General features: G+C 71.6%; 427 protein-coding genes, 3 tRNA genes and 1 pseudogene (1 of these 431 cut by a window edge). 207 read left to right on the plus strand and 224 right to left on the minus strand.

What is annotated here, in order from left to right; translation table 11 throughout:
- Positions 1-644, minus strand: partial view of a hypothetical protein gene (locus DEJ13_RS12650; RefSeq protein ID WP_181436909.1) — the 5' portion only. Its footprint begins 706 nt before the window's first position; 644 of the gene's 1350 nt are visible here — the first part of the coding sequence; the start codon lies at positions 642-644; its stop codon lies off the left edge, out of view.
- A 108-nt stretch (positions 645-752) separates the two neighbouring features.
- Here DEJ13_RS12650 and DEJ13_RS12655 point away from each other — a divergent pair, with 108 nt between their 5' ends.
- On the plus strand, positions 753-1184 hold the full coding sequence (locus DEJ13_RS12655) for a GNAT family N-acetyltransferase (RefSeq protein ID WP_111105629.1): 432 nt from the start codon (positions 753-755) through the stop codon (positions 1182-1184).
- Between the two features lie 19 nt (positions 1185-1203).
- Here the strand turns inward: DEJ13_RS12655 and DEJ13_RS12660 are convergent, their stop codons facing one another.
- Genes DEJ13_RS12660 through DEJ13_RS12670 form a run of 3 tightly spaced genes read right to left on the minus strand, consistent with a single transcriptional unit; the run spans position 1204 to position 2709 of the window.
- Positions 1204-1728 carry an Lrp/AsnC family transcriptional regulator gene (locus tag DEJ13_RS12660; RefSeq protein WP_056120132.1) on the minus strand — a complete coding sequence of 175 codons (525 nt, stop codon included), beginning with the start codon at positions 1726-1728 and terminating at the stop codon, positions 1204-1206.
- 52 nt (positions 1729-1780) lie between these two features.
- Positions 1781-2287 (minus strand): hypothetical protein, encoded by a 507-nt coding sequence (locus DEJ13_RS12665; protein ID WP_056119030.1) that lies wholly within the window; start codon positions 2285-2287, stop codon positions 1781-1783.
- Positions 2288-2319: 32 nt separating this feature from the next.
- Entirely contained in the window at positions 2320-2709 is a 390-nt protein-coding gene (locus tag DEJ13_RS12670) for a DUF5997 family protein (protein ID WP_056119033.1), read from the minus strand.
- A 33-nt stretch (positions 2710-2742) separates the two neighbouring features.
- Between DEJ13_RS12670 and DEJ13_RS12675 the strand changes: the two genes are divergently transcribed.
- Together DEJ13_RS12675 and DEJ13_RS12680 are read left to right on the plus strand one after the other, a co-directional pair.
- Entirely contained in the window at positions 2743-3558 is an 816-nt protein-coding gene (locus tag DEJ13_RS12675) for a LysR family transcriptional regulator substrate-binding protein (RefSeq protein WP_181436910.1), read from the plus strand.
- A complete protein-coding gene (locus DEJ13_RS12680) occupies positions 3555-4025 on the plus strand; it encodes a GNAT family N-acetyltransferase (protein WP_111105631.1) in 471 nt (156 codons plus the stop codon). Before DEJ13_RS12675 ends, DEJ13_RS12680 begins: the two co-directional genes overlap by 4 nt.
- 7 nt (positions 4026-4032) lie before the next feature.
- On the opposite strand, the gene DEJ13_RS12685 is transcribed toward DEJ13_RS12680, so the two are convergent.
- From DEJ13_RS12685 to DEJ13_RS12700, 4 genes are all read right to left on the minus strand, one after another.
- Positions 4033-4851 carry a DJ-1/PfpI family protein gene (locus tag DEJ13_RS12685; protein WP_111105632.1) on the minus strand — a complete coding sequence of 273 codons (819 nt, stop codon included), beginning with the start codon at positions 4849-4851 and terminating at the stop codon, positions 4033-4035.
- Between the two features lie 95 nt (positions 4852-4946).
- Entirely contained in the window at positions 4947-5702 is a 756-nt protein-coding gene (locus tag DEJ13_RS12690; RefSeq protein ID WP_111105633.1) for an inositol monophosphatase family protein, read from the minus strand.
- 16 nt (positions 5703-5718) lie between these two features.
- A complete protein-coding gene (locus tag DEJ13_RS12695) occupies positions 5719-6309 on the minus strand; it encodes a DNA-3-methyladenine glycosylase I (protein ID WP_111105634.1) in 591 nt (196 codons plus the stop codon).
- Positions 6310-6771: 462 nt separating this feature from the next.
- A complete protein-coding gene (locus DEJ13_RS12700) occupies positions 6772-8964 on the minus strand; it encodes a heavy metal translocating P-type ATPase (protein WP_111105635.1) in 2193 nt (730 codons plus the stop codon).
- Between the two features lie 83 nt (positions 8965-9047).
- Between DEJ13_RS12700 and DEJ13_RS12705 the strand changes: the two genes are divergently transcribed.
- Positions 9048-10139 carry a glycoside hydrolase family 5 protein gene (locus DEJ13_RS12705; protein WP_181436911.1) on the plus strand — a complete coding sequence of 364 codons (1092 nt, stop codon included), beginning with the start codon at positions 9048-9050 and terminating at the stop codon, positions 10137-10139.
- On the opposite strand, the gene DEJ13_RS12710 is transcribed toward DEJ13_RS12705, so the two are convergent.
- On the minus strand, positions 10123-11097 hold the full coding sequence (locus tag DEJ13_RS12710) for a CPBP family intramembrane glutamic endopeptidase (RefSeq protein WP_111105637.1): 975 nt from the start codon (positions 11095-11097) through the stop codon (positions 10123-10125). The two genes, DEJ13_RS12705 and DEJ13_RS12710, sit on opposite strands and share 17 nt — an antisense overlap.
- Positions 11098-11165: 68 nt before the next feature.
- On the opposite strand from DEJ13_RS12710, the gene aroQ reads away from it, so the two are divergent.
- The gene (gene aroQ / locus DEJ13_RS12715; protein WP_111105638.1) at positions 11166-11609 is read left to right on the plus strand and encodes a type II 3-dehydroquinate dehydratase; all 444 of its coding nucleotides are present in this window, start codon (positions 11166-11168) and stop codon (positions 11607-11609) included.
- 2 nt (positions 11610-11611) lie between these two features.
- On the opposite strand, the gene DEJ13_RS12720 is transcribed toward aroQ, so the two are convergent.
- The gene (locus DEJ13_RS12720) at positions 11612-12208 is read right to left on the minus strand and encodes an NAD(P)H-dependent oxidoreductase (protein ID WP_111105860.1); all 597 of its coding nucleotides are present in this window, start codon (positions 12206-12208) and stop codon (positions 11612-11614) included.
- Positions 12209-12295: 87 nt separating this feature from the next.
- On the opposite strand from DEJ13_RS12720, the gene DEJ13_RS12725 reads away from it, so the two are divergent.
- A complete protein-coding gene (locus DEJ13_RS12725) occupies positions 12296-12802 on the plus strand; it encodes an MSMEG_6728 family protein (RefSeq protein WP_056119057.1) in 507 nt (168 codons plus the stop codon).
- On the opposite strand, the gene DEJ13_RS12730 is transcribed toward DEJ13_RS12725, so the two are convergent.
- The 7 genes from DEJ13_RS12730 to DEJ13_RS12760 all read right to left on the minus strand — a co-directional run bounded on the left by DEJ13_RS12730 (position 12762) and on the right by DEJ13_RS12760 (position 19429).
- A complete protein-coding gene (locus tag DEJ13_RS12730) occupies positions 12762-13052 on the minus strand; it encodes a hypothetical protein (protein ID WP_111105639.1) in 291 nt (96 codons plus the stop codon). The genes DEJ13_RS12725 and DEJ13_RS12730 overlap by 41 nt on opposite strands.
- Positions 13053-13408: 356 nt before the next feature.
- Positions 13409-13678: a hypothetical protein gene (locus DEJ13_RS12735; RefSeq protein WP_146245143.1), complete on the minus strand. Its 270-nt coding sequence runs from the start codon at positions 13676-13678 to the stop codon at positions 13409-13411.
- A gap of 78 nt (positions 13679-13756) precedes the next feature.
- Positions 13757-14896, minus strand: coding sequence for a cysteine desulfurase family protein (locus DEJ13_RS12740; protein WP_111105641.1), 1140 nt, complete (start codon positions 14894-14896; stop codon positions 13757-13759).
- A gap of 3 nt (positions 14897-14899) precedes the next feature.
- Positions 14900-15802: a carboxylating nicotinate-nucleotide diphosphorylase gene (gene nadC / locus DEJ13_RS12745; RefSeq protein WP_111105642.1), complete on the minus strand. Its 903-nt coding sequence runs from the start codon at positions 15800-15802 to the stop codon at positions 14900-14902.
- A complete protein-coding gene (locus DEJ13_RS12750) occupies positions 15799-17448 on the minus strand; it encodes an L-aspartate oxidase (protein ID WP_111105643.1) in 1650 nt (549 codons plus the stop codon). The genes nadC and DEJ13_RS12750 overlap by 4 nt, the downstream gene beginning before the upstream one ends.
- A 2-nt stretch (positions 17449-17450) precedes the next feature.
- Positions 17451-18722, minus strand: coding sequence for a quinolinate synthase NadA (nadA, locus tag DEJ13_RS12755; RefSeq protein ID WP_111105644.1), 1272 nt, complete (start codon positions 18720-18722; stop codon positions 17451-17453).
- An 11-nt stretch (positions 18723-18733) separates the two neighbouring features.
- On the minus strand, positions 18734-19429 hold the full coding sequence (locus tag DEJ13_RS12760; RefSeq protein ID WP_056119072.1) for an NUDIX hydrolase: 696 nt from the start codon (positions 19427-19429) through the stop codon (positions 18734-18736).
- Positions 19430-19551: 122 nt separating this feature from the next.
- On the opposite strand from DEJ13_RS12760, the gene DEJ13_RS12765 reads away from it, so the two are divergent.
- The 3 genes from DEJ13_RS12765 to DEJ13_RS12775 all read left to right on the plus strand — a co-directional run bounded on the left by DEJ13_RS12765 (position 19552) and on the right by DEJ13_RS12775 (position 22967).
- The gene (locus DEJ13_RS12765; protein ID WP_111105645.1) at positions 19552-19833 is read left to right on the plus strand and encodes an acylphosphatase; all 282 of its coding nucleotides are present in this window, start codon (positions 19552-19554) and stop codon (positions 19831-19833) included.
- 98 nt (positions 19834-19931) lie between these two features.
- A complete protein-coding gene (locus DEJ13_RS12770; RefSeq protein WP_111105646.1) occupies positions 19932-21422 on the plus strand; it encodes an MDR family MFS transporter in 1491 nt (496 codons plus the stop codon).
- A 294-nt stretch (positions 21423-21716) separates the two neighbouring features.
- Positions 21717-22967, plus strand: a complete 1251-nt coding sequence (locus DEJ13_RS12775; protein ID WP_111105647.1) for an FAD-binding protein — start codon at positions 21717-21719, stop codon at positions 22965-22967.
- Between the two features lie 68 nt (positions 22968-23035).
- On the opposite strand, the gene DEJ13_RS12780 is transcribed toward DEJ13_RS12775, so the two are convergent.
- Positions 23036-23530, minus strand: a complete 495-nt coding sequence (locus DEJ13_RS12780) for a 2'-5' RNA ligase family protein (RefSeq protein ID WP_111105648.1) — start codon at positions 23528-23530, stop codon at positions 23036-23038.
- Between the two features lie 140 nt (positions 23531-23670).
- Here DEJ13_RS12780 and DEJ13_RS12785 point away from each other — a divergent pair, with 140 nt between their 5' ends.
- The 4 genes and pseudogenes from DEJ13_RS12785 (at position 23671) to DEJ13_RS12795 (ending at position 26341) form a co-directional block, all read left to right on the plus strand.
- Positions 23671-24624 carry a MetQ/NlpA family ABC transporter substrate-binding protein gene (locus DEJ13_RS12785; protein WP_111105861.1) on the plus strand — a complete coding sequence of 318 codons (954 nt, stop codon included), beginning with the start codon at positions 23671-23673 and terminating at the stop codon, positions 24622-24624.
- A gap of 83 nt (positions 24625-24707) precedes the next feature.
- Positions 24708-25154, plus strand: a pseudogene (locus DEJ13_RS18180) (ATP-binding cassette domain-containing protein); the annotation flags it as partial.
- Positions 25155-25277: 123 nt separating this feature from the next.
- Positions 25278-25673: an NIL domain-containing protein gene (locus DEJ13_RS18185; RefSeq protein ID WP_502868736.1), complete on the plus strand. Its 396-nt coding sequence runs from the start codon at positions 25278-25280 to the stop codon at positions 25671-25673.
- A complete protein-coding gene (locus DEJ13_RS12795) occupies positions 25670-26341 on the plus strand; it encodes a methionine ABC transporter permease (RefSeq protein WP_056119091.1) in 672 nt (223 codons plus the stop codon). Before DEJ13_RS18185 ends, DEJ13_RS12795 begins: the two co-directional genes overlap by 4 nt.
- 202 nt (positions 26342-26543) lie before the next feature.
- Here DEJ13_RS12795 and DEJ13_RS12800 read toward each other — a convergent pair whose 3' ends face one another.
- Together DEJ13_RS12800 and DEJ13_RS12805 are read right to left on the minus strand one after the other, a co-directional pair.
- Positions 26544-27314: an endonuclease/exonuclease/phosphatase family protein gene (locus DEJ13_RS12800; protein ID WP_111105650.1), complete on the minus strand. Its 771-nt coding sequence runs from the start codon at positions 27312-27314 to the stop codon at positions 26544-26546.
- 133 nt (positions 27315-27447) lie between these two features.
- A complete protein-coding gene (locus tag DEJ13_RS12805) occupies positions 27448-28854 on the minus strand; it encodes an MFS transporter (RefSeq protein WP_111105651.1) in 1407 nt (468 codons plus the stop codon).
- A 126-nt stretch (positions 28855-28980) separates the two neighbouring features.
- Between DEJ13_RS12805 and DEJ13_RS12810 the strand changes: the two genes are divergently transcribed.
- From DEJ13_RS12810 to DEJ13_RS12830, 5 genes are read left to right on the plus strand one after another with little or no spacing between them, the layout of a single operon-like run.
- Positions 28981-30183: an alanine racemase gene (locus tag DEJ13_RS12810; RefSeq protein ID WP_111105652.1), complete on the plus strand. Its 1203-nt coding sequence runs from the start codon at positions 28981-28983 to the stop codon at positions 30181-30183.
- Positions 30183-31010 carry an IclR family transcriptional regulator gene (locus tag DEJ13_RS12815; protein ID WP_111105653.1) on the plus strand — a complete coding sequence of 276 codons (828 nt, stop codon included), beginning with the start codon at positions 30183-30185 and terminating at the stop codon, positions 31008-31010. Before DEJ13_RS12810 ends, DEJ13_RS12815 begins: the two co-directional genes overlap by 1 nt.
- Positions 31007-31972: a sugar kinase gene (locus DEJ13_RS12820; RefSeq protein ID WP_111105654.1), complete on the plus strand. Its 966-nt coding sequence runs from the start codon at positions 31007-31009 to the stop codon at positions 31970-31972. Before DEJ13_RS12815 ends, DEJ13_RS12820 begins: the two co-directional genes overlap by 4 nt.
- A 24-nt stretch (positions 31973-31996) precedes the next feature.
- Entirely contained in the window at positions 31997-32641 is a 645-nt protein-coding gene (locus DEJ13_RS12825; protein ID WP_111105655.1) for a bifunctional 4-hydroxy-2-oxoglutarate aldolase/2-dehydro-3-deoxy-phosphogluconate aldolase, read from the plus strand.
- A complete protein-coding gene (locus DEJ13_RS12830; protein ID WP_111105656.1) occupies positions 32638-34215 on the plus strand; it encodes an N-acyl-D-amino-acid deacylase family protein in 1578 nt (525 codons plus the stop codon). Before DEJ13_RS12825 ends, DEJ13_RS12830 begins: the two co-directional genes overlap by 4 nt.
- Before the next feature lie 85 nt (positions 34216-34300).
- Here the strand turns inward: DEJ13_RS12830 and DEJ13_RS12835 are convergent, their stop codons facing one another.
- A complete protein-coding gene (locus DEJ13_RS12835) occupies positions 34301-34687 on the minus strand; it encodes a RidA family protein (RefSeq protein WP_111105657.1) in 387 nt (128 codons plus the stop codon).
- Between the two features lie 162 nt (positions 34688-34849).
- On the opposite strand from DEJ13_RS12835, the gene DEJ13_RS12840 reads away from it, so the two are divergent.
- Positions 34850-36079 (plus strand): putative hexosyltransferase, encoded by a 1230-nt coding sequence (locus DEJ13_RS12840; RefSeq protein ID WP_111105658.1) that lies wholly within the window; start codon positions 34850-34852, stop codon positions 36077-36079.
- 191 nt (positions 36080-36270) lie between these two features.
- Here the strand turns inward: DEJ13_RS12840 and DEJ13_RS12845 are convergent, their stop codons facing one another.
- From DEJ13_RS12845 to DEJ13_RS12855, 3 genes are all read right to left on the minus strand, one after another.
- On the minus strand, positions 36271-36762 hold the full coding sequence (locus DEJ13_RS12845; RefSeq protein WP_181436912.1) for a pyridoxamine 5'-phosphate oxidase family protein: 492 nt from the start codon (positions 36760-36762) through the stop codon (positions 36271-36273).
- A 135-nt stretch (positions 36763-36897) separates the two neighbouring features.
- Positions 36898-37521, minus strand: a complete 624-nt coding sequence (locus DEJ13_RS12850; protein WP_111105660.1) for a hypothetical protein — start codon at positions 37519-37521, stop codon at positions 36898-36900.
- A gap of 95 nt (positions 37522-37616) precedes the next feature.
- Entirely contained in the window at positions 37617-38726 is a 1110-nt protein-coding gene (locus tag DEJ13_RS12855; protein ID WP_258373970.1) for an LLM class flavin-dependent oxidoreductase, read from the minus strand.
- Between the two features lie 82 nt (positions 38727-38808).
- Here DEJ13_RS12855 and DEJ13_RS12860 point away from each other — a divergent pair, with 82 nt between their 5' ends.
- Entirely contained in the window at positions 38809-39717 is a 909-nt protein-coding gene (locus tag DEJ13_RS12860; protein WP_111105661.1) for an SDR family oxidoreductase, read from the plus strand.
- Between the two features lie 314 nt (positions 39718-40031).
- Here the strand turns inward: DEJ13_RS12860 and DEJ13_RS12865 are convergent, their stop codons facing one another.
- On the minus strand, positions 40032-40742 hold the full coding sequence (locus tag DEJ13_RS12865) for an SGNH/GDSL hydrolase family protein (RefSeq protein ID WP_181436913.1): 711 nt from the start codon (positions 40740-40742) through the stop codon (positions 40032-40034).
- Positions 40743-40963: 221 nt separating this feature from the next.
- The gene (locus DEJ13_RS12870) at positions 40964-41752 is read right to left on the minus strand and encodes an NRDE family protein (RefSeq protein WP_111105663.1); all 789 of its coding nucleotides are present in this window, start codon (positions 41750-41752) and stop codon (positions 40964-40966) included.
- 202 nt (positions 41753-41954) lie between these two features.
- Here DEJ13_RS12870 and DEJ13_RS12875 point away from each other — a divergent pair, with 202 nt between their 5' ends.
- The 8 genes from DEJ13_RS12875 (at position 41955) to DEJ13_RS12910 (ending at position 48714) form a co-directional block, all read left to right on the plus strand.
- Positions 41955-43292: a bifunctional phosphopantothenoylcysteine decarboxylase/phosphopantothenate synthase gene (locus DEJ13_RS12875; protein ID WP_111105664.1), complete on the plus strand. Its 1338-nt coding sequence runs from the start codon at positions 41955-41957 to the stop codon at positions 43290-43292.
- A 123-nt stretch (positions 43293-43415) separates the two neighbouring features.
- Entirely contained in the window at positions 43416-43817 is a 402-nt protein-coding gene (locus tag DEJ13_RS12880) for a DoxX family protein (protein WP_111105665.1), read from the plus strand.
- Entirely contained in the window at positions 43814-44602 is a 789-nt protein-coding gene (locus DEJ13_RS12885; RefSeq protein ID WP_146245145.1) for a YqjF family protein, read from the plus strand. Before DEJ13_RS12880 ends, DEJ13_RS12885 begins: the two co-directional genes overlap by 4 nt.
- Positions 44599-45036: a DUF1810 domain-containing protein gene (locus DEJ13_RS12890; protein WP_111105666.1), complete on the plus strand. Its 438-nt coding sequence runs from the start codon at positions 44599-44601 to the stop codon at positions 45034-45036. Before DEJ13_RS12885 ends, DEJ13_RS12890 begins: the two co-directional genes overlap by 4 nt.
- A 96-nt stretch (positions 45037-45132) precedes the next feature.
- Positions 45133-45783, plus strand: coding sequence for a GntR family transcriptional regulator (locus DEJ13_RS12895; protein WP_056119142.1), 651 nt, complete (start codon positions 45133-45135; stop codon positions 45781-45783).
- Positions 45784-45872: 89 nt separating this feature from the next.
- Entirely contained in the window at positions 45873-46355 is a 483-nt protein-coding gene (locus DEJ13_RS12900) for a MarR family winged helix-turn-helix transcriptional regulator (protein WP_111105667.1), read from the plus strand.
- 239 nt (positions 46356-46594) lie between these two features.
- Positions 46595-47485, plus strand: coding sequence for an aggregation-promoting factor C-terminal-like domain-containing protein (locus DEJ13_RS12905; RefSeq protein ID WP_258373971.1), 891 nt, complete (start codon positions 46595-46597; stop codon positions 47483-47485).
- 74 nt (positions 47486-47559) lie between these two features.
- Complete coding sequence (locus tag DEJ13_RS12910; RefSeq protein WP_258373972.1) at positions 47560-48714, plus strand: low temperature requirement protein A; 1155 nt, start codon at positions 47560-47562, stop codon at positions 48712-48714.
- A 19-nt stretch (positions 48715-48733) separates the two neighbouring features.
- Here the strand turns inward: DEJ13_RS12910 and DEJ13_RS12915 are convergent, their stop codons facing one another.
- The 4 genes from DEJ13_RS12915 to DEJ13_RS12930 are packed head-to-tail and all read right to left on the minus strand — an operon-like array spanning position 48734 to position 50767.
- Positions 48734-49084 carry a hypothetical protein gene (locus DEJ13_RS12915; protein WP_111105668.1) on the minus strand — a complete coding sequence of 117 codons (351 nt, stop codon included), beginning with the start codon at positions 49082-49084 and terminating at the stop codon, positions 48734-48736.
- A complete protein-coding gene (locus DEJ13_RS12920; RefSeq protein WP_111105669.1) occupies positions 49081-49776 on the minus strand; it encodes an Asp23/Gls24 family envelope stress response protein in 696 nt (231 codons plus the stop codon). The genes DEJ13_RS12915 and DEJ13_RS12920 overlap by 4 nt, the downstream gene beginning before the upstream one ends.
- Positions 49773-50339, minus strand: a complete 567-nt coding sequence (locus DEJ13_RS12925) for an RNA polymerase sigma factor (RefSeq protein ID WP_056119158.1) — start codon at positions 50337-50339, stop codon at positions 49773-49775. The genes DEJ13_RS12920 and DEJ13_RS12925 overlap by 4 nt, the downstream gene beginning before the upstream one ends.
- Positions 50340-50374: 35 nt before the next feature.
- Positions 50375-50767 carry an Asp23/Gls24 family envelope stress response protein gene (locus DEJ13_RS12930; RefSeq protein ID WP_111105670.1) on the minus strand — a complete coding sequence of 131 codons (393 nt, stop codon included), beginning with the start codon at positions 50765-50767 and terminating at the stop codon, positions 50375-50377.
- A gap of 137 nt (positions 50768-50904) precedes the next feature.
- Between DEJ13_RS12930 and DEJ13_RS12935 the strand changes: the two genes are divergently transcribed.
- Complete coding sequence (locus DEJ13_RS12935; RefSeq protein ID WP_111105671.1) at positions 50905-51564, plus strand: MOSC domain-containing protein; 660 nt, start codon at positions 50905-50907, stop codon at positions 51562-51564.
- On the opposite strand, the gene DEJ13_RS12940 is transcribed toward DEJ13_RS12935, so the two are convergent.
- The 6 genes from DEJ13_RS12940 to DEJ13_RS12965 form a co-directional block, all read right to left on the minus strand.
- Positions 51548-52276 (minus strand): ASCH domain-containing protein, encoded by a 729-nt coding sequence (locus DEJ13_RS12940; RefSeq protein WP_111105672.1) that lies wholly within the window; start codon positions 52274-52276, stop codon positions 51548-51550. The genes DEJ13_RS12935 and DEJ13_RS12940 overlap by 17 nt on opposite strands.
- A 57-nt stretch (positions 52277-52333) precedes the next feature.
- Positions 52334-52714: an MmcQ/YjbR family DNA-binding protein gene (locus tag DEJ13_RS12945; protein WP_111105673.1), complete on the minus strand. Its 381-nt coding sequence runs from the start codon at positions 52712-52714 to the stop codon at positions 52334-52336.
- 20 nt (positions 52715-52734) lie between these two features.
- Positions 52735-53316, minus strand: coding sequence for a serine O-acetyltransferase EpsC (epsC, locus tag DEJ13_RS12950; protein ID WP_258373973.1), 582 nt, complete (start codon positions 53314-53316; stop codon positions 52735-52737).
- Positions 53313-54251, minus strand: coding sequence for a cysteine synthase A (gene cysK, locus DEJ13_RS12955; RefSeq protein WP_056119174.1), 939 nt, complete (start codon positions 54249-54251; stop codon positions 53313-53315). The genes epsC and cysK overlap by 4 nt, the downstream gene beginning before the upstream one ends.
- Before the next feature lie 136 nt (positions 54252-54387).
- Positions 54388-54585, minus strand: coding sequence for a hypothetical protein (locus DEJ13_RS12960; protein WP_235515392.1), 198 nt, complete (start codon positions 54583-54585; stop codon positions 54388-54390).
- A 71-nt stretch (positions 54586-54656) separates the two neighbouring features.
- Positions 54657-54872 carry a DUF1016 N-terminal domain-containing protein gene (locus tag DEJ13_RS12965; RefSeq protein ID WP_258373974.1) on the minus strand — a complete coding sequence of 72 codons (216 nt, stop codon included), beginning with the start codon at positions 54870-54872 and terminating at the stop codon, positions 54657-54659.
- 217 nt (positions 54873-55089) lie between these two features.
- Between DEJ13_RS12965 and DEJ13_RS12970 the strand changes: the two genes are divergently transcribed.
- The gene (locus tag DEJ13_RS12970; protein WP_111105865.1) at positions 55090-55764 is read left to right on the plus strand and encodes a DUF899 family protein; all 675 of its coding nucleotides are present in this window, start codon (positions 55090-55092) and stop codon (positions 55762-55764) included.
- A 44-nt stretch (positions 55765-55808) separates the two neighbouring features.
- On the opposite strand, the gene DEJ13_RS12975 is transcribed toward DEJ13_RS12970, so the two are convergent.
- Positions 55809-56837: a dipeptidase gene (locus tag DEJ13_RS12975; protein WP_111105675.1), complete on the minus strand. Its 1029-nt coding sequence runs from the start codon at positions 56835-56837 to the stop codon at positions 55809-55811.
- 10 nt (positions 56838-56847) lie between these two features.
- Positions 56848-57903: a YeiH family protein gene (locus tag DEJ13_RS12980; RefSeq protein WP_111105676.1), complete on the minus strand. Its 1056-nt coding sequence runs from the start codon at positions 57901-57903 to the stop codon at positions 56848-56850.
- A 32-nt stretch (positions 57904-57935) separates the two neighbouring features.
- On the opposite strand from DEJ13_RS12980, the gene DEJ13_RS12985 reads away from it, so the two are divergent.
- Both DEJ13_RS12985 and DEJ13_RS12990 read left to right on the plus strand, forming a co-directional pair.
- Entirely contained in the window at positions 57936-58391 is a 456-nt protein-coding gene (locus DEJ13_RS12985; RefSeq protein ID WP_111105677.1) for an SRPBCC family protein, read from the plus strand.
- A gap of 216 nt (positions 58392-58607) precedes the next feature.
- On the plus strand, positions 58608-59876 hold the full coding sequence (locus DEJ13_RS12990; protein WP_181436914.1) for an ice-binding family protein: 1269 nt from the start codon (positions 58608-58610) through the stop codon (positions 59874-59876).
- 60 nt (positions 59877-59936) lie between these two features.
- Here the strand turns inward: DEJ13_RS12990 and DEJ13_RS12995 are convergent, their stop codons facing one another.
- Positions 59937-60596 carry an RNA polymerase sigma factor gene (locus DEJ13_RS12995; protein ID WP_111105679.1) on the minus strand — a complete coding sequence of 220 codons (660 nt, stop codon included), beginning with the start codon at positions 60594-60596 and terminating at the stop codon, positions 59937-59939.
- A 222-nt stretch (positions 60597-60818) separates the two neighbouring features.
- On the opposite strand from DEJ13_RS12995, the gene DEJ13_RS13000 reads away from it, so the two are divergent.
- On the plus strand, positions 60819-62990 hold the full coding sequence (locus DEJ13_RS13000) for a phosphocholine-specific phospholipase C (RefSeq protein ID WP_111105680.1): 2172 nt from the start codon (positions 60819-60821) through the stop codon (positions 62988-62990).
- Positions 62991-63152: 162 nt separating this feature from the next.
- On the opposite strand, the gene DEJ13_RS13005 is transcribed toward DEJ13_RS13000, so the two are convergent.
- Positions 63153-64019, minus strand: a complete 867-nt coding sequence (locus DEJ13_RS13005) for an SDR family oxidoreductase (protein WP_111105681.1) — start codon at positions 64017-64019, stop codon at positions 63153-63155.
- Positions 64020-64241: 222 nt separating this feature from the next.
- On the opposite strand from DEJ13_RS13005, the gene DEJ13_RS13010 reads away from it, so the two are divergent.
- Together DEJ13_RS13010 and aqpZ are read left to right on the plus strand one after the other, a co-directional pair.
- Positions 64242-64703 carry an Asp23/Gls24 family envelope stress response protein gene (locus DEJ13_RS13010; protein WP_056119203.1) on the plus strand — a complete coding sequence of 154 codons (462 nt, stop codon included), beginning with the start codon at positions 64242-64244 and terminating at the stop codon, positions 64701-64703.
- The gene (aqpZ, locus tag DEJ13_RS13015; RefSeq protein WP_082517719.1) at positions 64700-65491 is read left to right on the plus strand and encodes an aquaporin Z; all 792 of its coding nucleotides are present in this window, start codon (positions 64700-64702) and stop codon (positions 65489-65491) included. The genes DEJ13_RS13010 and aqpZ overlap by 4 nt, the downstream gene beginning before the upstream one ends.
- 102 nt (positions 65492-65593) lie before the next feature.
- Here the strand turns inward: aqpZ and DEJ13_RS13020 are convergent, their stop codons facing one another.
- The 3 genes from DEJ13_RS13020 to DEJ13_RS13030 form a co-directional block, all read right to left on the minus strand.
- Complete coding sequence (locus DEJ13_RS13020) at positions 65594-66190, minus strand: TetR/AcrR family transcriptional regulator (RefSeq protein WP_056119206.1); 597 nt, start codon at positions 66188-66190, stop codon at positions 65594-65596.
- A 64-nt stretch (positions 66191-66254) separates the two neighbouring features.
- Positions 66255-66413: a hypothetical protein gene (locus DEJ13_RS13025; protein ID WP_156463473.1), complete on the minus strand. Its 159-nt coding sequence runs from the start codon at positions 66411-66413 to the stop codon at positions 66255-66257.
- Positions 66414-66491: 78 nt separating this feature from the next.
- Entirely contained in the window at positions 66492-66710 is a 219-nt protein-coding gene (locus DEJ13_RS13030) for a hypothetical protein (RefSeq protein ID WP_056119209.1), read from the minus strand.
- A gap of 256 nt (positions 66711-66966) precedes the next feature.
- On the opposite strand from DEJ13_RS13030, the gene DEJ13_RS13035 reads away from it, so the two are divergent.
- A complete protein-coding gene (locus tag DEJ13_RS13035; RefSeq protein ID WP_111105682.1) occupies positions 66967-67914 on the plus strand; it encodes an AraC family transcriptional regulator in 948 nt (315 codons plus the stop codon).
- A 42-nt stretch (positions 67915-67956) separates the two neighbouring features.
- On the opposite strand, the gene DEJ13_RS13040 is transcribed toward DEJ13_RS13035, so the two are convergent.
- A complete protein-coding gene (locus DEJ13_RS13040) occupies positions 67957-69198 on the minus strand; it encodes an FAD-dependent monooxygenase (protein ID WP_111105683.1) in 1242 nt (413 codons plus the stop codon).
- A gap of 38 nt (positions 69199-69236) precedes the next feature.
- Between DEJ13_RS13040 and DEJ13_RS13045 the strand changes: the two genes are divergently transcribed.
- The 5 genes from DEJ13_RS13045 (at position 69237) to DEJ13_RS13065 (ending at position 72140) form a co-directional block, all read left to right on the plus strand.
- A complete protein-coding gene (locus tag DEJ13_RS13045) occupies positions 69237-69743 on the plus strand; it encodes a MarR family winged helix-turn-helix transcriptional regulator (protein WP_111105684.1) in 507 nt (168 codons plus the stop codon).
- Between the two features lie 66 nt (positions 69744-69809).
- Positions 69810-70583 carry an SGNH/GDSL hydrolase family protein gene (locus DEJ13_RS13050; protein ID WP_111105685.1) on the plus strand — a complete coding sequence of 258 codons (774 nt, stop codon included), beginning with the start codon at positions 69810-69812 and terminating at the stop codon, positions 70581-70583.
- 134 nt (positions 70584-70717) lie between these two features.
- On the plus strand, positions 70718-71290 hold the full coding sequence (locus tag DEJ13_RS13055) for a VOC family protein (RefSeq protein ID WP_111105686.1): 573 nt from the start codon (positions 70718-70720) through the stop codon (positions 71288-71290).
- Positions 71291-71426: 136 nt separating this feature from the next.
- Positions 71427-71858: an Hsp20/alpha crystallin family protein gene (locus DEJ13_RS13060; RefSeq protein ID WP_111105687.1), complete on the plus strand. Its 432-nt coding sequence runs from the start codon at positions 71427-71429 to the stop codon at positions 71856-71858.
- Positions 71859-71888: 30 nt separating this feature from the next.
- On the plus strand, positions 71889-72140 hold the full coding sequence (locus DEJ13_RS13065) for a hypothetical protein (protein ID WP_146245146.1): 252 nt from the start codon (positions 71889-71891) through the stop codon (positions 72138-72140).
- Between the two features lie 47 nt (positions 72141-72187).
- Here the strand turns inward: DEJ13_RS13065 and DEJ13_RS13070 are convergent, their stop codons facing one another.
- From DEJ13_RS13070 to DEJ13_RS13080, 3 genes are all read right to left on the minus strand, one after another.
- Positions 72188-72679 (minus strand): GNAT family N-acetyltransferase, encoded by a 492-nt coding sequence (locus DEJ13_RS13070; protein WP_111105689.1) that lies wholly within the window; start codon positions 72677-72679, stop codon positions 72188-72190.
- A 4-nt stretch (positions 72680-72683) separates the two neighbouring features.
- Positions 72684-74099, minus strand: a complete 1416-nt coding sequence (locus DEJ13_RS13075; protein WP_258373975.1) for an LLM class flavin-dependent oxidoreductase — start codon at positions 74097-74099, stop codon at positions 72684-72686.
- Between the two features lie 67 nt (positions 74100-74166).
- The gene (locus tag DEJ13_RS13080) at positions 74167-74784 is read right to left on the minus strand and encodes a hypothetical protein (protein ID WP_146245147.1); all 618 of its coding nucleotides are present in this window, start codon (positions 74782-74784) and stop codon (positions 74167-74169) included.
- A gap of 59 nt (positions 74785-74843) precedes the next feature.
- Between DEJ13_RS13080 and DEJ13_RS13085 the strand changes: the two genes are divergently transcribed.
- A complete protein-coding gene (locus DEJ13_RS13085; RefSeq protein WP_258373976.1) occupies positions 74844-75737 on the plus strand; it encodes a PHP domain-containing protein in 894 nt (297 codons plus the stop codon).
- 94 nt (positions 75738-75831) lie between these two features.
- Here DEJ13_RS13085 and DEJ13_RS13090 read toward each other — a convergent pair whose 3' ends face one another.
- The gene (locus tag DEJ13_RS13090) at positions 75832-76464 is read right to left on the minus strand and encodes a class I SAM-dependent DNA methyltransferase (RefSeq protein WP_349815039.1); all 633 of its coding nucleotides are present in this window, start codon (positions 76462-76464) and stop codon (positions 75832-75834) included.
- A 10-nt stretch (positions 76465-76474) separates the two neighbouring features.
- Positions 76475-77164 carry a ribonuclease FAU-1 family protein gene (locus tag DEJ13_RS13095; protein ID WP_111105692.1) on the minus strand — a complete coding sequence of 230 codons (690 nt, stop codon included), beginning with the start codon at positions 77162-77164 and terminating at the stop codon, positions 76475-76477.
- Positions 77165-77238: 74 nt separating this feature from the next.
- Between DEJ13_RS13095 and glgX the strand changes: the two genes are divergently transcribed.
- The gene (glgX, locus tag DEJ13_RS13100) at positions 77239-79257 is read left to right on the plus strand and encodes a glycogen debranching protein GlgX (RefSeq protein ID WP_111105693.1); all 2019 of its coding nucleotides are present in this window, start codon (positions 77239-77241) and stop codon (positions 79255-79257) included.
- Positions 79258-79350: 93 nt separating this feature from the next.
- Complete coding sequence (locus DEJ13_RS13105) at positions 79351-80355, plus strand: YdcF family protein (RefSeq protein ID WP_258373977.1); 1005 nt, start codon at positions 79351-79353, stop codon at positions 80353-80355.
- On the opposite strand, the gene DEJ13_RS13110 is transcribed toward DEJ13_RS13105, so the two are convergent.
- Positions 80339-81136 (minus strand): alpha/beta fold hydrolase, encoded by a 798-nt coding sequence (locus DEJ13_RS13110; RefSeq protein ID WP_111105694.1) that lies wholly within the window; start codon positions 81134-81136, stop codon positions 80339-80341. The two genes, DEJ13_RS13105 and DEJ13_RS13110, sit on opposite strands and share 17 nt — an antisense overlap.
- Positions 81137-81186: 50 nt before the next feature.
- Between DEJ13_RS13110 and DEJ13_RS13115 the strand changes: the two genes are divergently transcribed.
- Positions 81187-81600 carry a MarR family winged helix-turn-helix transcriptional regulator gene (locus DEJ13_RS13115; RefSeq protein ID WP_111105695.1) on the plus strand — a complete coding sequence of 138 codons (414 nt, stop codon included), beginning with the start codon at positions 81187-81189 and terminating at the stop codon, positions 81598-81600.
- A 70-nt stretch (positions 81601-81670) separates the two neighbouring features.
- On the opposite strand, the gene sufU is transcribed toward DEJ13_RS13115, so the two are convergent.
- The 4 genes from sufU to DEJ13_RS13135 all read right to left on the minus strand — a co-directional run bounded on the left by sufU (position 81671) and on the right by DEJ13_RS13135 (position 85234).
- Positions 81671-82120: a Fe-S cluster assembly sulfur transfer protein SufU gene (gene sufU, locus DEJ13_RS13120; protein ID WP_111105696.1), complete on the minus strand. Its 450-nt coding sequence runs from the start codon at positions 82118-82120 to the stop codon at positions 81671-81673.
- Complete coding sequence (locus tag DEJ13_RS13125) at positions 82117-83469, minus strand: SufS family cysteine desulfurase (RefSeq protein ID WP_111105697.1); 1353 nt, start codon at positions 83467-83469, stop codon at positions 82117-82119. The genes sufU and DEJ13_RS13125 overlap by 4 nt, the downstream gene beginning before the upstream one ends.
- A 105-nt stretch (positions 83470-83574) precedes the next feature.
- Complete coding sequence (locus DEJ13_RS13130) at positions 83575-83787, minus strand: antitoxin (RefSeq protein WP_111105698.1); 213 nt, start codon at positions 83785-83787, stop codon at positions 83575-83577.
- Between the two features lie 163 nt (positions 83788-83950).
- A complete protein-coding gene (locus DEJ13_RS13135; protein WP_111105699.1) occupies positions 83951-85234 on the minus strand; it encodes a chloride channel protein in 1284 nt (427 codons plus the stop codon).
- A gap of 56 nt (positions 85235-85290) precedes the next feature.
- Here DEJ13_RS13135 and DEJ13_RS13140 point away from each other — a divergent pair, with 56 nt between their 5' ends.
- Positions 85291-86460, plus strand: a complete 1170-nt coding sequence (locus DEJ13_RS13140) for an ROK family protein (RefSeq protein ID WP_111105700.1) — start codon at positions 85291-85293, stop codon at positions 86458-86460.
- A gap of 135 nt (positions 86461-86595) precedes the next feature.
- Here DEJ13_RS13140 and DEJ13_RS13145 read toward each other — a convergent pair whose 3' ends face one another.
- From DEJ13_RS13145 to DEJ13_RS13165, 5 genes are all read right to left on the minus strand, one after another.
- Complete coding sequence (locus tag DEJ13_RS13145) at positions 86596-87969, minus strand: ABC transporter substrate-binding protein (protein WP_111105701.1); 1374 nt, start codon at positions 87967-87969, stop codon at positions 86596-86598.
- Positions 87970-87981: 12 nt separating this feature from the next.
- Positions 87982-88932 carry a carbohydrate ABC transporter permease gene (locus DEJ13_RS13150; protein WP_111105702.1) on the minus strand — a complete coding sequence of 317 codons (951 nt, stop codon included), beginning with the start codon at positions 88930-88932 and terminating at the stop codon, positions 87982-87984.
- A gap of 52 nt (positions 88933-88984) precedes the next feature.
- Positions 88985-89953: a carbohydrate ABC transporter permease gene (locus DEJ13_RS13155; RefSeq protein WP_111105703.1), complete on the minus strand. Its 969-nt coding sequence runs from the start codon at positions 89951-89953 to the stop codon at positions 88985-88987.
- A 158-nt stretch (positions 89954-90111) separates the two neighbouring features.
- Complete coding sequence (locus DEJ13_RS13160) at positions 90112-92280, minus strand: alpha-galactosidase (protein WP_111105704.1); 2169 nt, start codon at positions 92278-92280, stop codon at positions 90112-90114.
- Positions 92281-92325: 45 nt separating this feature from the next.
- Positions 92326-93309, minus strand: coding sequence for a magnesium and cobalt transport protein CorA (locus DEJ13_RS13165; RefSeq protein WP_056119272.1), 984 nt, complete (start codon positions 93307-93309; stop codon positions 92326-92328).
- 119 nt (positions 93310-93428) lie between these two features.
- Between DEJ13_RS13165 and DEJ13_RS13170 the strand changes: the two genes are divergently transcribed.
- Positions 93429-94232, plus strand: a complete 804-nt coding sequence (locus DEJ13_RS13170; RefSeq protein WP_056119275.1) for a TspO-related membrane protein — start codon at positions 93429-93431, stop codon at positions 94230-94232.
- 558 nt (positions 94233-94790) lie between these two features.
- On the opposite strand, the gene ald is transcribed toward DEJ13_RS13170, so the two are convergent.
- From ald to DEJ13_RS13185, 3 genes are all read right to left on the minus strand, one after another.
- Positions 94791-95891, minus strand: a complete 1101-nt coding sequence (gene ald, locus DEJ13_RS13175) for an alanine dehydrogenase (protein ID WP_111105871.1) — start codon at positions 95889-95891, stop codon at positions 94791-94793.
- Positions 95892-96025: 134 nt separating this feature from the next.
- Positions 96026-97069 carry a helix-turn-helix transcriptional regulator gene (locus DEJ13_RS13180; protein ID WP_181436915.1) on the minus strand — a complete coding sequence of 348 codons (1044 nt, stop codon included), beginning with the start codon at positions 97067-97069 and terminating at the stop codon, positions 96026-96028.
- Positions 97070-97114: 45 nt separating this feature from the next.
- Positions 97115-98077 (minus strand): sugar-binding transcriptional regulator, encoded by a 963-nt coding sequence (locus tag DEJ13_RS13185; RefSeq protein WP_258373981.1) that lies wholly within the window; start codon positions 98075-98077, stop codon positions 97115-97117.
- Positions 98078-98352: 275 nt separating this feature from the next.
- Here DEJ13_RS13185 and DEJ13_RS13190 point away from each other — a divergent pair, with 275 nt between their 5' ends.
- A complete protein-coding gene (locus tag DEJ13_RS13190) occupies positions 98353-100098 on the plus strand; it encodes a glycerol-3-phosphate dehydrogenase/oxidase (RefSeq protein ID WP_111105706.1) in 1746 nt (581 codons plus the stop codon).
- A gap of 70 nt (positions 100099-100168) precedes the next feature.
- On the opposite strand, the gene DEJ13_RS13195 is transcribed toward DEJ13_RS13190, so the two are convergent.
- Positions 100169-100825, minus strand: a complete 657-nt coding sequence (locus tag DEJ13_RS13195; RefSeq protein ID WP_111105707.1) for a histidine phosphatase family protein — start codon at positions 100823-100825, stop codon at positions 100169-100171.
- A gap of 29 nt (positions 100826-100854) precedes the next feature.
- Positions 100855-102378 carry an MFS transporter gene (locus DEJ13_RS13200; RefSeq protein WP_111105708.1) on the minus strand — a complete coding sequence of 508 codons (1524 nt, stop codon included), beginning with the start codon at positions 102376-102378 and terminating at the stop codon, positions 100855-100857.
- Between the two features lie 169 nt (positions 102379-102547).
- Here DEJ13_RS13200 and DEJ13_RS13205 point away from each other — a divergent pair, with 169 nt between their 5' ends.
- Positions 102548-103084, plus strand: a complete 537-nt coding sequence (locus DEJ13_RS13205; protein WP_056119301.1) for a DinB family protein — start codon at positions 102548-102550, stop codon at positions 103082-103084.
- A 73-nt stretch (positions 103085-103157) separates the two neighbouring features.
- Here the strand turns inward: DEJ13_RS13205 and DEJ13_RS13210 are convergent, their stop codons facing one another.
- Together DEJ13_RS13210 and DEJ13_RS13215 are read right to left on the minus strand one after the other, a co-directional pair.
- Complete coding sequence (locus tag DEJ13_RS13210) at positions 103158-104120, minus strand: sugar-binding transcriptional regulator (protein ID WP_111105709.1); 963 nt, start codon at positions 104118-104120, stop codon at positions 103158-103160.
- Between the two features lie 25 nt (positions 104121-104145).
- Positions 104146-105009 carry a GolD/DthD family dehydrogenase gene (locus tag DEJ13_RS13215; RefSeq protein WP_111105710.1) on the minus strand — a complete coding sequence of 288 codons (864 nt, stop codon included), beginning with the start codon at positions 105007-105009 and terminating at the stop codon, positions 104146-104148.
- Positions 105010-105097: 88 nt separating this feature from the next.
- Between DEJ13_RS13215 and DEJ13_RS13220 the strand changes: the two genes are divergently transcribed.
- The 4 genes from DEJ13_RS13220 to DEJ13_RS13235 all read left to right on the plus strand — a co-directional run bounded on the left by DEJ13_RS13220 (position 105098) and on the right by DEJ13_RS13235 (position 109924).
- Positions 105098-106222 (plus strand): zinc-binding dehydrogenase, encoded by a 1125-nt coding sequence (locus DEJ13_RS13220; protein WP_349815040.1) that lies wholly within the window; start codon positions 105098-105100, stop codon positions 106220-106222.
- A 28-nt stretch (positions 106223-106250) separates the two neighbouring features.
- The gene (locus DEJ13_RS13225; protein ID WP_220037534.1) at positions 106251-107561 is read left to right on the plus strand and encodes an MFS transporter; all 1311 of its coding nucleotides are present in this window, start codon (positions 106251-106253) and stop codon (positions 107559-107561) included.
- Between the two features lie 126 nt (positions 107562-107687).
- Positions 107688-109430 (plus strand): dihydroxyacetone kinase family protein, encoded by a 1743-nt coding sequence (locus tag DEJ13_RS13230; protein ID WP_111105711.1) that lies wholly within the window; start codon positions 107688-107690, stop codon positions 109428-109430.
- On the plus strand, positions 109427-109924 hold the full coding sequence (locus tag DEJ13_RS13235; RefSeq protein ID WP_111105712.1) for a ribose-5-phosphate isomerase: 498 nt from the start codon (positions 109427-109429) through the stop codon (positions 109922-109924). The genes DEJ13_RS13230 and DEJ13_RS13235 overlap by 4 nt, the downstream gene beginning before the upstream one ends.
- 145 nt (positions 109925-110069) lie before the next feature.
- Here the strand turns inward: DEJ13_RS13235 and DEJ13_RS13240 are convergent, their stop codons facing one another.
- On the minus strand, positions 110070-111539 hold the full coding sequence (locus tag DEJ13_RS13240; RefSeq protein WP_111105713.1) for a xylulokinase: 1470 nt from the start codon (positions 111537-111539) through the stop codon (positions 110070-110072).
- A 144-nt stretch (positions 111540-111683) separates the two neighbouring features.
- Between DEJ13_RS13240 and DEJ13_RS13245 the strand changes: the two genes are divergently transcribed.
- From DEJ13_RS13245 to DEJ13_RS13255, 3 genes are read left to right on the plus strand one after another with little or no spacing between them, the layout of a single operon-like run.
- The gene (locus tag DEJ13_RS13245; protein ID WP_111105714.1) at positions 111684-112751 is read left to right on the plus strand and encodes a LolA family protein; all 1068 of its coding nucleotides are present in this window, start codon (positions 111684-111686) and stop codon (positions 112749-112751) included.
- Positions 112748-113734 carry an ABC transporter ATP-binding protein gene (locus DEJ13_RS13250; RefSeq protein WP_258373982.1) on the plus strand — a complete coding sequence of 329 codons (987 nt, stop codon included), beginning with the start codon at positions 112748-112750 and terminating at the stop codon, positions 113732-113734. The genes DEJ13_RS13245 and DEJ13_RS13250 overlap by 4 nt, the downstream gene beginning before the upstream one ends.
- Positions 113721-114629, plus strand: coding sequence for an ABC transporter permease (locus tag DEJ13_RS13255; RefSeq protein WP_111105715.1), 909 nt, complete (start codon positions 113721-113723; stop codon positions 114627-114629). Before DEJ13_RS13250 ends, DEJ13_RS13255 begins: the two co-directional genes overlap by 14 nt.
- Before the next feature lie 57 nt (positions 114630-114686).
- Here the strand turns inward: DEJ13_RS13255 and DEJ13_RS13260 are convergent, their stop codons facing one another.
- On the minus strand, positions 114687-115703 hold the full coding sequence (locus DEJ13_RS13260) for an NADP-dependent oxidoreductase (protein ID WP_502868737.1): 1017 nt from the start codon (positions 115701-115703) through the stop codon (positions 114687-114689).
- A gap of 93 nt (positions 115704-115796) precedes the next feature.
- Positions 115797-116714 (minus strand): metallophosphoesterase, encoded by a 918-nt coding sequence (locus tag DEJ13_RS13265; protein WP_111105717.1) that lies wholly within the window; start codon positions 116712-116714, stop codon positions 115797-115799.
- A 146-nt stretch (positions 116715-116860) separates the two neighbouring features.
- Between DEJ13_RS13265 and DEJ13_RS13270 the strand changes: the two genes are divergently transcribed.
- Positions 116861-117358, plus strand: a complete 498-nt coding sequence (locus DEJ13_RS13270; RefSeq protein WP_111105718.1) for a hypothetical protein — start codon at positions 116861-116863, stop codon at positions 117356-117358.
- Here DEJ13_RS13270 and DEJ13_RS13275 read toward each other — a convergent pair whose 3' ends face one another.
- Positions 117359-117724, minus strand: a complete 366-nt coding sequence (locus DEJ13_RS13275) for an L-rhamnose mutarotase (RefSeq protein ID WP_111105719.1) — start codon at positions 117722-117724, stop codon at positions 117359-117361. It abuts the gene before it with no gap.
- The gene (locus DEJ13_RS13280; RefSeq protein WP_220037535.1) at positions 117721-119040 is read right to left on the minus strand and encodes an MFS transporter; all 1320 of its coding nucleotides are present in this window, start codon (positions 119038-119040) and stop codon (positions 117721-117723) included. Before DEJ13_RS13280 ends, DEJ13_RS13275 begins: the two co-directional genes overlap by 4 nt.
- 158 nt (positions 119041-119198) lie before the next feature.
- Between DEJ13_RS13280 and DEJ13_RS13285 the strand changes: the two genes are divergently transcribed.
- The 12 genes from DEJ13_RS13285 (at position 119199) to DEJ13_RS13340 (ending at position 135781) form a co-directional block, all read left to right on the plus strand.
- Positions 119199-120209, plus strand: a complete 1011-nt coding sequence (locus DEJ13_RS13285) for a LacI family DNA-binding transcriptional regulator (RefSeq protein WP_111105720.1) — start codon at positions 119199-119201, stop codon at positions 120207-120209.
- A 45-nt stretch (positions 120210-120254) separates the two neighbouring features.
- Entirely contained in the window at positions 120255-121355 is a 1101-nt protein-coding gene (locus tag DEJ13_RS13290; RefSeq protein WP_111105721.1) for a LacI family DNA-binding transcriptional regulator, read from the plus strand.
- A 353-nt stretch (positions 121356-121708) separates the two neighbouring features.
- Positions 121709-123034, plus strand: a complete 1326-nt coding sequence (locus DEJ13_RS13295) for an ABC transporter substrate-binding protein (RefSeq protein WP_111105722.1) — start codon at positions 121709-121711, stop codon at positions 123032-123034.
- A gap of 5 nt (positions 123035-123039) precedes the next feature.
- Positions 123040-123969, plus strand: a complete 930-nt coding sequence (locus tag DEJ13_RS13300; RefSeq protein WP_502868699.1) for a carbohydrate ABC transporter permease — start codon at positions 123040-123042, stop codon at positions 123967-123969.
- On the plus strand, positions 123966-124832 hold the full coding sequence (locus DEJ13_RS13305) for a carbohydrate ABC transporter permease (protein ID WP_502868700.1): 867 nt from the start codon (positions 123966-123968) through the stop codon (positions 124830-124832). Before DEJ13_RS13300 ends, DEJ13_RS13305 begins: the two co-directional genes overlap by 4 nt.
- A gap of 13 nt (positions 124833-124845) precedes the next feature.
- On the plus strand, positions 124846-127170 hold the full coding sequence (locus DEJ13_RS13310) for a family 78 glycoside hydrolase catalytic domain (protein WP_111105723.1): 2325 nt from the start codon (positions 124846-124848) through the stop codon (positions 127168-127170).
- A 221-nt stretch (positions 127171-127391) separates the two neighbouring features.
- Positions 127392-128564: an L-rhamnose isomerase gene (gene rhaI, locus DEJ13_RS13315; RefSeq protein ID WP_111105724.1), complete on the plus strand. Its 1173-nt coding sequence runs from the start codon at positions 127392-127394 to the stop codon at positions 128562-128564.
- Between the two features lie 10 nt (positions 128565-128574).
- Positions 128575-130656: a bifunctional aldolase/short-chain dehydrogenase gene (locus DEJ13_RS13320; RefSeq protein ID WP_111105725.1), complete on the plus strand. Its 2082-nt coding sequence runs from the start codon at positions 128575-128577 to the stop codon at positions 130654-130656.
- 4 nt (positions 130657-130660) lie between these two features.
- Positions 130661-132127, plus strand: coding sequence for a rhamnulokinase (locus DEJ13_RS13325; RefSeq protein WP_111105726.1), 1467 nt, complete (start codon positions 130661-130663; stop codon positions 132125-132127).
- A gap of 86 nt (positions 132128-132213) precedes the next feature.
- The gene (locus DEJ13_RS13330) at positions 132214-133449 is read left to right on the plus strand and encodes an alpha-hydroxy acid oxidase (protein ID WP_111105879.1); all 1236 of its coding nucleotides are present in this window, start codon (positions 132214-132216) and stop codon (positions 133447-133449) included.
- Positions 133450-133619: 170 nt separating this feature from the next.
- On the plus strand, positions 133620-134567 hold the full coding sequence (locus DEJ13_RS13335) for an ABC transporter ATP-binding protein (RefSeq protein WP_111105727.1): 948 nt from the start codon (positions 133620-133622) through the stop codon (positions 134565-134567).
- Positions 134564-135781, plus strand: a complete 1218-nt coding sequence (locus DEJ13_RS13340) for an ABC transporter permease (RefSeq protein ID WP_111105728.1) — start codon at positions 134564-134566, stop codon at positions 135779-135781. The genes DEJ13_RS13335 and DEJ13_RS13340 overlap by 4 nt, the downstream gene beginning before the upstream one ends.
- On the opposite strand, the gene DEJ13_RS13345 is transcribed toward DEJ13_RS13340, so the two are convergent.
- Positions 135778-137052 carry an ROK family protein gene (locus DEJ13_RS13345; protein WP_111105729.1) on the minus strand — a complete coding sequence of 425 codons (1275 nt, stop codon included), beginning with the start codon at positions 137050-137052 and terminating at the stop codon, positions 135778-135780. The genes DEJ13_RS13340 and DEJ13_RS13345 overlap by 4 nt on opposite strands.
- 133 nt (positions 137053-137185) lie before the next feature.
- Between DEJ13_RS13345 and DEJ13_RS13350 the strand changes: the two genes are divergently transcribed.
- The 4 genes from DEJ13_RS13350 to DEJ13_RS13365 are packed head-to-tail and all read left to right on the plus strand — an operon-like array spanning position 137186 to position 142090.
- Complete coding sequence (locus tag DEJ13_RS13350) at positions 137186-138481, plus strand: ABC transporter substrate-binding protein (RefSeq protein ID WP_258373983.1); 1296 nt, start codon at positions 137186-137188, stop codon at positions 138479-138481.
- A 29-nt stretch (positions 138482-138510) separates the two neighbouring features.
- On the plus strand, positions 138511-139497 hold the full coding sequence (locus DEJ13_RS13355) for a carbohydrate ABC transporter permease (protein ID WP_111105730.1): 987 nt from the start codon (positions 138511-138513) through the stop codon (positions 139495-139497).
- A gap of 44 nt (positions 139498-139541) precedes the next feature.
- Positions 139542-140405: a carbohydrate ABC transporter permease gene (locus tag DEJ13_RS13360; RefSeq protein ID WP_111105881.1), complete on the plus strand. Its 864-nt coding sequence runs from the start codon at positions 139542-139544 to the stop codon at positions 140403-140405.
- A gap of 26 nt (positions 140406-140431) precedes the next feature.
- The gene (locus tag DEJ13_RS13365; RefSeq protein ID WP_111105731.1) at positions 140432-142090 is read left to right on the plus strand and encodes a glycoside hydrolase family 13 protein; all 1659 of its coding nucleotides are present in this window, start codon (positions 140432-140434) and stop codon (positions 142088-142090) included.
- An 81-nt stretch (positions 142091-142171) separates the two neighbouring features.
- On the opposite strand, the gene DEJ13_RS13370 is transcribed toward DEJ13_RS13365, so the two are convergent.
- From DEJ13_RS13370 to pnuC, 3 genes are read right to left on the minus strand one after another with little or no spacing between them, the layout of a single operon-like run.
- Entirely contained in the window at positions 142172-142819 is a 648-nt protein-coding gene (locus DEJ13_RS13370) for a TetR family transcriptional regulator C-terminal domain-containing protein (RefSeq protein WP_056119385.1), read from the minus strand.
- A gap of 60 nt (positions 142820-142879) precedes the next feature.
- On the minus strand, positions 142880-143584 hold the full coding sequence (locus DEJ13_RS13375) for a hypothetical protein (RefSeq protein ID WP_111105732.1): 705 nt from the start codon (positions 143582-143584) through the stop codon (positions 142880-142882).
- Between the two features lie 37 nt (positions 143585-143621).
- Positions 143622-144287, minus strand: a complete 666-nt coding sequence (pnuC, locus tag DEJ13_RS13380; protein WP_111105733.1) for a nicotinamide riboside transporter PnuC — start codon at positions 144285-144287, stop codon at positions 143622-143624.
- Positions 144288-144650: 363 nt separating this feature from the next.
- Here pnuC and DEJ13_RS13385 point away from each other — a divergent pair, with 363 nt between their 5' ends.
- The 7 genes from DEJ13_RS13385 (at position 144651) to DEJ13_RS13415 (ending at position 150228) form a co-directional block, all read left to right on the plus strand.
- Complete coding sequence (locus DEJ13_RS13385; protein ID WP_111105734.1) at positions 144651-145205, plus strand: alternate-type signal peptide domain-containing protein; 555 nt, start codon at positions 144651-144653, stop codon at positions 145203-145205.
- A gap of 79 nt (positions 145206-145284) precedes the next feature.
- On the plus strand, positions 145285-145890 hold the full coding sequence (locus DEJ13_RS13390) for a TasA family protein (protein ID WP_111105735.1): 606 nt from the start codon (positions 145285-145287) through the stop codon (positions 145888-145890).
- On the plus strand, positions 145887-146777 hold the full coding sequence (locus DEJ13_RS13395) for a hypothetical protein (RefSeq protein ID WP_111105736.1): 891 nt from the start codon (positions 145887-145889) through the stop codon (positions 146775-146777). Before DEJ13_RS13390 ends, DEJ13_RS13395 begins: the two co-directional genes overlap by 4 nt.
- A gap of 11 nt (positions 146778-146788) precedes the next feature.
- Positions 146789-147385 carry a signal peptidase I gene (locus tag DEJ13_RS13400; RefSeq protein WP_220037536.1) on the plus strand — a complete coding sequence of 199 codons (597 nt, stop codon included), beginning with the start codon at positions 146789-146791 and terminating at the stop codon, positions 147383-147385.
- 11 nt (positions 147386-147396) lie between these two features.
- Complete coding sequence (locus DEJ13_RS13405) at positions 147397-147924, plus strand: hypothetical protein (RefSeq protein ID WP_146245150.1); 528 nt, start codon at positions 147397-147399, stop codon at positions 147922-147924.
- 135 nt (positions 147925-148059) lie between these two features.
- Positions 148060-149544 (plus strand): cryptochrome/photolyase family protein, encoded by a 1485-nt coding sequence (locus tag DEJ13_RS13410; RefSeq protein WP_111105882.1) that lies wholly within the window; start codon positions 148060-148062, stop codon positions 149542-149544.
- 72 nt (positions 149545-149616) lie between these two features.
- Positions 149617-150228 carry a GrpB family protein gene (locus DEJ13_RS13415; protein WP_111105739.1) on the plus strand — a complete coding sequence of 204 codons (612 nt, stop codon included), beginning with the start codon at positions 149617-149619 and terminating at the stop codon, positions 150226-150228.
- Here the strand turns inward: DEJ13_RS13415 and DEJ13_RS13420 are convergent, their stop codons facing one another.
- Entirely contained in the window at positions 150229-150633 is a 405-nt protein-coding gene (locus DEJ13_RS13420; protein WP_111105740.1) for a VOC family protein, read from the minus strand.
- An 82-nt stretch (positions 150634-150715) separates the two neighbouring features.
- Between DEJ13_RS13420 and DEJ13_RS13425 the strand changes: the two genes are divergently transcribed.
- Positions 150716-151387, plus strand: a complete 672-nt coding sequence (locus DEJ13_RS13425; protein WP_111105741.1) for a hypothetical protein — start codon at positions 150716-150718, stop codon at positions 151385-151387.
- A 44-nt stretch (positions 151388-151431) separates the two neighbouring features.
- Entirely contained in the window at positions 151432-152751 is a 1320-nt protein-coding gene (locus DEJ13_RS13430) for a GNAT family N-acetyltransferase (RefSeq protein WP_111105742.1), read from the plus strand.
- A 115-nt stretch (positions 152752-152866) separates the two neighbouring features.
- Here DEJ13_RS13430 and DEJ13_RS13435 read toward each other — a convergent pair whose 3' ends face one another.
- From DEJ13_RS13435 to DEJ13_RS13480, 10 genes are all read right to left on the minus strand, one after another.
- Positions 152867-153865 carry an ABC transporter permease gene (locus DEJ13_RS13435; RefSeq protein ID WP_056119425.1) on the minus strand — a complete coding sequence of 333 codons (999 nt, stop codon included), beginning with the start codon at positions 153863-153865 and terminating at the stop codon, positions 152867-152869.
- Positions 153862-154800, minus strand: coding sequence for an ABC transporter permease (locus DEJ13_RS13440; RefSeq protein WP_111105743.1), 939 nt, complete (start codon positions 154798-154800; stop codon positions 153862-153864). Before DEJ13_RS13440 ends, DEJ13_RS13435 begins: the two co-directional genes overlap by 4 nt.
- On the minus strand, positions 154797-156458 hold the full coding sequence (locus DEJ13_RS13445) for a dipeptide ABC transporter ATP-binding protein (protein WP_111105744.1): 1662 nt from the start codon (positions 156456-156458) through the stop codon (positions 154797-154799). Before DEJ13_RS13445 ends, DEJ13_RS13440 begins: the two co-directional genes overlap by 4 nt.
- Positions 156455-158122, minus strand: coding sequence for an ABC transporter substrate-binding protein (locus tag DEJ13_RS13450; RefSeq protein ID WP_111105745.1), 1668 nt, complete (start codon positions 158120-158122; stop codon positions 156455-156457). The genes DEJ13_RS13445 and DEJ13_RS13450 overlap by 4 nt, the downstream gene beginning before the upstream one ends.
- A gap of 179 nt (positions 158123-158301) precedes the next feature.
- Entirely contained in the window at positions 158302-159147 is an 846-nt protein-coding gene (locus tag DEJ13_RS13455) for a cation-transporting ATPase (RefSeq protein WP_111105746.1), read from the minus strand.
- Between the two features lie 500 nt (positions 159148-159647).
- On the minus strand, positions 159648-160952 hold the full coding sequence (locus DEJ13_RS13460; RefSeq protein ID WP_111105747.1) for an FAD-binding protein: 1305 nt from the start codon (positions 160950-160952) through the stop codon (positions 159648-159650).
- A 10-nt stretch (positions 160953-160962) separates the two neighbouring features.
- Entirely contained in the window at positions 160963-162483 is a 1521-nt protein-coding gene (gene araA, locus DEJ13_RS13465) for an L-arabinose isomerase (RefSeq protein WP_111105748.1), read from the minus strand.
- Positions 162480-163211 carry an L-ribulose-5-phosphate 4-epimerase gene (locus DEJ13_RS13470; protein WP_181436918.1) on the minus strand — a complete coding sequence of 244 codons (732 nt, stop codon included), beginning with the start codon at positions 163209-163211 and terminating at the stop codon, positions 162480-162482. The genes araA and DEJ13_RS13470 overlap by 4 nt, the downstream gene beginning before the upstream one ends.
- A complete protein-coding gene (locus DEJ13_RS13475; protein ID WP_111105749.1) occupies positions 163211-164899 on the minus strand; it encodes a xylulokinase in 1689 nt (562 codons plus the stop codon). Before DEJ13_RS13475 ends, DEJ13_RS13470 begins: the two co-directional genes overlap by 1 nt.
- Before the next feature lie 238 nt (positions 164900-165137).
- Positions 165138-166148, minus strand: a complete 1011-nt coding sequence (locus DEJ13_RS13480) for a LacI family DNA-binding transcriptional regulator (protein ID WP_111105750.1) — start codon at positions 166146-166148, stop codon at positions 165138-165140.
- A 197-nt stretch (positions 166149-166345) separates the two neighbouring features.
- Between DEJ13_RS13480 and DEJ13_RS13485 the strand changes: the two genes are divergently transcribed.
- Positions 166346-168328 (plus strand): glycoside hydrolase family 127 protein, encoded by a 1983-nt coding sequence (locus DEJ13_RS13485; RefSeq protein ID WP_111105751.1) that lies wholly within the window; start codon positions 166346-166348, stop codon positions 168326-168328.
- Between the two features lie 203 nt (positions 168329-168531).
- On the opposite strand, the gene DEJ13_RS13490 is transcribed toward DEJ13_RS13485, so the two are convergent.
- Complete coding sequence (locus tag DEJ13_RS13490) at positions 168532-169569, minus strand: LacI family DNA-binding transcriptional regulator (protein WP_181436920.1); 1038 nt, start codon at positions 169567-169569, stop codon at positions 168532-168534.
- 190 nt (positions 169570-169759) lie between these two features.
- On the opposite strand from DEJ13_RS13490, the gene chvE reads away from it, so the two are divergent.
- The 3 genes from chvE to mmsB all read left to right on the plus strand — a co-directional run bounded on the left by chvE (position 169760) and on the right by mmsB (position 173713).
- Positions 169760-170893 carry a multiple monosaccharide ABC transporter substrate-binding protein gene (gene chvE / locus DEJ13_RS13495; RefSeq protein ID WP_056119462.1) on the plus strand — a complete coding sequence of 378 codons (1134 nt, stop codon included), beginning with the start codon at positions 169760-169762 and terminating at the stop codon, positions 170891-170893.
- A 101-nt stretch (positions 170894-170994) separates the two neighbouring features.
- A complete protein-coding gene (gene mmsA / locus DEJ13_RS13500; protein WP_056119465.1) occupies positions 170995-172545 on the plus strand; it encodes a multiple monosaccharide ABC transporter ATP-binding protein in 1551 nt (516 codons plus the stop codon).
- Positions 172532-173713: a multiple monosaccharide ABC transporter permease gene (mmsB, locus tag DEJ13_RS13505; RefSeq protein ID WP_056119467.1), complete on the plus strand. Its 1182-nt coding sequence runs from the start codon at positions 172532-172534 to the stop codon at positions 173711-173713. The genes mmsA and mmsB overlap by 14 nt, the downstream gene beginning before the upstream one ends.
- Before the next feature lie 96 nt (positions 173714-173809).
- Here mmsB and DEJ13_RS13510 read toward each other — a convergent pair whose 3' ends face one another.
- A complete protein-coding gene (locus DEJ13_RS13510; RefSeq protein ID WP_111105884.1) occupies positions 173810-175090 on the minus strand; it encodes an alpha-amylase family glycosyl hydrolase in 1281 nt (426 codons plus the stop codon).
- Positions 175091-175214: 124 nt separating this feature from the next.
- Between DEJ13_RS13510 and DEJ13_RS13515 the strand changes: the two genes are divergently transcribed.
- Positions 175215-175613 carry a DUF3253 domain-containing protein gene (locus DEJ13_RS13515; protein WP_056119472.1) on the plus strand — a complete coding sequence of 133 codons (399 nt, stop codon included), beginning with the start codon at positions 175215-175217 and terminating at the stop codon, positions 175611-175613.
- Positions 175614-175666: 53 nt separating this feature from the next.
- The gene (locus DEJ13_RS13520; protein ID WP_111105753.1) at positions 175667-176767 is read left to right on the plus strand and encodes an SDR family oxidoreductase; all 1101 of its coding nucleotides are present in this window, start codon (positions 175667-175669) and stop codon (positions 176765-176767) included.
- 10 nt (positions 176768-176777) lie between these two features.
- On the opposite strand, the gene DEJ13_RS13525 is transcribed toward DEJ13_RS13520, so the two are convergent.
- Genes DEJ13_RS13525 through DEJ13_RS13535 form a run of 3 tightly spaced genes read right to left on the minus strand, consistent with a single transcriptional unit; the run spans position 176778 to position 179823 of the window.
- Positions 176778-177611, minus strand: a complete 834-nt coding sequence (locus DEJ13_RS13525) for a carbohydrate ABC transporter permease (protein WP_111105754.1) — start codon at positions 177609-177611, stop codon at positions 176778-176780.
- Entirely contained in the window at positions 177608-178522 is a 915-nt protein-coding gene (locus DEJ13_RS13530) for a carbohydrate ABC transporter permease (RefSeq protein WP_056119481.1), read from the minus strand. The genes DEJ13_RS13525 and DEJ13_RS13530 overlap by 4 nt, the downstream gene beginning before the upstream one ends.
- Positions 178519-179823, minus strand: coding sequence for an ABC transporter substrate-binding protein (locus DEJ13_RS13535; RefSeq protein WP_111105755.1), 1305 nt, complete (start codon positions 179821-179823; stop codon positions 178519-178521). Before DEJ13_RS13535 ends, DEJ13_RS13530 begins: the two co-directional genes overlap by 4 nt.
- Before the next feature lie 175 nt (positions 179824-179998).
- Here DEJ13_RS13535 and DEJ13_RS13540 point away from each other — a divergent pair, with 175 nt between their 5' ends.
- Together DEJ13_RS13540 and DEJ13_RS13545 are read left to right on the plus strand one after the other, a co-directional pair.
- A complete protein-coding gene (locus tag DEJ13_RS13540; RefSeq protein WP_111105756.1) occupies positions 179999-180175 on the plus strand; it encodes a CsbD family protein in 177 nt (58 codons plus the stop codon).
- 102 nt (positions 180176-180277) lie between these two features.
- Entirely contained in the window at positions 180278-180574 is a 297-nt protein-coding gene (locus DEJ13_RS13545; protein ID WP_111105757.1) for a biopolymer transporter Tol, read from the plus strand.
- On the opposite strand, the gene DEJ13_RS13550 is transcribed toward DEJ13_RS13545, so the two are convergent.
- From DEJ13_RS13550 to DEJ13_RS13565, 4 genes are all read right to left on the minus strand, one after another.
- A complete protein-coding gene (locus tag DEJ13_RS13550) occupies positions 180571-182400 on the minus strand; it encodes a glycoside hydrolase family 35 protein (protein WP_111105758.1) in 1830 nt (609 codons plus the stop codon). The two genes, DEJ13_RS13545 and DEJ13_RS13550, sit on opposite strands and share 4 nt — an antisense overlap.
- Before the next feature lie 72 nt (positions 182401-182472).
- A complete protein-coding gene (locus tag DEJ13_RS13555; protein ID WP_111105759.1) occupies positions 182473-183807 on the minus strand; it encodes an ABC transporter substrate-binding protein in 1335 nt (444 codons plus the stop codon).
- A 79-nt stretch (positions 183808-183886) separates the two neighbouring features.
- Positions 183887-184864: a carbohydrate ABC transporter permease gene (locus DEJ13_RS13560; RefSeq protein ID WP_220037537.1), complete on the minus strand. Its 978-nt coding sequence runs from the start codon at positions 184862-184864 to the stop codon at positions 183887-183889.
- On the minus strand, positions 184861-185796 hold the full coding sequence (locus DEJ13_RS13565) for a carbohydrate ABC transporter permease (RefSeq protein WP_111105760.1): 936 nt from the start codon (positions 185794-185796) through the stop codon (positions 184861-184863). Before DEJ13_RS13565 ends, DEJ13_RS13560 begins: the two co-directional genes overlap by 4 nt.
- A 193-nt stretch (positions 185797-185989) precedes the next feature.
- On the opposite strand from DEJ13_RS13565, the gene DEJ13_RS13570 reads away from it, so the two are divergent.
- Positions 185990-186976, plus strand: coding sequence for a LacI family DNA-binding transcriptional regulator (locus DEJ13_RS13570; protein ID WP_111105761.1), 987 nt, complete (start codon positions 185990-185992; stop codon positions 186974-186976).
- A 269-nt stretch (positions 186977-187245) separates the two neighbouring features.
- Here the strand turns inward: DEJ13_RS13570 and arfA are convergent, their stop codons facing one another.
- Positions 187246-188748 carry an arabinosylfuranosidase ArfA gene (gene arfA, locus DEJ13_RS13575; protein WP_111105762.1) on the minus strand — a complete coding sequence of 501 codons (1503 nt, stop codon included), beginning with the start codon at positions 188746-188748 and terminating at the stop codon, positions 187246-187248.
- 211 nt (positions 188749-188959) lie between these two features.
- On the opposite strand from arfA, the gene DEJ13_RS13580 reads away from it, so the two are divergent.
- The 3 genes from DEJ13_RS13580 to DEJ13_RS13590 are packed head-to-tail and all read left to right on the plus strand — an operon-like array spanning position 188960 to position 192263.
- Positions 188960-190327: an extracellular solute-binding protein gene (locus DEJ13_RS13580; RefSeq protein ID WP_111105763.1), complete on the plus strand. Its 1368-nt coding sequence runs from the start codon at positions 188960-188962 to the stop codon at positions 190325-190327.
- Positions 190328-190381: 54 nt separating this feature from the next.
- Positions 190382-191347: a carbohydrate ABC transporter permease gene (locus DEJ13_RS13585; RefSeq protein WP_082517733.1), complete on the plus strand. Its 966-nt coding sequence runs from the start codon at positions 190382-190384 to the stop codon at positions 191345-191347.
- 1 nt (position 191348) lies between these two features.
- A complete protein-coding gene (locus DEJ13_RS13590; protein ID WP_056119501.1) occupies positions 191349-192263 on the plus strand; it encodes a carbohydrate ABC transporter permease in 915 nt (304 codons plus the stop codon).
- Between the two features lie 85 nt (positions 192264-192348).
- Here DEJ13_RS13590 and DEJ13_RS13595 read toward each other — a convergent pair whose 3' ends face one another.
- The gene (locus DEJ13_RS13595; protein ID WP_111105764.1) at positions 192349-193182 is read right to left on the minus strand and encodes a siderophore-interacting protein; all 834 of its coding nucleotides are present in this window, start codon (positions 193180-193182) and stop codon (positions 192349-192351) included.
- A 28-nt stretch (positions 193183-193210) separates the two neighbouring features.
- Between DEJ13_RS13595 and DEJ13_RS13600 the strand changes: the two genes are divergently transcribed.
- From DEJ13_RS13600 to DEJ13_RS13615, 4 genes are read left to right on the plus strand one after another with little or no spacing between them, the layout of a single operon-like run.
- Positions 193211-194290, plus strand: coding sequence for a FecCD family ABC transporter permease (locus tag DEJ13_RS13600; RefSeq protein WP_258373987.1), 1080 nt, complete (start codon positions 193211-193213; stop codon positions 194288-194290).
- Complete coding sequence (locus DEJ13_RS13605; protein WP_258373988.1) at positions 194287-195387, plus strand: FecCD family ABC transporter permease; 1101 nt, start codon at positions 194287-194289, stop codon at positions 195385-195387. The genes DEJ13_RS13600 and DEJ13_RS13605 overlap by 4 nt, the downstream gene beginning before the upstream one ends.
- Positions 195384-196220, plus strand: a complete 837-nt coding sequence (locus tag DEJ13_RS13610; RefSeq protein WP_111105766.1) for an ABC transporter ATP-binding protein — start codon at positions 195384-195386, stop codon at positions 196218-196220. The genes DEJ13_RS13605 and DEJ13_RS13610 overlap by 4 nt, the downstream gene beginning before the upstream one ends.
- An 11-nt stretch (positions 196221-196231) precedes the next feature.
- Positions 196232-197236: an ABC transporter substrate-binding protein gene (locus DEJ13_RS13615; protein WP_146245153.1), complete on the plus strand. Its 1005-nt coding sequence runs from the start codon at positions 196232-196234 to the stop codon at positions 197234-197236.
- Positions 197237-197301: 65 nt separating this feature from the next.
- Here DEJ13_RS13615 and DEJ13_RS13620 read toward each other — a convergent pair whose 3' ends face one another.
- From DEJ13_RS13620 to DEJ13_RS13630, 3 genes are read right to left on the minus strand one after another with little or no spacing between them, the layout of a single operon-like run.
- The gene (locus DEJ13_RS13620; RefSeq protein WP_056119513.1) at positions 197302-197565 is read right to left on the minus strand and encodes a hypothetical protein; all 264 of its coding nucleotides are present in this window, start codon (positions 197563-197565) and stop codon (positions 197302-197304) included.
- A 30-nt stretch (positions 197566-197595) separates the two neighbouring features.
- Positions 197596-198534, minus strand: a complete 939-nt coding sequence (gene bla, locus DEJ13_RS13625; RefSeq protein WP_111105768.1) for a class A beta-lactamase — start codon at positions 198532-198534, stop codon at positions 197596-197598.
- A 27-nt stretch (positions 198535-198561) separates the two neighbouring features.
- Positions 198562-199173: a TetR family transcriptional regulator gene (locus tag DEJ13_RS13630; RefSeq protein ID WP_111105769.1), complete on the minus strand. Its 612-nt coding sequence runs from the start codon at positions 199171-199173 to the stop codon at positions 198562-198564.
- Between the two features lie 205 nt (positions 199174-199378).
- Between DEJ13_RS13630 and DEJ13_RS13635 the strand changes: the two genes are divergently transcribed.
- Positions 199379-199756 (plus strand): hypothetical protein, encoded by a 378-nt coding sequence (locus DEJ13_RS13635; protein ID WP_111105770.1) that lies wholly within the window; start codon positions 199379-199381, stop codon positions 199754-199756.
- 4 nt (positions 199757-199760) lie between these two features.
- On the opposite strand, the gene DEJ13_RS13640 is transcribed toward DEJ13_RS13635, so the two are convergent.
- Complete coding sequence (locus DEJ13_RS13640) at positions 199761-201242, minus strand: mannitol dehydrogenase family protein (RefSeq protein ID WP_111105771.1); 1482 nt, start codon at positions 201240-201242, stop codon at positions 199761-199763.
- A gap of 155 nt (positions 201243-201397) precedes the next feature.
- Here DEJ13_RS13640 and DEJ13_RS13645 point away from each other — a divergent pair, with 155 nt between their 5' ends.
- The 5 genes from DEJ13_RS13645 to DEJ13_RS13665 all read left to right on the plus strand — a co-directional run bounded on the left by DEJ13_RS13645 (position 201398) and on the right by DEJ13_RS13665 (position 206687).
- Positions 201398-202039: a TetR/AcrR family transcriptional regulator gene (locus DEJ13_RS13645; RefSeq protein WP_181436921.1), complete on the plus strand. Its 642-nt coding sequence runs from the start codon at positions 201398-201400 to the stop codon at positions 202037-202039.
- Between the two features lie 73 nt (positions 202040-202112).
- On the plus strand, positions 202113-204719 hold the full coding sequence (locus DEJ13_RS13650) for an MMPL family transporter (RefSeq protein ID WP_111105773.1): 2607 nt from the start codon (positions 202113-202115) through the stop codon (positions 204717-204719).
- Positions 204720-204841: 122 nt separating this feature from the next.
- Positions 204842-205285, plus strand: coding sequence for a MarR family winged helix-turn-helix transcriptional regulator (locus tag DEJ13_RS13655; RefSeq protein ID WP_056120215.1), 444 nt, complete (start codon positions 204842-204844; stop codon positions 205283-205285).
- A 45-nt stretch (positions 205286-205330) separates the two neighbouring features.
- Positions 205331-205543, plus strand: a complete 213-nt coding sequence (locus DEJ13_RS13660; protein WP_181436922.1) for a hypothetical protein — start codon at positions 205331-205333, stop codon at positions 205541-205543.
- Between the two features lie 52 nt (positions 205544-205595).
- A complete protein-coding gene (locus tag DEJ13_RS13665) occupies positions 205596-206687 on the plus strand; it encodes an alkene reductase (protein ID WP_056119530.1) in 1092 nt (363 codons plus the stop codon).
- A gap of 151 nt (positions 206688-206838) precedes the next feature.
- Here DEJ13_RS13665 and DEJ13_RS13670 read toward each other — a convergent pair.
- The 3 genes from DEJ13_RS13670 to DEJ13_RS13680 all read right to left on the minus strand — a co-directional run bounded on the left by DEJ13_RS13670 (position 206839) and on the right by DEJ13_RS13680 (position 209293).
- A tRNA-Arg gene (locus tag DEJ13_RS13670) sits at positions 206839-206911 on the minus strand.
- A gap of 107 nt (positions 206912-207018) precedes the next feature.
- Complete coding sequence (locus DEJ13_RS13675) at positions 207019-207804, minus strand: dienelactone hydrolase family protein (RefSeq protein ID WP_056119533.1); 786 nt, start codon at positions 207802-207804, stop codon at positions 207019-207021.
- Positions 207805-207871: 67 nt separating this feature from the next.
- The gene (locus DEJ13_RS13680; RefSeq protein ID WP_056119536.1) at positions 207872-209293 is read right to left on the minus strand and encodes a glucose-6-phosphate dehydrogenase; all 1422 of its coding nucleotides are present in this window, start codon (positions 209291-209293) and stop codon (positions 207872-207874) included.
- Positions 209294-209376: 83 nt separating this feature from the next.
- On the opposite strand from DEJ13_RS13680, the gene DEJ13_RS13685 reads away from it, so the two are divergent.
- Both DEJ13_RS13685 and DEJ13_RS13690 read left to right on the plus strand, forming a co-directional pair.
- A complete protein-coding gene (locus tag DEJ13_RS13685; RefSeq protein ID WP_111105774.1) occupies positions 209377-210534 on the plus strand; it encodes a Gfo/Idh/MocA family protein in 1158 nt (385 codons plus the stop codon).
- Between the two features lie 163 nt (positions 210535-210697).
- Positions 210698-212950, plus strand: coding sequence for a bifunctional metallophosphatase/5'-nucleotidase (locus DEJ13_RS13690; protein ID WP_111105775.1), 2253 nt, complete (start codon positions 210698-210700; stop codon positions 212948-212950).
- A gap of 426 nt (positions 212951-213376) precedes the next feature.
- Here the strand turns inward: DEJ13_RS13690 and DEJ13_RS13695 are convergent, their stop codons facing one another.
- The 3 genes from DEJ13_RS13695 to efeU are packed head-to-tail and all read right to left on the minus strand — an operon-like array spanning position 213377 to position 217456.
- Positions 213377-214657: a Dyp-type peroxidase gene (locus DEJ13_RS13695; protein ID WP_111105776.1), complete on the minus strand. Its 1281-nt coding sequence runs from the start codon at positions 214655-214657 to the stop codon at positions 213377-213379.
- Positions 214654-215880, minus strand: a complete 1227-nt coding sequence (gene efeO / locus DEJ13_RS13700) for an iron uptake system protein EfeO (RefSeq protein WP_111105777.1) — start codon at positions 215878-215880, stop codon at positions 214654-214656. Before efeO ends, DEJ13_RS13695 begins: the two co-directional genes overlap by 4 nt.
- Positions 215867-217456, minus strand: a complete 1590-nt coding sequence (efeU, locus tag DEJ13_RS13705; protein WP_111105778.1) for an iron uptake transporter permease EfeU — start codon at positions 217454-217456, stop codon at positions 215867-215869. Before efeU ends, efeO begins: the two co-directional genes overlap by 14 nt.
- A gap of 69 nt (positions 217457-217525) precedes the next feature.
- Here efeU and DEJ13_RS13710 point away from each other — a divergent pair, with 69 nt between their 5' ends.
- Together DEJ13_RS13710 and DEJ13_RS13715 are read left to right on the plus strand one after the other, a co-directional pair.
- Positions 217526-218287: a trimeric intracellular cation channel family protein gene (locus DEJ13_RS13710; protein WP_111105779.1), complete on the plus strand. Its 762-nt coding sequence runs from the start codon at positions 217526-217528 to the stop codon at positions 218285-218287.
- A gap of 364 nt (positions 218288-218651) precedes the next feature.
- A complete protein-coding gene (locus DEJ13_RS13715; RefSeq protein ID WP_220037538.1) occupies positions 218652-219335 on the plus strand; it encodes a TetR/AcrR family transcriptional regulator in 684 nt (227 codons plus the stop codon).
- A 233-nt stretch (positions 219336-219568) separates the two neighbouring features.
- On the opposite strand, the gene DEJ13_RS13720 is transcribed toward DEJ13_RS13715, so the two are convergent.
- The 5 genes from DEJ13_RS13720 to DEJ13_RS13740 form a co-directional block, all read right to left on the minus strand.
- Positions 219569-221995: a transglutaminase TgpA family protein gene (locus DEJ13_RS13720; protein ID WP_111105780.1), complete on the minus strand. Its 2427-nt coding sequence runs from the start codon at positions 221993-221995 to the stop codon at positions 219569-219571.
- The gene (locus DEJ13_RS13725) at positions 221992-223314 is read right to left on the minus strand and encodes a DUF58 domain-containing protein (RefSeq protein WP_111105781.1); all 1323 of its coding nucleotides are present in this window, start codon (positions 223312-223314) and stop codon (positions 221992-221994) included. The genes DEJ13_RS13720 and DEJ13_RS13725 overlap by 4 nt, the downstream gene beginning before the upstream one ends.
- The gene (locus tag DEJ13_RS13730; RefSeq protein ID WP_056119565.1) at positions 223314-224336 is read right to left on the minus strand and encodes an AAA family ATPase; all 1023 of its coding nucleotides are present in this window, start codon (positions 224334-224336) and stop codon (positions 223314-223316) included. Before DEJ13_RS13730 ends, DEJ13_RS13725 begins: the two co-directional genes overlap by 1 nt.
- Before the next feature lie 147 nt (positions 224337-224483).
- Positions 224484-225497: a sugar phosphate isomerase/epimerase family protein gene (locus tag DEJ13_RS13735; RefSeq protein WP_111105782.1), complete on the minus strand. Its 1014-nt coding sequence runs from the start codon at positions 225495-225497 to the stop codon at positions 224484-224486.
- Positions 225494-226744 carry a Gfo/Idh/MocA family protein gene (locus DEJ13_RS13740; RefSeq protein ID WP_258373989.1) on the minus strand — a complete coding sequence of 417 codons (1251 nt, stop codon included), beginning with the start codon at positions 226742-226744 and terminating at the stop codon, positions 225494-225496. The genes DEJ13_RS13735 and DEJ13_RS13740 overlap by 4 nt, the downstream gene beginning before the upstream one ends.
- 85 nt (positions 226745-226829) lie before the next feature.
- Here DEJ13_RS13740 and DEJ13_RS13745 point away from each other — a divergent pair, with 85 nt between their 5' ends.
- On the plus strand, positions 226830-227831 hold the full coding sequence (locus DEJ13_RS13745) for a LacI family DNA-binding transcriptional regulator (RefSeq protein ID WP_111105784.1): 1002 nt from the start codon (positions 226830-226832) through the stop codon (positions 227829-227831).
- A 164-nt stretch (positions 227832-227995) separates the two neighbouring features.
- Here the strand turns inward: DEJ13_RS13745 and DEJ13_RS13750 are convergent, their stop codons facing one another.
- A complete protein-coding gene (locus DEJ13_RS13750; protein ID WP_181436923.1) occupies positions 227996-228985 on the minus strand; it encodes a glycosyl hydrolase family 18 protein in 990 nt (329 codons plus the stop codon).
- Positions 228986-229188: 203 nt separating this feature from the next.
- Between DEJ13_RS13750 and DEJ13_RS13755 the strand changes: the two genes are divergently transcribed.
- Positions 229189-229404, plus strand: coding sequence for a hypothetical protein (locus DEJ13_RS13755; RefSeq protein WP_146245154.1), 216 nt, complete (start codon positions 229189-229191; stop codon positions 229402-229404).
- Between the two features lie 88 nt (positions 229405-229492).
- On the opposite strand, the gene DEJ13_RS13760 is transcribed toward DEJ13_RS13755, so the two are convergent.
- The 5 genes from DEJ13_RS13760 to DEJ13_RS13780 form a co-directional block, all read right to left on the minus strand.
- A tRNA-Ser gene (locus DEJ13_RS13760) sits at positions 229493-229581 on the minus strand.
- Between the two features lie 325 nt (positions 229582-229906).
- Complete coding sequence (locus DEJ13_RS13765; protein ID WP_111105786.1) at positions 229907-231226, minus strand: LCP family protein; 1320 nt, start codon at positions 231224-231226, stop codon at positions 229907-229909.
- Positions 231227-231416: 190 nt separating this feature from the next.
- Entirely contained in the window at positions 231417-232799 is a 1383-nt protein-coding gene (locus tag DEJ13_RS13770) for an LCP family protein (RefSeq protein WP_284158099.1), read from the minus strand.
- Positions 232800-232933: 134 nt separating this feature from the next.
- Positions 232934-233626: a GntR family transcriptional regulator gene (locus tag DEJ13_RS13775; RefSeq protein ID WP_181436924.1), complete on the minus strand. Its 693-nt coding sequence runs from the start codon at positions 233624-233626 to the stop codon at positions 232934-232936.
- A 240-nt stretch (positions 233627-233866) separates the two neighbouring features.
- A complete protein-coding gene (locus DEJ13_RS13780; protein ID WP_056120221.1) occupies positions 233867-235330 on the minus strand; it encodes an MFS transporter in 1464 nt (487 codons plus the stop codon).
- Between the two features lie 287 nt (positions 235331-235617).
- Here DEJ13_RS13780 and DEJ13_RS13785 point away from each other — a divergent pair, with 287 nt between their 5' ends.
- The 3 genes from DEJ13_RS13785 to DEJ13_RS13795 all read left to right on the plus strand — a co-directional run bounded on the left by DEJ13_RS13785 (position 235618) and on the right by DEJ13_RS13795 (position 240326).
- Positions 235618-236817, plus strand: a complete 1200-nt coding sequence (locus DEJ13_RS13785; protein ID WP_235515404.1) for a cobalamin-independent methionine synthase II family protein — start codon at positions 235618-235620, stop codon at positions 236815-236817.
- Positions 236818-236902: 85 nt separating this feature from the next.
- Entirely contained in the window at positions 236903-238288 is a 1386-nt protein-coding gene (locus DEJ13_RS13790; RefSeq protein WP_056119594.1) for a sigma 54-interacting transcriptional regulator, read from the plus strand.
- Positions 238281-240326 carry a vWA domain-containing protein gene (locus DEJ13_RS13795; RefSeq protein ID WP_111105789.1) on the plus strand — a complete coding sequence of 682 codons (2046 nt, stop codon included), beginning with the start codon at positions 238281-238283 and terminating at the stop codon, positions 240324-240326. Before DEJ13_RS13790 ends, DEJ13_RS13795 begins: the two co-directional genes overlap by 8 nt.
- Before the next feature lie 70 nt (positions 240327-240396).
- Here DEJ13_RS13795 and DEJ13_RS13800 read toward each other — a convergent pair whose 3' ends face one another.
- The 3 genes from DEJ13_RS13800 to DEJ13_RS13810 are packed head-to-tail and all read right to left on the minus strand — an operon-like array spanning position 240397 to position 242475.
- Entirely contained in the window at positions 240397-241161 is a 765-nt protein-coding gene (locus DEJ13_RS13800; RefSeq protein WP_111105790.1) for an SCO1664 family protein, read from the minus strand.
- On the minus strand, positions 241158-241685 hold the full coding sequence (locus DEJ13_RS13805) for a DUF3090 domain-containing protein (protein WP_056119601.1): 528 nt from the start codon (positions 241683-241685) through the stop codon (positions 241158-241160). Before DEJ13_RS13805 ends, DEJ13_RS13800 begins: the two co-directional genes overlap by 4 nt.
- Before the next feature lie 52 nt (positions 241686-241737).
- Positions 241738-242475, minus strand: a complete 738-nt coding sequence (locus DEJ13_RS13810) for a histidine phosphatase family protein (protein WP_056119604.1) — start codon at positions 242473-242475, stop codon at positions 241738-241740.
- A 71-nt stretch (positions 242476-242546) separates the two neighbouring features.
- Between DEJ13_RS13810 and DEJ13_RS13815 the strand changes: the two genes are divergently transcribed.
- From DEJ13_RS13815 to DEJ13_RS13825, 3 genes are read left to right on the plus strand one after another with little or no spacing between them, the layout of a single operon-like run.
- A complete protein-coding gene (locus DEJ13_RS13815) occupies positions 242547-243005 on the plus strand; it encodes a GtrA family protein (protein WP_111105791.1) in 459 nt (152 codons plus the stop codon).
- 4 nt (positions 243006-243009) lie between these two features.
- Complete coding sequence (locus DEJ13_RS13820; RefSeq protein ID WP_056119609.1) at positions 243010-243420, plus strand: bleomycin resistance protein; 411 nt, start codon at positions 243010-243012, stop codon at positions 243418-243420.
- Positions 243421-243446: 26 nt separating this feature from the next.
- Entirely contained in the window at positions 243447-243875 is a 429-nt protein-coding gene (locus tag DEJ13_RS13825; protein WP_056119612.1) for a BLUF domain-containing protein, read from the plus strand.
- Between the two features lie 9 nt (positions 243876-243884).
- On the opposite strand, the gene DEJ13_RS13830 is transcribed toward DEJ13_RS13825, so the two are convergent.
- On the minus strand, positions 243885-244502 hold the full coding sequence (locus tag DEJ13_RS13830; protein ID WP_111105792.1) for a TetR family transcriptional regulator: 618 nt from the start codon (positions 244500-244502) through the stop codon (positions 243885-243887).
- Between the two features lie 8 nt (positions 244503-244510).
- The gene (locus DEJ13_RS13835; RefSeq protein ID WP_111105793.1) at positions 244511-245161 is read right to left on the minus strand and encodes an SDR family oxidoreductase; all 651 of its coding nucleotides are present in this window, start codon (positions 245159-245161) and stop codon (positions 244511-244513) included.
- A gap of 143 nt (positions 245162-245304) precedes the next feature.
- Between DEJ13_RS13835 and DEJ13_RS13840 the strand changes: the two genes are divergently transcribed.
- Positions 245305-246234, plus strand: coding sequence for an NADP-dependent oxidoreductase (locus tag DEJ13_RS13840; RefSeq protein WP_111105794.1), 930 nt, complete (start codon positions 245305-245307; stop codon positions 246232-246234).
- Between the two features lie 30 nt (positions 246235-246264).
- Here the strand turns inward: DEJ13_RS13840 and DEJ13_RS13845 are convergent.
- From DEJ13_RS13845 to serS, 3 genes are all read right to left on the minus strand, one after another.
- Positions 246265-246352, minus strand: a tRNA-Ser gene (locus tag DEJ13_RS13845).
- Positions 246353-246450: 98 nt separating this feature from the next.
- Entirely contained in the window at positions 246451-247296 is an 846-nt protein-coding gene (locus DEJ13_RS13850; RefSeq protein WP_056119623.1) for an HAD family hydrolase, read from the minus strand.
- Entirely contained in the window at positions 247293-248561 is a 1269-nt protein-coding gene (serS, locus tag DEJ13_RS13855; protein WP_056119626.1) for a serine--tRNA ligase, read from the minus strand. Before serS ends, DEJ13_RS13850 begins: the two co-directional genes overlap by 4 nt.
- A 140-nt stretch (positions 248562-248701) precedes the next feature.
- On the opposite strand from serS, the gene DEJ13_RS13860 reads away from it, so the two are divergent.
- On the plus strand, positions 248702-249784 hold the full coding sequence (locus tag DEJ13_RS13860) for a diacylglycerol/lipid kinase family protein (RefSeq protein ID WP_056120228.1): 1083 nt from the start codon (positions 248702-248704) through the stop codon (positions 249782-249784).
- Between the two features lie 169 nt (positions 249785-249953).
- Here the strand turns inward: DEJ13_RS13860 and pheA are convergent, their stop codons facing one another.
- The 4 genes from pheA to DEJ13_RS13880 form a co-directional block, all read right to left on the minus strand.
- A complete protein-coding gene (gene pheA / locus DEJ13_RS13865; protein ID WP_056119629.1) occupies positions 249954-250907 on the minus strand; it encodes a prephenate dehydratase in 954 nt (317 codons plus the stop codon).
- Positions 250908-250995: 88 nt separating this feature from the next.
- The gene (locus DEJ13_RS13870; RefSeq protein ID WP_056119632.1) at positions 250996-251541 is read right to left on the minus strand and encodes a MarR family winged helix-turn-helix transcriptional regulator; all 546 of its coding nucleotides are present in this window, start codon (positions 251539-251541) and stop codon (positions 250996-250998) included.
- Between the two features lie 9 nt (positions 251542-251550).
- Positions 251551-252009: a hypothetical protein gene (locus tag DEJ13_RS13875; protein ID WP_146245155.1), complete on the minus strand. Its 459-nt coding sequence runs from the start codon at positions 252007-252009 to the stop codon at positions 251551-251553.
- Positions 252006-253322: a molybdopterin-dependent oxidoreductase gene (locus DEJ13_RS13880; protein WP_181436925.1), complete on the minus strand. Its 1317-nt coding sequence runs from the start codon at positions 253320-253322 to the stop codon at positions 252006-252008. The genes DEJ13_RS13875 and DEJ13_RS13880 overlap by 4 nt, the downstream gene beginning before the upstream one ends.
- A gap of 24 nt (positions 253323-253346) precedes the next feature.
- On the opposite strand from DEJ13_RS13880, the gene DEJ13_RS13885 reads away from it, so the two are divergent.
- The 3 genes from DEJ13_RS13885 to DEJ13_RS13895 are packed head-to-tail and all read left to right on the plus strand — an operon-like array spanning position 253347 to position 256107.
- On the plus strand, positions 253347-254789 hold the full coding sequence (locus DEJ13_RS13885) for a glycosyltransferase 87 family protein (protein ID WP_111105795.1): 1443 nt from the start codon (positions 253347-253349) through the stop codon (positions 254787-254789).
- Positions 254786-255865 (plus strand): GTP 3',8-cyclase MoaA, encoded by a 1080-nt coding sequence (moaA, locus tag DEJ13_RS13890; protein WP_111105796.1) that lies wholly within the window; start codon positions 254786-254788, stop codon positions 255863-255865. The genes DEJ13_RS13885 and moaA overlap by 4 nt, the downstream gene beginning before the upstream one ends.
- Complete coding sequence (locus DEJ13_RS13895; protein WP_111105797.1) at positions 255862-256107, plus strand: ubiquitin family protein; 246 nt, start codon at positions 255862-255864, stop codon at positions 256105-256107. Before moaA ends, DEJ13_RS13895 begins: the two co-directional genes overlap by 4 nt.
- Before the next feature lie 123 nt (positions 256108-256230).
- Here the strand turns inward: DEJ13_RS13895 and DEJ13_RS13900 are convergent, their stop codons facing one another.
- The 5 genes from DEJ13_RS13900 to DEJ13_RS13920 form a co-directional block, all read right to left on the minus strand.
- Positions 256231-257247: a sulfate/molybdate ABC transporter ATP-binding protein gene (locus DEJ13_RS13900; RefSeq protein WP_111105888.1), complete on the minus strand. Its 1017-nt coding sequence runs from the start codon at positions 257245-257247 to the stop codon at positions 256231-256233.
- Positions 257248-257252: 5 nt separating this feature from the next.
- Positions 257253-258053, minus strand: coding sequence for an ABC transporter permease (locus DEJ13_RS13905; protein WP_111105798.1), 801 nt, complete (start codon positions 258051-258053; stop codon positions 257253-257255).
- On the minus strand, positions 258050-258850 hold the full coding sequence (gene modA / locus DEJ13_RS13910; protein WP_111105799.1) for a molybdate ABC transporter substrate-binding protein: 801 nt from the start codon (positions 258848-258850) through the stop codon (positions 258050-258052). The genes DEJ13_RS13905 and modA overlap by 4 nt, the downstream gene beginning before the upstream one ends.
- Before the next feature lie 71 nt (positions 258851-258921).
- Positions 258922-259977, minus strand: a complete 1056-nt coding sequence (locus DEJ13_RS13915; RefSeq protein ID WP_111105800.1) for a HesA/MoeB/ThiF family protein — start codon at positions 259975-259977, stop codon at positions 258922-258924.
- Positions 259964-260368 (minus strand): TOBE domain-containing protein, encoded by a 405-nt coding sequence (locus tag DEJ13_RS13920; protein WP_056119660.1) that lies wholly within the window; start codon positions 260366-260368, stop codon positions 259964-259966. The genes DEJ13_RS13915 and DEJ13_RS13920 overlap by 14 nt, the downstream gene beginning before the upstream one ends.
- A gap of 128 nt (positions 260369-260496) precedes the next feature.
- Here DEJ13_RS13920 and DEJ13_RS13925 point away from each other — a divergent pair, with 128 nt between their 5' ends.
- Both DEJ13_RS13925 and DEJ13_RS13930 read left to right on the plus strand, forming a co-directional pair.
- A complete protein-coding gene (locus tag DEJ13_RS13925; RefSeq protein ID WP_111105801.1) occupies positions 260497-262152 on the plus strand; it encodes a glycosyltransferase family 39 protein in 1656 nt (551 codons plus the stop codon).
- Positions 262153-262202: 50 nt separating this feature from the next.
- Complete coding sequence (locus tag DEJ13_RS13930; protein ID WP_111105802.1) at positions 262203-262718, plus strand: GNAT family N-acetyltransferase; 516 nt, start codon at positions 262203-262205, stop codon at positions 262716-262718.
- 52 nt (positions 262719-262770) lie between these two features.
- Here the strand turns inward: DEJ13_RS13930 and DEJ13_RS13935 are convergent, their stop codons facing one another.
- From DEJ13_RS13935 to DEJ13_RS13955, 5 genes are all read right to left on the minus strand, one after another.
- On the minus strand, positions 262771-263703 hold the full coding sequence (locus tag DEJ13_RS13935; RefSeq protein WP_056119675.1) for a 4-(cytidine 5'-diphospho)-2-C-methyl-D-erythritol kinase: 933 nt from the start codon (positions 263701-263703) through the stop codon (positions 262771-262773).
- Between the two features lie 9 nt (positions 263704-263712).
- Complete coding sequence (locus DEJ13_RS13940) at positions 263713-265017, minus strand: O-acetylhomoserine aminocarboxypropyltransferase/cysteine synthase family protein (RefSeq protein ID WP_111105803.1); 1305 nt, start codon at positions 265015-265017, stop codon at positions 263713-263715.
- Positions 265017-266087 carry an LLM class flavin-dependent oxidoreductase gene (locus tag DEJ13_RS13945; RefSeq protein WP_111105804.1) on the minus strand — a complete coding sequence of 357 codons (1071 nt, stop codon included), beginning with the start codon at positions 266085-266087 and terminating at the stop codon, positions 265017-265019. Before DEJ13_RS13945 ends, DEJ13_RS13940 begins: the two co-directional genes overlap by 1 nt.
- Before the next feature lie 82 nt (positions 266088-266169).
- Positions 266170-267174: an ATP-grasp domain-containing protein gene (locus DEJ13_RS13950; protein ID WP_111105805.1), complete on the minus strand. Its 1005-nt coding sequence runs from the start codon at positions 267172-267174 to the stop codon at positions 266170-266172.
- A gap of 66 nt (positions 267175-267240) precedes the next feature.
- Positions 267241-268083: a helix-turn-helix transcriptional regulator gene (locus tag DEJ13_RS13955; RefSeq protein WP_111105806.1), complete on the minus strand. Its 843-nt coding sequence runs from the start codon at positions 268081-268083 to the stop codon at positions 267241-267243.
- Between the two features lie 102 nt (positions 268084-268185).
- Between DEJ13_RS13955 and DEJ13_RS13960 the strand changes: the two genes are divergently transcribed.
- Complete coding sequence (locus DEJ13_RS13960; RefSeq protein WP_111105889.1) at positions 268186-268923, plus strand: SDR family oxidoreductase; 738 nt, start codon at positions 268186-268188, stop codon at positions 268921-268923.
- A gap of 272 nt (positions 268924-269195) precedes the next feature.
- On the opposite strand, the gene rsmA is transcribed toward DEJ13_RS13960, so the two are convergent.
- The 4 genes from rsmA to rsmI all read right to left on the minus strand — a co-directional run bounded on the left by rsmA (position 269196) and on the right by rsmI (position 273474).
- The gene (gene rsmA, locus DEJ13_RS13965) at positions 269196-270047 is read right to left on the minus strand and encodes a 16S rRNA (adenine(1518)-N(6)/adenine(1519)-N(6))-dimethyltransferase RsmA (protein WP_111105807.1); all 852 of its coding nucleotides are present in this window, start codon (positions 270045-270047) and stop codon (positions 269196-269198) included.
- Positions 270044-270958: a TatD family hydrolase gene (locus DEJ13_RS13970; protein ID WP_111105808.1), complete on the minus strand. Its 915-nt coding sequence runs from the start codon at positions 270956-270958 to the stop codon at positions 270044-270046. The genes rsmA and DEJ13_RS13970 overlap by 4 nt, the downstream gene beginning before the upstream one ends.
- On the minus strand, positions 270955-272532 hold the full coding sequence (gene metG / locus DEJ13_RS13975) for a methionine--tRNA ligase (RefSeq protein WP_111105890.1): 1578 nt from the start codon (positions 272530-272532) through the stop codon (positions 270955-270957). Before metG ends, DEJ13_RS13970 begins: the two co-directional genes overlap by 4 nt.
- Before the next feature lie 120 nt (positions 272533-272652).
- Entirely contained in the window at positions 272653-273474 is an 822-nt protein-coding gene (gene rsmI, locus DEJ13_RS13980) for a 16S rRNA (cytidine(1402)-2'-O)-methyltransferase (RefSeq protein WP_056119699.1), read from the minus strand.
- A 53-nt stretch (positions 273475-273527) separates the two neighbouring features.
- Between rsmI and DEJ13_RS13985 the strand changes: the two genes are divergently transcribed.
- Positions 273528-275159 carry a dolichyl-phosphate-mannose--protein mannosyltransferase gene (locus DEJ13_RS13985; protein WP_111105809.1) on the plus strand — a complete coding sequence of 544 codons (1632 nt, stop codon included), beginning with the start codon at positions 273528-273530 and terminating at the stop codon, positions 275157-275159.
- A gap of 93 nt (positions 275160-275252) precedes the next feature.
- On the opposite strand, the gene DEJ13_RS13990 is transcribed toward DEJ13_RS13985, so the two are convergent.
- The gene (locus DEJ13_RS13990; RefSeq protein WP_056119702.1) at positions 275253-275921 is read right to left on the minus strand and encodes a TetR/AcrR family transcriptional regulator; all 669 of its coding nucleotides are present in this window, start codon (positions 275919-275921) and stop codon (positions 275253-275255) included.
- A gap of 160 nt (positions 275922-276081) precedes the next feature.
- Between DEJ13_RS13990 and DEJ13_RS13995 the strand changes: the two genes are divergently transcribed.
- The 6 genes from DEJ13_RS13995 (at position 276082) to hrpA (ending at position 286421) form a co-directional block, all read left to right on the plus strand.
- Entirely contained in the window at positions 276082-277617 is a 1536-nt protein-coding gene (locus tag DEJ13_RS13995) for an MFS transporter (RefSeq protein ID WP_111105810.1), read from the plus strand.
- A gap of 267 nt (positions 277618-277884) precedes the next feature.
- Positions 277885-278748 carry a sulfurtransferase gene (locus DEJ13_RS14000; protein ID WP_056119708.1) on the plus strand — a complete coding sequence of 288 codons (864 nt, stop codon included), beginning with the start codon at positions 277885-277887 and terminating at the stop codon, positions 278746-278748.
- A gap of 283 nt (positions 278749-279031) precedes the next feature.
- A complete protein-coding gene (locus DEJ13_RS14005) occupies positions 279032-280096 on the plus strand; it encodes an NAD-dependent epimerase/dehydratase family protein (protein ID WP_111105811.1) in 1065 nt (354 codons plus the stop codon).
- A gap of 2 nt (positions 280097-280098) precedes the next feature.
- Positions 280099-280629, plus strand: a complete 531-nt coding sequence (locus tag DEJ13_RS14010) for a nucleoside/nucleotide kinase family protein (RefSeq protein ID WP_111105812.1) — start codon at positions 280099-280101, stop codon at positions 280627-280629.
- A 79-nt stretch (positions 280630-280708) separates the two neighbouring features.
- A complete protein-coding gene (locus DEJ13_RS14015; protein WP_111105813.1) occupies positions 280709-282541 on the plus strand; it encodes a thioredoxin domain-containing protein in 1833 nt (610 codons plus the stop codon).
- 25 nt (positions 282542-282566) lie between these two features.
- Positions 282567-286421, plus strand: coding sequence for an ATP-dependent RNA helicase HrpA (gene hrpA, locus DEJ13_RS14020; RefSeq protein ID WP_111105814.1), 3855 nt, complete (start codon positions 282567-282569; stop codon positions 286419-286421).
- Positions 286422-286476: 55 nt separating this feature from the next.
- On the opposite strand, the gene DEJ13_RS14025 is transcribed toward hrpA, so the two are convergent.
- A complete protein-coding gene (locus DEJ13_RS14025; protein ID WP_181436927.1) occupies positions 286477-287148 on the minus strand; it encodes a DUF2461 domain-containing protein in 672 nt (223 codons plus the stop codon).
- 43 nt (positions 287149-287191) lie between these two features.
- Here DEJ13_RS14025 and DEJ13_RS14030 point away from each other — a divergent pair, with 43 nt between their 5' ends.
- The 4 genes from DEJ13_RS14030 (at position 287192) to DEJ13_RS14045 (ending at position 290960) form a co-directional block, all read left to right on the plus strand.
- Positions 287192-287560: a VOC family protein gene (locus DEJ13_RS14030; RefSeq protein ID WP_111105815.1), complete on the plus strand. Its 369-nt coding sequence runs from the start codon at positions 287192-287194 to the stop codon at positions 287558-287560.
- A 316-nt stretch (positions 287561-287876) separates the two neighbouring features.
- On the plus strand, positions 287877-289532 hold the full coding sequence (locus tag DEJ13_RS14035; RefSeq protein ID WP_111105892.1) for a long-chain-fatty-acid--CoA ligase: 1656 nt from the start codon (positions 287877-287879) through the stop codon (positions 289530-289532).
- Positions 289529-290014 carry a nucleoside deaminase gene (locus tag DEJ13_RS14040; protein ID WP_111105816.1) on the plus strand — a complete coding sequence of 162 codons (486 nt, stop codon included), beginning with the start codon at positions 289529-289531 and terminating at the stop codon, positions 290012-290014. The genes DEJ13_RS14035 and DEJ13_RS14040 overlap by 4 nt, the downstream gene beginning before the upstream one ends.
- Position 290015: 1 nt before the next feature.
- Complete coding sequence (locus tag DEJ13_RS14045; protein WP_258373994.1) at positions 290016-290960, plus strand: alpha/beta fold hydrolase; 945 nt, start codon at positions 290016-290018, stop codon at positions 290958-290960.
- An 8-nt stretch (positions 290961-290968) separates the two neighbouring features.
- Here DEJ13_RS14045 and DEJ13_RS14050 read toward each other — a convergent pair whose 3' ends face one another.
- Positions 290969-291847: an NAD(P)H-binding protein gene (locus tag DEJ13_RS14050; protein WP_111105817.1), complete on the minus strand. Its 879-nt coding sequence runs from the start codon at positions 291845-291847 to the stop codon at positions 290969-290971.
- Between the two features lie 56 nt (positions 291848-291903).
- On the opposite strand from DEJ13_RS14050, the gene DEJ13_RS14055 reads away from it, so the two are divergent.
- Complete coding sequence (locus DEJ13_RS14055) at positions 291904-292413, plus strand: MarR family winged helix-turn-helix transcriptional regulator (RefSeq protein WP_111105818.1); 510 nt, start codon at positions 291904-291906, stop codon at positions 292411-292413.
- Here the strand turns inward: DEJ13_RS14055 and DEJ13_RS14060 are convergent.
- Positions 292410-292949 carry a P-loop nucleotide/nucleoside kinase family protein gene (locus tag DEJ13_RS14060; protein WP_111105819.1) on the minus strand — a complete coding sequence of 180 codons (540 nt, stop codon included), beginning with the start codon at positions 292947-292949 and terminating at the stop codon, positions 292410-292412. The genes DEJ13_RS14055 and DEJ13_RS14060 overlap by 4 nt on opposite strands.
- A 180-nt stretch (positions 292950-293129) precedes the next feature.
- On the opposite strand from DEJ13_RS14060, the gene DEJ13_RS14065 reads away from it, so the two are divergent.
- Positions 293130-293792: a CatA-like O-acetyltransferase gene (locus DEJ13_RS14065; protein ID WP_111105820.1), complete on the plus strand. Its 663-nt coding sequence runs from the start codon at positions 293130-293132 to the stop codon at positions 293790-293792.
- A 266-nt stretch (positions 293793-294058) separates the two neighbouring features.
- Here the strand turns inward: DEJ13_RS14065 and DEJ13_RS14070 are convergent, their stop codons facing one another.
- The 5 genes from DEJ13_RS14070 to DEJ13_RS14090 all read right to left on the minus strand — a co-directional run bounded on the left by DEJ13_RS14070 (position 294059) and on the right by DEJ13_RS14090 (position 299337).
- On the minus strand, positions 294059-295690 hold the full coding sequence (locus DEJ13_RS14070; protein WP_111105821.1) for a type 2 periplasmic-binding domain-containing protein: 1632 nt from the start codon (positions 295688-295690) through the stop codon (positions 294059-294061).
- A gap of 4 nt (positions 295691-295694) precedes the next feature.
- Positions 295695-296645, minus strand: a complete 951-nt coding sequence (locus DEJ13_RS14075; protein ID WP_111105822.1) for a carbohydrate ABC transporter permease — start codon at positions 296643-296645, stop codon at positions 295695-295697.
- Entirely contained in the window at positions 296642-297640 is a 999-nt protein-coding gene (locus DEJ13_RS14080) for an ABC transporter permease (protein ID WP_258373996.1), read from the minus strand. The genes DEJ13_RS14075 and DEJ13_RS14080 overlap by 4 nt, the downstream gene beginning before the upstream one ends.
- Before the next feature lie 114 nt (positions 297641-297754).
- Positions 297755-297883: a hypothetical protein gene (locus DEJ13_RS14085; protein ID WP_258373997.1), complete on the minus strand. Its 129-nt coding sequence runs from the start codon at positions 297881-297883 to the stop codon at positions 297755-297757.
- A 5-nt stretch (positions 297884-297888) separates the two neighbouring features.
- Positions 297889-299337, minus strand: coding sequence for a four-carbon acid sugar kinase family protein (locus DEJ13_RS14090; protein WP_111105823.1), 1449 nt, complete (start codon positions 299335-299337; stop codon positions 297889-297891).
- A 49-nt stretch (positions 299338-299386) separates the two neighbouring features.
- Between DEJ13_RS14090 and DEJ13_RS14095 the strand changes: the two genes are divergently transcribed.
- Both DEJ13_RS14095 and DEJ13_RS14100 read left to right on the plus strand, forming a co-directional pair.
- On the plus strand, positions 299387-300130 hold the full coding sequence (locus tag DEJ13_RS14095; RefSeq protein ID WP_111105824.1) for a class I SAM-dependent methyltransferase: 744 nt from the start codon (positions 299387-299389) through the stop codon (positions 300128-300130).
- A 28-nt stretch (positions 300131-300158) separates the two neighbouring features.
- Positions 300159-301178, plus strand: a complete 1020-nt coding sequence (locus DEJ13_RS14100) for a LacI family DNA-binding transcriptional regulator (RefSeq protein ID WP_111105825.1) — start codon at positions 300159-300161, stop codon at positions 301176-301178.
- A gap of 258 nt (positions 301179-301436) precedes the next feature.
- Here the strand turns inward: DEJ13_RS14100 and DEJ13_RS14105 are convergent, their stop codons facing one another.
- Positions 301437-302171, minus strand: a complete 735-nt coding sequence (locus DEJ13_RS14105) for an esterase/lipase family protein (RefSeq protein WP_349815043.1) — start codon at positions 302169-302171, stop codon at positions 301437-301439.
- Positions 302168-302941, minus strand: a complete 774-nt coding sequence (locus tag DEJ13_RS14110) for an alpha/beta fold hydrolase (RefSeq protein WP_111105826.1) — start codon at positions 302939-302941, stop codon at positions 302168-302170. The genes DEJ13_RS14105 and DEJ13_RS14110 overlap by 4 nt, the downstream gene beginning before the upstream one ends.
- Before the next feature lie 57 nt (positions 302942-302998).
- Here DEJ13_RS14110 and DEJ13_RS14115 point away from each other — a divergent pair, with 57 nt between their 5' ends.
- Both DEJ13_RS14115 and DEJ13_RS14120 read left to right on the plus strand, forming a co-directional pair.
- Positions 302999-303547 carry a dihydrofolate reductase family protein gene (locus DEJ13_RS14115; RefSeq protein WP_056119751.1) on the plus strand — a complete coding sequence of 183 codons (549 nt, stop codon included), beginning with the start codon at positions 302999-303001 and terminating at the stop codon, positions 303545-303547.
- Positions 303548-303621: 74 nt separating this feature from the next.
- Entirely contained in the window at positions 303622-304920 is a 1299-nt protein-coding gene (locus tag DEJ13_RS14120) for an NAD(P)/FAD-dependent oxidoreductase (RefSeq protein WP_056119754.1), read from the plus strand.
- A 555-nt stretch (positions 304921-305475) separates the two neighbouring features.
- On the opposite strand, the gene DEJ13_RS14125 is transcribed toward DEJ13_RS14120, so the two are convergent.
- Positions 305476-306381: an SDR family oxidoreductase gene (locus tag DEJ13_RS14125; protein ID WP_111105827.1), complete on the minus strand. Its 906-nt coding sequence runs from the start codon at positions 306379-306381 to the stop codon at positions 305476-305478.
- 115 nt (positions 306382-306496) lie between these two features.
- Here DEJ13_RS14125 and DEJ13_RS14130 point away from each other — a divergent pair, with 115 nt between their 5' ends.
- The 3 genes from DEJ13_RS14130 (at position 306497) to DEJ13_RS14140 (ending at position 309571) form a co-directional block, all read left to right on the plus strand.
- Positions 306497-307069 carry a TetR/AcrR family transcriptional regulator gene (locus tag DEJ13_RS14130; RefSeq protein ID WP_056119760.1) on the plus strand — a complete coding sequence of 191 codons (573 nt, stop codon included), beginning with the start codon at positions 306497-306499 and terminating at the stop codon, positions 307067-307069.
- 34 nt (positions 307070-307103) lie between these two features.
- Positions 307104-308315, plus strand: a complete 1212-nt coding sequence (locus DEJ13_RS14135; protein WP_111105828.1) for an acyltransferase family protein — start codon at positions 307104-307106, stop codon at positions 308313-308315.
- Between the two features lie 92 nt (positions 308316-308407).
- Positions 308408-309571, plus strand: coding sequence for an FAD-dependent monooxygenase (locus DEJ13_RS14140; RefSeq protein ID WP_181436928.1), 1164 nt, complete (start codon positions 308408-308410; stop codon positions 309569-309571).
- Positions 309572-309590: 19 nt separating this feature from the next.
- Here the strand turns inward: DEJ13_RS14140 and DEJ13_RS14145 are convergent, their stop codons facing one another.
- Complete coding sequence (locus DEJ13_RS14145) at positions 309591-310445, minus strand: UbiA family prenyltransferase (RefSeq protein WP_111105829.1); 855 nt, start codon at positions 310443-310445, stop codon at positions 309591-309593.
- Between the two features lie 87 nt (positions 310446-310532).
- On the minus strand, positions 310533-310901 hold the full coding sequence (locus DEJ13_RS14150; protein WP_111105830.1) for a VOC family protein: 369 nt from the start codon (positions 310899-310901) through the stop codon (positions 310533-310535).
- Positions 310902-310963: 62 nt separating this feature from the next.
- Between DEJ13_RS14150 and DEJ13_RS14155 the strand changes: the two genes are divergently transcribed.
- The 4 genes from DEJ13_RS14155 to DEJ13_RS14170 all read left to right on the plus strand — a co-directional run bounded on the left by DEJ13_RS14155 (position 310964) and on the right by DEJ13_RS14170 (position 313610).
- The gene (locus DEJ13_RS14155; protein WP_111105831.1) at positions 310964-311410 is read left to right on the plus strand and encodes a MarR family winged helix-turn-helix transcriptional regulator; all 447 of its coding nucleotides are present in this window, start codon (positions 310964-310966) and stop codon (positions 311408-311410) included.
- 166 nt (positions 311411-311576) lie between these two features.
- A complete protein-coding gene (locus DEJ13_RS14160; protein WP_502868701.1) occupies positions 311577-312194 on the plus strand; it encodes an NUDIX hydrolase in 618 nt (205 codons plus the stop codon).
- 46 nt (positions 312195-312240) lie between these two features.
- Positions 312241-312789, plus strand: coding sequence for a hypothetical protein (locus DEJ13_RS14165; RefSeq protein ID WP_111105832.1), 549 nt, complete (start codon positions 312241-312243; stop codon positions 312787-312789).
- The gene (locus DEJ13_RS14170) at positions 312786-313610 is read left to right on the plus strand and encodes a zeta toxin family protein (protein ID WP_111105833.1); all 825 of its coding nucleotides are present in this window, start codon (positions 312786-312788) and stop codon (positions 313608-313610) included. Before DEJ13_RS14165 ends, DEJ13_RS14170 begins: the two co-directional genes overlap by 4 nt.
- On the opposite strand, the gene DEJ13_RS14175 is transcribed toward DEJ13_RS14170, so the two are convergent.
- Positions 313588-314544 (minus strand): DMT family transporter, encoded by a 957-nt coding sequence (locus DEJ13_RS14175; protein WP_111105834.1) that lies wholly within the window; start codon positions 314542-314544, stop codon positions 313588-313590. The two genes, DEJ13_RS14170 and DEJ13_RS14175, sit on opposite strands and share 23 nt — an antisense overlap.
- A 70-nt stretch (positions 314545-314614) precedes the next feature.
- Here DEJ13_RS14175 and DEJ13_RS14180 point away from each other — a divergent pair, with 70 nt between their 5' ends.
- The 9 genes from DEJ13_RS14180 to DEJ13_RS14220 all read left to right on the plus strand — a co-directional run bounded on the left by DEJ13_RS14180 (position 314615) and on the right by DEJ13_RS14220 (position 330384).
- The gene (locus DEJ13_RS14180) at positions 314615-315463 is read left to right on the plus strand and encodes a LysR family transcriptional regulator (protein WP_111105835.1); all 849 of its coding nucleotides are present in this window, start codon (positions 314615-314617) and stop codon (positions 315461-315463) included.
- Positions 315464-315510: 47 nt separating this feature from the next.
- The gene (locus DEJ13_RS14185; protein WP_111105898.1) at positions 315511-316323 is read left to right on the plus strand and encodes a fructosamine kinase family protein; all 813 of its coding nucleotides are present in this window, start codon (positions 315511-315513) and stop codon (positions 316321-316323) included.
- A 180-nt stretch (positions 316324-316503) separates the two neighbouring features.
- A complete protein-coding gene (locus tag DEJ13_RS14190; protein WP_111105836.1) occupies positions 316504-318675 on the plus strand; it encodes an ArnT family glycosyltransferase in 2172 nt (723 codons plus the stop codon).
- Between the two features lie 10 nt (positions 318676-318685).
- Positions 318686-319405 (plus strand): response regulator transcription factor, encoded by a 720-nt coding sequence (locus DEJ13_RS14195; RefSeq protein WP_111105837.1) that lies wholly within the window; start codon positions 318686-318688, stop codon positions 319403-319405.
- Entirely contained in the window at positions 319402-320892 is a 1491-nt protein-coding gene (locus DEJ13_RS14200) for a sensor histidine kinase (RefSeq protein ID WP_111105838.1), read from the plus strand. The genes DEJ13_RS14195 and DEJ13_RS14200 overlap by 4 nt, the downstream gene beginning before the upstream one ends.
- Positions 320893-321126: 234 nt before the next feature.
- Complete coding sequence (locus DEJ13_RS14205) at positions 321127-322395, plus strand: glycosyltransferase (protein ID WP_111105899.1); 1269 nt, start codon at positions 321127-321129, stop codon at positions 322393-322395.
- Positions 322396-322668: 273 nt separating this feature from the next.
- Positions 322669-322830: a hypothetical protein gene (locus DEJ13_RS14210; RefSeq protein ID WP_181436929.1), complete on the plus strand. Its 162-nt coding sequence runs from the start codon at positions 322669-322671 to the stop codon at positions 322828-322830.
- Between the two features lie 202 nt (positions 322831-323032).
- The gene (locus tag DEJ13_RS14215; RefSeq protein WP_111105840.1) at positions 323033-328591 is read left to right on the plus strand and encodes a glutamate synthase-related protein; all 5559 of its coding nucleotides are present in this window, start codon (positions 323033-323035) and stop codon (positions 328589-328591) included.
- Entirely contained in the window at positions 328588-330384 is a 1797-nt protein-coding gene (locus tag DEJ13_RS14220) for a sulfite reductase subunit alpha (protein WP_111105841.1), read from the plus strand. Before DEJ13_RS14215 ends, DEJ13_RS14220 begins: the two co-directional genes overlap by 4 nt.
- Before the next feature lie 227 nt (positions 330385-330611).
- Here the strand turns inward: DEJ13_RS14220 and DEJ13_RS14225 are convergent, their stop codons facing one another.
- From DEJ13_RS14225 to mvk, 6 genes are all read right to left on the minus strand, one after another.
- Positions 330612-330983 carry a DUF7882 family protein gene (locus DEJ13_RS14225; RefSeq protein WP_111105842.1) on the minus strand — a complete coding sequence of 124 codons (372 nt, stop codon included), beginning with the start codon at positions 330981-330983 and terminating at the stop codon, positions 330612-330614.
- A 112-nt stretch (positions 330984-331095) separates the two neighbouring features.
- Positions 331096-332259, minus strand: a complete 1164-nt coding sequence (locus DEJ13_RS14230; RefSeq protein ID WP_111105843.1) for a hydroxymethylglutaryl-CoA synthase — start codon at positions 332257-332259, stop codon at positions 331096-331098.
- The gene (locus DEJ13_RS14235; RefSeq protein ID WP_111105844.1) at positions 332256-333347 is read right to left on the minus strand and encodes a hydroxymethylglutaryl-coenzyme A reductase family protein; all 1092 of its coding nucleotides are present in this window, start codon (positions 333345-333347) and stop codon (positions 332256-332258) included. The genes DEJ13_RS14230 and DEJ13_RS14235 overlap by 4 nt, the downstream gene beginning before the upstream one ends.
- Positions 333344-334423 (minus strand): phosphomevalonate kinase, encoded by a 1080-nt coding sequence (locus DEJ13_RS14240; RefSeq protein WP_111105845.1) that lies wholly within the window; start codon positions 334421-334423, stop codon positions 333344-333346. The genes DEJ13_RS14235 and DEJ13_RS14240 overlap by 4 nt, the downstream gene beginning before the upstream one ends.
- On the minus strand, positions 334420-335424 hold the full coding sequence (mvaD, locus tag DEJ13_RS14245) for a diphosphomevalonate decarboxylase (protein WP_258374000.1): 1005 nt from the start codon (positions 335422-335424) through the stop codon (positions 334420-334422). Before mvaD ends, DEJ13_RS14240 begins: the two co-directional genes overlap by 4 nt.
- The gene (mvk, locus tag DEJ13_RS14250; protein ID WP_111105846.1) at positions 335424-336401 is read right to left on the minus strand and encodes a mevalonate kinase; all 978 of its coding nucleotides are present in this window, start codon (positions 336399-336401) and stop codon (positions 335424-335426) included. The genes mvaD and mvk overlap by 1 nt, the downstream gene beginning before the upstream one ends.
- Before the next feature lie 77 nt (positions 336402-336478).
- On the opposite strand from mvk, the gene DEJ13_RS14255 reads away from it, so the two are divergent.
- The 4 genes from DEJ13_RS14255 (at position 336479) to DEJ13_RS14270 (ending at position 339208) form a co-directional block, all read left to right on the plus strand.
- Positions 336479-337231, plus strand: a complete 753-nt coding sequence (locus DEJ13_RS14255; protein ID WP_111105847.1) for an alpha/beta fold hydrolase — start codon at positions 336479-336481, stop codon at positions 337229-337231.
- A 77-nt stretch (positions 337232-337308) separates the two neighbouring features.
- Entirely contained in the window at positions 337309-337764 is a 456-nt protein-coding gene (locus DEJ13_RS14260; RefSeq protein ID WP_181436930.1) for a MarR family winged helix-turn-helix transcriptional regulator, read from the plus strand.
- A 25-nt stretch (positions 337765-337789) separates the two neighbouring features.
- Entirely contained in the window at positions 337790-338212 is a 423-nt protein-coding gene (locus DEJ13_RS14265) for an organic hydroperoxide resistance protein (RefSeq protein WP_056119820.1), read from the plus strand.
- A gap of 21 nt (positions 338213-338233) precedes the next feature.
- Complete coding sequence (locus DEJ13_RS14270; protein WP_111105902.1) at positions 338234-339208, plus strand: zinc-binding dehydrogenase; 975 nt, start codon at positions 338234-338236, stop codon at positions 339206-339208.
- Positions 339209-339263: 55 nt separating this feature from the next.
- On the opposite strand, the gene DEJ13_RS14275 is transcribed toward DEJ13_RS14270, so the two are convergent.
- The 8 genes from DEJ13_RS14275 to DEJ13_RS14310 form a co-directional block, all read right to left on the minus strand.
- Complete coding sequence (locus tag DEJ13_RS14275) at positions 339264-341030, minus strand: chloride channel protein (protein ID WP_220037541.1); 1767 nt, start codon at positions 341028-341030, stop codon at positions 339264-339266.
- Positions 341031-341095: 65 nt separating this feature from the next.
- Positions 341096-341560: a MarR family winged helix-turn-helix transcriptional regulator gene (locus DEJ13_RS14280; RefSeq protein WP_111105848.1), complete on the minus strand. Its 465-nt coding sequence runs from the start codon at positions 341558-341560 to the stop codon at positions 341096-341098.
- A gap of 152 nt (positions 341561-341712) precedes the next feature.
- Entirely contained in the window at positions 341713-343170 is a 1458-nt protein-coding gene (locus DEJ13_RS14285) for a sugar porter family MFS transporter (RefSeq protein WP_111105849.1), read from the minus strand.
- Positions 343171-343417: 247 nt separating this feature from the next.
- Entirely contained in the window at positions 343418-343891 is a 474-nt protein-coding gene (locus tag DEJ13_RS14290) for a hypothetical protein (protein ID WP_111107485.1), read from the minus strand.
- 65 nt (positions 343892-343956) lie between these two features.
- Positions 343957-344856 carry an NmrA family NAD(P)-binding protein gene (locus tag DEJ13_RS14295; RefSeq protein WP_111107486.1) on the minus strand — a complete coding sequence of 300 codons (900 nt, stop codon included), beginning with the start codon at positions 344854-344856 and terminating at the stop codon, positions 343957-343959.
- 35 nt (positions 344857-344891) lie between these two features.
- A complete protein-coding gene (locus DEJ13_RS14300) occupies positions 344892-345860 on the minus strand; it encodes an NAD-dependent epimerase/dehydratase family protein (protein WP_111107563.1) in 969 nt (322 codons plus the stop codon).
- A gap of 5 nt (positions 345861-345865) precedes the next feature.
- A complete protein-coding gene (locus DEJ13_RS14305) occupies positions 345866-348580 on the minus strand; it encodes an alpha/beta fold hydrolase (RefSeq protein ID WP_258374144.1) in 2715 nt (904 codons plus the stop codon).
- Complete coding sequence (locus tag DEJ13_RS14310; RefSeq protein ID WP_056120283.1) at positions 348577-349650, minus strand: 3-oxoacyl-ACP synthase III; 1074 nt, start codon at positions 349648-349650, stop codon at positions 348577-348579. The genes DEJ13_RS14305 and DEJ13_RS14310 overlap by 4 nt, the downstream gene beginning before the upstream one ends.
- Positions 349651-349830: 180 nt before the next feature.
- Here DEJ13_RS14310 and DEJ13_RS14315 point away from each other — a divergent pair, with 180 nt between their 5' ends.
- The gene (locus tag DEJ13_RS14315) at positions 349831-350736 is read left to right on the plus strand and encodes a LysM domain-containing protein (protein ID WP_181437087.1); all 906 of its coding nucleotides are present in this window, start codon (positions 349831-349833) and stop codon (positions 350734-350736) included.
- 132 nt (positions 350737-350868) lie between these two features.
- Here the strand turns inward: DEJ13_RS14315 and pgi are convergent, their stop codons facing one another.
- The 3 genes from pgi to rimK all read right to left on the minus strand — a co-directional run bounded on the left by pgi (position 350869) and on the right by rimK (position 354969).
- Positions 350869-352587, minus strand: coding sequence for a glucose-6-phosphate isomerase (pgi, locus tag DEJ13_RS14320; protein WP_111107488.1), 1719 nt, complete (start codon positions 352585-352587; stop codon positions 350869-350871).
- A 160-nt stretch (positions 352588-352747) separates the two neighbouring features.
- Positions 352748-353740: a nitronate monooxygenase gene (locus DEJ13_RS14325; protein WP_258374145.1), complete on the minus strand. Its 993-nt coding sequence runs from the start codon at positions 353738-353740 to the stop codon at positions 352748-352750.
- 38 nt (positions 353741-353778) lie between these two features.
- Positions 353779-354969: a 30S ribosomal protein S6--L-glutamate ligase gene (gene rimK, locus DEJ13_RS14330; protein ID WP_111107489.1), complete on the minus strand. Its 1191-nt coding sequence runs from the start codon at positions 354967-354969 to the stop codon at positions 353779-353781.
- 94 nt (positions 354970-355063) lie between these two features.
- Between rimK and DEJ13_RS14335 the strand changes: the two genes are divergently transcribed.
- The 5 genes from DEJ13_RS14335 to DEJ13_RS14355 all read left to right on the plus strand — a co-directional run bounded on the left by DEJ13_RS14335 (position 355064) and on the right by DEJ13_RS14355 (position 358004).
- Entirely contained in the window at positions 355064-355546 is a 483-nt protein-coding gene (locus DEJ13_RS14335; protein ID WP_111107490.1) for an ATP-dependent zinc protease family protein, read from the plus strand.
- An 88-nt stretch (positions 355547-355634) separates the two neighbouring features.
- Positions 355635-356174: an RNA polymerase sigma factor gene (locus DEJ13_RS14340; RefSeq protein WP_056119852.1), complete on the plus strand. Its 540-nt coding sequence runs from the start codon at positions 355635-355637 to the stop codon at positions 356172-356174.
- Complete coding sequence (locus tag DEJ13_RS14345) at positions 356164-356922, plus strand: hypothetical protein (protein ID WP_146245274.1); 759 nt, start codon at positions 356164-356166, stop codon at positions 356920-356922. The genes DEJ13_RS14340 and DEJ13_RS14345 overlap by 11 nt, the downstream gene beginning before the upstream one ends.
- A gap of 175 nt (positions 356923-357097) precedes the next feature.
- Positions 357098-357445 (plus strand): YciI family protein, encoded by a 348-nt coding sequence (locus tag DEJ13_RS14350; RefSeq protein WP_111107492.1) that lies wholly within the window; start codon positions 357098-357100, stop codon positions 357443-357445.
- A 124-nt stretch (positions 357446-357569) separates the two neighbouring features.
- On the plus strand, positions 357570-358004 hold the full coding sequence (locus tag DEJ13_RS14355; protein WP_111107493.1) for a phage holin family protein: 435 nt from the start codon (positions 357570-357572) through the stop codon (positions 358002-358004).
- A 21-nt stretch (positions 358005-358025) separates the two neighbouring features.
- Here the strand turns inward: DEJ13_RS14355 and DEJ13_RS14360 are convergent, their stop codons facing one another.
- Genes DEJ13_RS14360 through DEJ13_RS14370 form a run of 3 tightly spaced genes read right to left on the minus strand, consistent with a single transcriptional unit; the run spans position 358026 to position 359768 of the window.
- Positions 358026-358358, minus strand: a complete 333-nt coding sequence (locus tag DEJ13_RS14360; protein WP_111107494.1) for a hypothetical protein — start codon at positions 358356-358358, stop codon at positions 358026-358028.
- Between the two features lie 7 nt (positions 358359-358365).
- Positions 358366-358932: a VanZ family protein gene (locus DEJ13_RS14365; protein WP_111107495.1), complete on the minus strand. Its 567-nt coding sequence runs from the start codon at positions 358930-358932 to the stop codon at positions 358366-358368.
- Positions 358929-359768: an alpha/beta fold hydrolase gene (locus DEJ13_RS14370; protein ID WP_181437088.1), complete on the minus strand. Its 840-nt coding sequence runs from the start codon at positions 359766-359768 to the stop codon at positions 358929-358931. Before DEJ13_RS14370 ends, DEJ13_RS14365 begins: the two co-directional genes overlap by 4 nt.
- 157 nt (positions 359769-359925) lie before the next feature.
- Between DEJ13_RS14370 and DEJ13_RS14375 the strand changes: the two genes are divergently transcribed.
- The 6 genes from DEJ13_RS14375 to DEJ13_RS14400 are packed head-to-tail and all read left to right on the plus strand — an operon-like array spanning position 359926 to position 369243.
- Positions 359926-361518, plus strand: coding sequence for an APC family permease (locus tag DEJ13_RS14375; RefSeq protein ID WP_111107497.1), 1593 nt, complete (start codon positions 359926-359928; stop codon positions 361516-361518).
- Positions 361519-361563: 45 nt separating this feature from the next.
- A complete protein-coding gene (locus DEJ13_RS14380) occupies positions 361564-362400 on the plus strand; it encodes an urea amidolyase associated protein UAAP1 (RefSeq protein WP_111107498.1) in 837 nt (278 codons plus the stop codon).
- A 3-nt stretch (positions 362401-362403) separates the two neighbouring features.
- Positions 362404-363096 carry an urea amidolyase associated protein UAAP2 gene (locus DEJ13_RS14385; protein WP_111107499.1) on the plus strand — a complete coding sequence of 231 codons (693 nt, stop codon included), beginning with the start codon at positions 362404-362406 and terminating at the stop codon, positions 363094-363096.
- Positions 363093-366800, plus strand: a complete 3708-nt coding sequence (uca, locus tag DEJ13_RS14390; protein WP_181437089.1) for an urea carboxylase — start codon at positions 363093-363095, stop codon at positions 366798-366800. The genes DEJ13_RS14385 and uca overlap by 4 nt, the downstream gene beginning before the upstream one ends.
- Positions 366797-368524 (plus strand): allophanate hydrolase, encoded by a 1728-nt coding sequence (gene atzF / locus DEJ13_RS14395; protein ID WP_111107500.1) that lies wholly within the window; start codon positions 366797-366799, stop codon positions 368522-368524. Before uca ends, atzF begins: the two co-directional genes overlap by 4 nt.
- 26 nt (positions 368525-368550) lie before the next feature.
- The gene (locus tag DEJ13_RS14400) at positions 368551-369243 is read left to right on the plus strand and encodes a TetR/AcrR family transcriptional regulator (RefSeq protein ID WP_258374146.1); all 693 of its coding nucleotides are present in this window, start codon (positions 368551-368553) and stop codon (positions 369241-369243) included.
- Positions 369244-369279: 36 nt separating this feature from the next.
- Here DEJ13_RS14400 and DEJ13_RS14405 read toward each other — a convergent pair whose 3' ends face one another.
- From DEJ13_RS14405 to DEJ13_RS14425, 5 genes are all read right to left on the minus strand, one after another.
- Positions 369280-369507, minus strand: a complete 228-nt coding sequence (locus DEJ13_RS14405; RefSeq protein ID WP_111107502.1) for a helix-turn-helix domain-containing protein — start codon at positions 369505-369507, stop codon at positions 369280-369282.
- Positions 369507-370118, minus strand: coding sequence for a hypothetical protein (locus tag DEJ13_RS14410; RefSeq protein WP_111107503.1), 612 nt, complete (start codon positions 370116-370118; stop codon positions 369507-369509). Before DEJ13_RS14410 ends, DEJ13_RS14405 begins: the two co-directional genes overlap by 1 nt.
- 117 nt (positions 370119-370235) lie before the next feature.
- The gene (locus DEJ13_RS14415) at positions 370236-370724 is read right to left on the minus strand and encodes a hypothetical protein (protein WP_111107504.1); all 489 of its coding nucleotides are present in this window, start codon (positions 370722-370724) and stop codon (positions 370236-370238) included.
- Between the two features lie 130 nt (positions 370725-370854).
- Complete coding sequence (locus DEJ13_RS14420) at positions 370855-371490, minus strand: MBL fold metallo-hydrolase (protein WP_111107505.1); 636 nt, start codon at positions 371488-371490, stop codon at positions 370855-370857.
- 21 nt (positions 371491-371511) lie between these two features.
- On the minus strand, positions 371512-372483 hold the full coding sequence (locus DEJ13_RS14425; protein WP_111107506.1) for an AraC family transcriptional regulator: 972 nt from the start codon (positions 372481-372483) through the stop codon (positions 371512-371514).
- Between the two features lie 153 nt (positions 372484-372636).
- On the opposite strand from DEJ13_RS14425, the gene DEJ13_RS14430 reads away from it, so the two are divergent.
- The 5 genes from DEJ13_RS14430 to DEJ13_RS14450 all read left to right on the plus strand — a co-directional run bounded on the left by DEJ13_RS14430 (position 372637) and on the right by DEJ13_RS14450 (position 376767).
- A complete protein-coding gene (locus DEJ13_RS14430) occupies positions 372637-373980 on the plus strand; it encodes a flavin monoamine oxidase family protein (RefSeq protein WP_111107569.1) in 1344 nt (447 codons plus the stop codon).
- 33 nt (positions 373981-374013) lie between these two features.
- Entirely contained in the window at positions 374014-374820 is an 807-nt protein-coding gene (locus DEJ13_RS14435; RefSeq protein WP_111107507.1) for a LamB/YcsF family protein, read from the plus strand.
- Positions 374817-375494 (plus strand): 5-oxoprolinase subunit B family protein, encoded by a 678-nt coding sequence (locus tag DEJ13_RS14440; RefSeq protein ID WP_111107508.1) that lies wholly within the window; start codon positions 374817-374819, stop codon positions 375492-375494. The genes DEJ13_RS14435 and DEJ13_RS14440 overlap by 4 nt, the downstream gene beginning before the upstream one ends.
- Positions 375491-376381 (plus strand): 5-oxoprolinase subunit C family protein, encoded by an 891-nt coding sequence (locus DEJ13_RS14445; protein WP_111107509.1) that lies wholly within the window; start codon positions 375491-375493, stop codon positions 376379-376381. The genes DEJ13_RS14440 and DEJ13_RS14445 overlap by 4 nt, the downstream gene beginning before the upstream one ends.
- A gap of 80 nt (positions 376382-376461) precedes the next feature.
- Positions 376462-376767: a putative quinol monooxygenase gene (locus tag DEJ13_RS14450; RefSeq protein ID WP_111107510.1), complete on the plus strand. Its 306-nt coding sequence runs from the start codon at positions 376462-376464 to the stop codon at positions 376765-376767.
- Positions 376768-376962: 195 nt separating this feature from the next.
- On the opposite strand, the gene DEJ13_RS14455 is transcribed toward DEJ13_RS14450, so the two are convergent.
- The 3 genes from DEJ13_RS14455 to DEJ13_RS14465 are packed head-to-tail and all read right to left on the minus strand — an operon-like array spanning position 376963 to position 379785.
- Entirely contained in the window at positions 376963-378003 is a 1041-nt protein-coding gene (locus DEJ13_RS14455) for a DUF2891 family protein (RefSeq protein WP_111107511.1), read from the minus strand.
- A complete protein-coding gene (locus tag DEJ13_RS14460) occupies positions 377990-379081 on the minus strand; it encodes a DUF979 domain-containing protein (protein WP_056119902.1) in 1092 nt (363 codons plus the stop codon). The genes DEJ13_RS14455 and DEJ13_RS14460 overlap by 14 nt, the downstream gene beginning before the upstream one ends.
- Positions 379078-379785, minus strand: coding sequence for a DUF969 domain-containing protein (locus tag DEJ13_RS14465; protein WP_111107512.1), 708 nt, complete (start codon positions 379783-379785; stop codon positions 379078-379080). The genes DEJ13_RS14460 and DEJ13_RS14465 overlap by 4 nt, the downstream gene beginning before the upstream one ends.
- A 116-nt stretch (positions 379786-379901) precedes the next feature.
- Here DEJ13_RS14465 and DEJ13_RS14470 point away from each other — a divergent pair, with 116 nt between their 5' ends.
- The 3 genes from DEJ13_RS14470 (at position 379902) to DEJ13_RS14480 (ending at position 382774) form a co-directional block, all read left to right on the plus strand.
- The gene (locus DEJ13_RS14470; RefSeq protein WP_111107513.1) at positions 379902-380543 is read left to right on the plus strand and encodes a GntR family transcriptional regulator; all 642 of its coding nucleotides are present in this window, start codon (positions 379902-379904) and stop codon (positions 380541-380543) included.
- 96 nt (positions 380544-380639) lie between these two features.
- Positions 380640-381857: a glycoside hydrolase family 76 protein gene (locus DEJ13_RS14475; RefSeq protein ID WP_111107514.1), complete on the plus strand. Its 1218-nt coding sequence runs from the start codon at positions 380640-380642 to the stop codon at positions 381855-381857.
- 5 nt (positions 381858-381862) lie between these two features.
- Positions 381863-382774, plus strand: coding sequence for an ROK family protein (locus DEJ13_RS14480; protein WP_146245275.1), 912 nt, complete (start codon positions 381863-381865; stop codon positions 382772-382774).
- On the opposite strand, the gene DEJ13_RS14485 is transcribed toward DEJ13_RS14480, so the two are convergent.
- Positions 382764-384545: a class I mannose-6-phosphate isomerase gene (locus tag DEJ13_RS14485; protein WP_111107516.1), complete on the minus strand. Its 1782-nt coding sequence runs from the start codon at positions 384543-384545 to the stop codon at positions 382764-382766. The genes DEJ13_RS14480 and DEJ13_RS14485 overlap by 11 nt on opposite strands.
- 95 nt (positions 384546-384640) lie before the next feature.
- On the minus strand, positions 384641-385675 hold the full coding sequence (locus tag DEJ13_RS14490; protein ID WP_111107517.1) for a LacI family DNA-binding transcriptional regulator: 1035 nt from the start codon (positions 385673-385675) through the stop codon (positions 384641-384643).
- A gap of 127 nt (positions 385676-385802) precedes the next feature.
- Between DEJ13_RS14490 and DEJ13_RS14495 the strand changes: the two genes are divergently transcribed.
- From DEJ13_RS14495 to DEJ13_RS14515, 5 genes are all read left to right on the plus strand, one after another.
- Complete coding sequence (locus DEJ13_RS14495; protein ID WP_181437090.1) at positions 385803-387074, plus strand: ABC transporter substrate-binding protein; 1272 nt, start codon at positions 385803-385805, stop codon at positions 387072-387074.
- On the plus strand, positions 387071-388021 hold the full coding sequence (locus tag DEJ13_RS14500) for a carbohydrate ABC transporter permease (RefSeq protein ID WP_111107519.1): 951 nt from the start codon (positions 387071-387073) through the stop codon (positions 388019-388021). The genes DEJ13_RS14495 and DEJ13_RS14500 overlap by 4 nt, the downstream gene beginning before the upstream one ends.
- A 13-nt stretch (positions 388022-388034) precedes the next feature.
- The gene (locus tag DEJ13_RS14505; protein WP_111107520.1) at positions 388035-388853 is read left to right on the plus strand and encodes a carbohydrate ABC transporter permease; all 819 of its coding nucleotides are present in this window, start codon (positions 388035-388037) and stop codon (positions 388851-388853) included.
- A 65-nt stretch (positions 388854-388918) separates the two neighbouring features.
- Entirely contained in the window at positions 388919-392059 is a 3141-nt protein-coding gene (locus DEJ13_RS14510; RefSeq protein WP_111107521.1) for a glycoside hydrolase family 38 N-terminal domain-containing protein, read from the plus strand.
- Between the two features lie 181 nt (positions 392060-392240).
- Positions 392241-393563 carry a fibronectin type III domain-containing protein gene (locus DEJ13_RS14515; RefSeq protein WP_181437091.1) on the plus strand — a complete coding sequence of 441 codons (1323 nt, stop codon included), beginning with the start codon at positions 392241-392243 and terminating at the stop codon, positions 393561-393563.
- 76 nt (positions 393564-393639) lie between these two features.
- Here DEJ13_RS14515 and DEJ13_RS14520 read toward each other — a convergent pair whose 3' ends face one another.
- The 6 genes from DEJ13_RS14520 to DEJ13_RS14545 form a co-directional block, all read right to left on the minus strand.
- The gene (locus tag DEJ13_RS14520) at positions 393640-394215 is read right to left on the minus strand and encodes a TetR/AcrR family transcriptional regulator (protein WP_111107523.1); all 576 of its coding nucleotides are present in this window, start codon (positions 394213-394215) and stop codon (positions 393640-393642) included.
- 75 nt (positions 394216-394290) lie between these two features.
- Positions 394291-395091 (minus strand): glycoside hydrolase family 16 protein, encoded by an 801-nt coding sequence (locus DEJ13_RS14525; protein WP_181437092.1) that lies wholly within the window; start codon positions 395089-395091, stop codon positions 394291-394293.
- A gap of 514 nt (positions 395092-395605) precedes the next feature.
- A complete protein-coding gene (locus DEJ13_RS14530; RefSeq protein ID WP_111107526.1) occupies positions 395606-397537 on the minus strand; it encodes a beta-L-arabinofuranosidase domain-containing protein in 1932 nt (643 codons plus the stop codon).
- Positions 397534-398499 carry a carbohydrate ABC transporter permease gene (locus DEJ13_RS14535; protein WP_111107527.1) on the minus strand — a complete coding sequence of 322 codons (966 nt, stop codon included), beginning with the start codon at positions 398497-398499 and terminating at the stop codon, positions 397534-397536. The genes DEJ13_RS14530 and DEJ13_RS14535 overlap by 4 nt, the downstream gene beginning before the upstream one ends.
- Entirely contained in the window at positions 398496-399446 is a 951-nt protein-coding gene (locus DEJ13_RS14540; RefSeq protein ID WP_111107528.1) for a carbohydrate ABC transporter permease, read from the minus strand. Before DEJ13_RS14540 ends, DEJ13_RS14535 begins: the two co-directional genes overlap by 4 nt.
- Complete coding sequence (locus DEJ13_RS14545; RefSeq protein WP_181437093.1) at positions 399443-400744, minus strand: ABC transporter substrate-binding protein; 1302 nt, start codon at positions 400742-400744, stop codon at positions 399443-399445. The genes DEJ13_RS14540 and DEJ13_RS14545 overlap by 4 nt, the downstream gene beginning before the upstream one ends.
- A 168-nt stretch (positions 400745-400912) precedes the next feature.
- Between DEJ13_RS14545 and DEJ13_RS14550 the strand changes: the two genes are divergently transcribed.
- The 5 genes from DEJ13_RS14550 (at position 400913) to DEJ13_RS14570 (ending at position 406642) form a co-directional block, all read left to right on the plus strand.
- The gene (locus DEJ13_RS14550; protein ID WP_181437094.1) at positions 400913-401911 is read left to right on the plus strand and encodes a LacI family DNA-binding transcriptional regulator; all 999 of its coding nucleotides are present in this window, start codon (positions 400913-400915) and stop codon (positions 401909-401911) included.
- Complete coding sequence (locus tag DEJ13_RS14555) at positions 401908-402900, plus strand: phosphotransferase family protein (RefSeq protein WP_258374148.1); 993 nt, start codon at positions 401908-401910, stop codon at positions 402898-402900. Before DEJ13_RS14550 ends, DEJ13_RS14555 begins: the two co-directional genes overlap by 4 nt.
- A 487-nt stretch (positions 402901-403387) precedes the next feature.
- Positions 403388-404890: a DUF6421 family protein gene (locus DEJ13_RS14560; protein WP_111107531.1), complete on the plus strand. Its 1503-nt coding sequence runs from the start codon at positions 403388-403390 to the stop codon at positions 404888-404890.
- Complete coding sequence (locus DEJ13_RS14565; protein ID WP_258374149.1) at positions 404887-405561, plus strand: SDR family oxidoreductase; 675 nt, start codon at positions 404887-404889, stop codon at positions 405559-405561. The genes DEJ13_RS14560 and DEJ13_RS14565 overlap by 4 nt, the downstream gene beginning before the upstream one ends.
- Before the next feature lie 7 nt (positions 405562-405568).
- Positions 405569-406642 carry a threonine aldolase family protein gene (locus tag DEJ13_RS14570; RefSeq protein WP_111107532.1) on the plus strand — a complete coding sequence of 358 codons (1074 nt, stop codon included), beginning with the start codon at positions 405569-405571 and terminating at the stop codon, positions 406640-406642.
- Positions 406643-406675: 33 nt separating this feature from the next.
- Here the strand turns inward: DEJ13_RS14570 and DEJ13_RS14575 are convergent, their stop codons facing one another.
- The 3 genes from DEJ13_RS14575 to DEJ13_RS14585 form a co-directional block, all read right to left on the minus strand.
- Positions 406676-408142: an SDR family NAD(P)-dependent oxidoreductase gene (locus tag DEJ13_RS14575; protein ID WP_111107533.1), complete on the minus strand. Its 1467-nt coding sequence runs from the start codon at positions 408140-408142 to the stop codon at positions 406676-406678.
- A 92-nt stretch (positions 408143-408234) separates the two neighbouring features.
- Positions 408235-409377, minus strand: a complete 1143-nt coding sequence (locus DEJ13_RS14580) for an SGNH/GDSL hydrolase family protein (RefSeq protein ID WP_111107534.1) — start codon at positions 409375-409377, stop codon at positions 408235-408237.
- A gap of 93 nt (positions 409378-409470) precedes the next feature.
- Positions 409471-410412: a LysR family transcriptional regulator gene (locus tag DEJ13_RS14585; RefSeq protein ID WP_111107535.1), complete on the minus strand. Its 942-nt coding sequence runs from the start codon at positions 410410-410412 to the stop codon at positions 409471-409473.
- A gap of 72 nt (positions 410413-410484) precedes the next feature.
- Here DEJ13_RS14585 and DEJ13_RS14590 point away from each other — a divergent pair, with 72 nt between their 5' ends.
- Complete coding sequence (locus DEJ13_RS14590; protein WP_111107536.1) at positions 410485-411456, plus strand: putative oxygenase MesX; 972 nt, start codon at positions 410485-410487, stop codon at positions 411454-411456.
- Positions 411457-411497: 41 nt separating this feature from the next.
- On the plus strand, positions 411498-412547 hold the full coding sequence (locus DEJ13_RS14595) for a methionine synthase (protein WP_111107537.1): 1050 nt from the start codon (positions 411498-411500) through the stop codon (positions 412545-412547).
- Between the two features lie 176 nt (positions 412548-412723).
- Here the strand turns inward: DEJ13_RS14595 and DEJ13_RS14600 are convergent, their stop codons facing one another.
- Entirely contained in the window at positions 412724-413122 is a 399-nt protein-coding gene (locus DEJ13_RS14600; RefSeq protein WP_111107538.1) for a hypothetical protein, read from the minus strand.
- Between the two features lie 145 nt (positions 413123-413267).
- Entirely contained in the window at positions 413268-415154 is a 1887-nt protein-coding gene (locus DEJ13_RS14605) for an alpha/beta hydrolase (RefSeq protein WP_111107539.1), read from the minus strand.
- 125 nt (positions 415155-415279) lie between these two features.
- On the opposite strand from DEJ13_RS14605, the gene DEJ13_RS14610 reads away from it, so the two are divergent.
- From DEJ13_RS14610 to DEJ13_RS14625, 4 genes are all read left to right on the plus strand, one after another.
- Positions 415280-415705 (plus strand): PRC-barrel domain-containing protein, encoded by a 426-nt coding sequence (locus DEJ13_RS14610; RefSeq protein WP_111107540.1) that lies wholly within the window; start codon positions 415280-415282, stop codon positions 415703-415705.
- An 87-nt stretch (positions 415706-415792) separates the two neighbouring features.
- A complete protein-coding gene (locus DEJ13_RS14615) occupies positions 415793-416989 on the plus strand; it encodes an FAD-binding domain-containing protein (protein ID WP_111107572.1) in 1197 nt (398 codons plus the stop codon).
- 228 nt (positions 416990-417217) lie between these two features.
- A complete protein-coding gene (locus DEJ13_RS14620; RefSeq protein ID WP_111107541.1) occupies positions 417218-417745 on the plus strand; it encodes a hypothetical protein in 528 nt (175 codons plus the stop codon).
- The gene (locus DEJ13_RS14625; protein ID WP_146245278.1) at positions 417742-417999 is read left to right on the plus strand and encodes a hypothetical protein; all 258 of its coding nucleotides are present in this window, start codon (positions 417742-417744) and stop codon (positions 417997-417999) included. Before DEJ13_RS14620 ends, DEJ13_RS14625 begins: the two co-directional genes overlap by 4 nt.
- A 216-nt stretch (positions 418000-418215) precedes the next feature.
- On the opposite strand, the gene DEJ13_RS14630 is transcribed toward DEJ13_RS14625, so the two are convergent.
- The 7 genes from DEJ13_RS14630 to nrdH form a co-directional block, all read right to left on the minus strand.
- Positions 418216-418749 (minus strand): hypothetical protein, encoded by a 534-nt coding sequence (locus tag DEJ13_RS14630; protein WP_146245279.1) that lies wholly within the window; start codon positions 418747-418749, stop codon positions 418216-418218.
- Between the two features lie 200 nt (positions 418750-418949).
- A complete protein-coding gene (locus DEJ13_RS14635) occupies positions 418950-420227 on the minus strand; it encodes an MFS transporter (RefSeq protein ID WP_111107543.1) in 1278 nt (425 codons plus the stop codon).
- A 205-nt stretch (positions 420228-420432) separates the two neighbouring features.
- Positions 420433-421908, minus strand: coding sequence for a P-loop ATPase, Sll1717 family (locus DEJ13_RS14640; RefSeq protein ID WP_146245280.1), 1476 nt, complete (start codon positions 421906-421908; stop codon positions 420433-420435).
- Positions 421909-422160: 252 nt separating this feature from the next.
- The gene (gene nrdF / locus DEJ13_RS14645) at positions 422161-423162 is read right to left on the minus strand and encodes a class 1b ribonucleoside-diphosphate reductase subunit beta (RefSeq protein ID WP_056119980.1); all 1002 of its coding nucleotides are present in this window, start codon (positions 423160-423162) and stop codon (positions 422161-422163) included.
- 96 nt (positions 423163-423258) lie between these two features.
- Positions 423259-425364 (minus strand): class 1b ribonucleoside-diphosphate reductase subunit alpha, encoded by a 2106-nt coding sequence (nrdE, locus tag DEJ13_RS14650; RefSeq protein WP_111107544.1) that lies wholly within the window; start codon positions 425362-425364, stop codon positions 423259-423261.
- Positions 425365-425381: 17 nt separating this feature from the next.
- Complete coding sequence (gene nrdI, locus DEJ13_RS14655; RefSeq protein WP_056119983.1) at positions 425382-425798, minus strand: class Ib ribonucleoside-diphosphate reductase assembly flavoprotein NrdI; 417 nt, start codon at positions 425796-425798, stop codon at positions 425382-425384.
- Positions 425799-425909: 111 nt separating this feature from the next.
- Positions 425910-426143, minus strand: coding sequence for a glutaredoxin-like protein NrdH (gene nrdH, locus DEJ13_RS14660; RefSeq protein WP_056119985.1), 234 nt, complete (start codon positions 426141-426143; stop codon positions 425910-425912).
- 366 nt (positions 426144-426509) lie between these two features.
- On the opposite strand from nrdH, the gene DEJ13_RS14665 reads away from it, so the two are divergent.
- Positions 426510-427715 (plus strand): MFS transporter, encoded by a 1206-nt coding sequence (locus tag DEJ13_RS14665; protein ID WP_111107545.1) that lies wholly within the window; start codon positions 426510-426512, stop codon positions 427713-427715.
- 74 nt (positions 427716-427789) lie between these two features.
- The gene (locus tag DEJ13_RS14670) at positions 427790-428608 is read left to right on the plus strand and encodes an aldo/keto reductase (RefSeq protein ID WP_111107546.1); all 819 of its coding nucleotides are present in this window, start codon (positions 427790-427792) and stop codon (positions 428606-428608) included.
- 3 nt (positions 428609-428611) lie between these two features.
- Here DEJ13_RS14670 and DEJ13_RS14675 read toward each other — a convergent pair whose 3' ends face one another.
- Complete coding sequence (locus DEJ13_RS14675) at positions 428612-428941, minus strand: hypothetical protein (RefSeq protein ID WP_111107547.1); 330 nt, start codon at positions 428939-428941, stop codon at positions 428612-428614.
- A gap of 198 nt (positions 428942-429139) precedes the next feature.
- Here DEJ13_RS14675 and DEJ13_RS14680 point away from each other — a divergent pair, with 198 nt between their 5' ends.
- Both DEJ13_RS14680 and DEJ13_RS14685 read left to right on the plus strand, forming a co-directional pair.
- Positions 429140-429964, plus strand: coding sequence for a hypothetical protein (locus DEJ13_RS14680; protein ID WP_146245281.1), 825 nt, complete (start codon positions 429140-429142; stop codon positions 429962-429964).
- 68 nt (positions 429965-430032) lie between these two features.
- Positions 430033-430554 carry a ribonuclease H family protein gene (locus DEJ13_RS14685; RefSeq protein WP_111107549.1) on the plus strand — a complete coding sequence of 174 codons (522 nt, stop codon included), beginning with the start codon at positions 430033-430035 and terminating at the stop codon, positions 430552-430554.
- Positions 430555-430733: 179 nt separating this feature from the next.
- Here the strand turns inward: DEJ13_RS14685 and DEJ13_RS14690 are convergent, their stop codons facing one another.
- Both DEJ13_RS14690 and DEJ13_RS14695 read right to left on the minus strand, forming a co-directional pair.
- Positions 430734-430985 (minus strand): DUF6458 family protein, encoded by a 252-nt coding sequence (locus DEJ13_RS14690; protein WP_111107550.1) that lies wholly within the window; start codon positions 430983-430985, stop codon positions 430734-430736.
- 59 nt (positions 430986-431044) lie between these two features.
- Positions 431045-433609 (minus strand): DEAD/DEAH box helicase, encoded by a 2565-nt coding sequence (locus tag DEJ13_RS14695; RefSeq protein ID WP_111107551.1) that lies wholly within the window; start codon positions 433607-433609, stop codon positions 431045-431047.
- A 113-nt stretch (positions 433610-433722) separates the two neighbouring features.
- On the opposite strand from DEJ13_RS14695, the gene DEJ13_RS14700 reads away from it, so the two are divergent.
- Entirely contained in the window at positions 433723-434751 is a 1029-nt protein-coding gene (locus tag DEJ13_RS14700) for an LLM class flavin-dependent oxidoreductase (RefSeq protein WP_111107552.1), read from the plus strand.
- Positions 434752-435127: 376 nt separating this feature from the next.
- Here the strand turns inward: DEJ13_RS14700 and DEJ13_RS14705 are convergent, their stop codons facing one another.
- Positions 435128-437617 carry a beta-glucosidase gene (locus tag DEJ13_RS14705; protein WP_111107553.1) on the minus strand — a complete coding sequence of 830 codons (2490 nt, stop codon included), beginning with the start codon at positions 437615-437617 and terminating at the stop codon, positions 435128-435130.
- Positions 437618-437762: 145 nt separating this feature from the next.
- Here DEJ13_RS14705 and DEJ13_RS14710 point away from each other — a divergent pair, with 145 nt between their 5' ends.
- A complete protein-coding gene (locus DEJ13_RS14710; protein WP_111107554.1) occupies positions 437763-438356 on the plus strand; it encodes a TetR/AcrR family transcriptional regulator in 594 nt (197 codons plus the stop codon).
- 160 nt (positions 438357-438516) lie between these two features.
- The gene (locus tag DEJ13_RS14715; protein WP_111107555.1) at positions 438517-439380 is read left to right on the plus strand and encodes an NAD-dependent epimerase/dehydratase family protein; all 864 of its coding nucleotides are present in this window, start codon (positions 438517-438519) and stop codon (positions 439378-439380) included.
- Positions 439381-439418: 38 nt separating this feature from the next.
- Here the strand turns inward: DEJ13_RS14715 and DEJ13_RS14720 are convergent, their stop codons facing one another.
- Together DEJ13_RS14720 and DEJ13_RS14725 are read right to left on the minus strand one after the other, a co-directional pair.
- The gene (locus DEJ13_RS14720) at positions 439419-441035 is read right to left on the minus strand and encodes a DUF7059 domain-containing protein (protein ID WP_111107556.1); all 1617 of its coding nucleotides are present in this window, start codon (positions 441033-441035) and stop codon (positions 439419-439421) included.
- Positions 441032-441403, minus strand: a complete 372-nt coding sequence (locus DEJ13_RS14725) for an ArsR/SmtB family transcription factor (RefSeq protein WP_056120027.1) — start codon at positions 441401-441403, stop codon at positions 441032-441034. The genes DEJ13_RS14720 and DEJ13_RS14725 overlap by 4 nt, the downstream gene beginning before the upstream one ends.
- Positions 441404-441528: 125 nt before the next feature.
- Between DEJ13_RS14725 and DEJ13_RS14730 the strand changes: the two genes are divergently transcribed.
- The gene (locus DEJ13_RS14730) at positions 441529-442776 is read left to right on the plus strand and encodes an MFS transporter (protein ID WP_111107557.1); all 1248 of its coding nucleotides are present in this window, start codon (positions 441529-441531) and stop codon (positions 442774-442776) included.
- Between the two features lie 367 nt (positions 442777-443143).
- On the opposite strand, the gene DEJ13_RS14735 is transcribed toward DEJ13_RS14730, so the two are convergent.
- Positions 443144-443566 (minus strand): TIGR02611 family protein, encoded by a 423-nt coding sequence (locus DEJ13_RS14735; protein WP_258374150.1) that lies wholly within the window; start codon positions 443564-443566, stop codon positions 443144-443146.
- A 99-nt stretch (positions 443567-443665) separates the two neighbouring features.
- Complete coding sequence (locus DEJ13_RS14740) at positions 443666-443998, minus strand: TraR/DksA family transcriptional regulator (RefSeq protein WP_111107558.1); 333 nt, start codon at positions 443996-443998, stop codon at positions 443666-443668.
- Between the two features lie 55 nt (positions 443999-444053).
- On the opposite strand from DEJ13_RS14740, the gene DEJ13_RS14745 reads away from it, so the two are divergent.
- Positions 444054-445085, plus strand: coding sequence for an LLM class flavin-dependent oxidoreductase (locus DEJ13_RS14745; RefSeq protein WP_056120036.1), 1032 nt, complete (start codon positions 444054-444056; stop codon positions 445083-445085).
- A gap of 98 nt (positions 445086-445183) precedes the next feature.
- The gene (locus DEJ13_RS14750; RefSeq protein ID WP_056120039.1) at positions 445184-445630 is read left to right on the plus strand and encodes a DUF2510 domain-containing protein; all 447 of its coding nucleotides are present in this window, start codon (positions 445184-445186) and stop codon (positions 445628-445630) included.
- Between the two features lie 17 nt (positions 445631-445647).
- Here the strand turns inward: DEJ13_RS14750 and DEJ13_RS14755 are convergent, their stop codons facing one another.
- From DEJ13_RS14755 to DEJ13_RS14795, 9 genes are all read right to left on the minus strand, one after another.
- Positions 445648-446640, minus strand: a complete 993-nt coding sequence (locus DEJ13_RS14755) for a site-specific tyrosine recombinase XerD (RefSeq protein ID WP_111107574.1) — start codon at positions 446638-446640, stop codon at positions 445648-445650.
- A 12-nt stretch (positions 446641-446652) separates the two neighbouring features.
- Entirely contained in the window at positions 446653-447222 is a 570-nt protein-coding gene (locus tag DEJ13_RS14760) for an NUDIX domain-containing protein (protein ID WP_111107559.1), read from the minus strand.
- Positions 447223-447414: 192 nt separating this feature from the next.
- On the minus strand, positions 447415-449136 hold the full coding sequence (pyrG, locus tag DEJ13_RS14765) for a CTP synthase (RefSeq protein WP_284158101.1): 1722 nt from the start codon (positions 449134-449136) through the stop codon (positions 447415-447417).
- Between the two features lie 218 nt (positions 449137-449354).
- Entirely contained in the window at positions 449355-451049 is a 1695-nt protein-coding gene (gene recN, locus DEJ13_RS14770; protein ID WP_111107561.1) for a DNA repair protein RecN, read from the minus strand.
- Entirely contained in the window at positions 451046-451975 is a 930-nt protein-coding gene (locus DEJ13_RS14775) for an NAD kinase (RefSeq protein ID WP_111107562.1), read from the minus strand. The genes recN and DEJ13_RS14775 overlap by 4 nt, the downstream gene beginning before the upstream one ends.
- Entirely contained in the window at positions 451972-452925 is a 954-nt protein-coding gene (locus tag DEJ13_RS14780; protein WP_146245282.1) for a TlyA family RNA methyltransferase, read from the minus strand. The genes DEJ13_RS14775 and DEJ13_RS14780 overlap by 4 nt, the downstream gene beginning before the upstream one ends.
- A gap of 55 nt (positions 452926-452980) precedes the next feature.
- Positions 452981-453139, minus strand: coding sequence for a hypothetical protein (locus tag DEJ13_RS14785; protein WP_156463495.1), 159 nt, complete (start codon positions 453137-453139; stop codon positions 452981-452983).
- Between the two features lie 10 nt (positions 453140-453149).
- Positions 453150-454124 (minus strand): HAD-IIA family hydrolase, encoded by a 975-nt coding sequence (locus DEJ13_RS14790; RefSeq protein WP_258374152.1) that lies wholly within the window; start codon positions 454122-454124, stop codon positions 453150-453152.
- Positions 454125-454155: 31 nt separating this feature from the next.
- Complete coding sequence (locus tag DEJ13_RS14795; protein ID WP_258374151.1) at positions 454156-454902, minus strand: tetratricopeptide repeat protein; 747 nt, start codon at positions 454900-454902, stop codon at positions 454156-454158.
- Positions 454903-455736: the final 834 nt, after the last annotated feature.

A 455736-nucleotide genomic window follows, 5' to 3' on the forward strand; every position in this document is an offset into this window, starting at 1 on the left:
GCGCCCGTCAGGCCCTCGACGGTCCCGGTGACGGGCCGCAGGACGGTGGCCAGCGAGTCGGTCAGCGGACGGGAGGCCGTGGTCGCCGCCGCCGCGTCGACCGGCGTCGCCGGGGCGGTCGCGCTGCTGTCGGTGGCCGGTTCCGCGGGCTGGGCGGCGGTCGCCGGGGCTGGCGCCGGTGCCGCCGAGGTGCCGGCGGGCGCGGCCGGAGTGGCAGCTGCCGCGGGAGCAGGAGGCGCCGCGGGGACGGACGCAGCGGGAGTCTGAGCGGCCGGTGCCGGTGCCGCGACGGGGGCCGCAGGCGCTGGAACGGCTGGCGCAGCCGGAGCCGGGGCCGCCTGCACGGGGGCGGCGGGGACCGCGGCAGCGGGCGCCGGTGCCGCCGGGGGCTTCGGGACAGCGGCCTGGACGGGCTCGACGGCGGTGCTCACGACCTGACCGACGCCACTCGTGACGCCCTGGACGGTGTCACCGAGGCCCTGCACGACCCCGCTGACCAGGCCCTGGGCAGGCGCACGCTCAGCGGCCGACGCGGCGTGCGCGCCGACGGTCAGCGAGAGCAGCACGGCGGCGGCGCTCACCCCGGTGCCCATCAGGGCGTACCGGATCGCAGCGCGCCAGGGTGCGCGCAACGGCTTGTCCATGCGCTCACCTCCTGATCTGGCTGCGCACGTAGAGTGGTTGACCGGCACGGTACGCCTCTCGGGGCGATCCCGGAACCCCCTTCACAAGCAATCGTCAGGAAATCCCGCATGGCCTCGGTCTTCAGCGCTCCCACCCGCAATCTCGACATCGTGACGTTGCACGAGATCCTCCGCCTGCGACAGGACGTCTTCGTCGTCGAACAGGGCTGCGCGTACGGGGACATCGACGGACGCGACCTCGAGCCCGGCACGGTGCAGTTCTGGGCCGGCGAGGGCTCGGTCGACGCCACCCTGCGGCTGCTGCGCGAACCCGACGGCACCGAGCGCATCGGCCGGGTCGTCACCGCTGCCCGGGCGCGTGGCACCGGCCTCGGCGCGCAGCTGATGGAGGCCGCGCTCGCCGAGACCCGCTCCCCCGTCGTCGTCCTCGGCGCACAGGCACACCTCGAGCAGTGGTACGGACGGTTCGGGTTCGTCCGGTCGGGCGAGGACTACATGGAGGACACGATCCCCCACGTCCCGATGACCCGCACGCGCTGAGCCCGGGCACCGGCAGGGCTCAGGCCCGCCAGCGCCGCAGTTCGTCGTACGACCGGGCCTGGTGCCCACGGTCCGCGGTGAGCCGTTCGAACACGATGTTCGTCTGCGTCGTCGCGACGGAGGGGTCCCCGCTCAGTTCGTCGGCCACGAAGTCGCGGAGCTGCTCGGTCGACGTGCAGGCGATGTGCACCAGGAAGTCCTTGTCGCCCGCCAGGAACGACACGTCGAGCACGACGGGGACCCGCAGCAGGCGCTTGGCGAAGTCCCGGAGCTCGTGCCGAGCGGCCGCGTGCACCCGGACGGACACCATCGCCTCGATCGAGAAGCCGAGCCGGGCGATGTCGACGTCCGCTCGGTAGCCCCGGACGACACCGGCGTCCTCGAGTGCCCGGACCCGGGCCAGACACGTCGACGGCGCGATCCCCACCGCGGCCGCGAGCCGGTTGTTCGGGATCCGGGCGTCGGCGGCGAGGGTCCAGAGGATGCGCTCGTCGACCTCGTCGAGGCGCGGCGCGGGGTCGGGTCGAGCGGCACGGTCGGACACGTCGCCCACCGTAGCGCGGGCGGTCGGCGTGCGGTCGAGGGAGGTGGGCGCGCTACATCGCGAGGGTCATGCCGAGCACGGCGACCGTCATCGCGAAGACCTCGCCGCTGCGGACGGCACGTCGGTCCTCGCGACCCCACTCGTACCGCAGCAACCACCCACTGAACGCGCAGTACCCGATCACCCCGCCGCCGAGCACCGCCGTCAACGCGATGCCGTGCGCCGCGTGTCCGTCAGCCAGGCCGGTGGCGTGCCCCATGAGCAGCATCCCGGCCATCACGACCGACGACAGCGCCCGGTGCACGTCCATCGGTTCGGCCCGGCGACCGTCCGCACGTCGTCGTCGCATCACCGGCAGCGGCGCCAGGAGCAGCAGCAGCGTCGCCGCCAGCAGCGTCCACACGGCCCCGGCGTCGACGACGGGCATGAGCATCGCGACGAGCATGACCGCCGCCGGGACGATCACCCCGGGACGCGGGCGGTACCGGTCCCCGACGATGCAGCACACCGAGGCGAACTGCGGCACGACGAGCAGTGCGTCGGACACGGTCTGGTGCACGGGCGGTCCTGGGGACGGGTCGGGCCGGCGGGTCAGCCCTCGGCGCGGGCTGCGGTCTTGGCGGCGCGCTCCTGCTTGACGCGGGCGTTCTCGGCGTGGACGGCGGCCTGCGTGGCACGTTCCTGCACGAGCCACTCGGGCTTCTCGACGAGCAGGTCCTTGATCTGTGCCGTGGTGAGGGCGTCGTCGATGCCGGAGCGGCTGAGCCCGGAGATCGACACGCCGAGCTTCTGCGCGACGACCGGACGCGGGTGGGGTCCGTCGCGGCGCAGGTCCTCGAGCCACTCGGGCGGCGAGGTCCGCAGCTCGTCGAAGGCGGTCCGCGTGACGGGCGCGTCGCGGAAGGACTCCGGAGCGGCCGACAGCAGGATGCCGAGCTTCTTCGCAGCCGTCTCGGGCTTCATCGTCTGTTCCTGCGCCATGGTGACAAGGGTACGGCCCCTATGCTCGGTTGCATGACCGCGGCACTCACCATCGCTTTCGTGCCGGGCGTCTCCCCCGCCAAGTGGGCTCGCGTCTGGCGCGACCGGTTCCCCGACGTCGAGCTGTTGCTCCGCCCGATCGGACAGTCCGAGGTCGATGACACCCTGGCCGGCGACGTCGACATGGTCTTCGCCCGGCTCCCCGTCTCCGAGTCCCACAACGCCATCCCGCTCTGGACCGAGACCGCCGTCGTCGCCACCCCGAAGGACTCGGCCCTGGCGAAGTCGGCGGAGCTCTCCACCGCCGACCTCGCCGACGTGCACGTCATCGACGCCGGTCCCGTCCCCGCGGACCTCGACGCGTCGCTCGACCTGGTCGAGGCCAACGTCGGCGTCGTCGTCCTGCCGCAGTCGCTCTTCCGCAAGGCCAGCCGCAAGGACCTCGTCGCCCGCCCGCTGGCCGACGCCGAGGGCACCCGCGTTGCGCTCGTCTGGCGCGAAGCGGACGCCTCGGACCTCACGGCCGAGTTCATCGGCGTGGTGCGTGGGCGCACCGCCAACAGCTCCCGCAGTCAGCCCGACCAGCCGGGAGGCCCGGACCGCGTCGACGACGACGGCTCGCGGCCGTCCCGCGGCGCGTCGAAGGCCGGATCGGGCGGCAAGGCCGGCACCGGCAGCAAGGCCGGATCCGGCGGCGGAGCGGGGACCGTCGGCGGCAAGGCCAAGGCGAAGTCCCCGGGTGGCGGCAAGTCCGGTGGCGGCAAGAACTCCAACACCGGCAAGGGCCCCACACCGGGCCGCGGCAAGATGCGGGGCAAGCCGAGCCGGGGGTCGAAGGGCAACCGGTGACGGACACGCGCCTGCGGGCGATGCCGGCCACGAGCCTCCCGGCCTGGTTGGAGACGACCATGGCGGAGTACGTCCGGTCGCGGATGCAGTCGGGCGAGAGCCGCGAACGCGCCGAGGAGAACAAGCAACAGTCGCTCGATCGCTGGTTCCCCGGCGGTGAGCCGCTCGCCGGTCACCACGTGTGGGACGTCCTGGACGGCCAGGACACCGTCGTCGGGTACCTCTGGATCGGTCCGTTCGAGACCGGCAGCGCGGACTGGTGGGTGTTCAACGTCGAGATCTCCGCTGACCACCGCCGCAAGGGACACGCACGTCGGGCGCTCGAGCTCGGCCAGCAGGTCGCGAAGGACGAGGGTGCGCGCACCATCGGCCTCAACGTCTTCGGGTACAACACCGGCGCGCAGGGCCTCTACGAGCAGCTCGGCTACCGGGTGACCTCGACGCAGATGCTGCTGCCGCTCGACTGACGGCCGGTCAGCGCATGACCGACGCGGCGGCCTGCGCGACGCGCTCACCACGCGATCCCTCGGCGGCGGCACGGGCCTCGGTCACGACCCGGGCGTCGGCTTGCTCGGCCGACCCGGCGTCGAACGGCGGCTGCGGGTCGTACTCGATCTGCAGCTGGATGCGTTCGGCCTCGGGCTGCCCGGCGAGCTCGGCGGCGAGCCAGAGGGACATGTCGATCCCGGCGCTGACACCGGCCGCGGTCACCACCGAGCCGTCGTCGACCATGCGCTCGTCGGACGGCGTGGCACCGAACGCGGCGAGCATCGGCTTCGAGGCCCAGTGCGTCGTCGCCCGTTTGCCAGCGAGCAGCCCGGCCGCGCCGAGGACGAACGCGCCCGTGCACACCGAGGCGATCCACGTCGCGTCCTCGGCCTGACGTCGGACGAAGGCGATGACCTCGGGATCGAGCATCGCGTCGAACGCCCCGTCGCCGCCGGGGACGACGAGCACGTCAGCGGAGGTCGCGTCCGCGAGGGTCACGGTCGGCACCAGGGCCAGACCGGTGTCGGTGGGGACCGGGTCGAGCGTCGCCGCGACGTACTCGACGCGGGCGCCCGTGACCCGGGTCAGGACCTGTGCCGGACCGACCAGGTCGAGGATCGTCAGGTCGGGGAACAGCAGGAAGGCGATCCGGACCTCGGCGGGGTCGTGATCGGGAATCGTGGCGTCCTCGGCGCGGGCATCGGGCTCGGGCACCACGACGTCGATCGGGACGGCGACGTGCTCGGCGTCGACCGGGGCGACCCGGGTCGTGCGCGGGGCGGCGTCCGGGTGCTCGTTCGTCATGCCGCGACGATAGTCCGGCACCCCCGGGTCGGTCCGTGCTGCGGACTGCCGGCGGCCGACGCCCGACGCCCGACGCCCGTGGTGCGGGATGGTCGTCAGACGGCGTGCAGGAGGGCCGCGGCCTCGGCCACGGACTGCTGCGATCCGGCGAGGTGCCACCGGCGCCCGGCCCGGTGCACGATCTCGGTCGCGCCACCGACCCCCTCGACCAGCGCTCGGCCCGGCAGCCAGTCCCAGTCGGCGCAGTCGTACTGGATCCAGAGCCCGATGTGACCGGCCGCGACGTCGGCCAGGTCGCACGTCCCCGAGCCGCTGATGCGCACCGTCGCCGCCGCGCCCGCGATGCTGCTGAACACACCGGTGACGACCGGGTCCTGCAGATCGCCCGGGTGCAGGTAGGTCGCCACGCTCGCGAGCGCCAGCGCACGGTCGTCGAGCGGCTCGACCGGGACACCGTTGCGCTCCACCCGTCCCGCAGCGGCGACCCAGGTGTCGTCCGCCTCGGGTCGACGGACCGCGGCCGTCGCCAGGCGTCCGTCGACCTCGAGTGCGACGGCGCTGCACCAAGCGGGGAGTCCGGACACGAAGTTGAACGTCCCGTCGATGGGGTCTGCCACCCACCGCCGACCCATGGTGCCACCGGTGGCGCTGCCCTCTTCGCCGAGCAGTCCGTCGCCCGGGCGTTCGCGTTCGAGGACGTCCCGGATGTGCCGTTCGGCCGCTCGGTCGGCTGCCGTGACCAGGTCGGACGCCGACGTCTTCTCTTCGGCAGCGACCCCGGCGGAGCGCATGTGCTCGGCGAGTGCTGCCGACTCGGTCACCAGCGTCCTCGCGAGGGTCTCGTCGTCCATCCGACCACGGTAGCGGTCAGGACCAGACGCCCGAGGTGCCGCGACGGTGGCTGTCGACCAGGTGCGTGTCGACGATGCCGAGCGCTTCCATGAGCGCGAACATCGTCGTCGGTCCGACGAAGGCGAACCCGCGCTTCCGCAGGGCCTTGGACAGGGCGACGGACTCGTCGCTCGTGGTCGGGACCTCGGCGAACGTCGTCGGCTGCGGGGTCGACTCCGGGCGGAACGACCACACGAACTCCGCCAGGCCGCCGTCCGCGCGCAGGGCGATCGTGGCGTTCGCGTTGGTGATCGTCGCAAGGATCTTCGCGCGGTTCCGGACGATGCCCGCGTCGGCCATCAGCCGGGCGACGTCGTCCTCGCCGAACGCCGCGACCGTGTCCGGGTCGAAGTCCGCGAAGGCCGCACGGAACGCGGGGCGCTTGGCCAGGATCGTGCGCCACGACAGGCCGGACTGGAAGGCCTCGAGCGACAGCCGCTCGAACACCCCCCGTTCGTCGCGGACGGGCATGCCCCACTCGGTGTCGTAGTAGTCGCGCAGCATCGGGTCGACCGACGCCCAGGCGGGGCGGGCCAGTCCGTCGTCCCCGGTCACCAGATCACTCACGGGTCCATCCTGCCGGTGCGTGCCGACACCGACGCCGACGACACGTGAGCGGGCAGCGCCTGCGCCGCGCCTGCGCCGCGTCGAGGTCGCGAGACGCGCCGCTTGCGCTGCTTCGAGGTCGTACGAACTGCCGCCAGCGAGGGGCCGGGCCGACGGATCCGGCGATGTCGGCGGACTTGAGCGGCGTGTCGTGCGACTTCGGGCGCGGGCGGGACGGGCCGTCAGTCCGTCCGTGGCCCCCCACCGGGGCGCACGACTCGCCGCGCGTGGTCCCCCGCCGAGGTCGCACAACTCGCGGCCCGTGGTCCCCCGCCGAGGTTGCACGACTCGCCGCGCGTGGTCCCCCGCCGAGGTCGCACAACTCGCCGCGCGAACGTCGTCGAGGTCGCACCATCTGCCGGTCCGAGCGCTCGAGATGCCAGAATTGTGGAACCTCGAGCGGCCGGCGCCCGGTGCCCGGCGTCAGGCGCGGAAGCGCCGCAGCAGCTGGGCGTTCAGGCTGACGATCACCGTCGACAGGCTCATCAGGACCGCGCCGACGGCAGGCGACAGCACGAACCCGACTCCGGCGAGCACCCCGGCCGCGAGCGGCACCGACAGCAGGTTGTAGCCCGTCGCCCAGACCAGGTTCTGCACCATCTTGCGGTAGGTCGCACGGGACAGGTCGATCACCGTGAGCACCCGGCGCGGGTCGTTCGACGCGAGCACCACGCCGGCGCTCTGCACGGCGACGTCGGTGCCGGCACCGATCGCGATGCCGACGTCCGCCCGGGCCAGCGCGGGCGCGTCGTTCACGCCGTCCCCGACCATCGCGACCACCGCGCCGCCCTGCTGCAGGCGTGCGACCTCGGCGTCCTTGTCCTCGGGGAGGACCTCGGCACGGACCTCGTCGATGCCGAGCTCGCGAGCGACCGCGTCGGCGACCTGCTGGGCGTCCCCGGTGACCATCGCGACGCGGACCCCGCGGTCGTGCAGGGCGCGGACGGCCTCGGCGGACTCGGGACGGACGGCGTCGCGCACGGCGAACGCTGCCCGGACGGTGCCGTCGACGACCGCGACGATGACCGCCGCGCCCTCGGCACGCCAGCGCGCGAGTGTGTCCTCGAACTCGGCGGGCACGGCGGCCCCGCGTTCGCGCAGCATGGCAGGACCACCGACCTCGACGCGCTGGCCTGCGATGGTCGCGGTGACGCCACGACCGGGGACGGACCCGGTCTCGGCGACCTCGGACGGCACGGCCACGCCGCGCTGGTCGGCAGCGGCGACGATCGCGCGGGCCACGGGGTGCTCGCTGTCGCGTTCGGCAGCAGCGGCGAGTCCGAGGACGGCGTCGTCCCCGACGGTGTCCACCACTTCGGGCGACCCGGTGGTGAGGGTGCCGGTCTTGTCGAACACGACGGTGTCGACGTTGCGCATCCGCTCGAGCGCCAGGCGGTCCTTCACGAGGATGCCGGCCTTCGCGGCGCGCTCGGTCGAGATCGCGACGACGAGCGGGATGGCGAGCCCGAGTGCGTGCGGGCAGGCGATGATCAGCACGGTGACGGTGCGGGTGATCGCTTCGGTCGGGCTGCCGAGCAGGATCCACACGACGAAGGTGATGATCGCGGCGCCGGTGGCGAAGAAGAACAACAGCGCTGCTGCGCGGTCGGCCAGCACCTGGGTGCGCGAGGACGACGACTGCGCCTCGGCGACCATCCGCTGGATGCCCGACAGCGCGGTGTCGTCACCGGTCGCCGTGATCCGGACGCGGATCGAGCTGTCGGTCGCGACGGTGCCGGCGACCACGCGGTCCCCCGAGCCGCGCTCGACGGCGACGGACTCCCCCGTGATCATCGACTCGTCGACCTGTGCGCGGCCATCGACGACCGTGCCGTCCGCCGGCACGCGTCCGCCGGGGCGGACCACGACGGTCTGGCCGACCTGGAGGCTCGACACGGCCACCCGGGACACCTCACCCCGGTCGTCGATGACGTCCGCCTCGTCCGGCAGCAGGGCCGCGAGCGCGTCGAGGGCACTGGACGCGACGCCCATCGCGCGCATCTCGATCCAGTGGCCGAGCAGCATGATCACGATGAGGAGCGCGAGCTCCCACCAGAAGTCGAGGTCGAGCCCGAACAGGCCGAGGCTGGTGATCCAGGACGCGACGAAAGCCACGACGATGGCCATGCCGATGAGCAGCATCATGCCGGGCTGCTTCGCCCGCGCTTCGGAGACGCCGCCCGACAGGAAGGGCCATCCGCCGTACAGGAACAGCACGGTGCCGAGGACCGGGGAGACCCAGCCCGCCCAGGCCGCGTCGGGAAGTGGATAGTGCAGGATGTCCGCGAACATCGAGCTGAACGCGACGACCGGCACCGCGAGCACCAGGCTCCACCAGAACTTGTCGCGGAACATCGCCGCGTGGTCGCCGTGCCCGCCGTGCCCGTGGTGGTCGTGACCGCCGGCGCCGTGCCCGTGGTGGTCGTGCCCGGCGTGCGCCTGGTCAGCCTGCCCGTGACCCGCGTGCGCGTCGTGATCGGCAGCGTCGGCGTGCCCGTCGCGGGCGGTGTCCCGGTGCCCCTGACCGTCGACGCCGAGGTCGTGCCGGAGGGCGTCGTCGTGGGCGGCGTCGCGGACGGTCGTGCCGCGTTCCTGGTGCTCGTTGTGCTCGGCCATGCCCCCATGATACCCCCTGGGGGTACATGCCGACAGCGGGAGCCCCGATGGACAGCCGCCCCGGTCGGGTGGACCATGACCCCATGAGGCGATCCACCATCCTCCGGCGCAGCGTCGCGACCGGGCTCACCGTCATCGCGGTCGTCGCGGGGTTCCTGGTCCCCGCGACCGCGGCATCCGCCGCCACCACACCCGCCGTGCCCGTCACCGCCCTGCGCGTGACGAAGAACGTGATGGTCGACACCGCCGGCAAGGCCGTGAAGCTGCGCGGCGTCAACCGGTCGGGCACCGAGTACAACTGCCAGCAGGGCGGGGGCGTCTTCTCCGGACCGACCGACCAGGCCTCCATCGACCTGCTGCGGTCGTGGAACGTCAACGCCGTCCGCCTGCCGCTGAACGAGCACTGCTGGCTCGGCATCGACTGGGCACCGCAGTCCACGGGCGAGCCCTACCGTGCGGCGGTCCAGGACTACGTCAACCGTCTGGCGGCGAACGGCATCCGGACGATCCTGGACCTGCACTTCACCGGACCGAAGGCGATCTGGGGCGAGCAGCAGAAGGAGATGGCGAACACGACGTACTCGCTGCCGTTCTGGACGTCGGTCGCGAGCCGCTTCGCCGCCAGCCCCGCGGTGCTCTACGAACCCTTCAACGAACCGCACGACATCTCGGTCGACTGCTGGCGGAACGGCTGCACGATGCCCGAGGGCTGGCAGGCAGCCGGGTACCAGCAGCTCGTCTCGACGATCCGGGCCACCGGGGCGAAGCAGCCGATCATCGTCAACGGGCTCGACTGGGGCCACGACATGGCGCCGCTGCTGACCGCGATGCCGACCGACCCCGCGAAGGCCCTGGTGGCCGGCCAACACCTCTACAACTTCAAGAGCTGCGTGACCGCGTCGTGCTGGACCGCGAAGTTCGGGCCGGTCGCCGCGAAGATGCCGATGGTGGCCGAGGAGATCGGCGTCAACGACTGCTCGACCACGATGCCGCTGGCCTTCATGCGGTGGATGGACGCGAACGGCGGCGACGGGTACGTCTTCTGGAACTTCGGCACGACGGGCTGTCCGGACGGCGGCCAGTACGGCGGCTCGGCACTGATCAGCGACTGGAACGGGACGCCGACCCCCTACGGGGACGCGGTGCGGCAGTACTTCCTCAGTCGCCCGGTGTGACGCTCGGCTCGGCGCCTCGGGTGCGGCGCGGCGCGAGGTCACCCCTGCGGCGGACGGCACCGGTGAGGACCAGCACGGCGATGACGGCAGCCAGGACGATCCACCCGGACACCCCGAGCGGACTGTGGAGCACGGTCGAGACGCCGACCCCGGATGCGCCGAGGACGGCACCGACCCCGGCCGCCCCGTTCACCCCGGCATGCGCGAACACCGCGGGCCAGACCGATCCCGTCCGCAACCGGAGCCACCCGAGCACGATGCCGAGCAGGACGCAGGCGACGACCATGAACACCACGCCGAGCGCGTCGAACCGGCCGAAGTTGTAGCCCAGCAGGATGATCGGCGTGTGCCAGAGGCCCCAGACGACCCCGGAGCCGACCAGTGCGGGCCAGGTGCCGAACCGCAGCAGTGCGGGTACGAGGAAGCCACGCCACCCGATCTCCTCGCCGATGGTCACGATCGCGTTGACGGCCGCCAGCAGGGGCAGCTGCACGAGCTGGGCCGTGACCAGCACGCCGATCGGCACGGGCAGCTCGGTGAGCCCCTGTGCGCGGAGCAGGTCGCGGAAGCCGCTGAACCCGGTCAGGTCGAGGGGGAACCAGCCGGCCAGCGCGGCGACGGCGAGTGCGGCGAACGGCAGCAGCACGCCGCCCAGGTAGGCGGCGACGGTGACCCACACCGTGCGCTTGGCGGGACGGAGCGGCCAGACGCCCAGGAACCGCAGCACGGGGCGCGGCCGACGGCGTCCGAGCACCAGGAACACGAGCGCCGCCGAGACCAGCGGGGTGAACATCATGCCGACGATCAACAGGGTCGCCCCGGGCGCACCCAGGCCGCGCCCGGACAGCCACAGCGGCAGCGTCACGGCCCAGGCGCCGCCGAGCGCCAGCACCAGGAACGCGACGATCGACCACAGCGGGACGGTGCGGTCGGGCTGCGGGTGCGGGGCATCGGTCACGGTGGAATGCTACCGGCCACCATCGACGGACACCACGGTCGGCGCCGGCTCGTGGATAGGATCGCGCCATGACCGAGCAGTCGCGCATCCTCGTCCTCAACGGCCCGAACCTGGACATCCTCGGCCGGCGCGACCCGGAGCAGTACGGCACGGTCACCCTCGCCGAGATCGAGGCGGTCGTCCACACCGAGGCGGCCGTGCACGGGCTCGACGCGGACTTCCGGCAGACCAACCGCGAGGGCGAGCTCGTCGAGTGGCTGCACGAAGCGCTCGACGACTTCGCCGCGGTCGTCATCAACCCCGCCGCCTACGCCCACACCTCGGTCGCCCTGCACGACGCCGTCGAGGCCCTGAGCGTGCCCGTCGTCGAGGTGCACCTGTCGAACACGTGGAAGCGCGAGCCGTTCCGCCACGTCGACCACGTCGCGACGGCTGCCACCGCCGTCATCGCGGGCGCGGGCGCGGACGGCTACCGCCTGGCGGTCGCCCACGTGGCGTCACTGCTGGCCTGAGGTCAGAAGTCCGCTGGTCGCCGGACGTCGGTCGTCGCCGCGCCGACGAACCCGCCGCGGATGATCGGCAGCGCACGCCGGACGGCCTGGTCGATGCGCAGCTCGAGGTCGAGGCTGCTGATGTCGTAGCCGCCCTCGCGCTTGGTGAAGTCCCGCTCGTTGCCGAAGACGCCGAGCGGCAGCGTGGTCGACTGGAAGAAGCCGAACAGGGGCCGCATCTGGTGCTCGACGAGCAGGGCGTGTCGGTCGCTGCCGCCCGTGGCCGTCAAGAGCACGGGGGTGTCGACGAGGTCGTACTGCCCGACCCAGTCGGAGAAGAGCTTGAACGCCCCGGAGTACGCCGCGCGGAACGCCGGGCTGCCGACCACGAGCACGTCCGCGGACTCGACGGCCTCGAGCGCGGCGACGGTCGCGGGTGCCATCGCCGCGCGGTCGGACGCTGCCCCCAGGTCCGCCAGCAACGGGCCGATCTCGACGACCTGGGTCCGGGCGTCCTCGATGTCGTCGGCCAGCCGTGCGACGGTCGCCGCGACCAGGGTCGACGTGCGCGAGGGGTCGGACGGGCTGCCGCTGACACCGACGACGAGTTCTCCGCTCATGCGGTCGATGCTCACACGCGGCGCCGGTGCCGTGCCCGCGTGTGACGACTTGTGTCACCCCAGCCACGGCGGCGTACCGTCCCCGGCATGCAGACGTTCCTGCCCTTCGCCGACTTCCGGGCCTCGGCCGAGGTCCTCGACGACAAGCGGCTCGGCAAGCAGCGCGTCGAGACGCTGCAGGTCATGCGGGCGCTGACGCTCCCCGACTACGGGTGGCAGCACCACCCGGTCGTCGCGATGTGGCGCGGGTACCGCCCGGCGCTCATGGCGTACCAGGACGCCACGTGCTCCGTCTGGCTCGAGCGCGGGCACGCCGACACCTGCCTGGCGAAGACGCTGGCTGACCTCGGACGCTCCCCGGACGACCTGGCGGCGTACGAACGCGGCGACTTCCCGGTGCCGTCGTGGAACGAGGACGAGGCCGTGCACCGGTCGCACCGGTCGAAGCTGGTGCAGAAGGACCGCGAGCACTACCGGCCGCTGTTCCCCGACGTGCCCGACGACCTGGACTACGTGTGGCCCGTGCCGTCGGCGGCGAAGGACACCCGTGACGTCACGCGATCGGCGTCCACCGCCCACCGTCGCGCCGGGTGACGACGTCCGACCGCACCTCTACGACGTCGCGGAGCCCGGCGACCACGTGCCGCCCGACGGCGACCGCCTCGGTGTCGTCGGCCGTCTCGTAGCGCACGACCGCGCACGGGACCCCGCGCAGCAGACGGACGTCCTGCGCCTCGACGACCGCGCGCTCCCCCGCGAGCCGCGCGGCGGCGGGCAGGACGGCGTCGGGGGCGACACCCGGCGCGAGGGCTCCGACGGCGAGCGTCACACGGTACGAGGGCACGACCCGACGCTACCGGGCGTCGTCGTCGGTGGGGCGCACCCTGACCCGCCGCGGGCGCACGAGCTCGGAGGCGTCGTCCAGGGATGACGACGTGGCGCACCCTGACCCGCCGCGGGCGCACGAGCTCGGAGGCGTCGTCCAGGGATGACGACGTGGCGCACCCTGACCCGCCGCGGGCACAGGGGCTCGGAGGCGTCGTCCAGGGGTGACGACGATCCGGGCCCGCAGCGGGGCTCAGGGTGCAGCGAGCCGCGACGACAGGGATGCCGTGGCCCGCTCCGGACACCGCTTCAGGGGCGACGTCCGGCTGGTCGCGTCGCCCGGCCCGTCGCTGACGGGCTCGGACGACGCCGGTCTCAGTGGTCTCCGACGTCCTCCCGCCAGCGGTCCGACTCGGCCGGAGCAGGCATCGCCCGTCGCGCGGCGGACGGACAGACCATCGGGAGCACGGCGCTCGCCACGGTCGCGAGCGTGCCCACGACCGCGATGAGCCCGAGGGGTGCGGACCCGACGTCGTGGCTCGCTGCCACGGTCAGCGCGAGGACGGTCGCGGGTGCGGGCAGGAGCTGCACCACCCGGAAGCGGTCTCCCCGTGGGGCCCGCCGCGTCGTCATCGCATCTGCCATGTGGACACTCTGCCCCACCGCGCATGTCCGCAGAAGGGGGGACACGGCCCCAGTGCTGGAGTAGAACGTCTAGTACACTCAGCGCATCGCCCGGACCGTGCTGACCGCGTCCGCGACGGCCCGGACCACGAGCGGGACGTCCGCCGCCGACAGGGTCGCGTCGAACGTCAGCCGCACGGCACTGCGGGCGACGTCCTCGGACAGTCCGAGCGCCGTGAGCACGTGCGAGGCCTCGGTGCTGCCCGCGGCGCAGGCACTCCCCGAGGACGACACGACGTCGCGCCGTTCGAGCTCGAGCAGCACAGTCTCCCCGGTGACGCCCGGGAAGCAGAACGACGCGTGCCCGGGCAGCCGATGGTCCAGCGACCCGGTGACGAGCGCGCCGGGCACCTCGTGCAACACGCCCGCGATCACCGCGTCGCGCGTGGCCGTCGCCTGGGCCGCCGAGTCCGCGCGTCCGGTGTCCGCGAGCGCCAGCGCGGTCGACACCGCCACCGCACCGGCGACGTCCTCGGTGCCCGAGCGACGACCGCGCTCCTGCCCACCGCCGTGCACGAGCGGCTCCACGGGCACGCCCGACCGGACCACGAGCACGCCGGTGCCCTTCGGCGCGCCGAGCTTGTGCCCGGAGAAGCTCAGCGCATCGACGCCGAGCACGTCGAGCCCGACCGGCAGCCACGGCGCGGACTGCACGGCGTCGGTGTGGAACCGCGCGCCGACGGCACGGGCGACCGCGCCGAGCACCGGGAGGTCCTGCACCGTTCCGACCTCGTTGTCCGCGTGCGCGACCGAGACGAGCGTCGTGTCCGGTCGGAGCTCCGCGGCCAGCACGTCCGGGTCCATCCGCCCGGTGGCGTCCACGGGCAGCACGGTGACGGCGAACCCGTGGAAGCGCTCGAGGTACCGGCAGCTCTCCAGGACCGCCTCGTGCTCGATCGCGCTGGTCACCACGTGGCGCCCGCGCGGTGCTGCGAGCGCGATGCCCTTCACGGCGGTGTTCGCGCCCTCCGTGCCGCCCGCGGTGAAGACGACCTCGCCGGGCCGGCATCCCAGGACCTCGGCGACCTGTCCGCGCGCGGCCGACAGCCCCCGCGCCGCCTGGTCACCGAGTCCGTGCGTCGACGACGGGTTGCCGAACCCGCCCGTCAGCCAGGGCCACATGGCCTCGAGGACCTCGCGACGCACGGGCGTCGTGGCCGCGCGGTCCAGGTAGAACACGGATCAGACCACGGACGCTGGCGCCGACGCCGGAGCGGGCGCCACGTCGACGTCGAGCCCGAGGTCGAGCGCCCGTGCCGAGTGCGTCAGCGCCCCGACCGAGATGACGTCGACGCCGGCTGCGGCGATCGTCGCGACGGTGTCCAGCGACACCCCGCCCGACGCCTCGACGAGCGCACGGCCCGCCACCAGCTCGACGCCCCGGACCAGGTCGGCCGGGCTGAAGTTGTCGAGCATGATCGTGTCCACCCCGGCTGCGACGACCGGCTCGATCTGGTCGATGCGGTCCACCTCGACCTCGAGGTGCACGGTGTGTCCGAGCCGTTCCCGAGCGCCGCGGATGGCCGGGCCCAGCCCGATCCCGCTCGCCAGCAGCACCGCCAGGTGGTTGTCCTTCGCGAGCACCGCGTCCGACAGCGACGTGCGGTGGTTGTGCCCGCCGCCGCACCGGACCGCGTACCGCTCGACCGCGCGCAGCCCCGGCGTGGTCTTGCGCGTGTCGACGATGCGCGCGCGGCTCCCCGCCACCGCGGCGACGTACCGCGCGGTCACCGTCGCGATGCCCGACATCCGCTGCACCAGGTTGAGCGCCACCCGTTCGCCGCGCAGGACCGCGCGCGCCGGACCGGTGACCGTCGCCAGGACGTCACCCGCCACGAAGGCGCTGCCGTCGGCGACGTGCAGGGTGACCTGGATCGCCGGGTCGACCGCGTGCATCACCGCGGTGAACACGACACCGCCGCTGAGCACCCCGGGCTCGCGCGCACCCAGGGTCGCGGTGGCCGTCGCGGACGCCGGGATGAGGGTCTCGCTGGTCACGTCCCCCCATGGGGCGTCCTCCTCGAGCGCGGTGTGGATCACGCGCTGCAGGGCGTGCGGTGGGATCGAGCCGGGGTCGACGGTCATGCGAGTGCTTCCTCGGGGACGAGCGCGAGGGCGGTCGGAGCCTTCGCGGGAGCGAGGACCCAGGCGCGCGCGGTCGCGGCGTCCGGGTCGGATTCGGGGTGGTCGGTGCGGGCATGGGCGCCGCGGGACTCGGTGCGGGCCTCGGCGGCGCGGGCGGTCAGGCGGGCCAGGTCGAGCAGCGCACGGTCCTCGTGCTCGCGGACGGTGCGCGGGACGGGCACCGCGAGTGCTGCGAGCTCGCGTCCCGCGAGCGCCAGTCCGTGGGCGTCGCGCAGCAGGCCGACGCGGTCCGTCATGACGGTATGCAGGGGCTGCCGGACGTCGGCCGCCTCGCTGGGCCGAGCCGGGCCTCCAGGCCGACCTGCGTGCGGATCCACCGGACGGGAGGCCCGGGTCGACTCCGCCGTGTCGTCCACCGTGGTGACGGCGAGCGCCGCGTCGCCGCGCAGCCGGAGCAGGCCGGGTCGCGGGTCGCCGAGCGCGTCCGCGGCGCGGACCGCGAACACCAGTCCCTCGAGCAGCGAGTTGGAGGCGAGCCGGTTGGCGCCGTGCACGCCGGTGCAGGCCGTCTCGCCGACGGCCCAGAGCCCGGGCAGGCTGCTGCGGCCCTCGGCGTCGGTCGCGATGCCGCCCATCGCGTAGTGCGCCGCGGGGGCGACCGGGACGCCCTGCCGGGTCCAGTCGAAGCCGGCAGCGCGCGTGGCGCGGGTGAGGCCCGGGAACCTGCTGACCAGGAAGGCCGGGTCGAGCGCCGTCGCGTCGAGCTCGACGAGCCCGGTGTCTCGGACGGCCGCGGCGATGCCGCGGGCGACGACGTCCCGCGGGGCGAGCTCGGCGTCGGGGTGGACGGCCCGCATGAACCGGTGGCCGCGAGCGTCACGCAGGACGGCGCCTTCGCCGCGGACGGCCTCGGACACCAGACCACCGCCCGGGACCGCGAGCCGGGTGGGGTGGAACTGCACGAACTCCAGGTCGGCGAGGACCGCCCCGGCACGCCAGGCCGCTGCCTGCCCGTCACCCGTCGCGACGAGCGGATTGGTCGTCTCGCGGTACAGGTGGCCGGCGCCGCCGGACGCCAGCACGACGGCGTCGGCGTCGATGCGTCGGGGATCGCCGAGCAGGTCGAGGACGTCGACCCCGACGACGGCGCCGTCCCGCACGACCAGGTCGGTCAGGCAGGTGCGCTCGAGGATCGTGACGTGCTGGCGGTGCAGCGCGGCGATGAGGGTCTGCTCGATCGCGGCGCCTGTCGCGTCGCCGTCCGCGTGGACGACACGCCACCGGGAGTGTGCGGCCTCGCGTCCCCGGGCGAGGTCGTCGCCGTGGCGGTCGATGCTGGCCGGGTCGGTGGTGCGGTCGAAGGGCACGCCGAGCGCGAGCAGGTCGCGCACACGCGCGGGTCCGTCGGTGCACAGGACCTCGACCGCGCGGGCGTCCGCGCTGCCGGCGGCGGCCAGGTGCGTGTCCGCCACGTGCAGCGCCGCGGTGTCGTCGACGCCGAGCGCGACGGCGACCCCACCCTGGGCGTGGCTGGTCGCGGCGTCGGCCAGGGCGCCCTTGGTGACGAGGGTGACGTCGTGGCGGGCGCTCGCCCGGATGGCGGTGGTGAGCCCCGCGATGCCGGAGCCGACGATGACGACGTGCACGGTCAGCCCCTGGGCTTGGCGGCGAGCATGCGCTCGAGGGCGACCTTCGCGTCGGCCTTGACGGCGTCCGGTACGACGATCTCGTTGAGGACCTCACCCCGGACGAGTGCCTCGAGCACCCACGCCAGGTAGCCCGGGTGGATCCGGTACATCGTCGAGCACGGGCAGACGACGGGATCCAGGCAGAAGATCGTGTGCTGCGGGAACTCCGCCGCCAGGCGGTTGACCATGTTGATCTCGGTGCCGATCGCGAACGTCGTCGGTTCGGTGGCCGCGGCGACGGTCCGGCGGATCAGGTCGGTGCTGCCGGCGACGTCCGCGGCGTCGACGACGGCCATCGGGCACTCGGGGTGCACGATGACCTGCACGCCCGGGTGGTCCGCGCGCGCCCGCTCGATCTGCTCGACCGTGAAGCGGCGGTGCACCGAGCAGAACCCGTGCCACAGGACGACCTTCGCCGCCTGGAGGTCGTCGGCGGTGTTGCCACCGAGCGGGTTCCGCGGGTTCCACATCGGCATCAGGTCGGTGCTGATCCCCATCGCCTTGGCGGTGTTGCGGCCCAGGTGCTGGTCGGGGAAGAACAGCACGCGCTGCCCCCGCTTGAACGCCCACTCGAGCACCGTCGCCGCGTTCGAGCTCGTGCACACGATGCCGCCGTGCCGCCCGCAGAACGCCTTGAGGTCAGCGGCGGAGTTCATGTAGGTGACGGGGATGACCGGTACGCGGCCGTCGGCGTCGGGCTCGGTGCCGTAGACGGACTCGAGCTCGGCCCACGCGGCCTCGACGCTGTCGATGTCGGCCATGTCCGCCATCGAGCACCCGGCGGCCAGGTTCGGCAGGATCACGCGCTGGCCGTCGCGGGCCAGGACGTCGGCCGTCTCCGCCATGAAGTGGACGCCGCAGAACACGATCGCCTCGGCGTCGGGCTTGGTCAGGGCGGCGTTGGCGAGCTGGAACGAGTCGCCGAGGAAGTCGGCGTGCCGGACGACCTCGTCGCGCTGGTAGAAGTGCCCGAGCACGACGACCCGGTCCCCCAGGGTCGCCTTCGCCTGCTCGATGCGCTCGTGCAGTTCGTCGGCCGGCGCCTGCTTGTACTCGTCCGGCAGGACACCCTGTCGCGGAGCCGTCGTGGGGATCACGTCGGACATCGACGACCCCGGGCCGTAGCCGGGTCGGGCGTCGAAGTCCCACGTCGGCATCGCGAGGTCGGGGGTGCAGGTGCTGCCCTCGGCCCGGCCGTTGGAGATCAGTTCGATGGTGGTGGCGATGGACACGGTGGTTCCCGTCAGGTCGTGCGGGTGGTGGGGCCGGGCTGCAGCGGGCCGTTGTCCGCGTAGGCCAGGTCGGGGTTCGAGCGGTACAGGCGGGCCGGACGGTGCCGGTCCCCGCTCGTCGTCTCGTCGGTCGCGATGACCGCGTCGGACTGCGCGACCTGCCGCCGGAAGTTGGCGGGGTCGAGCCGGCGGCCGAGCACGGCCTCGTACACCGCGCGGAGCTCGGCAAGGGTGAAGCGGTCGCCGAGGAACGCCTGCGCGATCCGGGAGTACGACATCTTGGTGCGGAGCCGCCACAGCGCGTACTCGGCGATGCGGTCGTGGTCGAACGCCAGCGGCGGGTGCTCGTCCGCCAGGAACCAGCGCACGTTCCAGTCGTCGGGCACCGAGCTCGCCTCGTCCGGACGGACGAGGGCCCAGTACACGATCGACACGACGCGGGTGGGCGAGCGGTCGACGTCACCGAAGGCGTAGAGCTGCTCGAGGTACCGCGGCTGGACGTTCGTGGTCTCGCGCAGTCGCGCTGCCGCCGAGTCCTCGAGCCCCTCGTCCGGGCGGACCCAGCCGCCGGGCAGTGCCCAGGATCCCGCGTACGGCTCGGTGGTCCGTCGGACCAGGGGCATCCACAGCGCCGGCGCCCCGGTGTCGGGGTGCGGGCGCAGGGCGACGATCACGGTCGAGACCGCAACGCGGATGCCGTCGTCCATGTTCCACTCGTTTTGGTCAGATCGACCCGAACTGTTCGGGTTGAGGAGACACTATCACTGCGTCGCGACATCGTGACACGACAGTGACGATCCGGAAACACGCCCGGCCTAGCGTGGTGCGCATGACAACGGTGACACGGGTGCACGCCGTCGTGACGGGAACTGTCCAGGGGGTCGGGTTCCGCTACTGGACGGCACGCAAGGCGGACGGTCTCGAACTCACGGGGTACGCCCGGAACCTGTTCGACGGCACGGTCGAGGTCGAGGCGGAGGGTCCGGCGCCGGCGGTCGACGCCCTCGTCGCGCTCCTGCACTCCGGGCCCCCGAGCGCGACGGTGACCGAGGTCGCGATCCGACCCGTCATCCCGCACGGCGACGCGGAGACGTTCGACATCCTGCACTGATCGTTCATCGTCGGTGTCGGCGTGTCGTGGAATGATCGAATCCGTTCAGGTGCTGCAGCTGAGCAATGCCCATCGACTCTCGTTCGGAGCCCCTCCCCATGACCGACCACGCCATCGACACCGCTCCGCGGACGGGCAGTCAGCCGCAGCAGCAGGGCCGGACCGCCGCGGACGACCGGCTCGTGATCGGGCTGCTGCTCGTGTCCGCCTTCGTCGTCATCCTGAACGAGACGATCATGGGCGTCGCGCTCCCGCGGCTCATGGACGACCTCGACATCAGTGCGGCCACGGGCCAGTGGCTGACGACCGGGTTCCTGCTGACGATGGCCGTGGTCATCCCGATCACCGGGTTCCTGCTGCAGCGCTTCAACACGCGGCCGGTGTTCGTCTGGGCGATGAGCCTGTTCTCCGCCGGCACGCTGATCGCCCTGCTCGCTCCGGGCTTCACCGTGCTGCTCGTCGGCCGCATCGTGCAGGCCAGCGGCACCGCGATCATGATGCCGCTCCTCATGACCACGGTCCTCACCCTCATCGAACCCGCGCACCGTGGCCGCGTGATGGGCAACATCTCGATCGTCATCTCGGTCGCGCCGGCCATCGGCCCGACGATCTCGGGGCTGATCCTCAACGCGTTCTCGTGGCGCTGGCTGTTCGGCTTCGTGCTGCCGATCGCGATCGCCGCGCTGATCCTGGGCATGGTGAAGGTCAAGAACGTCGGGACGCCCCGGACGGCTCCGCTCGACGTCGTCTCGGTCGTGCTGTCCGCGTTCGCGTTCGGTGGGATCGTCTACGGCCTGTCGAGCATCGGCGAGATCGCGACCACCGGTCCGGTCGTCCCGGTCACGGCCCTGGTCATCGGTGCCGTCGCACTCACCCTGTTCATCCTCCGACAGACCCGGCTGCAGCGCTCCGACCGCGCCCTGCTCGACCTCAGGACCTTCCAGACGAAGGGCTTCACGGTGCCGATCGTGGGGATGGGGCTGAGCTTCCTGGTGATGCTCGGCACCCTCATCGTCCTGCCGATCTACCTGGAGCGCGTCCTCGGCCTCGAGGTCATCAACGTCGGCCTGCTGCTGCTCCCCGGCGGCCTGCTCATGGGGCTGCTCTCGCCGATCGTCGGTCGGGTCTACGACCGCCACGGCCCGCGGGTCCTGCTCATCCCGGGCACCGTCATCATCAGCGTCGTGATGTGGGGGCTGGCCACCGTGGGCACGGACACCAGCGTGTGGTTCGTCCTCGGCGCCCACGTCGTCCTGAGCATCGGGCTCGCGCTGACCTTCACGCCGCTGTTCACCGCGGCGCTCGGCGGCCTGCCCCCGAAGCTGTACTCGCACGGCAGCGCGGTGCTCGGCACGGCGCAGCAGCTCGCCGGTGCCGCGGGCACGGCCCTGTTCATCACGCTCCTGACCATCGGCGCGGCGACGGCCACGGCCGGGTCGGGTGCGGCCGGCGCTGCCGAAGCCACGGCCTCCGGCGTCTCGACCGCCTTCCTGGTCGGCGGCGTGATCTCGCTGTTCGGGATCCTGGCGGCGTGCTTCGTGCGCAAGCCCGTCACGCCCGAGGGCGCGCCGACCCCGATCGCGCACTAGCCGGCGACGCACCCCAGCCGCGCCCGGTGATCGCGGCGCGGCCGCTGGTCCCCGTGGTCGCGGTGCGGATCAGCATCGCACCACCAGAACCGGCTCCAACCACGGACTTCCGTGGTTCGAACCGGTTTCTGTTGTGCGCCGCCGCGCCGCACCGGCGCAGCCGCGCCGCACCGGCGCAGCCGCGCCGGCGCAGCCGCGCCGGCGCACCGGCGCAGCCGGCGCAGCCGCGCCGCGCCGCGCAGCCGGCGCAGCCCGCGCAGCCTCGCTGTCACCCGCGCGTGGCATCGTGGGCGCATGCGGTCGACGACGAGCGAGCTGAACTGGTCCGGCACGGTGACGTACACGGCGTCACGGGTCGAACGTCCGACCTCCCTCGACCAGGCCGCCGCGATCGTCGCCCGCGAACCCCGCGTCCACGGGCTCGGCACCCGGCACTCGTTCAACGACGTGGCCGACACCCCGGGCGTGCTGCTCGACCTGACGCAGGTGCCCACGGACCTGGTCGTCGACCGGACCCCCGAGGGCACGACGGTGACCCTCGGCGCCGGGACCCGCTACGGCGACGTCGCCCCCGCGCTCGACGCCGAAGGGCTCGCCCTGCACAACATGGGGTCGCTCCCCCACATCTCGGTCGGCGGCGCGATCGCCACCGGCACGCACGGCTCCGGCACCACGCTCGGGTCGCTGAGCTCCGCCGTGCGGGGTCTCGAGCTGATCAGCGCCGACGGCACGACCCGCACGGTGACGAGCACCGACCCGGACTTCCCGGGGACCGTCCTGCACCTGGGGCTGCTCGGGATCGTCACCCGCGTCACGCTCGCGGTCGAGCCGAGCTACCGCATGCGCCAGGATTCCTACGGCCCCGTCCACTGGCGCACGTTCCTCGACCACGCCGCCGAGATCCACGCCGCGGGGTACTCCGTCTGCGCCTACACCCGCTTCGGGGACGACGACGAGGGCGGCGCCATCGGCGAGGTGCTCGTCAAGTCCCGCGCCGAGCACGTCCCGGACGACCTGGTCGGCGCCCCGCGGCTGCCGGGAGGCCCGGGCGACGAGCACCGCACCGCCCGTGACGGCTCGATGGGACCGTGGTGGGACCGGCTGCCGCACTTCCCGATCGGCTCCGTCCCGTCACACGGCTCCGAGGTGCAGAGCGAGCACTTCGTCCCGCTCCGCCACGCGGCCGCCGCGCTCGACGCCCTGCGCGGCCTGGCCGACCGGATCCAGCCGCACCTGCACGTGGCCGAGCTGCGGACGATGGCCGCCGACGACCTGTGGCTCAGCCCGACCCAGGGTCAGGACGTGTTCTGCATCGCCTTCACGTGGAAGAAGCACCCCGAGGCCGTCGCGGCACTCCTGCCCGACCTCGAGGCACGGCTCGCCCCCTTCGACGGCCGACCGCACTGGGGCAAGATGAGCTCGCTCGACGGCGACGCGGTGGCCGCCCTGTACCCGCGCCTGCCCGCGTTCCGCGCGCTGGTCGCGCGTGCCGACCCGGACCGGACGTTCGCGTCCGCCTTCGGCGAGCGGGTGCTCGGGAGCTGAGCCGGTGCTCGGGACCTGAGCCGGTCCTCCAGTCGGTCCAGGAGGCCCCGCCCACGCCGCCTCGCCGGTCAGGCCAGCGGCGTGGTCACCTTCGTGTCGCCGTCCCAGTGGCGCAGACCGCCCACGGTGAGCACCTCGGGCAGCGGCGCGTCGGCGGCGACGGCCCTGAGCGCCGTCGGCAGGTCGACGTCGCGGATGCGGCGGGCAAGGGTGACGTGCGGCGACCACCGACCGGGTGACGACGGGTCGAGCGACCCGGGTGCAGCCTGGTGCACGGCGCGGTGGAAGCGTGCCAGCGGCTCGTCGACGACCACGCCCAGGCCGAACACGTGCCGACCGGGCCCGGCGGGGAAGAGCAGGACGCCGGCGACCCGGAGTTCGGTCGGCAGCGGGTGGTCGAGGCCGATCGGCATCGGGATGGACTCCCCCGCGGCGAGCGTGACGTGGGGGTCGTTGGTGCCGGAGTGCCCGAGGCTCGGCAGCTCCGCGGCGACGAGGGACTGCCAGAGTCCGCGCACCACCTGGTCCGAGCGGTCGTCGAGGACGAGTTCGATGCTGCGCACGACGTCGAGTCTGCCCGGACCGCCTGCGTGCCCCACACGGATGTAACACGGCGGAACGCGAATCGCCCGCGTGCCCACGGCGGGGCACACTCGGTGCAGTCCACGAGCGTGTGACCCCGCCCGACCACGAGGAGCACCCCATGACCGCACCCGCACTGCCCGACAAGCCCAAGCGCAAGCGCCCCGTCGGCTGGATCGTCGCCGCCGCGGTCGTCGTCGTGGCGATCATCATCGCCGTCGTCGCCGTCGCCGTCCGCTCGGGTGGGTCCTCGGACGCGGCCGCCGGTGGCTCGGACGCGGCGCCGAAGACCGTGACGATCGGTGTCGCCGACAAGTCGCTGCCGTACTGGAACACCTACGTCGACCTGGCGAAGCAGAAGCTGAACGTGACGGTGAAGCTGCAGAACTTCTCGGACTACTCGCTGCCGAACCCGGCGCTCAAGGACAAGCAGATCGACATCAACCAGTTCCAGCACATCCAGTACCTGGCGAACTACAACGTGACCTCGGACGACGACCTGCAGCCGATCGGCGCCACGGCCGTCTACCCGCTGCCGCTGTACTCGACGAAGGTGACGAAGCCGTCCGAGTTCCAGGACGGCGCGAAGATCGCGATCCCGAACGACGCCATCAACGAGGCCCGGGCACTGCTGGTGCTGCAGTCCGCGGACCTGCTCGAGCTCAAGGACGGCGGCAACGCGTTCTCGACCGTCGCCGACATCACCTCGCACAAGGTCGACGTGCAGCCGCTCGACGCCTCGCAGACCGCGGACGCGCTGCAGCAGGGCTCGGTCGACGGGTCGATCGTCAACGTGAACTACGCCACCTCGGCGGGACTCGACACGAAGGACGCGATCTTCCAGGACGACCCGAAGAGCGCCTCGGCCGCACCGTACGTCAACGTGTTCACGGTGCGCGACGCCGACAAGACCAACAAGACGTACCTGTCGCTCGCCGAGCTGTTCCAGGACGACGCCGTGCAGAAGGTGTTCGCGAAGGACTACCCCGACGCGGTGACCAGCGACGCCAGCCCGGCGACGCTCCAGAAGGAGCTCACGACGGTCGAGCAGGACGCGAAGGCGGCAACGAAGTAGTGGCTGCCCTCGTCGAACTCCGCGGCGTCTCGAAGCGCTACCGCCGCGCGGACACCGGCGAGACCGTGGTGGCCGTCGAGGACGTGTCCCTCGACGTCGAACAGGGCGAGGTCCTGGGCGTCATCGGGTACTCCGGCGCCGGCAAGTCCACCCTGGTCCGCCTGGTCAACGCCCTCGAGCTGCCCACCTCGGGCACGGTCACGGTGGCGGGCCAGGAGCTGACGGCGATCCCCGAGCGGGACCGCCGTCTGGCGCGCCGCCGCATCGGGATGGTCTTCCAGCAGTTCAACCTGTTCCGTTCCCGCACCGTCGCCGGCAACGTGGCGTACCCGCTCAAGGTCGCCGGCGTCGGCAAGGCGGAACGGGACCGCCGCGTCGCCGAGCTGCTCGACTTCGTCGGACTGCTCGACCGTGCGCACTCCCACCCCGAACAGCTCTCCGGCGGGCAGAAGCAGCGCGTCGGGATCGCCCGGGCGCTGGCGTCGAACCCCGAGCTGCTGCTCGCCGACGAGGCCACGAGCGCACTCGACCCGGAGACCACCTCCGAGGTCCTGTCGCTCCTGCGCCGCGTCAACCGGGAGCTCGGCGTGACGATCATCGTCATCACCCACGAGATGGACGCCGTCCGCCAGATCGCCGACCGCGTGGCCGTGATGGAGCGCGGACGGGTGGTCGAGGTCGGGGACGTCTACGACGTGTTCTCGACACCGCAGAACGCCGCCACCAGGCGCTTCGTCCGCACGGCCCTGCACGACCGGCCGTCGGTGGAGACCCTCGCCCGGCTGCGCGAGCGGCACCCGGGACGGCTCGTGACGGTGCAGATCACCGACGAGACCGGGCTGCAGAACCGCATCGACCGGGTCTTCCGCTCCGCCGGGGTCACCGCCGAGCTCGTCTACGGCGGGGTCGGCGAGATCCGGGAGCGCCGGATCGGGTCGTTGACCTACGAGCTGGTCGACGCGTCCGACGCCTCCGGCTCTGCGATCGACCGCGCCGTGGCCGCCCTGCGCGCCGACGGCGTCACCGCCGACGAGGAGGCGGGCGCATGAACAACTCGTTCCAGAGCGTGATCGACACGTTCGACGTCTTCCTCGGTGCCGTCCGGGACACGATCGTCATGACGGTCGTCTCCCTGGTCATCGCCGGGGTCATCGGGCTGGTGCTCGGGCTGGCGCTCTACGCGACCCGTCCGGGCAACGTGCTCGGCAACCGCACGGCGTACACGGTCATCAACCTCGTCGTGAACATCGTGCGGCCCATCCCGTTCGTCATCTTCCTGGCGGCCATCGCGCCGCTGTCCCGGGTCGCGGTGCAGACCACGATCGGCGTGCCGGCCGTCACCTTCGCGATCTCGCTGGCCGCGTCGTTCGCCGTGGCGCGGATCGTCGAGCAGAACCTGTTGGCGGTCGACCCCGGCGTGGTCGAGGCCGCGCGGGCATCGGGGGCACACCCGGTGTCGATCCTGCTGACCGTGCTCATCCCCGAGGGCCTCGGGCCGCTCATCCTCGGCTACACGTTCATCTTCGTGGGCATCGTCGACATGACGGCGCAGGGTGCCCTGATCGGTGGCGGCGGCCTGGGCGAGTACGCGATCACGTACGGCTCGCAGCGGTACAACTGGTGGATCGTCTACGTCGCGGTGGCGGCGATCGTGGTGATCGTGCAGGTCGGGCAGTTCGTCGGCAACCGGCTGGCCCGGGCGACGCTCCGCCGCTGACGCGCCGGGTGCGGTGTCCCCGCACCCCGTCCGTCGACCAGTGCATTCGTGGTTCGCTGCGTTCGTGGGTCGGCTGGTCGCGCTCGTCTGACTGCATGCGGTTCCGCAACATGCCGCTCAGTTCCGCCGAGGTTCCGCGATCACCCGGTCCGAGCGCTCGAGATGCCGTAATTTCGGAACCTCGGGGGCCTCGGACCCGCGGTCAGGCCGCGGAGGCCTCGTCGGTGCCGGCGGCGGCCGCAGGCTCCTCGTAGTGCGCGCGCACCAGGATCGGCCGGTGGTCCGAGATGCCGGCGGGCAGGGTCTCGACGCCCGCGATGTGCAGTCCGACGCTCGTGGCGAAGTCGAAGTGCCCGGTGAACTTGCGGTACCGCAGGTAGGTGGGCTGGTCGGACAGCGACAGCGCGAAGCCGTGGGACTCGATCTTGCGGCGCAGGTTCGTCTGGAACCAGGGGTAGTTGAAGTCGCCGACCATGATCGCCGGGGCCTCGCTCGACAGGTCGCGGACGAACTGGTGCGCGGCCTCGATCTGCTTGCGGCGCAGGGAGTTCGTCGCGGTCAGGGGCGAGGCGTGGAACGAGGCGACGATGACGTCGTTGCCGGCGTGCTCGTCGTGCAGGTGCATGGCGATGAGCCGCTCGTGCGCGGGCGCCAGGACCCGGTCGTGCAGCGACTTCTGCAGCGAGTGGATGCTGAAGTCCTTGACCTGGAAGCGGTCGTCGCGCTTGTAGATGGCCAGGCCCAGGCGGTTCGTCTTCGTGGACGCGGCGAGCGTGAGTCCGCCGACCGACGGGGCCAGGTCGTTGCTGTCGCACTCCTGCACGCACAGGACGTCGGCGTCCGAGGCTTCGGCGAGTGCGGCGAGCTCGCTGTTGGCGGTGTGCTCGCGGAGGTTGTAGCTGACGACGCGGATGGTCCGGGACTCGGTGGTGCTGTCGTCCTGGACGCTGCTCTGCTGGTCTGGCACGGGCATGCTGCCTTCCTTCCGGAGCCGGGTCCGAACGTCCTGCTCAGTCTGCCGACGCAACGCTACTCGGCGTCGACAAGCGGTTGCTGAGACTGTAACGCCTGACGGGCACGGCGGTGCGTGAACCGACCGCGAACAGTCATGGACGGACGCGTCGCGCCGGTCGCACGGTGTCACCGGCGGTGCGGCTCATCACGATGCCCTCGACGCAGGCGACGACGAGCAGCGCAGCGATGACCCAGAACGCCACGACGTAGGGACCGGACCCGCCGAGCCCGGCGGCCGCGCGGATGACCACGGCGGCGACCGCGACGCCGAAGCCGGCCGCCGTCTGCTGCAGCGTCGAGGACAGCGTGTTGGCCGGGGTCATGTCCGCCTGCTCGACGTCGGCGAAGGCGATGGTGTTGTAGGCGGTGAAGCCCACCGAACGTGCGGCACCGCTCACGACGAGCAGGACCGCGAGCAGCCAGAACGGGGTGGTCGGGGCGAGGAACGCCATCGCGGCGACGGACAGCGCGGCGACCGCCGAGGACACGATGATGACCGGGCGGTACCCGAACCAGCGCAGGAACGGGGTGGTCGCGGGCTTGATGCCGAGGTTGCCCACGAAGACCCAGAGCACGGCGGACCCGGCCTCGAGCGCGGTCCACCCCCACGCGTCCTGGAACAGCAGGGGCAGCACGAACGGCACGGCCGAGACGGCCAGGCGGAAGAGGCTGCCGCCGGCGTGGGACACGCGGAAGGTCTCGAGCCGGAACGCGTCCAGGCCCATGATGGGGTGCGGCGCGCGTCGGAAGTGCCGGATCGCGAGCCAGGTGCAGGCGGCTCCGACGACACCGGCGAGGACGGCGGGCACGACCGGGACCACGTCGAGCGACAGCATCGAGGCCATCACCACGAGGGCGCCGAGCCCGAAGCACGCCAGCAGCGACCCGAGCCAGTCGAAGGGGATGCGCTGGGCGGCACGCTCCTGGGGCACGAGGACGATCGCCGCCACCAGCGCGATGACGCCGAGCGGGATGTTCACCAGGAAGATCCAGTGCCACGACAGGGTGTCGACGAGCACGCCGCCGACGAACGGCGCGATGATCGGTGCCGCCAGCGCCGGCCAGGTCAGGATCGCGATCGCGGTGACGAGTTGCTCGCGCCCGGCGCTCCGGAGGACGACGAGCCGCCCGACCGGCACCATGAGCGCCCCGCCGATGCCCTGCACGATGCGCCAGATCGTCAGGTCGACGAGCCCCGTCGACGCGGCGCAGAGTCCGGACGCGATCGTGAACAGCGCGATCGCGCCGACGAACACGGTGCGGGAGCCGATCCGGTCGGTCAACCACCCGCTGACCGGGATGAGGACCGCGAGCGTCACGAGGTAGGCCGTGATCGCGATGCCGATCGCCGCGGAGTCCACGCCCAGGTCGCGGCCCATCGCGGGCGCGGCCGTCGCCAGGATCGTCCCGTCCAGCAGCTCCATGAAGAAGGTGCCTGCCACCAGCACGGCGACCGCCGTGCTGCCCGTCCGTCGTCTGGCTGGTGTCGTCGTCGTCATCTCGACTCTCAGCGTAGGCCGGGCCCGCTCACTGGACGCGCCGTTCTGCACCGTGGAACGCTGGTGTCGACGCTGTTGTCCCCGCGGGTGCCGCTGCACGACCGTGGAGGCGACGAAGGAGGATCGATGTCGACCACCCCGGCCACCGTGACGGCGAAGGGCGCCTGGGACCCGGCGAGCCCGCTCCCCCACCACGTGCTGCACGACGCGCACCTGCCCGTGATGACCCTCCGCGACACCGCGCTCCGGAACAACGCCGCGGTCATGCAGGCGTACGTCGAGCGGCACGGCTTCTTGTTCGCACCGCACATGAAGACCCACATGGCGCCGGCCCTGGCACAGCGACAGGTCGACGCGGGTGCGTGGGGCGTCACCGTCGCCTCGGTGCAGCAGGCCATGGTCGCGTGGGAGCACGGACTGCGCCACGTCCTGGTCGCGAACGAGGTCCTGGACCCCGCCGGTCTCGCCTGGCTCGCGTCACGGCGGACCGTCGACCCCGGCTCCGACGTGCTCTGCTGGGTCGACTCGGCGGCGGGGGTCACCGCCGCCGCCGATGCCGCCCGCGCGGTCGCCGGCGAGCTGCACGTCCTGGTCGAGGTCGGGTTCACCGGCGGACGCACCGGGGTCCGCGACGCCGCCACCGCGCGGGACGTCGCCGAGCGCGCGGTCGACGCCGGCCTGGACCTGCGCGGCGTCTCCGGCTACGAGGGCGGCCTGCCCGACGTCGACGCGGCCCGGCGCTACGTCGACGGGGTGCTCGCGATCGCGTCCGACGTGCGCCCGCTCGTCCGGGGCGACCGCGCCCTGCTGAGCATGGGCGGCAGCGCCTGGTTCGACGCGGTCGCCGACGCGGTCGCCGCCCGCCCCGCCGACCTCGACGTCGTGTTCCGGTCCGGCGCGTCCCTGACCCACGACGACGGTTTCTACGAGGCACGCACGCCCTTCCACCGCCATCCGACCGAGGGGTCCCTGGTCGCCGCGATCGAGGTCTGGGGCCGCGTGACGTCCTGCCCCGAACCCGGCCTGGCGCTCGTGGCCGTCGGCAAACGGGACATCTCGTTCGACGAGGGGCTGCCGGTGGTCCGGCAGGTCCGGCCAGGAGGCCCGGTGCGGGGCCCACGCAGCACCCCGCCACCCGGGGCGGTCACCGTCACCCGTCTCGACGACCAGCACTGCTACCTCGCGCTGGCCGACGGGGTCGCGCTGACGCCCGGCGACGTCGTCGTGTTCGGCATCTCGCACCCGTGCACGGTCTTCGACAAGTGGCGGCAGGTGCACGTGGTCGACGACGACGACGTCGTCCTCGAGACGATCGCGACGTGGTTCTGATGGGCTCCGCCGACACCGAGGACGTCCCGGTGCGGAACGCCGCACTGTCGCTGCGGCGGGGACTGCGGATCCTCGACGTCGTCGCTGACCGGACCCGCAACGGCGAGACGTCGGTGCGCCTGACCACGCTGAGCGCCGAGCTCGGGACGTCGAAGTCGACGGTCCTGCGCCTGACCGCTCCGATGCTCGAGAACGACCTGCTGCGCCGCACGGCCGACGCCGGCTTCACGCTCGGACTCGGTGCGCTGCTGCTCGGGCAGAGCTACCTCGAGGGCATCGACCTGCGGACGGCCGCCGGTCCGTTCCTCCGACGGACAGCCGAGCAGACCGGGCTGACGTGTCACCTCGTCGTGCCGGACGGCACGGACATCGTCTACGTCGACAAGGTCGAGACCCGGGGCACCGTGCGGATGGCCTCGCGCATCGGCAACAGGCTGCCGATGCGCAACACCGCGTCGGGCAAGGCCATGGTCGCGTTCGGCGCTCCGGACCTGCTCGACCGGGTCGTGGCCTGCCCGGTGACGGCGACGACCGAGCACACGATCGTGGACGACGACCGCTGGCGCCAGGAGGTCGGTCGGACGCGCGACCGCGGCTACGGGATCGACGACCGCGAGAACGAACCGGACATCCGGTGCGTCGCCGCGCCGGTGCTCGGACACGCGAACCAGGTGGTCGGTGCGATGAGCATCTCGGGCCTGGCCGTCCGGTTCCCGGCCTCGGCGGTCCGCGAGCTCGGCGGCCGCGTGGTCCGGACCGCGCTCGAGATCTCGGTCGCGCTCGGGTCGTCGTCCGCACAGCTCGCGCTCGCCCGGGGTGCGCGATGAGCGCCGTCCTGACGTTCGGCGAGACGATGCTGCTGCTCGCTGGTCGAGGTCCGCTCGCCGACCTCGCCACGATGACGGTCGACACCGGGGGCTCCGAGAGCAACGTCGCGATCGGGCTGGCCCGTGCCGGGGTCGACGTGACCTGGGTGGGACGGGTCGGATCCGACCCGGCGGGCGACCGGGTGCTGGCCGACGTCGCAGCCGAGGGCGTGCACGTCGTCCCGGTGCGCGACCCGGAGCGGTCGACGGGCATCATGCTGAAGGAACGCCTGCCCGACGGCCGCACCCGGGTGACCTACCACCGTCGGGGCTCCGCGGCCTCCGCGCTCACCCCGGGCGACCTGCCGTCGGGGAGCGTCGAGGGTGCCCGGCTGCTGCACGTCTCGGGGATCACCCTCGCGCTGTCCGACACCGCCCGCGAGACCGTGCACGCGGCGGTGGTCCGTGCCGACGACGCCGGTGTCCCCGTGGCGTTCGACGTGAACCACCGTCCGAAGCTCGTCGACGACGTCACCGGACGGGGCTGGTACCGCGCCGTCGCCGCCCACGCCGCCGTGGTGTTCGCCGGCGACGACGAGGCCCGTCTGGTCCTCGGGCACGACGAGCGTCCGGGTGACGAGGAGTCGCTCGCCCACGACCTCGCCGCGCTCGCGAACGGCCGCGCCGTCGTCAAGCTCGGCTCCCGCGGCGCTGTGGCCTCGGTCGACGGCGTCCTGCACCGCCGGACGGCGAGTCCCGTGGCCGTGGTCGACCCCGTCGGTGCCGGGGACGCCTTCGTCGCCGCCTGGCTCGCGGCGGACCTGACCGGCGCATCGCCGGAGCAGGCGCTCGACCGTGCGGCCGACGCCGGGGCGCTCGCCTGCACGGTCGACGGCGACTGGCGCCGGCCCGATCCCACCGCCCTCGGCGTCGCCGACCCGCTCGGCACCGACCACGCCGTGCACGACCGTGTCGACCGCTGACCCACGACCCAGGAGCACGCCCGCATGACCGAGACCACCGACGCCACCCCACGACACCGCCACCAGGCCGGACCGGCGATCGCCATCCTGCGGGGGGGCACCGGCGAGCACGTCGAGGACGTCGTGCGCGTCCTGGTCGAGGCCGGCGTCACCGCGATCGAGATCACCACGAACACCCCCGGGTGGCACGCCGGCATCGCCTGGGCGGTCGAGCGCTACGGCAGCGCGGCGTCGGTCGGGGTCGGCACGGTGCTCGAGCCGCGCCAGCTCGACGAGGCCGCCGCAGTCGGTGCGTCCTTCGCGGTGAGCCCGCACACCGACGCCGCGATCGGCGAGCGCGCCCACGAGCGCGGACTCGGCTGGTACCCCGGCGCGGCGACCCCGACCGAGATCGTGCGCGCATGGCAGCTCGGCGCGCGGGCCGTCAAGGTGTTCCCGGCGGCACAGCTCGGCGGCCCCGCGTTCCTGCGCCAGGTGCTCGCGCCCCTGGACTTCGTCGACGTGGTCCCGACCGGCGGCATCGGGGTCGACGACGCCTGCGACTACCTGGACGCCGGAGCCGTCGCGGTCGGCCTCGGCTCGCCGCTCGTCGGCGACGCCCTGACCTCCGGCGACCTCGACGCCCTCCGCGTCCGCGCCGAGCGGCTCGTCGCCGCGCTGCACCGATGACCGACGCGGTCGCGGCACCGGTGCTGCTCCGCGGCGGCTCGGTCGTCGGAGCGGACGGCGTCGTCCGCGCCGACGTCCTGGTCGAGGGCGACCGGATCAGCCGGGTCGGGACGGACCTCACCGTGCCCGAGGGAACGGGCGTGCTCGACTGCGGCGAGCGCCTGGTGCTGCCCGGGTTCGTCGACGCGCACTCGCACGCGGGGTCGCTGGTCTTCGACCCCGCGGTGCAGCTCGCGCTCCTGCGCCAGGGCGTCACGACGATCGTCACCGGGCAGGACGGGGTCGGTCCCGCACCGGGCGGTGGCGCGTACGCGGACACGTACTTCGCCGCGATCGACGGTCCGCACCCGCAGCACGACGGCAGCGGGATCGGCGGCCTGCTCGGCACCTACGACGGCACCACACCGGTGAACGTGGCGACGCTGGTGCCCGCCGGCACGGTCCGGCATGCCGTGCGCGGGGACGACCCGGGGCCCGCGGCCCCGCACGAACGCCGGGCGATGCGCACCATGGTCCGTGACGGGCTGGACGCCGGGGCGGTCGGCCTGTCGACGGGCCTCGACTACGTGCCCGGGCTGTTCGCCGACACCGCCGAGCTCATCGCGCTCTGCGTCGAGGTCGCGGACGCCGACGCGCTGTACGTGTCGCACATGCGCGGCGGGTACGAGTCGAACGCCCGCGCTGGGCTCGACGAGATCGCCGACATCGTCCGGGCGACCGGGGTCCGCGCGCACGTGTCCCACCTGCACGCACCGGTCGACCTGGCCGTCGAGGCGCTCGACGACCTCGAGCGCGCGGGCGCCCCGATGTCGTTCGACGCCTACCCGTACTCCCGCGGCTGCACGATCCTGTCGATGCTGCTGCTGCCCGCCGACCTGGCGCGCCCCGGCACCCCGGACCTGGCGCGGGCGATCGTCGACCCGGCCGGACGGGCCCGGGTCCGGGGACTCGTGCTCGACCGGGTGCTGGCCCGCGCCGACCTGGGCACCGGATGGGCCGAGCAGGTCACGCTCTCGCACGTGCCTGCGCCGGAGTTCCACGCGCTGCAGGGACGGACGCTGGCGGAGGCCGCCGACCTGACCGGCAGCGACCCGCTGGACCTGGCGCTCGACGTCCTGGTCGACTCCGCGCTGCAGGTCACGGTCGTGATGCGGGTGCCCCACCCGCGGACCGCCGACGACCTGACGCCGCTGTTCCGGCTGCCGGGGCACACGGCCGGGTCCGACGGCATCTTCGTCGGCACGCACCCGCACGCGCGGGCGTACGGCACCTTCGCGCGCTACCTGCAGGACCACACGCTGCCCGGTCGCCTGAGCTGGCCCGAGACCGCTCGGCACCTGTCGACCACGGCCGTCGAGCGGTACCGCCTCGGGGCGCGCGGCGTCGTCCGGGCCGGAGCGGTCGCGGACCTGGTCGTCGTCGACCCCACCCGGGTCGCAGCACGCTCGACGTACGCGCACCCGATGCGCCTGGCCGAGGGCATCGACGACGTCCTGGTCGCGGGCGTCCCCGTCCTCGCCGGGGCTGCCCTGACGCACGACACCCCCGGTCGCGGGCTCCGCAGAGCCCGGTGACCGGGGGTGTCGTCCTGCGGGTCCGGGACCGCCCGGGGTGCGGACGTCAGGACGGCCCCGGGGTGCGGACGTCAGGACGGCACGGTCAGGACGCGCTCGGCAGGACCGCGACGACGTCGATCTCGACGAGGATCGACGCGAGGTGCGACTGCACGGTGGTGCGGACCGGGTACGGCTCGGAGAAGTGCTTCGCGTACTCGGCGTTGAAGGCCGCGAAGTCGCGGTCGGAGTGCTCGAGGTGCACGGTCGACTTCACGACGTCGTCCAGCGTCGCGCCGTGCTCGGCGAGCACCGCGCGGATGTTCGCGAGCACCTGGGCGGTCTGCCCGGCGACGTCGTCGGCGATCTCCCCCGTCGCGGGGTCCTGCGGGCCGAACCCGGCGGTGTACAGGAACCCGTTCGCCACGATCCCCTGGCTGTAGGAGCCGGCGGGCTTCGGGGCGTTGTCGGTCACGATGGCGGTCTTCGACACGTGGGGCTCCTCACGAGGTGGCGGACGGGACCTCCAGGGTAGAGCGGACCCGTGCGGCGCGACGCGACCACGAGACGGGCGGTTCCGTCGTGCACAACGTGAACCGGACCTCCCGGCCGTGTGGCGGCGCACCGTCCAGGATCGTGCCGCTATCGTCGGGGAGTGCCGTCCGCCCCGTCGTCGATCGCCTCCGGCCGCCGCCGCGTCCTCGACGTGGTCACCAGCCTGCCGGTGTGGGCGACCATCGTGCTGGTCTGGGTCGGCGGACGTGTCGTGTCCACGTCGTGGCTCGCACTCGTGTACCCGCTGGCCGGTCGCGCGATGCCGGACAACGCGATCTGGGGGAACGACCACGGCTTCCTGCGGTTCCTGACCGCATGGGACGGCCAGTACTACGAGCAGATCTCCCTCCACGGCTACCCGACGACGCTCCCGCTCGACAGCGCCGGGCACGTCGCCCAGAACGCGTGGGCGTTCCTGCCGGCGTTCCCCTTCGCGATCCGGTTCGTCACGGTGTGGACCGGCATGACGTTCGAGGTGGCGGCTCCGCTGATCGCGCTCGCCGCTGGGCTCGTCGCCGCGTTCCTGCTGCACCGCCTGGTGCGCGACCGCGCCGGCGAGGCTGCGGCGCTGTGGGCGGTCTTCTTCTTCACGTGCGGACCGCTCTCCTTCCTGCTGCAGGTCGGCTACGCGGAGAGCATGTTCCTGGCGTTGACGTTCGGCGCGCTGCTGGCGCTCGAGCACCGGCGGTACGGGCTGCTGACGGCGCTCGGCGTCGCAGCGGCGTTCACGCGCCCGGGGGCACTCGCGATCCCGTTGACGCTCGGCGTGATCGCCCTGGTGCGCCTGGTCCGACTGCGCCGCAGCGACGAGCGGGTGCTCGACGGCTTCCCGCTGCACGAACTGGCCCGGGTCGTGGCCGCCGGCGCGGTGATGGTCGCGGCCGGGCTGGCGTGGCCGGTCATCGCCGCGCACGTGACCGGTCGGCCCGACGCCTACCTGGCGACGGAGATGTCGTGGTGGGTCAACTTCATCGGTCGCGTGCAGTTCGTGCCGCTGTCGCCGTGGTTCCTGACCACCGCCAAGTGGCTCGGCGTGGGCGGGGTGCTCATCGTGATCGGGCTGCTCGTCGCCTACCCGGTGTGGCTGACCCGCCGGTCCACGCGCACGCTCGGGTCCACGACCGTGCTGTTCGCCGGCGCCTACGCCCTGTACGTGTTCGCGGTGTCGCTGCCGATGGCGTCGACACCGCGGCTGCTCATGCCGCTCGCACCGCTGTTCGGGTCACCCGAGCTCGTGGCGAAGCCGTGGATGCGGTGGACCCTCGTGACGTGCGCGCTCGCGGGGCAGCCCGTCCTGGTGGCGGTGCTCTGGCTGCTCGGCCCGCCGTAGCGCGTGCTGCGCTGCGCTGGCCCGCGGCCGCGGCCGAACGGCTGGCCCGCGGCCGATCGGCTGGTGCGAGGTTGATGGCCCCGTGAGCGGCAACAACCGCGCACCGGGCCACCAACGGCGCACCGGCCAGCGGGTCCGCACCGTGCGACGTGCGCACCGCACGGTCCCGCCGGCACCGTGCGGGGATGGGCCTAGAGCTCGAGCGTGCCGTGCGACCCCACGTCGGGCCGGTCCTGCTTGCCGAGTGCGGCCTTCATCGTCTGGACGAGGCTGCCGACCGGGCCGGTGTCCTGCGTCCAGTACTCGACGGAGTCGCCCTCGACGGTGAGCAGGCGGATGCTCGGGTCGTCACGGCCGTCCGGGAACCAGGCCTCGGCGAACGGGGACCACAGGTCGTCGATGACCGATTCGTCCTTCGTCACGGTGGCGGTCCCGGCGATGGACAGGTACCCGCCCTGCGACTCGATGGCGACGTTCACGTGGGGGTTCCTGGCGATGTCCTCGACCTTCTCGCTGCCGTCCTGCACCAGGAAGCGCAGGGTGCCGTCGAAGCTCTTGTCCTGCACCGCGAGCGGACGGGCATGCAGGCTGCCGTCGTCGCTGACGGTGGTGAGGAGTGCTGTGCGGGCCCCGTGGACGATGTCCGAGATGGCGGCGCGCTGGTCGGTCTGGTTGTCGGTCATGGTGCTCCTTCGCATCGTGCACCCCGTGTCGCCCGTCATGACCGGGAACGCGGGGCACTGCCGTCGGACCAGTCTGCCCCCGCAGGCTGGACGCGTCCGGGGCGCGTCCGGGACGCGTCAGCGCCACACAACGCGTCAGGCGGGCTCGTGGATCGTGGTCTCGACGTCCACGACCTGCGGGATGCGCGGCATCGACGCGAACCCGAAGCGCACCGGCGGGTCGAGCGGCGCCAACGAGCCCAACGGCTCCCCCGCCCAGGTCCCCCGGACGCCCGTGACGTCGTGCGCCCCGGTGACGCCGTAGTACTCGCGACGACCGTTGCCGGCCGACCCCGCCGTCCCGGCCCCCGGCGCGACGAGCCGCGCGATCGGGTCGATCGCCCGCAGCCACCGCGGGTCCCGGGCGATCGGCTTGGGCACGACCCGCAGGACCCGGCCGAGCGGTGAGATGGTCCCGACGTCGACGGTCGCACGCAGCTGGCCGGCGTCGAGCTCGAGCCCGGCGGCGGTCCGGCGGGCGTTCACGGGCACGACGTCGACCGCGTCGAAGCGGTAGGTGCCCGAGACGTACGCCGCGACGATCTCGTCCGGAGCGAGCAGCACGCTCGACCCGTCGGGCAGCTCGACGAAGACGTCGGTGAACGCGCCGAACGGGGACCGGTCCCACATCCCGATGACGAGTCGGACACCCGAGGTCGTCCCGACGCCCATGATCCGACCACGGAAACGACGTTCGGTGACTGCATGACGCGACGGCATGTCGTGGACGGTACGCGGCGCGACCGAGAGGTTCCGTGACGGACTGGAGGCGCGCCTCCAGTCCGTCAGGTCGGGTCGCGACCCGGGCCGCGCGGCTACGGGACCGGGACGGGCTCCGCGAGCAGCTCGCGCACGCGGGGCGCGACGGCGTTGCCGTACAGCTCGATCGACCGCATCATGTCCGCGTGCGGCAGGCGGCCGGTGGCATAGCGCATGTCGAACCGGGTGACGCCGAGGATCCGCATGTTGCGGGCGATCTTGCGGGCGACGGTCTCGGGCGAACCGACGTAGAGGGACCCGCCGGCCGACAGCCCGGCCTGGTACTGCGCGGCGTCGAGGGGCGGCCAGCCGCGTTCACGGCCGAGGCGGTCGGTGACGGCCTTGTGGTAGGGCCAGTAGCGCTCGGCGGCTTCCTCGTCGGTGGCGGCGATGAACCCGGGCGAGTGCATCGCGATCGGCTGCTGCGGGAGCTCGAGCTGCGTCAGCGCCTGGCGGTACAGACGCGAGAACGGAGCGAACTGCGCCGGCTGCCCACCGATGATGGCGAGGAACAGGGGCATACCGTACGACGCGGCGCGGATGACCGACTGCGGCGAGCCGCCGACGCCGATCCAGGTCGGGATGGGTCCGTGCTCGAGCTTCGGGAAGACGTCCTGGTCCGTCAGGGCCGCGCGCTTCGAGCCGCTCCACGTCACGGGGTCCCCGGCACGCAGGGCGGCCCAGAGCTGCAGCTTCTCCTCGAAGAGCACCTCGTAGTCGGCGAGCTCGTAGCCGAACAGCGGGAAGGACTCGGTGAACGAGCCACGGCCCAGGATGACCTCGGCGCGGCCGTTCGACAGGGCGTCCACCGTCGCGAAGCGCTCGTACACGCGGACGGGGTCGTCGCTCGACAGGACCGTGACGGCGCTGCCGATCCGGATGCGCGAGGTGCGGGCGGCGATGGCGGCGAGGACGACCTCGGGGGCGCTGACGACGAAGTCCTCGCGGTGGTGCTCGCCCACGCCGATGAAGTCGATGCCGACCTGGTCCGCCAGCACGGCCTGGTCGACGGCGTCGCGGATGCTCTGGGCGTCGCTCTGCAGCGACCCGTCGGCGAGTTCGGTGACGTCGCCGAACGTGTCGAGGCCGAGCTGCACGAGGCCCACGCGGTCCGGGGCGGGCGGCGGGACGTCCGAGGGACGACCGGTACCGAATGCGTTGCTCATCGCGTCCTCCAAGTGAATGCGTATGCATGAATCTACCACGACGGGGCCGATCGGTCCAGCGCCCCCGTGTACGGTCCGGGACATGCCGAAGCTCCCCGACCAGACCGGACGCCGCGTCGTCGTCACCGGATCGAACAGCGGCACCGGCCGCGAGACCGCCACGCGTCTGGCCGAGGCCGGCGCCTCGGTCGTGATCGCGGTGCGGACGACGTCCAAGGGCGACGAGGCAGCCGCGGCGATCCGCCGGCAGTTCCCGCACGCCGACCTCGAGGTCCGCGAGCTCGACCTCGCCGACCTGGCCAGCGTGCGGCGCTTCGCGGCGGGCATCATCGACGACGACCGGCCGCTCGACGTCCTCGTGAACAACGCGGGCGTGATGGCACCGCCGAAGCGCTTCGAGACGGTCGACGGCTTCGAGCTGCAGTTCGGCACGAACTACCTGGGCCCGTTCGCGCTCACCAACCTGCTCATGCCGGCACTGCTGCGCGCCGAGGCACCCCGGGTCGCGACGATGTCGAGCCTGGCCGCGATCCCCGGTCGGATCCGCTTCGGCGACCTGCAGTGGACACGGCGCTACTCCCCGTTCCGTGCGTACGCGCAGTCGAAGCTGGCGGACCTGCTGCTCGCGCTGCACCTGCACACGCTGTCGGTCGAGCTCGACTGGCCCCTCGTCTCGACGGCCGCGCACCCCGGTTACACCCGCACGAACCTGCAGGCGGCCGGACGCTCGCTCGGCGGCTCACGCCCGGTCCCCGGCGGCCAGCGGGCGATGCCCTTCAACCAGGGGGTCGAGCAGGGCAGTGAGCCCCTGCTGTTCGCCGCGGTCGGGCGAGCAGCGGTCGGCGGCGCCTACTACGGGCCGTCGGGGCCGTTCGGCATGACCGGGCCGACCACCACGGTGTCGATCCCGGGTTCGGCGCGCAGCACGGACCTGGCACGCAGCCTGTGGGCGGTCGCCGAGGACCTGACGGGGACCTCGCTGCCCGCCTGACCCGCGGCGCGGGCTTGCGCCTCGCACGGTGCGAGCTCCGCACGGTGCGAGCTCCGCACCCCGTGCGCCCTTGCCAGCGTCGTGCGAGGTTGTTGCCCCGCACCACGCCACCAACCTCGCACCGGCCCACCGGCCCACCGGACGGGAGGAGCGGTGCCCGGCCGCCACGCGCCTCCAGTCCGCACCGTGCGCGGTTCGCACCCCGTGCGCCCTTGCCAGCGTCGTGCGAGGTTGTTGCCTCGCACCACGCCACCAACCTCGCACGGACGACGAACGGCGCACCGTGCACACCGACCACGCGGGTGTGCCCCGGGTCAGAACCGCACGTGGTCGCGCGCGAAGGCCGATGCGACCGCCGTCTCGATCGCCTGCTGCCCCTCGACCGTCGGGTGCACGTCGTCTGACTGCATCCAGGTCGGGTGTCCGCGGAGCGGTTCGCCGATGTCGACGTACTGCCCGCCCTCGTGCCCGATCGCCTTCCGCAGTGCCTTGGAGATGACGGCGAGCTGCGCTGGCGGTGCGTCCTGGTCCCAGATCGCGCTCAGGCCGATGAGCCGCGCACCGGGCAGCCGGCGGTGCACATCGGCGACCACCTGGTTCGTCGCGCTGCGGATCTCGGCGTCGTCCATGCCGAGGTCGTTCGAGCTCGCCTGCACGAACACGACCTGCGGCCGGAGCTCCACCGCGCGCTTGACCAGGGTCGGGTAGGCGCTCGCACAGTCGTCGTCGTCACCGAGCGCTGCCACGCCCGCACCGTCGCACGACAGGTTGGTGAGCGCCCAGTGGTGCTCGTCGGCCAGCATCGCGGGCCAGGCCTGCGACTCGAGGAGTCCGTGCCCGCCGCTGATCGAGTCACCCACGACGACGACCCGCACGTGCGCGGCGTGGTCCCACGGCCGCGAGGTGGACGATGCGGTCGGCGTCCGCTGGGCCGCGACGGAGGAGTCCTCGGCGCAGGCGCTCAGCGCGAGGACGGCAGCCGTGGCCAGCAGGGCGGCCAGCAGGGTACGTGGTCGGGTCGTCACGTCCGGGGACGGTACGCGCGCTGGGCATCGCCGGAGCGGCGGGGGCGTACCCCGTCCGCTTCCGGTGCGCACAGGCACCGGGAGGGAGGCCCGGCTCGGCCCCGGCACGGAGCCGCGCTGCGCTGCGCCGCGCTGCGGGCGGATCGCACCCCCGTGCGGACGTCGCGCCCGCAGGGAACGGGGCGCGACGTCCGTCAGGGGGTGCGACGCCGCGCGCGACGTCAGGCGCGGTGCAGCTCGACGGCGCTGGTGATGTCGCCCGGGTCGGTCAGGCGGGCGTGCTGCAGCACCGTCCGCCCCGGCCCCACCGCCGCGGCGACGATCGACAGGGTCGCGAAGTGCCCCTCGGGCTCGACGGAGTCCCGCAGGATCGCGTCCGCGTCGTCGGCGGGCAGCGCTGCCGACGCCGCGAGCACGCCGAACCACGGGCTCCACCCGTCGCCGGCGTCCGTCCCCGCGTCCGCTGCCCGGAGCTCGTCGAACGGTGCCAGTGCCGGCGGGCCGCTCGGCGCGTCGACCTCGCGGAAGGACCCCAGCCAGCGGCCGATGCGCGGTGCGGCCGGGTCGTCGGGCTCACCGTGCGTGACCATGTGCACGCCGGGTCCGAGCTCGGTCGTGCGGACACGGGCACCGTCCCACGTGACGACCGAAGCACCCGTGGCCGTCGCCCGCACGAGGTTGAACGCGCGCGTGGTCGGCACGGTGTCGTCGTGGCCGGGCATCGCCCCCTGCAGGGCGTCGAGCGGCAGGACCCCGCGCGTCGTCCAGGTGCCGTCGGACGAGGGCACGTCCTCCCAGCGGTTCAACACGACGGCGAGCCCGGCCTGGTCCGACGCAGCCAGCCAGGCACCACCCGCCTCGCGGTCGCGGACGCCGCGGAGGGACGGGTCGCGCTCGGGCCACCACGCCGCCGGCGGGTCCCACGGACGGTCCGGCGACTCGTCCCGCATCGCGAGCATGGTGACGGGCCACGCGGAGCCGGGATCGACGCGGACGACGACGGTGCACATGCGCACGATCCTCGCACGGCAGCCGGGGCTCAACCGTCCCAGGCCGAACCGGCGGACCCGGCGCACATGCGCTCGATCCTCGCACGCCAGCCGGGGCTCAACCGTCCCAGGCCGAACCGGCGGACCCGGCACACATGCGCTCGATCCTCGCACGCCAGCCGGGGCTCAACCGTCCCAGGCTGAACCGGCGGACCCGGCGCACATGCGCTCGACCCTCCCACGGGCCCCGGGTAGCGTGGCCACCGTGAACGCAGCACGGAGGACCATCGTCGTCGGCATCACCGGGGGCATCGCGGCCTACAAGGCGGTGCAGGTCATCCGCGGCTTCGTGAAGGCCGGCCACGACGTGCACGTCGTCCCGACCGAGGGCGCCCTGCGCTTCGTCGGACTGCCCACCCTTGAGGCCCTGAGCCGGAACCCCGTCACGACGAGCGTGTTCGAGGACGTCGCCGAGGTCCGCCACGTGGCACTCGGCCGCCGTGCGGACCTGGTGGTGGTCGCCCCCGCCACCGCCGACTCGCTCGCCCGGATGGCCGCGGGGCTGGCCGGGGACCTGCTCGGGACGACGCTCCTGGCGACCGAGGCCCCGGTCGTCGTGGCACCGGCCATGCACCCGCAGATGTGGGAGCACCCCGCGACCCGCGCGAACATCGCGACGCTGCGCAGCCGCGGGGTGCACGTCGTCGGCCCGGAGGTCGGTGCACTCACCGGTGACGACGCCGGCATCGGTCGCATGTCGGAACCGGAGGACATCCTGGCGGCGGCCCTGGCCGTGCTGGCCGAGACCACCGGCGTGGGCCGACCCGACGGAGCCGAACCGGGCCTCCAGTCCGCGACCGCCGGCAGCACCGGCGCCCGCGGGGAGCAGGGCGACCTGGCGGGCGTGCGCGTCGTCGTCAGCGCCGGTGGGACCCGCGAACCGTTCGACCCGGTCCGCTTCGTCGGCAACCGCTCGAGCGGGCGGCAGGGCGTCGCCATCGCCACCGCCGCCGCGTCCCGCGGTGCGGACGTCACCCTGGTCGCCGCCAACGTCGACAGCAGCCTGACCGCAGGACTCGACGCGCACGTCGTCCCCGTCGGCTCCGCCCTCGAGCTCGCAGACGCCGTGCACGCCGCCGCCGCCGACGCGGACGTCGTGGTGATGACCGCGGCGGTCGCGGACTACCGACCGGCCGAGGTCCGGTCCGAGAAGCTCAAGAAGGACGCACAGGGCGAGCGCATGTCGCTCGAGCTGGTGCGGAACCCGGACGTGCTGGCCGACCTGGTGGCGAACCGCCGGACCGGGCAGATCATCGTCGGGTTCGCCGCCGAGACGGAACCCGACCGCGACGCGCGCCTCGAGCTCGGTCGCGCGAAGATCGCCCGGAAGCCGGCGGACATGCTCGTGCTGAACCGGGTCGGGTGGTCCGAGGGCTTCGAGCGCGAGGAGAACGCCATCGAGGTGCTCGTCCCCGGCGGCGAGGTCATCCGGGCGGCGTCCGGCACGAAGGCCGAGGTGGCCGCCGCGGTCCTCGACCTGGTCGCGACCGCGCTGACCTGATCGCCCTGACCTGATCGCCCTGACCTGATCACCCTGACCTGGTCGCCCCGGGCTCGGTCCCCCGCCGCAGGATCCTGGGTCGCTTCTGGGAGCACCCACCGACCGGCGGGCCACGATGGGGCCATGGGACGACGCTCCGCACGCGCCAGACGCGCCACCAGGACCGCGGGCGCGCTCGCGGTCCTCCTGGGTGGCGCCGGCGTCACCCACTTCCTCCGCCCGCGCGGCTACGACCGCATCGTGCCGCCCGGCCTGCCGCCCCGGACCACGACGCTCCTCTCCGGAGCCGCCGAGCTCGGCATCGCGACGGGTCTGCTGATCCCGGCCACCCGCCGCGCGTCCGGGATGGCCGCGGCCGCGCTCTTCCTGGCCGTCTTCCCCGCGAACGTCACGATGGCCAAGGGCATGCTGGACAGCCCGCGGTCGACCCGGGCGATGCGGCTCGTCTCGGTGGTGCGCCTCCCCCTGCAGGCGCCGCTGGTCCTGTGGGCACTGCGCGTCGGTCGGCACGCGCCGCGACGATGACCCCGACGGCGCGCGAGCGGGCGTCCGTCCCCCTGGTGCACCGCGCGGTCACGGTGCACGCGTGGGAGGACGTCGTCTTCGCGCACTGGCGGCACGACCCGGCGTCGCTGGCGCAGCTCGTGCCGCGAGGCACACGCCCCGACGTCGTCGACGGCAGCGCGTGGGCCGGCCTGACGTCGTACGTGTTCCGCGACACCCGGGTCCCGCCGTTCCCGCCGTCGCGGCGAATCGGCTCGATGACCGAGGTCACGATCGAGATCCTGACGATCGACGACCGCGGTCGACGCGGTGTGGTCTACCGGACCGTCGACACCGCCAACGTGCCCGCCATCGTGGCAGCACACGCGCTCCTCGGTGTGCCGTACACGTTCGCACACGCGCGTGGCAGGCGCCGCGGGGACGCGCTGCGCTACCGCTCCGTGCGGCACCCGGAACGCTCCGGGGGCCCGCTCGGTCGTCTGCGCGTCCTGCGCGGACCGACGGGAGGCGCGGTCCAGCCCCGCCACGCCGCTGCGGTCCGGGTCGTGGCCGGTGCGGTCGACGACACCCCGCTGGCGACGGAGCTCACGACCCGGTCCGGGATCCACGCGCGGCACTTGGCGCAGACCGTGTTCTGGCAGCGTCAGCACCCGCCGCTGACACTCCGGCAGGCGCGGTTGGAACGGCTCGAGGGCGACTTGCCCGACGCTGTCGGGATGTCGGGGCTGTTCGACCGGGCACCGGACTCGCTCCTGGTGCTCGACGGCACGACGGTGCGGTACGCGTGGGGGGACGTGGTCCGGTGAGTACGCACCCCGACCTCGACCGGTTCGAGCGCGCCCAGGACGGTGTGCACGAGATCGCGCTGGCCGAACTGCGCCGGGGACGCAAGGACACGCACTGGATGTGGTTCGTGTTCCCGCAGCTCGCCGGGCTCGGGCACAGCGCGACGGCCGTGCGGTACGGCATCAGCGGTGCCTCGGAGGCACGCGCCTACCTGGCGCACCCCGTGCTCGGACCGCGGCTGCTCGAGGTCGCCGACGCCGCAGCGACCAGCCGGGCGCGCTCGGTGGACGCGCTCATGGGCGGCATCGACGCCGTCAAGCTCCGGTCCTCGATGACGCTGTTCGCCGCGGTGGCCGACGATCCCGCCCCGTTCCGTGCCGTGCTGGACCGCTGGTGGGCCGGCGAGGACGACGCGGTGACCCTGGGGCGACTGCGGGACACTGACACACCCTGAACCGAGCGGAACACCGTTCGTATGTCAGGTATCGTCGGCCGTGCATCCGCACACCGACCAGCGTCGGCCGACGGAACCCGAACCGAAGGAAACGACATGCCGGTCCCCAGCAGTGCCCCGACCGAACACCAGCTGCTCCGCGACACCGTCCGTCAGAAGATCCACGCCGCGATCATGGACGGCACGCTCGAACCCGGTGAGCGTCTCAACGACGACGAGCTCATCGCCTGGCTCGGCGTCTCCCGCACCCCCATCCGCGAAGCGCTCAGCCAGCTCGCCCGGGCCGGGCTCATCGAGATGGCGCCGAACCGGTACACCCGGATCACCACACCCAAGCCGGACGAGGTCATCGAGGCGCTGCAGACACTCGGCGTGCTGTTCGGCGGGGTCGTCCGGCTCGCGGTCCCCCGGCTCGGGGCCAGCGCACGCAAGAAGGTCCTGGCGGCGCTCGACCGCACGATCGCCGAGCTCGAGGCGCACGACGTCCGCGCCGTCAACACCGACGCGCTCGGCGTGTTCGCCCTGTACGTCGCCGAGTGCGGCAACGAGAACCTGCGACGGGTGTGCACGGACACGATGGACGGGCTCGCGTTCCGGTTGCGCCTGCCGAACCTCGACGAACTGGTGGACTGGGACCGGATGACCGCCGACTTCAAGCGGCTGCGCAGCGCCACGGAGAACGGCGACAACGTCGAGGCCGAGCTCGCCACCGAGGCGATCCACCAGCTCCCCGGGGAGAAGCACTGACACCGTTCCTGCGGAGACGTACAGGGAACCCCGTCCCGACCGAGCCGGTAGCATCGGCTCGACCACCGCACGACCCCCTGGAGCACCCGATGAGGCAGCACAACTCGGACCACCCGACGGGGCAGACCGACCGCACCGAGATCGCCGCACGCCTGGCCGGGGCGGTCGGACGGATCAACCGGCGCGCACGCTCCGACTCGGCGTCGCTCGGGTACGGGATCGTCTCCGCCCTGGCGACGATCCAGCGCGAAGGACCGCTCCGTCCGGGCGACCTGTCGCGACTCGAGGTGGTCACGAAGCCCACGATGACCCGCATCCTGACGGAGCTCGAGCAGCGCGGGCTCATCGCTCGCGAGGCCGACCCGACCGATGGTCGAGCGTTCAAGGTGAGCATCACCGACGCCGGCGTCACCGCGGTCGAGGACGCCCGGTCGCAGCGCACCGGGATCGTCGCCGAGCTCATCCACGACCTGCCCGCCAGCGACCTCGACGCGATCGCCGGTGCCCTCGACGCGCTGGAGCGCATTGCACAGGGCCAAGGCGTCCAGCAGGAGCCCAGCTCGGAGCGCTGAGCACCCCCCTGAGGCATCGCGCCAACCGGGTGGACGGACCGTTCTGCCAGTCGCTGTTGACGGTTCGCCCAGGGTCGTCGTCCAAGGTGGCCGTTTCCGTCATCGCGGCGGCCGCCCCACACGGCCGCCCGGCGGACGGACGGGCCCCCACAGCACCGTCCGGACTCCCCCACCGGCGGGTCCCTGCTGCGCTGCGACGATGCGGTGCGCACGGCCGACCCGCCCGACACCCGGAAACGATGCCAGGACTGCACCCCCACGCCCCGACGCCCATCCCCACCGACCCGGTCCCGACGACCCGGCGCGCTGCGCTCGACAGCCCGTCGCGCCGGATCCGCCGCGCGCTCCGCAAGCGCGGCGTGCTGCTCGCGAGCGGCGCCGCCGTGCTCGTCGTCGCCGGGGGCGCGCTGACCGTCGGCACCCAGCCGGCGATCGGTGAGGCCATCGGCATGCCCTCGGCCTCCGCAGCCCCTGCGCTGAGCGGGGCCGCGCTCGACCGTGCCCAGGCGGCCGCGACGATCACTACCGCCGAGACCGTGGTCGCCGACGCGAACGACAAGACCGACACCGCCTCCCTGGAACGACGGATCAGCGCACTGTCCGACTACCGGCAGCTGTCCGGGGCGGCCATCAGCGACCGCATCCAGTCAACGGTCGACACCGCGCAGGACGTCGCCCAGGCGAGTGCCGACCAGGACCGGCGCGACGTGGACGACGCGGCGGCCGCAGCACGGGCCGCCGAGGCCGCAGCAGCGGCGAAGGCCGAGGCGGACGCCGCAGCCGCGGCCGCCGCCCAGGCCGCCGCCGCCCAGGCCGCCGCGAACACCCCCGCGGGGGCGAAGTCGACCGCGGCGTCGCTCGCCTCGTCGCAGTACGGCTGGGGGTCCGACCAGTTCCAGTGCCTGGACAGCCTCTGGACCAAGGAGTCGGGCTGGGACTACCAGGCGTACAACCCGTCCGGCGCGACCGGCATCCCGCAGGCGCTGCCCGGTTCGAAGATGTCGACCGTCGCCGCCGACTGGCAGACCAACGCCACCACCCAGGTCACCTGGGGGCTGCGCTACATCAAGGACGCGTACGGCACCCCGTGCGCAGCCTGGAGCCACTCGCAGGCGACGAACTTCTACTGAGCCGGCTCCGTCTGAGCGACACGTCGACCGGCCCCGGGTTCCGCCCGGGGCCGGTCCTCGTGTAGGCATGCACGGTGACGACGATCGGACTCCGCCGGATGCGGCCCCGCGACCCCGCCGAGGGGCACCGCGCCGCCAGCCCGCTCGAGCTGCTCTTCGACCTGGTCTTCGTCGTCGCCGTGGGCTTCGCCGCGTCGAACCTGCACGAGATCGAGGCGGAGGGACACGTCAGCTCGGCGATCCTGTCGTTCGCGTTCGTGTTCTTCGCCATCTGGTGGGCGTGGATCAACTTCACCTGGTTCGCGACGTCCTTCGACACCGACGACTGGCTGTACCGCGTTGCGACCTTCGTGCAGATGGCCGGGGTGCTCGTCCTGGCCGCGGGGGTCGGGCCCGCGATGCACGGCGAGGCGCCGGTGGTCGTGGTCATCGGCTACGTGGTGATGCGGCTCGCGCTCGTCGCGCAGTGGATCCGCGCCGGGGTGTCCGCCCCGCAGTACCGGTCGACGGCGGCCCGCTACGTCGTCGGCGTCGTCGTCGTGCAGGCGCTCTGGGTCGCGCTGCTGGCGGTCCCGCACGCCGCGGCGCCGGCCGTGATCCCGTTCCTCGTGCTGTTCGAGCTGCTGGTGCCGGTGTGGGCGGAGTCCCGTTCCGAGACGACGCCGTGGCACACCCGGCACATCGCCGAGCGCTACTCGCTCTTCACGCTCATCGTCCTCGGTGAGGGGCTGGTGGCCTCGGCGAACGCCGTCATCGACGGGCTGCGGCACGCCGAGCACCTCGGACCGCTGCTCACCCTGGCCGGCGGCGGACTCGTCGTCGTCGCCGGGCTCTGGTGGATCTACTTCGCCCGCGAGCAGCACGAGCACATCCGCGGTCTGCCGAGCGCCCTGGTGTTCGGGTACGGCCACTACGTCGTCTTCGCCGCGGCAGCCGCACTGCCCGCGGGCATCGAGGTCGCCGTCAGTGCCGACGCCGGCGAGGCGGACCTGACCCGGGCCTCCGTCGCGGCGACCATCGCGGTGCCGGTCGCGCTCTTCGTCGCGGCGGTGTGGGCGCTCGCGCTCCGACCGACCCTGGCACCCCGCTGGAACGTGACCGTCGTCGCACTCGTCCTGGTGGTGCTGGCGAGCATCGCGGTCCCCACCGCGTCACTGGTGGTGACCGCGCTCGCGGTCGCCGCGATCGTGGTGGTCCTGGAGGTCGCGGCGCGCAGCCCGGTCGACTGACGGACGGTCTGCGGTCGCGTCAGCCGACGCGGGCGACGCGCACGTCGACCCGGGACAGCGTGTGGCCGGCAGCGGTCGCGGCGGCGAGCGCCGCGTCGTGCACGGCACGTGCGACCTGCGGTGCCGGGGCGAAGCCGTCCGTGCCGATGACGACGCGCAGGACGTCACCGTCGACCACGACACGCGGCGGGTTCCCGGTCGCCGAGATGCGCTGCACCGCCGTGACGGCGCTGTGCAGTGTCGGCTTGGCGCGGTACAGCTCGGCGACCCCCGGGACCTCGAGGACCGCGGCCTCGACGGCGTCGACCGTCTCGACGGACCAGGTCTCGTTCGTCTGCGGCGCGTCGTCGGTCTGACTGGGGTCGCTCATCCTCGGGCCTCCTCGGTGGTGTCGGTCTCGGTGTCGCGGTCGGGGTCGGTCGTGTCGACGTCCACCGCCGCCGGGTCGGCGTGCGCCTCGTCGGCGTCGCGTCCGACGAGCAGGTCGCGGACGACGACGTCGATCGCCTCGACCACCAGGTCGGTCTGTTCGCGGAGCGTCAGGTCGACCGCGTTCCGGACCAGGTCCGCCGTCGCCGGGATCGACGGGCCCGCGACGATCGCGACCTCGACCGAGACGCGGACCGGCGCGAGCAGCTGCGTCACGTCGCCCTCGATCGCGCAGCGGGCGACGACGATGCCGGGGACCGAGTCACCGGCACGGCGGACCAGTGACCGGATCGCACCCTCGGTCATCACCGGACGCTCGGTCGCCGACGTCGACCGGAGCGGGACGTCGCGGCCGGAGCGGGCCTCGATCGAGATGTTCGCCAGGACACCGCCGATCCAGGACTCGTCGGCCGGGGCCTCGGAGCGGGCGGCGTTCTCGAGGGAGCCGAGCGAGGCGTGACGCAGGCGGATGATCGCCGCCAGGGCGTTCTGGCACGCGGGCGAGTCGTCGATGCTCGGGACGGGCGGCTGCATGCCGGCGTCGAGGTAGTCGGCGAGTTCGTCGATCGAGTGACCGTCGAGGTCGTCGGGTTCGAGGGACGCGAGTGCAGCGCTGTCGGGCAGTTCGTTCATCGCCAGCCCTCCATCAGACTGATCATGTTCTTCCTGGCGCGGGACAACAGCCCGCGCACGGTGGAGACGGGCACGCCGAGGTCCTCGGCGATCTCCTCGTACGAAGAACCCAGGAGTTCCTTCATCAGCCAGCACCGTCGCTGCGCCTCGGGCAGGGACTCGAGGGCCAGCTCGACGGCGTGCTCGCGGTCGTGGGCCTCGGCGACGCGCTCGGGAGCACCGTCGGCAGGAGCGGCGACCTCGATCTCGGTGACGTCGTCGTGGTCGCGTCGTGCCCGGATGCGGTCGAGGCACTTGCGACTGAGGATGCGCATCAGCCACGCCTTCACGTGCGACCGGTCCTCGAGCGAGTCGAGTCGGTCCCACGCCGTGATGAAGGTCTCCTGCACGACGTCGTCGAGCTCGTCGGTCGAGCCCAGCGTGCGGCGCGCGTAGGCACGCAGCAGCGGGGTGTGCCGGCGGATCAGGACCTCGAAGGCCCGGACGTCACCGTCGGTCGACCGTCCGGCGAGGACGCCGTCGTCGAGGTCGACGAGCGCCGTCCGGGGTGGCTGGTGGTGCACGGTTGGTTCTCCAGGTCGCGGGTGCGGGCTCGGTGTCAGGAGACGCGCGACTCCGTCTCGTCGGCGTCGTCCTCGGGCATGTGCACATCCTGCACCGTCACGTTGACCTCGGCGACCGCCATGCCGACGATCTGCTCGAGTGCGCGGGCGATCGACGAACGGACGTCGTCGGCGAGGCGCTGCAGCGGCACGGGGTACTCGGCGACGATCACGACGTCAGCGGCGACCTGGTGCTCGCCGACCTCGACCGAGATGCCCTGGCCGTGGTCGCGCTGCCCGATCGCGTCGCGGACGGCGCCGATCGCGCGGGCGGCTCCGCCACCGATGGCGTACACGCCGGGGACCTCGCGCGCGGCGATGCCGGCGACCTTCTCGACGACGGCGTCCTCGATGACGGTGCGGCCGGTGGTGCTCGTGGAGTTCGTCATGGTGTGCTCCTGCTTCGTTCGTGGGGACGCGGCGACTGCCGGGTCCACCCATGTGACGGTGGTCGGGAGCGGAACGTCACGGGCGCCAGCGAACTGCCAGGTTCCGCTCGGCGGCCTCCGTGGGGCAGGCTGGGCGCATGTCGCTCGTCACCGCCGTCTGCCGCGTCGACCGCCTGCTGCCCGACCGCGGCACGATCGGGGTCACCGCGATCGACAAGCGTCCGGTCGACGGCCCGGTCCGCGTCCGTCCGCTCGGGCTGCACGCCGACGTGCAGGCCGACCGCAAGCACCACGGCGGCGAGGACCAGGCCGTGTACGCCTACGCCGACGAGGACGCCGCCGTCTTCGCCGCGATGCTCGACCGGCCGATCGCACCCGGACTGTTCGGCGAGAACCTCCGCACGAGCGGCATCGACGTCACCGGAGCGGTCACCGGGGAGCGCTGGCGGGTCGGCGACACCCTCGTGCTCGAGGTCACGATCCCGCGCATCCCGTGCGGCACCTTCGCCCGCCGGATGGACGTCGACAAGTGGGTCAAGCGGTTCGCTGCGGAGGGCCGCCCCGGCGCCTACCTGCGCGTCGTGAAGTCCGGGCCGGTCGCCGCTGGTGACCCGGTCGTCGTCGTCGACCGTCCCGAGCACGGGGTCACGATCGGTGAGCTCTTCTCCGGGGTGACGCCTGAACGCGCCCAGGCGGTGCTCGACGAGGCCGATGGGCGGGCGCTCGCGCCGAAGGTCCTGCGTGAGGTCACGAAGGCGCTCTCCCGGCGGTCGGCGGACGTCACCCCCGCAGGCTGAACCGCGCGACCTCGACCACGTCGTCGTCGGCCAGTCCTGGGTAGTGCCCGCGGAGCCCGTCCCGCAGTGCCGCCACCGACCCGACGTCCTCGTCGCGGGCGTCCTGTTCGTCGATCTCCGCGACGCGCTTGCGGGTCACCGACGTGACCACTGCGGGGACGGCGTCGAAGCCCTCGGCGTGCTCGTCCTCAAACGCGAACGTCGTGGGTCCGGCACCCTGCGGGTCGTCGAACCGAATCGTCGCGGTCTTCCGCCCCGCCAGCACGGCGTCGCGGTACCGACCCGCGAACCGGACGACCCGTGGCGCCGGCGCGTCCGGCCAGCGGTACGAGCGCGGCAGCAGGCTGCGCACCGGGACGCTCTCCGGCTCCGCGCCGATGCCGGGGACCAGCACGAGGGCCTGCGGGTGCAGGTCGAGCAGGACCTGGCGGCACCGGCCGCACGGGGCGAGGACGCCGCGTCCGCCGTCCCCGACCGCGACGATCGACATCACCGGGTCGTCCGACACGGCTGCGGCCGCGCCGAGCACGGCCAGTTCGGCGCAGGGGCCACCGGTGAAGTGGAACACGTTCGCTGCGACGTGCACTCGGCCGGAGAGGTCCATCGCCGCAGCCGCCACCGTGTGGGTCGCGTCGCCCGCACGGCTCCCGCCGAGTCGGGCCGCGGCGGTCGTCGCCGCGTCGAGGATGATCGAGTCGGTGCGCCACAGCATGGGCCCAGCCTGCCAGGTGTCAGCGACGCAGCGGCGGACCAGGCGTCGTGGTCGCGGTCAGTCGCCGCGCCCGCGGGTCGGGTCCAGCGGGCGCTTCGCTCGCGGGAGCCCGGCGACGACGAGGTCGTACGCGTTCGCCACCAGGTCCTCGACGAGGGTCTCGTCGATGCCGTCCCCGGGCGCCAGCGTGATCCAGTGCCGCTTGTTCATGTGCCACCCGGGCGTGATCTCGTCGTGGTCCCGCACCAGGGCCGCGCCGTGCGGCGGCGCGCACTTCAGGTTGACGATCGGCACGCCCCGCAGCTCCGAGGTCATCACGAACATCTTGCCGACGACCTTGTAGACGAACGCGCCCTCGCCGAATGGCTGTGTCTCCTCGACCGCCGGCAGGCCCGTCGCCGTGCGGACCGCGATCTCGTGCAGCGCTGCTCCGTCCATCGCCCCAGCATGCCCGACGGTCACAGCGCCGGGACGCCCTCGCCGCCGGAGCGTGGACGGGCGGTTCCGGCGACACCGGTGACGACCGACCCGGCCGGGACGTCCTTGGTGACGACCGTGTTCGCGCCGACGACCGAGTCCGCACCGACCGTGATCGCCCCGATCAGCGCCGACCCGGCACCGAGCACGACCCGGTCCCCCACGGTCGGGTGCCGCTTCGCACCGGGTCCGTGCGCCCCACCGCGTCCGCCCAGCGTCACGCCGTGGAACACCAGGACGTCGTCCCCGACCACCGCGGTCTCGCCGATCACGACACCCATGCCGTGGTCGATGAAGAACCGTCGCCCGATGCGGGCGCCCGGGTGGATCTCGATCCCGGTCAGGGCGCGAGCGGTCTGCGCGACGACCCGCGCCGCGAACCGGGAGCCGGGCAGGTCACGGGCGATCCAGAGCCGATGCGCCACCCGGTGCGCCCAGATGGCGTGCAACCCGGAGTAGACCACCGCGTTCTCGAGGTCACCGCGGGCAGCGGGATCTCCCCGGCGTGCTGCGGCGAGGTCCTCTCGCACCGTCCGCAGCACGCCGTGACGGCGATGGGTCACGCAGTGAGTCCCTCGAAGAGCACCGTCGACAGGTACCGCTCGCCGGTGTCGCAGACGATCGCGACGATGCGCTTGCCGGCGTTCTCGGGCCGGGCGGCGATCTCGATCGCGGCGTGGATGATCGCGCCGGAGGAGATCCCCGCCAGGATGCCCTCGTCCGTCGCGAGCGCACGGGCGACCCGCAGCGCGTCGTCGAGCTCGACGTCGAAGACCTCGTCGATCACGGAGCGGTCGAGCACCTCGGGGATGAAGTTCGCACCGATGCCCGCGATCTTGTGCGGCCCCGCCTTGCCCTCGGTCAACAGGGGCGAGTCCTTCGGCTCGACCGCGACGATCTGCACGCCGGGCACGCGCTCCTTGAGGACCTGGCCCACGCCGGTGATGGTCCCACCGGTGCCGACGCCCGCGATGAACACGTCGACGTGCTCCTCGGTGTCGCGGAGGATCTCTTCGGCCGTCGTGCGACGGTGGATCGCGGCGTTCGCGGCCGTCTCGAACTGGTGCGCCAGGATCGCGCCGGGCGTCTCGTCGACGATGGCGGCGGCTCGTGACACGGCTCCCTGCATGCCCTCGCCACCCGGGGTCAGGACGATCTCGGCACCGTAGGCACGCATCACGGCGCGACGCTCGACGCTCATCGTCTCGGGCATCGTGACGATGACCCGGTACCCGCGAGCGGCTCCGACGAGTGCGAGGGCGATGCCGGTGTTGCCGGACGAGCCCTCGACGATCGTGCCGCCGGGCTTGAGGTCGCCGGACTGCTCGGCCGCGTCGATGATCGCGACGCCGAGACGGTCCTTCACGCTGGCACCGGGGTTGTAGAACTCGAGCTTCGCCAGGATCTCGGCGCCGCCCTCGACGGGCAGTCGGTTCAGCCGCACGAGCGGGGTGTTGCCGAAGGCCTGCGAGATGTTGTCGTAGATGGTGCCGGTCATCCGTTCCGTCCTCACGTTCGGTCGCCCGCGATCCGACGTGGAGGCGCGGCGTGCGCTGCGATCCTAGCCACCGGACCCGACGTGGCCCTGTCGATGACGCGAGCGGCTCGCGGGAGCCGCACCGGCCTGCGGTCCGTCAGCCGACGCTCGCGTCGAGTGCGCGCCGCAGGTCGGCTTCGGACGGCAGCGCTCGCTGCAGTTCGGGCGGGAGGAGGTCGTAGCGGGCGACGCCGACGGGCGCCGCGGATGAGCCGAGTGCGTACCGGACCACGGCGTCGCTCTTCCCCGTCACCAGCAGCAGTCCCACGGTCTCGGCATGTGTCGAGAGCCGCATGCGGTCGTCCACGACGGTGACGTAGAACGAGAGCTGTGTCCCCAGGGCAATTGGTCAACAGCCTGTTGACCTCATGACGATTCTTCAGGCCACGCAGCTGCGAGCTGCCGCATGTCCTTCAGGTTCGTCGCCGAGAACCCCTTCACGTCCGGGAAGGCCCGACGGAGATCGCCCGCCAGGCGGGGCAGCACACCGCTCCCCCAACGCCCACGAGCCGACCGTTCGAGCAAGACGGAACCGATGGACCAGGAGAGGTGGATGAGTTGCGCGTTCGCGGCGAGTTGCACACGGCTCCGCGCGGCGCGGACCCTCGTGCTGATGAGCTCGAGCGTCTCGCCGTAGTCAGTCGGCAGGGGTGATCGTCGGCCATCGTCCGAGCCTGCCCCGCGCAGCCGACGAGGACTGCATCGCCGGTATGCACGTCAGGCGCGATCACGATCGTCCCGCCGCGGGCACGATCCGCCCGACGCGAGTACCTTGCGCGGCAACGACGAGGAGGTCGCCATGCCCTGGACAGCACACCCCGACGCCGCTCCGCCGGTGGTCGACCGCAGCGCGTTCGACCAGGCGCTCGCAGCGCAGGTCGACGCCGAGAAGGAACTCACCCGACACGGCGACCGTGTGTCGGCCGCACGACGTCGGCTGCCGATGGTGCGGGTCGAGGACTACGCGTTCACCGGACCCGATGGCCCCGTCCACCTGTCCGAGCTCTTCGGCGACCGGTACCTGCTGCTCGTGCAGAACGTGATGTTCGCCCCGAGCTGGGACGAGGGGTGCCCGAGCTGCACGTGGGCCGTCGACAACCTCCCCGCGGACATGGGCCGTCTGGACGACGAGGGCATCGCCTTCGCGATGATCTCGCAGGCACCGGTCGAGAAGCTCGACGCCTGGAAACGTGCGCGCGGGTGGCCGCACACCTGGGTGTCCTCGGGCGCGACCAGCTACCACGACGACTGGGGCTGGACGGTCCAGGACGACGACGGAGCGGACTTCCCCCTGCCCGGGTACTCGTACTACCTGCTGCGGGACGGCGTGCCGTACCTGACGTACGCGACGAGTGCCCGCGGGACCGAGGCGATCCTGCCGGTGGCGCACATCATGGACCGAACGGTGTACGGGCGGCAGCAGGACTGGGAGGACAGCCCCGCGGGGTGGCCGCAGTACCCGACCTACGGCTGAACACCGGCACGGAACCCCCGGCGAGCCGACCCCGTCGCGACGTGCTACCGGACGAACACCGAGCGCGCGAAGCGCTCGTCCGTCGCCTCGAGCACGCGCAGGACGTTGCCGCCAGCGAGTGCCTCGAGGTCGGTCGCACCCCATCCGCGCCGCTCGAGCTCGGCCGCCAGCACGGGGTACCGCGACACGTCGCGCAGGTCCGGCGGCAGCACCGGTGTGCCGTCGTAGTCCCCACCGAGGCCGATGTGCCGGACCCCGGCGACCTCCCGTGCGTGCTCGACGTGGTCCGCGACGTCGGACACCGTCACGAGCGGCCCGTCGCCGACCGATCCCGCTGCCTCCCAGTCCGCCCACGCCCGCGAGACGAACTTCGGGACGAACGTGACCATCACGACGCCGCCGTTGTCGGCCAGTCGTGCGAGCACGTCGTCGGGGACATTGCGCGGATGGTCGTTGACGGCGATCGTCGACGAGTGGCTGAAGACCACCGGACTGGTCGCGACGTCGAGGGTGTCGCGCATGGTCGCCGGCGCCGTGTGGGACAGGTCCACGAGCATGCCGATGCGCTCCATCTCGGCGACGACCTGCCGCCCCCGGTCGGTCAGACCCCCGTGGGCCCGATCCCCCGTCGCCGAGTCCGCCCACGGGGTGTCGTCGTTGTGCGTCAGCGTCATGTAGCGCACCCCGAGCCGGGCGAAGTCGCGGAGCACTGCCAGGTCGTCGCCGATCGAGTGCCCGCCCTCGGCGCCGAGGAGCGACGCGATCCGGCCGGCGCCCGTCGCGGCCCGGACCTCGGCGGCGGTGCGGGCGAGTGCGAGGTCGTCCGGGTACCGCTCGACCATCCGGTGCACGACGTCGATCTGCTGCAGCGTCGTGCGAACCGGGTCCGGGTCGTCGGCGGGCACGAACACCGACCAGAACTGCCCGATCACACCGCCCGCACGGAGCTTCGGCATGTCGGTGTGCAGCGAGTCCTGCTCGGTGTCGATGCCCTCGACGCCGGAGTCGTGGGACTCGCGCCGCTCCCAGGGCAGGTCGTTGTGGCCGTCGATCACCGGGAAGGGAAGCGTCATGCCATCGACGCTACAACGCGCCCGTCAGCGCCATGAGCCCCAGGCTCGAGCCGGTCACGACGAGCCAGAGCACCAGGCCGAGCACGAGGGGGCGGAAACCCGCGCGACGGAACCCGGCGATGTCCGTGGACAGGCCGATCGCGCTGAGGGCCACCGTGATCAGGAACGCCGCGACGGTCGAGATCACCGGGTGGACCGGTCCGGGCAGGACGCCGGTGGAGTTCACGGCCGCGGCGATGACGAACCCGGTCAGGAACCAGGGGACGAGCCGGGACACGCGACGGACGGTCCAGCGCTGCCGCGGCGTCGCAGACGCACCGGTGTCGCCGGCGGCGAGTCGCGCGGCGGCTTCGTCGCGCCGGCCGACCAGCCACGCCAGCCCGAGCACGATCGGGATGATCATGAGCGTCCGGACGAGCTTCACCACGACGGCGAAGTTCGCTGCCTGGGTGCCGTAGGTGCTCGCGGCCGCCACGACCGAGGACGTGTCGTTCACGGCGGTCCCGGCGAACAGCCCGAACGCGTGCTGGCTCATCCCGAGCGCATGGCCGACGACGGGGAAGACGATGACGGCCGCCACGTTGAACAGGAAGATCGTCGAGACGGCGTAGGCGACCTCGACCGACACGGCGCCGATCACGGGCGTCACCGCGGCGATCGCCGACGCGCCGCAGATGCCGGTCCCGACACCGATGAGCGTGCGCAGGTTGCCGACGACGCCGAGCAGCCGGCCGACACCCCACGCCGCGAGCAGGCACACCACGAGGGTGCCGAGCATGACCGGCAGCGACTCGACGCCGACGCGGGCGACCTCGAGCAGCGACAGCTGCGCGCCGAGCAGCACCACGGCGAGCTGCAGCACGAACTTGCTGGCCGTCGTGATGCCCGGCTTGAGCGCGTCCGAGGGGCGACGCACCATCCCGATCACCGCACCGAGCACCACGCCGCTGACCGGCGCGCCGACGACGGGCAGGAACCGGCCGATGACCGTGGCGACCACGGCGATGCCGGTCGCGAGTGCGAGACCGGGGGCGAGCCTCCTGGCCGTTTCCGTCGTCGATGTCACGGGACCATCCTGCCCTGCGCCAGGATCGGACCATGACGGTTTCGTTCCGGGTCGTGACCGAGCTCGACACCACCCCCGAGCGCGCCTTCGCGCTCTCGCTCGACATCGGCGCGCACGAGCAGTCGATGGCCGCCAGCGGCGAGCGTGCGGTGAGCGGCACGACGTCGGGCACCATCGGTCTGGGCGAGACGGTCATCTGGCGTGCTCGGCACCTCGGTGTGGTCTGGCGCATGACCTCGCAGATCACCGCATCGGAGGCGCCGCACCGGTTCGTCGACGAACAGGTGCGTGGACCGTTCGCCCGGTTCCACCACGAACACCGGTTCGAGCCGTCGGCGCGCGGCACACGGATGGTCGACACCATCACGTTCCGCGCGCCCCTCGGGCCGCTCGGGCGCCTGGCCGAGGTCCTCGTGCTCGGGCGGTACATGCCGCACCTCATCCGGCAGCGGAACGCGTTCCTGGCCGAGCAGGCGCGCGCGCACTGAGCGCACCCGCGGTGCTCGGGGCACCGGCGTCCTCGGCCCGCACGACCGCGGGCGATCGGGGTACACGCGTGTGTCGGCATGCCGTACCCCCGGAACCCCCAAACGACCGGGATCCTGCAGAACACCCCCGATCAGGCGCACACTCGCCACACCGGAGATCACGTGCGTGTCATCGATGCCCACACTGTGCCTCTCCAGATCAGACAGGCGCCTCGAATGGCCACGTCCCGTTTCCTCCGCCCCACGCTGATCGCCGTCACCGGCATCGGACTCGCCGCAGCGATGGCCCTGGCCTCCGGTTCCGCAGCGTCAGCGGCCACGGTCATCTCGGGGCCGGTGGACCTCGGGACCGCCGCGACCTACGGCGTCCTCGGCGCCAGCGCCGTCACGAACACCGGGCCGACCGTGGTGAACGGCGACCTCGGCGTCTCGCCGGAGTCGTCGATCACCGGGTTCGGGGGCGCGCCGAACGGCAGGGTGACCGGCACCACGCACCAGACGGATGCCGAAGCCGCCCAGGCGCAGCTGGACACCACGACCGCGTACAACGTGGCCGCGTCGCTCAGCCCCAAGCGGACCGGGCTCACCGAGCTGAACGGCCTGTCGTTGTCGCCGGGGGTGTACTCCGGGCCCACGCTGCAGCTGGCCAACAACGGCGCGCTGACCCTGGCCGGCAGCGCCGACTCCGTGTGGGTGTTCCAGGCCGCCTCGACCCTGACCGTCGGGTCCGGCACCCGGATCACGATCACCGGTGGCGCGAGCTCGTGCAACGTCTTCTGGCAGGTCGGCAGCTCCGCGACGATCGGGACCAAGGCCCGGTTCCAGGGCACCGTCCTGGCGAACCAGTCGATCACCGCGACGACCGGCGCCACCGTGGCCGGACGACTCCTCGCGAACAACGCCGCCGTCACGCTCGACTCGAACGTGATCACCGCGTCGAAGGGCTGCCCCGCACCGGGGTCGACCTCCGAGACCACCGGCCCCACCATCACCCCGGGCACCCCGGGCGACGGCACCGCCGGTCAGCCCTACTCGTACACGGTGACCGCGACCGGCACCCCGACGCCGACCTACAGCGCCGCGGGACTGCCCACGGGGCTGACCATCAACGGCACCACCGGCGTCATCTCCGGTACGCCGACCACACCGGGGACGACGACCGCGACGGTGACCGCGTCCAACGGCACGGGGCCGGACGCGACGACCACCGTGTCGATCACCGTGCAGCCAGGCGCGGGCACCGTGACGCCGGCGCCCACGGCCACACCGACGGCAACGCCTACCGCTCCGGCCACCACGCCGACGACCCCGGGCACGACACCGACACCGACACCGGCCGCCGGTCGTGGCGGCAACCGGCCCACCGGTGAACTCGCGTTCACCGGCACCGACCCGACCCTGCCCCTGGGCATCGCCGGGGCGCTCCTCGCCGGAGGCATCGCCCTCGCGGTCGTCACACACCGTCGTCGGGCACGCAGGGTCTGACCCAACGAGTCCCCGGCCCGTGCTGCTCAGGGCCACGCCGCCGGGCACCCGGCGACGCGGTCACCGCCAGGGCGCGAGCTCCCGGTCGACCACCACGCGTGCCCGTGCCAACTGGCCACGCACGGTCGAGACCGGCACGTCGAGTTCGAGCGCGATCGCCTCGTAGCTGTGGCGCTCGAGGTGTCGCAGCTCCCAGCAGCGACGTTGCAGGGACGGCATGGCGTCCAGCACACGCTGCGCCGCCACGACGAGGGACGCCCGTTCCGCCACGGCCGCCGGGGCACGGTCGGTGGAGGCCGGCATCGAGTCGTCCAGCCCGGTCCGGCGCTGCGCCACGGAGCCCCGAAGCCGGTCGTAGCTGCGGCGTCGGACCGTCGTCAGGAGCCAGCTCGTGACGGCGGCACCGTCCGCCATGGCGCCCAGGTGCGTCCAGGCCGCGATGAAGGTCTCCTGCACCACGTCGTCCGCGTCGCTGGAGCTCCGCAGGATCCCGAGCGCGGTCGCACGGAGCAGTCCGGCGTTGCGCCGCACGATCTGCGCGAGCGCACGGTGGTCGCCTGCCGATGCACGGCGGACGAGCGTCCGGTCGGCGTCGCCAGCCGCGACACGGCTGAGGGCCACCGCAGGAGCGACCGCGCGCAGTCGCGCGGCAGGCCGGACGGGAGGGTCGGCGAACGTGAGCGGACCGACGAACGTTCGGTAGGGGACGGTGGTGAGCATGCGGGATCCGATCCTGGTGAGGCTGGTTGCGGATCCTTCGGAGTCACCGACGCCTGAGGTGGGGACAAGCGTGTCCCCAACAGAGGGGACACGCGACTGAGCGGCGACCCACGAGGACTCTCACGGGCGCGTCACGATTCCGTCACGTGGTCGCCACACCCGGTTCAGCACCCGTGACTGTCCTGGTCGAACGACGTCCCGTCCTCGACCGGAAGGCCCACCATGAGCACCTCGAAGCCCGAACGCGGCGCACCCGCTGGCATCCGGGTCGCCGCTCCGCCACTGGCACCGAGCGCGACCCACCCGAACACGGTGCGGCCCGGACTGAGCCGCCGCAGCCTGCTCCTCGGCGGAGCAGCGGCCATCGGCGCCGGGGTCGCCGCCGGCGCCGCGTTCGGCCGAGGTGCAGCGCCAGCCGCCGCCGCGACCGCCCGCAGGACCGGGACCGTGCGCGACGTGCGGCACGTGGTGGTGTTGATGCAGGAGAACCGGTCGTTCGACCACTACCACGGCACGATGCCCGGGGTCCGCGGCTTCTCCGACAAGCAGGCGCTCGAGCTGCCGTCCGGGCAGGACGTCTTCCACCAGCCGGCGCCGGGCAGGACGGACGGTGGTGTCATGCTGCCGTTCCGGCTCGACACGACGAAGTACAACGCACAGAACGCCGGGGGTCTCGACCACTCGTGGGCCGGCGGCCACACGGCGTGGGACGGCGGTGCGTGGGACCGCTGGGTCGACGCGAAGAGCGCGCAGACGATGGGGTTCTTCACCGAGGAGGACATCCCCTACCAGCGCGCACTCGCTCGCGCGTTCACCATCTGCGACGACTACCACTGCTCCGTGAACGGGCCGACGACGCCGAACCGCCTGTACCAGTGGAGTGCGACGATCGACGCCGCCGGCGGACAGGGCGGTCCCGCGACGGACAACCCCGCGGACTACGAACCGGTCTTCCGCTGGGGCACCTACGGCGAACGGTTGTCGGGTGCGGGGGTGTCCTGGAAGACCTACGCCAACGACGAGGTCGGCGACAGCGGGAGCGACCCGTACGTCGGCGACTACGGCGACAACCCGCTGTGGCTGTTCCAGCAGTACCACGACGCGCTCGCCTCGACGGACCCGTCCCGCAGACAGCTCGCCGCGGACGCCGGGCTGCACGACGGCTGGAAGCCCAACTCCGGCAAGGGCCTCGACGTCGGCCACCTGCTGCACGACTTCGGACAGGACTGCGCGACGAACTCGCTCCCGACCGTCTCGTACGTCGTCGCCCCGTACGGATGGAGCGAGCACCCGGCAGCCAGTCCGGACTACGGCGCGCACTTCACGAACGCGGTGGTGCAGGCGCTGTTCAGCAACCCCGAGACCTGGGCGTCGACGGTGCTGCTCGTCAACTACGACGAGAACGACGGCTACTTCGACCACGTCGTCCCGCCCTTCCCCGAACCCGGCACGCCGGACGAGTACGTCGACGGCCTGCCGGTGGGCATGGGCGCCCGCGTCCCGATGACCGTGGTGTCACCGTGGAGCCGCGGCGGGTGGATCGACTCGCAGGTCGCCGACCACACCTCGGTGATCCGGTTCCTCGAACACGTGACCGGTGTGACGGAGCCGAACATCTCCGCGTGGCGCCGGACCGTCTCCGGCGACCTGCTCAGCTGCTTCGACTTCACCGCGCCCGACACCACCGTGCCCGGGACCGACGTCGTCCCGGACCTGCAGCAGACCGCCGCGCTCGTCGCCGCCGCGGACGCCGACGCGGCGAAGCCGCCCATCCAGCAGCCGGCGCCGGGCGCGCAGGTGATGCCGGTGCAGGAGACCGGCGCCGTCCGCCGACGTCCGCTCCCCTACCGCCAGCGCGCGGACGTCGCCGTCGACCGGACGTCGGGCGTGGTCACGGTGGTCATGGGCAACGACGGGTCGCAGGGGCTGTCCCACCTCGTGTACCCGAACTCTGGCCTGCCGTTCCGCGCCGTCCCGCACACGCTCGCCGCCGGTGCAGAGCAGCGGTGGACCTGGGAGACGACCCAGACGGCGGGGACCTACGACGTCAGCGTCTACGGGCCCGACCGGTTCCTGCGACGGTTCGCCGGCCAGGTGGTGCCCGGCGTGCGCACCGACGTGCCCCTCCCGCACGCGTCCGTGGAGCAACTGGCCGGCCGCCAGCCACGGCTGCGCATCGTGCTCGAGAACGCCGGACGGCCCGAGGTGCGGTTCCGGGTCGCAGCCAACGACTTCGTGACGCACGGAGCCACTGCCACCGCGGGCCACGGGGGCAGGACCGCCGTCGATTGGCCGCTCGACGCGTGGGGGTACTACGACGTCATCGTCACCGCGGACGCCGTGCCCGGGTTCCGCTACCGCTTCGCCGGCCGCGTCGGCGGCCCGCGGAGCTGACCGCGACGGACCGAGCGGGACGCGGGCCGAGTCCTGTCCAGGGGTCCTCTGGATCGCGTCAGTCACTGACACGATCCAGAGGACCCAGCGGACGACCTCGCCCGGCGGGCCGGCCGTGCCCCGGTCTCGGCGACGACCTGGGCGCGGCGGACAGGCCGGCACCTACAACCCGAACCCTCCGTCCGACGTCAGCACCTGCCCGACCACCCAGCTGCCGCTCGACGTGGCCAACCACCCGATCAGCTCGGCCGGGTCCTGCGGCGTCCCCACCCGCCCGAACGGCGTGCTCGCGACGTACGCGTCCAGGTCCTCCAGCGATCGGTCGGTCGTCTCCGGGTCCATGTAGCCGGTGTTGACCGGACCGGGGTTGATCGTGTTGAGCACGATGCCGAGCTCCAGCAGCTCGGCGGCCACCGTCGCGGTGACCCCCGCGAGGGCGGCCTTGCTGGCGGCGTAGGCCACCTCGCCGCGCATCGCGCCGTGGATCTGCCCCGACGTCATCCAGAAGACGTGACCCTGGGCCTCGGCGTACGGCCCGGCTCCCGCGATCCGGTCACCCGGACGTCGGGGTCCGTCGCTGGCGGGCGCGCGACGACGGGCGAACTCCGCGGTGAGCAGCATCGTCGCTCGGGTGTTGACCTCCCAGAAGGCGCTGAGCCGCTCCGGCGTCATGTCGAGGATGCTGCCGTCGTCGCCGCTCTTCGCGTGGTTGCAGACCAGCACGTCGACCTGCCCGGTGAGCGCAGCCGCCGCCGAGAGCACGTCGGGCACGGACGACGGATCGCGCAGGTCGGCCGACACGTCCGCGAACCGGGCGCCGTCGACCAGGACGTCGCGGATGCCGTCGCGGACCGCGTCCAGGTCGTCACCGCCCCACGGCAGGTCCAGGTCGTGCGGTCGGTGGTGGTGGATGACGACGTCCGCGCCGAGTACGGCCAGCTTGCGGGCGACGGCGAACCCGATGCCGCGGCGCCGCGAGACGCCGGTGACGAGGGCGGTCTTGCCGTGCAGGGGAAGGAGTGCGGACATGGTGGACCTCTCGGACGTGCGCCGGGGATCGGCGCGCAGGTGTGGTCGGAGACGGTTCAGCGGCACTGCATGACCAGCACACTACCGACGTCGACGCAGGAGTGCACCCGCAACCGGCGAGCCGATTCCCGCGGGTGTGTGACTTCCGTCGGGTTCACCCCGTCTCACTGGTGAACAGCAACCGCCGGGAACGCCCGGCGGGAACACGAGAGGAAACGACACATGGCTGACACCACGACCACCACCCCGGCGACCACCGCCGCTGCCACGCGCAGCGGCCAGCACGCGGGCGCGAACGGCGTCTCCGGCGCGACGAAGATCGAGGACACCGTCGTCGAGAAGGTCGCCGGCATCGCCGCCCGCGAGGTCAACGGCGTGTACTCGCTCGGATCCGGCGCGGCCCGCGCGATCGGCGCCATCCGTGACGCGATCGGCCAGCACGACCACGGCCAGGGCGTCAAGGTCGAGGTCGGCGAGAAGCAGGTCGCCGCTGACATCGTGATCGTCGCCGAGTACCCCGTGGCACTGCAGCAGGTCGCCGACGGCGTCCGCGCGTCCGTCACGCGTGCGCTCCAGCAGATCGTCGGCATGGAGGTCGCCGAGGTCAACGTCACCGTCCAGGACGTCCACATCCCCGGTGACGACGACGACAACGACGACAAGAAGGAGTCGCGCGTCGAATGACCGGTCGCAACGAGCCGGTGAGCGAGTCGACCTCCGAGCAGCGGCGTGAGGACGCCGCTGCCTGGAGTCCGCTCGCCCGGTACCTCTCCGAGTTCTTCGGGACGTTCCTGCTCGTCCTCGGCGGCGTCGGCACGGCGCTCTTCGCCGCGAACTTCCCGAGCAGCACCGACAACCAGTCGGGCGTCGGGTTCCTCGGCGTCGCGCTGGCGTTCGGCCTGACCGTGATGGCCGGCATCGCCGCCGTCGGGCACATCTCCGGCGGCCACTTCAACCCGGCGGTCACGCTCGGGCTGTTCGCCGCGGGTCGCACCGACGCGAAGCACGTCCCCGGGTACCTGGTGTCCCAGGTCCTCGGCGGCCTCGCGGGCACGAGCGTCATCGCGATCGTGCTGTCCGGCAAGCGCGGGGCCTTCGCGGCCGCGCAGGACGCCGGCTTCGCCTCGAACGGCTTCGGCGACCACAGTCCCGGCGGCTACGGCCTCGGCGCGGTGTTCCTGACCGAGGCGGTCCTGACCGGCGTCTTCGTCGCGGTGATCCTCTCGGTGACCGCGAAGCGCGAGTACCAGGCGCTGGCCCCGATCGGGATCGGCCTGACGCTGACGCTGATCCACCTCATCAGCATCCCGGTCAGCAACACCTCGGTGAACCCGGCCCGCTCGATCGCGAGCGCGGTCTACGGCGGTGCCGACCCGCTGGCGCAGCTCTGGGTGTTCATCGTCGCCCCGATCCTCGGCGGCGTCGTCGCCGGTGCGGTCGTCCGGCTGGCACGTCGGCGCGAGCGGGCGTGACGGCGGGTCGCGCGCCCTCCTGATCCGGGCGCGCGACGAGACGAACGGGAGGCCCGGTGCCAGCTGGCACCGGGCCTCCCGTTCGTCGTGTGCGCGGGGCGCTCAGAACGCGGGCCGCTCCTCGAAGACCGACATCAGCATCGCCGCGCCGAGGCGCGCGGACCGGGCCGGCTTCGCCGACCCCTGGACGGCGGACTCGACGCGGGCTCCCTCGACCAGCAGCGACAGCGTCTCGGCGATGTGGGACGGCATGTCGGCCCGTGCGCAGAGCAGGGCGAGGTGGTGCTCGACGTCGCGGAAGTGCTCCGCGGCCAGTTCGGCGATGAGCGGGTCCTGGCGGCCGAGCTCGGCGTGCCCGTTGATGAACGCGCAACCGCGCCAGCCCTCGTCCTCGAAGCACTCCTCGAGGTAGCTGAAGATGCCGAGGATCTCGTCACGCGGGTCCGGAGAGGCCTCCGCGATGTGCGCGAGCGCCCGTCGCCAGGCACCGTGCCAGCGCCGCAGGACCGCGACGACCAGGGACTGCTTGGTCGGGTAGGCCGATCGCAGTTCCGCCATGCTGAGCCCCGCGCGCACGGCGACGTCCTCCATCGTGACGGGCTGGACGCCGTGCTCGGTGAAGAGCGCGTCGGCAGCCGACGAGGCCGCGCGTTGTCGGCTCGTCTCGGGAGCGGGCGGTGTCAACGTGAGGATCGTCATCGTGGGTTCGCCTGGTCCTGGTCGCTCGGTCGTCGATCGGTGGTGTCGGTCTCGGTACCGGGGGTCACCCGGCGAAGAAGTCCGCGTAGGTGGGGTCGGCCACCGAGCCGTGGCCCAGGCGGGACCGCACGATCGCCGCGAGGTCGTCCGGCGGGGTCAGTCCCCGGCGACGCCACTCCGCCGGGTCGCGCCGGAGTTCCTCGAGCGAGCCGCGGTCACGCATCGACCCGCTCCTGTTCGGCGAGCAGCGCGGCCATGTCGATCGGCTGCGTCAGGGTCTCGTCGTACGGCGTGACGGCGCTCATGCCGAGAGCCCGAGGACGACGGCGGCCGAGGCCAGGACGGTGACCGAGACCACACCGCTGCCGATCGCGGCGAACTGCAGCGCACGGTGGCGCTGCGCGTCGCGGACCTCGCTGAACGCGCTGCGGTGGTGTGCGCGTGCCCTGATCGCGACCGCGTCGAACGCGGCCTTGGGCCCTGCGGCGGACTCGATCGGTGCTGCGGTCACGGTGCTCATGGTCCTCTTCCTCGTCGTCACGGCGGGGTGCCGTCGGTGTCGATCAGAACCTACGAGTCGGCGCGACGCGTGTCCGGCGGGGTCGGCGGACGTCTCGGATCCCGGACGTCCGGACGCCCCGGACAGCCGGATTCCGGACATCACCCCGCGGGTCGGTCGTGTCCGCGATGCGCGGGCACCCGGGAGATGAGCGCTTCCCGGACAGCAGCCGTGCCAGGGACCCGGCCGTCCGGCACAGTCGGTCACACGATGCTCCATGACTGACGACCGCGCGCGCGTGCACGACGACACCCGGTCCAGCGACATCGAGCAGGCGCGCGACTTCCTGATCGGTGCCTACGACGCCGACGAGTGGCGTGCCGAGACGACCACACAGCCGTTCGACTTCCGGTACTCCGCCGTCGGCGACTCGGCGATGACCCTCCGCGCGATCCGGTTCGACGGGCACCTCGAGGGTGTCATGGTCCCGACGACGGACTTCGTCGTCCAGTGGGTGACCCGTGGCTCGGGCTCGATCGGCGAGGGAGATGCCCGCATCGTCAGCGAGGTCGGTCGGCCGCAGCTCTGGCCGCAGCACGGAGCGACCTTCACCTACCGCGACTACGACCAGCGCCTCGTGCAGGTCAACCGCTCCGCACTCGTCGAGCTCGCCGGCGAGCGCGGGGTCGAGGCCGGGCAGGTGCACCTCGACCACACCATCCGCCCCGACGACCGCGCGATGCAGATCTGGAGGAACACGGTCTCCCTGATCTCGCACACGGTCATGGACCACAAGGCATCGCCGCTGCTGCAGGCCGAGATGGGACGGCTCGGCGCGCTCGCGCTGCTCGAGCTCTACCCGCTCGTGACGGCGTCGCTCCCCGGCGAACTGCTCCTCCCTCGCAACGCGCACATCCGACGCGCGGTCGAGTACGTCCACGAGCACGCCCACCGTCCGATCACGAGCACCGACCTGGCCGAGGTGGCCGCGCTCAGCCTGCGCGCCCTGCAGCAGGCCTTCCAGCGCCAGCTCGGCGTCAGCCCCAACGGCTACATCCGCCAGGTGCGACTCGACCGGGTGCGCGATGCCCTGCTGCAGGGCGACCCGACGACGACGAGCATCGCGGACGTCGCGCGGACCTGGGGCTTCGCGCACGCCGGGCGGTTCTCGGCCGCCTACCTGGAGCGGCACGGCGAGTACCCCCGGGCAACGCTCCGGCGCTGACCGGCAGTCTGCCGTGACGGTCGACGGCCGTCACGGCGACCGTCAGACCGCGTGGGCGACGATCGGCGGCAGCGGGACGTCGGAGTCGGCCACCCGGGTGAGCTTCGCAGCCACGGGTCGGAACAGCGCCGACGTCAGCACCTTGTCGGCGACGCCGCGGGCCGCCAGACCCAGGCGGGACTGCGGGTAGGCGAAGTGGACGATGCCCCTCGGGATGCCCTGGATCCGGTCGACCAACGGACGCATCCACCGGTCGAACGCCCCGAACGCCGCGTCCAGGTCCCGCCGGCTCGGTCGTCCGGGGCCACGGGCGGACAGGGTCGCGGCGAGCACGTACCCGCTCGTCAGGGCGAGCGAGGCACCGCCGCCGCCCATCGGCGTCACGCACCACGCCGCGTCCCCGATCGCGACGACGCGTCCCCGGTGCCACCGCCGCATCCGGATCTGGGTGAGTTCGTCCAGGTACACGTCGTCCGACACGGCGAGGCCGTCGAGCACCCGCTCGGACTCCCAGCCGGCACCGGCGTACCGGCGACGCAGCGCCGCCACGGCCTCGTCGCGCTGCACGCCGGTCAGCCCGTCGCCACCCGCGTACGCCAGGATGGCCCGCGTCGTGCCGTACGGGTCGGGGCGCAGGTGCACCTGTCGGCCACCCACCGCGTTGTACCAGCGCCACCGGTCGTCGTCCGTCGGGGTGCGCGGGATCGTCCCGAACACCATGGTCACGCCCAGGTCGCGCGCGTCGACGTCGTCGTCCGGGAACACCAGGTCCCGCGTCCGCGACCGCACGCCCTCCGCGATGACGAGCAGGTCAGCGTGCAGGACCCGTCCGGTGCCGGTGGTCACCGTGACACGGTCCGCGTCGGCACCGTCGGCCGCTTCCCCGGCCGTGTCCTGGACCTCGTCGATCGTCTCCCCGTAGACCAGCTCCACGCCGGCGGGCAGCGCATCGAGCACCGCACGGGCGAAGTCGCCGCGCAGGACCTCGAGTTCGGCGGTCGCCCCGTCCGGACCGTCCGAGGGCAGCTCCGCCCGGACCCGGCCGTCCCGGTCGACGAGCACCGTGCCGGTCTCGGTGGTGTTCACGGCGCGGATCGCCGGCACGAGCCCCATCCGGTCGAGGACCTCGCGGGCGACCCCGCGCACGTCGACGTTCTGTCCGCCGTCACGGAACGCGGGTGCCCGTTCGATCACGGTCACGTCCCATCCGGTGTGCCGGAGCCACCAGGCGGCCGACAGACCTGCGATGCTCGCCCCGGAGATCACTGCATGTGGTTTTGTCATGCTTTACAGTAAAGCGACTTTGCAGCAAAGGAACCTGGATGACCGAGATCGACCCCCTGACCCACCCGTGGGCCGAGGACCAGGTCGCCGCGATGCACCGCCTGCGCGACTGGGCGGTGACCTTCGTGGAGCTGAACCACCACCTGTCGTCCTGGATGGCACTGCCGGTGTCGGACGCGAACGCCCTGGGGCAGGTCATCTGGGCCGAGGCCGACGGCTCCCCCCTGTCGCCCGCGTCGCTCGCGCGGCGGATCGGGATGACGAGCGGCGCCACCTCGATCCTGCTCGACCGCCTCGAGACGGCCGGGCACGTGGAGCGGCACCGCGAGAGCACCGACCGCCGGCGCATCACCCTGCGTGCGACGGGGACTGCCCGTGCCGAGAGCCAGCGGTTCCTGGCGTTCGCGGGCACCGAGATCGCGGCCACCGTGCAGGAGACCCCGACCGAGGACCTCGAGGCCGTCATCCGGTTCCTCGACCGGATGACCGCGGCAGCGACCGCGGCGAACACGCGGCTGGTCCAGCGCGCGACCGCCGGTCACTGAGACCCAGACCACTGACAGCACCCGCCGACCAGGATCATGCACAGGGATGTGCACGATGATGGCGGCATGGACTCCATCCGCTACGTCGCGATCGGCGACAGCTTCTCCGAGGGCATCGGCGACACCGGCGACGGCACGACCGCCGGTACCCCGACGCTCCCCGGGTGGACCGGCCGCCTGGCGACCGGCATCGCCGCACTCCACCCCGGCGCCACCGTGTCCTACGCCAACCTCGCCGTCCGCGGTCGACTGCTCGCCGGGGTCCTGGACGGACAGCTCGACGCGGCGCTCGCCCTCGACCCGGCCCCGACGCTCCTGACCTTCTGCGCGGGTGGCAACGACCTGCTGCGTCCGGCCTTCGACCCCGCCGTGCTCATCGGGCCCCTCGAGGCCGCCGTCGAACGCGTGCTGGCGCGCGGCATCCGGTTCGCACTGCTGAGCCCCGCCGACCCGAGCGCCCGCCTGCCGCTCGGGTCGCTCATCAACCGCCGCGGTGATGCCTGGGCCGATGCCCTCGAGGGCCTGGCCCGACGCCACGACCTGCCCTTCGTCGACGTGTCACGCGACCGGCACCTGGGCCGTGCGGAGTTCTGGTCGGATGACCGCCTGCACATGAACGCCGCGGGGCACCAGCGCGTGGCCGACCTCGCGCTGCACGCGATCGAGGCTGGCCCCCTCCCCGCGGAACCGGCGGACGCCCGGACGGCGAAGGCGCGCCTGCCCGAGGAGCTCCGCTACTACCGCGACCACGTGCTCCCCTGGGTCGGTCGACGCGTGACCCGCCGCTCGTCGGGCGACGGCCGGTCGGCGACCTTCCCCGCGTGGACACCGGTGGTCTGAGCACCCCCTCAGAGAGTGGTGAACACGCAGGATCAGCGCGGTTCCCCGCACGTCCCGACGGCCCCGGTTGCCGCTGGACGGACCAGCCGGTGCACTGGACGGGTCCATGCCAGCCGACGTCAGGGGAGACGGCCATGACGACCTTCGCACCGCGCGCATCATCGACTGCCGCAGCAGTCGCTTCCGGATCCGGGTCCGTCGTCCGCGGCGTCGACCACATCGGGCTCACTGTCCCCGACATCGACCAGGCGACCGACTTCTTCGTCGACGGGTTCGACGCCGTCGCCCTGTACGACCGGTTCCTCCGCAGCGAACCCGTGCGCGGCGACCTCGACGTGCAGCGACGCCTCGGCATCCCACACACGATGGCGCAGGGCGCGCTCCGCATGCTCGCGCTGCCGAACGGTCCCGGGCTCGAGCTGTTCGAGTACCACGGGCGCGGCCAACGGGCGGCGGCACGGCCGAGCGACCTCGGCTGGCAGCACGTCGCGTTCTACGTGGACGACCTCGACCGGGCACTCGCCCGCGTCGAGGCCATCGGCGGGCACCGGTATGCCGACCCGCGTGACCTCGGGGGCAACGAGAGCGGCGCCGGCAACCGCTTCGTGTACGTCGGTACCCCGTGGGGATCGACATTGGAGCTCATCACCTACCCGACCCCGCAGGAGGCCGAGATGGGTGCGCCGCGTCGGAAGTGGCGGGTCTGAGGCGTTCCGAGCAAGCTCGAAGCGACGTTCCAGCGCCTTTCGAGGAACTGGATCCGTGACGGAGTTACCTTCTGATCGTGCCCGGTGACGAACCCCGGACACCACAACTCGACATCAGGAAGGAGACATCTCCACCATGGCTGTGACGTTCGATCCTCTCTCGGAACTCGACCGCCTGACCGGCGCCCTGCTGGGTGGCCGTCAGACGCTCAGGCCGATGCCGGTCGACCTGCACCGCGACGGCGACCAGTACATGCTCAACGCCGACCTGCCCGGCATCGACCCGGGCTCCGTCGACATCAACGTCGACGGGCAGCTCCTGACGATCCGCGCCGAGCGCACCGCCCCGACCCAGACCGACGGCGGCGGGTGGCTGCTCCGGGAACGCCCGCACGGCTCCTACCTCCGCCAGTTCAGTCTGGGCGAAGGCGTCGACTCCGACGGCATCTCCGCGCACTACGACAACGGTGTGCTCTCCCTCGTGATCCCGGTCACCCCGAAGGCGAAGCCCAGGAAGATCGAGGTCACGAGCGGCGCACCGACCGACCAGCAGGCCCTCGCCGGCTGATCCCACGACCAGGGAGCGACCGTGGAGCTCGTGGCAGCAGTGCAGCCGCCCGAGGTCGACGACGAGCTGCTGCGGGACGTCGAGTCCGTCATCGTCGACGCGCTCTTCGCGGACGTCGTCCGCGGCGGGTGGCGGACGACGACGGGACTCGCGCCCCGGCCGACACCGGCGGACGGCTCCGTCCGACGCGGTGACGGTGCGCAGCCGTCACGACCCGTGCGGCCTGGTGACGACTCGTCGGCGGACCGGTGGGCGAGGTCGCCCCCGGCGCAGCGGACGTGAGGACGGACAGGAGGCCCGGTGCCAGCTGGCACCGAGCCTCCCGTCCGTCAGCGGGTGACGTAGGTGCGGGTCGGCGTACCGGTCAGTGCATGCGGGAAGTCGACACCGGCGGATCGGAAGCCGGCAGCCTCGTACAGGCGGACCGCACGGGCGTTGTCGGCGAGCGCGTGCAGCGCGATCGCCGGGTGACCAGCCGCCCTGGCGGCGGTGACCCCCTCGACGAGCAGGCGCCGGCCGACTCCGTGGGCCTGGACGTCCGGCCGCACCGCGAGCAGCGACAGGTAGGCCGCGTCCTCCGGGTCCGTCGGGCGACCGGTGCCCGGCTCGGAGACGAGCACGAAGCCGTCGAGCCGGTTTGCGCCCCCGGCCGCGACCAGCAGCGCCACCCGGGGGGCGGTGAACTTCTGCTCGGCCCGCGCACGGGTCGCAGGGTGCTCCGGCACCCCGTCGCGGGCGGCGACGGCGGCGCACCACAGGTCGATGCAGCGAGGCTCATCGTCTGGGGTCGCGGGGCGCACGACCACGGACGACTCGATCACCCGGTCAGCCTACGACCGCGTCGCTGCCGATCCGGTAGGCAGCACCGCGGTGCTCGGCGGGCAAGCGGTCGCCGCGACCGTGCAGCTTGTGGCGCAGCGAGCCCTCGGTGTACCCGGTGGGGTAGGCGTCGCGGGCGCGGAGCTCGGGGATGACGAACTCGATGACGTCCTCCCAGGTGCCCGGGGTCACCGCGTAGGCCAGGTTGAACCCGTCGACGTCGGTCTGCTCCTGGATGTCGAGCAGCTGCTGGGCGATGGTCGCTCCCCCGCCGACGGCCACCGGACCGAGCCCGCCGATCGCGGTGTGCCGGGCGAGGTCGCGGATCGTCCACGCGCTGCCGTCCTCGCCGGTCGCCGCCGAGATGTTCGCAGCTGCGGACTGGATCGCGTTGGACTCGACGTCCCCGAGCGGCTCGTCGAGGTCCCACTGCGACAGGTCGACGCCCATCCAGCCGGAGTTGAGCACGAGCGCGCCGAGCTCGGACGCGTACGACAGGTAGTCCTCGTACTTCGCCTGCGCCAGCTCGTCGGTGGCGTCGGTGATGACGGTCAGCAGCGTGTAGATCCGGGCGGCGTACCGGTCGCGCCCCGCGGCCTCGAGTGCGTCGCGGATCTTCGTCACGGTCGCGGCGAGCTGCGGCAGCGTCGGCGCCCCGACGAAGATCGCCTCGGCGTTCTCCGCGGCGAACGCGATGCCCCGCGGCGAGGCACCGGCCTGGTAGATCACCGGGGTGCGTTGGACCGACGGCTCGGAGAGGTGGATGCCCGGCACGTCGAAGTGCGCGCCGTGGTGCTCGATCGGGTGCACCTTGGCGGGGTCGGTGAAGACACCGGCTTCGCGGTCCTCGACCACGGCGTCGTCCTCCCACGACCCTTCCCACAGCTTGTAGAGCACCTCGAGGTACTCGTCAGCGACGTCGTACCGGTCGTCGTGGCTGAGCTGGTCGGTCTGGCCCATGTTGCGCGCGGCGCTCGGCAGGTACCCCGTGACGACGTTCCAACCGACTCGGCCCTTGGTGAGGTGGTCGAGCGTCGAGACCCGGCGGGCGAACGGGTAGGGGTGCTCGTAGGCCGTCCCCGCCGTGATGCCGAAGCCCAGGTGCTCCGTGACCGACGCCATCGCCGACACGAGCAGGATCGGGTCGTTGACCGGGACCTGCGACCCGGTCCGCAGTGCCGCCTCGTTCGAGTCGCCGTAGACGTCGTACGTGCCGAGGACGTCGGCGATGAAGATGCCGTCGAACGCACCGCGCTCGAGCGTCTTCGCCAGGTCCGTCCAGTACGACAGGTCGCGGTAGTTCCGCGAACGGTCGCGCGGATGGCGCCACAACCCGGAGGACTGGTGCGCCACGCAGTTCATGTCGAACGCGTTGAAGCGGATCTGCCTGGTCGGGTTCGAGGGGTTCGTCGGCTCCGTCACGATCGCGACGCTACGGCGGGTCGGCGTGCGGGTCACGCAAGGTGACGAAGGATGACGCTGCCGGCGGTCAGGGCTGCCGTCGGCCCGACGGTCGCAGGAACAGGCCGGCGGCGATCAGCAGGAGCGCCGTACCGGTGACCGCGGTCAGCCCGTGCGTCTCCACGTGCGGGACGCCGAGCACCTGCAGCACGTTGGACGTCAGCGCGATCACGGCGATCGCGCTGAGCCCGATCAGGGTGGTGGCGGCGAGCCGATGCCGCGCACGTGCGAGCAGGAGCAGCACGACGGCGAGCGCCACGGCGATCCCGCCGACGACGCCGACAGCGGCCGCGATCGCCACGGTGGACGGCAGCGGCTGCCCGGCCTGCAGGAGCACGGTCTTCACGATCGACGACGCGGCGGCGACCATGAGCAACGGCATGGCGCAGCGGACACCGCGCAGGGGTCGCTCGTCCGCTCCCCCGGTCGCGAGCACGCACAGCCCCACCAGCGTCGCCATCCCGCTGATGATGGAAGCGGCCGAGTGCACCGGCGACGCGGTGGCGACGACCGACACGACGAGGGTGGAAAGACCGGCGACGCCGAAGACCACCGACGGCAGTCGCCGGGCAGCGCGATCCCGGAACCCCGGCGGCACGCCCTCGGTGGCCACGTCGAGGCCGTCTCCGTCGCGATCGTCCAGCACCGCGCCATCGTGACACGACCGGCGCGGCTCGCCACCGACGAGACCTGAGGATCCCGCCGATGCGCGTGAACCGGACGGCCCACCGTGGCAGTGTCGGCACCATGACGCTGCCCGCCGACGCACACGTGCACAGCCAGTTCTCCTGGGACGCCGGGTCCGACCCCGGGTCCGTCGACCTGATGCGCCGGACGTGTGCCCGAGCAGTCCGGATCGGGCTGCCCGCCCTGGTGTTCACCGAGCACCTCGACCTCGAGGACGCCTGGTGTGTCGACGACGGCGACCTGGGGGACCACGCGTCGAAGTACATCGGCAGTGACGGCATGGTCCGGCTGCCCCCGTTCGACCTGGACGGGTACCTGGACCAGATCGACCGATGCCGCCAGTCCTTCCCGGAACTGCGCATCTTCACCGGACTCGAGTTCGGACAGCCGCACCTCTGGGAGTCCGCGGCCTCGGCGGTGCTCGCCAGCGGGGCGATCGACCGCGTGAACGGGTCCCTGCACATGCTGCCGCGGTCCGACGGGCTCCGTGCCGAGCCCGTCACCCTGTACCGGCAGCAGCCTGCTGCCGAGGTGATGCGGTCCTACCTGGACGAGGTCCCCCGGATGGTGGCCGGGTCCTCCGCCTTCGCGGTGTTCACCCACATCGACTACGCCGTCCGCAGCTGGCCGTCCGACACCGAGGGGCCGTTCGACCCGCGAGCGTTCGAGGACGGCTTCCGCTCGGCGATGCGGGCGATCGCCGGGTCAGGGCGAGCGCTCGAGATGAACACGCGGCGGCTGTGGTCGTGGATCCCGGAGTGGTGGGCGCAGGAGGGCGGCCGCGCGGTGACGTTCGGCAGCGACGCGCACGCGCCCGGGTCGCTCGCGCACGCGTTCCCCGAGGCCGTCGCGATGCTCGAACACTTCGGCTTCCGCCCGGGTCGGCGCCCCGAGGACCCCTGGACGCGCTGACCGCCGGAAGACCTGACCTGCGCAGCCGCGGTGACATCGTCTGACCGGCGGACTGATCCCCCGCCCCACCTCCTGGGGAACCTGTCAGCGACTGTCACGTTCCCCAGGGCGCCGTGGGTTCCTTCCCCAGTCGGGCGAGCAGCGCGCCATGCGGTCGTGGACGGGCCCCCACGACCGTCCTGGTGTGTGCCTCGAGCACCGTGAACCCCGCGGCGTGCAGCACCTCGGACAGCGCTTCGGGCGGCCAGCGGTACGCCGTCGTGACCGCGTGGTCGAAGGGCTCGACGACCGCCCCCGTGAAGAACCCGACGAGCAGGCCACCGCCGGGTTCGAGGACCCGCGCGAACTCGGCGAACACCGCGGGGAGCGCCGCAGGCTCGTGGTGGATCAGCGAGTACCAGGCGAGCACGCCGGCGAACGCGTCGTCGGCTGCCCGGAGGTCGGCCACGTCGTCGACGTCGAAGCGGACGCCCGGCCAGGAACGGCGTGCGCGCTCGACGAACGCCGGTACAGCGTCGACGCCGACGGCCGCGACGCCGTGCTCGACCAGGTGCGCGGTCCAGTGACCGGGTCCGCACCCGGCGTCGAGCACGCGGCCGGTCATCGCAGACGCCCACGACGTCACCAGGTCCTGGTCGGCGGGGTGGACGTGCGCCATGGTGCCGAGCTGCTCCGCGTACTCGGCTGCTCGGCCCGTGTACCGCGCGACGACCTCGTTCCGCACCACGGGCCTCCCGTCAGCCGTCGTGGCGGTCGAGACGGTCCCACCCGGTGGGCAGGTCCACCGGGGCCCACATCGGGTCGGGCACCCAGGCTGACCAGTCCGCGTCGAAGGGGAACGCACGGGCCGTGGCGGACGCGACGGCCCGTGCGCCGACGCCTTCGATGACCGACCGCATCGCGGCGGGCCAGAGGCCGAGGCCGGCGTAGAACGCGAGTTCGTCCTCGTCCTTGTAGCGCACCGACCACGTGCCGTCCTCGTCGACCCGGGCGACGACGTCGAGCGTCCAGTCCTGGCTGTCGAAGCCGGTCGCGGTCCTGGCCCACGGCAACTCGAGGTTGACGTACCAGTCGGGCTCCCAGTCGACGCCGTCGTGCCACCGCCACACCGACCACGGCGTGCCCTTCCGGTGCACGCGGACGACGGGTGCGCCGAACCACCCGTCCTCGACGTACGAGCCGTCCCAGTCGTCAGGGACCACGAGCCGTCCGTTCGGGCCGCTTCCCGCCCCCGCGCGACGACGGACGGCGGAACCCGCCGGTGTCGCCACCACGGCCAGGTCCTCGTCGTCCACGAGCACGCGTCCGGCGACGGCGAAGCCGACGGCCTCGCCGTGCGCTCCGTACGTGTTCACGCTCCGCATCGCGACGAGGTCACCCTCGGCGAACGGCTCGGTCCTGGTGTCGGTCGGCACGGCCATGTCCATCCCCCGATGCTGCCACGGCTCCGGGGTACGCAGGGCGCTGTCGAGCACAGCACGCGGTCGGTACAACTGGGAGCATGACCTCTTCCTCGCGCACGCCGCTCGGCGTCACGCTCGTCGACGGCGGCGCCAACGTCGCTCTCTTCTCCACCACCGCCGACCGTGTCGAGTTCTGCCGCTTCGACGACGACGGGACCGAGCACCGCACGGAGCTCACCCACCGCACCGGCTACACGTTCCACGACATCGTCCCCGAGGTCACGGTCGGCACCCGGTACGGCTTCCGCGTGCACGGCCCCTGGGACCCGGCGAACGGCCTGCGCCACAACGCCGCCAAGCTGCTGCTCGACCCGTACGCCACCGCGATCGACGGCACCTACGAATGGGGCCAGGCGCTGTTCGGGCACGACATGGAGCACCCGGACCAGATCGACGAGACCGACTCGGCGAGCGCGATGCCGAAGTCCGTGGTCGCCGACCGCACCTTCGACTGGGAGGGTGACGCCCGCCCGGACACCTCCCTCGCCGACACCGTCGTGTACGAGGTGCACGTCAAGGGCTTCACCAAGCAGCACCCCGACGTGCCCGAGGAGATCCGCGGCACCTACGCCGGTCTCGGGCACCCCGCCGCGATCCAGCACCTGGTCGACCTGGGCGTCACGGCCGTCGAGCTGCTGCCCACGCACCAGTTCGTGCAGGACTCGACGCTCGCCGACAAGGGCCTACGCAACTACTGGGGCTACAACTCCATCGGGTTCTTCGCCCCGCACGACGAGTACGCGTCGTCGGGCACGGCCGGCCAGCAGGTCGCCGAGTTCAAGGCGATGGTCAAGGCCCTGCACGCAGCGGGGCTCGAGGTCATCATGGACGTCGTCTACAACCACACCGCCGAGGGCAACCACATGGGCCCGACGCTGTCCTTCAAGGGCATCGACAACCCCTCCTACTACCGTCTGGTCGAGGACGACGGCTCGAGCTACTTCGACACCACCGGCACCGGCAACTCCCTCAACGTCGCACACCCCGCGGCACTCGGGCTGATCGCCGACTCGCTGCGCTACTGGGTCGAGGAGATGCACGTCGACGGCTTCCGCTTCGACCTCGCCACCACGCTGACCCGCCAGGACAACGAGGCGAGCCGCCGCTCCGCCTTCCTCGACATCATCCACCAGGACCCGGTGCTCCGGACGGTCAAGATGATCGCCGAGCCGTGGGACACCGCCGGCTACCAGGTCGGCGGCTTCCCGGCCGAGTGGGCGGAGTGGAACGGCAAGTACCGCGACGACATGCGCTCGTTCTGGCGCGGCGACGAGGGCACGCTCGGCGACGCCGTCCAGCGCGTCCTCGGCAGCCCCGACGTCTACGAGGGATCGCGCCGCGCACCGGTGTGCTCCGTCGACTTCATCACCGCGCACGACGGCTTCACGCTGGCCGACCTGACGATGTACGCCGAGAAGCACAACGATGCCAACGGCGAGGACAACAACGACGGCGAGAGCAACAACACGTCGTTCAACGGCGGCATCGAGGGCCCGACCGACGACGGCGCGGTCAACGACTACCGCGACCGTCAGCGCCGCAACTTCCTCGGCACCCTGATGCTCTCCGCCGGTGTGCCGATGATGCTCGGCGGCGACGAGATCGCCCGGTCGCAGGGCGGCAACAACAACGCCTACTGCCAGGACGACGAGATCTCGTGGTTCGACTGGGACGCCGCAGACCAGGACCTGCTGGCCTTCACCCGCTCGGCGATCGCGTTCCGCAAGGAGCACGTCGCACTGCGCCCCGAGTGGTACCGCACCGCTCCCGGTGACTCCGAGTCCACCGTGTCGGTGCTCCGCGCCGACAACGCGGGCTTCGAGGACGGCGACTGGGCCGACACCGGCAACCGCGCCGTGATGCTCGTGCTCGAGCAGGGCGACGACACGGTCGCGGTGCTGATGAACGCCTCGGACACGACTGTGGAGTTCACGCTGCCGGAGAAGCCGGGTGGCGGCTCGTGGTCGCTCGGGCTCTCCAGCGACACCGAGCAGCACGTCGAGGACGGTGCCACCACGGTGCTGGTCCGCGACGCGTCCTTCACCGCGCTCGTCTGACGCGGTCGCGTCTGAGGGACGGGAGGCCCGGTGCCAGCTGGCACCGGGCCTCCCGTCCGTCCTCCCCCACCACTCCCCCGTAGGGTTCGTCTCGTGGTCCTCCTCGCGCTCGCCATCATCTGTGCCCTCGTCTACGTGGTGCTGCGGCGTCGCGACCGCCGGATGCTCCGCAACGGGGTGCTGCTGCTCGCGACGCTCTTCTTCGCCGTGCTCGGGGTGACCGAGCTGGCGATGGTCCGGTTCCCGGCGATCGAGGTCGTGGTCGTCGGCGCGATCCTGCTCTTCCCCGTGGGGATCGTCGTGCTGGCGGGCTTCCTCATCGCGAACGGCGTCCGGATGTTCCGGCGCGAGGGCCGCAGTCTGGGGAACATGCTCTCGCTCATCGTCGGCGTCGTGCTCGTCGTCGTGACGGTCGTCCTGGTGCTCCTGCTGCGTTCGGGCTCCACCGTCGGCGAGGCCGCGCTGCTGCTCCTGCTAGCCGTCGCCGGGTACGTCGGCATCGTCTTCCTGGTCTTCCTGCTGTACGCGGTCGTCTACGGCCGCGTGGCCAAGCCGCGCGAGGCCGACGTCGTGGTCGTCCTCGGCTCGGGGCTACGGCACGGCGAGGTGACGCCCCTGCTGCGGTCGCGACTGGACAAGGGGCTCGAGGTCTGGCGGCACTCGACGGCGCAGGGACGTGCCGCCGTGATGATCCCCTCCGGCGGCCAGGGCTCGGACGAACCACGGCCGGAGGGCACCGCGATGGCGGAGTACCTCGTGGCGCAGGGCGTGCCCGAGTCGGCCGTGCTGCCGGAGACCCGGTCGCGGAACACCGACGAGAACCTGCGCTTCTCGCGCGAGGTGCAGCAGGCGGCCGGTGTCACCGGGACCGTCGTGGTGGCGACGAGCAACTACCACGTGATGCGCGCTGCGATGCTGGCGCGCAGCCTCGGCAGCCCCGCCGAGGTGGTCGGTGCCCGGACGGCGCGGTACTACGTGCCGAGTGCGTTCCTGCGGGAGTTCGTCGCCGTCGTCGCGGCGCACCGGATCGCGCACGCTGTCGCCCTCGCGGTGGTCGTCGCCGTCTGGGCCTGGATCGCCGTCATCGCCCTGACCTGACCACGGCACCCGTCGCCAGGAACGGGTCGATCGCGGCCCACGTCGCTGACGGTGCCTCGAGGTGCGGCAGGTGCCCGGCCTTCGGGACCTCGGCGAACACCGCACCGGGGACGGCCGCGGCGAGGGCACGGCCGTACGCCGGCGTGACGATGCGGTCGCTCGCACCCCAGACCACGAGCGTCGGCACGGAGATCGAGCCGAGGCGCCCGAGCAGTGCCGCGTCGCTCATGCCGGCGCCCGCGACGGCTGCCATGGTCGCGCCGTTCGACCGCTGCACGGCGCGCTGCTCGTCCGTCATCGCGGCGGGGTCCCGGTACCCGCGCTCCGGGTCGTGCCACGCCGCCTCGGCCAGCCCGCGGGCGTCGAGCGCGAAGAAGTCCGCGATCGGCTCCCCCGCGACGACGACCCCCACGCTGTCGATCAGGAAGACCGCGCCGAGCACGCCCGACATCCGGTCGTCCGCTGCTGCCTGGACGGCCATCTCCAGCGCGATCCACCCGCCGATCGACGACCCGACCAGCACGACGTCGTGGTCGCCGTCCCGCACGAGCGCGTCGAGGTACACGGAGGCGAGGTCCGCCACCGACGCGATGGTGTCAGGCCGCGGTGTGCCGTCCCACCCCGGGTGCGTCGGTGCCACGGCGTGCATGGTGCTGCCGAGGTGCTCGACGATCGGCGCGACGGTCGCGGGGCCACCACCGCCGTGCAGCACCAGCGCGGTGCGGGCTGCGGGGTCGCCGGATCGGAGGGCGGGACGGTCGTCGAGGAGTGTGTTCGTCACGGGGTTCCTTTGTAAGCATGTTTATGTACGAGTGTTGATACGGTAGCACCATGACCATCGATCTGGAATCCCTCGGCCAGGCCGTCAAACGCGCGCAGTACCGGAACCACCGCACGATGGACGCTGCGTTGCAGGACGTCGGCGTGACCCTGGTGCAGTGGGACGCGCTCCGGGCGGTCGACCGCATGCCGGGCGCGTCCGGCCACGACCTGGCGGTGGCGACGTTCCAGAGCGACCAGGCGTTCGGCACCCTGGCGAAGCGGCTGACGGACCGCGGGCTCATCGTGCGGGCCGCCGGTCAGGGCCGACGCATCGAGCACACGCTCACGCCCGCCGGCCGGACGGCGCTGACCGAGGGGCATCGGGTGGCCGCAGCGGTGCTCGAGGACCTGTTCGCCCCGCTCGACGAACCCCGGCGAGCCGTCCTGGCCGAGACCCTGCGATTGCTCGTCACCGACGGGTGACACCGCTGGTCAGACGGACGGGAGGCCCGTGGCGGCGTCGCCACGGGCCTCCCGTCCGTCCGGGGTCGCGTCAGCGAGCCGTGGTCGCCTCGCGCACCGCGGCCTCGGCCGCGACCCAGGCGAGCATCCCGCACTTGACGCGCATGACGAACTTCGAGACGCCGTGGAAGGCGACCAGGTCCTCGAGCACGTCCTCGTCCGGCTCGCCGGCACCGCGCGAGCGCATCATCGACCGGAACTCCTCGACCAGCGCGAGCAGTTCGGGGACGGTCCGCCCGACGGCCATGTCGGTGAGCACCGACGCCGAGGCCATCGAGATCGAGCACCCGTCGCCCTGCCAGGCGACCGCGGCGATCCGGTCGGTCCCCGGTTCGAGCCGCACGCTGACCGTGATCTCGTCGCCGCAGGTCGGGTTGCGCTCGAAGTGCGACGCGTCGGCGTCCGGGAGCACGGCGTCACCGTGCCGGGCCTTCGCGTGGTCGAGGATCACCTGCTGGTACAGGGAGTCGAGGGCGCTCACGCGTCGGCCCCGTCCGCACGGAAGTACCCGCGGACCTCGCTGACGGCGCGGACGAAGCGGTCGACGTCCTCGTCGGTCGTGTACACGTAGGTGCTCGCCCGGCTGGTCGCGGTCAGGCCCAGGCGACGGTGCAGCGGCTGCGCGCAGTGGTGGCCGGAGCGAACGGCGATGCCCTGCGCATCGAGGTACTGCGACACGTCGTGCGCGTGCACCCCGTCGACGTCGAACGACACGAGGCCGGAGCGCGCCACCCCCGCGGCCGGTCCGACCACGGTGATGCCGGGCACTGCGGCCAGGCCGGTGAGCATCCGCTGGGCCAGGTGCTCCTCGTGCGCGCGGACGCGGTCCATGCCGATGGCCTGCAGGTAGCGGACCGCCTCGGCGAGCGCGACCGCCTGGGAGACGGGCTGGGTGCCGGCCTCGAAGCGCTCGGGGGTGGGCATGAACTCGGTGTGCTCCATCGTGACCGTGGTGATCATCGACCCACCCGTGCGGAACGGCGGCAGCGCGTCGAGGAGCTCCTGGCGTCCCCACAGCACGCCGATGCCGTTCGGGCCGAGCATCTTGTGGCCCGAGAAGGCCGCGAAGTCCACGCCGAGCTCCTGCACGTCGAGGGGTCGGTGCGGCGCGGACTGGCAGGCGTCGAGGACGACGAGCGCCCCGTGTGCGTGGGCCGCTGTGACGAGCTCGGCGACCGGGGCGACCATGCCCGTGACGTTGGAGACGTGCGCGAACGCGACGACCTTCGTGCGGTCCGTGATCAGCGCGAGCGCGTCGGCCGCGGTCCAGCAGCCGGTGTCGTCGACGGGGACCCAGCGGAGCGTGGCGCCGGTGGCGAGGGCGAGTTCCTGCCAGGGGACGAGGTTCGCGTGGTGCTCGGCCTCGGTGACCAGGACCTCGTCACCGGGTTCCAGCCGGAAGCGCTCGGCGGCGGGTCCACCGCGCCCGCGGCTGGCGTTGGCGATGCCGTACGCGACGAGGTTGAGCGCGTCGGTGGCGTTCGCGGTCCAGACGACCTCGGACGGGGACGCCGCGTTGACGAACCCGGCGACGGTGGCGCGGGCGTCCTCGTACGCGTCGGTGCTGCGCGCGGCCAGGGTGTGGGCACCGCGGTGCACGGCGGCGTTGTCGTGCTCGAGGAAGCGTCGCTCGGCATCGAGGACCTGGCGGGGGCGCTCGGCCGTCGCACCCGAGTCCAGGTAGACCAGCGGGACGCCGTCCACCTGCTGGTCGAGGATCGGGAAGTCCGCCTTGATCCGCCGGACCTCGGCGTCGGTGAGCGGATGGGCTGGGGCGACGATCGTCACGGGGCTGGTTCCTCCTGCTGTCGTCGGGGTCGACCGCTCCATCGTCCCCGTTGTCCCGGCTTGAGTCCAGCCGGACAGCGCACGGCCCCGGCGTCGCGGTGACGTCGGGGCTGTGGGCCGTGGGCCGTAGGCCTGGGGCTGTCGGTGCTACTGGTTGCCGATGTGCTTGTCGGCCGAGTCGCGGGCGTTGTCGATCTTGTCGTCGAACTTGCCGCCCGTGGCCTTCTTCACGGCGTCAGCGACGCCGTCGAGCACCTTGTCGCTGATGTCCTCGGCCTTCTCGCCCTTGAGCGCGTCCTGGACCTTGCCGTCCTTCAGGAACTCCTGCGCCTTCTTCGTGATGTCGTCGAACCCCGCCATGTCCGTGCCTCTCGTTCCGACGCGGGACCCGCTGCCCCGGCGTGTGCAGCCGATGGTAGGCCCGTCGCGCCGATTCCGTGACGATCGCTCGGTGGCGGGGTCGTGAGCATGCAGGCGGCCGAGCGGACGGACGTGCGAGTGCGGGCGTGCGAGGGCGTGCTCGTCAGGCCATCTGGGCACTGCGGCGACGCGCGAGCACGAACCCGACGGCGACCGACCCCGTGATCGCCAGCAGCGCCGGGATGAGGATGTCGGTCCCCTGCTCGGTGAACTCCACGACGAGCACGAGCGCGGTGAACGGCGCCCGCATCGTGGTCGCGAGGAACGCGGCCGCCCCGATGAACGCGAACGACGCCAGGCTCGACCCGTCCGCCGGCCACAGCAGCAGCCACGCGCCGCCGAGGAACCCGCCGAAGGCCGAGCCGATGGCGATCGACGGCGTCAGGGTGCCGCCGACCGCGCCGGCGCCGATCGTGGCCGATGTCGTGATCGTGCGGATCAGCCCGAGCACGAGCAGGAACAGGATCGGCGCCATGCCGGTCATCGGGTCGCCGTCGAGGTCGGTGTTCATCGCCAGGACGCCGAGCGCGCGACCGTTGCCGAGGATCTCCGGGAACGGCACCGCGATGAGCCCGACCATCGCGAACACCACGGGCAGGACCACGAGCAGTCGCCACCCCTTCGGCGCGAGCCCCTGCAGCCGGTTCGTCAGCTTCACGAACCCGACCCCCGCGAAGCCGAGCACCGGGCCGACGACCGCGGCCCAGACGAGCAGCGACGGCGACATGTGCATCGCGGGCACGTGGTAGAGCACTTCGTCCGGGATCGCCAGGCGCGCGACGACGGCGGCGATGGCACTCGTGGCGAAGGCGGGCAGCGCGGTCGCCAGCGTGAGCTCCCCGAGCAGCACCTCGACCGCGAACAGCGCACCGCCGAGTGGCACGTCGTAGACCGCGGCCAGACCGGCCGCGGCGCCGCACGCGACCAGGATCTTCGTCTCGCGCTCGGTCAGTCCGGCGCGGCGCGTGACGACCTGCGCCAACCACGCGCCGACCTCGCGCGGCGCGACCTCTTTGCCGATGGAGGCGCCGAGCCCGACCGCCAGGATCTGCACGCCGGCGTTGGCCAGGGTCACCAGCGCGGGCATCCGTGTGCCGCCCACCGCCGCGGTGACCGCCACGGTCGGACGACCCCAGCGTCGCAGTGCCCACCAGGCGAACCCGGTCAGCACGCCGGCAGCGGCGAGTGCCAGGAAGCGGTTCAGGCCGGACGGGGCGTCGGCGGCTTCGTGGTGTCCGCCGAACGGGAACCCGAAGGCGACGAACTGGATGAGCTGCAGTGCGAGCCACACCGAGACGCCGGCGACGCCACCCGCGATGCCGACCAGGGCGGTGACGACGGCCAGCTTGACGGCCCAGATCGGTGTCGCGTGTGCAGCGTGCGGCATGTCAGGAACCCTATCGGCAGCACGGCACGGGCCCGGTCGCGCCCTAGGCTGACGACGTGCCCGACATCCCCGAAGCTGGACGCCCGCGCGCCTGGGACCCCTTGGTCGGCAGCGCGCAGTCGGTCGTCCTCGAGGTGCTCCGCGCCGGGCCCCGCCCCCGTACCGAGCTCGCCGCCCGCCTCGGGCTGTCCGGACCGAGCCTGTCGCGCATCACGAAGCCCCTGCTCGGGTCTGGGATCCTGGTCGAACGGCAGGGCGTGCAGGGCACCGGGACCGGTCGGCCGTCGATCCCGCTCGACATCGACGCCGACGCGCACCACTTCGTCGGGGTGAAGCTCACTGGCGACGGACTGTTCGCGGTGTCGACCGACCGGCGCGGCCGGGTCCTCACCGAGCGCGAGGACCCCCTGCCGGACCCGACCGTCCCGGCCGTCGTCGCCCGCGTCGCGGCGGTCGTCGCCGGGCTCGTCGAAGACGACGACCGGATCCGCGGGTGCTGCGTTGCCGTGGGCGGTGCCACCGAGGGGCGCAGCGTCATCCGCCGCGCGCCGTTCCTGGGCTGGCAGGACGTCCCGCTCGCCGCCCTGCTCACCGACGCGACCGGGCTCCCCGTGAGCGTGGAGAACGACGTCCGGGCGCTGACCCACGCCGAGCACTGGTTCGGCGAGGGTCGCGACCGTCGCTCGTTCGCCCTGCTCACCATCGGCGCCGGGATCGGACTGGGTCTCGTCGTCGGGGACTCGGTCGTCGACGGCGCGCACTCGACCGCGGGCAGCATCGGCCACCAGCGGCTCGGTGGCTCGGTCGGCGCGTCCGACGTGGAGTGCGAGTTCGGGCACCGCGGATGCGCCCGGGCAGTCCTGAGCGCCCGGGCGATCGCGCTCACCGGCAGCCGTGCCCTCGGTCGGACGGTCACCGCCGCAGCACTGCTCGACGCCGCGCGGGACGGCGACCCGGCTGCTCGCGACGTCGTCGACACCGCCGCCGAGGCGCTCGGCCTGCTCGTCGCAGACGTCGTCAACGTGGTGGACCCCGAGGTGGTCCTGCTCTCCGGCGAGCTCGTCGCGGTCGCCGAAGTCGGCCGCGCGGCGCTCGACCGCTCCGTCGATGCGGCACGCCACTGGTCGACCCCCACCCCGACCCTGGTCGCGCAGCCGTTCCGGTTCAACGAGTGGGCCCGTGGCGCAGCCGCGGTCGCCATCCAGATGCACGCCCTGGGCGCCTGACGCCGCGCACCGTGCGCGGTTGCGTCGGCGCAGCCCGCCTCCGGTGCGAGGTTGACCGCGCCGTGCGACCTTGTTGCCTCGCACCACCCGGTCAACGCCGCACCACCCCGCAACCGCGCACCGTGCGTACCCCGCCTAGGTGAGCCGCAGCAGCGTGTTCACCTGCTCGTTGACGGCGGTGAGCGTCGAGATCGGCTTGCCGTTCGCGTAGATGTCGTCGAAGGCGGGCTGGACCAGCGCCTGCACGTCGGCCGGGTTCCGCGTGACCGGGAACAGGAACGTGGTGTCGTCCTCGACCTGCTCCGTGAACGCGGACACGTCGAACCCGCGCTTGCGGAACGCGGCGACCGCCGCTTCCGTGCCCGAGCGACGTGCCGGGAACACGATCCCCGCCCGTCCGACGATCTCCTGTGCGGCCGCACTGCCCAGGTAGGCGACCCACTTCGCCGCGGCCTCGGGGTGCTTCGCCTGCTTCGTGATGGAGTCACCCAGGCCGTTGAACATCGACGCACGGTGCCCGACCGGTCCGGACGGCGTCGGCGCGATTCCCACCGTGATGCCCGGCAGGTTGGCGTACGTGCCGATCATCCACGAGCCGTTGAACGACAGCGCGACCTTCTTCGCGCCGAGCTGCACGTCCGGCCCGGTCGTCGTCGAGAACACGCCGTACTTCGGCATGTAGCCCTTCTCGGCGAGCCCGAAGTACCACGAGATCGTCTTCTGGAACCCGGCGTCGTCGTAGCGGAACCGGTTCCCCCACGGGTTGCTGTTCGTGTAGTACCAGTCCGTGGACCCGGTGAACGGCGACCACTGCGTCTGCCCGAACCCGTCGCCACCGCTGCCGTTCGCGCTCATCCCGTAGACCGCGACGTCGGACTTGTCGAACCCGGACTCGTCACCGCGACGCCCCTTGGAGTCGATCGTCAGGTGGGCGACGGCCTGCTCGAACGTCCCGCCGTCGTCGGGGTTCCAGGAGAGTCCCGCCAGGTCCTCCGCGGAGTAGCCGGCCTTCGCGATGACCTTCTCGTCGTAGAACATCGCGATCGTGTCCCAGTCCTTCGGCGACCCGTAGCGGTGTCCGTCCTTGCCCTTCCAGAGCTGCGCGAGCCCGGACTGGTAGTCGTCGTCGCGGATGGACGACGTCGCATCGAGCTCGTCGAGCTTGTACAGCACGTCGAGGTCGGCGAACTGCGGGAACTTCGACAGGTGGTCGGTGAACACGTCCGGCGCGGTCCCGGCGATGAACCCGGCGGTGAGCTTCGTCCAGTAGTCGGCCCATCCGAGCTGGGTGATCTTGATCCGGATGTCCGGGTTCTCCTGCTCGAAGGCCTTCGCGACGGCCTGGTAGGCGGGGAGCTGGTTGGCGTCCCAGAGCCAGTACGACACGGTGCCGGTCGCGCCGCTGTTCGGGTTCGTGGTCCCGGGCGACGAGCACGCGGCGAGTGCACCGAGGGCCAGGGCAGAGGCACCGCCGGCGAACAGCGAGCGGCGGGTGATGGAGTTCGTCATGAGGAGGGTTCCCTACTTGATGCCGGAGAAGCCGATGGAGTTGACGATCCGCTTGGCGAAGACGCCGAACAGCACGATCATCGGGAGCGCTGCCACCAGGGTGGCTGCCATGAGTCCTGCCCAGTCGGTCCCCGACTGCGGGGACTGCGACTTGAAGACGCCGAGCGCGACGGTCAGCACGCGCGAGCTGTCGGTGTACGACACCATGAGCGGCCAGAAGTAGTCGTTCCACGCGGTGATGTAGGTCAGGACGGCGAGCGTCGCGATCGGCGCGGACGCCATCGGCAGGATCAGCCGGAAGAACACCCGCACCTTGCCGGCGCCGTCGATCAGCGCGGCTTCCTCGACCTCCTTCGAGATGCCGAGGAAGAACTGCCGCAGGAAGAAGACCGCGAACGGCGTCATGAGCATCGAGGGCAGCGAGATCCCGAGCAGCGTGTCGACCAGCCCGAGCGACTTGATGAGCGTGAAGTTCGGCAGCAGCGTGAAGATCGTCGGGACCATGAGCCCCGCCAGGAACACGCCGAAGACCTTGTCGCGTCCCGGCCAGCGCAGCCGGGCGAAGGCGTAGGCCGCGGCGGCGGAGAGGAAGACCTGGCCGACGGTGATCATCGTCGCCGTGAGCACCGAGTTGAGCAGGTACTGCCAGAAGTTGATGGCCGCGCCGGAGCCACCCTGGGCGAGCGCCTCCTTGGTGGACTGCAGGCCGAACACCCGCTCGAACCCGCCCAGGCTGAAGCCGGTGGGCAGCAGCGACGTCGGGTCGGCGGAGATCGCACCGTTCGACGACAGGGCCGTCCGGAGGATCCAGTAGAACGGGAACAGGGTCACGACGATCACGGCGATCATCGCGATCCAGGCCACGACGCGTCCGACGGACGGCTTCGGGCGGGGGGCTCTGGCACCACGGGTGGTGACGGCGCGGGTGGTGGGTTCGACCACCGGGGGCAGGGTGCTGGTCATCGTCGACTCGCTTCCGGTCAGTGCTGCGTCAGGGGGGCGGCGGGCGGCCGCGTCAGTCCAGGTCGCTCTCGCCGGAGCGCGAGAGTCGGTACTGGATGACGGTGATGATGCTGAGGACGACGAGCAGTGCCACCGAGACGGCGGACGCGTACCCGAACTGGAACCGTCCGAAGGCCAGGTTGTAGATGTAGTTCTGCACGACGTTCGTGGCGTTCGCCGGACCGCCCTGCGTGGTGATGGCGACGGTGTCGAACACCTGGAACGACCCGATGACCGTGATGATGAGCACGAGCGACAGGATCGGGCGGAGCAGCGGCACCGTGATGCCCCAGAACATCTTCCACTCGCTGGCACCGTCGATGCGGCCGGCCTCGTACACCTGCTCCGGCAACGCCTGCAGCCCCGCGAAGATCAGCAGCGCTGTGTAGCCGACGTTCCGCCACACGTTGATGAACGCGATCGTGGGGATGCCCCAGACGTCGCTCTGCAGGAAGGGGATGCGCCCGACGCCGATCGCGTTGAGGACCTCGTTGCCGATGCCGAGCTGCGTGTCGAGGATCCAGAGCCAGATGAGCGCCGCGACGACGTTCGACACCAGGTACGGCGCGAGGACGATGCCCCGGACGAAGGTCGACTTGGTCAGGCGGTGCATCATCACCGCGATGAACAGCGCGAGCACCGTCTGGAAGCCGATGTTCAGCAGCACGTACTCGACCGTCACCGCCATCGAGTGCCAGAAGATCGAGTCCTGCAGCAGTCGCTGGTAGTTCTGCAGGCCGGTGAACACGGGCGGGGTGAGCAGGTTGTACGTCGTGAAGCTGAGGTAGATGCCGCGCAGGGTCGGCCAGAGCAGGAACGCGGCGAACCCGATCGAGGCCGGGGCGATGAAGACCAGCGCCAGCCAGAGGTCGTTGCGACGTCGGCGCTTCGGGCTCGCGGCCCTGGCCGTGGTCCCGGCGACGGTCCGGCTGCGCCGGGCACTCGTCGTCAGGGGTGACGACACGGGTGTTTCGGTGGCCATCGTGACTCCTTCGTCAACGCGGTTTCCGTCGGGCGTCAGCGCCGGACGGCTTTAGTGTCGCCGCAAAACAAACCGCTTGTCAAGACATCCCGGCCATCAGATGACGGGAGGCCCGTGGCGGCGTCGCCACGGGCCTCCCGTCATGTCGACGGTCGCGTCTACACGGCGGTCAGCCGGAAGAGGACCACGCGCTCTGCGGACGTGGCCGGGGCCTCGAGCCCCACGGTCGTCAGGACACGTCCGGTGAAGACGCGCTCGCCCGACCACCACTGCGGCGCGCGGACGCCGTCCGCGCCCGTGCCGATCAGGACCGGGTCGACGCGGTACCGCGTGTCGGGGTCGAGGTCGCGGAACGACACACGGCCGCGGACGCTCACCTCGGGGCTGCCGAGCGACGCGAGGAAGAACATCGCCTCGCGTCGGTCCGGGGCGACCACGCCGTAGACGTTCAGCGTCTCGTCGACCTGGTCGACCCGCACCAGGTCGCCGCCGTGCAGCAGCGGGCGGGTCTCCTTGTAGAGCGCGATCCACTCGGCCAGGTCGCGTTCCTCGGCCGCGGAGGCCTTCGACAGGTCCCACTCGATGCCGAGGTGCCCGAAGAGCGCCGTCCCCGCACGGAACGACAGGTCGTGCCAGCGACCCGTGGTGTGGTTCACGCCGCTGGCGATGTGCGAACCGAGCAGTTCGGCGGGCAGCAGCTGCATCGTCCAGCGGTTCATCTGCTGGCGCTCGAGCGGGTCGATGCAGTCGGACACCCACACGCGGTCGGTGTGCTCGATGACGCCGAGGTCGACGCGGCCGCCGCCCGACGAGCAGGACTCGATCTCGAACCCCGGGAAGCGGTCCTTGAGTGCCGCCATCAGCCGGTAGGCCGCCAGGGTCTGCTCGTGCACAGCCGCACCACCCCCGCGGTGGCCCGCCTCGACCAGGTCGCGGTTGTGGTCCCACTTGACGTAGTCGATCCGGTACTCGTCGATGATCGCCGTCATCCGGTCGAGGACGTGCTCGTACGCCTCGGGGATCGCCAGGTTCAGCACCTGCTGGTGCCGCGAGCGGATCGGCAGCCGCCCGTCGGCCTGCATGACCCAGTCGGGGTGGGCGCGGGCCAGGTCGCTGTCCTCGTTCACCATCTCCGGTTCGAACCACAGGCCGAACTGCATGCCGGCGGCACGGACGTGGTCCACGAGCGGGGCGAGGCCGTCCGGCCAGACGCCCTCGTCGACGAACCAGTCCCCCAGCCCGGCGAAGTCGTTGCGACGGTGACGGAACCACCCGTCGTCCAGGACGAAGCGCTCGACCCCGAGGCGTGCGGACCGGTCGGCGAGGTCCTTCAGGCGAGCCAGGTCGTGGTCGAAGTAGACGGCCTCCCAGACGTTGATCGTCATCGGGCGGTCGCTCGTCGGGTGCTGCGGCCGGCTGCGCAGGTGGGTGTGGAAGCGGCGGGCCTGGGCGTCGAGGCCGTCGGCGTACGCGCCGTAGACCCAGGGCCCCTGGTAGGTCTCCCCGGTGCCGAGCCGGACCTCGCCCGGCAGCAGCAGCTCGCCGCCGCCGACGACCTGCTTGCCGTTGAACAGCCGCTCCGCGAAGTGCCGGTGGTTGCCGCTCCACGCGGTGTGGACGCCCCAGACCTCGCCGTGGGCGAAGCCGAACCCGGGCACGCCCACGCTCAGGACCGTGGCGGCGTCGGCGCCCGTGCGGCCCTTGCGCCCCTCGCGTTCGTGGATGCCGACGACGAGGTCGCTGCGCTGCGGGGTGCGCTCCTTGCCCCAGCGGCCGGCGAAGTCCAGGACCTCGCGGGCGCGGGTCGGGGTCGGCAGCGCGACCGTGACGTCGTCGACCGTGTAGGAGCCCGGGCCGGTGTTCGTGACGGCGGCGCGCGTGCGCACCAGGCCGGAGGGCAGCAGCTCGATCGTCAGGCGGACGGCGAGCTGCGCGGTGGGGTCCGCGGCCTCGACGACGACCGCGGCCGGTCCGGCGTCGACACGGCGCCCGTCCTCGTGCGCCTCGCCGACCACGTCGATGCTCGTCGTCGTGAACCGTGGCGACCAGTCGTTGCCGTCGCGGTGGCCGCTGATCCCCGGCTTGCCGGACCAGCCCGCGTGGGGCTCGGGCAGGACCGCCAGGCGGATCGGCTCGTCGACCGCGTTCGACACGACGGGCTCGAGTCCGGAGACGACCAGTGCCGCCATGTCTTCGGTGGAGAGCCGCCCGAGCGCGGCGCCCCAGTGCACGACGGCCGGCAGCCGCCCCTCGGTGCAGTCGAGGACGAGGGACACCCCCGCCGCGGTCAGGTGGACGAGGGCGTCGGGATGGGTCTGCTGCGTCATCGGAGCTCTTTCTTTTGTCTCGCAACTATGTGCGTGGCAAGTATGTCAGAACCAGCGCTTGACCTTGAAGACCACGAACAGCGCCGCCGCGAAGACGATCATCGCCAGGACCGCGAGCGGGTAGCCCCACGTCCACGTCAGCTCGGGCATGTGGGTGAAGTTCATGCCGTAGATCGCAGCGATGAGCGTCGGCGCGAAGAGGATCGCCGCCCAGCCGGAGATCTTCTTCGTGTCGTCGTTCTGCTTCTGCGCCGCCAGGGTCGCGTCGACGGTCAGCGCGTTCTGCAGCAGCTGGCGGAAGGTGTCGAGTCGCTCCGCGGTGCGGATGGCGTGGTCGAGGACGTCACGGAAGCGCCGCTGCATCTCGACCGGCAGGTGGTACTTCTCGGCGCCGCGGTGCAGGTTCTCGATCATGTACACGAGCGGACGCGCCGCTCGTTGGAAGTCGACGACCTCGCCGAACAGCTCGTAGATGCGCTTGGACACCCCGGGCACGCCGGAGAAGAGCTGGTCCTCGATCTGGTTGATGTCCTCCTCGAGCCCGTCGATCACCGGGAGGTAGTCGTCGACGATCGAGTCCATCAGCGCCCAGAGCTGCGCCTGCGGGCCGGCCGTCACCAGTCCTGGCTTGCCGCTCATCCGCTGCAGGGAGCGCGGGACGACCTGGCGCCCGCGCGGATCCGCCTGCACGACGGCGAGGAAGAAGCCGTCCCCGACGAAGGCGTGCACCTCGCCGAACGCCACTTCCTCGCGGCGGTCGTTGTAGAGCGCCGGCTTGAGGACCGCGAACAGCGTCGAGCCGTACCGCTCGAGCTTCGGGCGCTGGTGCCCCTCGGCGGAGTCCTCGACCGCCAGCTCGTGCAGCCCGAGGGCCACGGCGACGTCGCCGAGCTCGGTCGCGTCGGGCTGGTACAGCACGATGCAGGCACTGGCGTCCTGGTCCGACATCATCCGGAAGGTGTCGTCGAGCGAAGGACTCACCATCGGTGCGATGCGGTCGACGTAGACAGTGTTCAGCTCGACGGTCACAGGACCAGGCTACGCACGTCCCCCGTCCGCTGAGCGGCACCTGCACGACGTGACAGCGAACGGGCATACCGTTGGGTCTTCAGCATGCTGACGAGTGGCTGCTGACGGAGGGAGTGGTCATGCGTTGGTTCCGGAAGATCGCGATCGCGGTGAGCGCCGTCGTCGCCGTGGTGGGTTCGTTCATCGGCTCGGGTGCGGCGGGTGGCACGCCGATCCAGGACGCGGCCGGTGGGGCGCTGTCGGCGTCGTCCACGGCCATCGCCCCGGGTGGCCCCGCGTTCGGCATCTGGAGCGTCATCTACGTCGGGCTCATCGCGTTCGCAGTCTGGCAGTTCCTGCCGCGTCGTGCGGACCAGGCCCGCCACGACCGACTCGCGGTCCCCGCGGTGCTGTCGCTGCTGCTCAACGCCGCCTGGATCCTGTCCGTGCAGTTCGGGTTCCTCTGGGCGAGCGAGCCGATCATCGTCGCGCTGCTCGCCGTGCTGGCGTGGGCGTTCGTCATCCTGCGACGCACGCGGCCGTCCGGCATCGTCGAGGCGATCGTCACCGACGGCACGTTCGGGCTGTACCTCGGGTGGCTCTGCGTCGCGACGGCGGCCAACACCGCCGCGGTGCTGACGGCCGCCGGGTTCCGCGGCTTCGGACTCGGGCAGGACGTGTGGGGTGTCGTCGTGGCGCTCGTCGCTGGGCTGGTCGGGGTCCTCGTGGCCGTCGCTGGCCGGGGTCGCCTGTCGCCGGTGGTGTCGCTCGCGTGGGGTCTGGCATGGGTCGCGGTCGCTCGTCTCGACGGGCCCCTCGTGTCGACGCCCACCGCGGTCGCGGCCATCGTCGCCGCTGCCGCAGCGGTCGTCGTCACCCTCGTGGTCCGCGCCCGCGCGGGATGGTCGGCAGCGCGCACGGCCTCGGCCGCCCGCGTGTCCTGAGCCCGACCCCGCCGCAGGCGCACCGGGCCGTCGCGCGGTGCCGCTCGATGCGCAGGCACCAACCCCGCAGCACCGAAAGCGACATCGGGTACGGGTCGGCGCGGCGCTTCCACGGCGGCGATGTCGCTCGATACGCACGCACCAACCCCGCAGCACCGGAAGCGACATCACGCAGCCGAACGCGACGCGCGATCCCGCACCCGATGTCGCTCCATGCGCACGCACCCACCCCGCAGCACCGAAAGCGACATCGGGTAGGGTTTGCGCGGCGCTTCCACCGCGGCGATGTCGCCCGATACGCACGCACCCACCCCGCACCCGATGTCGCTCCATGCGCACGCACCAACCCCGCAGCACCGAAAGCGACATCGGGTACGGGTTGGCGCGGCGCTTCCACGGCGGTGATGTCGCTTTTGTGCGGGTACCGGTGCGCCGGGCCGAACAAGGGCCGGTACCTGAGCGTCAGGCCGAACCAGGCGGGCACCGGTGCGTCAGGCCGGACCGGTGTGCCAGGCCGGCACCGGCTCGCCTGGCCGGGCCACGCCGTCGCGGGACGTGTCAGCGCGCCGCGGCGACCAAGCCGTGGGCAGCGGCCACGGCGTCGTTCGTGACGCGGCCGGCGTGCACGTTGAGCCCGCGGGCCAAGGCAGCGTCGGACTCGAGCGCCTGTTCCCACCCCTGGTCGGCGATCGCCAGCGCGTACGGCAGCGTCGCGTTCGTCAGCGAGATCGTCGACGTGCGCGGCACCGCCCCCGGCATGTTCGCCACGCAGTAGTAGACGGTGTCGTGCACCCGGAACGTCGGGTCGTCGTGCGTGGTCGGCCGCGAACCCTCGAAGCAGCCGCCCTGGTCGATGGCGATGTCGACGAGGACCGAACCGGGGCGCATGTCGGCGACCATCGCGTCGGTGACGAGCTTCGGTGCGGAGGCCCCGGGGATGAGCACGGACCCGATCACCAGGTCCGCGTCGCGCAGTGCCTCGGCGATCGCGTGACTCGACGACCGCAGCGTCGTGATCCGTCCGTCGAACCGGGCGTCGAGCGCGCGCAGGCGCGGCAGGCTGATGTCGAAGACCGTGACCTCGGCGCCGAGACCGAGCGCCATCGCGGCCGCGTGCTCGCCGGCGACACCGCCGCCGATGACCACCACGCGGCCCTTCGGCGTGCCGGGGACCCCACCGAGCAGCAGACCCCGTCCTCCGTGGGCGCGCATGAGGTGGTTCGCGCCGACCTGGGCGGACAGCCGTCCGGCGATCTCGGACATCGGGGACAGCAGCGGCAGCGACCGGTCGGGCAGCTGGACCGTCTCGTACGCGATGGCGGTCGCGCCCGAGTCGATGAGCGCGTCGGTCAGCGGGCGATCCGCCGCCAGGTGCAGGTAGGTGAAGAGCACCTGGCCGGGGCGGATCGCCGCGTACTCGGAGGCCACCGGCTCCTTGACCTTGAGGACCAGCTCTGCCTGCGCCCAGACGTCGGCCGCGGCGGGGACGATCGTGGCACCGGCGGCCTGGTACTCGGCGTCAGGGAAGGACGACCCGTCACCGGCTCCGGCCTGCACGATGACCTGGTGGCCGTGCAGGGTCATCTCCGCGACACCCGCCGGGGTGGCTGCGACACGGAACTCGTTGTTCTTGATCTCGGTGGGGACGCCGATGCGCATGGCGGACTCCTTCGTGGGCTGCGTGCGGACGTGCCGCGGTGACACCCACCATCCAGCCAGTCCCGCGTGTCCGGCATGTTGCGCCCGAACATCCGACTGGTGTGCGCCGGATCCGTGCGACGAGATTCGGCGGATCAGCCCCGGCTGCGGAGCGACTCGCTGGGGAGCTCGCCGAAACGAGCCCGGTACGCCGCCGAGAAGCGACCGAGGTGGCCGAAGCCCCACGCGCGGGCGATGTCCGCCACCGAGGTCTCGTCGCGATCGGAGCGCCGCAGGTCGGTGTGCGCGCCGTCGAGCCGGACGCCGCGGAGCAGGTCGCCCGGGGTCTGGTCGAGGTGCCGCCGGAGCGACTGCTGCAGCCCGCGGGGACTGAGGCCGGCGGCCGAGGCGATCTCGGGTGTGCCGATCGCCTCGGCGGCGTGAGCGTGCACGAACTCGAGGGCCCGGCGGAGCCGCTCGTGCTCCGGCCCCGTGCCGGGCACTGACGCCCGCCAGGACGTGCGCTTCGGGAACGCCCGGAGCGCGGCGCCGGCGAAGGTGTCGGCGATCGCGCGGCGAGCGGTCTCCCCGAGCCCGTGGCCCATGTCGAGCCAGGTCGCCGAGTGCGCCCGGACGGTCTGCTGCCAGATGCGGGTGCCCTCGGCCGTGGCCCGCTGGAGGGGCTCGAAGGCGAAGTCGCCGTCACCGGCGAGCTCGGCCACGAACGACCGGTCCAGCTGGACGAGGTTGAGGGCGATGTCGCGGTGGTGCAGCTGGTACGCGCCGTCACTCGGCAGCACGACGGGGACACCGGGGTGCAGGTCGATGGTGTGCCCCGCGTAGGAGATCGTGCTGGTCCCGCTGCGCAGCCAGGCGACGATGAACTCGTCCTCGACCAGGGACTCGCTGCGCAGGTCGACCTGGAAACGGGCACTGCGGAGCGACATCCGGTCGTCGCCGACGCCGGCGAAGCTCCAGCCGCTGTCGGCCGAGGTCCGCCGGACGGCCGGTGTGCGCAGGTCGTACCCGGCGGAGAAGAACGCGACAGCATGGTCGATGTCGGACCCCGCGAGCCGCTTGGACCAGCGGCCGTCGGTCGTTCCGCGGCGGTCGGGGGATGAGGTAACGAACCGTTCTGCAACGGGCAGAGCGGCAGCGCGCATCGCCGTCGTCGGCGTGGTTTCGCTGGAGAGCACCATGTCCGAGAACCTACGAGCAACCACCGACATCGGGGGCCGGGCCCGTCAGTTCTGCAGGATCGCCTGCCCGATGCTCTCGTCGAGGATCAGGTCCGTGACGAGTCCGGCGGCCAGCGCACCCCGGAGCGAGGCCGCCTTGCCCCGGCCCGCGACGACGCAGATCCGCCGGGGCGCGCGCTTGATCGTGTCGAGGTCGGGCCCACCGGCGCGGGCGTTCAGACCGATGTCCCGCCACGAGCCGTCCGCGCGGTAGAACACCGTCGAGACGTCCCCGACGACCTTCGCCGACGCCAGCTCGTCCCGGTCCGCCGGGTCCAGGTACCCGCCGGAGTAGACGTGGGACGGCACCGGCGCCTGGGGTGCGCCGACCCCGAACACGACGACGTCCATGCGCTCGTGCAGGTCCAGCACGCGGCGGATCGAGCGCTCGCGGAACAGGGCCTCCTTCGTCGCGGGGTCGTCGAAGAACGCGGGGACCGGGAACTGCTGCACGAGGGCGCCGTACGCCTCGCCGAACCGCCGGAGGATCTCGGACGCGTAGACGATCCCCGTGGTCCGGGTGTTCGCCGCGCCGTTCACCTGCACGATGGTCGAGCCGTGCGTGGTCTTCGGGACGAGGTACCGACTGACCGCGCTGACGGTCGAGCCCCACGAGATCCCGATCACCATGTTCGACTCGATGTACTGCGTCAGGATCCGGGCGGCCGACAGCGCGACCCGCTCGAGACGGTCGACGTCACTGGTGTGGTCCGGCACCGGCACGACGTGCGCGTGCACCCCGAAGCGCGCGCGGATGTTCCGGCTGAGCGCGGCGGCCTGGTCGAGCGGCGAGCGGATCTGGATGTCGACGAGCCCTGTGTCCCTGGCGTGCTTGAGCAGCCGTGAGACGGACGACCGCGACGTCCCGAGTTCGTCCGCGATGGCGTCCATCGTCAGGTCCTGCAGGTAGTACAGGTGCGCGGCACGCAGCGCCTGCTGCGTGCGCATCGGCTGCGCGGCGTCAGTCATCTGCGGCACCCGCACCGGACCCATCTGCGACACCCGCACCGGACCCGTCAGCGGCACCCGCACCAGAACTCATGAAGCCAACCATGCACGGACGTGCACGGCCGCTGCAAGCCCTGTCGAGCCTCCCGTCCGCGTCCCGAGCCGGGCCACGGCCGTCCCGAGCGGGGGCCACAGGCGTTCTGCACGTTCGTGCACGCAGGTTGCCCCGACTTCTCAACAGGCGCACGATCGACTCAAGACCAACGAACCGACCCCAGAAAGCGACGCGTACGCACATGTCGAAGACGACGCAGCCCCGACGCACGGTGACCGCCCTCACCGAGCGCCCGAACGCACAGGTCCTCATCGTGGGTGGCGGCATCAACGGCATCGCCACCTTCCGCGACCTCGCCCTGCAGGGCGTCGACGTCGCGCTCGTCGAGCGCGGCGACTACGCCTCCGGCGCCTCGGCGGCGTCGAGCCACATGATCCACGGTGGCATCCGCTACCTCGAGAACGGCGAGTTCCGCCTGGTGCGCGAGAGCGTCCAGGAGCGCAACGGCCTGATCCGGATCGCCCCGCACTACGTCAAGCCGCTGCAGACGACGATGCCGATCTTCTCGACGTTCTCCGGCATCATGAACGCCCCGCTGCGCATGCTCACGCACAAGCAGCGCTCCACCAAGGAGCGCGGCGCCATGCTGATCAAGATCGGCATGACGATCTACGACTCCTTCTCGCGCGACGGCGGCTCCGTCCCGAAGCACGTCTTCCGCACCAAGAAGGCGGCGCTCGCGGACATGCCCGCGCTCAACAGGGACCTGAAGTACACGGGCACCTACTACGACGCCTCGGTGCACGAGCCGGAGCGCCTGGCGCTCGACGTTCTCAAGGACGGTCTGACCGCCGGCACCGGGACCGGCTCGGCCGCGACCGCCCGTGCGACCAACTACGTCGAGGCCGCCGGCACCCGCGACGGCGGCGTCCTGCTGCGCGACCTGGAGACCGGCGAGGAGTTCGCCTTCCAGGCCGACGTCGTCATCAACGCCTCGGGGCCGTGGACCGACCTGACGAACCAGGCGTTCGGCGGCGAGACGAAGTACATGGGCGGCACGAAGGGCTCGCACATCGTCGTGCACAACGACGAGCTGCTCGAGGCCACCAAGGGCCGTGAGCTGTTCTTCGAGAACGACGACGGCCGCATCGTGCTGATCTACCCGCTCAAGGGCCGGGTGCTCATCGGCACGACCGACATCGACGCCGACCCGTCGAAGCCCGTCACGACCACCGACGAGGAGATCGACTACTTCTTCGGGCTGGTCAAGCACGTGTTCCCGCAGATCGACGTGAACCGCGACCACATCGTCTACAGCTACTCGGGCATCCGGCCGCTCCCCCGCCACGAGGACACCGCCCCCGGGTTCGTGTCCCGCGACTACCGGATCGTCGACACCCAGGTCCCCGGGCTCGGTGACACCACCGTGCTGTCGCTGGTCGGCGGCAAGTGGACCACCTTCCGCGCCCTCGCCGCGCACCTGTCGACCGAGGCCACGCAGGAGCTCGGCGTCGCCCGCAAGGTCGACACGACCGGCATGGCGATCGGTGGCGGCAAGGACTTCCCGACCACGGACGCCCAGCGCGCACTGTGGATCAAGTCCCACCGCGACGGGCTCGACGAGCAGCTCGTCGACGGGCTGCTCGAGCGCTACGGCACCCGTGCGGCCGAGGTCGTCGACGTCCTGACCGACGGACCGGTCGAGCCGCTCGAGTCCGACCCCGCCCTGACCCGGGCCGAGGTCGCGTACTTCGCCGAGCACGAGCAGGCCGTCCACCTGATCGACGTCGTGCTGCGCCGCACGAACCTGGCGTTCGTCGGCGGCGTCACGATCGACCTGCTCGACGAGCTTGCCGACGTGCTCGCCGGTGCCCTCGGCTGGAGCACCGAGGAGCGTGCGGACGAGGTCCAGCGCACCCTCGACGTCCTGCGTGAGTCGCACGGCGTGATCGTGCCCCTGACCGCCACGGCGGCCAACGCGTCCTAGGCGCGCACCACACGACAGACGGGAGGCCCGGTGCCAGCTGGCACCGGGCCTCCTGTGTGTGGGCCGTGCTTCAGAACCGCTCTCCGGTCGGGTCCTGCGCGGTCCGGTCGATCAGGTCGTCGCCGCCCATTGGCTCGCCCTCCCAGTCGACCAGGCGCCAGCCGTCAGCCGACGACCCCTCGAGCTCGACGACACCCGTGTTCTCGAGGTGTCGGTCGGCGCCGAGGTCGTTCGGGGTGTTCTGCGCCGTGGTCGCCGCCCAGATCCGGATCGCGGCACCGTGGCTGAACGCGGCAGCGACCTGCGCGCCCGTCGCCTCGATCTGCCGCACCGCGTCGTCGTAGCGGTCGAAGAAGTCCTCGCCGGTCTCGGCGCCCGGCATCCGAGCCTCGCGCTCCCCGGACGCCCATGCGTAGCAGGCGGCCAGGTAGCGCTGCACCGACGTCTGGTCGCGCAGCCCCTGCAGGTCCCCGGCCTCGATCTCGCGCAGTCCGGGCAGGACCACCGGCTCGAGCCCGAGCGCAGCGGCGAGCGGCGCCGCGGTGTGCTGCGTCCGGACCATCGACGACACGAACAGCCGCTCGATGCCCCGGTCGGCGAGTGCCGCGGGCAGCGCCCGGGCCTGCTGCTCACCGAGCTCGGTCAGCCCGGGTCCTGGCACTTCGGCGTCCAGGATGCCGTGCACGTTCGCGGGGGTCTGGCCGTGTCGGATCAGCAGCAGTCGCATGCTGCCACCCTACGGACCCGCGCGTCCCGTCAGCGCGCCGGGTCCGACTCGCGCTCGGCGGCCGCGTGCACGGCGTCCTGCGCGGCGAACGGCAGGTCCCCGAGGTCGAGGTGCGGGTTCGTGTCCTGCGTGAGGACGAGCTCGCGGGCCTCGTCGGCGGTCTCCACGGCGGGCATCGACCCGGGCAGCGGACGCTGTGACGACTCCTTCATGCAGAAGACCCCGACCGCCCCGAGGACACTCATCGCCATCAGGAAGTACGCGGGGGCGAGCTCGTCACCGGTCACCGTGAGCAGTGCCTGCACGATGAGCGGCGTGGTCCCGCCGAACACCGCGATCGCGATGTTGTAGGCGAAGCCCATCCCGCCGTAGCGCGTCGAGGTCGGGAAGAGCGCGGGCAGCGACGCAGCCTGGTTCGACACCCAGAGCGCCGTCATCAGCGCCAGCAGGGCGAGTCCGGACAGCGTGGACCACTGCTCGCCGTGTCCGATGAGCAGGAACGCGGGGACCACGAGGACGACGGTCGTCGCAGCACCGATCCACATCACCACGCGTCGCCCGAGCCGGTCGGACAGCTTGCCCGTCAGCGGGAGCATGACGGCGAGCAGCACGAGCACCGGGATCGTCAGGAGCGTGCCGTCGATCGCGGAGTACCCGAGCGAGTCGGTCAGGTAGGTCGGCATGTAGCTCGTCAGCGCGTAGCCCACGGTGTTCGACGCGGCGACGAGCATCACGGCGATGACGATCGGACGCCAGTGCTCGCGCACCATGGCGACGACGTTCGCGGGCCGCTGCCCGCTCGCGTCGGCCCGGGCCTCGCTCGCCGCCTCCTGCGCCGCCTGGGTCGCCTGGAACGCGGGCGACTCCTCGATGCGCAGGCGGAACCAGATCGCCACGGCGCCGATCACGCCGGCGGCCAGGAACGGCAGCCGCCAGCCCCACGCGGTCATGGTCTCCTCGCCGAGGGTGATCTGCAGCACCGAGACGACGGTCGCGCCGAGCGCGAAGCCCATGTAGCTGCCGAAGTCGAGGATGCTCGCGAAGAACCCGCGGCGGCGGTCGGGGGCGTACTCGGTCACGAACGTGGTCGCACCGGCGTACTCACCGCCCGTCGAGAAGCCCTGCAGCAGCTTGAGCACCACGAGGACGACCGGGGCGAACACCCCGATCGTGGCGTACGCGGGCAGCACCCCGATCAGGAACGTGGACGCCGCCATCAGGATCAGCGTCGTGGCGAGCACCTGCTGTCGGCCGATCCGGTCCCCCAGTCGGCCGAACACGATCCCACCGAGCGGGCGGGCGATGTACGTCGCGGCGAACACCCCGAGGCTGAACAGGATCTGCACCGCGGGTTCGGCGGTGGGCAGGAACACGCGCCCCATCGTCACGGCGAGGTAGCCGTAGACGCCGACGTCGTACCACTCCATGGTGTTGCCGACGACCATGCCGCTGACGGCCCGGCGCATCATGCTCTTGTCAACGACGGTGACGTCGCTCTCGCGGAGCCGACGGGTGGGCCGTCGGCGGTCGGTACTGCTGGGGTCGGAACCCATGCATTGCTCCTCGGGTCGGATGAACAGCCCGCGACGTTACCGAGCAGCCCGAGGCGGCATTGACCGGCGATTCCCAGGGACCGGGCGTGTCCCCCGCGCCCGTCCACCACCGATCAGCAGCCCGCTGCGGAAACGGGCGGGCTGGTCACGACCTCGTAACATCGGGCCCATGGCGATCGAACCCGACACGAAGAACTGGACCTGGGTCATCGGGACACCGTGCCCGGACTGCGGCTACGACGGCAGCACGACCACGATCCGTGACGTGCCCGGCATCGTCGAGGCGAACGCCACCGGCTGGCCGACCGCACTCGCCCGTCCGGACGTCCGCGACCGACCGGACGATGCGACCTGGTCGACGCTCGAGTACGCGGCCCACGTGCGGGACGTGCACCGGACGATGACGGAGCGTCTGGCGCTCATGCTGTCTGAGGACACCCCGACGTTCGCGAACTGGGACCAGGACGCCACCGCGGTCGAGGACGCCTACGACGAGCAGGACCCGGCGACCGTCGAGCGGGAGCTCGGCGAGGCCGCACACCGGGCAGCGCGCGCGTTCGACGACGTCCGTGACGACCAGCTCGACCGCACCGGGCTCCGCTCGGACGGCAGCGCCTTCACGGTCGCTTCGCTGGCGGTCTACTACGCGCACGATCCGGTCCACCACCTGTGGGACGTGCGGCGCAGCCACCAGGGTCGGCTGTAGTCGGACAGGAGGCGCGGGACGGGCCCGCACCGGGCCTCCCGTCCGGTGCGTGGTGCGCCCGGAGCCGCTCCGTTCAGGCGAGCGCGTCGAGCAGGGCGCGCGCGGTCGCGGCGTCCGACACCAGCTCGTTGACCAGTCCGCCGCGGACCGCGCCGATGATGCTGGGGACCTTGGCCTCGCCGACGGCCACACCGACCGCGTGCGGCACACCGGCCAGTACCTGGCGCGAGGTCCGTACCATCCGGTCGCTCCCCGGGAACTCGATCGCCGTGCCGTCCGGGGCGTAGAAGTTCAGGCAGACGTCCCCGGCGGCGCGGTCGAACGCCTGGTCCTCGACCGGGACGCCGCGTGCGAGGGCGTCGCGCGTCGGTGTCGGGGCGCCGACGCCCAGGATCGCGCCCTTCGCCCGGCCCCACAGCCCGATGACGTGCTGGAAGGCGGGGTCCTCGTCGAGGGACGCCCGCATCGCCTCCGAGGGCAGGGCCTGGGCGAACAGGAACGCCGGGATCGCGCCGGAGTGCTCGGCGGCCGTGCGGGTGATCTCGTTCGTCTGGAACCACGGCATCGGGTCCGCCTGGCCGCCGACGGTCGGGACGAGCTGCACGCCCGGCAGCTGCGGCATGCCCGCGTGCGCGACGTCGTACACGGTGCGCCCGGACGACATGAGCACCGCGTCGCCCGGCTGCAGCGCCATGCCCTCGACCGCGGCGGCGAGCGGCGCGGCGAGGTCGGCTCCGAGGGTCGCGGTGTGCGTGACCGCTGCCAGGTGCACGGCGTGCAGGCCGAGCTTCACCTGCAGGCGTTCGGCGAGCGCCACCGTCTCGTCCTGGAACGGGTCGACGACCTCGATGCGGACGAGTCCGGCGCGACGGGCCTCGGCGACGAGTCGTGACACGGTCGGGCGCGAGACCCCGAGCCGGGACGCGATCTCGACCTGGGTGGCGTCCTCGAGGTAGTACATCCGCGCCGCCTGGTACACGGTGTCGAGCGGGAAACGGGGGCGGGCTGCGTCCGGGGTCGGGCTCTCGGCGGACATGGTGTGATCGTAGCCGCGCCGTGTCTCAGCGGATCGTGAACCCGCCGTCCACCCGGAGGTCTGCGCCGTTGACCATCGCGCTCGACTCCGAGCCCAGGAAGAGCACTGCGGCGGCGATCTCGTCCGGGGTGGCGAACCGGCCGGTCGGGATCTCGTCCTGGTGCCGGACGCCCTTCTCGTTGGCCCAGGCGCCGCGTCCGAGGTCGGTCAGCACCACGGTCGGCGAGACGGTGTTGACGGTGACCCCGCGGCCGCCCCACTCGAGTGCGAGCACGTGGGTGAGCCCGATCACGCCGGCCTTCGAGGCGCAGTAGGCGGCGTGGCCGTCGATCCCGACGTGCGCGGCCTGGGACGCGATGGTCACGACGCGGCCGTAGCCGGCGGCGAGCATGTGGCGACCGACCGCCTGGGTGACGCGGTGGGTGCCGGTCAGGTTCACCGCGATGGTGGTGTCCCAGGCGGCCGGCTCGAGGTCCTCGGCGGGGGCGAGGAGGGCGACTCCCGCGCAGTTCACGAGCACGTCGATGCGGCCGAAGCGCTCCGCGACCGCGGTGACGGCCGCCTCGACCGAGGCCTGGTCGGTGACGTCGCAGCCGATGCCGACGTGCACCGGCTCGGCGGCGGTGCCGGTGGTCTGGGCGGCGTCGGTCGTCGGGGCGGCGTCGGTCGTCGGGACGGGCAGTGCTGCGGCGGCGGCCGCTGCTCCGTCGGTGCGGACGTCGACGATCGCGACGCGTGCTCCCCGCGACGCGAGCGCGACGGCGATGGCGTTGCCGATGCCGGACGCGCCCCCGGTGACGATCGCGGAGCGGCCGGTGAAGTCGTTGGTCAGGTCGACGGTGTCGGGACCCGGACGGAGTGCGGCGGTGAACTCAGTGGTGTCGGTCATGGTCGGACCGTACCAGAAATTGTGTTCTGGACAAACGTTCTGCGAGGTGTACAGTCAGGGACGAAGCCACCCGATGAAGGAGCAGCTCATGTCGATGACGACGAACACCACCACCCAGACCACCGCGGAGATCCCCACGACGATGCGCGCCGTGGTCGTCCACGGCCCCGAGGACTACCGGCTCGAAGAGCGCCCCGTCCCGGTCCCCGGTCCGGGCGAGCTCCTGCTCCGCACCGATGCCGTCGGCATCTGCGCGAGCGACCTGAAGTGCTACCACGGCGCCGCCAAGTTCTGGGGCGACGAGAACCGCGCCGCCTGGGCCGAGACCGACCGCATCCCCGGGCACGAGTTCGTCGGCACGATCGTCGCCGGCGACGACGACACCCTGACCAAGCGGAAGGTCGCCCTCGGGGACCGAATCGCCTGCGAGCAGATCGTCCCCTGCTGGGAGTGCCGCTACTGCCTCGAGGGCGCGTACTGGATGTGCAACGTCCACGACATGTTCGGCTTCAAGGGCTACGACGGCGCGATGGCCGAGTACGTCCTGGTGCCGGCCAAGGCCCTGACGCACCCGGTGTCGAGCGCCCTGCCCGGCCAGGTCGCGGCGTTCGCCGAGCCGCTGTCGTGCGCCTTCCACGCCGTCGAGCGCGGGGACATCAAGTTCGGCGACACCGTGGTGATCGCCGGCGCCGGCCCGATCGGCCTGTCCGCCATCGCCGGTGCGCGCCAGAAGAACCCGCTCCGGATCATCGCGCTCGACGTGGTCGACGCCAAGCTCGCCCTGGCGGAGAAGGTCGGCGCGGACATGACGATCAACATCGCCGAACACGACGCGGTGTCCATCATCAAGGACCTGACGGACGGCTACGGCGCCGACGTCTACATCGAGGCGACCGGACACCCGTCCGCGGTCCCCCAGGGGCTCAACCTGCTCCGCAAGCTCGGGACGTTCGTCGAGTACTCCGTCTTCAAGGACGCGGTCTCGGTCGACTGGTCGATCATCTCGGACGACAAAGAGCTCGACGTCCGCGGTGCCCACCTCGGCCCGCACACCTGGCCGGCCGCCATCAAGCTGCTCGAGGCCGAGACCCTGCCGATGGACGAGATCTGCACGCACCAGTTCCCGCTCGAGCGGTTCCAGGACGCCCTCGACCTGGTCGGCGACTCGGCCGGCGCCAGCGTCAAGGTGTCGATCATCCCCGCGATGTCCTGACCCGCCAGAACCAACCAGGAGACTTCCGATGTCGACGACGACACGGCGCAGCGCTGCGCCCACCACGCCCCGCCCCGAGGGCCGCCTCGACCGGATGGGCATCCCCCGTCCGCTCGCACTCGGTTTCCTCGCCGTCCTGGTCTTCATGACCGGCAACGGCGTCGAGTCGAACTTCATCACGCCGCACATGGTCGCCGTGCTCGGGTCCCCCGAGGCCACCGTGGCGACGATCGTGACGTTCTACAGCCTGGCCGCCCTGATCGGCAGCTACGTGTCGGGCGCCCTGTCCGACCTGATCGGCCCGCGCCGGGTCATGATCCTCGGGTTCGCCGTGTGGGTCGTGTTCGAGGTGCTGTTCCTCCTCGCGCTCGGCGTCGGCAGCGTGCCGTTCGCCGCGACCGCGTACGCCATCCGCGGGTTCGGCTACCCGCTCTTCGCGTTCGCGTTCCTGGTGTGGGTGAACATCACGACGCCCGTCGAGCGCAACGGCTCGGCCGTCGGGTGGTTCTACGTGGCCTTCACCGGTGGCCTGCCGACGCTGGGCTCGCTCTTCGCCATCGGGGCCATCCCGGTGTTCGGCGGCGGCACCGTGGGTGAGACCGGCGCGATGGTCGCGTCGATCGGCCTGGTCGTGATCGGCTTCCTCATCCTGCTGTTCGGCGTCCGGCTGCCCAACGGGTTCAGCCGGATCGCCCCCGAGGGCGAGAGCGCCTGGCGGGTCATGACGAGCGGCATCCGGCTGACGGCCACCCGCCCGAAGATCCTGATGGGCTTCCTGGTGCGGCTGATCAACACGGCGCCCGAGTTCGGCATGTTCGTCGTGCTGCCCGCCGTGATCGCGAACGACCGCGGGTGGGGTCAGAGCCGCTGGCTGCTGATGACCGTGTGCGTGTACGCGACGAACATCCTGGTGAACGCCCTGTTCGGCTGGGTCGGCGACAAGATCGGCTGGCAGCGCACCGTCAAGTGGTTCGGGATCATGGGTTCCGCGATCGGGCTCGTCGCCTGGTGGTACGTCCCGCAGCTGGTCCCCGCCGGCTCGACATGGGGCTACGTGCTCTCGGTCATCGCCGGCTGCGTGTTCGGCTGCCTGCTCGCCGGGTTCGTCCCGATGGGCGCGATCATGCCGGCGCTCGCCCCCGAGCACAAGGGCGCCGCGATGGCGATGTACACGACGGCTGCGGGCGGTGCTGCGTTCCTCGGCACCGGTGTCGTCGCGGCGGTCTTCGCCCTGGGCGGCGGCGGCCAGGCGGTGACCTGGACCTTCGTCGGCCTGTACGCCTGCGCCTTCGTGATGATCCACTTCCTCAAGGTGCCGCAAGGCGAGCGCACGCACTGACGGGACCCGGTCCGGCCGGGCACCCGCTCGACGCGTGCCCGGCCGAGCACCTCCCACCGACACCGCCTGACCGTCGACCCACCCGGCAGGCGCACACTGAACCCCGACACGACAGGACCCACGCTCATGACCACCATCCACGACGACCCCGACGAGTTCGCCGAGGACCAGCTCGCCGGCTGGCTCGCGCTCTACGCCGACCGGGTGCGCGGCGTCCACGGCGGCGTCGTCGCCCTGCCGACCGAGCACGCGGACCCGCAGGTCGCGGTCGTCGTCGGCGGCGGCTCCGGCCACTACCCCGCGTTCTGCGGGGTCGTCGGCCCGGGCTTCGCCACCGGCGCCGTCGTGGGCAACGTCTTCACCTCGCCGTCGACGGCCCAGGTCTACGCGGTCGCCAAGGCCGCCGACCAGGGCCGCGGGGTCGTGCTGTCGTTCGGCAACTACGCCGGGGACACGATGAACTTCGGACTGGCGGCCGAACGGCTGAACGCCGAGGGCATCGACACCCGGATCGTCATCGTCACCGACGACGTGGCCAGTGCCGACGAGGAAGCGAAGCGCCGCGGGATCGCCGGGGACTTCTCCGTGTTCAAGGCGATGGGCGCGGCAGCCGCAGCAGGCGCGGACCTCGACGAGGTCGAGCGCATCGGCACCGCGTCCAACGCCGCCACACGCACGATCGGCGTCGCATTCTCGGGCTGCACCATGCCCGGCGCCACCGAACCGCTGTTCACCGTGCCCGACGGCCACCTGGGCCTGGGTCTCGGCATCCACGGCGAGCCCGGCATCGAGGACGTCCCGCTGCTCCGCGCGACGGACCTGGCGGCGCTGCTCGTCGAGCGGCTGCTGTCCGAGCGTCCCGCTGGTGCGGGAACCCGTGTCGCACCGATCCTGAACGGGCTCGGCGACACGAAGTACGAAGAACTCTTCCTGCTCTGGGGCCGAGTGCTCCCCCTGCTGCAGGAAGCCGGCCTCGAGGTCGTGGACCCCGAGGTCGGCGAGCTCGTCACCAGTCTGGACATGGGCGGCTGCTCGCTCACGCTCCAGTGGCTCGACGACGAGCTCGAGACACTCTGGCGCGCCGACGCCTACACGCCGGCGTACCGCAAGGTCGCGGCGCCGGTCGCCGCGCTCGTGCCGGCCGAGGCGGTGGCCGACGCCGAGGACGAGGCACTCGTCGTGCCGGACGCGACCGAGGCCTCCCGGCACGCCGCGCAGACCGCGCGCGCCGCGATCGACGCGATCGACGCGCTGCTCCGCGAGCACGAGGAGGAGCTGGGCCGCATCGACGCGGTCGCCGGCGACGGCGACCACGGCCGCGGTATGGTCAAGGGCATCGGTGCCGCCGGCAAGGCGGTCGACCGGGTCGGCCAGGAGGCCGGGGTCGCCTTCGTCCTCGGACGCGCCGGTGACGCGTGGGCCGAGTTCGCCGGTGGCACGTCCGGGGTGCTGTGGGGTGCGGCGCTCGAGGCCTTCGGCCGCTCGCTCGGCGACGACCGCTCCGCGATCGAGCCCACCGACGTCGTCGACGCCGCCCAGGCCTTCGCCGACTCGATCGTGCACCTGGGCGGGGCGTCGCGCGGCGACAAGACGCTGCTCGACGCGCTGCTGCCGTTCGTCGAGGACCTGCGGTCGTCGGTCGGGTCCGGCAGTCCACTCGCCGACGCCTGGCAGTCCGCCGCCGCCGTCGCGGTCACCGAGGCGCAGGCGACCGCCGACCTCAAGCCGAAGGTCGGGCGCGCCCGACCGCTGGCCGAGAAGAGCCTGGGGACGCCCGACGCGGGCGCCACCTCGATGGGGATGATCCTCACGCGCGTCGGCGAGGTCCTCGCCGACCGTGCAGCAGACAAGGAAGGAACGCACGCATGACGTACCGTCTCGTGATCGGCTCGGATGACGCCGGGTTCGACTACAAGGAGATCATCAAGCGGGACCTGCAGAGCGACGACCGCGTGACCTCCGTGGTGGACGTCGGGGTCGACGCGGACGGGCACACCGCCTACCCGCACGTCGCCGTCGATGCCGCTCGTCTCGTCGCGAACGGCGAGGCCGACCGGGCCATCCTGATCTGCGGCACCGGGCTCGGCGTCGCGATCAGCGCGAACAAGGTCCCCGGCATCCGTGCCGTCACCGCGCACGACTCGTACAGCGTCGAGCGCTCCGTGCTGTCCAACGACGCGCAGGTGCTCTGCATGGGACAGCGGGTGATCGGGGTCGAGCTCGCCCGGCGTCTGGCGAAGGAGTGGCTCGGCTACGAGTTCGACACCGCGTCGGCGAGCGCCGAGAAGGTCGCCGCCATCTGCGAGTACGACGGCAGCGCACCGGTCGGCGTCGACGCGCAGGCGGAGGGCGCGCAGGCGTAGGGCGCCCGCGGAGGGCGCGCTCGCCCCGCGCCGCCCCAGCGCCGTCCGGCGCCGCACAACCAAGAGCAGTTCGCACCACGGGTTCCCGTGGTGCGAACTCCTTCCGGTTGTGCGGCGCCGCTCCGCGCCAGTGGCGACTGACGCGTCAGCCCCGCGCCGCCAACCGGTGGACGACGGCCTTCGTCGCCTCGTACAGCTCGCGGTAGTCGCGGTACCCCTCCTCATACGCCGCGTGCGCGACGGGGTCCGGCTCGATGCGCTCGGCGGGCGGGTTCCACGCCCCGATCCCGACCGGCTCGACGAGTGCCGCGGCGAGGAACGCCGACCCGTACGCGGCTCCGACGGTCACCGTGGGGATGGTCTGCGGCAGGCCCGTCACGTCCGACACGATCCGCGGCCACAGCCGCCCGAGCAGCCCCCCGCCCGCACCGACGAGCTCGTCGACCGCGACCCCGGCGTCCCGCAGCACCTCGACGTTGTGCCGCACCGCGTACGCCGTCGCTTCGAGCGTCGCCCGGTACAGGTCGCCCCGCGTGTGCCGCACCGTGAGTCCGGCGATCACCCCGCGCGCGTCCGGGTCCGCGATCGGCGTCCGCTCGCCCGCGAAGTACGGCAGCATCAGCAGCCCGCGTGCGCCGATCCCGGAGTCGTCCGCCTCCTCGAGCATCGACCGCCAGTCGCCGTCAACGAGCCGCCGCAGCCACTCGGTGATCGCCCCGGACGTCGCCATCCCGCCGGACACGCTCGGCTGCTCGGGGTGGGTGCCCACCGTCGTCCACATGCCCGGCACCGGGGTCGGTTCGGTCGTGGGCACGATCATGAACATGGTGGTGCCGTACTGCAGGAACATCCGGCCCGGCACGGACTCCCCCACGCTGACCCCCTCGGCCCAGGCGTCGATGGTCCCGGCGGTCACCGGGATGCCGGCCGGGAGGCCCGTGGCCGCGGCCGCCGCGGCGGTCACCGTCCCCGCCTGGTCACCGGACCAGAGCAGGCGCGGCATGGGCAGACCGGGCGCCAGTCGGTCACACCACTCCGGGATCCAGGCGTTCGTGTGGACGTCGTACAGCGGCGTCGTCTGGCTGGCGGAGTGGTGGTCGAGGACGTACTCCCCCGTCAGGAGCTCGACCACGCGTGACGACGGCATCGTGAACCGCGCGGCGCGTTCCCACACCGCGGGTTCGTGACGGGCGACCCAGGCGAGCTTGGCCCCGGCGGCCTGGGTGCTCAGCGCCGATCCGCATCGCTGCCGGACGGCGTCCTCGCCGCCGAGCTCGGCGGTCAGGTCCGCGAGCATCGCCGCCGACCTGGTGTCGATGCCGTACAGCACGGCGGGACGCAGCGGCTCGCCGGCGTCGTCGGTCAGCAGCACGCACGGGCCGATCCCGCTCACGCCGACCGAGACCACGTCGACGTCGGGGGCGACCGCCAGGAGTTCCCGCGTCAGTGCGCCGAACTCGTCCCACCAGACGGCGCCGTCCATCTCGACCAGGCCCTGCGCGGGGCGGTCGACCTCGTGGTGCCGGACGACCTCGGCGATGACCTGTCCGTCGAACCGCACCAGCAGCGCCTTCGTGCTCGACGTCCCGATGTCCAGACCGAGCACTGCCCGCATGCCGTCTCCTTCGCCGCCATCCGACCCGACGGGGCCGCACGCCCGAGTCTACGAAGGTCCGCGGACCGCGTCGGAGCACAGCGGACTGTCGGTTGCCGGACCTACTGTGCTCACGACTCCAACGCTCCACCGAGGGGATCCGCAATGAAGAAGTCCGCATGGCTGCCCGCCGTCATCGCACCCGTGGTCGTCGCCGGTGCCATCGCCGCCCCGGCACTGGCCAACGCCGCCGACACCCCGCTCGCCGGGTCCCACCCCACCGCAGCGGACGTGATCGCCAGCGTCGCGAAGTCCTCCGACGCGCAGTACTCGGGCAAGCTCTCGCAGACCAGTGACCTCGGACTCCCCGAACTGCCCACCGGCTCGGGTGGGTCCTCGCTCGAGGGCAACGCCTCGGACGCGCTCAGCATGCTCACCCAGTCGCACACCGCCCGCGTGTACGTCGACGGTGCGTCCAAGCAGCGCATCCAGGTCACCCAGCAGCTCGCCGAGCAGGACCTCGTCCGCAACGGCAGCGACGTCTGGACCTGGGACTCGAAGCAGCGCGAGGCCACCCACGTCACCCTGCCGAAGGACACCGCGACCTCGCTCGAGCACGGCACGACGACCCCGGCCGACATCGCGAAGCAGGCCATCGACGCCATCACGCCGAGCACCTCGGTGTCCAAGCCGACCAGCACCACGGTCGCCGGTCAGCGCGCCTGGCAGATCGTGCTGACGCCGAAGTCCTCCGACACCCTCGTGGGCCGCGTCGAGCTCGCCGTCGACCAGCAGACCGGCCTGCCGCTCCGCGCCACGGTCCTGGCGAAGGGCCAGTCCGACCCGGCGTTCCAGGTCGGCTACACCAGCCTCTCCTACGGCGCCCCGGCCTCGCGGCTGTTCGACTTCACCCCGCCGTCCGACGCGAAGGTCACCACGAAGGACCTGTCCGACGCCGAGCACCATGCCGGTCACCGGGGCCACGCGGGCGACCGCGGCGCCGCGCCGACCACCACCGGCACCGGGTGGGCCACGATCGCCGAGCTCCCCGCCGGCAGCGCGGACACCAGCAGCCTCGACGCCGACGGCAGCGCCCTGCTCGGTCAGGTGACGAAGGCCGTCGACGGTGGCCGGGCCATCCAGACCTCGCTGGTCTCGGTGTACCTCACCGATGACGGTCGGGTCCTGGCAGGTGCCGTGCCGGTGTCGTCCCTGGTCGCCGCCGCCAAGTGAGCACGACCGCACCGACCGAGCACGACCGGACCGCCGCGGTGGGGGATCCGGAGCTGGCGATCCGCACCGCGGGCCTGGCGAAGGTCTTCCGCAGACAGCGCGCGGTCGACGGGATCGACCTCGCGGTCCCCCGGGGGTCCGTGTACGGGTTCCTCGGGCCGAACGGCTCCGGCAAGACGACCACCATCCGGATGCTGCTCGGACTGTCGTCGGCGACGGGCGGGTCGATCCAGGTGCTGGGCGAGTCCATGCCGCAAGCGCTGCGCACCGTGCTCCCCCGGGTCGGGGCGCTGGTCGAGGGGCCCGCGTTCTACCCGTACCTGTCCGGGCGGGCGAACCTGTCCCGGTTCGACGCCGCCGACCCGACCACGGACGCCCGCACGCGGAAGGACCGGGTCGCCACGGCGCTCGACCGTGTCGGGCTCTCCCACGCTGCCGACAAGAAGGCGCACGCGTACTCGCTCGGCATGAAGCAACGACTGGGACTCGCGAACGCCCTCCTGACGCCCCGCGAGCTGCTGGTGCTCGACGAACCGACGAACGGCCTCGACCCGCAGGGCACCCGCGAGGTCCGCAACCTCATCCGCTCCCTGGCCGACGACGGCACGACGGTGTTCGTCTCGAGTCACCTGCTCGCCGAGATCGAGCAGGTCTGCACGCACGCCGGGGTGATGCGCACGGGCAAGCTCGTCGCGCAGGGCACGCTCGACGACCTCCGCTCGGCGGGCGCGCGCACGGTGACGGTCCGCACCCCCGACGTCGGGCAAGCAGGCTCGGTCATGATGCGGCTCGGCCTGAGCCCGCGGCACGACGGCGGCGCCGACGCCCTCGTCGCCGACCTGCCCGCCTCCTTGCTGCCCGAGACGATCGTGACCGAGCTGGTGCACGCCGACGTCCGGGTCCGGGGCATCACCGTCGGCGGCGGCACTCTCGAGGACCTCTTCGTCGCGCTCACCGGGGAGGGCTTCGATGTCGCTGCCTGACCCGACCACCGCGACCACGGCCTCCGCTCCGGTCGACGACGCGACGGCACCGCCGCCCGCGCCGACGACGTCGCGGTCCCGCACACGCACCTTCGCGCTCCTCGGCTCCGAACTCGCGCTCGTGTTCCGCCGCCGGCGCACGTGGGCGATGCTCGGCGCACTCGGTCTGGTGCCGATCCTCATCGCCGTCGCGGTGCGCCTGACCACGGGCGGTGACTCGGGCGGCCCCGCGTTCCTCGGCGACATCACGAACAACGGGCTGTTCGTGTCGTTCACCGCCCTCACGGTCTCGATCCCGCTGTTCCTGCCGCTCACGGTCGGCGTCGTGGCGGGTGACACGGTCGCGGGCGAGGCCAGCCACGGCACGCTCCGGTACCTGCTCGTCGCACCGACCGGGCGGCTCCGCTTCATGCTCGTCAAGTACGTCGGCGCAGTGGCGTTCTGCCTGGCGGCAACGGTCGTCATCGTGCTCGTCGGTGCGGCGATCGGTGCGCTGCTGTTCCCGATCGGTCCGGTCACGCTGCTGTCGGGCACCCAGGTCGACGGCTGGTCCTACGCGGGCCGAGCGGTGCTGCTCGCGCTGTACGTCACGTTGTCGATGCTCGGGCTCTCCGCGATCGGCCTGTTCGCGTCGTCGTTGACGAACGTGCCCGTCGGGGCGATGGCGGCCACGGTCGTCCTCGCCGGTGCGTCCCAGGTGCTCGACCAGCTGCCGCAGCTCGACTGGCTGCACCCGTTCCTGTTCTCCCACCAGTGGCTCGGCTTCGGGGACCTGCTGCGCGACCCGATCGCCTTCGACTCCTTCGGCAGCAACGCCCTGCTGCAGCTCGGCTACGTCGCAGTCTTCGGCACCCTCGCCTACGCCCGGTTCGCGTCGAAGGACGTCCTGAGCTGAGCACGTGACACGACGACGGGCCCCGGTCGTCGACCGGGGCCCGTCGTCGTGTGCGGGCTACTGCGCTTCGGGGCGGGCCGGCGCTCCGCTGGACACCGGGTCGCGGAGGTCCCGGGACTTCTCGGACTTGTACCAGTGCAGGCGGGCACCGGTCTCGACGGGCTGCATGCCGACCACGACCTTGCCGCGCGAGTGCATCTCGGCCAGGTCCTCGTAGGCGTCGACGATGTACTCGAACGGGTAGTAGCCCGAGATGATGAACTGCACCTTGTGCCGCTGCACCAGGTCGCCGAGCGTGGTGAGCATCTCCATCGCCTCGGTGTCGTCGCCCGGCGCCCGCAGGAACCGGATCTCCAGCTCGCCCCGCTGCTCGCTCGTGATGAAGCGCTTCTCGTCGACACCCAGCCGACGGGCGAGCTCGTTGTTCTCGCCGTGCTCGCGGTTGTCGATGAACGCGGTGATCGGGCGACCGTCCGCGATCTCGCGGATCCGGTCCTCCTCCCCCTCCCCGTACGCCACGGGCAGCACGCCGATCTGGCGGAGGGCGTCGTGGTTACGCGGGCTGCCGAGGCCGATCACCGTGGCGCCTGCCTCCTTGGCGAGCTGGCACTCGATGTGGCCCACGCCGCCGGCCGCAGCGCTGATGACGACGGTGTCCTGCGGGCCGAGCCGCAGGGACCGGATCAGGGACAGTGCGGTGCAGCCTGCCAGGTAGAGACTGCCCGCGACCTCGAAGCTCATGGTCGACGGCTTCTTGATGGCGGCGCTGCGGGGAACGGTCACCCACGTCGCGTGGGAACCGCCGTGGGGGGCGTGGCCCATGACCTCGTCACCGACCTTCAGGTCGCGGACGTCGGACCCGCGAGCCGCGACGACCCCGGCGAAGTCGACGCCCTGGCGCGCGGGGAAGTCCAGCTCGATGGAGTCCTGCAGGCGTCCCTCGCGCAGGAACCGCTCGATGTGGTTGAGGCCCGCGACGGAGACCTCCACGACGATCTCGTCCGGGCCGGGCTTCGGCCGCTCCTGCGGGACGACCTCGACGACGTCGAACCCGCCGTAGCGGGCGTACTGCACTGCGTTGCCGGTGCGCATGGTTCACTCCTTCAGACCGTGTTGCACCGTGATACTCGCGCCGACCCGGCACCGCCCGCGCGTCCGAGGGACTTCTCAGTGCGGACCGACCGCGTCGATGATCCGGGCGACCGCCTCGGCGTCGTGGTGCACGGCGATGCTGTCCGCCGCCGCGACGGGCACCCGGACCGGCGCCGACCAGAGCGACCCGTCCTGGGCGAGGTCGACCACGAGCGCGCCGGTGCCGACGTACGCCGTCTCCTCGCCGTACGGACCGGCGACGTCGGTGTCGTTCGCGACCCCCGGCGCGACGAGCACGGGCACGCCGCCGATGCTCCCGGCGAAGTGGTGGTGGTAGTGCCCGGCGAGGACCACCCGCACGTCCGATCCGCGGATGACCTCGTCGAGGTCCTCGGGGTTCTGCAGGCGGAGGGCCTCGTGCAGCGCGGTCGGTGCGGGCAGCGGTGGGTGGTGCAGCACGACGACGGTGCCGTGCGGAGCCTCGGACCGGTCGGCCAGCGCCGTCCGCAGGCGCTCGAGCGTCTCCGCGGTGAGCAGTCCGTACCCCGCACCCGGGACGCTCGTGTCGAGGGTGACGACGCGCCGACCCGCGACGAGCGACTGCCCCCAGACGGGCACCGTCGGCGGGTGGTACTCCATCGTGTGCATCATCGGCCGACCGCCCTCGCCGAGCAGGTGCCCGTTCGCGAGCACCTGCCGGAACCCCTCGCGCTGGTCGTGGTTGCCGGGGACGGTGACGAGCGCGGCGCCGTGCCGGGTCGCCCAACCGCCGACCCGTTCGACGAGTGCGGCGTACGACTCGGGCGAGCCGTCCTCGGACACGTCGCCGGACACGACGACGAGTCCCACGCCCTCGATGCTGTCGAGTCGCGCGAGCAGTGCGTCGAGGGTTGCGGTCGTGTCGACCGTGCCCTGGTGGAGCGCACCGTCGCCGGTCAGGTGGGTGTCGGACAGGTGCAGGATGCGGAGGGTGCCGGGCTGAGGGGTCTGCATGCCTCGACCGTAGCCACGGCGGCCAGCAGGGGTCTGTGCTGCGGGAGTCCGGTCGTCCTGTCCACAGCCGAACGGGGGTTGTCCCCACCTCCACAGCTCCGGCTGGCCGCATTCCAGCGGTGACATCGGTCTTCCACACTTGACACATGACCTCCACACGCGCCAACCGACCCGCCACCACCACCGCAGTCGCCGCCCTCGGCATGGGTGCCGTCCTCCTCACGCTCACCGGGTGCAGCTTCATCCAGTCCTTCGAACCGGAGCAGCAGCGTCACTACGCCGCGTCCGCAGACGCCCCGTCGAGCGCGAAGTCGGACGACGCCGCCTGGTTCATGCCGTCCTGGGTGCCCGACGACGCCGAGGACATCGACGTACGGCTCCGCACGAAGGGCCCGGGGTACGCCATCGGGTTCGACTCCGCCGACGGCGTCGACACCGCCGCGTGCACGCCGCTCCAGGGCACCTTCGGCGGTCCGGCGATGACGGCGGACTTCCTCCCGCACGACCTGCCGACGACGGGCCTCGTCGACTGCGGCGACGGTCGGGCCACCGCCGAGGTCGGGGGCCGCTGGTACAGCTGGACCACCGAGGAACCGCTGCCCGTCAGCACGAGCGACACGAACGAGACCCTCCGGACCGAGTGATCAGCGCTCGCTGGCCGCGGCGAGCTGGTCCTCCAGGTTGAACACCTCGGGCAGGATCCTCGCCGTCTGGTCCGCCCGACCGGTGGCCCCGTCGAACAGGTCCTGCATGTGCGACTCCCATGCCGCCGCGACCTCGCTCGCCGCGAGGGCCGCATCGGCATCGGCCACCGAGTCCGTCTCGTAGTAGCCGATCAGGAGCCCGTCGTCGTCGAGGAACAACGAGTAGTTGCGTCGGCCGGCACGAGCGATGGCCCTGAGCATCGCCGGCCAGACCGCCGCGTGCCGCTCGCGGTAGGCGTCCATGTGCTGGGCGGCCACCTGCAGACGGAAGCAGACGCGCGTGACGTGCGCCGGGCCTCCCGTCATCGGACGGCGCGCTCGTCGACGGTGCGGACGGTGCCGGACGCGCTCGTGACCGTGCCGTACCGCTCGGTCTCGATGTCCTCGAGCGAACGACCCCGTGTGGACGGCGCCCAGATGGTGCCGACCAGGAACGACAGCGCGAGCAGGCCCAGGATGAGTCCGCCCAGCGCCTGCAGGCCGATGCCGTTGAGGAGCAGGGGGAACCAGATGCTCAGGAGGCCCACCATGACCCGCGCGGCGAGGAACAGGACGCCCTGTGCGCTTGCCCGGTAGCGCGTGGCGAAGAGCTCACTCGTCCAGAGTCCGTAGAACGCCTGCGCACCGATCCCCGACGAGATGCCCCACGCGATCGCGAAGAACAGCAGCGTGCCGATGTTCGCGGGCGCGTAGATCAGGACGGCCCACGCCACGATCGCCAGCGCGGCCCCGACGGCGTAGAGCACGCGGCGGCTCATCCGGTCGGCGAAGCGCATGAACCCGAAGTAGGTCGCCGCGACCGTGCAGCCCCACACCAGGATCTGCAGCCCGTACTGCTCGGTCGTGCTCGTCACGCCCGTGGCGGAGTAGACGCGCGGCTGGAAGATGCCGGCCTGTCCGGCGACGGTGTTCCAGAGCGCGTAGACGCCGAACAGGAACAGCATCGCGGTCAGGTTCACCTTGCGACTGAACAGCTGGATGATGCCGTGGAAGAAGTTCGCGCTGCCGGTCGCGGCGCGCTCGTCCTTCCAGATCGTGGACTCGGGGAGCCCGCGCCGCAGCCACCAGACGATCGCCGCGACCACGAACAGGTGGGCGAAGATCAGCCGGCTGCCGAGCAGCCCGAGCGGCGCCGCGGCGATGGCGAGCGCGAAACCGACCATCGGACCGATCGACCACGCGAGCTGCGCCGTGCCGACGTGGGCCGCGCGCTTGTCGGCCGGAGCCTGCTCCGCGATGTAGGTCCAGCTGGCCGGTACACCGGCGCCGACGGCGATGCCGGTCAGGATGAACCCGACCAGCAGCATCCCGTAGCTGCCGGCGAACACCGCGAGCAGGATGCCGAGCATGTAGAGCAGCAGGTCGTAGGTGTAGATGAACTTGCGGCCGTAGCGATCGCACAGCGGACCGCCGATGATCGCCCCGGCGGCTGCGCCGAACGCGTTCGCGGACAGGCTCGCGAGGAGTCCGACCTGCAGGTCGCCGATGTGGAACTGGGCCTGCCACAGACCGAGGCTCGTGGCGATCGCGATGATCGACCCGGACTCGATGTAGTTCGACATCGCCACCGAGACGGTGGCCTTCCAGCCGGTGGTGTTGCTGGCTCCGATACGGACCGCCATTGGTCCTCCGTTCGTGCGTCTTCGTCGGTGAATCGTTTCAACGGTACTGCCGGGACGATACGCGCTGGTCGTTCGTCACCGCAAGTGCTGCCCGAGCACTGCGGCGCCGCGCCCTCGTCCGCGCCTGCTGAACGTCGCGGGGGTGCCAGGATGACCGCATGACGGTGAGCGTTCGTGAGGTCGCGGCACTCGCGGGCGTGTCCCTCGGCACCGTGTCCAACGTGCTGAACCGCCCCGAGAAGGTCGCTCCCGCCACGGTCGAGCGCGTGCAGCACGCGATCGCCGAGCTCGGGTTCGTCCGCAACGACTCCGCCCGGCAGCTCCGCGCCGGACGCAGCTCGACCGTCGGGCTCATCGTGCTCGACGGCGGCAACCCGTTCTTCACCGACGTCGCCCGCGGCGCCGAGGACGCGGCGATGTCGAAGGGCCTCGCGGTGCTGATCGGCAACTCGGACGAGTCCACCGACCGCGAGCGCACCTACGTCGACCTGTTCGAGGAGCGCCGGGTCGCGGGGCTGCTGATCTCCCCCGCCGGCGACGACCTCGCCCGGCTGGCCCGGCTCCGCGACCAGGGCACGGCAGTCGTCCTGGTGGACCGGCGCGCAGACGACGAGCACTTCGCCTCGGTCTCGGTCGACGACGTCGCGGGCGGCAGGATCGCGGTGGAACACCTGCTCGCGATCGGACGCCGGCGGATCGCGTACGTCGGCGGCCCGTTCGGCATCCGGCAGGTCGTCGACCGGCACGCCGGCGCGCTCGCGGCCGTGACCGCGGCGGACGCGTCACTCGAGGTGCTCACGACGACGTCGCTCTCCGTGCTCGAGGGGCGACGGATCGGCGAAGCGATCCAGCGCCGGCCCGCGAGCGAGCGGCCCGACGCCGTGTTCGCAGCGAACGACCTGATCGCGGTCGGCCTCGAGCAGGCGTTCATCATGCGCGGGTCCGTCGCCGTCCCGGACGAGATCGCGATCGTGGGCTACGACGACATCGCCTTCGCCGAGGCCGCGGTCGTGCCCCTGACGAGCGTGCGACAGCCGGCCCAGGACCTCGGCCGACAGGCGATCGAGCTGCTCGTGCAGCAGGTCGAGCACGGGCAGGACGTCGAACTCGAGCACGTCGAGTTCACCCCGGAGCTCGTCGTGCGGCAGTCCACGGTCCGCGACCGCTGAGACCGCGCGACCGGGCGGGGCCGGCAGCCCATCTACGATCGAGACATGGTGCAGCCCCCTCGTCGTGACGGGCCGCCGAGCGTGCACCACGTCGCTGCGCAGGCGGGAGTCTCGCTGGCGACCGTGTCGAACGTCCTGAACCACCCCGAACGCGTGCGCGAGGCCACCGCCGCCCGCGTCCACGCGGCCATCGCCGACCTCGGCTACACCCCGAACCGGAACGCCCGGGCACTCGTCTCCGGCAGCACCCGGTCGATCGGCCTGGTGGTGTCCTCGTTGCAGAACTCCCTGTTCAGCGACGTGTTGAACGGAGCACAGCTCGCGGCCCGCGCGCGGGAGTTCACGCTGCTCATCGCCAGCAGCGAGAACGACCTGCAGGCGCAGGGCGACCATCTGGCCTACCTCGAGAGCACCCGTACCTCGGGCGTGCTGCTGGCGACGATGGAGGAGTCCCGCGACCAGGTCGAACGCACCCGCCGCCACGGTCACCCGGTCGTCTACGTCAACTACGAACCGGCCGAGGTCGACGCCTGTTCGGTGATCGTCGACAACGAGCAGGCCGGGTACATCGCGACCGAGCACCTCATCGAGCGTGGAGCACGGCGCATCGGTTTCGTCAGCGCCCGCCCTGACCTGCAGCCCGTGTCCCGCCGACGGGCCGGCGTCCTGCGCGCGATCGCCGCGCATCCCGGAGTCACCCTGGTCGACGTCGACGCCGGCGAGATCGACCCACCCGGCGGTACCGACGCCGGCGCCCGCATCGCCCGGATGCCCGAGGGCCAACGGCCGGACGGGGTGCTCGGTGTGACGGACCTGCTCGCCATGGCCGTCGTCACCGAGCTGCGCGCCGCTGGGATCCGCGTGCCCGAGGACATCCCCGTCTCCGGCTGCGACCACAACTCCATCGCCTGGGGTGGCGCGGTCCCCCTCACCTCGGTGACGATGCACGGCTCCGACATGGGTCGGGTCGCGGTCGACCTGCTGCTGACCGAACTGACCGACCCGCCCGGCGAGCACGTGCACCGCACGGTCGTCCTCGGCAGCGAGCTCGTGCCGCGTGAGAGCACCCTCGGACGTGAAGCCGCAGCGGCGCACCGTGCTCGGATGGCCGCGACGCCGACGGATCCTCGGCGTTCCGAGCCCTGACGGCGAGCACGGCGTCCGGGCGCGCGGCACGACTGCGCTCGCACCGTGCGACATTCGGCGTCCCGTGCGCCCCCCGCACGGTGCGAGGTTCGCACTCCGTGCGCGCTTCGCGGGGTGGTGCGAAGTCGTTCCGCTGCACGGGGCCACCAACCTCGCACCAACGGCCAACCTCGCACCGTGCGCGTCAGCGCGCCTTCCGCAACGAATCGGGCTCGGCGATTGACACGCTTCAATCCGCATGGTTCCATTCCGATTGAAACGTTCTAAACAGCACCACCGGCCACCACGACGACGCGGTGACCGGGTCCGTTTCCACCCGGGTCCCCATCCCCGGGCCTTACGAGGAGGTAAGGATGTCAGCACGTTCCCTGACCATGCGGCTGCTCGCCATCGGCGGCGCCACGGTCCTCATCGGTGGCCTGGCCGCCTGTTCGTCCGGCGGCTCCGCCGACACCGGCAGCAGCGGCGGGAAGGTCCAGATCAGCTACCTGGTCGACAACTCGACCGCCACCGCCGTCACCACGAAGGCGCTCGTTGCCGCGTTCGAGAAGTCCAACCCCGACATCACGGTGAAGGTCGACACGAAGCCGCAGGGCACCGACGGCGACAACCTGGTCAAGACCCGGCTGTCCACCGGCGAGATGGACGACGTCTTCAACTACAACTCGGGCTCGCTCATGCAGGCGCTGAACCCCGACAACACCCTGGTGGACCTGTCGGACCAGAGCTGGGCGAAGGACGTGGACAAGCAGTTCACGAAGGTCGTCAGCACCGACAAGGGCATGTACGGCGCGCCCTTCGGCACGAGCTTCGGCGGCGGCGTGATGTACAACAAGAAGATCTACGCCGATCTCGGGCTCACGGTCCCCACCACGTGGGACGAGTTCATCAGCAACAGCGAGAAGATCAAGGACGCGGGCAAGGTCGCGCCGATCATCCAGACGTACGGCGACACGTGGACCAGCCAGCTCTTCGTGCTCGGCGACTTCGCCAACATCACGGCGCAGCAGGCCAACTGGGCGACGAAGTACACCGCCAACAAGGAGTCCTACGCCAAGGACCCGGCATTCGCCGGGTTCGAGCACCTCGCCGAGGTCAAGGACAAGGGGCTGGTCAACGAGGACTACGCGTCGGCGACGCAGGCGAACGGGCTGAAGATGCTGGCCGACGGCACCGGTGCGCAGTACCCGATGCTCACGAACGCCATCTCGACGCTGCAGCAGGACAGCCCCGACGCGGTGGACGACATCGGGGTGTTCCCGCTGCCGGCCGACACCGCGTCGGACACCCGGCTGACGATCTGGGAACCGAACGGCCTGTACATCCCGAAGACCTCGACGGGTGACAAGCTGGCGGCGGCGAAGAAGTTCATCGCGTTCGCCAACTCGTCCGACGGCTGCAAGGTGCAGAACGACACCGGCACCCCCGGCGGCCCGTACGTCATCAGCTCCTGCACCCTGCCGAAGGACGTGCCGACGATGCTCGGTGACCTGCAGCGGTACATCGACGACGGCAAGGCGACGCCGGCGCTCGAGTTCCTCTCCCCCATCAAGGGCCCGAACCTCGAGAAGATCTGCGTGCAGGTCGGCTCCGGGATCTCGACGGCCTCGGTGGGCGCGAAGCAGTACGACCAGGACGTCGTGCAGCAGGCACAGCAGCTCGGCCTCAAGGGCTGGTGAGGACGGTGACCGCGACCCTCACGACGGCGGCGGCCCCGCCGCGGACCACGAAGGCCGGACCGGGGCCTGCCCGCAAGCGCATGCGCTCGTTCTACCCGGCCTGGTTCTTCATCCCGGCGATCGCGCTCTACGTCGTGTTCTTCGCGGTCCCGACCTTCGCCGGGTTCTGGTTCTCGCTCACGCGTTGGACGCTGTTCGACCAGACCTTCATCGGCTTCGACAACTTCGTCCGGTTCTTCCAGGACCCGCAGCTGCTGTCCGGCTTCGTCCACACCTTCGAGTACGGGTTCGTGACGAGCGCGGCGAAGGTGGTCCTCGGACTCGCCCTCGCCCTGCTCCTCACGTCCCCCGTGCTCGGTCGCGGCTACCTGCGCGCGGTCGTGTTCTTCCCGGTGCTCGTGTCGACGATCGGCATCGGCATCACGTTCAAGGCGCTGATGGACCCGTTCCACGGCATCATCAACTCCGTGTTGGGCGGACTCGGCCTCCCCACCCCCGGGTGGCTGACCGACCCGGCGCTCGCACTGTGGAGCGTCGCGGCGGTGGACATCTGGAAGGGCGTCGGCATCGCGACCCTCATCTTCATCGCGGGCATCGTGGCCATCCCGCAGGAGTACTTCGAGGCCGCCCGCGTCGACGGGGCGAGCGCGTGGACCATCTTCAAGAACATCACGCTGCCGCTGTCGCGTCCCGCGATGGGGACCGTCATCATCCTGTCGCTCATCGGCGGACTCCGGTCGTTCGACCTGATCTGGGCGATGACCGGCGGTGGACCCGGGTTCACGAGCGACGTCATCGCGAGTGTGATCTACAAGCAGTACCAGGCGGGCTTCTACGGCCTGTCGACTGCCGGCAACGTCGTGCTCTTCGTCGTCGTGACCGCGATCATGGTCCCCGTCTCGTGGCTGCTGAACCGGAAGGAGCCGGAACTGTGACCGCCATCAGCACGCCGACGCCGCGCAGGAGACGCCCGCCGGCCACCCGCAAGTGGATCATCGGCATCGTCGCCATCGTGGTCTCGTTCGTGGTCTTCCTCGTGCCGTTCGTCTTCGTCCTGCTGCAGGCCGCGAAGTCCCCCGCCGAGGCGAACCAGCTCGGTTTCACGCTGCCCACACAGTGGCAGCTGTGGCAGAACCTGCAGGCGGTGTTCCAGAGCGGCGAGTCCGGCATCGTCCGGGCGTTCCTGAACAGCGCTGTGCTCACGGTGGGCAGCGTCGTCATCATGGTCGTGTTCTCGGCGATGGTGGGCTACGTCCTGCAGCGTCGACCCGGGCGCTGGAACGGCGTGATCAACTTCTTCGTCCTCGCCGGCCTGATCGTGCCGCCCGCGATCGTCCCGACGATCTGGGTCCTGCAGGGGCTCAACCTGTTCAAGACGATGGGCGGGATGATCCTCATCGAGGCGACCTTCGGCCTGTCGTTCTGCATCCTGCTGTTCCGCGCGTTCGTCGCGACCATCCCGAAGGAGCTCGACGAAGCAGCCGTGCTCGACGGTGCCGGCCCGATCCGGCTGTTCTTCGGGGTCGTCCTGCCGCTGCTCAAGCCGGTCATCATCACGGTCGTGCTGGTGCAGTCGGTGGCGGTGTTCAACGACTTCGCCAACCCGCTGTACTTCCTGCCCGGATCCGAGAACGCCACGGTGCAGCAGACGCTGTACGCGTTCCAGAGTCAGTCCGTCAGCCAGCTCAACCTGCTGTTCACCGACGTGCTGCTGATCACGATCCCGCCGCTGATCCTGTACATCTTCTTCCAACGCCAGATCGTCGCCGGCATGACCAGCGGCGCCGTCAAGGGCTGAAAGGCAACCACACATGACCACCTGGACCGCATCGTTCATCGCGGCGGACGGCGACGCCGACCGCGACTCCGCACCGATCCTGCGCCACGAGTTCACCCTCGACAGCGGTCACGGCGCCGTCACCGCAGCGACACTCGACGTGAGCGCCCTCGGCGTCGTCGAAGCGTGGCTCGGCGGGGAGCGCGTCTCGGACCACCTGCTCGAACCGGGCTGGACGAGCTACGAGTGGCGCATCCGCGTCGCATCCCACGACGTCCTGTCGCACCTGAACAGCACGGGCCCCGGCGCCGCCGCCGTGTTGGCGCTGGTGCTCGGACGCGGCTGGGCCGCCGGTCGGCTCGCATGGGGCGGCGGTGGCGGCTGGTACACGGACGAGCGCGCCGGGTTCGCCGAGCTCCGCATCGAGTTCGACGACGGCCACGTGCAGACCGTCGCCACCGACACCGACTGGCAGGCCCTGTCGAGCGCGATCACCGACGACCAGCTGTACGACGGGCAGGACATCGACGCGCGGCTCCGCGACGGCAGCTTCCTGACACCCGGTGCCGTGACGACCCCGAGCGTCGACGGGCACACCGGCACGACGACGACCGTGCACATTGTCGACATCGGCGACCGGGAACTCGTCGCCGACACGGTCCCGCCGGTCCGCCCCCTCGCCGAGATCGCCCCGGTCGACGTCTGGACGAGCCCGTCCGGCGCCACCCTGGTCGACTTCGGTGTGAACCTGGTCGGCTGGATCCGCGTGACCGCGAGCGGCCCGGACGGCACCGTCCTGACGCTCCGGCACGCCGAGGTGCTCGAGCACGACGAGCTCGGCACCCGCCCGCTGCGCACCGCGAAGGCGACGGACCACTTCACGCTGAGCGGCAGCGGCGCCGACACCCCCGACGTCTTCGAGCCCCGCTTCACCTTCCACGGGTTCCGGTACGCCGAGGTCGACGGGTGGCCGGGCTCGCTCGACGACCTCCGCGCGGCCGTCACCGCCGTGCAGGTCGGCAGCGACCTGACCCGCACCGGCACGTTCGAGTCGAGCCACGAGCTGCTCAACACCTTCCACGACAACGTGATCCGCGGCATGCAGGGCAACTTCCTCAGCGTCCCGACGGACTGCCCGCAGCGCGACGAACGTCTCGGGTGGACGGGCGACATCGCGGCGTTCGCCCCGACGGCGTCGTACCTGTTCGACACCCGGGCCTTCCTGGGTGACTGGCTGCGCGACCTGGCGCTCGAGCAGCAGCACAACGAGGGGATCATCCCCTTCGTGGTGCCGGACGTGCTGAAGTACTCCCCCGCCGAGGACTTCGGCAAGCCGGACGCGACCGCGATCTGGTCCGACGCCGGGGTCTGGGTGCCCTGGACGCTGTACCAGGCGTACGGCGACACGGCGGTGCTCGAGGAACAGCTCGACTCGATGGTCGCGCACCTCCGCCGGATCAGGGACCACCTGTCGCCCCAGGGGCTCTGGGACACGGTGTTCCAGTTCGGCGACTGGCTCGACCCGGACGCCCCGCCGGAGAACGCGGCCAAGGCCAAGGCCGACCCCGGCGTCGTCGCGACCGCGTGCGCGTACCGCAGCGCGACCCTGGTGGCGCAGGCGGCGCGGTTGACGGGCCACGAGGCGGAGGCGCGCGAGGCCGAGGAGCTGGCCGCGGGCCTCCAGGCCGCCTTCAGCCAGCACTACGTGACGGGCGGCCGGATCCGCAGCGACTGCACCACCGTCTACGCCCTGGCGATCGTGTTCGGCATCCTGTCGGACGAGGACACCGCGGCGGCCGGCGACCGCCTGGCGGAGCTGGCGGCCGAGTCCGGGTACCGGATCTCGACGGGCTTCGCCGGCACGCCCTTCATCACGGACGCGTTGACGCAGACGGGCCACCTGGACGACGCGTACCGGCTGCTGCTGCAGACGGAGTGCCCGTCGTGGCTCTACCCGGTGACGATGGGTGCGACGACGGTCTGGGAGCGCTGGGACTCGATGCTGCCCGACGGCACGATCAACCCGGGCGAGATGACGTCGTTCAACCACTACGCGCTCGGTGCCGTGGCGGACTGGATGCACCGCGTCGTGGGTGGCCTCGCACCGCTGTCCCCCGGGTACGAGTCGGTGCTCATCGCGCCGCAGCCCGGTGGCGGGTTGACGTGGGCGTCGACCTCGCTGGAGAGCGTGCACGGGCGGATCGCGGTGCGATGGGAGCTCGTCGACGGCGAGCTCGTCCTGCAGGCGACCGTGCCGGACGGGGTCACCGCCGTCGTGCGGCTGCCCGGCCTCGACGAGCAGCACCTGTCGGGAGGCTCGCACGAGTTGCGCGCACCGGCCGCGGTCCCGGCCGGGTAGCCGCTGGCCGCGGGCGCGCAAACGCGCTCGCGCTCGCGTTCGCGTTCGCGTTCGCGTTCGCGTTCGCGTTCGCACAACCAAGAGCAGTCCGCGCCACGGGATGGCGTGGTGCGGACCGGTCCCGGTTGTGCGGAGGCGAAGCGCACCACCGCGCCGCTTGCGCGACGCAGCGGGACGGACTACCGTATGAAACGATTCAATCGACCACGAGGAAGTGCACGATGACATCAACCCCGAGCTTCGCCGGCATCGCCGCGCAGCTGGCAGCGCAACGGATCGAGCTGCCGAGCTGGGCCTTCGGCAACTCCGGCACCCGCTTCAAGGTGTTCAGCACGCCGGGCACCCCGCGCGACCCCTACGAGAAGATCGCCGACGCCGCGCAGGTGCACCGATTCACCGGGTTGGCCCCGACCGTGGCGCTCCACATCCCGTGGGACCTGGTCGACGACTTCGCCGACCTCAAGCGCCATGCCGAAGAGCACGGCGTGCAGCTCGGCACGGTCAACTCGAACACGTTCCAGGACGACGACTACAAGTTCGGCGCGCTCACCCACGTCGACGAGACGATCCGGCAGAAGGCGATCGACCACCACCTGCGCTGCATCGACGTGATGGACGCAACGGGCAGCCGCGACCTGAAGATCTGGCTCGCCGAGGGGTCGAACTACCCCGGACAAGAGGACATGCGGAGTCGCCAGGACCGCCTGCACGACAGCCTGTCGACGATCTACGACCGCCTGGGTCCCGAGCAGCGCCTGGTACTCGAGTACAAGTTCTTCGAGCCGTCGTTCTACCACACCGACGTCCCCGACTGGGGCACCAGCTACGTGCAGACGAGCGCGCTCGGTGACAAGGCGATGGTCTGCCTGGACACCGGCCACCACGCCCCGGGGACGAACATCGAGTTCATCGTGATGCAGCTGCTGCGCCTCGGCAAGCTCGGGTCGTTCGACTTCAACTCGCGCTTCTACGCCGACGACGACCTGATCGTGGGCGCCGCCGACCCGTTCCAGCTGTTCCGCATCCTGGTCGAGGTCATCCGCGGCGGCGGCTACGACAACCCCGACGTGGCGTTCATGCTCGACCAGTGCCACAACATCGAGGACAAGATCCCCGGGCAGATCCGCTCCGTGCTCAACGTGCAGGAGATGACGGCCCGGGCCCTGCTGCTCGATCGTGTCGCGCTGACCGCGGCACAAGAGGCGCATGACGTCCTCGGCGCGAACGAGGTCTTCATGGACGCGTACCAGACCGACGTCCGGGCGGACCTCGCCGCGTGGCGCGAGTCCCGCGGGCTCCCCGCGAACCCGATGCGCGCGTACCGGGACTCCGGGTACCAGCGCCAGATCGCCGAGGACCGCGTCGGCGGCGTGCAGGCCGGCTGGGGCGCGTAGACCGATGACCATGAACGACCTGGAGGCCCCGGTGGACCCCGCAACGCAGCCCACGTCAGCAGACGAGACGGTCAGTGCGCTCATCGCGCGCTCGAACGCGCTCGGCTCGGACCCGCGGATCACGAACTACGCCGGCGGGAACACCTCGGCGAAGGGCACCGACGTCGACCCGGTGACCGGCGAGCCCGTCGAGCTGCTGTGGGTGAAGGGCTCCGGGGGCGACCTCGGCACGTTGACCCCGTCGGGGCTGGCGGTGCTGCGGGTCGACCGGGTCCGGGCCCTCGAGCAGGTCTACGCCGGCGTCGAGCACGAGGACGACATGGTCGCCGCGTTCGACCACTGCCTGTTCGGACGGGGCGGTGCGGCACCGTCGATCGACACGGCGATGCACGCCCTGGTCGACGCCGCGCACGTGGACCACCTGCACCCGGACGCCGGTATCGCGATCGCCACGGCCGCGGACGGCCCCGAGCTCACGTCGACGATCTTCGGTGACGCGGTCGTGTGGGTCCCCTGGCGCCGACCGGGCTTCCAGCTCGGCCTCGACATCGCGGCCGTCCGGCGGCAGCACCCGGACGCGATCGGCACGGTCCTGGGCGGCCACGGCATCACCGCGTGGGGCGACACGAGCGACGAGGCCGAGGCGAACTCGCGCCGGATCATCGACACCGCCGAGCGGTACATCGCCGAGCACGGCAAGGACCAGCCGTTCGGCCCCGTCCGACCGGGCTTCGACGCACTGCCGACCGACGAACGACGTGCACGGGCGGCGGCTCTGGCACCGACGATCCGCGGCATCGCCGGACACGACAAGCCGGTGGTCGGGCACGTCACGGACAGCGACGTCGTGCTCGACTTCCTGGCGAGCGAGAAGGCGCAGGCACTCGCCGAGCTCGGGACGAGCTGCCCGGACCACTTCCTGCGCACCAAGGTGAAGCCGCTGCTGCTCGACCTGCCGACGACGGCCACCGTCGACGACCAGATCGCACGCCTGCACGAGCTGCACACGACCTACCGCGAGGACTACCAGGCCTACTACGACCGGCACGCAACGCCCGAGTCCCCCGCCATCCGGGGCGCCGACCCGCTCATCGTGCTGGTCCCCGGCGTCGGGATGTTCTCGTACGGCAAGGACGCCCAGACCGCCCGCGTCGCCGGCGAGTTCTTCGTGAACGCGATCAACGTCATGCGCGGCGCGGAATCGCTCAGCACCTACGCCCCGATCGACGAGGCCGAGAAGTTCCGCATCGAGTACTGGGCCCTCGAAGAAGCGAAGCTCCAGCGGATGCCCGCGCCGAAGAAGCTCGCGACCCGCATCGCCCTGGTGACGGGTGCCGCGAGCGGGATCGGCAAGGCGATCGCGACCCGTCTGGCCGCCGAGGGCGCCGCGGTCGTCATCGCGGACCTCGACCCGCAGAAGGCGCAGGACGCGGCAGCCGAGATCGGCGGGCCCGACCAGGCGATCGGCGTCGCGGCAGACGTCACGAGCGCCGACGACATCGACCGCGCGATCCAGCAGACGCTGCTGCACTTCGGCGGACTCGACCTGGTCGTCAACAACGCCGGACTCTCCCTGTCGAAGTCCCTGCTCGAGACCACCGAGCAGGACTGGGACCTGCAGCACGACGTGATGGCGAAGGGCTCGTTCCTGGTGTCGAAGGCCGCCGCGAAGGTCCTCATCGAGCAGAGCCTCGGCGGCGACATCGTGTACATCTCGAGCAAGAACTCCGTGTTCGCGGGCCCGAACAACATCGCGTACTCCGCCACGAAGGCCGACCAGGCGCACCAGGTCCGGCTGCTGGCGGCCGAACTCGGTGGCCACGGCATCCGCGTCAACGGCATCAACCCCGACGGCGTCGTCCGTGGCTCCGGCATCTTCGCCAGTGGCTGGGGAGCGAACCGCGCGAAGACGTACGGCATCGACGAGCAGGACCTCGGCGCGTTCTACGCCCAGCGCACGATCCTGAAGCGCGAGGTCGTGCCCGAGAACGTCGCCAACGCGGTGTTCGCGATCTGCACGGACGACTTCTCGCACACCACGGGCCTGCACGTGCCGGTCGACGCCGGCGTCGCCGCCGCGTTCCTGAGGTAGCCGGATGGCCAGCAGCGGCAGCGTGGCCGCGGTCGACCTCGGGGCCACCAGCGGCCGGGTGATCGTCGGCCACGTCGACGCCGACGGCGTACGGACGGACCACGTCGCGCGCTTCCCGAACGGCCCGGTGGCGATCCACGAGCGCGGACGTCAGGCACTGCACTGGGACGCCGTCGAGCTGTACCGGCAGGTCCTCGACGGGCTGCGCACGGCGTTCCGCCAGCACGCCGACATCGCCAGCATCGGCATCGACTCGTGGGCCGTCGACTACGGGCTGCTGCGCGAGGGTCGCCTGCTCGGCCTGCCGTACCACTACCGCGACGAGCGGCACGAACAGGGCGTCGCTGCCGTGCACGCCCGGGTCGACGCGGCGGCCCTGTACGCCCGCAACGGTCTGCAGCACCTGCCGTTCAACACGCTCTTCCAGTTCGCTGCCGACCCGTCGCTCGCCCTGGCGGACCGCGCGCTGCTGGTCCCTGACCTGCTCGGGTACTGGCTCACCGGCGTCGAGGCGGCCGAGCGCACCAACGCGTCGACCACCGGGCTGTTGCACGCGACCACACGCGGATGGGACCCGACGCTGCGGGCTGCCGCGGGCCTCCCGTCCGGGCTGCTGCCGGCGCTCCGCGACCCGGGCGACCAGCTCGGTCCGGTGCTCCCCGAGCTGCTCGCGACGTCGGCACCGGTCACCCTGGTCGGTTCACACGACACGGCGAGTGCCGTGGTCGCCGTGCCGGCCACCGAACCGGACTTCGCCTACGTCTCGTCCGGCACGTGGTCGCTCGTCGGCGTCGAGCTCGACGCGCCGGTGCTCACCGACGCCGCACGGCTGGCGAACTGCACCAACGAGGGCGGGGTCGACGGCCGTGTCCGCTTCCTGAAGAACGTGTCCGGACTGTGGCTGCTCTCGGAGAGCGTGCGCACCTGGGAGCACGGTGGCGACCGGGTCGACCTGGAGGCCCTGCTCGCCGCCGCAGCGGCCGTCACCGCACCCGTGCCGGTGTTCGACGTCGCCGACGACGCGTTCACCCCACCCGGGGACATGCCGGCGCGCATCGCCGCCTGGTGCGACGCGCGTGGGCTGCGCGCACCGGCGTCGCCGGCGGAGTTCGTACGCTCGATCCTCGAGTCACTCGCCGCGGCCTACGCCGAGACGCTCGAGACGATCGGGACCCTCACGAGCAAGGACATCCGACAGGTGCACATCGTCGGCGGCGGATCGCAGAACCGGCTGCTGTGCCAACTGACTGCCGACCGGACGGGACTGCCCGTGCTCGCCGGGCCCGTCGAGGCCACCGCCCTGGGCAACATCCTGGTGCAGGTGCGGGCAGCGGGACTCGCCGGGCTCGGAGGAGCCTCGCTCGAAGCGCTCCGTCAACTGGTCGCCCGCACCGTCGAGCCCGTCCGCTACACCCCGAGCACGAACCGGACCACCCATCGACCGACCCCGAGACGTAGGATGTCTGTATGACCTCGACCGACGACCAGCACCGCGTCGACCCCGCCACGGGAGCCCCGGCAGCAACTCCGGGGACGCCGTCCGCGCGGCGCACCCCGATGAAGCGGCAGCTGCCGACGGTGCGCGACCTGGCGCCGCTGATGCAGTTCAAGAAGCCCGACCTGAACGCCCGCCGCCGTCGCCTCGAGTCGGCGCTGACGATCTGGGACCTGCGGGACATCGCCGCCCGGCGCACACCGAGGGCCGCGTTCGACTACACCGAGGGCGCTGCCGAGGCGGAGATCTCCTTGGCCCGAGCCCGCCAGGCATTCGAGGACATCGAGTTCACGCCCGCGATCCTCCGCGACGTGTCGACGGTTGCGACGAACCGCGAGGTCCTCGGCCAGCAGGTCGCCTACCCGTTCGGCATCGCCCCGACCGGCTTCACGCGCATGATGCAGACCGAGGGCGAGCGGGCCGGCGCACGAGCCGCGGGACGCGCGGGGATCCCGTTCTCCCTGTCCACGATGGGCACCACGGCGATCGAGGACGTCCGCGACGCGAACCCGCATGGGCGCAACTGGTTCCAGCTGTACATGTGGAAGGACCGCGAGAAGTCGATGGCGCTGGTCTCCCGTGCCGAGGCCGCCGGGTTCGACACGCTCCTGGTCACCGTGGACGTCCCCGTCGCGGGCGCTCGGCTGCGCGACAAGCGGAACGGGTTCTCGATCCCGCCGCAGCTCGGGGTGAAGACGATCGTCAACGCGATCCCGCGCCCGTGGTGGTGGTTCGACTTCCTGACCACCGAACCCCTGGCGTTCGCGTCCCTCGACCGGTGGTCCGGCACGGTCGGTGAGCTCCTCGACCACATGTTCGACCCGACCGTCACCTACGAGGACCTGGCGTGGATCCGGTCGCAGTGGAAGGGCAAGGTCGTCGTCAAGGGCGTGCAGTCCCTGGCCGACGCCAAGCGCCTGGCCGACCTGGGCGTCGACGGCATCACGCTGTCGAACCACGGCGGCCGGCAGCTCGACCGCGCTCCCGTCCCTTTCCACCTGCTGCCCTCGGTCGTGCGCGAGGTCGGCAAGGACACCGAGGTGCACCTGGACACGGGCATCATGTCCGGCGCCGACATCGTCGCCGCGGTCGCGCTGGGTGCCAAGTTCACGATGGTCGGCCGGGCGTACCTGTACGGGCTGATGGCGGGCGGCGAAGCGGGCGTCGACCGGATGATCCAGATCCTGTCCGAGCAGATCGAACGCACCATGCGGCTGCTCGGAGTCGCCTCGCTCGACGAGCTCGAGCCCCGCCACGTCACGCAGCTCGCGCGCCTGGCGCCCATCCCCCGCCCGTAGCCCGAGCCGAGCCGAGCCGAGCCCAGCCGCCCCGACGGCGACGCCCCGTCGTGCGCGATGCGGCAGCGCCTCGGCGACCCCCAGCGTGCACGCCCCGGCGACCAGTAGGGTCGGCGCGACCAGTCGGGTCGGCGCCACCAGTCAGGTCGGCGCGATGAGAAGGGGGCTCCATGGCCGGGGCGAGCATCAGCGTGCAGGACTTCGTGATGCGGTTCGGCGACCGCGCGGTGGTCGACCGTCTGTCGTTCGAGGTCGCCCCCGGTGAGACCTTCGGGCTGCTCGGCAGCAACGGGTCGGGCAAGACGACGACGATCCGCGCGCTGCTCGGCATCACCGCCCCCACTGCGGGCACCCTGACGATCGACGGTCGCCCCTACCGCCCGGCGACCGGCGGCATCGGGTACCTGCCCGAGGAGCGCGGGCTCTACCGCAAGGAATCGGTGATCGACGTCATGACCTACTTCGCGGCGCTGCGCGGCATGCCCCGGTCAGCGGCCACGAGCTGGTCGATGGACTACCTGGCCCGCGTCGGCCTGGGCGACAAGGCGAAGCTGCGCGTCGACAAGCTCTCCGGCGGACAGCAGCAGAAGGTGCAGCTCGGGATCACGATCATGGACCGGCCACGCCTGCTCATCCTCGACGAGCCGACCAAGGGCCTCGACCCGGTCAACCGTCGACTCCTGCTCGACCTGGTCGACGAGCGCAAGGCCGACGGCGCGACGGTCGTCCTCGTCACCCACCACATGGACGAGGTCGAGCGACTGTGCGACCGGATCCTGCTGCTCAAGGACGGGACCGCCGCCGCGTACGGCACGATCCCGGACGTGCAGGACCGCTTCGGCGGCGCCGTCGCCAAGGTCGGGCTCGACGGCGCGGTCCCGCGCTCGCCCCTGTACAAGCTCGCCCGGCACGAGGGCCACGTCGCCTACCTGGTTCCGTCGACCACGGCCGAGGCGGACGGGTCCGACATCCTGGCGTCGCTCGTCACGGCCGGTGTGCACGTCACGGGCTTCGAGATGCGCCGGATCCCGCTCGACGAGATCTTCGTGCAGGTGTACGGCCACGACGCCGGTGCGGACGAGGCAGCGAGCACCACCACGACCGGAGGGGCACGATGAGCCGCCTGGGCACCGTCGTCCGCTTCGAGTTCGTCCGCGCGGTCAAGAAGCCGGCGTTCTGGATCGGCACGCTCGCGCTGCCGCTCGTCATCGTCGTCGTCTCCCTGCTGGTCGGGGTCGGGCAGAGCGCCGGGTCGGACTCGGTGCTGTCGAGCTCGTCGGCGACGAAGACCCCGTTCCACTACGTCGACCGCTCCGGCCTGGTGTCGCCGTCGGTCGCGGCACGGTGGGGCGGGACACCGTCGACGGACGAGTCCGGCGACCGGGCAGACGTGGTCGCCGGGCGGCTCGACGCCCTGATCGTGTACCCGAGGACCCCGTCGACCAGCACGATCGAGGTCACCGCGATGGACCGCGGGCTGTTCGGCAACGGCGCGTACTCCTCGCTGGCGGAACGGGTGCTCGAGCAGAGCGTCGCGGCCGACGTCGACGACCCCGAATCGGTGAGCATCCTGCGGTCGCCACCCACCGCGGACGTGACCGCGTACGCCGACGGCAGGGTGGCCCCTGGTTGGCTGTCGGTCATCCCGCCCCTGGTCTACGTCGCCGCGTTCTTCGGCCTCGTGCTCCTGCTCGCCGCCCGCATGGTGACCGTCGTCGTCGAGGAGAAGGAGAACCGGATCTCCGAGATGATCCTGACCACGGTGACCGCGGGTGACCTCATCCGGGGCAAGGTGATCGCGATGCTGCTCGTGGGGCTCGTGCAGATCGGCGTGTTCCTGGTGCCCGGTCTGCTCTCGCTCGTGGTGGTGGTCCCGCTCGTCGCCGGTCGGCTCGGGCACGTGGTGGTCGACCCGTGGCGGATGGTGGTCGGGGCGCTGCTGCTGATCGGCGGCGTGCTGCTGGCATCGGCGCTGTTCGTCGCCGTCGGCGCCGCCGTCCCCACGATCAAGGACGCCTCGACGCTGCAGTCGGCGGCGATCTTCGCGCTGATCATCCCGGTGTACGCCGCGTTCTTCGTGATGACGAGTCCGTCGACACCGGTCGCCGCGTTCTTCACGTACTTCCCGACGTTCACCCCGATCACGGCGATGGTCCGGAACGCGGTCGGCGCGCTGTCGCCGGTCGAGTCGGTCGTCTGCATCGTCGAGGTCTTCGCCGTGGCCCTCGTGCTGCTCTGGTTCGCGCAGTACCTGTTCCGACACTCGGTCGCGCAGTACGGGTCGAAGGTCACCGTGCGCCAGGTGCTGTCCTGGCGCAGGAAGCGCTCCTAGACCGGGGCGGGTGCCACCACGGCGTCGTCCGTCGTGGCGTCAGCCGTTCGCACGGCGTCCGCTGTCACGGGTCCGGCCGGCGCGGCGTCCGTGGGCAGCTGCAGCGACAGCGGGTGGTCCTGCACGACGTCGAGCGCCAGCGCGATCGCTCCGTGCACGACGACGTCCGCGCCGAGGGTGGATGCCACGATCTCGGGCAGGGGGTCGAGGCTCCACCCGTGCAGCAGCGTCCGCGCGTGCTCGATCACCGCCACCGCGGGCTCGGCGATCGCTCCCGCGACGACCACGCGGTCGATGTCGAGCAGGCTCGCGAGCACCACACACACCCGCGCCAGCCGGTCACCCAGGCGCTCGACGATGTCGAGCGCGACCGGGTCTGCATCGCGGGCGGCGGCGAAGACGGCCGCAGCATCGGTCTGGCCGGCGCGCACGGCGGCGGCGAGCGCCGTGCCGGGCGCGATCCGGCCCTCCCGTCCGGCGGCACGCACGAGTGCGGCGGCTTCGCGGCCGAGCCCGTCGGCGGAACCGACCCCCTCGACCATGCTGAGCACGCGCATCTCGCCGGCGCCGCCATGCGAGCCGCGCAGCAGGCGACCGTCGACGACCAGGCCGGTGCCGAAGCGCTCACCCGCCAGCAGCGCAGCGAACGAGGCGTCTCCCCGCAGGTCCCGTTCGGCGACCGCGGCGAGGTTGGCGTCGTTCTCGACCACCACGCGTCCGTGCCCGGTCACACCGTCGAAGCCGGGGTTCATCGCGGCCCAGTAGCCGCCGTCCCCGGGGAGCGAGGACCCGTCTGCCGCGACCGGGGCCGGAACGCCGATCGTCGTGACGAGGACGCGTTCGTGGGCGACGCCCGCCGATGACAGGGCCCGCGCGATGGTGTCCGACACGGTGGTGCGCCGCACGGTGAGGTCGAGGTCGGCCTGGCCGGGAGCACCCTCGGCACGGGCCAGGACGCGTCCGCGCAGGTCCGTGACGAACGCGGTCACACGGTGCTGTCCGGCGTCGACGCCGACGACCACGCCCGCGCGCTCGTCGAGCCCGTAGCGCTTGGCCGGACGACCGATCCGGTACTGCCCGACTGCCCGCGCGTCGCGGAGCTCGCGGATCCACCCGAGGCGGACGAGTTCGTCGCACGCGGCCAGGACCGTCGAGCGGGTGAGGCCGGTGGCGTGCATGGCGTCGGTCGCCGTGAATGCCCGCGCGGCGAAGGCGTGGTCGAGCACCGTCTCGGTGCTCGAACCACGAACGGTCAGACGACGCTCGGGCATGCCGCGAGGATATCGCTGCACGGGTTCCTTGCGCTATTAGATTTTCTCGCTACATTTAGTCGTGCGGGCGGCATCGGAGCCGGACGCGGGACCAGGACGGCAAGGACGCCGGGCCAGGTCGAACGGAGACGACGTGCACCATCACGCCACGACACCCAAGCCCTCCGGGTTCAGTCGACGCTCCTTCCTGCTCGGGGCCGGTGGCATCGCCAGCGGATTCGCGCTCGCCGGATGCGCCCCGATGTCCTCGTCCTCGGGCGGCACCGAGACGATCACCTTCTACGTGTCGAAGCCCGAGGTCATCGGCTACTTCGACGACGTCATCGCGAAGTTCCACGCGAGCCAGTCGAAGGTCCGGGTCATCCGCGACTCGACGTCGTCGCTGCCGGCGGACTTCGTCCGGAGCGCTCCCCCGGACCTCGGGTGCCTGAACTACAACTACGCGATGGTGTCGTTCGTCGAGCACGGCGCGTTGACCGACCTGTCCGACATGGACGAGGCCAAGGCGATCAACCCCGACCTCTGGCCCCTCATGGAGCAGACGGCGTCGTACCCGGGTGAGCGCAACGCGCTGCCGTACTCGGTCACCGCCGCCTCGGTCATCTACAACAAGCAGATCTTCGCCGACCAGGGCATCGAGGTCCCCACGACGTGGACCGAACTCACCGCGGTCTGCGAGAAGCTCCAGGCCGCGGACATCACGCCCTTCTACGGCACGTACAAGGACACGTGGACCATCGCCCAGGGCATGTTCGACTACTCGATCGGCGGCATGCTCGACGTCGAGAAGACCTTCTCGGCGCTCGAGAAGGAGGGCACGTCACTCACGCCGTCGTCCCCGGTGTCGTTCTCGAAGGACTTCGAACCACCGATGGGCCGCATGGAGCAGCTCGCGAAGTGGATGAACCCGAACGCGGCCAGCCGTGCCTACGGTGACGGCAACCTCGCCTTCGCGAAGGGCGAGTCGGCGATGTACCTGCAGGGCCCCTGGGCGCTCATCGAGATCGCGAAGACGACGAAGGACATGGACCTGGGCACCTTCCCGCTGCCCGTGACCGACGACCCGGACGACCTCAAGGTGCGCGTGAACGTCGACCTGGCGCTCTGGATCCCCAAGGCGTCGAAGAAGCAGGATGCAGCCCGCGAGTTCCTGCGGTTCCTGATGTCCCCGGAGATCTCCGACCGGTACAACGCCGACAACAACGGGTTCGGCACCCGCAAGGACTCCCCGCCGGTCGCCAACCCGACCCTCAAGGGCATGCAGCAGTACTACGACGACGCCGCCTTCTACCTCGGGGTGTCGCAGCTCGTCCCCGCCGAGATCCCCGTCGCCAACTACGCGCAGACCATCGCACTCGGTGGCGCCCCCGCTCCGCAGCTCCGCACACTCGATGCCGACTGGGCGCGCGTCGCGCGCCGGAAGGCCTGACCCGGTCCCCGACCGAGGAGACGATCACCATGGCCATCGCCACGACGTCATCCGGCGGGAACCGCCGGAACGAACCCCGCCCCGGCAGCCCGGACACCGCTCCGGACGGCCTCCCCACGGCGAGCGCACCAGCGACTCGCGCCCGTCGGCCCCACGGGCACCGCATCCAGCCGGTGTTCCTGGCCTTCCTGCTCCCCACGCTCGTCGTCTTCACGCTGGCGATCACCGTGCCGGCCGTGATGGGCATCGTCCTGAGCTTCACGGACTCCGTCGGGTTCGGTGAGTTCGGCTTCACCGGACTGACGAACTACCTGGCGATCTTCTCGGACCCGGCGATCCTGCACGCGTACCTGTTCACGATGGGCTTCTCGCTCGTCACGGTGCTGGTGGTGAACGCCATCGCGCTGCTGCTGGCGATCGCGCTGACGAGCCGCATCCGGGCGAAGGTCACCCTGCGCGCCGTGTTCGTGCTGCCCATGGTGATCTCGGGCATCGTCATCGCGTACGTGTTCTCGTTCCTGTTCTCGAACAGCGTGCCGGCACTGGCCACGTCGCTCGGGTTCGCCCCGCTCGAGACGAGCATCCTCGCCAACCCGGACCTGGCCTGGGTCGCGATCGTCATCGTCACGACGTGGCAGGCGATCCCCGGCACGCTCCTCATCTACATCGCGGGCGTGCTCGCGATCCCCGGTGAGGTCTACGAGGCGGCGGCGATCGACGGCGCGTCCTCGTGGCGGCAGCTGATCTCGATCACGATGCCGCTCACCGCCGGCTACATCGTGATCAACCTCATCCTCGGGTTCAAGAACTTCCTGAACGCGTACGACATCATCGTCGGCCTGACGGCCGGCGGACCGGGGACCTCGACGACGAGCGTCGCGATGTCGATCTTCAACGGCTTCAACAGCGGCGACTACTCCTACCAGATGGCGAACGCGACGATCTTCTTCGTCATCACCGTCGTCCTCGCGCTCGTCCAGCTGCGGCTCAGCCGCGGGAAGGCCCTCTTCTCATGACGCTCCAAGCCCCCCTGCAGCCCGGCACCACCCAGACCGGCAGCATGCGGTCCGTCGACGCGGACACCGCCCGTGGCCGCAGGTCGAAGAACGGCGGCTGGAACTGGCCGCTGACGATCATCCTGTCGATCTGCACGCTGACCGTGCTGGTCCCGCTCTACGTCACCGTGGTGATGGCGTTCAAGACGACGAGCCAGGCGCTCGACGGCAACGCGTTCTCGCTGCCGACGCCCTTCAGCGTCGACGGGTTCGTGCAGGCGTGGAAGCTCACCGACTTCCCGCGGGCGTTCGGCGTCTCGGTCCTGGTCGCCGCGATCTCGGTGACGGGCACGATCCTGCTCGCCTCGTTCGCCGCCTACGCGATCTCGCACAACTGGCAGCACCGGCTGTTCCGCTGGTCGTTCTTCTACCTGCTGGCGGCGATGTTCCTGCCGTTCCCGGTGCTCGCGCTGTCGCAGGTGAAGCTCACGGGCATGGTCGGTCTCGACAACCCGATCGGCGTCGCGATCCTGCACGTCATGTTCCAGCTGTCCTTCAGCGTGCTGCTCTTCACCGCGTTCCTGCGGTCGATCCCGGGCGAGCTCGAGGAGAGCGCGCGGATCGACGGTGCGAGCGTCGGGCAGGTGTTCTGGCGGCTGCTGTTCCCGCTGCTGGCGCCGATGAGCGCGACGGTCGGGATCTTCGCCTTCCTGGCGTCGTGGAACGACTACATGATGCCGGCGCTCATCACCGCCGACCCCGCGCTGCAGACCCTGCCGGTGCTCCAGCAGATCTTCCAGAGCCAGTTCAGCAACAACTACAACGTGTCGTTCGCCTCCTACCTCATGGCGATGGCCCCGTCGATCATCGTGTACGTGCTCACCCAGCGATGGGTGATGTCCGGTGTGACGCAGGGCGCCATCAAGTGACGAGCCGGACCGACGAGAGGACCCCCATGACGGACACCCTGACCTCCCCTGCCCCGACGGCGACCGACGAGACCTGGTGGCGCCAGGCGAGCGTCTACCAGATCTACCCGCGGTCGTTCGCGGACGCGAACGGCGACGGCATCGGCGACCTGCGCGGTGTGACCGACCGGGTGCCCTACCTGGCGTCCCTCGGGATCGAGGCCGTCTGGCTCAGCCCGTTCTACCCGTCTGCCCTCGCCGACGGTGGCTACGACGTGGACGACTACCGCGACGTCGACCCGAAGCTCGGCACGCTCGACGACTTCGACGCGATGGTCGCAGCCCTGCACGGCGCCGGCATCCGGGTGATCGTCGACGTCGTGCCGAACCACACGAGTGACCGGCACGCCTGGTTCCGTGAGGCCCTCGCGAGCCCCGCCGGCTCCCCCGCACGCGACCGCTACGTCTTCCGGGACGGCAGCGGCCCCGACGGCTCCGAGGCGCCCGCCGACTGGATCTCGATCTTCGGCGGTCCCGCCTGGACGGCGGCGGGCGACGGGCAGTGGTACCTGCACTCCTTCGCGAAGGAGCAGCCCGACCTGAACTGGGCGAACCGCGAGGTCCGCGACGACTTCCTGCACACCCTGCGCTTCTGGTCGGACCGCGGGGTCGACGGCTTCCGCATCGACGTCGCGCACGGGCTGTCGAAGGACCTGGGCGAGGTGCTGCCGACCTGGGCCGAGCTCTCGGCCATGCCGAAGGACGGCTCGCACCCGCTGTGGGACCGCGACGACGTGCACGAGATCTACGCCGAGTGGCGGACGGTGTTCAACGAGTACACCCCCGCACGCACCGCGGTCGCCGAGGCCTGGGTCGCCGCCGACCGCCGTGCCCGCTACGCCAGCGCCGACGGGCTCGGCCAGGCGTTCAACTTCGACCTGCTCGAGGCCGACTTCGACGCCGGCTCGTTCCGCAGCATCATCGAGTTCAACCTCGGCCTCGCCGAGCAGTCCGGCTCGTCGACGACGTGGGTGTTCTCGAACCACGACGTCGTCCGGCACGCCACCCGCTACGCGCTGCCGGCCCGGGGCGGTGCGCACGAGAAGCAGGGCGGCGCCTGGCTGCTCGCGGGCGGATCGCAGGACGCGCTCGACCAGGAGCTCGGGCTCCGGCGTGCCCGCGCGGCGACGCTCCTCGAGCTCGCGCTCCCCGGCTCGGCGTACCTGTACCAGGGTGAGGAGCTCGGGCTGCAGGAGGTCGGGGACATCCCGGACGCCGACCGACAGGACCCGGCGTTCTTCCGGAACCCCGGTGTCGACGTCGGCCGTGACGGCTGCCGCGTCCCGCTGCCGTGGACGCGCGACGGTCAGAGCTTCGGCTTCGGCGAGGGCGGCTCGCACCTGCCGCAGCCGGCGTGGTTCGGTGCGTCCAGCGTCGAGGCCGAGGACACCGACCCGGGATCCACGCTGAACCTGTACCGCAGGGCCCTCGGCCTGCGTGGGCAGCTGCAGTCCGAGGAGCACCTCGAGTGGCTGGAGACCGGTCGGGACGACGTCCTGGCGTTCCGCCGTCCGAACGGGTGGACGAGCGTGACGGTGTTCAGCGACGAGCCCTACGACCTGCCTGCGGGGGAACTCCTGCTCGCCTCGGCGCCGGTGGCAGACGGCGCCCTGACGGGCGTGGGGACGGTCTGGTTGCGCGCGTAGGGACGCGACCAGGTGACGGACGGAAGGCCCGGTGCTGGCAGGCACCGGGCCTCCTGTCCGTCCCGGCGTGGCCGGGTGAGCTCAGACGGGCAGGATCGGCGACGTCGGCACGGAGTCGATGTCCCACGCCGGGATCGGACGCGGCGTGCGCCACCCCGCACGCAGGCCACGGACGGCCTCGTCCCACTCCGTGAGCACGTCGAGTCCGGGTCGGACCAATAGCTGGATCTGGAAGCCCTCGTACAGGGCGAGGAGCTGCGTGGCCGCGCGCTCGGCGGGCACGACGGACGCCTCGACGCCGGCGTCGAAGTCACGGCGCAGGGCGACGGCGAGCTGGGTGACGTAGTCCTCGTAGCGCTTCCGGAACAGCTCGGCGAAGCTCGTGTCGGCACCCGCGATGTTGATGACGCCGGCGAGGACCCGCACCAGGCCCGGGTCGGCGATGTCCTCGGCGAGGGTCATCCGCACGTGGTCGACCGCACACGAGGGCTTCCGCCGTCGGGTCGATCCACGCAGCTGCGTCCAGTAGTCGTACGTCACGAGCAGCAGGGCGTCCCACGAGGGGAACGCCCGCGTCACCACGTCGACCGGCACACCGGCGACCTCGGCGACGACGGCGGCGTCGACGTCCGTGAACGGGTACATGCGGTAGGCGCGGATCGCGGCCCGGGTCAGGCGCTCCGCGATCGTCTGTTCTTCGACGATCGTTCCGTCAGTGAGGGTCTCCACCAGGACATTGCACCGCATCGGGGCGCGCTTGTCCTGACCCAGACCGGGGGTCGTGACCGCTCACTGGGTGGTCGGACGCCCTTCGTCAGGCAGGGCGACCTTCGACCCGCGGGGCTCGACGTTCCGCTGCGGCAGCGGCGGGGCTGGCTCGACCCGTGGCGTCGCGGCGACCCGGGCCCGCGTGAGCTCGGCGCGACCGAGCCAGGTCGTCGTCGCCACCGTCGTCGCGCTCTGCAGCACGCCGAACACGAGGGGCAGCAGGAGCGGGACGAGGCCGTCGGAGGCGAACCCGCCGGCGAGCGCACCGATCCAGGCGGCGAACCACCCCGCCGGGATCCACCGCGTCCGGTCGATCGTCGCGATCGCGGGTTCGACGACCCGCTCCGCCTGCTCGAGCACCGCGTCACGGTCCTCGGGCACGAGGGCCGGCGGCCGGGCGGCGAACTGCGCTCCGATGCGCTCGTCACGACGCCAGCCGCCGGGTCGTGGCGAGAACGGCTGCGCCTGGAGCTTCCGGCTCGTCCGGATGAACGCCGCGGTGAGACACCCCAGCGCCGCGGCGAACGCGACCGCTGCGACCACCCCGGCGGGTCCGGACACACCGGACCACCCCCACAGCAGCTGCGACACGATGACCACCGCGCCGGTGACCGTCGCGACCGTCGCGCACACGACCGTCCGACGGCGGAGCCGTGCCGGGTCGAGGAACTCGCGCCGACGTGCGCGGTACACGCGCCAGCCGATCGCGAACGGGCCGTCACTCATGCGTCCACTCTGCTCCGGAGCAGGCACGTGCGACCGTTCAGCCGACGGTGACCGGCGCGGACGACGGCTTGGTGCGCTGCTGCATCCAGACGAAGAACCCGGTGAGCGTGAACACGCCGTAGAAGACGTACATGAGCCCCGAGGCGTAGTAGCCGGCCGAGAACAGCAGCGGCACCCCGACCAGGTCGACAGCGACCCAGACCAGCCAGAACTCGACCCAGCCCTTCGCCATGCCGTACGTCGCGAGCAGGGACCCGACGAAGATCCACGCGTCGCTCCACACCGGCTCGTAGGACCCGAGGGCACGGAACACGGGGGTGAGCAGCGCGGTGCCGCCGACCAGGGTCAGGACGAGCAGTCCCCGGGTCCGCCAGGAGGCCCAGTGCGGGTCGATCACGGTCGTCGCCGCAGCGGGACGGTGCGTCCACCGGTACCAGCCGTAGACGCTGACGATGACGAACACCACCTGACGGCCCGCCTGGCCCAGCAGGTTGACCGGGTTCGGGGTGTCGAAGAGCGCCCCCATGAACACCGTGAAGAGCAGCACGTTGCCGACGATGCCGACGGGCCACGCCCACACCTTCCGACGCATGCCGCCGAGCGCGCTGAGCAGCCCGAAGACGTTGCCGATCACCTCGCGCCACAGCACGGTCTGGTCACCGATGACGATCTGCGCGTCGAACAACCAGCGCACGATGCCCATCTGGTGCCTCCTCGTTCCGGTGCATCCAACCACGCACCCCCACCCCGCATTCCTGGCGCACCACCGCAAGATCGGGGTACAAACCCGGTCCGCACTGCTGGGGACCGAAATCACCCCCGTTTTGGGTCCATGCAAAAGCATCATCCCCGTTGTCAGCACTTTGGGGGACCGGTAGCGTCGATGACAGGAGCGATCCAGCCCGCCCGAGCCGCCTCTGAGCCTCGGAGCCCGGCGGTCACCCTCGGCACCGGTCAGCCGCGACCCCTGCTCCTGTGGGGCCGACAGACACCGTCCCACCGGCACCCGACCCGAATCACCGTGCCGCTGGCTCGAAGCGCACCCCTGTGCGCGGAACGGAACACCATGCACAAGATCGTCACCGGCACCATCGCCGGCGCCGCCGGCATCGCGCTGCTCCTGGGTGGGGCGGGCACGTTCGCCCTCTGGAACGCGAACGCCTCGACCGCAGCCACCACGGTCAGCTCCGGCACCCTGACGCTGAGCGCCGTGAACGACGGCGTCTGGACCGACATCACCAACGGCCGCTCGACCACGATCGACCCGGCCAAGGTCCTGATGGTCCCGGGCAACAAGTACCAGTTCACGCAGACCCTGAACATCGGGGCGACCGGGCAGGACCTCAAGGCGAACCTGACCTACGCCGACCAGAGCATCACCGGCGACCCGGCACTGCTCGCCGCGACGACGAAGACCCTGTCCGTGACCTCGACGAGTGCCTCGGTCGTCCCGTCGACCACGAACGCGAACACCTTCGTCGTGTCCCCCTCGAGCGCCACCTCGGCCGTGAAGGTCCTCTTCACGATCGAGCTGCCCTCGTCGGCCACGACCGGGCAGAACGGCTCCGTGAACGTCGGAGCGCTCGCCTTCACGCTGACGCAGACCGCGATCGGCTCCTGATCCCCGGCGCGGTCGGTCCCTGATCCGCCGACCGCGCCGGAACCCGTCCGTCCGACCAGTTCACCGGGGGGTGACGAGGATGACCCGCACGACGATCTCCGGACGTCACCGCGCGCCGCGCGTCCGACGTCCGGTGCGGGCCCGTGTGCTCTGGCCCGCGTCCCTCGTCCTCGCACTCGGCGTGGTGGTGTCCCTGCTCGGGACCGGTGGGACCTACGCCCTGTGGAACGCCTCGGCGAGCACGAGGGGCGCGACCGTGAAGTCGGGGACCGCGACGGTCACGGTCAGCCCGCTCTCCGCGATGCGGGCGCCCGCGCTCGGTCCGGGAGCGAGCACGGTGGGGTCGTTCACGGTGAAGAACACGGGGACCGTCCCGCTCTCGATGCGGGTCATGACGACCGCGACCAAGGTCTCCTACGCCGACGCCTCGGACGCCGTGGTGCTCGGCGCCCAGACCCTCAAGCTCGCGAGTGTCGGGTCGGCATCGGCCTGCCGCGCCGGCCTCGGGGGCGCGAGCGGTCCGCTCGCCTCGTTCGACACCGGCAGCGGCTACTACACGCTGCCGGTCGGCGCGAGCGGGGTCGCCTGCGTCGAGATCACGCTGGCACAGGACGCCCCGCAGACGGTCTCGGGCGCCGTCACGGACTTCACCCTCACGGTGACCGGCACGCAGGTCGCACCGTGAACCGCCGTGTCCGCGTGCTCGTCACCCTGCTGCTCAGCGCCGCGCTCGTCGTCGGTGGCTCGAGTGCCGCCTGGGCACTCTGGACGACGAGCGCCGGGGCGACGTCGAGCACCGTCATCGGCAAGCTCGCCGCCTCGATCAGCGGGACCGACCAGATGACGGTGACCTTCTCGGACTCCGTGCGGTCGATGACGAAGCCCGTCACCCTGACGAACACCGGCAACCTGGCCGGCACCACGTCCACGTCCGTCGCTCCCCAGTCGGACAAGCCCGCCGCCCTGGCCGGGGCCGTCGACGTCGTCGCCTGGCCCGTCGGCTCGACCGCCGCGTGCACCGACAGCGCCGCCGTGGGCTCCGGATCGGTCACGGGGACCTGGGCGTCGCTGCCGAGCATGACGTCGACCCTGGCCGCGGGCGCGAGTGCCGTGTGGTGCACGCGGAGCACCCCGCAGGCCTCGGCACCGGCGTCGAGCACCTCGAACGTCGTCATCAGCCTGACGACCACGTGGGGCAGCTGGCGGTCCGCGGTCGTGCAGGGCGGCTTCTACCTCAACACCGCGGCCGCCACGACCGCGACGCCGGCGCTGACCTGCACCGACCACAGCGGCAACTACGTCGACGTCCGGTGGCCGGACTCGTCCCGCGCGGCCGACACCTGGTACGCCGCGTACGTGCGGGACACGATGGTCGGCTCGCGGGCGCAGATGTACTCCGGGTTCATCACCCTCGCGCCGAACGACCTGGCCCCGGTCGCGACGACCGGCACGCAGACCGTGGTCGTGAAGGTGCTCGACGGCGACGGCAACCCGACCTCGACGGTCGCCGGCAGCGGTCCCGTAACCCTGTTCACCCAGAACGACGGCCCCGCGCTCCGGTGCGGCGGATGACGGCCCACGCGGTGACCCGACGAACCGGGTGGCGGTCGCTCGTGCACGCGATCGCACTCGGACTCAGCACCGGGATGCTCCTGGTCGTCGCCGGCCTGGCCGTCGTGCTCGTCGTCGTGCCGAAGGTGACCGGATCGACCCCGCTCACCGTCCTCACGCAGTCGATGGAGCCGGCACTGCCGCCGGGCACCCTGCTCGTCGTCCGGCCCACCCCGCTCGACGAGGTCCGCGTCGGCGACGTCGTGACGTACCAGATCCGGTCGGGGCACCCCGAGGTCATCAGCCACCGCGTGGTGTCCGTCGCGTCGTCCTCGAACGGGGAGCACACCTTCGTCGTCAAGGGCGACGCCAACGCCGAGCCGGACGCACCCGTCCGCGGCGTCCAGGTGCGCGGCGTCGTCTGGTACAGCGTCCCCGTGCTCGGGTACGTGAACCAGGTGGTCAACGGGTCGCGCGGATGGCTCGTCCCCCTGGTCGCCGGTGTCCTCATCGCGTACGGCGCGGTCATGGTGACGATCGGCGCCGTGTCCACCGTCCGGCGCCGTCGGGCCGGTCGTCGCCACGGACGTCGACGGGCACCTGCACGACTGCCGGAGCGCCGCGTCTAGGCTCGGTGGACGTGGCGGACGGTGTGGTGCAGGCGCGGGCGCTGCTCGATGCCGCGGCCCGGCGGCTGCGCGCGGCGGACGTCCCCGACGAGGCCCTCGGCGAGTACGTCGTGCCGAAGCCCGTGCTCGGCATCCGCCGCGAGGCCACGATGCGCTCCCTCGGCCGGGTCTGGCGGGTCGGGGCCCTGCTGATCGGGTCCTCGCTCCAGACCGGCGGACGCGTCTGGGCGACGGGCACGATCACCCGCGTGACCGACCCCGGACGCGCGCAGTTCCAGTCGGTGTCCATGGAGACCCGTCGCGCATACCGCGCCGCAGCGGTGCGCGGGCGCTTCGACGCCGGTGACACCGTCAACCACGGGGCGACCCCCATCGACCTGGACGACTCGCTGCTCGGCGGCGACGGCGTGCTGTTCGTCGACGGTGACCTGCCGATGGTGCGCTGGTCCCCCACGGCGGCGACGGCGGTCCCGCTGGCGGACTACCTGGCCGACCGCGTCGGGCTGCTCGTCGACCCACCCGCGGGCGCGACGGACTGACGACCGGGCCGGCACGTGCGCGGGGCGAGCCGCGTGCGGCGGTGACCAGGGCCTCCCGTCCCACGGCGCCGCGCCGAGCGCGCGTGACGGCCACCAGCCGAGCACGGCCACGGGCGCTCGCGTACCGTCCGGGTGGTGACCGACGCTCCCCGTACCCGCCTGGTCCTCCCAGGGCAGTACGGCCCGCAGTTCGACGACGGCGGCCCGGCCCTCGTGGTCGAGGCGCGCGAGTTCTTCACCGCCCGTCCGGTCCACCGGGCGAAGGCACACCTGTGGCTCAGTGCCCTGCGGCACCGTGTCCGCGAGCTCGGCGACCGCGCGGAGCACGTCCGGGTCGACCGGCTGCGGGACGCGCTGGTCGGCCGCACGGACCTCGAGGTGGTCGATCCGCCGTCACGACTGCTGCGCGGGCAGGTCCGGCACTGGGGTCACGACACGCGCGTGCTGCCGAGCCGCGGCTTCGTGACCAGCGAGGACGAGTTCGGCGCGTGGGCGACCGGCCGCGGCGACCGGTTCCTGATGGAGACGTTCTACGAGCAGGTGCGGCGACGCGAGGGATGGCTGATGGACCGCGACGCCCCCGTCGGCGGACGGTTCAGCCACGACGCCGACAACCGGCAGCCACCGCCGAAGGGCGCGATGTCGCTCGGGCTGCCCGATCCGTGGTGGCCGACCGAGGACGACGTCGACGACGAGGTCCGGCACGACCTGGACCGGTGGGAGCGCGACGGCCTCGTGCGGTTCGTCGGCCGCGACGACCGTCGACGCTTCGCCGTCACGGCCGCCGAGGCCGAGGCCGCGCTGGCGGACTTCGTCGAGGTGCGGCTCGGCGACTTCGGCCCCTACGAGGACGCCGTGCTGACCAACGACTGGACGATGGCGCACTCACTGCTGAGCGTGCCGATGAACCTCGGCGTGCTCGACCCCCGGGCCGCGATCACGGCGGCGGTGTCGGCGTACGAGGACGGCTCCGCCCCGCTCGGCAGCGTCGAGGGGTTCGTGCGACAGGTCGCCGGCTGGCGGGACTACGTCTGGCACCTGTACTGGTGGTTCGGCGAGGAGTACGGGACGTCCGCCGCACCGCTCGGCACCGAGCCGCCGCACCGGCTGCCGCGCTGGTGGCGGGAGCTCGACGCGTCCGAGGTCGAGGCCGTCTGCCTGTCCACCGCGATCGACGGGGTCGCCGACCACGGCTGGGCGCACCACATCCAGCGGCTGATGGTCCTCGGCAACTGGGCACTGCAGCGCGGTTACGACCCCGTCCAGCTGACGGAGTGGTTCACCGACGTCTTCGTGGACGGCACCGACTGGGTGATGCCGGCCAACATCGTCGGGATGTCCCAGCACGCCGACGGCGGGCGGGTCGCGACGAAGCCCTACGCCGCCGGGGGCCGCTACATCGACCGGATGACCGACCACTGCGGCAGCTGCCGGTTCGACCCGACCAAGCGGCTCGGCGAGGACGCCTGCCCCTTCACCGCCGGGTACTGGGCCTTCCTCGACCGCGCTGAGCCGGACCTGCGTGGCAACCCGCGGATGACGCAGCCGCTGCGGCAGCTGCGCGGGATGGCGGACCGCCAGCAGGTGGTCAGCCAAGAGGCCCGGCGCCGCACGCCCTGAACACCGCCGGACGGGAGGCGCGGGGCGGGCTGGCACCGCCCCTCCCGTCCGGCGTGTGGCAGGCTTCGTGCCGTGGTCCGGCATCCGCTCTGGCGTCCGTTCGCCGCCGGCAGCAACGCTGCCCGGCAGGCGCAGCGCGTGGCGTTCCGCCAGACCGAGCCCGGTCCGCTGCAGCCGCACGACCCGCGATGGGTGGACGCGTACCGGGTGGTGCGGTCCGCGGTCGAGACGGCACTCGGACCCGGCGTCCGGATCCAGCACGTCGGGTCCACCGCGGTGCCGGACCTGCTCGCGAAACCGGTGATCGACGTCGACCTGCTCGTGCCGGACGTCGCGGACGAGGACTCCTGGTTGCCCGCGCTCGAGGCCGTGGGCTTCCGGCTGCTGTTCCGCGACGAGCTGGGCGGGTCGCCGCACCGACAGCTCAGCCTCGCCGAGCCGAACGCGAACCTGCACGTCTTCGCGCCCGGGGCCGTCGAGCCGCAGCGGCACCGGGTGTTCGTCGACTGGCTGCGGACGCATCCCGCGGACCGGCGCGCCTATGCGGCCGCCAAGCAGGCCGCTGCCGCGGGCACGGGGTCCCTGCGCTACAACGACGCGAAGGCCGCCGTCGTGTACGACGTGTACGAGCGGGTCTTCCTGACGGACCCGGCGCATCCGCACGACCCGCACCCGCGGGTCTGATCAGGCGTCGGCAGCGCTGCCCGACTTCATCCAGAACGGCGACCAGTGGTACCCGTCCGGGTCGTCGAACTGGCGCTGGTACATGAACGGGTAGTCGTCGGTGTCCCCGATCCGCCCACCGGCAGCACGGGCACGCTCGACGAGGTCGTCGACCGCCTGCTGACTGTCGAGGTCGAACGAGACGGTGACCTTCGAGGGTGTGTCGGGACCGCCCACGAGTTCCTCGACACCGCCGACGCTCGCGTACATCTCGCGACTGGCGAGCATCACGTACTGGTCGGGGCGGACGGCGAAGCAAGACACCTGGTCGTTCGACATGTCGGCGTTGCGGGTCCAGCCCAGGGCGTCGTAGAAGGCGGTGGCGCGCTCGACGCTGTCCACCGGGCAGCTGATGAAGAGGCTCATGCGGTGATGGTCCTCCCGCGGGGCGGACTGGTCAAGGCGTCCTCGAGCGTGCACGCGGGGGCCACGTGGCAGGCTGGCCGTCATGGGCAACGGTCGCGGGGAGGTCAGTGTCCCGGTCGGGGTCCGGGTCCCGGTGCTCGTCGCGGTGCTCGTGGGGATCGAGACCGTCGTCCTGCTCGTCGTGGCCCTCCTCGGCGACCGCACCACGAGGGCGGTGACGGTGGCGCTCGACGGCCGCGCGCCCGCCGTGCTGGCGCGCGTGGACCTCGACGTCGCGATGGTCGTGGTGCTCGCCCTCGTGGCGGTGGCCCGGGCGCTCCCCGCGCGCCGGGCGTGGGTCCTGGACCCGCTGCTGACCACACCGATCACCCTGTTCGTGATCGCGCAGCTGAACGGCGTGCGCGACGTCGGTGCCCTGGTCGGCATCTACGCGCTGGCGTCCGCTGGTGTGCTGTTCGCGGTCGTGCAGGACCGCTCCGCACCGCAGACGACCCCGAGCGCCGGGTCGCGCCTCCCCCTGGGCTTCGGGTCGGCGGTCGGGATCGTGCCGTGGGGCATCGTGGCGTTCCACCAGGTCGGCGCCGGGGTCGTCGGGCACCCGTTGCCGGGCATCGCGGTCGTCGTCACCCTGACGGCGCTCGTGGCTGCCATCGCCGAGTTCGTGGCGACGTGGCGTGGTCGGCACGGCGCGGCATCGGTGCTCCGGACCGTCGGGATGTCGGTCGTCGCCTGGCTCGTGGTGCTCGGCCTCTGACACCGTGCTGCCGGACGGTCACGCGGCACCGATAGGGTCGCAGCGTGGCATCGATCAACGACGAATTCACCACCCGCTTCGACCTCCGCGAGTTCACGCCCGGCACCGACGCCGACGGTGCGCCGGACGCGCAGACCGCCGACTGGATGGAGGCCGTGGGCATGGGGTTCCACGAGGCCTCGGCCTCACCCGAGCTCGCGTCCCGGATGGCGGCGAACTTCATCGCCGACCAGGAGACCTTCCTCGGCGTCTACGTCACGGACCCGGTGCCCGGGTCCGTCGACGCGACCTGGCCGGCCGGCACCTTCACCTGGTTCCGCAAGGAGCTCAGCTGGGGCGACGGGGCGACTGTCGACACCCAGGCGATCTCGGCGGTCACCGTCCGCCCGACCGAACGCCGCCGGGGAATCCTGCGCGCCATGATGACGCACGCGCTCGACCGCGGTGTGCAGGAGGGCTACGCGATGGCGTCCCTCACCGCGTCCGAGGGCACGATCTACCGGCGCTTCGGCTTCGGCTGCGCCATCCGCGAGCGCGCGGTGCGTGTGCGCCGCAACCGTGCACTGCCGTTCGTCGCGCCGACGTCGGGCGTCGTCTCGGTCGTCCCGACCACCTGGCTCGCCGACGGCGTGGGCAAGGGCGTGTTCGCACGCTTCCACGAGCGCACCCCCGGGTCGATGGTCCGGAACGCGGGCACGTGGCCGGTCGTGTTCGGCGAGTACGGCTCCGACGGCGAGAAGGCGAAGGGCGTCCGCGCCGCGGTGCACCGGACGTCGGCGGCCGACGAGGTCGACGGGTACGTCACCTGGCGCGTCAAGGAGTCCGGCGACGAGACCGCGATCGAGGTCCTCGACCTGGTCTACGCCACGGACCAGGCGTACCTGTCGCTCTGGGAGTTCCTGCTCTCGATCGACCTGAACGACGTGGTGCGGTACAACCGCTCGCGCCTCGACGACCCGATCGTCGCGGCGCTCGGCGACAACCGCGCGTACGACGTCGACCACGAGGAGGACCACGTCTGGCTCCGGGTGCTCGACGTCGCGGCGTCGCTGTCCTCGCGGCCGTTCGCCGTCGACGGCACGCTCGTGCTGTCGGTGTCGGACGCGCTCGGGCACGCCACGGGGACGTACCGGCTCGACGTGGTGTCCGGTGTGGGCACGGTCACGCGAGAGTCGGACTCCGCCGATGCCCCGTCGGACGTGCAGCTCGACGTGGCCGACCTCGGCGCACTGCTGCTCGGCTCGGTGTCCCCGGTGACGCTCGCCGCAGCCGGGCTGCTGCGGGCGACGGACCCGGCGGTGCCCGTGCTGCTGCGCGCGATGCTGCTGCCCGTGCGGACCCCGCACGGCATCACGTACTTCTGACGCGCGGCCGGTCCGTCGCACCGTGCGTGGTTCGCGGCTGGTGCGAGGTTGATCGGCGGGTGCGGGGAAACAACCTCGCAGCGGCCGATCAAGCTCGCACCACGCGCGGCCGGGCCTACGCCCGCCGGCGCACCCGGGGGTCGACGACCGCGTAGACCACGTCGACGATCACGTTCGCGGTGACGACCAGGAACGCCGAGAACAGCGTGAAGCCGACGACGACCTGCAGGTCGAGCGTGTGCACCGCGTCGATGAGCAGCGCGCCGAGGCCCTGCATCGAGAACACCTTCTCGGTGATGACGGCTCCGCCGAGCAGCGACCCGAGGTCGAGCCCGAACAGCGTCACCACGGGCAGGATCGCGGTCCGCAGTCCGTGCCGCACGACGACCTGGCGCTCGCGGATGCCCTTCGCGCGGGCGGTCCGGACGAAGTCCTGCGACATCGCCTCGAGCATCTCGCCGCGGGTCAGCCGGGCGTAGATGGCTGCGCTGATGAACGCGAGCACGCACCACGGCAGCACCAGGTGGGTCAGCCAGCCGACGGGGTCCTCGCCGAACGGCACGTACCCGCTGGTCGGCAGGATCCCGAGCACGAACCCGAACAGCAGGATGGACAGCAGCCCGATCAGGTACGCGGGCGAGGACACCCCCGCGACGGCGATGCCCATCACGGTGCGGTCGAGCACGGACCCACGGCGCAGGGCCGAGGCGGCTCCCCCGGCGACACCGGCCACGAGCCACAGCACGGCGGCACCGACCGCGATCGACGCGGTGACGGGCAGGCGGGTCAGGATGAGCGACGTGACGCTGTCGTGCAGCTGGAACGAGTACCCGAAGCACGGCGCGGCGCAGTGGATGGCGGACGCGCCGCTGCCGAAGGTCCGACCGGTGACGATCCCGCCCAGGTAGGCGCCGAACTGCGCGATCCAGGGCTTGTCCGTCCCGAGGAACGCCTGCACCTGTGCCAGACGCTCCGGCGTGCACGGCTTGTCGCAGATCGCACGGGCGGGGTTGGTCGGCAGCAGCATGAAGAGCGCGTAGGTCACCGCGGCGACGACGAGCAGGACGACCACGGCGCCGAGCACGCGGAAGAGCAGGAAGCGCAGGGCGCTCATCGGGTGCCTCCCCGAGGGTCGAGGGCGTCACGCAGGGCATCGCCGAGCACGTTGAACGCCAGGGTGATCAGGAACAGCGCGGCACCGGGGAACACCAGGTACATCGGGTCGGTCTGCACCCACCCGATCGCGTCACCGATGCTGCGGCCCCACGACGGCGTGGGCGGGGTGACGCCGACGGCCAGGAACGACAGCGCGGCCTCGGCGCCGATCATCGACGGGATCGAGATCGTCGCGTAGACGGTGATCGTCGCGGCGAGGTTCGGCAGCAGCTGCGTGCGGATGACGTGCCAACGCCCGGCGCCGAGTGCGGTCGAGGCCACGACGTAGTTGCGGGTCCGCAGCGACAGCGTCTGCCCACGCACCACGCGGGCGACCGCCGGCCAGCCGAAGAACCCGATGACCAGGACGACGAGCAGCGGCTTGGGGAACGACGTCGGCACGATCGCCGTCAGCGCGATCATGAAGACCAGCGACGGGAAGCCGAACATGACGTCCACCACGCGCGACAGCACGCGGTCGTACCAGCCCCCGAAGAACCCCGTCGTGACACCGACCAGCACGCCGATCACGATCGACATCGCCGTGGCAGCCAGCCCGATCCCGAGCGAGGTCCGCGCGCCGTAGGTGACGATCGCGAAGAGGTCGCGTCCGGTCAGCGGCTCGACGCCGAACCAGTGGGTGCCGCTCACACCGCCGAGCGACCCGCGCGGGGCGCCGAACGAGTTGAGCGCGTTGATGTTGTACCCGTACGGGTCCTGCCCGCTGATCCCGGCGATCACCGGCGCGAGCACGGCGACGAGCAGGAAGACGACGATGACGACGGCCGAGGCCACGGCCCACCGGTCGCTCCGGACCCGCCGGACGACGGCGCGGAGGCCGGTCGAGCGAGCGCCCGAGGTCGCGACCGGGCGGTCGACGACGTTCGCCGTCACGATGCCACCTCCACGAGTCGGCGCCACGCCTCGCGTCGCGTCGCCTGTCGTACCGGGTCGGCCACGGGGGCAGCGGCGAGCAGCATGCGGGTGTAGTCCTCCTGCGGGTCGTCGAGCACGGTCCGGGTCGCGCCGCGTTCGACGACGCGCCCGTCACGCAGCACGATGACGTGGTCTGCGAGCTGCCGGACGACGGCCAGGTCGTGGCTGATCAGCAGCATGCCGAAGCCGAACTCGTCCTGCAGGGTGGACAGCAGGTCGAGCACCGCCGCCTGCACGGTGACGTCGAGGGCCGAGGTCGGCTCGTCAGCGATCACCAGGGCGGGTCGGAGCGCCAGGGCACGAGCGACGGCGACGCGCTGCCGCTGGCCGCCGGAGAGCTCATGGGGGAAGCGTTCGGCCCAGGTCGGGTCGAGCTGCACCGCGACGAGCAGGTCGTGCACGCGCGTGGCCCGCTCCGACGCGGACACCCCGTGCACGAGCAGCGGTTCGGCGATGCTCCAGCCGATGGTCTGGCGCGGGTTCAGGGACGACGCGGGGTCCTGGAACACGATCCCGACGCGGCTGCGGACCTCGCGCAGTCGACGTCCACGCGCCGTCCGGAGATCGCTGCCGTCGACCTCGACCGATCCGGCGACGACCGGCACCAGACCGGCGAGCGCTCGCCCGATGGTCGACTTGCCGGAGCCGGACTCCCCCACCAGGCCGAGGGTCTGCCCCGCGTGCAGCGTGAAGTCGATGCCGGAGACCGTCGGCGCACCGCGCCGGTCGTACCGGACGCTCACGTCGCGCACCTGGGCGACGACCGGACGGGAGGCCCCACTCGCCCCCGCCGCGTCGGCTGCGGGCTGCGCCGACGGGGCGGGGTCGACCCGATCCTCCAGTCCGGGCACGGCTGCCAGCAGGGCGCGCGTGTACGCGGCCTGCGGTGCGCGGAACAGCGCGTCCACCGCGCCGTGCTCGACGGGCTCGCCGCGGCGCATCACCAGGACCTCGTCGGCGACGTCGGCCACCACGCCCATGTCGTGGGTGATGAGCAGCACGGCCAGGTCCCGCTCGCGACAGAGGTCCCGCAACAGGTCGAGGATCCCGGCTTGCACGGTGACGTCGAGCGCGGTGGTCGGCTCGTCGGCGATCAGTGCGACGGGGTCACCGGCCAGCGCCATCGCGATCATCGCGCGCTGCAGCTGTCCGCCGGAGAGCTCGTGCGGGAACGCGTGGCGGATGCGGTCCGGGTCGGACAGGCCGGCCGAGCGCAGCAACTCGTCGATGCGGGCGGAGACCCCTGCGCGGTCGAGGCCTCGGGGGTGTGCTCGCACTGCCTCGGCGATCTGCGTCCCGATGGACAGCACGGGCGTGAACGAGTTCATCGGCTCTTGGAACACGACGCCGATGCCAGCGCCGCGAACGGCACGCAGCTGCTCGGTCGGTGCGCCGACGAGCTCGTCACCACGGAACCGGACGCTGCCCGACACGCGCGCCTGTGGCGGCAGGAGCCCGAGCACGCTCATGGCGCTGACGGACTTGCCCGACCCGGACTCACCGACCAGGGCGAGCACCCGTCCGGGCGTCAGCGAGAAGGAGACGTCACGGACGACGGGCTCCGCGTCGCCGAACGCGACGTGGAGCCCCTCGACCTGCAGGATCGGATCGGTCACTTGGCGAGCGACACCGTGAGGTAGTTCGGGTACGCCGGGAAGTCCGCGATCCGGAAGTTCTCGACGTTCGAGCCGGCCAGGAACGACTGCTTGGCGTAGATCAGCGGGACGACGGGGGCGTCCTCCATGATCTTCTTGTCCGCCTGCGCCCAGAGCTTCTGCGCGTCACTCTGGTCGACCGTGCTGGTCGCCTTCGCGATGAGCGCGTCGACGTCGGGGTTGCTGTACTTCGAGATGTTGTACCCGCCGCCGCCGATCTGCGACGAGGCGTAGAGCGGCTGCAGGTTCGCGTTCGCGCTCGGGAAGTCGGGCTGCCAGCTCGAGAGCGACAGGTCGAAGTCGGTGCCGTTCGTCGTGGCCTGGGTGAAGGAGTCGTAGTCGAGCGGCTTGAGCGTCACCGTGATGCCGGCACGCTTGAGCCCGGACTGCAGCGCCTGGGCCTGCGCCAGGTAGGTCGGGTCGTTCTGGGTGACCAGCGTGAGCTTGAGGTCGGTCGCCCCGGCCTCCTTGAGCAGCTGCTTGGCCTTGGCGACGTCACCGGACGCACCCGGCTCGTACCGGTCGTAGCTCTGGCGCCCGGCGATCCCCGGCGTGATGAGCGTCGACGCGTACGACCCGGCGAGCGCGCCGCCTGCCGCGATGCGGAAGGACTTGCGGTCGACCGCGTACTGCAGTGCCTGGCGGACCTTGAGGTCCTTCAGCTGGCCACGCTGCGTGTTGATCGCCATGTAGGTGATCGGACCGGCCTTGGAGGTGGCCAGACGGTCTTGCGCGGCGGCGTTCGAGCGCACCTGGTTGAGCTCGGCAGCACCGAGGTAGATCGCACCGAAGGAGTTCTTGGCGTCGCCGTTGTCGGCGATCAGGCTCTGCGTGATGGTGGAGGCGTCCTGGCCCTCCTTGAACACGATCTTCGACGGGCCGGCGGTGCGGACGGAGTCGGTCTTCGCGCTCCACTCCTTGTTGCGGACGAGCGTGACCTGCGAACCCTGGGTGTTGGACTCGATCTGGTACGGGCCGCTCGCGACCGGCTTGGCGTCGTACGCGCCGGTGTCGGTGCCCTCGCCCTCCGGGACGGGCGTGAACGCCGGCATCGAAGCGAGCCACGGCCAGTCACCGTAGGGCGCGTTGAGCTTGAAGACGATCGTGGAGCCGTTCGGGGTCTCGATGCTGTCGAGGGTCTTGCCCTCGAACGGACCCGTGTACGTGTCGCCGCCGACGAGCAGCGACTTGTGGTAGCTCAGGCCACCGGTCAGGGTCGGCGCGAACGAGCGCTCGATGCCCCACTTGATGTCCTTGGTGGTGATCGCTGAGCCGTCCTGGAACTTCAGCCCCTGCTTCAGGTGGTAGGTCCAGGTCTTGCCGCCGTCGCTCGAGTCGCCGGTGTTCGTCGCCAGGTCCGGCACGACCTTGGCGGTCTTGCCCGGCTCGACGCTCCACGTGGTCAGGCGTCGAGCGACCAGGCCCATCGACGTGATGCCGAGGCTCTGGCTGGTGGCCGGGTCGAAGTGCAGCGCGGTCTGGGGCGTGAGGATGTCGAGCGTGCCGCCCTTGCTGGTGCCGGCCGAGGCGTCGTCCGAGGCACCGCCGCCCGAGCAGCCGGTCAGGACCAGGGCTGCGGCTGCGGCGACTGCCGCGGTGATGGTCAGGCGCTTCGGGCGTCTCATGACGGGGCTGCTCCTCGTGGGGGTGGTTGCTGCGGTGTCGGCGGCGATGTGACCGCCGCGGCGGCGTCCATCCTGGCACCGCGCACTCCGGGCGGCACGCACGGGATGACGCACGACGAAACAATCCAAGCCGTGCGTCTCTGCCGCCATTCCCGATCGGCAGTCCTCCCCCGCCGGGGTCAGCGGTCGAAGAGGCCGCCGAGGAAGTCGTTGCCGAGGTTCGACGCCTGCTCACCGAGGCCCGACGCCTGTTCGCCGAGCCCGGAGACCTGCTCACCCAGACCCGACGCCTGTTCGCCGAGGCCCGAGACGTGCTCGCCGAGCCCACCGCCGAGGTCGGCCAACCCGACGTCGCCGATCCCCGACGCGATCCCCTCGAAGTCGACCCCGAGGTCGGCGGCACCCGCCAGCACCGGTCCGGCGGCCGCACTCATGACCGCTCCGCCGGCGACCGCGACCGCGACGCCGCCGATCGCCATCGCTCCGGCGCCGACAGCGGCCCCACCCAGGACGCGGCGTGCCATGCCGGGACGGGCGACCTCGCCGCGGGTCATCGCGCGAGCCATCCCCGCCGCCGAGGCGTCCGCGGGCCGGGCGTGCGGCGGGAGCTCGGTGTTCAGGCGCTGGAGCACCGCTTGCCGCTGCTCGGGCGTGAGCCGCGCGAAGGCGTCGTGGTGGACCTGCTCCAGCTGGTCGGGAGACGCGGTGCGCAGCAGGTAGTCGTACTTCGCGAGGGCCACCTTGTCCGCGTCAGCGGCCCCGCGCTGCGGTTGAGCGGGCTGCTGCGGCCGGCTGTGCTGCTCGCCGTGCTGCTGCGGCTGGCCGTGTTGCTGCGGAGGCCGCTGCGGCTGGGTCCGGTCGTCCCCGGTCAGCTTGTCGGCGGCGGTCCGCACCATGTCACGCCAGTCGCTCCCGCCCTGCGACGGCTGCCCGTGACCCGCGGCGATGTTCCCCTGACCGCGCTGCTGCATCTGCTTGGAGATGACCTTCGAGGCCATGCCGATGAATCGAGAGAGGTTCGCCATGAACCGACCTTTGCGTCCGCACATGTGAGCACTCAGCATCCCGCCGGTGCAGCGCCCGCAGAGCACATCCGGATCCCCTGAGAGCGCGACCGGAACATCAGTATCGGTAGGCTGGTTGCGGGGCTGTGTCACCACCGGAACGCGGTCCCAGGGCGAACGCGTGAAGCCCGGAACTGCAGCAACAGTTCCGGGCTTCGATTCGCTCTCCGAGTGGAAAGCCAGGGGAAAAGACACTTCCCCGAGTCGAACACTCGGGAGTCAGTGTAGCCGAGCTCGCTCGGCTCCACACCCCTGGCCGACTGCTCCTCGTGTCCGCCGGTGACGACACCAGGAGGTACTCGATGTCCCACGACGACGAGCGCCGGCCCAGGCGTCAGGTCCCGTGGTTGGGGATCGCGAGCTTGCTCGTGACCGTCGCTCGGTTCCTGCACGACCTGTACCGCAGAGGCCAGTGACCAGAGCGGTCGCGCCGCAGCCGGCGGCGCGACCGCTCCTCGTCGTCAGGACAGCATGCGCTCCAGGAACGGGTTGCGGAACCGCCCCGTGGGGTCGAGCTCGCGAGCGAGGGCAGCGAACGCCGCCAGGTGCGGGTAGGCCTCGTGCAGCCGGGACGGAGACGCCGCGGAGACCTTCCCCCAGTGCGGCCGCGGGTCGAACGGCGCCAGGACGCCCTCGATCTGCTCGACCGCCGCTGCGACCGCCGACACGTCCCGCCGGAAGGTGAAGTGCAGCCCGACCGACTGCCGCTCGGACGAGGGCGCCAGCCAGGCGGTGTCGGGCGCGACCGTGCGGAACTCCGCCGCGATCAGGATCGGCGCGAACAGGTCGTGGAGCGGCAGGAGCGCCTGGATCGCCGCGACGGCCGACGCCGCCGGGACGAGGTACTCCGCCTGGATCTCCGCCCCGGTCGACGGCGAGAAGGACGACCGGAAGTGCGGCAGCCGCTCGGACCACGGCCCGGGCACGCCGCCCTGCTCCGTGACCCCGGCGGTGTCGTTCTCCCCCGGGTGCACGGGACCGGTGGCGCGACGGGCTCCGAGCGCGACCAGGTCCATCGACGGTGCGGGCTCGTCCATGCGGTGCTTCGTCCAGACCTGCCGGGCACCGCGGTCGTCGAACGCGGTGAACATCGACACCGAGTACGCGTCGGCCATCACCGCGTCGAAGTGCTCGAGGACGGCGTCCCACGGCAGGTCGAGGTGCACGGTGGTGGCCACCTGGAACGAGGGCTCGATCGCGAGCTCGACCGCGGTGACGACCCCGAGCGCGCCGAGGGCGACCCGGTGCGCGTCGAGGTCACCCGCGGAACCGGAACCGGTGCCGGAGTCGGACCCGGAGCCGGAGCCGTCCGGGGCGACCCGCACGAGCGAGCCGTCGGCCCGCACGACGTCGAGCCCGACCACCGCCTGCGCCAGCGAGGGGTTCCGGACACCGGACCCGTGCGTACCGGTGGCGACCGCGCCGGCCGTGGAGATGTGCGGCAGCGACGCGAGGTTCCCGAGTGCCCAGCCACGGGCCTCCAGTCCGGCGGCCACCTGCGCGTGCGTCATCCCGGCCGCCACCCGGACCACCCGACGTGCCGTGTCGATCTCGAGGACCGGCGGCAGGTCGGTGAGCGTGACCTGGACGGCCTCGGTGTCGGCGATGTCGTTGAACGAGTGCGTCGACCCGAGCGCCGTCAGTCGCGGCGTCGACGCGACGAGCTCCTGCACCGCCGCGACCGACGACGGGCGCTCCAGGGCGGCCGCCCGGTAGGTCAGGTTGCCGGCCCAGTTGGTGCGCTGCGTCGCGGTCACGTCGGTCATCGTCCGGTCCTCAGAACCCGCGGTCGAGACGGTGCCAGGTCTGCTGCCCGCGCACCTCGTCGCGGAAGCCCCGCGAGGTCGTGTGCTCGTCGATGACCAGGAACTCGGTCCCGAGCATCGTCGCGAGGTCCTCGACCACCTGCAGTCCGACGGCCGTCGTCATGACGGTGTGGTGGGCGGCGCCGGCCGTGAGCCAGGCCTCGGCAGCCACGGGGAACGACGGCCGGGGCTCCCAGACCGCACGGCCGACGGGGAGCTTCGGCAGCGCCTCGGTCGGCGGGACGACGTCGACGACGTTCGCAGTGAGGCGGAACCCGTCGCGGGTGTCGGAGAGCGCGACCACCACGGCCTCGCCGGAGTCCGCGGTGAAGACCAGGCGCACCGGGTCGTCCTTGCCGCCGATGCCGAGCGGGTGGATCTCGAGCGTGGGCGTGGCGCTGGTGAGCGTCGGCGAGACCTCGAGCATGTGGGCGCCGAGGATCTTCTCGGCACCGGGCGTGAGGTCGTAGGTGTAGTCCTCCATGAGCGACGCCCCGCCTGGGAGCCCCGCGCCGGCGACGTTCATCGCGCGGACGAGCACGGCGGTCTTCCAGTCGCCCTCGGCCCCGAAGCCGTAGCCGTCGGCCATCAGGCGCTGCACGGCCAGGCCGGGCAGCTGCTTGAGCGCGCCGAGGTCCTCGAAGTTCGTGGTGAAGGCGGCGGAGTCGTTCTGCTCCAGGAGCGCACGGAGCCCGAGCTCGATCGCGGCACCGTCGCGGAGCGCGCCGTGTCGGTCGCCACCGTCGCGGCGCAACGACGGGTCCACGTCGTAGTCGCGTTCGTACGTGGCCACGAGCGCGTCGACCTGGTCGTCGGTGGCGGCCGCAACGGCCTCGGCCAGCTCGTTCACCGCCCAGGTGTTGACCTGCACGCCGAGCTCGATCTCGGCCTCGGTCTTGTCGCCCTCGGTGACGGCGACGTAGCGCATGTTGTCGCCGAAGCGCGTCAGCTTGAGCGACCGGATCGCGGCGGCCCCGGCGGCGGCACGGCTCCAGTTCGCGACACGCTGCTGCACGCGCTCGTCGGAGACGTGACCGATCGCGGTCGCGTGGCGGACACCCATGCGGGCCAGGGCGTACCCGAACTCGCGGTCACCGTGCGCGGCCTGGTTGAGGTTCATGAAGTCGAAGTCGATGTCCGCCCACGGCAGCACGACGTTCGCCTGCGTGTGCAGGTGCAGCAGCGGCTTGGTCAGCGCGTTGAGGCCGCCGATCCACATCTTGGCGGGGCTGAAGGTGTGCATCCAGGCGGTCACGCCGATGACCTTGTCGTCGGCGCTGGCCTCGATGAGCGCGCGACGGATGCCGTCGGCGTCCTTGAGCACGGGCTTCCAGACGAGCGTCACCGGCACGTGGGGCGCCAGCTCGGCGTGCACGGCGCGGCTCTGCTCCTCGACCTGGCGCAGGGTCTCCTCGCCGTACAGGCCCTGGGACCCGGTGAGGAACCAGATCTCGTAGCTGTCGAGCGTCGCTTGCGGGTCCACCTGCGTCATCGCATGGCTCCTTCGGGGTTCTGTCCGTAGACGTTCTGGTAGCGATCGAAGAGTCGATCGATGTCGTCGGGGGCGATCGGCACGAGGTCGCCGCCCTGCTTCGCGATGTGCACGGTGCGCGCGACGTCCTCGCACATCACCGCGGCCTTCACGGCGTCCTTCGCGTCCTTGCCGATCGTGAACACGCCGTGGTTCTGCATGAGCACGGCGCGTGAGCGGTGCCCGCTGAGCGTCTCGACGATGCCGTGCCCGATCGAGTCGTCGCCGATGATCGCGAACGGGCCGACCGGGATCGGGCCGCCGAACTCGTCCGCCATCGCGGTGATCACGCACGGGATCGCCTCGGCACGGGCCGCCCACGCGGTCGCGTACGTCGAGTGGGTGTGCACGACACCGCCGACCTCGGGCATGTTCCGGTACACGTAGGCGTGCGCGGCGGTGTCGGACGACGGACCGTGGGCGTTGCCCCAGCCGTCGGCGGGGACGCCGTCCAGGGTGCAGACGACCTGGTTCTCGGGCGTCAGGTCGTCGCTGGACACGCCGCTCGGCTTGATCACGAACAGGTCGGTGCCGGGGACGCGCTCGGAGACGTTGCCACCGGTCCAGATGACCAGGCCGTAGCGCACCAGCTCGCCGTGCAGGCGGGCGACGCGTTCGCGGGTGGCGGCCACGGCCTCCCGGGTGGCGGTGTCGGGGTCGGTCGCGTCCTGCTGGCTCGCGTCGGTCATCAGGTCGGCTCCTTCTCGGTCTGGAGGCCCGGCTCGGCTCCGGCCGTCGTCTCCGGGCCACCGGTGGCGGCGTCGTGGGCGGGGGTGTCGTGGGCCGCGGTGGTCGCGGCGACCGCGGCCGCCTGCAGGGGCAGGCCCGCGCGGAAGCGCTCGAGGTACGCGCGGAACCCGGCGACGTCGCGCCCGTCCGGTTCGGCCACGTGCACGCTGTCGCTCGCGAAGACGCGGTCGGCCAGGTAGCGCGTCAGGTCGGTGTCGGCAGCGTGCGCCAGGTAGGCCGCGAGGACCGCGATGCCCCAGGCCCCGCCCTCGCCGGCGGTGTCCTCGAGGGCGACCGGCACGTCGAGCGCGGCGGCGAGCAGACGCTGGGGCGTGCCCGGTGTCCGGAACAGTCCGCCGTGCGCGGTCATCCGGTCGACGACGACGTCCTCGCCGTGCAGCACGTCCATGCCGATCGCCAGGGTCGCGAACGCCCCCTGCACCTCTGCTCGCACCAGGTTGCCGAGCGTGAACCGGCCGTCGGGGCTGCGGACGAGCACGGGGCGGCCGTCGGCGACGCCGGTGACGGGCTCCCCCGCCAGGTAGTTGTAGGACAGCAGGCCGCCGGCGTCCGGGTCGGCTTCCTCTGCCTCGGCGAGCAGCGTCGCGTAGACGTCGTCGATGTCGATCGCCGGGCCGCCGGTGCGTGCTCGTGCCGCTTCCGCGAACCGTGCGAACACCCGAGCCCAGGCGGCGACCTCGCTCGCGCCGTTGTTGCAGTGCACCATCGCCACGGCGTCGCCGGCGGGTGTCGTGACCACGTCGAGTTCCTCGTGCGGGGTCGTGAGCGGGCGTTCGAGGACGACCATCGCGAAGATGCTCGTGCCGACGCTGACGTTGCCGGTCCGGGGCGCGACGGCGTTCGTCGCGACCATGCCCGTGCCGGCGTCGCCCTCGGGCGGGCACAGCGGCACGCCGGGCTCGAGCGTGCCGGTCGGGTCGAGCCACGCGGCGCCGTCGGGGGTGAGCGCACCGGCGTCCTGGCCGGCGGTGAGCACCTCGGGGAACAGCTCGCGCACGGACATCCCGATCAGGGCGTCGGCGGTCCCGGTCATGGCCGCGTCGTAGTCGCCCGTGGCGGGGTCGATCGGGAACATGCCGCTGGCGTCACCGACCCCCAGGACGTCCCGCCCGGTGAGCCGTCGGTGCACGTACCCGGCGAGCGTGGTCACGCTGGTGACCTCGGCGACGTGGGGCTCCTCGTCGAGGACGGCCTGGTACAGGTGCGCGACGGACCACCGGAGCGGGATGTTCGCGCCGAGGCGTGCGCTGAGTTCCTCGGCGGCCGGGCCGGTCGAGGTGTTGCGCCATGTGCGGAAGGGCACGAGCAGCTCGCCGGACGCGTCGAACGCCAGGTAGCCGTGCATCATCGCGGAGACCCCGGCGGCGCGGAAGGTGGTGGGTCGGACGCCGTACTGCGACTCGACGTCGGCGGTGAGTGCGGCGTAGGCGGCCCGCAGTCCGGTCTCGACGGACTCGAGGGAGTAGGTCCAGCGCCCGTCGACGTAGGCGTTCTCCCACTCGTGGTCGCCGCTGGCGATCGGGCGGTGGTCCTCGTCGATGAGGACGGCCTTGATGCGCGTCGATCCGAGTTCGATCCCGAGGGTCGTGCGGCCGTCCGCGACCTGCTGTCGGCGGTCCTCGTCCATGCAGTCCTCCCGAGACTCCGTCGTCCGTGCCCACCGTCGGATGAGCGCTCACATCCTGGCACGTGAGCGCTCACTCTCGCAACGCGCCGCGCGCGTCGTGGCGACGCGGACGGTTCGGGGCGTCCGGCGGCCTTGGACGAGGTCGCACGACACGCCGCTCGCGTGCGCCGGGGTTCCACGAGTCGTCGGTGCGCGGGCTCGAGATGCCGCAATTGTGGAACCTCGAGGAGCGACCGCGTCAGGCGCCGAGGGTGCTCTCGCGCAGGACCAGGGTCGGGGTCACCGTGGCCGAACGGGCGGCGGAGCCCTCGATCAGGTCGAGCAGGGCCTGGCCGGCGACGCGACCGAGCTCCTCGAGCCGCAGGTCGACGGTCGTCAGCGGCGGCCGACTCGCCAGCGCCATCACGTCCCAGTCGTCGAAGCCGGCCACCGCGACGTCGCCGGGCACGGAACGCCCGAGCTCGCGCAACCGGTCGCACACGCCGCGCGCGATCTGGTCGGACCCGCACACGATCGCGTCGATGCCGCCCTCGCCGCGGTCCAGCACGTCGACCGCCTGGCGCCCCCAGCGCTCGGACCACTCCCCGTACAGCGCAGGCCCCACGAGCGCGGACCCGAGCGCACGGGTCGCACCGTCGACCCGTCGGGTCGCCGACCGGGCCCACGCGGGTCCGGTCACGATGGCGACGCGTCGGCGCCCGAGCGTCAGCAGGTGGGATGCGACGAGCGCCGCCCCGTGCTCGTCGTCGAGGGTCACGGAAACGTCGGCCGGCTCGGTCGACGGCGTGAACGCGTACACGACGGGGATGTCCACGTCGATGGGTGGCCGCGGGTCGGCGGACCGCCCCGTGACGATGATCCCGTCGACGCCCCGGGCGACGAGGGAGCGCAGGTAGTGGGACTCCCGCACGTGGTCGTCGCGGGTGTCGCACAGCAGCACGGCCATCTGCCCGGCCGACAGCACGTCCTCGGCACCGAGCAGCACGGGGATCGAGAACCGCCCGAACGAGTCCGTCGTGATCATGCCCACGGTGTACGACCGGCCCGACGACAGTGCCCGTCCGCGGGCATCGCCGACGAACCCGAGCTTGGCCGCCGCCGCGCGCACCCGAGCCCGGGTCTCGTCGCGCAGCTGCCCGGTGCCGTTCAACGCCTTCGACGCCGTGCCGATCGAGACGCCGGCGAGCGCCGCCACGTCGGTGATGCGCACCGGGGCGGACCCGGGCCTGCCGGATCGTTCGAGCGTCACGGCAACTCCTTTCCGCCTGTCCGTCGTGGCTACGATCATACGATGAACCACCGGATCGGCTCTTGCGGACCGATCGGGGGTGTCGTAGCGTCATCCAGCAGAAACCGTTTTCCGCAATTGCCGCTCGGCAGTGCGAACTCGACGAGGGCATCGCGGCTCGAAGCTGGCCGTGGCGTCCGACGCCAGCAGGAGACACCATGACGACCACGCTCGCCACCGACAGCCGCGCGCACACCGCGACCCCGGTCCTCCCGACCGCCGAGGCGCACCTGACCCTCCGGCCGCTCCCCGCCGACGCCGCCCGGATCACCGGTGGCTTCTGGCACCTGCGTCAGGAGCGGAACGGGCGCGACGCCGTCCGCGACGGGTACCGCCAGCTCGAGGCGGCCGGCAACTTCCGGAACCTGCGCATCGCGGCGGGGACCGAGCAGGGCGAGGCCGTCGGGCCGATCTTCATGGACTCCGACGTGTACAAGTGGCTCGAGGCCGTCGCCTGGGAGCTCGGACGCGAACCGGCCGACGACCTGCGGGAGCTCCAGCGCGAGGTCACCGCGCTCGTCGCAGCAGCACAGGCCGACGACGGCTACGTCGACTCCGTGCAGCAGGTCCGCTTCGACGGCGCCCGGTACACGGACCTCAAGTGGAGCCACGAGATGTACTGCGCGGGGCACCTGATGCAGGCCGCCGTGGCACAGTCGCGGGCGACGGGCGACACCGCGCTGCTCGACGTGGCGATCCGGAACGCCGACCACCTCGTGCGCACCTTCGGCGACGGCGCCGACCAGGTCCGCGACGTCGACGGCCACCCGGTCGTCGAGATGGGACTCGTCGAGCTCTACCGCGAGACCGGCACGCGCGCCTACCTCGACCTGGCGCACTGGTTCGTCGACGCCCGCGGGCACGGCATCATCGAGCGCGCCGGCGGCGAGCCGACCTACTTCTCGGACCGGGTCCCGAGCCGCCAGGCCACGACCGTCGAGGGCCACGCCGTCCGCGCCGTGTACCTGGCCGCGGGCGCGGTCGACGTCGCGATCGAGACCGGCGACGCCGAACTGCTGGCGGCGAGCGAGCGCCAGTTCGCCGACATGATGGCGACCAAGGCGTTCATCACCGGCGGACTCGGCGCGCGATGGGACTTCGAGGCGTTCGGCGACCCGTACGAGCTCCCCACCGACCGCGGCTATGCCGAGACCTGCGCGGCGATCGGGGGCGTGCAGTGGGCGTGGCGGCTGCTGCTGGCCACGGGCAGGCCCGAGTACGCCGACGCGGTCGAGCGCCTGCTGTACAACGCGTTCCTGCCGGGTGTGAGCCTGGCGGGCACCGAGTACTTCTACGTGAACCCGCTGCAGCACCGCGACCACGCGCACGCCGACGAGAACCGCTCCCCCGCGCACGGGCGCCGCGGCTGGTTCGACTGCGCGTGCTGCCCGCCGAACATCATGCGCACGTTCGCGAGCCTGGACGGCTACCTGGCCACCGCGACCGACGGCGGCCTGCAGGTGCACCAGTACGCGACGGCCGACCTCGGCGCCGTCAGCGTCGAGACCGGCTACCCGCACGACGGCACGGTCCGCGTGACGGTGACCCAGGACGGCCCGCTCGCCCTCGGGCTGCGGGTCCCGGCCTGGTCCGACACCACGACGGTCACGTTCGACGGCTCCGAACAGCACCCGGAACCCGGCACCGTGCACACCATCGAACGCGACTGGCACGCCGGCGACACGGTCGAGCTCGTGTTCGACACCACCCCGCACCGCTTCGTCGCGGACGCCCGGATCGACGCCGCCCGCGGGCAGGTCGCGATCGAGCGCGGTCCGCTCGTCTACGCGGTCGAGCAGCCCGACCAGGACGGCTTCACCGTCGACGACCTGACGATCGACGCGGATGCGCCGATCACCGAGGAGCAGCGCGACGACCTGCTCGACGGCGTCGTCACCCTGCGGGTGCCGGCCCATGCGCCGGCCGGGCACGAGCAGGCATCGTGGCCGTACCGCCGTCTCGACGCGGCGCCCGGTCCGGGAGGCTCGGCTGCAGCCCGCACCGCGACCAGCGCCGACGACGTGACCGGTGGCGACGGGGCCGAGCCGGCCCTCCATCCCGTCACGGCCGTCGCGATCCCGTACTACGCCTGGGCCAACCGCGGTGCGGTCCCCATGCGCGTCTGGCTCCCGCTGGCCTGACGCGCACGGTGCGAGGTTCCGGACACGGTGCGACCCTCGCACGGTGCTCGCTCCCCGGGCCGTGCGAGGTTGACCGCTCGGTGCAGGGAACCAGCCTCGCACCAGGCGATCAAGCCCGCACGAACCGCGAACCTCGCACGGTGCGCAGCACGCACGAACCGCGAACCGCGCACGGTGCGCAGCAGCCGCAGCCGCAGCAGCGCTCAGGCGCTGCGCCGCACCACCAGCTCGGGCTGCAGCAGGATCTCGTCGAGCGGCTCGCCCTCGACCAGAGACCTGGCCGTGGCGAGCACCTGCTCCCCCATCGCCTTGAAGTCCTGGCGCACGGTGGTGAGGGGCGGGGTGAAGTGCGCCGCCTCGGGGATGTCGTCGAAGCCGAGCACCGCGATGTCGTCCGGCACGCGCAGCCCGTCGTCCGCGAAGGCGTGCAGGACCCCGAGCGCCATCTGGTCGTTCCCGCAGAACACCGCATCGACTGCGGCGGTGTCGAGCGACCGGGCCGCGGCGAACCCGCTGCCCGGTGTCCAGTCACCGTCGAGCACCAGGGGTTCGACCCCGGCCGCGGCCATCACGTCCAGGTAGGTGGCGCGTCGGACCTCGGCCTCCTGCGAGACCACCGGACCGGTGATGTGCACGATCCGCCGGTGCCCGCGGTCGAACAGGTGCTGCATCGCCATCCGGGTGCCGGCGGCCTGGTCGATCGCGACGGCGGCGACGGTGGGCAGCCGCTCGGCGCGACGTGCGTCCCGCTGCACCGCGTTGGACACGACCACGGGCACGCTGACCGGCACGGTCAGCGACGCGAGCGAGTCGAGCACGCGGTTGTCGGCGGCCACGAGCACGACCGCGGCGACGTCCTGGGCGAGCAGCGTGGTCAGCGCGTTCGACAGGTCGTTCGCGCGGGGGTCGTCCGGCAACGTCGAGAGCAGCACGTGGTAGCCGGCGTGCCGAGCCGCGCGTTCGAACCCGATCGCGGTGCTGGACGGTCCGTAGAGCGCGTCGCCCGCTGTCACCAGTCCGAGGGCCCTGCTGCGGCCGCCGGCGAGCGCGCGGGCCGCCGCTCGCGGCCGGTACCCGAGCTCCGTGACGGCGGTCGTCACGCGGGAGCGGAAGTGGTCGCGGACCGTCGGGTCCCCGTTGATCACGCGGGAGACGGTCTGGTGGGAGACCCCGGCGCGCTCGGCGACGTCGAAGATCGTCGGGGCTTTGCGCCCCTTGCTGTTCGCCGCCGTGGTCGTCACCGGGCAACCGTACCGCTCACGCGGATTCCCGCAACGGCGCGGACATCCCCATGTCCTGAGTTGACACCGCGGTACACAACGCCCAAGATGTGAGCGCTCACTCCGAGCGATCACATCTCCGACAACGGCACAGCAGCCGAAGTCACACAGCTCACGTCGATGTCGACGTGACAGGAACAGAGGTACTTCGATGATGAAGCGCAGGATCGTCGCGGGCGTCGCCGCCCTCGGCATCGCCATCGCACTCGCCGGTTGCTCCGCCGGCGGCCGTGGTTCCGACGCCGGCAGCGGCAGCGGCTCCACCGACAACAAGGGCGCCCTGGTCGGCGTCGCCATGCCGACCAAGGTGTCCGAGCGCTGGATCAAGGACGGCAACGCCGTCAAGAGCGACCTCGAGGACGCCGGCTACAAGGTCGACCTCGAGTACGGGGACAACAAGGTCCAGCAGCAGGCCCAGCAGGTCAGCAACATGATCACCAAGGGCGCGAAGGTCCTGATCATCGCGTCGATCGACGGTGGCGCGCTCTCCGACCAGCTCGACGCCGCGGCGAAGGCCGGCATCAAGGTCATCTCCTACGACCGCCTGCTGACGGGCAACAAGAACGTCGACTACTACGTGTCGTTCGACAACGAGAAGGTCGGCGTCGACCAGGCCACCAGCCTGCTCACCGGCCTGGGCGTCGTCGACTCCGACGGCAAGAAGACCGGCAAGAAGGGCCCCTTCAACATCGAGGTCTTCGCCGGCTCGCTCGACGACAACAACGCCGGGTTCTTCTTCAACGGCGCCATGGAGACCCTCAAGCCGTACATCGAGGACGGCACGCTGAAGATCCAGTCCGGCCAGGACCAGCTCTCGCAGGCCGCGACGCAGCAGTGGGACCCGGCGACCGCCAAGGCCCGCATGCAGAACCTCATCGCCAAGTCCTACTCCGGTGGCGAGACGCTGAACGGCGTCCTCTCCCCGTACGACGGCATGTCGATCGGCATCATCTCGGCCCTGCAGGGTGCCGGCTACGGCAGCAGTGACCGTCCGCTCCCGATCGTCACCGGTCAGGACGCCGAGGCCGCTTCGGTCAAGTCGATCATCGCCGGTCAGCAGTACTCGACCATCTACAAGGACACGCGCAAGCTCGCCAAGCAGTCGGTCACCATGGCCGAGGACCTGCTCACCGGCAAGAAGCCCGAGGTCAACGACACGAAGAGCTACGACAACAAGGTGAAGGTCGTCCCGACCTACCTGTTCCAGCCGACCGTCGTCACGAAGGACAACTACAAGGAAGTCCTCGTCGACAGCGGCTACTACACCGAGGCCGACCTCAAGTAGGTCCTGCCCATCTGACGGACAGGAGGCGCGGTGCCGGCCCGCACCGCGCCTCCTGTCCGTCTCCACCAGCGCGCACGCGCGCACGACGGAAAGGCGTCCACATGGCGGACACCATCCTCGAGATGCGGGACATCACCAAGACGTTCCCCGGCGTCAAGGCCCTGCAGGGCGTCTCGATCGAGGTCGAGCGCGGACAGGTCCACGCGATCTGCGGCGAGAACGGCGCGGGCAAGTCGACCCTGATGAAGGTGCTGTCGGGCGTCTACCCGCACGGCTCGTTCGAGGGCGAGATCCTGCTCGACGGCGAGCCGGTGAAGTTCGGGTCGATCAACGACTCCGAAGCAGCCGGCGTCGTCATCATCCACCAGGAGCTCGCACTGAGCCCGTTCCTGTCGATCGCCGAGAACATCTTCCTCGGCAACGAGCGCTCGACCGGCGGGCTCATCGACTGGAACAAGACCAACCTCGAGGCCGCGGCGCTCCTGCAGCGCGTCGGTCTCAAGGACAACCCGGTCACCAAGATCGTCGACATCGGTGTCGGCAAGCAGCAGCTCGTCGAGATCGCCAAGGCGCTGTCCAAGGAGGTGAAGCTCCTCATCCTCGACGAGCCCACCGCCGCACTGAACGACGACGACTCCGAGCACCTGCTCGAGCTGATCCGGTCGCTGCAGGCCGAGGGCATGACGGCGATCATCATCAGCCACAAGCTCAACGAGATCAAGGCGATCTCGGACAAGGTCACGATCATCCGTGACGGCAAGACCATCGAGACCCTCGACATGCACGCCGACGACGTCTCCGAGGACCGCATCATCCGCGGGATGGTCGGTCGCGACCTGTCGAACCGGTACCCGGAGCACGAGCCGACGATCGGCGAAGAGCTCCTGCGCATCGAGGACTGGACCGTGCACCACCCGCTCGACGGGTCCCGCGAGATCATCCACCAGGCGAACCTCGCGGTCCGCTCGGGTGAGATCGTCGGCATCGCCGGGCTGATGGGCGCCGGACGGACCGAGCTCGCGATGAGCGTGTTCGGCCACTCCTACGGCACCGGCATCTCCGGCACCGTGTACAAGCGCGGCACGCCGATCAAGACGCACACGGTGTCGCAGGCGATCGACAACGGCATCGCCTACGCCACCGAGGACCGCAAGCGCTACGGCCTCAACCTGCTCGACGACATCAAGCGGAACGTCTCGGGTTCGGCACTCGGCAAGCTCGCCACCTGGGGCTTCGTCAACAGCTCCGAGGAGACCAGCGTCGCCCGGCAGTTCCTGAAGAACATGAACATCAAGGCGCCGTCGGTCAACGCGGTCACCGGCAAGCTCTCCGGCGGCAACCAGCAGAAGGTCGTCCTGTCGAAGTGGATGTACGCCGACCCCGACGTGCTCATCCTCGACGAGCCGACCCGCGGCATCGACGTCGGCGCGAAGTACGAGATCTACACGATCATCAACCAGCTCGCGGACCAGGGGAAGGGCATCATCGTCATCTCCTCGGAGCTGCCGGAACTGCTCGGCATCTGCGACCGCATCTACACGCTCTCCGAGGGCACCATCACGGCCGACGTCCCGCGCTCCGAGGCGACGCCCGAGGTCCTCATGCAGTACATGACCCAGGAACGGGAGACCCCAGTCAATGAACGCGCTTAAGTCCGCCGCCAGCTACCTCACCGGGCAGCTCCGACAGATCGGCCTGTTCATCGCGCTGATCGTCATCGTCGTCTTCTTCCAGGTGACCACGAACGGCATCACGCTGGCCCCGATCAACGTCTCGAACCTGATCGTCCAGAACAGCTACATCCTGATCCTGGCGATCGGCATGGTGATGGTCATCATCGCCGGCCACATCGACCTGTCCGTCGGGTCCATCGTCGCCTTCACGGGCGCCATGGCCGGCGTCATGATCACCCAGTGGGGCATCCCGTGGCCGATCGCCGTGGTGCTGTGCCTGGTGCTCGGTGGCCTGGTCGGCGCCTGGCAGGGCTTCTGGATCGCCTACTTCGGGATCCCGGCGTTCATCGTGACGCTGGCCGGCATGCTCGCCTTCCGCGGTGCGGCGCAGATCGTCCTGCAGAACCAGCAGATCTCGCCGTTCCCGACCGGGTTCCGCTCGCTCGGCTCCGGCTTCCTGCCCACCTTCGGCAGCTCGGGCTACGAGCCGCTCACGATGATCCTCGGCTTCGCGGCCGCGGCGGTCATGGTGGTCGTGTCGATCCGCGGACGCGCCACGCGTCGGAAGTACCAGCTCGAGAGCGAGCCGTTCGTCTGGTTCATCGTCAAGCTCGCCTTCGGTGCCCTGCTGGTCATCTACGTCGCCCTGCTGCTCGCCAGCTACAGCGGCACCCCGATCGTGCTGGTCATCCTCGGCCTGCTCGTGGTCGTCTACTCGGTGGTCATGCGCAGCGCGGTCTTCGGTCGCCACGTGTACGCCATCGGCGGCAACGCCCTGGCGGCGCAGCTCTCCGGCGTGAAGACGAAGCGGGTCACGTTCCTGCTGTTCGTCAACATGGGCGTCATCGCGGCGCTGGCCGGCGTGGTGTTCACCGGGCAGCTCAACCTGGCGGCACCGGGCGCGGGCAACGGCTTCGAGCTCGACGCCATCGCCGCGGTGTTCATCGGCGGCGCGGCCGTCACCGGCGGCATCGGCACGGTGCCGGGCGCGATCATCGGTGGTCTCATCATCGGTCTGCTGAACAACGGCATGTCGATCCTCGGTGTCGGCACCGAGTTCCAGTCCCTGATCAAGGGCCTGGTGCTGCTCGCCGCCGTCGCGTTCGACGTGTTCAACAAGCGCCGGGCGGCGTCCGCGCGCAAGTAGGCACGTTCGCAGCGCACCGCACCGCACCGCGGAACGGACACAGCACCTCGGATCTCCGGGGTGCTGTGTCCGTTCCGCGGTGCCGTCATGGTCGCGTCAGCGGGACAGGACGGCCCAACCGGCAGCCGGGAGGACCACGGTCCCGTCCCGCAGGTCACCACCGCCCGCCTCCACCCGCGTCGCGTCGGCCACGGGCAGCTCGACGGGGTCGTCGCCCAGGTTCAGGGCCGTCACGACGGCCGCGTCCGCGGTCGCGGTCCGCAGGACGATCGCGGTGTTCTCCACGTGCGTCACGTCGGTGTGCGCCCGGTGCAGCCACGGTTCTCGACGGCGCAGGGCGATGAGCGCCTCGTGGGCGTGGGTCAGGTCGGTCGCGGCGGGCGGTGCGTCCGGGAAGGCCGGACGGACGGCGTCGTCGCCGCCCTCGCGCTCCTCCTTGACGCCGGTCCAGCCGTACTCGTCGCCGGCGTAGACGACCGGCGTGCCGGCCACCGTGAACAGCACCGCTGCGGCGTGCCCGGCGAACCGCTCCCCCACCGCGCTGGCGATCCGGCTGACGTCGTGGTTGCCGACGAAGGTCGTGGGGACGAACGTCGACAGCAGGGCGTCGTGTCGACCGATCGCATGGGCCAGCTCGTGGCAGTTCCGGTCGGCGATCCCGTGCCAGGTCCCCTGCCACAGCTCGTACTGCGTCGTGGAGTCCATCGTCGACGCGGACACGATCGCGGCGGCGTCCCCGTGGATCACCTCGCCGCTGAACCACGCGTCCGGGAACTGTTCCCGGACGCGCGGCAGCACCCGTGCCCAGAACGCCGGGGAGACCGCGTACGCCGCGTCGAGCCGCCAGCCGTCGACGCCGCGCGCGAGCCAGTGGGTCATGACCTCGACGACGAGGTCCTCGGTGGCCTGGGCGGTGTGGTCGAGGGCGACGAGGATGTCATGGCCCTCGAACAGTCCGACCGGTACCGGGTCGCCCGGGTTCCAGCCGGTCCAGTCGATGCCGAACAGCGGGGCGGAGTCCGCCGCCGGCCCCTGCGTCTCGAGCGCTCGGAACGCCGGGTGCTCCCGACCGACGTGGTTGAACACGCCGTCGAGCAGCACCCGGACCCCGCGGTCGTGGGCGGCACGGACCAGGGCGTCGAAGTCGTCGTCGTCACCCAGGCGCGGGTCGATCCGCAGGTGGTCGACCGTGTCGTAGCCGTGGGTCGAGCTCGCGAACACCGGGCCGAGCAGCAGGCCGTTCAGGCCGAGGTCCACGACGTGGTCGAGCCAGGGGGTGATCCGGTCGAGCCGGTGCTCCACCGCGCGGTCCGCCCAGGGTGCCTCCGGTCGGATCTCGGCGCCGACGAAGCCGAGCGGGTAGACGTGCCACCACATGACGTGACGCACCCAGTCCGGTTCGGCGGGACGGTCGGGCACGATGTCGGTGGTCACTGCTCCGATGCTGCCAGGTGGCGCACTCGCTGGGTACGGCGATGCGCTTCCGGACGAGGATGGAGCCATGGGACGAGCGATCCGCACCGAGGCCGACGCCGAGCGCAGCGATGCAGCGCACGCCGAGCGGACCTGTGCGTCGTGCGGACGTCGGATGCCGACGAACGCCGCACCCGACGCGAAGTGGTGCTCGGACGCCTGCCGTCGACACAAGCTCGACGACACCGACCGCGCACTGGAACGCACGATCGACGAGCTCCTCGACGCCCGGGCCGTGACCTCGAGCATCTGCCCGTCGGACGCTGCCCGCGCGGTCGGCGACGACGACTGGCGCGACCTGATGGAACCCGCCCGTCGTGCCGCGCGCCGGATGGTCGCGCGCGGCGAGGTCGAGATCACGCAGGGCGGCACCGTCGTCGACCCCTCGACGGCCAAGGGACCGATCCGGATCCGTCGTCCGCGCTGAGGCGACACCCGCTGCGGGAACACCCGCAGGACGACAGGTGTTGGCTCCAAACGATGTCTCCTGACGAAACCACCACGCAGTCCACCGTCCCCCGCAGCGCCCTGGTCGTCGGTGCCAGCGGCATCACCGGCTCCGCCCTGGTGCAGCACCTGACCCGCGACGGCTGGGACGTCGCCGCGCTCTCCCGTCGCGCCGGCACCCGCGACGGCGTCCGTGGCGTCGCCGCGGACCTCCGCGACCCGGAGTCGCTCCGCACCGCGCTGGCCGACGAGCGCCCGACCCACGTCTTCTTCACCGCGTGGCAGCGGCAGGCGACCGAGGCCGAGAACATCGCCGTGAACGGAGGGATGGTCCGCGACCTGCTCGCAGCGCTCGACCACGCACCCCTCGAGCACGTCGCACTCGTGACCGGGCTGAAGCACTACCTCGGCCCGTTCGAGGCGTACGCCGCGGGCGAGATGCCGGACACGCCCTTCCACGAGGAGGAGCCGCGCCTCGACACCCCGAACTTCTACTACGCGCAGGAGGACGAGCTCATGGCGGCCGCCGAGCGCCAGGGCTTCACGTGGTCCGTGCACCGCTCGCACACGGTCATCGGCCACGCGGTCGGCAACGCGATGAACATGGGCCTGACCCTGGCGGTCCAGGCGACCATCGCCAAGGAGCGTGACCTGGACTTCGTGTTCCCCGGCAGCGAGGCGCAGTGGAACGGCCTGACCGACATGACCGACGCCGGACTGCTCGCCGAGCACATGGTCTGGGCCGCGACCTCGCCCGAGGGCGCCGACGAGCCGTTCAACATCGTGAACGGCGACGTCTTCCGCTGGCGCTGGATGTGGCCGCGCCTGGCCGCGCACCTCGGTGTCGACCCGGCGCGGGTCGTCGGCTACCAGGACGCACCCCGGCCGCTCGAGCAGCAGATGGCACCGCACGCGTCCGCATGGCCCGAGATCGCCGAGCGCCACGGACTCGTCGAGCCCGACATCGACCGGGTCGCGTCCTGGTGGCACACCGACGCCGACCTCGGCCGTGCCATGGAGGTCGTCACCGACATGAGCAAGAGCCGCGAGGCCGGGTTCACCGGGTACCGGCGCACCGAGCGGTCCTTCACCGACCTGTTCGACCGGTACCGAGCGGACCGCCTGGTCCCCTGAGGCCCGGGGCCTAGCGGATCCCGCTCCGCGCGAACCCCTGCACGAACCACCGCTGGAACAGCAGGAACACGACGACGATCGGCACGACGTCGAGCAGGGCGAACGCCATCGTGGCGCCGTAGTCCGAGTTGAACTGTCCCTGCAGGTAGAGCAGCCCGATGGGCAGCGTGAACAGGCGGTTCTCGCGGAGCGCGATCAACGGCCAGGCGAAGTCGTTCCACGCCTGCAGCAGGCTCATGAAGAAGAGCACCGCGACGAGCGGCCGCGCCATCGGCAGCACGATCCGGAAGAACACCGCAACGTGCCCGGCACCGTCGATGCGTGCCGCCTCGATGAGCTCCTTCGGGATCCCGAGCAGGAACTGCCGGGCGAGGAACACGCCGAAGGCCGACGCCGCGCTCGGCAGGATCACCGCCCAGTACGTGCCGTACAGGTGCATGCCCGTCACGATGCGGAACAGCGACACGATGATCACCTGCACGGGGACGGCGAGGGTCGCCAGCGCGATGAAGAACAGCACGGTCGAGCCCCGGAACCGCAGCTGCGCGAAGGCGTACCCGGCGAGCAGGCTGATCGCGGTCGTCAGGATCGCGACCGACAGGGCGATGGCCGTCGAGTTGCCGAGCCACTCCACGACCGGGAAGGACGAGAACACCCGGTCGAGGTTGTCGAGCGTCAGCGTGCGCGGGAAGAACCGGACGGTCCCACCGAGCAGCTCGGAACGCGGCGAGAAGGCCACGACGACCATCCAGTACAGCGGAGCGATCACGACCACCGCGACGACGATCGCGAGGACGGTCCGGGCGGCGAGGCCGATGCGGGCCCGGCGTGTGCGGGCGCTCATCCTGCGAGGTCCCGGTTGCGGCTGCCGCGCCACTGCGCGATCGCGAAGACGACCGCCAGCAGCAACAGCACCATGCCGATCGCCGCCGCGTAGCCCTGGTCACGCGTGACGAACCCGGTGTCGTAGGCGTACGTGACGAGCACGGACGTCGCGTTGCGCGGGCCACCTCCGGTCAGCACGAACACGATGTCGAACACCTGGAACGAGTAGATGACGTTGAGGACCGTCAGGAAGAACGTCGACGAGCCGAGCAACGGGACGGTGACGGAGCGCAGGCGTCGGCTCCACCCGGCGCCGTCGAGCATCGCCGCCTCGGGCAGCTCCGGGCCGATGCCCTGCAGCCCCGCCAGGTAGATGAGCATGTTGAACCCGACGCGCCACCAGATGGTCACGAGCACGACCGACGCGAACGCCGCTGTCGGGTCGGACTGCCACTGCACGGGCGAGATGCCGACCACGCCCAGCAGCGCGTCGAGCACGCCGGAGTTCTGGTCGAACACCAGGACGCCGATCAGGGCCGTCGCGACGCCGGACACCGCCATCGGCATGATCAGGATCGAGCGGAAGAGTCCCCGAGCAGGGAGCACCGAGTTGAGCAGCAGCGCCGCGAGCAGCCCGAGCCCCATCGAGATCGGCGTCACCAGGACGGTGAACAGCACGGTGTTGAGCAGCGCCCGCCAGAAGAGCGCGTCGCCGAGCAGGCGCTGGTAGTTCGCCAGCCCGACCCACTCGGCCGCGCCGAAGCCGTTCGTGCGCTGGAAGCTGATGACGAACGCGCCGACGAGCGGGACGAGCACGAAGACCGCGAGCAGCACCATGTTCGGCGCGATGAACACGTAGGCGGCGCGTTCCTCGTGCCGGGCGGAGCGCGAACGGCGGGGGCGGATCCTCCGCCCGGTCGTGGCGGTCATGCCGTCCCTCCCGTGGCGTCGGCGATGCCCCGCTGCAGGCGCTGCACGGTCTCGGCGGCACCGACACCGCCGACCAGCGCGTCCTCGATGCCGTTCTGCAGCACGGTGATGATCGCGGCCATGTCCGGCGAGGCCACCTGGGCGACGTCCGCCGGCCGGATGACCGACGCCTGGTCGACGAACACCGGCGTCAGTTCAGGCCGCACCGCGAAGCGCAGCCCACCGTCCAGCAGGTCCCGACGAGTGGGCAGCAACGAGGCCCGCTCGCAGAAGTCCTGCATCTGGGGTCGGCGGGTGACGAAGTCGAGGAACGACGCGGCGAGGTCAGGTTTCTGGGACTGGGCGGTCGCCACCAGGGCGTTGCCGCCGAAGTCGCTGCCGCCCCGGTCCCGCCGCGGCGCGTACGTCGCGGTCCAGGGGAAGTCCAGCGTCGAGGCGGCGTCGGGGATCTGGAACGCCCCGGACCACACCATCGCCACGCGTTGCCGGTACCAGGTGTCGCTGGCGTAGGTCGCCGACTTCACCGAGTCGTTCGCGGGCACCCACCCCTCCGAGAAGAACCGCTTGGCGAACGTGACGGCATCGCGACCGGCGGCGCTGTCGATCCGCGGCGTCCGCTGGTCCGAGCCGAGGAATGCACCGTCCGCCTGGAACAGCAGGCTGAGCCACCTGGTGACGCCGTTCCCCTGCCAGTTGTAGGCGAACGGGTGGACGTCGTCGGGCAGCCCGGACCGCAGCTTCCCGGCGACGTCGCCGAGTTCGTCCCAGGTCCAGGCCTCGTCGACCGTCCGCGGCAACTCGGTGATGCCCGCCTTCCGCATCAGGTCGGTGTTGACGAGGATCGCGGACGTGTCCGTGTGGTGCGGCACGCCGAAGGGCCGACCGTCGGACTGGACCGCCGCCCACGCTGTCTCGGTGAACCGGTCCCCCACGCTCGCGTTGAGCGAGCGCGACAGGTCGAGCAGCTGCCCGCGTCCGGCGTAGGCGCCGAACGAGTAGTAGGGCACCCGGAAGACGTCGGGGGCGTTCCCGGCCTGTAGCTGCGCGTCGATGTTCGTGAACATCTGCTCGTAGGGCACGGCGTTCAGCTCGACCCGTCGTCCGGGGTACGCGCGCTGGAAGTCCTTGATCGCCGAGCGGAACCCGGCGAGCTCGGCGTCGGTCCCCCAGGTGGTGAAGGTCAGCGTGTCGGCGTCGTTCCGCGCGCCGGTGTCCTGCGGCACGAACCCGCACCCCGCCAGGGCTGCGGGCAGCGTCAGCGCACCCAGCCCCACGAGGAGGTTGCGGCGTGTGATGTGCACTTGTACTCCGTTGGTCGGTCCGGGGCTGGGACGACATCCGTCGGTCCAGCATGCTCCGCCGCCGACGTTGCCGTCTCACACCTGGCCCGAGCCCGGGAACGGGGTACACGGGCGTCCGTAGAGTCGGAGTCACACCGCCGGGTCCACCGGTGATGCCCCATCGGAAGGAATCACCATGTCGCTCGGAGACAAGGCCAAGGACGCCACCCAGAAGATCGTCGGCAAGGTCGAGGAGACCGTCGGCAAGCACACGGACGACGCCGAGCTCAAGCACCAGGGCCAGAAGGACCAGGTCATGGGCGAGGGTCGCATGCAGACCGAGAAGGCGAAGGACGCCCTCGACGGCAAGTGAGCACCGGCTCCTGAACGTACGGACGGCCCGGCATCCATCGATGCCGGGCCGTCCGCACGTCTGTCTGTCACCCGGTCGTCCCCGGCGGAGCAGACTCGGGGGATGAGCGAGCCCGACGACCACTTCTTCGTCGTCGACGGCCGTCGGTGGCGCAGGACCGACCCGGCGATCCCCGAGGCGACGGCCGCAGCGCTCCGGTCGCACCTGGGGCGCGGTCGGAACGCCGTCAAGCAGGCGAAACGGTCCGGTGACGACGAGGCCCTCGCGGCGGCGCGGCACCGGAACGGCATCGCGAAGCACGGCCTGGGCGAACGCGGACCGGAGTGGTGGGACCGCCCGGAGGCCGACCGCGTCGCGGACGCCGATTGCGCGCTGCAGGACCTCGACGCCCTCGACTAGGCCTCGGTGTGCCCCAGGTCCGGCTCGGTGCGGAGCGTGACCGTGCGCGATGCCGAGGCGTGCAGCTCGAACACGACGACCTCGTTCCGGCCCGCGCGCAGGACCGGTCCCGGTACCGCGAGCGTCGTCTGCGGGCCGCGTGACCAGTACCGGCCGAGGCAGAACCCGTTGACCCAGGCGACACCCTTCCGGAAGCCGTCGAGCGCGAGGTACCGGTCGTCGACGACGTCGAGGTCGAACGACCCGAGCGCGACGACGGGCCCGGCGAGGACGGAGCCGTTCGTGCTCGGGAGTGCCCGCAGGACGTCGAGCGCCGCCTCGGGCAGGGGGTCGAGCGCGAGTGGTGACACCGTCCACCGCTCGAGGGGCACACCGTCGACGGACACGCCACCGATCAGGCCCTTCGGTTCGCCGATGCGGACGCCGTAGTCGACCCGTCCCTGGTCCTCGACCAGCAGCTCCAGCGTGCCGGTCCCCCGCGGCAGCGCCAGCGCCCGGTCGTGGTGCTCCCGTTCGAGCACGCCCACAGGGCGACCGTCGACCCTGACCAGGACACGGTCACGGACTTCGGTGCCGACGGTGAGGACGCCACCGGTGGGCAGGTCGACCTCGGTCCGGTAGAGCACGAAGCCCGAGGCGGCGCCGAGCTCGTCGAACGTCGGGACGTCCTGGTGCGTGGTCCAGGACGTGAGGTGCGGGAGCAGCGACGCGAGCGGCGTGGACCGGTCGAGTCGGACGGCGAGGTCCGTGGCGGGGGTGGGCCGGTCCTCCAGGGCGACGCCGGTCGCGCCCACCGGAGCGAGGCGACCCGACCCGCCGGGCAGCATCGACGCGGGCAGCTCGGGCACGGGCGCGTAGCGCTCGATCACCGTGCGGAACGCGTGGAACTTCGCGGTCGGTCGGCCGGCCTCGTCGAGCGGGGCGTCGTAGTCGTACGACGTCGCGATCGGCCGGTACACGCCCTTGTCGTTCGCGCCGTTCGTGAAGCCGAAGTTCGTGCCGCCGTGGAACATGTAGACGTTGACCGAGCCGCCGGCGGCGAGCAGGTCGTCCAGGTCGGACGCCGACGCCGCGGCCGGGGTGGTGTGGTGGTGCTCGCCCCAGCTGTCGAACCAGCCGTCCCAGAACTCCGAGCACATCAGCGGCCCGGTCGGCTGGGCCTGCCGCAGCCGCTCCAGCCGCTCCGTGGAGCGCGATCCGAAGGACCCGGTCTTGTGCAGCGAGGGCAGCGACCCGTCCTCGAGCATGGTGCCCATCGGCTGGTCGACGCTGGTGAAGGGGACGGTGAGCCCGATCGCACGGTGCATCTGCTCGAGCTTGGTCAGGTACACCGGGTCGGAACCGTAGGCGCCGTACTCGTTCTCGACCTGCACGAGCACGACGGGTCCGCCAGCGTCGATCTGGCGTGGGACGAGGACGGGCGCGAGGGCGTCGAGGTACCGGGACACGGCGGCCAGGAACTGCGGCTCGTCGCGCCGGATGCCGACGGTGCCGTCGGTGAACAGCCAGTACGGCAGACCGCCGTTGGTCCACTCGGCGCAGATGTACGGGCCCGGGCGGACGACGGCGTGCATGCCCTCGGCGGCGACCAGGTCGAGGAACCGCCCGAGGTCGAGGCCGCCCGTGAAGTCGAAGTCGCCCGGCGTGGCCTCGTGCGCGTTCCACGCGACGTAGGTCTCGACGGTGTTCAGGCCCATCAGCCGGGCCTTGCGGATGCGGTCCTGCCACAGGTCCGGGTGCACGCGGAAGTAGTGGATCGCGCCGGACAGGACCCGGTGCGGTTCGCCGTCGAGCAGGAAGTCGGTGTCGCCGATGGCGAAGCGCATCGTGCGCCTTTCTGTCAGCGGAGGGGCCGCACGGTTGCCCGTGCGGCCCCTCCGGGGTGTGCGGTGGCGGGACTACTTGGTCGAGACCGTGAAGCCCTGCTGCTTGCCGTACTTCACGAGCGCATCCTGCCAGGCCTGCAGCCCGGACTCGAGGGACGTCCCCTTCTCGTACGACTGACCGACGGTGTCCGCGTAGACGCTGTTCGCGTACACCTGGTACGGCAGGTAGGTGAAGTCGTTGTCCGACGCCTTGGACGCGTCGACCAGGACCTCGTTGATCTTCTGTCCACCGAAGTACGACGGCTCCTCGTTGAGGAACGACGACGACTCCAGGTCAGCGGTGGTCGACGGGAAGCCGCCCGACTCCATGAAGACCTTCGTGGACTCCTTCGACGAGTTCAGCCACTTGAGGAAGCCAGCGGCCAGGGCCGGGTTCTTCGACTGCTTCATGACGACCTCGGCGCTGCCGCCGTTGTTCGCGGTGGCGGCCTTCGAACCGTCGTAGGTCGGCATCGGGGCCACACGCCAGTTGCCCGACGCGTCAGCGACGCTCGCCTCGAGGTTGCCGGGCATCCAGGCGCCGGTGATCAGGGTCGCGATCTCGCCGTTGCCGAGCTGCTTGTACCAGTCGTCGGTCCAGCCGACGGTCTTGGACAGCAGGCCCTTCTCGACGAGCTGGTTCCAGGTCTTCGTCCACTTCTGCACACCGGAGTCGGCGAGGTTGATCGAGACCTTGTCGCCGTCCGTGGTGAAGGGCGTGCCGCCGGCCTGGGCGATCATGCTCGTGGTGAAGCCGGCGTCCCCGGAGTCGGCCGCGATGTAGGCGTTCGGGTCGGCCTGGTGCAGCTTCTCGGCCGCGGTGACGTACTCGTCCCAGGTCGTGGGCACGGCGATGTCGTGCTCGTCGAAGACCTTCTTGTTGTAGAACAGCGCCATGGGGCCGGAGTCCTGGGGCAGACCGTAGACCTTGTCGCCGTCGGTGACGGAGCTCCACGTGCTGGCCGCGAACTTGCTCTTCAGGTCGCCGAAGCCGTAGCTGGACAGGTCGAGGAGCGACTCGGACAGCGAGAACTGCGGGATGGCGTAGTACTCGACCTGGGCGACGTCGGGGGCGCCCGAGCCGGCCTTGATCGTGTTCTGCAGCTTGGTGTACTGGTCGGCACCGGTGCCGGCGTTGACGATCTTGACCTTCACCTTGGGGTACTGCTTCTCGAACGCGGCGACCTGGGCCTTCGCGGACGGGGTCCACGACCAGTAGGTCAGCGTCCCGCCCTTCGACAGCGCCGAGTCGATGTCCGACGACGAACCGCCGGAGGAGGAGCCGCCGGAGGCGCAGGCCGCCAGGGCGATGGCGGCGGTGACGCCGATGGCGAGGGCGCTGAGTCCGCGCCGGAGCCTGGTGTTCATGGGGTGCCTTTCACTTCTTCGTGTTGGGGGGTGGTGCTGCTGTGGTGCGGACGGGAGACGCGAGCCTCCGGTCCGGGTCTCAGGCCTTGACTGACCCGGCGGCCAGGCCGGACTGCCAGAAGCGCTGCAGGAAGAGGAACGCGACCACGATCGGGATGATCGTGAGGAGCGACCCGGTGACGACGAGGTTGTAGATGGGCTGCGCGCCGGAGCCGGTGGCCTGCGCGTTCCACTGGTTCAGGCCGACGGTGAGCGGGTACCACTTCGGGTCGCTCAGCATGATGAGCGGCAGGAAGTAGTTGTTCCACGTGGCCACGACCGCGAACAGCAGCACGGTGACCACGCCGGGCGCGAGCAGCCGGAGCGCGATCGTGAAGAAGATCCGGAACTCCCCCGCGCCGTCCATGCGGGCGGCTTCGAGCAGTTCGGCGGGGATCGCGTCGACCGCATAGGTCCAGATCAGGTACATGCCGAACGGGCTGATCAGCGAGGGCAGGATGATTGCCCACGGGGTGTTCGTCAGGCCGACCTGCGAGAACAGCAGGAAGGTCGGGACGGCGAGCGCCGTGCCGGGCACCGCGATCGCGCCGAGGACGACCGCGAACACCGCGCGGCGACCGGGGAACGAGAACTTCGCCATGCCGTAGCCCGCGACCGTGGCGAGCAGGGTCGCCCCACCGGCACCGACGACGACGTACAGCAGCGTGTTGCCGAACCACTGCAGGAAGATGCCGTCGTTGTACGTCACCGTCTCGACGATGTTCTGCCAGAGGTTGAAGTCCCCGCCGAACCAGAGCCCGAAGGTGCTCAGCAGCGACGACTGCGTCTTCGTGCTGTTGACCAGCAGGTAGAACAGCGGCGCGAACGAGTAGACGACGAACACGATCATCACGGCGGTCAGCAGCCCGGAGCGCTTCGGCTTCCGGCCGTCGACGGGCGGCTTCGTCTTCCTGGAGGCTCGTCCCGCTCCGCCACGGCCGTCGCGGAGCGTCGTGGTCGCCTCGGTGACGGTGGCCGGAGCGGCAGGACCGGTGGCGGGGTGCTGCAGGGTGCTCATCGGTTCTCCTGACGGGTGCCGCGGACCTGCACGACGTAGGCGATCACGGCGGTGATCACGCCCATGACGATCGCGACGGTGGCGGAGTAGTTGAACTGCTGGCCGCTGAAGGACAGCGAGTAGGCGTACATGTTCGGCGTGAACGAGCTGCCGATGACGTTCGGGGCGAGGGTCTTCAGCAGGTTCGGCTCGTTGAAGAGCTGGAAGCTGCCGATGATCGAGAAGATCGTGGCGATGACCATCGGGCCGCGGAGCGCGGGGAGCTTGATCGAGAACACCGTGCGCATCGGGCCGGCGCCGTCGAGCTCGGCTGCCTCGTACAGCTCGCCGGGGACGGTGCGGAGCGCCGCGTAGAAGATCAGCATGTTGTAGCCGAGGAACTCCCACGTGACGACGTTGCCGATCGAGGTGAGCACCCACGTGGGGCTGAACGGCTGCAGCAGGTCGATGCCCATCGCGTCGTTCGCCGCCCCGGTCAGGCCGAACTGGTTGCCGTAGATGAAGCCCCAGATGAGGGCCGCGACGACGCCCGGGACCGCGTAGGGCAGGAACACCGCGATGCGGAAGAAGCCCGTTCCCCACAGGCGGGCACTGTCGAGCGCCAGCGCGGCGACGAGCGCCAGGCCGAGCATGATCGGCACCTGGACGACGAGGAAGACCGCGACCCGGCCGAACCCCGTCCAGAACTGCGAGTCCTGGAACAGCTGCACGTAGTTGGCGACCCAGACGAACTGGTTGCCGCCGACGAGCTGGTCGCGGAACAGGCTGAGCCAGAGCGCGTACCCGATCGGGACGATGAGCATGAGGACCAGGACGGCGACGAACGGCCCGACGAACAGCCAGCCGGTGTACCGGCCGCGGGGCTTCGGCCGCCGTCGCGGAGGCGATTCCGGCGAGGCCGCCGGTGCCGTGCGCGCTGCGAGCGTGCTCATGGGACTCCTTCGTCTGCAGCGTTCTGTGTTGCCGATGTTGACGTCAACATCGAACGAGCCGACGATAGCATGGCAACGTCAACATGCGTTACCGTCCGGGGAGGCCGTTCGGGATCCCGCACGGTTGCCGCAGGTGTCGAGAGGGATCATCGTGACGACGGAGCTGTCGCCCGGAGCAAAGCGCTCCCCCTCGATGGCCGAGGTCGCCGACGCCGCCGGGGTCTCGATGCAGACGGTCTCCCGCGTCGCCCGCGGCTTCGACAACGTCAGCCCCGACACCCGACTCCGCGTCCAGGCGGTGATGACCTCGCTGGGCTACCGGCCGAACCGTGCCGCGCGTGCCCTGCGCTCAGGGCGGTTCCGCACGATCGGCGTGATCATGTTCACGCTGGCGTCATTCGGCAACATGCGCACGCTCGAGGCCATCGCCGACGCCGCGGGCGCCGCCGACTTCACGATCACCCTGCTGCCCATGGCATCCCGCACCGGCGAAGGGGTGCGGTCGGCGTTCTCCCGCCTGCACGAACAGGCCGTCGACGGGGTCATCATCATCATCGAGTCGCACGTCATCGACACCGCCGAGGTCGCCCTGCCCGACGGCGTCCCGGTCGTGGTCGTCGACTCCACCGGCACGACGGACCACCCGGCGATCGACACCGACCAGACCCAGGGCGCCCGGCTCGCGACGCAGCACCTGCTCGACCTGGGTCACGACACCGTCTGGCACGTCGCCGGCCCCTCGTCGTCGTACTCGGCAGCACGCCGGCTCGCCGCGTGGCAGTCGACGCTCGAACGGGCCGGACGCACGGTGCCACCCGTGTTCCGCGGCGACTGGAACACCTCGTCCGGCTACCGCGCCGGGCTCGAGATCGCGGAACGGCCGGAGATCACCGCCGTGTTCGCCGCGAACGACCAGACGGCGCTCGGGATCCTGCGGGCGTGCCACGAGCTCGGGCGCGCGGTCCCGTCGTCGCTCAGCGTGGTGGGCTTCGACGACTCGCCGGAGTCCGACTCGTTCTGGCCGCCGCTGACGACCGTGCACCAGTCCTTCGACGAGGTCGGCCGGCGCGCGGTCGCGACCCTGCTGGCGCAGATCGACGGCGAGGTCGTCGCCGCCGTGACGGACCTGGTTCCCGTGCGGCTCGTCGAGCGCGCGAGCACGGCGGCGCCGGCGCGCTGAGCGCGCGCGGCGCGGCGCGGCGCGGTCGCACGGTGCGCGGTTGGTCCTTCGTGCGAGCCTGACCGCCCGGTGCGAGGTTGTAGCGCCGCACCACCCGTGCAACCTCGCACGGGCCGCGAACCGCGCACGGTGCGGACGGGAGGCTCGTGGCGGCCCGGCACCGGGCCTCCCGTCCGCAGCGTGCGCCGTCGCGCCCGCCTGCCGGCCCGGGAAGCAGGAACGCGCGTAATGGGTCGGGGATCCCGACCCACCACGCGCGTCCCGACCTACTAACCGATCGACAGCGCCGTCCACGAGACGGGCGGCAGCTCGATCGTGACGGTGTCGCCCTCGCGGCGAGCCGTCTCGTTCGTGCGCAGCCCCACGCGCGCCGTGTTCGCGAGGTCGTTGACCGCGTGCAGGTCGTCGTCCCAGACGCCCTCGGCGTGCAGGTCGCCCGTGACGTCGAGCCCGGACAGGTCGATCGTGACCGTCGTGCTCTCGGACGGGTGGCGGTTCACCAGGAACACCGCGGCCTTGCCGTCCTCGATCGTGGCGGCGGAGTCGACCACGGGGACCTGCCCGTACGTGCCGCCGTCGACCGTGTCACCCGATGCGATGACCTGCAGCGAGGTGCCGTGCGCCAGGCGCGAGGTCAGCGAGAACGGGAAGAACGTGGTCTGGCGCCAGGCCTCGCCACCGGGCTCGGTCATGATCGGGCCGATCACGTTGACGAGCTGTGCGATCGACGCCGAGGCAACGCGGTCGGCGTGGCGGAGCAGCGAGATGAGCAGGCCGCCGACGACGACGGCGTCCGCCACGGTGTAGATGTCCTCGAGCAGACGCGGGGCCACGGGCCACTCGTCGATCGTGAACTCCTTCTGCATCTCGTTCCACTTCGAGATCGACCAGACGTTCCACTCGTCGAACGAGATGTCGATGCGCTTGTCCGACTTCTTGTGCGCCTGCACGTGGTCGGCCGCGGTCGTCACGGTGTCGATGAAGCGGTCCATGTTGACGCCGGACGCCAGGAAGGTCGCGAGGTCGTCGCCCTCTTCGTAGTAGGCGTGCGCCGAGATGTAGTCGACGTCGTCGTAGGCGTGCTCGAGGACCGTGCGCTCCCACTCACCGAAGGTCGGCATCGAGGCACCGGACGAACCGCAGATCACGAGCTCGAGGTCGGGCTGGATCTGGCGCATGCCCTTGGCGGTCATCGCCGCGAGCTTGCCGTAGTCGTCGGCGTTCTTGTGGCCGAGCTGCCAGGGGCCGTCCATCTCGTTGCCCAGGCACCACATCGTGACGCCGAACGGTGCCTCGCGGCCGTTGCGCTTGCGCTCCTCGGAGCGGGCGGTGCCGCCGGGGATGTTCGCGTACTCGAGCAGCTCGATGGCCGCCTCGGTCCCGCGGGTGCCGAGGTTGACGGCGAGCATCAGCTCGGAGTCGACGGAGTCGAGCCACTGCTGGAACTCGTGCAGGCCGACCTCGTTGGTCTCGGTGGAGTGCCAGGCCAGGTCGAGGCGCTTCGGACGCTCGTCGACCGGGCCGACGCCGTCCTCCCACTTGTAGCCGGACACGAAGTTGCCGCCGGGGTAGCGGATCGTGGTGACGCCGAGCTCCTTGACGAGCTCGATGACGTCCTTGCGGAAGCCGTGCTCGTCGGCCGTCTCGTGCGACGGCTCGTGGATGCCGTCGTAGACGTGACGGCCGAGGTGCTCGACGAACCCGCCGAAGAGACGACGGCGCACCGGCCCCACGGTGAAGGCGGCGTCGAGGACGAGGTGTGTGCGGGGCATGGATCTCCTTTGATCAGGCTGTTCGTCGTGCAGGGGTCGTGCGTTCGGTGGCACCCCGTCACGAAAAGTGAGCGCTCACCTGTCCGTAACGCTACCGGTATCCACAGCGCGACGAAAGGGCTGGCGCACCGTGGACACGCGGGCTAATGTGAGCGCTCACGGGACACTGACCCAGGTGTCCTCGCCCGGCCCATCCCGATGGAGTGATGCCATGCCGATCCGACCCGTCCCACCCGTCACGCCGATGCGCGGCGCGGGCTTCTCCCGAAGGAGCCTGCTCGCCGCCGGCGCCGCGGCTGCCACGGTCCTGCCGCTCGCCGCGTGCTCCAGCCCCCTCTCCGCCGGTCTCGCCGGCAGTGCCCTGAACCCCGAGACCCTGGTCTTCTGGAACCTGTTCGGCGGCGGTGACGGTCTGCGCATGCAGGAGATGGAGCGCGGCTACGCCAAGCAGCACGGCGGCTCCAGCTCGCTGCAGGCCACCACGTTCGCGTGGGGCAACCCGTACTACTCCAAGGTCACGCTGGCCACCGTCGGCAACAAGCCGCCGGACGTCGCGATCTCCCACCTCACCCGCGCGAAGCCGCTGTGGGACGGGGACCTGCTCGACCCGATCACGTCCGACGACCTGGCCGGGGTCGGCCTCAGCGCGAGCGACTTCAACCAGAAGGCGTGGACGGCGCAGAAGACCGACGGCAAGAACATCTGCATCCCGCTCGACACCCACCCCTTCGTGCTCTTCTACAACGTCGACGTCTGCCAGAAGGCCGGACTGCTCGACGGCGACGGCAAGCTCAAGGACCTCACCGGCGTGGATGCCTTCGAGAGCGCGCTGGCCGCGGTCTCCAAGGTCACCGGTGGCACCGCCCTGAACGTCGCGAACGTCAGCGAGGTCGCGACCCCGTGGCGCTTCTTCTGGACGATGTACAACCAGATCAACGGTGCGACGCCGTTCATCAGCGACGGCGGCGCGAAGCTCACCGTCAACGAGGACGCGTACACGAAGGTCACCGAGATGACCCAGAAGTGGGTCAAGAGCGGCTGGCTCAACAAGGGCCTCGACTACGCCACGGCGCAGACGCTGATGTTCACCGGCAAGGCCGGGTTCTTCATGCAGGGCGAGTGGGAGATCAGCACCGCGCAGTCCATCAAGGGACTGAAGTTCGGCATGGCGCCGATCCCGCAGCTGTTCGACAAGCCCGCCACCCAGGCCGACTCGCACACCTTCATCCTGCCGCGTAAGGACCGCACGCCGGAGCAGAAGAAGGCGGCGATGCTCTTCATCAAGCAGATGCTCGAGCAGAGCCTCACCTGGGCCCAGGGTGGTCACGTGCCGGCCTACCTGCCGACGTACGACAGCTCCGCGTACAAGAACCTGACCCCGCAGTCGAACTACGCGTCGGCCGCCGAGTCGGCCGTGTTCGACGACGCCGCCTGGTACGGCGGGTCGGGTTCGACGTTCGAGAACACCGTCGGCGCCCAGCTCGCGCTCGTCCAGCAGGGCAGCAGCTCCCCCGCCGCCGCCATGGGTGCGATCAAGTCCCAGCTGTCCACCTACCTCAACACGCCGAGCCCGCTGTGATCAGCCCGACGACCACCACGAACGCCGTGAACACCCTGCGAAAGGCACGATGACGTGACCACAGCACCTGTCCTCGACCGGCCCACGGACGCCGCGTCCGCGCCCCGGAAGCTGCGCACCTACCGCACCAGTCTCACCCGCGGCCAGGGCCGCAGCGGGTGGCTCTTCCTGGCTCCCTTCGGCCTGTTCTACATCGCCTTCCTGCTCGGACCGACGGTGTGGATGCTCGTCACGAGCTTCTTCAACACCTCGACGGTCCGCACCGGGCTCGGCAGCTTCGCCGGGTTCTCGAACTACGCGGAGATGCTCGGCCGCGACGACTTCTGGTCGTCGCTCTGGCACACCCTGCAGTTCACGCTCTACACGACGCCGCCGCTGGTCATCCTGGCGTTCGTGTTCGCCGTGCTGACGAACCGCATGAACAAGGGCCAGTGGTTCTTCCGCCTGGCGTTCTTCCTGCCGTTCATCCTGCCCTCGGCGACGATCTCGCTGATCTGGGTGTTCATCTTCACGCCGAGCACCGGCCTGTTCGCGAGCATCCAGTCGCTGCTCGGCATGACCCCCGGCGCCGGCGTCCTCGCCAGCCCGAACACGGCCATGATCGGTGTGGCCCTGGCGACCGTGTGGTGGACGCTCGGCTTCAACTTCGTGCTCTACCTGGCTGGCCTGCAGGAGATCCCGCGCGAGCTGTACGAAGCAGCCGCGGTCGACGGTGCGTCGAACTGGCAGCAGATCAAGTCGATCACGCTGCCGCTGCTCGGCCGGACGACGACCCTCGTCATCCTGCTGCAGATCATCGCCAGCCTGAAGATCTTCGACCAGGTCTACCTGATGACGAACGGCGGCCCGGGCATCTCGACCCAGGTCTCGCTGCAGCTCATCACGGGCGTCGGCTTCACCGACAACCGGCTCGGTGCGGCATCGGCCGCATCGGTGCTCCTGTTCATCGTGATCGTCGCGATCGCGGTCATCCGGCAGCTCGTCGAGCGCGCTGCCGCCAAGCGAGAGATCGGTGCCTGACATGACCGCCACCGAGAGCATCACGACCGAGCGCCCGAAGTACCGCTCCGGCGTCTCGTCGGCCGCACCGACCAGCGCCGCCAAGATCGGTGTCAGCGGCCGCGGGTTCACGATCGCGTCGGGCATCATCCTGACGGTGTTCGCGATCATCTGGCTCATCCCGAGCCTGTTCGCGCTGAAGACGTCGCTGTCCGACAACGGCGTCGCGGCCCTCGGCGCGAACTCGATCCTGTCGAACTGGAACCCGACGCTGCACTCGTACGCGTCGCTGTTCCAGGCCGGCGACATCTGGAACTGGTACCTGGCCAGCGGCATCACGAGCGTCATCACGGCGCTGCTGACGGTGCTGTTCGCCTCGATGGCGGCGTTCGCACTGAGCCGGCTGGTGTTCCGCGGCCGCAACGTCGCGTTCCTGCTGATCATCCTCGGCATCATGATCCCGACGCAGGTCCTGATCATCCCGATCTTCCAGGAGCTCAACTCCGTCGGCCTGCTGAACACCTACTGGTCGGTCATCTTCCCGCAGGTGCCGGCCGTGATCGCGGTGTTCATCTTCAAGCAGTTCTTCGACGGGATCCCCCGCGAGCTCGAGGAGGCCGCACGCATCGACGGCGCGGGCATCTGGAAGGTCTACTGGTCGGTGATCCTGCCGCTGTCGCGTCCGGTCATCGCCGCGGTGACGATCCTGACGTTCGTCGGCGTCTGGAACAACCTGCTCCTGCCGCTGTTCGTCCTGTCGAACCCGGATCTCATGACCATCCCGGTCGGTCTGGCGACGGTCCAGGGCAGCTTCGGCCAGCGCTACGCCGACATCCAGGCCGGTGCGCTGCTCGCGGCGCTGCCGCTGATCATCCTCTACCTGATCTTCCAGCGGCAGATCGTGGAGGGCGTGACGGGTTCCGGCCTCAAGGGCTGACGCCAGCGGAACGCGCGCAGACGGGAGGCCCGGTGCCAGCTGGCACCGGGCCTCCCGTCCGTTCGTGTGTCCGGCCGCGGGCACGTCACGCGTGGACGCGCGTGCGCTCCTGCTTCCAGAACCCGCTGAAGGTGATGCGGGACTTCGGCAGCCCCGACCGGTGCAGGTGGCGCCGGCCCTCGGTGGCCAGGGTCGACTCCCCCACGACGAACGCGTAGCCGCGGTCGTCCGACGGGGTGTGGCGGCGGAGTTCCTCGAGGGCGGCGGCACCCGGGGTCGCGTGCGGGTCCTGGCGGACGAGCCAGGTCACCGAGACACCGTCGGGGGCGTCGAGCTCCCGCATGTCGGCGGCCGCCGGGACCTCGATGATGATCCGTCCGACGGCGTCCCTCGGCAGCGACGCCGCGATGCCGACGACGCCGGGCAGTCCGGTCTCCTCGGCGACGACGAGCACCTCGGTGGCGTCGTCCGGGCAGTCGAAGATGCAGCCCTGGTCGAGGAAGGCGAGCTCGTCGCCCGGCTGTGCTGCGCAGGCCCAGAGCGCCGCGCGGCCCTCGGGCGTGCCGTCGACGTCGGTGTGCACGACGAAGTCGATGTCCAGTTCGGCCGGCGACGTCTCGGTCCCGGGGCGGAAGGCGGCGACGCTGTAGTTCGCGCAGTGCGGGCGGACGTCCTCGGGGATGGCCAGGAACGGCGGCCACCACTTCGCGCCGTCGAGCTCCGGCAGCCGGAAGGCGTCCTGGTGCGGGAGCGGCATGAACAGGCGGAACCAGTGGTCGAAGCCGAGGTACCCGAACTCGTGCAGGTCGTCACCGGTGACGGTGACGCGGTGCATCGACGGCGTCGCACGCTCGGTCCGGAGGACGCGCGCCCGGAAGAGCCGGGGGTTCGTGGGCATGAGCCGCGGGGTCTTCGCCATGAGGCAAGGCTAACCTAAGATGATTCGCGTGCCAGTCTCCGTTCCCGTCCCCACGGACACCCGCCCGCTGACCGCCGGCACGTCGGTCCGCGCGACCGGGGTGCACCGTGCGACGCTCCGCCGGCGGTCACTGCTCGTCGTCGTCATGGTCGTGGCGCTCGCCGTCACGAGCGTGCTGAGCATGCTGCTCGGCAGCAACCACATCGGCGTCGACCGGGTCGTGGCCGGGCTGCTGCACACCGGCACGAGCACCGACGACGCCATCGTGTGGGGCTCCCGGATCCCCCGCACGCTCATCGGGGCGACCGTCGGCGCAGCGCTCGGCATCGCGGGGCTGCTCATGCAAGGACACACGCGCAACCCGCTCGCCGACCCCGGCCTGTTCGGGGTGTCGGCAGGTGCGGGGCTCGCCGTGGTGGTCGGCGTCTACGTCTTCGGCATCACGAACACGGGCGTGACGGTGTGGTTCGCCCTGGCCGGCGCGGTCGTCGCCAGCGTCGTCGTGTTCTCGGTCACGATCGCGGGCAGCGGGACGGCGAGCCCCGTACCGCTCGCGCTCGCCGGAGCCGCGGTGTCAGCACTGCTGGGCGCCGTCACGTCGTTCATCGTCCTGACCGACCGGGACTCGCTCGACGCGTACCGCCTGTGGGTGGTCGGGTCCCTGTCCGGACGGCAGCTCGACGTGCTCGGTGCGACGTGGCCGTTCCTGGTCGTGGGACTCGTGCTCGCGGTCGCCAACGTCCGCGCGCTCGACGCCCTCGGGCTGGGCGCCGACCTGGCGCGGGGCCTCGGGGAGAACGTGCTCGTCGCGCGGCTGGTCGGCCTGGGCGGCATCACCCTGCTGGCCGCCGGAGCGACGGCGGCGGCGGGTCCGATCGGCTTCGTCGGTCTGACCGTCCCGCACGTGGCACGAGCCCTCGTCGGGACGGGCCACCGATGGGCGCTGCCGGCGTCCGCGCTGCTCGGGGCCGCGCTGGTGCTGCTCGCGGACGTGGTCGGCCGGCTCATCGGCGGGTTCGCCGAGGTCGAGGTCGGGATCGTGCTCGCCGTGATCGGCGGCCCGGTGTTCGTCGCCGTCGCCCGCCGTCGATCGCTGGTGTCGCTGTGAGCGGGCGGGTGCTCGCGGACGCCGACGTCGTCGCACCGCACGCCGGTCCGCGCCGGGGCGTCCGCATCGGACCGATCGGACTCGCCTGGCGCCCACGGGTGTTCGGCGTGACGGTCGGCGCGGTCGTGGTGGCCGTGCTGCTCGTGGTGCTCGGCGTCGCGATCGGCTCGACGTGGATCGCGCCGGGTGTGGTCATCCGGTCGCTGGTCGGGCTCGAGAGCGGCCCGGACGCCTTCATCGTCACCGCACTCCGACTGCCCCGGGTGCTCACCGGGGCGCTCGTCGGGCTGACGCTCGCCGTTGCCGGGGCGCTGACACAGACCTTCACGCGGAACCCGCTCGGCACGCCCGACATCATCGGGGTCACCTCGGGCGCCAGCGTCGGCGCGGTGGCCGCCGTGGTGCTCGGGGGCGGCAGCTCCGCCATCAGCACGCTCGTGCTCGGCGGCGGCATCCCGGTCGCGGCCACGATCGGCGCACTGGTCGCCGCCGTCACCGTCTACGGGCTCGGCTGGCGCGGCGGCGTGCAGAGCTACCGGCTCGTGCTGGTCGGGATCGGGGTGAGCGCCACGCTCGACGCGGTCACCAGCTACCTGCTCGTCCGTGCCCAGATCACCCAGGCCACCGCGGCGTCGCAGTGGCTCGTCGGCAGCCTGTCGAGCACGTCGTGGTCGAGCGTCTGGCCGCTGCTCGCCGTGGCCGTGGTGGCGGTGCCCATCGCCCTGGCGACGAGCGCGGCGCTCGGCATCGGTCAGCTCGGGGACGAGGTCGCGGTCGGCGTCGGGCTCGGCATCCAGCGACACCGGCTGCTCGTGATCGCCCTGGCCGTCGTGCTCACCGCCGCCGCCGTGGCCGCCGCGGGCCCGGTCGGCTTCGTGGCCTTCGTCGTGCCGCAGATCGCCCTCCGACTGGCGGGGACCAACCGTCCGCCACTGCTGCTGTCCGCGGCGCTCGGGGCGGTCCTCGTCCTCGGCGCCGACCTGCTCGCCCGCTCGGCGTTCCCGTGGCAGGTGCCGGTCGGCATCGTCACGACCGTCATCGGCGCCCCGTACCTGATCTGGCTGCTCGTCCGCCACCGCAAGGAGATGTCCCGATGACCCCGTCCGTGCTCGAGGCCCGCGGGCTCTCCGTCGGCTACGACCGCCACCCCGTGCTGCAGGACCTCGACCTGTCGATCGAGCGCGGCACCGTGACCACGTTCCTCGGGGCGAACGGCTGCGGCAAGTCCACGCTGCTCAAGGCCTTCGGTCGGGTGCTCAAGCCGATCGCGGGCGAGGTCCTGCTGGACGGCGTCCCGATCCGCTCGGAGCCGAACCGTGCCGTCGCGCGGAAGCTCGCGATCCTGCCCCAGTCCCCCGTCGCCCCGGCCGGCACCACCGTGCTCGACCTGGTCATGCGCGGCCGGAACCCGCACCAGTCCTGGGCGAAGCCGTGGACCGCCGAGGACGCCGCCGTCGCCGAGGACGCCATCGCCGCCACGGGGCTGACGGCGGTGGCCCACCGCGACGTCGCGAGCCTGTCCGGTGGCCAGCGGCAGCGTGCGTGGATCGCCCTCGTGCTCGCGCAGCACGCCGACACCCTGCTGCTCGACGAGCCCACGACCTACCTCGACCTGGCCCACCAGCTGGAGGTCCTGCGGCTCGTCCGGCGGATCAACCGCGACCAGGGCGCGACGGTCGTCATGGTGCTCCACGACCTGACGCTCGCCGCCCGGTACTCGGACCGCCTGGTCGTGCTGCACGACGGCGGTGTCGTCGCCGACGGCACGCCGCACGAGGTGCTGACGCCCGCCGTCCTGGCCGCGGCGTTCGGACTCCACGCCCGTGTCGTCCCGGACCCGGTGACCGGGGCGCCGATGGTCGTGCCCGAGGCCGACGAACACGACCTGGACCACGTCACGGGGCTCGCCGACTCGACTTACTTAGGTTAGGCTCTCCTAATGTGAAGCTCCGATCGATTCTCCTGACCGCAGTGGCCGCATCGGCCCTCCTCCTGGCCGGCTGCTCGAGCACCGGGACGACCGGATCGTCCGCGGGCAGCGGTTCCTCCGCCGCCGCTGGCGGTGCCTGGTCGTACGAGGACGCCACGGGCACCACCGTCAAGGTCGACCACACGCCGAAGCGGGTCGTCGTCCTCAACGACATCGCGATCTCGTTCGTGCAGTACGGTCTGCGCCCGGTCGGTACCTTCGGGCAGCTGACGATGGCTTCCGACGCGCGCTTCAAGGGCCTCGACACCGACGGCATCACCCAGCTCGGCAAGGCGTACGGCGACATCGACCTCGAGCAGCTCGCGGCGCTCAAGCCCGACCTCGTGGTCACCTCCGTGTACCCGACGGACGAACAGGGCACGCTCGACCCGAAGGCGCCGGGCTACGGCTTCAAGGACAAGGCGCAGGAGAAGCAGATCGCGGCCATCGCCCCGATCGTCCAGGTCAAGTGGGGCGGCAAGGGCCTCGACGTGATCAAGGACATCAGCGGGCTCGCCGAGTCGCTCGGGGCGAAGGAGTCGACGGTCGCCGCTGCCGAGAAGCGCTTCGACACCGCGAAGGACGAACTCACCGCGGCGACGAAGCGACAGGACCTGCGGGTCGTCTCGATGTACGCCGACGGCGACGGCGCCTACGTCACCCGCCCCGCCGACGAGCCGACGCTGCAGATGTACCGCGACTTCGGTGTCGACCTCGTGACGCCGAAGCCGAAGGGCTTCTACTGGGGGATCTACAGCTGGGAGAACGCGGGTCAGATCAGCGGCGACGTGCTGCTGCTGTCGCAGCAGGGCTACCAGGTCGCCGACCTCGAGAAGCAGCCGACGTTCGCCGACAACACGGCACTGCAGGCCGGCCAGGTCCACAGCTGGACGTTCCCGGCGCTCGACTACGCCTCGCAGGCGCAGTACATGACGCAGCTGGCGGGCTGGCTCGACGACAGCAAGAAGCTGTCCTAGACCCACGCCGATCCGGACGGGAGGCCCGGTGCCAGCTGGCACCGGGCCTCCCGTCCGTCGCGTGGTCAGTCCTTCGGCAGCAGCGGAGCCCAGAACGCATCGGGGCCGTCGGCGACGACGGCCTCCGGGTCGAAGCGGAAGCCGTACTCGCCGACGAACTCGGCCGCGCCGGCGACCTCGTCCTGTTCGTCGTCGCGGTCGGGCTCGAACAGGTACACGCCGTGCCCCATCGGGACACCGCTGTCACTGATGACGGTCAGGTCCCAACGCCCCTCTTCGGCGCGCTCGATCCGGACGACGGCAGCCTGTGCGGCGGTGAAGTCAGCCATGTCGCGGAGCGTACGCCGCGGTCCTCCGGGTCAGCGCAGCGCTCCGACCGCGGCCTTCGTCGCGGCGGCGACCAGGGCGTCGTCGGTCGTGGCGTCCGGCTGGTCCCGGCTCGTCATGACCACGACCACGACCGGAGCACGACCGGCCGGGTAGACCACCGCGATGTCGTTCCGGACGCCGTACTCCCCCGTGCCCGTCTTGTCGGCGACCGGCCACGTCGGATCGACGCCCGCGCGGACCGTTGCCGCACCCGTGGTGTTGTCGAGCATGGTGTCGCGCAGGAACGTCCGGTCCGTCGTGTCGAGGGTCGTCCCGAGCAGCACCTTCCGCAGGTCGGTGACGAACTGCGCCGGGGTGGTGGTGTCGCGCGGGTCGCCCGGCGTCGCCTCGTTGAGCTCGGGTTCGAGGCGGTCGACGTTCGTCGTGTGGTCGCCGATCCCGCGCAGGTACCGCTCGACGGCGTCCGGGCCGCCGACCCGCTCGACGAGCAGGTTCGCCGCGGTGTTGTCGCTGAAGCGCAGGGTCGCGTCGACGAGCTCCCGCACGGTCATCCCGGAGTCGACGAACCGGCTCGTGACCGGGGCGTAGGACAGCAGGTCGCCTCGGTCGTAGTGCACGACGGTGTCGAGGTCGGCGTCCGATGAGCCCGCCAGGACCGCCGCGACGATGAACACCTTGTTCGTCGACGCGAACGCGAATCGCTCCCCCGACCGGTACGCGACGCGCTGTCCGGAGCCGGTGTCGAGCGCCATGACGCCCAGGCGCGCGTCGTGCTGCCGCTCGAGCTGTCGGAACGCGGCGTCGACCGATCGCTGCGACGTGCCCGTGTCCGTCGTCGCTGCCGCCGCCGCTGCCCCCGTCGACGTCGCGGTCGAGGCAGCCGGCGTGGCGCCTCCGCTGCAGCCGGCCGCCGCCAGCACGACCGCCAGGCCGATCGCCGACGAGGAGACGATCGTCGTTGCACGCATGCCGCCAGTATCCGACACCGACCTGCGTCACGGTCGAAGACTGTCGCGCAGGCGTGCGCAGGCCGAGCGGAAGGCATCGCCGAGCGTCGCATCGTCTGCCGACACCCAGATCTCGAGGGACACCCGCAGCGCCAGGAGCGTGATCGGCACCACGAACGGATCCGGACACCGCCAGACGCTCCGGAGGTCGACCATCTGCTCCGCGTCCCGCGCTGCCATCGCAGCCGACAGCGCCGGATCGGAGACCACGAGGCCCCAGACCCTCCGGAGCCGCTCGCGCTCTCCGGTCGGGTCCGCCTCCATCCGGCCGAGGCACTGGAGGACCCGCTCCGTGACGGCCTCGAAGTCGACGGGGTCGCGAACGAGCGCGCCGACGAACCGGTGGACGTGGTGCACGCCGAACCGGAACGCGTCCACCTTCGCCGGGCAGTAGCGGAAGAAGGTCCGCTGGGTCATCTCCGCCTCGGCCGCGATGTCCTGCGCCGTGACGGCGTCGAAGCCCCGCTGTGCGACGAGCGCCACTGCGGCGGTCTCGATGGCTCGCTGCATCGCCAGGCGATGTCGGACACGGACCCCCGGGTCGAACTCCATCGGGATCCGGGGCGTCGGGGGGCGCTGCTGGTGTCTTGCCTTCGTCATCCTCTGGATGCTGTCAGTCGCTGACGGAAGTCAGAGGCGGGCGGGGAGCATCTGTGGACAGCCGCCGGTACGCTCGCGCCATGTCCGCCGCCCCGCCGCCCGACGACCCGCTCGTCGCAGAGCGGATCCGAGCGCTGCAGCGGGCGCTGGCCGACGCGGTCCCGAAGAGCTCGGTCGAGCTGCGGGGGTCGCGGGCGTCGGTCCAGTGGAGTCGCTGCGACTCGATCCGGACACCCTGCCGAGCAGCGTGCGGTGGCTGGTGTTCGTCCGGATCGCCCACTGGTCGCTCTTCCAGCGGATCGACCTCGAGCTGACCGGGTCCTTCGGCGGCCCACCGCCGGGGTGGATGCGGCCGTGGCCACGCGCCGAGAGCGCGGTGATGAACGTCGTCGCCGCGACCAAGGCCGAGCACCGCGGCCGTGGCGACGTCGACGGGCTGCTGCAGCGCGCCGCGGACCGCGTCGGCATCGGGACACTCGACGGGACGACTCAGGACCGGATGCGCCGAGTACTCGACGCATCGGTGCGGGCAGATCCCCGGCAGACCGACCTGGCCGCGCGCGTCACGGCGCTGCTGGCATGAGGGATCAGGAGCGGGACAGGCGCTCCACCGTCGCGTGGGCACCGTCGTCGATCAGTCCGTCGAGCGCGTCGCGGTAGGCCGTGACGAACCGCTCGTCGTCGGCCAGGTCCCCGAACACCGCGCGGTTCTCGATGAAGGCGAGCCGGTCCTCCCGCTGGGTGAGCGCGATGCGGTTGAGTGAGTCCGCGAGCCGGTCGACGATCGTGATGGGCTCGCCCGACTCGTCCGTCCCCTCGGCGTAGCGCGCCCACGAGGCGACGATGCCCGCGGACAGGGTGACCGGGCCGCCGGAAGCCAGGTTGTCGCGCACGACCGGCAGCAGCCACTTCGGGATGCGGTCGCTCGACTCGGCGCACAGGCGCGCCAGGGTGTCACGCACCTCCGGGTTCTGGAACCGCTCGATGAGCGTCGCCTTGTAGTCGTCGAGGTCGATGCCGGGGACGGGCTTGAGCGTCGGCGTGCCCTCCTCGTCCATGTAGCGCCGCAGGAAGGTCGCGATGGCGGGGTCCTGGGTCGCCTCGTGGGCGTACCGGTACCCGGCCAGGTACCCGAAGTAGCACAGCCCCTGGTGGCTTGCGTTGAGCAGCCGAAGCTTCATGAGCTCGTAGGGCTCGACGTCGTCGACGAGCTGCACGTCGGCGTCCTCGTACGGCGGACGTCCCGCCGGGTGGTCGTCCTCGAGCACCCACTGGAAGAACGGCTCGGCGACGACGGGCCACGCGTCCTCGATGCCGAGGTCGTCGCGCACCGACGCGCGGTCCTCGTCGGTCGTGACCGGCGTGATCCGGTCGACCATCGAGTTCGGGAAGTGCACGTGCTCGTCCATCCAGTCGGCGAAGAACGGGTCCTGCAGGCGGGCGTAGGCGGTGAACATCTCGCGTGCGACGTGGCCGTTGCCCTGGATGTTGTCGCACGACATCACCGTGAAGGGCTCGAGCCCGCGGTCGCGCCGTCGACGCAGCGCCTCGACGACCAGGCCGAAGACCGTGTGCGGCGGCTGGTCCCCGGACAGGTCCGCGACGACACCGGGCTCGTCCGCCACGAACTCCCCCGTCACGTGGTCGAAGTTGTAGCCGCCCTCGGTGATGGTCAGGCTGACGATCCGGGTGTCGGTCGAGGCCATCTTCTCGATGACCGCATCGGGGTCGTCGACCGCCAGCAGGTAGTCGACGATGCTGCCGACGACCCGGGCCTCGCGAGTGCCGTCCGCGTGCTTGAGGACGAGCGTGTACAGGCCGCCCTGGGTCGCCATCGCCTCGGCCATGCGGCGGTCCTGCTCCAGGACCCCGACGCCGCAGATGCCGAAGTCACGAGCCTCGCCCTGCTGCAGCAGACGGTCGATGACCATGGCCTGGTGCGCGCGGTGGAAGCCGCCGACGCCGAAGTGGACGATCCCGGCGGTGATCCCGGCCCGGTCGTACGTCGGGACCGCGACACCGCTCGCGGCGATCTCGTCGAGGGTGTCCGGAGACAGGCGAACGGACATCGGTACTCCTTCGTACGGTGGTGATGGCCCGGCAAGTCAATCACGGAACAGATGTTCTGCACCGTCGTTCACCTGCGATCACCGTCGGGGGACAAGCCTGAGCATCCACTCGTGCTCGTTGCACCGAGTGCATCGATGCACTTAGTGTTCACGTCGTGACCCTGTCGATCGACCGCCGTGCCGCCCTCAAGGCGAAGCACCGTGCTGCGATCCTGCAGGCCGCGCGGGAACTGGTCGACGAGCGCGGTGGCCGGGGTTTCAGCGTCGACGAGCTCGCGGAGCGGGCCGACGTCGCCCGTCGCACGGTGTTCAACCACTTCTCCTCGCTCGACGAGATCCTGCTGACCGTCTGCGAAGAAGTCCTCAGTGTGATCATCGACCGGTTCCTCGCCGACATGGCGAACACACCCGTCGGTGACGGAACCCGGTCGGCGATGTTCGACGAGCTCGAGTCGGCCGCCCGCGGAGCCGACCTCGCACCCGCGATCGTCCGGATGCAGACGATCCTCGGCGAGCCCGACGAGGAGACGGACGCCAAGGCCGCCGTGCTGACGCAGACGGCGTTCACCCGGGTCACCGGCCGGCTCCGCGACGAGGTCGCCCGCCGGCACCCCGCCGCCGACGCCCTCGATGCCGCGCTGCTCGTCGAGTCGCTCATGAGCGGCATCGTCGTCATCGCGGAACACTGGCTCACGACGACGGGCCCGCGCCTCGACCAAGCTGCCCTCGACGACTGGGACGCCTTGCTCGCGCGACTCGTGCACAGCGTCCGCAGCGGCTACATGGCCGACCACTAGACACACCACCAGGGGTCCGCCGGCGTGCCCCGCACCCACAGCACCACCCTCTACGAAAGGAACGGGGCACCGCATGGCCGGTCTGCTCTACCGCCTCGGACGATTCTCCGCACGGCGGCACTGGCTCGTGATCATCACGTGGATCGTGTTGATGGGCATCGCGGGCGGCACGTACGCCCTGTTCGCCGGGACCATCTCCTCGTCGATCACCATCCCGGGCACCAAGACCAGCCAGGTCCAGGACGAGCTCGCGGACAAGTTCCCGAGCGCGAACGGCGGCACCGGCACGCTCGTGTTCACCACGAAGGACGGCAAGGCGTTCTCGGACGCGCAGAAGACCGGCGTCGCGGACTTCCTCGAGGACGTCGAACAGCTCAAGGGCGTCAAGGGCGCCACGAGCGGGTTCGACACCCAGAAGCAGCTCGACGACCAGCGCCAGAAGCTCGTCGACGGCAAGCAGCAGATCACCGACGGCCGTTCCCAGCTGTCGCAGCAGCAGTCCACCATCGACTCCGGTCTCCAGCAGATCACGCAGGCACAGCAGCAGCTGGACGCGCAGAAGCAGCAGACGTCTGCGCTGACCGGCGCCGCGGCCGAGGCGGCCCAGCAGCAGCTCACGGCTGCGCAGTCCGAGCTCGACGCGAAGAAGGCGCAACTGACCGAGGGGCAGGCGAAGCTCGACGCGGCGAAGGACAAGCTCGACGCCAACGCGACCGAGCTCACGCAGGGCACGAAGCTGCTGGACCTGTCGAAGGACATCCGCTTCGTGTCGAAGAACGACAGCACGGTGATCGGGACGGTCCAGTTCACGAAGTCGACCTACGAGGTGCCGGCGTCCACGAAGACCGCGATCTCGGACAAGGCGGACGACGCGAAGATCGACGGCGTCGAGGTGTACGTGTCGAACGACATCGCCCAGGGCGTGCCGTCGATCCTCGGACCCGGCGAGATCGGCGGCGTGATCATCGCGGCGATCGTGCTGTTCCTGATGCTCCGCACGGTGATCGGCGCCGCGGTCCCGCTCGTGTCGGCTGTGCTCGGCGTCGGCGTCGCGTCACTCGCCGCGCTCTCCTTCTCGAGCCTGGTCGAGTTCATCTCGGTCACGCCGGTGCTGGGGGTGATGCTGGGCCTGGCGGTCGGCATCGACTACTCGCTCTTCATCCTGAACCGCCACCGCACCCAGCTCAAGCAGGGCATGCCGGTGCACGAGTCCATCGGCCTGGCGAACGGCACCTCGGGCAACGCCGTGGTGTTCGCGGGCGCCACGGTCATCGTCGCGCTGCTCGCGCTCAACATCACCGGCATCCCGTTCCTCGGCCTCATGGGCACGGTCGGCGCGGTCGCGGTGTTCTTCGCGATCTGCATCGCCACGTCGTTCACCCCGGCGCTGCTGTCGCTCATCGGCATGCGGATCCTGCGGCGCAAGGAGCGGGAGCGCATCGGCAACACGGGCTCGACCCGCGTGCCGAACAAGCCGATGTCGACCTGGCGCGCGGTCATCACGCTCGTCGCGGGCGTCGCGGTGCTCGGCACGATCGCCCTCCCGGCAACGCAGATGCGCCTCGGCCTGCCGAGCGGCTCGTCCGAAGCCGTCGACTCCAGCCAGTACAAGGCGTACAAGGCGCTCGACAAGGAGTTCGGCGCCGGCCAGAACGGTCCGCTGCTGGTCGTGGCGACCCTGCCGAAGGCGGTCAGCGCGGACGACGTCACCGCGACCGAGGTCACCATCGGGCAGGCGATCGCGAAGAACGACGACGTCGATGCGGTGCTGCCGATCGGCGCCTCGAAGTCACGCGAGGTCATCGCCTTCCAGGTGAAGCCGAACGGCGGCCCGGACAGCGTCTCGACCGAGAACCTGGTCAAGGACCTGCGCACGCAGGACGTGAGCGTGGACGACGGCACGGTCTCGCTCGGGGTCGCGGGCAACGCGTCGGCGAACATCGACGTGTCCGAGAAGCTGTCGAACGTGCTGCCGCTCTACCTGGCGGTCGTGGTCGGGCTGTCCCTGATCATCCTCATCATCGTGTTCCGGTCGTTCCTCGTGCCGATCACGGCCACGGCGGGCTTCATCCTGTCGGTGCTGGCGTCGTTCGGTGGCCTGACCGCGATCTACCAGTTCGGCTGGCTCGGCAGCGTGTTCGGGGTGCACGACCCCGCGCCGATCCTGAGCTTCCTGCCCATCATCGAGATCGGCATCCTGTTCGGGCTCGCGATGGACTACCAGCTGTTCCTGGTGTCGGGCATGCGTGAGGCCTACGCCCACGGCGCGAACGCGAAGGTGGCCGTCCAGCGCGGTCTGCACGCGGGTCGCGCGGTGGTCACGGCAGCGGCGATCATCATGATCTCGGTGTTCGCGGGCTTCATCTTCTCGGACTCCTCCACGATCAAGCCGATCGGCTTCGGCCTGGCGTTCGGTGTGCTCGTCGACGCGTTCGTCGTGCGCATGCTGCTCATCCCGGCGGCGATGCACCTGCTCGGCGAGAGCGCCTGGTGGTTCCCGAAGTGGCTCGACCGCATCGTGCCGGACGTCGACGTCGAGGGCGCCAAGCTCGAGCGCTCCCACCCCGGAGACCGCCACGAGATGCCGCGCGAGTCGACGCACACGGGGACGCACGTCCTGCCGGTCGCGCCGGACGCCGCGACGCACGACTCGGGGCACCCGCCAGCGCACCGCGCGTAGCGGAGCGCACCGCGCCCCTCGCACCACCCTGGAGGCCCGGTGCCGGTCCACGAGACCGGCACCGGGCCTCCTGGCCGTGTCCGACGCGCCAGTCGTTCGCGCACGAACGGTACGCTGGCAGCATGGCCCGCACCGACCTCGACCCGCTCGCCCTCGACCGACAGCTCTGCTTCGCGCTTGCGGCGACCAGCCGCAGCGTCATCGGGCTGTACCGCGACCTGCTCGAGCCGATGGGCCTGACGCACCCGCAGTACCTCGTGATGCTCGCACTCTGGGAGCACGACCCGCGCTCGGTCCGCGAGATCGCCAGCGAGCTGCGGCTGGACTCGGCGACGCTCAGCCCGCTGCTCAAGCGACTGGAAGCCTCCGGGTACGTGCGGCGGACGCGCAGCACCGCCGACGAACGGCAGCTCGAGGTGACGCTCACGACGGCAGGACGTGCCCTCCGGGACCGCGCCCGCACGGTGCCGGTGACGATCGCCGAGCGCCTCGGGTGGCCGCTGTCGCGCCTCGAGGCCCTGAAGGACGAGCTCACCGCGCTGCTGGAACTCGTCGACACGGTGTGACTCGTTCGTGCGACAATGGTGAGTGCACGAACGAAAAGGAGAACCGTGGGACGCTTCAGCCGGTGGTACGAGCGGTGGAACACGACGCTGATCGAGAAGATGGGGCCGTCGCAGATCGGTGCCGGGCACGCCGAGGGCCTCGACGACCGCACGGTCGACCGCGGCTGCCCGATCTGCCACCGGCCGCTGTCGCTGCACCAGGTGATCCGACCCGAGGGACAGGTGCGCTCCTCGACGCTGGTCTGCCCGCGCGACTGACCGGTCTCCGCACACACGGAATTGCACGCCGCAACAGTGCGTTGGCCCTGAGGTGAAGCTCTTCGAACCCACCTCCCTCGGCGCCCTGCAGCTGTCGAACCGCATCGTCATGGCCCCGCTCACCCGCACCCGCGCCGGCGAGCACGGCATCCCGAACGACCTGCTCGTCGAGCACTACCGCCAGCGCGCGGGGCTCGGCATGATCATCACCGAGGGCACCTGGCCCGTCCAGGAAGGCCGCTCCTACCCCGGTCAGCCCGGCATCGAGACGGACGAGCAGATCGCCGGCTGGCGCCGCGTCGCCGACGCCGTGCACGCCGAGGGCGGCACCATCGTCATGCAGCTCATGCACGGTGGCCGCGTCTCGCACACGTCGATCTCCGCCACCCCGCGCATCGTCGGCCCGAGCGCCGTCGCCGCACCGGGACAGACCCACCTGGCCGACGGCTCGAAGGCGGACATGCCGGTCCCCCACGAGCTGACCACGGACGAGGTCGCCGAGGTCGTCCAGCAGTTCGCGCAGTCCGCACGCAACGCGATCGCCGCCGGGCTCGACGGGGTCGAGGTCCACGGTGCCAACGGGTACCTGGTACACGAGTTCATGTCCCCGGTGTCGAACACCCGCACCGACCAGTACGGCGGCTCCCCCGAGGCCCGCGCGCGCTTCGCCATCGAGGTCACGACCGCGGTCGCCGAGGCCGTCGGCGCGGACCGCACCGGCATCCGCCTGTCGCCGGAGCACGGCATCCAGGGCGTCATCGAGGACGACGCCGCAGACGTCCGCGCCACCTACACGGCCGTCGCCGAGGGTCTGGCCCCGCTGGGCCTGGCGTTCATCGACGTCCTGCACGCCGAGCCGACCGGTGACCTCGTGCAGCACATCCGTCGCACCGCGGGCGCCCCGTTCGTCGTCAACTCGGGCTTCTCGTCGCTGACCACCCGCGACGAGGCCATCGCCCTGGTCGACGCCGACCAGGCGGACGCCGTGGCCGTCGGCCGGATGGCGATCGCCAACCCGGACCTCGCACACCGCTGGGAGCGCGACACGGAGCTCAACGAGCCCCGGCCGGAGCTGTTCTACGGGGCGAGCGCCGAGGGCTACACGGACTACCCGACGCTGGCCGAGGTGCGCGCGACGGCCTAGGACCACCGCCCACACGAGCGGGAGGCGCGGTGCCGGCTGGCACCGCGCCTCCTGTCTGTCCGACCCCGGGAACGCGAAAGGCCCCGATGCGGTGTGCATCGGGGCCTTCAGCGGTTCGGTGTCAGTCCGTCGTCCTGAACCGACGGAACTGTGCGCTCGAAGGGACTCGAACCCCCAACCTTCTGATCCGTAGTCAGATGCTCTATCCATTGAGCTACGAGCGCATGGCTGCCGAAGCGGCCGTGGAAGACTCTACAACAGGTGCAGCACGGAGCGCCAATCGAGCCGGGGTCGACGCCGCAGTCGGCGTGTCGCCCGGCTCGACGGGCGGTCAGACGGTGGCGAGCTCCTCGCCGAACACCTCGGCGAGGAACACCTCGAGCGCCTGCCACGAGCGGCGGTCGGCCCGGGCCTGGTACTGCGCGCCGTGGTCGGGTGCGTCCGTCTCCGGCACCGCGAAGGCGTGCATCGCCCCGGCGTACGTCACGACCTGCCAGTCGAGGTCGGGGACGGCGCGCATCTCGTCCTCCCACGCCTGGACCGCGTCATCGGGCACGACCGGGTCGACGGCACCGGTCATCACGAGCAGCTTCGCCCGGATCGCCGACGCGTCGGACGGGTCGTGGGCGATCAGCCCGCCGTGGAAGGACACCGCCCCGGCGAGGTCGGCACCGGTCCGGGCGAGTTCGAGCGCCGCGGAGCCGCCGAAGCAGTAGCCCATCACCACGATCCGGGAGTGGTCGACGTCGGGGTCGGCGCGGAGCCGGTCGAGGCCCGCCTGCACCCGGGCACGCATGAGCGGCAGGTCCTGGTAGTACGAGCCGGCGACCTGGCCGGCGGTGTCGTCGCCAGGTCGGACGCCCTCGCCGTACACGTCGGCGCCGAACGCCACGTACCCCAGGCGCGCGAGCATCGTCACGCGGGCCTCGACGTGCTCGTTCACGCCGTGCCAGTCGTGGATGACGAGCACGCCGGGCCGCGGACCCGACACGGCGGCGTCCTTGGCGAGGACCCCGAGGAGCGCGGTCCCGTCGTGGTCGTAGCGGACGGGCTCGACACGGATGTCGGCTCCGGCGGGTTCGGGGACGGTCTGCAGGACGTCGTCGATCGTGGTCATGTTCCGGACGCTACGCCCGCCGCCCCGGCCGTTGCCGGGGACGACGGGCCGGTGGCTCCGCAGGCACTCAGCAGTCGATGTTGTCCCAGCCGTCGGGCCCCTCGGACCCGGCGGCGTAGTCGTCCAGGTCGACCTTGCCGGCCTTCCACGCGGTCAGGAACGGCTCGACGACCTTCCAGCCCTGCACGGCGCTGTCCCCGCGGACCGAGAGCGTGGCGTCGCCTTCGAGCACGCCGGCCAGGACCTCGCCGTACGCGCTGAGCCGGCCGGGGTTGAACGTGGTCTCGAGCACGGTGTGGTCGATCGTGTAGGGGTCGCCCGGGCCGTTGACGTTGAGCTCGAGGTCCATCTTGTCCGGCGCGATCCAGATCCGGAGCCGGTCGGGACGCTGCACGCCGGTGAGCCCGTCGGGCACGTGCGGCGAGTCCTTGAACGTGATGACGATCTCGCGCCGCTGGGCACCGAGGGCCTTGCCGGACCGCAGCGTGAACGGCACGCCCGCCCAGCGCCAGTTCGCGATCTCGAGCTGGATCTGCGCCAGGGTCTCGGTGCCGATCGACGGGTCGACCCCGTCCTCGTCGACGTAGGAGGGCATCGAGCGGTCACCGACCGTGCCGGCGGTGTAGCGCGCACGCTTGCCGGCGGTGAGCGGGTCGCCGCCCCACGGCCGCACGGCGCGGAGCACGAGTTCCTTCTGGGTGCGCAGGTCGTCGGCGTCGATCGACGCGGGAGCTTCCATGGCGACGACGGCCATCACCTGCAGCAGGTGGCTCTGGATCATGTCGACCAAGGCGCCGGCCTTGTCGTAGTAGCGCGCACGGCCCTCGAGCCCGAGGGTCTCGTCGTAGACGATGTCGACGCGCTCGACGTGCGCCGACGACAGCAACGGCTCGATGATGCGGTTCGCGAAGCGCAGTCCGAGCAGGTTGAGGACGGTGGCGCGGCCCAGGAAGTGGTCGACGCGGTGGATGCGCTCCTCAGGCAGGAACGACAGGAGCAGGGCGTTGAGGTGCTCGGCGCTGGCGACGTCGGTGCCGAAGGGCTTCTCGAGCGCCAGGCGGGTGCCGGTCGGCAGGTCGAGGTCCTTGAGGACGGCGCAGCTCTTCTCGGTGACGGCTGGCGGCAGCGCGAAGTACACGGCGGGGTCGTGGTGGCAGTCGGCCAGCAGTGCCCGGAGGTCGTCGGCGCTCGTGACGTCGGCCTTGCGGTACGACGAGGCGTCGATGACGTCCTGCAGGCGCTTCGGCAGCGGCTTCGACCCGGAGGCACCCTCGTCCTCTTCGTTCTTGGAGGCCTGTGCGTTCTCGAACGAGTCGTGAACCAGTTGCTTCCAGTCGGCGTCCGAGATGTCCTCGACGCCGGCGCCGACGAGCTGGATGTCCCAGTCCTCCTTCACCTCCAGCAGGGTCGCGAGGCCCGGCAGCAGCAGGCGCTTGGAGAGGTCGCCACTGGCGCCGAGGATGAGGAGGGTGGTCTGGAGGCTCGCCATGCCCCTGACCGTACCCACCGGTTCCGGTGCACGGACGGGTGGTTCCAATACTGTGGAGACCTGCACCGGCGCGAGGGAGCACCATGGCGACTGAGGACACCGGACGACGACTGCGCGTGGTCGTGGTCGGCACGGGGATGATCGCGGCCGTGCACGTGCGCGCCGCGAAGGCGGCCGGGGCCGATGTGCTCGGGGTGCTCGGCCGGAACGCGGGGCGCTCGACCCAGGTCGCCGCGCAGCTCGACGTCCCGCGTGGCTACGCCTCGCTGGACGAGGTCATCGCCGACGCGCCGGACGTCGTGCACGTCTGCACGCCGAACGACCAGCACCACCCGCAGGCGCTCGCCGTCATCCGCGCGGGCATCAACGTGGTGTGCGAGAAGCCCCTCGCGGTGTCGAGCGCACAGGCCCTCGAGCTCGAGCGCGCCGCCGCGGAGGCCGGTGTCGTCGCGACCGTGCCGTTCGTCTACCGCTTCCACCCGATGGTGCGCGAGGTCCGCGCGAAGATCGCCGACGGCGACCTCGGTCGGGTCCTCGCGGTCCACGGCCACTACCTGCAGGACTGGATGCTCGACGAGGACTCGTCGTCCTGGCGGGTCGACGCCGGCTCCGGCGGACTGTCCCGCGCCTTCGCGGACATCGGGTCGCACTGGTGCGACCTGGTCGAGTTCGTCACCGGCGAGCGCTTCGCGACCGTCAGTGCTGCGACCGACATCGTCTACCCGACACGACCAGCAGCATCGGGTCCGTCGTTCTCCGGGTCGCCGGACCCGGACCCGATCGCCGACGCAGGCACCCGCGCCGAGGTGACGACCGAGGACACCGCGGTCGCGACCTTCCGCACCGGGAGCGGTCGCATCGGCAACGTCGTCATCTCGCAGGTCGCCGCGGGTCGCAAGAACCGGCTGTGGTTCGAGGTCGATGGCACCCGCGGTTCCGCCGCGTTCGACCAGGAGCAGCCCGAGTCCGCGTGGTTCGGCACCGAGACCGGGGCGCAGATCCTGGTCCGCGACCCGTCGCAGGGCTCCCCCGACCAGCGCCGTCTGGCGATCGTGCCGTCCGGGCACCCGCAGGGGTACCTCGACGCCTTCGCGGCCTTCGTCGCCGACACCTACACCGCGGTCCGGACCGGGGTCGCGCCCGACGGCCTGCCGACCTTCGCCGACGGCGCCCGCTCCGCGCAGGTGATCGACGCCGTCGTCGCCAGCGCGGCCGACGGCCGCTGGGGCGCGATCGGCTGACACCGGTGTCAGGGCCGGCGGTGGGCACCAGCCAGGAGGCCCGGCTCGGGTGACCGACGTCGGTCACCCGAGCCGGGCCTCCCGTCCGGACATGTGAACAGCGTGTGACGTTCACCCCGCGAGCCTGGCGCGTTGTCTGTGGGTCCTCGTAGGTTCGACGCCGATGAACACGAAACCGACCTCCCGACGGCGCGGCATCGCAGCCGGTACAGCCCTGGCCACCGCCGGCGTCCTCGTCGCCCTGTCCGTCCCCTCCGCCGCCGTCGCGGCCCCGGGCGACACGACGATCGACATCTACGACGTCAACGACTTCCACGGGCGCATCGCCCAGTCCCTCAGCACGCCGACGCCGCGCGCCGGGGACGCCGCGGGCGCAGCGGTGCTCGCCGGGGCGCTCGACCAACTGCGCGGTGACGACCCCTCGACCTCGGCGTTCGTCAGCGCCGGCGACAACATCGGCGCCTCGACGTTCGAGTCCTTCATCCAGCAGGACCAGCCCACGATCGACGTCCTCAACCAGATGGACCTGTCCGTCAGCGCGATCGGCAACCACGAGCTCGACCGCGGCCGCGCCGACCTGCAGGACCGGGTGATCGGGCCGGACGACGCCCGCAACGCGCAGTGGGACTACGTCTCCGCCAACGTCATCGACGCGACGACGGGCCAGCCCGCGTTCGACCCGTACTCGATCCAGCAGATCAGCGGCAAGCGCGTCGGCTTCATCGGCGCGACGGTGGACCTGACCGGGCTCGTCAGCCCCGACGGCATCTCCACGCTCCGCATGGCGGACATCACCACCTCGGTCAACGCGGTCGCCGCGGACCTGCAGGACGGGGACGAGTCGAACGGCGAGGCCGACGTGCTCGTGCTGCTCGTGCACGACGGCGCCGAGACCTCGGCGGAGGGTGACCTCGACAACGACACCGCGTTCGCGAAGGCCGTGCACGGCGTGACGCCGAACGTCTCCGCGATCCTGTCCGGCCACACCCACCAGACCTACGTGCACAACGTCGTTCCCGATGGTGGCACGGTCCCCCGCCCGGTGGTCCAGACCGGCTCGTACGGCTTCAACCTCGGTCACCTGCAGCTCACGGTGGCAGCGGACGGCACGGTCGGCGCGACCGCCGAGAACATCTCGCTGGTCGACGGCACCTTCGCGCCGGACGCCCAGGTCGCCGCGACGGTCTCCGCCGCGGTCGCCGAGGCCGACGTGCGCGGAGCACAGGTGATCGGGTCGACCGACGTCGACATGCGCCGCGCGGTGCAGACCGACGGCAGCGAGAACCGCGGCGGCGAGTCGACGCTCGGCAACTTCGTCGCCGAGGTGCAGCGCAGCGCCACCGAGGAGCGCCAGGGTGCGCAGATCGCGTTCATGAACCCGGGCGGTCTGCGTGCGGACCTGGCCGGCGGCGACGTGACCTACAAGGAAGCCGCGGTCGTCCAGCCCTTCGCCAACACCCTGGTCGTGCTCGACCTGACCGGGGCCCAGGTCAAGCAGGCGCTCGAGCAGCAGTGGCAGCCGTCCACGGCGAGCCGGCCGTTCCTGAAGCTCGGCGTCTCGGAGGGCTTCTCGTACGCCTACGACCCGGAGGCCGCTGCCGGTTCGCGGATCACGTCCATGACGCTCGACGGCACCCCGATCGACGCCGCCACGACCTACAAGGTCACGGTGAACTCGTTCCTGGCGTCCGGTGGTGACAACTTCACCGCCTTCGCCGGTGCGGCCGCCAAGCAGGACAGCGGCAAGGTCGACCTCGAGGCCCAGGTCGAGTACTTCGAAACGAACCCGGACGTCACCGTCGCCGACGACCAGCGTTCGGTCGGCGTCACGGTCACGCCCACGCCCGAGGGCGGCTTCCAGCCCGGTGACGACGTCGCCCTGCAGCTGTCGTCGCTCGTCTTCAGCAGCGCACCCGACCAGCCCACCACGGTGTCGGTCAGCGCCGGCGACCAGCTGCTCGCCACGGGGGACATCGACCCGACGGTCGTCGACACGACGGACGAACAGGGCACGGCCTCGCTGGCGTTCACCGTCCCCACCGCTGCGGACGCTCCGGCGAGCCGTGCGGCGACCACCGACGAGCCCCTCGTCGTGACCGTGGGCGCAACGCGGATCGTCCTCCCCGTGACCGTCCCGCTCGCCGCGGCGGTCGACCCGGGCACCGACCCGACGGACCCGTCTGACCCCGGCACCGACCCCGGCACCGACCCCGTCGCGGGTGACGGCGGCACCGGAGCGGGCGCGGGCACCGGCAGCGTCGTCGGCGCGGGCACGGGCGGCTCGGCCGTCCGTGGCTCCGGCGACCTGGCGTACACGGGTGCCGACCTGGCTGCTCCGGCCGTCATCGCCGGGCTGCTCCTGCTCGCCGGGATCACGGCGATGGTGGCGGCTCGTCGCAGGCGCACGCGGGCCTGACGGCCTGATCCGCACGCCGGACGCCCCCGAGTCATGCGGCACGGGGGCGTCCGTCATGTCCGGGAACCTGGACGTCCGCTCCGGGCGTAGCCAGTCGGCGTCGATCGCCTGTCGTTCCCCGGGAACGGCGGGTAACCTCAGGCCTGTCGCCCCGCGACGCGCCACGCTGGGTCGCCTCTCTTCGCGAGCGGTGGTTCCGTATCGCGTGACTCCGTGGCGCGGGTGTCCTCCGTCTCCAGGGAAACGGCGGAGGGCACCCACCTCAGGGCACGTCGCTGGCCCGCTCTGCGTCTACGTGTCCCCCGACGTCGCACGACCCGCCGCCGACGGATCGCCGAGGTCGCACGAACTGTCGCTCGCGGCATCGGTGCGCGGCGACCTCCGCGACCTCGGCGGACGCGAGCGGCAGGTTGTGCGACGTCGGGGCTACCGGAAGAGCTGCTCGCCGATGTAGGAACCCGCGCGGGGCGCCGGCGGCACAGCGAACACCGCCGACCCGATGTGGGCGATGTACTCGTTGAGCCGGTCGACCGCACCCAGGCGCCGCTGGATCCGGGTGAAGTGCTCCGGGTCGGTCATGTAGGCCGCGAAGAACAGCCCCGCGTCGAGCTGCCCGTACTGGTTCAGCCCGTCCGTGTAGTTGTACCCGCGCCGCAGGATCTTCACGCCGCCGTTGTTCTCGTGCGCTGCGAGGGCCACGTGCGAGCGGGCGTCGATGGCGGTGTCGCCGTCCGACTTCCCGGAACCTGCCGCCGCGCGAGCGTGGAAGTCGGGCGTCGTGTGCTCCGACCCGCCGGAGAGCGGTGCGCCCTCGACCTTCGTCCGGCCGAACACCCGCTGCTGGTCGCTGACGACGTCGGCGTCCCAGATCTCGATGTTCATCTGGACCTTCCGCACCACCTGGTAGGTCCCGCCGGCCATCCACCCGGCGTCGTCCCCGAGCCAGACGAACCGGTCGTAGTCCTCGTCGGTCGTGATGTTCCGGGTGCCGTCCTTGAACCCCATCAGGTTGCGCGGAGTCGTCTGCGACGGACCTGCCGACGCCCGCCCGAACCCGAGCACCGTCCACCGCACGGTCGCGGTCCCCCGTGCGATGCGGGCCAGGTCGCGAACCGCGTGGTACGCCACCTGGGGGTCGTCGGCGCAGGCCTGCAGGGACAGGTCGCCGCCGCTGAGGCCGTCCTGCAGCCGGTCGCTCGGCAGCGCGGGGATGTCCGCCAGTGCGGCGGGCCGCGAGGACGCCAGCCCGAAGCGGTCGTCGAAGACCCCGGGGCCGAGGCCGACCGTCACGGTGAGCGACGCAGGCCCGAGGTCGAGCGCCTCGCCCGTGTCCGCACCGACGCCGTTGCCGTGCGCGGGTTCGACCGACCCGACGGTCTTGCCTGCCTGCAGCTGCGCGATGGAGGCCGACCAACGTGCGAGCAGCACCTGCAGGTCGGTCTTCACGGACGACGACAGGTCGAACGTCATGAACACGCAGTACCGCTGCGGCTCGGTGCGGATCCCGCCCTGCGGCTGGCGCGCGGCGGTCGCGTAGAACGGGTGGCTCAGCGACAGGTCGATGGACTCGTCACCGTTGGCCGCAGCGCTGAACGGGTCGACGCCGGTGGCCGCGGTGGCTCCGGCGACGCCCGCGACCGCGCCCACGCCGGCACCGGCCGCCGCGAGCCCTGCGCCGAGCAGACCGCGCCGTGAGACCGCGCTCACGCGGTCGCGACCTTCTCGGCCAGGCGGGACAGCGGGTCCTGCAGGGCCTGCACCCGCTGGGAGATCTCGTTGGCGTGCGCGGACTTGGTGGCGTCGGTCCAGCTGTCGAACCCACCGGGGGCTCCGGCGTTCCGGAAGCCGTCCATCAGGGTGTTCGTGGCGTCGAACTGCGTGCTGATCTGCTTGGTCAGGGTCGGGTCGAGCTTGGTCAGCCCCGGCTTGAGGTACGCGAAGGCCTGGCGGGCGCCCTCGACGTTCGCGGCGAGGTCGACCAGGTCGATGTGGCTGTACGCCTCTTCCTCGCCCGAGATCTTGTTCGACTGGACCTCTTCGAGCAGACCGGCGGCACCGTTCGCCAGGTCCTCGGGCTGGTAGTCGAGCGTCGGCACGAGCTTCGCGAGCAGCTGCACGTCCGTGACCAGCTCGGACGCGGTCTTCTTCGTGTCGTCCGTGATCGCACCGTTGGCGAACAGGTCCCGCTCGACGGCGTGGAAGCCGCTCCAGCCGACCGCCGGGTCGAGGTTCGACGCGCGCATGTCGATCAGGTAGTCGAGGTTGCCGGCGTTGTCGGTGGCCTTGAAGCCCTTCTTGACGAAGCCGTCGACGTCGCTCTCGACGTGCTCGTAGTACGGCCGGGCGTCGGCGTAGTCCTTCTTGGCCGCGTCGAGGTCCCCCGCCTCGACGTGGGTCTGCAGCTGCTTGACGGCCGTGACCATGTCGCTGACCTGGGCGTCGACGTAGTCCGCGTACCCGGTCGCGCCCTGCTTCAGGAGGGTCGCGGCGCTGCTGTTCGCGGTCGAGGCGACCTTGCCGGTCACGGTGAAGTCGGTGAGCTCGGTGTCGGCGCCGGGGCAGTACACCTGGTACTTGCCGCCGCCGAGGGTGCTGGTGAACGAGACCGCGGCCAGGCCCGGTGCGAGGTTCTCCTTCTCGCCGAAGATCCGCTGGTCCTGCAGCAGCTCGACCTCGGTGATCGCGGTCGAGGACTCGTTCTTGACCGTGAAGGTGACGGGGCCGGCCGGGACCTTCGTGGTCGACACGGCGCACTTGTCCGAGCCGTCGTTCGTCAGCGTGATCGCGACGCGGGCGACCTTGCCCGAGGCCGACGGATCGTCCGTCGCCGAGGACGGGTTCGCGGCGCAGCCGGTCAGGGCCAGCGCGGTCACGACGCCGATCGCGCCCAGGATGGTGAGGGGTCGGACGGTTCGCTCAACGAACGGCATGGGCGGTGCTCCTTGTCGGGTCCCCGGCGGGTGGTCCGCGGGCGGGGACGGGTACGGGGTCGTGGTGCGCGGGTGCAGCCAGACGGCGACGGTCGCGCAGGGCGAGGCCGAGCTGCGCTGCTGCGGCCACGCCCAGGGCGATCGGCAGCCAGGCGCTCCAGAGCGCGAGTTCGGCGGAGCGGGTCTCGCCGGCAGCCACCGCGGTGGCCGTGCGCTGCACGCGGGCGGCCGGCACCGCGAAGGCGGTGCGGTCGATCGACGTGGTGCGTGCGGACGGGAGGCCCCCACCCCGCAGCGTCAGCACCGAGCGCTGGGTGCTGGTCGCGTCCAGGACCCCGCCACCGACCGACCAGAGAGTGGTCGTCGTCGAGACGGACCAGGTGGCCCGGAACGGGCCGGGGTTCGTGGAGGGCGAGATGCCGACGGGCACACGGCCGAAGACCCCGACCAGGTCGTCGAGCGTCAGCGAGGCTGGCTGGCCGTCGGACCCGTCGTCGGTGGTGGACCGCCACCGGTCGGCAGCGACCCCGGCGCGGCTGACGGACCGGTGGGCCGACGCCGGGAAGTCGACACGGGCCTCCCGTCCGTGTCCTCGGGTGCGGAGGACCGCAGCCTGCCCGTGGACCTCGGCCGACACTGACGTCTGGTCCCCGGTCGCCGACACGGTCGACGGGACGAGCAGGCCGCCGGTGGGGACGGCGAGCGCCAGCACGGCTGCTGCGACGGCGAGGACGGCTGCGATGCTCCCGCGGACCACGGGGACGCGTGCGGGGGCGGGTCGCCAAGCGCGCGGCCACAGGGAGATCGCCAGGACGGGCACGACGTAGAGCACCCAGCCGAGGACCTCGATCACGCGGGGGTCCGGCGGGATGCCGAGCACGCCGGTGACCAGGGCTCCCTGCACCGAGCCGTTCGGGGCGAGCCAGTTCAGGTCGACGGTGCGCTGCTGGCCGATGACGACCCACCCGGCCTCGTGGGCCCGGCGGAGGACGGTCAGGACCAGGCCGCCGGCGACGAAGACCAGGAAGACACCCGTCCCGGTGAAGAACTTCGCCAGGTTCATCCGGACGCCGCCGGTGTAGATGCCGTACCCGACGGCGACCGCGGCGGCGATGCCCACGACGGCGCCGAGGGCTGCGAGTCCGGTGTCGCTCGACGCCTGGAACGTGGCGAGCAGGAAGACCGAGGTCTCGAAGCCCTCCTTGAGCACCGCCAGGAACGCCATCCCCGCCAGGGCCCAGGCGGTCCCGCGGCCGAGCGCCTCGGTCGCACTCGCCTCGAGCTCCTTCGTGAGGTGCCGCGCGTGCGTGCGCATCCAGACGATCATGCCCGTGACGAAGACGACCGCGACGATGCCGATGACCGCCTCCATGCCCTCCTGCTGCGCCTGGGGCAGGGCCTGTTCGACGGCCTGCAGGCCGAAGCCGACCGCGATGCTCAGCGCGACCGCGACGCCGACCCCGAGCCACATCGGCGCGAGCGGGGCACGGTTGCGGCGCAGGAACGCGGCGATGATGCCGACGATGAGCGTGGCTTCGAGGCCTTCACGGAGACCGATGACGAGGGTGACGAGCATGACGTAGGCAAGGCTAGCCTTACTTCCGGGCTTCCGTCGAGCACGGCGGCGTGGGGTTGGATGGTTCTCATGAACCTGCTCTCGGCGGACGGTCTCGCCGCCGTCACGAACGTGCTCGATCTGGCCGGGGTCTTCGCGTCCGCGCTGCTCGGGGGCGCAGTGGCCCGGACGATGGACTTCGACCTGTTCGGGTTCCTGGTCGTCGGGTTCGTCTCGGGGCTCGGCGGCGGCATGCTCCGCGACGTCCTGCTGCAGAACGGCCCCCCGGTCGCCCTGACGGACCCGCTCTACCTGCCGGTCGCCGTCGCCGGCGCCCTGGTCGCCTTCTTCGTCTCCTTCTCGGAGCGGGGCTGGGACCGGTTGTTCACCTTCCTCGACGCCGCGGTCATCGGCTTCTGGGCGGTGGTCGGGGTCCAGCGCACCTTCGACGCCGGGCTCGAGTGGCCGGCCGCGATCATCATGGGGACGATCACGGCCGTCGGCGGCGGGGTCGGTCGCGACCTGCTGTTGCGACGCGTCCCGGCGGTGTTCGGCGGCAACGCGCTCTACGCGTCGGTGGCCGTGGCCGCCTCGGCGGTGATGGTCATCGCATCCGCGCTCGGCTCGCCCACGATCGGGATCGTCGCCGCCGTGGTGCTCTCGCTCCTGCTGCGCTGGGGTGCTGTGCGGTGGGGCTGGGGTCTGCCGAACGGCCGTGAGTGGCAACCGCAGTCGACGCTCGCTTCGCTGCTGCGCCGGGGCCGCGGGCTGCGTCCGGACGCCGTCCGGCTGCTCCGACGGCCCGGGCGACGGCACGGTGACGGCAGCGTGCACGCCGACGACGAGCGCTGACCACCCGGGAGTTGTCCCCATCACGCCGACCTGCTTCCCCGCTCCGAGCGCGACGCCTATCATCGAAACCGCCGGGTATCGAGTACCCGGCGCACCTCATCCCGGCGTTGTCCCACACGGCGTGTTCCGCACGCCAGGGGGCCCGAATCGACACCGACGCGACCCGAATGCGGCGGTACCGGTCGGAGCAGCGCGGGGTGTGCAGCCAACGGGGGCTCCACCGCTCCGCGCGGGTTCAGACGCGCGGTGCGGCAGGTCCCGGGCTGCACAGCGCTGACGACACCGAGTGGGACCGGAGCCCACAGCCCACACGCCTGCCCACCGCCCGACCACCGGGACGGGCACTCATCTGAACCAGGACCAGATGCACGACGCCGATGTCCCCGACGACAGCCCGACGACCGGAGCGGCCTCGTCCGCTGCTGCGTCGTCCGGGGCTCGACCCGACGACGCGACAGCCACCGGCCCGACCCGGACGCCGCGTGCCGAGGTCCGGGAGCGGCTGCTGACCGCGGGCGCTGCGGTCTTCGCCGAACACGGTGTGCACGAGGCCCGCCTCGACGACGTCGCTGCGCGCGCGGGCTTCAGCAAGGGCGCGGTCTACTCGAACTTCTCCTCGAAGGAGGACCTCCTCGCGCAGGTCATGCAGCGCGCGACGAACCTGGTGCTCGGTTCGCTCGACGACCTGGTCAGCGAGGACGTCGCCGCGACCGACATCGGTGACGTGGTCCGCACGGCGTTCGGGCGGCACGACCAGAGCGAACAGTTCGCCCTGCTGTCCGAGTTCCGCGGGTACGCCATCCGGCACCCGGAGTTCCTGCCCGAGTTCGTCCGGCAGCGCCGCGTGCTGCAGGACGGCGTCGCGCGGCTCGTGCACCTGTGGTTCGACGCGCACCCCGAGGTCGACCCGGGCATGCCGCTCGACGTGCTCTCCGAGGCGCTCATCGGCGCGAACGTCGGTCTCGTGTTCGATGCGCCGGCGCTCGACGGGACGAACCCCGGCGAGGTCGTCGCCACCCTGGTCGAGGCGGTCATCCGCCAACGGTGACGCCGCGGGCGCTCGCGCTGCGGGCGCTGCGTGCGCTCGCGCTGCGGGCGCTCGGTGCACTCGGTGCGAGGTTGACCGCCCCGTGAGGGGCATCAGCCTCGCACCACCCGGTCAGCGGCGCACGAACGGGCAACCTCGCACCGTGCTCCCTCGCACCGTGCTCCCTCGCACCGTGCAACCTCGCACCGTGCAACCTCGCACCGTGCTCCCTCGCACCGTGCGTGCCCGACGCGCTACGACCGCGCGGGACGGCGTCGGCCCCCGTGGGACCATGCCGACGACGGCGTCAGGCTCGGTGGCAGCAGCCGGGAACGCAGCCGCGCGGGCAGGGAGACGGACGCGTCGAGCGCGGCCCGGGCCTCGCGCAAGACCACCACCAGTCGATCGCCGTCGACGGAACCCGCCGCGGCGTAGCGCTCCTGGTCGATCGCGTCGACGACGGCCTCGAGGTGCCCGATCACCGTCGGGGACACCGACACCCGCAGCCGCCCGAGGACGGCCCGTGCCGTCCGGGCCACCGCAGCCGCATCGCCCGGTGGTGCGAGTCCCGGCGCGTACCCGTGGTCGGCCACGTCATCGAGCAGCTCCCGCCATGCGGTGACCGCCGGCGAGCGACCCGCCGCGACGGCCGTCAGTCGTGCCCGGCGTCGGACAGCGCGCACGAGCCCGGGGGCGAGGAGCACCCCGACCGCGACGAGGACCCCGACCAGCAGCCCCCACGGGCCGTTTCCACCACCGGTCGGCGTCGCCGCTCCGGCCTCGGCGGACGCCGACGGGGTCGGGGTGGCCGTGGTCGATGGGGTGGCCTGGTCCGGGGCGGGCAGGGGCGTCTCGGGGTCGGCGGCGGACGGGCTCGCCGAGGGCTGCGGCTCCGTGGTCGCGGCCTCGTCCGAGTCCGGCGTCGGTTCGAACGCCACCCAGCCGGCGCCCTTGATGTAGAGCTCCGGCCACGAGTGCAGCTGCCGGTTCGACACGGTGTACTCGCCGTCCTCGGCGGTGCCGCCGGCGCGGTACCCGACGGCGATGCGGGAGGGGATGCCGAGCGTACGGGCCATCACGGCCATGGCGGACGAGAAGTGCACGCAGTACCCCTCGCGCACCTGCAGGAACTTCGCGACGACGTCCATGCTGTCCCCGTCGTAGCCCTGCTCCACCGGCGCCGTCTCGGAGTACGTGAACAGGTCGCTGCGGAACCACTGCTCGAGCGAGCGGGCCTGCTCGTACTCGGTCGCCGCGCTGCCGGCGACCCGCTGTGCCGTGGCCGCGATGCTCTTCGGCAGGTCCTTCGGCAGCTGTCGGTCGGTCCGGAGCTCGGCTGTGGAGGGGGTCGGGTAGCCGCGGCCGTCGAAGGCCGCCAGGCGGCCCGACGCGTCGACGGCGTCGAGGTACGCGTTCGCGAAGGTCGATGCGCCGTACACCTGGTAGGTGGCGCCCCGGCGGGTGGCGGGTCCGGTGGAGCGCACGGTGTTCGAGTTGGCCATCCACCGCCACTGGTCGAGCTCGAGGTTGGTCGACTGGGACTCGATCGACACCGCCCCGGCGGGCACCGGCAGGTAGTTGCTCGACAGCCCGGTGATGCGGATCGTCGCGTCGCCGCGGCTGGCCAGGCGCGGGTTGACCCCGACCGCCCACTGCTGCTGGTCGGCCGTCGGGGCGTTGCTGGCGTCCGTGACGGTCGGGACCCAGTCGCCGGAACCGAAGTCGTCGAGGTCCGCGAGCTTGAGGTACTCGGGCTGCCCGTCGGACGTGCGGTAGCGGAACACCTCGAGCTCGTTCGGCCGGCGGAGGTCCTGGCCGAGGTTGAGGAGCGTGCCCGGACGGCCGGGCTGGATGGGCGACTGGATGGCACCGGTCACCCCGGACAGCCAGCTCGCGTTCAGCGGCACGATCGACGGCAGTCCCACGGCGATGACCAGCGCGACGGCGCCGACGACCGTCGCCGGCAGTGCGCGTTGGACGGGTCTGACCGAGAGCCAGAGGATCGCGAGGAAGGCCAGACCGGTGACGATCACGAGCCCCGTGCTCGCCGGCGTTCCGGTGACGACGCCGGGGACGATGAGGATCACGAGCGCCGGGGCCGCGGCGAGCGCTGCGGCCGGGGCGACCGTCGCCAGGAAGATCGACGCCGCGGCGACCCAGGCGATCGCGACCGTCACCACCAGACGGATCGCGTCGGTCTGCGGCAGCGGGGCCGGGTTCAGCCGGATCGCGGCGATCGTCTGCCCGAGTGCTCCGTCCCCGTCGATCCACCCGAGCGGCTGGATGTCGTTGACGAGTGCCGCGGCGCACGAGCTGGCGATGAGCGTCGCCACGAGGGCGATGAAGCGGACGCCCGGTGGTCGCTGGCGGACGGCCAGCACGACGCCGACCAGCACGACGACGATCGCGAGCGCCGAGGTCCACCAGGCGATGCCCTGCACGAGGGGGCGGAACGCGAGTGCCGCGATGAGCACGGGGACCGGGGCGAGTGCCACGACCCAGGCGGACGGGCCACGGACGGTGTCCTCGCGCTCGAGGATCTCGCGCACGTCCGCCCGACGACGGTCACCACCGGCGCGGGCTGCCGGGCCGCCCGCCGCGCCACCGCGCCCGCCCGCCGCGCCACCGCGTCCGCCGCCGGCGCCACCGCGCCCGCCGCGCCCCGTGTCCTGCGTGGTCATCGTGTCGCTCCGGTCCCGGCGACGGGGACCACGAGGGTGCGCCAGCCGCCGCGGTCGAGGATCCCGCGCACCACGGGGTCCGGCGGCACGATCGTGGCCAGGATCCCGCGGCTGGAACCGTTGGTCGACGAGACGAGCGCTGCGGCCTGTTCCGCCGTGCAGTTGCCCGTGACGACGGCGGTCATGCCGTGCACGTCCCGTCCGCGGACGTCGGGCAGGACGTCGGTGACGGCGCGGGCGTCGCTGCGCAGGTGCACCTCGGCCAGCCCGACCAGCACGTCGGTCAGGCCGCCGGCGTCACCCGTGTGCCGCGTGGCGCCGTCAGCGTCGTCCGTGACCAGCACCACGCGCGACGTCCGTGCCGCCAGTGCCCGTGCGACGCTCGCGGCGACCACGACGGCGTGCTCGAACGCCGCGTCGCCGCCGAGGTCGCTCAGCTCGGCGAGGTCGTCCCGACCCAGCTGCTGGTACGACTCGCGCCGCACGTCGAGCGCGATGACGGCCTCGGGTGGCTGCGCCTGGGTCGTCTGCCGGACGTGGAGCTCTCCGCGTCGAGCGCTCTGCGCCCAGTGCACGCGGCGGATCGGGTCCCCTGGTCGGTAGGGACGGAGTTCGCTGTCGTCGGCGGAGCCACCCTGCCCGACGCGGCCTTCGTCGGCGGAGACCGCCCCGGCGAGCGCGCCGGTGTCCACCGCCGACAGCGGGGTCGAGGACGGCACGACCACGACCTCGTCCGGGGCGACGACGGGGCGGTCGATGCGGAGCAGGCCGAACGGGTCCTCGACGCGGATGGTCACCGGACCGACGGTCGTGCGCCCGCGGTGCATCGCCAGGGCCTCGACGTCGAACACGGCCGGCGGCACGGACGGGCCGACCTCGACGTACGCCTCGGCCTCGGACACGCTGGCAAACGCGTCGTCGAGCTGTTCGCGCACGAGCAGGGTCGACCGCGGTCCGAGCGCCATCGTGGCGCCGCGCAGCGTGACCCGTTCGCGGTAGACCTCACCCACCTGCACCATCGCCCGCGGAGCGACACGGGACCCGCGCAGCGGCGCCGCGACGAGGAACGCCATCACGAACCCCAGGACGACGAGCACCAGCAGCAGCAGTCCGGCCGACACGGCGACGCTCGTGGTGGCGACCAACCCGCCGCCGACCAGGCCGATACCGACCGCGATGACGGTCCAGCCGCGGGCCGTCGGCCGCGGGAACGGCGTCCGTCGCAGTGCCGCGGTCCCCCGGCGGGTCCACCGCGACAGCGTCGAGCGGGCGGCACCCGCTCGGCGCAGCAACGGCGGGGCCACCGGCGACCGGGCCATCAGGAGCGGACGGGCGCGGCGGTGAAGGGCACGGCCGTCTCGGCGACGACGCGCACGACGATCTCGCGCGCCGTGTCCTCGGCGGAACCACCGAGCCCCCGGGCGACCGGCACCAGCCGGTGCGCCAGGACGATCGGCGCCAGCTCGGCGACGTCGTCCGGCGTGACGAAGGGCCGACCGAGCAACGCCGCGTGCGCCCGGGTCGCCTGGGCGAGGTGCAGGGTGGCGCGCGGGCTGGCGCCCAGCAGCAGGTCCGGGTGGGTGCGCGTGGCGCGGACGATCGCGATGACGTAGGCCTCGACGTCGGGCGCGATGTGGACCTGGTGGACGGCCTGCATCATCGCGCGGAGCGTCTGGACGTCGACGACCGGGCGGACGGACTCGAGCGGGTCGCGGGTGCCGCGGGCCGTGAGCATGCGGCGCTCGGCCTCGACGCTCGGGTACCCCATGGCGATGCGGGCCATGAAGCGGTCGCGCTGTGCCTCGGGCAGCGGGTACGTGCCCTCCATGTCGACCGGGTTCTGCGTCGCGACGATCATGAACGGCTGCTCGAGCGGCCGGGTGACGCCGTCCACGGTGACCTGCGACTCGGCCATCGCCTCGAGCAGCGCGGACTGGGTCTTCGGGCTGGTGCGGTTGATCTCGTCGCCGATGACGACGTTGGCGAAGACCGGGCCGGGCGAGAACCGGAAGGTGCCCGAGGACTGGTCGAAGATGTTCACGCCGGTGACGTCGGACGGCAGCATGTCCGAGGTGAACTGGATGCGGTTCACCGACCCGCCCACCGAGGCACCGAGGGCCTTCGCCAGCACGGTCTTGCCGACGCCGGGCACGTCCTCGACGAGCAGGTGCCCCTCGGCGAGCATCACCGTCAGCGCCGTGCGGATGGCGTCGGTCTTGCCGTCCACCACCGTAGCGACTGCGGACATGATCGCCGCACCGGCGTCACGGACCCGGTCGATGGGGAAGGCGAAGTCGGGGGCTTCCGGCACGCAGGTCTCCTCGGTTCGATGTCCGCGCATGCTACATCGGGCCGGTGACAGCACCCGGAGGATGTGTCACCGAGGTGCCGTCGGCACCACGGCACTGGACGGGAGGCCCGGTACAGGTGCGCAGATCGGCTCACCGGCACCGGGCCTCCCGTCCGTGTCCGGTGTCGGGACCGCGCCTCAGTCGCGCCCGGCGCGCGGTGCCAGGGCCGCGTCCGCGGCCAGCAGCACGCGGGCCGCCACGGCGACGCCCTCGTCGCGGCCGAGCTCGGTGTCCTCGTGCTCGATGTTCACCCACATGTCGGGGTCGACCTCGTGCAGGGCTCGCAGGAACTCGGTCCAGTACGCCTGGTCGTGGCCCTTGCCGAGCGCGACGAAGTCCCAGGCGGACGGCTTCGGCCACGCGTTGGCCCACTCGTCGCCGCCCAGGTTCGTCCGCGGCTCGTCCGGCGACAGCCGCCCGAACCCGTTGTCGAGCACGCCGTTGATCGCGGCGTGCGGGTTGATCCGGACGTCCTTCGCAGCGGCGTGGACGACGAGCGGACCGAGGTCGCGGACGACGGCCACCGGGTCCATCTGCTGCCAGAACAGGTGGGACGCGTCCAGCTCGACCCCGACGTTGGTCAGTCCGCCGCGCGCCACGAGCTCGCGGACCGTGGCCGGGTTGAACACCAGGTTCTGGGGGTGCAGCTCGAGTGCGACCTTGACGCCGTGATCGCGGGCGAGGGCGTCGATCTCCTGCCAGAACGGCACGGCGATGCTCCACTGGTGCTCGAGCACGTCGAGGGCCGCGGAGTTCCAGGCGTTGACGACCCAGTTCGGCCGGGTACCGCCGGGCTCCCCCGCCGGCAGGCCCGACATCGTCACGACGCGGTCCTGTCCCAGTCGCGCGGCCAGACGGATGCTGCGTCGGACGTCCTCGGCGTGCGCAGGGCCGATCGCGGGGTCCGGGTGCAGCGGGTTGCCGTTGCAGTTGAGGCCCGCGACGGCGACCCCCGTCCCGTCGAACTGCGCCAGGAAGGCGTCCCGTGCTGCGTCGTCCGTGAGGACCGCGTCCATGTCCGGCACGTGCACCGCGGGCAGGAAGCCGCCCGTGTTCAGCTCGATGCCGGTGAGGCCGTTGTCCCGGACGGCACGGATCGCGTCGGCGAGGGGGCGGTCGTGGAAGACCGCGTCGTAGAGGCCGAGGTTCATGCGTGCTGCTCCTGCCCCGTGCTCGCGCTCGCGTCGATGGTCTGGGTCGCTCCCCCGGCTGCGGCGGACCGCGCGACCGCGTCGAGGACCTCCATGTTGTGGACGCCCTCCGCGAAGGTGGCGTTGGCCGGCAGCGCGTCCTCGGCACCGACGACCTCGTCGAGGAACGCCCGTGCCTGCACCTCGAACATCTGGTTCTGTCCCCAGCCCACGCCGGGTGCGTCCATCGCCATGCCGCCGGCAACGTAGGGGTGGTCCGGTCCGAGCACCACCTGCCGGTACCCGCCCAGCCGCGAGCCGTCCGACTGCAGTGCGAGACCGATCTCCGACGGACGCTCCTGGTCCCAGCGGGCGGCACCGTGTTCGCAGAAGACCTCGACGACCAGGCCGTTCGGGTGACCGCTCGCCACGCGGGACACTTCGAGCGAGCCGACCGCCGAGCCGTCGCCGAAGCGCGCCCCGAACGTGGCGTAGTCGTCGTTCTCGACGGTCGCGGTCTCCCCCGTGACCTGGGCCTGCTGCCCGCGCAGGACGTGTCCCGCGGCGACGGGCCGCTCGGTGATCGTGGTGCTGAAGAGCCCGCCGCGCACGCTCCGGACGTCCCCGGCGAGGAACTCGGCGACGTACGTCAGGTGTGACCCGACGTCAGCGAGCGCCCCCGTGCCCGGTGCCCCGGCGAAACGCCACGAGAACGGGACGTCCGGCGACGAGCCGTAGTCCGTCCAGTACCGTCCGGACACGTGCAGGACCCGGCCGAGGGTGCCGTCCTCGACGAGCTGTCGGATCGCGGCGAGCCCCGGTGCCCGGCGGTACGTGAAGCCGAGTCGTGCGACCTGGCCTCGCCCGGCAGCAGCGTCCGCGGCCACGACCATGGCGCGGGCGTCCTCGAGCGAGTCCGCCAACGGCTTCTCGCACAGCACGTGCTTGCCGGCGGCCAGCAGCCCCTCGACGATCTCGCGGTGCAGCCGGTTGGCGACGACGACGCTCACCACGTCGACGTCGTCCGCCGCGGCGATCGCGCGCCAGTCGGTGTCGTGCCGGGCGTAGCCGAACCGGGCCGCCGTCTCGGCGGCGAGCGGCTCGAAGACGTCGCCGACGGACACCAGCCGCACGGGCGGCAGCGTTGAGTCGAACAGGGACGGGGCGTTCCGCCAGGCCGCCATGTGGGCCTTGCCCGCCATGCCTGCTCCGATGACGGCCACGCCGATGGGGTCGTTGTCGTTGGTGCGCACGAGTGCTCCGTTCACGTCGTCGTGCCGTATCGCTCTGGAACGTTCCAGAGCGTGTGACAGACTGTAGCTGCCCGACCCCATGTCCTGTCAAGGAGCACGCATGACGAACCGCAGACCGCCGACGATCATCGACGTCGCCGCGCGGGCCGGGGTCTCGAAGTCGCTGGTCTCGATGGTCATGCGCGACGACCCGGGCGTCTCCGAGCCACGACGCGCCGCGGTCCTCGCCGCCGCTGCGGACCTGGGGTACCGGCCGAACCGCGCCGCCGCGATCCTGGCCGGCACCCGCACCAGGACGATCGGGGTGGTCATCGACGACTTCCGCAACCCCTGGTACGTGCCGATGCTCGACGGCATCCGCGGCGCGCTCGAACCGCACGGGTTGCGACTGACCCTGGCGGACACGACGGCCAACGCCCACCTGCCGTCCTCGCCGTTCGACGACCTGGTGTCGCTGCGGGTCGACGGCGTGGTGCTCGCCGCCGAGAGCTCCCCCGACCTCGAGGTCCCCGCCGACACCCCGGTCGTCGTCGCCGGCGTCCGGGCGCTGGCGCCCGCCGACGTCGACGTGGTCGCCTCCGACGAGGCCGCCGGCGCCCGCCTGGCGACGGACCACCTGGTCACGCTGGGCCACCGGTCGATCGCGCACCTGAGCGGGACGGGAGGCTCCGCGGCCGCCCGCCGCACGGCCACCGTCGAGCGGATGGTGGCGTCCGGCATCGCGCCGGTGGTCGTCGGCGACGGTGCCACCTCCGAGCAGGCCGGCTACCAGGCGGCACGCTCGGCGCTGACTGAGCACCCCGGGCTGACCGCGGTGTTCGCGGCGAACGACGTCATGGCGATGGGCGCGATGGCGGCGGCGCGCTCCATGGGCCTCCGGGTGCCGGAGGACCTGTCGGTCGTCGGGCACGACGAGACCCCGTTCGCGGGCTCCGGACTGGTCGACCTGACGACGGTGGACCCGCACAACGCCGAGGTCGGTCGGCTCGCCGCCGAACGGCTCGTCGCACTGATCGGCACGGGCGCCCGCCCGACGCCGGACACGACCCTGGTGCCGCCCACGCTCGTGGTCCGGGGGACGACGGCGCCGCCGCGGCGGTGACCGGCGGCGCGTCGACCGCGTGTCGCTGCGCCGCGCGCCGCCCGGCCAGCCATCCCCCGGGCGCGCGCATCGCGCCCCCGTGCAGACATCGCGCCCCGTTGACCGCGGGCGCGATGTCCGCGCGGGGGCGCGGCATCGGCGTCAGTGCGGGAGCGACATCGGCGTCAGTGCGGGAGCGGCATCGTGCCGAGCGACCAGAGCGCGACCCCGTGCAGGCCGAGCTCCGTGGCGAGCGCGGTCCGGACCCGGTACGACCGCGCATCCGACCAGTGCAGCTCGCGCCCGTCGCCGAGCGTGGCCGACCACTCACCGTCCCGCCGCGACCAGGTCGCCGCATCCCCGGCAGCCGAGCGCGCCGCCGCTGGTGAGAGCAGCCGGTCCGCGCCCCCGCCCCACACGTACCCGTAGCCGGCGATGCCGAGGTCGATCCGGTCCGCGGTGAGCCCCTGCCGCTGGGCCGCCCGGACCACCCGTTCGGTCCACGGCAGCGACCCGACCGTGCCGGGGCTGCTCCAGGGCCCGTGCTGGTCGTAGGTCATGAGGACGAACCGGTCGACGTGCTCCATGAGCGCACGGAGGTCGTAGCCCGTGTCGCGGTAGCCCGCGCCGTCCGTCGAGGCCATCACCGCCATCGACACCGTCGCGTCGGGTCCGATGCGGTCGTGCACCGCGGTGCGGACAGCGGCGGCGAAGGAGACGAGGTCGGCTCGGTCCCGGGCGCGCAGGGACTCGAGGTCGATCTGCACGCCGCGCATCCCGGACCGCTCGGCCGCCGTCGCGAGCTGCCGGGCGACCCGCTCGCGGTTCGTCGCCGAGGACAGCAGCGCCGTACCGACCCGCGGTGAGAAGTCCCCGAGCTCCTCGGCGTAGTTGCTCACCAGGAGCTCCGCTGCGGCGCCCCCGCCGTTCGCGGTCGCGGCCAGGGTGTCGAGTCCACCCGGGGGCGTCGCGAGCGTCGCCCCGTCGGACGCGACCGTCACGCCGTCGATGCCGATGGTGCTGGCGAGCGGGACCGCGTCGCGCACCCGGTGCACCGCTCGGGCCCCGGGTTCGACGTAGGCCTCGACCTGCAACCCGGCGGGACTTGCGCACCCGGTCAGGAGCGACGCGGCGACGAGCGCTCCGAGGACGACGAGCGCTGCGCGACGGGACACGTCGACACCGTAGCGCGCTGTCGGCGTGCACCCGGGGACCGTCCGAGGGACCCGGGCGACGCGCAGCCGCTCGGACTACTGTCCACGTCAGGTGACCCAGACCCCCGGCCGCTGGAACGATCTCTCGTCCGAAGCCGACCGGAAGTCCTCATGCATGCACCACCTGTCCACCGTCACCCCGATCCCGGTCCGGGGTGTCCTCGATGACGCTCCTCGACGGCATCCTCTGGGTCGAGGTCGATGACCGCCACTGGGAGGGCTCGTCGGGGCAGGTGCTCGTCGGGATCGTGTCGTGGGAGGACGGCTACGCGGTGCGGTCCACAGGCGGCGAGGTCCGTGGCACCCACAGCACGCTCGACAGTGCGAAGGCGCAGCTCGAGGGGTGGATCCGGTGGCTCGACTCGAACAGCACTCGCTGAACCCGGACGTCCGCCGCTGACGAGCGGGTGCCCGCGACGACGAAAGCCCCGCTGGACAGCAGCGGGGCTTTCGTGTGTGGCTCGTGTGCGGAGACGGAGGGATTTGAACCCTCGGTCCCCTAAAGGGGACTCCACCTTAGCAGGGTGGTGCACTCGGCCGGACTATGCGACGTCTCCGTGCGCCCTCGCGGACGCAGGCACCACCATACAGGAGGACGCGGGGACTCTCGACTCACCCGCGCTGCGGTGTTCAGCGGCCGGTCCCCCGAAGTGGGGACACGCCGGGGTTGTCCGCTCGTACCCCGAGCCGTAGGGTCATCGGGACGCGGCGATCACGTTCCGGGGCTCGTCCCCGTTGTCGCGACACAGCACCCAGCGTCGCTCCCAGGCCTGGGCCCGGCTCGCCCGATGACCGGCGTCCGCCGAGGAGCGACTCCGCGGGGGCGTGGCCGCGGCCACGCCCCCGCTTCTGCGTCGCGGGGTCGGCCCACGAGCCGGAGGCCTACGAGCCGAACGCCTTCGAACAGGTCTCCTGTGCCGCGGACTGCCCCTGCAGGCCGTCGATCGTGTCGGACGTCGCTGGCGCGGACGGGGCGGCGGTCTCGCCCGACGACGACGGCGACGACGCCGCGGACGACGGGGGCGCCGCCTGTCCGGTCGGAGCGGTGGCGTCCGAGGACGGCGAGGCATCCGTCGGCGGCGCGTCCGGTGCGGCCTCGGACCCGATGCCCGTGCTGCCCTCCCCCAGCGAGAACGACTGGTCCGCCTTGATCTTGGCGAACAGCTCGTCCGCCAGGGACTGCGTCGGCTGCACCTTCCCCGCGTACACACCCGTCCCGCCGGTGTCGCCCGGGTACTGCACGAAGTTCACCTGGTCGAGCGGCAGGTCCTGCAGCGCCCGGCCCATCTGCACCATCGTCCCGACGTCGTTCAGACTCTGCGACAACTGCATGTTCGAGGCCGCCGCCCGCGCCAGCTTGTACAGCGTGGCGGGCGAGGTCAGGGTCTCGTTCGACTTGACGGTCCGCAGCAACGAGGACAGGAACACCTGCTGACTCGAGATCCGCCCGAGGTCCGACCCGTCACCGACTCCGTGCCGGGTCCGCAGGAACTCGAGCGCCTGCGACCCCTGCAGCGTCGTCGTCCCCGCCGGCAGGTCGAGTCCGGTGTAGCGGTCCTTGATCGGCGACGCGACGCACACGGGCACGCCGCCGATCGCGTTCGACATCTCGATCACGCCGTTGAACGACACCGCCGCGGAGTACTGCACGTCGAGCCCCGTCAGTCCCTGCACCGTCTGCACGACGCAGTTCAGGCCGCCCTCGCCCCAGGCGTCGTTGATCGGCTGCGCTGCCATCGCCGGCGTCGTGCCGGACCCGTCGGGCTTCTCGCAGGCCGGGATCGGCGTGACCAGGTCGCGCGGGATGCTCACCGCCGTCGCGTTCGTGTGGTCGGCTGACACGTGCAGCAGGATGTTGACGTCGTTGAGCGTCGCGTCCCGCTCCCCGTACTGGGTGCCCTGCGCGGGGTCGTTGTCGGTGCCGACGACGAGCATGTTGAAGCCGCCCTGGTACGCACTGAGGGACTCCCCCTTCGCTGCGACCGAGGGCTGCCCCTGGATCTGCACGCCGTCGCCGAGGTCGTCCGTGACCTGCTTCGCTGCGATCGCCGCCACCGAGAACGAACTCACCAGGGCGACGGCGACCACGCCGGACAGCACCTTGGCGACGGTCCCGAAGGGTCGGTGCCGTGGCAGTCGTCCGTGTCGGGCGATCCCGGATGCGCGGTTCAGGCGGTGGGATCGATCACGGACGTCTTCCACGGGCGCTCCTGTCGTCGGCGGACACGATGACGGGGCGGTCCTGCACGCCTCCGTCGGGTCCCGCGCGCGGACCGGTCGGGTCACGCCGCGGGAACGGCAACCGGACAAGGCTGCCACAGGTCCGCCTGGCGGTTCCGTGTGGATCCGGCGTGGATCCCAGGCGCCTCCGGGGCAGCCCCGAGCGTCGGGGTCAGCCAGCGGCGACGGCGCAGGTCTTCTGCTTGGCCGTCTGCCCCGTCACGCCGGACATCTCCTGGGCGGTCGCCGACGAGGTCGGATCCGACGCCGCCGGTGGGTCGGTGTCCGGACGGGAGGCCCCCGCCGGCTCGTCCGCGCCGGTCGCGCTGGTCGTGCCCTCACCCGGGGAGTCGCTGGTCGCGTCCGTCGCACCGCGTCCGGTCGCGCCCGCGTCGAGCCGGAACGGACGGTCGCTGCGGACGGCACGCATGAGCTTGCCAGCTGTCGCCCGGTCGGGGACGACCTTGCCCGGGAACGCCGGGTCGGTGACGCTGCCCGGGTACTGCACGAAGGTGACGCGGTCCAGGCCGATGCCGTCGAGCGCCCCGGCCATGTCCACCATCGTCGCCGGGCTCGCGAGCGAGGTCGACAGGGTGATGTTCCTCGACGCGGACCTGGCCAGGCCGTAGAGCTTCGTGGGGTCGCTGAGCGTGCCCTCGCTCTTGACCTTGCGCAGGAGCGACGACAGGAACTGCTGCAGGCTCGAGATCCGCGACAGGTCACTGCCGTCCCCGACGCCGTGTCGGTCCCGCAGGAACGCGAGCGCCGTCGCCCCGGACACCGTGTGCTCGCCGGCGGAGAGCTTGAGTCCCGTGTACGGGTCGTCGACCGCGTCCGTGACACAGACCGGCACCCCACCTATGGCGTCCGACATCCGGATGACCCCGGCGAAGCTGACCTGCGCCGCGTAGGGCACGTCCATGCCCGAGACGTGCTCGATCGTCGAGACGACACAGTCCATCCCACCGCGGCCGTACGCCTGGTTGAGCGGCGTGTCGGTCACGGCGGGTGCGCTGCCGCACGCCGGCTGGTCGACGATGAGGTCACGGGGGAAGCTCACCGCGACGGCCTGGGTGTGGTCGGCGGAGACGTGGAACAGGACGTTCGAATCGTTGAGCGTGACCCCGCGGTCCCCGTACGACTGGCCCTGGGCCGGGTCGTTGTCGGCCCCGATGGCGAGCACGTTGAAGGCACCGTCGGTCGAGGCGCCGTCCCCGATGTCAACGGCACGCTGCTGGAAACCGTGTCCGACGTCGTAGGCGGCATAGGCGGAGAGCGACGTGGCACTGGCGACGGCCACCGCAGCCGCGAGCCCCACACCGGTCGCCAGGCGCCTCGCCCCGAGCGGACCACGCCCACGACCGTGGCGCGCCCCGCTCACGCGGTACCCCGGTCCGGAGACGACGGACGGCCGACGGCGTGCGTCGAGCAGGTCGTCGAACGATCCTCCGGTTGCCCTGCCGGTGGACGTCGAGCCGGTCGACGACGGACTGGACACCGACGGGCTGGATGGTGACGTGGCGCGGTTTCGGTACGGACCGTCGGGATCGGTCACGGGCGGACTCCCTCCGAGCGACCTGCGGACCGGCCACTCGCGGGGGGACGATACCCGAGACGGTGCGAACGGACCGGCAACCCGATCGGCTCGGCGTGCCCTGTTCGGGGGCCAGCGCTCGGATCACCCCCTGCTCACGCCGATTCCGCCGATCGGAACCGGTCCGGCAGCGCACTCAGGCAGGTGCCGAGCTGGCGCACGAGCTGCCCACAGAGCACCAGGTCGTCCCGCTCGGCGGCGTCACGAGCACGGTCGAGCAGCCGGAGCCGCTGTCGGCGGTCGACGTCCGCATCGATGCCGTTCGCCAGGGCCACGTCGTCGGTGTAGAAGACGTCGAGCACCGGACGCTGCGCCGCGAGCAGGTCCGCGCTGACCGAGGACCCGGCCCGCCGCAGCAGCCACGCCGCGAGTTCGACGAAGGCCCCGGCTTCGGACAGGCAGTCGCGGATCCAGGCGGGGTCGAAGTGCTCGTCGGTGGCGCCCGTGGTGGCCGGGGGTTCGGCGAGCATGCAACATCCGAGACGGATCCGTTCCTGCATCTGCTCGACCGACCACGGTGCGATGACGACGCCCACGTACCGCTGCACCGACACCAGGCGGAGCGCTTCGAGCGGCACGAGGGCTTCGCGGACCGGGGTGCGCGACACACGCATGTCGTCGGCCAGCGCTTCGAGCCGGAGCCGCTGCCCTCGTCGGTACTCGCCCCGGAGGATCCGCTCCAGGAGCCGGAGGAACACCGCGTCGCGCAGCAGGCTGCGCGGGACGCCCAGCCCGTCGCGCTCCCGCTGCCCGAGCACAGCGGACGCTGTCGTCTCCCCGAACCCCATGGCACCAGCGTCACGCATGGCACCCGCGGCGCCCCCGGTGGTCGACCGATCCGTGGACGCCCGCGCGTCGCGCTGCCCTGTGGAGGACCGGACACCCGTCGACCGCACGTCGCCCGGAGGGCCCCGCGATCACCCCGTCTCGCATCACTGCACTCCCGCTGTCGTGACCCCCGGCGGAGGTCGATGGAGTCAGCGTTGCAGGCCGGGACCCTCACTGCTAAACATTCGGTATTCCGGATGTCAGCGCTTCGCGTCTTCCTTCTTCACGATGACCGAGAGCGGCTGCGTGACGTCCTCCAGCCCCTTCCGCGCGGCGTCGACACCGAAGATCAGCGCCACGACCCCGCCGACGATCATGATGCCGGCACCGAGCAGGTAGCCCCAGAAGAGCGGCTCACGCGAGGACCCGTCGCCGATGAGCGCGCCGTAGATGAGCGGTGCGATCGCGCCGAAGATCTGGGCCAGCGCGAAGAAGTACGAGATCGCCTGCGACCGCAGCTCGAGCGGGAAGATCTCGCTCACGGTCAGGTAGGCGCTCGACGCCCCCGCCGAGGCGAAGAAGAACGAGATGCACCAGAAGACGACCTGCACGGTGGCGGTGATGGCGTCGGCCTGGAACAGGAACGCCGAGACAGCGAGCACCAGTCCGGAGATCAGGTAGGTGCTGAAGATCATCTGTCGACGGCCCCACGTGTCGAACAACCGCCCGAGCAGGATCGGCCCGAGCAGGTTGCCGATCGCGAACGGGAAGAAGTACACGGCGGTCTCCGAGGTCTTCAGCCCGAAGAAGTTCGTGAGCACGAGTGCGTACGTGAAGAAGATCGCGTTGTACAGGAACGCCTGCGTGATCATCATCGTGGCGCCGACCAGCGTGCGCGTCGGGTACTGCTGGAACAGCACCTTGACGATCGTGGTGAAGCGCACGTTGTCCATCGGGGTGACGGTCATCGCCTTGGAGTCGTCGACCTTCTCGAGCGGCTTGCCGGACTCCCGCTCGACCTCGGCCTCGATGCGCGAGACCGTGGCGTCGGCCTCTTCCTCGCGGCCGTGCGTCATGAGCCACCGCGGACTCTCGGGGATGTGCCGCCGCAGGAAGATGATCGCGATGCCGAGCACCGGGCCGAGGAAGAACCCGATCCGCCACCCGATGTTCTCCGCGAAGTGCGCGGTGTCGAGCAGGTAGATGTTCGCGAAGGCGCCGAGCGCGGCACCGCCCCAGTAGGTGCCGTTGATGGCGATGTCGACGTGCCCGCGGTACTTCGCCGGGATCAGCTCATCGATCGCCGAGTTGATCGCGGCGTACTCGCCGCCGATGCCCAGGCCCGCGATGAAGCGGAACACGGCGAGGAACCAGTAGTCCTGCGCGAACCCCGCGATGCCCGAACCGATGAGGTAGATGGCCAGCGTCAGGATGAAGAGCTTGCGGCGCCCGAGCCGGTCGGACAACCGCCCGAAGACGACGGCACCGATGACCTGTCCGAACAGGTAGACCGTGCCGAGCGACGTCACCTGCTGCGTCGACAGGTTCAGGTCCGCCTGGAACCCGGCGTTCGAGACGATCTGGATCTCGAGCCCGTCCAGGATCCACGAGATGCCGAGTCCCACCACGACACTCCAGTGGAACCGCGTCCACGGCAGCCGGTCCATCCTCGCCGGCACCAGGCTCCTGACCTGTCCGTCCTGCAACCCGTTCGCGGTCGTCATCGCGTCCTGCTCCTCACCCGCCGGAGCTCCGACGCCCGGCACAGATGGAGAACGTACGCCCGGATCGCCGCGGTCGTTCCCGGGCGGAACGAGACGGGCCGGACACGGCGGCCGGTGGACCGGCGCGGAGCCGGATCCCCCTATCCAGATCCGGCTCCGTCGCCGGTGGCGGGCCGACGGCGTGCTGCTCGTCCGGTCGGACCCTGTCCAGCATCATCGCGGCTGCCAGGGCCAGAGACAAGTGTCACGGTGGAACGACACGGGACCGTGATCAGTACCGTGGCAGCGTGCCGATCCAGAGTCCGACCGACCGCATCCTGACGACCCACACCGGCTCGCTCCCCCGGACCCCCGAGCTCAGCGCGCTGCTGGTGGCCCGCGACCAGGGCAAGCCGTACGACCACGACGCCCTGCGCGAGGAGACGGCGGCGGTCCTGGCCCGCACGGTCGACGCGCAGCTCGACGCCGGCATCGACGTGGTGAACGACGGCGAGGTCCCGCGGGTCGGCTTCTCGACCTACATCCGCGAACGCCTGACCGGCTTCGGCGGTGTCGGGCACCGCAAGCCGACCCTGGACTCGCTGAAGTTCCCGGACTACGCGGCCTTCCAGGCGAAGCAAATCGACGAGGGCGCCGAGTTCGCCCGGGTCTGGGACACCCCGGTCGCGCAGGGGCTGCTGCAGTACGACCAGGAGCGGGCCGGCATCCGCGAGGACCTCGACGGCTTCGCGCGCGAACTCGACCGCAACGCCGCCGCGGGCCGCACCCCCGCCGGCACCTTCATCTCGGCAGCGACACCGGGCATCGTCGCCACGACGCTGCTCCTCGACGACGCCAACCCGCACTACGCCGACCACCGCGAGTACGTCTTCGCGCTCGCCGAGCAGCTCCGCGTCGAGTACGAGGAGATCGTCGCGCGCGGGCACGTGCTGCAGCTCGACGCCCCGGACCTGGCGATGGAGCGCGTGATCCACTTCGGCGACGCGAGCCTCGACGAGTTCCTGGCCGCGGTCGACCTGCACGTCGACGCGCTCAACCACGCGTTGCGGAACATCCCGAAGGAGCAGACCCGCCTGCACGTCTGCTACGGCAACTGGCAGGGCCCGCACCAGGACGACGTGCCGGTCGACGTGCTGCTGCCGCACCTGTACCGCGCCGAGGTCGGTGCCTTCAGCATCCCGTTCGGCAACCCCCGGCACGCACACGAGTTCCCGGCGTTCCGCGACCTGCCGCTGCCGGACGGCGCCGTGCTCGTCCCCGGAGTCATCGACGTGACGACGAACTACCTGGAGCACCCGCAGCTCGTCGCGAACCGCATCGTCGAAGCGGCCGAAGCAGTCGGCGACCCGACCCGCGTCGTGGCCGGCACCGACTGCGGGCTCGCGACGTTCGCGAGCTACGAGTTCGTCGCGACGGACGTCGCGTGGGCGAAGCTCCGCGCGCTCACCGAGGGCGCGGAGATCGCGAGCAAGCGCCTGTTCGGCTGACGCCGAGGTCGGATGGGAGGCCCGGTGCCAGCTGGCACCGATCCTCCCGTCCGCGCTGTCGGTGCGCAGGCGTAGCGTCGGAGACGTGACCCGACCAACCATCCGAACGGTCGGCGAGCTCCGCACCTCTGGTCACGTCCAGAAGACGGTCCGCGCCGAGATCCGCGACAACCTGCTGACCGCCCTGCGAGCGGGCACCGACCCCTGGCCCGGCCTGCACGGCTTCGAGACCACGGTGATCCCCCAGCTCGAACGAGCCCTGATCGCCGGCCACGACGTGGTCCTGCTCGGCGAACGCGGCCAGGGCAAGACCCGCCTGCTCCGCACCCTGCAGGGTCTGCTCGACGAGTGGACCCCCGTGATCGCCGGCTCCGAACTCGGCGAGCACCCCTTCGAGCCCATCACCACGGCCAGCATCCGGCGGGCGCAGGAACTCGGCGACGCGATGCCGGTCGAGTGGTGGCACCGCGACGGCCGCTACGTCGAGAAGCTCGCGACCCCGGACACCAGCGTCGCGGACCTGATCGGCGACGTCGACCCGATGAAGGTCGCCGAGGGGCGCAGCCTGGGTGACCCCGAGACCATCCACTTCGGGCTGATCCCCCGCGCGCACCGCGGCATCGTCGCGATCAACGAGCTCCCGGACCTGGCCGAACGCATCCAGGTCGCGATGCTCAACGTGATGGAAGAGCGTGACGTGCAGATCCGCGGCTACGTGCTGCGGCTGCCGCTCGACGTGCTCGTCGTGGCCAGCGCCAACCCCGAGGACTACACCAACCGCGGCCGGATCATCACGCCGCTCAAGGACCGCTTCGGCGCCGAGATCCGCACGCACTACCCGATCGAGCTCGAGGACGAGATCGCCGTCATCCGGCAAGAGGCACAGCTCACGGCGGACGTCCCGGACGCCCTGGTCGAGATCCTCGCCCGCTTCACCCGGGCACTGCGCGAGTCCAGCGCGGTCGACCAGCGCAGCGGCGTCAGCGCACGCTTCTCGATCGCCGGCGCCGAGACCGTCTCCGCCGCCGCCGTGCACCGTGCGGCGCGGCAGGGCGAGTCCGAAGCGGTCGCCCGGCCGATCGACCTCGAGACCGCGGTCGACGTCCTCGGCGGCAAGATCGAGTTCGAGTCCGGCGAAGAGGACCGGGCCGACGAGGTCCTCGAGCACCTGCTCCGCACCGCCACGGCCGAGACGGTCCGTTCCCGGCTCCGGGGGCTCGACCTCGCGCAGCTCATCGAGGCCCTCGACGGCGGCACGATGGTCACCACGGGCGAGCAGGTCTCCGCGCGGGCGTTCCTCGAGGGCCTGCCGTCGCTCGGCGAGTCCGACCTGTACGACCGGATCTGCGAACGACTCGGCGCCACGAACGACGGCGAGCGGGCCGGCGCGATCGAGCTCGCGCTCGAAGGGCTGTTCCTCGCGCGCAAGATCAGCAAGGAGTCCGGCGGGGGCGAAGCCGTCTATGGCTAGTCGGCAGAACCGACGCCTGTCGCGGGACACCCGCTACGGCCGCTACGCGGGCGGGCCGGACCCGCTCGCCCCGCCCGCCGACCTGTCCGAGGCGCTCGACGCCATCGGACAGGACGTCATGGCGGGGTACTCCCCCGAACGCGCGATGCGGGAGTTCCTGCGCCGCGGCGGTCGTGACCAGCGCGGACTCGACGACCTGGCGCGCCGGGTCGCCGAGAAGCGCCGTGAGCTCACGGCGAAGAACAACCTCGACGGCACCCTGCAGCAGGTCAAGCAGCTGCTCGACGAGGCTCTGCTCGCCGAACGCGGTCAGCTCGCGCGTGACACCGAGATCGAGGACGGCGACCGAGCCCTGGCCGAACTGCAGCTCGACAGCCTGCCCCCGTCGCCTGCCGCCGCGGTGAGCGAACTCGGCAGCTACGACTGGAAGAGCCCCACGGCGCGCCAGAAGTACGACGAGATCAAGGACCTGCTCGGCCGCGAGATGCTCGACCAGCGGTTCGCGGGGATGAAGCAGGCGCTCGAGAACGCCGATGACGACGACCGCGCCGACGTCCAGGCGATGATGCAGGACCTCAACCAGCTGCTCGAGGACCACCGCGCCGGCACCGACTCGCAGGAGCAGTTCGACGAGTTCATGGCCAAGCACGGCGAGTACTTCCCGTCGGACCCGAAGAACGTCGACGAGCTCCTCGACGACCTGGCCGCACGGTCGGCCGCCGCCCAGCGGATGCGCAACTCGATGACGCCCGAGCAGCGCGACGAGCTCGACGCCCTGGCGCAGCAGGCGTTCGGCTCCCCCGACCTGATGGGTGCGCTGTCCCAGCTCGACGGCAACCTCCGCGCGCTGCGCCCCGGTGAGGACTGGGGCGGTTCCGAGCGGATGGAGGGCGAGCAGGGGCTCGGGCTGGGCGACGGCACCGGCGTGTTCCAGGACATCGCGGACCTCGACTCCCTCGCCGAGCAACTGGCGCAGTCGGGTCCGGGGTCGGACATCGACGACCTCGACCTCGACTCCCTCGCCCGGCAGCTCGGCGCGGACGCGGCCGTCGACGCCCGCACCCTGCAGCAGCTCGAGAAGGCACTGCAGAACTCCGGCACGATGCGCCGCGGTGCCGACGGGCAGTTCAGGCTCACCCCGAAGGCGATGCGGCAGCTCGGCAAGAACCTGCTCAAGGACGTCGCGCAGAAGATGTCCGGCCGTCAGGGCGCGCGCGACCTGCGCCGGTCGGGTGCCGCGGGCGAGGCCTCCGGCGCGACACGTCAATGGGCGTTCGGCGACACCGAGCCGTGGGACATCCCCCGGACGATCACGAACGCCGTGACCCGCACCGCCTCGACCGGCCGCACCGGCGCGGGCGTGCGGCTGACGATCGACGACGTCGAGGTGCAGGAGACCGAGGCCCGCACCCAGGCCGTGGTCGCGCTGCTCGTCGACACGTCGTTCTCGATGGCGATGGAGGACCGCTGGGTCCCCATGAAGCGCACGGCCCTGGCCCTGCACACGCTCATCTCCACCCGATTCCGCGGGGACGACCTGCAGCTCATCGCCTTCGGCCGCGAAGCCGAGGTGATGGACGTCGAACACCTCGTCGGGCTCGACGCGATGTGGGACAAGGGCACGAACCTGCACCACGCCCTGCTGCTGGCGAACCGGCACTTCCGCAAGCACCCGACGGCCCAGCCCGTGCTGCTCATCGTCACGGACGGCGAACCGACCTCGCACCTCGAGCCGAACGGGCAGGTGTTCTTCAGCTACCCGCCCGACCCGATGACCATCGCGCTGAGCGTCCGCGAGCTCGAGAACGCCCACCGGCTCGGCGCCCAGACGACGTTCTTCCGGCTCGGCGACGACCCGGGGCTCGCGCGGTTCATCGACGGCATGGCCCGGCGCGTGGACGGCACCGTCACCGCGCCCGAGAACGACGACCTCGGCGTCGCGGTGGTGGGCTCGTACCTCGGCTCGCGTCGCGGTGGCGGGCTGTTCCGCGACGACGACTGGGGCGGTTTCGGTAGTGCGTTCGGTCGATCCGGCTGACCCGACCGGATGACGGACAGGAGGCCCGTGGCGGTACCGCCACGGGCCTCCTGTCCGTTCTGGACCGGTGTCAGAACAGTGGCCAGGGAACCGCCGAGCCGTACCCGGCCGGCGGCGGGAAGCTGCCGACGGCCGACAGGGCGGCGCAGCGCGCTTCGAGGTTGTCGATCTCGTCGACGGTCAGGTGCTCGGTGAGCGCCTCGCCCAGGTCACCGTGGAGTGCCGCGGTGACGCGGTCGATGCCGGCGAGCTCGTCCTCGGTGAGCGCCTCGCCGACCCAGCCCCACAGCACCGTGCGGAGCTTGTGTTCGACGTGGAAGGTGAGGCCGTGGTCGACGCCGTACCGGTGGCCGTCGGGCATGGCCAGCACGTGGCCGCCCTTGCGGTCGGCGTTGTTGACGACGACGTCGAAGACCGCCATCCGCCGCAGGGCTGCCGTGTCCTCGTGCACCAGGGTGACGGGTCGGTCGTGTTCGTCGATCGCCTCGAGGACGGTCCTGACGCCGGGCTGCTCCGCCTGGTCGGCGGGGACGACGTCGACGGCGTCCTGGTCGGGATCGACGTCCTGCCAGCGCTGCACCATGCCGCGTCCGAGCGGTCCGTCGCCCAACCAGGTGGGCGGGACGACGTGCCAGCCGAACGCCTCGGAGACCAGGAACGCCGAGACCTCGCGGCCGGCGAGGGTGCCGTCCGGGAAGTCCCACAGCGGCTTCTCGCCGGCGACGGGCTTGTAGACGACCTCGTTGCCGTCGAGCTCGGCCAAGAAGGTGGCGTTCGAGGCCTCGCGGATGCGGGCGACGAGCTCCATGCCGCTCGTGTCTGCGGCTCCGCTCATGCCAGTCCGGGTGGTCGCCCGGCGGCCACCACCTCGCGCGTGCGTTCGACGAAGGCCCGGGCGGTACCGACAGGGATCTTCACCTGCAGCAGCTCGGCCGGTTCCGGGATCTCCACGACGGCCTCGACCTCGCCGTCGGTGTCGGTCTCCTCGGCCACGATCTCGACCTCGTCGTCGATCGGGTACGCCTCGATGACGACCTGTGCGGTCGCCGGGTCGAAGCCCAGGCTGAGGGCTCCCGCGCGGAACTCGGGTTCGACGGGCTGGTCGAGCGGGTCGACGTCGTACAGCTCACGCGGCACCGTCGGGGGGACGCTGAACCGGTTGTCCTCGACCGTCGCGACCTCGTCGAGCAGTTCGTCGAGCTTCTCCGCCAGCACGGCGGACTGTTCCTTCTCGAGCGCGACGCTCACGACGCGGCGGCCGTCACGGGCCTGCAGGTAGAAGGACCGCTCGCCCGGGTTCCCGATGGTGCCGACGACGAGACGGTCCGGCCAGTCGAAGCCGTGGACGATGGTGGGCATACCCGCATTGTAGGAGCGGGCGGCTGCGTCCGTTCAGGGTCTGGGGTCCCGCTCAGGGTTGCGGTGCGTCGTCCGGCTCGGCGTCGCTGCCGTCGTCGGGCACCGGGTTGCCGGCGCCGCCGCCGACGGCCGCGTCACCGGTCGGGGCCGGGGCCTTCGCGAGCCAGGACAGGTCGCCGGACTCGGTGTTCGTGGACACCACCTCGGGACGGTGCTCGCCGTAGCGCACGACGGACACCGACGCCGGACCGACCGTGATCCGCTGGAACAGGTCGAGGTGCATGCCGAGGGCGTCGGCCAGGACCGCCTTGATGATGTCGCCGTGGCTCACCGCGACCCAGACCGCGTTCGCGCCGTGTTCGGCCTCGATCTGCGCGTCGATCCTGCGGATGGCCGCGACGGCCCGTGACTGCATCGTCTGCATCGACTCGCCGCCCGGGAACACCACCGCGCTCGGGTTCGACTGCACCACGCGCCAGAGCGGCTCCTTCGCCAGGTCGCTGAGCTTCCGGTTCTGCCAGTCGCCGTAGTCGGCCTCGGTGATCGCCCGTTCGATCCGCTGCTCGGGCTCACCCGGCTGGAACGCGGTGATCGCGCGCGCCGTCTGCCGGCAGCGCTCGAGCGGACTCGACACCACCGCGACCAGCGGCACCTCGGCGATGCGTTCCGCCGTCCGTGCTGCCTGCTGCTTGCCGACGCTGTCGAGGGCAACACCGGCGGTGCGGCCCGCCAGCAGCCCCGTCGCGTTCGCGGTGGTGCGTCCGTGCCGGACGAGGAGGACGGTCGCCATGGGTCGATCCTATTCACGCGCGGCCACCACGGATTCGTCGGGCGCCCAGGCCGGTCTGCATACTGGAGGTGATGGATGCCGTGTTCCGCTTGTTCCGCCGCTACCCCTCGGCGGGTCGGTTCCTCGTCGTCGGCGGCATCGGCTTCCTCATCACGATGGTCATCAACTACGGGTTGAAGCTGTTCGTGATCCCCCAGCACCCCGTCATCGCGCTGATCGTGGGCACCGTCGTCGCGACGGTCGTCTCCTACTGGCTCAACAAGAAGTGGTCCTTCGGCGACCGCGGCGGTCGGCACACCGGGCTCGAGATGCTGTACTTCGTGATCGTCAGCGCGATCGGGATCGGCCTGAACTCCGCGCCGCTGTGGCTCTCGCGCTACGCCTTCGGCCTCGAGGTCCCGAACGTCACCCTGGCCACACAGGAGATCGCGGACTTCGTCAGCGGCCCGGTGATCGGCACGATGATCGCGATGGTCTTCCGCTACTGGGCGATGAGCCGCTGGGTGTTCGTCCGCCGCGCCGAGGCCTGAGCCGGTGACCGACGAGCCGGCACTCGTCCCCGAGCTGCTGGTGACCGATCTCGACGTCAGCCTGCGGTTCTGGGTCGACCGGTGCGGGTTCACGATCCGGTACGCCCGTCCGGACGAGCGCTTCGCGTACCTCGTGCTCGGGTCCGCGCACCTGATGCTCGAGCAGGCAGGGGTCGGACGGAACTGGGTCGCCGGACCGCTCGACCCGCCGCTCGGGCGGGGCGTGAACCTGCAGATCGCTGTGCCCGACAGCGACAGCGTGGCGGAGGCGCTGCGGCAGGCCGATGTCCCGCTCTTCATGGCGCCGGAGACAAAGTGGTACCCGACGGGCGACACCGAGGTCGGCGTCCGACAGTTCCTGGTGGCCGATCCGGACGGGTACCTCATCCGGTTCCAGTCACGGGTTGCTCACTGACCGCCCTGATCCGGCAGGATGGACGGGTGCTGGTCTCGATCGTCTACATGAGCCGCGCGGTCGCCGACTTCGACGACGCCGCGATGGCCGAACTCCTGCACGGGTCGCGGCTCCGCAACGAAGCGCTGGGCGTGTCCGGGCTGCTCGTGGCGAAGGGCGGCCGGTTCATGCAGCTGCTCGAGGGTCCCGCATGGAGCGTCGACGACCGGTACGCCGCGATCGCCCGTGACCCGAAGCACACCGACCTGACCTCGCTCATCCGCGAGGAGATCCCGGAGCGGCGCTTCGACGGGTGGTCGATGGCCTTCCACAGCCTGGACGACCACGACCTGGCGTCCGAGGACGGCTTCAGTCCGTTCCTGCGCGGTGGGATGGACTTCCCACCGTCGTTCGACCGCACCAGCGCGGCGTGGCTGCTCCGGTGGTTCCGCGACCGTGAACTCCGCGACGTCTGAGCACACAGCTCAGGCGATGAAGGTCTCCTCGACGACGCGGAGCAGTCGTCGGCGGTGGGTCCGCTCGGCGACCCCGTGCACCAGCACCTGCCACATCGTCGACACCGCGGGCAGCAGGTCCGCTCGTCCCGACCGCACGTTCGACACGAGCTGCACACCGGTGAAGTACGGCACGAGCGTCGCGCCGAGTGCCTCCGGTGCCACGTCGGAGCGCACCTCGCCGCTCGCGACCGCCAGCCGGAAGACGTCGACCACGCCGGCGATCCACTGCTCGTAGAAGCTCGCCGTCTGCTGCGCCAGGACACCGTGCTCGAGCGAGATGCGGATGCCTGCCCGGACCACCACGTCGGTCATCAGCAGGTCGGCGACCCCTCGCGACGCGCGGATCAGCGTGACGAGTGGCGAGGGGTCGACGGACTGCAGCGCATGGAAGGTCCGGGCGTTCTGCTCGTCGATGACGGCGAGCGCCAGCGCGTGCTTGGTCGGGAACCACCGGTGCAGGGTCCCCTGGGAGACCCCGGCAGCACGAGCGATCCCGGCGATGCTCGCCGTGGCGTAGCCGTCACGGTCGAACTCGACCGCGGCCGCCTCGACGAGCTGCGCGCGCCGGCCCTGGTCTGGCTGCATCCGACCGGTCAGGCCTGGTCGGCGCGGAGGAAGTCGGCGATCGGGGTGCTGCCGCTGTTGAAGCGGTAGGTGCTGCCCGCGGTGCCACTGGACTCGAGCACGTCGGCGACCACGTGCGCGACGTCCGCACGGGAGACCTTCGCCCCCGTGCCGTCCCAGTCGACCGCGCCGGTGGGCTCGTCGTCCGTCAGGGTGCTCGGTGCGACGATCGTCCACTCGAGGCCGGAGTCACGGACCACCGCGTCGGCGATCATCTTCGACTGGGCGTAGGCGAAGAAGTCGTCGTCCTGCGGCACCCCGTGGTCGAGCTCGGAGCCCGACCAGGAGACCATCACGTAGCGCTCGACGCCAGCGCGAGCGGTGGCCTGCACCGACAGCACGGCCGCATCGCGGTCGATCGCCCAGGTGCGGTCGACCGATCCCCCGCCGGCGCCCGCGGACCACAGGACCGCGTCCTTGCCACGGACCAGGTCCTCGAAGCCCGACAGGGTCAGCTGCTGGATGTCGGCGACGGTCGCCTCGCCGCCGTGCTGGGCGATCTCGTCGGCCTGTTCGGGCTTGCGGATGACGGACGTGACGTGGTGACCGCGCTCGCTGAGGATGCGCGTCGCGAGGAGTGCGACCTTGCCGTGGCCGCCGAAGATGATGATGTCGCTCATTGCAACGACGCTACGCGGGGCGCCTCAACAGTCGGTGACCGGAGTTCCCCTCGATGCTCGATCCATTGTTGCTTCGAATTCGTAGCAGTGATACCGTGCTGCTCAGTGCTTCGAACTCGAAGCACTGAGCAGAGGAGAGAACCATGCAGGCAGTGCAGTTCCACGAAGTCGGCGGACCCGAGGTCCTCCACCTGGTCGACATCGACCGGCCCACCCCCGGCACCGGCCAGGTGCGCATCCGTGTCGCCGCGTCGGCCCACAACGCCGCGGACGGCGGCATGCGCGGCGGGTTCCTGCCGATCCCCGTCCAGCTCCCGCACGTCCCCGGGTACGACGTGTCCGGCACGGTGGACGCGCTCGGCGACGGGGTCGACGGACTGTCGATCGGCGACGCGGTGATCGGCTTCCTGCCGATGGAGCTCGACGGCGGCGCAGCCGAGTACGTCGTCGCCCCCGCCGCGTCGCTCGTCCCCGCGCCGACGAGCATCCCCCTGACGGACGCCGCGGCCCTGCCCTCGGTGGCGCTCACCGCGTGGCAGGCACTGTTCGACGACGGGCACCTCGCGGCGGGTCAGCGCGTGCTGGTCGTCGGGGCCGGCGGGGTCGTCGGCGGGTACGCGATCCAGCTCGCCAAGCGCGCCGGGGTCACCGTCGTCGCGACGGCCAGCCCCCGCAGCGTCGCTGCCGTCCGTGCCGCCGGCGCCGACCAGGTGATCGACCACACCACGACCGAACCGCTCGACGCCCTCGACGGTCAGGTCGACGTGCTGCTCAACCTCGCGCCGATCGACCCCGAGCAGTTCGCTGCCGACGTGGCCGCCGTCCGCGACGGTGGCACGGTCGTCAGCACGACCGCGTTCATGGCCACACCCGGTGACGAGGAGCGCGGCGTCGCGGCGACGACGGTGTTCGTCCGGCCGGACCGCGAGCGGCTGGCGGAACTGGTGTCCCTCGTCGACGCCGGGCAGCTGACCGTCCAGGTCGACCGGCGCATCCCACTGGCCGAGCTGCCGGCGCTGCACGCCGAAGCCGAGGCCGGCCAGGTCGCCGGCAAGGTCATCGTGCTGCCCTGACCGGGCCGGTGCTCGTCCCGATCGGCACGCTGGCGGAGGGTGTGGGATTCGAACCCACGAGACATCGCTGCCCACCTGTTTTCAAGACAGGCTCCATCGGCCACTCGGACAACCCTCCAGGTGACACGGCCACGTGGCGAGACGTGACCGCGTCCCGGAAAGTGTACCGGGCCTCCACACCGGGCAGGGCGACCACCCGGGGGACGCGACGGAGGACTACCGGGGCAGCGTGTCGAGCGCGGCCGCCAGGCCGTCGTCCGTGACCCCGCCCGTGATCTCGCTCGCGGCGTCGACCACGTCGGACGGCGCCTGCCCCATCGCGACGCCGCGGCCGGACGTCGACGCCCACCGCAGCATGTCGATGTCGTTGCGGCCGTCACCCGCGGCGAACACCCGCGATCGCGGGATGTCGAACCACTCGCGCACGCGTTCCATCGCCGTCGCCTTGGTGACACCCTCGGGAGCGATGTCGAGCCAGGCGGTCCACCCGACGTTGTACGACACCTTGTGCAGGCCCATGCGGTCGACGATCTGCAGGAACTCCTCGAGGCCGTGCTCCGGGGAGATCACCACGACACGGGTCGCCTGCACGCCGAGCAGCTGCTCGAACGGCACGTGTGAGCCGTGCTTCGTCATGGCGTCGTCCGGGAACTCCCCGGACAGCAGGTAGGCGCCGTCGGGCGACTCGACACCGTAGGCGGCGTTCGACAGCGCGCCGCGGATGGTCTGAAGCACGTCGGTCGGGTCGAAGGTCTCGACGTGCACGCGCACGTACCCGTTGATGGCTGTCGGAGCGGTGGAGCGTCGCAGGGTGACGGCCCCGTTCGCGCAGACGAGGTACTCGGGCTGCAGGCCGATCTTGTCGAGCACGGGGACGGTCATCCCTTCGCTGCGACCCGTGGAGAGCATGACCTCGTGCCCCGCGGCCGCCGCGGCGTGGATCGCGTCGACGGTGGCCTGCGTGACGACGCCGTCCTCACGCATGACGGTGCCGTCGATGTCGAGCGCGACGAGCCAGCGCTTCACGCGGGTCGTGGCGGCGGTGCCGTGTGCGTCGTTCATCGGGGTTCGATCACCTCGACGCCGCCCAGGAAGGGCCGCAGCACCTCGGGCACCACGACCGACCCGTCGGCCTGCTGGTGGGTCTCGAGGATCGCGACGAGCCAGCGGGTGGTCGCGAGCGTGCCGTTGAGCGTGGCGACCGGGGCCGTCTTGCCGCTCTCGGTGCGGTAGCGGATGTCCAGGCGCCGGGCCTGGAACGTGGTGCAGTTCGACGTCGAGGTCAGCTCGCGGAACGTGCCCTGGGTCGGGACCCAGGCCTCGAGGTCGTACTTGCGCGCCGCGCTCGTGCCGAGGTCGCCCGCGGCGGTCTCGATCACGCGGTAGTGCAGCCCGAGGTCCTGCAGCATCGACTCCTGGTACGCCATGAGCCGCTGGTGTTCGGCGTCGGCCAGGTCCGGGTGCACGTACGAGAACATCTCGAGCTTGTTGAACTGGTGCACGCGGAGGATGCCGCGGTTGTCCTTGCCCGCCGAGCCGGCCTCGCGCCGGTAGCAGGTCGACCAGCCGGCGTACCGCAGTGCCGGGTCGTCGGCCGGGAACGACAGGATCTCGTCGGCGTGGTAGCCGGCCAGGGCGACCTCGCTGGTGCCGGTCAGGTACAGGTCGTCGGCCTCGAGTCGGTAGACCTCGGCCGCGTGCTCCCCGAGGAAGCCCGTGCCCGCCATCGTCTCGGGGCGCACGAGCGTCGGCGTGATCAGCGGCGTGAACCCGTGCTGCACGGCGCGGTCGAGCCCGAGCGACATGAGCGCGATCTCGAGCCGGGCTCCGAGGCCCTTGAGGAAGTAGAAGCGCGAGCCGGACACCTTCACCCCGCGCGGGATGTCGATGATGTCGAGCAGCTCACCGAGGTCGGCGTGGTCGCGCGGCGCGAAGTCGAACGACGGCTTCGTGCCGACCGTCTTGAGCGTGACGAAGTCGTCCTCGCCGCCCGCTGGCACACCCGGCAGGACGGTGTTCGGGATCGCGCGGACGACCTGGTTGAACGTGTCCTCGGCCGCGGAGACGGTTGCCTGCGCGTCCTTCACCTGGGCGGCGAGCGCCTGGGCCTGCTGCACGAGCGCGGCCTTCTCGTCCTTCGGCGCCTTGGCCACGGTCTTGCCGAAGGCGTTCTGCTCGGCACGCAGGGCCTCGAACGACGAGATCGCGCTGCGGCGCGCGGCGTCCGCCGCGACGGCCCGGTCGACGACCTCGACGGAGGCGCCGCGCGCAGCCTGTGAGGCCTTGATGACATCGGGATCGTCGCGCAGCAGCTGTGGGTCAATCACCGTTTCATCCTAGCCAGAGCCAGGTGACCAGCAGATGGACGGGAGGCCCGGTGCGGGCGCCGCCACGATCCTCCCGTCCGGCCGTGGCCGGGTCCCGCCCCGGTGCGCGCTCCCCAGCCGCCGTCGGTACGGTCGAGGGCATGTCATCGCCCTCGGAGACCGCGCCCGCGCAGCCGGACGCCCTCGCCTCAGAGCAGCACACCGCCGCCGTCGTCTACAACCCCGTCAAGGTGGACCTCCCCACCCTCAAGCGGACGGTCGAGCGGTACCAGCGCGAAGCCGGCTGGAACGAGACCCTGTGGTTCGAGACGTCGGAAGCGGACCCGGGCGGCGGGATGGCACGCGAGGCCATCGCGGCCGGGGTCGACGTCGTCGCCGCTGCCGGCGGTGACGGCACCGTCCGCGCGGTCGCCGAGGTCGTGTGGGAGTCGGACGCGGCACTCGCGCTGCTGCCGAGCGGCACGGGCAACCTGCTCGCCCGGAACATCCCGTCCCCGATCGACGACATGGCGGCCAGCGTCCACACGATCTTCCGCGGCGAGGACCGACCCATCGACATCGGCACGGTCGGCGTCGAGCGCGAGGACGGGTCGCGCGAGCAGTTCGGCTTCCTGGTGATGGCCGGTCTCGGGCTGGACGCCCGCATGCTCGCGAACACGAAGCCCGAGCTGAAGAAGAAGGTCGGGTGGCTCGCCTACGTGGACTCGCTGATCCGGTCCCTCCGCGATGCCGACGCCTTCGAGTTCCGGTACCGCCTGGACGGCGAGGGCAACCGCTCGGTGCGCGCGCACTCGCTCATCGTCGGCAACTGCGGCACGCTGCAGGCCGGCGCGACGCTGCTGCCCGACGCCGAGATCGACGACGGCGTGTTCGACGTGGTCGTGATGCGTCCGCGAGGGTTCTTCGGGTGGGTCCGGATCGCCGCGCGCATGCTCTGGGAGAACGCGATCCTGCGGTCCGTCCGCCGATCTGCCCTCGGACACACCGCGATCGGCAAGCGCATCACCACGCTCGCCCGCGAGGAGCGTCCGCTGCGGTACCTGCGCGGCGAGGAGTTCACGGCGCGGCTCGAACAGCCCGACGAGTTCGAGATCGACGGGGACCCGGTGGGCAAGATCACGGCGTTCAAGGCGCAGATCCACGGGGGCGCCCTGCGGGTGCGGGTCGCGGGGCCGCGCGACCAGACTCGGGCCACGCGGCAGGTCCGGGCGCACCGGCACTGAGGCGGGCGGGCGGGCCGGGCCGGCGCACGGTGCGAGGTTCCCACTCGGTGCGAGGTTGACGGGCCCGTGCAGGGCAACAAGCTCGCACGGGGCGGTCAAAGTTGCACCCGGGCGCAACCGCGCACCGTGCGGGGCGGGCGCGCGGGCCGAGCGGGCCGTGCGGACCGGGCTACGCCCCCGGCTCGCCGGCGACGATCGCACGCAGCCAGTCCCGCGCCTCGACGAACGCCTCGTCCGAGTAGCGCAGCGGCACCTCGGACTCCAGCCGGTCGGCGCGCGGGTACGACCCGAGGAACGTCACGCGCGGGCTGAACCGCCGCAGGCCGAGCAGCGCGTCCGCGACCCGCTCGTCGAGCACGTGCCCGTCCAGGTCGATGACGAACCGGTAGCGACCGAGCTCGTCGCCGATCGGCCGCGAGGACAGCAGCCCCATGTTGATGCCCCGGGTCGCGAACTGTTCGAGCATGTCGACCAGGGCCCCCGGGTGGTCGGCGGGCAGCTCGACGATGACGCTGGTCTTGTCCGATCCGGTGCGCTCGGGGATCGCCAGGGTCTTCGAGACGAGCACGAACCGGGTGACGGCACTGGCGTTGTCACCGATCGAGTCGGCCAGCACCGCCAGGTCGTAGTGGTCGGTGATGCCGGGGGGCGCCACGGCGGCGTCGGCGGTCGGCTGGTCGTCGAGCAGCGCGGCCGCGGCGGCGACGTTCGACGACGCGGGGATGTGGCCGTGGCCGCGCACGTTCGCCTCGAGCCAGTGGTGTGTCTGGGCGTAGGCCACCGGGTGCGCGTTCACGGTCCGCACGTCGGCGAGCGCGGTGCCGGGCCGGGCGACGAGCACGAAGTCGACGGGGACCAGGTACTCCCCCACGATGCGCACGCCGGGGATGCGCGCGAGGGCGTCCTGCGTCGCGCTGACCCCGCCGTCGACGCTGTTCTCGATCGCGATGACGGCCCCGACGGACCGGCCGGACATGACGTCGTCCAGGGCCTCGCCGACGTTGTTCACGCTGCGCCAGGGCTTGCCGGCCGCCGCGTCGACGAGCTTGAGGGCCGCCTCGGTGAAGGTGCCGGCGGGTCCGAGGTAGCTGTACGTGTCGGGCTCGACGTCGGGCTGGCTCATGCGGCCGAGCCTATTGCAAGCACCAACAGCCCCCGGCGCCGCCGCCACAGCGGGGCTGGAGCACCCGGCGCCGACGCAATCCCGGCGGTCAGTCCGTCGCCGTCCCCGTCAGCCGTGCCTCGCAGATCGCGGTGTCGTCCTCGTCCCGCGGGTAGGTCACCGCGGCGAAGCGCCCCTCGGGATCGAGCCGTGCCAGCAGCGAGCGGGTGATGCCGTCGAGCGCCTCGACCTGGTCGTCGGTCAGCGCGTCGATCACGAACTGCCGTGCCGTGCGGACGTGGTCCGGGGCCGCGTCGACGATGGTCGCGTAGCCGGCGTCGGTGAGCCGCACGTCGGTGGCACGTCGGTCGTCCGCCGAGGGGCACCGCGACACCAGCCCGCGCTTCTCGAGCCGGGAGACCACGTGCGACAACCGGGGCAGCGAGGCGTTCGTCGCCGAGGCCAGGGCCGACATCCGCAGCGTGCGCCCCTCGGTCTCGGACAGCATCGCGACGACCATGTAGTCGAAGTGCGTCAGGTCGGCGTCACGCTGCAGCTGCTGGTCGAGCGCCGCCGGCAGCAGCTCCATGACGGCGACGAGCTTCATCCAGGCGCGCAGTTGTCCGCGCGTCAGCCAGGGCACCTCGTCGGTCATGACCCCATCCTACGAAATGGTTGTCGTTTCAACCACCCTGGGAGTCGAGCTCCGCCGCGCGGTCACCCAGCCCACGACGAGCACGGCAACGACGACGACCAGCAGCGCGCCCTCGACCAGGAGCAGCCGGGTCGTGTAGTCGAACGGCACGACGGTCGGGTTCTTCGCCCCGTGCGCCTTCGCCGCGATCTCGGGAAGCACCACGAGCGCGAGCACGCTGCCGAGCACGACCGCGGTCTGCACGACGACGAGCACCCACGTCCGGAGTGCCCGTCCGGCGCGGCGGAGACCGAGCCCGACGAGCACCACGAACGGGGACAGGATCGCGTCGTGCAGGACCACCGCGGCGATCAGCCAGGTCGCGAGTCCGCCGATGCGGTTCGGCCGGACGGTCTCGACCATCGTGTACGCGCCGAACGCCAGCACGAGCACGCCGAGGACGACGAGCACGATCCGTGTGGCCCTCATGACCGCACCTCGATCCGCTCGATCCACTTGGTCTGCAGCACGCCGGGTCGTCCGGGGGCGATGATCCGCGCCGGGAAACCGTGGTCCAGGTCGAGCGTCGAGCCGTTCAGCTCGAGCGCGACCAGGGTCGTCGGGTCCGAGGCGTACTCGGGCCCCATGTCCATGATCCGGTAGCCGCCGTGGCGCTCGAGGCTGGTCACCCGGACGCTCGACCCCGAGTCCGCCTGCACCGCGGCCAGCAGGTCGCGCATCCGCACGCCCTTCCACGTCGCCATCTGACTCCACCCCTCGACGCACGAGATCGGCAGCTCGACCTGGGCCATCCCCAGCGCGACGAGCTCGGCACGAGAGAACGTCCGCGTCACCGCAGGCCCCGCGACCGTGAGCGTCCAGTCGGCCGCCGTCGCCGTCGCCAGCACCCCGGCGGCACGCGCCGTCCGGTTCACCGGCAGGGCGTTCGGCCCGATGTGGCGCCGGCGCGGTGCGAAGACGTTGAACGGCTCACCGAGCTTGGACGACTGCCCCACGGTCAGGACGACGACGCCGGCCGTCGCGGCCGCGACACCGGCGAAGAAGCCGCGGCGCGCGATGCGCTCGCGCCGGACCGGACGGGAGGCCCGGGGCGACTCCGCCCCGTCGGTCGCGCTGGCGGTCGGCGCACCGTCGGCCCAGCGCATCACGCGACCAGTGATCCCCCGCGGGTAGGTGGCGGACCCGCCCCGGGCCTCCACGGCGTACTCGGGCAGCTCGCTGCCCACCGACCCGTCGTACACGAACCGGCCCTCGGCGTCGTAGGCGTCCCGCTTCCGCCAGTAGCGGGCGATGATCCGCAGCTTCGCGGCGATGTGGATGACGAGCGAGCCGATGAGCACGAACGACAGCGCGTAGTGGACCTGGCGGAACGGGAACGGCCACGGGTACCACTGGTAGGTGTTCACGAGCCCGGTGCCGACCTGCACGACGGCCGCGGAGACGAAGACCGCGATCGACACGCGCTCGAGCAGGTGCAGCACGCCGCGCACCGGCGGGTCCTGCGCGAGCGCGGGCATCACCGTGTTGAGCTTGGCGAACAGCAGCGGGATGATCGCGATCCCCGCGGTGATGTGGAGCCCCTGCGTGAACTGGTAGAGCTGCGTCGGCCGCGTGGGGAACCGCATCCAGGGCAGCGGGTCCTGCAGGAAGTGGCTGTAGACGCCGGTGCCGAAGCAGATCAGGAACGCGATGCCGAGCAGCCGGCCGAGCACGACAGCGGTCCGGGCGTTGCGGTTCGGGGACGCCATCGCGGACCGGGCGTCGTGCAGTGAGCGACGCACGATCGTCGGTAGCCTCGACGCACCATGCGACTGCGACTCGGCCATCCCCTGTCCACAGTGATCGCCGTCGTCGGCGTGCTGGCCCTGGCGGGCGTCATCGCCGTCGGCATCACGCATCTGGGGTTCCTCCGGTCCGGTCATCGAACACCATTCGTCACGTGGACCCTGATCGCTTGGGCGGTGTTCGTCATCGCGGTCCTGGCGCTGCGGTCCGTCCCGGCACGACTGGTGACCATCATCGTCCTCGGCGGGGCGCTCGTGGTGGGACTCGCCGCACTGGTCGGCCCGCCGAACACGAGCACGGACTCCGCACGGTACGCCTGGGACGGCATCGTGCAGAACGCCGGGGTCTCGCCCTACGCACACACGCCGCAGTCCGAGGCCCTGGCACACCTGCGCCCGGACTGGCTGTTCCCGGACAAGGTGAACGGCACGTGCGACAACCTGAAGCCGCGGCTGCACGGGCTCGGCGACGGGGCGGACGGGCACTGCGTCGCGATCAACCGCGTGGACGTGCCGACGATCTACCCGCCGCTCGCCGAGATGTGGTTCGCCCTGGTGCGACTGGTCGTGCCGACGACCGCGCAGTACATGCCGTTCCAGGTGGCGGGCCTGCTCGTCTCGCTCGGGGTGACCGTCGGGCTGCTCGTCGTCCTGCGCCGCCTCGGTCGCCCGGCGTGGTGGGCGGCACTGTGGGCCTGGTCGCCGCTCGTCGCGTCCGAGGCCGTGACCAACTCGCACGTCGACGTGCTGGGAGCCGCGCTGGCCACGGCGGGCGCGGTGCTCGTGGCGTTCGGCCGGCCGATCTGGGGCGGGATCGCCCTCGGGGCCGCGACCGCCGCCAAGCTCATCCCGGCGATCGTCTACCCACCGCTGCTCGGGCGGTGGCGGCACTGGTGGGCGATCCCGGTCGGCATCGCCGTGTTCGGGCTGCTCTACGTGCCCTACGTCATCACGACGGGCGCGAAGGTGCTCGGGTACCTGCCGGGCTACCTGACCGAGGAGGGCTACGAGGACGGCTCCCGCTTCGCGCTCGTCTCGCTGGTGACGGAGGGCGACGCCGGCACCGTGCTCGTCGGGCTGCTCGTGCTGGCCGCGGCCGTGGTCGCTTGGCGGCTCTCGGACCCCGCACGCCCGTGGTCCGGCGAGGTCCTGATGATCGGCGTGACCTTCCTGGCCGTCACCCCGCGCTACCCCTGGTACGCGCTCCTGCTCATCCCGTTCGTGGTGCTGTCCGGCCGGTGGGAGTGGCTGTCGATCGCGCTCGCCATCGCCCTGCGCGGCGTGTGGCCCTCGGTCGACGCGTACCGGTGGTGGCTCGGCGCGGCGGTCCTCGTGATCGTCGTCGTCACGCTCGTCCGGACCGACCGCGACGACTGGCTCCGGTGGCGGGACCGACTCGTGCCGTCCCGCATGCGCCGTCCGCGACCGGCACCGATGTCGCGCGACGTATCATCGCAGCCATGACCGCCGTCGCACTCCCGGCCACCGGGCTGCTCCGTCGGGTCCGAGCCGAGTCCGCCGTCCCGCCCCGACCGGACGGCGACACCGGGCTCGTCGACCGCTTCGGCCGTCGCGCGGTGGACCTGCGCGTGTCGCTGACCGAGCGCTGCAACCTCCGCTGCACGTACTGCATGCCGGCCGAGGGGCTGCCCGTCATCCCCACCGATGCGCTGATGACCGCGGCCGAGATCGAACGCCTCGTGCGGCTCGGCTCGGAGCACCTCGGCATCCGCAAGGTCCGGTTCACGGGCGGTGAGCCGCTGCTGCGCGCCGACCTGGTCGACGTCATCACGCGCTGCGCCGCGCTGCCCGTCGAGCTGTCCCTCACCACGAACGCGATCGGGCTCGCCGCTCGCGCCCAGGCCCTGCGTGACGCCGGGCTCACCCGCGTCAACGTGTCGCTCGACACCGTCGACCCCGATGTCTTCGCCACCGTGACCCGCCGGCCGTTCCTGGCGCGGGTCCTCGACGGCATCGCCGCGGCGGCGGACGCCGGGCTCGGGGTGAAGGTCAACGCGGTCCTGCTGCGGGGCGTGAACGACCACCTGGCGGTCGACCTGCTGACGTGGTGCCTCGAGCGCGGCCACGAGCTGCGGTTCATCGAGCAGATGCCGCTCGACCCCGGACACGCCTGGGACGGCACGTCGATGGTGACCGCCGCCGAGACCCGCGCGATGCTCGGCGAGCACCACGTCCTGACCCCCGACGACGCGCCCCGCGACGGCGCACCGGCCGAGCGCTTCCGGGTGGCGTCCCGCGCGACCGGCGAGGACCTGGGCACCGTCGGCGTCATCGCCAGCGTGACCGAGTCGTTCTGCGCCGACTGCACCCGCACCCGCCTGACCGCCGAGGGACACGTCCGCAGCTGCCTGTTCTCGGACGAGGAGTCGGACCTGCTGACCCTCATGCGCGACGGTGCCACGGACGAGCAGGTGCTCGACCGCTGGCGTCTGGCGATGTGGGCGAAGCCGCGTGACCACGGCGACGACGCGGACGGCATGGTGCACCCGTCCCGCGGCATGAGCGCGATCGGCGGATGACGATGACCACGATGCGGTTCTTCGCCGCCGCGCGTGCCGCGATCGGCGTGGACGAGACCACGGTCGACGCCGACACGCTCGACGACGCGCTGCGCGGGGTGGACGCCGCCGACGCGGACCGCTGGCGCACGCTGCAGGAGCGCTGCTCGTACCTGGTCGACGGGCTCAGCACCCGCGACCGGTCGACGCCGCTCGACGGTGTCGCATTCGTCGACGTGATGCCGCCCTTCGCCGGCGGCTGACGCCCGCACGGTGCGAGGTTGCGCGGTTGCGCACGGTGCGAGGTTGCGCCGTGGTGCGAGGTTGATCGCTGGGTGCCCGGAAAGAACCTCGCACGGAGCGGTCATCCGCGCACGTGTTGGACGTCAGCGGGCCGGCGCATAGACGTCGAGCTCGTCGGGCTCGACGGCGATGCGGACGAGGTCGCCGCGGGTCAGGCCCAGGCGGGACGCCGTGGCGATCGTCACGTCCGCGACGAGTTCGCCGGCGCGGACCCGGACCAGTCCGTCGCGCGGCTCCAGACCGAGCACCGTGCGCTCCGGCCCGGCACCGTCCCGCGTCACGACGACGGCCGTCGGGTGGTACGCGGCCAGGACGGCACGACCGGGAGGCTCGGTGTGCGCCCGCGACGTCAGCTCGCCGCCGCCCTGCAGCAGGACGCCCCGGCCCGTGGCCGTCCCGGAGACCAGGGCCAGTCCCGAGAACGCGGCACCGAACGCACTGGTCGGGCGTCCGAGCACCCGGGCGGTCGGCCCCTGCTCGACGACACGACCGCGCTCGACGACCACGATGCGGGACGCCAGGGCGACGACCTCGATCGGGTCGTGGGTCACGATGACGCTCGGCCGACCGGCGACGGCGATGCGCAGGGCGGCCCGGACGTCGTCGCGGGCCTCGACGTCGAGCGCCGAGGTCGGCTCGTCGAGCAGCAGCACCGCGGGGTCCGCGGCCAGGGCCCGGGCGATCGCGACGCGCTGGGCCTGTCCCCCCGACAGCGTCGCCGGCGCTCGGTCGGCCAACGCGAGCGCGTCGACGGCGGTCAGCGCCCCATCGGAGCGGAGCCGGGCCTCCCGTCCGCCCGTGCCGGCTGCGCGCGGACCGTAGCCGACGTTGCGGGCGACCGACTGGTCCGGGAACAGCTCCGGGCGCTGCGTGACCAGACCGACCCGACGGCGGTGGGACGGCACGGAGCGGTGCCCGTCGTCGACGGACCGGCCGGCGACCTCGATGCCGCCGGCGTCGATGCGCAGGAGCCCGGCGACGGCCTCGACGACCGAGGACTTGCCGGCGCCGTTCGGTCCGACCAGCGCCACGCACTCGTCGGTACCGACCACCAGGTCGACGTCGACGTCACGGTCGCGCAGGACGACGTGGGCGTGCATGCCGGTCACGTCGTCACCGTCCGCGCTCCGCGGATCGACGTCACGCCGATGACGACGACCGCCACCACGACCAGCACGAGTGCCAGCGCGACCGCGGTGTCCGGATCGATCTCCCGCTGCAGGTAGATCTCCAGCGGCAGGGTGCGCGTGACCCCCTGCAGGCTGCCCGCGAAGGTCAGGGTCGCGCCGAACTCACCGAGCGCCCGGGCGAAGCACAGCACGACGCCGGACGCGATGCCGGGGAGCGCGCGCGGGATCGTGACCGTGACGAGCACCCGCGTGGGGCTCGCGCCGAGCGTCCCGGCGACCCGTTCGAGCCGGTCGCCACCGACGCGCAGCGAACCCTCGACGGACGACACCAGGAACGGCATCGCGACGAACGTCTGCGCCATCACGACCGCGACGGTGGTGAAGGCGATCCGGATCCCGTGGTCGGCCAGGAACCCGCCGACCGGGCCGATGCGCCCGAACGCAGCCAGCAGCGCGAGCCCGCCCACGACGGGCGGCAGCACCAGGGGCAGCAGGACGAGCGCCCGTGCGACGCCGATCCAGCGCGACCGGACGCGGGAGAACAGCACCGCGAGGGGCAGGCCGAGCACCAGTGCGATGCCCGTGGCAGCGGCCGCCGTGCCGAGGCTGAGTCCCAGGGCGGTGAGCGAGGCGGGTGCGGTGACCAGGGTGACGAAGGACGACCAGTCGACACGGCCGACCATCGCCAGGACGGGCACGACGACGAACAGGCCGCCCACGACGGCCGGCACCGGCAGCCACCAGGGCGTGGCGGTGCGGCTGTGCGTGCGGGTCACGGCTTCCCGAAGCCCGCTCCCCGCAGCACCTGCTCGCCCGCACTCGAACGGACGTACGCGCTGAAGGACGCGGCGAGCGCGGCGTGCTCCGAGCCCGTGACGACGCCGATCGGGTAGGTGTTGACGGCCTTGGCCGCGGCGTCGAAGTCGACCCCGTCGACCTTGCCGTCGGCGCCCGTGACGTCGGTGACGTAGACCAGCCCGGCGTCGGCCTGTCCGGACTCGACCTTGCCGAGCACGTCGGTGACGGACTGTTCCTCGCTGACGGGCTGCAGCGTGACCCCGCTGGCCTGTTCGACGGTCTGGGTCGCCGCGCCGCAGGGCACGGGCGCCGCGCACGTCACGACCTGCAGTCCGGGTGCGTTCAGGTCCCGCAGGTCGTGGATGCCCTTCGGGTTGCCGGGGGCGACCGCGATCTGCAGGGTGTTCGTCGCGAAGGCCGGGGTGCCGCCGGTGATGAGTCCGGCGTCGGTGAGCTTGGTCATGTTCGCCTCGTCCGCGCTGGCGAACACGTCGGCGGGGGCGCCGTTCTGGATCTGCGACACCAGGTCGCTCGAGCCCGCGAACGAGAAGATCACGGTGGCGCCCGGGTGGGACGCCTCGTAGTCCTTGCCGAGCGTGGTGAACGTCTGCTGCAGGGACGCCGCGGCGAAGACGGTGATCGCGCCGGTGGGGGTCGCACTGGCGCCCGGCGTGGTGCTCGCACCGCCGCTGTTGTCCGTCCCGCCCTGGGTGCTGCACCCGGACAGGAGCGCGGCGGCGACGACCGCCGTGACGATCGCGCTGGTCCTGCGCATGTCCGATCCCCTCTGAGCCGCATCTGCGACTACTCCACCCGATCCTAGGCGCATCTGCACCGCGGGACGGGTCAGACGACCGGGCGGCCCTCCCGCTGCCAGGCCTGCATGCCACCGTCGAGGACCACGGCGGGGCGGCCTGCGGCCGACGCCCACGCGACGGCACGGGGGCCACGTGCGCAGACGACCACGAGCGCCGATCCGCTGTCCTGACCGTCGGTCGCGAGCTCGTCCGGGGTCACGGCACCCGGGATGACCCCCTCGGCCCGCTCCTCCGGCGTCCGCACGTCGACCACGACCAGCGGGTCGGCCGGGTCGGCGAGCCGCGCCGCGAGCGCCGCGGGGGCGATCCGGTCGGGTTCCGCTACCGGAGCCGGGGGCCGGCGCGAGTCGGGCCCCCGTCGCAGCGGGCTCTCGGTCCAGCGCCAGCGTCGGGCGTCGACGCTGAGCACCCGGCCGACCAGCGGGTCCCCGAGTCCGGCCACGATCGCCGTCACCTGCGCCGCCATCACCGACCCGACCGCCCCACACAGGGCGGGGAGCACGCCGTCGACCGCGCACGACCCCTCGTCCGGGTGCACGTCGGGGTGCAGGTCGTGGAAGTCCACCGCGGTGCCGGTCACCGTTCCCGCGTCGTCGAAGACCGACACCTGCCCGTCGTAGCCGAGCACGGTCCCCCAGACGAACGGCACCCCCGCTGCGGCGCAGGCGTCGGACACCTCGCGGGTGACCACGACCGAGTCCGCGGCGTCGACCACCACGTCGTGCCCGGTGACCACCGCGGCTGCGAACCGCTCGACACGGGCGTCGACGACGGCCTCGGGGTCGACCGCCCGCGCGTGCTCGGCGGCGACCTGTGCCTTCGGCCGACCGAGGTCCGCCGTCGTGAAGAGCGTCTGCCGAGCCAGGTTCGACGGGTCGACGGTGTCCGGGTCGACGATCGTCAGCCGGGCGATCCCACTGCCGGCCAGGTAGGACACGACCGGGGCGCCGAGACCGCCGGCTCCGACGACCAGGACCCGCGCGCCCGCCAGGCGTTCCAGGGTGCGGTCTCCGCCGGCGTCGAGGGCGGCGGTGCGGGACCCCAGCCGGCGTCGGGCGGGGCTCAGCGGGTCACTCGTCGTCACGGGGCGCCTCCACGGTGACCATCGTCGCCTTGACCGATGCCGTCGCGACGGACCCGACCTCGAGTCCGAGCTCGCGGACGGCCTCGGCGCTCATCAGGGACACGACGCGGTGCGGGCCGCACTGCAGTTCGACCTGGGCCATGACGGTGTCGACGACGACGTCGGTCACGATGCCGACGAACCGGTTCCGTGCGGAGCTCCGACCGACGGCGGGGTCGGGCAGCGCGGCACTCTGGGCCTTCGCGTGCACGGCCAGTTCGTGCCCGTCGACGACCGCGCGGCCGGTGTCGTCCGAAAAACGTGTGAACGTCCCCGCATCCACCAGTCGACGGACGGTGTCGTCGCTGACACCGAGGTACCGGGCGGCATCCCTGATGCGTAGGCGGCTCATGCCGGGATGTTAGCGGGTGCGGACACCTGCCGGATCCTGTGAGCACTCCGAATCAGGGGGTGTCCTTCCCAGCCCACCGCGTCTCGGCTTCGGGTCCCCGTCCAGGAGCCGCCGATACCGTCGAGCCCGTGAGCGCACCCCGGACCGGCACCATCAGCGTCCCTCGGCCGCTGTCCGCACCCACGGTGCGCAGCCGGCTCCGAGGGGCCACCGGTGCCGTCGGTCTGGCCGTCGTGCGGACCCCCGAACTCACCATCGGCGCACTCGCGGTCATCGTCACCGCGGCGTTCTCGTGGGTGCCCTCGCTCTGGTACGACGAAGCCGCCACGGTCACCAGCGCGACCCGCAGCTGGCCGCAGCTCTGGGCCGAACTGCACTCGGTGGACGCCGTGCACGGTCTCTACTACGCACTCATGCACGCGTGGTTCTGGCTGGTCGGGTACACGCCCTTCACCCTCCGGTTCCCGAGCGCCCTGGCGATCGGTGTCGCCGCGGGACTCGTGGTCGCCCTCGGTCGACGACTCGGCGGACGCCGACTCGGCATCGTCGCCGGGCTGGTCTTCCTCGCACTCCCCCGCGTCCAGTGGGCGGGCGGCGAGGGCCGTCCCTACGCCACCATCACGGCGCTCTCGGTGTGCCTGACCCTCGTCGGTCTGACCGCGGTCCGCCGCACGCGGTCCGGCCGTCGTCCGGTGCTGTGGTGGTCCGCCTACGGCGTCGTCGCCCTGGTCGCAGTGACCTTCAACGTCTACCTTGCACTCGCGGTCGTCGCGCACGCGGTCGTCCTGCTCTGGACCGGTCTCGCCGAGCGTCGACGCACGCGCGACTCGCTCATGACCGCGCGGGGGTCGTCCGCGCAGCCCCTGGTGTCCCGTCGGGCCGTGCGGTCGTGGATGATCGCCGCCGGTTCCGCTGCACTCCTGGTCTCGCCCTTCGTGCTCGCGGTCGCGTCGCAGTCCAAGCAGGTCGGCTGGATCGCCGGCATCACCGAGCGCACCAACGACCAGGTGTTCGCGACCGCGTGGTTCGGCGGGCTCAACTGGTACGCCGCCGTCGCCTGGACCCTCATGGCCGTCGGGGTCGTCGTCGCCGTGGTCCGGTCGCACCGGCGCAGCCCCTCGGTCCGCGCGCTGTTCCGGATGCAGGCCGTCCGTGTCGCCCTGCCGCTGGCGATCCTGCCGACCGCGGCCCTCGTCGGCGCGACCGCTCTGGGTGAGCACCTGTACTCCCCGAAGTACGCCAGCCTGAGCCTGCCGTTCGTCGCCCTGCTCGTCGCCCTGGCCCTCACGGTGGTGCGGCCCAAGGCCCTGCTGGTCGGTGGGCTCGCGGTGGTGCTCGTGCTGTCCGTCCCGAACGCCTACGACGTCAAGACCCCGCTGTCGAAGCAGGACTCCACCTGGGCACGCGCCGCGTCCATCGTGGCCGCCGCCCGCGACGCCCGGCCCGACGCCGACGAGGGCGTCATCTACGGCAGCGTCTACCGCCACCCGGGCGCCACCGCCGACATCATCCGCGTGTCCTACCCGTGGGCGTTCACCGGCATGACCGACCTGGGCGTCCGCAAGGACGGTCCGGAGTCCGGCGTCCTCTGGAACCAGACCGGCGACCTGGCGACGACCGTCCCCGCCAGACTCGGCGACATCGACACCGTCTGGTTCGTCGGCGGCACCTCGCGCAACATCGAGCCCGAGGCCGCCGCCGTGCTCGCCCGACAGGGCTTCGTCGCCGAGCACCACTGGCAGACCGGCACCGTGCTGCTCACGCAGTACGTCCGCGCACGCTGACCCGCGAGCACCTGCACGGTCCCGATGCCGCGCTGTGCCATGCTGCGAGCATGCAGCACGACGTCCGCCTGATCGCGCCGGCCGACGCCGCACCGCTCGCCGACCTGCTCGTCCGGAACCGCGCGTGGCTCGCCCCGTGGGATCCCGCGCGGCCCGACTCCTACTTCACCGAGGGCGGCCAGCGCGCCGAGATCGACGGCTGTCTGCGCCGCCGGGGTCGCGGCGAGATGCTGCCCCTCGTCATCACCACCGACGACGTGGTCGTGGGACGGCTCAACGTCAACTCGATCGTCCGCGGCGCGTTCGAGTCCGGCACCCTCGGCTACTGGGTCGCCGAGGAGTCGGCCGGGCACGGAGCGGCGACCACGGCCGTGGGACTGGCCGCGCGCATGGCGTTCGACGGCCTCGGGCTGCACCGGCTCGAGGCGGGGACGCTCCCCCACAACGCGCGGTCCCAGCGGGTGCTCGAGAAGAGCGGCTTCGAGCGGTACGGCTACGCGCCGCGCTACCTGCGCATCGCCGGGGACTGGCAGGACCACGTGCTGTTCCAGCGGCTGGCCGACTGACGGCGCCACGTCGACGCACGGTGGCGCCGCGGACGGCGGTGCTCGGGTCGGCTCAGTGCACCAGGCGGGCGCCGTGCACCGGACCGGTCGCCCGGACGGCGACGAAGCCCGCGGCACTCAGCGCCACCTGGACCTCGAGCGCGTTGTCGCGGTCGGCGACGAGGAACGCGACCGTCGGTCCGCTGCCCGACACCAGACCCGCCAGCGCCCCGGACTTCTCCCCGAGCTCGAGCGTCCGCGCCAGCTCGGGCTGCAGCCGCATCGCCGGGGCCTGCAGGTCGTTGTGCAGGCAGTCGGCCAGCAGGTCGGGGTCGCCGGCACGCAGGGCCTGCAACACGTTGGACTCCACCACCGGGGTGGACGGCGCCGGAGCGATGTCTGCACGGTAGCGGTCGCGGTGGGCGTCGAGCGCACGGTAGACCGCCGGGGTCGACAGCCCGTCGTCGCTGAGCGCCAGCACCCAGTGGAACTCGCCCTTCGCGAGCGCCGGACTGAGCTCGTCGCCACGACCCGTCCCGACCGCGGTCCCGCCGGCGAAGGCGAACGGCACGTCGGCTCCGAGTCGTGCCGCGATCCGGAGCAGTTCGTCCCGCCCGAGCGCCGTGCCCCAGAGGGTGTCCACGGCGAGCAGCGTGGCAGCGGCGTCGGCGGATCCCCCGCCCATGCCGCCCGCGACCGGGACGCGCTTCTCGATGGTCAGGCGCACCCCACCGGTGTACCCGGCCGACTCGGCGACCATCCGGGCCGCACGGATCGCCAGGTTCGTGCCGTCGACGGGCACGGACGACGTGTCGATCGAACCGGTGAACGTGACGGAGAAGTCGTCGGCGGGTTCGGCGACGACGTCCTCGAACAGCGAGACCGCCTGGTACGCCGTCGCGACGTCGTGGTAGCCGTCGTCCTGCAGGGCTCCGACCGACAGGAAGACGTTGATCTTGCCGGGGGCGCGCGTCCGGACGCGTGTCGGAGCGGCCAGCGAGGTCATGACCCCAACCTATCCCGCGCGCGCTGCGGTGAAACCACGCTCCAGGTCGGTCAGGATGTCGTCCGGGTGCTCCAGGCCGATCGACAGGCGGATGAGTCCCTCGCCCACCCCCGCGGATGCCCGCTCCGACGGGGTCATCTGCACGTGGGTCGTGGACGCCGGGTGCACGACGAGCGACCGGACGTCGCCGATGTTCGAGACGTGGTCGAACAGCTCGAGGGCGTCGACGAACCGACGCCCGGCCTCGACACCGCCGGCGAGGTCGAACGCGAGCACCGCGGACGGACCCGCGGGGACGTACCGCTGCTGCAGGTGGTGCCACGGCGACGAGGGCAGCCCGGCGTAGTGCACGTGCTCGACCTGGTCGTGGGCGTCGAGCCACGATGCGACCGTCGCGGCGTTCGCCACGTGCCGGTCCATGCGCAGCGAGAGCGTCTGGATGCCCTGCAGCACCAGGAACGCGTTCAGCGGTGCGATGGCCGGGCCGAGGTCGGCCAGCAGCTTCGACCGCGTGCGCTGGATGTAGGCGCGGCGCCCGAACTTGGCGGCGAAGTCGGTGTTCGCGAAGCCGGACTCCTGCGTCGACGTCAGCTGCGGGTACTGCTCCGCGTGGGCGGCCCAGTCGAAGTTCCCGCTGTCGACGATCAACCCCGCGATGGCGCTGCCGTGCCCGGCGAGGTACTTCGTCGCCGAGTGCACGACGATGTCCGCGCCGTGCTCGATCGGGCGGACCAGGTACGGCGTCGCGATGGTGTTGTCGACGATGAGCGGGACCCCGGCGTCGTGGGCCACACCCGCCACCCCGGCGAAGTCGAGGACGTCGCCGCGCGGGTTCGGGATCGACTCCCCGAAGAACGCCCGGGTCTCCGGACGCACCGCCGCTGCCCACTCGGACAGGTCGGTGGGGTCCTGCACGAAGGTGAACGCGATGCCGAGGTCCTTCAGCGTCGACGCGAACAGCGTGTAGGTCGCCCCGTACAGCGACGCGCTCGACACGATGTGGTCCCCGGCCCGGGCGAGCCCGAGCACCGCGAGCGACGTCGCTGCCTGACCGGACGCCAGCGCCAGCGCTGCGACCCCGCCCTCCAGGTCGGCGATCCGGCGTTCCAGTGCGGCTGCTGACGGGTTGTTCACCCGCGAGTACGTGTGCCCGGGCGCGTTGAGCAGGAACCGGTCGGCGGCGTCCTCACCCGACGGGTACACGAACGCCGCGGTCTGCGCGATGGGCGGCACGTTCCCGCCGAACCCCGGGTCGGACTTGAAGCCGGCCCGGATCTGCCGGGTCTCGAAGGCCCAGTCGTCCTCGACTGCCATCAGGCGACCGGCCCGGCACCGACGGACGAGACGGCATCGTCCGGCACCGACGCCCGCACGAGCGGGATGACCTGCTCGCCGAACCGCTCCATCTCCTCGAGCTGCGGGGAGAACTGCAGCAACAGGGTGTCGACACCGGCGTCCTCGTACTCGCGGATCCGCGAAGCGACCTGCTCCGGGGTCCCGACGAAGCCCGGACGCAGGCCCCGGTTGGACACCGAGTAGTCCTCGAGCGAGGGGACGTGCTCGAGCTGCGACTTCGAGATGAAGTCCTGGTAGGACTCGTAGGCGTTGCCGTGCTGCACGTCGGTGATGCGCGCGAGCTCGGCCTGCGCTTCCGCTTCCGTCTCGCGGACGATCGCGTACGCGGCCATGCCGAACGCCTCGAACGGCGGCAGCCCGGCCTCGTCGCGGCGACGGCGCATCTCGGCGATCTTCGCGCGGAGCTCCTCGACGGTCCCTCCGTGGGTCACGTAGGCGTCGGCGTAGTGGGTGATGCTCGCCTTGCCGGCCTCGCTCTCGCCACCGGCGTAGATGCGGGGCGTCACGCGCGGCTTCGGCTCGAGGTGGGCGTTCTGGATGTCGTAGTACTCGCCGGAGAACGAGTACGGAGTCTGGCTCCAGAGCCCCTTCATGACCTCGACGAACTCGGCCGTGCGCTTGTACCGGTCGTCGTGCTCGGAGAAGATCCCGCCGTACTGCCGTGCCTCTTCGGCCCACCAGGCGCTCACCACGTTGAAGGTGAACCGGCCGCCGGAGATGTCGTCGATCGTCGCAGCCTGCTTGGCGGTGACCGCCGGCAGGTGGTAGCCGGGGCGCATCGCCGCCATGATCTCGAGCCGGTCGGTCGTCGCCGCGATGGCCGCGGCGAGCGCCCACGCCTCGAGTGAGGGCGCCGCGACGCCCTTGATGTCGTTGAGGTTGAGCTCCGGGACGAGCGTCAGGTCGAAGCCGATCCGCTCGGCGCGCTGCGCCAGGCGCTTGACATAGTCGAAGGTGACGGGCATCTGCTCGTCGTCGACGTTGCGCAGCCAGCCGCCGAAGAGCGGGGTCCAGTATCCGAATCGCACGAGGTTCCTTGCTGGTGGGGACGACGGACTGGAGGCTCGGTGCCGGTGGCGAGCCGGGCCTCCCGTCCGGTGGGTGGTCGGGTCAGCCGTGCGCCGCTGCGCCCGCGGAGGCGGGCTGGTACGCGGCGTCGAGCAGACCGCCGAGGTACCGCGCGATCGAGCGCGGCCCGGAGGCGGGCGCCGATTCCTCGACGGCCGGGTTGTAGTTCGTGTTCGTGTTGATGTCGTACACGACGTGGCGGCCGTCGGTCGTCTCCATGAACTCGACGCCGGCGATCGTGATGCGCTGATCGGCGAGGAAGGTGCGGAGCTGCTGGACGAGGGGATGGGTCGCGGTGACGTCTGCTCGCACTGCGAAGGCGCTCGGCCCGTCCGTCCCGGGGACGTCGCACACCGCTCCGGCGATGACCTGGGGGACCTCGCAGGCGTCGGCCGGGCAGAGCTCGAAGCTGCCGGCGCTGGTGTCGACGCGGACGGCGTAGACGAACTCGCCGCCGACGAACTCGACCCGGGTGATGAAGGGCTCGCGGGCGGTCAGGTACTCCTGCAGCAGGGTGATGCCGTCGACCGGTTCCTCGAACTCCGGGGAGTCGACGTGGGCGTCGAACTCAGCCAGCGAGTCGAAGCGGCGGACGCCGAGGCCCTTGCCGCCCTGGTTGTGCTTGGTGATGAAGGGGACGTCCTGGCCGTCGGTGAAGGTCCGAGCGGCCTGCTTGAGCGTCGTCGAGCCGAACACGGCCGTGGTGCGCGGGACGTCGAACCCGGCGCCCGCGAGCAGCCCGTGCTGGGCGACCTTGGAGACCTCGAGCTCGAGGACGTGGCTGCCGCCGACGACGGGTCGTCCGGCGCGCTCGAGCCAGCCGAGCACCGCACGGGTGTACTCCTTGCTGTGCTCGTGCCCGCGCGTGTGGGAGCTCGCCGACATCCGGGACCAGAAGACGCCCGGCTCGGGCTCGGCTCCGAGGTCGATCTGGCCCTCGGTCAGCAGGATCTCCTGGACCGGGACGCCCTCGGCCTCGAAGGCAGCGGCGAGCGGCGGGAACCACTCGGGGTTCTCGTGGATGACGTACACGCGCGGAGTGCTCACGCGTCCACCCTAGGCACGGCGGGTCGGCAGGTGCCAGGTGTGTGACGCGGTGTTGCCCGGGTGAGCTCAGCGCGTGAATACCTGCTGGCCGACGACACCGAGCAGCTCGAGCTTCTGGGCGTCCTCGCTGCCGACCGGCGCGGTGAAGAGCAGCAGGGCCTGGGTCTGGGTCGACGTGTGCAGGACCTGGCAGTCGACCGTGATCCGCCCGAGCTCCGGGTGCACGAAGGTCTTGTGGTCTTCCCAGCGGCTGGCGACCTCGTGCAGGGCCCAGAGCTGCCGGAACGGCTCGCTCTGCGCCTGCAGGTCCGCGACGAGGGCCGCTGCACGGCGATCGCCCGGCCCGGCGGCGCCGACCGCGGCACGGAGCGCGGCGACCTGCGCTCGCGCGAGCCGGTCGTGCTGCTCGGGCGCGTACTTCGCCGGCTCGGTCGTGGTCATGAACCAGCGCCACGGTTGGTAGCGCTCGTTGCCGGTCAGCCCGACGGTGCTGCCGAGCAACGCGGCACCGAGCCGGTTCTCGACGAGGGTCTCCCCCAGGTCGCTCACGACGATCGCCGGTGTGTCCTCGAGCCGGTCGAGCACGCGCAGGATCGCCGCGTCGACGTGGTCACTGCGGTGGACCCGGACCGGCGCGTTGTGGCCGGCCAGGCGGAACAGGTGGTCGCGCTCGTCGAGGGAGCAGCGCAGCGCCCGGGTGATCGCGGCCACCATCTGCTCGGAGGGCTGCGGACCCCGCTGCTGTTCCAGGCGCGTGTAGTAGTCGACGGACATCCCCGCCAATGCGGCCACTTCCTCGCGGCGCAGCCCGGGCGTGCGACGCCGCGCGCCGGCACCGAGCCCGACGTTCTCCGGGCGCAGGAGCTCACGGCGACGGCGGAGGAAGTCGGCGAGCGCTGGGCGGTCCATGCCGACCAGTCTGCTGCGACCCGCGCGCCGGTGCCAGGGACCGACGGTCCCCCGATGTGCGGGCTCTGGATGCGCCGCGATCGCCGGAGCATCGTGGTCGGCATGGACATCACGAACTCGACCGTCTTCATCTCCGGCGCGACCTCGGGCATCGGCCTGGGTCTCGCCCTCCGCCTGCAGCAGGCCGGCAGCACCGTCGTCATCGGTGGGCGCCGTCAGTCGCTGCTGAACTCCCTGGCTGCCGAGCACGGCTTCGGCACCGTGCAGATCGACGTCGACGACCCGGCGTCGATCACCGCCGCGGCAGCCTCGGTCATCGAGACGCACCCCGCGCTCGACACCCTGGTCACGATGTCGGGGATCATGCGCCAGGAGGACCTGCGGTCGTCGGCGCACCTGGCGGATGCCGAAGCCACCGTCACGACGAACTTCCTGGGGACCGTCCGGCTCGTCGACGCGTTCCTGCCGCACCTGCTGACGCAGCAGGCATCCACCGTGATGACGGTCTCGTCCGGGCTCGCCTTCACACCCCTGACCCCGACACCGACCTACAGCGCGATGAAGGCCGCCGTGCACTCGTACACGCTGTCCCTGCGGCAGCAGCTCGTCGGCTCGCCGGTCTCGGTGCTCGAGCTCGTGCCCCCGGCGGTCGCGACCGACCTGCAGGGCGCGGGCGTGGACTTCGGCGGGATGCCGCTCGACGACTTCCTGACCGAGGTCGTGGCCCTGCTGCAGGCCGGGGCGTCGCCGGAGGTTCTGGTGCAGAACGTGCTGCCGCTGCGGTGGTCGGAGCGCGACGGGACGCAGCAGCAGCTGATCGAGCGGCTCGCGTCGCACTGAGGGAGGTGCGGCGCGGCGGCGCAGCGGCGGCGCGGCGCGGCGCGGCGGGCGCGTTCGTGCGGGGGTGATCGCGTGGTGCGAGGTTGTTTCCTCGCACCACGCCGTCACCGTCGCACGGACCGCGAAGCTCGCACGGTGCGGCCTGGGGCGGGCAGCGACGCTCGCACGGTGCTACATGGGACGAGTGATCGCGTGGTGCGAGGTTGTTTCCTCGCACCACGCCGTCACCGTCGCACGGACCGCGAAGCTCGCACGGTGCGGCGTGGGGCGGGCTAGTCCGCGGCGGCGAGCACCGTGCGCCCGAGCCGCACGAAGTCGTCGACACCGAGTTCCTCGCCCCGGGCCGTCGGCGCGATGCCGGACGCCTCGAGCACCTGGGACGCGTGCGCGCTGCCGCCGAGGACGCCGGAGAGCGCCTGGCGGAGCATCTTCCGTCGCTGCTGGAACGCCGCGTCGACGAGCGCGAACACCTGGGCCCGCAGTGCCTCGTCGCCCGGCGGGTCGTGCCGCACGAACCCGACCAGCACGCTGTCGACGTTCGGCACCGGCCAGAAGACCTGGCGGCTCACCTGCCCGGCGATGCGCCATGCGCCGTACCACGCCGCCTTGACGCTCGGCGAGCCGTAGACCTTGCTGCCCGGATCGGCGGCGAGCCGGTACCCGACCTCGGCCTGCACCATCACGAGCGACCGTTCGATCGACGGGAACATCGCGAGCAGGTGCAGGAGCACCGGCACGGAGATGTTGTACGGGAGGTTCGCGACGAGGTGCGTCGGCGCCGACGGCAGGTCGCCCGGACCGATCGTCATCGCGTCCTGGTGCACGACCGTCAACTGCGCGGACGGCTGCATCGCGGCGACGGTGGTCGGGAGCTGTGCCGCGAGTCGGGCGTCGATCTCGACCGCGGTGACGGGCGCGCCGGTCTCCGTCAGCCCGAGCGTCAGCGACCCGAGGCCCGGCCCGACCTCGAGCACGGCGGAGTCAGCCGTGACCCCACCGGCTGCGACGATGCGCCGCACGGTGTTGGCGTCGTGCACGAAGTTCTGGCCGAGCTTCTTGGTGGGCGTGACGTCGAGCTGCGACGCCAGGTCGCGGATCTCGGCCGGGCCGAGCAGTGCGCTCACTGTTCGACCGTGATCGGTTCGGCGTCCCACGCGCCGTAGACCAGCTCGGTGTTCGAGGCGATCTGCGCCGCGAGCATCGACGCGTCGGTGCCGATGGTCTCGGCCATCGACCGGAGGGTGAGCGGGATCAGGTACGGCGCGTTCGGCCGGCCGCGGAACGGTGTCGGCGTCAGGTAGGGCGCGTCCGTCTCGACCATGATCAGGTGCCGCGGGGCGGTGATCAGGGCGTCCCGCAGCGACTGCGCGTTGCTGAACGTGACGGTGCCGGCGAACGACATGTACCACCCGCGCTCGGCGCACAGCCGTGCGAGGTCACGACCACCGGAGAAGCAGTGGAACACGGTCTTCTCCGGAGCACCCACGCGGTCGAGCACCTGCACGACCGCGTCGTGGGCGTCGCGGTCGTGGATGGTCAGCGCGAGGTCGTGCTCCTTCGCGATGCGGATGTGCGCTTCGAAGGAACGGATCTGGGCGTCGCGGCCGTCCTCGCCCGTGCGGAAGAAGTCGAGCCCGGTCTCACCGATCGCCCGGACGCGGGGCAGTGCCGCGAGCGACTCGATACCGGCGAGGTGCTCGTCGAGCAGCCCCTTCGCGTCGAGCTCGGGCGCCTCGTTCGGGTGCAGCGCGACGGCCGCCAACACGCGGGGTTCCCGTGCGGCGATCTCGGCGGACCACTGCGAGGTCGCCAGGTCGGTGCCGACCTGCACGACGCCCCGGACGCCGACGCTGGACGCCCGGTCGAGATGCTCGCGCCAGTCCAGCGCCCCCTCGGGCCCGCCGTCGGCGATCTCCATGTGCGTGTGGTTGTCGTAGACGGGGACGACGAGCGCCTGCGGCAGCGGCGGGTAGCTCACGTCGCGCGTGGCGCCGTCGCTCCGGTCGCCCCGGCTCCGCAGGTGCGCGTCGGTCATGCCGCGCCCTGCTCGGCCTGCTCGATGCGCGGGAAGAGCCCGGACTCGAGCTGGGTGACCCGGTCGGCCCCCTGCCACTCCCAGGCGCGATCGACCCGCTGCTCGGCGATGGAGCCGCCCGCACCGATCGCCGCCCAGAGCTTCTCGGTGGCCTTCGGCATGACCGGGGACACCAGCACCGCGACGGTGCCGAGGCCGCGCAACGCGGTCGCCAGGACCGTGCCCAGGCGCTCGCGCTGGGCGTCGTCCTTCGCCAGCGCCCACGGCTGCTGCTCGGTGATGTACCCGTTCAGGGCGTCCACGAGTTCCCACGTGGTGACGATCGCGTCCTGCGGGGCGAAGGCGGCGATCGCTGCGTCGGCGCGCTCCGTGACGCTCTGCGCCAGGTCGTCGATCGCCCGGTCGGAGGCCGACAGCTCGCCACGCGCGGGGACAGCACCGTCGAAGTACTTCTGGATCATCGCGAGCAGACGCGAGGCCAGGTTGCCGAACCCGTTGGCGAGCTCGGCCTGGTAGCGCGCCGAGATGTCTTCCCACGAGAAGTTGCCGTCCTGCCCGAAGGTGATGGCGCGCAGGAAGTAGTACCGGAACGCGTCGGAGCCGAACGTGTCGGTGATCTCGGACGGCGCGATGCCGGTGAGCTTCGACTTGGACATCTTCTCGCCGCCGACGAGCAGCCAGCCGTGGCCGAACACCCGCTCGGGGACCGGCAGCCCGGCGGCCATCAGCATCGCCGGCCAGATCACGGCGTGGAACCGGGCGATGTCCTTGCCGACGACGTGCACGCTGGGCCAGAGCCGACGGAAGGCCTCGTCGTCGTCGCTGCCGTAGCCGAGCGCCGTGACGTAATTGAGCAGCGCGTCGAACCACACGTAGAGCACGTGGTCGTGGTCCCACGGGATCGTGATGCCCCAGTCGAAGCTCGACCGCGAGATCGACAGGTCACGCAGGCCCTGTCTGACGAAGGAGATGATCTCGTTGCGGACGCTGTCCGGCTGGATGAACGACGGGTTCGACTCGTACAGGTCGAGCAACCGCTGCTCGAAGTCGGACATCCGGAAGAAGTAGTTGCGCTCGGACAGGACCTCGACCGGGATCGAGTGGATGGCACAGACCTGCTGGCCCTCGTAGGCGCCGGTGCCGGGGACCAGGTCGCTCGGCTGCTTGTACTCCTCGCAGCCCACGCAGTAGAAGCCCTCGAACTCGCCGGCGTAGATGTAGCCGTCGTCGTACAGCTTCTGCAGGAAGGCCGTCACCCCGCGCTCGTGCCGTTCGTCGGTGGTGCGGATGAAGTCGTCGTTGGCGACGTCCACCGTGCCGAGCAGGGGCTTCCAGGCGTCGGTGACCAGGCGGTCGGCCCACTCCTGCGGGGAGACGTCGTTCGCCGACGCGGTGCGCAGGATCTTCTGACCGTGCTCGTCCGTGCCCGTGAGGAGCCAGGTGTCGTCACCGCGCTGACGGTGCCAGCGCGCGAGGACGTCCGCGGCGACCTCGGTGTAGGCGTGCCCGATGTGGGGCACGTCGTTCACGTAGAAGATCGGCGTGGTGATGCTGAACGAGGACCCGTCGGACATGCGGACCATCCTACGGGCGCACCGTCCCTCGATGACGCGACCTGCGGTGGCCTGTGGATAAGTCGGACGGGAGGCCCGTGGCGGGCGTGCACCGGGCCTCCAGTCCGGTGTGTGGTCGGCTCAGCGCGCTGCGAGCGCGCCCTCGTACAGGTCCCGCTTGGACAGCCCCGTCGCGTCCGCGACGGCCGCCGACGCCTCTTTCATGCGGGTGCCGGCGGCGACCCGTTCCAGCACGAGTCGGACGCCGTCCTCGAGCGAGACCTCGTCGACCGACCCCGAGGCCCCCGCGACGACGATGCAGATCTCGCCCTTGACCCCGTCGGCCGCCCACTCGGCGAGCGACGCCAGCGAGTCGCGCTTGACCTCTTCGTAGAGCTTCGTGAGCTCGCGGCACACCGCTGCCCGGCGCGACGCGCCGAACCCGGCGGCCATGTCGGTCAGCGTGTCCGCGAGCCGGTGTGGCGACTCGAAGAACACCATCGTCCGCTGCTCGCCGGCGAGCGCCTCGAAGACCCGGCGGCGCTCCCCCGCCTTGCGCGTCGGGAAGCCCTCGAAGGTGAACCGGTCGGTCGGCAGGCCGGACACGGCGAGGGCCATGAGCACGGCGGACGGACCCGGCAGGGCGGTGACGGTCACCCCGGCTGCCGCAGCGGCCTCGACCAACGGGAACCCAGGGTCGCTGATCGCCGGCATGCCCGCGTCGGTCAGGACCACGACGTCCTGGTCCCGCGCGAGTTCGACGACCTCGGCCGCCTTGGCTCGCTCGTTGTGCTCGTGCAGCGCGATGAGCCGCGGGCGGTTCTCGATCCCCAGCGCGCGCATCAGGTGGATGGCGGTCCTGGTGTCCTCCGCTGCCACGACGGTCGCGTTGGACAGGGTCTCGACGAGTCGGCGCGACGCGTCGCCGAGGTTGCCGATGGGGGTTGCTGCGAGGACGATCACGTCCCCATTGTGGTCGCAGCCAGTGCATGCGTGACATCCGTAGGATGCTGCGGATGACCACGGACCTCGCCGAGACGCTCGACACCGTGCCCGCTGTGCCCCGCGGGTCGCGTCTCGACGACTGGTGGGCCCGGTTCCTGTCGGTGTCGTGGCGCTTCGCCGCCTGGCGCTGGGGCGGTCCGATCGCGGTCACGGTGCTCGGCGCCCTGCTGCGCCTGGTCGACCTGGGCCGGCCGCACTCGCTCGTGTTCGACGAGACCTACTACGTCAAGGACGGGTGGTCCATCGTCCACCTGGGCTACGAGGGCACCTGGCCGGCGAACCCCTCGGACGACTCGTCCCCGACCACCGACCAGCGGTTCGCCGACGGGCAGACCGCGATCTTCTCGAGCGCGGCGGAGTTCATCGCGCACCCGCCGCTCGGCAAGTACCTCATCGGCCTCGGCATGCTGCTGTTCGGCCCGGACAACGCCTTCGGCTGGCGCTTCGCGGTCGCGGTGCTCGGCATCGCGACGGTGTTCCTGGTCGCGGTGATCGCGCGGTCGCTGTTCCGGTCGACGCTGGTCGGCACGCTCGCGGGCGGGTTCATGGCGATCGACGGCCAGGCCATCGTGATGTCCCGCGTGACGCTGCTGGACGGCATCGTCACCTTCTTCGTGCTGCTCGGGTTCGGGGCGCTGCTGCTCGACCGACGGCGGACGACCCGGCAGCTGGACGCCTGGGTCGCCGCCCGAGCCGCCGCTGGTCGGGCGACGCTGTGGGGCCCCGTGCTGTGGTGGCGGCCGTGGCTGCTCGCGATGGGCCTCGCGATGGGCCTCGCCACCAGCACGAAGTGGACCGGGATGTACTTCCTCGCGTTCTTCGCCGTGTACGCGGTGCTGAGCGACATGATGCTGCGGCGGCGCGCGGGCATCGAGTTCTGGTCATCGAGTGCCGTCCTGCAGCAGGCCCCGGTCACCTTCCTGCTCACGGTCCCGGTCGCGGCCGTGACCTACCTGGCGTCGTGGACCGGCTGGTTCGTCTCGAAGGACGGCTGGGACCGCGACTGGATCGCCTCGGGCGGGCAACGTTGGACTGGTCTGCTGGCCTGGGTTCCGGACAGCCTGCAGAACTGGTGGCACTACCAGTCCGAGATCTACGGCTTCAACATCGGCCTGCACACGCCGCACTCGTACCAGGCGAACCCGCTGCTCTGGCTCCTGATGCAGCGCCCGACGTCGATGTACTACGTCGGCACCGAGGCCGGGCAGGACGGCTGCACGGTCGACCGCTGCGGCGCGGCGATCACCGGCATCGCGAACCCGTTCATCTGGTACCCGGCCGTGGCCGCCGTGGTGGCGCTGCTGGTGCTCTTCATCACCCGGCGCAAGTGGGAGTACGGCTTCGTCGTGATGGGCGTCGCGGCGGGCTACCTGCCGTGGCTGCTCTACGTCGACCGCACGGTCTTCCAGTTCTACACGGTGGCCTTCGAGCCCTACATGGTGATGGCGTTGGCGGCTGCCGTGGGGCTGCTGCTCGGCTCACGCGAGGACCCACGACCCCGCCGGACGCTGGCGATCGTGTGGATCGGTGTGTACCTGCTCGTGGTCGTGCTGGCCTCGGCGTACTGGTACCCGATGTGGTCGGCGATGCAGGTGCCGTGGGACTTCATCCGGTCGCACTACTGGCTGCCGAGCTGGCTGTAGCGAGCGCCCGTCCGGCGGTTCCGGACTGGAGGCCCGGTGCCGGTCCGCATCGCACCGTCCGGTCCGGCGCGGGTCAGGACTGGCCGCCGCGGGTCAGGACTGGCTGTGCAGCGCCCGTTCGATCGACTCGCGGTCGAGCGGCGACCCCGGCATCGGCTGGGCGGCATCGGCCCCGGCCGGCGGCAGGACGCCGTCGATGAGGACCTGCGCGTAGCGACGCCAAGCGTCGGGGTCGTGGGCCCGGGTAGCGTCGGCGACAGCCCCGATCATCGTCGTGAGCATCGGGAGGTCGCGGTAGTCGAAGCCCTCGCGCACCACGCCCGCGTCGCGCGCCCGGCCGATGATCGTGCTGACCTGGCGCTCGAGGCGGTCACGTTCGTGCACGATCGACGGACGGGCCTTGCCCGCGCGGACGATGGCGTCAGCCAGGGCGCGGTCGCGGGCACGGAACTCGAAGACGCCCATCAGGTACAGGCGGAGGGACTCCCGCGGGTCGATCTCTTCGGCAGCGCGTTCGGCAGCGCCGTTCATGGCGTCGAACTTCGTCGCCAGCAGCGCTTCGATGAGCGAGTCCTTGTCGGCGAACCGGCGGTACACCGTGCCGACGCCGACCCCGGCTTCGTGCGCGATGTCGTTGAGGGTGACGGACAGGCCGCGTTCGGCGAAGCACTTGCGCGCGGTCTGCAGGATCAGTTCACGGTTCCGCGCCGCATCCGCGCGGAGCGGCCGGTCGAGGTCCGCGTGCTGGTCGGTGGTGCTCACGACGACGAACCTAATTGAACTTTCTGGGAACAAGCGGATGCGCCTGCTCCGTTTGGGTCTACAGTAGCTCCAAGCGGATGCCCTGCATCCGCTTCCTCAACTCCCCGGAACGCCCGACGGCGCGTGTTCCTCCCTCCACTCGAATCCCCAGGAGGCTGCCGTGACGGCAGAACAGACTTCACCCGCCAGGACCGTTCCTGCACCCGCCGCCGCACCGGGCGGGCGGAAGGAACACCGCTGGATCGCGCTGGCGGTCATCGCCCTCGCACAGCTGATGGTCGTGCTCGACGCCACCATCGTCAACATCGCGCTCCCGTCCGCCCAGGCCGACCTCGGCTTCGGCACGGACCAGCGGCAGTGGATCGTCACCGCGTACTCGCTGGCGTTCGGCTCGCTCCTGCTGCTCGGCGGTCGCCTCGGTGACCTCTTCGGCCGCAAGAACACCTTCATCATCGGGCTGGTCGGCTTCGCCGTGGCCTCGGTGCTGGGCGGCCTCGCCGACAGCTTCGGGCTGCTCGTCGCCGCGCGTGCGCTGCAGGGCGTCTTCGGTGCACTCCTCGCACCGTCGGCACTCGGCATGCTCACGACGACCTTCCGCGACCCGAAGGAGCGCGGCCGCGCGTTCGGCATCTTCGGCTCGATCGCCGGTTCCGGTGCCGCCATCGGTCTGCTGCTCGGCGGCGTCCTGACCGAGTACGCCTCGTGGCGCTGGTGCCTCTACGTCAACGTCGTCTTCGCGATCCTCGGTGTCATCGGCGCCCTGGTCTTCATGGCCAAGCCGCCGAAGGTCGACCGCCCCCGCATCGACGTCGCCGGCGTGCTGACGATCACCGCCGGCCTGGTCGGTGTCGTGTACGGATTCTCCAACGCCGAGACCAACGGCTGGGACGACCCCTGGACCATCGGCATGCTCGCCGCCGGTGTCGTGCTGATCGCGGCGTTCGTGGTCATCGAGACCCGCGTCGCTCACCCGCTGCTCCCCCTGCGCGTCGTGCTCGACCGCGACCGCGGCGGCTCGTTCATCGCGATCGGCCTGGTCGCGATCGGCATGTTCGGCATCTTCCTGTTCCTGACCTACTACCTCGAGCAGACGCTGGGCTTCTCGTCGCTGCAGACCGGTCTGGCGTTCCTGCCCATGCCGCTGTCGATCATGGTGTCGGCCACGCAGATCGGTGGCCGCCTGCTGCCCCGCGTCGGTCCGAAGGTCCTGATCTTCGCCGGTGGTCTGGTCGCGGCGACCGGGCTCCTGCTGCTGCTCCGCACCGACCTCGACAGCTCCTACGCCGGCACGGTCCTGCCGGCGCTGATCGTCATCGGTCTCGGCATGGGCACGATCTTCTCGTCGGCGATGAACACCGCCACCACCGGTGTCGCCCGCGCCGATGCCGGTGTGGCGTCCGCGACGGTGAACACCATGCAGCAGATCGGCGGCTCGATCGGGACGGCACTGCTGTCGACGATCTTCGCGGACGTCGTGAAGAACAGCCTGTCGGGCCTGACGGCGGCGCCGACCAAGCTCCAGCAGGCCCAGGCGACACTCGACGGGTACCACGTCGCGTTCGCGATCTCGGCCGGGGTGCTCGTGATCGTCGCGATCGCCAGCGGGCTCCTGATCAACCGTCAGTCCGTCCGACTCCAGAAGCTCGAGCACCTCGCGGCGAACGCGACGGGCAGCATCCCGGCCGCGGCGCACTGACGTGGCACCTGCCTCGCGCTGACGCCGGATGACGTGGCCGCCGCCGCACTCGAACTCCGAACGACGGGGTCGTTGTCGAACGACAGCGACCCCGTCGTTGTGCGTCGGCCAGCACCGTCGTCGTGCGTCGTCCAGCACCGTCGTCGTGCGTCGTCCAGCGCCCCGTGGCCGAACGCCCTTCGGTCCGGTGCCCTCCACCCGACGCTGGATTGCGCACTGTTGCGGTTCCCGTGTCTCCCGTCAGGGGTGCGCATTATGGTCAGGGTCATGTCCTCCGTCCTGACCTCGCCGCTCGTGTCGACGCAGTGGCTCGCCGACCACCTGGGTGCCGACGAGCTCGTCGTGCTCGACGCGTCGGTGCACACGTCGGGCACGGGTCGCGGCACGACCTGGCAGACAGCCCGTGACAGCTACGAACAGCACGGTCACGTCCCCGGTGCCCGCTACGCCGACCTGGCGCGCGACTTCTCGACGCCCGGGGCCGACCTGCCCTTCACCCGGCCCGACGCCGAGCAGTTCGAGCTCGCGGTCCGGGCGCTCGGCATCACCAACGCGTCGACCGTCGTGGTCTACGACGACAGTGTCGGCGAGTGGTCCGCGCGCCTGTGGTGGATCTTCCGGGCGTTCGGCTTCGACGACGTCGCGGTGCTGGACGGCGGATTCGTGAAGTGGCGCGACGAGGGCCGCCCCGTCCGGATCGGCGCCCTGCGGACCGCCGCTGCGCGGCATCCCGAGACCGACGTGTTCCTGGCCGGTGAAGAACGGCCGCTCTGGGCCGATCGCGCCCGGGTCGAACGAGCCGTCGACGGCACGCAACCGGCGGCACTCGTGCTGGCTGCCGACGACACCACCCTGGGCACGGAGCACCCGCCCGTCGTGCCCGGAACCACCCCGATCACCCTGCACCGGGTCATCGACCAAGACTCCAATGCGCTCCGTCGTCCCGCGGCACTCCGCGACGTGTTCGCACCCGTCCTCGGGTCCGACGAGATCGTGACGTACTGCGGCGTGGGCAGCGCCGCGTGCGTCGACGCCCTCGCGCTGACCGTGCTGGGCCACGACCACGTGCAGGTCTACGACGGGTCCCTCGCGGACTGGTGGCGCTGGGACCTCGAGCCCATCGCTTCCTGAAGCCGGCGGTTCCCGACGCCGCGCAGTCGCCGAGACGCCGCGCGGTCACCGAAACGCCGCGCGGTCACCGAGACGCCGCGCTGTACGGCGGCGCCACAGCACAATGGCAGCGTCTCGGCGTCTCGGCGTCTCGGCGTCTCGGCGTCTCGGCGTCTCGACGTCTCGGCGTCTCAACGTCTCGGCGTCTCGGCGTCTCGGCGTCTGGGCGTCTGGGCGTCTCGACGCTCCTCCACCGCATCCGCCCACGGAGGCCCGCCCATCACGCCGGCACTAGCGTTGCCCCATGAGCACCAAGCGCGCGGTCGTCCTCGGCGGTACCGGCGGCATCGGCTCTGCCGTCGTCCGGGAACTGCTCGACAGCTCGGGCCGCGGCGGTGACGACTGGTCGGTCGACGTCCTCGCCCGACGCGGCGGCAAGGTCGCCGACTCCCTCACCGCGGCCGGGGCGACCTTCACCGCGGGCGACCGCCGCGACACCCAGGTCCTCCGCGACCTGCTGCGCCCCGGCGCCGACCTGCTCGTCGACACCGTCGGCGCCACCCGCGACGACGCCGCACAGCTCCTGCCGTACCTGGGGGACATCGGGTCCACCGTGTTCCTGTCGTCCAAGGCCGTGTACGTCGACGAGCAGGGCCGCCACGCGAACTCCGTCGACAAGCCCGTCTTCCCCGGGGCGGTCAGCGAGATCCAGCCGACCGTCACGCCGGCCGACGCCGACCCGACCAGCCGCGACGGGTACGGGGCCGCGAAGGTCGCCGCCGAACAGCTGCTGCTCGACCACGGTGCGCCGGTGACCGTCCTCCGCCCGTCGAAGGTCCACGGCCCCGGCATCGGCCGCCCGCGCGAGTGGTTCGTCGTCCGCCGCGCGCTCGACGGCCGCGACCGTGTCCTGCTCGCCGACCACGGCCGCGGCGTCGACCACACCACGGCCGCCAGCGGGATCGGCTCGCTCGTCCGCCTGGTCGCCGGCGTCCCGGACCGGCGGATCCTCAACGTGGCGGACGAGACGGCACTGACCGCGCTCGAGATCGTGCGGACGGTCGCAGCGCACCTGGACCACCGCTTCGACGAGGTCCTGCTCGACGCCGACGCCCCGGCCTTCGTCGGCCTGACGCCGTGGTCGTCGCCGACGCCCGTCGTGCTCGACACGACGGCAGCGCGGGCCCTCGGGTGGGAACCGCCCCGCTACGCCGACGCCGTCCGTCCGGAGCTCGACTGGCTTGTGGAGACCGCGCGCCGCACGCCCGCCGACGGCGACGTGCCGTGGGCGTCCGACCCGTTCTGGGACCGGATGTTCGACTACGGGCCCGAGGACGCCGCCCTCGTCATGCTCTCCCTGGGGACCTGACGATGCCGCGGTCCGAGGTGCTGTTCATCGGGGGACGCTCCGGCGTCGGCAAGTCGACCGCCGCGGATGCCCTGCACGAACTGCTCGCGGCGCGGCACGTCCGGCATGCCGTCATCGAGGGCGACACTCTCGACCTGGCACACCCGGCACCCCACGTCGAGCACCCCGAGGCCCGGCTCGCGGAACGTAACCTCGCGGCGATCTGGGCGAACTACCGGGCCCTCGGGTTCCACCGGCTCGTCTACACGAACACGGTGTCGGTGCTCGAGGCCGACCGGTTGGCCGACGCGATGGGGGACGACCCGGCGGTCGTGGCGGTGTTGCTCCGCGCAGGCGACGAGCGCACGGCGCAGCGCCTGGGCCGGCGAGTCGGCGGAGCACCGCCCGCAACGCAGGTCGCGCACAGCGCACGGACCGCCGGGAGGCTCGACTCGGCTGCACCAGACCGGGTCACGCGGGTGGACACGGACGATCTGGCCCCGGCGGACGTCGCCCGTCGGCTCGCGTCGCTGACCGGGTGGCTTCCCGACTGAGCGCTGTGGAGGAGCGTGCGTTCTCCACCGACTGTGCTGCCGATCCGCCCGTCCAGCCCGGACGGGGCACGCTGGAGCCATGAACGACAACCGGCTCGGCACCGCCGTCAGCCCCTACCTCCGTCTGCACGCCGACAACCCGGTGGACTGGCGCGAATGGGGTCCTGACGCCTTCGCAGAAGCACGTGAGCGGGACGTCCCCGTCCTCGTGTCGATCGGCTACGCCACCTGCCACTGGTGCCACGTCATGGCGCGCGAGAGCTTCGCCGATCCAGGGATCGCCGAACTGCTGCGGCGCGACTTCGTTGCCGTCAAGGTCGACCGTGAAGAACGCCCCGACGTCGACGCCAGCACCATGGCTGCCGCGGCCGCGTTCACCGAACAGCTGGGCTGGCCGTTGACCGCGTTCATGACCCCGGACGCGCACGTCTTCTTCGCGGGCACGTACTTCCCGCCGACGCCGGTCGGGCAGCACCCGTCGTTCCGACAGGTCCTGGGCGCCGTGCTCGACGCCTGGCGTGATCGACGCACCGAGGTCAACGCCACCGCCAGCGCCCTCTCCGGGGCGATCCGCCAGGGTGCCGTGGACAGCACCACGGTCGGACTGCACGGCGCTGACGGGGCCGAGCCGGACCTCCCGTCCATCGCGACGATCCACGACGTGGTCGGTGCACTCGAACCGGGCGAGGACCTCGAGTACGGCGGCTTCGGCGGGGCTCCGAAGTTCCCGTCGGCGCCGTTGCTCGAGTTCCTGGCGGACGCCGGGGCCGACGGGGTGCCAGCCGGCACGGCGCTGTGCGAGCGGTCGCTCCGCGTCATCGCCGCCTCGGAGCTGACCGATCCGGACGGCGGGGTGTTCCGCTACGCGACCCGCCGGGACTGGTCCGTCCCCCACTACGAGCGCATGCTCTACGACAACGCCGGGCTCCTGGCGATCGCTCCCCAGCCCCAGGCCCGCGGCATCGCCGACTTCCTGCGCGACACCCTGCGCCGTCCCGACGGCGCCTTCGTCGCGGCACAGGACAGCGAGTCCACGATCGACGGCCGACGCGTCGAGGGCGAGTGGTACCGGCGCCCCCGGCCCGAACGAGCGCTCCTCGATCCCCCACCACTCGACGACCAGGTCCTGACCGGCTGGAACGGACTCGCCGTGCGGGGCCTGGCGATCGCGGGGGCCCGGCACGGTGACGCCGAGATGATCGCCCTGGCCCGGGCAGCAGCCGACGCGGTCATCGACGCCCACCTGCGCGACGGGCACGTCGTCGTCCGGTCGAGCACACCGCGCGGATCCTCGTCGGCACCGCCCACGATCGAGGACAGCGGCCTGTTCGCCGAGGGGCTGGTCGAGCTCGCACTCGTGACGGGTGAGCTCCGGTACGCCACGACGGCCCGTTCCCTGGTCGACGACGCACTGTCGGGACCGCTGACGGTCGACCCGGTGCTGGCGAGCGCGGGGACCGCGACGGGGGAACAGCCGCAGACCGCGCTGCGGTCGGGGACCGTCGCCCTGGCGAGCGCCGCACTGGTGATCGGCACCCTGACCGGTGATCCCGCCTACCGGTCCGCCGCCGTGACACTCGTCGCAGACCGGGCCCGCAGCGGCGTGGACCGACCGCTCGGGCACGCCGACGCGCTCGGGCTCGCCCTGGCCCTGCAGCGCCCGTCGCGCGAGGTCGTCGTCGTGGCCACCGATCCGACAGCGATGCAGACCGTCGCGATCGGCGCGCGTCACCCGGGCACCGTCGTGCTCACGGTGACGCCGGCACAGGCCTCAGCCTGGGCAGCTGCGGGGTTCACGCTGCTCGAGTCCCGCGACCGCCTCGACCCCGCCGCGTACGTGTGCCACGACCACGTGTGTGCCCTGCCCGCACGCTCTGCGGACGACCTGACGCGCCAACTCGCGAGCGCCTGAGCGCGGGCGGTATCCTGGAATGCTCATGTCTCCCACGCCTGTCGTCATCACGTACCCGCCCGAGCTGCCCGTCTCGCAGCGGCGCGATGACATCGCCGCGGCCATCCGCGACAACCAGGTCGTGATCGTCGCCGGTGCGACCGGTTCGGGCAAGACGACCCAGCTGCCGAAGATCTGCCTGGAACTCGGGCGGGAGCACATCGGCCACACGCAGCCGCGCCGGATCGCCGCTCGCACGATCGCCGAGCGCGTGTCCGAGGAACTCGGCGGCGAGCTCGGCGACCTGGTGGGCTACCAGGTCCGCTTCACCGACAAGGTCAGTGCGAACACACGCGTCAAGCTCATGACCGACGGCATCCTGCTCAACGAGATCCACTTCGACCGTGACCTGAAGCGCTACGACACGATCATCATCGACGAAGCGCACGAGCGGTCCCTGACGATCGACTTCCTGCTCGGCTACCTCAAGCGGTTGTTGCCTCGACGCCCGGACCTCAAGCTCATCATCACGAGTGCGACGATCGACCCGGAGTCCTTCTCCCAGCACTTCGGCGGTGCCCCGATCATCGAGGTCTCGGGCCGCACCTACCCGGTCGAGATCCGCTACCGCGCGCTGGTCGCCGAAGAACCCGGCGCGGACGACGACGGTGACGACGACACCGACTCGCGCACGGCCGACGCCGGCAACGCCCAGGACGACCGCGACCACCTGCAGGGCATCACCGACGCGCTCGACGAGCTGGCGCGCGAGGACCCGGGCGACGTGCTCGTGTTCCTGTCCGGCGAGAACGAGATCCGCGACGCGCAGGACGCCATCGAGGGCAAGCACTACCAGGGCACCGAGGTCCTGCCGCTCTACGGACGGCTCTCTGCCGCCGACCAGCACCGGGTGTTCCAGCGCTCGTCGACCCCGGGCGTCCGCCGCCGGGTCGTGCTCGCGACGAACGTCGCCGAGACCTCGCTGACGGTGCCCGGCATCAAGTACGTCATCGACACCGGCACAGCCCGCATCTCGCGGTACTCCCCCCGAGCGAAGGTCCAGCGACTGCCGATCGAGGCGGTCTCGCAGGCCAGCGCGAACCAGCGGTCGGGCCGCGCCGGGCGCACGAGCGCGGGCATCGCGATCCGCCTGTACTCCGAGGACGACTTCGGTCGCCGCCCCGAGTACACCGATCCCGAGATCCTCCGGACCAACCTGGCCGCGGTCATCCTGCAGATGATCTCGCTGGGGTTCGGCGACATCGAGTCGTTCCCGTTCCTGCAGCCGCCGGACTCGCGCGGCGTCAAGGACGGCCTCGACCTGCTGCGCGAGCTCCGCGCCGTCGACAAGGACGGCGCGATCACGAAGTCCGGGCGGCAGCTCACCCGACTGCCGATCGACCCCCGTCTCGGTCGCATGGTGCTCGAGGCCGGCAGGCAGGGCGTCGGGCGCGAGGTCGTGGCGATCGTCTCGGCGCTCAGCATCCAGGACCCTCGTGAGCGTCCCCTCGAGAAGCGCGCGCACGCCGACCAGCTGCACGCACGGTTCGCGGACCCGACCAGCGACTTCCTGACGTTCCTCGGCCTGTGGAACTACATCGAGGACAAGCAGGACGAGCTCTCCTCGAGCGCGTTCCGACGTCTGTGCAAGGCCGAGTTCCTCAACTACCTGCGCATCCGTGAGTGGCAGGACCTGTACCGCCAGCTCTCACGCGCCGCCAAACAGGTCGGCATCCACGTCGGCAAGGAGCGCAAGGACGACCCCGACGCCGTGCACCGGTCGCTCCTCGCCGGGCTCCTGAGCCAGATCGGGCTGCGGGACCGCGAGAAACGCGACTACCTCGGGTCGCGGAACACCCGCTTCGTGCTGTTCCCGGGCAGCGTCCTGGCGAAGAAGCAGCCCGACGCCGTGATGGCCGCCGAACTCGTCGAGACGAGCCGCCTGTTCGCGCGGACCGCTGCGCGCATCGACCCGGTCTGGACCGAGCAGTTGGCCGGCGACCTCCTGCGGCGCACCTACGGCGAGCCGCACTGGGAGAAGAAGCAGGGTGCCGTCGTCGCGTACGAACGGGTCACGCTGTTCGGCGTCCCGATCGTGCAGCGTCGGCGGGTGCAGTACGCCCGGATCGACCCCGTGCACTCGCGCGAGCTCTTCATCCGGCATGCCCTGATCGAGGGCGAGTGGGACTCCCAACAGGCGTTCGACCGGGCCAACCGCAAGCTCCGACGCGAGCTCGAGCAGCTCGAGGAACGCACTCGCCGACGCGACATCCTGCTCGACGACGAGAACGTGTTCGCGTTCTACGACGCACGCATCCCGACCGAGGTCGCCACCACGCGCGACTTCGAGGGCTGGTGGCGGCGCACACGTCGAGACCAACCGGACCTGCTCACGATGCGGCGCGAGGACCTGCTCGACGAGTCGGCGGCCTCCGCAGCCGAAGACGACACCGAGTACCCCACCCAGTGGCGCTCGGGCGACCAGCGGCTCGCCGTGCGGTACCGGTTCGAGCCGGGGGCCGAGGACGACGGCGTCAGCGTGCAGGTCCCCATCGCCCTGCTCCCCCGCATGCGCGAAGAAGGGTTCGACTGGCAGGTCCGCGGCCTCCGACGCGACCTCGTGACCGCGCTCATCAAGGCGCTGCCGAAGCAGATCCGCAAGAACGTCGTCCCGGCGGCCGACTGGGCCGAGAAGATCGTGGACGAACTGCCCGACGACGCCCCGACCGAGCCCAGCGAGAGCTTCCGGGCGACCCTGGCGAAGACGATCCAGCGCATGACCTACGTGCCCGTGACCGAGGCGGACTTCGACATGTCCCGGGTACCCGCGCACCTGCTCCCCACCTACGCCGTGGTCGACGAACGTGGTCGCCGCGTCGAAGCGGGCAAGGACCTGTCCGCTCTGCAGACCAAGCTCAAGGACCGGACCCAGCAGAGCGTCGCGGCGGCCACCCAGCGAGAGACGCGTGGGCGCGGGGCTGGTCGGGTCGCCGATGATGCACCGGACCGTCGCATCGAACGCACCGGACTGGTCGCCTGGCCCGACACCGACCTGCCGCAGGTCCTCGACACCCGCCAGGCCGGTGCGGTCATCCGCGCCTACCCGGCACTCGTGGAAGAGGGCACCGGCCCCAAGGCGACCGTGGGGGTCCAGTTGCTGGCGACCCCGGGTGACCGCGACGTCCTGATGCCCGACGGCGTGCGGCGCCTGGTGATGCTCGCCGTGCCCTCCCCCGTGTCCTACATCCAGTCACACCTGACCGCACAGGAGAAGCTGGCGTTGGCGGCGAGCCCGTACCCCTCGACGAACGCCCTGTTCGACGACGTGCTCGCCGCGGTCGTGGACGCCGGCATCCGCGCCACGCACCCGACCGGGCTGCTCTTCACGCGGGCCGAGTTCACGGCCGTTCGCGATGCGGTCTCGTCCTCCGTCGTCGACACCATGTTCGGCGCGGTGTCCGAGGTGGCCGCCGTCCTCACCGCACTGCGCGGCGCAGAACGCGCGCTCAAGCAGGCGAACAGCATGTCGTTGCTGCCCGCGCTCAACGACATGCGGCAGCAGCTGGACCGCCTGGTGTTCCCCGGGTTCGTCGCGGTGGCGGGACTCGGCCGGCTCCGGCGCATCCGGGTGTACCTGCAGGGCGTCGAGGCCCGCGTGACGAAGCTCCTGCAGAACCCCGGTCGCGACGCCACCTGGATGCGCGAGGTCTCCGCCGCGACGGGCCGCTACGAGGACGCCGGAGGGACCTTCCCGCCCACGCCCGGATCGCACCCGGAGCTCGTGCACGCACGGTGGATGCTCGAGGAGTTCCGGCTCAGCCTGTTCGCGCAGGAGCTCGGGACCGCCGAGACGGTCTCGCTGCAGCGCATCACCAAGGCCTTGACCACCGCGGCGCGCTGAGCCGTCGATCCGGAGTCTCGCCGACGCGCGCCAGCCGCCGCAGCGCACCAGCCCCTCAGGCCCGCGTGTCGATCGAGCCCGCTCCGGGGACGGGCGGCGCCGGGTCGTCCGATGCCTCGGGATCAGCCGCCCGCGCCCACTTCACCGTCCACCGGACGAGCGGCTGGACACCGTCCCATGCGGCGACGACATCGTCCAGCGAGCTCGTCAACGGCAGGTGCACCAGCGCGGCGTAGTGCTGCATCCGGAGCAGCTCGATTCGCGGATGGTCCGCCGACCAGCCACGGGGTGCGGTCTTCAGCGGCGGACCCGCCAGCTCGTACCCGGCGTCGGTCAGGTCGTCGAGGATCCGCTGCAACGCTGCCGCTGCCTGCGGTCGTTCATCGATCACGGTCCGTGCTGCCAGCAGCTGGTCGCGGGACGGCTCGTACAGCCCGCCCCCGACCTGCAGCCCGTCGACGCCGGCGCTCAAGTAGACACCGCCTGCGGTCAACCCGGTGTCCTCGCGGTAGGGCCGCTTGTCCGGAGTGAACCGCAGGTCCCGGTGCTGCCGTAGCACCCGGCCGGGGCCGTACCGCCGCTCGGCTTCCTGCAGCAGTGCGTCCATCGGGTCGCGGACGTCGCGCTCCCAGTCCTCGCGGTGCTCCTCGAACCAGGCGGTGTCGTTGTGCGCAGCGAGCCCCCGGAAGAACGTCGCCAACGAGGGCGAGAAGAACGCATCGGTCATGCAAGCAGTGAACCGCCGCCCGCTGAGGACTACCCTCGCCCGCATGATCGGCACACTCGACGTCATCGTCCTCGACTGCCCGGACACGCGGGCACTCGCTCGGTTCTACGCGGAGCTGCTCGGGGGTGAGATCGTCGGCTTCGACGAGGACTGGGCCGAGGTCGTCACGCCGATCGAGGGGCACCGCCCGCTCGTGGCGTTCCAGCGCGTCGACGACTACCGCGCGCCGGTCTGGCCCGGACAGGACACACCGCAACAGGTGCACCTCGACGTGAAGGTCGAGGACCTCGACGCCGGCGAGCAGGCGGTCCTGGCCATCGGCGCCACGGCCACGGGTTCGGGGACCGAGACCTTCCGCGTGTTCCTCGACCCCGCCGGGCACCCGTTCTGCCTGATCCACCCGAACGACTGACCCGCCGGCTCCGCCCGGTCGCGCGACCCGCCGTCTGCGTGCCGCCGAGGTCGCACGAAGCACTGCCCGAAGCGCCGTCGACCGACAGGTTGCGCGACCTCGGCGGAGGTGAGCGGCGTGTTGCGCGACACGGGGCCTCCACGCCCGCGGCACGGCCCGGCACGGCACGGCACGGCACGGCACGGCCAGGCACCGCCCGGCTCGGCCCGGCCACGCCCGGCCCGGCCCGGCCCGGCCCCGCACAGGGGACACCGCCCACACACCTCCCGGTCGTATGGTGGTCGAGCATCACTCGTCACCGGAGACGGAGAACGGCATGACCGCCACCCAGCCCACCGCCAGCCCCCGTCGGACGCAGGCGACCGCCTCCGTCGCAGCGATCCTCGCCGAGTCGGCCGCACGCTACCCGGACGACGTCGCCCTCATCGTGGGCGACCGCCGGACCACCTACGCCGAACTCTGGGCGGAGACGCTCGCGTACGCCGGAGCCCTGCGTGAGCGCGGCGTCACCGCGGGGTCCCGCGTCGCGATGCTCCTGCCGAACGTCGCCGACTTCCCGCGCGTCTACTACGCCACGCTCGCCCTCGGTGCGGTCGCCGTGCCTGTGCACGCGCTGCTGAAGCGGAAGGAGATCGAGTACGTCCTCCGCGACAGCGGAGCCGCCCTCCTGGTCTGCGCCGCGCCGCTCCTGGCGGAGGGGGCCGCGGGAGCAGCTCTGGCCGGGGTCGACGTCGTGACCGTGCTCGCGCCTCCCGGCGGATCAGCGACCGCCGAGCCGACGACGGGCGACGGCACGGGCGCTCCCGCGCCGGACCGACTGGAGGCCCTGGCCGAGTCCGCCACGCCGCTCGACCGCTACGTGCCCCGCGACCCGTTCGACACCGCCACGATCCTGTACACCAGTGGTACGACGGGGCAGCCGAAGGGCGCCGAGGGCTCGCACTTCGCGTTGCTCGAGCAGGTCAACACGAACCTGATGAGCACCTTCGACATGCACCGCGGCGACGTGCTGCTCGGGGCCCTGCCGCTGTTCCACACGTTCGGGCAGACCTGCACCATGAACACCGGGTTCCGGGCGGGCGCGACGATCGTGATGCTGCCGAAGTTCGACGGCGACTCCGCCCTGGCCGCGATGGTCGAGCACGACTGCGAGATCTTCATGGGCGTCCCGACGATGTACATGGCGCTCCTCGACGCCGCGACGCGCACCGATGCCCGGCCGAGCCTGCGCTACGCGATCTCGGGAGGGGCCTCCCTGCCGTTGGCGGTCCTCGAGAAGTTCCAGACCGTGTTCGACGCGCCCATCCACGAGGGCTACGGACTGACCGAGACCTCGCCCGTCGCGTCGTTCAACCACGTCGGCACGCCCCCACACCCGGGCACGATCGGCACGCCGGTGTGGGGCGTCGACATCGAGATCGCCGACCCGGAGACGCCCGACTCGATCTCGCTGCTCCCCCGCGGCGAGATCGGTGAGCTCGTGATCCGCGGTCACAACCTGATGAACGGGTACCTGGACCGCCCGGAGGACACCGCATCGGCGATCGTCGACGGCTGGTTCCGCACGGGCGACCTCGGCACCAAGGACGACGAGGGCTACCTCACCATCGTCGATCGGACGAAGGACATGATCATCCGCAACGGCTACAACGTGTACCCGCGGCAGGTCGAAGAGGTGCTCGCCACGCACCCCGACGTCACGATGGCGGCGGTGTTCGGCGTGCCGCACGAGGTGCACGGCCAGGAGATCGAGGCGGCCGTCGTCCTGCGCGCCGGGGCCACCGCGACGCCCGAGGACCTCGTCAAGCACGTCGCGGACGAGATCGCCGCCTACAAGTTCCCCCGGGTCGTCCACGTGGTCGACGCACTGCCGCTCGGGCCGAGCGGGAAGGTGCTCAAGCGCACACTGGTGGAGCAGTTCGCACCGTCCAGCACTGCGACCACCACGGAACAGGAGCCCGCCACCGCATGAGCACCCCCGAGCTCGACACGCGTCTGACCGAACGCGTCGTCGCCCGAGCCCTGCAGAACGTCCGCGAGGGCGGCAAGCCCTTCGCCTGCCTGATCGTCCGCGACGGCAAGGTGCTGGTCGAGGCGGCGAACCAGGTCGCCCAGTCCGGCGACCCGACGTCGCACGCCGAGATCACGGCGATCCGGCTGGCCGCCGAGATGGGCGTGACCGACCTGACCGGCCTCGACGTGTACGTCACCGCGTACCCGTGCCCGATGTGCCTCGGCGCGCTGTACTACGCGCAGCCGGACCGGGTCGTCTTCGCGGCCTCTCGCGACCAGGAGTCCGAGCACTACGAGGACGGCAACCGCCTGATGACGCTCGACACCTTCTACGGCGAGTACACCAAGCCCGCGCACGAGCGGGCGCTGCCCTCGGAGCAGGTCGCCACCGAGGACCCCACGGCGCCGTTCCGGCAGTGGTCGATGCTGCACGCGGACTGACGTGCCGTACCCCCGCGTCGAGCCCTACCGCACGACGACGATCACCATGGACGACGGTGCGGCCCTGTACGTCGAGGAGTCCGGCACCCCCGACGGCACCCCGGCACTCTGGCTGCACGGCGGCCCGGGCGGCTCGCTCGGCTCCGGCTGGTACCGCACCCACTTCGACCCGACGCGGTACCGGCTGATCGGCATCGACCAGCGCGGGAGCGGACGCAGCAACCCGAGCGTGGCGGACGCCCCAGTCCGACTGGCCGACCACACGACGGACCGGCTGGTCGCCGACCTGCAGCAGGTCCGCGATGCGCTCGGCATCGACACCTGGGTCGTCGCCGGCATCTCGTGGGGCACGACCCTGGCGCTCGCGTACGCCCTCGAACACCGCGACCGCGTCCGCGCGCTCGCCCTGATGGCCGTGACGACGACGAGTCGTGCCGAGGTCGACTGGATCACCGAGGGCATCGGGCGGCTGTTCCCCGAGGACTGGGACCGCTTCGCGCAGGCATCGGGACGCAGACCGGGTGAACGGATCGTCGAGGCCTACGCCCGTCGCCTGACCGGTGCCGACGCGGCCGACCGCACGGCGGCTGCCGCGGAGTGGGACCGGTGGGAGAGCGTCCACGTGTCGCTCGACGACCCCGGATCGCGTGGTCGCGGACACATCGGCCAGGAGGCCCGGCTGGCGTTCGCCACGCTCGTCACCCACTACTGGGCGAACGACGCGTTCCTGCCCGGCGAGCGCGCGGTGCTGGCGCGGGTGGCGGAGCTCGCTGCCGTCCCGGCCGCGCTCGTCCACGGTCGACGCGACGTCAGCAGCCCGGCCGCCACCCCGTGGTTGCTGCACCGGCAGTGGCCGGCGAGCACGCTGACGATCGTCGAGGACGAGGGCCACGGCGGACCGCGCGAGAGTCATGCCCTGACGGCCGCGCTCGACGGCTTCGCCTGACCCGGACCTCAGCGGCGCCCGAGCAGCACCGGACGACGCTCACGAGCCCACGCCGACATCGCCCGTGCCGGCGTGCCCGTGATCCGCCCGACCTCGTCGGTCAGGACGTCCACCCCGTCCAGGCCCCGGCGAGCGACCCGACCGAACTGCTGACGGAGCCCCTCGGCCTGCCACGCGGGGACCCCGCTCAGTCGGAGGACGCCGGCGAACACCCGGCTCGGCAGATGGACGTAGCGGACCCGACGCCCGAGCCCGGCGGAGAGTTCTCGCGCGACGCCCCTGCCGTCGAGCAGCGCCGGGCCGGTCAGCACGGGTTCGGCGCCGTGGTGCTCACCCTGCTGCAGGACGGTCGCTGCCACGCGGGCGATGTCGGCGGTGTCGATCCACCCGATGACCCCGCGGCCCATGGTCTGCGGGAAGAAGCCCCGACGCAGGACCGGGCCCGAGGACTCCAGGTTCGTCATGAACCCCGACGGGTGCAGGATCGTCCACGCCAGCCCACTCGCCCGGACGACGACGTCGATGCCCGCGATCGCGCTCGCCCAGGGCATCGGCGAGTGCTCGGCGGCATCGCCCCCGGACAACTGCACGATCGCGCGTACCCCGGCGTCCTGCGCGGCACGGACGGCGTTCGTCCCGTGCTCCTTCTGCCGCTGCGTCGCCGCGGTGACGAGGAACACCTGGTCGACGCCGTCGAACGCCCGAGCCAGTGCAGCAGGGTCCCCCAGGTCGGCGATCCGCGCGTCGATGCCCCGCGACGCCAGGTCCTCGGCCTGCGCCGCGCGTCGGACGACCGCGCGCACGGGCACCCCCGCATCGTGCAGGAGCGCCAGGGTCTTCCCGCCCACGTCTCCGGTCACGCCGGTGATGGCGACCACTCCGGTCATGGTTCCTCCTCGTATCAGGTAACTGATACCAGACCGTACTCCGCTACCATCGGGACATGCCCGATCGGTCCTCTCCGACGCGCGACGACGTCGACGCGATCGCCGCCTGGAGCGTGATCCGCGCCGCCCGGGTCCTTGCACGGCGGCTCGGCGACGTGCTCGCGCCGCTCGGTCTGACACCCGTGGAGTTCGGGGTGCTGGTGCAGCTCGGCGCGACGGACGAGCCGGACCACCGCGGCACCGCGGACGGCCTCGCCGAGCCCGCCACCGGTCTGGCACAGGCCGACCTGGCCCGCGCCGTCGGGGTCCGACCGCAGAGCATGACCACGCTGGTGGTGACGCTGGCGGAGCGCGGGCTCATCGACCGCGGGTCCGAGCGCGGCCGGGGGCGCCGCTCGCGGATCGTGCTCACCGACGCTGGGCGTGCCGTGCTCGCGCAGGCGTACCCGGTCGTCCTGGCCAGCAACGCGTGGTTCGGCCCGGACGCCGCGACCTCGGCAGCCCTGGTCGCGACGCTGCGCCCGATGCTCGGCGGACCGGGCGGACCGGTGGACGACGTCCCCTAGTCGGCGGCTCCCGGACGCTGCACCCACGCCACGACGGCGTCGAGTTCCGGTGCGTACCCGTCGGTCGTGTCGACCTCGAGCACCGGGCACCCGAGCTCCAGCGGCGAGGACACCCGCGGCAGGTTGGCACGCACCCGGTCGTCCATCGCGGCGCCGTGCCCGCGCGCGACGAACCGGTCCATCGCCGACGTGCTCCGGCAGTGCACGTTCAGCACACGGCCGACCGGCAGCAGCGCTGAGCGGACGTCGACCTCGGACTGGTCCCGGTAGAGCGTGGCATCGGCGACGACGCTGCACCCCGCGGCGGCGTGCGTGGCGGTGACGTCCCAGAACAGCCGGACGCCGTGCGGCACGACCTCGTCACGCGACAGCGTCCCGGACGCCATCAGGCCGGCGTAGAGCTCGTCGCGGTGCACCCGCGGCCACCCGAGTCGCTCGGCGAGGGCCGCAGCGAGCGTCGTCTTGCCACTGCCGGGAGCGCCACTGACCAGCACCACCGTCGGCAGCGTCACCTGGACACGATCGGGGCTCGGCACGAGTCCACCCTACGAGCGTCGAGGTTCCACGACATGCCGCACGCCGGACGTCGAGGTTCCGGGACCGCACCGTCGGCGGGGGCGAGGTGGCACAATTCCGGAACCTCGGAACCTCGGAACCTCGGAACCTCGGGACCTCGGGACCTCGGGACCTCGGGCCGCCGCTGGCAGGATGGGCGCATGACGACCGACCCGGCACCGACGCCGATCGACCTCGACACCTGGACCCGCCGCGAGCACTTCGAGCACTACCGCGACCGTGTCCCCTGCCGCTACGAGCTGACCGTGCAGGTGGACGTGACCGACTTCGTCGCCGAACTGCGTCGGACCGGCCGCCGCATGTACGCGTCGCAGATCTGGGCGCTGTCCACCGCCGTGAACGCCCACCGCGAGTTCCGGATGACCCTGCTGCCCGACCGCTCCCCCGCCGCGTGGGACGTCGTGCACCCGGCCTTCACGGTGTTCAACCCGGAGCGCGAGACCTTCTGCGCCGTGTTCGTGCCGTACGACCCGGACTTCGGCGCCTTCCACGACGCCGCCGTCGCGGCCATGACGACCCACCGCTCGGCGACGGAGATGTTCCCGCAGCAGCCGCGCCCGGCGAACCTCTTCGACGTGTCGACGCTGCCGTGGGCGTCGTTCTCGGGCTTCTCGCTGCAGGTCCACGAGGGCTGGGACCACCTCCTGCCGATCGTCACGATGGGCGGCCACCACGACGAGGGCGGGCGCACCCTGCTCCCCCTGTCGGTCCAGGTCCACCACGCGGCGGCCGACGGCTTCCACACGACGCGGCTGCTCTCCGACGTCGAACGGCTGTTCGCCGATCCGACCTGGCTCGCCTGACCGCGCGTGGCCGTCCGGACGACGGACCGCGGAGACCGTGATCCGGATCGGCACGTGACGAATCCGGTTCACGATCCCCGGGCCGAGCGAACCGGATTCGTCAGTTCCCGAAACGGGAACCACCGCCGAGCGGCGACCGACGGCCTCCACTCGATCTGACGGCTCGCTGACCGGCGGCACGATCACGTGTGGTGGACGCGACCCACCGCCGGCCGGGAGGCGCAGTGCGGCCTGGCAGTGAGCCTCCCGTCCGGTGGTGGTGCGGCTCAGGACCCGGCGCGCGCCGCCAGCGCCTGCTCGAACTCCCGCCGCATCGCGTCGCCGCCGCGGCGGCGCCACTCCCGGGCCGTGTCCTTCCATGACGACACCGGTGCGCGACCGAGCAGCACGTCGTTGATCGCGTTCGTGGCGAAGGTGCCGACGGCCGGCCCCTTCGTCGAGTTCGTCGGCGAGTACAGGCCGTACGTGGGGTTCGTGATCCCGTCGTCGAGCCAGGACGCCAGCGAGTCGTAGACGACCTCGGTCATCTCCGGGAACCCGGCGTAGAACAGCGGGAGCGGGCACTCGGTGAAGTACTGCAGCGGGAACTCGCCGAGCGCGGTCTCGCTGTTGCCGGTCTTGGTCAGGACCGGGGCGCCGTCGCGGTACTCGAAGTCGCGGCCCTCGATGCCGAACTTGCGGTAGGTCCAGGCCTCGGTGCCGAAGGGTGACGCGCACCAGTTGAGCACGTCGAGCACCATGCGGATACGGTCCTCGCTGCCCGCGGCGAGCGCCGTGATCGCGTTGTTCGGGTCACCGAGCCACGGCCTGGGCTTCGCGCCCGACGGGCCGATGAACGGAGCCTGCGTCATCGCGAAACCGCTGCCGGGCTCGGCCTGTTGCAGCAGTCCGGGGATCGCGCTGTAGCTGTCCTGCAGCATGACGGCCGAGCCCTGCACGAACCACACCTTGCCGTTGTAGGCCGTGACGCTGTCCGGGTGCACGAGCCCGTCGGCCAGCAGCTTCCGCGAGACCTCGAGCATGTCCTGGTAGGCGTCGACCTCGTACATGTGGGTCAGGCGGCCGCCCTGCTCGTCCCACTGGTTCGGGACGCCGAGCATCGACGCCAGGATGTTCGTCGGCACGGACCCGAGGGCCCAGCGGTTCCGGTTCTGGTCGGTGAGCTCGCGACACAGCGCGGTGAACTCGTCGAGCGAGCCGAACGACGGGTCGATGCCGAGCTGCTCGAACAGGTCCTGGCGCCGGTGCAGCACGCCGGTCGTCAGCGGGCCGCGCGGCACCGGGACGCCGTAGATCCCGCCCGAGAACACCGTGCCCCGCCAGGACGCCGTCGGCAGGTTCGCCAGGTACGGCCAGTCCCGGATACCGCTGCCCGACAGGTACTCCGTCAGGTTCTGCGCCTTGGCCTCGAGGAACTGCGGCAGGTACGAGAACGTCCCGGACACGGTGAACACGTCGCCGAGGGTGTCGCCGGCGACCTGCGTGGCGAACTTGCTGGCCCAGTCGGCGTTCGACGTGATGGTCAGGTCGAGGTCGACGCCCATCCGCTCGTCGAGCCCCTGCCAGTAGCGGTTGCTCCCCTTGGCGGGTGGGATCGGCGAGTTCGTCGGGACGCTGCCGAGCAGGGTCGAACCGTCGCCGGGGATTTTCGCCGTGGGGACGAGGCTGCTCGGGAGCTTCCGGAACGCGCTCGGCATGAGGGCGCTGGTCTTCGGCAGGACCGGCTCGGGTCCTGCGGTCCAGGGCACGTAGTCGGGCAGGGTGACGGGCTTGTTGATGGCCCGCACGTCGGTGGACCGGGTCACGGTGTCGCAGCCGGCCAGGAGGCTCGTGGCCGCGACGCCGAGACCGGTCGCGATGAGAGCGCGACGGGTCAGGCCGCTGTGGGTGTCGGTCACGGCGTCAGCCCTTCACCGCGCCGGTCAGGACACCCTTGGCGAAGTGCCGCTGCAGGAACGGGTAGACGATGAGGATGGGGACGATGGAGACCACGAGGATCGCCATCTGGATGGATGCCTGCGGCGGCAGCGCGTCCGAACTCGTGCCGAGGTCGGCGCCGCCGAGCTGGGCGTTGTTGATGACGTAGGTGCGGAGCACGAGCTGCAGGGGCCACTTGGCGGTGTCGTTGATGTAGAGCAAGGCGTTGAAGAAGGCGTTCCAGTAGCCGACCGCGTAGAACAGGCCGATCACCGCCAGCACGGCCTTCGACAGCGGCAGCACGATCCGCAGGAAGACACCGAAGTCACCGGCGCCGTCGATGCGTGCCGACTCGATGAGCTCCTTCGGGATCGCCATGAAGAACGACCGCATCACGATGACGTTGAACGCGCTGAGGGCCGTCGGCAGGATCAGCGCCCAGTACGAGTCGAGCAGGCCGAACTGCTTGACGACCAGGTAGTTCGGGATCAGGCCCGGGGCGAACAGCAGGCTGACGAGCACCAGGCTCAGCACGAAGCCCGACCCGTACGAGCCCGGTCGGCTCAGGGCGTAGGCGAGCATCGCGGTCACGAACAGGCTGATCAGCGTGCCGACGACCGTGATCCCGATGCTGACCACGAGCGCCCGGGTGACGACGCCGCCCGCGAAGATGCTCTCGTACGCGCCGAGGTCCAGCCCGGTCGGCCACAGCACGAACCCACCCGCACCGTTCACCTGACTGGAGGGGGCGACGCTCGTCGACACGATGCCGAGGAACGGCAGCAGCACGACCAGGCAGATGACGAGCAGCACGAAGCCAGTGAGCAGGCGCCCGGGCAGCGGTGCCGTGTCCGGACCGCCGCGCTTGTGCCGGTTCGGCCTGCCCTTGCCGGTCTTGCCGGACTGGGGGACGGTGACGCTGTGCGTGGCGGTCATCGGGTCTCCTTCTGGTAGACGCCCGCTTCGCCGAAGACGTGGGCGACCTTGTTCGCGCCGAGGACGAGCAGCACGCCCACCACGCCCTTGACGAGTCCGACGGCGGCAGCGACACCCCACTGGCCGCCGAGCACGCCGTTGTTGTAGACGTAGGTGTCGAGGACCTCGCTGGCGCCCCGGCCGACGGCGGCCTGCTGCAGGAGGATCTGCTCGAACCCGACGGTGAGCGAGTCGCCCAGGCGCAGGATGAGCAGCAGGATGATGATCCCGCGCATGCCGGGCAGCGTCACGTGCCAGAGCTGCCGCCACCGGCTCGCGCCGTCCATCTTGGCTGCCTCGTACAGGCTCGCGTCGATCGAGCTGAGCACGGCGAGGAACAGGATCGTCGCCCAGCCGGTGTCCTTCCAGATGACCTGGCTCGTGAGCAGGGCGACGAAGCCGTGCGGGTTGCCGAGGAAGTCGATCGCGGTGCCGCCCGAGGCCCGGATCGCGTTGTTGATCAGTCCCGAGCCGCCGAGGATCTGCTGGAACACCGCGACGACGATCACCCACGACAGGAAGTGCGGCAGGTACAGGATCGACTGCACGACGCCCTTGATCCGCTCGGACAGCAGCGAGTTCAGCATCAGCGCCAGGATGATCGGCGCCGGGAAGACGAACACGACCTGCACCAGGGTGATCACGAGGGTGTTGCGCAGGGCACCGAGGAACTCCGGGTCGCCGTTGAACACCACGGCGAAGTTCTCGAACCCGACCCAGGGACTCCGGCCCAGCGGCACGAACGGCAGGTACTCCTGGAACGCGATGAGGTTCCCGAGCAGCGGCAGGTACTGGAACGCCAGCAACAGCGCCAGGCCGGGCAGTCCCATCCAGAGCAGCACGCGATCGCGGCGGATGCGCTCCCAGGTCGTCTTCCGACGGGCGACGGTGGTCGGCGGTGACGCCCCGTCGGTCCCCCTCGCTGCTGATCGCACGCGGTCGTCGAGCTTCGTCACTCCAGGCCCCCTCCGTTGGATTCCTGGTGCGACCCTGGCGCGGACGGCAACGAACTGGCAACTGTTGCCACTCGTTTCCATCGTTGTAAGTCGTTGGAGGGTTCCAGTGACCGCTCACTCGAGGATCGCGGGCGGCAATCGGTCGAGACGGACGGCGATGCCGGCGAACGCGGCGCGCTGCTCGGACGACGACCAGTCACGCGTGATCGGTACGTCGTCCTCCCACTCGGTCTCCGTGGCCATCGCTCCTACGTGGCCGACGCGCGGACTCCAGCGGCTCCGGCGGCCGCTGCGACGCGCGCGACCACCGCGGCGAGCGCTCCGTCGTCGCCGACGTTCCCGGGGAACACCACGAAGGGCACACCGGCGCTCGGTCCGTCCGCGGCGACCCACAGGGAGACGATCCCGGGCAGCATCGTCCCGAGCGTCCACGCCCGGTCGATCTCCAGGGCCTCGGTGGCGAGGTCGTTCGACGTGATCCCGCCCTTCGCCACGAGGAACGCAGGACGCCGCCGGGCCGCGACGGCGCGGACGACCGACACGAGCGACTCGGACGCGACCCGGGAGACCCGGAGGCTGTCCTCGGCGTCGGTCCCGCGGATGAGCGTCCGGCTCGTCATCACGACGACGTCCGAGTCACGGAGATGGTCGACGACCTGCCGCGCGCTGTCCTCGACGACCTCCTGGAACCCCGCTCGGGACTCGAGGCACCTGGCCAGGTCGATCTCGACCGGCACGACTGGGCGCTCGGCGAGCAGCCGCTCGAGCTGTCGCCCGGTGAGCCCGACGTGCGACCCGACGGCGACGAGCCCGTGTCCCGTGGGGGCGTCGATGAACGCCCGCGCGAGGGCGGTGTCCGACAGCGCGCCCCGGGCTTCCTGGCCGCAGCGTGCCCGCACGAAGGACGGTCCACTGCGGTAGACCACGCGCAGGCCCTCGGTCTCGGCGGCGAGCGCCCCGAGGGCGACCACGCGCAGGTCGTCCTCGTCGACGGCGTCTGCCACCGCGACGCGACCGGCACGGCAGCCCAGCAACGCCTCGGCGACGGCCGTCGGGCCACCGGTCCGGATCAGGTCGAGCGTCAGGCACACCACGTCGGACGCGGCGACGCGCCCCGCGGTCTTCTCGGCGACCCACTCGGGAAGCGCGGATGCCCGGTACCCGAAGCTGGCGTCGCGGGCGAACTCCGACTCGCCGACGGGGGTCCAGTCGTCAGCGCTCGCGATGTAGTGCACCGAGTCCACGGTGATGCGTCCCGCGTCCGGGTAGGCCGGGACGAGCAGCACGACGTCGACCCCGCGCCCACGGTCCGCTCCACGGCGAGCCAGGACGTCGGTCTCGAGGGGGAAGTGCCCACGGAGCGTGGAGTCCCCGCGGCTGATCAGCACGACGTCCTCGCCGCGCTCCTCGGCGACGGCGGCGACGCGGTCGTGCACCTCGGCGACGACGGCAGCCGCGGCCCCGGGGTCGAGGCTCCGGGTGTTTGCGAGGACGAAGAACCCAACGGCGTCCTGGTCGAATGCCCAGCGGACGTCGTCGTCCGTCCAGGTCGTGATGATCGGTAGGTCGGCGACACTCTGGCTGCCGGTCGGGTCGTCGTCGATCACGACGACACGGCGGTTCGCGGCGGCGACCGCTGCGCTGAGCGCGGCGAGGTCGACGGGGGCGGTCGTGGTGGGCAGCGTGCTGGGCTTCATCGGTCAGTTCCTCCCTCGCCCACCGTAGGCGTCGTGCCACTCTTGGGGCATGACCTTCGAGCAGCACGCGCACTCGTTCGGAGCGGCAGCCGACGCCTACGAGCGAGGTCGCCCGACCTACCCCGCCGACGTCGCCGCCTGGCTCGCGCCGGACCCCGTCGAGCGCGCGGTCGACGTCGGCGCCGGCACGGGGAAGTTCACGCGCACCCTGCTCGCACGGGCGGTCGAGGTCATCGCGGTCGAGCCCGACGCCGCGATGCGCGCCCAGCTCACCGCGGCGCTGCCCGAGGTCCGGGCGCTCGACGGGTCCGGCGAGGCGATGCCGCTGCCCGACGCCAGCGCCGACCTGGTGACGTTCGCGCAGTCGTGGCACTGGGTCGACCCCGATGCCGGTGCCCGCGAAGTGGCGAGGGTGCTGCGCCCGGGCGGCGTCCTGGGGCTGGTGTGGAACATCCGCGACGAGTCGGTGGCGTGGACGGCGCAGCTCGGGGAGCTCATCAAGCGCCCGGAGTCGCGGGTCATGGCGTACGAACGGCCGCTCGCCGGCGAGCCGTTCGCCGAGGACGAGTACCGGACGTTCGGCTGGGTCCACGAGCAGTCCCGACCGGAGTTCCTCGACATGATCGCCTCGCGCAGCTACGTGATCGTCATGGAGCCGTCCGACCGTCTGGCCCTGCTCCGCGACGTCGAGGACCTGCTGGACTCGACGTCCGAGACCGCCGGCAGCGGCACCGTGCGGGTGCCGTACGTCACCCACGTGCACCGGTTCGTCCGACCCCCGGCGCCTGCCTGACCGCTCGGCCGAGCGCTACGGTGACACCATGCGTGCGACCGTGCGGGACGTCGCGGCCCTGGCCGGGGTCTCGCCGAAGACCGTCTCCAACGTGGTCAACGGCGGCGTCGTCGTGCGACCGGACACTCGCGAGCGCGTCGAACAGGCGCTCGCGCAGCTCGACTACGTGCCGAACCTGTCCGCCCGGGGCCTGCGCAACGGGCGGTCCGGCGCCATCGCCCTGACCCTTCCGGAAATGAGCAGCGCCTACTCCGCCGAACTCGCCCGGTGGTTCGTCGAGCTCGCCCGCGACCGCGACTGGGTCGTGCAGCTCGACCAGACCGCGAACGACCCGGAGCGCGAGCGCCAGCTGGTGTCGCGGGCCCGGGCGCATCTGGTCGACGGGCTCGTCCTGAACCCGGTGTCGTTGAGCGCGAGCGTCCTGGCCTCCACGGCGGGGCTGCCCCCGACGGTCGTCATCGGCGAGGTCGAACCCGAGCACGTCGACCAGGTGCACGTCGACAGCGTCACCGCCGCGCACGAGGTCACGACGTACCTGCTCGACCGCGGACACCGGCGGATCGCCGTGGTCGGCGCGCCGGACCCGACGGTCGACCCGCGCCGCCGGACGGCCACGAGCGAACTGCGCGTCCGCGGCCACGACGCGGCACTGCACGAGGCCGGCGTCGCTCCGGACGCCGAGCTGCGGGTGCCGCTGGCGGGCTGGACGACCGCCGACGCCGCGAGCGCCTTCGCGACGTGGCTCGACACGCATCCCCTGCCCGACGCCGTCTTCGCGTTCTCGGACTCGATCGCGTTCGGCGTGCTGCACGTGCTGGCGGCGCGGGGCATCAGCGTGCCGGACACGGTCAGCGTCATCGGGTTCGACGACGTCGACGGTGCGGCGTTCGCGATCCCGGCGCTCACCACCGTGGCGTTCGACCGACGGGCCTTCGCCGACGCCGCCCTCGACCTGCTCACCGCGCGCATCGCGGACCGCGACGCGCCCCCCTCCACGGTCGTGATCCCGCACCGGATCGTCGAGCGCGCGAGCGTCGCCCGGCGCTGAGCGGTGCGTTGACGTCGCACGGTGCGAGGTTCGAGCCCTGGTGCGCGGCGCGGCACCGTGCGAGGTTCGTGCTCCGTGCGGCGCTGACGGACCCGTGCAGGGGTCTTTTGCCGGCACGTTGCGGTCACGCCCGCACCATGGCGCAACCTCGCACCGTGCGCACCTCGCACCGGCATCGTGCACTCGCACCGTGCGCACCTCGCACCGGCATCGTGCACTCGCACCAAACGCGCCCAACGCACCGAACGCACCACGGCCTCAGCGGGGCTGCGCCGCCGCCAGCACCGCGTCCCGCGTCCGCCCGTCGCCGAGGATGCGGAAGTGCCCGCCGACCGGCACGCGCACGTTCGTCGCCCCGACGAGCTCGCTGCCGCCCGGGATCAGCGTGTCGAACACCCCGTACACCGAGGTGATGCGCGCGTTCACGTCCCGCTCGAGCGCCAGCGCCGCGAGCACCGGGTCCGCGGCACGGAACACCCGCAGATGCGCCACCGGGGCGAGGTTGGCGTACGCCGACCCCCCGAACGGCGTCGACACCGCGACCATCCGGTCGATCCGTCCGTCGGGGTCGAGCTCTGCCATGGCGTACTTGCCGATGAGCCCGCCCTTGCTGTGCGTCACGAGCAGCACGCCGCGTAGGTCCAGTTCCTCGATCGACGCCATCACCTCGGCCGCCGAGACCGGCACCGGTCGCAGGTTGTGCCGCAGCGACGCCAGCACGTGCACGGGGTGGCCGGCGTCGTGCAGTGCGTCCATGAGCGGCCGCATGAAGTGCCACGTCTCGTAGACGCCCGGAACCACGACGACCGGCGGGCCGTCACCGGTCAGGTAGTCGTCCGCCGTCGTCGTCCCGAGGCTCCGGACCTGCCAGACGGTCGCGTAGGTCCAGTCGAGGACGGCCCACCACGCGCGGCGTGCGACGCCGACCCGGACGGGAGGCACGACCCGCCCTGCAGACGTCGGTTCGCCACCCGGGGCCACGGGGTCGGTCACCGGGTCGCCTCGAGCGACCGGGCGCGGCGGAAGTCGTCGACGAGCTCGGCGAACGGCGCCGGCTGGTGCTCCTGCACGTGGTGCGCCCCGTACAGCTCGACGAGGGCCCCGTCACGCGCTGCCCGGGTCAGGCGTCCCGCCCACTCGCTGCGGGCGATCGGGTCGCGGGTGCCGCGCACGACGAGCACCGGCACGCGCAACGCGGCGACGGCGTCGAGCATCGGCCAGCGGACCATCGGGCGGAGTTCGCGCACGTACTGGCGGATGCTGCGGAAGTAGTCGGAGAGGAGCACGACGTTCATCCGCGCGTCCTCGACCAGCCCGTCACGACCCAACGCGACCGCGAGCCAGGCCAGCGACCGGTGCCGGTCGTCCACCACGGGGCTGACGAGGACCACCGCCAGGACCTCGTCCGGGTGCTGCAGCGCCGCGGCGACGACCACCTGCGACCCCATCGACTGCCCGACGAGGACGCTCTCGTGCACGCCCCGCGAGCGCACCGCCCGCATGACCACGTCGGCGAGCTCGGAGATCTCGAGTCGGCGTCCGACCGGGGACAGGCCGCCGAAGCCGGGCAGGTCGACCGCGATCGTGCGGTGCGTCCGCGAGAGCACCCGCTGCGAGCGCGCGAACGACCGGTGCGACATGCCGATGCCGTGCACGAGCACGATCGTCGGCGCCAGCGAGTCCCGGCGTCGACCCGCAGGCGCCATCGTGTGGAGCCGGACGGGCATCCCGTCCACCGAGACCGTCTCGACCAGCGCGCGCACACCTCGACAGTACGCACGACGGTTCCGCTCCGGACAGCTGAGCGCTACTCTCCGAGCATGCGCAAGGTGACCGCTGGACTGTTCTCCTCCGTCGACGGCGTCGTGCAGGACCCGTACACCTTCCAGTACGACAGCTTCGACGACGAGCTCGGTGCCGCCATGGGCACGTTCATGGCCAGCACAGACACCGTGCTGCTCGGTCGGAACAGCTACGTCGAGTGGGCCGAGTGGTGGCCGGCGCACCCCGACGACCCGTTCGGCCAGTGGATCAACCCGATCGAGAAGCACGTGGCCTCGACCACGCTCGACCCCGACCTGGCGTGGCAGAACACCTCGCTCATCCAGGGCGACGTGCACGACTTCGTGCGCGACCTGAAGCAACAGGACGGCGGCGAGATCGCGGTGTGCGGCAGCGTGACGCTCGTGCGCAGCCTGCTGTTCGCGGGCCTCCTCGACGAGCTCCAGCTGATGGTGCACCCGGCGGTCGCCGGTGCCGGGCGGAAGCTCTTCGAACCGACCGACCCACCCCTGCGCCTGCGCCTGGTGGGCAGCACCGTGACGAGCAAGGGGAACGTCCTGAGCACCTACGGGCAGTTCGCGGCCTGACGGCGGCGAGCCGGGCCTCCCGACCGGCGGTACCGTTGACGGTGACCAACTCGCCATCCCGACCGGAGCCCACCATGCCGCAGGACACCCGCCCGCACGTCGTCATCGTCGGCGGTGGGTTCGCCGGCATCGCCGCGATGCGCGAGCTCGCGGACGCACCGGTCCGCATCACGCTGGTCGACCGGCACGTCTACAACATGTTCCAGCCGCTCATGTACCAGGTGGCGACGGGTGGTCTCAACGCCGGCGACGTGACGTACTTCCTCCGCAGCCTGCGCGCCCGCCAGAGCAACGCCGAGTTCCGCCACGGCCTGCTGACCAACATCCGCCCGGACGAGAAGATCGCCGAGATGTCGGACGGCGAGCACCTGCGCTACGACCACCTCGTGCTGGCGAACGGCGTCAACACCAGCTACTTCGGCACCCCGGGCGCCTACGAGTACGCGTACTCGATGTACTCCCGCTCCCAGGCCCTGCGCATCCGCGACGAGCTGTTCACCCGGCTCGAAGAGGCCGCCGCGAACCAGGGCCCCGACGAGATCCGCATCGTGATCGTCGGCGGCGGTGCGACCGGCGTCGAGATGGCGGGCGCCCTCGCCGAGCTGCGCGACCAGGCCCTGCAGGCGGCGTACCCGGAGATCGTCCGCGGCAACATCACCATCACGCTCGTGCACCGCAGCGGCGAGCTGCTGAAGCCGTTCGCCCCGCGCCTGCGCCGGTACGCGGCCAAGGTCCTGCGCAAGCGCGGCGTCGTGCTCCGGCTCAACACCGGCGTGTCCGAGGTGCGGCCCGACGGCGTGATGACGGCCGAGGGCGAGTTCATCCCCGCCTCGCAGGTGATCTGGGCCACCGGCGTCGCCGCCCACAAAGAGGTCGCGAACTGGGGCCTGCCGCAGACACACGGCGGCCGCATCCAGGTGAACGACGACCTCAGCGTCAAGGGGGTCGAGGGCATCTGGGCCGCCGGCGACATCGCCGCGCAGGACGACGCCCTCGCGCAGCTGGCCCAGCCGGCGCTGCAGGGCGGCAAGCACATCGCGAAGCAGATCGTCCGCACGCTGCACGGCAAGCCGACCGAGCACCTGAAGTACTTCGACAAGGGCACCATGGCGACGATCGGCACGAACGCCGCCGTCGCCCAGCTGCGCGGGGGGATCACGATGGTCGGCCCGGTCGCCTGGGCTGCCTGGGTCGCGGTGCACATCGCGTCGCTGCTCGGCAACGGCAACCGGCTGTCGACCCTGTCGCACTTCTTCGTCCGCTACCTGTGGTTCATGCGGAAGCGCTCGATCCCGATCGTCGGGGACGTCCGGCCCGTGCGCCCGAACGGCGACCGCGAGCCGGAGCCCTGGCAGATGCAGAAGGCCGAGTAGCGCCAGGCGCGGCTGCGCGCGGTTGCGCGCCGGTGCGGGTGCTGCGCACCGTGCGCGGTTGCGCCCCCGTGCGCGGTTGGCCGCCCCGTGCGAGGCAACAAGTCCGCACCACGCAACCAGCCCCGCACCAGCGCACGCCGCGTCGGACGGGAGGCACGGTGCCAGCCCGCAACGAGCCTCCCGTCCGGCACCGCGCAGCAGACCCGCGCACCGTGCGCGTGCTGCGCTCCGTGCGCGGTTGGCCGCGCCGTGCGAGGCAACAAGCCCGCACCACGCAACCAGCCCCGCACCAGCGCACGCCGCGTCGGACGGGAGGCACGGTGCCAGCCCGCAACGAGCCTCCCGTCCGGCACCGCGCAGCAGACCCGCGCACCGTGCGCGTGCTGCGCTCCGTGCGCGGTTGGCCGCGCCGTGCGAGGCAACAAGTCCGCACCGTGCAACCAGCCCCGCACCAGCGCACGCCCCGCGCCCCGCGCGCGCCACGGCTGCGCACGCCGCGCGCGCCGCGGCAGCGCACGCCGCGCGCGCGCCGCGGCAGCGGCACCCAGCGCCCGCCTACGCGCCCCGGGCCTCGAAGTAGGCGCCCGCGCCGATGTCCTCGAACAGCGTCGGCCCGGTCGGGGTCCAGTCGAACGCCTGCTGCGTCGCGTCGGACGTGGCTGACATCTCGAAGCCGAAGAACCGGCCGATGAACCCGAAGTGCGCGTCCGCGTCAGCCGGGTCGATCGACGTCACCGGCAGCCCGAGCCCGTCGCCGATGGCCTCGGCGATGGACCGCGTGGTCAGCGCCGGCTCCGCGACCACGTGCAGGCGGGTGCCGGCCGGAGCGCTCTCGAGGCCCAGTCGGACGATCCGCGCGGCGTCCGAGCGGTGCACGGCGGACCAGCGGTTCGTGCCGTCGCCGACGTAGCCGGAGACGCCCTGCTGCCGCGCGGCGGCGACGATCGCGGCGATGAAGCCGTGGTCCCCCATCCCGTGCACGGTCGGGGCGAAGCGTGCGGCGACACTCCGGACGCCGTCGGCCACGAAGTCGAACGCGCGGTTCTCGCTGCCGCCGCGCATGGCGTCCGGTCCGACGAACGGGCTCGGGTCCTGCTCGGTCGCGGGACGGTCCTGCGTCAGGCCGGCGATGCCCGACGCGACGACGAACGGCCGGTCGCTGCCCGCCAGGACCTCGCCCATCGCCTCGACCGCGGCGCGTTCGGCGGCGCTCGTGCCCGCGGCATCCGACCAGTCGTGCTTGTTGGCGAGGTGGACGACGCCGTCGGACTCGGCGGCACCGCGACGCAGCGCGTCGAGGTCGTCGAGGTCCCCGCGCAGTGCGGTGGCGCCGGCCGTCTCGACACGGGCGGCGGCGGCGTCGGAGCGGACGAGCCCGGTGACGCGGTGTCCGGCGGCGACCAGGTCGTCGATGGTCGCTGAGCCGATCCAGCCGGAGGCTCCGGTGACGAAGACGTGCATGGTGTGGTCCTTCCTGACGCGACGACCGTGCCGCGTGGTCCGAGGCGAGGTGATGTCACCCGCTGACATCACTGTAGCGCATGATGTCAGCCCCTGTCATCAGTAGACTCGACGCATGGTGCGATGGCAACCCGGCACACGGGAACGACTGCAGGCGGTGTCCCTACAGCTCTTCGCCGAGCAGGGGTTCGAGCAGACGACCGTCGCCGAGATCGCCGCCGCGGCCGAGGTCACCGAGCGCACCTTCTTCCGGCACTTCGCCGACAAGCGCGAGGTGCTGTTCGCCGGGCAGGACGACTTCGTCGCGCTGTTCCTCGACCCGATCACGCAGGCACCCGAGGGAACGGCTCCGTTCGACCTCGTCGCGTCGGCACTCGAGCAGACGGGCTCGTACTTCCCCGACGAGCGCCGCGCGTGGTCCCGGATGCGCCAACCGATCATCGAGGCCGAACCGTCCCTGAGGGAACGCGAACTCGGCAAGCTCGCCATGCTCACGGTCCGGATCGGCGAGGCCCTCCGCGCGCGCGGCGTCCCCGAACCGGCGGCCACCCTGGCGGCGGAGACCGGCGTGACGGTGTTCGACCTGGCGTTCCGGCAGTGGATCGCACCGGGCGAGGAGCGCTCCCTCGCAGCCGTCACGCACGAGCGACTGGCCGCGTTGACGGAGCTGTTGCACCCCGGACACTGAGGTCGTTCATGGGCAGTCGGAGCATCCTCGAACGATGTCCTCGAGCACGCTGACCCAGCGCACGGCGGCCCCCGCTGCCGGCACTGCCCCGGCGACGCGCGGGTCCGGTCGCCCCGTCGACCGCTCCCCACTGGCGACCCGGGCCACCGCGCTTGACGGCCTGCGGACCGTCGCCATCGTCATCGTCATGCTCTACCACCTGCACGTCGCGGGCTTCGAGGGCGGGTTCATCGGCGTCACGGTCTTCTTCGTGCTGTCCGGGTTCCTCATCACCACGCTGCTGCTGGGCGAACACCGTCGGACGGGCACGATCCGGCTCGGGTCCTTCTGGCTGAAGCGGCTGCTCCGGCTCTACCCCGCCCTGCTCGTGATGGTCGCCGCGGGCCTGGCCCTCTGGTCGTGGGTCGGCGGGTACAAGGGCGCGTCGTTCTCTCCCGGTGAGGCCGCGTTCATCGCCCTGAGCTACACCGGCAACCTCTTCCGCTCGTTCTGGGACACCACGCAGGGCGTCTTCGCGCACACGTGGAGCCTGTCGATGGAGGAGCAGTTCTACCTGGTCTGGCCACCGGTCCTGGTGCTGCTCTTCGCGCTCCGCACCCGTCGGCGCGCGCTGATGGCGGGTCTCGGCGTCGTCATCGTGGGCGCGTCCGTCGCGTCGTGGGCCAGCTACCGCACGCCGAACGGCGGGGCGACGCCGGACGTGTACTTCTCGCCCGTGCTCGGGCTCGTGCCCCTGGCCACCGGCTGCCTGCTCGCACTGCTCCTCGACGACGAGCGCGTCCGTGCGTGGGCCGCCGGGCTCGCCGGGCACCTCGGCACGTGGGTCGGCATCGGGCTGCTCGCTGCGGTGCAGTTCTGGATCGACGACGACTGGACGCAGCACGCGTGGACGTTCGGCCTGCTGCTGCCCGCGACCGGGCTGGTCTCCGCGGCCCTGATCGGCGGGCTGGTCTCGGTCCGCAGCCCGCTCTCCGCCGCGCTCTCCTGGACCCCGATGGCGTGGTTCGGCCGTCGCGTGTCGTACTCGGCCTACCTCTGGCACCCCCTCGTGATCGCCCTGCTGGGCACGGTCGCGTCGAGCGCGTTCGGCGCGTGGGCCTGGGTGTGGCTGCTCGGCGCGGCGGTCCTGGTCGCCGTCGGCGCGGCCTACGCGGTCGAGGTGCCGGTCGAGAAGCTCCGCCGCCGCTTCCGGGAGGCCCGGCGCCTGTTGGCAGCGGAGCGTTCCGCCGCGCAGACCCTCCGCTGAGGCGCGGGGCGCCCCACCCGCCGGTTCCCCCGCAGTGGTCCGCATCCGGCACTGCCGGCCGCGTCCGGCCCTGCCGTCCGTAGGCTCGGCCCGTGACCCTTGCGCGGACCGGAGTCCTGGTCGTCGGCGGCGGACCCGTCGGGGTGTTCCTCGGCGCGCTGCTGGCGCACGCGGGCGTCGACGTCCAGGTGTGGGAACGGCGTGACACCGTCCCGTCCGGGTCCCGCGCGATCGGCATCCACCCGCCCTCGCTCGACGCGTTCGCCGCGGTCGACGCCGCCGTGCCGGTGCTCGCCGAGGCCACGCTCGTGCGCCGTGGTGTGGCGCGCAGCCGCGGCCGGACCCTCGGCACGCTGTCGTTCGACGGCGTCTCCGACACCCATCCGTACGTCGTCACGCTCGACCAGCACCGCACCGAGCGGATCCTGCGCGAGCGGCTCGAGTCCGCCGCGCCCGGGGCCCTGCGCCCCGGCACCACCGTCACCGCACTGCGACGGCACCGGGACCACGTCGAGGCGGTCGGCATCGGCCCCGACGGCGGCGCGATCGAGCTGCGGGCGTCGTTCGTGGTCGGGGCTGACGGCGCCCGCAGCACCGTGCGGGACCTGCTCGGCATCGCCACGACCGGCCGCGAGTACCCGGACCGCTACGTGATGGGCGACTTCGCCGACCCCGAACCGCTCGCCGCGCGCTCCGACGCCCTGGTCGACGTGGGACCGGACGGCGTCGTCGAGGCGTTCCCGCTGCCCGACGGACGACGCCGCTACGTCACGCTGGTCGGCCGTGGTGCACCCGAGCACGACGAGGTCGATGCCGAGCGGCTGGCCGAGACCGTGCGCCGACGGACCGGGGCCGCCGTGGACCCGGCGTCGAACTCGATGCTGAGCGGCTTCCGGGTCCGCCGCCGCGAGGCCGTGCGGGTCGGCGTCGGGCGGGTCGTCCTGATCGGGGACGCCGCGCACGAGATCAGCCCCATCGGCGGGCAGGGCATGAACCTCGGCTGGCTCGACGCCGCCGAGCTCGCGCCCCTGCTGGCCGAGGGCGTGCGCACCGGCTCGGCCGGGCCGTGGCCCGCCTACGCGGCACGTCGCCAGGCCGTCGCACGTCGGGCGGCACGCCAGGCCGAGGCGAACATGGCACTCGGTGGGCGGGCCGTGGGGCCGGCGGTGCTGGGACGCGAGGTGGTGCTGCGGACGCTGTTGGGCCTCCCGTCCGCCGCGCTGCTCGCGCGCACCTACGCCATGCGCTGGTCCTAGCCCGACGCAACCGTCCGGACTACGCCACCAGGCGGGCTCCGGCCAGACCGAGCTCGACGACGAGGACCAGCGACGACGCGATGACCAGCCGGAACAGCGTGCGGGTCGGCGGGCCGGTCAGGACCAGGCGGATCCCGACGGCGGCGAGCACGACCACGGCGACCGTCCCGACCACCGCCAGGACGACGCCGGGGCCGCTGACCGGGTCGTCCCCGGTGAGCTGGCCGAACAGCACCAGGCCCGCGGCGACGACCAGCGCGCCGAACGCGACGACCCCGGCGGCGTGGAGCCCGAGCCGGTGCGGGAAGCCCCGGACACCCGTGGCGGCGTCGTCGACCAGGTCCGGCAGGACGTTCGTGCAGTGGATCGCGACGCCGAACACCGCGCCGGTCGCGATCGCCCAGACGGCGGGCAGCTGCGCCTGGGGTCCGGCGGACACCGCGACCACCGGCAGCAGCCCGAAGGCGACGACGAACGGCGCCACCGACCACACGGAGCGCTTCAGGCCGGCGTCGTAGGCCCATCCGGCGGCGACGAGCACCAGGTGCGCGAACGCGGCCACCGGCCCGAGGAACAGCGACAGGACGACCGCGACGGCAGCGGTGCCGAACGCGGCGTTCCGGACGGCACGCTTCGACACCAGGCCCTGTGCGACGGGCTTGTCCGACCGCCCGACGGCCCGGTCGCGGTCGGCGTCGATCCAGTCGTTCGCCAGTCCGATCGACAGCTGCCCGGCGACCACGGTCAGTGCGACCAGGACGACGAGCCCCACCGGGTGCCCGACCGCGGCGGCGATCACGGCGGCCAGGACGGTGACCGTGACGGTCGGGCCGGGGTGCGACGAGGCGAGGAGCAGGCGCACCGGGGACGACATGCCCAGAGCCTACGGACCGGCCGCGCGTCTGCGGACAGGCTGCGGGCTGCGGGCTGCGGTCGACCGACGGGCTGCGGACGACGGTGGTCAGGCGCGGTCGTGCAGCGTGACGTGGTAGCCGTCCGGGTCGGCGAAGGTGAACGTCCGGCCGAAGGGACCGTCGATCGGGTCGGCGACGACCGTGTGCCCGCCGGCGACCAGGGCGTCGTGGATCTCCTGCACCCCGGTGGCGTGCAGCCAGACCGCGGTGCCGATGCCCGGCTGCGGCGTGCCGGCGATGTCGGTGCCCGCGACGACGTCGCGCAGGGCGAATGCGATCGGCGTCGTCGTGAAGACGACCGCGTGGGGCGGCCCGGCCGGCGAGCGGACGAGACCGAGGTACTGCTCGTAGAACGCCTGTGACGCGTCGAGGTCGGTGACCTGCAGCGAGACGAAGTCGGGACCGGTGACCGGCATGGGATGCTCCTTCAATCTGTGTCAGTTGTCTGACACAGAGGACTGTATGTCAGACTACTGACATGAGTCAAGGCGACGATGCGATCGACCTCGAGACGTCGATGGGGTACCTGCTGAAGGAGGCCTCGAGTGCGTTGCGTACCGCGATGGAGGCCGCACTCCGGCCGCTCGGCATGACGGTCACGCACTACTCGTGCCTGGAGCTGCTCGCGCAGCGGCCGGGCCTGTCCAACTCGGAGCTCGCGCGCGGCGCCTTCGTCACCCGGCAGTCGATGAACGTGCTGCTGCAGACGCTCGAGCGGGACGGCGTGGTCTCGCGGGCGACGCGGGCACCGGTCGGCAAGGCGCTGCCGACCGAGCTCACGGCGCAGGGCCGGCGAGACCTGGCCGCGGCGACCGCGGCGGTGCGCGGCGTGGAACTGCGGATGCTCGACGGCATGGAGGCCGACGAGCAGGTCGTGGCGACCCGGGCGCTCCGCAGCATGGTCCGGGCGCTGCGCGGCAGCTGAGTGAGCTGTGCCGGCCGGCGACATCCGGGCAGCGCTGTGTGGCCGCGGAATCCGGGCGCGACGACACCGGACGTCGTGGAGACTGGGGAACGTGTCAGTGACTGACGGAACCCAGAGGGCACGGGACGAACTCGCCGCCCTGGTCCGAGACGGAGCAGGGCCGCTGGTGACCGCACCGGAAGCCGTGTCCCCACGCCGGGCGGCGGTGCTCATGCTCTTCGGCGTCCTCGACGACGTCCCGAGCCACCGCCACACGGACCACCACACGGTCGCGCGCGACCTCGACGTGCTGCTGCTCGCCCGCGCGACGACGCTCAGGGCACATCCCGGCCAGGTCGCGTTCCCCGGCGGACGGGTCGACCCGGGCGACGCCGACACCACGGCCGCCGCGCTCCGTGAAGCGCACGAGGAGACCGGGCTCGACCCGGCGGGCGTCGAGGTGCTCGGCGCGATGCCGGCGGTCCCGTTGGCGTTCTCGCGGCACCTCGTCACGCCGGTGCTCGGCTGGTGGCGGCGCCCGAGCCCCGTGCGCGTCGTCGACGAGGCCGAGTCCGCCGCGGTCTTCCGGGCACCCGTCGCCGACCTGCTCGACCCTGCGCACCGCGGCGTCACGGTGCTGCGCCAGGACGGCCGCGAGTGGCGCGGACCCGCCTTCACGGTCGACACCGCCAGCGGGCAGCACGTGGTCTGGGGCTTCACGGCGTCGCTCCTCGACGCCCTGTTCACCCGCCTGGGGTGGGAGGAGCCGTGGGACCGGGAGCACGAGGTCCCGCTGCCGGAGTGAGCCCTCGGGCAGCGGTACGATCGGCGTCAGCGGGAACGGAGTCAGCATGACGAACCTCGATCCCCGACGCGGAGCCGGGCGTCGGACACGACACGACGTCGAGAGCGTGGTCGACGCGCTGACGTCGCGCATGGACGGCAACGCCGCCGCGGTCCGTCGGGCGGTGCTGAGCGTGCTGCACAGCCGCGAGCAGCAGCACCTGGCCGAGATGGAGCTGCGGCGCGGCATCTTCGAGCTCGCCGACCTCGGGGTCGCCCCGCGCGACATCGCCCGGCTCGCCGGCATCTCGCAGCCGGACGTGTCGCGCCGCCTCACCCGACGGGGCCTGACAGCCTCGCGCCCCTCGCCGCGCGAGGTCATCTCCCAGCGCCAGGCCGGCCTGATCGACTCCGACACCATGGTGCGGGAGCTCTCGACGATGGCCATGACGCACCGCATCCCCGCACGCGACTCCGGCTACGACAGCGCGGCCGCGCAGACCGGCACCGCGAAGGAGCTCGCCGCCGCGTTCCAGGACGGGCTGATCAGCGAGGGTGAGTACGAGACCGTCCGCAAGGCCATCGCCGGTCGTCTCGGCCGGGTCCACGGACGGTGAGTGACGAACCGGGCGACCGAGCCCTCCGCGACCGCACGGCAGCCGACCTCGCCGCGTTCCTGCAGTCGGCGTGTCTCGACGACCCCTGGACCGAGGACCCCGCGGGCAGCACCCGCCTGCGCTACGCCCCGGACGGCTTCCTGTACACGGCCGAACGGCTGCGGCTGCACGAGGCGCTGCTCGCCGAGCACACCGCCCGGACACCCACACCGTCGGACGACGGCACGCTCGCCGTCGTCGTCACCGCGGGCCCTCCGGGAGCGGGCAAGACGACAGCCCTGACCCGGATGCCCGAGCTCGACGACTACCGGCACATCGACGCGGACGACTTCAAGGACGCCCTGCTCGAACGGGCCACGGCCGACGGGCTGCTCGACGCCTGGACCGCCCGTGTCCTGGTGGACGGCGCTCCGGTGCGCCCGCGCGAGCTCGCGGCGTTCGTGCACGCCGAGTCCACCGCGGTCGCGGACACCCTGCGACGCCGGTCCCTGCGCGACGGCGAGAACGTCGTCGTGCACGGCACCCTGTCGAGCGTCGACTACCTGGACGACCTGCTGTCCGAGCTCGACGACGCCGGGTACGACCGGCTGCGGATCGTGGACGTCGAGGTGCCGTTCGACGCCGCGCTCGAGCAGGCGACCGCGCGGTGGTGGCAGGTGCGGCAGACCGACGACCCGCTGGGTGGCCGCTTCGTCCCCGCCGCGGCCATCCGTCGGTACTACCCCGGCACCGGACAGTCACTCTGCCGCTCGAACGTGTCCGAGCTCGAGCGGCGGGCCGCCGACCTGGGGTGGGACGTCAGGGTCGAGCGGATCGGCTGACCGCGGCCGTCGGAGCAGCGGCTGCCGCATCGACCACGGGGCCCGCGGCGGTCGTCCGCCGTCGCAGCAGCCCCGACGCCAGCGCGATCCCGACCAGGATCACCACGCCACCCACCGGCTCGTTCCAGCGCACCCGCTCCCCCAGCACCAGGACGCCGAGCACCACCCCGACCACGGGCGTCAGGTAGGTGACGGTGGACGCACGAGCCGCGCCCCAGGCCTGCACGAGCCCCGTGTTCCACATGTAGGCCAGCCCGGTGCCGACGCAACCGAGTCCCAGCATGGCGGCCACGATCCTCCAGTCCAGCTGCATCGGCGCGGTCGCCGTGACGGGCGCGACCATCAGCATCAGCCCGGCGGCCAGCGTCAGCTGGACGGTGGTGAGCGTGACGGCGTCGTGGCCGCTGCCCGCGACGAACCGGCGCATGTAGGCCAGTCCGAACCCGTAGCAGGCGGTCATGCCGAGCAGCGCGACCTGGGCGGGGACCGTGGCCAGCACCGCGGGGTCGCCGATCAGGTCCCACGGCCCGACCAGCACGAGCACCCCGACGATCCCGGTCAGGACACCGACGAGCTGCCGTCCGCGCAACCGCTCCGCCGGCAGCAGCAGCGGCATCGCGAGCAGCACCATGATCGGCGTCGTCGCGTTGTAGATGCTCGCCAGACCACTCGGCACGGTCTGCTCCGCCCATGCGACGAGCGACGACGGCACCGCGTTCAGGAACACCGCGAGGACGAGCAGGTGGCCCCAGAGCGCCTTCGACCGCGGCCACCGACGGCGGGTCGCGAGCAGGATCACGAGCAGCGTCAGCGCCCCGAGCAGCACGCGTCCGAGGGCGACCTGCTGCGGGGACAGTCCCTCGAGACCGACCTTCATGAAGAGGAAGCTCGATCCCCAGGTCAGCGCCACGAGGACGAACAGGATGCCGTTCATGCCGCTAGTGTCGAGCCACCCGGGCTCATGAGGCAAACGCATCGGGTTCATGACCCCATGAGGAGTCCACATGCCGATCACGATCGCCCAGCTCCGCGCCCTCGTCACCACCGTCGACAGCGGCTCGTTCACCGCCGCGGCACGCGCGCTCGGCGTCGGCCAGTCGGCCGTGTCGCACGCCGTCGCCGGGCTGGAGCGCGAGCTCGGCGGACCGGTCCTGCTGCGCGGCACGGCCGCGGTCCCCACCCCGCTCGGGGAGCGGCTGCTCGGTCACGCCCGCAGCGCGATCGCCCCGGTCGACGCCCTGGAGGCCGTGGTGCGGCCCGGCACGGCGCGCGGCACCGTGCGTCTGGCCGCCGTCCCCACGGTCTGCCAGGGGCTGCTGCCGCGGCTCCGCGCACTGTGGGCCGTGACGCTGCCCGACGTCGACGTGCAGGTCTACGAGGGCGACGACGACGAGATGCCCGAGTGGCTCGAGGCCGGCACGGTGGACGCCGCCGTGCTCGTCGACCCGACCGTGATTCCGGACGGCGGCGTCGTCGTCGCGACGGACGAGATGGCCGCCGTGGTGCGCCGCGACCACCCGCTCGCCGACTCGGCTGCCCTGACGCTCGACGACCTGCACGAGGACGGCCTGGTCGCGGGCGGTGGGGGCTGCGAGTACCAGATCCAGCGGATGCACGAGATCGCCGGGCAGCCGTTCCGCTACGCCCACCGCGTGCGCGAGATGAGCACGATGTTCGGGATGATCCAGCGGGGCGAGGGGGTGTCGATCGTGCCGACGCTCGGGCGGGTGATGCTGCCGGACGACCTGGTGATGGTCCCGACGCTCCCCCGGCTCGAGCGCACGCTGGTGTTGAGCGGGCCGTCCTCGCGGCCGTGGTCCCCGCTGACGAGGGCGCTGGTCGCCGCGGTCTGAACGGCGGCGTCGGCTCGCTCCGGGCATCGTCCGGGTTGGATGGGGTGATGCCCGAGACCTACGTCAAGACCTTCACCGACCCGAACGAGGCCGCTGCCGAGGCTGCCGGCCTGGAGTGGCTCGCCGAGGCCGAGGACGCCGGCGGCACCCGCATCGCCCGGGTGCTCGGTCGACCGCGGCCGACGGTCCTCGAGCTCGAGTTCGTCTCCGACACCGCACCGACGGCGGCCCAGGCGGAACGGTTCGGCCGGTCGCTCGCGCACACCCACGCCGCCGGGGCAGCGCACTGGGGCGTGCCGTCGCCCGGGTACCCGGCGAACGGGCCGATGCGGATGGGCCGCTCCCGCACGCCGTTCGTGCCCGCGTCCGAGGCACCCGCGACCTGGGGCGAGTTCTTCGCCGAGTACCGGATCCGGGACTTCGTGCAGCGCATCGTCGACGCCGGCGGGTACGACGGCTCCGAGGCGGCGGTGTTCGAGCGGGTGTGCGACCGACTCGAGGACAGCACCCTCGGCTCCCCGCAGCCCGCGCTCGTCGGGGACGGCCCCGCGCGGCTGCACGGCGACCTCTGGGCCGGGAACGTCCTGTGGCCGCGGGACCACGCCGAGCCGACCGGGGCCGTGCTCATCGACGCGACGCCGCACGGCGGGCACGCCGAGACGGACCTGGCGCTGCTGGCGCTGTTCGGGCTGCCCCGGCTCGAGACCGTGCTGGCGGCGTACGACGCCGAGTCCCGGCTGGCGGCGGGGTGGCAGGAGCGCGTCGAGCTGCACCAGCTGGCGCCGCTGCTGCTGCACGTGGTGCTGTTCGGCGGCTCGTACACCGATGCCGCGCTCCGGGTCGCCCGCCGGTACGCCTGACGGTGGGTTGCGCCTCGGTGCGAGGTTGATCGCCCGGTGCGAGGAAACAACCGCGCACCGTCCGGCCAAGGTCGCACGACACGGGTCGGGCGGCGAACGCGAGCACTCTGGCGCAGCTCCTTAGGCGGGCCACAGGTGGCACATGGGCCCGTTCGGGGAACGCCCCGGAGGCTCACTGCCATGACCACGTACCCGATCCCCGTGACCGACCGTCGCGACCGTGCGCACCCGGGAGCGCCCACGCGTCGCCGAGCCGTCCCCCGGCTCTTCCTCGGCGAGCGCACCGATGCCCGCTGGCTCCGCCCGGCGTTCTGGCTGCTGCTCGTCGTCACCGCCGTCGTGTACTGCTGGGACCTCAGCATGTCCGGGTACGCGAACAGCTTCTACGCCGCCGCCGTGCAGGCCGGCACGAAGTCGTGGGAGGCGTTCTTCTTCGGCTCGCTCGACTCGTCGAACTTCATCACGGTGGACAAGCCCCCCGCGTCGCTGTGGGTGATGGTGCTCTCCGCCCGGCTGTTCGGCTTCTCGAGCACCAGCCTGTTGCTCCCCCAGGCGCTGATGGCCGTCGGGTCGGTCGCGCTGGTGTGGGGCACCGTCCGGCGCACCCTGGCCCGGCTCGGGTCGACGACCGCGAACGTCGGGGCGCTGCTTGCCGGGTTCGTCGTCGCAGCGACCCCGGCGGCGGCGCTGATGTTCCGGTTCGACAACCCGGACGCACTGCTCGTGCTGCTGATGACCGCCGGGGCGTACTGCACCGTGCGGGCACTCCCCCGCGGCAGCTGGCGGTGGATCGCGCTCGCCGGTGTCGCCCTCGGGTTCGCGTTCCTGACGAAGATGCTGCAGGGACTGCTCGTCCTGCCCGCGTTCGGCCTGGTGTACCTGGTCGCCGCCCGCACCGCCGTGCCGAAGCGCATCGTCGGACTGCTGGTCGCCGCCGGGTCGCTCGTCGTCGCGGCGGGGTGGTGGGTCGTCGCGGTGTGGCTGTGGCCCGCCGACGCCCGCCCGTACATCGGCGGCTCCACGAACAACACCGTGCTCGACCTGGTGTTCGGCTACAACGGCCTGGGCCGGATCTTCGGCGGCTCGGGGAACGGCGGCGGGGGCGGCGGTGCGACCGGCACGGCAGGCTCGTCCTTCGGCGGGTCGACCGGGCTCGACCGCCTGTTCTCGTCCGAGATGGGCCTGGAGATCTCATGGCTGCTGCCCGCCGCGCTGATCGCACTCGTGCTCGGCCTGGTCGTCGTCGGACGTCGCCACCTCGCCGATCCGGCACGCGCGGGTCTGGTGCTGTGGGGCGGTTGGCTGCTGGTCACCGGGCTGGTGTTCTCGTACATGTCCGGCACGATCCACCCGTACTACACGGTCGCTCTCGTCCCGGCGATCGCGGGCCTGGTCGGCACCGGCGGCGCCCTGCTCTGGCGGGCCCGCACCCGGATGACCGGTCGCCTCGGTCTGGCCGCGATGGTCGGCAGCACGGCCTTCTGGGGCTGGTGCCTGCTCAACGAGGACCCGACGTGGCTGCCGTGGCTGCGATGGGTGATCCTCGCCGGCGGCCTGCTGTCGGCCGTCGCGATCGTCATGGGGAGCGTCCCGTCGCTCCGCAAGCTCGTGACCGTCGGTGTGCTCGCCGGCACCCTGTTCGGGCTCACCGGCACCACCGCCTACGCGTTCGCCACCACCACGGTGGCGCACTCCGGTTCGATCCCGAGCGTCGGTCCGTCGGGATCCTCCGGTGGCGGGATGGGCGGCGGCGGCATGCCGGGAGGCTCGGGTGGCCCCGGCGGGTCGGCCTCCGGCACCGAGAGCGACGGCTCTGACAACGGCACCCAGCAGGGTCCCGGCGGCACACCGCCGGAAGGCGGGACCCCGCCCAGCGGGACCTCCGGTGCGGTGCCGGATGGCACCGACGGCGAGGCACCCGGTACCGGGACCTCCGGGACGGAGTCGGGGACGGGCCTCCCGTCCGGCGGTGGCGACCAGGCGACCGACGGTGGCGGCATGGGCGGTGGCAGCGCGACGACCTCGACCGCGCTGACCAAGCTGCTCGCGCAGACCGACACGACGTGGGCCGCGGCGGTGGACGGCTCGCAGTCCGCCGCGCAGCTGGAACTCGACAGCAACACCCCGGTGATGGCGATCGGTGGCTGGTCGAGCGACCCGACCCCGACGCTGGCCGAGTTCAAGGCCTACGTTGCCGAGGGCAGGATCGCGTACTACATCGCCTCGGGCACCGGCGGCGGCATGCGTGGTGGATCCTCCACGGCGTCCGCGATCACGGAGTGGGTGGCAGCGAACTACTCCTCGACGACCGTCGGAGGCCAGACCGTCTACGACCTGACCTCTCCGAAGTAGGCTCGGCGCGATGTCCGACCAGCCGCTCCAGCGCACCGACGGCTCGCCCGTCCGTGCTCTCGTCGTCGACGACGAGCACGCGCTCGCCGACGCCGCCCGCCAGGCGTTCGAGGCGGACGGCTGGTCGGTGCGTGCTGTGCACCGCGGTCGGGACGTGCAGTTCGCGGCCCGGGAGTTCCAGCCCGACGTCATCGTGCTCGACGTGATGCTGCCGGACATCGACGGCTTCCAGGTGCTCGAGCGGCTGCGGGACGCGCGGGACGACGTCCGCGTGCTGTTCCTGACCGCCCGGGACTCGTCCGAGGACCGGTTGGCCGGCCTGACCCGCGGCGGCGACGACTACCTGACCAAGCCGTTCGGGGTCGCCGAGCTGCTGGTCCGGGCGCGGATCCTGGCCCGGACCTCGGCCCGCGTGGCGGCGACCGCCCCCGTGGGGATCACCGTCGGCGACCTGGTGCTCGACGAAGACTCCCGGACCGTGACCCGGGGCGGCGAGGCGATCGAGCTGACCCCGACCGAGTTCGAGCTGCTGCGCCACCTGGCGCGGAACGCGAACCGCGTGCTGTCGCGGGAGCACCTGCTGGCGAACGTCTGGGGCATGGACTTCGGGTCGTCGTCCAACCTGGTGGACATGTACGTGTCGTACCTGCGCCGGAAGATCGACGCCGGACGGTCTCCCCTGGTGCAGACCGTACGCGGCGCCGGGTACGTGCTGCGGCCGGTGTCGTGAGTCGGTTCGGCTCGTCGGCCCGGTCGCGGGTGCCGTCGCTGCGGTGGCGGATCGTCGGCGCGGTGGCGCTGCTGCTCGTGCTGACGAACGTCGTGGTGGGCGTCGTCACCGTGGTGGCCTACCGGGGGTACCTGGTCGGGCGGCTCGACGCGGAGCTGGCGACTGCCACGAGCCGGACGCTCGGGCCCGGCGACGGACAGCCGCCGCCCGGGTCCGGGTCCGGGTCGTCCTCGGACCGCCCAGATCCGGGGAACGCCTTCATCGGTGCCCCGGGGCAGTCGGCCGACACCGTCGTGGCGATCTTCCGCGGGAGCAGCACCGTGCTCGCCGGGTACACGGACGCGAAGGGACAGCAGCACGGGCTGAGCGCCGCGCAGGAGCGGACCCTTGCGACCGTCGCCACGGACGGCCACCCCGTGACGGTGTCGCTCGGGTCGCTCGGGACCTACCGGGCCGAAGCCGTCGGCTCGGACGGCGACGTCTTCGTGACGGCACTGCCCCTCGACGACCAACGCGCCTCGATCGTGCGGCTCGTCGTGGTGATCGGCAGCGTGACCCTGGTCGGGCTGCTCGTGGCGGTCTGGGCGGGGGCGATGCTCGTGCGCCGCTCGTTGCGCCCGCTCGAGCACGTCGCCGCTGTGGCGTCGAGCGTCACCTCGCTCGACCTCGAGCGGGGCGACACCGACATCGCCGTCCGGGTCGCGCCACTGGACCTGGTCGCGAACCGGGAGGTCGGCGCCGTCGGCACCGCATTGAACCGGCTGCTCGGGCACGTCGGTCGCGCGCTCACCGTCCGTCGCGACGCCGAGGCCGGCATGCGCAGCTTCGTCGCGGACGCATCGCACGAGCTCCGGACGCCGATCGCCACCGTGCGCGCCTACGCCGAGCTGTCGTCGAGCACCACCGACGTCGACGCCATCCACCGCAACGTCGACCGCATCGGGCACGAGGCCCTCCGGATGGGCGCCCTTGTGGAGGAACTGCTGCTGCTCGCCCGGCTGGACTCGGCAGCGCTCGCCGCGGGGCGGGCGCCCGCCGCTGCGGACCCGGTCGACCTGACCTCGGTGGTCGTCGAGGCGACGATGGACGCTCGTGCGACCGCTCCGGACCACCGGTGGGAGCTGCAGGTCGACGACGAGCCGATCGTGGTCCCCGGCGACGACGTGCAGCTCCGACGCGCGGTCACGAACCTGCTCGCCAACGCGCGGACGCACACCCCCGCTGGCACCGCCGTGGTCGTCTCGCTGCAGCGGGCCGCTGACGGGATCCGGCTCGTGGTGACGAACGACGGCCCGACCATCCCCGAGGACGCGCTGCCCACGCTGTTCGACCGGTTCACCCGTGGCGAGGCCTCGCGCTCCCGCGAGTCCGGGACGAGCGGGCTCGGGCTGGCGATCGTGCGCGCGGTGGTCGAGTCCCACGGCGGTTCCGTGCGGGTGGCGTCCGAGCCGGGCCGCACCGCGTTCACGGTGACCCTCCCCGCGTAGCGCGGGCGGCACCGGTCCCGTGGACCGCGGGACGGGAGGCCCGCGGCGGGCCCGCACCGGGCCTCCCGTCCGGCAGGCCCTCGTCTGCAGACGCCGCGGTGCGTGGTCGGGGCCCCGTCGAGCCCGCATGCGCGGACGGGTCGCGTCCCGTCGCTCGGCGTCGGGCACCGGTTCTTACCGTGGCCACAGGAGGGTGCTCCGGTCCCCATCGCCGCGCTGCCGAACCTGAGCAGCATGACGGAGACGAACCAGCCCCTCGACATCGACATCGTCGTCCCCTGCCACGACGAGCAGGACACCCTGGCCGCGCATGTCCGACGCCTGCACGACTTCTGCCGCACCTCGCTGCAGCACACGTGGCGCATCACCATCGCCGACAACGCCTCGACCGACGACACCGCGAGCATCGCCGACGACCTCGCCGCGATGCTCGACGGGGTCCACGCCGTGCACCTGCCGGAGAAGGGTCGCGGACGCGCGCTGAAGGCGGTGTGGAGCGCATCCCCTGCCCGCGTGCTGGTGTACCTCGACGAAGACCTGTCCACGGACCTCGCCGCGCTCGACCCCCTCGTCGCCCCGCTGCTCTCGGGTCACTCCGACGTCGCGATCGGCTCCCGTCTGGCCGGGTCCTCCCGGGTCGTCCGCGGCGGGAAGCGCGAGTTCATCTCCCGCTCGTACAACCTGCTGCTCCGGAGCACGATGGGGGTGTCGTTCAGCGACGCCCAGTGCGGCTTCAAGGCCGTGACCAGCGCGGCGGCGGAGCACCTGCTGCCGCTCTGCGAGGACGACGCGTGGTTCTTCGACACCGAGCTGCTCGTCCTCGCCGAGCACGCGGGGCTGCGCATCCACGAGGTGCCGGTGGACTGGGTGGACGACGTGGACTCGTCGGTGCACATCGCCTCGACCGCGACCGAGGACCTCAAGGGGATGTGGCGGGTCTCGCGCGGGCTCGCCACCGGGCGGATCCCGATCGCACCGGTCTACGAGTCGATCGGACGGCGGCCGTTCGCGACCCCGCACGTCGGGATCCTCGGGCAGGTCCTGCGGTTCGGCGCGATCGGCGTCGTGTCGACCATCGCGTTCGCGCTGCTCTACGCGCTCCTCCGCCCCGTCCTCGGCGCGCAGACGGCTGACTTCCTCGCGCTGCTCGTGACGGCGGTCGGCAACACGGCCCTCAACCGACGCTTCACCTTCGGCATGCGTGGTCGTGCTGGCGCTGGACGACACCAGGTGCAGGGGCTGGTCGTGTTCGGGATCGCCTGGGCCATCACCTCGGGAGCCCTCGTCGTCCTGCACGCGACGACGCCGGACGCGTCCCACGGGGCGGAGATCGCCGTCCTGACGGGTGCGAACCTGTTCGCGACGCTGGTGCGCTTCGTGCTGTTCAAGGCCTGGGTGTTCCGGGCCCGACGCCGCCCCGAACTCATCCGCCCCGGCACGACCCCGGCCACCTCGGCGGCGACGACGGAGGTGCTGCCCGTGCACGACGACGCAGCCCGGTGACCAGGTCGGGCACGTGCGCGTGAGCACGGTGCGAGCTTCGTGGGCACGTGCGCGTGAGCACGGTGCGAGCCTCGTGGCCCGTGCGAGATCGACGGCCCCGTGCGAGGAAACACCCTCGCACGGGGCCGCGAACGGCGCACGGCCGACGAACCGAGCACGGTGCGCAGGTACGCACCCTGCGCAGCACGCCACGCCCCGACCCGTGAACCCGCTGCGGACGGACCTCGAGCGCTGAGTACCGTGGCGTTCCCGACGGCAGCGAAGGAGCCGCACATGACCGACACCACCACGCCTGACCCCGAGGGCACCGAGAAGCCCGGCGGCCTCGGCAAGGACGGCACCATCCCCGACCACCCGGAGGGCGTCGCAGCCGGGTTCACCGACGACGACTCGCACTTCAACCAGGAAGAGGACGAGGCCGGCGACTCCGAGTAGTCCACCTCGCGAACTGCAGCGGGGACCGGCGGACCACCGTCGGTCCCCGCTGTTGCGCCGTCGGTATACCAGCCCGTAGCATCGCCCTACCGCACCACCACACCACAGGGCCCGACTGCCACCCACGGTCCGCCCGCGGCGAGCGCTCCACCGTTGCAGCCTCCGTCGTCCGCTGCCGGCACACGCTCCACTGGACCCGCTCGTGAACCCCTCCCCCTTCGGTCTGTACGACCCTGCCCGCGAATCCTCCGACTGCGGGGTCGGCTTCATCACGCGTCTGGACGGGACGCCGAGCCACGACGTGATCCGCCGGGGTGACGAGGCGCTGTGCTCGATCCCGCACCGCGGTGGCAAGTCCGCCGAGGGCGTCGGCGACGGTGCGGGCGTCAGCATCGACCTGTCGGTGGAGTTCTTCAGCGCGATCACCGGCGTGGACCTGCGCGCCGGCCACTTCGGCGTCGCGAACTGCTTCGTGCCGAGCAGCGCAGGACCCGCCGGCGGCGCCGAGCGCGACGCGGCCGTGCACACCGTCACCGACGCGATCGAGCACGAGGGCTTCGAACTCCTGCTCGTCCGCGACGTCCCGGTGGACCACTCCGTCGCGCGCCCCGAGGCCGAGCAGTACCAGCTCCCGGTGGTGCAGTGGGTCTTCCGCGCGCCCGACGAGTGGTCCCGCACCGAGGTCGACGCCGCCGCGAACCGTGCCCTGCTCGCGATCGAGGCCGTCTCGTACGGACAGGCCACCGCCGAGTACGCCGACCTGTACCCGCTGTCGCTCAGCGCCCGCACCCAGGTCCTCAAGGGCCGCCTGAACTCGGGCGAGGTCATCGGGTACTTCACCGACCTGCGTGACCCGCGGCACTCGATCCGGACGCTGTACTTCCACACGCGCTTCTCGACGAACACCGAGCCGCACCCGACGATGGCGCAGCCGTTCCGTCTGATGGCCCACAACGGCGAGCTCAACACCGACCGGAAGAACCGACTGTCGGACGAGGCACTCGCGCAGGCCCGCACCCGCAGCATCGTCCGCCCGCCCGGGCAGTCCGACTCCAGCCGTCTCGACCAGACCCTGCAGAGCCGCGTGTTCGACGACGGGCTCGAGATCGTCGAGGCCGTCGTGTCGCTCATGCCCCCGGCGTGGGAGAACGACCACACCCTGACGGACGACGTCCGCGCGATGCTGGAGTACTTCTCGCTGTACGAGGAGAAGAACGACGGTCCCGCCGCCGTGATCTTCAGCGACGGGGACGTCGTCGGCGCACGTCTCGACCGCCTCGGGCTGCGCCCGCTGCGCACGGTGCAGACCTCCGAGTACCTGATGGTGTCGTCCGAGGCAGGCCAGGTCACGTTCCCGGACGACCAGGTCGTGCACCGCGGTCGCATCGAGGCCGGCGGCATGCTCGTCGTCGACCACCGCACGGGCACGCTCATGCGCACCGACGACGTGCTGGCGATGCTCGCCGCCCGTCGCGACTACGGCACGCTGCTCGACGCCGCGCGCGTGCACCTGGACGACCTGCCCGCGCCGGACTACGACCGCACCACGAACACGCTCGGCTACGACGGCGACCTGTCGTTGCAGGGCCGCTACGTGGCGTACTCGCTGAACCAGGAGAGCTTCCGGTTCATGCTCGACCCGATGCTGCAGAACGGCTCGGAGCGGATCTCGGCGATGGGCTACGGCAACGCCATCAACGCGCTCAGCGACACCGAGGGCGGCATGGCGAAGTACTTCTCGCAGCGGTTCGCCCAGGTGACGAACCCGCCGCTCGACTCCATCCGCGAGGCCGACGGCATGAGCATGCGGGTCGCCCTCGGCGCCAAGCCGGACGGCACGGGGTCCACCACCCGCCAGCTCGTCGTCGACTCCCCGATCCTCGGGCACCTCGACATGGTCCGGCTGCGCGACCAGACGATCGTGCCGCTCGAGCGCTTCGACATGCTCTACGTGCCGGTGCTCGGCGACGAGCAGGCCAACGCCGACGCGATGCGGGCCGCCGTGACCGCGCTCAGCGACGCCGTCGAGCGCTTCGCCCGGACGACCGGCGGCATCGCGGTGCTGTCCGACCGCGAGGTCTCGTCCACGCACGCGGCGCTGCCGGTGATCCTGGCCGTCGCCGCGGTCAACCAGCGCCTGATCGAGACCGGACTGCGCCTGCGGGTGTCGGTCGTCGCCGAGAGCGGTCAGCTGCCGTCCTCGCACCACGTCGCGACCGCGCTCGGCTTCGGTGCCGCTGCCGTGTACAGCCTGTCCGCGCGGTTGCGCGCCGAGGAGCAGTACCCGGCCGCTGCCGCACCGGCGGGCGAGCTGACCGAGACCGACGCGGCACTCAAGCGCTTCCGCAAGGCGGCGGAGAAGGCCCTCGCGAAGACGATGGGCCGGGTCGGCCTGTGCACCGCCGAGAGCTACATCGGCGGCGAGTTCTTCGAGCCGAACTACCTGGACACCCGCGACGACCTGTTCGCCCGGGTCTTCCCGCACATGGACGCCCCGGTCGGCGGCGTCGGCTTCGCCCGGATCGCGCAGGCGGCGACGGACTGGCACGAGCGCGCCCGGTCGGTGCAGGGCGATGCGCAGGTCCCGCTCCTCGGCCTGTTCAAGGAGCGGTCGGACGGCGCCGGGCACTCGTTCGGCGTCGCGAGCGTGCGCGGCTTCGGCGGCATGACCGAGGAGCGACCGACCTTCGAGCGCTCGGGCGACTCCGACGCGCTCCGGCTCCTGACGCTCGGCCAGCTCGACGACGCCTTCGGCATCACCGACGCGGCCTACCGCAACACCGGCTACGACCGCCTCAGCGAGTCCGAGATCGACGACTTCCGCATCACGCCCGGCTACCGGACGTTCCTGCAGACCACGCACGAGGAGCGCTCCCGCCGCCCCTCGGCGCTGCGCGACGTCCTGGCGCTGCCCGCGGACGTGACCGGGATCGACACGGCGGAGGACTTCGCCCGCGAGCTCGGCCGGTTCTCGCTGACCGGCAACAGCAGCGTCACGGTGCGCGGTCTGCTCGGTTCACGAGTGGGTGACGGCGGCCAGCTGGGAGGCCCGGTGCGGTTCCGTCTGCGGCTCACGTCCACGGGGTCGCTGGGGAGCGAGCGCCACACGGCACTCGCGGCCGGCCTCGCCCTGCTCTTCCCCGGCCAGGTCGACCTCGACGACGCCGACGACACCCAGGTGACCCTCCGCGCCACCGGCAACGCCGTCGCGCTCCTGGCGCTGCTCGAGAGCGCGCCGGCGAGCGTCGAGCTCGACGACGTCCAGCCCGCGCACGAGATCACCCGCACCCTGGCGTCCGGCGCGATGAGCCACGGCGCGCTCGTCGTCACCGCGCACGAGGCGGTGGCGCACGGTACGAACATGGTCGGCGGCATGTCGAACAGCGGCGAGGGCGGCGAGCACCACTCCCGCTACGGCACGATCCGCGGCTCGCGCATCAAGCAGTTCGCCTCCGGTCGGTTCGGGATCTGGGCCGGCTACCTCGCCGACCCGATGCTGCAGGAGCTCGAGATCAAGATCGGCCAGGGGGCGAAGCCCGGCGAGGGCGGCCAGCTGCCCGCGCCGAAGGTCACGGTCGACATCGCCGCCGCCCGCGGTGGCACGCCCGGCGTCGAGCTCATCTCGCCGCCGCCGCACCACGACACGTACTCGATCGAGGACCTGGCGCAGCTCATCCACGACTGCAAGGCCGCCCGCGTCCGGGTGATCGTGAAGCTGGTGTCCTCGGAGGGCATCGGCACCATCGCCGTCGGTGTCGCGAAGGCCGGCGCGGACGTCATCAACGTCGCGGGGAACACCGGCGGCACGGGCGCTGCGGCCGTCACGAGCCTGAAGTACGCGGGCCGCTCGGCGGAGATCGGCGTGGCCGAGGTGCACCAGGCCCTCGTCGCGAACGGGCTCCGTCAGAAGGTCACGCTCCGCTGCTCGGGCGCCCACCAGACCGGCAGCGACGTCGTCACGAGCGCGCTGCTCGGCGGCGACTCGTTCGAGTTCGGCACGACCGCGCTGATGATGCTCGGTTGCGTGATGGCGAAGAACTGCAACGTGAAGTGCCCGGCGGGCCTGACCACCAACGCCGAGGCGTTCGAGGGCGACCCCCGCGCGCTCGCGCAGTACCTGCTGAACATCGCGCACGACGTCCGGCAGATCCTCGCGCGCCTGGGCTTGCGCTCCCTGCGCGAGGCCCGTGGCCGCACCGACCTGCTCCAGCTCCTGGACCACCCGGCGAGCGTCGGGCGACTCGACGTCCGGAACCTGCTCGCGCAGGTGCCCGAGAAGGTCGTCACCGACCCGGAGTACCTCGAGAAGGACTTCCGCACCGACGACGCCCTGATCGAGCAGGTCCGCACGGCACTCCTGACGCGGCACGAGCACAGCGTGACGATCGACGGCGTGCACCTCGGCAACGCCGACAAGTCCGTCGGCGGCCAGTTCGGCATCGACGTCGAGCGGATCCTGAACCACGAGCTCCACGACGCGTCGTTCGACGACGTGCCCGCCGTCGCGACCGACGACCGCGGCCGCCGACGTCTGGTCGACGGCGCGGTGACGATCCGCACCAGCGGTTCCGCCGGGCAGTCCTACGGCGTCTTCACCAACGACGGCGTGACCCTCGAACACACGGGCACCGCGAACGACGGCGTCGGCAAGAGCCAGAGCGGCGGCCGCATCGTCGTCCGCGCGCCCGGCGGCGGCAGCACCGAGCGCGGCGGGAACGTCCTGGTCGGCAACTTCGCGCTGTTCGGCGCGACCGGTGGCCGGACCTTCGTCGAGGGCGAGGCGGGCGACCGCTTCGCCGTCCGGAACTCGGGCGCGACGGCGGTCGTCGAGGGCATCGGGGACTTCGGCTGCGAGTACATGACCGGCGGCGCGGTGTTCAACCTCGGCGGCTACGGCAAGGGCCTCGGCAACGGCATGTCCGGCGGCTTCCTGTACCAGTACGACCCGTCCGACCGCGTGGCCGAGCGGGCGAGCACCGACTCGCTCCTGGTGTTCCCGGTCACCGACACGACCCGGGGCGCCTTCCACGAGGACGCCGCGCGCCTGCTGCTGGAGTGGCACCTCGAGGCCACCGGCTCCGAGCTCGCGGCCCGCCTGCTCGCAGACTGGGACACCACCCGCACGCACGTGTTCGTCGGCATGCCCCGTGCGCTCCTGCTCACGCAGGACGCCGAGGCGATCCTCGCCGCCGCGACCCGGAACGAGCTGCTCGACGAGCTCGCCACCTCGACCGCGACCGACAAGCTCCGCGCGTTCAAGGTCGACTACCGCGACCGTCGTACGGTCCTCGACGGCCGGGCTCCGGCGCTCGGGGACCAGGGCGACGACATGTTCTCCCTCCTGTCCTCGTACACGGTGCTCGGCGTCGCGCAGGACCTCGCGCTCCAGAGGGTCCCCGGAGCGACGAGCGCGAACGACCCCCGCGTGGCCGAGGCCGTGAAGAACCTGGTGCTCACCGAGGACTTCTTCGTGAAGCAGCGCGTCGTCAAGTACCTGCGCGGCACGCTCGAGCGGTTCACCGACGACGACCTCGCGACCCTCATCGCGATCAAGCGCCTCGACGACCACAAGCGTGCGCTCACGCAGCGGAACACCCGCAGCATGGACGCGCCCGGGACGACCGGCTGGATCATGCACCAGAACGCCAAGAACGCCGGCCGCGTCCGTGCGGCCCGCTTCGACGAGCTGCTCGCGACCGCGGCGCTCGAGGACATCGCCGGCCGTGCACCGCAGGCGCCCGTCGAGGCGGTGACCGCGTGAGCGTCCTGCCCCCCACCGGCTCGCTGATCCCGGTCGACGCTCCGTTCTCGGCCGCCCAGGAGTCCTGGCTCGCCGGGTTCATCGCGGGCATCGCCGCCGCGGGCAAGAAGTCCGCCGCGCCGGCACCGACGACCACCGTCGACGTGCTGTTCGGCACCCAGACGGGCAACGCGGAGTCCCTCGCGGACCAGCTCGTCGCCGGTGCAGCGGCCCGCGGGCTCGGCGGGCGGGCCACCGCGCTCGACGACGTCTCCCCCGAGCAGCTCGCCGGGATGTCGCACGTGCTCGTCGTCACCTCGACGTACGGCGAGGGCGAGATGCCCGACAACGCCGGCCTGTTCTGGGACGCCGTCCAGGCCAGCACCGTGCCGCGCCTCGAGGGCCTGCAGTACGCCGTGCTCGGGCTCGGCGACACGAGCTACGACGAGTTCTGCCAGGCCGGCAAGCTCATCGACACCCGCTTCGAGCAGCTCGGCGCGACCCGCCTGCACGACCGCGTGGACTGTGACGTCGACTTCGAGGACCCCGCGGCGCTCTGGACGGCCGCCGTCCTCGACCGCGTCGCCGCGGAGACCGGAGCGCAGCCCGGTGTGCAGCCGGGCGCGGCCCCGGGCGGTGGAGCCGGCGCGACGGCCTCCGCAGCCGACGGGACGGGCGCGAGCCGGGCCTCCCGGCCGGGTTCCCAGTGGACCAAGCGGAACCCGTACCCGGCACGGCTGGTGGCGAACCGGCTGCTCTCCGACCCGCGCAGCGCGAAGGAGATCCGGCACTACGAGTTCGACCTCGGCGACAGCGGCATCACCTACGCGGCCGGCGACGCCCTGGCGGTCGTCCCGCGGAACGACGACGTGCTCGTCGGCGACCTGCTCGCCCACCTCGGCGCGACGGGCGCCGAGGTGTTCGACGGCCGGACCGTGCGGGACCTGCTGCGCACCGACCGCGAGGTCAGGACGCCGTCGAAGGACCTCATCGCCGACCTGGTGCAGCGCGAGCCGTCGAGCGAGCTGGCGGCCGTCGTCGCGCACGGCGACAAGCACGAGCTGGACCGCTGGCTGTGGGGTCGGGACGTCCTCGACCTGCTGCGTGACGCCGGCGCGAACGCCCCGGGGCTCGACGACCTGCTGCCGTTCCTCCGTCCGCTGCAGGCGCGGCAGTACTCGATCTCGTCGAGCCCGCTCGCGCACCCCGGTCGGGTCCACCTGACCGTCGCGTCAGTCCGGTACGGCGACGTCAACCGACGGCACTCCGGTGTGGCCTCCACGCACCTGGCGGACCGGGTCGCGGTCGGCGACGAGGTCGGCGTGTACCTGCAGCCGAACGCGGCGTTCAGCGTCCCCGCCGACGACGACGCGCCGCTGGTCATGGTCGGACCCGGCACCGGCATCGCGCCGTTCCGCGGGTTCCTGCACGAGCGCGCTGCACGTGGCGCGACGGGACGCAACTGGCTGTTCTTCGGCGACCAGCACCGCGACACGGACTTCGTCTACCGGGACGAGCTGACCGACCTGCAGGACTCCGGGGTGCTCACCCGGCTCGACCTGGCGTTCTCGCGCGACCAAGCCGAGAAGGTCTACGTGCAGACCCGGATGCGCGAGCAGTCGGCGGAGCTCTACCGGTGGCTCGAGGACGGCGCGACCTTCACCGTGTGCGGCGACGCGTCGCGGATGGCGAAGGACGTCGAGACCGCCCTGCTAACGGTGATCGCCGAGCAGCGCGGCCGGGGCGACGACGACGCGGCCGAGTACCTGGCAGACCTGCGCCGGGCCAAGCGGTACGTCCGCGACGTCTACTGACCACGGGGTGGTGGCGGTGGGTGGTCGCCGCCCCACCGTGCGGAACCCGAATCCTCTGGCGGGGCGGCGACCTGACCACCCGAGTCCGTGGGAGTCCCCTGATCCGGGATTCCCGTGTCCGCGCGGCGCCCTGAGCCGGGAACGGAGCCGTACTTGGAGTGGTCCTCACGAATGTACGCGAAAGGCGCCGATCATGGAAACCCGTTGACTGGGAATCGATGGTGATGCTATGCGTTCTGGTCGTCGGTGCTGCCGGGTGCGACGGCGCGTGACCACGGCGAGTCCTCGCCCACGCTCGTGTCCGACGGTTCCGGGGTGAGGACCAGCCCGGCGCCGGAGGACGCCGAGGCGTAGAGCGCCTCGAGCCAGGAACGGTTGATCGACGGCGTCCGGCTGCCGGCGAACTTGAAGTGCAGGCTGACGTCGGGGTGCAGCCAGATTGTCGAGCGGCCGTCGCCGTGCAGCGCGTCGTCCTTCCACGAGAACACGAACCGGTGGTCGCGGCGCAGCATGTTCACGATCACGATCTGCAGGTGCGTGAGGGCACGGTCGTCGATGTGCAGGTCGAGCGGTTGTCCGGCGTAGATGAGCTGACCCATGGGTCTGTCTACTCCCTCGCGCGCCGCGCGGGCGGTGCCGAGGGCGGCGGGACCGACGGCACCGCGGGGCGGCGAGCCGGACGGGAGGCCCGGCTCGGGTCCGCCCCGTCCGTCAGGCCCGGTGCGTGGTCGCCTCGTAGTGCCGCGCGCCCCCGAGCACACCCGCGAAGCGGAAGGGCGCGTCGGTGACGCGCGCCCGCTCGGTGTCCTCGCTGGTGGCCGCGCCGGCGGCGTGCAGCTCCCGGTACTCCGCCACGGTGAGCGGCACGCGCGCGTCGAGCTCGGCCTGCACCACGCCCACGCGACGGTGGCGCTGGTGGTCGGGACGGACGATCCCCGTCACGAGCTCCCCCACGCTGCCCGAGCCGTAGCTGAACATGCCGATGCGCTTGCCCGCCAGGTCGTCGTCGAGGTCGAGCACGGCCGCCAGCGCGATCCAGATCGACGCCGTGTACGTGTTGCCCATCTGCCGGTTGTACGTGAAGCCGGTCCGCAGCTCGGACTCGTCGAACTCCACCCCGACGTGCTGGGTGAGCTTGCGGTGCGCCTTGAGCGCCATCTTCGTGAACGGCTGGTGGTGCACGAAGCGGTCGATCTCGGCGTAGGACGGTCCCCCGCGCGCTGCGAGGTCGTCCCAGGCGCCGATGAACGCGTCGACGTAGGCGGTGACCGACAGGCGACCGTCGACGAGCGCCGTCGAGCGGTCGTTCGGCCGCCAGAAATCGTCGACGTCGGCGGTGAACAGGCCGGCGGCGGGCTCGATCTCGATCAGGTCGGGGTCGGCGCTGACGAGCATGGCGACCGCGCCGGCGCCCTGCGTGGGTTCGGCGGCGGTGTCGACGTCGTAGCGGGCGACGTCGGCGGCGATGACGAGCACCCGCTCGCGGGGGTCGCGCGCGACGATCCCGAGGGCGAGCTGCAGCGCGGCGGTCCCGCCGTAGCAGGCCTGCTTGAGCTCGACGGTGCGCACGTTCGACGGCAGCCCGAGCAGGCCGTGCACGAACACCCCGGCCGCCTTGGACTGGTCGATGCCGGACTCGGTCGCGAACAGGACCGTGCGGATCCCCTCGACGCCGTGCCGGTCGACGACCTGCTTGGCCGCGGCCGCTCCCATCGTGACGATGTCCTCGTCCGGGGCAGGAACGCTGAAGGCGTCCTGCCCGATGCCGACGTGGTACTTCGCGGGGTCCACCCCGAGCTGCACCGCCAGGTCGTCGAGCTCGAGCACGTGGTGCCCGGTCGTCACCGCGATGTCGTGGATGCCGATGGAGGTCATGCTGTGCCGTCCTTCTTCCCGCCACGCTCCATGGCGACGTGTGCCGCCATCAACTCGCCGGGGTTCGTCTGCGCGGCGAGCAGGGACAGCTCACCGCAGAGCACCGTCGCGGCGCAGAGTCCTGCGAGGCGACGGGCGTTCGCGCCGGGCTCCCGGTCCTCGCGGCAGCCGAGACGCGTCAGTGCGTCCTCGACGACGGGCAGGTCGTTGCCCTTGCCGTTGCCGACCGTGCCGACGATGAGGTGCGGGAGGGAGCACGAGAAGTACAGGTCGTCGCCGCGGGCCTCGGCGAACGTGATGCCCTGGGAGCCCTCGACGATGTTCGCCGCGTCCTGCCCGGTGGCCAGGTAGAAGCCGAGCAGCATGTTCGCGTAGTGCGCGTTGGCGGAGCGCAGGGCACCGGCGATCGTCGACCCGACAAGGTTCTTCGCCGTGTTGAGGTCGACGATGCGCTGGGTCGAGGTCTTGAGGAAGCGCTCGACGACCTGCCCGGGCAGGACGATCTCGGCGATCGTGGCCCGACCGCGCCCGCGGATGCCGTTCACCGCCGTGGCCTTCTTGTCCGAGCAGAAGTTGCCGGAGATCGACACGTACGACAGCTCCGGGTGCCAGCCGAGGATCGTCGGCAGCAGCGTGTCCGCCGCCTGCGTCACCATGTTGTGGCCCGACGCGTCGCCCGTGGTGAACGCGAACCGCAGGAACAGCAGGTCACCGACGATCTCCGGGTGCACCTCGATGAGCTTCGCGTAGCGACTCTGCCCGACCACGACGGCCTCGAGCTCGTCCTGGCGGGCCAGGATCTGCCCGGCGGCGATGTGCGCCGCCGCTGCGCTGTCGGCACGGACGACGACCGAGCGGGTCATGCGCTCGTCGACGACCGTTGCGACGATGCCGCCCTCGACCATGCGGGAGATGCGGGCGCCCCGACCGACGGACGGCCACAGCGGCGACTCGTAGGTCGCCAGGGGCACCGCGTGCTCGCCCTCGACGGCGTTGCCGCTGACGCGCAACGGACCGACCCAGCGCGTCGGGATCGGCGTCTGCGTGATCGTCTTGTCGACGGTGCTCGGATTCGCTGTGTCGCTCACTCGATGGGGCCTTCCGGGGGTTGGACGGCGACCGAGAGGTGCCGGATGTCGTGCGCCTCCCACTCGCGGAAGATCACGGTCGGGTCGAGGTCGGCCGGCACGAGGGCGATGCCGCAGTCGCCGCCGCCGGCACCGGACGGCTTGGCCGCCCCGCCGGAGCGCTCGACGACGTCGCACAGGGTGGTCAGTCGGTCGGTCTCGATGCGCGAGCCGACGGAGTCGCCGAGCCGCTGCATGAGTCCGCGGGCGCGGCGGAGCGCATCGAGCGTCTGCTCGGCGTCGCCGGTCTGGAGGCCCGTGGTCAGGTCGTCGACGCAGGCGCGGCTGTCGTCGAGGAACGTCGAGTACCCGCCGTTCCGGTGGCGCCGCACGGCACCGACGAGCTGCGTGGTGGACGCCGGCGACCCGGTCCAGCCGACCAGCAGCCGCAGGTCCGTCGGCGCGGGGAGCCGCTCGACGTCGAACCCGGCCCACGCGTCGACGTCGTGCAGGATCGCCGAGACGGTGTTGCCCGCGAGCTGCTCGAGCAGGCGCTCGCGGTCCGGCGCGCTGTAGCGGAGCCACCCGCCGAACGTGCTCGCCGCCAGGTCGCCACCGGAGGCCCGCGGGTTGACCCGCACGGTGGCCAGGAGCGCGACCTGGAAGCGCTGCCGCTGGGACAGCCCGAGCCGGTAGAAGCGGTCGAGGGCGCCGACGGTCGCGACGGTCACGGCGGCCGACGACCCGAGGCCGAACTTGCGGCCGCTGGCGTCGTCGAGCTGGCTCGCGATGCGCAGGTCGTGGAAGCGCGGCTCGATGCCGAGTTCGGCGCGCAGCTTCTCGACCAGGTCGATGGTCGCCATGACGTAGTCGTAGGGGTGGTGCTCGCGGTCGAGCGCGAGGCCGTCCTCACGGCGGGTCCACGTCAGCGGCAGGTGCCCGTACTCTTCCGAGTGCACGCTGCCGGACCCGTGGCCCTCGGCGACGCGGGCGGTGATGGCGCGGTCGAGGGCGATGAGCACCGACGGCTGGCCCGGCTCGACGACGGCGTACTCACCGGCGACGAACAACTTGCCGTGGGCGCGGAACTCGATCACTCGGTGGACTCCTTCTGGACGGGGTGCTGTTGCTTCCCCGTTCCTTCGGAGCCGACCAGGCGTGCGGCAGGCCCGGTGCCGGACTCGATGACGGTGCCCAGGTCGGCGAGCGCAGCGGCCACCGCGGCCCGGTCCTGCGGCTGCACGAGCACGACGACGTTCGGGCCGGCGTCGGCGGTGGCGTAGGCCTCGGTACCCGCGGCGCGCAGCGCAGCGACCGCGTCGAAGACCGCGACGCTGCGGGCGGTGAGGTACCGGATCGGGGGGAAGGAGCCCTCGATCGTGGCGTGCATGCGCAGGGCGTTGCTCTCGGTGAGCTCGCCGATCCGGGTGAAGTCCCCGACGGCGCAGGCGGCCAGCATGTCGCCGACCGTCTCGGTGGTCGAGGTGACCCAGGCGGGGTAGAACGGCGAGGTCGCGATGGTGCGGCGCATGGCCTCGCGGGACCCGATCGCCTTCGGGCCGTCGTCGATCGTCACGACGACCATGGCCATCGGGGGCGCCGGGATCGTCTCGGCGTACGAGCCCTGGTCATCGCCGGCGTGCCAGACCGACACCCCGCCGGGGATCGACCGCGTGGCCGACCCCGAGCCGCGCCGTGCCAGCCGGGACAGGTCCCGCTCCGACAGGTCGAGCCCGTAGGCCGCCGCCGCCGCGGTCGCCAGGGCGGCGAAGCCCGAGGCGCTCGACGCCAGGCCGGCACCGGTCGGAACCGTGTTGGTCGACTCGACCGACGCACGGGCATCGCTCCCCGCCAGCTGCCGGACCAGGTCGAGGAACCGCTCGACGCGTGTCAAGGGACCATCGTCGACGACGCGACCGTTCAGGACGAACGCGTCCCGGGCCTCCTGGCGGTCGACGAGCGTGACGGACGTCGTCGTCGGGAAGACGTCGAGGCCCATCGAGACGCTGCCCGTCGCGGGGAGCGCGAGGTCGGCGTCCGCCTTGCCCCAGTACTTGACGAGGGCGATGTTGGGGTGCGCGACGGCGGTGGCGGTCATCAGGCGCGGTCTCCGATCCGAGTGGTCCAGGTGGCGGCGGCACCGGCGTCGCGCAGTGCTGCCGCGATGCGGTCCGCGTGCTCGCCGTCCGTGGCGAGTGCGAGCAGACATCCGCCGCGCCCGCCGCCGGTGAGCTTGGCGCCGAGGGCGCCCGCTCGCCTGGCGGCTGCGACCAGGCGGTCGAGGTCGTCGCTCGACACGTCGAGCGTCGCGAGCAGCCCGTGTGCGGCGTCCATCGTGGCACCGAGCGCCTGGGCGTCGCCGTCCACGAGTGTCCCCCGCGCCTGACGGGCGAGGTCGCCGAGGCGGGCGAGAAGGGCGTCGACCGCGCGGGGATCGCGGTCGTGGGCCTCGCGCACGGCGGTGACTGCCTGGCGGGTGTGACCGGGGACGCCGGTGTCCGCGACGACGAAGACGAACTCCCCGGACAGCTCCACGGGCTCGACGTGGCCGCCCTCGAACCAGACCGGCACGTCAGCGACGACCCCGCGGGCGTCGAGCCCGGACGGCCGCCCGTGGGCGACGCGCTCGCACTCCTGGATGAGCTCGTGGTGGGTCTCGGCGTCGAGCGTGACCCCGAAGACGTCGGCGACGGCGGCGGTGACGGCGGCGGCGACCGCGGCACTCGACCCCATGCCCCGAGCGGTCGGGACGTCGCTGTCGACCCGGACGTGCACGTGCTGGTCCTCGGCGCCGAGCCACCGCAGCGTCGCGGTCACCGCGGTGACGGTGGGCATCACCGCGGCGGGGGCGAGGTCGAGCGGGCCCGTGTGCACCGTGGAGGTGAGGCCGTGGCCCGTCGCCCGGGGCGTCGGGGTGACCGTCGCGGTGACCCGGACGTCGTTGACCGGCAGCACGAGTGCGGGTTCGCCGTACACCACGGCGTGCTCGCCGATCAGGATCGTCTTGCCGTGGGACGACGACGATCCGACTCGGGGGGTCGCTGTTCGTGCTTCGGCTGGGTGGTTGCTGGTCATCAGTGGTCCGACCAGCCTAACCGCACGGCTGCGGACCTGCTCAGCACCGTGCGCAGGCCGACTCCTAGGCTTGCGGGATGGTCGACTCCACCACGGGCACCCACGACGTCGACGGCGTGCCCGTCTGGTTCCGCCGCCGGCCGGCGACCGTGCCCGATGCCCCGCGCGTCGTGCTGCTGCACGGGGGCGTCTCGGACAGCCGGGTGTTCGACGGGATGCTCACGGCACTGCCCGACACGCTCGAGCTCTGGACGTACGACCGCCGCGGGCACGGGCGGACACCGGACACGGACGAGCCCCTCGGCTTCGCCGCGATGGTCGACGAGGGCGTCGCGTTCATCACCGAGCGCGTCGGCGGCCCGGTGCACCTGGTCGGTCACAGCGACGGGGCGGACACGGCGCTGCTGCTGGCGATCGAGCACCCGGCGCTCGTCGCGTCGGTGACGTCGTTCTCGGGCAACCTGGATCCGTCCGGGTACGAGCCGGGCTCGGTGAGCGTCGACGAGCTGGACACGGCCGTCGGCGACCACTGGGCACAGGTGGCGCCGCACGAGCGCGGGTACTTCCGCACGGTGGCCGCGAAGACGATCCGGCTCTGGCTGACGGAGCCGCAGATGACCCCGGCGGACCTGGGACGGATCACGGCGCCCGTGCTCGTCGCGGCCGGCGAGCGCGACGTCATCCGGCCCGAGCACACCGGCGGGATCCACCGGGGCATCCCCGGTTCCCGGCTGGCGATCGTGCCCGGGGTCGGCCACATGCTCGTCGAGGACGAGGCCGCCGTCTGCGCGGCGCTGGTCGAGCAGACGATCGCCCGAGCGACCAGCTGACCTCCGATCGCGCGTGGGGTCTCCGGTCGTCGCGCATCTAGGTTGTGCACAACTCAGTTGCGTGCAATGCTTGCCCCATGCCGGTGACCGACGAGATGGTGTGCTTCTCCCTCTACGCGGCGACCCGGGCCACGACCCAGGCGTACCGCACGATGCTCGAACCCTGGGGGCTGACCTACCCGCAGTACCTGGTCCTCGTGACCCTGTGGGTCGAGGGGGACCAGACCGTCTCCAGCCTCGGCGACCACCTGCAGCTCGACTCCGGCACCCTGTCGCCGCTGCTCCGCCGCATGGAGCAGGCCGACCTGGTCCACCGCGAGCGCCGCAGCACCGACGAGCGTGTCGTCACCGTGACCACCGGCGAGCGGGGCCGGTCCCTGCGCGCCGAGCTCGCCGACATCCCGGGTCGCATCGCCGCCGGCACGGGCCTCCCCGACGCCGACGCGGCAGCCGAGCTCATCCGTACCCTGCAGCGCCTCACCGAGACGATGCACGCCGCCGCTGCGCCCATCCCGGCGCCGGCGGACCACTGACCCCACGAAGGAAAGGAACCTCCGAATGGACGTCCTCTACACCGCAGAAGCCCTGTCCACCGGCGAAGGCCGGAACGGCCACGTCGCCACCAGCGACGGCCGCGTCGACCTCGACATGGCGATCCCGAAGGACATGGGCGGCTCCGGCAACGGCGCCAACCCCGAGCAGCTCTTCGCCGCCGGCTACGCCGCGTGCTTCCACTCCGCACTGCAGGGCGTCGCCCGCGCGCAGAAGGTCAAGGTCACCGACTCGTCCGTCGGCGGTCGCGTGCAGATCGGCCCGAACGGCCAGGGCGGCTTCCAGCTCGCCGTCATGCTCGAGGTCGTCATCCCCGGCATGGAGCACGACCAGGCGCAGGCGCTCGCCGACGCCGCCCACCAGGTGTGCCCGTACTCGAACGCGACGCGCGGCAACATCGACGTCACGATCACCGTCTCGGAGGACTAGTCCATGAGCACCCCCACCACCATGCGCGCCGTCGTCCACCCCGAGTTCGGCGAGCCCGCCGACGTCCTGACCGTCGAGCAGCGCCCGGTCCCCACGCCCGGCCCCGGCCAGGTCCTCGTCCGCACGGTCCTGTCCCCCATCCACAACCACGACCTGTGGACCATCCGCGGCACCTACGGCTTCAAGCCCGAGCTGCCCGCCGCCAGCGGCACCGAGGCGCTCGGCGTCGTCGAGGCCCTCGGCGACGGTGTCGACCGCCTGCAGGTCGGCCAGCGCGTCGCCGGCGGCACGTTCGGCGTCTGGGCGGAGTACTACGTCGCCGATGCCGCCGGTCTCGTCCCGGTCCCCGACGCGATGCCCGACGAGTCCGCCGCGCAGCTCGTGTCGATGCCGTTCAGCGCCATCAGCCTGCTGCACTCGCTCGACCTGCACGAGGGCGACTGGATCATCCAGAACGCCGCGAACGGCGCCGTCGGCCGCATGGTCGCGCAGCTCGGCAAGGCCCGCGGCATCAACGTCGTCGGTCTCGTCCGCCGCGCCGAGGGCGTCGAGGAACTCCGTGCCCAGGGCATCGAGCGCATCGTCGCCACCGACGCACCCGACTGGCAGGACCAGGTCACCGCGATCACCGGTGGCGCACCGATCACCGCGGGCGTCGAATCCGTCGGTGGCAAGGCGGCGGGCGACATCGCCTCGGTCCTGGGCGAGGACGCCACGCTCGTCGTGTTCGGCGCGATGGCCTCGCCCACGCTCGAGATCCCGTCCGGCAAGGTCATCTTCGGCCAGCTGACGGTCAAGGGCTTCTGGGGCGCCGTCGTCAGCCGGACGATGTCCGCCGACCTGAAGGGCCAGCTGTTCGGCGAGCTCATCTCACGCGTGCTCGACGGGTCGCTGACGCTCCCCGTGTCGGAGACCTTCGTCTTCGAGGACGCGCGGGACGCCGCTCGTGCCAGCGACACCGCCGGCCGGGTCGGCAAGGTGCTCCTGCGCCCGTAGCGCGACCAGTGCACGAGACGGGAGGCCCGTGGCGGATCCGCCACGGGCCTCCCGTCTACGTCGTGACCGGCACCAGGGCGCGCAGCGCGTCGGCCGGTCCGAGCCACCCGACCGGCCGACCGGAGCCGTCCACGACGGGCAGACCGCCGGTCTCGGTGGCACCCACCACGTCGGGGACGACGTCCTCCAACAACGCACTCGACCGGACCACGCGGACCTCGGCCACCACCTCGGTGGCCGGCCGTGCAGCGAAGTCCCGGTCGCCGAGCACCGCGTCGCCGACCGACCGTGCCGACACGACCCCCGCGAACTCTCCGTCGGCATCGACCAGCACCACCGGGTCGCCCTCGTGGTCCTCGAGCACCTCGAGCACCTGCGCCGCCGTCGCCGTCGACGGCAGCACCGGGCCGAGCGGCCGCGCCGATGCACCCACCGTGGCTCCGGCCGGCGCACGCGCAGCCGAGTCCGTCAGGTCGACCCCGCGCCGGCTGAGCTTCAGCGTGTAGATCGTGTCCCGCGACAGCACCTTCGACACGGCGGTGGCGATGACGACCGCGACGACGATCGGCAGCAGCAGCGCGGTGTCCCCGGTCAGCTCGAACAGCATGATCCCCGCGGTGATCGGCGCTCGGGTCGACCCGGCGAAGACCGCGGCCATGCCGACGACGGCGAAGGCCCCGACCTGGCCGCGCATCCCCGGGTCGACCATCGCGACGACCTCGCCGAAGCCCGCCCCCGCCATGGCACCGACGAACAGCGACGGCGCGAACACCCCGCCCGAACCACCGATGCCGAGCGTCAACGACGTCGCGAGCACCTTCCCCACGACCAGCACCGCCAGGAACCCGATCGCGTACTGCCCCGCGACGCCCCGTTCGAGCACGGGGTAGCCCACGCCGTACAGCTGCGGGAGCGCGAGCAGCAGGGCGCCGAGCACCACGCCACCGACGACCGGGCGCAACCACTCGGGGCCGCGCGTCGCCGTCCAGAGCAGGTCGCACGCGTCCTCGACCAGGTACAGCACGCGGGTGAAGCCGATCCCGATCATCCCGGCGACCAACCCGAGCAGCGCGAACAGCAGGTACTCGGGCGGCGTGACACCACCGATCGAGGGCAGGTGCAGGAACGCCGTGTCGCCGAACACCGCACGACCGATCAGCGCCGCGGTCACGCTCGCGATCGCCACGGCGCCGAACGACGTGGGCGTGAAGTCGCGGAGCAGGAGCTCGAGCGCGAAGAACACCCCCGCGACCGGCGCGTTGAACGTCGCGGAGATGCCGCCCGCCGCGCCGCACGCCACCAGGGTGCGCAGCCGGACCTCGGGCATGCGCAGCCAGCGGCCGATCGTCGAGCCGAGCGCGGAGCCGATCTGGATGATGGGCCCCTCACGCCCGACCGACCCCCCGGCCCCGATGCAGATCGCGCTCGCCAGGGCCTTCACCACGGCGACGCTCCCCCGGATGCGCCCGCCGTTCTGCGCGATCGCGAACATCACCTCGGGGACCCCGTGGCCCCGTGCCTCCCGGGCGAAGCGCTGGATGAGCGGCCCGTACAGCAGTCCGCCGACCGCGGGTGCGAGCACGACGAACCCGGCTCCGAGCCACGGGACCCAGGGGTTCGCCGGGTGTCCGGTCACCGCGGAGTAGTCGGCGTGCCCGCTGAACAGCCAGGTCGCGTGCTCGATCAGCCAGCGGAACGCGACGGCGGCGAGCCCCGCTCCGGCGCCGATGACCAGGGCTGGCAGGGCGAGCCGCACGGCGGCACTGCCGAACCGGGTGCTCGCGATGTGCAGGTGCCGATGTGGTGCGGTGCGCGCGGACACGGTCCTCCAGAGTCAGTTGCATGAACACAATGATTGTAATCATGCAACTGACGCGACCGGGGTGGTCAGCCGCCGAACGCCGAGATCTCCTCGGGCAGGGGCTCGTTCATCGCACGCCGCAGCGCCGCCATCCCCGCGACGGCCGCCGGACGCTCGTCGGCGGGCACGCGTCCGAGCACGGCCGCGAGCTCCTGCCGTCGCCGGGCGGTGACCTCGTCGACCAGGACCCGTCCGCGGTCGGTGGCCGCGATGAGGACCTCGCGACGGCTCTCCTCGCTCGGCCGGCGCTCGACCCAGCCGCCCGACACGAGCCGGTCGACGTTGCGGGTGAGCGTCGAGGGCCCGACGGCCAGGCGCTCGGCCAGGACGCCCGACCGCGTCGGGCCCAGGGTCACGACCAGGACGATGAGACGGAACTGCGGGACCGTGACGTCCTCGAGCGCGGGGGCGAGCGACCGGGCGACGACACCGAGCAGGCCCCGCGATGCGGCGAGCAGCTCGTCGGTCCCCTCGGGTGCGGAGTCAGACATGCGTCCATCCTGTCGGACGGACGGGCGCGCCCGCTCAGCGGCGACGCGGAGCGTCGTCCGGGCGCGCCGACCGAGCCTGCGAGGCCCGGTGCCAGCTGGCACCGGGCCTCCCGATCGTCACCAGGTCGCGACGCGACCGACGCTCACCGCCGTCAGGCGCGACGACCGTGCTTGTCGACCGTGAAGATGTTGCCGGTGGTGACGCCCTCTTCCACCTGCTCCAGCGTGCGGCCACGGCTCTCCGGGACGAACTTCCAGATGAAGAACAGGGCCAGCAGCCCGACGATGCCGAAGCCGAAGAACGTCCCGGTGATGCCGGTCGCAGCGACGATCGTCGGGAAGTACAGCCCCAGGAAGGCGTTCGCGATCCACAGGCAGAACACGGCGATGCCCATGCCGAGCGCACGGATCTGCGTCGGGAAGATCTCGGAGAGCACCACCCAGACGGCGATGTTGAGGAAGGTCTGCATCGACCCGACGAACGCGACGACCAGGAACAGGATCACCCACGGACGGGCCGGGTTGCCGTCGGGCAGCGCGACCGACGCGATGCCGATCAGGAAGTGGCAGATCGTCGTGAGTGTGAACCCGATGATGAGCGTCGTCCGGCGGTTGATCCGCTCCATGTTGGCGAGGGCGATGACGCCACCGACGACCGCGATCACGCCGGGCGCGATGTTGGCGATGAGTGCCGCCGACGCCTGGAAGCCGGACTCGATGAGCACGGTCTGGCCGTAGTACATGATCGAGTTGATGCCCGTGAGCTGCTGCGCCACGCCCAGGCCCGCACCGATGAGCACGATCCGGATGAGCCACTTGTTGCCGAGCAGGACGCGCCAGCCGCTCTCGCGCTGGACGTTCGCCTCGAAGGCGTTGGTGCGCTTGATGTCCTCGAGCTCGGCGACCGCACGCTCGTCCGTCCGGATCTGCCTCAGGACCTCGAGTGCCTCGTCGTTGCGGCCCTTCGACGCCAGCCAGCGCGGCGACTCCGGCACCCGGAGCATGCCGACGAACAGGGCGATGGCGGGGAGCGCACACACGGCGAGCATGATCCGCCAGACGCCGTTGCCCTCGCCCCACAGGTTGCCGATGACCGCGTTGACGAGGAAGGCGGCGAGCTGACCGATGACGATCATCAGCTCGTTGCGACCGGACAGCGACCCGCGGATCTCGTACGGCGCGAGTTCGGCCAGGAAGACGGGGACCACCGTCGAGGCACCGCCCACCGCGAGCCCGAGCAGCACGCGACCGACGACGATCACGCCGAACGTCGGCGAGAAGACGCAGATGAGCGTGCCGAGGAAGAAGGTCACGGCGAGCGCGATGATCGTCTTGCGGCGACCCCACCCGTCGGCGATGCGGCCACCGAGCATGGCTCCGATCGCCGCACCGAAGAGCAGCGAGCTCGTGACGATGCCCTCGGTCAGGTTCGTCAGCCCGAGTTCCTGCTTCATCGGCAGGAGAGCGCCGTTGATCACGCCCGTGTCGTAGCCGAACAGCAGCCCGCCGAACGTGGCGACGAGGGCGAGCACGCCGAGACGGCGGCGGTGGGGTCCGGTCCCGACCGGGGGGAGCGTCGTGCTCGGCGATGCCGGCTTGATGTCGACCATGCGGTGACTCCTTCGTCGTCGTTCTCGCGTCGGTGCGTGCTGCCGATCGTAGTCCGGAACTTTGTCCTGTCAACCGGTCATTCTCACGTCAGGTGCGATGGACCGGTCCAAGAAAGCCCAGATCAGCACGGGAGCGCTCCATCGTGCCGAGCTCGGGGGTTCGGCGGCACGGGGGCACGGGGGCTCGGGGGCTCGGGGGCTCGGGGGCTCGGGGGCCCAGCGTTCGGGGGCTCGGGCAGTGGCCGGTCTACTCCGGCTGTCCGGGCTGGTCACCGAATACGTCACCGAGGCGCGTCATGTCGGCACCGTGGTCGGTGTACCGACGGACCGTCCGGCGTGCGGCCGTGCTGGCGGCGCCGCTGAGGTTCCGGTTGCGCCGTGCCGCGTCGGCGACCCGGCCCGCGTGGCTGGCGGTCGACAGCACGACGTTCGCCAGGGCGCGACCGGCGCCGGGGTCGGGGACGCCCGCCACGGACCACGCGGCCCGGACCTGCTCGTCCGGGGTGACCCCCCGCTTGGTGCCCATCCGGTGCCAGTCGGACGCCATCGCGCCCTCGGTGCGGTCGGCGGCGCGTGCTGCTTCGTCGACGCGGCTGTGGTCCTGCGGAGCGGACGCGGCAGCGTCGGCGCGGTCGCGGGCAGCGGTGTCGTCACCGCCGGCAGCGGCGATGCGGGCGGCGTGGGCGGCCGCGGCGGCAGCGAGGATCTCGGACCTGTCCATGCACCGACGGTACCGCCGACGGCCGACGTGGGCGGACGGGGTCGCGCCCGCTGCTGCTCGCCGTGTCAGCGTGCGGCGGCCGGCTCCACCCCGAGGTGGGCGGCGAGCACGTCCTCGACGCTCGTCCACGCGTGCGGCCCGTACCGGTCGTCGTCGACGTGGTGCAGCTCGGCCTCGCCGCTGAACATGCTCACGAAGTACTGCATCCCCTGCCACGCGGGGAAGGGCTCGTCCGTCGGCTTCGACAGGCGCCGGCCGACCCGGGCCATCGCGGAGAGCGTCCCAGCGGTCCCCGCCCACTGTAGCCGGAAGGGCGTCCCCGTCAGCCGGGACATCAGGTCCGCGAGGCTGCGCGAGGTGACCCGGTCCCCCGCGACCTCGACGACCCTGGGGGCATCTGCATCGAGGGCGACCTGCGCCGTCACCCACGCCACGTCGTCCTTCGTCGTGAAGTCGAGCACCTGGTCCGCCGACGACCAGAACAGCACGCGACGGCGGTCGAACAGGACCAGCGGTGCCTGTCCGGTCAGCATGTCCGCGAACGCCCCGTTCAGCACCGACGTCGCACGCACCGGTGCCGCGTCGAGGTCCGCCGCGAACTCCCGCCGCAGCTCGAAGTTGCGGTTCGTCCCCGGAGTGACCGACCGGTAGTCGGCCGCGTAGTCAGACGGGATGAACCGCGGGACCCCCGCAACGACCGCGGCCGCGAGCAGGGCCCGCTGCGCGTCGACGATCACCGAACGCGTGCCGCTGATCGCCGAGACGACGACGTCGACGCCCTGCATCGCCCGGCCGAGGGCTGCGGGGTCGTCGTAGGCGGCGGTGACGGTCTCGACGCCGTCGACGGCGGTGCCGCTCCCCCGGCTGAGCGCGCGGACGTGCACGTCGTCGTGGTCGAGCAAGGCGTGGACGATGCGGCTCCCGAGGTCACCGGTGGCGCCGGCGACGAGGACGGTGGTGGTCATGTCCTCGACAGTACGGACGACGGGGCCGACGGGTGTCAGCGCGCCGCGGCCAGGCGGCGCAGGCCCTCGTCGATCGACACGGACGGCTGCCACCCGAGGTCGGCACGTGTCCGCCGCTGGTCGAACCAGTGCGACGTCGACAGCTGCTCGGCGAGGAACCGTGTCATCGGGGGCTCGTCGACGCCCGGACGGACGCGCCACACGGCCTCGACGAGCGAACCCGCGGTGCGGGCGACCGCAGCCGGGACGTGCCACCGTGGCGACGGGACGCCGGACGCCCGACAGATGCCGTCGAGCAGGTCGCCGACCGGACGCGGTTCACCGTTGGTGACGACGTACGCGTGCCCGTGCACCCGGTCGTCAGCGGCCCGGTCGAGCGCGGCGACCATGGCCGAGGCGGCGTTGTCGACGTAGCAGGAGTCGATCAGGGCGGCGCCGGAGTCGAGCAGGGGCAGCCGACCGCGACGGGCCCGGTCGACGATCCGCCCGATCAGCTGCGTGTCGCCAGGGCCCCAGACCAGGTGCGGCCGGACCGCGACGACCGCGAACCCCGGGGCATCGGCAGCCAGCGCCAGCACCTCGGCCTCGGCCTTGGTGCGGGCGTAGTCCCCGCGGGCGTGTGCCGGGTCGGCAGGCGTGGCCGCTGCTCCCGCGATCGAGGACCCGGTGTGGGCGACCGACGGCGACGAGACGAACACGAACCGCGACACACCCGCCGACCGCGCCGCGGCGAGCAGTGTCCGTGTGCCGTCGACGTTCACACGCCGGAAGTCCGCCGGGTCCCCCGCGAGCGAGACCTTCGCGGCCAGGTGCACGACGGCGTCGACCCCGTCGACCGCGCGGGTCACCGCGCCGTCGTCGGTCATGGTCCCGGGCACGTCGGTCACCCCGGGGACGCCGGAGGGCCGTCGCTGGAAGGTCCGGACCTCGTGCCCGGCGTCCCGCACGGCGGCGGCGACGGCCTGGCCCAGGAACCCGCTGGCACCCGTGACGAGCACCCGCAGTCCGCTCACGGGCGGGTCATCCGTCCGCCGCCGAGCACGGTCGCCGCCCACCGGGACAGCCGTGCCCGGTCGACCTTCGAGTTGTGGCGGATGTCGGTCGGCAGCACCGGGACGACGAGCACCGCCGCGACGGGGACCCCGGCGGCAGCACGGACGGCCGCGGCGAGGGCGGCGGGCGCGAGCGCCGGACGACGAACCGGCGGCACGGTCTCGACGACCGCGACGACCTGCTGCGTGCCGACGGGACCGATCCCGGCGACCCCGACCCGGCCGACGCCGGTGACCTGCTCGACGCGCTGCTCCGGGCCGACCGGGGTGACGACACCCGCGGGTGTGGTGACGACGTGCTGCAACCGTCCCTCGACCCAGAGCTGCCCGTCTCTGTCCAGGTGCCCGACGTCACCGGTGCGGTGCCCCCGCGGGTCGGTGAGTCCCCGGCGGGACGCCCGGTTCGTCCGCCAGAGCCGGTCGTAGCCGTCGCGCACGTGCGGCGCGGCGACGACGATCTCGCCCGTGACGTCGGGATCCGTGGTCAGGGTGTCGGCCGGCACTCCCGAAGCGGAGAGCGGCGCGATGCGGACGTCGACTCCGCGTGCGGGTCGGCCGACGCAGACCCCGCCGACGGCGGAGACCGTCGAGGCTGCCGCGCGCACGGCATCGAGGTCGACGTCGGTCATGAGCAGCCCCTCGGTCATGCCGTAGGGCGTGTGCGCGGACGCGTTCGGCATCAGCTCGGTCGCCGCGGCCAGCAGCCTCGCGGACACCGGGGCGCCCGCGGAGAGGAACAGCCGCACCCGCGCCAGCGCCGAGCGGTCGGCGTCGGTCAGCGCCGGAGCGGTCGCGACGACGTTCGCGAGCGCCGCGGGTGACAGGAACACCACCGTGGCGTCAGCGGCGGACACCGACGCGGCGACCGCACGCGCCGTCAGCGTCCGCGGTGCCGTGACGTCCATGTCCGGAGCCACCGACCGAGCGCCGAGTGCGGGCCCGAGCAGCGCGAACGGTGCGAACCCCGCGACCAGTCCGGTGCCGACACCGATGCCGTACTGCCCCGCGAGCACGTCGCGGACGGCGCCGAGCTGACCGTGCGTGTACACGACGCCCTTGGCTGGACCGGTCGACCCGCTGGTGAACAGCACGGCAGCGGGGGTCGTCGGCGCCGGTGCATCGGGCAAGGTGGCACCGGCCGCGAGACGACGGGCACCACGACGCGCGACCGAAGCGAGCGTGTGCTCGACCCGGAGCGCCGCACGGGCCGGAGCCGGCAGCGCGAGCGTCGCGATGCGTCGCCCGGGCCACCCCAGGGCACGGGCCGCGGCGAGCCCGGGCAGTGCGCCGATCACCCAGTCCGGACGGGCGCCCTTCACGGCGCGCGTGAGTCCGCGCAGCCCGAGACCGGCGTCCGCCACCACGACGGTCGCGCCGATCCGGATGCTGGCGTACAGCGCCGCGGTCAGGTCGGCGCCGGGCGTCACGAGCAGCGAGACCCGGTCACCGGGGCGGACGCCGATGTCGACGAGCCCGGCGGCGACCTGGTCGATCCGTCGGGCGAGCAGGCGCCAGGTGATCGTGCGGGTGCCTCCGGGGGCGGCCATCTCGACCAGGGCCGGTTCGTCGGAGTCGCGCAGGTCGTCGAGGGCGGCCCAGAGCGGGCGGCTCGCGTCCGGTGCGGTGTCACCGCTGGACGGGAGGCCCCCCTCGGCTCCGGCAGGCGCGTGGCCGTCCGGCAGACGGTCGCCCAGCCAGTCGAGGACCGTCCCGGCGACGTCGGCGTCCTCGGGCAGCAGGTGCCCGGCCCCCTCGAAGCGGTGGACGTCCGCGTGCGGCAGGCGCTCGGCCAGGTCGTCCAGGTACCGCTCGAGGAACACCGGGTCGCGCGGTCCCCAGAGCAACAGGGCGGGGACGTCGAGCGCAGCGACACCCGACGAGATCCGGGCGAGTTCGGGGGCGCTGTCGTGCCGGGCGTCGACGGGGATGTCCGCCACGAAGCCGCCGATGCCACCGCGACGGGCAGCGCCGCGGTACGGCGCACGGAAGGCGTCGGCCACGGGGCGGTCGAGCTTCGGGTGCGCGATCGCCAGGGTCGTCTCGAGGAACGCCGGCGTGACGACGGTCGCACGGCCGAGCAGCTGGGGACGGAGCGCGAGCCGGAGCGGGGCCGGGATCGGGGCGTCGACGGGCTGGTGCACGGCGGTGTTGCACGTCGCGACGCCCACCACCAGCTCGGGGTGGTCGACGGCCCAGCCGAGCGACACCACGCCGCCCCAGTCGTGGCCGAGGGTGACGACGGGTCCGGCCAGGCCGAGCTCGTCGGTCAGCGCGCCGAGGTCGGCGACCCGCTGCGGCAGCCCGCGCGTGACCCCGGTGCGCTCCGAGAAGCCCATGTCGAGCTGGTCGACGGCGACCACGCGCCAGGCGGGTCCACCGGCGGCAGCCACGGCGAGCGACGTGCGGAGCACCGAGCGCCACAGGTACGACCACGTCGGGTTGCCGTGCACGCACAGCAGCGTGCCGACCGGTTCCACGCCGAGGTCGGCCAGGGATCCGGCCGTGTCGAGGAGGTGCCAGGTGCGCGTGGCGTGATCCGAGCCTCCATTCCGGTCCGCCGACCAGGCGGCGACGGTGACCAGCCGTGACCACGCGGGGTCGAGGCCGGGCAGCGAGGGCGGCAGCGTGGCCGGAGCGGTGCTCGCGGCCACGCGGGGCAGCCCGGAGGTCACCAGCGCAGTTCCATCATCGCCGTGTTGATGCCGGAGCCCACGCCGCCCAGGAAGACGCGGTCCCCCGGGCGGATGCGGCCGGCGGCGGCCTCGTCGGCCAGGGTGATCGGGATGGACGCCGGGCCGACGTTGCCGAAGCGCTCGTAGGTCGTGGGGACCTTGTCGCGGGGCACACCGATGGCCTCGACGAAGGCGTTCGTGTGGACGTCGGAGACCTGGTGCAGGACGTAACGGTCCATGTCGGCCCAGTCGAAGTGCGAGCGCGCTTCGTTCCAGGCGGCGACGACGAGCTCCATGCCGCCCTTGAGCAGCATCTTGGCGTCGGTGAACATGCCGTCCACGCTGCCGACGCACAGGTCGTACCACTGGGTCGCAGCGCGGGTGACGCCACCGACGATGCGGTGCCCGCCCGGGTGCATGTCCGCCGGGCCGAGCACGGCTGCGGCCGCACCGGAACCGAGCGTCAGGCTCGCGAACTCGCTCATGAAGTCCTTGCGGTTGCGGCCGCCCTGGTTCAGCCGCTCGATCGTGTTGAGCTGCACCTGGTCGGCGTCCTCGCCGTCGACCACGAGCGCGTACTTGATCTGCCCAGAGTCGATCATGCCGGCGGCGACACTCATCGCGTTGACGAACCCCAGGCACGCGTTCGCGATGTCGAAGTTGATGGCTGACGACGGCAGGCCGAGCCCGTGGTGGAGTCGGACGGCCACCGAGGGCTCGAGGTGCGGGCGCGTCACCGAGGTGTTGATGAGCAGGCCGACGTCCTCGGGGCGGATGCCCGCTTCGGCCATCGCACGGCGTCCCGCGTCGATCGCGGCGTCCTGGAAGGACTGCCCCTCGCCCCAGTTGCGACGCTCCTTGACACCGGCCACGCGCTCGAGCAGACCCATCGGCAGACGCAGGCGGCGGAGGACGCCACGCAGCTTCTCCTCGATGTCCGCAGAGGTCGTCACACGCTCGGCCACGGTGGTCGCGACCGAGAGCAGGGCGACGTTGTCGTGCTTGGCCGTCGCGTTGCCCGGGCGCTCGATTTCGCTGCTCGTCGCCTGGTCGACCGGCCGTTCCGTCATGATCGTCACCGATACATACTTCCGCATCCGGCCTGGATGCGCGATCCGGATGCGCTGTGCGACGCTCCGCGACCCCGTCGGACCCGGTGACGCGGACCGCGTGGGCCGTCGGACACAGTCCGGTCTCGTGGTCCCAGGAGCGAGGATCTGTCCGTTACGCTGCCGATCCGAGGGGGAACCGTGCACAGAGGGATCGCGATCGGACTGGTCGTCGTGGCAGCAGTGGGGCTGTCGGGGTGTTCGTTGCTCCGTGGTGACTCCGGCGGGGTGCCGGCGCCGTCACGGTCGTCCTCGGCGACGGGGACCCCCTCGCCGTCCGCCAGCGCGACGAGCGACGCCGACAGCGAGGCCGAACGGCTGCGCGAGTCCGCCTCGCCCCGTCCACCGACGGCCGAGCCCACCCAGGCGTCGATGCCCGCACCGACCATCTCGACGATCCCCGACGGGACCGTGCTGGCCGAGGCCGACGTGACCTCGCCGAAGGGCAGCGTCCACTTCCACTACCGCGTCGTGGCCGCAGGCGAGTCCTACGAGATCGAGTACTCGGGCTTCACGTCGACGCTGCCGGTCCCCGTGGGCGTGATGCTCGTCGACACCGCACCCGCGGTCGGTGACGGCATCACGTACCGCGGCGTCGGCGACCACCTGCTGGGCGGACCGACCTCGGCCCCGGCAGCCGCCGCCTCGGCCCCGCTGACGGGGTCGTCGTACGACCCGTCGTGGCTCGGCTCGATCGTGACGTACTCGGACGCCACGAGCGACCCGTCGATCCCGGTTGAGATCGGCCCGGGGAAGGTGCTCGCCGTCAACAGCGTGCGGTGGTCGGTTCCGACGCGCACGACGAACGTGCACCCGGTCGACGGCGGCGCCCGCTCCGGTGCGAGCGGCGCCGTCACCGCGACGTCGTCCTCGGGTGCACCGACGTCCTACGAGATCGCGCCGGACGACCTGATCGGCGACGTCGCCGCGCGCTTCGGGATCTCGGTCGAGGCGGTCATCTGGCTGAACCACGACCTGCGCGTGTACGGACAGCAGCAGTACCTGTACGAGGGCACGACGCTCAACCTGGACCCGATCCGGCGCTGAGCGATCGCGGCGTCGTCGGGCGCGGATGTGCCCGCGCGGAACCACGGATGTGCCCGCTCGGAACCACGGAACGGACACGGCACCACGGGGATCCGCGGTGCCGTGTCCGTTCTGCAGTGCTGTACCGGAGCGCTACTTCCGCAGCTCGAGGTACTTCGCGATGAGGGCCTTGGTGGACGAGTCCTGCGACTCGAGCACGGACTGGTCACCGTCGACCGCGGGAGCGATCTGCAGCGCGAGCTGCTTGCCGAGCTCCACGCCCCACTGGTCGAACGAGTCGATGCCCCAGATCGTGCCCTCGGTGAAGACGATGTGCTCGTACAGCGCGATGAGCTGTCCGACGACGCTCGGGCTGAGCTCCGGCGCCAGGATCGACGTCGACGGCTTGTTGCCCGTGAAGGTGCGTGCCGCGACGATCGCTTCGTCCGTGGTGCCCTCGGCGCGGACCTCGTCGGCGGTCTTGCCGAACGCCAGCGCCTTGGTCTGCGCGAAGAAGTTCGCCAGGAACAGGTTGTGGACGTCCTGCCCGGGCTCGACCGCCTTGCCGTCGCCGGTCTCGTCCTTGAGCGGACGGGCCGGGTTGGCGACCGTGATGAAGTCGGCGGGGATCAGGCGCGTGCCCTGGTGGATGAGCTGGTAGAACGCGTGCTGGCCGTTCGTGCCGGGCTCGCCCCAGAAGACCTCGCCGGTGTCGGTCGTGACGGGTGACCCGTCCCAGCGGACGCGCTTGCCGTTCGACTCCATCGTGAGCTGCTGCAGGTACGCGGCAAAGCGGTGCAGGTACTGCGTGTACGGCAGGACCGCGTGGCTCTGCGCGCCGAGGAAGTTCGAGTACCAGACGTTGAGCAGACCCATCAGCACGGGCACGTTCTGCTCGAGCGGGGTGGTGCTCATGTGCTCGTCGATGGTGTGGAAGCCGGCCAGGAACTGCTTCCAGTTGTCCGGCCCGATCGCGATCACGACGCTGGTGCCGATGGCCGAGTCGACCGAGTAGCGACCGCCCACCCAGTCCCAGAACCCGAAGGCGTTCTCGGGGTCGATCCCGAACGCGGCGACCTTGTCGAGGGCGGTCGAGACGGCGACGAAGTGCTTGGCGACGGCGTCGTTCTTGGCGTCGTCGGCGGCGTCGGTGAGCGACAGGCGCTCCCAGAGCCACTGGCGCGCTAGGCGGGCGTTCGTCAGGGTCTCGAGCGTGCCGAATGTCTTCGACGCCACGATGAACAGCGTGGTCTCGGGGTCGAGGTCCGCTGTCTTCTCGTAGATGTCCGAGGGGTCGATGTTCGACACGAAGCGGGCTTCGATGCCGGCCTGGACGTAGGGCTTCAGGGCTTCGTAGACCATGACCGGACCGAGGTCGGAGCCACCGATGCCGATGTTGACGACGGTCTCGATGCGCTTGCCGGTGACGCCCTTCCACTCCCCGGAACGGACCTTGTCCGCGAAGGCGTAGACCTTGTCGAGCGTGGCGTGCACGTCGGCGTCGACGTCCTGGCCGTCGACGACGAAGCCCTTGGCCGGCACGAGCTCGCCCTGTGCCGGACGACGCAGCGCGGTGTGCAGGACGGCGCGGTCCTCGGTGGCGTTGATGTGCTCGCCGGCGATCATCGCCTGGTAGCGCTCGGCGACGCCGGCGTCCTGGGCGAGCTGCAGCAGCGCGTCGAGGATCTCCTTCGTGACGAGGCCCTTCGACAGGTCCACGGTGAGGTCACCGGCCTGGAAGGTGTACTGCTCGGCACGGGTGGGGTCGCTGTCGAACCATCCCCGCAGGTCCGGGGAGAAGCCGTCGGCGATGCCGGCGAGCGTCTTCCAGGCTGCGGTCGTCGTGGGATCGACGGGTGCGGATTCGGTCACGGATTCCTCCTGAGCGCATGGGGCTGACTGGTCCGCAGACCTCCGCAACGCTGCGACGCGGGCCGCATCCGAGCGTAGTGCGCGCGGACGGAGCGCGCGCACAGTGCGACGGGACCTGTGGAGAACCGTCTGGAGGCCCGGCTGCCGTGACCGGCGCCGCTCAGGTGAGCAGGGCCTCCAGGGTGTCGGCCAGGGGGCCGTCCGCCGCGGCCCGCCAGGACCGGCCGGCCCACAGGTGCAGCGCGTGCGGGTCGCCGTCGACGGCGGCCGCAAGGCGGATCGGCCGGGTCAGGTGGTGCAGAGCCGGGTAGCCGAGCGGCGCGTCCTCGTGCTCGCGGACGAAGCGGTTCACGAGCGCCCGTGCCGGTCGTCCGGTGAAGGCCCGCGTGAGCGCGGTGCGGTCGAAGACCGGGTCGACGAGGGCCTCGCGGTGCGTCGTCCCGGTGCCCGCTTCGTCCGTCCGCAGCACGAGCGTGCCGACCATCGCAGCGGCGGCGCCCGCGAGCCGGACGGCCTCGACGTCGTCCGCGCTCCCGATGCCACCCGCGGCGACCACGGGCACGTCGACCTGGGCCAGGACCGCGCGCACCAGGTCGGGCAGGGGCTCCCAGACCGGCGACTGCTCCGGGTCGAGGACCGCCGAGTGACCGCCGGCGGCCTCGCCCTGCACGACCAGGACGTCGATCCCCCGCTCGGCTGCGGCCAGGGCGTCGACCGGGTTCGTCACGGTCTGCACCGTCACCGTGCCGCGGCGGCGCAGGTCCGCGACGGTCTGCGCCGAGGGCAGCCCGAACGTGAAGGACACGACCGACACCGGGTCGTCGAGCAGCAACGCGAGCTTCTCGGCCCAGCCGTCGTCGTCCTCGCGCTTGTCGGGCAGGTCCGGGACCCCGAGGGAAGCGCGGTAGCGGTCGTAGTCGACGTCGCTGATCGGGACCGGGTTCGGTGCGAAGAGGTTGACGCCGAAGCGGTCCGTGCGGGTGCGGACCTCGGCGATCTCCGACGCGAGTTCCTCGGTCGTGCGGTACCCGGCGGCGAGGGACGCGAACTGGGCGGACCGGGCTGCCGCGATGACGAGCGCCGGCGTCGACGGCCCGCCCGCCATCGGTGCGACGTGCAGCGGTGACCGGAGGACCTCGGGGAGTTGGTTCACCCCTCGATCCTGCACCGCCCGGGGCACCGACGATGCCGTCAGCCCTCCGGCAGGTGCTCCTTCGGCAGCTTCCGGAGCTTGGCACGGCGCTTGCGGCGCTCGGGGATCATCGAGCGCATCTCCTCGAGCTTGCCGAAGCACAGCAGCCGGTCGCCCGGTTCGAGGGCGACGCCGCTGCGGGGGTTGGGGATGACACTCGACCCGCGGTGCAGGGTGAGCACGGTGATGTCCCGGTCCCAGAGCCCGGACTCCTTGATCGTCTTGCCCACCAGGTCGGCGTTCGTGTGCACCAGGAGCTCGGCGACCCCGTAGCCCGTCGACACCGACAGGCGCTGCCGGACGTCGATCTCCGGGAAGGCGACCTGGTTGGCGATGAAGTCGATGACGGCCCCGGCGATGTCGAGCCCGGTGGCACGCTCGATGCCCTCGAGCCCGGGTGACGAGTTGACCTCCATCACGAGCGGCCCGTCGTTGCCCTCGAGCATGTCGACGCCGGCGACGCGCAGCCCCATGATCTGCGCCGACCGCACCGCTGCCTCTTCGTACTCGGGGGTCAGGGTCACCGCCTCGACGGTCCCGCCACGGTGCACGTTCGACCGGAACTCGTCACCCGAGGCACTGCGGCGCATCGCGGCCACCACCCGGTCGCCGACGACGAGCGCGCGGATGTCCTTGCCGCGGCTCTCCGCGATGAAGCTCTGGATCAGCACGTTCTGCTTGGTCGAGTGCAGGGTCTCGACGATGGACTCGGCCACCTTGGCTTCCGGCGCCAGGATGACGCCGATGCCCTGGGTGCCCTCGAGCAGCTTGATCACGACGGGCGCCCCACCGACGCGCTCGATCGCCCCGCGGACGTCCCCGCGCCCGGCGACGAACGTGGTCGCGGGCATCCCGATGTCGTGGCGGGACAGGATCTGGTTCGCGCGGAGCTTGTCGCGGGAGTTCGTGATCCCGTTCGCGGTGTTCGGCGTGTAGACGTCCATCTGCTCGAACTGCCGCACGACCGCGGTGCCGTAGTACGTGATCGAGTTCCCGATGCGGGGCAGGACGGCGTCGTAGTCGGAGATGAGCTTGCCGCGGTACTGCAGGTCGGGGGCGTCGCCCGTCAGGTCGATCGCGAAGCGCAGCGTGTTGAGGACCTTGACCTCGTGCCCGCGGTCGAGCGCGGCGGTGCGGAGCCGCTCGGTCGAGTACGCCTGCGGGGCACGCGACAGGATGGCGAGTTTCATCGGGAGGCTCCGCTGATCGAGGGCTGGCGACGGCGACGCTCCATGCTGGCAGAAGGATGACGCACCGTGCGCGCCGTCCTGCCAGGATGGGCACATGCCCGACGGTCCGAAGCGCCCCACGCGCACCCCGATCGTCGCCGGGTGGCGCGAGTGGGCCGGGCTGCCGGACCTCGACATCCCGTGGATCAAGGTCAAGCTCGACACCGGCGCCCGCACCTCAGCACTGCATGCGTTCGACCTCGAAGAACTGCCCGGCGACCGCGTGCGCTTCTCGGTGCACCCGTGGCAGGAGTCCGACGCCGACCCGACGACCGTCGAGTGCGCCGTGCACGACCGCCGCGTCGTCAGGAGCTCGTCCGGGCACACCCAGGAGCGCATCGTCGTGCTGACGGCCATCGAGCTGGCGGGTCGCACGGTGCAGGCCGAGGTGACGCTGAGCAACCGCGACCAGATGGGCTTCCGGATGCTCATCGGGCGCGAGGCCCTGCGCCAGGGCTTCGTCGTCGACCCGGCCCGGTCGTTCCAGGCCGGTCGCGCGCCGAAGGAGATCCGACGTCGCAACCGGGGCCGGATCTGACCGGTCGACGACACCCGTTGGTCACGGATCGGTCACGAGGTGTCAGGTCCGGGCATCCCTCGACACTTCTGGGGTGAGAGGGGGCACCGTGAACGAGACCGACGATGCCGACGCCGCACTCGCGCGGCGCATGGCACGACACGACACCGGGGCGCTGGCCGAGGCGTTCGACCGGTTCGCGCCGACACTGACCCGGTACGCGTGGGCACTGGCCGGCAGCCGGCAGGACGTCGAGGAGCTGGTGCAGGACACCTTCCTGACGCTCTGGCAGAAGGCGGCGGACATCGACCTGCCCACCGGCACCCTGCTGCCGTGGCTGCTGGTGGTGTGCCGCAACCACGCCCGCAACCAGGCACGGCGCATCCAGAAGAACGCCGGCGACGAACTCCCGGCCGAGCTCGCGGCGCCGACCGACGCCGACGACGCCCGAGAACGCCTGCGCTGGGTCCGGGACGAGATCGCGGCGCTGCCGCCGGTCGACCGCCGGATCTGCGAACTCTGCCTTCTCGAGGGGCACTCCTACTCCGAAGCCGCCACGATGCTCGGGCTGAGCGTCGGCGCGGTCACCCAGCGGGTCTCACGGTCCCGCGCGCGACTCAAGAAGGCGGTGACGCACGATGAACACTGAACCTCCCACCGGAGACGACCTGCAGCAGATGCTCGTCTCGATGAAGCGCGAAGTCCTGACGCGCGCCGACCAGCAGCGCCCCGCGCCCAGGCGACGCGGCCGTCGTGCCGGGATCGTCATCGGCGTGATCGCCGTCCTGGGCATCGGCGCCACCAGCGGCGGCGTCGCCCTCGGCATGATCCCGCAGCCGTTCGCGGCGGCCCCGGCGCCGAGCCCCAGCGCGACGACCGTCGCGCCCTCGGAGACCCCGACGCCTTCGTCGGCACCTGTGGTCAGCGAACCGACCAGCACGCCGTCCTCGACCCCGAGTCCGACACGTCGCGCAGCCGTGCTGCCGACCGATTGCCGATCGATGGTCCCCGAGGCGGACTACGAGCGCCTGTTCGGCCAGGTGCCGGTACGCGACGAGACCAGCAGCATCCCGGTGCCGCAGGCTCCGTTCCCTGACACGTCCCTCCGCTGTGTCTGGATGGACCCGAGCGCCGATGTGAGCGGCATCAGCGTCGACATCGGTACAGCCACACCGGAACAACAGGCTCAGCTCGAGAGCACGTTCGCGGACGGTCCTGAGGTGTGCTCCGACCGGGACGGCGGGCGGTTCTGCCAGGCTACCTGGCCTGCTGACCCGTACCCCGTCGACACCACGGTGACGTACTTCGGCCGGGGCACCACCTGGATCCAGGTCACGCAGACGAACGCACCGACCGACGGCCTGCTGAAGGCGATCGAGCAGCAGGTCTGGGGCTGACGCCGCGACGCGCTCGCGTGACCCGACCGGCTCTGGGGGGCGGGCGGTGCACGCGAGCACGTCGGGACGGGAGGCGCGGTGCGGGCCCGCACCGCGCCTCCCGTCCGGTGGGTCTGGACACCAGCGCCCTGCGCGCGCAGGATGATGCGCACCAGACCCAGGGAGATGGTGCGCCGTGCAGTTCCTCGTCAACGTCATCGACACCGGCCAGGCCGCGGCCGCGGGCCGGACCGACTCCGCGACCGCGGCCGAGTACGAAGCGGTCGGAGCGCTCAACGAGCGCCTGCAGGCGGACGGGCACATCCTGTTCGCCGGCGGCCTGACCGCACCACAGGACGCGGTCGTGGTCGATGCGCGGGGCGAGTCCCCCACGGTCAGCGAAGGGTCGCTGTTCGGCGGCGACGAGTACATCGCGGGGTTCTGGGTGCTGGACCTGCCGGACGCCGAGACTGCGCGGGCCGTCGCGACCGAGGCTTCGGTGGCCTGCAACCGGACGATCGAGCTGCGCGCGCTGCAGGGCTGAGGGTCTCCACCAGGGGACGTCAACCTGCGAGAAGCCCGGGCACAGCGGGCTCCCGCGTGACGATCATCGATCGAGGTGCGTCCCGTTGGTGGGCGCACCGTCCGCGCCCCCGACAGGAGACACCATGACGAACACCGACCACGACGACCAGCCGACCGGGAGGTCCTCGTTCCGCGACACCGTCACCGCCGGGCTCGTGCAGAAGGCCCTCGAGCCGGTGCTGCGTGCCGTTCGCGACGAGGTGGCGTCCGCCCGCCGCGAGGTCAGCGAGCGCGCCAGCGGGGCCAAGAACGGCCTGGTGCTCACGGGGGTCGCCGTGGCGTTCGCGCTCACGACGCTGGTCCTGCTGGCGGGCTTCGTCGTCACGCTGCTGGCGCTGGCGCTGCCGGTGTGGGCCGCGGCGGGCATCACGTTCGCCGGGTTCGCGGTCATCACCGCGATCCTGCTGGCGGTGGGAATCCGCGGCATCCGTCGTGGGATCCCGCCGGTGCCGAAGGACACGCTGCGTTCCGCGAAGGACCGGGTCACGCACCGGGACGGCGAGGGCACCGCGAGCTGACGACGTCTGGCCGTCGGGGCCTCAGCGCGCGGTGATGCCGAACAACGCGCTGAGGAAGCCGAAGCGCCCGCGCGGTCGGACCGTGCGCACGGTGCGGGTGGGTGCCGGGAACGCGACGTCGTGCAGGTTGTTCCGCTTCGAGCCGTCCCAGTTGGCGAACAGGTAGGCGCTGCCGAGCACGCTCAGGCTGCGCACGGGGGCACGGCGCCAGTCGCCGGCGCGCACGAAGTAGCCGGAGTGGCCGGAGTGGATGTTGCGGATCACGGTGTCGACGTCGATGACGCCGGTCTCGGTGATGACCGCGGTGATGCCCGTTCGGTCTCGGGCCACGTACTCGATGATGTGTTCGGGCATGCTGCGTTCACGATGGTGTGCCACGTCTCGACGCCGGGTGGTCGGCCTGTGCGCGGGACTCTGCCGGAACCGTCGTCGCTTCCTCGTCCAGGATACGACGCCGTCGGCGATCGAGCACCAGGATGGCCAGAGAGAGCAGTGCGCCGATCGCGGCACCGATCGTGTTCATCCACCAGTCGTTCGTGTCGCAGGCCCGACCGAGGTCCGGCACCAGCATCTGCACGGTCTCGATGAGCGCGGACAGGCCCGTGCCGGCGAGGAACACCGGCAGCGGCCGTCCGGTCGACAGCGCGGCGAAGAGCACGGCCGGCAGCAGGAGTGCGATGTTCGCCAGGGTGTCGAGGCCTGCGAAGGGGACCGAGAACTGGACGGTGCACGACACCGGGCCCGGATCTCCTGACGGGGAGAACGTCAGCGCGGCGACCCCGAGCAGAGCGACCGCGGTCAGCGCGGTGAGCGTCGCCCGGGCCTGACGGCGGTGCAGCCACCACCCGAGCGCCGCGCAGAGGACCACCAGCACGGCGAAGAGCACCCGGACCAGGGTCGGGTGCTCGGCGAGCAGCGTGCTGATCACCGAGCTCGGAGCGCGTCGCGGACGAGGTCAGCGACGACGGCCGGCTGCTCGAGTCCGGGCAGGTGCGCGACACCCGGCAGGACGCGCACGGGTCCCTGTCCGAGCCGCCGGGCGGTCTCCTCGTAGAACGGCAGGTCGGCCGGGATGTCGAGGTCGCCCCAGGTGGTCAGGACCGGCACGGCGACGTCGCCGAGTCGTGTCCACGCGCCCACCCCGGCGTCGCCGGCGCTGTCCGGCGCGGCGACCTCGAGGATGCGCCGGTTCATCGCGAGGAACAGGTCCCGAGCCGCGCCGCCGACCCTGCCCTCGGGAGCCACGGGGCCGTCGAGCCACAGGTGCGCGAGGGCGGCGAGTCGGTCGTCCACGGGGCTGTCGGCGTCCTCGGCGCGGTCGAGCAGGGGTTCGGTGGCCGGGTCGAGCTCCCAGTCGAAGGGGGTGTCCTCGTCGGTCATGCCCGACACCCCTGCGCCGATGAGCAGGACGCCGGACACCCGCTCGGGGTGCAGCAGCGCCGCGTCGAGGGCGAGCGCACCGCCCATCGAGTTGCCGACCAGCAGCGCCCGCTCGAGCCCGAGGTCGTCGAGCACCACGAGCAGGTCGTCCACGTGGGTGAACGACGACGGGTCGGTGGCCGCCGGGGTGTCCCCGTAGCCGCGCCGGTCGTACGCGACCAGGTCGAAACCGTCGTCGGAGAGCTCCGTCGCGACGGTGTCCCAGGCGCGCCGGTCGGCGACGCCCGCGTGCAGGAAGACCACGGCGCGGTCGCCGCCGTGGTGTCGGGTGACGGCGATCGGGGTGCCGTCGCGGGCCGTGATGCTGCGCTGCTCCGCGTCCATGGCACTGAACCTAGCGCGCGGACGACGCACAGTGTTCACACGATCCGGCGCTCTGTCACGAGCACGAAACAGACGGGCAACGGGGGCGACACAGCACCGCAGCACACTGGTCGCACTACCTGTCACACGACAGGTACTCCGCGAAAGGTCTGCAGCCATGCGCTCCTCCGAAGCTCCGCTCCATGCACCGCGCGCCACCGTCTCCCCCACCACGCAGGACCTCGCACAGCTCGGCTACGAGCAGGAGCTGCACCGCGGGGTCGGATCGTTCTCGTCCTTCGCCGCCGGGTTCTCGTTCGTGTCGATCCTGACTACGGTGTTCCAGCTGTTCGGCCTGGGCTTCGGCCTGGGCGGGGCCGCGTTCTTCTGGGCCTGGCCGCTGGTCTTCGCCGGCCAGCTGCTCGTCGCGCTCAACTTCGCCCAGCTCGCAGCCCGGTGGCCGATCTCGGGCGCGATCTTCCAGTGGTCGAGTCGTCTCGCCGGTGCACGCTTCGGCTGGTTCACGGGCTGGACGATGATCATCGGGCAGGTCCTCACCGTCGCGGTCGCCGCCATCGCCGTGCAGGCGGTGCTCCCGGCGATCTGGAGCGGCTTCCAGGTCGTCGGTGGTCCGGGCGCCGACCCCTCGTTGGCGTCGTCGACGGGTGCCGCCAACGCGGTCGTCCTCGGTCTGGTGATGCTCGTCGTGACGACGGTCGTCAACATCACGAGCGTGCGACTCATGGCCCGGGTGACGAGCTTCGGCGTGCTCATCGAGATCATCGGCGTCGTGGTCCTCATCGCCGCGCTGTTCCTGCTGCCGCACCGCAGCCCGACGGTGGTGTTCACGACCGCCGGGTCGACGAGCACCGAGCCGTACGTGTGGGCGTTCCTGGCGTCGTCGCTGATGGCCGCGTACGTGATGGTCGGGTTCGACTCCGCCGGCGAGCTGGCCGAGGAGACGCACAACCCCCGCCGCACCACCCCGAAGACGATCGTCCGCGCGCTGACGGTGTCCGGTCTCGGCGGCGGACTGCTCATCATCGGGGCACTCGTCGCGGCCCCGAGCCTGACCGACGGCAAGCTCGCCACCCAGGGCCTGGCGTGGGTCATCACCTCGACGCTCGGCGACGTGTTCGGCCGCCTGCTGCTGTGCACCGTCGCCGTCGCGGTCTTCGCGTGCACCCTGGCGGTGCAGACCGCCGGCGCGCGGATGGTCTACTCGATGGCCCGCGAGAAGGCCCTGCCGTTCCACCGCACCCTGGCGAAGGTCTCGCCGCGCACCGGCACCCCGATCGCGGCGTCGATCGTCGTCGGGGTCGGCGCCGGGCTCGCCCTGGCGGTCAACATCGGGCAGTCGGCGATCTTCACGGCGCTGTCGAGCCTGTGCATCGCGATGCTCTACCTGGCCTACCTCGGCGTGACCGGCCCCCTGCTGGTGCAGCGCATCCGGCTGCGGCGCGAGGGCTTCCCTGCCGGGGTGGACGAGGACGGCAAGCCGCTCTTCACGCTCGGCCGGTGGGGCATCCCGCTCAACGCGCTGGCCGTCGCGTTCCAGATCGGCATGGCGGTCAACCTGATCTGGCCCCGTCCCGAGATCTACGACCTGACGGGCCACTCGTGGTGGCTGCAGTACAGCGCGCTGCTGTTCATCGGCGGCGTGCTGCTGGTCGGGTGGGCGTGGTCGAGCTGGCGGCACCGCGCACACGGACCGCTCACCCTGGCCGACGTGCCCACCACGGCCGCCACGCCCGTGCCCGCCGACGCCTGAACCGCTGACACCACCAACACCAGCACCAGCACGGAGGAACCACGCATGCGCGACCTGCACCAGACCGACAGCGTCCTCGCCTCGCGCGACGACGCCCGCGCCCAGGCCGGAGCGCGGTCCGAGCACATGCCGTACCTGCCGGCGTCGACGTCCCCGTTCGCTCCCGAGGGCGTCGACCCCGCGCAACTCGTCTGGGCCGAGACCGTCGCCCCGGGCGGGTACACGCACAAGGTCCTGGCGCGGGGTTCCCGGCTGCGGTTCGACGACCCGACGGGCGACGCCTGTGCGAGCGTCGTCGTGTACAACGCGCTCGAGCCGTGGGAACGCCTGAACGTCGCCGACACGCAGAAGATCCCGTGGCAGGCGTACCTCGGGGCCGGCTCCCCCCTGCTGAGCGGCGACGGCCGGGTGCTCGCGAGCATCGTCGAGGACACCTCCGGGCACCACGACGCGTTCTGCGGGACATCGACCGACGCCTGGAACACCGCCAAGTACGGCGATGCCGCACCCGAGGGGCCGTCACCGAGCGGGCGGTCCCTGCTGGCGAAGGCGGCGGCGAAGCACGGCCTGACCAAGCGCGACCTGCCGCCGAGCGTGTCGTTCTTCCAGGGCGTGCGGGTCGACCCCGAGGGCGCGCTCGAGCCCGTCGGGTCGGCCGGCCCGGGGCACCACGTCACCCTGGTCACCGAGCTGCCGCTGCTGGTGCTGGTCGCGAACGTCGCGCACCCGCTGGACCCCCGCACCGACTACTTGGTCGGGCCGCTGCGCGTGCACGCCTGGCGCGGGGAGCCGACGAGCCCCGCCGACGACCGCTTCGGCGCCACTCCGGAACTCACGCGCGCCTACCTCAACACGATCGACCACGCGGAAGCACGAGGCTGAACGATGTCCGACACCTTGACCTCCACCGTCCCCGTGGGCGTCGTCCACGCGCCCGACGTCGCCCTGGACTGGAGCGAGTCGCTGGTCCCCGGAACCGTGGTGCGCGACGACCGGGTCGCACCGCTCGCTCCGTGGTCGGCGGTCGTCCGCGCCGGGCAGGTCCTGACGATCGTGGACGTCGGCGGCAACCAGAGCGCCGACTGCCTGGTCTACGACGCCGTCGACCCCGACGAGCGGTACAGCGTCCCCGACACCCTCGTCGCGCAGGGGAACGCCTACGTCCGGACCGGCACGGTGCTGATGTCGAACGAGGGCCGCCCGCTCATGACCGTCGTCGGCAACGAGATCGACCGGCAGGACACCATCGGCGGGGCCTGCTCGAAGGAGTCGAACACGCTGCGGTACGGCCACCACACCGCGTACCAGCACGGCTGCCGCGAGAACTTCATCGCCGAGGCCGCTCGCCACGGGCTCGGCGTGCGGGACCTGGTGTCGAACCTGAACTGGTTCATGAACGTGCCCGTCGAGGCGGACGGCGCGCTCGGGATCGTCGACGGCATGAGCGCACCCGGCAAGCGCGTGGCCGTCCGGGCCGAACGCGACGTGCTGGTGATCGTGTCGAACTGCCCGCAGATGAACAACCCCTGCAACGACTTCTCCTGCACGCCCCTGCGCATGATCGTGGTCCAGCCGTGACCGTCGCGCCCGACCCCACCGGGAGCCCCGCCGTGCCGCTCGACCTCGACACCGTGCTCGTCGCCAACCGCGGGGAGATCGCCCGTCGCGTGATCCGCTCGGCCAAGGCGATGGGCATGCGGACCGTCGCCGTGTTCTCCGACGCCGACCGTGCCGCTCCGCACGTGCGTGAGGCCGACGTCGCCGTCCGCCTGGGCCCCGCCCCCGCACGCGAGTCCTACCTGCGCATCGACGCCGTCGTGCAGGCAGCGCTCGACACCGGCGCCGGCCTGGTCCACCCCGGCTACGGGTTCCTGTCCGAGAACACCGAGTTCGCCAGCGCCTGCGAGGCCGCCGGCATCCGCTTCGTCGGACCGACGGCCGAGCAGATCGTCGCCTTCGGCGCCAAGCACACGGCACGCGAGCTCGCCGCCGCCGCCGGGGTCCCGATGCTCGCCGGCACCGGGCTGCTGGCCTCGGCCGACGACGCGGTCCAGGCCGCCGAGCGGATCGGCCTGCCCGTCATGCTCAAGGCCACGGGCGGTGGCGGCGGGATCGGCATGCAGGCCTGCGCGACCCTGGACGAGGTGCGCGAGGCCTACGCCAGCGTCGAACGCACCGCGGCTGCCGCCTTCGGCGCCGCCGGCATCTTCCTCGAGCGCCTGGTCCGACCGGCCCGGCACGTCGAGGTCCAGCTGTTCGGGGACGGCCAGGGCCGGGTCGCCGTGATCGGCGACCGCGACTGCTCACTCCAGCGCCGCAACCAGAAGGTGATCGAGGAGGCTCCGGCGCCGGCACTGCCGGGGCACGTCCGGGAGGCCCTGCACAGCTCCGCACGTCGGCTCGCGGCGAGCATCGGGTACCGCAGCGCCGGCACGGTCGAGTTCGTCTACGACCCGGTGCGCGAAGAGGCGTCGTTCCTCGAGGTGAACACCCGGCTGCAGGTGGAACACCCCGTCACCGAGCAGGTCTACGGCGTCGACCTGGTCGCGCTGATGCTGCGACTGGCCCGCGACGGCGCGTCCGGCATCGACCCCGAGGTGTTCGCGCGCACCTGGACCCCGAGCGGCCACGCCGTCGAGGCCCGCGTCTACGCCGAGGACCCGGCCAAGGGCTCGCTGCCCTCGAGCGGCCTGGTGACGCAGGCCGTGTTCCCCGCGACCACGACCGACGGCGGCGCCCCGACCGGCATCCGCGTGGACGGCTGGGCCGAGACCGGCTCCGAGGTGTCCGCGTTCTACGACCCGATGCTCGCCAAGGTGATCGCCACCGGGGAGACCCGCGACGACGCCCTCGACCTGCTGCGTGCGGGGCTGACCGGCACCCGGATCGACGGCATCGTCACGAACACCGGACTGCTGCGCGCCCTGACCGACGACCTCGAACTCCGGACCGCGACGCACTCGACGTCGACGCTCGACGAGACCGCAGATCCGGACCCGCGCATCGACGTCGTGGCACCGGGCACCATGACGACCGTGCAGGACCTGCCCGGCCGCCTGGGGCACTGGCAGGTCGGTGTGCCGCCGAGCGGCCCGTTCGACGCGGCGTCGTTCGCCGAGGCGAACCGCGCGGTCGGCAACCCCGCGGGCGCCCCGGCGCTCGAGGTCACGGCCACCGGTCCCACGCTGCGGTTCTCGGCCCCGGCCCTGGTCGCCGTGACGGGAGCCGCGGCCCCGGTCACCGTGGACGACCAGGCCGTGCCGCTGTGGGAGCCCGTCGAGGTGCAGGCCGGACAGACCCTGACGATCGGCACCGCCGCGGGCCCCGGACTCCGGACGTACCTGGCGGTGCGCGGTGGCATCGACGTACCGACCTACCTGGGGTCCGCCTCGACCTTCACGCTCGGCGGCTTCGGTGGCCATGCGGGACGGGCGCTGCTGGCCGGCGACGTGCTGCGCCCGGGCTCCCCCGACGCCGACGTCCCGCACCCCGCGTTCCCCGCCGGCGCCCGGCTCGGCCTGGTCGGCGGCCCGACCCCGGACGACCGCCGCACGGCACTGACCAGCACGTGGGAGATCGCCGTCACCGAGGGCCCGCACGCGGCACCGGACTTCTTCACGCGCGCCGACCTCGACGTGTTCTACGCCACCGACTACGGCGTGCACCACAACTCCGCCCGCACCGGGGTCCGGCTGATCGGCCCCCGGCCAGGCTGGGCGCGGACCGACGGCGGCGAGGCCGGACTGCACCCGTCGAACATCCACGACACCCCGTACGCGGTCGGCGCGATCGACTTCACCGGCGACACCCCGATCATCCTCGGGCCGGACGGACCGTCCCTGGGCGGGTTCGTCTGCCCCGCCGTGGTGGCCAGCGGCGACCTGTGGAAGGTGGGCCAGCTGCGCCCGGGTGACACGGTGCGGTTCGTGCCGGTCCGCGAGGCCGACGCCGCCGCGCTCGACGCACACCGGGCCTCCAGGACGGTGCCGCGGACCGGTGCCGACGGACGCTCCGGTGGGGACGGTGACGACGGCGTGCTCGCACGCCTGGACGCCACCGCGGCCCGGCCGAGCGTGGCGTACCGGCGCGACGGCGACGACAACGTGCTGGTCGAGTACGGCGACATGACGCTCGACATCGCGCTGCGGATGCGCGTGCACGCCCTGATGACGAAGCTGCAGGACGAGGCACCGGAGGGCATCCTCGACATCACGCCGGGCATCCGATCGCTGCAGGTGCACACCGACGCCAGCGTGCTGAAGGCCAGCACCATGGCCGGGCTGCTGCGCGAGCTCGAGGACGAGATCCCGCCGACCGACCAGCTCGTCGTGCCCTCGCGGACGGTGAAGCTGCCGCTGTCGTGGGACGACCCGGCGACCCGGCTGGCGATCGAGCGCTACATGAACGGGGTCCGGAACGACGCGCCGTGGACGCCCTGGAACATCGAGTTCATCCGCCGGATCAACGGGCTCGACTCGGTCGACGACGTGTTCCGCACGGTGTTCGACGCGAGCTACCTGGTGCTCGGTCTGGGCGACGTGTACCTCGGCGCACCGGTCGCCACGCCCCTCGACCCGCGGCACCGGCTCGTGACCACGAAGTACAACCCCGCCCGCACCTGGACGGCCGAGAACTCGGTCGGCATCGGCGGCGCCTACCTGTGCATCTACGGCATGGAGGGCCCGGGCGGGTACCAGTTCGTCGGCCGCACCGTGCAGATCTGGAACCGGTTCCGCCGCGGTGGACTGTTCCAGCAGGACCCGTGGGCGTTGCGGTTCTTCGACCGGATCGAGTGGTACCCCGTCGGCGCCGAGGAGCTCCTCGAGCTGCGGGCCGAGACCGACGCCGGCCGTGGGGACTTCGAGACCGTCGACGGCGAGTTCTCGATCGCGTCGTACAACCGGTTCCTCAGCGACAACGCGACCTCGATCGACGCGTTCCGGGCGCAGCAGGCGCGGGCGTTCGATCAGGAGAAGGACCGCTGGCGGGCCTCGGGTGAGTTCGACGTGCGCGACGAACCGGCGCCTGTGGTGGCCGACGCCGTGACCGTGCCCGAGGGCTCGACGGCCGTGGTCGCACCGTTCACCTCGACCGTGTGGCAGGTGGACGTCCGCCCGGGTGACCGCGTCGATGCCGGACAGAAGCTGCTGGCCGTGGAGGCGATGAAGATGGAGTCGATGGTGCACGCGCCCGTCGGCGGGCACGTGCTCGAGGTCTACATCAGCCCGGGCGAACAGGTGGCGCCGGGGCAGGTCCTCGCCGCGATCGGAGGAGCAGCATGAGCACGAGCACGAGTACGAACACGAGCGCGAGCACGACCACCGGGACCGCGGCCGACCGGGTCCGCGATGCCTTCGACCGCATCGCCACGGTCGACCGTCCCGAGGTCTGGATCACCCTGCGCGACCGAGCGGACGTCCTCGCCGAGGTGTCGCGCGTCGACCCGTCGCTCCCCCTGGCCGGGCTGCTGTTCGCGGTGAAGGACAACATCGACGTCGCCGGTCTGCCCACGACCGCCGCCGCCAGGTCGTACGCCAACGAGCCGACGGACGACGCCACCGCCGTCGCCCGGCTGCGGGCCGCCGGTGCGGTCGTCGTCGGCAAGACGAACCTCGACCAGTTCGCCACCGGACTGGTCGGGACGCGATCGCCCTTCGGGGCCGTCCGGAACGCCTGGGACCCGACGCGGATCTCCGGCGGGTCGTCGAGTGGTTCGGCCACGGCGGTCGCGCTGGGGATCGTCGACTTCGCGCTCGGCACCGACACCGCCGGGTCCGGTCGGGTACCGGCAGCGCTCGGCAACCTGGTCGGTGTGAAGCCCACGAAGGGCCTGGTCCCGAACACCGGTGTCGTGCCGGCCTGCCGGTCGCAGGACTGCGTCACGGTGTTCGCCCGGTCCCTCGACCTGGCCCGGACCGCGACCGAGCTGATGACCGGCCCCGACGGCGTCGACCCGCTCGCTCGCGAGGACACCGCACACGCTGCACTGCCGACCACCCCGCGGATCGCCGTGCCGCTGCCGTCGCAGCTCGAGGGGCTGGCCCCGGGCTGGGCCGAGGCGTTCACCACGGCCGTCGACCGCTTCCGGGCGCTCGGGCACCAGGTCGTCGAGGTCGACATCGCACCCCTCCTCGACGCCGCAGCACTGCTGTACGACGGCGCGTTCGTCGCCGAGCGGTACGCCGCGGTCGGCGCGCACATCGACGCGCACCGCGACCTGGTCGGGGACGACCTCGACCCGTCCGTGGCCATGATCGTGCTCGGTGGTGCGACACCCACCGCTGCCGAGCTGTTCGCCGACCAGGAACGCCTCGACCGGCTCGGGGCTGCCGGCCGCGCGGTGTTGGCCGGCACGACCGCGCTGCTCACCCCCACCACCACCTGGCACCCGACGCTGGCCGAGGTCGCCGCCGACCCGATCGGGGCGAACAGCCGGATGGGGCGCTACACGAACTTCGCGAACCTGCTCGACATGGCCTCGCTCGCGGTGCCGGCCGGGTTCGTCGACGGCCTGCCGTTCGGCGTGATGCTGACGGGGCCCGCGTTCACCGACCGTCGGCTCGCGGCGCTCGCCCGCGCCTTCGCCGCGCCGACGGTCGACCTGCTGGTCGTCGGCGCGCACCTGCGGGGCCAGCCGCTGAACGGCCAGCTGGTCGCGGCCGGCGGATCGTTCGTCCGGGACGCCCACACCGCGTCCGACTACCGGCTGTACGCCCTGGACACGGTGCCGCCCAAGCCGGGGTTGGTCCGGGCAGGTCCGGTCACGCCCGGCAACGGCGGGACGTCGAGTTCGGGCTCGGGCTCGATCGCGGGCGAGGTCTGGCGGCTACCCGCCGCCGGGTTCGCCACGTTCGTCGCCGCGCTACCCGCACCGATGGCCATCGGCACCGTCGCACTCGACGACGGCACGGGCGTCACCGGGTTCCTGGTCGAGCCGTGGGCCGTCGACGGCGCACAGGACATCACCCACCACGGCGGGTGGCGCGCGTACCGGGAACAGGCATGACGGCACCCAACTGGGAGGATGGTGCCGTGCCCGCCGACGACCGTCCCACCAGAGTCGGACGTCCCCGCGCCGCGGGCACCACCGACTCGGAGCTGTCGCCGCGGGAACAGATCCTCGACGCAGCCGCGGCGCTGTTCGTCGAGAACGGGTTCAGCGCCACGTCGACGCGCGCCATCGCGGACCGGGTCGGCATCCGGCAGGCCTCGCTGTACTACCACTTCGCCGGCAAGGACGACATGCTCGTCGAGCTGCTGACCACCTCGGTGCGCCCCAGCCTGGACGTGGTGCGCGGCCTCGAGCAGCGGGTCCCGGACGCGGCGAGCGCCGCCGGTGCGCTCGCCGCGCTGGTGCTCATCGACGTCGACACCCTGGTGCGCACGCCGCACAACATCGGCACGCTGTACCTGCTGCCCGAGGTGCAGGGCGAGCGGTACGACGGGTTCCGGGTCGAGCGTCGGGAGCTGCAGGACACCTACGGTCGACTGGGGTCGCTCGCCGCGACGCCCGATGTCACCGCGTCCCTGACCCCGACGCAGCTGGGCGGCCTGCTCATCCAGCTCGCCGAGACGGTGATCCAGCTGCGCCGTGCGGGCGACGTGCACGACACCGACCGGGACGCCATCGTCGCAACCTGCCTGCGGGCCTGCGGGCTCGACACGGCGGCGGTCGCCGTCGCCCGCCGTGATGCCGACTCCCTGCTGGCCGCAGCGGTCGTCTGACCCGGCCGCGGCCTCCCGTCCGTGGTGCCGGCGACGTCAGCGCCGGACGGAGAACACGTCGCCCGGCTGGCAGCCGAGCACCTCGCACAGCCGCGTCAGCGTCGAGAACCGGATCGCCCGCGCACGGTTGTTCTTCAGCACCGACAGGTTGACGACGGTGACGCCCACCCGGTCTGCCAGCTCGGTCAGGGTCATGTCGCGCTCGGCGAGCAGGTCGTCCAGGTGACAGACGACCGCGTGCGGTTCCTCGGACTCGGGCGGCATCAGACCAGTCCCGCCTGGTCGCGCACCATCCGCTGCGAGGCGGTCAGGGCGAACCGGAAGCAGATCACGAGCAGCAGCCCGAGGTAGACCGGCACGTACAGCGGGTCGAGCACGGGGTCGGGCAGTCGGCCCTCCCATCCCAGACCGGAGACCACCCAGTTCCAGCCCATCCTCCGGACGAACGCGGGCACGAACCCGGCGACGAAGACCGCGACCGCCAGCACGTCGAGGACCTTCGCCGTCGTGGCCTCGAACAGGCCCCCTCGCGAGATCCGCCACGCGACGGTGGCGACCAGGCCCACGAGCGCCGCGACGAACACGAGTTCCAGGGCGTCGCCGACGCGGATGTACCCGATCGCACCGGCCGGCACGTCGGCAGTCCGGACCAGCAGCGAGAGCTCGTCGGTCCGCACGGTCGCCCCGCCGGGCGGCTGCGGGACGGCACTGGTCGGGTCGACGTGCACCGGGACGGTGACGGTGCCGGTGCGGATCGACTCGGCCAGGTCGGCGACGTAGCGCCAGACCAGCAGTCCGATGCCGATCACGCAGGCGGCGACGTAGCCCAGGTAGGAGTTCCTGCCGCGGGGCGGGTCGTAGACGGGTGTGCTCATCGGTCCCTCTCCTGTCCGTCAGCGGTACCATCGATCATCGGTACCATCGAATGTCGATACAACGATGATCGATATGTGCTGACGTGTCAAGGGGAGCGGTCCCAGCCGAAGTCCCCGTCAGCGCTCGGTGTCCTCGGTGATGCGCTCGCCGGTCTCCGGGTCCCAGCCGAGGGTCTTCGGTTCCACGCGGCGCGGCCGGCGCTCCGCCTTCGGGAACCACTCGCGCGCCGACGGCAGGTAGCTCAGCACGGCGGCGACCGCCAGCGCGATCGGCCCGACGATCGTCCAGTCCGGCGGGGTGGTCACCAGTCCGACCAGCGTCGACACCACGGCGAGTCCGGCGAAGATCGCGAGCCACAGCCGCGCGGTCCCCGAGCCGCGCCACATCCGCTGTGCGAGGAAGGCGAAGAACAGCGTCAGGGCGAGGAAGAGGACACCACCCACCACGGTGGCGACGAGCAGGCCGGTGTCCTCGGTGTCCAGGCTGACGAGCAGCCGTGGGACAACGACGGCCAAGCGGACGATCGAGACCACCCACCAGATCGCCGCCGCGATCGTGACGGCCGTCGGCCGTGCCGTCCTGGTCGGTGTTGCCTGTGCGTCCATGACTGCACCTTGGCAGCACGTGAGGCCCGGTGCCAACCGACACCCCTCCGTCGCAGGCTCCGTCGGCGCGCCCCGCGTGGCGCTGGCGCGCCACCGCCGTGCGGGGCGCGCCAGTCCTGGGGACAGCCGATCAGAGCGTGATGGTCTCGCCGTCCGCCAGCGTCACCAGCTCGGTCCCCGTGAGCTGCTGCGCGAACTGGGCGAACGAGCCCCTGCCCGCGTCGCTGAGCATCAGGTCGTGGATCTGCACGGCGCGCGACGGGTGCACGGCACGGACGAAGTCGACGAGCTCGCCGAGCTTCGCCCACGGTCCGGAGGTCGGGACGAGCAGGGTCTCGACGGCGACCTCGGGCACGAAGTACGCGTCTCCGGGGTGGTACACGGCGCCGTCGACGACGTAGCCGACGTTGCTCATGAGCGGGATGTCCGCGTGGATGACGGCGTGGTCGCCGCCGACGACCTGCACCGAGAAGCCCGCAGCGTCGAACGTGTCCCCGGGTGCGACGGTCGTGACGCGGCCGTCGTGGCCCCCGAGCGCCTCGGTGACGCTCGCCGGGGCCCAGACGCGCAGTTCGGGCTGGGCGTCGAGTGCGGCGGTCAGCACGTCGGCGTCGAGGTGGTCCGGGTGGTCGTGGGTGACGAGGACCGCGGTGGTGCGGGCGACCAGGTCCGCGGAGTTCGGCGTGTAGGCGCCCGGGTCGATCACGAGGGTGGTGTCGTCCTTGGTGAGCACGACGGTGGCGTGGGTGTACTTCGTGAGGTCCATGCAGACGATTCTGCGCCTCGGTCAGGACGAGCGGCGCAGCGTGTGCCGCGGGTACTCCCCGAACCGGGCGGCGTACTCCGCCGAGAAGCGCCCCATGTGGGTGAAGCCCCAGGCGCGCGCCACGTCGGCGACCGACGCCTCTCCCGGGCCGGTCAGGAGCAGCTGGTCGCGGGCGCCCTGCAGCCGCAGTTCGCGGAGGTAGGCCATCGGGGTCTGCTCGAGCGAGCGTTGGAACGAGTCCTGCAGTCCTCGGATGCTCAACCCGGCGGCATCGGCGACCGCACCGACGGTCACCGCCTCGTGGGCGTGCGCCTCGAGGTACTCGAGCGCGGTCCGGAGCCGGGCACCGGCGCGCTGCGACGGCTCGGCCGCGAGCGGCCCGGTCTGCAGCGGGTACAGCCGGAGCAGGGCGCGGGCGACCTCGCGCTGCGCCTCGTGCCAGGCGAGTGATCCGACCCCGCCGGCGTGCAGCGCACGCATCGCCCCGGCGACGGCCGTACGCCAGGCCGCGATGCTCGTGGCATCGGGCGTGACGCGGTGGTCGAACGCGAGCGGACCGACGGCGGAGAGCCCCGCCTCCTCGGCCACGGTGCGCACCAGGTCCTGCCCGAGGTGCACGAGCCGCTGGTCCCAGTCCTGGTACTCCATCCGGAAGCGTCGCCCGACCGGGAACAGCGTCGGGACGCCCGGTTCCATCCGGACCTCGTCGCGTCCGACGTCGACCCGGGCGGTGCCGCGGTCGAGCCACTGCACGACGACCTCACCCTCGGTCGCCACGTCGCCGCGAAGGTACCCGTGCATCTGCGAACGACGGACGCTCAGCTGGTCGTCGCCGACTGCGACGTACTTGTACCAGTACTGCTGGTCCAGCGCGGACGAGTACCAGGTCCGGCCGGCGTACATGCCCGCGAGGGACGTGATCGCCGAGTCCGTGTCCTGTCCGGCGACGGCGACCAGTGCCGTCGTCGCGGGTCGCGACGTCGTCTCGTTCATGCTTCCACCATCCTCGACAACCCGTGGATCCGCGACGTGCTCGCGTTTCGCGGATCGTCGGGACCGGACCGCCTGGAGGCCCGGTGCCGGTCCGACGGACCGGGACCGGGCCTCCAGGCGGTCACCGTCAGTGCGGTCGTGTTGACTGCGGCCATGGAACGGTTCGACACCATCGTCGTCGGGGCCGGCATCGCCGGGCTCACCGCCGCACGACTGCTGACGACATCCGGTCAGGACGTCGTCGTGCTCGAGGCCCGCGACCGGGTCGGCGGGCGCGTGTGGACGGACCGGTCGGACGGCCGGGCCACGGACCTCGGCGCGTCGTGGATCCACGGTGTCGACGGCAGCCCGGTCGCGGCCGCGGCGCACGCGTTCGGCATGCCGACGGTCGAGTTCACCGTCGGCGGCTACCAGACCGACAGCCGGCCGATCAGCTACGCCGGACCCGACGGCCGCCTGCTCGACCCCGCGGCGACCCGGCGCTTCGTCGCGGACGTGCGCGCCGTCGACGCCGCACTGGTCCCGGTGATCGCGGCCTCGGCACCGGAGGCCACCTACCGCGACGTGACCGAGGCGGCGCTCGCCCAGCAGGACTGGCCCGCGGACCGTGTCGAGCGGGTCCGCGAGCACCTCGCCCACCGCAGCGAGGAGCAGTACGGGGTCACGATCGCGGGACTCGCCGCGCACGGGCTCGACGACGACGCGATCGACGGCGACGAGGTCGTGTTCCCCGAGGGCTACGACGCGCTCGCGACGCACCTGGCCGAGGGACTCGACGTGCGACTCGGCCACGTGGTCGAGCGCGTGGCGTGGTCGGGGTCCGGCGCCGTCGTGTCGGCCGGGACGACGTCGTTCGCGGCGGACGCCGTCGTCGTGACCGTGCCCGTCGGGGTCCTGCAGTCCGGTGCGTTCGTGATCGAGCCGCCCCTGCCCGACGCACACCGGGCGGCGCTCGGCCGCCTCCGGATGAATGCGTTCGAGAAGGTGGTCCTGCGCTTCCCGACACGGTTCTGGGCACCGGCCGACGGCTCCGACGTCTACGGCATCCGACAGCTCGGTCCCGAGGGGCGCTGGTGGCACTCCTGGTACGACCTGACCCGGCTCGACGACGAGCCGACCCTGCTGACGTTCGCCGCCGGTCCCGCAGCACTGGGCATCCGCGGGTGGAGCGACGAGCAGGTGGCCGCGTCCGTGCTCGAGCAGCTGCGGCGACTGTTCGGGCCCGAGGTCCCGGAGCCCACGAGCGTCCACGTCACGGCGTGGCAGGACGACCCCTTCGCACGCGGTTCGTACGCGTACATGACACCCGGCTCGCGCACGAGCGACCACGACGACCTGGCCGTCCCGGTCGGCGGCGGCGTGCTGCACCTGGCCGGCGAGGCCACCTGGACCGACGACCCGGCGACGGTCACCGCGGCGATGCGCTCCGGCGAGCGCGCGGCCGGTGCTGTGATCGGGCACCCGGTCGTGCTGGAGTTCCCGGAGCCACCTCGGTAGATTGTTGAACAACCTCGGCGACAGGGAGCCCTCGTGACGACGATCGACCTCAACAGCGACCTCGGCGAGGGCTACGGCGCCTGGCCGATGGGCGACGACCCCGCGATGCTCGACGTCGTCTCGAGCGCGAACATCGCGTGCGGGGCCCACGCCGGCGACCCCGTGATCATGCTCGCGACCGCCCGCGCCGCCGCTGCCCGCGGTGTGGCCGTCGGCGCCCACGTGGCTTACCGCGACCTCGCCGGCTTCGGGCGACGCCCGGTCCACGTCACGCCGGACGAGCTGTACGCCGACGTCGTCCACCAGCTCGGTGCGATGACCGCGGCGGCGCACGTCGCCGGCACGGCTGTCACCTACGTCAAGCCCCACGGAGCGCTCTACAACACGGCCTGCGCCGACCCGGTCCAGGCCGAGGCCGTCGTCCGCGCGGTCGCCGACGTGGACCCGACGCTCGCGGTGCTGGCGCTGCCCGACTCGGAGCTGCTGCACGCGGCCGACCGACGTGGTCTCCGTGCGGTCTCCGAGTCCTTCGCCGACCGGGCGTACGAACCCGACGGCTCGCTCGTGTCGCGCAGCACCCCGGGCTCGGTGCTGCACGACCCGGACCAGGTCGCCGCACGGGTGCTCAGGATGGTCACGGACGGCGTCGCAACGGCGATCGACGGTTCCGAGATCCGGGTGCGCGCCGAGTCGGTGTGCGTGCACGGGGACTCCCCCTCGGCGGTCGCGATGGCGCGGGCGATCCGGACGCTGCTGACCACGCAGGGCGTCGGCATCGCGCCGTTCGCGCCAGTCGCGCCCGCTGTGCCGGTCGTGCCGGTCGTGCCGGTCGTGCCGTGACGCTCGACCTGCGTCCGGCGGGCGGCGCCGCACTGCTGGCCACGTTCGACTCGCTCGCGGCGGTCGTCGCCTTCCGGTCCGCGCTCCCCACGGGTCTGCCGGGTGTGACCGAGGTGGTGTCCGGCGCCCGCTCGCTGCTGTTCCGGTTCGACGCCACCACCGACGCCGGGCGACTCGCCGCGGCGCTCGACGCGGTCCCGCTCGACGCCGCCGCCGGTGAACCCGGGGCCGCCGGTGAACCCGAGGCCGCCGGTGAACCCGAGGCCGCAGTGGAGCCTGCCACCACCAGCGAGCCCGTCGTCGTCGCCGTGACCTACGACGGTGAGGACCTCGCCACCGTCGCTGCCCTCGTCGGCATGTCCACGTCCGACCTCGTCGCCTGGCACACCGGTCAGGTCTGGACGAGCGCGTTCTGCGGGTTCGCGCCCGGCTTCAGCTACCTGACGGGCACGGCGCCGTCCCTCGACCTGCCCCGACGGTCCAGCGCCCGGACGGCCGTCCCGAGCGGGGCGGTGGCCATGGCCGGCGAGTTCAGCGCCGTCTACCCGCGGACGTCTCCCGGCGGGTGGCAGCTCATCGGGCGCACCGACGTGCCGATGTGGTCACTCGACCGCGACCCGCCGGCGCTCGCTCCTGCCGGCACGCGGGTCCGGTTCGTGGCAGTGCACCCATGAGCACGCTGACGGTCGTCCACGTGGGCTACGGCGTCACCACCCAGGACGGAGGCCGCCCCGGTTTCAGCGACATGGGCCTCGGTGCGGCCGGCGCCGCCGACCGCGGTGCGGCGGCGCTGGCCAACCGGATGGTCGGCAACCGTCCCGACGCCGCCGTCCTGGAGGCCCTGCTCGGCTCCGTCGCACTGCGGTCCGATGCGCACGTGGTCGCCGCGGTGACCGGCGCACCGTGCCCGGTCGAGGTCGAGCACGCGGACGGCCGGGTCCGCGGCGCAGCCTCGCACGAGGTCGTGCTGCTCGCCCCCGGGGACACCCTGCGCATCGGGATGCCACCGAGCGGGCTGCGCGCCATGGTCGCCGTCCGGGGTGGGATCGCCGTCGAACCGGTCCTGGGCAGCCGCTCGTGGGACTCGCTCGCACGGCTCGGCCCGGCACCCCTTGCCGCCGGTGACGTCCTGCCGATCGGGGCGGATGCCGACGCATGGTCCTGGCCGGTCGTCGACGCCGTCGCACCGCCCCTCGGGCCGACCCCGGGCGAACCGGTCGTGCTCGACGTCACCGCCGGCCCGCGCGACGACTGGTTCACCCCGTCGTGGCGGTCCGTCCTGACCGAGCAGGACCACCACGTCAGCGCCGACAGCGACCGGGTCGGCGTCCGGACCACGGCCGAGACCGCGCTCGTCCGGGCCGTCACGCATGAACTCCCGAGCGAGGGGGTCGAGCTGGGCTCGCTGCAGGTCCCGCCCGACGGCCACCCGGTGCTCTTCCTCGCCGACCACCCGGTCACCGGCGGCTACCCCGTCGTCGCGGTCATGACGCCGGCGTCCGTCGACCGGGCAGCGCAGCTCCGCCCGGGAGACCGCGTCCGCTTCCGGCTGCTCCAGTGAGGAACAAGCGCGGGTCTCCCCGAGTTGGCTCGCAGTGCGGGGCCTGATCGGGTCACGCACCACGACCGGAAGGTGTCCCCATGTCGATGACAGTGTTCCTCGAGGTCCGCTTGCGCGACGACCTGTCGACCGAGACGATCGAGTCCGCGATCCGCGAGACCCTCGCGCAGACGGCGGAGTTCCCCGGCAACGAGTCACTCGAGGTCCTGGTCGACGACGCCGACGCATCCCGCCTCGTGGTACTCGAACGGTGGGCGAGCACCGCTGACCACGACGCATACGTCGCCTGGCGCGCCACCTCGGAGGGCCGGGCCGAGGCACTCGCAGCAGTGCTGGCCGAGCCGCCCGTCACGCGGACCTTCGACCGGAGCATCACGCTGGCGTAGCGGACCCGCAGGCATCTCCGTCCGCGTGGTTGACGAATCTGGTCGACGGGATCCGGGTCGACACCACCGGATTCGTCAACCAGCGCAGCGGACGCGACCGTCCGCGTCGGACGCGACCGTCCGCGTCGGACCCGAACGTCAGCGTCGGACCCGACCATCCGCGTCGGACCCGACCGTCAGCGTCGGACGCGACCGTCAGCGGGCGTCGTGTTCCCGGGCCTCCATCGCGTCCCAGGCGAAACTCGCCAGCCAGTGGGTGGAGTAGTACTCCTCGCCCACGCTCGCCTGCAGCCCCGACGCCAGCAGCCGGTCGGCCGCGCCGCCGAGCAGGTCCGCCAGCGTGACGTCGGCCGGGTCAGCTGACCGCAGCGCGTCCGCGATGCGTCGGGCAGCACCGGCACGCGACAGGTCGAGCCCGAACAGGTGCACCTGCTGTGGGTCGTTCTCGTCGCGCACCACGGTCGGGGTCAGGACCGCGTCACCGGGACGGACCTCGGCGAAGAACGCGCGGGCCCACGGTGCGAACTCCGCCACGGGCAGCACCGCCCGCATCAGGTCGGCCTCGGCGAACCCGGCGGACAGGAAGTCGTGCCCGCTGCGCTCCCAGGCGAACGGCCAGCCGGCGTCGTCGCCGAACCAGTCGCGCGCAGCCTGGGACACCGTCGCCGCGAGCTCGTCACGGCCCAGGGAGCGTGCGGCGTCGAGCACGAGCAGCAGCCCGAAGGCGGAGTTGCTGTGCACGCCGTGCCGGACGGGGTGCGCGGCGCCGGAGACCCAGCGGGTGACGAGGTCCTCGAGCACGTCGACGACGGGGACGAACCCCGGCGCGAGGGCGCGGATCGCCGGCGCTTCGGACCCGGTGGCCTCGGCCGCCAACTTCATCAGCCAGGCCCACCCGTACGGGCGCTCGTAGTGCGGGGTCTGCCGGAGGTAGGCCGCCTCGGTGGCCAGGTGCTCTGCGCGCAGGTGGGCCTGCAGGACGGGGACGAGCCGTGCCTCCAGGGTGGGTGCCAGCCCGGACGCGACCAACCGCGCGGCGAGCCAGTGCATGTGGACCGACGAGTGCCAGTCGTACGAGGTGGCGAACGACGGGTGGAGCTCGGCGGGCAGGGCCCGGTCGTCCGGACTCACCGTCGTGTGCTGCGCCGCGTACGGGTACTCGCGGGTGGTGTTCTCCGCGGCGACCGCGGCGAACCGTTCGGCCCAGACCGCGCGGTCGAGATCAGAATGCGACAAGGTACATGACCCCCATGTTGACGACGAGCAGGATGGCGGCCGTCGGGATCTGGGCCTTGATCGGGCCGTACTTGTCCCGCATCTCGAGCAGCGCGGCCGGGACGAGGTTGAAGTTCGCTGCCATCGGGGTCACGAGGGTGCCGCAGAAGCCGGCGAGCATGCCGATGGCGAAGATCGCTGCGGGGTTGCCGTCGAAGCCCTGCACCAGGACCGGCCAGCCGATCGCGGCGGTCATGATCGGGAACGCAGCGAACGCGTTGCCCATGATGACGGTGAACAGCGCCATGCCGAGGCAGTAGACGACGACCGCGGCGAGCAGCGAACCGCTCGGCAGGATCGTCTTGATGATCGTGCCGACCGCGTCGCCGACCCCCGCCTGGGTGAACACGATGCCGAGCGTGGAGAGCATCTGCGGGAGCAGCGCTGCCCAGCCGATGGCCTGCAGGAGCCGGCCGCCCTCGCGGATGGGGGTGGCGATCTTGGGTGGGCGCAGGACGAACACGGCGACGACCACGGCCAGGACCGATCCGATGCCGAGTCCGGTCAGGGTCGCGCTGCCCTCGGCGAGCAACGGCGTGCCACCGATCTGGACGAGCGGGCCGAGCGTGGCGACCAGGACGGCGACCACCGGGACCACCAGTGCGGGGATGAAGAGCCGGTTGCCGAAGCGCGTTGCGGAGGCTGCGCGCTCATCGGGGCTGGTGGTCGCGAGCACGCTCGTGCTGTCGCTCGACTGGCGGGCCATCGCGCCGGTGGGTTCCGCCGGGCCGGTCTCGGCGCCGACGCCCGCGCCCGGGATGCTCGCGACGCGGGTGCGGCTCGGCCGGCCACCCCTGGCCGTGGTGCCGGTGAAGCCGAGGCCGGCGAGGGCCACCATCACCAGGACCGCGATGCCGAGCACCCACGACGGAGCGGTCTTGGCGGCGACGAACGTGCCGTAGAAGAAGGAGACGCCGAGGATGCCCCAGAAGGCCGCGTTGCCGAGGCGCTTGGCGTGCTCCCGGTCCGTGACGATGAGGACCGCGACGGCGATGAAGAACGCGCCGATGAGCCAGTAGAGCCATTCGCTGGTGATCACGCTGCGACCCCCGTGGTGGTCGGGGCGCCGCGCATGTCCGCTGCCATCCGGTCGAGCTTGCGGTCGAACAGCAGCAGCCGTGTGCCGTGGACCAGCAGCGCGACGATGCCCGTCGGGATCGCCCAGAGCGCGAGGTCGATCGGCTCGAGCGCCAGGTCGTACGTCGCGTCGACGAAGGTCGTGATGAGCAGGATCGAGCCGACCGCGACGAAGACGTCCTCACCGAAGAACACGCCGACGGTGTCGGAGGACGCGGAGAAGCCCTTGATCTTCTCGCGCATCGGGTCGTCCACGCGGCCGTACTTCTTGATGGCGGCGCCCTCGGCCATCGGGTACACCAGCGGGCGCACCGTCTGGGCCGGACCACCGATGCTCGTCAGGCCCACGGCGGCGGTGACCTGCCGGATCGCGAGGTACCCGGCGAGCAGCCGCCCGGTGGTCAGCTTGTCGAGCTTCGCGATGAGCCGCTTGGCCTGGTCTTGCAGACCGTAGCGCTCGATCAGGCCGATGACCGGCAGCACGAGCGCGAAGGTCGTGACGCTGCGGCTGGAGGCGAAGCCGTCGCCGAACGCGGTGAGGATGCCGACGGGACCGATCCCGCCGATGGCCGCGGTGACGATCCCCGCGACGGTGACGACGAGCAGCGCGTTGACGCGCAGTGCGAAGCCGATGATGACGACGGCGACGCCGATGAGGACGAACATGCGGGACAGTCTGGACCGCATTGTTCAACAATCACAAGGTCCGTTCGCGACTTGTAACACGCCGGTCACACGAGCCCCCTGTGGAGGCCCCCCCCCGGCCATGTCAGGATCGGGGCATGAGCCGAACCGTCAGCGGCGCCGAGTCCTCCGCGACCCGACTGCGCACGATGATCGCGTCCGGCGACTTCGCGCCGGGGACGCAGCTGTCCGAGGAGCGCCTGAGCGACCAGCTCGGTGTCTCGCGGAACACGCTGCGCGAGGCCTTCCGCCTGCTCGCACGCGACCGGCTCGTCGAGCACGTCTTCAACCGCGGCGTCTTCGTCCGACGCCTCTCCGAGGCCGACGTCGCCGACCTCTACGCCGCGCGCCGCGTGCTCGAGGAGGCCGCGATCCGGTCGTCCACGCCGGACTCCCCCGCCCTCGCGGAGGCCGCCGACGCCGTCCGCGCCGCGCGCACGGCAGCCGCCGACGGCGACTGGCACATGGTCGGGACCGCCGACATCCGGTTCCATGCGGCCCTCGTGCGCGGTGTGCCGAGCGAGCGGATCTGGGGCCTGATGGACGGTCTGCTCGCGGAGATGCGCCTGGCGTTCCTCGAGACCGACGACCCCGCCACGTTCCACGCCGGGTTCGTGGACCGCAACGAGGCCATCGTCATCGCACTCCGCACGGGCGACCGGGACGCGGCATCGGCGCTGCTCGCCGACTACCTCGACGACGCGGAGCAGACGCTGCGCTCGGCCGCCGCCCGGGACTGACGGACTGGAGGCCCGGTGCCGGCCCGCCTCGTCCGCTCGCTTGCCGAAGGGCTGCTCCCGGTTTATGGTAACGATACCAATCGAAGGAGAGCGACGATGCTCAGCTCGACACCAACGCGCACCGCACGCGGGATGCAGCTCACCGCGGCCACGATCGTCCTCGGCGTCGCCGTGGCCGGGGCACCGCAGGCCGCATCGGCCGTGACCACGGCTCCAGACGCCGTCTGGCAGCAGCGTGCGAGCGCCACGTACGACGCGATGCAGGACTCCCTGTACACCGGCGCCGCCGGCCACAGGCTCTACCGCGAGAACACCGACACCAGCACCGGCAACCCGTACTCGTTCCTCTGGGAGTACCGCGAGGCGACGCAGGCCGCGCTCGACCTGCAGGGGATCGACGGCGTCGGCCCCGCCTACGCGAACTCCGCGGCCGCACGCGTCGCCGGGTTCGAGCAGTACCACGCCGTCGCACCGGGCGGACGCGCCGGGTACGAGTCCTCCCTGCCGGCGCCGCTCGGTACCGGTGGCGACGTGTACTACGACGACAACGCCGTGGTGGGGCTGTCCTTCGTCAGCCAGTACCAGGCCACGAAGGACCCTGCGGTGCTCGACCACGCCCGCGCCGCGTTCGACGTCGCCGTCCGGAGCTGGAACACCGACGGATCGCTGACGTGCCCGGGCGGCTCCGACTGGATCGACCGGCCGGACAACACGACGCGGGCGGCGAACGTCACGGGCCTCACCGCCCAGCTCGCCGCGCACCTGTACGAGGAGACGAACGACTCGTCCTACCTCCGCTGGAGCACGAAGCTGTACGACTGGAACAACCGGTGCCTGCGCCAGTCCGCCGGCCTGTACCAGAACAGCCGCGCCGACGACGGTACCGTGGACCCGACGCTCTGGACGTACAACTCCGGCGCGATGATCGGGACGGCCACGATCCTGTACCGGGCGACGGACGACCCGAAGTACCTGCGGCAGGCGACCGCGGCGGCGCGTGCGTCCCTGAAGTACTGGACGGCGGACGACCGGCTGCAGCAGCAGCCCGCCGTCTTCAACGCCTTCTACCTCAAGGACCTGCTGCTGCTGGACTCGGTGCAGCACGACCCGTCGTACCGGGCCGCGGCCGAGCAGTGGGCGACCGCGACGTGGCGGGACAACCGCGACGCCGCGACCGGCCTGTTCCACTTCCAGCCGAGCGGCGGCGGCGACCCCGACTGGGACCGCCCCGCCGCGACGCTCGACCAGGCGGCGATGATCCAGGTCTTCGCCGCGCTGGGCTGGTCGTCCGACCGGCTCGGGGACGTCAGTTGACCTCGGTGCCACCGACCGCGGCCCCCGTCGGCGTCATGGACGTCGGCGGGGGCCACGTCACCGCCGCGGTGATCGACCCGTCGGCGGTCGACCGTGTCCTGGTCGAACGCGACGCACCGGTCGACCCGCACGCGCACCGCGACGCCCTGCTCGACCAGCTCGCCGGCCCCGGTCGGGCACTCGCGCGGCCAGGGGAACTGCAGGGGTGGTCGATCGCCATGCCCGGACCGTTCGACGCCGAGGCCGGCGTCGGCACCTTCGCCGGAGTGGACAAGTTCCAGGCGCTCGCGGGCGTCGACCTGCGCGGCGCCCTCGCGGTCCGGCTCGGCGTCGTTCCGGGCGCGGTCCGGTTCGTCAACGACGCCGTGGCCTACGGGATCGGCGAGTGGGCGGGTGGTGCCGGGGCGCACGTCGACCGGATGGTCTGCGTCACGCTCGGCACCGGCGTCGGGTCGTCGTTCCTGCACGCCGGCGTCGCGGTCGACTCCGGTCCGGACCTGCCCGACCACGGCGAGGTGCACCGGCTGACGATCGACGGTCGCCCGCTCGAGGAGACGGTCTCGTCCGCGGCGCTGCGCCGCGCCGACCGCGACCAGTCCGGTGTGTCCCGGACGGTCGAACAGCTGTGCGCGGCGGCCCGGGCCGGCGAGCCCGCCGCCGTCAGCGTGACGGCCGCGGCGATGCACGCACTGGGCGCGGCGCTGCGCCCGTGGGTCGGCCGCTTCGGTGCGACGCGGGTCGTCGTCGGTGGCTCCATCGCCCGGTCGTGGGACGTCATCGGACCGCCACTCGCCGACTGTCTGCACGACAGTGGCGCCGACAGCACGCTCGAGGTGCTCCCGGCGACACTCGGGGCACGCGCACCGCTGGTCGGTGCCGCGGTCGCTTGGACGCGCGCGACCGGGCTCAGTCGCTGAGGCCGGTCCCCCGTACCGACGCCTTCACGGTGCCGAGTCGTTGTCCGACTCCCCGCCCGCACGGCCGGATCGTGTACCGCCCGACGCTCGCCGGCACGATGAACGTCTCGGCGTAGTGCACGACGAACGGGTCGAACGCACCGTCGGGGCTCTCGACGACGGCCTCGGCACCCTCGACCAGGTTCAGGACGTTCACGGTGCCGTCCGTGTCGTGCGGCACCACCCCGTCGAACCAGTGGCGACGGACCTCGATGAACTCGAGCTCGTGCAGCCCGGTCCGTTCCTCGACCCAGCCGTCGCCACGTGCCACCTCGGTCACCTGGTTGACGAGCTCCTCGCGAGCGAAGTCGGTACGGCGGTCCCACTGGATGTTCGCGAAGGCGTGGTCGAGGTGCACCGGGCGCGGGACGCCGTCGAGCCCGACCCGGCCCCAGTCCCACATCTTGAACGTGAAGATGTACGGCGTCGCGGAGATCTCGAGGACCATCGAGTCCGCGCCGGAGCAGTGCACGGTGCCCGCGGGGATCAGGAAGTGGTCGTGCTTCGCCGCCGGGAACGTGTTGACGAACGCGTCGGCGGCGAAGGGCTCCTGCCCGTCGGACGCCGACCGGAGCGCGGCCTGCATCGCGACGGGGTCGGCGTCGTCGCGCACCCCCAGGTAGACGACGGCGCCGTCGGCCGCGTCGAGCATGTAGTAGCTCTCGTCCTGGGTGTAGGGCATGCCGAAGGTGTTCTGCATGTAGTCGGTGAGCGGGTGCACCTGGAGCGACAGGTTCCCGCCGTCCATGGTGTCGAGGAAGTCGAACCGGATCGGGAACTCGGCACCGAACCGAGCGTGGGTCTTGACGCCGAGGAGCTCGCGCGGGTGCCGGAACACCAGGTCGAGTGCGGGCAGCTCGACCACCGTGTCGCCGATCCGGAACAGCAGGCTGTTCTCCTCGGGCACGCAGTCGAAGCACCAGGCGTAGTTGTCCGCGTCCCCGACCTCGAGCACCTCCTTCATCCACTGGCCGCCCCACACACCGGGATCGAAGAACGGCACGACCCGGAAGGGTCGGCGGCTCGCGATCTCCAGCCCGGCGCGGAACGTCGTCGCCTCGATCAGCTTGGCGTCGGCCATCGACCCGTTCGCGTCGAGCACCAGGTCGATCCGGTCGAACAGGGTCCGCTTGTGCCGGTCCGCCGCACGCCACTCGACGAAGTACCCGCGCTTGACCTTGCGTAGCTGGTCCTCGTCACCGTTGTCGGCCCGCCAGTTCGGCGCTCCGGCACGCTGTCGACGCTGGATCTCCCAGCGGGCCAGGTCGGCGAGCACCACGGTGCCGAAGTCGATCGGCACCAGCGTGGCACCCCAGCCGAACACGACCACGGGGCCGACGGCAGCACGGACGCGCTCGGCCACGGCGGCCAGACGGTCGGAGTCGTAGAAGTCGGACAGCACCTGGTGCCCGAGGACCCCGAACACGCGGTCGTCGGTGAGGTTCGCGGCGATGCGCTCCTCGATCACGGCGTTCGGCAGGGCGGCCGCGTCCTCGACGTCGATGAGGACGGCGTCGGGTGCCACGGCCGCGAGTTCGCGCCGCAGGCCCGACAGGTCACTGCCTGGGTAGGTGTCGATCGCCATCGCGCGACCGACGCCCGCGGCCAGGCGTTCCGCCAGGTGCTGCCACGCCGCCGGCCCCTGCCAGGCGTCGTGGCCCGTCGGGAGCTCGATGACGGGCGCCTTGTCGTACTGGCCGGCGGTCACGCCGGTGGGCAGGAACGTGGACATGGGTCCCCTTTCGCGCTGATAACGTTACCAACCATATCGCCGAAGGACGCGGAGAACGCAAGCCGGGCCTCCAGTGCGACCTGGGCCCGCACCCGTCAGTGGTGGACGATGTGGACGGGGAGCTCGACGAGCCGCGGCGGCTCGCCGTCGGCGGAGCCGTCGAGCCGCGAGAGCAGCATCCGGGCGGCGACCCGACCGAGCTCCGCGGGGTCGTGGTCGATCACGGACAGCGGGATCGGCGCCATGTCGGCGAAGTCGAACGAGTCGAAGGCGAACAGCCGGGGCGGCTGGTCGACCGTGCCGTCGGCCACGCCCTTCGCGATCGCCCGGATCGCGCCGACGCTGATCCGGTTGTTCGCGGCGAACACGGCGGTGGGCGCCTCGGCGCGTCCGAGCAGCTCCCGCATCGCGCGCTCCGCGGTGTCGGTGTCCTGCAGTCCGAGCACCACGAGCGCGTCGTCGAGCTCGGTCCCGTGCTCGGCGAAGGCGCGACGGAACCCGGTCAGCCGTCGCTGCCCGGTGGAGACCGTGACCTTGTTGCCGAGGAACGCGATCCGCCGGTGACCGTCCTCGAGCATCATCGCGGTGGCCGCGTGCGCACCGTGGACGTCGTCGATCAGGACCGCGTCTGCCGGCACGTCCCGCACCGTGCGCGAGGCGAGCACGAGCGGCACGTCGTGCAACCGCGCGGTGGTGAACCGCTCGACGTCCGGCCCGACCGGCACGACGACGAGCCCCTCGACCTGCCGACCGAGGAAGTCGGAGAGCAGCTGGCGCTCGAGGTCCGCGTCCTCGTTCGTGGTGCCGACCAGGATGCGGCGGCCGGTCGCGGCGACCACCTGCTCGATGCCCTGCACGACGCCCGCGTAGTACGGGTTGCCGATGTTCGTGATCATGACGCCGACCAGCCCGGACCGCTGCCCGGGGCGCAGGCTGCGGGCGTTCTCGTTGCGGTGGTACCCGACCTCCGCGATGACGCGTTCGACGTGCTCGCGCAGGGCCGGACGTACGTTCTTGCCGCCGGACAGCACGCGGGAGACCGTCATCGGGCTGACCTCGGCGACGCGGGCGATGTCCTTGACGGTCATCGCGGGCTTCCGGGTCGGTCCGGACCCCGAGGCTGCCTGCATGGGTCCCTGTATACCGGAGAACGCGCTTGCGGCAGGACGACCTCCGTGTATGCTCCGGTTGGTAACGTTATCAATTCGCCGTCGAATGGATCACCCGATGCCTCACCCGACTTCCCGAGGGCCCGCCGTGACCCGCCGCACCGCCCTCGCCCTGGGCGGCGGCGGGCTGCTCTCCATGGCCCTGGCGGCGTGCGCCCGCGGCTCCGACACGCAGCCCTCGGCGCCCGGCACCGTGACGCTCAACAGCGACAACCCGACCTGGGGCCCCGGCTACGCGGCCGCCTCGGCGGTACTCGCGAAGCGCATGGGGTACCGGATCACGTCCCGCTCGATCGCCAGCGTGAACAACTACACGCAGATCATCCGGATGACCGCGCAGACCGACAGCACGACGGACCTCATCAAGTGGACCAACGGCTACCGGCTGCAGGACATCGCCCGGGCGGACATCCTGACCGACCTGAACCCGGTGTGGGACGAGGTCACGAAGCGCGGCTGGGTCGACCCGGCGCAGCGCGAGTCCTTCAGCTACCGGGGCAAGGCGTACGGGGTGCCGCTCTACAAGAGCTACTACGCCGTGTTCTACAGCAAGAAGGCCTTCGCCGAGCACGGGATCACGGCACCGACGACCTTCGACGAGATGATGGACGCTGCGCAGCAGCTCAAGGACGCGGGCATCACGCCGTTCCTCTCCCCCGGCGCCACCACGTGGGAGGCCGAGATCTGGTTCATGCAGCTGCTCGCCTCGATCGACCCGGACTACTACAAGGCCGTCACCACCGACAAGGCGAGCTACACCGACGAGCCGGCGCAGCGGGCGATGGACCTCTGGTCGTCGATGTACGCCGACGGGTTCTTCTCGGCGCCCGACGTCACCTCGAACGACCTGCCCGGCCTCGTCAAGCAGGGCAAGTTCGGCATGATGCTCTACGGCACCTGGTTCGCGAACACCCTGCTCGCCGCCGGCCTGAGCGACGCCGACATCGGGTTCTTCCGGGTCCCCCCGCGCGGTTCGGCAGCTCCGGCGGTCGTCGTCGAGAGCGGCTCGCTGTCGGTCCCGGTCAAGGCGCACCGGCACGGCGCCGCCGTCGACGTCGCGGCGAACTGGCTGGCCACCGACGTGCAGACCGCGTGGGTCGGGTTCCTCGGTGACACCAGCCCCAACCCGCACGCACTGCCGAAGTCGAACCTCGTCAAGGCGCTCGCGAAGGACATCGCCGACACCCGCCCCGTCGAGCTCACGCGCTACTGGGAGGCCTCGCCCACCCCGCTCGTCGAGGGAAACGTGCAGGACCTCGGCTCGTTCATGGTGAACCCGTCGAAGGCGAACGGGGCCGCCACCCTGCGATCCATGCAGAACCGAGCAGTGACCGAGTGGAAGACCTGGAACGCCGCATGACGCTCACACAACCGCCCGTCCCCGACACGGTGCTCGACCAGGAGGGCCGGCCCGGCGCCCGACGTCGGCCCACGCCGACGAGGCGGGCACCGCTCAGGGCCCGCCTCACCGGCGGCGCGTTCCTCGCCCCGTCCGTCGTGCTGGTGGTCGCGCTGCTCGTCGTCCCGTTCCTGTTCACGATCTACCGCAGCTTCTTCGACGACAACGGGTTCACCCGGAGCCGGGTCGGGGTCGAGAACTACCGCGCGATGTTCGCCGACCCCGCGTTCGGTCAGTCCGTCCTGAACACCGCCATGTGGGTCGTCGGCACGCTCCTGCTGCCCGTGGGCATCGGCCTCGCGATCGCGGTCGCCACCTGGAAGCTCAAGCTCGGCGGACTCGCCCGCTTCGCCATCGTGTTGCCCTACGCGATCTCCGGCTCGGCGACCGCCGTGGTGTGGACGTTCATGCTCTCCACCGACGGCGGACTCGACACCCTGCTGCGCATGTTCGGACTCGACCCGCTCGTGTCCCAGTGGCTGCTGCAGTGGCCGCTCAACACCGTGATGATGATCGTCGCGACGACCTGGCAGGCCACGGGCGCGTGCGTCATCCTCTTCCTGGTCGGCCTGCAGTCGATCCCGCCGAACACGCTCGAGGCAGCGCAGATCGACGGTGCGTCGGGATGGCGGCTGTTCTGGTCCGTCACGTTCCCGCAACTGCGGCCGATGACCGTGGTCGTCGTGGGCATCTCGATCGTCGGCAGCCTCAAGGTCTTCGACCAGGTGCTGCTGCTCACGAACGGCGGCCCTGGAACCGCGTCCGAGACCCTCGCCCTGACGATGTACCGCGAGACCTTCACCCTGTCGCGGTACGGGTCCGGTGCGGCCGTCGCCGTCTTCCTGACGATCGTGGTCGTGGTGGCCTCGTGGGCCTACCTCCGCCGTCAACTCCGTCCGACCGACTAGCAGGAGCCGTCCGATGACCAAGACCTCTCACCGCATCCTGGCCGCCGTGCTGACGGTGGTGTCGCTGATCTGGCTGATCCCGTCGTACCTGCTCGTGGTCAACGCCTTCACCAAGAGCGCCGACTACTCGGGCACACCGTCCTGGTGGCCGACCTCATGGTCGCTGTTCGACAACATCGCGACCGCCTTCCGGAACGCCAACGTCGGGCAGGGCATGCTCAACAGCCTGCTCTACTCGGTGGTCGGGGCCGGCGCCGCGGTGTTCATCGCCGCGCTCGCCTCCTTCGCGGTCACGATCATGCCGGTCAAGCGCCCGACCTTCTGGTTCTGGGTGATCTACATCGGCACGATCCTGCCGCTGCAGGCCTTCCTGTCGCCGCTCTTCACCGGGTTCGCCGCCACGTCGCTGTTCGACACGCAGTACGGCATGCTCCTGGTCTACGTCGCCCTCACCATCCCGTTCGCGTTCTTCGTCGTGCGCGGGCACATGACCGGGCTGCCGAACGAGGTGCGCGAGGCAGCGTCCCTCGACGGGGCCGGCTGGGTGCGGATGTTCTTCCAGGTCCACCTGCCGCTCTCGGTGAGCGCGCTGCTGGCGGCCTTCGTCTTCCAGTTCACCTGGATCTGGAACGACCTGCTCTTCGGCCTGACGCTGTCGTCCAGCGCGAACATCCGCCCCGTCATGGCGACCCTCGCCGACCTGACCGGCAACTACTCCACGTACGGACCGCCGGTCGCGCTGGCCGGAGCGCTCGTCGCCTCGCTCCCGACCATCATCGTGTTCTTCGCGTTCCAGCGGTTCTTCGCCCGCGGGCTGAACCCGACCGCCTGACCCCGCCCGCCGGACCTCGGCCGCCCGATCTCGACCGCCCCACCACCGAAGGAAGCACCGCACCGATGACCGAACCCGCCCTCGTCTCCGCGCAGCCCTGGTCCCACCTGGAGGCCCGCGCCGGCCTGCTCGACCGGGCCAGCGTCGCCGCCACGACCATCGGCGGCGCCCGCGTGCGCATCATCCCCGAGCCGCTGCAGACCGAACGGGACGGGGTCCGGGTGCAGAGCATCCGCCTGCTGTTCGACGACGCCGAGACCGCCGCCCGTGCGACGAGTGCGACGCTGGTCGGTCCCGCCGGCGACCTCGTGGCGGAGCAGTCGCCCGCGCCAGACACCACCTCCGTCCGCTGGCTGGTCCGCGCCGTCGACGGTCCGACCGACGTCACCCTGGCGGTCCCGGACCTCGGCGACGAGACGGTCGCGTTCGTCCTGCTGCCCCAGCGCGCCTGGTCCGTCCACGTCGTGCACCACTCGCACTTCGACTTCGGGTACACCGACCCGCAGACCGCCGTGATCTCGGCGCAGCGCTCCTACCTGGACTCCGCCGTCGAACTGGCCGCGGCCACGAGCGAGTGGCCCGAGGCCGCCCGCTTCCGCTGGAACGTCGAGGCACTCTGGGCGTTCGCGGACTGGGAGCGGCACCGCCCCGCCGCGAAGGTCGCCGAGTTCGTGCGGCTCGTGCAGCAGGGCTCGATCGGCCTCAGCGCGATGCCCTACAACCTGCACACCGACACGTGCTCGACCGAGGAGCTCCACGAGCTCCTGCGCGAGGCCCGTCGCATCCGCGAGCAGTACGGCATCGACTTCACCACCGCCATGCAGACGGACGTCCCCGGACAGGTCGCCGGACTGCCGGACGCCCTGCACGAGGTGGGGGTCCGGTACCTGGCCGTCGCGCACAACTGGGCGGGTCGCTCGATGCCGCACCAGAACGGCGCCCTCGACCTGCCCCGGCTGTTCCGCTGGCGCACGCCCGCCGGCAACTCGGTCGTCGTGTGGATGACCGACAGCCCGCACGGTCTGGCCTACATGGAGGGCCCGATGGTGGGCCTCACCGAGTCGTACGAGGTCGCCGAGGCCTACCTCCCCGCGTACCTGACGGCCCTGGCGACGCGTGGCTACCCGTTCCCGCCCGGCGTCTTCGGCGCCCACGGCGAAGAAGCCGAGGGTCGGCCCGGGTACCCGTGGAGCGTGCTGCACCTGCGCACGCAGGGGTTCATGGGCGACAACGGTCCGGCGCGGCTGCACCTGTCCGAGGTCGCCCGGCAGTGGAACGACACCTGGACCTCCCCCAGGCTGCGCGTCTCGACGAACGAGGACTTCTTCGCCGAGGCCGAGGCGGCACACGGCGACGAGCTCGTGACCGTCGAGGGCGACTGGGGCGACTGGTGGGTCGAGGGGGTCGGCTCGGCGGCGGTCCCCCTCGCCCTGACCCGCGAGGCCCAGGCGACCGTGAGCGACGCCCGCTCGTTCTCGCAGGCCGCCGCCTGGCTGGGCGGACAGGCCGTGCCGACCGAACGTGCCGAGTCCGACCGGGCGTGGGACGCGATCTCGATGTTCAACGAGCACACGTGGGGCGCGAGCAACTCGTGGACCCACGGCGACGAGGGCTACGACTCCGGCGAGCGCCAGTGGCAGTGGAAGGTCGGACAGGCGCTCACCGGCCACCAGCGCGGACGCGACCTCGAGGAGCACGCCCTGGTCTACCTCGCCGACGCCGTGGCCCCCGCGCCGGACGCCCTGGCGTCGATCGTCCTCGCGAACGCCTCGGGCGCGACGCGGACCGGTGCCGTACGGTTCCTGCTGAAGGAGTCCACCGTCCCCTTCACCGAGCACGTCGCGCTGCAGGACGGGCGCACCGGTCAGTCGCTTCCCGTCGTCGTCGACCCGCAGGCGAACGCGCTGCACCGTGAGTCCGGGCGGTGGCTCACCACCCACGTGGCGGACGTCCCCGCGTTCGGCTTCGTGCGGGTGGACGTCGTGGCCGCGGACGCCGCACCGGAGCCGCCGCGCACGCACGACGGTCAGGGCAGCGCGCTCCGTGAGCTGTTCACGATCGAGAACGAGCACCTGCGGGTGTCGGTCGACCCGGGCACGTCGACGATCCGGTCCGTGACCGAGCGGTCGACCGGGCGGGAGCTCGTCGCCCAGGACGCACCAGCCGGCTTCAACGCCTACGTCTACGACTCGTACGGGTCGTCCGGGGCGGGCGTCAACCACCTGTCGAACAAGCTCTGGAGCTCCGACCGGCTCGAACTGCTGGCGTCGCGTACCACGGGCGGTCCCGCCGTGCTCGTCGAGCGGGTGTCGGACGCCGTCGAGGAGCGGCTGGTCTACCGCTTCAGCGCCGCCGGCGTCGACGCCGTGACCGTCACGCTGCGCCTGCGGCACGGCGAGCCACGCCTCCGGATCGCCAACCGGCTCGAGAAGCCCGTGACCCGGACGAAGGAGAGCGCCTTCTTCGCGTTCCCGTTCGCCGCGGCCGACCCCGTCGTCCGGTACGAGGTGTCCGGCGGCGTGACGGGTGACGGTCTCGCGCACGTCCCCGGAGCACCGCAGCACATGCGGGCGATCCGGCACTGGGTCAGCGTGCAGGACGGCGACGACGCGGTGGTCTGGGTCACCAAGGACGCGCCGCTCGTGCACCCCGGCACGATCTCCCTGCCCTACGCGCCGTTCCCCGCGAGCACCAGCCCGTCGCAGCCCGCGACGATCTACTCGTGGCTGCACAACAACGTGTGGGACACCAACTTCCCGATCGAGCAGGGCTTCAGCGCCACGTTCGAGTACGCGGTGGGGGTCCGCGCCGACCGCTCCCAGCCGGTCGAGGCAGTCGCCCTGCAGACCACGGCCGACCTGGTGCAGCCGATGCGCGCGGTCCCGGCGTCGGGGACGACCGGCCTCCGTGACGCGTCGGCCGAGCTGCTCACACTCGACGACGGCCGCGTGCAGCTGGTCTCCGTGGTCGCGACCGAGGACCCGCGGCAGTCGATCGTCCGCCTGCAGTCCGTCGCCGACGAACGGGTGACGCTCACCCTCGGGGTCGGGCAGGCGATCGAGCGAGCCGTCCGGAGCACGTACCTCGGTGACGACGCGCCGGGCGCGATCGCCGTCGAGCAGGACCGCGTCCGGCTCACGCTGGAGCCCTTCGAAGCGGCAGCCGTCCGGGTCACCCGACGGCTGCCGGAGGACTCAGCGGCCTGACCCGAGCGGACCGGTGCCGGCGAGGCGACAGGACCGCCCCGCCGGCACCGGTTCCCGCACAGCCGCGAGCGTGCGGTGCGGGTTACCGCACACCACTCTCCCAGGTGTTCCCCTGCTGACTCTGCGGGTGCCAGCATGAGCCGCCCGCCGTCCGATGCGTCCGGGCAGAGGGGAACCAACCATGAACAGGGTCTTCGTCGTCGCCGCCACCGCGGCGGCGCTCGTCCTCGGAGCAGCCGCTCCGGCGGCAGCAGCTCCCACGCAGTCGGTGCCCAGCGCACCGACGAACGTGCACGTGTCCGGGTCCGCGGACGCCGCCACCGTCACCTGGTCCGCTCCGCGTCGCAGTGCTGCGATCACCGGGTGGACCGTCACCATGAAGCCCTACGAGCAGCAGCCGGACAAGGGCGTCGACCGGCTCCCGGCCTCGGCTCGGTCCGACCGCTACGGGTACCTGACCCCCGGCGTCACCTACACGTTCACGGTGAAGGCCACGAACAGCCGCGGTCGCGGGCCGGCAGTGACCGCGCAGTACACGCGTCCCGCGCCGACGCCGACCACCTCCGCGCTCTTCGGTCTCGACACGGCGGGCAACGTCGTCCGCTTCCCCACCGACGGGTCGTCCACCGCGGTCACGGTCGCTCCGGACGGGGCCGGCTACACCGCGGACCACCAGGGTGACGTCTTCGTCCCCTCGGCCGACCGCACCAGCATCGTCGAGCACCCCCGCGACGGCTCGGCGGCACGCACCGTCGCGTCCGGCCTGCACCTCACGCCGGACCTGCGCACGGACGACGCCGGCGACCTGTTCTGGGTCGACTCGGTCTCCGGCGCGATCACCCGTCTCCCGGCCACGGGCGGCGCACCCGCCGTCGTCCCGGGCCTCGGCACCCCGGGCTCGCTGTGGGCCGTCTCGGCGAAGGGCGCCGTCGCGACGTTCCGCCACGCATCGTCGGGCGACGTGCTCACCGTCCGGACCGCGGCGGGTGTCGTGACGACCCGCACGCTGAACGGCACGGGCCCGTTCCCGTCCGGCCGCGCCGACGCGATGGCCCTCGAGGCGGACGACGACGTCTACATCCACTCGTGGACCGTCGGCGCCTCCGGCTACAACACCTGGTACCTGCTGCCCCTCGGGGTCACGGAACCGACCAAGCTGGCGGACCGTCTCGCGTTCGAGATCGGCGCGCTGAGCAAGGACGGCTTCGTGCTCGTCGAGTCGAAGCAGTGGTGTGCCGCCCCCGCCGAGTACCCGACGCCGTGCGCGATCGACCGGTCGTTCTCCGACGAGCTCGTCCGTTCCGGCACCACGACGACCACGCACGCGGTGTCCGGCATCACCGCGGAGGATCGTGGCCCGGTCTTCGGTGTGACCGACACCGCCGGTGACCTGTTCGCCGACATCCCCGGCGGTGCCACGCCGGGCCTCTGGCGGGTGCCGGCCGGCGGCGGGGCAGCGCAGCAGCTGTCCGCGAACCAGTTCACCCGCCTGCTCGCCGCCTGACCGCGAGCACCCGGCAGCACAGCACGCAGAACGCCCCGCCGTCACATGACGGCGGGGCGTTCTGCGTGCTTTCCGGTCACGTGCCGAGCAGCGACCGGACCGCGTCGACGACGACCTGTCGACGCCGGGGCGCGGTGACGGCCTGCACCAGCGGGTCGAACTCGGCCGAGGTCGTGCTCCAGAACACGGCCAGGTGCATGACGAGCCCGAGCAGCACGGCCGGTCGGTACGAGCGGGGCAGCACACCGGCTCGTTGGGCGTGCTCGACCGCGGCGACCAGGTCGGCGTCACGGGTGAGGATCGCCGGCAGCGGCACCTCGGTCGCGCGTTCCAGCCGGTGCCACGTGAGCAGACGCGGCATCCAGGGCCGTGCGACTGCGGCGTCGTGCAGCCGTCCCGCCCAGCCGGGCAGGTCGTCGACGTCCAGGGGCACCTCGGCGAGCGTCTCGGTCACCGTTTGGGTGACGAGGGCGTCGAACAGCCCTTCCTTGCTGCCGAAGTAGTGGAAGATCTGTGCCTTGTTGCTCGCGGCGGCGGCGCCGATGCGCTCGGTCCGGGCGCTCGCGAGGCCGACGGCTGCGAACTCGTCGCGTGCCGCGAGCAGCAGGCGGGCGCGCACGGCGTCGGCGGCGGGCGGCGTGAAGGTGGCCATGGCCACCACAGTAGTGAGCTGTGACGGGAGGCCCGGTGCCAGCTGGCACCGGGCCTCCCGTCATGCGTCAGGTCGTCACTCGGTGGTGGAGACCCAGTCGATCTGCAGGGTGCCGGACGCACCCCAGTTGCCGGTCTGGAACATGAAGCGGTGCGGCGTGCTCGGCACGTCGTGCGTCACGGTCTGCAGGACCGTGCCGTCGACGCTGTACGTGACGGACTTGCCGGGGACCCAGTTCACCGTGTAGGTGTGCCAGTCACGCCACGACACGTTCGTGCCGATCTGCTCGCGCTCGGCGCCACGGCCGGGGACCATCGAGTGCTGGAAGCCGGACGGGCTCGACTCGAAGTTGCCCTCGGGGAAGTCGATCTCGCCGTCGGACCAGTTGTTCGAGGACGGCCACAGCATGAAGGCCGCGCCGTTGCCGTCGCCACCTTCTGCCCTGGCGCGGACCGAGAAGGTCCCGCCGACGTGCCCCCACGCACCGGCGGAGGTGCCGAAGGTGCCGGCCGAACCCGCCCCGCCGAGGGCGACGTTCATGACGCCGTCAGCGACGGACACGGTCTTGCTCGGGGCGTAGATGCCCGAGGTGCCGTCCGGGTAGGGCTGCCACGCCTGCTGGTACAGCGACGAGACCTGGCCGAGCAGCGCCGGGGTGTTGAAGTCCTCGACGAACGAGGAGTCCGGCGGGGCGGACGCCGAGTCGGCGTCGGCCGTCGGGTCGTCGCTCGGGGTGGGGTCCGGGGTCGGGGTGGGAGCCGGACGGGAGTGGTGCCATCCACCCCAGGTCCAAGGGCTGGCGTTGGCCGCGGTGGGCACACCGATCAGCAGGAGGCTCGCGGCTGCGACCGCGGTGATCTTGATGCGGCGGTTCATCGGGGATTCCGTTCGGTGGGGGACGTCTGAGTCGTCAGGCGCAGGGACGTGCGCGTGCTTCGAGTGGAGATGTCGGGCTCCTTGAGGGGCTCGGGCGCGGGAAGCGGCATACGGAAGGGACGCGTGCGGGCGGCGGGATGCCGGTGGGTTCGGTGACGCGTCCCCCAGACATGATGCATCATGTGTGCCCCGTTTGGGGGGCGCTGCACAAATCGGCGTCTGAACTCCCGGTGTCGATCGACCGTGGTGCGCGCCTGCCGCCGATGTCGCCGAACGACGATCGATGTGCGCTTTCCGTCAGTTCACCGTCTGTCTGGGACACCGGCTCGCGCTGCACCGTACAGTCGATCGCGCTACTCCGTGGTCCCTAGCCGCGGATGCCCGACCCCTGTACAGGGTGGACATCGTCCGACGAACCACCACGTCGTACCCGACGGCGTCGTAGCGCGAGGGCGTCTGCACAGCCCCGAACACGTGGCAGGCGCCCCCGCACCCCTCGCGCGATCCCCTCAGCTCACCGACGGACGGGCTCGTCCGGGTCGTCGACGTCCCGCCAGTTCCCGATCACCGGGAACTCCGTGACCCGGAGTCGCGCCGATCCGTATGGCACCAGTCGCAGGTCGTCGTCCGGACCGTGGTCGAGCACCGGGCTGCCGGGCGGGACGTCCGCCTGCGCCCCGGCCGTCCTCCAGCCGGTCGCTCGCGCCCCGGGGGCGTGCAGCACGACCGGTGCACCGCGCCGGCCCACGAGCGACCAGGGAGCGTCGGGGACCGTGTCGCGCGTGACCCGCCACCCGTCTGCGGCTCCGACCTCGGCGAGCGCCCAGTTCCACGATCCGCGCGGGTGGACCTCCCACTCCCCGAGGCCGGGCGCGCCCTCGTGGGACACCCACCGCTCGCCCGGCGCGTACACCATCACGAGCGGCCCGAGCCGGACCGCCGCTGCCTGACGCTCGCGCCGGACCACCCGCGCGCGCATGGGCAGGACGAGGACGACGTCGCCGGCCGCGGACCAGTCCCGCTCCAGGGTCACGTACCCGTCCGCGGCGGCACGGGCGAGTGCGACGGCTTCGCCGCCGACCGTCAGGACCGCGTCCGTCGCCCACGCCGGGATCCGCAGGCGCAGCGCGAACGGAGCCGTCCGGTCCGTCGCAACCCGGATCGTGACGGTCTCGTCGAACGGGTACGCCGTGTCGACGACGATCGACACCGGGTCACCGTCGACGTCCGTCTCGACCGCGGACGGTGCGTACGCGACCACCCGCAACCCGTCGTCGTCGCGCAGCCACAGGTGCGCCACGAACTTCGGCCACCCCTGGTGCAGGTTCGCCGTGCAGCACCCGAAGTGCGGTTCCAGCCCGAAGATGCCAGCGTCGTCCGACGAGAAGCTCCAGTCCCGCCGCGCGACGGACACCTCGACCTGGTTCGCCTGCTGGTGGTACTGGTGTCCGCGCATCTCCGGGTCACTCGACGCCGGCAGCAGGTTGTACGCCAGGGACTCCAGCCGGTCGCCGTCCACACCCCGGCCGTACACCTGCGCGTGCACCGCGGCGGTGAACATCATCTCGACGACCTGGCAGGTCTCGATGCCCGCCGTCGCCTCGCGTCCGCCCAACCACTCGTCGCCGGAGAACCACCCGTTGGCCTGTCCGTGCCAGCGGTCGAGCGCCCCGAAGGACGACTCCGTCCGGGCAGCGTGCCCGGCCACGTCGTGGTCGCGGAGTGCGTCCACCGCGCCGGTCTTCAGCCCCATGGCGACGTTCGGTCCGTGGGTCCGGTGCGAGAACGTGCGAGCGGGCCCGGTGATCAGTCCGTCCGCCAGGTAGTCGTCCCACCGCGTGGTCTGCGCCGCGAGCAGGTCGACCAGGTCCAGCAGCCAGGCATCACCGGTCCGTTCGTACAGCCACCAGACGGACAGGGCGTTGTCGGCGCCGCGGGCACGCCCCCACGACGTCAGCGGCCGGCCGGGGAGGTGGTCGAGCTGGTGCCGGAAGTACCGTTCGAGGAACGGGGCCACCCGGTCGTCCCCGGTGGCGTCGGCGTGCTGGGTGAGCACCTTGAGGGCGACCATGCGGGGCCACCAGTCGTCGTTCCCGGTCGGTCCGAAGAACCCGTCGTCGCGCTGCGACCCGAGGATCCACTCGATCCACGGTTCGGCCAGGGCGGTCAGCCGCGCGTCCTGCAGCACGTGCGCGAGCGGGACCAACCCGTCCAGGTAGTACGGCCCGCGTTCCCAGTTCTCGCCGGGTCCGCCACGCCAGCCGCTGTCCGGGCCGACGTCGGGCCAGATCGCCTCGAGCTGCCCGGTGATGTTGTCGGCCTGCAGCCGCAGCTGGTCGAGCAGCCAGCCGCGCGGGGTGATGCTGCCGAGCGGGAGCGGACGGTGCGAGCGGCCCTCGGTGGCGGCGACGGTGCCGTCCGTGGTCGGGATGTCCTGGATGGTCATTTGATGGATCCTCCGATGAGACCTCGGGTGTAGTACCGCTGCAGGGCGAGGAACAGCACGACCACCGGCACGGTCGCGACGCACGCGACGGCGGTGAGGAGCCCCGGGTCGATCACCGGGACGCCCGGGATCTTGAAGGACGTGCTGATGCTCGAGAGTGCGAGCGGCAGGGTGTACTTGCTGTCGGTCGACAGGAACGTCACCGAGCTGAGCAGGTCGTTCCAGCCGGCCATGAAGCCGAACAGGGCCGTGGTGACGAGTCCGGGCCACGCCAGCGGCAGCATCACCGAGCGCAGGATGCGCCCCGTGCCGGCGCCGTCGATGGCCGCGGCGTCCTCGAGCTCGGGCGGGATGCCGTCGAACGTGTTCCGCATGACGAAGACCGAGAACGGCAGCTGCAGCGTCACGAGGACGAGCACCACGCCCGCGAGCGAGTCGAGCAGCCCGAGCTTGCCCAGGATGATCGACAGCGGGGTCAGCAGCCCCTGGAACGGGACGACGAGCGGCGCGAGCAGGAGCACGAACACGACCGACGAACCGCGGAACCGGATCTTCGACAGCGCGTAGGCGGCGAGCGTCGACACGAGGGCGACGAGCACGGCGACCGCGATGGCGACGACGAACGAGTTCACGATGTTCTGCCGGAGGTCCACCGAGGGGTCGAACACCTTGGCGTAGTTCCGGAGCGTGAGCGTCGCGATCGACTCGAACCCGATCCCCCGCGCGTCCGCGTCCGCCGGCAGGAACGACCGGAACAGGATGTAGACGATCGGTGCGATGAACAGCAGCGCGAGCACCGTGCCGACGGCGACGTAGGCGACGTCGCCCGCATGCACGCGACGTCGGCGTGGTGGGGTCACGCCCGGCGCGTGCGCTCGCTCCGCGGCACCCGACGTGGAGGCTCCACCCGCGCTGCGTCGGGAGGCTGCGGTCGTGCGCCCGGTGACGTCGGTCGCGCTCACCGGTCGTCCTCCGCTCCGGTCGAACGCAGCGCCCGCAGCTGGACGACCGCGATGGCGAGGATGATCACGGTGAGGATCATCGACAGGGCGGCGCCGTACCCGAGGTCGTAGCGGACGAAGGACTGCTGGTACGTGTACATGACCGTCGTGGTGGTGGCCCCGCTCGGACCGCCCTTCGTCAGCACGTAGAACTGGTCGAAGACGAGGATCGAGCCGGACACCGCGAGCAGCAGGCACAGCGCGAACTGCCGCCGGACCAGCGGGAAGACGACGGACCCCTCTCGCCGCCACCACCCGGCGCCGTCGATCTTCGACGCCTCGATCACCTCGGTCGGCACGGCCTGCATGCCGGCCATCAGCAGGATCATCGCGACGCCCATCGACTTCCACACCGTCAGGACGATGACCGCCCAGAACGCCGAGCCGGGCGCCGTGAACCACGCGGTGTCACCGTCGGTCAGCCCGACGGACCGCAGGAGCACGTTGATCACGCCCGTGCCGGGGACCAGCAGCACGTTCGCCATGTAGGCCGCCGCGGTGAAGCCGATGACGACCGGCATGAAGAACGCGGTCCGGACGAACGACACGAACCGGCCCTCGCCGCGGACCATCGTCGCCGCCGCGTAGCTCACGGCCATCCCGAGCGGCACCGCCACGACGGTGAACAGCAGTGAGAAGACGAGCGAGCGCCAGAAGGCCGCGTCCTGGAACGCCTGCGTGTAGTTCGCGACGCCGGCCAGGCTGACCTTGCCGAGCAGCGGCCAGTTCGAGAACGACATGCCGACGAGCAGCACCATCGGCACGACGAAGAACACGAGCGCGAGGACGAGGGCGGGGGCGACCAGCACCCACGCCAGCGTCTGTCGGCGACGGCTCCCCGCACGCGGCCGGGACCGCGTGGCCCCGGCCGCGGCCCCGGCGAGCGCCGTGGACGTGACGGCTGTCACTGTCCGACCTGGCTGTACGCCTGCTCGATGAGCGAGTTCGCCTGCTTCTCGGCGCTCGCCAGGGCGGTGGACGCGTCGGCCCCCTGGAAGATCACCTTCTGGGACTGCTGCGCCCACGGGCCGTTCGGGTCGTTGATGACCGCGTTGTACGCGATGCTCTTCGGCAGCTTGCCGATCGCCAGCGTGTCGACGATGTCCTTCGACCAGTCGTCCGTCGCCAGGGTCTTCGCCACGGTCAGGTCGGGTGCGATCCAGCCCTGCGACAGGTCGATCTGCGCCGCCTGCTTCGAGCTGACGAGCCACTTCATGAGCGCCCACGCACCGTCGGCGTTCTTCGCCCCCGCGGTCATGCCGATCTCGTCGCCGCCGAGGAACGACCCCGAGCCGCCGTCCACGCCGGGGATGCCGACCGCGCTGCCGAAGTCGGCCTTCTTCGCGGTGAGCGTGTTCGCCCCGCCGAACACGATGCCGACCTTGCCGTTCAGCGCGTTCTCCTGCCCGACGTTCCCCGGGTCCTGGTTCGGCTGGTCGGTCTTCTGCATCAGGCCGGACTTCCACATGTCCTGGTACCAGTCGACCATGCCGACGAGTGCGTCGCTCGTGAACTCCGCCTTCTGGTTCTTGCCCGCGGCGGTGAGCACGGTGCCGCTCTTCGCCCACGAGCTCGGGAACCCGGTCCACGCCTGCCCGACGCCGCCCAGGGTCGAGAACCCGGAGACCCCGCCGCCGAGCGCCTGGATCTTCTCGGCAGCGGCCTTGACCTCGGCCAGGGAGGTCGGCGGCTTCGTCGGGTCGAGCCCCGCCTTGGTGAACAGCGACTTGTTCCAGAACATCTGCGACCCGGTGAGCGCGACCGGCAGGGCGTAGTTCTTGCCGTCGAGCGTGCCGATCTCGACACCGGCCGGGGCGAGGTCGCCCGTGTTCGACAGCTTCGTCACCCGGTCCGTGACGTCGGCGAGCAGGCCCTGGGTCGCGAGCAGCGGCGTGTTGACGATGTCGTAGCTGACCAGGTCGGGCACCGATCCAGCCCGGGCCGAGTTCGCCAGCTTCGTGAGGTACTGGTCGGCCTGGATCGTGGAGATCTTCACGGTGACGTCGGGGTGCGCCTTCTCGTAGGCCTTGACCTGGTCGGACAGGTCGACCCCACCGTCGCGCTGCCACAGCGTGACGGTGCCCTTCGCGGCACCACCGCCGTCGGCCGTGCCGCTCGAGGAACACCCTGCCAAGCCGAGTGCGGCGACCGTGAGGGCGGCCACCAGGGTCGCGCTCCGCCGGATCGTGGATGTCTTCATCGTCATCTCCAAGTCGCTCCTTGCCGCAGCGTTGCGGCAAGCTTTGCTGTATTTGCCGACGCTAGAGTGCCGCGAAAGGCGTGTCAATGCTTGACGACCGAATCGTGATGCGGCAAGGTTTGCCGAGTGCCGTCCGACCGGACGGAGCGCGGACCGCATCACGAGGAGGACAGCGTGGTCAACCGTCGAGAGGTGACCCTCGCCGACGTCGCCGCCCAGACCGGGGTCTCGGTCGGCACGGTGTCCAAGGTCCTGAACGGGCGGGGGCAGATCGCCGAGGCGACCCGGCAGCGGGTCGCAGCGGTGGCGACCGCCCTGGGACTGACCGTGCGCGCCGAGACGCGGGTCGAGCCTCCAGGCCGGTCCTTCCTGGTCGGCGTGCTGTCGACGGACGCCTACGGACGGTTCACCATCCCGATCCTGACGGGCGCCGAGGACACCTTCGGGCCCGGCGAGGTCTCGATGCTGCTCGCCGAGAGTCGCGGCGACCCGATCCGCGAAGCCCACTACGTGCAGACGTTCCTCAAGCAACGCGTCGACGGGATCGTCGTGACCGGGCGCTCGAGCGACCCGCGCCCGTCGATCACCGAACTGCTGGGCGTGCCCGCCGTGTACGCACTCGCGCCGTCCCTCGACCCTCGCGACGTCTCGATCGTGCCGGATGACGAGGCCGGTGCCGCTCGGGCGATCGACCACATGCTCGGGTCCGGACGCCGCTCCATCGCGGTGGTCTCCGGTGCCCGGCGCCACACTGCCAGCTCGCACCGTGTCGACAGCGCCAAGCGGGCGATCGCCGCCGCGGGTGCCACGCTCGCCGGCGGGGACGCGCTCTACGGCGAGTGGAGCGAACGCTGGGGCTACGAGGCGGCGACACGGCTGCTCGCGACGGACTTCGACGGCGTGTTCTGCACGAGCGACCAGATCGCCCGCGGCGTGGTCGACTGCCTGCGTGACGCCGGCGTGTCCGTCCCCACCCAGGTCGGCGTCGTCGGCGTCGACAACTGGAGCGTCATCACCGACGCGGCACGGCCGAGCATCACGTCGGTGGACCTCAACCTGCGCGAGGTCGGGCGCCAGGCCGCGGCCCTGCTCATGCAGATGATCCAGGACCGGGCGGTCCCGGGCGGAGTCCGCACCGCCGAGTGCTTCCTGGTGCCGAGGCAGTCGACGTGAGCGAGCCGGACCGGATCCTCGCCGCGGCCGGTCTTCCGTCGGACGGCCCCTGGGCGCGGAAGCGCGGATGGGTCAGCCGCGCCTGGATCGGAGACCGGGTCGTGGTCCGCGTCGGCGGCGCACAGGCGGCCGACGCGTACCGACACGAGGCCGCCGTGGTCCCCCTGCTGCCGCCGGACGTGCCACACGCGCCGTACCTGGGCAGCGGGGACGGACCAGACGGTGCCTGGTACGTCTCCGGTCGACTCCCCGGCCAGTCGCTGCACGACGCGTGGCCGTCGGCGTCCGTCGGCCAGCGTCGTGCGCTCGTGCACGACCTGGGCACGGCACTCCGGGCGCTCCACCGTGTGCCAGCACCGGCAGGACTCCGGCCGCCCTGGTTGGCCGACGCGCTCGACGGCCCGCACGACGTCTGGCCCGCCTACCACCCGCCCGTCGTGGCCGTGGCACCGACCCTCGTCGACGACGCGCGACGGGTGCCCGGTCACGACGCACGGCTGCTCGACGCCGTCGGACGGTGGATCGAGGAACGCCTGCCCCTGTTCGCCGACGACGAGCTGGTCCTGGTGCACGGGGACCTGCACGGCTCGAACCTCGTCGTCGAGGACGATCCGGTGTCCGGGCCGGCCGTGTCGGGGCTGATCGACTTCGCCGAGGCGATCGCCGCGCCCGCCGACGTCGAGCTCGACACGATCCTGCGCTGGTGCGCCCGTCCGTCGGAGTTCCCGCCGACGCCGGACGCGCTCGGCCTCGACCCGGCAACGCTCGCGGCGGTGCCGGAGTGGTTGCGCGAGGCCTACCCGGAGCTGTTCGCGCGGGCGGACCTCCGGGCGCGGCTCGAGTTCTGCGACATGTGGGTGGAACTGGCGATCGCGGCGCACCACCCGGAGAGCGCGGTGCGGGACCTCGCCGCGGGACGGATGACCGGCCTGCTCGAGGGCCGGAGCCACCTCGATGCGTTCCCGGTGCTGGAGCGCGATCGACGGTGATCGGGATCCGCGCGCGGAGGGTCGCACCGTGCAGACCGAGCCGCGCGACTGGTTCCTCGCCCGCGACGAACGCGGGAACACCGCGACGGACGTCCATGCCAGCAGGGACGACGGCCTGGCCTGACGCCTCCGTGGCACGACCACGTTCTGATCCGGCTCGCCTGCACCGGGAGGCCCGTTCTGCGGTCTGAGCGCACCCCGGCGCTGACCGCGGGGTCCGCGCAACGAGCACGCTCGGTGACGAATCCGGTCGGCAGATCCCGCGGTTCGCGCACCTGATTCGTCATCCCCCAGAACGAAGTCGTCCGCCCGGCCGCGGGGTTGTTGCGCGGGCCGCCGACATCGCCGCGTCGGGGCCGCAACCGCGCACGTTTCCGCCGGAAAGAGGGCGAATTGCGTCGCCGCTTGCTCATTAGGCTTCCGTCAGGACCAGCTACCGAGCCCGGTCCTCCTGCTTCCGCAGCAGCCCAACGACGGGAGGTTCGACATGTCGCAGTTCGTCCACGCCCACACGCAGGACGCCATCGTCGGTGAACCCGAGGTCGTCGAGGACCGCGCGACGGAGCAGGACCGCACCGTCCGCCAGGTCGCCACGCACCCCGGCTGGCTCCGTCTGAAGGACGCCGTCGTGGCGTTCCGTGCGCTGCAGGCGCAGGACGGCTCGGTACCGGACCAGGCGGACCACCGGGCGGCCGCGGAACACGTGGCCACGATCCTCCCGGCGATCGCCGAACTGGCCCCGCACTTCCCGCACGACGCGGCGTACCTCGCCGCCCTGCAGCGCGACTTCGCGCGATGGGAACAGCAGGGGTTCGGCGTCCCCGACTTCCTCGACGCGCTGAACGCCTTCCAGCCGCAGCGGCACCGCGTCGACGGCCTCGGCCACCTGGTCGTCTTCCCGATGGTCACGCAGAACGGCAGCGCCAGCCGCCTGGTCGAAGCGGTGCTGGTCGAGGTGATCTGGCCCGAGTTCATCGCCGAGCTCGAGGCCGGCGAGTACGGCAACCAGCTGTTCGTGGCGCTGCGGTTCGTCGACTTCACCCCGGGCTACGACACGAACTCGGCGGTGCTGTTCCCCGAGACGGTCGCGATGCGCGAGGTCCCGGCGTTCACGTGGGGCGCGATCTTCCAGGACCGCGAGGCCGCCCGCTACCGCCGGGTCGTCCGCGCGGCGGCGGCGATCACCAAGCTCGACCTGCCCGACGACGCCGCCGCGATGCTCGACGACCAGGAGCTGACCGAGCGGGTGTTCGTGATGTGGGACATCATCCACGACCGCTCGCACATGCGTGGTGACCTGCCGTTCGACCCGTTCATGATCAAGCAGCGGATGCCGTTCTTCCTGTACTCGCTCGAGGAACTGCGCTGCGACCTGACGGCCTTCCGTGAGAGCGTCCGACTGCAGCGGACGCTCTCGGAGCTGCCGGACGAGGGCCTCACCGCCGCGCAGCGGGACATCCGCGACCACGCGCGCCTGGTGCAGTACGCGGTCATCTTCGACCGCATCTTCCGCTTCGCGATCACCGGCAGCCGCGTCCGCAACTACGACGGGCTGGGCGGCCAGCTGCTGTTCGCGTGGATGCACCAGCACGGTGTCCTGCACTGGACGGACACGCAGCTCACGATCGACTGGGACGCGGTGCCGGACGTCGTCATCGCGCTCAGCGACCAGATCAACGAGCTGTACTGGCGGTCGATCGACCGGCCGAAGTCGGCGCACTGGCTTGCCGCGTACTCGATGGTGAGCCAGACGCTCACGCCGCACCCGGCCTCCCGGTGGGCCGCCGGCCTGCCGAGCGAGACGCTCGCCGGACCGCCGAAGGGCTACACCGACGCAGTGCTGGACGACGAGTTCCCGCTGTCGATGTTCTACGAGGCGCTCAACAAGAAGATGGCCGCGGTGATCGCGTCGACGGCCGGGATCACCGGCGCGTCACCCGACGCGTCGTCTGACGCCGCCGCTTCCGCTCGCGTCGCGGACGCCGCGTGAGCGGTCGTTCCGTGGCCGGCCGGCTGGTGCTGATCGCCGGAGCGACCAGTGCCAGCGGCGCGGCCGTCGCGCGGGCGCTCACCACCGCCGGAGCCGCGGTCGTCGCCGTCGGCACCCGGCCCGACGCCCTGGAGGCCCTGGCCGCGTCCGTCCCGGGCGTCACCACCCACACGTGCGACCTCGCTGACCTCGATGCGGTCACCGCGCTGGCGGCGACGGTCCATGATGCCCACGGCCCGGTCGACGGGCTGGTCCACCTGGTCGGTGGGTGGCGCGGTGGCGGGGGGCTCGCCGGACAGTCCGACGAGGACTGGGACTTCTTCGACCGCGGCTTCCGCACCCTGCGCAACACGACCCGGGTGTTCAACCCCGACCTCGTCGCGTCCACAGCGGGGCGACTGGCGACCGTGTCGTCCACGGCGGTCGACTCCCCCACCGCCGGGGGCGCGAACTACGCCGCCGCGAAGGCCGCTGCCGACACCTGGGTCCGCGCCGTGGCCCAGGGCTTCCGGAAGGACGCACCGGCCTCGGCAGCAGCGGCGATCGTCGTCGTCCGCGCGCTCGACGGGCTCGAGGACCAGCTCGGCGACGAGGTCGTCAGGCTCTGGGACGCTCCACCAGACACACTCAACGGCACCCGCATCCCCCTTCCCCACGTCTCCCGAGGATGATGAACCCGTGACTCTCCAACTCCACGACCTCGACCTGCGGGGCTTCGCCTCGGACAACTACGCCGGCGTCCACCCCGAGGTCCTCGAGGCGATCGCCGCCGCGAACCAGGGACACCAGATCGCCTACGGCGAGGACGTCTACACGGCACGCCTGCAGGACGTCATCACGGCGCACTTCGGGTCGCAGGCCCAGGCCTTCCCGGTCTTCAACGGCACCGGCGCGAACGTCGTCGGCCTGCAGTCCATGCTGCCGCGATGGGGTGCGGTCGTGTGCACCTTGACCGCGCACATCCACACCGACGAGGCCGGAGCCCCCGAGCGGGTCGCCGGCATCAAGCTGCTCACCGTCGACGCCCCGGACGGCAAGCTCACCCCGGAGCTGATCGACAAAGAGGCCTGGGGATGGGGCGACGAGCACCGCCCCCAGCCGCTCGTGGTGTCGATCACCCAGACCACCGAGCTCGGCACGGCCTACTCCGTCGACGAGATCCGGGCGATCGCGGACCACATCCACCCGCTCGGCATGACGCTGCACATGGACGGCGCCCGCATCTCGAACGCGGCTGCGAGCCTCGGACTGCCGCTCCGCGACTTCACCACGGACGCCGGCGTCGACGTGCTGAGCTTCGGTGGCACCAAGAACGGGATGCTCTACGGCGAGGCGATCGTCGTGCTGAACCCCGCCGCGTCCGAGGGGCTGCACTACCTGCGGAAGATGAACATGCAGCTGTCGTCGAAGATGCGGTTCGTGTCGGCGCAGCTCATCGCCCTGCTGACCGACGACCTGTACCTGCGGTCGGCCTCGCACGCGAACGCCATGGCCGCCCGACTCCGCGGTGCGCTCGAGGCGGGGATCGCGGACGGCAGCATCGAGGGCGTCGGCTTCAGCCAGGAGACCCAGGCGAACGGGGTGTTCGCGACGCTGCCCGCCGGCGTGGCCGATCGGCTGCGCGAGCACTTCCGGTTCTACGACTGGGATGCGTCGCGGAACGAGGTGCGGTGGATGTGCTCGTTCGACACCTCGGAGCAGGACATCGACGCGTTCGTGGCGGCGTTTGCGCGGGAGGTCGCGGCGGTCTGACCCGCGTGTGATCTCGTGTGGAGGCCGGACCGGTCACCACGCGCTGGGCGCGTAGTCCTTCAGGAAGACGCCGAACAGGTCCTCGCCGGCCTCGCCCCGGACGATCGGGTCGTAGACCCGGGCGGCGCCGTCGACCAGGTCGAGCGGGGCGTGGAAGCCCTCCTCGGCGAGTCGGAGCTTGGTTGCGTGCGGCCGCTCGTCGGTGATCCAGCCCGTGTCGACACTGGTCATCAGGATGCCGTCGGTCTCGAACACCTCTTGCGCGCTCGTCCGCGTGAGCATGTTGACCGCGGCCTTCGCCATGTTCGTGTGCGGGTGTCCCGGGCCCTTGTACGCGCGGCCGAAGACCCCTTCCATGGCGCTGACGTTCACCACGTACGTGCGCCGCGCAGCACTCGCCGCCATCGCCCGTCGCAGCTTCGAGATCAGGATGAACGGCGCGGTCGTGTTCGCCAGCTGGACCTCGAGCATCTCGAGCGGATCGACCTCGTCCACGCGCTGGGTCCACGAGTTGTCGTCGTGCAGATCGGGCAGCAGACCGCCGGCATCGATGGCGGTCCCGGCAGCGTGTCGTTCGAGTGAGCTCGACCCCGGGGCGAGCGCCTGCTCGGTGAGCTCGTCCGCTCGGGCCGCGGCCGCCGCCAGGATGGGGTGCGCGGAGACCGATCGCTCGAGCGCCAGGGGGTGCCGGTCGCTCGTGTGCCCGAACGTCACCAGCTCGGGCAGCGGTCCGTCCGGCAACGGCGCGAGCTCGGCGTCGACCAGAGGCTGGTACGCCCCGGTCGAGCGCCGGACGGTCTGTGTCGCGTTGTTGATCAGGATGTCGAGGGCACCGGCAGCCGCCACGTCCTCGGCGAGACCGATCACCTGGGCGGGGTCGCGGAGGTCGATGCCCACGACCTTGAGCCGCGGCATCCACTCCGCGGCGTCGGGCAGGCTCGCGAACCGGCGCACTGCGTCCCGCGGGAAGCGCGTCGTGATCGTCGTGTGTGCGCCGTCACGGAGCAGCCGGAGCGCGATGTACATGCCGATCTTCGCGCGGCCGCCGGTGAGCAGCGCCCGCTTGCCCGTCAGGTCAGTCCGGGCATCGCGCTTGGCATGGCTCAGCGCAGCGCACCGGGGACACAGCTGGTGGTAGAACGCGTCGACCAGCGTGTAGTGCTGCTTGCACATGTAGCACGGGCGGGACTTCAGCAGCGTGCCCGCGGTGGCGCTCTGGGTCGATGCGCTGATCGGGACGCCGCGGGTCTCGTCGTCGATGCGGTCGGCGGCGCCGGTCGCGGTGCCGGCGATCACGCGACGGTCTGCCTCGGCGATGACCGCCCGCTTCTCGAGCCGGTGTGCCCGCTTGACGGCCTTGAACATCTTCGCCGTCGCCTGCCGGACGCTGACGAAGTCCGGGTGCGTCTCGTCGATCGACGGCAGCTGCTCGAGGACCCGGAGCGCGACGCGGAGGTCGTCGGGGTCGATGCCGCTGGGATCAGAACGCTCGGAGGTCACACGGGATTCTACTCGCGGTCACCGGCGTGGACAGGACCTCGTCGAGCCGCATCACCCCAACCTGCTGGGGCAACACCCGTCACCAGCGGTGACTACCCGTCGTGCGCCGCCAGCGTCGACAGCACGAGCTTCGCGATCCGCTGCTGCCCCTTGTCGTTCGGGTGGATGCCGTCCGTCGAGTAGATCCCCTTGCCGGAGTACGTGGCCTTCGGGAAGGTGTCGTCCATGCTCACGTACACGGCCCCGGCCTTCGTGGCGGCCTGCTTCGTCGCAGCGAGGTAGCGCGACCAGGGACTCGACATGGTGTTCGTCATCGAGGACGCCGGCGTGAACTCCCCGATCACCAGCAGTGACGGCTTCGACGGCAGTGCGGCGAGCGCCTCCAGGAACGCCCGGTACTGCGTGCCGAGCTCGGCCGGCGTCACGTGCTGCGCGTCGTTGCCGCCCAGCGTGATCGTGACCAGGTCCGGTGCGGCCCGGCGCATGGCCGTCAGGAACCCGGCCTGGTCCCGGGTGAAGGTCGAGATCGTCGCACCGGACTGCGCGGAGTCGTACCGCTGGATGCCCTTGTCCCGGTCGCCGTCGTAGATCGTGAAGCCCTGCAACGAGAACGGCGCGACTGCGGTGACGGTGACGGTGTGCTTGCCGCGCCGCAGGTCGTCCACCTTGGTGACGGTCCCCGTGCTGGCCTTCCCCGTCGTGGACGCCGTCCGCGGTGCGCCGCCGTCGATGCTGTAGGTGAAGTCGCCCGACCCCTCGTAGCGCGTCCACCAGATGTCGAGCCCGGTCCCCGTGAACGGGTACGTCCGTGACGCGCCCGCCTGCATGGCGACGGACCGGTAGCCCAGGTCGGGCACGGTCTTGTCGAACTGGCTCGATCCGGAGCGCGCGGTCGCCCAGTCGCCCCACGTCGAGTCCGGCTCGTAGACGGCGAACTGCGCGGGGAGGTACCCGGCACCGCCACGGGCGCCGGAGGTCGGGTGCTCCTTCCGGAGCTGGTCGAGCGTCAGGTCCATCCAGCGGGTGGAACGGGTCGAGGCGCCCTGCCCCTCGGTGACCGAGTCGCCCAGCGCGACCCACCGCGCGGGAGCATCGGACCGGTCCGCCACGGCGGTGTTCCACGCGGCGAAGGGTTCGTCTGTGCCTGACCCGGTCGAGGCGCACCCCGTCGCGAGTCCTGCGACGAGGGCCACGAGCAGCCCGGCGACCATGTGTGATGCCCTGCGGGATGCCATGCGGCCAGGGTAGATGCTGCCATCTGGCAGGAACCGGACGGGAGGCGCGTGGCGGGCCCGCCACGCGCCTCCCGTCCGGTGTGCGGTCCGCTCTCACCCCAGCGGCTCCACGCCGTAGCTGGTGACCACCGCCCGCAGCTCGTCCAGGTAGGTCTGCGCCTGCACCGTCAGGGGCACGGAGGAGTGCGCGATCCACCCGATCTCGATGCGCTCGTCGACGTCGAGGGGGATGGCGACGATCTCCGGGTCCAGGTCGTCACTGATCAGCCCCGTCGAGATCGTGTAGCCGCCGAGCCCGATCATCAGGTTGAAGATCGTCGCCCGGTCCGACACCCGGATCTCCCGCTTGCTGGACATCGTCGACAGGATCTCCTCGGCCAGGTAGAAGGAGTTGTTCGCGCCCTGGTCGAATGTCAGCCGAGGCAGGTCCGCCAGATCGGCCAGGGTCGCACGCTTCCGGGTCGCGATCGGGTTCCGCCGGGCGACGAAGATGTGCGGCTGGGCGACGAACAGCGGTGTGAACACGACCCCGGCGTCCCGCAGCAGCTTGCCGAGGACCTGCCGGTTGAAGTCGTTGCGGTACAGGATGCCGACCTCGCTGCGCAGGGTGCGGACGTCCTCGATGATGTCCCAGGTACGCGTCTCACGGAGCGAGAACTCGTACTCGTCGGCAGCGGCGGCCTCGACCATCCGGACGAAGGCCTCCACCGCGAACGAGTAGTGCTGGGCAGACACCCCGAGCAGCCGGCGTGACGGCTGCCCGCCGACGTACCGCTGTTCGAGCAGCGAGACCTGCTCGACGACCTGGCGGGCGTAGCCGAGGAACTCGACGCCGTCGACGGTGAGGACGACACCACGCGCCGAACGCACGAAGAGCGCCCGGCCGATCCGGGCCTCCAGGTCCTTCATCGCGGCCGACAGCGTCGGCTGCGCGACGTAGAGCAGGTCGGCCGCAGCGCTGATCGAGCCCTCGGTCGCGACCTCGATGAAGTACCGGAGCTGCTGCAGGGTGATGTCGTTCGAGACGCGGGCCATAGGCGGAGGCTATACCAGCGCATAGCATCTCGGGATTACCCGATGACCCGCGCCTCCCGTCATGATCGAGGAATGGCGAATGACCTGACCTTCAGCATCACGCGGACGCGGTTCGACGAGGACTACTCCCCCGCGGACAGCTCCCGGCTGACCACGAACTTCGCCAACCTGGCGCGCGGCGAGCACCGTCAGCAGAACCTGCGCAACGCCCTCGCCATGATCGACCGTCGCTGCAACGACCTGGCTGCCGGGGGTCCGGCCGCCGACCGGTACCGGGTGGAGCTCGACATCGTCTCCGTCACGGCGCACTTCGTCGACGACGGCACCGACGGTGCGTTCCCGCTGCTCGAGATGCTCGACGTCACGATCCTCGACCAGCACACCGGCGAGCGCCACCAGGGCATCCTCGGCAACAACTTCTCGTCGTACCTGCGGGACTACGACTTCGCGGTGCTGCTCCCGTCGGCTCCGTCGCTGCCGGCCGACTTCGGACACCTGCACGGGCAGCTGTTCCAGCGCTTCCTGGAGTCGTCGGCGTTCCGCGCGGAGTTCGACCTGGAGCCGGTCGTCTGCATCAGCGTCTCGACCAGCCAGACCTACCGACAGAACGGCTTCGTGCATCCAGTCCTCGGCGCCGAGTACGAGCACGAGCACTCCTCGCTCACCGATGACTACTTCGGCCGGATGGGCATGCAGGTCCGGTACTTCATGCCCCCGGGCGGCAAGGCCCCGCTCGCGTTCTACTCCCGCGGCGACCTGCTCAGCGACTACTCGGACCTGCAGCTCATCGGCACGATCAGCACGATGGAGACGTTCCAACAGATCTACCGACCGGAGATCTACAACGCGAACGCCCCGGCGCCGAGCACCTACCGCCCGAGCCTCGCGCACGAGGACTACACGGTGCCGCCCGTCTCCTACGACCGCGAGGAGCGGAGCCGCCTCGCGATCACCCAGGGCCGGTACACCGAGGAGCACCTCGTGACGCCGCATCGGGCGCTCCTCGAGCAGTGGGCATCCCGTCCCACAGCCGTGGCCGTCTGACCCATTTCCTGCTTCCTCGACCGTCTGGATCTCCTACGACCATGAGCACCCTCCTTCCCACCGCCATCGTCGGCAGCCTGCCGAAACCGTCCTGGCTCGCCGAGCCCGAGAAGCTCTGGTCCCGCTGGCGGCTCGACGGGGCGGCACTGGCCGAGGGCAAGCAGGACGCCCTCCGCGCCGCCGTGCACGAGCAGGAGCGCGCCGGCCTCGACATCGTCAGCGACGGCGAGCAGACCCGCCAGCACTTCGTCACGACGTTCATCGAGCACCTGGATGGCGTCGACCTCGAGCGTAAGGAGACCGTCCGGATCCGCGACCGGTACGACGCGGCCGTGCCGACCGTCGTCGGTGCCGTCAGCCGCCGCGCGCCCGTGTTCGTGGACGACGCGCGCTTCCTGCGCGCCCAGACCGACCGCCCGATCAAGTGGGCGCTCCCCGGCCCGATGACGATGATCGACACGCTCTCCGACCAGCACTACAAGAGCCGCGAGAAGCTGGCGTGGGAATTCGCCCGGATCCTCAACGAGGAGGCCCACGAGCTCGAAGCAGCCGGCGTCGACATCATCCAGTTCGACGAGCCCGCCTTCACCGTCTTCCACGATGAGGTGCAGGACTGGGGCGTCGCCGCACTCGAACGCGCCACCGAGGGCCTGCGCGCCGAGACGGTCGTGCACATCTGTTACGGCTACGGGATCGAGGCCAACAACCGGTGGAAGGAGACGCTCGGGGCCGAGTGGCGCCAGTACGAGCAGTCCTTCCCGCTCCTGCAGCAGTCGTCGATCGACATCGTCTCGCTCGAGTGCATCCACTCCCACGTCCCGCTCGAGCTCGTCGAGCTCATCCGCGGGAAGAAGGTCATGCTCGGCGCGATCGACGTCGCGACCGAGACCGTGGAGACGCCGGAGGAGGTCGCGGAGGTGCTCCGTCGCGCGCTCGAGTTCGTCGACGCGGACAAGCTCATCCCGAGTTCGAACTGCGGGATGGCGCCGCTGGCGCGGGGCGCAGCGCTCGGGAAGCTCGGCGCGCTGTCCGCCGGCGCGGACATCGTCCGGGCGGAGCTCGCTGAGGTCGCCGTGCCGACAGCGCACTGACTCCGCTGACATGCAGGACGGCTCACCTCGGCAACGGGGCGAGCCGTCCTGCATCTCACGTCCGTCAGGTGTCTGGTTCTCGGTCGGGCCTGGAGGCATGGCTCGCCTCCGCCGCGGAGGGCGCGTCGGCTGGGCGCTCCGTCTCCCGGGGCTGACCGTCGGTCAGCTCGAGGTCATCACTCCTGACCCTCAAGGCTCATCTTGTCGAAGTCACCCGCAATGCACTGCGAGCTGCCGTCGATCGTGTACCCCCGGGGATCTGCCCGGAAGTCCGAAGAACTCACCGGACCGCCCCTGCCCCGAACTCCGAGGATGGGGTCCTCACCCCCGGTCTGGTAGCGCTCGGTCGTGACGCCGAGGTCCTTCCAGTGGCGCTCCACTGCGACGACATCGGCCTTCGGATCGGCGCTCGCAGCACGGACCATCGCGTAGACGTACTGAACGCCGCCTTGCTCCAGACCGAGACCGCACTTCCCGAGCCCGGGACCATCACTGACTTCCCACCCGTCGCCAACGATCGTGGTCGATTCCTCGACGAACGTGACGATGGACTGTTTCGCTTCTTTCGCGTTCATGCCAGATCCTTCGCTGCAACCAGTGAGAAGGGCGACGGTGAGCAGGACTGCTCCTGTCGCCCAGAGGACGGTGACGGCTCTTCGCCGAGGTGGTTTCATCTGCCAGTTCCTTCCAGATCGGCTCGCTTGAGCGAGATCGGCGTGATCACTTCGTCAACAGCTCTGGCTGGCCGGTCGTGGCGTACGCGACGTTCTGCAGCGACTGCGTGTTCTCGTCGAGGTACCCGCCGCCGTACCACGTGTGCACCCCGTGGTCGCGAACGGGTTGGAGGCCTGGAGCTCCATCGGCGCCGAAGCTCGTGGCACCGAATTCCGGCGCGGTCGGATCCTGGTGGTGATCGGAGCTGAAGTCACGTCCGACTGCCGCCCATTCGTCGCCGCTCCAGTGCTCGATGATCGGCTTCACCACGTCTGCCTGCCCCGCGTAGACCGCATCCGCCTGGATCTCGTCCGCCCCGTGGATGCTGTCCGGGATGCCCGCTGATGCGATGGCGGTGAACGAATCGACGTGCACACCCTCGGTCGTGAGCGCGTAGGACGCGGTCGTCGTGCCGTAGGAGTGCCCGAGCACATTGACCCTGGGCATGATGACGGCCCTCGTCGCGTCCAGGCCCATGATCGACGCGGCCAGCTTCTTGCCACCGGCTTTTGCGAAGTCGCTGCCGAACACGGCGGCACTCGCCGGCGGGACCGGCGGCGCCTCGTACCCCATCCACGCGACAACGGCGTTCGTGGAGCCGCGACCCACAGGGACCGCCTTGGCTTGCTCGCTGGAGACGTTCTGAGCGGCATCCGTCCAATCGGTCATGCTGCCCGTGCTCGACCCCATCCCCGGCACCGCCCAGGTGACGTTGGTCGCTTCATCCAGATCTCCGATGGAGACGGCGGCCAGAGGGGGATGGTCTGCGCTGAGCACCGTGAGCGTGCGAGGGCCTCTGCGGCCGTTGCGGTTGAGAGAAGCCTTGATCGATTCGAGGGCGGAGAGGTCCGCCGCGTCCTTGCGTGCTGCAGCGCTGTAGACGCGGTCCGGACGATCGAGGTCGTCCAGGAACTGTTTCGCGGACGCGATCCGACGATCGAGCACGGCAACGTTCGCAGCGCTGCGCGCCCAGTACGGTGCCCCTTCGAGGTTGCCCAACACGGTCAACACCGAGGTCGGAAGCAGTGCGAGGTCCGGAGCGTCTTCCTTCGTGAGACCGAGGTCCGTCCACATCGCGGCGACCTCGGTCGGGGTCAGTCCCGTCGCGAAGAGCCGTTGGACGTCTCGGACGAGCTCGTCGTCGGTCACCCTGCCGATCGCGGCATTCGTCAGCGATCCGACGCCTCCCGCCTGCTCGAACGCGTCGGCGATGCGGTCGATCCACGCAGCATCGGCTCGGTTCTCCTCAAGGAACAGTTCGAAGCCCGTGACGAAGGTGCATCCGTCGATCGTCACCCAGGAGCACGACGCGGTGAAGGCCTTCCACGCGCTGGCGAGCGTCGAGGCCTTCGCTGCCGCAGCAGCATCGTTCGCCCGGCTGACCGTGCTGAAGTCACGCAGTCGCGCCGGGTCCGCCGAGCTCCGACCGTGCCCCGCGGCGCCCCCGGACCGCCTGCGTTCACGTGGCACGAACGCCGCATGGATGGACGGCGGTCGGATCGCGACCTCCGACGGTTTCGGGGTGCGGATGGAGACCGGAGGCAAGGTGGTGGTCACGAGCAGTGATGTCGCCGCGGCGTGCTGGCGGTCGCGCTCGGCTGCGCGCCAGGCATCAACAGCGTCCAGCCGTTCCTCCTCGGCCTCCGCAGAGATCTTGGCGTCGCGGACCTGACCGGCGAGGTCGTTCAGGACGGACGCCAGCTTGCCCCGATCAGTTGACTCGGCCGAGGCGGACTCGGTGAACCTGTCGGCGTAGGCGCCGGAGAAGTCCACCGCTGCTTCCTCGACGGCGGACCGACGGGCCCCCGACTGCGCACGGAGCTCGTTCTCAGCCGCCGTGGCCGCTCTGATGACGGCGTCGGCTGCTGCCGCGTCGAACGCGATCTTCCCCATGACTTCCCCCTCCGGCCCACCCCGGTCCGGGTCCCGACCCTAGCGGGAATCTCCACCGACATGCACGTATTCCACATGTCGCTTTCGATCGGGCGGCTGCCCAGCCAGGGGCGTTGACTACACGCATGATCCCCAAGAGCAAGATCCACGAGGTCGAGAGCGCGCCAGTCCGAGACCGCGACGGCGCATCGGTCGGCAAGGTCGCGCAGGTCTTCCCCTCCGACGAGGACGGCAGCGCTGCGTTCGTCAGCGTCGCGACAGGACTCTTCGGAGGCCACACCGCGCTCGTCCCGGTCGGAGACGCCACCTTCGACGGGAAGGACCTGCACGTCGGGTACGCGAAGAGCGCGATCAAGGGTGCGCCGTCCCCCGGAGCCGGAAGCACCTTGTCCCTCGCCGAGGAGAACGCCGCCCGCAAGCACTTCGGGCTGTCCCCAGCTGGCAAGGCGACCGGCGACATGGGCGACCCGCACGAGAACCTCGACCAGGCCGGTACCGGTCCTGCGGGTGCAGACGACACCGAGGGCGCAGGGACGACCCCGCCGGCGTGAGCAGCGGCGTCCCCGCGAGCGCGGTGCTGTGGTGACGCGGCCGGCAGCGCACGGCTCCTCCCGCAGCGGCAAGCGCAGGATGGCGTGGTGACCACCCCCACCCGAGCCGCCGGCCTCGACGCCCTGCACGAGTTCGTCCCGCACGCCGGCCCCGATTACCGGCGCGACCGCAACCACGACCTCGGCCCCGCGCGGACCAACGTCTCCGGCCTGTCGCCGTACCTGCGGCACCGGCTGGTCACCGAGCAGGAGGTCATCGACGCCGTCCTGTCCCGACACAGCCTGCACGCGGCGGAGAAGTTCGTGCAGGAGGTCTTCTGGCGCACCTACTGGAAGGGCTGGCTCGAGCAGCGCCCGGCGGTCTGGCGCCGCTACCGCGCCGACGTCAGCGACCTGCTCGCGGGAGACCTGCCCGCCCACTACGAGGACGTGATCGCCGGCCGATCCGGCATCGACGCGATGGACGCCTGGGTCGGCGAACTCATCGAGACGGGGTACCTGCACAACCACACGCGCATGTGGTTCGCGAGCATCTGGATCTTCACCCTCGAGCTGCCGTGGCAACTCGGCGCCGACTTCTTCTACCGCCACCTGCTCGACGGTGATGCCGCCTCGAACACGCTGTCCTGGCGATGGGTGGCCGGGCTCCAGACCCGCGGCAAGACGTACCTGGCGACGACGGAGAACATCGCCCGGTACACGGACGGGCGGTTCGCACCGACGGGCCTGGCCACCGAGGCCCGTGGACTCGACGAGGAACCGTTCCCCGCCTCCACACCGGTCCCGTCCGACGACGTCGACGGGCGCCCCGGGGAGCGCGTCGGACTGCTCCTGCACGAGGAGGACCTCGAGGCCGAGAGCCTGCTGTCCGAGCACCCCTCCCTCGCTGGGTCGATCCGCGCGACAGCGGTGACCGCCGATCCCGAGCAGCGCTCCCCGGCGGCGGTGTCCGCGCCAGTGCGGGCATTCACCGCCGGTGCAGTGGCAGACGCAGCGTCGCGGACAACCGACGCCAGCGGACGTCCGGCGACAGTGCTCGACTCGGCCGCGCCCTCCTCCGTCATCGAGTGGGCAGCGGCCGAGGGTCTCGACTCGATCGTCGTCCCCTACGCGCCCGTCGGCCCCGTCCACGAGCGTCTCGAGGTCCTGCGCGCAAGCCTCGGCGCGGAGGGCGTCGGTCTCGTCACCATCCGTCGGCGCTGGGACGGCCGAGCATGGCCGTACGCGTCGCGCGGCTTCTTCCCGTTCCGCGAGCGCATTCCCGGCCTCATCGGTCAGCGCTAGCGGACGCCGGCTCGACGAGCGCGCCTTCGCTGTCTTCCACGACGAGGTGCGGGATTGGGGCGTCGCCGCGTTCGCGCCCTGGTACTGAGGTCCACTCCGAACCGCAGCGCTCGCCACCGGACCTAGGCGCGCGACACGCGCGGGTGTTGCTTCAGGTTGCACATTTCACATTATGGCCGTGAATATGGGGTCACCCAGCAACGCAGCTGGCGCTCAAAGGAGACCACAATGAAGTCGTTGACCTCGATCACGCCTACCAAGACGGCGATCGTTGCAGCCATCACCACAGCGCTCTGCGCGTCGACGTTGACCATCACGCCCGCGCAAGCTGCGTCCGCCGCGCCGGTCGCTGACGTACGCGCAGCTGCCGAGAACCTCGGCGTCCAGGCCGCTGACCTCGAACAGGGGCTCGAGCTGGTCAGCGAGATCCCTGATTCCGTTCTCCTCGCGGGCGATGCTGCCGTGCAGAGCTGGATGGCCGGGAACCACCCGGAACTCGTCCAAGGCACGCGTGCGGACATCGTCGGCTGCGCTGGCGCCATTGCTTGGTTGATCGCCTCCACTGCGATCCCGGCAGCGAAGATCCTGAAGATCAAGAGGCTCATCGACGGGCTCGGAGGCGTTGCGAAGGCTGTCCGGCTGTTCTGGGGGGCGTCCTTCAAGTGGGAGAAGATCCAGGCCCTCGGAGGTGCGGCGGCGGCTCTCGGGGCCGAGCTGCTCGGGATCGCCGCGGTACAGCAGAAGTGCTTCTCGTGAAGCGGCGCACATCAGCGCTGATCACACTCGGTGGCCTCACAGCGTCGATCCTCGCGTACGCTCTCTTCGGGCCGATCCTCGCGGGCATCCTCGCACTCGCAACGCTCTGCTTCGCGGCTTTCCGTACGAGCATCATCGGGAGCACCACCATTCTGGCGACGAAGCCGATCGACCCTAAAGCGGTTCGCCAGTACCGGGAAGATCATCCCGGTGCCACCATCAGCGCAGCTGCGTCGATCGTCGCACGTAGGTAGTCGGATTCCGGACCCAGCAAATCCGCATCAGCTGACCAGAGGGCCGGCAGATACCGGCCCTCTGGTCCGCCTGCGGCGAGCGTGCAAGTCGTCGGCTTTCGCCTCGATCCCGCCCCGTCCCGTCGGGACGCTAGCCAGAGTTATGTTCGCCACCGCGGCGCCTGCCGGCCCTGCGTGGGCCTGTGCAGCAGCGCGCCGCTCACCGAAGTGCAGCGGTCAGCTCACGAGGCCGAGCGCTCGGCGCCGTACGCGCGGACGAATGCGTCCACGCCGTCGTCGAAGACCGCATCGACGGCGGCGGCGAGTTCCGGTGAGTTCAGCGCGAGGAGGAACGTCAGGGCGGTGAAGTGCTCGGAGGCCCGATGCGGGGTTCGCCGCGCGGATCACACCCGCTTCGGCCAGATCGCTGAACTGGGCCGCGATGACCTGCTCGGGATCATGTGCCAGATCCGTCCCGGACGCGGGGACCAATCGACTTGACTCGAGGAGCATCGTCACCTCTGCGGAGCGGTTCACGAAGGAGGGAGGCCGGGAGTTCGCGAACCATCCCCGGCTCACCTTGCGCCACCGCCACAGGACCAACGGAAGGAATGCGGCGAGCAGACCGACGGGGACCAGCAGGGAGATCCACAGAGACTGCTCGTCCCACGCGGTGGTGGACGGGTTCCAGCCCCACCGCATCAGCTTGACGAGGTGGTAGAGCGGGTTCTGAACGGCGAGTCCGGCCAGCCAAGTGGGCAGTGTGCTCACTGGCCAAGCCGCGTCGCTCAGACGCTGTCGCACCGGTCGCGCTCTTCGTCGGCGGCATGCTGATCTTCCCGGCGGGGGCGGTCATCCTCCGGCCGCTCGGTGGCCTGTCATCCCTTCCCCGGGGCCATCACAGACCGACGAACTCACTCGTCAGCAGTTCGGTGAGCACCCGGCGACGGCATCCGATTCGAACATGCAGCTCACGCCCGGTTCGCCGCCGCCCTCGCGGCATACCCCCACGCGATGAGCGCACCGACGACCAGCACCGTCGAGAAGATCGCGATCGCACCGTTCACCCCGAGCAACGTGCCGACCACACCGAGCGTCACACCACCGCCGGTCCGCAACCCCGACGCGAACATCCCGAACACGCCGAGCGTCCGCCCACGCTCGCCCGCCGTCGCCTCGAGCTGCACCAGGCTCTGCGCGATCGACATCGAGGCGATCTCCCCCATGCCCGCGATGACGAGCACCACGAGGGCGACCACGACGCTCGACGTCAGCGAGAACGCGAGCACCGCGCCACCGAACACCACCGTCGCCAGGACAGCGGCGCGCAGCGACGGCTTCAACAGCCCGGTCGCCTCCAGCAGGAAGCCACCGACCACTCCCCCGAGGCCCATCGCGAACAACAGCGCACCGTACGTGGCATCCGCGCCGGAACGGCCCGCCAGCCCGTTCGCGAACTCCGGCATCGCCGAAGGCAGGGCGTTGCCGACGGTGATCGCCACCAACCCGCCGATCACGATCATCGCGACGATGACGTGGTTCGACCCGATGCTGCGGAGCACACGCACGACCTCACGAGCCGTCATCCGCGGTACCGCGTCGAGGTCGGCGGCGTCGCGCACGTGCCCGGTGAAGCGCGTCCGGCCCATCTGGACCATCATCGGCAGGTAGAGCAGCACGTTGACGAAGATGCCGACCGTCGGTCCGAGCTGCAGCAGGAGCACCGACCCGACGACCGGGCCCAGCAGGATGCCGAGGCTCTGGAACGTCGAGTTCATCCGCACCGCGCTGGGCAGGTCGCGCTTCTCGACGAAGTCGTGCAGGAGCATCTGCTCGGCCGGGGCCCACAACGCGCCCGCAGCACCGTGGCCGAGCAACAGGACGCACGCCCATCCGACGCTGAGCGAATCGGTCAGGAACAGCACGCCCCACCCGATCGACACCAGCATGAACAGCGCCTGCGCGACCTGGATGATCCGGCGGCAGTCGTACTTCTCCGCGAGTGAACCGGACCACACCGAGAGGAGCAGGAACGGCAACCAGTGACTGATCACCTGGAACCCGACCAGCGTCGGCGAGTGGAACGTCTGCCACAGCACCCAGTAGCTGATGACGTGCTCGGTGTTGTCCGCCATCATCGACAGCCCCGACGTGAACAGGTACGGACGGGAGCTCCGGTTCCGGAGTGCTGCGAAGCGCCGCGGTCCCGTCGTCCGCACGTCGGGAACGGGTGGCTCGAACTCAGTCATGCAAGGCGCTCCGATGAAGGCCGGTCGGTCGGTCGACCATACGACGTTCCTCCATGACAATAACGCCTGACGCCGCGAGGACTACCGCCAGGCCGAAACAGCACTGCCAGTGACCTTCCTAATCAATTACCCGACAGAGATGCCCATTTGGCAATCCACAACCGTCCGGTAATGACAACACCAACCCGCGCCGCCAGGAAACCCATCACCATTTCAGATTGAACGCATAAACTAGAGAGGTGTGTAGCTCCCATGGGCCATGAGGGTTGAACTGATTCGCATCGCGGCGATGATAGAACTGCGTGTAGCCGGAGTTAGGATCATAATTACCCAGCGCCCCTTGGATGTATAAATACTCTCCTAGCTCCGCCAGCGGCAGCGCCTCTGGCATCGACGCGGCTTTAAACGCATCCGCAAATTGGTTCCGATTAACTCGCCGCTTCTTCAATGCGCTAAAGAAGCGAGGAATCGCGGTGATAACCTCGTCCTTGAGCAGTCCATGCGCCTCTGATTCGAGCTCATTCAGAAAATGATTGCGCGCGAACTCATCACGTGCCTTACGTACAGAACTCGCGGTCGGCAGTTGCCCTTTAAGCGTTTGCGATTGAATTGACTGGAAAAGCATACTAAAATCCCGCGGAGTGTATCTCGTCGATTCAACCAAAAACCGCAAACCCGGAACATGCCCGCCTGACCCAACAGGTACACTCCGGGGCACCGTCCCGATTAGATCTTGCTTGCTAATCTCCGCTTTCTTTGCGAGATAATCCCAAAGAGCAACATCTTTTACGTCGGCAGCTTCCGACCCCCATTCGATCCGGATACTCGAATCCGCAAGAATCTCTGCACTGTCCGAAAACCTGACACGGCGAAACACGTCAGACCGACACATGATAAGCAGATAGAGATTACTACCCGTGAACCTGGTATTCAGCTCGTTCCCCACGCGAATGAGCGACGCGACCGTGTCCCAATATGCCCGATTGTCTCCGATCGACTTGTCGAGACCATCGATGGACAGAAGATGACGGCTGACAGTCTCATCGCGGAGCACAAGAGCAAGAAGTGCATTGGCTATCTGGGCCGGACTCCACTGATCGGATTCCCATGCTCGGTCTTCCCGGCCCGCGTTCATGCCAAGCCCGGAGAAGAGGGCGGAAAACCCGGCGGAAATCTTTCGCTCTCGAACTTTACGGAGAACATTGGGGTAGTCGCGATCTGCAAGACCAACATCCTCGAGTTTTTGCATTAGGGCAGCCGCCTTCGTATCACGAGCGATCGAACTGCCGTTGTCACGAGAAAGAGACGACAAGAATTTGATAGCAATAAAAAGCCGCCATGCCGCATCTGTAGCAGTCGTGACATCGTGACTGACGAGCTGGCCAGTGATCGTGCTCAATGGGTTTTGAGTCTGATTGACCTGATCGAAGTCAATGTAGTCGGAATACACAAGGTCTATTCCCGCCGCCCTTCGCCAGCTGAGGTCTACGTACCTTGCAGCCGCGCTCTTCCCCGAGCCTTTCGGTCCCAAAAGCAAAAATCGCTCATGATTTGCCACCCGTGCTGGTATGTCATAGCGATCAAAATATGTACGAAAGAACTTTTCGGGATCAGCCGCATAATCCTTTTCAGCGGACGCACGGCCAAAGTACAATTTTTGGAATTCGTCTCCATGGATCAATCTAGATCACCCCTCCTTGAGGATCTTTCCATCCCGCGGGGCGATAGTCCAGGTTCAATTCGCGGGCGTACGTCTACAAATCCCATTTGCGTGTGATGTTTCAGCTAATCGTGGTGCCTCGTCAAGTATACTTGAAATATCATTGGGATACATGCTCCTCGTTTCGAGGAAACTTTGAATCTCAACCGAGCCCAAAACGACGAAACCCCGCAGCCGATCGGCGGCGGGGTTTCCGTCGGTGCTCAGTGAAACCTAGAAGTCCCAGTCCTCGTCCTCAGTGCTCTCCGCCTTGCCGATGACGTACGACGAGCCCGACCCCGAGAAGAAGTCGTGGTTCTCGTCCGCGTTGGGCGACAGCGCCGACAGGATCGCCGGGTTCACGTCCGTCGTCTCCTTGGGGAACATCGGCTCGTAGCCCAGGTTCATCAGCGCCTTGTTGGCGTTGTAGTGCAGGAACTTCTTGACGTCCTCGGTCAGCCCGACCTGGTCGTAGAGGTCCTGCGTGTACTGGATCTCGTTCTCGTACAGCTCGAACAGCAGGCTGAACGTGTAGTCCTTGATCTCCTGCTTGCGCTCTTCCGAAGCGCCTTCAAGCCCCTTCTGGAACTTGTACCCGATGTAGTACCCGTGGACGGCTTCGTCGCGGATGATCAGGCGGATCAGGTCAGCGGTGTTGGTGAGCTTCGCGCGCGAGGACCAGTACATCGGCAGGTAGAAGCCGGAGTAGAACAAGAACGACTCGAGCAGGGTCGACGCGACCTTGCGCTTCAGGGGGTCGTCACCGGTGTAGTAGTCGAGGACGATCTGCGCCTTCTTCTGCAGGTTCACGTTCTCCGTGGACCAGCGGAAGGCGTCGTCGATCTCGGGCGTCGACGCCAGGGTCGAGAAGATCGACGAGTAGCTCTTGGCGTGCACCGACTCCATGAACGCGATGTTCGTGTAGACCGATTCCTCGTGCGGGGTGATCGCGTCGGGGATCAGGCTGATCGCGCCGACGGTGCCCTGGATGGTGTCCAGGAGCGTCAGCCCGGTGAACACGCGCATGGTGAGCTGCTGCTCTTCCGGCGTGAGGGTGTTCCACGACTGCACGTCGTTCGACAGCGGCACCTTCTCGGGCAGCCAGAAGTTGTTGACGAGGCGGTTCCAGACCTCGACGTCCTTCTCGTCCTGGATGCGGTTCCAGTTGATCGCGCTGACCGAACGGATCAGCGGGACGGCTTTGCCGGTGGCGTGGACCGGGTCGGTGAGAGTCATTGCGTTCTTCCGGAAGTGGTGGATCGGAACAAGTACGGAACTGGAGGCGCGGAGCGGGGCCGCCCCGCGCCTCCAGTCAGGAGATCGCGACAGCGATCACAGCATGCAGCTGACGCAGCCCTCGACCTCGGTGCCCTCGAGGGCGAGCTGGCGCAGGCGGATGTAGTAGATCGTCTTGATGCCCTTGCGCCATGCGTAGATCTGGGCCTTGTTGATGTCACGCGTGGTGGCGGTGTCCTTGAAGAACAGCGTCAGGGACAGGCCCTGGTCCACGTGCTGCGTCGCCGCGGCGTACGTGTCGATGATCTTCTCGGCACCGATCTCGTACGCGTCCTGGTAGTAGTCCAGGTTGTCGTTCGTCATGAACGGCGCCGGGTAGTAGACGCGGCCGAGCTTGCCTTCCTTGCGGATCTCGATCTTCGACGCGATCGGGTGGATCGACGACGTCGAGTGGTTGATGTACGAGATCGAACCGGTCGGCGGGACTGCCTGCAGGTTCTGGTTGTAGATGCCGTGCTGCTGGATGGACGCCTTCAGCGCCTTCCAGTCGTCCTGCGTCGGGATCGTGATGTTCGCGTTGTCGAACAGCGATGCGACGCGCTGGGTCGCCGGCGTCCACGCCTGGTCGGTGTACTTGTCGAAGAACTCACCCGACGCGTACTTCGAGTCACGGAAGCCGTCGAAGGTCTCCCCCGTCTCGATCGCGATGTTGTTCGAGGCGCGCAGGGCGTGGAACAGCACCGTGTAGAAGTAGATGTTCGTGAAGTCGATGCCCTCTTCGGAGCCGTAGTACACGCGCTCACGAGCCAGGTAGCCGTGCAGGTTCATCTGGCCCAGGCCGATGGCGTGCGACTTGTCGTTGCCGTCCTCGACGGAGCGGACCGACGAGATGTGCGACATCTGCGACACCGAGGTCAGGCCGCGGATGGCGGTCTCGATGGTCTTGCCGAAGTCGGGCGAGTCCATCGTCAGCGCGATGTTCAGCGACCCGAGGTTGCAGGAGATGTCCTTGCCGATCTCCTTGTAGGACAGGTCCTCGTTGAAGGTGGTCGGGGTGTTCACCTGCAGGATCTCGGAGCACAGGTTCGACATGTTGATCCGGCCCTTGATCGGGTTGGCCTTGTTCACCGTGTCCTCGAACACGATGTACGGGTAGCCCGACTCGAACTGGATCTCCGCGATGGTCTGGAAGAACTCGCGCGCCTTGATCTTCGTCTTCTTGATGCGCGAGTCGTCGACCATCGCGCGGTAGTTCTCGGAGATCGGGACGTCGCCGAAGGGGACGCCGTAGACCTTCTCGACGTCGTACGGCGAGAACAGGTACATGTCCTCGTTGTTCTTCGCGAGCTCGAACGTGATGTCCGGCACGACGACGCCGAGGGACAGCGTCTTGATGCGGATCTTCTCGTCGGCGTTCTCGCGCTTGGTGTCGAGGAACTTCATGATGTCCGGGTGGTGGGCGCTGAGGTAGACCGCACCGGCACCCTGACGCGCACCGAGCTGGTTCGCGTAGGAGAAGGAGTCTTCCAGCAGCTTCATCACGGGGATAATGCCCGAGGACTGGTTCTCGATCTGCTTGATCGGGGCGCCGGCCTCGCGGATGTTGGAGAGCAGCAGGGCCACGCCGCCGCCGCGCTTCGAGAGCTGCAGCGAGGAGTTGATCCCGCGGGAGATCGACTCCATGTTGTCTTCGATGCGCAGCAAGAAGCAGGAGACGAGCTCACCGCGCTGCGCCTTCGCGGTGTTGAGGAACGTCGGGGTGGCGGGCTGGAAGCGGCCGGCGACGATCTCCTCGACGAGGTCGATCGCGAGCTGCTCGTTGCCCTGGGCCAGACCGAGCGCGGTCATGACGACGCGGTCCTCGAAGCGCTCCAGGTACCGCTTGCCGTCGAACGTCTTGAGCGTGTAGCTCGTGTAGTACTTGAACGCACCGAGGAACGTCTGGAACCGGAACTTCTTGGAGTACGCCAGGTCGTTGAGCTGCTGGATGAACTCGAGCGAGTACTGGTCGATCGTCGCCTGCTCGTAGTACTCGTTCTCGACCAGGTAGTCCAGCCGCTCCTTCAGGTTGTGGAAGAAGACGGTGTTCTGGTTGACGTGCTGCAGGAAGAACTGCTTGGCAGCTTCGCGGTCCTTGTCGAACTGGATGTTGCCGTTCGCGTCGTAGAGGTTGAGCATCGCGTTGAGGGAGTGGTAGTCCATCCCCGTCGTCGGCGACGTCAGATCGACGTCTGCAACTGCTGCGTCCAAAATGCATCCAATCCTGAGTTGACCGCGGACACGTCGTCCGGCGTGCCGAAGAGTTCGAAGCGGTAGAGCACGGGCACGTGGCACTTGCGAGCGACCACGTCGCCCGCCAGCCCGTAGGCCTCACCGAAGTTCGTGTTCCCCCCGACGACGACGCCCCGGATCAGTGACCGGTTGTGTTCGTCGTTGAGGAACTTGATGACCTGCTTGGGGACCGCTCCCTCGCCGTTGCCGCCACCGTAGGTGGGGAGGACGAGGACGTACGGTTCGTCCACGTGCAGGAACGGTTCGCTCGGGTAGAGCGGGATCCGGTCCGCGTCGCGGCCGAGCTTCTCGATGAAGCGTGCGGTGTACCCGGACACGCTCGAGAAGTAGACGAGTCGGCTCATGCTGCGCTCCCCGTGGAGAAGGTGCGGACTGACGGACCGGAGGGTGTCCCGGGGTGGTGGGTCGAGCCTCCTGATCGAGTTCGGTCCACCACCCGCCGGACGGGTGACGCGTTACGCCAGTTCGGCGCTGAGCGTGGCGATCTTGTCGGGGCGGAAGCCCGACCAGTGGTCGTCGTCGGTGACGACGACGGGGGCCTGCAGGTAGCCGAGGCTCTTGACGTGCTCGAGCGCGGCTTCGTCCGTGGAGACGTCGTGCACCTCGTACTCGATGCCCTTGTTGTCGAGGGCCCGGTACGTCGCGGTGCACTGGACGCAGGACGGCTTGGTGTAGACGGTGACGGCCATGTTTACCCCTGGTTCTGGGCTCGAATCCGGGCCCGAAGTTCTGGTGCTGTGCTGAGCACGACGCTACTACATGTTGTGCTCGATGATCGGTTGGACCACTAGAGGAAGTGTTACACCCCTGTAGTTCTCCACAACGCCATCCACAGTCTGTGGATTCCCCACAGCCCCGGATTTCCGCCAGTGTGGCAGCGACCACCGACACTCCCAACAGCCTGTGGAGGGGGTTGTCCCGAGGTGTGGAAACGGACGATCCGTACCCCTGCGTCGGCGTGTCTGAGAACGCCTCGCCGACGGCCTCCCGACCGCGCTCCCCCGGACGGGTGACACGGCCCGCGCGCCTGGCCGTCCGGTCCGTACACTCCTCTTGTGAGTACGTACGGGCCCCTGCTGAAGACCCCCGGGGTGGGTCGTGTGATCGCTGCCCAGCTCACCGCGCGCTTCCCGTTCGGCATGCTCTCGCTGGCGTACCTGCTGCACGTCGAGCACATCTTCGGCTCGTACGGATCCGCCGGCCTGGTGCTCGCGACCACCAGCGTCGGCCAGGCCATCGCCGGACCGCTCACCAGCCGCTGGATGGGCAGCTGGGGCATGCGGCCCGTGCTCATCCTGACCAGCCTGGTCGCGCTCGCGAGCATGGGCGTCATCGCCTTCGTGCTGATGCCGCTGTGGGCCTACGTCGTCATCGGGTTCATCGGCGGGCTCGCCGTCCCGCCCGTGCAGCCGGCGGTCCGCACCATCTACCCGAAGATGGTCACGTCGTCGCAGCTCACACCCCTGTTCTCGCTCGACGCCAGCGCGCAGGAGCTGATCTGGGTCGCCGGCCCGGTCATCACCACGTTCGTCGCGACGCAGATCGGCACCGTCGAGGCGATCGTCGTCGCGATGGTGTTCCTGGTGATCGGCGGGATCTGGTTCATCGCCTCCCCCGAGCTCGGCCGTGTCCGCATCCCCCGTTCCAAGCGCGCGTTCGGTGTCGTGCTCCGGCGTCCGTCCGTCGTCGTCGCCACGCTGACCGGGCTGCTGCTGATCGGGGCGTGCGCCGCGGTCGAGGCCGGCGTGATCAGCGCGTTCGGCGAGGGCAGCCCGAACGCCGGCATCGTCCTGGCGATCTTCGCGATCGGCTCGCTCGTCGGCGGGCTGGCGTTCGGCCACCGCCCCATCGCGCCGAACTCCCTCTGGGCTCGCATGCTCATCGTGTTCATCGGCCTCGGGCTCGCCACGTTCGGCACCGGGTTCTGGTGGCTCGCGTTCGCGCTGCTCATCGCCGGCGGCGGCATCGCACCGGCGCTGACGGTGATGTTCGGCTCGGTGTCGGCGACGGTGAAGTTCTCCGACACCGCCGAGGCCTACGGCTGGATGGGCACCGGCCAGCTCATCGGCGCCGCGGGCGGTTCGGCGGTCGCGGGGTTCCTCATCGACCTGCACGGTGCGACGGGCGGACTGGTCGTCGGTGCGGCGGCCGCGTTCGTGGGGGTGCTGCTGCCGCTGGTCGCGAAGCGGTGGCTCCCCGACCTGCGCGGGCGCGACGCCAGCCCCATCCCCGACACCGAGCCGGTGGTCCTGCCCACCTGAGCGTCACGGTCCGGTTCTCCACAGACCGGACGGGAGGCCCCACTCGCCCCCGCCGCGACCGGCAGGATGGACGCATGGTCACCTCCAGCCCCCTCCGCGACGGTCGGAGCATCCCCGCCGTCGGCTTCGGCGTGTACAAGGTCGACGATGCTGAAGCCGCGACCGCGGTCGGCACCGCCCTCGCCGCCGGGTACCGGCACGTGGACACCGCCGAGATGTACGGCAACGAGCGCGGCGTCGGGGCAGCGGTCCGCGCCTCCGGTCTCGATCGCGACGACGTGTTCGTGACGACCAAGGTGTGGAACGACCACCAGGGGCGCGATGCGACACTGCGGGCGTTCGACGCCAGCCTCGAGCGGCTGGGGATGGACGCCGTCGACCTCTACCTGATCCACTGGCCGGCGGCCGCGAACGACCGCTACATCGAGACCTGGCGCACCCTGGTCGAACTCCACGACTCCGGACGAGCGCGCAGCATCGGGGTCTCGAACTTCCAGGTCCCGCACCTCGAGCGCCTCATCGACGAGACGGGCCAGGTCCCCGTGCTGAACCAGGTCGAGCGCCACCCATGGCTGCCACAGTGTGAGCTCATCGAGTTCCACGCGCGGCACGACATCGTGACCGGAGCCTGGTCGCCGCTCGGTCGCGGGCGACTCGTCGACGAGCCCGTCCTCACCCGCATCGCCGAGCGGCACGGGGTCAGCGTCGCCCAGGTGCTGGTGCGGTGGAACGTGCAACAGGGGGTCGTAGTGCTGCCGAAGTCGGTGACCCCGTCGCGCATCCGGTCGAACCTCGACGTCGACGGCTTCGCGCTGACGCAGGACGACCTCGACGCCATCGCGACGCTCGAGTCCGGGCAGCGGACGGGCTCCCACCCGGACTCGGTGGCGTAGCGGTCAGCCCTGGCGGTCCTCCTCGGACTGCCACGGCAGGTGCAGGTCACCCGGCTCGGGCTCGACGTCGCCCGCGTCGTCGGCTCCGCCGGTGCCCGGCGCCGCCACGATGCGGGACGGGTCGATGCCGTCCTCACGCAGGTCGTCGTCGTCACGCTGCAGGGTCTGCGAGGCCTCGGTCTCCCGCTCGCTCGACGGGCTGTACGAGGTGTCCGCGGCTCGCTGCTCGTCGCGTGATGCCGCATTGACGTCATCGCCGTGCGCGGCGTTCTGCAGCGCCTCCGATCGAGCTCGGTCGTCGGACGCTTCGGGACCGCTGATGTCGCTGCTCATGGTGTTCCTCTCGTTGCCCACGACGCTAGGCGTGCGACGCCGCCCCGCTCCCAGCGCCGCTGTGCCCCGTTCCCAGTTCTGGGGCGGGCAGCCGTCCGTCGCGGCGCTCGACCGCGCGTCCTGAGAACGGTTCGGTCACGACGCTTGTCGCCCCTTCCAGGACGCAACTACCATCGTGCTCGGATCGAGGGGGAGAACATGGATCGACGACCGTTCCTGGTCGCAGCCGCAGGTGGGGTGGCCCTGGCGGTGGCACTGACCGGGTGCAGCGTGCTGCGCGGTGGCGATGATCCCGTGCCCCGTCCGAGCCGCGCGGCGCAGACCAGCGCTCCCGGTCCGACCGCCGACCCGACGGTGCAGGCCGTGTCGATGGACCCGCCGTCGATCGCCGTGGGCACAGTGCTCACCGAGACCGACGTCACCTCGCCGTCCGGTCGCACGTTCATCCACGTGCGCGTGGTCGTCGCCGACGATGGCTCCTTCCGCACCGAGCTCTCCGGGTACCGCTCGACCGAGGCCCAGGCGATGACGCTCGAGTTCCGCCGCACGGTCCCGAAGCCAACGGACGGCCCGGGGCACGACTACGGCCAGGTGCAGTGGCAGGCGGACGCACAGCCGCCGGCGTCGTCCCCGCTCGACGACGTCGGGGCTCGCCCGGACTTCCTCGAGAGCGTCGTCCTCATCCCCACGGTCACGACCGACGCGAACGGCACGGTCGACGCGCCCGAGTGGGCAGGCCACGTCCTGGCGGTCGCGCCCCTCACCTGGCTCGTCCCGAACCCCTACCCCGACCTCACGGTCACCAGGGGTGCGGCACGGCCCGGTGCCTACGGGGTCGTGACCACCACGGACAGCCGCAAGGCCGACTACTTCGTCTCCCACGGCGACGACCAGGTCACGGTCGCCAAGCGCTTCGGCATCACCGTGCCCGAGCTCCGCTGGATGAACCCGGACATGCAGGTCGCCTCGAACGGATGGCTGACCGAGAACGACCACCTGAACCTGGACCCCTCGGCCCGCTGACCCGGACCTGGCGGACCACGGCGGTCCGCTACCGTTGTCGGGCACCCGCCACACCCCAGGAGGTCCCCGTGACGATCGTCGCAGCAGCAGACGGCTCAGCCCTCGGCAACCCCGGCCCGGCCGGGTGGGCCTGGTACGTCGACGACGACCGCTGGGCGGCGGGCGGGTGGCCCCGCGGCACGAACAACCAGGGCGAGCTCACCGCGGTGCTCCAGCTGCTGCACGCGACCGAGCACACCGGCGAACCGCTGCACATCCTCTGCGACAGCCAGTACGCCATCAAGGCCTGCACCGAGTGGCTCGCGGGCTGGAAGCGCAAGGGCTGGCGCAAGGCGGACGGCAAGCCCGTGCTCAACGTCGAGATCATCAAGGAGCTCGACGAGGCCCTGCAGGGCCGCAAGGTCACCTTCGAGTGGGTCCGCGGCCACATGGGCCACGAGATGAACGAGGCCGCCGACGTCCGCGCCCGCGGTGCCGCGACGGCCTACCAGAACCGCACCGACGTCCCGACCGGCCCGGGGTGGCCGGGGGTCGAGGTCGCCGAGCCCGCCGCCCTGCCCGAGCCGACCCCGCCCGCCACGCTCTTCTGAGACGGCGTTCCGGAACCGTTCTGAGACGGCGTTCCGGAATCGCCCTGCCGAATCCGGTTCGTCAGCGCCGGGCTTCGCCCACCGGATTCGTCACCGACTGGAACGGGATCCAGTGCCCCTGGGTGATGCACTGACGGGCCCGGGCGCGAGCGCCCGGACCCGTCGGTGAGCCAGTCGTCTCAGTAGGTTCCGTCGCGGCGGTCCTGACGGGTGATCTGCTCTCCCGAGGCCGGGTCGACGCCCGAGCGCGTCGTCGTGGTGGTGCGACGACCGCCGAAGCCGACCGCCAGGCTGATGATGAGCAGCACCACGCCGGCGGCGATCAGGATGTAGCCGATGAGCTTCAGGTCGATGCCGGCGACCTGGTAGTCGACCGCGAACGCGACGATGGCGCCGATCACGATCAAGGCGATGCTGGAGCCGATGCGCATGGTGGTTCCCTTCCGAGGAGTCACGCCGAAGGTACCCGCCGCGGCCCCTCCCCGCCCGGTCAGTCGACGTCGACCTCGGCCCACCCGTCGAACCGCCCGATCTCGGTGACGGTCACGACGGCTTCACCGGCCTCGTCGGACGCATCGAGGTCGATCGTCGCCGAGAACCCGAAGTCCTTGTCGCCGGCCGGGTCGGCGAAGATCTGCCGTGCCCGCCACGTGCGGCCCTGCTCCGACAGCACCAGGTACTGCATCGACCGCGCCTCGGCGTCGATCCCGATGGTGTCGTGCTCGTCGTAGTACTCCTCGAGCACGGCGTCCCACTCGTCCTGCCCGAAGCCCGCGGCCCCGTCGAGCGACGCGAGCGTCTCGACGTCGTCGCGGGCAGCGAGCAGCACGCGTTGGAACAGCGCGTTCCGCACGAGCACGCGGAAGGCGCGGACGTTGCCAGTGAGTCGCGCGGGCTGCGGCGGGGCGATCTCCTCGTGTTCCGCCGAGGCGAGCGCCACGTCCCCGTTGACCAGGGCCTCCCACTCGTCGACCAGGGACGAGTCGACCTGGCGCACCAGCTCGCCGAGCCACTCGATCAGGTCGTCGAGCTCGGGCGTGCGCTGGTCCTCCGCGATCGTCTGCCGCATCGTGCGGTACGCGTCGGACAGGTAGCGGAGCACGAGCCCCTCGGAGCGGGTGAGCTGGTAGAACCGCACGAAGTCGCCGAAGGTCATCGCCCGCTCGTACATGTCACGGACGACGGCCTTGGGCGACAGCGTGAAGTCGAGCACCCACGGCTGCTCGGCGGCGTAGGCCTCGTAGGCGGCGGTCAGCAGTTCGTCGAGCGGCTTCGGCCAGGTGACCTCCTCGAGCAGCTCCATGCGCTCCTCGTACTCGATGCCCTCCTGCTTCATCCGCGCGACCGCCTCGCCGCGCTCCTTGAACTGCTGCTGCGACAGGATCGCCCGCGGGTCGTCGAGTGTCGCCTCGACGATCGAGACCATGTCCAGCGGGTACGTCGGGGACTCCGGGTCGAGCAGTTCGAACGCGGCGAGCGCGAACGGCGACAGCGGCTGGTTCAGCGCGAAGTTCTGCTGCAGGTCGACCGCCAGCCGGTAGGACACCGGAGGCCCCGGGACGCGTTCGACGACCTGCGCGGTGATGAGCGTGCGGGCGATGGTCAACGCGCGCCGGGCCATCGCGAGCTGTCGGGAGCGCGGCTCGTGGTTGTCGAACACGAGCGACCGGACGGCACCGAACGTGTCCCCTCCGCGCGCGATGACGGACAGCACCATCGCGTGCGTGATCCTCATGCGCGAGACCATCGGCTCCGGTTCGGCACCGATGAGCCGCTCGAAGGAGGCCTGCCCCCACGAGACGAACCCGTCGGGAGCCTTCTTGCGCTTGATCTTGTTCTTCTTCTTCTGGTCGTCCCCGGCCTTGGCGACGGCGCGGGCGTTCTCGATGTCGTGCTCGGGCGCCTCGGCGATCACGTCACCCTCGGTGTCGTAGCCCGCGCGCCCGGCACGGCCGGCGATCTGGTGGAACTCACGGGCGGACAGCTGCCGCATCTTCGTGCCGTCGAACTTCGTCAGCCCGGTCAGCAGCACCGAGCGGATCGGGACGTTGATGCCGACGCCCAGGGTGTCCGTGCCGCAGATGACCGGCAGCAGTCCGCGCTGCGCCAGCTGTTCGACGAGTCGCCGGTACTTCGGCAGCATGCCCGCGTGGTGCACGCCGATGCCGGCACGGATCAGGCGGGACAGGGTCTGCCCGAACCCGGAGCTGAAGCGGAAGCCCGCGATGGCCTCGGCGATCTCGTCCCGGCGCTCGCGCGAGGCCACCTTCGCCGACATCAGGGCCTGCGCACGTTCGAGTGCCGCGGCCTGGGCGAAGTGCACGATGTAGATCGGCGCCTTGCCCTCGTCCAGCAGCCGTTCGACGGTCTCCTGCACGGGCGTCGTCACGTACTCGTACTCGAGCGGCACGGGACGCGAGACCCCGGTCACGCGCGCCGTCGGTCGACCCGTGCGCCGGGACAGGTCGTCGGCGATCGTGGTGACGTCACCGAGCGTGGCGGACATCAGCAGGAACTGCGCGCGCTCGAGCACCAGCAGCGGCACCTGCCACGCCCACCCGCGGTCGGCGTCGCCGTAGAAGTGGAACTCGTCCATGACGACCACGTCGACCTCGGCGTCCGGACCCTCGCGCAGCGCCAGGTTGGCCAGGATCTCGGCGGTGCAGCAGATGATCGGTGCGTCCCCGTTGACGCTCGAGTCACCGGTGACCATGCCGACGTTCTGCGCGCCGAAAAGGTCGACGAGCTGGAAGAACTTCTCGGACACGAGCGCCTTGATCGGCGCGGTGTACCAGCTGCGCTTGCCCTCGGCCATCGCCGCGAAGTGCGCGCCGGCCGCCACGAGCGACTTGCCCGTGCCGGTCGGGGTGCTGAGCACGACGTTGGCCCCCGAGACCAGCTCGATGACCGCCTCGTCCTGCGCCGGGTACAGCGGCCGCCCGCCGGACTCGGCCCAGTCGGCGAACGCCTGGTACACGGCGTCCGGGTCGACGACACCGCCGGGCGCCGCAGGCATGGCGGCGACGAGTGGTGGCTGGGTGGTGACGTCGGTCATGCGACCATCCTCCCAGCAGGACGGGAGGCCCGTGGCGGGGCCCGCCAGGAGCCTCCCGTCCGCACCGTTGCCGACTGGAGGCGCTGCTCGATACGCGCGCATAGACTCGCGTCGTGCGCGAACTCGGCTTCCTCTCCTTCGTCCCGAACCACGGCGGGCCCGCTGGTGCCGCCGCCGCCCTCGAGGACGGCCTGCGGCTGTTCGAGACGGCGGAACGCCTGGGCTACGGCACCGGCTGGGTGCGCGGACGGCACTTCGAGCCGTTCCTGACCAGCCCGATGACCTTCTTCGCCGCCGCAGCGCAGCGCACCAGCACGATCGGCTTCGGCACCGCGGTCCTCGGCATGCGCTACGAGGACCCGGTCCGCCTGGCCGAGGACGCCAGCACGGTCGACCTGCTCAGCGGCGGCCGCGTGCAGCTCGGCATCAGCACGGGCATCGCCGGGTACGGCCCGATCCTCGACCCCGTGTTCGGCAGCGTCGAGCGGAGCTTCCGCGACGAGGCCGAGGCCCGTGCCGCTCGCCTGCTCGAGGTGCTGGACGGGGCGCCCCTCGGTACCTCGGGCAAGGGGTACGAGAGCATCCCGGCCGGTGCCGACCTGACCCTGCAGCCGCTCAGTCCCGACCTGCGCGGCCGGGTGTGGTGGGGCGGCGGCAGCATGGGCACCGCGGTGCGCACTGCTGAGAAGGGGCTGCTGCTGCACTGCTCGACCCTGAACACCGAGGACACCGGCGAGCCCTTCGCGGTGGCCCAGGCCGCGCAGATCGAGGCATACCGCGAGCGCTTCGCCGCGCTGCAGGCCGCGGGCGAGCACGTCGGCCGGACGCCGAAGGTCGCGGTCGGCCGCATCGTGGTCCCCCTGCTCGACGAGCACGACCGTCAGGTGCACGAGGAGTTCCTGACCGGGTACGCCTCGGGCATGGACGACGAAGGGCGACCGCTGTCGGGCAACCCGCCGTTCCGGTTCAGCAAGGTCGTCGCGGGCGAACCGGCGGCGATCGTGGACGCACTGCGCGCGGACCCCGCCGTCAGCGCGACGAACGAACTCGTGATCACCCTGCCGGCGAACGGGGACGCGGCCTCGCACGAGCGGATCCTGACCGTCATCGCCGAGGAGATCGCCCCGCACGTGCGCGACTGACGGCGCGCAGGTGCATCCGGCGGAGGCCGACTCGGGATGGTGAGGTCCGGTGGCCTCACGCCGGATGACCATCTCGTCCCTGATCCGTCCGAGATGGTGCACTCATCGTTCCACTCTTCGCGTCGTTTGTCACCGCACAATCGACTGCTACTCAGCAAATCGGGATCATCGGACGCGGAACAACGATGCGCCCCCGCGAGAACGCGGGGGCGCATCTGACGCACCGGGACAACCGGGGCTCCGTCGGCCGGATCAGGAGGCCGTGTCGCACGCTCGGCGATCCCATGGCGGTGCGTACGTCGACGGTAACCAGCCGCCTGACGCTGGAGTCATGTTACTCACGGCACACGTCCGAGCGCGGAAACCGGACCGATCTTCAGGAGACGTCCACCTCGACGGAGTCGACCTCGTCGACGACCGAGGTCCCGACGTGCAGCGTGACGGTCCCCGGTTCGTACGCCCAGGCACCGTCCCAGTGCGCGAACGCCCGCGCGGGCACCCTGACGGACACCTCGGTGGACTCGCCGGCGTCCAGGCGCACCGGGGCGAAGCCGACGAGCCAGCGCACCGGACGGTCGACCGACGACGTCTCGCGCGAGGCGTAGACCTGCACGACCTGCTTGCCGGCCCGGTCCCCGGTGTTCGTGGCGACCGCGGTCACGACGACCTCGCCGCCCGCGCGCACCGACGGCGTCGCCGTGACGTCCTCGATCGTCCAGTTCGTGTAGCCGAGGCCGTGGCCGAACGGGTACGCGGGTGTGACGCCCGCGCGCAGCCATGCCCGGTAGCCAATGTGCACCCCCTCGTCGTAGGAGACCCTGCCGTCGACCGGGGTCACGTCGAGCACGGGGACGTCGGCCATCGCGACGGGCCAGGTCGTGGGCAGGCGCCCGCCGGGCTCGCGCGCGCCGGTCAGGACGTCGGCCAGGGCGTTGCCGTACTCCTGCCCGCCGAACCAGGTCAGCAGCACCGCGGCCACGTCGTCGCGCCAGGGCATCTCGACCGGGGACCCGGCGTTGACGACCACGACGGTGCGCGGGTTCGCGGCGACGACCGCCGCGACGAGCTCGTCCTGGTGCCCGGGCAGGGCGAGCGAGGTCCGGTCGTAGCCCTCGGACTCGACCTTCGAGTTCGTGCCGACGACGACGACGGCGACGTCGGCGGCCCGTGCGGCGGCCACGGCGGCGTCGATCAGCACGGCGGGGTCGTCGTCCGAGGGCTCGGTGCCGAACTGGTAGGCCAGCACCCCGCCGAGCGTCTCGTCCTGCACCACGTCGTGCTCGATGCGGATCGCCACCGGCTGGCCCTCGGTCACCCGGACGGGCACCGAGCGCGCCGGCGGGTTCAGGAACGCAGCACCGAGCTGGTCGCCCTCGTACGGCACGTCCTCGTCGAGCACGAGTTCGTCGTCGACCCACATCCGCGAGCGTCCGGCGGCGCCGATGCCGATCCGGACGGTCCCGGTGGACTGCGCGGTGTACGTGGTCGTGATGTCGAGCCGGTCCGCCTCGCGCGTCGGGGCGTCGCCGCCGAACCAGAACAGCGCGGTCGCCTGCCGGTCCTCGACGTACAGCTCCTGTCCGTCGCGGACGAACGCCACGCGGGCGCCGGGCTCCCCCGTGCCCGGGTTGGTGATCGTCGACAGCGGGAACTCGGCGATGCCCTCCTGCACGACGGCACCGATGGCGTACTCGACGGTCGCCGCCGGGTACGCCGCGCGGATGCCGTCGAGGGGCGAGACCACCGAGGACGGCACGACCGTCGCCGATCCCCCGCCCTGGGTGCGCGCCTGGTCGGCGTTGTGCCCGATGACCGCGATGCGGGTCGGGGCAGCGGCGTCGTCCGGGCCGGCGAGCGGCAGGAGGCCGGTGTTGCGGACGAGGACGGTGCCCTCGGCCTCGGCCTCGCGGACGAACGCGATGCCGTCCTCGACGTTCCCCGGGGTGGCGGCCACCGCGTCGAACCCCTCGAGTGCTCCCACCCGGGCGGCCAGGGTCAGGATGCGGTGCACCTTGCGGTCGACGGCTGCCATCGGCACGTCCCCGGACCGCACGGCCTCCAGCAGCGGCCCCTCGCTCCACCACGGGTTCGGTCCGGGCATGGCGACGTCCTGCGACGCCTTGGCCGCAGCCACCGAGCGCACCCCGGTCCAGTCGGACACGACGATGCCGTCGAAGCCCCACTCCGAGTTGAGCGGCGTCTCGAGCAGGTCGTTCTCGGACGCGGTCACGCCGTTGATGCCGTTGTACGAGGACATGAGCGCCCAGGCGTGTGCCTCGGTGACGGCCTTCTCGAACGCCAGCAGGTACAGCTCGCGGAGCGCCCGGTCGGACACCTCGGTCGACGCGGTGAAGCGGTCGGTCTCGTAGTCGTTCGCGACGTAGTGCTTGGGCGTCGCCGCGACGCCGTTCTCCTGCACGCCCGCCACGTAGGACGCGGCGAGGTCGCCGGTGAGCACCGGGTCCTCGCTGAACGCCTCGAAGTGCCGGCCGCCCAGCGGGGACCGGTGCAGGTTGATCGTCGGGCCGAGCACGACGTCGACGCCCTTGCGGCGGGCCTCGACGGCAGCGGCCGCTCCGTAGCGCTTCGCGATCGCGCGGTCCCAGCTCGCCGACAGTGCCGTTGCCGAGGGCAGGTTGAGGGACGGGTCACGCTCGTCCCAGACCTCCCCGCGCACGCCGGACGGACCGTCGGACATGAGCATCGGCCGCAGCCCGATCTCGTCGACCGGCCAGGTCGTCCAGAAGTCGCGGCCGGTGAGCAGCTGCGCCTTCTGCTCGGTGCTCAGGCGCCCGACGAGCGCGTCGATGCGCTCGTCCAGGGGCTCCGGAGCGGAGGCGGAGCCCAGGTTCTCGACGGTCGTCACGGTGATCGGTCCTCATCGTTCCAGCGGGTGGGTCACGCCGTGGGACCAGTGCTCCCGGACCGTCGACGGCGACTCCGCTGAGGCTAGCAGCAAAACCGTACCAGGCTCGGTTTTCACGGCGGAGTCCTGGCGGTACAGTCCTGCCATGACACGACGGGGTTCGTACGCCAAGGGCATCGCCAAGCGGGAGGAGATCCTCACCGTGGCGCTCGAACTCGTCGCACGCCAGGGCTTCCGTCGGACCAGCATCAAGGACATCTCCGACGCGGTGGGCCTGACGCAGGCCGGTCTGCTGCACTACTTCGACTCGAAGGACGACCTCTGGGTCGAGATCCTCCGGCGGCGCGACGCGATCGACAACGCGGCCGAGTGGCACGCGAACGACCCCGGCGAGCTGCTGTCGGCGATCGTCCGGCACAACGCCGAGGTCCCCGGGCTGGTGCAGATGTTCGTCAACCTGTCGGCAGCGGCAGCCACCGACCCGGAGCACCCCGCGCACACCTACTTCCGCGAGCGCTACGCGAACTCCCGCCGCACCATGGCGGCCGACTTCCGCGCGATGCAGCAGGACGGACGGCTCCGCTCGGACGTCGACCCGGAGCAGCTGACGAGCGTGCTGCTCGCCGTCTCCGACGGCATGCAGATCCAGTGGCTCTTCGACCCGTCGCGCGACATGGCGACCCACGTCGAGCTGGTCACGCGCCTGGCCGTCGCACAGGTCGCCGCGGCGACGTCGTAGCGCGTCGCGCCGTCGACCCGTCCCACCGCTCGGGAGGCCCGGTACGGTCCCGGCGAGCCAGGTACCGCCAGTGCCTGGTCGCGCCCAGGGCCGGCACGGCAGGATGGGACCGGCCAACAGGCACGGGCGAGAGCCCGACTCGACGATGAGCGGAGACGCGATGACACGCGTAGTGGTGACCGGCGGCAGTGGCAAGCTCGGACGAGCGGTGGTGCGCGACCTCGACGAGCACGGGTACGACGTGGTCCTGCTCGACCGCGTGCCCTCGCCCGACAAGCCGGAGCGGGTGCAGTTCGTCCGCATCGACCTGACGGACTACGGGCAGGTGCTCAACGCCCTGCTCGGGATCGACGACCGGTACGACTCGGTCGACGCCGTCGTGCACCTCGCCGCGGTCCCGGCCCCGGGTCAGGTGCCCGACGTCGCGCTCATCACGAACAACGTGACCGCGTCGATCAACGTCTTCCACGCTGCCCGGGCGGCCAAGATCACGAACGTGGTCTGGGCCTCGAGCGAGACGCTGCTCGGCATCCCGATGGGCGAGCACCACCCGCCCTACCTGCCCGTCGACGAGGACTTCCCCGTCCGGCCGCAGTCCTCGTACTCCCTCGGCAAGGCCGTGGAAGAGGAGATGGCCCGCCACTTCACCCGCTGGGACCCGACGCTCAAGATGATCGGGCTGCGGTTCTCGAACGTCATGGACGAGACCGACTACCCGTCGTACCCGTGGGACGCCACCCCCGAGGCCAAGACCTTCAACCTGTGGTCTTACATCGACAGCCGCGACGGCGCCCAGGCCGTGCGCAAGGCCCTCGAGAGCGAGCTCACCGGCTTCGAGGCCTTCGTGATCGCCAGCCCCGACACCGTGATGGACACCCCGACGATCGAACTCGTCGAGCGCTTCGTCCCGGACATCGAACGCCGCAGCGACATCGACGGCGTCAGTTCGCTGCTGTCGAGCGACAAGGCCCGCGAGCTCCTCGGCTACGACCCGCAGCACTCCTGGCGCGACCACCGCTCCTGATCAGCGGGACGGGCTGCTGACGTCGGCGCGAGTCGGGTTCACGCGGGCAGCAGCAGCCCGTCGAGCACCAGGTCGCGGGCGGCGGGCAGCAGGTCCGCCGCCAGCGCCTGCTCGTCGACTCCGGTGATCTGCGCCAGTGCGCCGACGATGGCCGCGACGGACAGCTCGCCGTCGCACGCACCCACGAACGCGGCGAGCGCGGTGTCGGCGTCGACTCGACGACCGAAGCCACCGCCCTGCACCAGGGTCATGACCGTCGGGTCGTCGTTGCCCGGCCAGTAGTAGCGTTCCTCGGTCACGTCGCCCGCGACCCGCAGGTGTGCGGCCGCGAGTGCCGCGTCGTCGTGCGCGGCGAGCCAGGCCGCCGCGTCGAGGACCCGGGCGACCGTCGCGCCGAGCCCCGCGGGGTTGGAGCCGAGCGTCTCGGGGACGCGCTCGAAGCGGCGGAGCTGCACCGTGCCTCCCGTCGGGACCTTCCGGACCACCACGTAGCCGAAGCCGACCCCGGTGACCCTGCGCGCCTGGAAGTCGTCGAGCCAGGCCGCCACCAGGCGGTCGAACTCCGGGGTGCCGGGCTTCGTGCCGCCGTCGCGGATCCAGGTCTCGGCGTACGTCGCCGGGTCCTGGCGCTCCCGCTCGACGACCCAGGCGTCGAGGTCGGTGCCCGCGAACCAGGCGCGGACGCGGTCGAGCCCGTCGACGCCCCAGTGGTACTCCCAGTTGCCGAGGAGCTGCGCGGTGCCACCCGGTGTCAGGTGGTCCGCGAGCCCGGTGAGCACGGTCTCGACGAGCGCGTCGCCGACCATCCCGCCGTCGCGGTACTCGTAGGACGGCACGCCCTCGGTGCGGGGCGTGATGACGAACGGCGGGTTCGACACGATCCGGTCGAAGCGCTCGCCGGCCACGGGCTCGAACAGCGAGCCGAGGCGGAAGTCGATGCCGTCGAGGCCGTTCAGCTGGGCGTTGAAGCGCGCGATGTCGAGCGCACGGCGGGAGATGTCCGTCGCGACGACCTCGTCCGCGAAGCGTCGGGCGTGCATCGCCTGGATGCCGCAGCCGGTGCCGAGGTCGAGCACCCGGTGGACGGGCACGGGGACCTGCAGGCCGCTCAGTGTGGTGGTCGCACCGCCGATGCCGAGCACGTGCTCTTCGTCGAGGGCCGCGCCGAGGGCGAGCTCCCCGAGGTCCGACATGATCCACCAGCTGCCGGCACCCGCGTCGTCGACGAAGGCGTACGGGCGCAGGTCGACCGTCGGCACCACGTCCGGCTCGGTCAGGTGGGCGATGCGCTCCGGGTCACGCTGGTCGACCAGCGCCTCGGGGTGCACCAGCGCGGGTTCCAGCCGGAGGAGTCCGGCACCCACGAGCGCGTCGACGCCGACGGTCGGCAGGGCACGGTCCGCGAGGCTCCGGGGCACGCGCACGCCGAGCACGAAGAGCTCGGCGAGCGTGTACCGCGGCAGGAGCGCCTCGGTCAGCCGCTCGCGCGCGCCGCGGACGGCGGCGATCCGGTTGCCGCGGTGCAGGGCCGCGGCCGCGTCGGCACCCCAGAGCGCGTCGACGCCCTCGACGGTGAAGCCGGCGGCGGTCAGGTCGGCGCGCAGGGCATCGGTCACGGCGACGTCGGCGACGACGTCGGGCAGCACGTGGCTCATGCGCCGAGGTCCTCGCGCAGCAGTGCAGCGGGCACCTGCCACGCGAACACCAGGTCCAGCAGGCCCGGGAACCGCTGCTCGACCTCGTCGGCACGGACGCGGCTGACGCGGGTGAGTCCCTCGAGGTGCTGTTCGAGGAGCCCGGCCTCACGCAGCACGCGGAAATGGTGGGTCAGCGTGGACTTCGGGCGGTCGATCCCGACCCACCCGCACGAGCGCTCGCCACCGGCGGCGTCGACCAGGTACCGGTGCAGGATCGCCAGACGGATCGGGTCGGACAGGGCGTCCATCACGACCGGGAGGTCCATCTCGGCCGCCGTCGGCTGCGGGAGACGTTCCGGTGCGGCCAGCTCCACGGGTTCGGGCATGCACGGGACGCTACCACCGTTCACCTCACAGTACGACTTGCGTCGTACAGGGCGGGTGCGGTACCAATGCGGTACCGGTGCCGTACGACTCCCGTCGTACACAGCCACTCACGGAAGGTGCGCTCATGCAGTCAGCCCGCTCGGTCGCCGGCTTCTGGATCATCGCGGCGATGCTCTTCGTGGCACTCGCGTCCTCGGCTGTCCCGTCGCCGATCTACCCCGTCTACGCGGCGGAGTGGCACCTGACGCCGCTGATGTTGACCGGCGTCTTCGCGATCTACGTCGCCGGGCTGCTGGGGAGCCTGCTCGTCGCCGGGCGGCTGTCCGACCACGTCGGCCGCAAGCCCGTGCTCGTCGCGGGTGGTCTCGCCCTCACCCTGTCGCTCGGGCTGTTCGCCGGCGCCGACGGCCTCGGGGCCCTCATCCTCGACCGCATCCTGCAGGGCGTCTCGGTGGGTCTGCTCATCGGCGCCCTGGGGGCCGCGCTCATCGACAACTCCCTGCAGCGGCACCCGACGCTGGCCGGCGTGCTCAACGGCGCCGTCCCGCCGTTCGCGCTGGCCGCTGGCGCGATGTCGAGCGGCGCCCTGGTCGAGTGGGGCCCCGCTCCCGAGCAGTTCGTCTACGTCCTGTTCGGGGCGCTGCTGCTCCTCATGGTGCTCGCGCTGTTCATCGTCCCCGAACAGGTGCAGCGCCGCCCGGGAGCCCTGCGCTCCCTCCGCCCGACCATCTCCGTGCCGCGGTCGTCCCGTGCGCTGTTCCGTGGCGTCGCCGGGGCGCTCGTCGCGAGCTGGGCGCTCGGCGGCCTGTTCCTGTCGCTCGTCCCCTCGGCGCTCGGGCAGGTCTTCGGCATCGAGAACCACTTCGCCGCCGGTGCGCTCATCGCGGTCGTCACGGGCATCGGCGCGCTGACGGGGCTCGCGATCCAACGGGTCGACGCCCGCATCGGCGTGCTCATCGGCCTGGTCGCGCTCATCCTGGGTCCGATCGTCACCGTGGCGTTCGTGTTCGCGCACTCGCTGCCCGGCCTGGTCGTCGGCAGCGCCATCGCGGGGGTCGGGTTCGGCGCCGGGTTCCAGGCACCGCTGCGGATGCTGCTCGCCACCGCGGCACCCACGCACCGTGCGGGGCTGCTCTCCACGATCTACGTCGTCAGCTACCTGGCGTTCGGGGTCCCGGCCGTGATCGGCGGGCTGCTCGAGCCGGCCGTGGGCCTCGTGCCCGTGATCGCCGGGTACGGGGCGTTCATCGTGCTGGCCGCGGCGGTGGCCCTCGTGCTGCAGCTCGTGTCGCGCTCGTCCGCCAGCGTCGAGCAGCAGGCGTCCGAGGTCCTCGAGCGCACCGCGACCGGGTCGATCCGCACGGCTGAGTAGCCGCCGCTGACGCCCCGTGGTCTCCCCTCGGCGCACGGTGCTCGCGCGCCGCCAACCTCGCACCGTGCTCGGCATGCGATGCGCACCGTGCGAGGTTCGCGCGCCGTGCGAGCTTGACCGCCCCGTGCCCGGCAAGAACCCCGCACGGAGCAACCAACGCCGCACCGGCCACCAACCTCGCACCGTGCTTCCCCGCCCGAAGCACCGTGCGAGGTCTGCGCACCGTGCGAGGTCCACGCCCCGTGCGAGCTTGAAGGCCCCGTGCCCGGCAACAACCCCGCACCGAGCAACCAACGCCGCACCGGCCACCAACCTCGCACCGTGCCGACTCGGGCGACCCTGCCGCCCCGACCGCCGCGCGACCCGCCTAGTGCGTCGGCCGCGGCGGGCGCCGCATGCTGCGACCGGCCTCGGCGTGCGCGGAGTCGACGTCCGCCTTGCCCCGGTCGGCCGCGCGACGCAGCCACTGCGGCCCGTGCGACTTCGCCCAGTCCCAGAAACGGTGCAGCTGGGCGCGGAGCCACGTGATGATCCGGTGGAAGAAGTGGAACTCGCTCGCCAGGATCGTCAGGCCGATGAACACGACCAGCCACCCGGGGCCGGGCAGCGGCACGAGGATGAGTCCGATCACGACGACGAGCCCGCCGACGATGCCGATCAGCACCTTCCAGAACAGGTGCACGTGCGGCCGCGCGTGGATCCAGGCGCGCATGTCGTGGAACCACTGGAAGCGGTGCCGACGCGCGCCGTCCACTGCACCCGCAGCGCGGTCGTCCTGCTCGCTGTCCATTCTCGAACGCTAGGGCCCGCGGCTGGGAATCCGCGGCGCAGCACGTGCCGATCGGCCGGGTGCGCAGAACCGGTCAGCGACGTCCGGACGGGAGGCCCGTCAAGCGTGCGCGACGCACGTCGCGGCCCACGGGACGGCCGCCAGCCGAGCCTCCGGGATCGGTTCGCCGCCGACGACGCACATCCCGTAGGTGCCCTTGTCGAGCCGCGCGAGCGCGGCGTCGACCTGCTGCACGCGACGACGCGCATCGTCCCGGACCGCGCCGAGCGAGCCGCGCTCCCACGCCAGCGTCGCCCCCTCGGGATCGTGCTCGTCGTCCGTGTTCGCCCCGTCGCGGGCGTCACTGACGTCGCGCATGCTCCGCTCGACGTCCGCGAGCAGCTTCACGGACCGGCTGCGTTCGTCGAGCAGTGCCGTCCGGGGGTCGTCCATGGCGACGACCGTAGTCCGACGGAATGGACGCCTGCTCGGATGCGTTCGCATCGACATGACGAAGATCGGGTTCCTGTCGTTCGGACACTGGCGCGACGTGCCGGGGTCCCGTGTCCGCAGCGGCCGCGAGGCACTGCTCCAGGGCATCGACCTCGCCGTCGCCGCCGAAGAAGCGGGCGTCGACGGCGCCTACTTCCGCGTGCACCACTTCGCGCAGCAGCAGGCCGCGCCCTTCCCGCTGCTGTCCGCGATCGCGGCGAAGACCAGCCGGATCGAGATCGGGACCGGCGTGATCGACATGCGCTACGAGAACCCGCTCTACATGGCCGAGGAGGCCGCCGCCACCGACCTCATCTCGGGCGGCAGGCTGCAGCTCGGCGTGAGCCGGGGGTCACCCGAGACTGCCCAGGCCGGCTACCAGTCCTTCGGGTACGTCCCCGAGCAGTCCGACCCGAACGGCGCCGACCTGGCTCGGTCGCACACCAACGTCTTCCGTCGCGCGATCGCCGGGGAACCCATGGCGGCCGCGAACCCGCAGATGACCGGCGCCGAGGGATCGCTGCCGATCCTGCCGCTCTCCGACGGCCTCGGCGACCGCATCTGGTGGGGCGCCGGCACCCGCGCCACCGCGGAGTGGACCGCCGAGCAGGGCATGAACCTGATGTCGTCGACGCTCCTGACCGAGGACACCGGAGTGCCGTTCGACCAGCTGCAGGCGGAGCAGATCGAGCGCTTCCGCCGCGTCTGGGCCGAGTCTGGCTGGGAGCGCACGCCGCGTGTCAGTGTGAGCCGCAGCATCATCCCGATCACGGACGACGAGTCGCGGCACTACTTCGGTGTCCGGGCGCAGGTCGAGGGTTCCGACCAGGTCGGGTACCTCGACGGCGGGCTGGCACGGTTCGGCCGCTCGTACATCGGTGAGCCGGAGGAGCTCGTGGCTGAGCTCGCCGCCGATGCCGCGGTCCGCGCTGCCGACACCGTGCTCGTCACCGTGCCGAACCAGCTCGGCGTGGACTTCAACGCCCGGATGCTCGCGGCGGTCGCGAGTGTGATGCGCGAGGTGGACGCAGCGCCTGCCCTGGCCTGACGTCCCCCTTCCTGCCGACACCCGGGTTGGGACTGGGATGGGTGGCCCGCTCCCCGTAGCGTCGGGACGCACCGTCCCCTCGTCCTCAGGAGCGCTCCGTGACACTGCCGGCCGCCGGGTGGTTCCCGGACCCCCGGGACGCATCGCGTCTCCGCTGGTGGGACGGGCGCGCCTGGGGTGACGGCACGCGGCCACTCCCGGCGCGACATCCCGTCGCGGCCCCGGTCGTGGCCACGCCGACGGGACCGTCGTTCTCGGTGATGACCCCGCCGACCGAGCGGCACACCTGGGCCTACGGCGCCGCGACCTCCCGCAGGCTCTGCGCATTCGCGGTCTCCGCCGCGGTCCTCGCGATCGCGTCCCTCGTGCTCAACCCGTGGGGAGCGTTCAGCGTCCTCGCCGTCCTCGCCGGGGCGGTCGGCATCGTCCGCCCGGGCGCGACGGGCCGCTGGCGGGTCCTGGCGCGGAGCGTCGCGGCGTCCGCGATCGTGGTCGCCCTCGGCACGGGCCTCGTCGCCCTGAGCGCTGCCACCGCGCTGTTCTGACCAACGCCAGCCCGGCGCTACCGCCGCGCCCGCGGGTGTGACGTCTGGTACACGTCCCGCAGCATGTCCGCCGTCACCATCGTGTAGATCTGCGTGGTCGCGACGCTCGCGTGGCCGAGCAGCTCCTGCACGACCCGCACGTCCGCGCCGCCCTCGAGCAGGTGCGTCGCGAACGAGTGCCGGAACGTGTGCGGCGACACGTGGTCGGTCAGGTCAGCCCGCGACGCCGCCGCCTGGATCACGAGCCACGCACTCTGCCGCGACAACCGAGCACCACGTGCCCCGAGGAACAGCGCCGGCGTCGACGGACCCCGCACCGCGAACACCGGTCGCGCCCGCACCAGGTACGCGTCGACCGCGGCCTGCGCGTAGCTGCCGAGCGGCACGATCCGCTGCTTGTTGCCCTTGCCCGTGACCCGCACGACCGACACGTCGGTGTCGAGGTCGGCGGACTCGTCCTCCACGGACAGCGTCGTCACGTCGTCCACCGACAGCCCGACGGCCTCGGAGATGCGCGCACCGGTGGCGTAGAGCAGCTCGAGCAGTGCCCGGTCCCGCAGCTGCACGGGGTCGTCGCCCTCGACCGCGCCGAGCAGCCGCTCCATGTCGTGCACCGAGATCGCCTTGGGCAGCCGCATCGGTGCCTTCGGCGGGCGGACGGAAGCACCCGGGTCCAGCGGCAGCCAGCCCTCACTCGCGGCGAACGTGGCGAAGGACCGCACGGAGCTGAGCATCCGTGCGACCGACCGGGGCGCGAGCGGGCCCTCGGGTCGGGTGGCCAGGTACGAGACGAACCCGGCCAGGTCCGCACGGGCGAGTCGCCCGACGTCGGCCACCACCGCTGCCCCGCCGGCACGGTCGGCACCCGCGGAGTCGACGACCGGCTGCGTGGCGATCCACTCCCCGAACGCGGACAGGTCGCGCCGGTAGGCCGCCAGGGTGTGCTGCGACAGCCCCCGCTCGATGGCGACGTGCCGCAGGTAGGTCTCCGTGGCACGGTCGAGCGGGATCACCTCAGCAGGCTAGCCGCGTTCGATCGCGTCCACGGCGAGCGCTGCCACGATGAGCGCGGAGTTCTGCAACCGACCGTCGAGGACACCGGCGACGACCTCGGGGCGGGGCACCCACCGGGCGACGATGTCGGCCTCCTCTGCCTCGCGCTCGAAGGCCGTCGGGGTCGCCCGGACGTCCCGCGCGCGGTAGATCTGGATGAACTCGTTGCTGCCACCCGACGAGGTGTTGTACCGCACCAGCGGCTCCCACGTGTCCGCCTCGATGTCGGCCTCTTCCGCCAGCTCGCGCTTGGCGGCGGTCAGGTGGTCCTCGCCCGCCATGTCGAGCAGTCCCGCCGGCAGCTCCCAGTCCCGCAGGTGCACCGGGTGCCGGTACTGCTGGATGACGAGCACGCGCCCCTCGGCGTCCTCGGCCCAGACCGCGACGGCGCCGGTGTGGTCGACGTACTCCCGCACCATGCTGCCGCCGCCGTACGCGACGGTGTCCCGGCGGATGTCCCACACGGCGCCCTCGTACACGAGCGCCGATTCGGTCACGGCGGAGGAGGCGGGTTCGTCAGCGATGGGTGCGTCGGTCACGACCCCATCCAACCAGTGCCTTCTGTCCCACAACACACGCGATGGGAAGTCGGATCGCGCACGGCAGGTGGGACCTTCCGACCCACCACGCGCGCTTCGACCTCCTGCGCGCGGTGGGCGTGACCACAGACGGACAGGAGGCTCCCCACCGGTCCGGTGGGGAGCCTCCCGTCCGTCACGTGGTGACGTCGACTACGCGACCTCCACCGACTCCGTCTCCGGGTCGAAGAGGCGGGACGACTCGTTGCGCACGATCGCAGCACCGACCAGTCCGGCGAACAGCGGGTGCGCGTTGTTCGGCCGCGAGCGCAGCTCGGGGTGCGCCTGCGTGCCGATGTAGAACGGGTGCTCGGCGCGGTCGAGCTCGACGTACTCCACCAGGGAACCGTCGGGCGACGTGCCCGAGAACACCAGACCGGCGTCCGCGATCTGCTGGCGGTACCGGTTGTTGACCTCGTAGCGGTGACGGTGCCGCTCCGACGCCTCCGGTGCGCCGTACAGGTCGGCGGCCAGCGAGCCCTCGGTGAAGTGCGCCGGGTAGAGCCCCAGTCGCATCGTGCCGCCCAGGTCGCCACCGGCGATGATGTCCACCTGTTCGGCCATGGTCGCGACCACCGGGGTCGGGGTCTGCGGGTCGAACTCGGAGCTCGACGCGTCGACCAGACCGGCCTCGTGGCGGGCGTACTCGATGACCATGCACTGCAGGCCGAGGCACAGTCCCAGCGTGGGGATGTGGTTCTCGCGCGCGAACTTGAGCGCCCCGAGCTTGCCCTCGATCCCGCGCACGCCGAACCCGCCGGGGACGCAGATGCCGTCGACGTCGCCCAGCTGCTTGGCGGCGCCCTCGGGCGTGGTGCAGTCGTCGGAGACGACCCACTTCAGCGTGACCTTCGCGTTGTGGGCGAACCCGCCGGCGCGCAGTGCCTCGGTCACGGACAGGTAGGCGTCGGGCAGGTCGATGTACTTGCCGACCAGCGCGATCGTGACGTCCTTCTTGGGCTCGTGCACGGCCTGCAGGACGGGGTTCCACGAGGTCCAGTCGACCGGACCCGCGTCGAGGTGCAGCGCGTCCACGATGACCTCGTCGAGGCCCTGGCTGTTGAGCAGCGTCGGCAGGTCGTAGATCGACGGGACGTCGACGGCGTTGACCACGGCGTCCTCGTCGACGTCGCACATCAGCGCGATCTTGCGCTTGTTCGACTCCGACACCGGGCGGTCACTGCGGAGCACCAGGGCGTCGGGCTGGATGCCGATCGAGCGGAGCGCGGCGACCGAGTGCTGCGTCGGCTTGGTCTTCTGCTCACCCGAGGCGTTCATGAACGGCACGAGCGACACGTGCACGAAGAAGACGTTGCTCCGGCCGAGCTCGTGACGGACCTGCCGCGCGGACTCGATGAAGGGCTGGGACTCGATGTCGCCGACCGTGCCACCGACCTCGGTGATGATGACGTCGGGCTGCGGGTCGTTCTCGGCCTGCTCGCGCATCCGGCGCTTGATCTCGTCGGTGATGTGCGGGATGACCTGCACGGTGTCGCCGAGGTACTCGCCGCGGCGCTCCTTGGCGATGACCGTCGAGTAGACCTGCCCGGTCGTGACGTTGGCCGCCTGCGACAGGTTGATGTCGAGGAAACGCTCGTAGTGGCCGATGTCCAGGTCGGTCTCGGCGCCGTCGTCGGTCACGAAGACCTCACCGTGCTGGAACGGGTTCATCGTGCCCGGGTCCACGTTGAGGTACGGGTCGAGCTTCTGCATGACGACCCGCAGACCGCGAGCCGTCAGGAGGTTGCCGAGGCTGGCTGCCGTCAAGCCCTTGCCGAGCGAAGAGACGACCCCGCCGGTCACGAAGATCTGCTTCGTCACCTTCGGGGTGGTGTTCTGCGTGTTTGCCTGGGTACCGCTGGAAGAGTCCGCCACGGGATTCCATCGTACGTCAGAACTGCCGGGAGGCGCGACCCACCTCCCCCGCGCGCGTGTCCGCCCGGCGGGTGGTCGGGCGTCGGGCGCCGCTCGCGGCCGTCAGGCAGCTCAGGCGCTGCTCATGGCCGTCAGGCGGCTCAGGCGCTGCTCATGGCCGTCAGGCGGCTCAGGCGCTGCTCATGGCCGTCAGGCGGCTCAGGCGCTGCTCGTGCCGGTCAGGCGGACTGCGCCGCGACGGCGAGGAGCTCGCGCGCGTGTTCCATGCCGCTCGCGCTGTCACCGAGGCCGGAGAGCAGCCGAGCCATCTCCTGCAACCGGTCGTCGCCCTCGAGGCGCCGCACGCTCGACGAGGTCACGGCACCACTGGCGTCCTTCACGACGTTGAGGTGGTTCGTCGCGAACGCCGCGACCTGCGCCAGGTGTGTGACGACGATGACCTGGGTGCGCTCGGCGAGCTTCGCCAGCCGTCGTCCGATCTCGATCGCCGCCGCACCGCCGACGCCCGCGTCGACCTCGTCGAACACGAACGTCGGGACCGTCGTGCTGCCGGCCATCACCACCTCGATCGCGAGCATCACCCGCGAGAGCTCACCGCCAGAGGCACCCTTGCTGATCGAGCGGGGGTCGGTGCCCGAGTGCGGCTGCAGCAGGATGGCGACCTGGTCGCGGCCGTGCCGGCGGTACTCGCCCGCGTCGGTGACCTCGACCACCAGGGTCGCGCCGGCCATCGCGAGCGTCCGCAACTCGGCGGTGACGCGCTTCGCCAGGTCGTTCGCCGCCTTGGTCCGCGCTGCGGTCAAGGTCGTGCCCGCTGCCTCGAGCGTCGCCTCGTCCTGCTCGACGGCCTGTTGGAGCGCCACGATCCGGTCGTCGTCGCCGTCGAGCTCGAGCAGCCGGTCGCTGGCGCGCTGCCCGTAGGCGATGACGTCGTCGACCGTCCCGCCGTACTTGCGGATCAGCGACGAGAGCTCGGCGCGACGTTCGTTGATGCGCTCGAGGTCGTGTCCGGCCTCGGGTTCGAGGGAGCCGAGGTAGCTCGACAGGCTGGCCGAGGCCTCGCTCGCCTGGATGCCGAGCTCGGTCAGCTGCTCGAGCACGGGCTGCAGGGTGCTGTCGGCGCCGGTGACCCGCTCGATCGCCCGTCGTGCGGCCTCGACGAGACCGATGACGTCGGTGGCCCCGTCGAGCGACTCGGACGAGATCGCCTCGTGCGCCAGCCCTGCGGACAACCGGAGTTCCTCGAGGTTCCCGAGACGCTCGGCGCGTTCGGCGAGCTCGTCGTCTTCGCCCGGCTGGGGCGCAGCGGCCTCGATCTCGTCGGAGGCGTCGCGCAACCGGGCGGCCTCGGCGAGCCGTTCTTCGCGGTCGCGGGTCAGCGTCTCGAGGTCGGCCGCGTGCTGCTGCCAGGCGTCGTACGCGGTGACGTACGCCGCGAGGGCCTTCTCGACGGCGGCCCCGCCGAATCCGTCGAGCGCCGCGCGCTGCGCCGTCGACGAGGTCAGGCGGATCTGGTCGGACTGCCCGTGGACGGTGACGAGCTGGTCGGCGAGCTCACCGAGCACCGCGACCGGCGCACTCCGGCCTCCGACCGTGGCGCGGCTGCGGCCCTCCGCCGACACCGTGCGGGTCAGGATGAGCTCGCCGTCCTCGACCGATCCACCGGCGTCTTCGACCCGCTCGGCGACTGCCGCGTGGTCGGGCACGTCCCAGCGGCCCTCGACGACGGCACTCGACGCACCGCGGCGCACCGAGCCCGCGTCGGCCCGCGCACCGAGGAGCAGCCCCAGCGCGGTCACGATCATGGTCTTGCCGGCGCCGGTCTCGCCCGTGACGACGGTGAACCCGGGGCCGAGCTCGAGCGTGGCGTCACCGATGACACCGAGGTCGGAGATGCGGATCTCCTCGATCACAGGGCGCCGTCCTCGTCGTCGTGCTGTGGACCACGCCACCCCGAGACGGGCAGCTGGAACTTGGCGACGAGCCGGTCGGCGAACGGCGCGTCCTTGAGCCGCGCGACCCGGACCGGTTCCGGCGACCGCCGGACCTCGACGCGAGCGCCCGGGGGCAGGTCGTGCGTGCGTCGACCGTCGCACCACAGCACGCCGACACCACTGGTGCGCCGGAGCACCTCGACCGCCAGCACACGGTCGGGACCGACGACGATCGGCCGCGAGAACAGGGCGTGGGCGCTGAGCGGCACCATGAGGATCGCGTCGACGTCAGGCCACACGATGGGCCCGCCGCCGGAGAACGAGTAGGCGGTCGAGCCGGTCGGGGTCGCCACGACGACGCCGTCGCAGCCGAACGACGACAGCGGACGGCCGTCGACCTCGGTGACGACCTCGAGCATGCGCTCCCGTGAGGCCTTCTCGATCGTGGCCTCGTTGAGCGCCCACGACGAGTAGACCGTCTCGTGCCCGACCACGACGTCGACCTGCAGGGCGACGCGTTCCTCGACGTTGTACTCGCCGGCCAGGGCGCGCTGGACGGTCTCAGCCAGGCCGTCGCGCTCGCTCTCGGCCAGGAACCCGACGTGGCCGAGGTTGACACCGATCAGCGGCGCGCGGGTCCCGCGCACGAGTTCGGCCGCGCGGAGGATCGTGCCGTCACCGCCGAGGACGATGACGATCTCGAGGTCGTCCGCCTGCACGTCCACCCCGAGGATGTCGACCTTGCCGACCGAGGCCTCGGCACGACGGATGTCGGCGTACTCGTCGAAGGGCATGACCGGCGTCAGGTCCGCGGCGTTCAGCAGGTCGCAGACCTCGACCGCAGCGTCGATCGAGTCACGTCGGCCCGTGTGCGAGACGAGCAGGATGTGCCGTTCGTCGCTCATGGGGCTCCTTCTGCCAGTTCGGTCGCGCGGGTGATCCATTCTGTCGGGTTCGACCCTGCGCCACGCTGGAGACGCGCGAGGTACTCGTGGTTGCCGTGGGTCCCGATGATCGGTGAGGCGATGAGACCAGCCGTCCCGAAGCCGAGGTCCCACGCTGCCCAGAGCACGTTCATGAGCGCGTCGTTCCGCAGGTCGGCGTCGTGGACGATGCCCTCGCGCACACCGGTGCGGCCGACCTCGAACTGCGGCTTCACGAGCAGGACGTACTCGTCGGCGGGCACGGCCTCGGCCAGGGCGGGCAGCACGATCCGCAGGCTGATGAACGACAGGTCCCCGACGACGAGCGTGGTGTCGGCGGCAGCGGGGTCGAGCGCCAGGTAGTCCTCGGCCGTCAGGTTCCGCGCGTTGACACCCTCGACCACGGCGACGCGGTCGTCCATCGCCACGACCGGGTCGAGCTGGCCGTGGCCGACGTCCAGCGCCACCACCCGTTGAGCCCCGCGGGCGAGGAGCACCTGCGTGAACCCACCCGTGCTGGCGCCGACGTCGAGTGCGACACGGCCTGTCGGGTCGAGCCCGAAGGCGTCGAGCGCGCCGATGAGCTTGAGCGCCGCACGGGAGACCCAGTCGTCGCCGGCGTCCACCTGGATCGCGGTGTCTGGGGCGACCGGGGTCGAGGCCTTCATGACCGGGACTCCGTCGATGCTGACCCTGCCCTCGAGGATGAGCTTGGCGGCAGCGGTGCGTGACTTGGCCTGGCCGCGAGCGGCGACGGCGGCGTCGAGTCGTACGGCCTTGGCGGCCGCGGGAGCACGATCAGTCGCGAGTGCCGGGTCGGTCGTCCCGGCCGCGGGTGCCGGGTTGGTTGTCCCGGCCGCGGGTGCCGGGTCGGTCGTCCCGGCCGCGGGTGCCGGGTCGGTCGTCCCGGCCGCGGGTGCCGGATCGGTCATCGGCGTGGAGGCAGGCACGTCTGGCCCCGTGCCGTGAGCACCGGGCAGGTGACGCTCAGACACTCGCGTTGCCACCGCTCTCGAGCCGCGTCCGCAGCTCGTCGTGCAGGCCCGCGAAGGCATCAGCCCGTTCCGGCAGCGGCAGGTCCTCAGCCGCTCGAGCACGACGTGCGACATCGCTGTCGTCCGGCTGCTGCGTGGGGGTGTCTGACACGTCCGACACGCTACTCGCCGCCGTGGAGCGCAGGGTCGACGTCGAGGCCGTAGATGGCCAGGCCGGAGTCCCAGATCGCCGCGGCACCGGCGCGCAGCAGGTCCATGGGGTCGTCGCCCGCCTGCTCCACCTTGACGACGTGCCGGCGCATGCTCACCGTCGACTCACCGACGCTGACGAACCGGGTGCCGTCCTCGGCCTCGTGCCGATGCGTCACCGGGTACGGCTCGGACAGCCCGCGGAGGTCCTGCAGCACGAAGGTCGGCCGCGAGCGCGCATCAGCCGCGAGCACCTGCTTCGCCTGGTCGATGCCCGTCAGGACGAGCACGCTCGGGATGCCGACGTCGTTCGCTCCCTTGATGTCGGTGTCCAGGCGGTCCCCGATGAACAGCGGCCGTTCGCCACCGAAGCGTGCCAGTGCCGCGTCGAAGATCGGCCGTTCCGGCTTGCCCGCGACGACCGGCATCCGCCCGACCGCCTGGTGCACGGCGGACACGAGCGTCCCGTTGCCCGGTGCGATCCCGCGCTCGACCGGGATCGACCAGTCCATGTTCGTCGCGACCCACGGGATCTGCGGATCCGCGAGGGCGAACGAGGCTTCCGCCAGCTGCTGCCATCCGAGGTCCGGCGAGAACCCCTGGATGACCGCCGCAGGTGCGTCGTCGGCGCTCGCGGTCACCGTGAAGCCCGCCTGTTCGACGATGCTCGTCAGTCCGATGCCACCGATCACCAGGACGTTCGAACCAGCGGGGACGAGCGTCTCGAGGAGTCGCACACCCGCCTGCGAGCTCGTGACGACGTCGTCCGGCGTCACTTCGAGGCCGTAGCGCTCGAGGTGCTCGGCGACGTCGGAGGGCCTCCGCGAGGCGTTGTTCGTGATGTACCCGACCCGGGCCGTCAGCGAAGCCCGCGTCAACGACTCCACCGCGTGCGGGATGGCGTTGCGGCCCCGGTAGACGACGCCGTCCAGGTCGGTGAGGACCAGGTCGACGCCGTCCGTGGGCGGCCGCGGCGTGTCAGCCGGCTGCGGAGCCGTCGACGTCGCGGGGGTTGTCCTCGTCGATCTCGCCGAGGTCGTCGTCGGGCTCGTCGAGTTCGGGCTCCGGCTCGCCGAGGGGTGCGAGCTGATCGGGCTCTCCGGGTTCGTCGAGTCCTGCGGGTTCGTCGAGTCCTGCGGACTCGCGCTCGTCGAACTCGTCGTGTCCTTCGACTTCTTCCTCGACCACATCCACTGTCTCCCAAGAGTCTTCGTCAGCAGCTTCGGCGAGGGCCTCGGCTGCACGGTCGACGCGCACCCACCACTCGTCGGCCTCGTCCTGGCGACCGAGCTCCTCGAGCGTGGCCGCGTAAGCACTGTAGAGCGCCGGCGACCAGCTGTAGGCCGTCGAGGGGTCGAGCTGTGGAATCTCCAGCTCGCCCAGTGCGGCTGTGGGATTCCCGAGGTCGATCCGGGCGCCGGACATCGCGATCGCCAGCTCGACCTGCACGCCGGGCTCCAGTGCCGCGCGGTCGACCGACCGTCCGAGCTCGAGTGCGCGCTCCGGGCGACCCAGACCACGCTCGCAGTCGACCATCATCGGCAGCTGGTCGTTGCGTCCGGAGATGCGGCGATAGGTGCGGAGCTCCCGGAGCGCCGTGCTGAAGTCCCCCAGGCGGTAGGCGGTGATGGCAGCCGTCTCACGGACGACGGCAACGCGACCGGCACGACGGGCCGCGCTCAGTGCATGCTGGTTCGCGAGCGCCGGGTCGTCGTCGACGTACATGGCCGCGGTGACGAGGTGACGGGCGACCCAGTCCGCGTTGTCCTTGCTGAGCGTCTTCAGCTCTGCGCGGGCCTGCGGGTGCAGGTCACGCGCCTGGACCTCCTCGGGGATCTCGGGGTCCTCATGACGCGGGCGGATCGACTTCGTGCCGTAGGGGTCACGGTCCTCCCAGTCGTCACGGGCGGCCTCGCCGAAACGGGCCCCGGGACTGCGAGTCCCGTCGCCGAAGCGCGGACGGTCGTTGCCGCCGCCACGGGTGTTGAACGACCCACGCTCGGGACGATCACCGTCACGACGCGGCCGGTCAGAGCTGCCGCGGAACGGACGGTCGTCGTCGCGGCGGGGACGGTCGGAGTTGTACGACGGACGGTCACCGTCGCGACGCGGACGGTCCGAGTTGGACGCGGGACGGTCACCGTCGCGACGCGGACGGTCCGAGTTGTAGGCGGGACGATCCCCATCGCGACGCGGCCGGTCAGAGCCTCCGCGGAACGGACGGTCCCCATCGCGGCGCGGACGATCCGAGTTGTAGGCGGGCCGATCCCCATCACGACGCGGCCGATCCGAGCCGTACGCGGGACGATCCCCATCACGACGCGGCCGATCCGAGCCGTACGACGGACGGTCACCGTCGCGGCGCGGACGGTCCGAGTTGTACGACGGACGGTCACCGTCACGACGCGGCCGATCGGAGTTGTACGACGGACGATCCCCGTCGCGACGCGGCCGGTCCGAGTTGTAGGCGGGACGATCCCCATCGCGGCGGGGGCGATCGGAGTTGTACGACGGACGATCCCCATCGCGACGCGGACGGTCCGAGTTGTAGGCGGGCCG

It is taken from the genome of Curtobacterium sp. MCLR17_007, from assembly GCF_003234655.2.
GTDB lineage: Bacteria > Actinomycetota > Actinomycetes > Actinomycetales > Microbacteriaceae > Curtobacterium.

Bases quoted from the DNA above. Each gene is read 5' to 3' on its own strand.
- DEJ13_RS12655 (WP_111105629.1), top strand. From the start codon at position 753: ATGGCCTCGGTCTTCAGCGCTCCCACCCGCAATCTCGACATCGTGACG.
- DEJ13_RS12670 (WP_056119033.1), bottom strand. From the start codon at position 2,709: ATGGCGCAGGAACAGACGATGAAGCCCGAGACGGCTGCGAAGAAGCTC.
- DEJ13_RS12675 (WP_181436910.1), top strand. From the start codon at position 2,743: ATGACCGCGGCACTCACCATCGCTTTCGTGCCGGGCGTCTCCCCCGCC.
- DEJ13_RS12685 (WP_111105632.1), bottom strand. From the start codon at position 4,851: ATGACGAACGAGCACCCGGACGCCGCCCCGCGCACGACCCGGGTCGCC.
- DEJ13_RS12690 (WP_111105633.1), bottom strand. From the start codon at position 5,702: ATGGACGACGAGACCCTCGCGAGGACGCTGGTGACCGAGTCGGCAGCA.
- DEJ13_RS12700 (WP_111105635.1), bottom strand. From the start codon at position 8,964: ATGGCCGAGCACAACGAGCACCAGGAACGCGGCACGACCGTCCGCGAC.
- DEJ13_RS12705 (WP_181436911.1), top strand. From the start codon at position 9,048: ATGAGGCGATCCACCATCCTCCGGCGCAGCGTCGCGACCGGGCTCACC.
- aroQ (WP_111105638.1), top strand. From the start codon at position 11,166: ATGACCGAGCAGTCGCGCATCCTCGTCCTCAACGGCCCGAACCTGGAC.
- DEJ13_RS12720 (WP_111105860.1), bottom strand. From the start codon at position 12,208: ATGAGCGGAGAACTCGTCGTCGGTGTCAGCGGCAGCCCGTCCGACCCC.
- DEJ13_RS12725 (WP_056119057.1), top strand. From the start codon at position 12,296: ATGCAGACGTTCCTGCCCTTCGCCGACTTCCGGGCCTCGGCCGAGGTC.
- DEJ13_RS12735 (WP_146245143.1), bottom strand. From the start codon at position 13,678: ATGGCAGATGCGATGACGACGCGGCGGGCCCCACGGGGAGACCGCTTC.
- nadC (WP_111105642.1), bottom strand. From the start codon at position 15,802: ATGACCGTCGACCCCGGCTCGATCCCACCGCACGCCCTGCAGCGCGTG.
- DEJ13_RS12760 (WP_056119072.1), bottom strand. From the start codon at position 19,429: ATGGACGACGGCATCCGCGTTGCGGTCTCGACCGTGATCGTCGCCCTG.
- DEJ13_RS12765 (WP_111105645.1), top strand. From the start codon at position 19,552: ATGACAACGGTGACACGGGTGCACGCCGTCGTGACGGGAACTGTCCAG.
- DEJ13_RS12770 (WP_111105646.1), top strand. From the start codon at position 19,932: ATGACCGACCACGCCATCGACACCGCTCCGCGGACGGGCAGTCAGCCG.
- DEJ13_RS12775 (WP_111105647.1), top strand. From the start codon at position 21,717: ATGCGGTCGACGACGAGCGAGCTGAACTGGTCCGGCACGGTGACGTAC.
- DEJ13_RS12785 (WP_111105861.1), top strand. From the start codon at position 23,671: ATGACCGCACCCGCACTGCCCGACAAGCCCAAGCGCAAGCGCCCCGTC.
- DEJ13_RS18185 (WP_502868736.1), top strand. From the start codon at position 25,278: ATGGAGCGCGGACGGGTGGTCGAGGTCGGGGACGTCTACGACGTGTTC.
- DEJ13_RS12795 (WP_056119091.1), top strand. From the start codon at position 25,670: ATGAACAACTCGTTCCAGAGCGTGATCGACACGTTCGACGTCTTCCTC.
- DEJ13_RS12800 (WP_111105650.1), bottom strand. From the start codon at position 27,314: ATGCCCGTGCCAGACCAGCAGAGCAGCGTCCAGGACGACAGCACCACC.
- DEJ13_RS12805 (WP_111105651.1), bottom strand. From the start codon at position 28,854: ATGACGACGACGACACCAGCCAGACGACGGACGGGCAGCACGGCGGTC.
- DEJ13_RS12810 (WP_111105652.1), top strand. From the start codon at position 28,981: ATGTCGACCACCCCGGCCACCGTGACGGCGAAGGGCGCCTGGGACCCG.
- DEJ13_RS12815 (WP_111105653.1), top strand. From the start codon at position 30,183: ATGGGCTCCGCCGACACCGAGGACGTCCCGGTGCGGAACGCCGCACTG.
- DEJ13_RS12820 (WP_111105654.1), top strand. From the start codon at position 31,007: ATGAGCGCCGTCCTGACGTTCGGCGAGACGATGCTGCTGCTCGCTGGT.
- DEJ13_RS12825 (WP_111105655.1), top strand. From the start codon at position 31,997: ATGACCGAGACCACCGACGCCACCCCACGACACCGCCACCAGGCCGGA.
- DEJ13_RS12830 (WP_111105656.1), top strand. From the start codon at position 32,638: ATGACCGACGCGGTCGCGGCACCGGTGCTGCTCCGCGGCGGCTCGGTC.
- DEJ13_RS12845 (WP_181436912.1), bottom strand. From the start codon at position 36,762: ATGACCGACAACCAGACCGACCAGCGCGCCGCCATCTCGGACATCGTC.
- DEJ13_RS12850 (WP_111105660.1), bottom strand. From the start codon at position 37,521: ATGCCGTCGCGTCATGCAGTCACCGAACGTCGTTTCCGTGGTCGGATC.
- DEJ13_RS12855 (WP_258373970.1), bottom strand. From the start codon at position 38,726: ATGAGCAACGCATTCGGTACCGGTCGTCCCTCGGACGTCCCGCCGCCC.
- DEJ13_RS12860 (WP_111105661.1), top strand. From the start codon at position 38,809: ATGCCGAAGCTCCCCGACCAGACCGGACGCCGCGTCGTCGTCACCGGA.
- DEJ13_RS12870 (WP_111105663.1), bottom strand. From the start codon at position 41,752: ATGTGCACCGTCGTCGTCCGCGTCGATCCCGGCTCCGCGTGGCCCGTC.
- DEJ13_RS12875 (WP_111105664.1), top strand. From the start codon at position 41,955: ATGCGCTCGACCCTCCCACGGGCCCCGGGTAGCGTGGCCACCGTGAAC.
- DEJ13_RS12880 (WP_111105665.1), top strand. From the start codon at position 43,416: ATGGGACGACGCTCCGCACGCGCCAGACGCGCCACCAGGACCGCGGGC.
- DEJ13_RS12885 (WP_146245145.1), top strand. From the start codon at position 43,814: ATGACCCCGACGGCGCGCGAGCGGGCGTCCGTCCCCCTGGTGCACCGC.
- DEJ13_RS12895 (WP_056119142.1), top strand. From the start codon at position 45,133: ATGCCGGTCCCCAGCAGTGCCCCGACCGAACACCAGCTGCTCCGCGAC.
- DEJ13_RS12900 (WP_111105667.1), top strand. From the start codon at position 45,873: ATGAGGCAGCACAACTCGGACCACCCGACGGGGCAGACCGACCGCACC.
- DEJ13_RS12905 (WP_258373971.1), top strand. From the start codon at position 46,595: ATGCCAGGACTGCACCCCCACGCCCCGACGCCCATCCCCACCGACCCG.
- DEJ13_RS12915 (WP_111105668.1), bottom strand. From the start codon at position 49,084: ATGAGCGACCCCAGTCAGACCGACGACGCGCCGCAGACGAACGAGACC.
- DEJ13_RS12920 (WP_111105669.1), bottom strand. From the start codon at position 49,776: ATGAACGAACTGCCCGACAGCGCTGCACTCGCGTCCCTCGAACCCGAC.
- DEJ13_RS12930 (WP_111105670.1), bottom strand. From the start codon at position 50,767: ATGACGAACTCCACGAGCACCACCGGCCGCACCGTCATCGAGGACGCC.
- DEJ13_RS12935 (WP_111105671.1), top strand. From the start codon at position 50,905: ATGTCGCTCGTCACCGCCGTCTGCCGCGTCGACCGCCTGCTGCCCGAC.
- DEJ13_RS12940 (WP_111105672.1), bottom strand. From the start codon at position 52,276: ATGCTGTGGCGCACCGACTCGATCATCCTCGACGCGGCGACGACCGCC.
- DEJ13_RS12945 (WP_111105673.1), bottom strand. From the start codon at position 52,714: ATGGACGGAGCAGCGCTGCACGAGATCGCGGTCCGCACGGCGACGGGC.
- cysK (WP_056119174.1), bottom strand. From the start codon at position 54,251: ATGACCGGCACCATCTACGACAACATCTCGCAGGCCTTCGGCAACACC.
- DEJ13_RS12960 (WP_235515392.1), bottom strand. From the start codon at position 54,585: ATGCGGCTCTCGACACATGCCGAGACCGTGGGACTGCTGCTGGTGACG.
- DEJ13_RS12970 (WP_111105865.1), top strand. From the start codon at position 55,090: ATGCCCTGGACAGCACACCCCGACGCCGCTCCGCCGGTGGTCGACCGC.
- DEJ13_RS12975 (WP_111105675.1), bottom strand. From the start codon at position 56,837: ATGACGCTTCCCTTCCCGGTGATCGACGGCCACAACGACCTGCCCTGG.
- DEJ13_RS12985 (WP_111105677.1), top strand. From the start codon at position 57,936: ATGACGGTTTCGTTCCGGGTCGTGACCGAGCTCGACACCACCCCCGAG.
- DEJ13_RS12990 (WP_181436914.1), top strand. From the start codon at position 58,608: ATGGCCACGTCCCGTTTCCTCCGCCCCACGCTGATCGCCGTCACCGGC.
- DEJ13_RS12995 (WP_111105679.1), bottom strand. From the start codon at position 60,596: ATGCTCACCACCGTCCCCTACCGAACGTTCGTCGGTCCGCTCACGTTC.
- DEJ13_RS13000 (WP_111105680.1), top strand. From the start codon at position 60,819: ATGAGCACCTCGAAGCCCGAACGCGGCGCACCCGCTGGCATCCGGGTC.
- DEJ13_RS13005 (WP_111105681.1), bottom strand. From the start codon at position 64,019: ATGTCCGCACTCCTTCCCCTGCACGGCAAGACCGCCCTCGTCACCGGC.
- DEJ13_RS13010 (WP_056119203.1), top strand. From the start codon at position 64,242: ATGGCTGACACCACGACCACCACCCCGGCGACCACCGCCGCTGCCACG.
- aqpZ (WP_082517719.1), top strand. From the start codon at position 64,700: ATGACCGGTCGCAACGAGCCGGTGAGCGAGTCGACCTCCGAGCAGCGG.
- DEJ13_RS13020 (WP_056119206.1), bottom strand. From the start codon at position 66,190: ATGACGATCCTCACGTTGACACCGCCCGCTCCCGAGACGAGCCGACAA.
- DEJ13_RS13025 (WP_156463473.1), bottom strand. From the start codon at position 66,413: ATGCGTGACCGCGGCTCGCTCGAGGAACTCCGGCGCGACCCGGCGGAG.
- DEJ13_RS13030 (WP_056119209.1), bottom strand. From the start codon at position 66,710: ATGAGCACCGTGACCGCAGCACCGATCGAGTCCGCCGCAGGGCCCAAG.
- DEJ13_RS13035 (WP_111105682.1), top strand. From the start codon at position 66,967: ATGACTGACGACCGCGCGCGCGTGCACGACGACACCCGGTCCAGCGAC.
- DEJ13_RS13040 (WP_111105683.1), bottom strand. From the start codon at position 69,198: ATGACAAAACCACATGCAGTGATCTCCGGGGCGAGCATCGCAGGTCTG.
- DEJ13_RS13045 (WP_111105684.1), top strand. From the start codon at position 69,237: ATGACCGAGATCGACCCCCTGACCCACCCGTGGGCCGAGGACCAGGTC.
- DEJ13_RS13050 (WP_111105685.1), top strand. From the start codon at position 69,810: ATGGACTCCATCCGCTACGTCGCGATCGGCGACAGCTTCTCCGAGGGC.
- DEJ13_RS13055 (WP_111105686.1), top strand. From the start codon at position 70,718: ATGACGACCTTCGCACCGCGCGCATCATCGACTGCCGCAGCAGTCGCT.
- DEJ13_RS13060 (WP_111105687.1), top strand. From the start codon at position 71,427: ATGGCTGTGACGTTCGATCCTCTCTCGGAACTCGACCGCCTGACCGGC.
- DEJ13_RS13085 (WP_258373976.1), top strand. From the start codon at position 74,844: ATGCGCGTGAACCGGACGGCCCACCGTGGCAGTGTCGGCACCATGACG.
- DEJ13_RS13095 (WP_111105692.1), bottom strand. From the start codon at position 77,164: ATGGACATGGCCGTGCCGACCGACACCAGGACCGAGCCGTTCGCCGAG.
- glgX (WP_111105693.1), top strand. From the start codon at position 77,239: ATGACCTCTTCCTCGCGCACGCCGCTCGGCGTCACGCTCGTCGACGGC.
- DEJ13_RS13115 (WP_111105695.1), top strand. From the start codon at position 81,187: ATGACCATCGATCTGGAATCCCTCGGCCAGGCCGTCAAACGCGCGCAG.
- DEJ13_RS13125 (WP_111105697.1), bottom strand. From the start codon at position 83,469: ATGGAGCGGTCGACCCCGACGACAGCAGGAGGAACCAGCCCCGTGACG.
- DEJ13_RS13130 (WP_111105698.1), bottom strand. From the start codon at position 83,787: ATGGCGGGGTTCGACGACATCACGAAGAAGGCGCAGGAGTTCCTGAAG.
- DEJ13_RS13135 (WP_111105699.1), bottom strand. From the start codon at position 85,234: ATGCCGCACGCTGCACACGCGACACCGATCTGGGCCGTCAAGCTGGCC.
- DEJ13_RS13145 (WP_111105701.1), bottom strand. From the start codon at position 87,969: ATGACGAACTCCATCACCCGCCGCTCGCTGTTCGCCGGCGGTGCCTCT.
- DEJ13_RS13150 (WP_111105702.1), bottom strand. From the start codon at position 88,932: ATGACCAGCACCCTGCCCCCGGTGGTCGAACCCACCACCCGCGCCGTC.
- DEJ13_RS13155 (WP_111105703.1), bottom strand. From the start codon at position 89,953: ATGGCCACCGAAACACCCGTGTCGTCACCCCTGACGACGAGTGCCCGG.
- DEJ13_RS13160 (WP_111105704.1), bottom strand. From the start codon at position 92,280: ATGACGCAGCAGACCCATCCCGACGCCCTCGTCCACCTGACCGCGGCG.
- DEJ13_RS13170 (WP_056119275.1), top strand. From the start codon at position 93,429: ATGCGTTGGTTCCGGAAGATCGCGATCGCGGTGAGCGCCGTCGTCGCC.
- ald (WP_111105871.1), bottom strand. From the start codon at position 95,891: ATGCGCATCGGCGTCCCCACCGAGATCAAGAACAACGAGTTCCGTGTC.
- DEJ13_RS13180 (WP_181436915.1), bottom strand. From the start codon at position 97,069: ATGGTGCTCTCCAGCGAAACCACGCCGACGACGGCGATGCGCGCTGCC.
- DEJ13_RS13185 (WP_258373981.1), bottom strand. From the start codon at position 98,077: ATGACTGACGCCGCGCAGCCGATGCGCACGCAGCAGGCGCTGCGTGCC.
- DEJ13_RS13190 (WP_111105706.1), top strand. From the start codon at position 98,353: ATGTCGAAGACGACGCAGCCCCGACGCACGGTGACCGCCCTCACCGAG.
- DEJ13_RS13195 (WP_111105707.1), bottom strand. From the start codon at position 100,825: ATGCGACTGCTGCTGATCCGACACGGCCAGACCCCCGCGAACGTGCAC.
- DEJ13_RS13200 (WP_111105708.1), bottom strand. From the start codon at position 102,378: ATGGGTTCCGACCCCAGCAGTACCGACCGCCGACGGCCCACCCGTCGG.
- DEJ13_RS13205 (WP_056119301.1), top strand. From the start codon at position 102,548: ATGGCGATCGAACCCGACACGAAGAACTGGACCTGGGTCATCGGGACA.
- DEJ13_RS13210 (WP_111105709.1), bottom strand. From the start codon at position 104,120: ATGTCCGCCGAGAGCCCGACCCCGGACGCAGCCCGCCCCCGTTTCCCG.
- DEJ13_RS13215 (WP_111105710.1), bottom strand. From the start codon at position 105,009: ATGACCGACACCACTGAGTTCACCGCCGCACTCCGTCCGGGTCCCGAC.
- DEJ13_RS13220 (WP_349815040.1), top strand. From the start codon at position 105,098: ATGTCGATGACGACGAACACCACCACCCAGACCACCGCGGAGATCCCC.
- DEJ13_RS13225 (WP_220037534.1), top strand. From the start codon at position 106,251: ATGTCGACGACGACACGGCGCAGCGCTGCGCCCACCACGCCCCGCCCC.
- DEJ13_RS13230 (WP_111105711.1), top strand. From the start codon at position 107,688: ATGACCACCATCCACGACGACCCCGACGAGTTCGCCGAGGACCAGCTC.
- DEJ13_RS13235 (WP_111105712.1), top strand. From the start codon at position 109,427: ATGACGTACCGTCTCGTGATCGGCTCGGATGACGCCGGGTTCGACTAC.
- DEJ13_RS13240 (WP_111105713.1), bottom strand. From the start codon at position 111,539: ATGCGGGCAGTGCTCGGTCTGGACATCGGGACGTCGAGCACGAAGGCG.
- DEJ13_RS13245 (WP_111105714.1), top strand. From the start codon at position 111,684: ATGAAGAAGTCCGCATGGCTGCCCGCCGTCATCGCACCCGTGGTCGTC.
- DEJ13_RS13255 (WP_111105715.1), top strand. From the start codon at position 113,721: ATGTCGCTGCCTGACCCGACCACCGCGACCACGGCCTCCGCTCCGGTC.
- DEJ13_RS13265 (WP_111105717.1), bottom strand. From the start codon at position 116,714: ATGCAGACCCCTCAGCCCGGCACCCTCCGCATCCTGCACCTGTCCGAC.
- DEJ13_RS13270 (WP_111105718.1), top strand. From the start codon at position 116,861: ATGACCTCCACACGCGCCAACCGACCCGCCACCACCACCGCAGTCGCC.
- DEJ13_RS13275 (WP_111105719.1), bottom strand. From the start codon at position 117,724: ATGACGGGAGGCCCGGCGCACGTCACGCGCGTCTGCTTCCGTCTGCAG.
- DEJ13_RS13280 (WP_220037535.1), bottom strand. From the start codon at position 119,040: ATGGCGGTCCGTATCGGAGCCAGCAACACCACCGGCTGGAAGGCCACC.
- DEJ13_RS13285 (WP_111105720.1), top strand. From the start codon at position 119,199: ATGACGGTGAGCGTTCGTGAGGTCGCGGCACTCGCGGGCGTGTCCCTC.
- DEJ13_RS13290 (WP_111105721.1), top strand. From the start codon at position 120,255: ATGGTGCAGCCCCCTCGTCGTGACGGGCCGCCGAGCGTGCACCACGTC.
- DEJ13_RS13295 (WP_111105722.1), top strand. From the start codon at position 121,709: ATGTCAGCACGTTCCCTGACCATGCGGCTGCTCGCCATCGGCGGCGCC.
- DEJ13_RS13310 (WP_111105723.1), top strand. From the start codon at position 124,846: ATGACCACCTGGACCGCATCGTTCATCGCGGCGGACGGCGACGCCGAC.
- rhaI (WP_111105724.1), top strand. From the start codon at position 127,392: ATGACATCAACCCCGAGCTTCGCCGGCATCGCCGCGCAGCTGGCAGCG.
- DEJ13_RS13320 (WP_111105725.1), top strand. From the start codon at position 128,575: ATGAACGACCTGGAGGCCCCGGTGGACCCCGCAACGCAGCCCACGTCA.
- DEJ13_RS13325 (WP_111105726.1), top strand. From the start codon at position 130,661: ATGGCCAGCAGCGGCAGCGTGGCCGCGGTCGACCTCGGGGCCACCAGC.
- DEJ13_RS13330 (WP_111105879.1), top strand. From the start codon at position 132,214: ATGAAGCGGCAGCTGCCGACGGTGCGCGACCTGGCGCCGCTGATGCAG.
- DEJ13_RS13335 (WP_111105727.1), top strand. From the start codon at position 133,620: ATGGCCGGGGCGAGCATCAGCGTGCAGGACTTCGTGATGCGGTTCGGC.
- DEJ13_RS13340 (WP_111105728.1), top strand. From the start codon at position 134,564: ATGAGCCGCCTGGGCACCGTCGTCCGCTTCGAGTTCGTCCGCGCGGTC.
- DEJ13_RS13345 (WP_111105729.1), bottom strand. From the start codon at position 137,052: ATGCCCGAGCGTCGTCTGACCGTTCGTGGTTCGAGCACCGAGACGGTG.
- DEJ13_RS13355 (WP_111105730.1), top strand. From the start codon at position 138,511: ATGGCCATCGCCACGACGTCATCCGGCGGGAACCGCCGGAACGAACCC.
- DEJ13_RS13360 (WP_111105881.1), top strand. From the start codon at position 139,542: ATGCGGTCCGTCGACGCGGACACCGCCCGTGGCCGCAGGTCGAAGAAC.
- DEJ13_RS13365 (WP_111105731.1), top strand. From the start codon at position 140,432: ATGACGGACACCCTGACCTCCCCTGCCCCGACGGCGACCGACGAGACC.
- DEJ13_RS13375 (WP_111105732.1), bottom strand. From the start codon at position 143,584: ATGAGTGACGGCCCGTTCGCGATCGGCTGGCGCGTGTACCGCGCACGT.
- pnuC (WP_111105733.1), bottom strand. From the start codon at position 144,287: ATGGGCATCGTGCGCTGGTTGTTCGACGCGCAGATCGTCATCGGTGAC.
- DEJ13_RS13385 (WP_111105734.1), top strand. From the start codon at position 144,651: ATGCACAAGATCGTCACCGGCACCATCGCCGGCGCCGCCGGCATCGCG.
- DEJ13_RS13390 (WP_111105735.1), top strand. From the start codon at position 145,285: ATGACCCGCACGACGATCTCCGGACGTCACCGCGCGCCGCGCGTCCGA.
- DEJ13_RS13420 (WP_111105740.1), bottom strand. From the start codon at position 150,633: ATGAGCCTCTTCATCAGCTGCCCGGTGGACAGCGTCGAGCGCGCCACC.
- DEJ13_RS13425 (WP_111105741.1), top strand. From the start codon at position 150,716: ATGGGCAACGGTCGCGGGGAGGTCAGTGTCCCGGTCGGGGTCCGGGTC.
- DEJ13_RS13435 (WP_056119425.1), bottom strand. From the start codon at position 153,865: ATGAGCGCCCTGCGCTTCCTGCTCTTCCGCGTGCTCGGCGCCGTGGTC.
- DEJ13_RS13450 (WP_111105745.1), bottom strand. From the start codon at position 158,122: ATGAGACGCCCGAAGCGCCTGACCATCACCGCGGCAGTCGCCGCAGCC.
- DEJ13_RS13455 (WP_111105746.1), bottom strand. From the start codon at position 159,147: ATGGCGAACCTCTCTCGATTCATCGGCATGGCCTCGAAGGTCATCTCC.
- DEJ13_RS13460 (WP_111105747.1), bottom strand. From the start codon at position 160,952: ATGACCGACGTGACCGCGACGCAGCGCACCAACTGGGCCGGCAACCTG.
- araA (WP_111105748.1), bottom strand. From the start codon at position 162,483: ATGACGCAGGTGGACCCGCAAGCGACGCTCGACAGCTACGAGATCTGG.
- DEJ13_RS13470 (WP_181436918.1), bottom strand. From the start codon at position 163,211: ATGACCGACGCGAGCCAGCAGGACGCGACCGACCCCGACACCGCCACC.
- DEJ13_RS13475 (WP_111105749.1), bottom strand. From the start codon at position 164,899: ATGGACGAGGACCGCCGACAGCAGGTCGCGGACGGCCGCACGACCCTC.
- DEJ13_RS13485 (WP_111105751.1), top strand. From the start codon at position 166,346: ATGACGACCACGCTCGCCACCGACAGCCGCGCGCACACCGCGACCCCG.
- chvE (WP_056119462.1), top strand. From the start codon at position 169,760: ATGATGAAGCGCAGGATCGTCGCGGGCGTCGCCGCCCTCGGCATCGCC.
- mmsA (WP_056119465.1), top strand. From the start codon at position 170,995: ATGGCGGACACCATCCTCGAGATGCGGGACATCACCAAGACGTTCCCC.
- mmsB (WP_056119467.1), top strand. From the start codon at position 172,532: ATGAACGCGCTTAAGTCCGCCGCCAGCTACCTCACCGGGCAGCTCCGA.
- DEJ13_RS13510 (WP_111105884.1), bottom strand. From the start codon at position 175,090: ATGTGGTGGCACGTCTACCCGCTCGGCTTCGTCGGCGCCGAGATCCGA.
- DEJ13_RS13515 (WP_056119472.1), top strand. From the start codon at position 175,215: ATGGGACGAGCGATCCGCACCGAGGCCGACGCCGAGCGCAGCGATGCA.
- DEJ13_RS13520 (WP_111105753.1), top strand. From the start codon at position 175,667: ATGTCTCCTGACGAAACCACCACGCAGTCCACCGTCCCCCGCAGCGCC.
- DEJ13_RS13525 (WP_111105754.1), bottom strand. From the start codon at position 177,611: ATGAGCGCCCGCACACGCCGGGCCCGCATCGGCCTCGCCGCCCGGACC.
- DEJ13_RS13530 (WP_056119481.1), bottom strand. From the start codon at position 178,522: ATGACCGCCACGACCGGGCGGAGGATCCGCCCCCGCCGTTCGCGCTCC.
- DEJ13_RS13540 (WP_111105756.1), top strand. From the start codon at position 179,999: ATGTCGCTCGGAGACAAGGCCAAGGACGCCACCCAGAAGATCGTCGGC.
- DEJ13_RS13545 (WP_111105757.1), top strand. From the start codon at position 180,278: ATGAGCGAGCCCGACGACCACTTCTTCGTCGTCGACGGCCGTCGGTGG.
- DEJ13_RS13550 (WP_111105758.1), bottom strand. From the start codon at position 182,400: ATGCGCTTCGCCATCGGCGACACCGACTTCCTGCTCGACGGCGAACCG.
- DEJ13_RS13555 (WP_111105759.1), bottom strand. From the start codon at position 183,807: ATGAACACCAGGCTCCGGCGCGGACTCAGCGCCCTCGCCATCGGCGTC.
- DEJ13_RS13560 (WP_220037537.1), bottom strand. From the start codon at position 184,864: ATGAGCACCCTGCAGCACCCCGCCACCGGTCCTGCCGCTCCGGCCACC.
- DEJ13_RS13565 (WP_111105760.1), bottom strand. From the start codon at position 185,796: ATGAGCACGCTCGCAGCGCGCACGGCACCGGCGGCCTCGCCGGAATCG.
- DEJ13_RS13570 (WP_111105761.1), top strand. From the start codon at position 185,990: ATGGCCGAGGTCGCCGACGCCGCCGGGGTCTCGATGCAGACGGTCTCC.
- arfA (WP_111105762.1), bottom strand. From the start codon at position 188,748: ATGCCCCGCACACACCTCGTCCTCGACGCCGCCTTCACCGTGGGGCCG.
- DEJ13_RS13580 (WP_111105763.1), top strand. From the start codon at position 188,960: ATGCCGATCCGACCCGTCCCACCCGTCACGCCGATGCGCGGCGCGGGC.
- DEJ13_RS13590 (WP_056119501.1), top strand. From the start codon at position 191,349: ATGACCGCCACCGAGAGCATCACGACCGAGCGCCCGAAGTACCGCTCC.
- DEJ13_RS13595 (WP_111105764.1), bottom strand. From the start codon at position 193,182: ATGGCGAAGACCCCGCGGCTCATGCCCACGAACCCCCGGCTCTTCCGG.
- DEJ13_RS13610 (WP_111105766.1), top strand. From the start codon at position 195,384: ATGACCCCGTCCGTGCTCGAGGCCCGCGGGCTCTCCGTCGGCTACGAC.
- DEJ13_RS13620 (WP_056119513.1), bottom strand. From the start codon at position 197,565: ATGGCTGACTTCACCGCCGCACAGGCTGCCGTCGTCCGGATCGAGCGC.
- bla (WP_111105768.1), bottom strand. From the start codon at position 198,534: ATGCGTGCAACGACGATCGTCTCCTCGTCGGCGATCGGCCTGGCGGTC.
- DEJ13_RS13630 (WP_111105769.1), bottom strand. From the start codon at position 199,173: ATGACGAAGGCAAGACACCAGCAGCGCCCCCCGACGCCCCGGATCCCG.
- DEJ13_RS13640 (WP_111105771.1), bottom strand. From the start codon at position 201,242: ATGTCCGTTCGCCTGTCTCCGGACACCCTCGACGAGATCGCCGCGAGC.
- DEJ13_RS13650 (WP_111105773.1), top strand. From the start codon at position 202,113: ATGGCCGGTCTGCTCTACCGCCTCGGACGATTCTCCGCACGGCGGCAC.
- DEJ13_RS13655 (WP_056120215.1), top strand. From the start codon at position 204,842: ATGGCCCGCACCGACCTCGACCCGCTCGCCCTCGACCGACAGCTCTGC.
- DEJ13_RS13675 (WP_056119533.1), bottom strand. From the start codon at position 207,804: ATGACCACGATCGACGACGTCCTGCAGACCGTCCCCGAACCCGCCGGA.
- DEJ13_RS13680 (WP_056119536.1), bottom strand. From the start codon at position 209,293: ATGGCGAGCCTCCAGACCACCCTCCTCATCCTCGGCGCCAGTGGCGAC.
- DEJ13_RS13685 (WP_111105774.1), top strand. From the start codon at position 209,377: ATGGCGACTGAGGACACCGGACGACGACTGCGCGTGGTCGTGGTCGGC.
- DEJ13_RS13690 (WP_111105775.1), top strand. From the start codon at position 210,698: ATGAACACGAAACCGACCTCCCGACGGCGCGGCATCGCAGCCGGTACA.
- efeO (WP_111105777.1), bottom strand. From the start codon at position 215,880: ATGCCGTTCGTTGAGCGAACCGTCCGACCCCTCACCATCCTGGGCGCG.
- efeU (WP_111105778.1), bottom strand. From the start codon at position 217,456: ATGCTCGTCACCCTCGTCATCGGTCTCCGTGAAGGCCTCGAAGCCACG.
- DEJ13_RS13710 (WP_111105779.1), top strand. From the start codon at position 217,526: ATGAACCTGCTCTCGGCGGACGGTCTCGCCGCCGTCACGAACGTGCTC.
- DEJ13_RS13715 (WP_220037538.1), top strand. From the start codon at position 218,652: ATGCACGACGCCGATGTCCCCGACGACAGCCCGACGACCGGAGCGGCC.
- DEJ13_RS13720 (WP_111105780.1), bottom strand. From the start codon at position 221,995: ATGACCACGCAGGACACGGGGCGCGGCGGGCGCGGTGGCGCCGGCGGC.
- DEJ13_RS13725 (WP_111105781.1), bottom strand. From the start codon at position 223,314: ATGGCCCGGTCGCCGGTGGCCCCGCCGTTGCTGCGCCGAGCGGGTGCC.
- DEJ13_RS13730 (WP_056119565.1), bottom strand. From the start codon at position 224,336: ATGCGCGGACATCGAACCGAGGAGACCTGCGTGCCGGAAGCCCCCGAC.
- DEJ13_RS13735 (WP_111105782.1), bottom strand. From the start codon at position 225,497: ATGAACCTCGGCCTCTACGACGCGGTCTTCCACGACCGCCCCCTCGCC.
- DEJ13_RS13745 (WP_111105784.1), top strand. From the start codon at position 226,830: ATGACGAACCGCAGACCGCCGACGATCATCGACGTCGCCGCGCGGGCC.
- DEJ13_RS13755 (WP_146245154.1), top strand. From the start codon at position 229,189: ATGACGCTCCTCGACGGCATCCTCTGGGTCGAGGTCGATGACCGCCAC.
- DEJ13_RS13775 (WP_181436924.1), bottom strand. From the start codon at position 233,626: ATGGGGTTCGGGGAGACGACAGCGTCCGCTGTGCTCGGGCAGCGGGAG.
- DEJ13_RS13780 (WP_056120221.1), bottom strand. From the start codon at position 235,330: ATGACGACCGCGAACGGGTTGCAGGACGGACAGGTCAGGAGCCTGGTG.
- DEJ13_RS13795 (WP_111105789.1), top strand. From the start codon at position 238,281: ATGGCTAGTCGGCAGAACCGACGCCTGTCGCGGGACACCCGCTACGGC.
- DEJ13_RS13800 (WP_111105790.1), bottom strand. From the start codon at position 241,161: ATGAGCGGAGCCGCAGACACGAGCGGCATGGAGCTCGTCGCCCGCATC.
- DEJ13_RS13805 (WP_056119601.1), bottom strand. From the start codon at position 241,685: ATGCCCACCATCGTCCACGGCTTCGACTGGCCGGACCGTCTCGTCGTC.
- DEJ13_RS13810 (WP_056119604.1), bottom strand. From the start codon at position 242,475: ATGGCGACCGTCCTCCTCGTCCGGCACGGACGCACCACCGCGAACGCG.
- DEJ13_RS13815 (WP_111105791.1), top strand. From the start codon at position 242,547: ATGGATGCCGTGTTCCGCTTGTTCCGCCGCTACCCCTCGGCGGGTCGG.
- DEJ13_RS13830 (WP_111105792.1), bottom strand. From the start codon at position 244,502: ATGCAGCCAGACCAGGGCCGGCGCGCGCAGCTCGTCGAGGCGGCCGCG.
- DEJ13_RS13835 (WP_111105793.1), bottom strand. From the start codon at position 245,161: ATGAGCGACATCATCATCTTCGGCGGCCACGGCAAGGTCGCACTCCTC.
- DEJ13_RS13840 (WP_111105794.1), top strand. From the start codon at position 245,305: ATGCAGGCAGTGCAGTTCCACGAAGTCGGCGGACCCGAGGTCCTCCAC.
- DEJ13_RS13850 (WP_056119623.1), bottom strand. From the start codon at position 247,296: ATGAACGACGCACACGGCACCGCCGCCACGACCCGCGTGAAGCGCTGG.
- DEJ13_RS13860 (WP_056120228.1), top strand. From the start codon at position 248,702: ATGTCATCGCCCTCGGAGACCGCGCCCGCGCAGCCGGACGCCCTCGCC.
- pheA (WP_056119629.1), bottom strand. From the start codon at position 250,907: ATGAGCCAGCCCGACGTCGAGCCCGACACGTACAGCTACCTCGGACCC.
- DEJ13_RS13870 (WP_056119632.1), bottom strand. From the start codon at position 251,541: ATGACCGACGAGGTGCCCTGGCTGACGCGCGGACAACTGCGCGCCTGG.
- DEJ13_RS13875 (WP_146245155.1), bottom strand. From the start codon at position 252,009: ATGAGGGCCACACGGATCGTGCTCGTCGTCCTCGGCGTGCTCGTGCTG.
- DEJ13_RS13885 (WP_111105795.1), top strand. From the start codon at position 253,347: ATGCGACTGCGACTCGGCCATCCCCTGTCCACAGTGATCGCCGTCGTC.
- moaA (WP_111105796.1), top strand. From the start codon at position 254,786: ATGACCGCCGTCGCACTCCCGGCCACCGGGCTGCTCCGTCGGGTCCGA.
- DEJ13_RS13895 (WP_111105797.1), top strand. From the start codon at position 255,862: ATGACGATGACCACGATGCGGTTCTTCGCCGCCGCGCGTGCCGCGATC.
- DEJ13_RS13900 (WP_111105888.1), bottom strand. From the start codon at position 257,247: ATGCACGCCCACGTCGTCCTGCGCGACCGTGACGTCGACGTCGACCTG.
- modA (WP_111105799.1), bottom strand. From the start codon at position 258,850: ATGCGCAGGACCAGCGCGATCGTCACGGCGGTCGTCGCCGCCGCGCTC.
- DEJ13_RS13920 (WP_056119660.1), bottom strand. From the start codon at position 260,368: ATGAGCCGCCTACGCATCAGGGATGCCGCCCGGTACCTCGGTGTCAGC.
- DEJ13_RS13930 (WP_111105802.1), top strand. From the start codon at position 262,203: ATGCAGCACGACGTCCGCCTGATCGCGCCGGCCGACGCCGCACCGCTC.
- DEJ13_RS13935 (WP_056119675.1), bottom strand. From the start codon at position 263,703: ATGACCTCGCTGGCCGCTCCGACACGCGTCCGGACGCGCGCCCCCGGC.
- DEJ13_RS13940 (WP_111105803.1), bottom strand. From the start codon at position 265,017: ATGGCAGTCGAGGACGACTGGGCCTTCGAGACCCGGCAGATCCGGGCC.
- DEJ13_RS13955 (WP_111105806.1), bottom strand. From the start codon at position 268,083: ATGGACCGCCCAGCGCTCGCCGACTTCCTCCGCCGTCGCCGTGAGCTC.
- DEJ13_RS13960 (WP_111105889.1), top strand. From the start codon at position 268,186: ATGGACATCACGAACTCGACCGTCTTCATCTCCGGCGCGACCTCGGGC.
- DEJ13_RS13970 (WP_111105808.1), bottom strand. From the start codon at position 270,958: ATGACCGACGCGCACCTGCGGAGCCGGGGCGACCGGAGCGACGGCGCC.
- metG (WP_111105890.1), bottom strand. From the start codon at position 272,532: ATGTCCGACGGGTCCTCGTTCAGCATCACCACGCCGATCTTCTACGTG.
- DEJ13_RS13985 (WP_111105809.1), top strand. From the start codon at position 273,528: ATGACCACGGACCTCGCCGAGACGCTCGACACCGTGCCCGCTGTGCCC.
- DEJ13_RS14000 (WP_056119708.1), top strand. From the start codon at position 277,885: ATGTCCTCCGTCCTGACCTCGCCGCTCGTGTCGACGCAGTGGCTCGCC.
- DEJ13_RS14005 (WP_111105811.1), top strand. From the start codon at position 279,032: ATGAGCACCAAGCGCGCGGTCGTCCTCGGCGGTACCGGCGGCATCGGC.
- DEJ13_RS14010 (WP_111105812.1), top strand. From the start codon at position 280,099: ATGCCGCGGTCCGAGGTGCTGTTCATCGGGGGACGCTCCGGCGTCGGC.
- DEJ13_RS14015 (WP_111105813.1), top strand. From the start codon at position 280,709: ATGAACGACAACCGGCTCGGCACCGCCGTCAGCCCCTACCTCCGTCTG.
- hrpA (WP_111105814.1), top strand. From the start codon at position 282,567: ATGTCTCCCACGCCTGTCGTCATCACGTACCCGCCCGAGCTGCCCGTC.
- DEJ13_RS14025 (WP_181436927.1), bottom strand. From the start codon at position 287,148: ATGACCGATGCGTTCTTCTCGCCCTCGTTGGCGACGTTCTTCCGGGGG.
- DEJ13_RS14030 (WP_111105815.1), top strand. From the start codon at position 287,192: ATGATCGGCACACTCGACGTCATCGTCCTCGACTGCCCGGACACGCGG.
- DEJ13_RS14035 (WP_111105892.1), top strand. From the start codon at position 287,877: ATGACCGCCACCCAGCCCACCGCCAGCCCCCGTCGGACGCAGGCGACC.
- DEJ13_RS14040 (WP_111105816.1), top strand. From the start codon at position 289,529: ATGAGCACCCCCGAGCTCGACACGCGTCTGACCGAACGCGTCGTCGCC.
- DEJ13_RS14050 (WP_111105817.1), bottom strand. From the start codon at position 291,847: ATGACCGGAGTGGTCGCCATCACCGGCGTGACCGGAGACGTGGGCGGG.
- DEJ13_RS14055 (WP_111105818.1), top strand. From the start codon at position 291,904: ATGCCCGATCGGTCCTCTCCGACGCGCGACGACGTCGACGCGATCGCC.
- DEJ13_RS14065 (WP_111105820.1), top strand. From the start codon at position 293,130: ATGACGACCGACCCGGCACCGACGCCGATCGACCTCGACACCTGGACC.
- DEJ13_RS14075 (WP_111105822.1), bottom strand. From the start codon at position 296,645: ATGACCGCCACGCACAGCGTCACCGTCCCCCAGTCCGGCAAGACCGGC.
- DEJ13_RS14085 (WP_258373997.1), bottom strand. From the start codon at position 297,883: ATGGCCACGGAGACCGAGTGGGAGGACGACGTACCGATCACGCGTGAC.
- DEJ13_RS14090 (WP_111105823.1), bottom strand. From the start codon at position 299,337: ATGAAGCCCAGCACGCTGCCCACCACGACCGCCCCCGTCGACCTCGCC.
- DEJ13_RS14095 (WP_111105824.1), top strand. From the start codon at position 299,387: ATGACCTTCGAGCAGCACGCGCACTCGTTCGGAGCGGCAGCCGACGCC.
- DEJ13_RS14100 (WP_111105825.1), top strand. From the start codon at position 300,159: ATGCGTGCGACCGTGCGGGACGTCGCGGCCCTGGCCGGGGTCTCGCCG.
- DEJ13_RS14115 (WP_056119751.1), top strand. From the start codon at position 302,999: ATGCGCAAGGTGACCGCTGGACTGTTCTCCTCCGTCGACGGCGTCGTG.
- DEJ13_RS14120 (WP_056119754.1), top strand. From the start codon at position 303,622: ATGCCGCAGGACACCCGCCCGCACGTCGTCATCGTCGGCGGTGGGTTC.
- DEJ13_RS14125 (WP_111105827.1), bottom strand. From the start codon at position 306,381: ATGCACGTCTTCGTCACCGGAGCCTCCGGCTGGATCGGCTCAGCGACC.
- DEJ13_RS14130 (WP_056119760.1), top strand. From the start codon at position 306,497: ATGGTGCGATGGCAACCCGGCACACGGGAACGACTGCAGGCGGTGTCC.
- DEJ13_RS14135 (WP_111105828.1), top strand. From the start codon at position 307,104: ATGTCCTCGAGCACGCTGACCCAGCGCACGGCGGCCCCCGCTGCCGGC.
- DEJ13_RS14145 (WP_111105829.1), bottom strand. From the start codon at position 310,445: ATGTCGTCCCCGGTGCGCCTGCTCCTCGCCTCGTCGCACCCCGGCCCG.
- DEJ13_RS14150 (WP_111105830.1), bottom strand. From the start codon at position 310,901: ATGCCGGTCACCGGTCCCGACTTCGTCTCGCTGCAGGTCACCGACCTC.
- DEJ13_RS14155 (WP_111105831.1), top strand. From the start codon at position 310,964: ATGAGTCAAGGCGACGATGCGATCGACCTCGAGACGTCGATGGGGTAC.
- DEJ13_RS14165 (WP_111105832.1), top strand. From the start codon at position 312,241: ATGACGAACCTCGATCCCCGACGCGGAGCCGGGCGTCGGACACGACAC.
- DEJ13_RS14175 (WP_111105834.1), bottom strand. From the start codon at position 314,544: ATGAACGGCATCCTGTTCGTCCTCGTGGCGCTGACCTGGGGATCGAGC.
- DEJ13_RS14180 (WP_111105835.1), top strand. From the start codon at position 314,615: ATGCCGATCACGATCGCCCAGCTCCGCGCCCTCGTCACCACCGTCGAC.
- DEJ13_RS14185 (WP_111105898.1), top strand. From the start codon at position 315,511: ATGCCCGAGACCTACGTCAAGACCTTCACCGACCCGAACGAGGCCGCT.
- DEJ13_RS14190 (WP_111105836.1), top strand. From the start codon at position 316,504: ATGACCACGTACCCGATCCCCGTGACCGACCGTCGCGACCGTGCGCAC.
- DEJ13_RS14195 (WP_111105837.1), top strand. From the start codon at position 318,686: ATGTCCGACCAGCCGCTCCAGCGCACCGACGGCTCGCCCGTCCGTGCT.
- DEJ13_RS14205 (WP_111105899.1), top strand. From the start codon at position 321,127: ATGACGGAGACGAACCAGCCCCTCGACATCGACATCGTCGTCCCCTGC.
- DEJ13_RS14210 (WP_181436929.1), top strand. From the start codon at position 322,669: ATGACCGACACCACCACGCCTGACCCCGAGGGCACCGAGAAGCCCGGC.
- DEJ13_RS14225 (WP_111105842.1), bottom strand. From the start codon at position 330,983: ATGGGTCAGCTCATCTACGCCGGACAACCGCTCGACCTGCACATCGAC.
- DEJ13_RS14230 (WP_111105843.1), bottom strand. From the start codon at position 332,259: ATGACCTCCATCGGCATCCACGACATCGCGGTGACGACCGGGCACCAC.
- mvaD (WP_258374000.1), bottom strand. From the start codon at position 335,424: ATGACCGCCACCGCCGTCGCGCACCCCAACATCGCCCTCGTCAAGTAC.
- mvk (WP_111105846.1), bottom strand. From the start codon at position 336,401: ATGACCAGCAACCACCCAGCCGAAGCACGAACAGCGACCCCCCGAGTC.
- DEJ13_RS14255 (WP_111105847.1), top strand. From the start codon at position 336,479: ATGGTCGACTCCACCACGGGCACCCACGACGTCGACGGCGTGCCCGTC.
- DEJ13_RS14260 (WP_181436930.1), top strand. From the start codon at position 337,309: ATGCCGGTGACCGACGAGATGGTGTGCTTCTCCCTCTACGCGGCGACC.
- DEJ13_RS14265 (WP_056119820.1), top strand. From the start codon at position 337,790: ATGGACGTCCTCTACACCGCAGAAGCCCTGTCCACCGGCGAAGGCCGG.
- DEJ13_RS14270 (WP_111105902.1), top strand. From the start codon at position 338,234: ATGCGCGCCGTCGTCCACCCCGAGTTCGGCGAGCCCGCCGACGTCCTG.
- DEJ13_RS14280 (WP_111105848.1), bottom strand. From the start codon at position 341,560: ATGTCTGACTCCGCACCCGAGGGGACCGACGAGCTGCTCGCCGCATCG.
- DEJ13_RS14285 (WP_111105849.1), bottom strand. From the start codon at position 343,170: ATGGTCGACATCAAGCCGGCATCGCCGAGCACGACGCTCCCCCCGGTC.
- DEJ13_RS14290 (WP_111107485.1), bottom strand. From the start codon at position 343,891: ATGGACAGGTCCGAGATCCTCGCTGCCGCCGCGGCCGCCCACGCCGCC.
- DEJ13_RS14295 (WP_111107486.1), bottom strand. From the start codon at position 344,856: ATGACCACCACCGTCCTCGTCGCCGGCGCCACCGGTGACCTCGGGAGC.
- DEJ13_RS14310 (WP_056120283.1), bottom strand. From the start codon at position 349,650: ATGACGGAACGGCCGGTCGACCAGGCGACGAGCAGCGAAATCGAGCGC.
- rimK (WP_111107489.1), bottom strand. From the start codon at position 354,969: ATGAAACTCGCCATCCTGTCGCGTGCCCCGCAGGCGTACTCGACCGAG.
- DEJ13_RS14335 (WP_111107490.1), top strand. From the start codon at position 355,064: ATGCCCGACGGTCCGAAGCGCCCCACGCGCACCCCGATCGTCGCCGGG.
- DEJ13_RS14345 (WP_146245274.1), top strand. From the start codon at position 356,164: ATGAACACTGAACCTCCCACCGGAGACGACCTGCAGCAGATGCTCGTC.
- DEJ13_RS14355 (WP_111107493.1), top strand. From the start codon at position 357,570: ATGACGAACACCGACCACGACGACCAGCCGACCGGGAGGTCCTCGTTC.
- DEJ13_RS14360 (WP_111107494.1), bottom strand. From the start codon at position 358,358: ATGCCCGAACACATCATCGAGTACGTGGCCCGAGACCGAACGGGCATC.
- DEJ13_RS14370 (WP_181437088.1), bottom strand. From the start codon at position 359,768: ATGGACGCGGAGCAGCGCAGCATCACGGCCCGCGACGGCACCCCGATC.
- DEJ13_RS14375 (WP_111107497.1), top strand. From the start codon at position 359,926: ATGCGCTCCTCCGAAGCTCCGCTCCATGCACCGCGCGCCACCGTCTCC.
- DEJ13_RS14380 (WP_111107498.1), top strand. From the start codon at position 361,564: ATGCGCGACCTGCACCAGACCGACAGCGTCCTCGCCTCGCGCGACGAC.
- DEJ13_RS14385 (WP_111107499.1), top strand. From the start codon at position 362,404: ATGTCCGACACCTTGACCTCCACCGTCCCCGTGGGCGTCGTCCACGCG.
- atzF (WP_111107500.1), top strand. From the start codon at position 366,797: ATGAGCACGAGCACGAGTACGAACACGAGCGCGAGCACGACCACCGGG.
- DEJ13_RS14405 (WP_111107502.1), bottom strand. From the start codon at position 369,507: ATGCCGCCCGAGTCCGAGGAACCGCACGCGGTCGTCTGTCACCTGGAC.
- DEJ13_RS14410 (WP_111107503.1), bottom strand. From the start codon at position 370,118: ATGAGCACACCCGTCTACGACCCGCCCCGCGGCAGGAACTCCTACCTG.
- DEJ13_RS14415 (WP_111107504.1), bottom strand. From the start codon at position 370,724: ATGGACGCACAGGCAACACCGACCAGGACGGCACGGCCGACGGCCGTC.
- DEJ13_RS14420 (WP_111107505.1), bottom strand. From the start codon at position 371,490: ATGGACCTCACGAAGTACACCCACGCCACCGTCGTGCTCACCAAGGAC.
- DEJ13_RS14425 (WP_111107506.1), bottom strand. From the start codon at position 372,483: ATGAACGAGACGACGTCGCGACCCGCGACGACGGCACTGGTCGCCGTC.
- DEJ13_RS14430 (WP_111107569.1), top strand. From the start codon at position 372,637: ATGGAACGGTTCGACACCATCGTCGTCGGGGCCGGCATCGCCGGGCTC.
- DEJ13_RS14445 (WP_111107509.1), top strand. From the start codon at position 375,491: ATGAGCACGCTGACGGTCGTCCACGTGGGCTACGGCGTCACCACCCAG.
- DEJ13_RS14450 (WP_111107510.1), top strand. From the start codon at position 376,462: ATGTCGATGACAGTGTTCCTCGAGGTCCGCTTGCGCGACGACCTGTCG.
- DEJ13_RS14465 (WP_111107512.1), bottom strand. From the start codon at position 379,785: ATGTTCGTCCTCATCGGCGTCGCCGTCGTCATCATCGGCTTCGCACTG.
- DEJ13_RS14470 (WP_111107513.1), top strand. From the start codon at position 379,902: ATGAGCCGAACCGTCAGCGGCGCCGAGTCCTCCGCGACCCGACTGCGC.
- DEJ13_RS14475 (WP_111107514.1), top strand. From the start codon at position 380,640: ATGCTCAGCTCGACACCAACGCGCACCGCACGCGGGATGCAGCTCACC.
- DEJ13_RS14485 (WP_111107516.1), bottom strand. From the start codon at position 384,545: ATGTCCACGTTCCTGCCCACCGGCGTGACCGCCGGCCAGTACGACAAG.
- DEJ13_RS14490 (WP_111107517.1), bottom strand. From the start codon at position 385,675: ATGCAGGCAGCCTCGGGGTCCGGACCGACCCGGAAGCCCGCGATGACC.
- DEJ13_RS14500 (WP_111107519.1), top strand. From the start codon at position 387,071: ATGACGCTCACACAACCGCCCGTCCCCGACACGGTGCTCGACCAGGAG.
- DEJ13_RS14505 (WP_111107520.1), top strand. From the start codon at position 388,035: ATGACCAAGACCTCTCACCGCATCCTGGCCGCCGTGCTGACGGTGGTG.
- DEJ13_RS14510 (WP_111107521.1), top strand. From the start codon at position 388,919: ATGACCGAACCCGCCCTCGTCTCCGCGCAGCCCTGGTCCCACCTGGAG.
- DEJ13_RS14515 (WP_181437091.1), top strand. From the start codon at position 392,241: ATGAACAGGGTCTTCGTCGTCGCCGCCACCGCGGCGGCGCTCGTCCTC.
- DEJ13_RS14520 (WP_111107523.1), bottom strand. From the start codon at position 394,215: ATGGCCACCTTCACGCCGCCCGCCGCCGACGCCGTGCGCGCCCGCCTG.
- DEJ13_RS14525 (WP_181437092.1), bottom strand. From the start codon at position 395,091: ATGAACCGCCGCATCAAGATCACCGCGGTCGCAGCCGCGAGCCTCCTG.
- DEJ13_RS14530 (WP_111107526.1), bottom strand. From the start codon at position 397,537: ATGACCATCCAGGACATCCCGACCACGGACGGCACCGTCGCCGCCACC.
- DEJ13_RS14545 (WP_181437093.1), bottom strand. From the start codon at position 400,744: ATGACGATGAAGACATCCACGATCCGGCGGAGCGCGACCCTGGTGGCC.
- DEJ13_RS14560 (WP_111107531.1), top strand. From the start codon at position 403,388: ATGTCGCAGTTCGTCCACGCCCACACGCAGGACGCCATCGTCGGTGAA.
- DEJ13_RS14580 (WP_111107534.1), bottom strand. From the start codon at position 409,377: ATGGCATCCCGCAGGGCATCACACATGGTCGCCGGGCTGCTCGTGGCC.
- DEJ13_RS14585 (WP_111107535.1), bottom strand. From the start codon at position 410,412: ATGGCCCGCGTCTCGAACGACATCACCCTGCAGCAGCTCCGGTACTTC.
- DEJ13_RS14590 (WP_111107536.1), top strand. From the start codon at position 410,485: ATGGCGAATGACCTGACCTTCAGCATCACGCGGACGCGGTTCGACGAG.
- DEJ13_RS14595 (WP_111107537.1), top strand. From the start codon at position 411,498: ATGAGCACCCTCCTTCCCACCGCCATCGTCGGCAGCCTGCCGAAACCG.
- DEJ13_RS14600 (WP_111107538.1), bottom strand. From the start codon at position 413,122: ATGAACGCGAAAGAAGCGAAACAGTCCATCGTCACGTTCGTCGAGGAA.
- DEJ13_RS14605 (WP_111107539.1), bottom strand. From the start codon at position 415,154: ATGGGGAAGATCGCGTTCGACGCGGCAGCAGCCGACGCCGTCATCAGA.
- DEJ13_RS14610 (WP_111107540.1), top strand. From the start codon at position 415,280: ATGATCCCCAAGAGCAAGATCCACGAGGTCGAGAGCGCGCCAGTCCGA.
- DEJ13_RS14620 (WP_111107541.1), top strand. From the start codon at position 417,218: ATGAAGTCGTTGACCTCGATCACGCCTACCAAGACGGCGATCGTTGCA.
- DEJ13_RS14635 (WP_111107543.1), bottom strand. From the start codon at position 420,227: ATGACTGAGTTCGAGCCACCCGTTCCCGACGTGCGGACGACGGGACCG.
- nrdF (WP_056119980.1), bottom strand. From the start codon at position 423,162: ATGACTCTCACCGACCCGGTCCACGCCACCGGCAAAGCCGTCCCGCTG.
- nrdE (WP_111107544.1), bottom strand. From the start codon at position 425,364: ATGGACTACCACTCCCTCAACGCGATGCTCAACCTCTACGACGCGAAC.
- nrdI (WP_056119983.1), bottom strand. From the start codon at position 425,798: ATGAGCCGACTCGTCTACTTCTCGAGCGTGTCCGGGTACACCGCACGC.
- nrdH (WP_056119985.1), bottom strand. From the start codon at position 426,143: ATGGCCGTCACCGTCTACACCAAGCCGTCCTGCGTCCAGTGCACCGCG.
- DEJ13_RS14670 (WP_111107546.1), top strand. From the start codon at position 427,790: ATGGTCACCTCCAGCCCCCTCCGCGACGGTCGGAGCATCCCCGCCGTC.
- DEJ13_RS14675 (WP_111107547.1), bottom strand. From the start codon at position 428,941: ATGAGCAGCGACATCAGCGGTCCCGAAGCGTCCGACGACCGAGCTCGA.
- DEJ13_RS14680 (WP_146245281.1), top strand. From the start codon at position 429,140: ATGGATCGACGACCGTTCCTGGTCGCAGCCGCAGGTGGGGTGGCCCTG.
- DEJ13_RS14690 (WP_111107550.1), bottom strand. From the start codon at position 430,985: ATGCGCATCGGCTCCAGCATCGCCTTGATCGTGATCGGCGCCATCGTC.
- DEJ13_RS14695 (WP_111107551.1), bottom strand. From the start codon at position 433,609: ATGACCGACGTCACCACCCAGCCACCACTCGTCGCCGCCATGCCTGCG.
- DEJ13_RS14710 (WP_111107554.1), top strand. From the start codon at position 437,763: ATGACACGACGGGGTTCGTACGCCAAGGGCATCGCCAAGCGGGAGGAG.
- DEJ13_RS14715 (WP_111107555.1), top strand. From the start codon at position 438,517: ATGACACGCGTAGTGGTGACCGGCGGCAGTGGCAAGCTCGGACGAGCG.
- DEJ13_RS14720 (WP_111107556.1), bottom strand. From the start codon at position 441,035: ATGAGCCACGTGCTGCCCGACGTCGTCGCCGACGTCGCCGTGACCGAT.
- DEJ13_RS14725 (WP_056120027.1), bottom strand. From the start codon at position 441,403: ATGCCCGAACCCGTGGAGCTGGCCGCACCGGAACGTCTCCCGCAGCCG.
- DEJ13_RS14730 (WP_111107557.1), top strand. From the start codon at position 441,529: ATGCAGTCAGCCCGCTCGGTCGCCGGCTTCTGGATCATCGCGGCGATG.
- DEJ13_RS14735 (WP_258374150.1), bottom strand. From the start codon at position 443,566: ATGGACAGCGAGCAGGACGACCGCGCTGCGGGTGCAGTGGACGGCGCG.
- DEJ13_RS14740 (WP_111107558.1), bottom strand. From the start codon at position 443,998: ATGGACGACCCCCGGACGGCACTGCTCGACGAACGCAGCCGGTCCGTG.
- DEJ13_RS14745 (WP_056120036.1), top strand. From the start codon at position 444,054: ATGACGAAGATCGGGTTCCTGTCGTTCGGACACTGGCGCGACGTGCCG.
- DEJ13_RS14775 (WP_111107562.1), bottom strand. From the start codon at position 451,975: ATGAGCGACGAACGGCACATCCTGCTCGTCTCGCACACGGGCCGACGT.
- DEJ13_RS14780 (WP_146245282.1), bottom strand. From the start codon at position 452,925: ATGACCGATCCGGCACCCGCGGCCGGGACGACCGACCCGGCACCCGCG.
- DEJ13_RS14795 (WP_258374151.1), bottom strand. From the start codon at position 454,902: ATGTACGTCGACGACGACCCGGCGCTCGCGAACCAGCATGCACTGAGC.